Origin of the sequence: Streptomyces sp. yr375, from assembly GCF_900110755.1 — a bacterium.
GTDB lineage: Bacteria > Actinomycetota > Actinomycetes > Streptomycetales > Streptomycetaceae > Streptomyces.
Map to the genome: position 1 here is coordinate 1 of NZ_FOFF01000003.1, position 384,089 is coordinate 384,089.

Annotated in this window: 313 protein-coding genes, 1 tRNA gene and 15 pseudogenes; 186 read left to right on the forward strand and 143 right to left on the reverse strand. The window is 71.4% G+C overall.

Features of this window, described 5'->3' with window-relative positions; genetic code table 11:
* Positions 1-177, forward strand: a 177-nt coding sequence (locus tag BMZ82_RS04465; RefSeq protein WP_305729202.1) for a carboxyl transferase domain-containing protein, incomplete at its 5' end; no start/stop codon positions are given.
* 71 nt (positions 178-248) lie between these two features.
* Positions 249-455, forward strand: a complete 207-nt coding sequence (locus BMZ82_RS04470; RefSeq protein WP_093771912.1) for an acyl-CoA carboxylase epsilon subunit — start codon at positions 249-251, stop codon at positions 453-455.
* 49 nt (positions 456-504) lie between these two features.
* On the opposite strand, the gene BMZ82_RS41585 is transcribed toward BMZ82_RS04470, so the two are convergent.
* Both BMZ82_RS41585 and BMZ82_RS42630 read right to left on the reverse strand, forming a co-directional pair.
* The gene (locus BMZ82_RS41585) at positions 505-936 is read right to left on the reverse strand and encodes a hypothetical protein (protein ID WP_256251760.1); all 432 of its coding nucleotides are present in this window, start codon (positions 934-936) and stop codon (positions 505-507) included.
* A gap of 102 nt (positions 937-1,038) precedes the next feature.
* Positions 1,039-1,335 (reverse strand): annotated as a pseudogene (locus BMZ82_RS42630) (helix-turn-helix domain-containing protein); the annotation flags it as partial.
* A 1,375-nt stretch (positions 1,336-2,710) separates the two neighbouring features.
* Here BMZ82_RS42630 and BMZ82_RS04480 point away from each other — a divergent pair.
* The 6 genes from BMZ82_RS04480 to BMZ82_RS04510 all read left to right on the forward strand — a co-directional run bounded on the left by BMZ82_RS04480 (position 2,711) and on the right by BMZ82_RS04510 (position 10,440).
* Positions 2,711-4,003, forward strand: a complete 1,293-nt coding sequence (locus BMZ82_RS04480) for a cation:proton antiporter (protein WP_093771916.1) — start codon at positions 2,711-2,713, stop codon at positions 4,001-4,003.
* Positions 4,004-4,650: 647 nt separating this feature from the next.
* The gene (locus BMZ82_RS04490; RefSeq protein WP_093771920.1) at positions 4,651-4,974 is read left to right on the forward strand and encodes a PadR family transcriptional regulator; all 324 of its coding nucleotides are present in this window, start codon (positions 4,651-4,653) and stop codon (positions 4,972-4,974) included.
* Entirely contained in the window at positions 4,971-5,651 is a 681-nt protein-coding gene (locus tag BMZ82_RS04495; RefSeq protein WP_143098825.1) for a hypothetical protein, read from the forward strand. The genes BMZ82_RS04490 and BMZ82_RS04495 overlap by 4 nt, the downstream gene beginning before the upstream one ends.
* A gap of 311 nt (positions 5,652-5,962) precedes the next feature.
* Positions 5,963-8,179: an MMPL family transporter gene (locus tag BMZ82_RS04500; protein ID WP_218159012.1), complete on the forward strand. Its 2,217-nt coding sequence runs from the start codon at positions 5,963-5,965 to the stop codon at positions 8,177-8,179.
* A 144-nt stretch (positions 8,180-8,323) separates the two neighbouring features.
* Positions 8,324-9,991: an NAD(P)/FAD-dependent oxidoreductase gene (locus tag BMZ82_RS04505; RefSeq protein WP_093771926.1), complete on the forward strand. Its 1,668-nt coding sequence runs from the start codon at positions 8,324-8,326 to the stop codon at positions 9,989-9,991.
* Positions 9,988-10,440 carry an ester cyclase gene (locus BMZ82_RS04510; protein ID WP_177244388.1) on the forward strand — a complete coding sequence of 151 codons (453 nt, stop codon included), beginning with the start codon at positions 9,988-9,990 and terminating at the stop codon, positions 10,438-10,440. Before BMZ82_RS04505 ends, BMZ82_RS04510 begins: the two co-directional genes overlap by 4 nt.
* A gap of 4 nt (positions 10,441-10,444) precedes the next feature.
* Here BMZ82_RS04510 and BMZ82_RS04515 read toward each other — a convergent pair whose 3' ends face one another.
* From BMZ82_RS04515 to BMZ82_RS04525, 3 genes are all read right to left on the reverse strand, one after another.
* Positions 10,445-11,086 (reverse strand): response regulator transcription factor, encoded by a 642-nt coding sequence (locus BMZ82_RS04515; RefSeq protein WP_093771930.1) that lies wholly within the window; start codon positions 11,084-11,086, stop codon positions 10,445-10,447.
* A gap of 136 nt (positions 11,087-11,222) precedes the next feature.
* Positions 11,223-12,293 carry a methyltransferase gene (locus BMZ82_RS04520; protein ID WP_177244389.1) on the reverse strand — a complete coding sequence of 357 codons (1,071 nt, stop codon included), beginning with the start codon at positions 12,291-12,293 and terminating at the stop codon, positions 11,223-11,225.
* An 11-nt stretch (positions 12,294-12,304) separates the two neighbouring features.
* A complete protein-coding gene (locus BMZ82_RS04525) occupies positions 12,305-13,570 on the reverse strand; it encodes an acyltransferase family protein (RefSeq protein WP_093771934.1) in 1,266 nt (421 codons plus the stop codon).
* Positions 13,571-13,819: 249 nt separating this feature from the next.
* On the opposite strand from BMZ82_RS04525, the gene BMZ82_RS04530 reads away from it, so the two are divergent.
* Both BMZ82_RS04530 and BMZ82_RS04535 read left to right on the forward strand, forming a co-directional pair.
* A complete protein-coding gene (locus tag BMZ82_RS04530; RefSeq protein WP_093771936.1) occupies positions 13,820-14,614 on the forward strand; it encodes an SDR family NAD(P)-dependent oxidoreductase in 795 nt (264 codons plus the stop codon).
* Complete coding sequence (locus BMZ82_RS04535; RefSeq protein WP_093771938.1) at positions 14,611-15,060, forward strand: nitroreductase/quinone reductase family protein; 450 nt, start codon at positions 14,611-14,613, stop codon at positions 15,058-15,060. Before BMZ82_RS04530 ends, BMZ82_RS04535 begins: the two co-directional genes overlap by 4 nt.
* A 67-nt stretch (positions 15,061-15,127) precedes the next feature.
* Here the strand turns inward: BMZ82_RS04535 and BMZ82_RS04540 are convergent, their stop codons facing one another.
* The 14 genes and pseudogenes from BMZ82_RS04540 to BMZ82_RS04600 all read right to left on the reverse strand — a co-directional run bounded on the left by BMZ82_RS04540 (position 15,128) and on the right by BMZ82_RS04600 (position 26,169).
* Entirely contained in the window at positions 15,128-16,834 is a 1,707-nt protein-coding gene (locus BMZ82_RS04540) for an NAD(P)/FAD-dependent oxidoreductase (protein ID WP_093771940.1), read from the reverse strand.
* A gap of 537 nt (positions 16,835-17,371) precedes the next feature.
* Positions 17,372-17,917 (reverse strand): cupin domain-containing protein, encoded by a 546-nt coding sequence (locus BMZ82_RS04545; RefSeq protein ID WP_093771942.1) that lies wholly within the window; start codon positions 17,915-17,917, stop codon positions 17,372-17,374.
* A 108-nt stretch (positions 17,918-18,025) separates the two neighbouring features.
* Positions 18,026-18,859: an SDR family NAD(P)-dependent oxidoreductase gene (locus BMZ82_RS04550; RefSeq protein ID WP_093771944.1), complete on the reverse strand. Its 834-nt coding sequence runs from the start codon at positions 18,857-18,859 to the stop codon at positions 18,026-18,028.
* A 78-nt stretch (positions 18,860-18,937) separates the two neighbouring features.
* Positions 18,938-19,402, reverse strand: a complete 465-nt coding sequence (locus BMZ82_RS04555) for an anthrone oxygenase family protein (protein WP_093771946.1) — start codon at positions 19,400-19,402, stop codon at positions 18,938-18,940.
* Positions 19,403-19,411: 9 nt separating this feature from the next.
* Positions 19,412-20,647 carry an FAD-dependent monooxygenase gene (locus tag BMZ82_RS04560; RefSeq protein ID WP_093771948.1) on the reverse strand — a complete coding sequence of 412 codons (1,236 nt, stop codon included), beginning with the start codon at positions 20,645-20,647 and terminating at the stop codon, positions 19,412-19,414.
* Positions 20,648-20,661: 14 nt separating this feature from the next.
* Positions 20,662-20,982 carry an antibiotic biosynthesis monooxygenase family protein gene (locus BMZ82_RS04565; protein ID WP_093771950.1) on the reverse strand — a complete coding sequence of 107 codons (321 nt, stop codon included), beginning with the start codon at positions 20,980-20,982 and terminating at the stop codon, positions 20,662-20,664.
* Positions 20,979-21,302, reverse strand: a complete 324-nt coding sequence (locus BMZ82_RS04570; RefSeq protein WP_093771952.1) for a putative quinol monooxygenase — start codon at positions 21,300-21,302, stop codon at positions 20,979-20,981. The genes BMZ82_RS04565 and BMZ82_RS04570 overlap by 4 nt, the downstream gene beginning before the upstream one ends.
* Before the next feature lie 21 nt (positions 21,303-21,323).
* Positions 21,324-22,070, reverse strand: a complete 747-nt coding sequence (locus tag BMZ82_RS04575; RefSeq protein WP_093771954.1) for an SDR family NAD(P)-dependent oxidoreductase — start codon at positions 22,068-22,070, stop codon at positions 21,324-21,326.
* Positions 22,067-22,558 (reverse strand): SRPBCC family protein, encoded by a 492-nt coding sequence (locus BMZ82_RS04580; protein ID WP_256251780.1) that lies wholly within the window; start codon positions 22,556-22,558, stop codon positions 22,067-22,069. Before BMZ82_RS04580 ends, BMZ82_RS04575 begins: the two co-directional genes overlap by 4 nt.
* A gap of 9 nt (positions 22,559-22,567) precedes the next feature.
* Positions 22,568-22,780 (reverse strand): annotated as a pseudogene (locus tag BMZ82_RS41590) (acyl carrier protein); the annotation flags it as partial.
* 50 nt (positions 22,781-22,830) lie between these two features.
* On the reverse strand, positions 22,831-24,081 hold the full coding sequence (locus BMZ82_RS04585; protein ID WP_093771958.1) for a ketosynthase chain-length factor: 1,251 nt from the start codon (positions 24,079-24,081) through the stop codon (positions 22,831-22,833).
* Positions 24,074-25,351: a beta-ketoacyl-[acyl-carrier-protein] synthase family protein gene (locus BMZ82_RS04590; protein ID WP_093771960.1), complete on the reverse strand. Its 1,278-nt coding sequence runs from the start codon at positions 25,349-25,351 to the stop codon at positions 24,074-24,076. Before BMZ82_RS04590 ends, BMZ82_RS04585 begins: the two co-directional genes overlap by 8 nt.
* Complete coding sequence (locus BMZ82_RS04595) at positions 25,348-25,752, reverse strand: cupin domain-containing protein (protein ID WP_256251761.1); 405 nt, start codon at positions 25,750-25,752, stop codon at positions 25,348-25,350. Before BMZ82_RS04595 ends, BMZ82_RS04590 begins: the two co-directional genes overlap by 4 nt.
* A gap of 90 nt (positions 25,753-25,842) precedes the next feature.
* The gene (locus BMZ82_RS04600; RefSeq protein ID WP_093771964.1) at positions 25,843-26,169 is read right to left on the reverse strand and encodes a TcmI family type II polyketide cyclase; all 327 of its coding nucleotides are present in this window, start codon (positions 26,167-26,169) and stop codon (positions 25,843-25,845) included.
* A gap of 439 nt (positions 26,170-26,608) precedes the next feature.
* Between BMZ82_RS04600 and BMZ82_RS04605 the strand changes: the two genes are divergently transcribed.
* The 3 genes from BMZ82_RS04605 (at position 26,609) to BMZ82_RS04615 (ending at position 28,295) form a co-directional block, all read left to right on the forward strand.
* Positions 26,609-27,139: a flavin reductase family protein gene (locus BMZ82_RS04605; RefSeq protein ID WP_256251762.1), complete on the forward strand. Its 531-nt coding sequence runs from the start codon at positions 26,609-26,611 to the stop codon at positions 27,137-27,139.
* Positions 27,136-27,996 (forward strand): AfsR/SARP family transcriptional regulator, encoded by an 861-nt coding sequence (locus BMZ82_RS04610; protein ID WP_093771966.1) that lies wholly within the window; start codon positions 27,136-27,138, stop codon positions 27,994-27,996. Before BMZ82_RS04605 ends, BMZ82_RS04610 begins: the two co-directional genes overlap by 4 nt.
* A gap of 110 nt (positions 27,997-28,106) precedes the next feature.
* Positions 28,107-28,295, forward strand: coding sequence for a DUF6059 family protein (locus tag BMZ82_RS04615; protein WP_093771968.1), 189 nt, complete (start codon positions 28,107-28,109; stop codon positions 28,293-28,295).
* A gap of 31 nt (positions 28,296-28,326) precedes the next feature.
* Here BMZ82_RS04615 and BMZ82_RS04620 read toward each other — a convergent pair whose 3' ends face one another.
* Positions 28,327-28,851 (reverse strand): anthrone oxygenase family protein, encoded by a 525-nt coding sequence (locus BMZ82_RS04620; RefSeq protein WP_093771970.1) that lies wholly within the window; start codon positions 28,849-28,851, stop codon positions 28,327-28,329.
* A 158-nt stretch (positions 28,852-29,009) separates the two neighbouring features.
* Between BMZ82_RS04620 and BMZ82_RS04625 the strand changes: the two genes are divergently transcribed.
* Entirely contained in the window at positions 29,010-30,554 is a 1,545-nt protein-coding gene (locus BMZ82_RS04625; RefSeq protein ID WP_093771972.1) for an MFS transporter, read from the forward strand.
* Positions 30,555-30,632: 78 nt separating this feature from the next.
* Here BMZ82_RS04625 and BMZ82_RS04630 read toward each other — a convergent pair whose 3' ends face one another.
* Entirely contained in the window at positions 30,633-31,019 is a 387-nt protein-coding gene (locus BMZ82_RS04630) for a guanyl-specific ribonuclease (protein WP_093771974.1), read from the reverse strand.
* A gap of 120 nt (positions 31,020-31,139) precedes the next feature.
* The gene (locus BMZ82_RS04635; protein WP_093771976.1) at positions 31,140-31,340 is read right to left on the reverse strand and encodes a hypothetical protein; all 201 of its coding nucleotides are present in this window, start codon (positions 31,338-31,340) and stop codon (positions 31,140-31,142) included.
* Between the two features lie 200 nt (positions 31,341-31,540).
* Here BMZ82_RS04635 and BMZ82_RS04640 point away from each other — a divergent pair, with 200 nt between their 5' ends.
* Together BMZ82_RS04640 and BMZ82_RS04645 are read left to right on the forward strand one after the other, a co-directional pair.
* Positions 31,541-32,818 (forward strand): histidine kinase, encoded by a 1,278-nt coding sequence (locus BMZ82_RS04640; RefSeq protein ID WP_093771978.1) that lies wholly within the window; start codon positions 31,541-31,543, stop codon positions 32,816-32,818.
* A 69-nt stretch (positions 32,819-32,887) separates the two neighbouring features.
* On the forward strand, positions 32,888-33,601 hold the full coding sequence (locus tag BMZ82_RS04645) for a response regulator (RefSeq protein ID WP_093771980.1): 714 nt from the start codon (positions 32,888-32,890) through the stop codon (positions 33,599-33,601).
* Here the strand turns inward: BMZ82_RS04645 and BMZ82_RS04650 are convergent.
* Entirely contained in the window at positions 33,598-34,608 is a 1,011-nt protein-coding gene (locus BMZ82_RS04650) for a Gfo/Idh/MocA family protein (protein WP_093771982.1), read from the reverse strand. The two genes, BMZ82_RS04645 and BMZ82_RS04650, sit on opposite strands and share 4 nt — an antisense overlap.
* Before the next feature lie 117 nt (positions 34,609-34,725).
* Between BMZ82_RS04650 and BMZ82_RS04655 the strand changes: the two genes are divergently transcribed.
* The 12 genes and pseudogenes from BMZ82_RS04655 to BMZ82_RS04710 all read left to right on the forward strand — a co-directional run bounded on the left by BMZ82_RS04655 (position 34,726) and on the right by BMZ82_RS04710 (position 48,985).
* Positions 34,726-35,475: a GntR family transcriptional regulator gene (locus BMZ82_RS04655; protein WP_093771984.1), complete on the forward strand. Its 750-nt coding sequence runs from the start codon at positions 34,726-34,728 to the stop codon at positions 35,473-35,475.
* A 120-nt stretch (positions 35,476-35,595) separates the two neighbouring features.
* A pseudogene (locus BMZ82_RS41595) lies at positions 35,596-36,550 on the forward strand (ABC transporter permease).
* A complete protein-coding gene (locus BMZ82_RS04665; RefSeq protein WP_256251763.1) occupies positions 36,547-37,326 on the forward strand; it encodes an ATP-binding cassette domain-containing protein in 780 nt (259 codons plus the stop codon). Before BMZ82_RS41595 ends, BMZ82_RS04665 begins: the two are co-directional and overlap by 4 nt.
* A 67-nt stretch (positions 37,327-37,393) precedes the next feature.
* Positions 37,394-38,542, forward strand: a complete 1,149-nt coding sequence (locus tag BMZ82_RS04670) for an ROK family glucokinase (RefSeq protein ID WP_093772420.1) — start codon at positions 37,394-37,396, stop codon at positions 38,540-38,542.
* Between the two features lie 93 nt (positions 38,543-38,635).
* Entirely contained in the window at positions 38,636-39,229 is a 594-nt protein-coding gene (locus tag BMZ82_RS04675; RefSeq protein WP_093771990.1) for a sugar kinase, read from the forward strand.
* A 461-nt stretch (positions 39,230-39,690) separates the two neighbouring features.
* Positions 39,691-42,507 carry a DEAD/DEAH box helicase gene (locus BMZ82_RS04680; protein WP_093772422.1) on the forward strand — a complete coding sequence of 939 codons (2,817 nt, stop codon included), beginning with the start codon at positions 39,691-39,693 and terminating at the stop codon, positions 42,505-42,507.
* The gene (locus tag BMZ82_RS04685) at positions 42,507-44,564 is read left to right on the forward strand and encodes an SWIM zinc finger family protein (protein WP_093771992.1); all 2,058 of its coding nucleotides are present in this window, start codon (positions 42,507-42,509) and stop codon (positions 44,562-44,564) included. The genes BMZ82_RS04680 and BMZ82_RS04685 overlap by 1 nt, the downstream gene beginning before the upstream one ends.
* A 214-nt stretch (positions 44,565-44,778) precedes the next feature.
* Positions 44,779-46,089 (forward strand): bifunctional 3-oxoadipate enol-lactonase/4-carboxymuconolactone decarboxylase PcaDC, encoded by a 1,311-nt coding sequence (pcaC, locus tag BMZ82_RS04690; protein WP_093771994.1) that lies wholly within the window; start codon positions 44,779-44,781, stop codon positions 46,087-46,089.
* Positions 46,090-46,162: 73 nt separating this feature from the next.
* Positions 46,163-46,798: an MBL fold metallo-hydrolase gene (locus tag BMZ82_RS04695; RefSeq protein ID WP_093772424.1), complete on the forward strand. Its 636-nt coding sequence runs from the start codon at positions 46,163-46,165 to the stop codon at positions 46,796-46,798.
* A 30-nt stretch (positions 46,799-46,828) separates the two neighbouring features.
* Positions 46,829-47,608: an exodeoxyribonuclease III gene (locus BMZ82_RS04700; RefSeq protein ID WP_093771995.1), complete on the forward strand. Its 780-nt coding sequence runs from the start codon at positions 46,829-46,831 to the stop codon at positions 47,606-47,608.
* A gap of 82 nt (positions 47,609-47,690) precedes the next feature.
* Positions 47,691-48,110, forward strand: a complete 420-nt coding sequence (locus BMZ82_RS04705; RefSeq protein ID WP_093771997.1) for a DUF6278 family protein — start codon at positions 47,691-47,693, stop codon at positions 48,108-48,110.
* Positions 48,111-48,241: 131 nt separating this feature from the next.
* Positions 48,242-48,985, forward strand: a complete 744-nt coding sequence (locus BMZ82_RS04710) for an amino acid ABC transporter ATP-binding protein (RefSeq protein WP_093771999.1) — start codon at positions 48,242-48,244, stop codon at positions 48,983-48,985.
* Positions 48,986-49,036: 51 nt separating this feature from the next.
* Here the strand turns inward: BMZ82_RS04710 and BMZ82_RS04715 are convergent, their stop codons facing one another.
* Complete coding sequence (locus BMZ82_RS04715) at positions 49,037-50,605, reverse strand: CocE/NonD family hydrolase (protein ID WP_093772426.1); 1,569 nt, start codon at positions 50,603-50,605, stop codon at positions 49,037-49,039.
* Between the two features lie 86 nt (positions 50,606-50,691).
* Entirely contained in the window at positions 50,692-51,438 is a 747-nt protein-coding gene (locus BMZ82_RS04720) for a hypothetical protein (RefSeq protein ID WP_093772001.1), read from the reverse strand.
* Positions 51,439-51,581: 143 nt separating this feature from the next.
* On the opposite strand from BMZ82_RS04720, the gene ggt reads away from it, so the two are divergent.
* A complete protein-coding gene (gene ggt / locus BMZ82_RS04725; protein ID WP_177244391.1) occupies positions 51,582-53,381 on the forward strand; it encodes a gamma-glutamyltransferase in 1,800 nt (599 codons plus the stop codon).
* Between the two features lie 47 nt (positions 53,382-53,428).
* Here ggt and BMZ82_RS04730 read toward each other — a convergent pair whose 3' ends face one another.
* Both BMZ82_RS04730 and map read right to left on the reverse strand, forming a co-directional pair.
* On the reverse strand, positions 53,429-55,969 hold the full coding sequence (locus BMZ82_RS04730; RefSeq protein WP_093772003.1) for an ATP-dependent Clp protease ATP-binding subunit: 2,541 nt from the start codon (positions 55,967-55,969) through the stop codon (positions 53,429-53,431).
* A gap of 227 nt (positions 55,970-56,196) precedes the next feature.
* Positions 56,197-56,967 carry a type I methionyl aminopeptidase gene (gene map, locus BMZ82_RS04735; protein WP_093772005.1) on the reverse strand — a complete coding sequence of 257 codons (771 nt, stop codon included), beginning with the start codon at positions 56,965-56,967 and terminating at the stop codon, positions 56,197-56,199.
* Between the two features lie 32 nt (positions 56,968-56,999).
* Here map and BMZ82_RS04740 point away from each other — a divergent pair, with 32 nt between their 5' ends.
* The 9 genes from BMZ82_RS04740 (at position 57,000) to BMZ82_RS04780 (ending at position 68,193) form a co-directional block, all read left to right on the forward strand.
* Complete coding sequence (locus tag BMZ82_RS04740; protein ID WP_093772007.1) at positions 57,000-57,251, forward strand: helix-turn-helix domain-containing protein; 252 nt, start codon at positions 57,000-57,002, stop codon at positions 57,249-57,251.
* A gap of 184 nt (positions 57,252-57,435) precedes the next feature.
* Positions 57,436-59,037 carry a hypothetical protein gene (locus tag BMZ82_RS04745; RefSeq protein WP_093772009.1) on the forward strand — a complete coding sequence of 534 codons (1,602 nt, stop codon included), beginning with the start codon at positions 57,436-57,438 and terminating at the stop codon, positions 59,035-59,037.
* A 196-nt stretch (positions 59,038-59,233) separates the two neighbouring features.
* Complete coding sequence (locus BMZ82_RS04750; RefSeq protein ID WP_093772010.1) at positions 59,234-60,076, forward strand: nitrilase-related carbon-nitrogen hydrolase; 843 nt, start codon at positions 59,234-59,236, stop codon at positions 60,074-60,076.
* Positions 60,073-61,356: an aspartate aminotransferase family protein gene (locus tag BMZ82_RS04755; RefSeq protein WP_093772012.1), complete on the forward strand. Its 1,284-nt coding sequence runs from the start codon at positions 60,073-60,075 to the stop codon at positions 61,354-61,356. The genes BMZ82_RS04750 and BMZ82_RS04755 overlap by 4 nt, the downstream gene beginning before the upstream one ends.
* 44 nt (positions 61,357-61,400) lie before the next feature.
* Positions 61,401-62,984: a PucR family transcriptional regulator gene (locus BMZ82_RS04760; protein WP_093772014.1), complete on the forward strand. Its 1,584-nt coding sequence runs from the start codon at positions 61,401-61,403 to the stop codon at positions 62,982-62,984.
* Positions 62,985-63,139: 155 nt separating this feature from the next.
* Positions 63,140-63,982, forward strand: a complete 843-nt coding sequence (locus tag BMZ82_RS04765) for a nitrilase-related carbon-nitrogen hydrolase (protein ID WP_093772015.1) — start codon at positions 63,140-63,142, stop codon at positions 63,980-63,982.
* A gap of 94 nt (positions 63,983-64,076) precedes the next feature.
* Positions 64,077-65,480 carry a dihydropyrimidinase gene (gene hydA / locus BMZ82_RS04770; RefSeq protein ID WP_093772017.1) on the forward strand — a complete coding sequence of 468 codons (1,404 nt, stop codon included), beginning with the start codon at positions 64,077-64,079 and terminating at the stop codon, positions 65,478-65,480.
* A gap of 21 nt (positions 65,481-65,501) precedes the next feature.
* Entirely contained in the window at positions 65,502-66,521 is a 1,020-nt protein-coding gene (locus tag BMZ82_RS04775; RefSeq protein ID WP_093772019.1) for a TIGR03842 family LLM class F420-dependent oxidoreductase, read from the forward strand.
* 142 nt (positions 66,522-66,663) lie between these two features.
* The gene (locus BMZ82_RS04780; RefSeq protein WP_177244392.1) at positions 66,664-68,193 is read left to right on the forward strand and encodes an NCS1 family nucleobase:cation symporter-1; all 1,530 of its coding nucleotides are present in this window, start codon (positions 66,664-66,666) and stop codon (positions 68,191-68,193) included.
* 36 nt (positions 68,194-68,229) lie between these two features.
* Here the strand turns inward: BMZ82_RS04780 and BMZ82_RS04785 are convergent, their stop codons facing one another.
* The 4 genes from BMZ82_RS04785 to BMZ82_RS04800 form a co-directional block, all read right to left on the reverse strand.
* Positions 68,230-68,901: a hypothetical protein gene (locus BMZ82_RS04785; RefSeq protein ID WP_093772022.1), complete on the reverse strand. Its 672-nt coding sequence runs from the start codon at positions 68,899-68,901 to the stop codon at positions 68,230-68,232.
* A 310-nt stretch (positions 68,902-69,211) separates the two neighbouring features.
* Positions 69,212-71,005 (reverse strand): DNRLRE domain-containing protein, encoded by a 1,794-nt coding sequence (locus tag BMZ82_RS04790; RefSeq protein ID WP_093772024.1) that lies wholly within the window; start codon positions 71,003-71,005, stop codon positions 69,212-69,214.
* Between the two features lie 140 nt (positions 71,006-71,145).
* The gene (locus BMZ82_RS04795) at positions 71,146-72,390 is read right to left on the reverse strand and encodes an NlpC/P60 family protein (RefSeq protein WP_093772026.1); all 1,245 of its coding nucleotides are present in this window, start codon (positions 72,388-72,390) and stop codon (positions 71,146-71,148) included.
* A 49-nt stretch (positions 72,391-72,439) separates the two neighbouring features.
* Positions 72,440-73,285: a hypothetical protein gene (locus BMZ82_RS04800; protein WP_256251765.1), complete on the reverse strand. Its 846-nt coding sequence runs from the start codon at positions 73,283-73,285 to the stop codon at positions 72,440-72,442.
* A gap of 73 nt (positions 73,286-73,358) precedes the next feature.
* Between BMZ82_RS04800 and BMZ82_RS41600 the strand changes: the two genes are divergently transcribed.
* Positions 73,359-73,487, forward strand: a complete 129-nt coding sequence (locus BMZ82_RS41600) for a hypothetical protein (protein WP_256251766.1) — start codon at positions 73,359-73,361, stop codon at positions 73,485-73,487.
* A gap of 71 nt (positions 73,488-73,558) precedes the next feature.
* Here the strand turns inward: BMZ82_RS41600 and BMZ82_RS04805 are convergent, their stop codons facing one another.
* Complete coding sequence (locus BMZ82_RS04805) at positions 73,559-73,969, reverse strand: hypothetical protein (protein ID WP_143098827.1); 411 nt, start codon at positions 73,967-73,969, stop codon at positions 73,559-73,561.
* A gap of 367 nt (positions 73,970-74,336) precedes the next feature.
* On the opposite strand from BMZ82_RS04805, the gene BMZ82_RS04810 reads away from it, so the two are divergent.
* From BMZ82_RS04810 to BMZ82_RS04840, 7 genes are all read left to right on the forward strand, one after another.
* On the forward strand, positions 74,337-74,777 hold the full coding sequence (locus BMZ82_RS04810) for a helix-turn-helix domain-containing protein (RefSeq protein WP_093772030.1): 441 nt from the start codon (positions 74,337-74,339) through the stop codon (positions 74,775-74,777).
* Between the two features lie 62 nt (positions 74,778-74,839).
* Positions 74,840-75,418, forward strand: a complete 579-nt coding sequence (locus BMZ82_RS04815) for a hypothetical protein (protein WP_093772032.1) — start codon at positions 74,840-74,842, stop codon at positions 75,416-75,418.
* A complete protein-coding gene (locus BMZ82_RS04820; RefSeq protein WP_093772034.1) occupies positions 75,415-76,680 on the forward strand; it encodes an MAB_1171c family putative transporter in 1,266 nt (421 codons plus the stop codon). Before BMZ82_RS04815 ends, BMZ82_RS04820 begins: the two co-directional genes overlap by 4 nt.
* Positions 76,681-76,729: 49 nt before the next feature.
* Positions 76,730-78,580: a gamma-glutamyltransferase family protein gene (locus tag BMZ82_RS04825; protein WP_093772036.1), complete on the forward strand. Its 1,851-nt coding sequence runs from the start codon at positions 76,730-76,732 to the stop codon at positions 78,578-78,580.
* A gap of 112 nt (positions 78,581-78,692) precedes the next feature.
* Positions 78,693-79,550, forward strand: a complete 858-nt coding sequence (locus tag BMZ82_RS04830; RefSeq protein ID WP_093772038.1) for an inositol monophosphatase family protein — start codon at positions 78,693-78,695, stop codon at positions 79,548-79,550.
* 602 nt (positions 79,551-80,152) lie between these two features.
* Entirely contained in the window at positions 80,153-81,565 is a 1,413-nt protein-coding gene (locus BMZ82_RS04835; RefSeq protein WP_093772432.1) for a phytoene desaturase family protein, read from the forward strand.
* A 95-nt stretch (positions 81,566-81,660) separates the two neighbouring features.
* Complete coding sequence (locus BMZ82_RS04840) at positions 81,661-82,194, forward strand: O-acetyl-ADP-ribose deacetylase (protein WP_093772040.1); 534 nt, start codon at positions 81,661-81,663, stop codon at positions 82,192-82,194.
* A gap of 90 nt (positions 82,195-82,284) precedes the next feature.
* Here BMZ82_RS04840 and BMZ82_RS04845 read toward each other — a convergent pair whose 3' ends face one another.
* Positions 82,285-84,162, reverse strand: a complete 1,878-nt coding sequence (locus BMZ82_RS04845; protein ID WP_093772042.1) for a M1 family metallopeptidase — start codon at positions 84,160-84,162, stop codon at positions 82,285-82,287.
* Positions 84,163-84,529: 367 nt separating this feature from the next.
* Here BMZ82_RS04845 and BMZ82_RS04850 point away from each other — a divergent pair, with 367 nt between their 5' ends.
* Positions 84,530-88,717, forward strand: a complete 4,188-nt coding sequence (locus tag BMZ82_RS04850; RefSeq protein WP_093772044.1) for a bifunctional nitrate reductase/sulfite reductase flavoprotein subunit alpha — start codon at positions 84,530-84,532, stop codon at positions 88,715-88,717.
* Positions 88,718-88,906: 189 nt separating this feature from the next.
* Positions 88,907-92,833 carry a glycoside hydrolase family 2 TIM barrel-domain containing protein gene (locus BMZ82_RS04855; protein ID WP_093772434.1) on the forward strand — a complete coding sequence of 1,309 codons (3,927 nt, stop codon included), beginning with the start codon at positions 88,907-88,909 and terminating at the stop codon, positions 92,831-92,833.
* Here the strand turns inward: BMZ82_RS04855 and BMZ82_RS04860 are convergent.
* Positions 92,796-93,050, reverse strand: coding sequence for a DUF6980 family protein (locus tag BMZ82_RS04860; protein ID WP_177244393.1), 255 nt, complete (start codon positions 93,048-93,050; stop codon positions 92,796-92,798). The two genes, BMZ82_RS04855 and BMZ82_RS04860, sit on opposite strands and share 38 nt — an antisense overlap.
* 170 nt (positions 93,051-93,220) lie before the next feature.
* Here BMZ82_RS04860 and BMZ82_RS04865 point away from each other — a divergent pair, with 170 nt between their 5' ends.
* From BMZ82_RS04865 to BMZ82_RS04880, 4 genes are all read left to right on the forward strand, one after another.
* Positions 93,221-94,522, forward strand: a complete 1,302-nt coding sequence (locus BMZ82_RS04865) for a hypothetical protein (protein ID WP_093772046.1) — start codon at positions 93,221-93,223, stop codon at positions 94,520-94,522.
* Complete coding sequence (locus tag BMZ82_RS04870; RefSeq protein WP_093772048.1) at positions 94,519-94,986, forward strand: DUF7144 family membrane protein; 468 nt, start codon at positions 94,519-94,521, stop codon at positions 94,984-94,986. The genes BMZ82_RS04865 and BMZ82_RS04870 overlap by 4 nt, the downstream gene beginning before the upstream one ends.
* 115 nt (positions 94,987-95,101) lie before the next feature.
* Entirely contained in the window at positions 95,102-96,571 is a 1,470-nt protein-coding gene (locus tag BMZ82_RS04875) for an AlkA N-terminal domain-containing protein (protein ID WP_093772436.1), read from the forward strand.
* 42 nt (positions 96,572-96,613) lie between these two features.
* On the forward strand, positions 96,614-97,111 hold the full coding sequence (locus BMZ82_RS04880) for a methylated-DNA--[protein]-cysteine S-methyltransferase (RefSeq protein WP_093772438.1): 498 nt from the start codon (positions 96,614-96,616) through the stop codon (positions 97,109-97,111).
* A gap of 7 nt (positions 97,112-97,118) precedes the next feature.
* Here BMZ82_RS04880 and BMZ82_RS04885 read toward each other — a convergent pair whose 3' ends face one another.
* Positions 97,119-97,622, reverse strand: a complete 504-nt coding sequence (locus tag BMZ82_RS04885; protein ID WP_093772050.1) for an NUDIX domain-containing protein — start codon at positions 97,620-97,622, stop codon at positions 97,119-97,121.
* Positions 97,623-97,843: 221 nt separating this feature from the next.
* Here BMZ82_RS04885 and BMZ82_RS04890 point away from each other — a divergent pair, with 221 nt between their 5' ends.
* Complete coding sequence (locus BMZ82_RS04890) at positions 97,844-98,962, forward strand: glycerate kinase (RefSeq protein ID WP_093772052.1); 1,119 nt, start codon at positions 97,844-97,846, stop codon at positions 98,960-98,962.
* Positions 98,963-99,001: 39 nt separating this feature from the next.
* Here BMZ82_RS04890 and BMZ82_RS04895 read toward each other — a convergent pair whose 3' ends face one another.
* The 10 genes from BMZ82_RS04895 to BMZ82_RS04940 form a co-directional block, all read right to left on the reverse strand.
* The gene (locus tag BMZ82_RS04895) at positions 99,002-100,228 is read right to left on the reverse strand and encodes an alpha/beta hydrolase (RefSeq protein ID WP_093772054.1); all 1,227 of its coding nucleotides are present in this window, start codon (positions 100,226-100,228) and stop codon (positions 99,002-99,004) included.
* A 203-nt stretch (positions 100,229-100,431) separates the two neighbouring features.
* Positions 100,432-101,250 (reverse strand): CDP-diacylglycerol--serine O-phosphatidyltransferase, encoded by an 819-nt coding sequence (gene pssA, locus BMZ82_RS04900; protein ID WP_093772056.1) that lies wholly within the window; start codon positions 101,248-101,250, stop codon positions 100,432-100,434.
* 22 nt (positions 101,251-101,272) lie between these two features.
* Positions 101,273-101,929 (reverse strand): phosphatidylserine decarboxylase, encoded by a 657-nt coding sequence (locus BMZ82_RS04905; protein ID WP_093772058.1) that lies wholly within the window; start codon positions 101,927-101,929, stop codon positions 101,273-101,275.
* A 169-nt stretch (positions 101,930-102,098) separates the two neighbouring features.
* Positions 102,099-103,304, reverse strand: coding sequence for an acyl-CoA dehydrogenase family protein (locus BMZ82_RS04910; RefSeq protein ID WP_093772060.1), 1,206 nt, complete (start codon positions 103,302-103,304; stop codon positions 102,099-102,101).
* Positions 103,305-103,306: 2 nt separating this feature from the next.
* Positions 103,307-103,819 (reverse strand): MaoC family dehydratase, encoded by a 513-nt coding sequence (locus BMZ82_RS04915; RefSeq protein WP_093772062.1) that lies wholly within the window; start codon positions 103,817-103,819, stop codon positions 103,307-103,309.
* A gap of 4 nt (positions 103,820-103,823) precedes the next feature.
* The gene (locus BMZ82_RS04920; protein ID WP_093772064.1) at positions 103,824-104,789 is read right to left on the reverse strand and encodes an HpcH/HpaI aldolase/citrate lyase family protein; all 966 of its coding nucleotides are present in this window, start codon (positions 104,787-104,789) and stop codon (positions 103,824-103,826) included.
* Complete coding sequence (locus BMZ82_RS04925) at positions 104,786-106,834, reverse strand: protein meaA (RefSeq protein ID WP_093772066.1); 2,049 nt, start codon at positions 106,832-106,834, stop codon at positions 104,786-104,788. The genes BMZ82_RS04920 and BMZ82_RS04925 overlap by 4 nt, the downstream gene beginning before the upstream one ends.
* Positions 106,835-106,851: 17 nt before the next feature.
* On the reverse strand, positions 106,852-108,189 hold the full coding sequence (gene ccrA, locus BMZ82_RS04930; RefSeq protein ID WP_177244407.1) for a crotonyl-CoA carboxylase/reductase: 1,338 nt from the start codon (positions 108,187-108,189) through the stop codon (positions 106,852-106,854).
* A 461-nt stretch (positions 108,190-108,650) separates the two neighbouring features.
* On the reverse strand, positions 108,651-109,466 hold the full coding sequence (locus BMZ82_RS04935) for a TetR family transcriptional regulator (RefSeq protein WP_218159013.1): 816 nt from the start codon (positions 109,464-109,466) through the stop codon (positions 108,651-108,653).
* Between the two features lie 136 nt (positions 109,467-109,602).
* Entirely contained in the window at positions 109,603-111,408 is a 1,806-nt protein-coding gene (locus tag BMZ82_RS04940; protein ID WP_093772070.1) for a 3-hydroxyacyl-CoA dehydrogenase family protein, read from the reverse strand.
* A gap of 371 nt (positions 111,409-111,779) precedes the next feature.
* Between BMZ82_RS04940 and BMZ82_RS04945 the strand changes: the two genes are divergently transcribed.
* Entirely contained in the window at positions 111,780-112,358 is a 579-nt protein-coding gene (locus tag BMZ82_RS04945; RefSeq protein ID WP_093772072.1) for an adenylosuccinate lyase, read from the forward strand.
* A gap of 21 nt (positions 112,359-112,379) precedes the next feature.
* Here BMZ82_RS04945 and BMZ82_RS04950 read toward each other — a convergent pair whose 3' ends face one another.
* On the reverse strand, positions 112,380-112,925 hold the full coding sequence (locus BMZ82_RS04950; protein ID WP_256251767.1) for a GNAT family N-acetyltransferase: 546 nt from the start codon (positions 112,923-112,925) through the stop codon (positions 112,380-112,382).
* Between the two features lie 263 nt (positions 112,926-113,188).
* Between BMZ82_RS04950 and BMZ82_RS04955 the strand changes: the two genes are divergently transcribed.
* Positions 113,189-114,316, forward strand: coding sequence for a tryptophan dimethylallyltransferase family protein (locus BMZ82_RS04955; protein WP_256251768.1), 1,128 nt, complete (start codon positions 113,189-113,191; stop codon positions 114,314-114,316).
* Positions 114,317-114,379: 63 nt separating this feature from the next.
* On the opposite strand, the gene BMZ82_RS04960 is transcribed toward BMZ82_RS04955, so the two are convergent.
* Positions 114,380-115,966: an alpha/beta hydrolase gene (locus BMZ82_RS04960; protein WP_093772074.1), complete on the reverse strand. Its 1,587-nt coding sequence runs from the start codon at positions 115,964-115,966 to the stop codon at positions 114,380-114,382.
* Between the two features lie 148 nt (positions 115,967-116,114).
* The gene (locus BMZ82_RS04965) at positions 116,115-117,179 is read right to left on the reverse strand and encodes an Rv2578c family radical SAM protein (RefSeq protein WP_093772076.1); all 1,065 of its coding nucleotides are present in this window, start codon (positions 117,177-117,179) and stop codon (positions 116,115-116,117) included.
* 169 nt (positions 117,180-117,348) lie between these two features.
* Here BMZ82_RS04965 and BMZ82_RS04970 point away from each other — a divergent pair, with 169 nt between their 5' ends.
* The 10 genes from BMZ82_RS04970 (at position 117,349) to BMZ82_RS05015 (ending at position 130,113) form a co-directional block, all read left to right on the forward strand.
* Positions 117,349-117,792, forward strand: coding sequence for an SRPBCC family protein (locus BMZ82_RS04970; RefSeq protein WP_093772078.1), 444 nt, complete (start codon positions 117,349-117,351; stop codon positions 117,790-117,792).
* A 153-nt stretch (positions 117,793-117,945) separates the two neighbouring features.
* On the forward strand, positions 117,946-120,372 hold the full coding sequence (locus BMZ82_RS04975) for an MFS transporter (RefSeq protein ID WP_093772080.1): 2,427 nt from the start codon (positions 117,946-117,948) through the stop codon (positions 120,370-120,372).
* Between the two features lie 174 nt (positions 120,373-120,546).
* Complete coding sequence (locus tag BMZ82_RS04980) at positions 120,547-123,129, forward strand: ATP-binding SpoIIE family protein phosphatase (RefSeq protein ID WP_093772082.1); 2,583 nt, start codon at positions 120,547-120,549, stop codon at positions 123,127-123,129.
* A 109-nt stretch (positions 123,130-123,238) separates the two neighbouring features.
* Positions 123,239-123,964 carry a class I SAM-dependent methyltransferase gene (locus BMZ82_RS04985; protein WP_093772084.1) on the forward strand — a complete coding sequence of 242 codons (726 nt, stop codon included), beginning with the start codon at positions 123,239-123,241 and terminating at the stop codon, positions 123,962-123,964.
* Between the two features lie 88 nt (positions 123,965-124,052).
* Positions 124,053-124,886: a M55 family metallopeptidase gene (locus tag BMZ82_RS04990; RefSeq protein ID WP_093772086.1), complete on the forward strand. Its 834-nt coding sequence runs from the start codon at positions 124,053-124,055 to the stop codon at positions 124,884-124,886.
* 56 nt (positions 124,887-124,942) lie between these two features.
* Positions 124,943-126,265 (forward strand): M20/M25/M40 family metallo-hydrolase, encoded by a 1,323-nt coding sequence (locus BMZ82_RS04995; protein ID WP_093772088.1) that lies wholly within the window; start codon positions 124,943-124,945, stop codon positions 126,263-126,265.
* 29 nt (positions 126,266-126,294) lie between these two features.
* Positions 126,295-128,295: a prolyl oligopeptidase family serine peptidase gene (locus tag BMZ82_RS05000; RefSeq protein ID WP_093772090.1), complete on the forward strand. Its 2,001-nt coding sequence runs from the start codon at positions 126,295-126,297 to the stop codon at positions 128,293-128,295.
* A gap of 20 nt (positions 128,296-128,315) precedes the next feature.
* Positions 128,316-129,239: a S66 peptidase family protein gene (locus tag BMZ82_RS05005; protein WP_093772444.1), complete on the forward strand. Its 924-nt coding sequence runs from the start codon at positions 128,316-128,318 to the stop codon at positions 129,237-129,239.
* A 47-nt stretch (positions 129,240-129,286) separates the two neighbouring features.
* Complete coding sequence (locus BMZ82_RS05010) at positions 129,287-129,547, forward strand: LapA family protein (RefSeq protein WP_093772092.1); 261 nt, start codon at positions 129,287-129,289, stop codon at positions 129,545-129,547.
* Positions 129,548-129,567: 20 nt separating this feature from the next.
* Positions 129,568-130,113 (forward strand): GNAT family N-acetyltransferase, encoded by a 546-nt coding sequence (locus BMZ82_RS05015; RefSeq protein ID WP_093772094.1) that lies wholly within the window; start codon positions 129,568-129,570, stop codon positions 130,111-130,113.
* Here BMZ82_RS05015 and BMZ82_RS05020 read toward each other — a convergent pair.
* Positions 130,091-130,438 (reverse strand): DUF6204 family protein, encoded by a 348-nt coding sequence (locus tag BMZ82_RS05020; protein WP_093772096.1) that lies wholly within the window; start codon positions 130,436-130,438, stop codon positions 130,091-130,093. The genes BMZ82_RS05015 and BMZ82_RS05020 overlap by 23 nt on opposite strands.
* A 113-nt stretch (positions 130,439-130,551) precedes the next feature.
* The gene (locus BMZ82_RS05025; RefSeq protein ID WP_093772098.1) at positions 130,552-130,902 is read right to left on the reverse strand and encodes a VOC family protein; all 351 of its coding nucleotides are present in this window, start codon (positions 130,900-130,902) and stop codon (positions 130,552-130,554) included.
* Positions 130,903-131,112: 210 nt separating this feature from the next.
* Here BMZ82_RS05025 and BMZ82_RS05030 point away from each other — a divergent pair, with 210 nt between their 5' ends.
* Complete coding sequence (locus tag BMZ82_RS05030) at positions 131,113-132,987, forward strand: transketolase (protein ID WP_093772100.1); 1,875 nt, start codon at positions 131,113-131,115, stop codon at positions 132,985-132,987.
* A gap of 168 nt (positions 132,988-133,155) precedes the next feature.
* Positions 133,156-133,860 carry a GvpL/GvpF family gas vesicle protein gene (locus tag BMZ82_RS05035; protein WP_093772102.1) on the forward strand — a complete coding sequence of 235 codons (705 nt, stop codon included), beginning with the start codon at positions 133,156-133,158 and terminating at the stop codon, positions 133,858-133,860.
* A gap of 63 nt (positions 133,861-133,923) precedes the next feature.
* On the opposite strand, the gene BMZ82_RS05040 is transcribed toward BMZ82_RS05035, so the two are convergent.
* Together BMZ82_RS05040 and BMZ82_RS05045 are read right to left on the reverse strand one after the other, a co-directional pair.
* A complete protein-coding gene (locus BMZ82_RS05040; RefSeq protein WP_079658576.1) occupies positions 133,924-134,094 on the reverse strand; it encodes a hydrophobic protein in 171 nt (56 codons plus the stop codon).
* A gap of 43 nt (positions 134,095-134,137) precedes the next feature.
* Positions 134,138-134,959, reverse strand: a complete 822-nt coding sequence (locus BMZ82_RS05045; protein ID WP_093772104.1) for a class I SAM-dependent methyltransferase — start codon at positions 134,957-134,959, stop codon at positions 134,138-134,140.
* Positions 134,960-135,100: 141 nt separating this feature from the next.
* On the opposite strand from BMZ82_RS05045, the gene BMZ82_RS05050 reads away from it, so the two are divergent.
* The 8 genes from BMZ82_RS05050 (at position 135,101) to BMZ82_RS05085 (ending at position 146,501) form a co-directional block, all read left to right on the forward strand.
* The gene (locus BMZ82_RS05050) at positions 135,101-135,760 is read left to right on the forward strand and encodes a histidine phosphatase family protein (protein WP_093772106.1); all 660 of its coding nucleotides are present in this window, start codon (positions 135,101-135,103) and stop codon (positions 135,758-135,760) included.
* Between the two features lie 65 nt (positions 135,761-135,825).
* Positions 135,826-137,445 carry an ABC-F family ATP-binding cassette domain-containing protein gene (locus tag BMZ82_RS05055; protein WP_093772108.1) on the forward strand — a complete coding sequence of 540 codons (1,620 nt, stop codon included), beginning with the start codon at positions 135,826-135,828 and terminating at the stop codon, positions 137,443-137,445.
* 81 nt (positions 137,446-137,526) lie between these two features.
* A complete protein-coding gene (locus tag BMZ82_RS05060; RefSeq protein ID WP_256251769.1) occupies positions 137,527-137,814 on the forward strand; it encodes a DUF6158 family protein in 288 nt (95 codons plus the stop codon).
* Between the two features lie 108 nt (positions 137,815-137,922).
* Positions 137,923-139,305 carry an FAD-binding oxidoreductase gene (locus tag BMZ82_RS05065; RefSeq protein ID WP_371271134.1) on the forward strand — a complete coding sequence of 461 codons (1,383 nt, stop codon included), beginning with the start codon at positions 137,923-137,925 and terminating at the stop codon, positions 139,303-139,305.
* A 214-nt stretch (positions 139,306-139,519) separates the two neighbouring features.
* Positions 139,520-142,750 (forward strand): fused isobutyryl-CoA mutase/GTPase IcmF, encoded by a 3,231-nt coding sequence (gene icmF, locus BMZ82_RS05070; protein ID WP_093772112.1) that lies wholly within the window; start codon positions 139,520-139,522, stop codon positions 142,748-142,750.
* A 236-nt stretch (positions 142,751-142,986) separates the two neighbouring features.
* The gene (locus BMZ82_RS05075; protein WP_093772114.1) at positions 142,987-143,757 is read left to right on the forward strand and encodes a hypothetical protein; all 771 of its coding nucleotides are present in this window, start codon (positions 142,987-142,989) and stop codon (positions 143,755-143,757) included.
* A 378-nt stretch (positions 143,758-144,135) separates the two neighbouring features.
* On the forward strand, positions 144,136-145,383 hold the full coding sequence (locus BMZ82_RS05080; RefSeq protein WP_093772116.1) for an aminotransferase class I/II-fold pyridoxal phosphate-dependent enzyme: 1,248 nt from the start codon (positions 144,136-144,138) through the stop codon (positions 145,381-145,383).
* Positions 145,380-146,501: an MBL fold metallo-hydrolase gene (locus BMZ82_RS05085; protein WP_093772446.1), complete on the forward strand. Its 1,122-nt coding sequence runs from the start codon at positions 145,380-145,382 to the stop codon at positions 146,499-146,501. The genes BMZ82_RS05080 and BMZ82_RS05085 overlap by 4 nt, the downstream gene beginning before the upstream one ends.
* Before the next feature lie 29 nt (positions 146,502-146,530).
* On the opposite strand, the gene BMZ82_RS05090 is transcribed toward BMZ82_RS05085, so the two are convergent.
* On the reverse strand, positions 146,531-147,163 hold the full coding sequence (locus BMZ82_RS05090; protein WP_093772448.1) for a DedA family protein: 633 nt from the start codon (positions 147,161-147,163) through the stop codon (positions 146,531-146,533).
* A 32-nt stretch (positions 147,164-147,195) separates the two neighbouring features.
* Entirely contained in the window at positions 147,196-147,969 is a 774-nt protein-coding gene (locus tag BMZ82_RS05095) for an MBL fold metallo-hydrolase (RefSeq protein ID WP_093772118.1), read from the reverse strand.
* Positions 147,970-148,053: 84 nt separating this feature from the next.
* Here BMZ82_RS05095 and BMZ82_RS05100 point away from each other — a divergent pair, with 84 nt between their 5' ends.
* From BMZ82_RS05100 to BMZ82_RS05125, 6 genes are all read left to right on the forward strand, one after another.
* Complete coding sequence (locus BMZ82_RS05100; protein ID WP_093772120.1) at positions 148,054-148,464, forward strand: hypothetical protein; 411 nt, start codon at positions 148,054-148,056, stop codon at positions 148,462-148,464.
* Positions 148,465-148,573: 109 nt separating this feature from the next.
* The gene (locus tag BMZ82_RS05105) at positions 148,574-150,736 is read left to right on the forward strand and encodes a phage holin family protein (protein ID WP_093772450.1); all 2,163 of its coding nucleotides are present in this window, start codon (positions 148,574-148,576) and stop codon (positions 150,734-150,736) included.
* Positions 150,737-150,865: 129 nt separating this feature from the next.
* Positions 150,866-151,927, forward strand: coding sequence for an ATP-binding protein (locus tag BMZ82_RS05110; protein WP_093772122.1), 1,062 nt, complete (start codon positions 150,866-150,868; stop codon positions 151,925-151,927).
* On the forward strand, positions 151,924-153,720 hold the full coding sequence (locus tag BMZ82_RS05115) for a vWA domain-containing protein (RefSeq protein WP_093772124.1): 1,797 nt from the start codon (positions 151,924-151,926) through the stop codon (positions 153,718-153,720). Before BMZ82_RS05110 ends, BMZ82_RS05115 begins: the two co-directional genes overlap by 4 nt.
* Positions 153,721-153,839: 119 nt before the next feature.
* A complete protein-coding gene (locus BMZ82_RS05120; RefSeq protein ID WP_093772126.1) occupies positions 153,840-154,268 on the forward strand; it encodes an OsmC family protein in 429 nt (142 codons plus the stop codon).
* A gap of 75 nt (positions 154,269-154,343) precedes the next feature.
* The gene (locus BMZ82_RS05125) at positions 154,344-155,105 is read left to right on the forward strand and encodes a glycerophosphodiester phosphodiesterase family protein (RefSeq protein ID WP_093772128.1); all 762 of its coding nucleotides are present in this window, start codon (positions 154,344-154,346) and stop codon (positions 155,103-155,105) included.
* A 15-nt stretch (positions 155,106-155,120) separates the two neighbouring features.
* On the opposite strand, the gene BMZ82_RS05130 is transcribed toward BMZ82_RS05125, so the two are convergent.
* A complete protein-coding gene (locus BMZ82_RS05130) occupies positions 155,121-155,984 on the reverse strand; it encodes a helix-turn-helix domain-containing protein (protein ID WP_093772130.1) in 864 nt (287 codons plus the stop codon).
* Between the two features lie 156 nt (positions 155,985-156,140).
* On the opposite strand from BMZ82_RS05130, the gene BMZ82_RS05135 reads away from it, so the two are divergent.
* The 4 genes from BMZ82_RS05135 (at position 156,141) to BMZ82_RS05150 (ending at position 160,426) form a co-directional block, all read left to right on the forward strand.
* Positions 156,141-157,211: an ADP-ribosylglycohydrolase family protein gene (locus tag BMZ82_RS05135; RefSeq protein WP_093772132.1), complete on the forward strand. Its 1,071-nt coding sequence runs from the start codon at positions 156,141-156,143 to the stop codon at positions 157,209-157,211.
* A 111-nt stretch (positions 157,212-157,322) separates the two neighbouring features.
* Positions 157,323-157,628, forward strand: coding sequence for a 4a-hydroxytetrahydrobiopterin dehydratase (locus BMZ82_RS05140; RefSeq protein ID WP_093772134.1), 306 nt, complete (start codon positions 157,323-157,325; stop codon positions 157,626-157,628).
* A 71-nt stretch (positions 157,629-157,699) separates the two neighbouring features.
* Complete coding sequence (locus tag BMZ82_RS05145) at positions 157,700-158,458, forward strand: class I SAM-dependent methyltransferase (RefSeq protein WP_093772136.1); 759 nt, start codon at positions 157,700-157,702, stop codon at positions 158,456-158,458.
* Positions 158,459-158,542: 84 nt separating this feature from the next.
* Positions 158,543-160,426 carry a rhamnogalacturonan lyase gene (locus BMZ82_RS05150; RefSeq protein WP_093772138.1) on the forward strand — a complete coding sequence of 628 codons (1,884 nt, stop codon included), beginning with the start codon at positions 158,543-158,545 and terminating at the stop codon, positions 160,424-160,426.
* 45 nt (positions 160,427-160,471) lie between these two features.
* On the opposite strand, the gene BMZ82_RS05155 is transcribed toward BMZ82_RS05150, so the two are convergent.
* Positions 160,472-163,156: a cellulose binding domain-containing protein gene (locus BMZ82_RS05155; RefSeq protein ID WP_093772140.1), complete on the reverse strand. Its 2,685-nt coding sequence runs from the start codon at positions 163,154-163,156 to the stop codon at positions 160,472-160,474.
* Between the two features lie 280 nt (positions 163,157-163,436).
* Positions 163,437-166,352, reverse strand: a complete 2,916-nt coding sequence (locus BMZ82_RS05160; RefSeq protein WP_093772142.1) for a glycoside hydrolase family 48 protein — start codon at positions 166,350-166,352, stop codon at positions 163,437-163,439.
* 276 nt (positions 166,353-166,628) lie between these two features.
* Here BMZ82_RS05160 and BMZ82_RS05165 point away from each other — a divergent pair, with 276 nt between their 5' ends.
* From BMZ82_RS05165 to BMZ82_RS05175, 3 genes are all read left to right on the forward strand, one after another.
* Positions 166,629-168,134 (forward strand): cellulase family glycosylhydrolase, encoded by a 1,506-nt coding sequence (locus tag BMZ82_RS05165; RefSeq protein ID WP_177244394.1) that lies wholly within the window; start codon positions 166,629-166,631, stop codon positions 168,132-168,134.
* 78 nt (positions 168,135-168,212) lie between these two features.
* Entirely contained in the window at positions 168,213-169,919 is a 1,707-nt protein-coding gene (locus tag BMZ82_RS05170; RefSeq protein WP_093772144.1) for a glycoside hydrolase family 6 protein, read from the forward strand.
* A gap of 281 nt (positions 169,920-170,200) precedes the next feature.
* A complete protein-coding gene (locus tag BMZ82_RS05175) occupies positions 170,201-171,106 on the forward strand; it encodes a class I SAM-dependent methyltransferase (RefSeq protein ID WP_093772146.1) in 906 nt (301 codons plus the stop codon).
* A gap of 132 nt (positions 171,107-171,238) precedes the next feature.
* Here the strand turns inward: BMZ82_RS05175 and BMZ82_RS05180 are convergent, their stop codons facing one another.
* The 3 genes from BMZ82_RS05180 to BMZ82_RS05190 form a co-directional block, all read right to left on the reverse strand.
* Positions 171,239-172,075, reverse strand: a complete 837-nt coding sequence (locus BMZ82_RS05180) for an aldo/keto reductase (protein ID WP_093772148.1) — start codon at positions 172,073-172,075, stop codon at positions 171,239-171,241.
* A 184-nt stretch (positions 172,076-172,259) separates the two neighbouring features.
* Positions 172,260-174,092 carry an AMP-dependent synthetase/ligase gene (locus BMZ82_RS05185; protein ID WP_093772150.1) on the reverse strand — a complete coding sequence of 611 codons (1,833 nt, stop codon included), beginning with the start codon at positions 174,090-174,092 and terminating at the stop codon, positions 172,260-172,262.
* A 144-nt stretch (positions 174,093-174,236) separates the two neighbouring features.
* Positions 174,237-175,109, reverse strand: coding sequence for a LysR substrate-binding domain-containing protein (locus BMZ82_RS05190; protein WP_093772152.1), 873 nt, complete (start codon positions 175,107-175,109; stop codon positions 174,237-174,239).
* A 257-nt stretch (positions 175,110-175,366) separates the two neighbouring features.
* Between BMZ82_RS05190 and BMZ82_RS05195 the strand changes: the two genes are divergently transcribed.
* Positions 175,367-176,365, forward strand: a complete 999-nt coding sequence (locus tag BMZ82_RS05195; protein ID WP_177244408.1) for a bile acid:sodium symporter family protein — start codon at positions 175,367-175,369, stop codon at positions 176,363-176,365.
* A gap of 8 nt (positions 176,366-176,373) precedes the next feature.
* Here BMZ82_RS05195 and fdhD read toward each other — a convergent pair whose 3' ends face one another.
* Both fdhD and BMZ82_RS42635 read right to left on the reverse strand, forming a co-directional pair.
* A complete protein-coding gene (fdhD, locus tag BMZ82_RS05200) occupies positions 176,374-177,222 on the reverse strand; it encodes a formate dehydrogenase accessory sulfurtransferase FdhD (protein ID WP_093772156.1) in 849 nt (282 codons plus the stop codon).
* A 7-nt stretch (positions 177,223-177,229) separates the two neighbouring features.
* Positions 177,230-177,388: pseudogene (locus tag BMZ82_RS42635) on the reverse strand (Fe-S-binding domain-containing protein); the annotation flags it as partial.
* Between the two features lie 143 nt (positions 177,389-177,531).
* On the opposite strand from BMZ82_RS42635, the gene BMZ82_RS05210 reads away from it, so the two are divergent.
* From BMZ82_RS05210 to BMZ82_RS05300, 20 genes and pseudogenes are all read left to right on the forward strand, one after another.
* On the forward strand, positions 177,532-178,866 hold the full coding sequence (locus BMZ82_RS05210) for an OFA family MFS transporter (protein WP_093772158.1): 1,335 nt from the start codon (positions 177,532-177,534) through the stop codon (positions 178,864-178,866).
* Positions 178,832-178,969: an MFS transporter small subunit gene (locus tag BMZ82_RS40565; RefSeq protein WP_177244395.1), complete on the forward strand. Its 138-nt coding sequence runs from the start codon at positions 178,832-178,834 to the stop codon at positions 178,967-178,969. The genes BMZ82_RS05210 and BMZ82_RS40565 overlap by 35 nt, the downstream gene beginning before the upstream one ends.
* Positions 178,970-179,221: 252 nt before the next feature.
* A complete protein-coding gene (locus tag BMZ82_RS05215; RefSeq protein WP_093772160.1) occupies positions 179,222-180,169 on the forward strand; it encodes a beta-ketoacyl-ACP synthase III in 948 nt (315 codons plus the stop codon).
* 255 nt (positions 180,170-180,424) lie between these two features.
* Positions 180,425-181,102: a GntR family transcriptional regulator gene (locus BMZ82_RS05220; protein WP_093772162.1), complete on the forward strand. Its 678-nt coding sequence runs from the start codon at positions 180,425-180,427 to the stop codon at positions 181,100-181,102.
* A 175-nt stretch (positions 181,103-181,277) separates the two neighbouring features.
* A complete protein-coding gene (locus BMZ82_RS05225) occupies positions 181,278-182,459 on the forward strand; it encodes an ROK family transcriptional regulator (RefSeq protein ID WP_093772164.1) in 1,182 nt (393 codons plus the stop codon).
* Positions 182,460-182,703: 244 nt separating this feature from the next.
* Complete coding sequence (locus BMZ82_RS05230) at positions 182,704-184,242, forward strand: sugar ABC transporter ATP-binding protein (protein ID WP_093772166.1); 1,539 nt, start codon at positions 182,704-182,706, stop codon at positions 184,240-184,242.
* A pseudogene (locus BMZ82_RS05235) lies at positions 184,239-185,259 on the forward strand (ABC transporter permease). The gene BMZ82_RS05230 and the pseudogene BMZ82_RS05235 overlap by 4 nt, the downstream one beginning before the upstream one ends.
* A gap of 17 nt (positions 185,260-185,276) precedes the next feature.
* On the forward strand, positions 185,277-186,344 hold the full coding sequence (locus BMZ82_RS05240) for a substrate-binding domain-containing protein (protein ID WP_093772170.1): 1,068 nt from the start codon (positions 185,277-185,279) through the stop codon (positions 186,342-186,344).
* An 86-nt stretch (positions 186,345-186,430) separates the two neighbouring features.
* Complete coding sequence (locus BMZ82_RS05245) at positions 186,431-187,663, forward strand: Gfo/Idh/MocA family protein (RefSeq protein WP_093772172.1); 1,233 nt, start codon at positions 186,431-186,433, stop codon at positions 187,661-187,663.
* A 63-nt stretch (positions 187,664-187,726) separates the two neighbouring features.
* Positions 187,727-188,725, forward strand: coding sequence for a sugar phosphate isomerase/epimerase family protein (locus tag BMZ82_RS05250; RefSeq protein WP_093772174.1), 999 nt, complete (start codon positions 187,727-187,729; stop codon positions 188,723-188,725).
* Positions 188,726-188,833: 108 nt separating this feature from the next.
* Complete coding sequence (locus BMZ82_RS05255) at positions 188,834-191,485, forward strand: PQQ-dependent sugar dehydrogenase (RefSeq protein ID WP_371271148.1); 2,652 nt, start codon at positions 188,834-188,836, stop codon at positions 191,483-191,485.
* 12 nt (positions 191,486-191,497) lie between these two features.
* Complete coding sequence (locus BMZ82_RS05260) at positions 191,498-192,904, forward strand: ThuA domain-containing protein (RefSeq protein WP_093772176.1); 1,407 nt, start codon at positions 191,498-191,500, stop codon at positions 192,902-192,904.
* Between the two features lie 113 nt (positions 192,905-193,017).
* On the forward strand, positions 193,018-194,259 hold the full coding sequence (locus BMZ82_RS05265) for an inositol-3-phosphate synthase (protein ID WP_093772178.1): 1,242 nt from the start codon (positions 193,018-193,020) through the stop codon (positions 194,257-194,259).
* A 116-nt stretch (positions 194,260-194,375) separates the two neighbouring features.
* Positions 194,376-195,371, forward strand: a complete 996-nt coding sequence (locus BMZ82_RS05270) for an SCO3242 family prenyltransferase (protein ID WP_093772180.1) — start codon at positions 194,376-194,378, stop codon at positions 195,369-195,371.
* Between the two features lie 224 nt (positions 195,372-195,595).
* On the forward strand, positions 195,596-196,681 hold the full coding sequence (locus BMZ82_RS05275; RefSeq protein ID WP_371271155.1) for a sugar phosphate isomerase/epimerase family protein: 1,086 nt from the start codon (positions 195,596-195,598) through the stop codon (positions 196,679-196,681).
* Positions 196,678-197,496 carry an EboA domain-containing protein gene (locus BMZ82_RS05280; RefSeq protein WP_177244396.1) on the forward strand — a complete coding sequence of 273 codons (819 nt, stop codon included), beginning with the start codon at positions 196,678-196,680 and terminating at the stop codon, positions 197,494-197,496. The genes BMZ82_RS05275 and BMZ82_RS05280 overlap by 4 nt, the downstream gene beginning before the upstream one ends.
* Positions 197,496-198,344 carry a TatD family hydrolase gene (locus BMZ82_RS05285; protein ID WP_093772182.1) on the forward strand — a complete coding sequence of 283 codons (849 nt, stop codon included), beginning with the start codon at positions 197,496-197,498 and terminating at the stop codon, positions 198,342-198,344. The genes BMZ82_RS05280 and BMZ82_RS05285 overlap by 1 nt, the downstream gene beginning before the upstream one ends.
* 3 nt (positions 198,345-198,347) lie before the next feature.
* Positions 198,348-199,517, forward strand: coding sequence for a metabolite traffic protein EboE (eboE, locus tag BMZ82_RS05290; RefSeq protein ID WP_093772184.1), 1,170 nt, complete (start codon positions 198,348-198,350; stop codon positions 199,515-199,517).
* Positions 199,514-200,908, forward strand: a complete 1,395-nt coding sequence (locus tag BMZ82_RS05295; protein ID WP_093772186.1) for an alkaline phosphatase family protein — start codon at positions 199,514-199,516, stop codon at positions 200,906-200,908. Before eboE ends, BMZ82_RS05295 begins: the two co-directional genes overlap by 4 nt.
* 71 nt (positions 200,909-200,979) lie before the next feature.
* A complete protein-coding gene (locus BMZ82_RS05300) occupies positions 200,980-202,038 on the forward strand; it encodes a sugar phosphate isomerase/epimerase family protein (protein WP_093772188.1) in 1,059 nt (352 codons plus the stop codon).
* 111 nt (positions 202,039-202,149) lie between these two features.
* Here BMZ82_RS05300 and BMZ82_RS05305 read toward each other — a convergent pair whose 3' ends face one another.
* The 5 genes and pseudogenes from BMZ82_RS05305 to BMZ82_RS05325 form a co-directional block, all read right to left on the reverse strand.
* Positions 202,150-203,547, reverse strand: coding sequence for an OFA family MFS transporter (locus BMZ82_RS05305; RefSeq protein ID WP_177244397.1), 1,398 nt, complete (start codon positions 203,545-203,547; stop codon positions 202,150-202,152).
* A gap of 1 nt (position 203,548) precedes the next feature.
* Positions 203,549-203,733 (reverse strand): annotated as a pseudogene (locus tag BMZ82_RS41610) (MFS transporter); the annotation flags it as partial.
* A gap of 186 nt (positions 203,734-203,919) precedes the next feature.
* Complete coding sequence (locus BMZ82_RS05315; protein ID WP_093772460.1) at positions 203,920-206,064, reverse strand: acetate--CoA ligase family protein; 2,145 nt, start codon at positions 206,062-206,064, stop codon at positions 203,920-203,922.
* Positions 206,065-206,068: 4 nt separating this feature from the next.
* A complete protein-coding gene (gene frc, locus BMZ82_RS05320; RefSeq protein ID WP_371271150.1) occupies positions 206,069-207,328 on the reverse strand; it encodes a formyl-CoA transferase in 1,260 nt (419 codons plus the stop codon).
* 10 nt (positions 207,329-207,338) lie between these two features.
* A complete protein-coding gene (locus tag BMZ82_RS05325) occupies positions 207,339-209,021 on the reverse strand; it encodes a thiamine pyrophosphate-binding protein (RefSeq protein WP_093772190.1) in 1,683 nt (560 codons plus the stop codon).
* Between the two features lie 172 nt (positions 209,022-209,193).
* Between BMZ82_RS05325 and BMZ82_RS05330 the strand changes: the two are divergent.
* The 7 genes and pseudogenes from BMZ82_RS05330 to BMZ82_RS05360 all read left to right on the forward strand — a co-directional run.
* Positions 209,194-209,789 (forward strand): annotated as a pseudogene (locus BMZ82_RS05330) (ATP-grasp domain-containing protein); the annotation flags it as partial.
* 128 nt (positions 209,790-209,917) lie between these two features.
* Positions 209,918-210,002: transfer RNA gene (locus tag BMZ82_RS05335), tRNA-Leu, on the forward strand.
* Between the two features lie 464 nt (positions 210,003-210,466).
* Positions 210,467-211,636, forward strand: coding sequence for an ATP-binding protein (locus tag BMZ82_RS05340; protein ID WP_093772192.1), 1,170 nt, complete (start codon positions 210,467-210,469; stop codon positions 211,634-211,636).
* Positions 211,633-212,034 (forward strand): roadblock/LC7 domain-containing protein, encoded by a 402-nt coding sequence (locus BMZ82_RS05345; RefSeq protein WP_079658518.1) that lies wholly within the window; start codon positions 211,633-211,635, stop codon positions 212,032-212,034. The genes BMZ82_RS05340 and BMZ82_RS05345 overlap by 4 nt, the downstream gene beginning before the upstream one ends.
* Positions 212,031-212,408, forward strand: coding sequence for a DUF742 domain-containing protein (locus tag BMZ82_RS05350; RefSeq protein WP_093772194.1), 378 nt, complete (start codon positions 212,031-212,033; stop codon positions 212,406-212,408). The genes BMZ82_RS05345 and BMZ82_RS05350 overlap by 4 nt, the downstream gene beginning before the upstream one ends.
* Complete coding sequence (locus BMZ82_RS05355) at positions 212,383-212,976, forward strand: GTP-binding protein (protein ID WP_093772196.1); 594 nt, start codon at positions 212,383-212,385, stop codon at positions 212,974-212,976. Before BMZ82_RS05350 ends, BMZ82_RS05355 begins: the two co-directional genes overlap by 26 nt.
* A gap of 8 nt (positions 212,977-212,984) precedes the next feature.
* The gene (locus BMZ82_RS05360; RefSeq protein WP_093772198.1) at positions 212,985-214,334 is read left to right on the forward strand and encodes a cytochrome P450; all 1,350 of its coding nucleotides are present in this window, start codon (positions 212,985-212,987) and stop codon (positions 214,332-214,334) included.
* 230 nt (positions 214,335-214,564) lie between these two features.
* Here BMZ82_RS05360 and BMZ82_RS05365 read toward each other — a convergent pair whose 3' ends face one another.
* The 8 genes from BMZ82_RS05365 to BMZ82_RS05400 all read right to left on the reverse strand — a co-directional run bounded on the left by BMZ82_RS05365 (position 214,565) and on the right by BMZ82_RS05400 (position 222,788).
* Positions 214,565-215,851, reverse strand: a complete 1,287-nt coding sequence (locus BMZ82_RS05365; RefSeq protein ID WP_093772464.1) for a flavin-containing monooxygenase — start codon at positions 215,849-215,851, stop codon at positions 214,565-214,567.
* 231 nt (positions 215,852-216,082) lie between these two features.
* Positions 216,083-216,784 (reverse strand): GntR family transcriptional regulator, encoded by a 702-nt coding sequence (locus BMZ82_RS05370; RefSeq protein WP_093772200.1) that lies wholly within the window; start codon positions 216,782-216,784, stop codon positions 216,083-216,085.
* 72 nt (positions 216,785-216,856) lie between these two features.
* Positions 216,857-217,858, reverse strand: coding sequence for a proline racemase family protein (locus BMZ82_RS05375; protein ID WP_093772202.1), 1,002 nt, complete (start codon positions 217,856-217,858; stop codon positions 216,857-216,859).
* Between the two features lie 72 nt (positions 217,859-217,930).
* Positions 217,931-218,896: a dihydrodipicolinate synthase family protein gene (locus BMZ82_RS05380; RefSeq protein WP_256251770.1), complete on the reverse strand. Its 966-nt coding sequence runs from the start codon at positions 218,894-218,896 to the stop codon at positions 217,931-217,933.
* Between the two features lie 39 nt (positions 218,897-218,935).
* Positions 218,936-220,348 (reverse strand): NAD(P)/FAD-dependent oxidoreductase, encoded by a 1,413-nt coding sequence (locus BMZ82_RS05385; RefSeq protein WP_093772204.1) that lies wholly within the window; start codon positions 220,346-220,348, stop codon positions 218,936-218,938.
* Complete coding sequence (locus BMZ82_RS05390; RefSeq protein WP_093772466.1) at positions 220,341-220,640, reverse strand: (2Fe-2S)-binding protein; 300 nt, start codon at positions 220,638-220,640, stop codon at positions 220,341-220,343. The genes BMZ82_RS05385 and BMZ82_RS05390 overlap by 8 nt, the downstream gene beginning before the upstream one ends.
* A gap of 5 nt (positions 220,641-220,645) precedes the next feature.
* Positions 220,646-221,881 carry an NAD(P)/FAD-dependent oxidoreductase gene (locus BMZ82_RS05395; protein ID WP_256251771.1) on the reverse strand — a complete coding sequence of 412 codons (1,236 nt, stop codon included), beginning with the start codon at positions 221,879-221,881 and terminating at the stop codon, positions 220,646-220,648.
* Positions 221,882-221,981: 100 nt separating this feature from the next.
* Positions 221,982-222,788, reverse strand: a complete 807-nt coding sequence (locus tag BMZ82_RS05400; RefSeq protein ID WP_093772470.1) for a hypothetical protein — start codon at positions 222,786-222,788, stop codon at positions 221,982-221,984.
* 382 nt (positions 222,789-223,170) lie between these two features.
* Between BMZ82_RS05400 and BMZ82_RS05405 the strand changes: the two genes are divergently transcribed.
* Together BMZ82_RS05405 and fusA are read left to right on the forward strand one after the other, a co-directional pair.
* Positions 223,171-223,875: a nucleotidyltransferase domain-containing protein gene (locus BMZ82_RS05405; protein WP_093772206.1), complete on the forward strand. Its 705-nt coding sequence runs from the start codon at positions 223,171-223,173 to the stop codon at positions 223,873-223,875.
* 411 nt (positions 223,876-224,286) lie between these two features.
* On the forward strand, positions 224,287-226,443 hold the full coding sequence (gene fusA / locus BMZ82_RS05410; protein ID WP_093772208.1) for an elongation factor G: 2,157 nt from the start codon (positions 224,287-224,289) through the stop codon (positions 226,441-226,443).
* A gap of 122 nt (positions 226,444-226,565) precedes the next feature.
* Here the strand turns inward: fusA and BMZ82_RS05415 are convergent, their stop codons facing one another.
* Positions 226,566-228,374 carry a coagulation factor 5/8 type domain-containing protein gene (locus BMZ82_RS05415; protein ID WP_093772210.1) on the reverse strand — a complete coding sequence of 603 codons (1,809 nt, stop codon included), beginning with the start codon at positions 228,372-228,374 and terminating at the stop codon, positions 226,566-226,568.
* Positions 228,375-228,679: 305 nt separating this feature from the next.
* Between BMZ82_RS05415 and BMZ82_RS05420 the strand changes: the two genes are divergently transcribed.
* From BMZ82_RS05420 to BMZ82_RS05430, 3 genes are all read left to right on the forward strand, one after another.
* Positions 228,680-229,534 (forward strand): alpha/beta fold hydrolase, encoded by an 855-nt coding sequence (locus BMZ82_RS05420; RefSeq protein ID WP_093772212.1) that lies wholly within the window; start codon positions 228,680-228,682, stop codon positions 229,532-229,534.
* A 134-nt stretch (positions 229,535-229,668) separates the two neighbouring features.
* Positions 229,669-230,208 carry a hypothetical protein gene (locus tag BMZ82_RS05425; protein ID WP_093772214.1) on the forward strand — a complete coding sequence of 180 codons (540 nt, stop codon included), beginning with the start codon at positions 229,669-229,671 and terminating at the stop codon, positions 230,206-230,208.
* A 224-nt stretch (positions 230,209-230,432) separates the two neighbouring features.
* Positions 230,433-231,593 (forward strand): hypothetical protein, encoded by a 1,161-nt coding sequence (locus tag BMZ82_RS05430; protein ID WP_093772216.1) that lies wholly within the window; start codon positions 230,433-230,435, stop codon positions 231,591-231,593.
* 36 nt (positions 231,594-231,629) lie between these two features.
* Here the strand turns inward: BMZ82_RS05430 and BMZ82_RS05435 are convergent, their stop codons facing one another.
* Positions 231,630-232,022: an SCO5389 family protein gene (locus BMZ82_RS05435; protein ID WP_093772218.1), complete on the reverse strand. Its 393-nt coding sequence runs from the start codon at positions 232,020-232,022 to the stop codon at positions 231,630-231,632.
* Between the two features lie 98 nt (positions 232,023-232,120).
* Positions 232,121-233,074, reverse strand: a complete 954-nt coding sequence (locus tag BMZ82_RS05440; RefSeq protein WP_093772220.1) for an ATP-binding protein — start codon at positions 233,072-233,074, stop codon at positions 232,121-232,123.
* Positions 233,075-233,201: 127 nt separating this feature from the next.
* On the opposite strand from BMZ82_RS05440, the gene BMZ82_RS05445 reads away from it, so the two are divergent.
* The 6 genes from BMZ82_RS05445 to BMZ82_RS05470 all read left to right on the forward strand — a co-directional run bounded on the left by BMZ82_RS05445 (position 233,202) and on the right by BMZ82_RS05470 (position 240,065).
* Entirely contained in the window at positions 233,202-233,912 is a 711-nt protein-coding gene (locus BMZ82_RS05445) for a GNAT family N-acetyltransferase (RefSeq protein WP_093772222.1), read from the forward strand.
* Positions 233,913-233,916: 4 nt separating this feature from the next.
* Positions 233,917-235,437: an ABC transporter substrate-binding protein gene (locus tag BMZ82_RS05450; protein WP_093772224.1), complete on the forward strand. Its 1,521-nt coding sequence runs from the start codon at positions 233,917-233,919 to the stop codon at positions 235,435-235,437.
* Positions 235,438-235,441: 4 nt separating this feature from the next.
* Positions 235,442-237,292 carry an ABC transporter permease subunit gene (locus tag BMZ82_RS05455; protein ID WP_256251773.1) on the forward strand — a complete coding sequence of 617 codons (1,851 nt, stop codon included), beginning with the start codon at positions 235,442-235,444 and terminating at the stop codon, positions 237,290-237,292.
* A gap of 50 nt (positions 237,293-237,342) precedes the next feature.
* Complete coding sequence (locus BMZ82_RS05460; protein WP_093772472.1) at positions 237,343-238,575, forward strand: MDR family MFS transporter; 1,233 nt, start codon at positions 237,343-237,345, stop codon at positions 238,573-238,575.
* Between the two features lie 51 nt (positions 238,576-238,626).
* Positions 238,627-239,241, forward strand: coding sequence for a hypothetical protein (locus BMZ82_RS05465; protein WP_093772226.1), 615 nt, complete (start codon positions 238,627-238,629; stop codon positions 239,239-239,241).
* An 83-nt stretch (positions 239,242-239,324) separates the two neighbouring features.
* A complete protein-coding gene (locus BMZ82_RS05470; protein WP_093772228.1) occupies positions 239,325-240,065 on the forward strand; it encodes a YcnI family protein in 741 nt (246 codons plus the stop codon).
* A 91-nt stretch (positions 240,066-240,156) separates the two neighbouring features.
* On the opposite strand, the gene BMZ82_RS05475 is transcribed toward BMZ82_RS05470, so the two are convergent.
* A complete protein-coding gene (locus tag BMZ82_RS05475) occupies positions 240,157-240,957 on the reverse strand; it encodes a CDP-alcohol phosphatidyltransferase family protein (protein ID WP_256251774.1) in 801 nt (266 codons plus the stop codon).
* Positions 240,958-241,065: 108 nt separating this feature from the next.
* On the opposite strand from BMZ82_RS05475, the gene BMZ82_RS05480 reads away from it, so the two are divergent.
* The 5 genes and pseudogenes from BMZ82_RS05480 to BMZ82_RS05500 form a co-directional block, all read left to right on the forward strand.
* Complete coding sequence (locus tag BMZ82_RS05480) at positions 241,066-242,052, forward strand: zinc-dependent alcohol dehydrogenase (RefSeq protein ID WP_093772230.1); 987 nt, start codon at positions 241,066-241,068, stop codon at positions 242,050-242,052.
* A gap of 154 nt (positions 242,053-242,206) precedes the next feature.
* Positions 242,207-242,605, forward strand: coding sequence for a 6-pyruvoyl trahydropterin synthase family protein (locus BMZ82_RS05485; protein ID WP_093772232.1), 399 nt, complete (start codon positions 242,207-242,209; stop codon positions 242,603-242,605).
* The gene (locus tag BMZ82_RS05490) at positions 242,602-243,834 is read left to right on the forward strand and encodes a glycosyltransferase family 4 protein (protein WP_093772234.1); all 1,233 of its coding nucleotides are present in this window, start codon (positions 242,602-242,604) and stop codon (positions 243,832-243,834) included. The genes BMZ82_RS05485 and BMZ82_RS05490 overlap by 4 nt, the downstream gene beginning before the upstream one ends.
* Positions 243,831-244,946 (forward strand): trans-aconitate methyltransferase, encoded by a 1,116-nt coding sequence (locus BMZ82_RS05495; protein ID WP_093772236.1) that lies wholly within the window; start codon positions 243,831-243,833, stop codon positions 244,944-244,946. The genes BMZ82_RS05490 and BMZ82_RS05495 overlap by 4 nt, the downstream gene beginning before the upstream one ends.
* A pseudogene (locus BMZ82_RS05500) lies at positions 244,943-245,956 on the forward strand (YbhN family protein); the annotation flags it as partial. The gene BMZ82_RS05495 and the pseudogene BMZ82_RS05500, both read left to right, overlap by 4 nt.
* Before the next feature lie 164 nt (positions 245,957-246,120).
* On the opposite strand, the gene BMZ82_RS05505 reads toward BMZ82_RS05500, so the two are convergent.
* Positions 246,121-246,960, reverse strand: a complete 840-nt coding sequence (locus BMZ82_RS05505) for a creatininase family protein (RefSeq protein ID WP_093772238.1) — start codon at positions 246,958-246,960, stop codon at positions 246,121-246,123.
* A 38-nt stretch (positions 246,961-246,998) separates the two neighbouring features.
* Between BMZ82_RS05505 and ribA the strand changes: the two genes are divergently transcribed.
* The 5 genes from ribA to BMZ82_RS05530 all read left to right on the forward strand — a co-directional run bounded on the left by ribA (position 246,999) and on the right by BMZ82_RS05530 (position 251,459).
* The gene (gene ribA, locus BMZ82_RS05510; protein ID WP_093772240.1) at positions 246,999-247,658 is read left to right on the forward strand and encodes a GTP cyclohydrolase II; all 660 of its coding nucleotides are present in this window, start codon (positions 246,999-247,001) and stop codon (positions 247,656-247,658) included.
* Between the two features lie 109 nt (positions 247,659-247,767).
* Positions 247,768-248,913 (forward strand): NAD(P)/FAD-dependent oxidoreductase, encoded by a 1,146-nt coding sequence (locus tag BMZ82_RS05515; RefSeq protein ID WP_093772242.1) that lies wholly within the window; start codon positions 247,768-247,770, stop codon positions 248,911-248,913.
* Complete coding sequence (locus BMZ82_RS05520) at positions 248,910-249,992, forward strand: saccharopine dehydrogenase (protein ID WP_093772244.1); 1,083 nt, start codon at positions 248,910-248,912, stop codon at positions 249,990-249,992. The genes BMZ82_RS05515 and BMZ82_RS05520 overlap by 4 nt, the downstream gene beginning before the upstream one ends.
* A complete protein-coding gene (locus BMZ82_RS05525; protein ID WP_093772246.1) occupies positions 249,985-251,139 on the forward strand; it encodes a saccharopine dehydrogenase family protein in 1,155 nt (384 codons plus the stop codon). The genes BMZ82_RS05520 and BMZ82_RS05525 overlap by 8 nt, the downstream gene beginning before the upstream one ends.
* 11 nt (positions 251,140-251,150) lie before the next feature.
* Positions 251,151-251,459, forward strand: coding sequence for a GNAT family N-acetyltransferase (locus BMZ82_RS05530; protein ID WP_218159014.1), 309 nt, complete (start codon positions 251,151-251,153; stop codon positions 251,457-251,459).
* Here BMZ82_RS05530 and BMZ82_RS05535 read toward each other — a convergent pair.
* Positions 251,456-252,685, reverse strand: a complete 1,230-nt coding sequence (locus BMZ82_RS05535; protein ID WP_093772248.1) for a serine hydrolase domain-containing protein — start codon at positions 252,683-252,685, stop codon at positions 251,456-251,458. The genes BMZ82_RS05530 and BMZ82_RS05535 overlap by 4 nt on opposite strands.
* A gap of 361 nt (positions 252,686-253,046) precedes the next feature.
* Between BMZ82_RS05535 and BMZ82_RS05540 the strand changes: the two genes are divergently transcribed.
* Positions 253,047-253,493, forward strand: a complete 447-nt coding sequence (locus BMZ82_RS05540) for a TIGR03618 family F420-dependent PPOX class oxidoreductase (protein ID WP_093772476.1) — start codon at positions 253,047-253,049, stop codon at positions 253,491-253,493.
* 65 nt (positions 253,494-253,558) lie between these two features.
* Here BMZ82_RS05540 and BMZ82_RS05545 read toward each other — a convergent pair whose 3' ends face one another.
* Positions 253,559-254,917 (reverse strand): MFS transporter, encoded by a 1,359-nt coding sequence (locus BMZ82_RS05545; RefSeq protein WP_093772250.1) that lies wholly within the window; start codon positions 254,915-254,917, stop codon positions 253,559-253,561.
* A 261-nt stretch (positions 254,918-255,178) separates the two neighbouring features.
* Positions 255,179-255,841 (reverse strand): annotated as a pseudogene (locus tag BMZ82_RS05550) (TetR/AcrR family transcriptional regulator); the annotation flags it as partial.
* A 124-nt stretch (positions 255,842-255,965) separates the two neighbouring features.
* On the opposite strand from BMZ82_RS05550, the gene BMZ82_RS05555 reads away from it, so the two are divergent.
* Complete coding sequence (locus tag BMZ82_RS05555; RefSeq protein ID WP_093772252.1) at positions 255,966-256,865, forward strand: shikimate dehydrogenase; 900 nt, start codon at positions 255,966-255,968, stop codon at positions 256,863-256,865.
* A gap of 56 nt (positions 256,866-256,921) precedes the next feature.
* Positions 256,922-258,727 (forward strand): bifunctional sugar phosphate isomerase/epimerase/4-hydroxyphenylpyruvate dioxygenase family protein, encoded by a 1,806-nt coding sequence (locus tag BMZ82_RS05560; RefSeq protein WP_093772254.1) that lies wholly within the window; start codon positions 256,922-256,924, stop codon positions 258,725-258,727.
* On the opposite strand, the gene BMZ82_RS05565 is transcribed toward BMZ82_RS05560, so the two are convergent.
* The 8 genes and pseudogenes from BMZ82_RS05565 to BMZ82_RS42640 form a co-directional block, all read right to left on the reverse strand.
* Positions 258,714-260,228 (reverse strand): membrane-associated oxidoreductase, encoded by a 1,515-nt coding sequence (locus BMZ82_RS05565; RefSeq protein WP_093772256.1) that lies wholly within the window; start codon positions 260,226-260,228, stop codon positions 258,714-258,716. The genes BMZ82_RS05560 and BMZ82_RS05565 overlap by 14 nt on opposite strands.
* A 90-nt stretch (positions 260,229-260,318) precedes the next feature.
* A complete protein-coding gene (gene gnd, locus BMZ82_RS05570) occupies positions 260,319-261,200 on the reverse strand; it encodes a phosphogluconate dehydrogenase (NAD(+)-dependent, decarboxylating) (RefSeq protein ID WP_093772478.1) in 882 nt (293 codons plus the stop codon).
* Positions 261,201-261,210: 10 nt separating this feature from the next.
* Positions 261,211-262,881 carry a glucose-6-phosphate isomerase gene (gene pgi / locus BMZ82_RS05575; RefSeq protein ID WP_093772258.1) on the reverse strand — a complete coding sequence of 557 codons (1,671 nt, stop codon included), beginning with the start codon at positions 262,879-262,881 and terminating at the stop codon, positions 261,211-261,213.
* The gene (gene opcA, locus BMZ82_RS05580; RefSeq protein ID WP_093772260.1) at positions 262,874-263,809 is read right to left on the reverse strand and encodes a glucose-6-phosphate dehydrogenase assembly protein OpcA; all 936 of its coding nucleotides are present in this window, start codon (positions 263,807-263,809) and stop codon (positions 262,874-262,876) included. The genes pgi and opcA overlap by 8 nt, the downstream gene beginning before the upstream one ends.
* Positions 263,806-265,350, reverse strand: a complete 1,545-nt coding sequence (zwf, locus tag BMZ82_RS05585) for a glucose-6-phosphate dehydrogenase (protein ID WP_093772262.1) — start codon at positions 265,348-265,350, stop codon at positions 263,806-263,808. Before zwf ends, opcA begins: the two co-directional genes overlap by 4 nt.
* Positions 265,347-266,528 carry a transaldolase gene (gene tal, locus BMZ82_RS05590; protein ID WP_371271151.1) on the reverse strand — a complete coding sequence of 394 codons (1,182 nt, stop codon included), beginning with the start codon at positions 266,526-266,528 and terminating at the stop codon, positions 265,347-265,349. Before tal ends, zwf begins: the two co-directional genes overlap by 4 nt.
* 62 nt (positions 266,529-266,590) lie before the next feature.
* Positions 266,591-267,013, reverse strand: a pseudogene (locus tag BMZ82_RS05595) (transketolase C-terminal domain-containing protein); the annotation flags it as partial.
* A gap of 32 nt (positions 267,014-267,045) precedes the next feature.
* A pseudogene (locus tag BMZ82_RS42640) lies at positions 267,046-267,408 on the reverse strand (hypothetical protein); the annotation flags it as partial.
* 41 nt (positions 267,409-267,449) lie between these two features.
* Between BMZ82_RS42640 and BMZ82_RS05605 the strand changes: the two are divergent.
* Positions 267,450-268,373: a helix-turn-helix domain-containing protein gene (locus BMZ82_RS05605; RefSeq protein ID WP_093772264.1), complete on the forward strand. Its 924-nt coding sequence runs from the start codon at positions 267,450-267,452 to the stop codon at positions 268,371-268,373.
* Between the two features lie 451 nt (positions 268,374-268,824).
* On the opposite strand, the gene BMZ82_RS05610 is transcribed toward BMZ82_RS05605, so the two are convergent.
* Positions 268,825-269,682, reverse strand: a complete 858-nt coding sequence (locus tag BMZ82_RS05610; protein WP_093772266.1) for an alpha/beta fold hydrolase — start codon at positions 269,680-269,682, stop codon at positions 268,825-268,827.
* 62 nt (positions 269,683-269,744) lie between these two features.
* On the opposite strand from BMZ82_RS05610, the gene BMZ82_RS05615 reads away from it, so the two are divergent.
* On the forward strand, positions 269,745-270,347 hold the full coding sequence (locus tag BMZ82_RS05615; RefSeq protein ID WP_093772268.1) for a TetR/AcrR family transcriptional regulator: 603 nt from the start codon (positions 269,745-269,747) through the stop codon (positions 270,345-270,347).
* 333 nt (positions 270,348-270,680) lie between these two features.
* On the opposite strand, the gene BMZ82_RS05620 is transcribed toward BMZ82_RS05615, so the two are convergent.
* Positions 270,681-272,075, reverse strand: coding sequence for a glycoside hydrolase family 16 protein (locus BMZ82_RS05620; RefSeq protein ID WP_093772270.1), 1,395 nt, complete (start codon positions 272,073-272,075; stop codon positions 270,681-270,683).
* Positions 272,076-272,326: 251 nt separating this feature from the next.
* Positions 272,327-273,607 (reverse strand): L,D-transpeptidase, encoded by a 1,281-nt coding sequence (locus BMZ82_RS05625; protein ID WP_093772272.1) that lies wholly within the window; start codon positions 273,605-273,607, stop codon positions 272,327-272,329.
* A 275-nt stretch (positions 273,608-273,882) separates the two neighbouring features.
* Between BMZ82_RS05625 and BMZ82_RS05630 the strand changes: the two genes are divergently transcribed.
* Both BMZ82_RS05630 and BMZ82_RS05635 read left to right on the forward strand, forming a co-directional pair.
* The gene (locus tag BMZ82_RS05630) at positions 273,883-276,606 is read left to right on the forward strand and encodes a hypothetical protein (protein WP_093772274.1); all 2,724 of its coding nucleotides are present in this window, start codon (positions 273,883-273,885) and stop codon (positions 276,604-276,606) included.
* A 1-nt stretch (position 276,607) separates the two neighbouring features.
* Positions 276,608-278,536 carry a hypothetical protein gene (locus tag BMZ82_RS05635; protein WP_093772275.1) on the forward strand — a complete coding sequence of 643 codons (1,929 nt, stop codon included), beginning with the start codon at positions 276,608-276,610 and terminating at the stop codon, positions 278,534-278,536.
* Positions 278,537-278,765: 229 nt separating this feature from the next.
* Here BMZ82_RS05635 and BMZ82_RS05640 read toward each other — a convergent pair whose 3' ends face one another.
* Both BMZ82_RS05640 and BMZ82_RS05645 read right to left on the reverse strand, forming a co-directional pair.
* The gene (locus tag BMZ82_RS05640) at positions 278,766-279,524 is read right to left on the reverse strand and encodes an IclR family transcriptional regulator (RefSeq protein ID WP_093772277.1); all 759 of its coding nucleotides are present in this window, start codon (positions 279,522-279,524) and stop codon (positions 278,766-278,768) included.
* Between the two features lie 34 nt (positions 279,525-279,558).
* Positions 279,559-280,086 carry a MarR family winged helix-turn-helix transcriptional regulator gene (locus BMZ82_RS05645; protein WP_371271153.1) on the reverse strand — a complete coding sequence of 176 codons (528 nt, stop codon included), beginning with the start codon at positions 280,084-280,086 and terminating at the stop codon, positions 279,559-279,561.
* Positions 280,087-280,271: 185 nt separating this feature from the next.
* Here BMZ82_RS05645 and BMZ82_RS05650 point away from each other — a divergent pair, with 185 nt between their 5' ends.
* From BMZ82_RS05650 to BMZ82_RS05665, 4 genes are read left to right on the forward strand one after another with little or no spacing between them, the layout of a single operon-like run.
* Positions 280,272-281,189 carry an SDR family NAD(P)-dependent oxidoreductase gene (locus BMZ82_RS05650; protein ID WP_093772279.1) on the forward strand — a complete coding sequence of 306 codons (918 nt, stop codon included), beginning with the start codon at positions 280,272-280,274 and terminating at the stop codon, positions 281,187-281,189.
* Positions 281,190-281,191: 2 nt separating this feature from the next.
* Positions 281,192-282,076: an amidohydrolase family protein gene (locus BMZ82_RS05655; protein WP_093772281.1), complete on the forward strand. Its 885-nt coding sequence runs from the start codon at positions 281,192-281,194 to the stop codon at positions 282,074-282,076.
* 12 nt (positions 282,077-282,088) lie between these two features.
* On the forward strand, positions 282,089-283,591 hold the full coding sequence (locus tag BMZ82_RS05660; RefSeq protein ID WP_093772283.1) for an acyl-CoA synthetase: 1,503 nt from the start codon (positions 282,089-282,091) through the stop codon (positions 283,589-283,591).
* A 9-nt stretch (positions 283,592-283,600) separates the two neighbouring features.
* Positions 283,601-284,056 (forward strand): MaoC family dehydratase, encoded by a 456-nt coding sequence (locus tag BMZ82_RS05665; RefSeq protein ID WP_093772285.1) that lies wholly within the window; start codon positions 283,601-283,603, stop codon positions 284,054-284,056.
* A gap of 137 nt (positions 284,057-284,193) precedes the next feature.
* Here BMZ82_RS05665 and BMZ82_RS05670 read toward each other — a convergent pair whose 3' ends face one another.
* From BMZ82_RS05670 to BMZ82_RS05700, 7 genes are all read right to left on the reverse strand, one after another.
* Positions 284,194-285,867 (reverse strand): PHP domain-containing protein, encoded by a 1,674-nt coding sequence (locus BMZ82_RS05670; protein ID WP_093772287.1) that lies wholly within the window; start codon positions 285,865-285,867, stop codon positions 284,194-284,196.
* A 46-nt stretch (positions 285,868-285,913) separates the two neighbouring features.
* Positions 285,914-287,767: a LamG-like jellyroll fold domain-containing protein gene (locus BMZ82_RS05675; RefSeq protein WP_093772289.1), complete on the reverse strand. Its 1,854-nt coding sequence runs from the start codon at positions 287,765-287,767 to the stop codon at positions 285,914-285,916.
* Positions 287,768-287,805: 38 nt separating this feature from the next.
* Positions 287,806-290,799, reverse strand: a complete 2,994-nt coding sequence (locus BMZ82_RS05680; protein WP_093772290.1) for a glycoside hydrolase family 2 TIM barrel-domain containing protein — start codon at positions 290,797-290,799, stop codon at positions 287,806-287,808.
* Positions 290,796-291,683: a carbohydrate ABC transporter permease gene (locus tag BMZ82_RS05685; protein ID WP_093772291.1), complete on the reverse strand. Its 888-nt coding sequence runs from the start codon at positions 291,681-291,683 to the stop codon at positions 290,796-290,798. Before BMZ82_RS05685 ends, BMZ82_RS05680 begins: the two co-directional genes overlap by 4 nt.
* A 15-nt stretch (positions 291,684-291,698) precedes the next feature.
* Positions 291,699-292,670 carry a carbohydrate ABC transporter permease gene (locus BMZ82_RS05690; protein ID WP_093772292.1) on the reverse strand — a complete coding sequence of 324 codons (972 nt, stop codon included), beginning with the start codon at positions 292,668-292,670 and terminating at the stop codon, positions 291,699-291,701.
* Positions 292,670-293,956, reverse strand: coding sequence for an ABC transporter substrate-binding protein (locus BMZ82_RS05695; RefSeq protein WP_093772293.1), 1,287 nt, complete (start codon positions 293,954-293,956; stop codon positions 292,670-292,672). The genes BMZ82_RS05690 and BMZ82_RS05695 overlap by 1 nt, the downstream gene beginning before the upstream one ends.
* Before the next feature lie 144 nt (positions 293,957-294,100).
* Entirely contained in the window at positions 294,101-295,120 is a 1,020-nt protein-coding gene (locus BMZ82_RS05700; protein ID WP_093772294.1) for a carbohydrate kinase family protein, read from the reverse strand.
* A gap of 127 nt (positions 295,121-295,247) precedes the next feature.
* On the opposite strand from BMZ82_RS05700, the gene BMZ82_RS05705 reads away from it, so the two are divergent.
* From BMZ82_RS05705 to BMZ82_RS05720, 4 genes are all read left to right on the forward strand, one after another.
* Complete coding sequence (locus BMZ82_RS05705) at positions 295,248-296,012, forward strand: DeoR/GlpR family DNA-binding transcription regulator (RefSeq protein WP_093772295.1); 765 nt, start codon at positions 295,248-295,250, stop codon at positions 296,010-296,012.
* Entirely contained in the window at positions 296,009-297,346 is a 1,338-nt protein-coding gene (locus BMZ82_RS05710) for a 6-phospho-beta-glucosidase (protein WP_093772296.1), read from the forward strand. The genes BMZ82_RS05705 and BMZ82_RS05710 overlap by 4 nt, the downstream gene beginning before the upstream one ends.
* Before the next feature lie 149 nt (positions 297,347-297,495).
* Positions 297,496-300,603, forward strand: coding sequence for an alpha-mannosidase (locus BMZ82_RS05715; RefSeq protein ID WP_093772297.1), 3,108 nt, complete (start codon positions 297,496-297,498; stop codon positions 300,601-300,603).
* A gap of 114 nt (positions 300,604-300,717) precedes the next feature.
* Positions 300,718-301,968, forward strand: a complete 1,251-nt coding sequence (locus BMZ82_RS05720) for an alpha-L-fucosidase (protein ID WP_177244398.1) — start codon at positions 300,718-300,720, stop codon at positions 301,966-301,968.
* Positions 301,969-302,217: 249 nt separating this feature from the next.
* Here the strand turns inward: BMZ82_RS05720 and BMZ82_RS05725 are convergent, their stop codons facing one another.
* Entirely contained in the window at positions 302,218-303,399 is a 1,182-nt protein-coding gene (locus BMZ82_RS05725; protein WP_093772300.1) for an ATP-grasp domain-containing protein, read from the reverse strand.
* A gap of 354 nt (positions 303,400-303,753) precedes the next feature.
* Between BMZ82_RS05725 and BMZ82_RS05730 the strand changes: the two genes are divergently transcribed.
* Both BMZ82_RS05730 and BMZ82_RS05735 read left to right on the forward strand, forming a co-directional pair.
* Positions 303,754-304,614, forward strand: coding sequence for a metallophosphoesterase family protein (locus BMZ82_RS05730; RefSeq protein WP_093772302.1), 861 nt, complete (start codon positions 303,754-303,756; stop codon positions 304,612-304,614).
* On the forward strand, positions 304,611-305,303 hold the full coding sequence (locus BMZ82_RS05735; protein WP_093772304.1) for a 4'-phosphopantetheinyl transferase family protein: 693 nt from the start codon (positions 304,611-304,613) through the stop codon (positions 305,301-305,303). Before BMZ82_RS05730 ends, BMZ82_RS05735 begins: the two co-directional genes overlap by 4 nt.
* 30 nt (positions 305,304-305,333) lie before the next feature.
* Here the strand turns inward: BMZ82_RS05735 and BMZ82_RS05740 are convergent, their stop codons facing one another.
* Positions 305,334-305,558: a hypothetical protein gene (locus BMZ82_RS05740; RefSeq protein WP_093772306.1), complete on the reverse strand. Its 225-nt coding sequence runs from the start codon at positions 305,556-305,558 to the stop codon at positions 305,334-305,336.
* A 239-nt stretch (positions 305,559-305,797) separates the two neighbouring features.
* On the opposite strand from BMZ82_RS05740, the gene BMZ82_RS05745 reads away from it, so the two are divergent.
* A complete protein-coding gene (locus tag BMZ82_RS05745) occupies positions 305,798-306,829 on the forward strand; it encodes an alpha/beta fold hydrolase (RefSeq protein ID WP_093772308.1) in 1,032 nt (343 codons plus the stop codon).
* Between the two features lie 63 nt (positions 306,830-306,892).
* Here the strand turns inward: BMZ82_RS05745 and BMZ82_RS05750 are convergent, their stop codons facing one another.
* Together BMZ82_RS05750 and BMZ82_RS05755 are read right to left on the reverse strand one after the other, a co-directional pair.
* Positions 306,893-307,423: a toxin-antitoxin system, toxin component gene (locus BMZ82_RS05750; protein ID WP_093772484.1), complete on the reverse strand. Its 531-nt coding sequence runs from the start codon at positions 307,421-307,423 to the stop codon at positions 306,893-306,895.
* A 32-nt stretch (positions 307,424-307,455) separates the two neighbouring features.
* A complete protein-coding gene (locus BMZ82_RS05755; RefSeq protein ID WP_093772310.1) occupies positions 307,456-308,109 on the reverse strand; it encodes a helix-turn-helix domain-containing protein in 654 nt (217 codons plus the stop codon).
* A gap of 228 nt (positions 308,110-308,337) precedes the next feature.
* On the opposite strand from BMZ82_RS05755, the gene BMZ82_RS05760 reads away from it, so the two are divergent.
* The 7 genes from BMZ82_RS05760 (at position 308,338) to BMZ82_RS05790 (ending at position 317,329) form a co-directional block, all read left to right on the forward strand.
* Positions 308,338-309,006, forward strand: coding sequence for an MmyB family transcriptional regulator (locus BMZ82_RS05760; RefSeq protein ID WP_093772312.1), 669 nt, complete (start codon positions 308,338-308,340; stop codon positions 309,004-309,006).
* Positions 309,007-309,129: 123 nt separating this feature from the next.
* Entirely contained in the window at positions 309,130-310,125 is a 996-nt protein-coding gene (locus tag BMZ82_RS05765) for a LacI family DNA-binding transcriptional regulator (protein ID WP_177244399.1), read from the forward strand.
* Positions 310,126-310,239: 114 nt separating this feature from the next.
* Positions 310,240-311,580 (forward strand): ABC transporter substrate-binding protein, encoded by a 1,341-nt coding sequence (locus tag BMZ82_RS05770; RefSeq protein WP_093772316.1) that lies wholly within the window; start codon positions 310,240-310,242, stop codon positions 311,578-311,580.
* A 29-nt stretch (positions 311,581-311,609) separates the two neighbouring features.
* The gene (locus BMZ82_RS05775; RefSeq protein WP_093772486.1) at positions 311,610-312,563 is read left to right on the forward strand and encodes a carbohydrate ABC transporter permease; all 954 of its coding nucleotides are present in this window, start codon (positions 311,610-311,612) and stop codon (positions 312,561-312,563) included.
* The gene (locus tag BMZ82_RS05780) at positions 312,560-313,438 is read left to right on the forward strand and encodes a carbohydrate ABC transporter permease (protein WP_093772318.1); all 879 of its coding nucleotides are present in this window, start codon (positions 312,560-312,562) and stop codon (positions 313,436-313,438) included. Before BMZ82_RS05775 ends, BMZ82_RS05780 begins: the two co-directional genes overlap by 4 nt.
* Before the next feature lie 31 nt (positions 313,439-313,469).
* Complete coding sequence (locus BMZ82_RS05785; RefSeq protein ID WP_093772320.1) at positions 313,470-315,062, forward strand: glycoside hydrolase family 13 protein; 1,593 nt, start codon at positions 313,470-313,472, stop codon at positions 315,060-315,062.
* Between the two features lie 134 nt (positions 315,063-315,196).
* The gene (locus BMZ82_RS05790) at positions 315,197-317,329 is read left to right on the forward strand and encodes a discoidin domain-containing protein (RefSeq protein WP_371271156.1); all 2,133 of its coding nucleotides are present in this window, start codon (positions 315,197-315,199) and stop codon (positions 317,327-317,329) included.
* Between the two features lie 31 nt (positions 317,330-317,360).
* On the opposite strand, the gene BMZ82_RS05795 is transcribed toward BMZ82_RS05790, so the two are convergent.
* The 9 genes from BMZ82_RS05795 to BMZ82_RS05840 form a co-directional block, all read right to left on the reverse strand.
* Entirely contained in the window at positions 317,361-318,299 is a 939-nt protein-coding gene (locus tag BMZ82_RS05795; protein ID WP_093772322.1) for a PDR/VanB family oxidoreductase, read from the reverse strand.
* Positions 318,296-318,484: a hypothetical protein gene (locus BMZ82_RS05800; RefSeq protein ID WP_093772324.1), complete on the reverse strand. Its 189-nt coding sequence runs from the start codon at positions 318,482-318,484 to the stop codon at positions 318,296-318,298. Before BMZ82_RS05800 ends, BMZ82_RS05795 begins: the two co-directional genes overlap by 4 nt.
* Positions 318,481-319,548, reverse strand: a complete 1,068-nt coding sequence (locus tag BMZ82_RS05805; RefSeq protein ID WP_093772326.1) for an aromatic ring-hydroxylating dioxygenase subunit alpha — start codon at positions 319,546-319,548, stop codon at positions 318,481-318,483. The genes BMZ82_RS05800 and BMZ82_RS05805 overlap by 4 nt, the downstream gene beginning before the upstream one ends.
* A 128-nt stretch (positions 319,549-319,676) precedes the next feature.
* Positions 319,677-320,165 carry a hypothetical protein gene (locus BMZ82_RS05810; protein ID WP_143098828.1) on the reverse strand — a complete coding sequence of 163 codons (489 nt, stop codon included), beginning with the start codon at positions 320,163-320,165 and terminating at the stop codon, positions 319,677-319,679.
* 481 nt (positions 320,166-320,646) lie between these two features.
* A complete protein-coding gene (locus tag BMZ82_RS05820) occupies positions 320,647-322,815 on the reverse strand; it encodes a M48 family metalloprotease (protein ID WP_093772332.1) in 2,169 nt (722 codons plus the stop codon).
* Positions 322,812-323,390, reverse strand: coding sequence for a hypothetical protein (locus tag BMZ82_RS05825; protein ID WP_093772334.1), 579 nt, complete (start codon positions 323,388-323,390; stop codon positions 322,812-322,814). The genes BMZ82_RS05820 and BMZ82_RS05825 overlap by 4 nt, the downstream gene beginning before the upstream one ends.
* A gap of 59 nt (positions 323,391-323,449) precedes the next feature.
* Entirely contained in the window at positions 323,450-324,355 is a 906-nt protein-coding gene (locus BMZ82_RS40570; RefSeq protein ID WP_177244400.1) for a hypothetical protein, read from the reverse strand.
* A gap of 165 nt (positions 324,356-324,520) precedes the next feature.
* Positions 324,521-325,408: an endo alpha-1,4 polygalactosaminidase gene (locus BMZ82_RS05835; protein WP_093772338.1), complete on the reverse strand. Its 888-nt coding sequence runs from the start codon at positions 325,406-325,408 to the stop codon at positions 324,521-324,523.
* Positions 325,405-325,950 carry a spherulation-specific family 4 protein gene (locus BMZ82_RS05840; RefSeq protein ID WP_256251777.1) on the reverse strand — a complete coding sequence of 182 codons (546 nt, stop codon included), beginning with the start codon at positions 325,948-325,950 and terminating at the stop codon, positions 325,405-325,407. Before BMZ82_RS05840 ends, BMZ82_RS05835 begins: the two co-directional genes overlap by 4 nt.
* Before the next feature lie 761 nt (positions 325,951-326,711).
* Here BMZ82_RS05840 and BMZ82_RS05850 point away from each other — a divergent pair.
* Positions 326,712-327,761, forward strand: a pseudogene (locus BMZ82_RS05850) (alkaline phosphatase family protein); the annotation flags it as partial.
* Between the two features lie 78 nt (positions 327,762-327,839).
* On the opposite strand, the gene xerC reads toward BMZ82_RS05850, so the two are convergent.
* The gene (gene xerC, locus BMZ82_RS05855) at positions 327,840-328,799 is read right to left on the reverse strand and encodes a site-specific integrase (protein WP_143098830.1); all 960 of its coding nucleotides are present in this window, start codon (positions 328,797-328,799) and stop codon (positions 327,840-327,842) included.
* A gap of 307 nt (positions 328,800-329,106) precedes the next feature.
* On the opposite strand from xerC, the gene BMZ82_RS05860 reads away from it, so the two are divergent.
* The 4 genes and pseudogenes from BMZ82_RS05860 to BMZ82_RS05875 form a co-directional block, all read left to right on the forward strand.
* Positions 329,107-330,338 (forward strand): IS3 family transposase gene (locus tag BMZ82_RS05860; protein WP_371271154.1). Its coding sequence is split into 2 segments (ribosomal slippage): positions 329,107-329,430 and positions 329,433-330,338, totalling 1,230 coding nucleotides; the frame shifts between segments, so codons are not numbered across the junction.
* The gene (locus tag BMZ82_RS05865) at positions 330,328-332,049 is read left to right on the forward strand and encodes an IS4 family transposase (RefSeq protein ID WP_107487641.1); all 1,722 of its coding nucleotides are present in this window, start codon (positions 330,328-330,330) and stop codon (positions 332,047-332,049) included. The genes BMZ82_RS05860 and BMZ82_RS05865 overlap by 11 nt, the downstream gene beginning before the upstream one ends.
* A gap of 27 nt (positions 332,050-332,076) precedes the next feature.
* Complete coding sequence (locus BMZ82_RS05870; protein WP_093772347.1) at positions 332,077-332,826, forward strand: transposase family protein; 750 nt, start codon at positions 332,077-332,079, stop codon at positions 332,824-332,826.
* Positions 332,827-332,885: 59 nt separating this feature from the next.
* Positions 332,886-332,990: pseudogene (locus tag BMZ82_RS05875) on the forward strand (ATP-binding protein); the annotation flags it as partial.
* A 364-nt stretch (positions 332,991-333,354) separates the two neighbouring features.
* Here BMZ82_RS05875 and BMZ82_RS41170 read toward each other — a convergent pair.
* Positions 333,355-333,948 carry a helix-turn-helix domain-containing protein gene (locus BMZ82_RS41170; RefSeq protein WP_218159015.1) on the reverse strand — a complete coding sequence of 198 codons (594 nt, stop codon included), beginning with the start codon at positions 333,946-333,948 and terminating at the stop codon, positions 333,355-333,357.
* Between the two features lie 91 nt (positions 333,949-334,039).
* The gene (locus tag BMZ82_RS05885) at positions 334,040-335,176 is read right to left on the reverse strand and encodes a Fic family protein (RefSeq protein WP_093772349.1); all 1,137 of its coding nucleotides are present in this window, start codon (positions 335,174-335,176) and stop codon (positions 334,040-334,042) included.
* A gap of 617 nt (positions 335,177-335,793) precedes the next feature.
* Between BMZ82_RS05885 and BMZ82_RS05895 the strand changes: the two are divergent.
* Positions 335,794-336,810 (forward strand): annotated as a pseudogene (locus tag BMZ82_RS05895) (phospholipase domain-containing protein); the annotation flags it as partial.
* A 34-nt stretch (positions 336,811-336,844) separates the two neighbouring features.
* Complete coding sequence (locus BMZ82_RS05900; protein WP_093772351.1) at positions 336,845-337,663, forward strand: LURP-one-related family protein; 819 nt, start codon at positions 336,845-336,847, stop codon at positions 337,661-337,663.
* A gap of 271 nt (positions 337,664-337,934) precedes the next feature.
* Here BMZ82_RS05900 and BMZ82_RS05905 read toward each other — a convergent pair whose 3' ends face one another.
* Together BMZ82_RS05905 and BMZ82_RS05910 are read right to left on the reverse strand one after the other, a co-directional pair.
* Positions 337,935-338,894 carry a hypothetical protein gene (locus BMZ82_RS05905; protein WP_093772353.1) on the reverse strand — a complete coding sequence of 320 codons (960 nt, stop codon included), beginning with the start codon at positions 338,892-338,894 and terminating at the stop codon, positions 337,935-337,937.
* Positions 338,891-339,715: a phosphatase PAP2 family protein gene (locus tag BMZ82_RS05910; protein WP_093772355.1), complete on the reverse strand. Its 825-nt coding sequence runs from the start codon at positions 339,713-339,715 to the stop codon at positions 338,891-338,893. Before BMZ82_RS05910 ends, BMZ82_RS05905 begins: the two co-directional genes overlap by 4 nt.
* A gap of 191 nt (positions 339,716-339,906) precedes the next feature.
* Between BMZ82_RS05910 and BMZ82_RS05915 the strand changes: the two genes are divergently transcribed.
* Positions 339,907-340,548: a TetR/AcrR family transcriptional regulator gene (locus BMZ82_RS05915; protein ID WP_093772356.1), complete on the forward strand. Its 642-nt coding sequence runs from the start codon at positions 339,907-339,909 to the stop codon at positions 340,546-340,548.
* Positions 340,549-340,688: 140 nt separating this feature from the next.
* Here the strand turns inward: BMZ82_RS05915 and BMZ82_RS05920 are convergent, their stop codons facing one another.
* Entirely contained in the window at positions 340,689-341,768 is a 1,080-nt protein-coding gene (locus tag BMZ82_RS05920) for a DUF2510 domain-containing protein (RefSeq protein WP_093772358.1), read from the reverse strand.
* Positions 341,769-342,246: 478 nt separating this feature from the next.
* Here BMZ82_RS05920 and BMZ82_RS05925 point away from each other — a divergent pair, with 478 nt between their 5' ends.
* Positions 342,247-344,970, forward strand: a complete 2,724-nt coding sequence (locus BMZ82_RS05925; RefSeq protein WP_093772360.1) for an ATP-binding protein — start codon at positions 342,247-342,249, stop codon at positions 344,968-344,970.
* Between the two features lie 289 nt (positions 344,971-345,259).
* On the opposite strand, the gene pcaD is transcribed toward BMZ82_RS05925, so the two are convergent.
* From pcaD to BMZ82_RS05960, 7 genes are all read right to left on the reverse strand, one after another.
* Positions 345,260-346,384 (reverse strand): bifunctional 3-oxoadipate enol-lactonase/4-carboxymuconolactone decarboxylase PcaDC, encoded by a 1,125-nt coding sequence (gene pcaD / locus BMZ82_RS05930; protein WP_093772362.1) that lies wholly within the window; start codon positions 346,382-346,384, stop codon positions 345,260-345,262.
* Complete coding sequence (gene pcaB / locus BMZ82_RS05935; RefSeq protein WP_093772492.1) at positions 346,381-347,691, reverse strand: 3-carboxy-cis,cis-muconate cycloisomerase; 1,311 nt, start codon at positions 347,689-347,691, stop codon at positions 346,381-346,383. The genes pcaD and pcaB overlap by 4 nt, the downstream gene beginning before the upstream one ends.
* Positions 347,692-347,780: 89 nt before the next feature.
* A complete protein-coding gene (gene pcaG / locus BMZ82_RS05940; protein WP_093772364.1) occupies positions 347,781-348,386 on the reverse strand; it encodes a protocatechuate 3,4-dioxygenase subunit alpha in 606 nt (201 codons plus the stop codon).
* A gap of 6 nt (positions 348,387-348,392) precedes the next feature.
* The gene (pcaH, locus tag BMZ82_RS05945; RefSeq protein ID WP_093772366.1) at positions 348,393-349,166 is read right to left on the reverse strand and encodes a protocatechuate 3,4-dioxygenase subunit beta; all 774 of its coding nucleotides are present in this window, start codon (positions 349,164-349,166) and stop codon (positions 348,393-348,395) included.
* 17 nt (positions 349,167-349,183) lie between these two features.
* Positions 349,184-350,398 carry a thiolase family protein gene (locus BMZ82_RS05950; RefSeq protein WP_093772368.1) on the reverse strand — a complete coding sequence of 405 codons (1,215 nt, stop codon included), beginning with the start codon at positions 350,396-350,398 and terminating at the stop codon, positions 349,184-349,186.
* Complete coding sequence (locus tag BMZ82_RS05955) at positions 350,395-351,042, reverse strand: CoA transferase subunit B (protein ID WP_093772370.1); 648 nt, start codon at positions 351,040-351,042, stop codon at positions 350,395-350,397. Before BMZ82_RS05955 ends, BMZ82_RS05950 begins: the two co-directional genes overlap by 4 nt.
* Positions 351,042-351,854, reverse strand: a complete 813-nt coding sequence (locus BMZ82_RS05960; RefSeq protein ID WP_093772372.1) for a CoA transferase subunit A — start codon at positions 351,852-351,854, stop codon at positions 351,042-351,044. Before BMZ82_RS05960 ends, BMZ82_RS05955 begins: the two co-directional genes overlap by 1 nt.
* A 216-nt stretch (positions 351,855-352,070) precedes the next feature.
* Between BMZ82_RS05960 and BMZ82_RS05965 the strand changes: the two genes are divergently transcribed.
* Entirely contained in the window at positions 352,071-352,541 is a 471-nt protein-coding gene (locus tag BMZ82_RS05965) for a MarR family winged helix-turn-helix transcriptional regulator (protein ID WP_093772374.1), read from the forward strand.
* Here BMZ82_RS05965 and BMZ82_RS05970 read toward each other — a convergent pair whose 3' ends face one another.
* From BMZ82_RS05970 to BMZ82_RS05980, 3 genes are all read right to left on the reverse strand, one after another.
* Entirely contained in the window at positions 352,542-353,519 is a 978-nt protein-coding gene (locus tag BMZ82_RS05970) for a DUF3048 domain-containing protein (RefSeq protein WP_093772376.1), read from the reverse strand.
* A 135-nt stretch (positions 353,520-353,654) separates the two neighbouring features.
* Complete coding sequence (locus tag BMZ82_RS05975; protein ID WP_093772378.1) at positions 353,655-354,737, reverse strand: ATP-dependent DNA ligase; 1,083 nt, start codon at positions 354,735-354,737, stop codon at positions 353,655-353,657.
* A 107-nt stretch (positions 354,738-354,844) separates the two neighbouring features.
* A complete protein-coding gene (locus tag BMZ82_RS05980; protein ID WP_256251778.1) occupies positions 354,845-355,477 on the reverse strand; it encodes a hypothetical protein in 633 nt (210 codons plus the stop codon).
* A gap of 278 nt (positions 355,478-355,755) precedes the next feature.
* On the opposite strand from BMZ82_RS05980, the gene ligD reads away from it, so the two are divergent.
* Entirely contained in the window at positions 355,756-356,778 is a 1,023-nt protein-coding gene (gene ligD, locus BMZ82_RS05985) for a non-homologous end-joining DNA ligase (protein ID WP_093772380.1), read from the forward strand.
* Positions 356,779-356,810: 32 nt separating this feature from the next.
* Here the strand turns inward: ligD and BMZ82_RS05990 are convergent, their stop codons facing one another.
* Both BMZ82_RS05990 and BMZ82_RS05995 read right to left on the reverse strand, forming a co-directional pair.
* On the reverse strand, positions 356,811-358,997 hold the full coding sequence (locus BMZ82_RS05990) for an OmpL47-type beta-barrel domain-containing protein (RefSeq protein ID WP_093772496.1): 2,187 nt from the start codon (positions 358,995-358,997) through the stop codon (positions 356,811-356,813).
* A 53-nt stretch (positions 358,998-359,050) separates the two neighbouring features.
* Entirely contained in the window at positions 359,051-361,543 is a 2,493-nt protein-coding gene (locus tag BMZ82_RS05995; RefSeq protein WP_177244402.1) for a ThuA domain-containing protein, read from the reverse strand.
* 192 nt (positions 361,544-361,735) lie between these two features.
* Here BMZ82_RS05995 and BMZ82_RS06000 point away from each other — a divergent pair, with 192 nt between their 5' ends.
* Entirely contained in the window at positions 361,736-362,689 is a 954-nt protein-coding gene (locus BMZ82_RS06000) for a multicopper oxidase domain-containing protein (protein WP_093772384.1), read from the forward strand.
* A gap of 80 nt (positions 362,690-362,769) precedes the next feature.
* On the forward strand, positions 362,770-363,837 hold the full coding sequence (locus tag BMZ82_RS06005; protein ID WP_093772386.1) for a LacI family DNA-binding transcriptional regulator: 1,068 nt from the start codon (positions 362,770-362,772) through the stop codon (positions 363,835-363,837).
* A 9-nt stretch (positions 363,838-363,846) separates the two neighbouring features.
* Here BMZ82_RS06005 and BMZ82_RS06010 read toward each other — a convergent pair whose 3' ends face one another.
* On the reverse strand, positions 363,847-364,638 hold the full coding sequence (locus BMZ82_RS06010; protein ID WP_093772498.1) for a VOC family protein: 792 nt from the start codon (positions 364,636-364,638) through the stop codon (positions 363,847-363,849).
* Positions 364,639-364,866: 228 nt separating this feature from the next.
* Between BMZ82_RS06010 and BMZ82_RS06015 the strand changes: the two genes are divergently transcribed.
* Positions 364,867-365,112, forward strand: a complete 246-nt coding sequence (locus BMZ82_RS06015) for a WhiB family transcriptional regulator (protein WP_177244403.1) — start codon at positions 364,867-364,869, stop codon at positions 365,110-365,112.
* Positions 365,113-365,305: 193 nt separating this feature from the next.
* Here BMZ82_RS06015 and BMZ82_RS06020 read toward each other — a convergent pair whose 3' ends face one another.
* The 4 genes from BMZ82_RS06020 to BMZ82_RS06035 form a co-directional block, all read right to left on the reverse strand.
* Positions 365,306-366,280 carry an acyl-ACP desaturase gene (locus BMZ82_RS06020; protein ID WP_093772390.1) on the reverse strand — a complete coding sequence of 325 codons (975 nt, stop codon included), beginning with the start codon at positions 366,278-366,280 and terminating at the stop codon, positions 365,306-365,308.
* Between the two features lie 217 nt (positions 366,281-366,497).
* Complete coding sequence (ddaH, locus tag BMZ82_RS06025; RefSeq protein WP_093772392.1) at positions 366,498-367,274, reverse strand: dimethylargininase; 777 nt, start codon at positions 367,272-367,274, stop codon at positions 366,498-366,500.
* 171 nt (positions 367,275-367,445) lie between these two features.
* Positions 367,446-369,071: an ABC-F family ATP-binding cassette domain-containing protein gene (locus BMZ82_RS06030; protein WP_093772394.1), complete on the reverse strand. Its 1,626-nt coding sequence runs from the start codon at positions 369,069-369,071 to the stop codon at positions 367,446-367,448.
* Positions 369,072-369,350: 279 nt separating this feature from the next.
* Positions 369,351-369,767: a spore wall synthesis regulator SsgD gene (locus BMZ82_RS06035; RefSeq protein WP_093772396.1), complete on the reverse strand. Its 417-nt coding sequence runs from the start codon at positions 369,765-369,767 to the stop codon at positions 369,351-369,353.
* Positions 369,768-370,187: 420 nt separating this feature from the next.
* Here BMZ82_RS06035 and BMZ82_RS06040 point away from each other — a divergent pair, with 420 nt between their 5' ends.
* A complete protein-coding gene (locus tag BMZ82_RS06040; RefSeq protein ID WP_093772500.1) occupies positions 370,188-371,216 on the forward strand; it encodes a WD40/YVTN/BNR-like repeat-containing protein in 1,029 nt (342 codons plus the stop codon).
* 32 nt (positions 371,217-371,248) lie between these two features.
* The gene (locus BMZ82_RS06045) at positions 371,249-371,947 is read left to right on the forward strand and encodes an endonuclease V (protein ID WP_093772398.1); all 699 of its coding nucleotides are present in this window, start codon (positions 371,249-371,251) and stop codon (positions 371,945-371,947) included.
* Here BMZ82_RS06045 and BMZ82_RS06050 read toward each other — a convergent pair.
* A complete protein-coding gene (locus BMZ82_RS06050) occupies positions 371,923-372,111 on the reverse strand; it encodes a hypothetical protein (RefSeq protein WP_093772400.1) in 189 nt (62 codons plus the stop codon). The two genes, BMZ82_RS06045 and BMZ82_RS06050, sit on opposite strands and share 25 nt — an antisense overlap.
* A 301-nt stretch (positions 372,112-372,412) precedes the next feature.
* Here BMZ82_RS06050 and mmpA point away from each other — a divergent pair, with 301 nt between their 5' ends.
* Positions 372,413-372,559, forward strand: coding sequence for a morphogenic membrane protein MmpA (gene mmpA, locus BMZ82_RS06055; RefSeq protein ID WP_371271157.1), 147 nt, complete (start codon positions 372,413-372,415; stop codon positions 372,557-372,559).
* Between the two features lie 43 nt (positions 372,560-372,602).
* Here mmpA and BMZ82_RS06060 read toward each other — a convergent pair whose 3' ends face one another.
* Positions 372,603-373,793 (reverse strand): saccharopine dehydrogenase family protein, encoded by a 1,191-nt coding sequence (locus BMZ82_RS06060; RefSeq protein ID WP_093772404.1) that lies wholly within the window; start codon positions 373,791-373,793, stop codon positions 372,603-372,605.
* Positions 373,794-373,982: 189 nt separating this feature from the next.
* Here BMZ82_RS06060 and BMZ82_RS06065 point away from each other — a divergent pair, with 189 nt between their 5' ends.
* From BMZ82_RS06065 to BMZ82_RS06085, 5 genes and pseudogenes are all read left to right on the forward strand, one after another.
* Positions 373,983-375,230, forward strand: a complete 1,248-nt coding sequence (locus BMZ82_RS06065; RefSeq protein ID WP_093772406.1) for a CaiB/BaiF CoA transferase family protein — start codon at positions 373,983-373,985, stop codon at positions 375,228-375,230.
* Positions 375,231-375,294: 64 nt separating this feature from the next.
* Positions 375,295-376,509 (forward strand): acetyl-CoA C-acetyltransferase, encoded by a 1,215-nt coding sequence (locus BMZ82_RS06070; protein WP_093772408.1) that lies wholly within the window; start codon positions 375,295-375,297, stop codon positions 376,507-376,509.
* A 41-nt stretch (positions 376,510-376,550) separates the two neighbouring features.
* Entirely contained in the window at positions 376,551-378,728 is a 2,178-nt protein-coding gene (locus BMZ82_RS06075; RefSeq protein ID WP_093772410.1) for a 3-hydroxyacyl-CoA dehydrogenase NAD-binding domain-containing protein, read from the forward strand.
* 204 nt (positions 378,729-378,932) lie between these two features.
* Positions 378,933-379,052: pseudogene (locus tag BMZ82_RS41625) on the forward strand (Appr-1-p processing protein); the annotation flags it as partial.
* A gap of 43 nt (positions 379,053-379,095) precedes the next feature.
* On the forward strand, positions 379,096-380,016 hold the full coding sequence (locus tag BMZ82_RS06085; RefSeq protein ID WP_093772412.1) for a PfkB family carbohydrate kinase: 921 nt from the start codon (positions 379,096-379,098) through the stop codon (positions 380,014-380,016).
* A 21-nt stretch (positions 380,017-380,037) separates the two neighbouring features.
* Here BMZ82_RS06085 and BMZ82_RS40575 read toward each other — a convergent pair whose 3' ends face one another.
* Together BMZ82_RS40575 and BMZ82_RS06090 are read right to left on the reverse strand one after the other, a co-directional pair.
* A complete protein-coding gene (locus BMZ82_RS40575) occupies positions 380,038-380,211 on the reverse strand; it encodes a hypothetical protein (RefSeq protein WP_177244405.1) in 174 nt (57 codons plus the stop codon).
* Positions 380,212-380,273: 62 nt separating this feature from the next.
* Entirely contained in the window at positions 380,274-381,755 is a 1,482-nt protein-coding gene (locus BMZ82_RS06090) for a M1 family metallopeptidase (protein ID WP_093772414.1), read from the reverse strand.
* A 167-nt stretch (positions 381,756-381,922) separates the two neighbouring features.
* On the opposite strand from BMZ82_RS06090, the gene BMZ82_RS06095 reads away from it, so the two are divergent.
* Both BMZ82_RS06095 and BMZ82_RS06100 read left to right on the forward strand, forming a co-directional pair.
* Complete coding sequence (locus BMZ82_RS06095; protein ID WP_093772416.1) at positions 381,923-383,776, forward strand: Xaa-Pro dipeptidyl-peptidase; 1,854 nt, start codon at positions 381,923-381,925, stop codon at positions 383,774-383,776.
* A 132-nt stretch (positions 383,777-383,908) separates the two neighbouring features.
* A partial coding sequence (locus tag BMZ82_RS06100) for a DUF4277 domain-containing protein (protein ID WP_256251779.1) occupies positions 383,909-384,089 on the forward strand: 181 nt, incomplete at its 3' end.

Genomic DNA, 384,089 nt, shown 5'->3' on the forward strand with positions numbered 1-384,089 from the left:
ATGGTCAAGGAGTACAAGTCCGAGCTGATGCACCCGTACTACGCGGCGGAGCGCGGCCTCGTCGACGACGTCATCGACCCCGCCGAGACCCGCGAAACCCTCATCGCCGCACTCGCGATGCTCCGCACCAAGCACGCCGATCTGCCGTCCCGCAAGCACGGCAACGCGCCGCAGTAGATCCGCCGCGTAGAGAACCGAGTCGAGAACCGCGTCGGGAACCGAGTCGCGAGACGAGGAAGGGCACTCCCATGAGCGCATCCGCCGCCGAGGACATCCTGCGCGTCGAGAAGGGCCACGCCCGGTCGGAGGAGATCGCGGCCATCACCGTGGTCCTGCTGGCCCGCGCGGCGGCCCGGGCCAGAGCCGCCGCATCGGAGGAGAGTCCCGGCGAAGCCGGCCCGCACCCCCTCGACCGCGGCCACGGCTTCCGGGCCGCGCACAGTTGGCGGGGCTGAACAGCGCCGTGCCGCGGGCGAGTTCGCTCCGCGGCACGGCCGGCCGTCTTCACACACCGACGAGTCTGCTGCCCGCCCCCGTACGCCGACGAGGGGCTCGGTACCCGGCCTCCGGTCCGGCCGGGCGGGTGGTGTCCTCGCCGGTCGGCCGGGTGGGCCTGTGGCCCAGGCCGGGCAGGGCGAGCAGCACCGGCGGCCGGCTCCAGTCCTCCTGCCGGACCGTGATGTCCAGCCGGGAGTGGGCGCCGGCACCGATCTCCACCGGGCCGACGGCCCCCACGAGCAGGGGCGATCCGCAGCACTGAGCGCTTGAGGCCCGGCCGTCGAGCGTCACCGCGTGCAGGTACCAGGTGCCCGGCGGCACCTTCTTCAGCGAGAACGGTCCGGCTCCGTCGAGCCTGTTCCAGGCCACCGGCTGCCCCTGAAGGATCGGACTGTCGAACGCGCCGACGTACAGGGGGGAATGGGTCGTCCCGGTCACATGAGCCCTTCCGGATATGGATCCGAGCGGCCCGGTTGTCACGGGTGCGGGGGTTATCCGGGGAAACTCCTCGCAATCACCTCGGCTGATTCGCCGGTACTGGGTGGGTGAGAGTCCGACCGAGGCCGTGAAACGCCGGGAGAAGGTGCTCGGGCTGCTGTATCCGACCCGCGCGGATATGTCGGCCACATTCACCTGCGTATGGACCAGCAGGCATTTCGCCTCCTGTATGCGAACGGCGCTCAGGAAGCGGCCGGGTGTCACTCCTGTGGTGCGCTGGAAAACTCTGAGGAAGTAGAACTTGCTCATCATCACGGACCGGGCCAGGTCATCGAGGGCCAGGGGCTCGTGATAGTTTTCACGAATTGTCATGATCGCGCGGCGGGCGAGGTGCTCCATATGCTGCGGACTCCCTGATCTGGTGGTCTGTGGCGAGAAATTCGCGAGTGGCGGTTACTCGGCGGTGCCTTCCCGTTGTGAGGGTCGCTGGGTCCGCGTCCCGAGGATCCGGGCGCGGCGCTGCGGACATCCTTGAGCGAGATGCGTCAGCATCGGCGTCGGCTTCGTCATGGGCATGGGCATGGGCATGGGCATAAACGTGGGCATGGGCATCGGCGTCGCGAGAACGTGCCCGGTGTCAGCGCCGGGTCGCGCTCGTGAGAGGGCCTTTCGGAGAGGAACGCCTTGGAGGCGGGGCCGTCAGCTCGCCCGGACCGGGCCTCCGGCGCCGGCCGACAGGTGCGCCCCGGTGGTCCGACACGTCCGCCCGACTGGCCGCCCGACCGGCCGTCGAGACTCCCCTTCGGCCATGGATGTACGCCAGTCCAGGAAATGGCCAAGGCTTTGCCGGTGTATCGACAGGAGAGCTCCGTCGGCATGTTCGGAAAGCTGGTCGTTCAACCGGAAACCACCGGACAGAGCGGTGGTCGGCGAACAGGAAATCCAGCCGGGGGACGGCGCGAAAAGCTGCGGCGAATCACCCCGAACGGCTGAACGACTCGGCATGTCGATGTCGTCCCCGTATGTGCCTGCACTCATCCATGAACACTTGGCAACCCCCGTTGCAATCTGTCACGACTCCTTTGAGCCTCGCACATCAGTCTGTCGGGAGGCAATAGCGTTCAGGCCACCCCCGTCGCGTGTGAGTAGCACGGCTGTGGGGATTTATCCGAGGCGCAGGGCCGTGAGGACCGGGCATACGGGGCTTACGGCGTCGTCGGAGGCGGCGCTGCATGCAGTATGAATCCGCCATCGGGCCGCTACGTCACGCGCCGATCGGTGGGTGGGCGCGGAAGCGGTTGGCGTGAAATCGACCGTGGCGCGGGGTTCGGGCCGGGGCGGCCGGCCCGTTGTTCGGCGCAGTGAGCAATATGGGCGATGACAGCACCTCGGCCCGAACCGCAGGCTGGGGACGCCGACAGGTGACTCACCATTCACCCGGGGCGCGGCACGACACGGCGCGGCACGAGACGGCACGGGGCTGTCGGCATCGGCGACAGGAGCGCGGGCGGGCCGGCGGCCGGTCACAACCTCCGTCAGGGCGCGCCCTCTTGGAGCCCTCCCCGACCGTCTTCCCCGACCGTCGTCACCGCCGCCATGATCTTGTTTACGGTCACGCGCCCCGAAGGAAACCCGGTTCGCGCCACGGCGACGGCACCGCGCAGATCCGCCGTCCGACCGCGCCCGACCGCCGCCACCGTCCCTTCAGACCAAGGGGTGCTCGGCGGACCGCCCTTCCATCCGACGCCAGCCGCCGATCGAGGACCGACCTGCCATGACGAGTCATCAAGTGCTGTTTCTCCTGCTGGACTTCGCGCTGATCCTCCTGCTCGCCCGAGCGCTGGGCGCGCTGGCCGGGCGCATCGGCCAGCCGCCCGTGATGGGCGAGATCCTCGCCGGTGTCCTCATGGGCCCCACACTCTTCGGCAGTTCGGTGTCCGACCGTCTCTTTCCCGCCGACATACGGCCCCTGCTGGGCGCGTTGGCGCAGATCGGCGTCGCGCTGTTCATGTTCGTCGTCGGACTGGAACTGGAACACCGGGTCCTGCGGGGCAGAGTCAGACTCACCCTCGTGGCTGCCGCGGGCTCGACCCTGGTGCCGTTCGCCTTCGGTGTCCCGCTCGCCCTCTATCTGCTGCGCCACCATCCGACCGAACAGCACGCCGCCTTCGTGGTGTTCATGGGACTGTCCGTGTCGGTGACCGCGTTCCCCGTGCTCTCCCGCATCCTGGTCAGCCGGGGGATGTCCCGTACGGCGATCGGCGGGCTCGCGCTGGCCACCGCGGCGGTCGTCGACGTGGTGGCCTGGTCGGCGCTGGCCGGCGTGCAGGCGGTGGTGGGCGGCGCCGACTACTGGCAGGTCACCCTGCTCGTTCCGTTCGCCGGTCTGCTGCTGGCCGTACGGCCCCTGCTGCGGCGGGTGTTCACCTCCCGCGACGCCCAAAAGCCGCTCACGCCGACGGGGATGGCCGTGGTCATGGTGGGGATCTTCCTGTCGGGGGCGGCGACCGAGGCGATGGGGATGCACTACATCTTCGGCACCTTCCTGTTCGGCGCGTTGCTGCCGAGGGAGGGGATGGACGCGTTGCGCGAGGAGATCTGCGACCGCACCGGCGAGATCACCTCGCTGCTGCTGCCCGTGTACTTCGTGGTCGCGGGCCTCAAGGTCGACCTGCGGGGCGTGGGACTCGACGGACTCACCGAACTCGGCGTCATCCTGCTGGTCGCCATCGGCGGAAAGTTCGGCGGCACCTACCTGGGGGCCCGGTCGCACGACCTTCCGGCGCGGGACTCCGCGACCCTCGCCGCGTTGATGAACACCCGGGGTCTGACCGAGCTGGTCATCCTCGGCGTCGGCCTCGAACTCGGCCTGCTCGACGGCTCCTTGTACTCCCTCATGGTCGTCATGGCCCTGGTGACGACCGCCATGACCGGCCCGCTACTGACCCTCATCGACGCCAAGCGCTCCCAACCGCTCCAGGCCACGGCACCCGACAAGGGCGCCGCCGCCCACGACGCCGGAGAGGGCGTGCCCGGCGAAGACCGAGACAGCCGTACCGTCGGCTGAACGCGCCCGCGAACTCGCCGAACTCACCGAGACGCTCGACGAGGCGTCACAGGACCGGGGGAGCATCGCCCTCGTCACGGCCGCCACCGACTGCGGACACACCGAACTCCTCTACGCGGTGCGGCGGTTGGCACCCCATGGCACCCGTGGCATCCCGTGGCATCCCGCAGTGTCTTGTGGCGCGCTCGGCGGTATTGCGGAGTCGTCCGTGCCCGCGCGTTGCTCGCTGCACCGCCGTGCCGTCCGGTTGCTCCACCAGGACCGGCACCGACGCCCTACGGATCGCCCGCAGCGCCTGCTGACCGCCCGCGACCGTCCGCGCGGAGGCCGCCCAGCGCCATGCGGCGGCCGACCGGATTGCCGAGGCGCACACCTACCCAGACACCGCTCACATCCTGCGCGCCGCCGATGACCCGCCGCAGACCGCCGACGCCCTGGCCGAACTCAGCCGCGCCGGGCCGCTCTTCGAGACAGCCGCAGGGCTCGCCGCGCGGCTCGCGGTGGGCGGACACACTCGGTGTGCGGGCGGCGCCGGGACTTTCCCGGGCGGCTGGACGGCGAGACCCTGAAGCCCTGAAGCCCTGAAGCCCTGAAGCCCTGAAACACGCCGTGTTCGGGTCCGGCGGCGATGTGTAGTGTGGCTAGACATGAAGGCGGAGAACTTGAGAGGCAACCTGGAAGGCATGCTGCTGTCCGTCCTGGAGCCCGGGGCGCAGCACGGGTACGCGGTCATCGAGGAACTCAAGCGGCGCAGCGGCGACGCCATCAACCTGCCCACGGGGACGGTCTATCCGGCGCTGCACCGGCTGGAGGCCGCGGGGCTGGTCGGCAGTGAGTGGACGCGTCACAACGGCCGCCGCCGCCGGAACTACTACCTCACCGCGGCCGGTTCCCGGGCGCTGGCCGAGAAGCGGGCGGACTGGCAGGAGGTCTCCTCCGTCATCTCGGTGGTGCTGGGAGGCGGGGCGTGATGGAGACGGCGGTCCTGCAGCGCTACACCGACCATGTGGCGGAGCACCTCGTCGGGTCGTACGCGCGCCGCTCGGCCATCATCGACGAGGTGCTGGACGGCCTCCTGTGCGCGGCGGAATGCAATCTGGAGGACTGTCCCGACGTCGAGGAGGCCGCGCACCGCGCCGTCCAGGAGTGGGGTCCGCCCACCGACGTCGCCCGCGCCTACAACGACGCCACGCTGCGCCTCAGCGCGAACCGGCTGGCCCTGCGGGCGGTCTGCGCGCTGCCGCTGCTCGCGGCGACCTGGGCGTCCGCGCTGCTCGGGGGACCGGCCGGACCCTGGGCGTACCGGCATCCGCCGCTGCTGCTGATCGGGCTGTCGATCGTGGGCTTCGGCTGCGTGTTCTCCCTGGCCGGGGCGTTCTCCGGGCTGCGCAGGGGCAGCGGCCTCGAGGCGGCGTCCGCCCGGCACGACCACACGGTGACCACCGGCACGCTCGCGGCCCTCATCGGGCTCCTGTCCGTCCTGGGCGCGCTGATCCTGCTTCTGCTCAACCGGGGCCTGAGTCATCCGGAGTCCCTGGACTGGCCCATGGTCTCCATCCCCACGACCCTGACGCTCCTGGCCGGCGGCTATTTCGGGCTGTCCCTGAAGCGTTTCGTCTCCGTCGTCCGGGGAGCCGTCGCCTCGTAGGCCCTGCACCACTTCTACTGGCACTGACCTCGGCTTCTACTGCTACGTACCTCGGCGTATCGCCGCGTGAGCCCCCGGTGGGGGCGGCACTCCTCCACGGGTGTCGCCGCCGCCGGGGGCTCTCCGCGTTTCCGAACGGGTGGTCCGGAACAAGTGGTCCGGAACAGGCGGGTCCGCGTCAACTTCCCTTTCCCGGAAGCCGGTTCGGTGTTGCGGTCGTGGCGGCGGGGGGCTACTTTGGCGATCGAAAGCGATATGTAGCGTGGCTACATAGTAGCGGTCCTACAGGAGGAGGAGTTGACGTGGAGCGCATGACGCGATGGGTACTCGCCCATCGGTTGCCCGTGGTCCTGATCTGGGTGGTGCTCACCCTGGCCGGGGGTGCCATGTCGGGCAGCACGATCGACAAGCTCTCCTTCGAGTCGCGGCTCCCGGACAAGTCCTCCCAGGCGGCGAACGACGCGCTGGCGCAGCGGTTCTCGCAGACCGGCGGCAAGAACGCCCCCCTGCTGCTCGTGGTGACGGTGCCCGAGGGCGCCACCCTCGACAGCGCCGCCGTGCGCGAGCAGTGGGGCGACCTGATCGCCAAGGTCACCCCGCAGGGCGGCCGCAGCGTCTCGTACGCGACCGCCGGCGGTGACGCGCTCGTGTCGCAGGACAAGCGCACCACCGTCGCGCTCGTCTACCCGCCGGCCAACCGCTCCAACGTGCCCTACGAGCAGTCCCTCCCGCAGATCAAGGCGGCCGTCGGGCAGGCCAGGATCGCCGGAGCCCAGGTCGAGTTGACCGGTCAGCCCGTGCTGTCGGGCCGCGACAGCGGAGCGCAGCGCAGCCCGATCTACGAGACGCTGATCGGAGCCCTGGGAGCACTGGTCGTCCTCGGCCTCGTCTTCGCCAGCGGCCTCGCCATCGTGCCCCTGCTGATGGCCCTGGTCGCCATCCCCACCACGTTCCTGCTGGTGCGCGGCATCACCACCGTCACCGACGTCTCCTTCATCGTCCAGTACCTGGTGGCGCTCATCGGTCTGGGCATCGCGATCGACTACGCGCTGCTCGTCGTCACCCGCTGGCGCGAGGAGCGGCAGAAGGCGGGAGCCGACGGCCCCGAGCCCGAGGCGCGCCGGCAGGCGGTCGTCCGGGCCGTGGCCAGCGCGGGCCACGCCGTCGCCCTCAGCGGCGCGACGGTCGCGATCTCCCTCGCCGCGCTGGTGGTCCTGCCCGTCCCGTTCCTGCGCAGCGTCGGCTACGCGGGTCTGCTGATCCCCATCGTCAGCGTCGCCGTCGCCCTGACCCTGCTGCCCGTCCTGCTGTACGCCTGGGGCGACAAGCTCGACCGGCCGCGCCGCGCCCACCGCCCCGACAGCAAGCTGTGGGGCCGGATCGCCGGGCTCACCACGCGCCGTCCCGCCCTGTGCGCCGTGCTCAGCGGCGCGGTGCTGCTGGCCCTGGCCGCGCCCGTACTGGCACTGCGCCTGGGCCAACCGGCCACGGTGACGCTCGCTCAGGGCGGCAAGCCCGCCGCCGCGTTCCAGCGGATCGTCGACGCCGGCTTCGGCGAGGGCATCGCCCGTCCGCTGGAGGTACTGGTGCCGGCGGCCGACGGTGACGCCATGCACGGGAAGCTCGGCGGTCTCGAAGGCGTCGCGGGCTCCGTCGCCCCCGCCGACTGGGCGCGCGGCGGACAGCGCATCGTCGACGTGTGGACGAAGGGCGACCCCTCCAGCAGCGCCGGCCGGTCCACGGTGACCGGCGTCATGGACGCCGCGAAGGACACCCCCGGCGCGCTCGCCGGCGGCGGGCCCGCGCAGGACGTCGACTTCATCGACGCCGTCTACGGCTCCCTCGAGCTCATCCTGATCGTGGTCGCCCTGCTCACCTTCGTCGTGCTCGCCCGGACCCTGCGCTCGGTCGTCCTGCCCGTCAAGGCCCTGATCCTCAACGCGCTGTCCACCTGCGCGGCCTACGGCGTCGTCGTCCTCGTCTGGCAGAAGGGCTACGGCAGCGAGGCGCTGTTCGGGACCCCGGCGATCGGGGCGGTGACCATCTGGATCCCCATGGCGGTCTTCGCGTTCCTGTTCGGACTGTCCATGGACTACGAGGTGTTCATCCTCCACCGCATCCGCGAGACCCACCTGGAGCTGACCGCCAAGGGCGAGCGGGACACCGTGGTGCCCTCCGTGGTGACCGGCATCAGCCGCACGGGGCGGCTCGTCACCTCCGCCGCGCTCATCCTCTTCCTGGCCTTCACGGCGCTGGCCAGCATCCCGATCACCGACGTGAAGGTGTTCGCCACCGCGCTCGCGGCGGGCATCATCATCGACGCCACCGTCGTACGGGGCCTGCTGACCCCGTCCCTGGTCACCCTCCTCGGGCGGTCCAACTGGTGGTTCCCACGCTCCTTGGGCCGGTTGCTCGTCACCACCCCCGGACGGGCATCCGGCCCGAGGTCCCACCCCGCCGCCGCGACCTCCACCACCCAGGAAGCCGCCCAGGACGCCCCGCAGGAAGCCGCCCGGCGCAGCGTCTGATCGTGTGCAGGTGCAGGTCACCGCGGTGCGGCGCGGTGGCTTGCACGTGCTTTCTCACGCCTTCATCGGCGTGCGCAAGGGTGGTCGCGCGGACGCCGATCGCCATACGGCGTGCGAGACCGGACGACTGCGAAGGGAACGACAGTGTCCACACAGACGCCTACCCACGACGTGGTGATCCTGGGTTCGGGAATCGCCGGATCCACCCTCGGCGCCGTACTGGCCCGCAGCGGAGCCAGCGTGCTGATCGCCGACGCCGGCACCCATCCCCGCTTCGCGGTGGGGGAGTCGATGATCCCCCAGCTCGTCTCCTGGCTCCAGGTGCTCGCCGAGCGCTACGACGTGCCGGAGTTCGAGGCCCTGACCGACGTGACGGCCATCAACACGAAGGTGAGCAACACCTTCGGCCGCAAGCAGCACTTCGGCTTCATGCTGCACCGCCCGGGACAGGAACCCGACCCGACGCAGGCCCACCAGTTCGTCATCCCCGACGCCCTGACCTCCGCCAGCCACCTCTTCCGGCAGGACAGCGACGCCTACCTGCTGCGCGTCGCGATCGGACACGGCTGCGACACCCGTCAGCAGTGGCGGGCCGAGAAGATCGACTTCGACGACGACGGCGTCACCGTGATCGGAACCGACGGACACGAGATCCGGGCCCGCTACCTGGTGGACGCGAGCGGCTTCCGCTCCCCGCTCGCCGACCACCTCGGTCTGCGCGAGGAGCCCGCCCGGTTCCGGCACCACTCCCGGTCCCTGTTCACGCACATGATCGGCGTGCGGCCCTTCGACGACGTCATCGAGGTGCCCGAGGCGAGCCGGCCGCCGGTGCCCTGGCACAACGGCACCATGCACCACATCTTCGAACGGGGCTGGTTCTGGATCATCCCCTTCGACAACCACGAACTCTCCCGCAACCCGCTGTGCAGCGTGGGCGTCACACTCGACCCGAGGCTGTACCCCAAGCCGGAAGGGGTCGGCGCGGAGGAGGAGTTCGCCGCGCTGCTGAGCCGGTTCCCCGCGGTGGAGCGGCAGTTCGAGGGGGCCAGGAAGGTCAGGGAATGGGTGTCCACGGGGCGGCTGCAGTACTCGTCGCACCAGACCGTGGGCCGGCGCTGGTGCCTGATGTCGCACGCCGCGGGCTTCCTCGACCCGCTGTACTCACGGGGCATGTCCAACACCTTCGAGATCATCCACGCCCTCGCGCCACGGCTGCTGGCCGCGCTGGCGGACGACGACTTCGAGGAAAAGCGCTTCCGCCACGTCGAGGACCTCGAACAGGGGCTGCTCGACTACAACGACACCCTCGTCAACTGCTCGTTCATCGCCTTTTCGCACTTTCGCCTGTGGGACGCGGTATTCCGGGTCTGGGGAAGCGGCAACACCCCCGGCACTCTCCGGATCAACAACGCGCTGCGCGCCTTCCGTACGCACCGCGACCCGAGCGTCTTCGACGCGCTGGAGAACGCGCCCCACACCGGCCTGTGGTGGCCCGACAACGACGCTTTCAAGACCTTGCTCGACGCGACGGCCGAGACCTGCGCGCAGTACGAGGCGAAGCTGATCGACGGCGACCGCGCGGCGGACATCATTCTCGGCCTCATCGAGGAATCCGAGGCGGTGCACCCGGGGTTCGGCTGGAAGGACGTCAACCAGCGCTTCATCCATCCGGACCGCGCGCAGATCGCGGATTTCCTGCAATGGGCCGCGCGGTCGCCGATTCCGGCACTGAGCACCATCGGCCGCGAGAGCCTCGACGCGCTGCGCGCGGCAGGCGCGGCGGAGTCCCCCGCCGCGGAGGGGGACCGGTGACCGACACGGCCGGACCCGGGCAGTCGAGCGTCCAGGAGGCCAACAAGGCCCTCGCCCGCCGCTGGTTCGACGAGGGCTGGAGCCGCGGCGAGCTGGCCGTGGCCGATCTGCTCTTCGCCCCCGACTTCCTGTTGGGCGGGGAGCAGGTCGGCCCCGAGGGCCCCAAGCGGAGCGTACGGTCGCGGCGCGCCGCGTTCGCCGGACTCACCGTCGACGTCGGCCTCCAGGTGGCCGAAGGGCCCTGGGTGGCGAGCTGGTACACCACCCGGGGTACGCACGTGGGAGAGTTCGCCGGAGTGGCCCCCACGGGACGGGTGATCTCCTCCGAAGGCATCCAACTATGGCGCGTGGAGAACGGACTTGTCGTCGAGGACCGGAACGTGTTCGACGTACGGCGGGTCCTCGCGCAACTGCTCGCGCCGGCGGGAAACACTTCCGGGCCGGCCTGATCCGCTACAGATGGCTCGCGTGGATGATGTTGTTCTCGTAAGCAAAAATAACGGCATGCACGCGATTGCGGAGACCGAGCTTTTCCATTACCTTCTGGATATGGGATTTCACCGTGCTCTGACTCAATGACAAATCGGCCGAGATTTCGGCATTGCTGTATCCGCGGGTCATGAGGCGAAACACCTCTATTTCCCGGTCCGTGAGCTGTTCGAGCGGAGAATCGCCCGAATTCTCGCGGGCCCGGGGAATGAGGAGGGACCGGCCGATGGCCATGACGCGGACCGCGGCGGCGAGTTCCTCGGAACTGCTGCCGCTGGACAGCAGGCCTTTCACGCCGCACCGCAGCGCGCGGTCCACCGCCGCGTCCACGTCGTCGACCAGCACCAGCGTGTTGGGCGGCGAGAGCGGCGACCGGGCCCGGGACAGCGCCCCCACGCTGTTGAGAGCCTGTGTGGCGTCTTTGTGCGCGTTGACGATGACGACATCGGGCCGCAGCTCCCGGTACCGGGCGACCGCGGTGTCGTCGTCCTGGGCGACGCCGACCACCCGCAGATCGGGACAGCCGTCAAGAATCGTGTGCAACCCCGTCAGTGAGATGGGATGCGAATCGATGACCAGGATGCTGATATGCGCCGAGACCGACATCTATACCCCCGAGGTGCCATGGCCTTTGCAGTTGGCGGCCAGAATAGCGCAGCCGCTGTTGTCCAGATACGAATTCCGGGGGCGCTGAACACCCGCTCCCGGGTCGCGGCCGGGTGGCGGGTGTTCAACGTTTGCGTCAATTCTTGCGGCCGATCACCGCTGTCGTCAGCGCGGGCAGCCGTACGACCCGCTCGACCGTGAAGCCCGCCTCCGTCATCCAGGCCCCGCACTCGGCCGGCGTGAAGCCGCCGGCCTGCGCGGACTGGAGCATCATGATGAGGCTGAGCATCAGGCTGTCCGCCTGCCGCCGGTCGTCGTCCAGCATCGTGTCGTACACGATCAGCGTCCCGCCGTCGTGGACGGCGTCGTACGCCTTGCGCAGCAGGGTGGCGCGCTGCCGCGCCGGCCAGTCGTGCAGCACGCTGCCGAGGATCAGGACGTCCGCGCGCGGTAGCTCGACGGTGAAGAAGTCGGCCCCCACGAACCGCAGTTGCTTCGCCACGCCGCGCTCGGCCACCAGCCGGTCGAAGTGCTCCGCCATCGACGGACGGTCCAGCACCGTGCCGGTCAGTCCGGGATGAGCGGCGGCCAGACGCGCCGCCAGATTGCCGCGGCCCCCGCCGACATCGCTGAACGTCGCATGGCGCGACCAGTCGAAGACCCGCGCCAGTTCCTCGGCCACGGCCCCGCTGAAGCTGTCCATGGCGGACAGGAACTGCGCCAGCCGGGACGGATCGTGGAAGATCTGCGTGAACGGGACCTCGCCCCCGGCGCCCTGACCGCGTGCCGTGCCATGGCGCAGCAGCCCGGTGAGGGATTCCTGGTCGCGGCCCATCAGCTCGGTGGTCATCCGCAGGAAGCCGCCCACGAACTCCTCACGGTCCGCCAGCAGATGGCGCAGCGTGCCGGGGCTGTTGCGGTAGCCGCCGTCCTCCCGCGACAGCAGGCCGATGGCGGCCAGCGCGTCGAGGAAGTCCCGGGCCCCGCGCGGATGCAGACCGGTGCGATCGGCCAACTCCTCGGCGCTGAGGAGCCGTTCGCCCAGCACCGAGAAGACCTCCAGGTCCAGCGCCGCCGTCAGGAGCCGGCTCCGGAAGAACGCCCACCCGACGAACATCACGTCGAAGGGGTCCTCAAGCGGCCGCTCCGTGGCCGGCCGGGGCTGCCCGGAGGCGGCCCCGTTCGTGACGGGTCCTGACGTCGTCATGCCTGTCACCCTCATTCCCTCGACGCGGAACTGCTCTCGGTACGACGCCCCTCGGCAGCGCTCGCCTGAATTGCGGAAACCGGGACGCGAGCGGCGCGCCGCCCGATCCGGGCCCGCAGCCACCGCTCCACCGGGCGTTCGAAGAACTGGTACAGAACGGCGCACACGGCGATCGTGATCGCGAGGGCGAGCGCCGCCCATCCCGCATTCGACCAGCTCGCCTCGACCGGACGCATATAGAATTCCATGATGCTCTTCCGGTCGAAAACCGCCGACGATATCTCGAAGAGCACGGTGAAATGCAGAAGATAGAAGGCGTACGACCATTCGCCGAGCGCCACCATCGGCTTCGACTTCAGCCAGGACGCCCCGCCTGCCAGGTCCCGCTGCGCCACCGCGACGACCACGAGGGCATACAGCGGGGCCGAGACCTGGCTGAGCGCGTCGTAGGCGACGTACTGGCGCCAGGTCTCCGCACGCAGCAGCCACAGCACGAAGAACCCGGCGACGAGCAGCGCGGTGGCCGACCTGACGCCGAGCGGGGAGCGCCAGCCCTTGCGCACGGCGGCCGCCGCGACCATCCCGAGGAGGAACTCCCAGACCCGGGCGACGGGCGAGTAGGTGCCGAAGACCAGACCGTCCACGCCCGTGAACGCCGGGCGCGGCGACGGCGGGTAGGCGTCCCACAGCCACAGCTTGATGCCCCAGCCCACCAGCACCAGCGCGACCGCCGCGCAGCCGAGCCAGCGCAGCGAGCGGCGCACCGTGTACTTCGCCACGAACGGGAAGATCGCGTAGAAGAACGCCTCGCAGGCGAGCGACCAGGTGACGGGGTTCGTACTGCCCAGGATGTAACCAGGCACCCACGCCTGGTACACGAGGACGGCGGAGAGCGCCATCAGCAGCAGCGTGTCGGACTGGCCCGGCATGGCGTCGGGCAGTTGGAGCAGCAGCGGGACCAGCACGCCGATCGCGAGCATCGGCCAGATACGGGCGAACCGGCGGCCGTAGAACGGGCCGACCCGGTCGCCGGCCATGTACGTCCAGGTCAGGACGAAGCCCGACAGCACGAAGAAGAACGTCACGCCGGAGGAGCCCAGGACGAACACCGGCTTCGTGCCGGGCAGCGGCAGCAGGGTGCTGACGTGCGACAGGAAGACGGCGAGGGCCGCGATCCAGCGCAGCCCGGTGAGGGAGTGCAGCCGGGCGGCGGGGCCGGCGTCGGGTGTCCGGAGTGGAGCGGACGAGGATTCCCGCTGATGCGCGGAGGAACTCATGAGAGCGACCAGCCATTTCGACGGGGACGGGGAACAGGAGCGGAGTGCGGGCGACGGGACAAGGAAGTCGAGCCAATCGCGCAGCCGTATTTCACCATCGATCGATGAACCCTCGCTTAAGTCAAAATAAACCGGGCCACAGGGTCTTTGGAGCCGTCCATTCACTGGCCTGTTCCCGGTCGGCGGGGCTAATCTGTCGGGACGTATGCAGTTGAATTGTCGAATTGTCGAAGAGATTCGAGGAATGTCATGCGGCGATTTCCCTACGGCTCGGCCATGGTGACGGGTGCGTCGAGCGGGATCGGTGAGGCATTCGCCCGGCTGCTCGCCCAGGAGGGGGTGGATCTCGTCCTCGTGGCGAGACGGGGCGACCTGCTCAAACAGCTCGCGAGCGAGCTGGAGTCCGCGCACGGCGTGAGCGTGGAGGTCCTTCGGCTCGACCTCACCGACGAGCGTGAGGTCCTGGCCGCCGAGAGGCGGCTCACCGACCCCGAGCGGCCCGTGGAACTCCTGGTGAACAACGCCGGGTCGAGCGGTTCCGGGTACTTCGCGGAACTGCCGGCGGAACGCGAGCTGCACACCGCGATACTCAACGCCGTCGTACCCCTGAGGCTGTCGCATGCATGCCTGCCGGGCATGATCGCCCGGGGCGCCGGCGGCATCGTGAACGTCTCCTCGCTCGTCGCCGTCCTGCCCAAACCGCGCTCCGCGACGTACGCCGCGTCCAAGGCCTTCCTGTCCTCGCTGAGCGAGACCCTGGCGATGGAGGTCGGCCGCCACGGCGTCCATGTCACCACCGTGCACACGGGGTTGACCCGCTCCGGGTTCCACGCGGCGGCCGGGGTGCCGACCGAGGCGCTGCCCCGTATGAAGTGGCTGACGGCCGATCAGGTCGCCCGCGCGGGCCTGGACGCGGTGGCCGCCGGACGCCCGTCCACGGTGCCGGGCCTCGCCTACCGCATCCGGCTGCCCCTCATGCGGGCGATGCCACGGTCCGTGGTCCGGGCCATCACCCGACGCGTCCACGAGAAGGGGCGGTCATGACCGCGCGGCGCTCCCTCTCGCCCCGGCACCGGGCACGCAACCACGTCGTCATCCTCCTGCACCGCCTGGGCCTGCCCTTCGGCCCCATGCACCTGCTCACCGTCCCCGGCCGCACGAGCGGTCTGCCACGGACCACACCGGTCGCCCCGGTCGTCGTCGACGGCACCCGCTACCTCCTCCAGGCGTACCCGGGGTCCGACTGGGTCAAGAACGCGCGGGCGGCGGGGCACGGGGTGCTCACCCGTGGGCGGCGGGCGCAGCGGGTGGAACTCGTCGAGCTTCCCGAGGCGGAACGGGGCCGTGTGCTGCGGGAGTTCCCCGTCCAGAACCCCAGAGGGGCCGGCGCCTTCGTGCGCAACGGGCTGGTCGCCTCGGGCTCCCCGGCGGACTTCGAGGCGGCCGCCGCACGCTGCCCGGTCTTCCGCGTCGTACCCCGGCCGAGCTGAACCCGAGGCGGGCGGCCCCCACCCGTAGTGGGAGCCGCCCGCCCGCGCGGTGTTCCATCCGCCGTTGTCAGTGCGGCAGGCCCATCTCGTCGTCGAGTTCCGCCTCCAGCGGCAGCCCGCGCACGTCCACGCCGGTGGTGAGGTAGCGCAGCTCGGCCGGCCCGTCGTGGCGCAGCCAGTTCGCCATCCGGCGCAGGTCGTCCGGCATGGGGTAGACGAACCGGCACTCGGGGTCGCGCAGTCCGAGATGGTCCAGTACGACGGGGGAGTTCACCACCGTCTTCAGCAGGTCCGGGCCCGCGTCGGCGGCGGTCCGCTCGCCCCGGTCGACGGCCTCGCAGACCCGCACCATCTCGTCGAACAACGCCTTGTAGCCCTCGGACCCGGGCACCGGAAGCCCCGGGTGGGCCGCCTCCTCCCAGGCGCGCAGCACCCCGTCGTCGCCGGAGTCCACGAAGCGCTCGGTGAACCGGTCGAAGCGCAGGTTGATCGGCACCTCGGCCGCACACCAGACGCGGTACACGGCGTTCCACAAGGAGTGGTCCTGGAAGGAGATGAACGAGCAGTTGACCAGCTCGTCGTTGTAACGGATCAGCCCCTGCTGGAGTTCGTCGACGTACCGGAAGCGCTCCTCGTCGAAGTCGTCCTCGGCGAGCGCGTCGAACAGCCGCCACGCCAGCGAGTTGACCACTTCGCCGGTGTTGGTGAGGCCGCGCGAGTACAGCGGGTCGATGAAGCCGGCCGCGTGCGACATCAGGCACCAGCGGTGCCCCACGGTCTGCGTGGACGTGTACTGGATCCGGTCGGCCGACACCCACGGCCGTACGGTCCGGGCGTCCGCGAACAGCCGCTCCACCGCCGGGAACCGTGCCGCGAAGCTCCGGAACTCCGCCTCCGGGGTCAGCTCGCGGTTCCTCGGGTACCGGCGCTCGTCGAAGGTGAGCCCGACACTGACCAGCGGGTTCTTCGACCCCGGCGCGTTGTTGAACGGGATCGACCAGAACCACCCGCGGTCGAAGAGGTGGTGCATGGTCCCCTCCACCCACGGGATCGGCGGCGCGTCCTCGGGCCCCACCCGCAGGCACTCGTCGGTCGGCCGCACCCCCAGCATGTGGGTGAACATGGAACGGGAGTGGTGCTTGAGCGACTCCGGCGGCCTGCGCAGCGCGAGTTGCCGGGCGAGCGGGGAGCGGAAGCCGCTGGCGTCCACGAGGTAACGCCCCTCGTACCGCTCGCCGTTCCCGCCGACCACGGCGACATGGTCCTCGGCCAGCTCCACGTCCTCGACGTGGAACGCCTGTTGGACGTCGCAGCCGTAGCCGATGGCCGTGTGGAAGAGGTACGCGTCGGTGTCCTGGCGGAACAGGTGGCCGGTCTGGAGTGCCTTGGACGGCGGGCTGAACTGGAGGAACTCGGCCGGGTCCGGTTCCTTTCCCTCCTCGTGCCGGATGAACCCGAAGTGCCGCTTGGTGCCGGACGTCGGGGCGATGTCGTCATGGATGCCGGCGTAGGAGGTGAGCGACTCCAGCTCGGGGATGCCGTAGCGCCGGGCGAGCAGCCGGAACACCTTCAGGGTGTACAGCGTCGTCGACTCGCCGACGGCGAAACGGGGGTGCGTGCCGCCGTCGAGCAGCAGCACCGAGACGCCCTGCTTGGCGAGGATGGCGCCCAGAGTCGACCCGGCGATGCCGGAACCCAGAATGATCACATCGTGGCGGCCGGGCGGCGAAGCGGCCCGCAGGCCGGCGAGATTGCCGGAGAGGTGTCCGGGCATGGTGTCCTCCTGGTCGGACGAAAGCGGTTTTGGACGGACGCGGGTGGACGGAGGCGGGTGGACGGGAGCGGGTGGACGGAGACGGTTGGACGGACGCGGTCGGAGGGAAGAGGGTGGACGGGAGCGGGTGGGCGGAAGTGGTCGGACGAGAGTGAGTGGGCGGAGGTGGTCGGACGGGAGCGGGTGGACGGACGCGGTCGGAGGGAAGCGGGTGGACGGGAGCGCGTGGAGCGGAGCGGAACGGGACGGCCGGGGCACCGCGGTGTGCCGCGCTGCCCCGGCCGGGGTCCTGCGAGCCACGCCACGCGGCGCGAGGAGGGGCCGGTGGCGCAGGGCGAACGGCGTGTCAGCCGCGGGCTGCGTGGCCGCGGCCGGGCTGCCCACGCCGCCGTGTACCCCGGTCGGCGGACTGCCCAGGTCTGTCAGCTCCGAGACGGTGTGTCAGCCCCGGGCTCCGTGGGCGGCGGCCGGGCCGCCGGCCCCGCCGTGCACCCCGTCTGGCGGACCGCCCAGGTCTGTCAGCCCCGGGACGGCGTCTCAGCCCCGGGCTCCGTGGGTGGCGGCCGGGCCGCCCGCGCCGCCGTGTACCCCGGCCGGTGGGCCGGTCAGGTCGCCGCGGGCGCCCGGTGGGGGCTGGAAGCCGCGCATCTGGTTCTCGTTCGCGAGTTGCTGCATCTTGGCCCAGTCCGGGGCCCCGCCGCCCGAGACGAGCCGTGACAGACCGATGAAGAAGTTCTCGACGCCACCCGGCGTCGCGATCACCAGCAACTGGCCCGGCTCGTCACCGACGTTGACGAAGCGGTGCGGCACTCCGCGCGGCCCGTAGATCACGGTGCCGGCGGTGAGGGTCTCGGTGACCCCGCCGACCTCGAACTCGTACGTGCCCTTGTTGACGAAGAACGCCTCGTCGGCGGCCTCGTGGACGTGCAGCGGCGGCCCGCTGCCCGGCCGCGTGGTGATCTGGTAGAAGCTGTACAGGCCGCCGGTGTCCTCCTTGCGCAGCAGGAACCGGCCCTCCTCACCAAACCAGCAGACGGGCTCGACATCGTCCCGGCTGACAACTTTTCGTTCGGGATGCGACAAGGTCTCTTCCTCTCACTCGGGTCGTCCGGTGCCGGACGGCAGCCGTTGGACAGGCAACCAGCGGCTGCAAAAGGGCTGATAAAGAAGGCGAAAAGGGCCCGACGGCGGTCAGGCGAGCGCCGTTCCGCCGTCCGCGACCAGGCAACTGCCCGTGAGATACGAGGCACGCTGCGAGGCGAGGAACGCGATGACCTCGGCGACGTCCTCCGGGGTCCCGTTGCGCCGCAGCGCGGCCCGTTCGGCGGCGGCCCGGCGCTGCTCCTCCGGGATGAAGCGGGCGAGTTCGGTGAGGATGAGGTTCGGCTCCACCGCGTTGACCCGCACACCGTGCGGGCCCACCTCCAGCGCCAGGGTGCGCACCGCGGCCTCCACGCCCGCCTTCGCCACGGTCACCGGCAGGAAACGCGGCGCGGGCCGGCGGGCCAGCGCCGCCCCGACCGCCACCACCGAGCCGCCGCCCCGGGCCACCATGTCGGGCAGCACGGCGTGCGTGGTCAGGAACAACGCCTTGAGCTGCTGGGTGACCACATGCTCCAGGTCCTCCCACGCCAGGTTCGTCGCGGGGGCGATGCGCGCCTCATGGGCGCCCAGACCGGCGGCGTTGAGCACCAGGACGTCGATCGGGCCCAGCTCGGCCCTGGCGGCGGCGACCAGCGCGGTCACCTGGCCGGGGTCGGTGACGTCGCCCTGGACCGCCACGGCCTCGCCACCGCGCCGCCGGATCGCGTCCACGACCTCCCGGGCCCGGTCCTCGCTCTTGTGGTAGTTGACCGCCACCCGGGCCCCCCGGGCGGCCAGGATCCGGGCGGTGGCCGCGCCGATGCCCTGACCGGCGCCGGTGACCAGCGCCACCCGGCCCGCGAACTCCGCTGGCTCGGGCGGCTGTTCGGCGGCCTCGGGGACGGACGTACGCGAAACGCGCTTCTCATGTGCCGGATTCACCGGATCACTCCTCAACTCAGGGACGGATAGCGGTCGTTCGGGCGGGCGTGGCTCGGGCCTGCGAGGTCGGCGGGGCGTTCAGGCCCACAGCCGCCAGCAGCCGCCGAGCGCCGCGCAGAACGCGAGAGCGGCGAAGGCCGTGCGCAGCAGGTTCGCGCGGGCCCACCGGGACCGCAGGGCGTCCCACCCGTCCGGGATCTCCCCGGCGTCGGCCCACGCGTCGATACGCCGGTTCATCCGCACGTTGCGCAGCTCCGACACCAGGGCGACGCCCACCACCCCGGCCAGCGCGGTCGCGAAGACGGCCTTCGCACCGGCACCCGGAGCCAGGAACACCAGCCCCAGGCCGGCGGCCAGCGCCACCTTGTTGACGGTCGGCATCAGCGGGTCGAAGCCGGGGTCCAGCAACCGGTGCACCTCGGACCACGTCCGGCGCGGCAGCCGCAGCAGCATGGGCACGACGGCCCGTTCCACCGCGATCAGCGCGCCCGCGAGGACCCCGGTGCACAGGACGAACAGCACGGCCAGCACGGCGACCAGCATCGGGCGGGCTCACCCCGCCCCGTGGCCGGGTGCCCCGGCCGTCCGCAGCGGGGCCCGCTCCAGCCGGTCGTCCAGCATCAGCGAGTAGCTCTGGGACCGGGCGACCGAGTCGAAGAACGCGTACATCGCGAGGTCCCGCAGCCTGCACAGCGGACCGCTGTGCGCCAGGCCCAGCGTGCCGATGCGCCACGACGTCGTCACCATGTCGGCGGCCCGCGCCCGCCGGGCGTCCTCGAACGCGCGCAGCGTCTCGGGCACGGCGTCCGGCTCCGCGCGCCCCAGCAGGTCGGCGAGGACCACACCGCTCTCGATGGCCTGCCCGGCGCCCTGGCTCAGGTTGAGCGTCATCGGATGCGCCGCGTCGCCGACGAGCACGACCCGGCCCTTGCTCCACCCCCCGCCCGGCGGCCGGTCGTGAATGCTCACCGGGAGGATCGCCTCCTCGTCGGTCGAGGAGATGATCGCGCCGACGGGCTCCGGCCAGTGCCGGTACGCGTCCGCCAGCGCCGCGCCCCGCGACAGGCGCAGGGTGTCGATCCCGGCGGCCGCGCGGTCACTGGTGATGGCGTCCCAGTAGACCTCCTTCTCGTTCAGCCGGCAGTACAGGAAGCGCAGCCCGCCCTTGCCCCACAGGTTGAAGAAGGTGCCGGTGGGCACCAGCGACTCGCCCGGCAGCCGGGTGATGGCCTGCCAGGCCGTGTAGCCGGCGTACCGCGGCGGCGGCTCGAACCCGCCGCGCATCGCGACGCGCACGGTCGAACGCAGTCCGTCCGCGCCGATCAGCACTTCCCCGCGCGCCGTGGACCCGTCGTCGAACCGCGCGGTGACGCCGTCGGCGTCCTGCGTGAAGCCGGTGAACCGGCTGCCCAGCCGGATCCGCTCCTCGCCCACCGCGTCGGTGAGCACCGTGTGCAGCGCGGCGCGGCGCAGCGCGCAGGCCGGCGCGCCGGCCCGCTCCGTCGGCCCGTCCAGATGCCAACGGGCCAGCCGCCGCCCCGAGTCGGAGCGGAACTCGTGGAAACGCATGCGTACGGAGTCGGCGGCGACGGCCTCGTCGAGCCCCAGTCTGCGCAGGGCCAGGAAGGCGTTGTGCCAGAGCATGAACCCGCCGCCGGTCAGCAGCCGCCCCGGAGTGGGGCGGCCCTCGAAGACCTGCGTCTCGATGCCCTGCCGCAGCAGGCCCGCCGCCGTGGTGAGCCCGCCGATGCCGGCCCCGATCACCAGGGCCTTGCGGATGTTCGCCATGGTGGGGAACCCGCTCAGACGTCGGACGGCACGCTGTCGAGCCGCGCCCGCAGGTCGAAGATCCGCCGCTCGATCTCGCCGCCGCTCCAGTAGGGGAACATGGGCGCCGCCATCTCGCGGTGGGACGGGGCGTCCTCCCAGGCGCGGAACGCCTCCTCGCTCTCCCACTCGGCGAGCAGGATGTAGCGGCCGGGCTGCTCCGCGTCGCGCAGCAGCTCGTCGCGCAGATGCCCCGGGGTGCCCCGGACCACGGCGGTGACCTGCCGGTAGGCCTCCTCGAAGGCCTCCTGGTCGGTGTCCTCGACACGGGCGGAGACCATGATGCGTACGGTCACGACGGACCACCTTTCAGCGATGGGGTGCCCGGCACGTGCGACACGACTTCCAGCACGCGCTTGCGGGCGGATTCACGGAACGGCTCCAGCCGGGCGCTGAGCCGCTCCCTCTCGGGGCTGCTCTGGAAGGCCTCCAGAGCGGCCCGGTCGGCCCAGTCGGCCATGATCAGATGCGTCCGGGGGTGGCGCGGGTCCCGCAGCAGCGACTGGGCGACGGAGCCCGGCAGCCGTGCGGCGGCCTGCGCGGTCTGCAGCCAGGCCGCGCGGAACTCGTCCTCGCAGCCCTCCCGGACCGTCATCTCCAACACGGTGCGCAGCACGGCGTGTTCGCCTCCCCCGGGTCAGATGCCGCCGTCGACGTCGAGCGTCGCGCCGGTGACGTAGCGGGCGGCGTGCGAGACGAGGAACAGCACCACGTCGGCGATCTCCTCCGGTCGGCCGAGCCGGCTCAGCGAGATCATCTGCTCGTAGCGGGCCCGTCCCTCGGCGCTGACGGCCTTCATCTGGTCCGTCTCGACCAGGCCGGACGCGACGCAGTTGACGCGGATCCCCCGGGGGCCCAGCTCCTTGGCCAGCGCCCGGGTCAGACCCATCACACCGGCCTTGGACGCCACGTAGTGGGCGGCGCCCGGCATGCCGTGGTGGGCGACCGCCGAGCTGATGTTGACGATCGAGGCGGACTCGGCGACGTACGGCAGCGCCCCGCGGATCACGTGGTACATGCCGGACAGGTTGGTGTCGAGGATGCGGTGCCACTCCTCGGGGGGCAGGTCCGTCAGCGGGAGGTGGCTGATGACACCGGCGTTGTTCACGACGGCGTCGATGGCCCCGTACCGCTCGTGGGCGTCGGCGGACAGCCGGGCGGCCTGGTCGTGGTCGGTGACGTCGCAGCGGTCGAGGAAGCCCTCGGCGCCCTGTTCGGCCAGTTCCCGGCGCAGCGACTCGACCTGCTCGCTCTCGTTGACGTAACAGGCCGTCACGGCGGCGCCCTGCGCGGCCAGCGCGAGGACCGTGGACCGGCCGATGCCCCGGGCGCCGCCGGTGACCAGGACGTGCCTGCCCTTGAGTCCGAAGTCGAGGCCGGTCACCGGGTCACCGCCGCCGCGGCGGCCGCCGCCTCCACGCGCTCCTTGATGAGCGCCATCTGCACCCGGGTGTTCTTGTTGATGCGCTCGGTCATGGCCGCGTCGTCCACCGGCGCGTCCGGCTTCATCCGGAACTCCTGCACCCAGCGCATCTCCACCCCGGCGGCGGTCCGCGTGTAGGACCAGTGGATGTTCATGAAGAGGAAGGGGCCGGTCTCGACGCGCCGCGCCGTGACGGTCCCGCTCTCCCGGTCCATGACGCGCTCGGAGACCCAGCTCCAGACCTTTCCGTCGGCCTCCGGGTGGAGGGCGAGACGGAAGCGCACGGTGTCGCCCCGCCGCTCCAGGATCTCGGCGGAGGCGTACTCGCTGAACAGGTCAGGCCAGTTCGCCACGTCGTTGGTGATGTCCCACAGCAGGTCGAACGGCGCGTCGACCACGATGTGGTTCTCGGTGCGCGAACCCGTCGGCTTCGCCTGCTGCTCCTTGATCAGCGCGTGGATCTCGGGCAGCCGGGTGAGGCCCTCGGCGTCCAGGCGGAGGTCGTAGCGGTTCTCCACCTCGGTGAGGACGTTGATCAGACCCAGCGAGTCCACGCCCAGGTCCTCGATGGTCGCGGTCGGGTCGTCCGTGCGCAGCGTTTCCACCGGAACTCCGGTGCACCGCTGGACGATGGTGAGGAACTCGTCGTACGCGAGGGGTGCCATGGTCATGGCGAGCGGTCCTTTCGAGGTCGCGGGTTCGGGGCCGGAGAAGGGCGTCGTCACGGCGTCAGCGACCGGACGACGAGGGCGGAGTTGAAGCCGCCGTGGCCGCGGGCGAGCACCAGGGCGGTGCGCAGCCGCGCCTCACGGGCCCGCGTCACCAGGTCGATCCGGTGCGCGGGGTCCGCGACGGCGTGCGGCCCGGTGGGCGGGATCACCTGCTCGCGCAGGCTGAGCAGCGCGGTGACGACGTCCAGCGGCGCGCCGCCCGCGTACAGGCGTCCGTAGCGCGCCTTGGGCGCCGTCACCGGCACCCCGTGCGGCCCGAACACCTCGGCGAGGCACCGCGCCTCGGCACGGTCCAGCTCCGGTGTGGCCGCCGCGTCCGCGAAGACGACGTCCACCTCCTCGGGCCGGACGCGCGCGTCGGCGAGGGCGAGCAGGACGGCCCGCCGCAGCGCCGTGGGGGACCCGTCCGCCGGGAGCCCGGGAGCGGGGTCGAAGGTCGCCGCGTGACCGGCGATCTCACCGTAGGGAGCCTCGACGCCGCGCTCCCGCGCACTGTCCTCGTCCTCCAGTACGAGGATCGCGCCGCCCTCGCCGGGCACGTGGCCACACGCGGCCGCGTCGAACGGCAGGTAGGCGCGCTCCGGGTCCGCGCCGCTGCTCAGCCGCCCGGAGGTGGTCTGGCAGGTCAGCGCGTACGGGCTCAGCGGCGCTTCCGTGCCGCCGGTGAGGACGACCTTGGCGTCGCCGTGCAGCAGCGCGCGGCGGGCCTGCCCGATGGCGTCGAGGCCGCCGGCCTGCTCGGCCACGGTGACACCGCAGGGCCCCTTCATGCCGTGCCGGATGGAGAGTTGGCCGGTCGTGGCGGCGTAGAACCAGGCGATCGACTGGTACGGGCCGACATGCCGGGGCCCCTTCGACCACAGCGCCGCGATCTCGCGCTGGCCGAAGGCGTTGCCGCCGGACGAGGACGCGGTGACGACCCCGAGGTCGTACGGCGAGAAGTCCTCCGGCCGCACGCGGGCGTCGGCCAGCGCCTCGTCGGCCGCCAGCAGCGCGAACTGGCTCCAGCGGTCGGTCTGCACCGCCAGCCGGGGATCGACGCCGGGCAGTGTGCCGTCGTCGAAGACCTCGCCGACCGTCCGCACCGGGAAGCCGTCGGCCGCGAAGTGCGTCACGGGTCCGAGGCCGCTGCGTCCCGCCAGCACACCGTCCCAGAACGCCTTCGCCCCGAGGCCGCCCGGCGCGACCGCCGAGATCCCGGTGACCACCGCGCGGGGCGTGGCCGTCGCCGCGTCAGCCATGGGCCGCCGCCGTGCCGGGCGCGGTCAGCACCATCGCCGTCTGGAAGCCCCCGAAGCCGCTGCCCACACTCAGCACCGTGTCGGTCCGCTGCTCGCGGGCCGTCAACGGTACGTAGTCCAGGCCCAGTTCGGGGTCCGGGTGCCGGAGATTGGCGGTCGGCGGGATGGTGTTCAGCTCGATGGCGAGGGCGCACGCGGCGACCTCCAGAGCGCCGATCGCGCCCAGGGAGTGCCCCACCATCGACTTGATCGAACTCACCGGCACCCGGTGGGCGTGCTCGCCGAGCGACACCTTCAACGCCGACGTCTCGTGCCGGTCGTTCTGCCGGGTGCCCGAACCATGGGCGTTGACGTAGTCCACGGCGTCGGCCGGCACCCGGGCCCGGTCCAGGGCCACCCGCACCGCCTCGGCCAACTCCGTGCCGTCCGGGCGCAGTCCGGTCATGTGGAAGGCGTTGCTGCGCTGCCCGTACCCGGCGACCTCGCAGTAGACGCGCGCCCCGCGACGACGCGCGGACTCCTCGTCCTCCAGGACCAGGACGGCCGCGCCCTCGCCGAGCACGAAACCGTCCCGGTCCCGGTCGAAGGGCCGGGAGGCGTGCGCGGCGTCGCCGTTGTTGGGCGAGGTCGCCTTGATCGCGTCGAAACAGGCGACGGTGATGGGCGAGATCGGCGCGTCGGTGGCACCGGCCAGGACCACGTCGGCCGCCCCGTCCTCGATGAACTGGGCGCCCTGCGCCACGGAGTCGAGGCCCGAGGTGCAGCCCGTCGACACCACCCGGACCGGACCCTGCGCCCCGGCCGTCCACGCCACCTCGGCGGCGAGCGTGCCGGGAACCAGCGCCCCGTACAGATGCGGATACGGATCCGAGGCGTCCACCACCCACCGGCTGCCGCCGTCGCTGACCTGGACGTACTGCTGTTCCAGCGTGATGGTGCAGCCCACCGCGCTGCCGATCGAGACGCCGATGCGGTGCGGCGGCGCCGAGCCGGTCTCGACCCCGCTGTCGGCGAGGGCCTCCCGCGCGGCGACCACGGCGAACTGCGCGGCGCGGTCCATGCGCCCGACCTCCTCGGGTGTCAGTCCGCTCGCGGCCGGATCGAAGTCGCATTCCGCCGCGATCCGGGAGCGGTAGGCCGACGCGTCGAAGTGCGAGATGGCCCGGGTGGCCGTACGGCCGTCGGTCAGCAGCTTCCAGAACGCCTTGGTGCCGATGCCGCCGGGCGCCACCACACCGACCCCGGTCACCACGGCCCTGCGGCGGCTCACGCCCGCTCCTGGCCCGGAAGGGGCTCGGTGTCGACGTGCCCGAGCTCGGGCCGGGGCGCGAGCGGACCCAACTGGAAGACCAGGAAGGCCGGTTCGGCGGCGTGGTTCTCCAGACGGTGGCGGACGTCGACCTGCAGATGCAGCGCCTCACCCGCCGCGAGCGGGACCGGCTCCCCGTCGATCCGCGCCAGGATCTCCCCGCTGACGAGGTACAGGAACTCCTCGGAGTACGGGTGGTAGTGCTCGGTGACGACCTCGCCGGGCTCCAGGGTGAGCACCCCCATGAAGCCGGCGGTGGCCTTCGCGGTCGCCGGGCTGAGCAGGGTGCGCAGATCCCCGCCCCGGCGCCGGTTGGACTCGACGTCCTTCGCCGCGATTTTGGTCATTCGTTCGCTGGCCACACCAGCCTCCTCTCGTGGTCCCGCACCGGCGGTGCGGTCCGCTCGGCCGGCGACGTTCTCGGCGCCGGAGTGTGCGAGCGTGGCGTCGCCTCAGCCGTCCGCGCGCCAGGTGTAGAACTCGTGGGCCATCGCGTCCTGGGGCCCCCGCCAGGTCTCGGGGTCGTAGGCCGCGATGTGCGGGCTCAGCCGCTCGCTGACGTCGACGAACAGGTCGTGGCCCTTCATCTCGGAGATCGGGCCGCGCACGTCCTCGTCGGACGCCATGTAATGCAGATAGAGATCGTGGAAGCGGAAAAGCCTGCGTTCCTTCACACCGATCAGATGCGGAAGCTCACCGGCGTCGGATTCGGCGAAGATACGCTTCACGTCAACTGCGGCGGACGGTTTCATGCGGGCCACGATAAGAGTGCTGCGCATTCACTTTCCTTCCGTTCCGGGTTCGGCCGCTCGGGGGTGGTGAAAACAGCATCACCCGGTGCGATAAAGCGTCCATGAGGGCGCGGAAAAGCCTGCCGGAGAAAGGCCGCCGACCGGTGCCCTGCCGTACCCGGACCGGGCGGCAGCGGTGGCGCAGAGCCGCCCGCCGCCCGCTCCCGGCTCTCCCAGATTGCCCAGTCAAGAACGCCGGACCAGCCGCTTCAGCCGGCCTCCGCACGTCCTTGACCAGGAGTTGAGCGGCCCCGCGCGGTGCTTTGGTACCGGCGCTTCGGACGAAAGTACGCCCCGCCTCATCCTTTGGGCCGTAGGTGGCCGCAACGTCACCTTGTTAGGGTCTGGCATCCGCACTGCCCCGTTTCCGGTGCACGTTCATTCGCTGGTGACGGGTGAGCGCGGTCTTCACTAAGGGGGAAAATGGGTGGACAAGACAACTGTTTCCGATATCGGCGGACAGGGAAATGTCACCGTGGAGGCGCGGGCGCTGCGTGAAGTGTGCGGCCGCTATCCGACAGGCGTCGCGGTGATCACCTGTCGGGGCAGTGCGGACGAGGAGCCGGTGGGAGTCACGGTGAATTCGTTCACCTCGGTCTCGCTCGACCCCGCCCTGGTGCTTTTCTGCGTCCACCGGGAATCGCGGGCGCTCGCCGCCGTGCGCGCCAGCGGCGCCTTCGCCGTCAACATCCTGGCCTCGGACCAGGCCGCCCTGTGCCGCGCCTTCGCCCGTCGGGACACCGCCGGCTTCGGCGGCCTGCCGCACGGGCCCGGCCGGACCGGTTCCCCGGTCTTCGGCGACGCGCTGGCCTACCTCGACTGCGAGCTGCACACCACGTTCCCGGGCGGCGACCACGTCATCATCATCGGCGAGGTCGTCGACCTCGGCCTGCTGCGCGAGGAGCAGCCGCTGACGTTCTTCCGCAGCGCCCACCCGCGGCTGGAGGTCCTGGTATGACCGACACCGAGACGCAGCCGGCCCACGCCGTGCACGACATCACGACGCGCCGGGACGACAGCACCCCGCGCCGGGTCGCGCTGCGGCTGCTGGGGCCGCTGGAGATCGTGGCGGGCTCCGCCGAGATCCCGCTGCCGCAGCGCAAGTTGCGCCAACTCCTGGCCACGCTCCTGATCCGGCCCAACGCGACCGTCTCCAACGAGGCCCTCATCCGCGAACTCTGGGGCGACCGGCCGCCGGCCACCGCGCTCGCCGCGTTGCGGGTGTACGTCTCGCAGTTGCGCAAGTTCCTCATCCGCTGCGACCTCGACGGCCGCTGGTGCACCCTGCGCACCCGCCCGCCCGGCTACCAACTCCAGGTCAACGACGGCATCCTCGACACCGTGTGCTTCGACCGGCTGTCCGCCCTGGCCGCGGAGTCGGCGGACGCGGGCCACCACGAACTGGCGTCGAAGCAGTACCGCGAGGCGCTGGCGCTGCGGCGCGGTCCGACCCTGGAGGGACTGCGGGAGAGCTCCGCGCTCTCCGGCACCGCCTTGCAGTACGACGAGGCCTGGATGACCGTGCTCAAGCGGCGCATCGACCTGGACCTGCTGCTCGGCCGCCATCTCGAACTGGTCGGCGAGCTCAGCCGGTTGGTGGCGGAGAACCCGCTCAGTGAAGGGTTCTGCGCCCGGCTCATGGTGGTGCTCCACCGCAGCGGCCGCAGCGGCGACGCCCTCGCCGCCTACCGCCGCACCCGTGGGCTGCTCATCGAGGAACTCGGCATCGAACCCGGCCTGGAACTGCGCATGGCCCACCAGACCGTGCTCGCCGACGACACGGTGTTCCACATTCCGACGAGGGTCTCCGCCTGAACACCGGACGACGGCCGATCGTATGGCCGGTCATACCGCCGGTCATACGGCCGGTCCTGACGAAACTCCTGCTTTATCCGGGCTTTTGCCCGACCGGTCACGATGGTGCCATGCGTGATTCCCTGAGTCGTCTGCTGCGCATGTGCGCGAACGCGCTGATCGCCTATGGCCAGATGTACTTCGTCATCCCCTCGCCGGACAATGCGGAACCCGATCGAGGGCATTACGAACGTATGCCCTGCGACAGGCCGTTGACGGATACGGAAAAGGCTCTCGCCCGTCAACTGGAAGACCTGTAGGGAAGATACGTGCAGGGCGGCGCCGTGACTCTCATGCCTCGGCCTCCTCGTGCCGCGCGCCGTCGGGCTCGGACGGCGCGCGGACGGGCTGCGGCCCGCCGTCGAGCGGTGCCACCGCCGTGACGACGAGCAGGACGAACGCGGCCAGGGCGGTGCCGGTGCGCAGCCGGTTGAACAGGTCCCAGTGGTGCAGGATCTCGACGGCGTCGGCCGGTGCCGAGGTGGCCGCCCACACCTTGATCTGCGCGTTGATCGGCACGTTGCCGAAGCGGGTGATCAGGAAGGATGCCCCCGTCAGCAGGGTCGCACCGGACGCGAACCACCGCTCACGGCCGCGCGTCTGCAAGGTCAGCGCGAGCGAACTCGCCGCGGCCGCGCCCATCGCGGTGAGCATCACGGGAGAGTTCATCTTCATCAGTTCGGCATGGAAGGACAGTCGCGTTTCCAACGGAACCTTCCAGAAGGTCGGCGCGAGGTTGACCGCCCCATAGCCGAACGCACCGGTGAGCAGACCGGTGGCGGTGACGGCAATGCCCTTGGTCACGCGAACACGCATTGTTTTTCCTTTCGTTGGGCTTCCACGGCCTTGCCGCGCACTCCTCGCGAGGGCAAGGATATTCACCGTAGTGGCAACGGAACCGGCGGCGCGTACCGGGCCCGAGCAGACCGGAAAAAAGGCAAGAAGAAACGGCTGAAAACCCCTCTGGAGGGCCCATGTCATTAGGAGCACAGGCCGAACCGGGCGCCGAAGCGGCCGACCCGGCGGACTCGACCGACTCGACGGACCCGACCGACGCGGCGGACTCGGCGGGCATCAGCCGCCGCCCGGGCATCGCCCTGCTGGTCATCGCCGCGGCGGAGTTGATGGTGGTGCTCGACGCCACCATCGTGAACATCGCCCTGCCGAGCATCCAGAGCGGGCTGAAGATGTCCGCAGGCGACCTGGCCTGGGTGGTCAACGCCTACGCGGTCACCTTCGGAGGGCTGATGCTCCTCGGCGGCAGAGCGGGCGATCTCTTCGGCCGCCGCCGCGTGTTCAGGTTCGGCATCGTGGTCTTCGTCCTCGCCTCGGCGCTCGGCGGCCTCGCCCCCAACTCCGGACTGCTCGTCTGCGCACGGGTGCTCCAGGGCGTCGGCGCGGCCGTCGCCGCGCCCACCGCGCTCGCGCTGATCGCCACGAACTTCCCCGAGGGCAAGCAGCGCAACCGCGCCATGGGCACCTACGCCGCCATGGCCGGCGTCGGCTCGACCGTCGGCCTGATCCTCGGCGGAGTCCTCACCGAGTACCTCGACTGGCGCTGGGTGCTGCTGGTGAACATCCCCATCGGCATCGGCGTGCTGGCCGGCACCACCGTGCTCGGCGAGGCCGACCGTTCCCACGGCAAGCTCGACGTCTCGGGCGCGGCAGCCGGCACGGCAGGCCTGCTCTGCCTCATCTACGCGGTCACCCGGGGCGGACAGCAGGGCTGGACCGACCGGCTCACGCTCACCTGCTTCGCGGTCGCCGCCGTACTGCTCACCCTGTTCCTGGTGCGGCAGGCGCGCATCGAACACCCCATGCTGCCGCTGCGCATCTTCAACGACCGCAACCGCGCCGGTACGTACGCCACGCTGTTCCTCGTCGGCCTGGGCATGTTCGCGACCTTCTACTTCCTCACCCTCTACATGCAGCACGTGCTCGACTACGGCGCGGTCCGGACGGGGCTCGCCTACCTGCCGTTCAGCGTCGGCATCGGCATGATGGCCGCGATCGGCTCACGGCTCGTGGTCAAGCTGCCGCCGCGGCTGGTGGCGGCGCCCGGACTGGTCGTCGCCGCGCTCGGGATGTTCTGGCTGAGCCGGCTGACGCCGCACTCCTCGTACCCGGGTGCGCTGATGCCCGCCATGTTCGTCACCGCCGCGGGACTCGGCTGTTCGTTCGTGCCGCTGACGCTCGGCGCGGTGCGCGGCGTCGAGGACCGGGACTCGGGCAGCGCGTCGGGGATGCTCAACACGGCGCAGCAGATCGGCGGAGCGCTCGGTCTCGCCACCCTGGCCACGCTGTCGACGTCGTTCGCCGACAACCGCCTGCCGCGCGCCGACGCGGCCTACTTCTCGGGCCTGCGCACCCACGACGGCGCGCTCGTGATCCGGGCCCAGGAGGCCATGACGTACGGCTACACCAGGGCCTTCGTCGTGGGCGCGCTGGTGTTCGCGACGGCTGCGCTCATCATGGCCACGGTCGTGAACGCCCCCAAACAGGAGGCTTCCGGAAGCTGATCCGGACACGCCTCGCCCCGCGGCCGATGAAGTGGGGGGTCCGCGGGGCGAGGGTCTCCGAGTCGAAGGGGGCCGACCTCAGCAGTCGTAGTCGATCAGGTTGAAGGTGGCGTAGTGGTCCGCGGTGTAGTAGTCCTCGTCGGTCTGCTCCCCGGTCACGATGCGACGCGCGCCGCGGGTGGAGGAGCCGGGGGTCTTCACCGTGTACTCGTGGTAGTAGCCGGACGACTGGCTGGGCAGGACGCCTTCCCGGTTCTGGAAGACGACCCCGTCCTGCGAGTACGGGAACGGCCCGCCCTGCTCGATCAGTTTGAGCGTGTCGTACGCCTGGGACGGCAGCTTGGAGTAGCAGACGCTGCCGACCGCGGCGTGCGCGGTGGTGGCGGAGACGGTCCCGCCGATGAGCAGGGCGGACAGGACGGCGGCCGAGGCGCCGATACGAGTGATCCGTGGGGGGAATCTCATGGCCACATGATGACGCGCGTAGACAGTGACATGTCAATGACAAGGGTGCGGAATTCACGGTTGCACCCGAGAAGTTTTCCCGTAGTTAACACACGAAGCCGACGGCCCCGCCCGCGCCGCTCAGTCGGACTTCCGGCTCGCCGCGGCGGCGAACAGGGCGAACGCCGACGCGAGGAACGCGACGCTCGCGTAGATCTCGTAGCCGTCGAGGAGGCCGATCCGCTGCACGAGGCCCACGTGCCAGTCGCCGAACTCGTGCACCAGGCCCAGCACACCCTGCACCAGCGCGAGAAAACCGAGGACTTCCAGCAGTTGCTTCATGTACGGAGCCTCGCCCCGCGCACCTCCCACGGTCCATCGGCCGCAGGGCGGGACCCGTCCGACGGAAGGCTCCGGTCCACCGGTCCGGCCGCGCCGAAAGGAGCCGACGGCACGACTTCGGTCGATCGGCGTACCCCTTCGGTAGGGGATCCGCTCGGCGGGGAGGTGACGCGGTCCTTCGCTGCGTAGATTTGTCGACCATGAGGGCAGACGACGAGACGGCGGCGGCGCAGGCCACACGGCCGGCGTCCGGGTTCACCAGGCACCGGTGGCTGCTGCCGTCCGCCGTGGTCGCGGGGCTCGACCCCGACACCGCGCGGCCCGGCCGCCCGCACCGGCGCACCGCCCGCGACTGGGCCGTCGACTTCTGCTGCTTCCTGCTGGCCGTCGCCGTCGGCCTGGCGGTCGCGGACTCCTTCCCCGGCGAACGGGACCTCCCGCCCGCCTTCGCCATGGCCGACCAACTCCTGGGCGGCCTCGCCTGCGCGGCGGTCTGGCTGCGCCGCCGGTGGCCGCTCGGCCTCGCGGTCGTGCTGGTCCCCCTCGGCTTCGTGTCGACCACCTCGTCCGGCGCCTGCACCGTCGCCCTCTTCACCCTCGCCGTGCACCGGCCGCTGCGCTACGTGGCCTGGGTGGGCGGCGTCCAGATCGCCCTGATCCCGCTGCTCGCCTGGGCCCGGCCGGACCCCACCCTGTCGTACGGGCCCGCGGTGGCGTGGAGCGTGCTGATCACCGTCACGGCCATCGGCTGGGGCATGTTCGTGCGGTCCAAGCGGCAACTGATGCTGAGCCTGCGCGAGCGCGCCCGGCGCGCCGAGGCGGAGGCCCGGCTGCGCGCCGAACAGGCCCAGCGGCTGGCCCGCGAGGCCATCGCCCGCGAGATGCACGACGTCCTCGCCCACCGGCTCACCCTGCTCAGCGTGCACGCGGGCGCGCTGGAGTTCCGTCCCGACGCGCCCCGCGCGGAGATCGCGCGGGCGGCCGGGGTCATCCGGGAGAGCGCCCACGAGGCCCTCCAGGACCTGCGGGAGATCATCGGCGTCCTGCGGGCCGCCGAACCCGACGACGCCGGCCGCCCCCAGCCGACGCTGGCCGCCCTGGACACGCTGGTCGCCGAGTCCCGCGAGGCCGGCATGAAGGTCACCCTCGACCAGCGGGTCACCGACGCCGGCGCCGTCCCCGCGTCCGTCGGCCGCACCGCCTACCGCATCGCGCAGGAGTGCCTCACCAACGCCCGCAAACACGCCCCGGGCGCGGAGACCGCGGTCACCGTCACCGGCGGCCCCGGCGAGGGCCTGGCCGTCACCGTGCGCAACCCGGCCCCCGAGGGCGACGTACCGCCCGTCCCCGGCTCCGGCCAGGGCCTGATCGGCCTCACCGAACGAGCGACGCTGGCCGGGGGTCGCCTGGAGCACGGGGCGTGGGGCGACGGGGGTTTCGAGGTACGGGCATGGCTGCCGTGGCGGGCGGCGGCTTAACCGGGCCGCCCCGGGGGAGGAGCCGCGCACCATGAACTCGCCCGCCCACAACCGTGATTACGTGAGCCCATGACTGCTGCGATCAGACTGCTCCTCGTCGACGACGATCCCCTGGTGCGGGCCGGTCTGGCCTTCATGATGGGAGGCGCCGACGACATCGAGATCGTCGGTGAGGCCGCCGACGGCGGTGAGGTCGAGGGACTCGTGGACCGCACCCGGCCGGACGTCGTCCTGATGGACATCCGGATGCCGGCCATGGACGGGATCACCGCCACGGAGCGGCTGCGCGGGCGGGCGGACGCCCCGCAGGTCGTCGTGCTCACCACCTTCCACGCCGACGAACAGGTGCTGCGGGCGCTGCGCGCGGGGGCCGCCGGGTTCGTCCTCAAGGACACCCCGCCCGCCGAGATCCTCGACGCCGTGCGCCGGGTCGCGGCCGGTGACCCGGTCCTGTCGCCCACGGTCACCCGGCAGTTGATGAACCACGCGGCCGGTACGGCGGCCGACACCCGGCGCGCCCACGCGCGCGTGCGGCTCGCCGCCCTCGGCGAACGCGAACGCGAGGTGGCCGTCGCCGTCGGCCGGGGGCTGTCCAACGCGGACATCGCCGCCGACCTGTTCATGAGCGTCGCCACCGTCAAGGCCCACGTCTCCCGGGTCCTGGCCAAACTCGACCTCAACAACCGCGTCCAGATCGCCCTGTTGGCCTACGACGCGGGCCTCGTGGACGACGGAACGGGAAACGGGGCGGAGGGGAGGGAGGGGACGGAAGACGGGCGTTAGCCGGACGTCTCCGGGATCTCCGCGAGCCACACCGCCCTGCGCTCCCGGCGGGACCTCTCGCAGGCCTCCGCGATGCGCAGGGCCTGGAGGGCCTCGTTGCCGTTGCAGGGGTTGGCGCGTTCGCCGCGTACGACGTCCACGAACGCGATCAGTTCCGCCTCGTACGCGGGTTCGAAGCGTTCCAGGAAGCCGGTCCACGGCTTGTCGGCGGCCGGCGGCCCGGTCGGCTCGGTGGACGCGATCGGCGTACGGTCGTCCAGGCCGACGACGATCTGGTCCAGCTCCCCGGCCAGCTCCATGCGGACGTCGTACCCCGCGCCGTTCAGCCGCGTCGCCGTCGCCGTGGCGAGCGTGCCGTCGTCGAAGGTGAGCACGGCGGCGGCCGTGTCGACGTCCCCCGCCTCGCGGAACATCGCGGGCCCGGCGTCGGACCCGGCCGCGTACACGTCCGTCACCTCGCGCCCGGTGACCCAGCGCAGACAGTCGAAGTCGTGGATCAGCGCGTCCCGGTAGATCCCGCCGGACGCCGGCAGCCACGCGGCCGGCGGCGCCGCCGCGTCGGACGTCAGCGCCCGTACGGTGTGCAGCCGCCCGAGCCGCCCCGAACGCACCGCCTTGCGGGCCCCCGCGTACCCGGCGTCGAAGCGGCGCTGGAAACCCATCTGAAGGATCGTTCCGGCGGTTTCTACCTCGGCGATGGCTTGTAAGGTACCCGCCAGGTCCAGGGCGATCGGCTTCTCGCAGAAGACCGGGAGCCCGGAGCGCGCCGCCCGGCCGATCAGTTCGGCGTGCGCCGAGGTCGCCGTCGTGATCACCACGGCGTCCACGCCCCAGCGGAAGATCTCGTCCACCCCCGGGGCAGCCGTCTCACCCAGCCGGTACGCGAGCTCCTGGGCCCGCGCAGGGTCCGCGTCCGTCAGGATCAGGGATCCGACCTCGCGGTGACGGCTGAGTGTGTTCGCATGAACGGTGCCGATGCGGCCCGTCCCGATGACCCCGATGCGCATGATTCCAAAGTGGGGTCGCGGGGCACATGCTGTCAATGCGTATGTCCGGACAATCTGACTACACAACTTCCCGTCACCCGGCCGCAGAGCTACGCTCGGCCCGTGCCGAAACCAGAAGTGGACCCTACCGTGCAGCTCGAACTCCGTGTGGACCGAAGCTCTCCGGTGCCGTTGTACTTCCAGCTCGCCCAGCAGTTGGAGGCCGCCATCGAGCACGGCCTGCTCACCCCCGGCAGCCTCCTGGGCAACGAGATCGAGCTCGCGGGCCGCCTCGGTCTGTCCCGGCCGACCGTCCGCCAGGCGATCCAGTCGCTCGTCGACAAGGGCCTCCTGGTCCGCCGCCGAGGCGTGGGCACGCAGGTCGTGCACAGCCAGGTCAAGCGCCCGCTGGAGCTGAGCAGCCTGTTCGACGACCTGGAGGCGGCCGGGCAGCGTCCGGCGACCACGGTCCTGGTCAACACCATGGTCCCGGCGTCCGCCCAGGTCGCGGCGGCGCTCGCGGTGCCCGAGGGCAGTGACGTCCACCAGGTGGAGCGGCTGCGCCTCGCGCACGGGGAGCCGATGGCGTACCTGTGCAACCACCTCCCCGCCGGTCTGCTCGACGTGCACACCGGCCGGCTCCAGGCCACCGGCCTGTACCGGCTGATGCGGACCGCCGGGATCACCCTGCACAGCGCCCGCCAGTCCATCGGCGCCCGCGCCGCCACCCCCGCCGAGGCCGAGCGGCTCGCCGAACCCGAGGGCGCCCCGCTGCTGACCATGCAGCGCACGACCTTCGACGACACCGGCCGGGCGGTGGAGTTCGGCGACCACATCTACCGCCCGACCCGCTACTCCTTCGAGTTCCAGCTACTCGTACGCCCCTGAGGCGACGGCCGGGAGGCGGTCTCTCGCGGTCGCAATGTACGGACAATGTGACCGAATGTCCGGACAAGGCGGCTGATGTGTGGTCCCCGGCCATAAGGCGCGTGACCCCTGTGTTCGATAATGGGGCGTTTGCATCCGGTGAGCGATCACCTGATGCGCCGCCTGCTCACCCGCCCGGAACTGGGCGCGGTCTTCGGCTTCTTCGCCCTGGCCGCCGACAGCTTCTTGCGCGCGGGCAGCCTCGGCACCGTTCTCTACGCGTCCTCGACGATCGGCATCATGGCGGTGCCGGTCGCGCTGCTGATGATCGGCGGCGAGTTCGACCTCTCGGCCGGTGTCATGGTCACGTCTTCGGCGCTGATCTTGTCGATGTTCAGCTACCAGATGACGGCGAACGTCTGGGTGGGCGTCGGGGTGTCCCTGGTGGCCACCCTCGCCATCGGCGCGTTCAACGGCTTCGTGCTGACCCGTACCAGGCTTCCCAGCTTCATCGTCACGCTGGGCACCTTCCTGATGCTGGCCGGCGTCAACCTCGGCTTCACCAAGCTCATCGACGGGACGGTGGCGACGAAGACCATCGCCGACATGGCGGGCTTCACCTCCGCGCACGCCGTCTTCGCCTCGACCCTGAGGATCGGCGGCGTCGGCTTCCGGGTGACCATCCTCTGGTGGCTCGCCCTGGTGGCCGTCGCCTCGTAGCTCCTCCTGCGCACCCGCACCGGCAACTGGATCTTCGCGGTGGGCGGCAACAAGGAGGCCGCCCGCGCGGTCGGCGTCCCCGTCCGCGAGGCGACGATCGGCCTCTACATGGGCGTCGCCCTCGGCGCGTGGATCTCCGGCCAGCACCTGCTGTTCTCGTACGACGCCGTCCAGTCCGGCGAGGGCGTCGGCAACGAGCTGATCTACATCATCGCGGCCGTCATCGGCGGCTGTCTGATCACCGGCGGCCACGGCAGCGCGGTCGGCTCGGCGGTGGGCGCGCTCCTCTTCGGCATGACGAGCAAGGGCATCGTGTTCGCTCCTCGCGACCCTGCTCAACGCCCGGGTCCGCAAGCGCGCGGAGGCCGCCGCGTGACGCTCGTCGAGCTGACCGGCGTCAGCAAGCGCTACGGCACCGTCAAGGCCCTCGAAGGGGTCTCCCTGGAGGTGCACGCGGGCGGTGTCACCTGCGTTCTGGGCGACAACGGCGCGGGCAAATCAACATTGATCAAGATTGTTGCCGGACTGCATCGACATGACGGCGGTGTGTTTCGTCTTGACGGCGAGGAGACGATGTTGACGTCTCCTCGGGACGCCCTGGAGCGCGGTATCGCGACCGTCCACCAGGACCTGGCCGTCGTCCCGCTGATGCCGGTGTGGCGAAACTTCTTCCTGGGCTCGGAGCCGCGGAAGGGCGTCGGCCCCTTCAAGCGTCTCGACGTCGACCACATGCGCCGCACCACGCGCACCGAGCTGCTGCGCATGGGCATCGACCTCCGCGACGTCGACCAGCCCATCGGCACGCTCTCGGGCGGCGAAGGCCAGTGCGTGGTGATCGCGCGGGCGGTGTACTTCGGCGCGAAGGTCCTCGTCCTCGACGAACCGACGGCGGCGCTCGGCGTCAAACAGTCCGGCATGGTCCTGAAGTACGTGGCGGCGGCCCGGGACGAGGGCCTCGGCGTCGTGCTGATCACCCACAACCCGCACCACGCGTATCTGGTGGGGGACAGGTTCGTACTGCTGCGGCGCGGCACGATGGTAGGCGGCTACCGGCGCGACGAGATCACGCTCGACGGGCTGACCCGCCAGATGGCCGGTGGAGACGACCTGGACGACCTGCGCCACGAGCTGCGGCGGGGCCGAGGGGCGTGAGGCGGAATCCGCGGCCCCCGCCGCCCCGCTCGGCACCCGGCATGACGGTGAGGCAGAATCGGCGACGATGAGCACCTACGGCAACTTCAGCGCCCCCATCGGTTCCCGCCGCGCCCCCGCACTCCGCACGGTGGGCACGAGGGAGCGCCGCTCGCACCTCACCGCGCCCCGGGTGCCGACCGTCGGCATCGACATCGGCGGCACGAAGGTGATGGCGGGCGTCGTCGACGCCGACGGCAACATCCTGGAGAAGGTCCGCACGGAGACCCCGGACAAGTCCAAGAGCCCGAAGGTCGTGGAGGACACGATCGTCGAGCTGGTCCTGGACCTGTCCGACCGCCACGACGTGCACGCGGTCGGCGTCGGCGCGGCGGGGTGGGTCGACGCGGACCGCAACCGCGTCCTGTTCGCGCCCCACCTGTCCTGGCGCAACGAGCCCCTCAGGGACCGCCTCTCCGGCCGCCTGGCGGTGCCCGTCCTCGTCGACAACGACGCCAACACCGCCGCCTGGGCGGAGTGGCGGTTCGGCGCGGGCCGCGGCGAGGACCACCTCGTCATGATCACGCTCGGCACCGGCATCGGCGGCGCGATCCTGGAGGACGGCCAGGTCAAGCGCGGCAAGTACGGCGTCGCCGGCGAGTTCGGCCATATGCAGGTCGTGCCCGGCGGCCACCGCTGCCCGTGCGGCAACCGCGGCTGCTGGGAGCAGTACAGCTCGGGCAACGCGCTGGTCAGGGAGGCGCGCGAGATGGCCGCCGCCGACTCCCCGGTGGCCTACGGGATCATCGAGCACGTCAAGGGGAACATCGGCGACATCACCGGCCCGATGATCACCGAGCTGGCCCGCGAGGGCGACGCCATGTGCATCGAGCTGCTCCAGGACATCGGCCAGTGGCTCGGCGTCGGCATCGCCAACCTGGCCGCCGCCCTCGACCCGTCCTGCTTCGTGATCGGCGGCGGTGTCTCGGCCGCCGACGACCTGCTGATCGCCCCCGCGCGGGACGCGTTCAAGCGCCAGCTCACCGGCCGCGGCTACCGCCCCGAGGCCCGCATCGTCCGCGCCCAGCTCGGCCCCGACGCCGGCATGGTCGGCGCCGCCGACCTGGCCCGGCTGGTCGCCCGCCGCTTCCGGCGCGCCAAGCGCCGCCGCGTGGAGCGCTACGAGCGCTTCGAACGGTTCACGGACGCGGCCCGCCGCACCCAGGACACGGCGTGACGGCCGCGTCACCCCGCACGACCGGGGAGACGACCTGAGACACTGCATGACCGTTGCACCACCCCGTACCACCCGCACCACCTGGGACATCGCATGACAGCACCGCTGCCCCACCAGGCCGCGTCCCCCGAAGAGCCGCCCCGCCCGCCGGAGGACCGCCGCCATGTGATCCGCCGCAGGGCGCTCACCCTGCTGATCATCGTGCTGCTCATCGGTGTCCCGGCCGGCTACCTGGTGATCTCCGCCAACCAGAGCCGCGACAGCGGCAAGGACAAGGAAGCGAAGTACTCGGCGACCGGCCTGACCGCGGCCTGGCCGTCGAAGGTCCAGCGCCGCCTGTACCAGGTGCCGATCCCGCACCCCTCCAACCAGGTCGCCTACTACGAGACGAACAACTGGAAGACCAGCCGCCTCTACGTGCAGTTCCAGACCACACAGGCAGGCCTCGACCAGTTCCTCGCGGACATCGGCGTCAGCCGGGCCGACCTGAAGAAGGGCGACATCGCCATCAGCGCCCGCGACCAGCAGATCACCGGCTGGAAGTTCACCGGCCCCGGCTCCCGCCCCGGCGACGACTTCGGCATCGTCCACACGCAGGAGAACCCCGACCCGACGCTGGACATCGTGGTGAACACCGGCAACGCGATCTACCCCTTCGTCTACGTAGTTTCACGCACGGTGCCCTAACCGAACGGGACCGGAGCCCACCCAATGGGGTGCTCGGCCGGCCGCCGGGACCGATTGTCAGACCCCGCCCGTAGAGTCGAAGACGACTGATCCGACACACGGCCGGGAGGTGGACACAAGGCATGAGCACGACGACCGACGGGCCGGCTTCGCCAGAGCCCGGCCCAGGCCCCGGCCCCGTCTCGGGTCCCGGCCCCGTCTCGGGTCCCGGCCCCGTCTCGGGTCCCGGCTCCGTCTCGGGTCCCGGCTCCGTCTCGGGTCCCGGCCCCGGCTCCGTCTCGGGTCCCGGTCCCGGCTCCGTCTCGGGCTCCGGTCCCGGCCTCCGCTCGGGTTCCAGGTCCGGTCCTGGCCTCGCCTCGGGTCCCGGCTCCGGTTCCGGCCTCGCCTCGGGCCCTGGCGCCGCCTCGGGTCCCGACCCCGCCTCGGGTCCCGGCCTCGGCCCCGGTTCCGGCCTCGTCTCCGTGCGGCTTGCCGCCGTCTTTCTGCCCGGGGCCCTTCCGCGCGAGGGCCGCGTCGTCTTCTGGGATCCGTCGGACGGGCCGCCGATCCGTACGGCGGACGCGGCACACGGCGTACCTGAGGCGGAGGTCGTGGAGCTGACCGTCGTGCGGCGGTACGGCTCCTCCATCCGCCGTAAGCAGGCCCCCGCGCTCTCCCTGCCGCTCGACACGGCGCTTCCGCTGCTCGTGCGCGCCCGCCGTGACCCCGCCGCCCATCCGGCCACCGCCTGCTGGGGAGCCGCCGCGCTGCACGCGCTGCGGCTCACCGCCCGTGGCCGTCTGCTGCCCGGCCTGACGCCCACCGGGCACGACGCCTGGCGGGCGGGGCCGTTGGACCCGGAGGACATCGCCCACCTCCGCGCGGTCGCCGCCGCGCTCCCGTACGAGGGCCACGCGGTGCCGCTGACCGGCCCCGGCCCGCTTCGGCTGCCGAAGCCGGAAGCCCTGATGCGCTCCTTCCTGGACGCCGTCGCCGACACCATGCCGCGCACCCCGGCCGCGCCCCACGCGTGCGGGCGGCCCTTCGCGGACCGCAGGCCCCAGCGGCTGCCCGGCGCGCACGACTGGGCCGCCGAGGTCGCGGCCGGCATGGACGCGGGCGTGCGGATCTCCCTCCGCCTCGACCTGTCCGCATACGACATGTTCGACGTCTCCGACGCCGACGGCGGGCGGGTGCGCAGCGCGGGTGCCGCGATCGTCCAGGTGCACAGCCTCGCCGACCCGACGCTGGTGACCGACGCGGCGACCCTGTGGGCGGGCGGCGCCGACGCCGCCTTCGGGGCACGCGCACGCGTGGACGCGGCGCTCGCCGTGCGGCGCGCGGCCCGCCTCTGGCCCCCGCTCGCCCGCCTCGCCGAACAGGACGCACCGGACGTCCTGGCCCTGACCGAGGACGAACTCGGAGACCTGCTCGGCGTGGCGGCCACCCGGCTCGCCGCGGCCGGGGTCGCCGTGCACTGGCCGAGGGACCTGGCGCAGGACCTCAGCGCCGCCGCCGTGGTCCGCCCCGCGCCGGGCTCGGCGACGGACGGCACCGGCTTCTTCGAGAGCGAGGAACTGCTCCAGTTCCGCTGGCAGTTGGCGCTCGGCGGAGACCCGCTCAGCGAGGCCGAGATGGACGCGCTGGCGGAGGCCCACCGCCCGGTGGTCCGGCTCCGCGACCAGTGGGTCCTGGTCGACCCGGCGCTCGTACGCAAGGCCCGCAAACGCGAACTGGGCCTGCTGGACCCGGTCGACGCCCTGTCCGTCGCCCTCGCGGGCACCGCCGAGGTCGACGGCGAGACCGTGACGGCGGTCCCCGTCGGCGCCCTGGCCGCCCTGCGCGACCGGCTCACCGCCGGGGTGCGGCCCGCGCAGCCGCCCGCCGGCCTGCACGCCACCCTCCGCGACTACCAACTGCGCGGCCTGGCCTGGCTGGACCTCATGACCTCCCTCGGCCTCGGCGGCTGCCTCGCCGACGACATGGGCCTCGGCAAGACGATCACCGTCATCGCCCTGCACCTGAAGCGCGCCCGCACCGAACCCACCCTGGTGGTCTGCCCGGCCTCCCTCCTTGGCAACTGGCAGCGCGAGATCAACCGCTTCGCACCCGGCGTCCCCGTCCGCCGCTTCCACGGCCCCGACCGCAGCCTCGCGGACCTCACCGGCGGCTTCGTCCTCACCACCTACGGCACGATGCGCTCGGCGGCCCCGACCCTGGCCGAGCAGCCCTGGGGCATGGTCGTCGCGGACGAGGCACAGCACGTCAAGAACCCCTACTCGGCGACGGCGAAGGCACTGCGCACGATCCCGACCCCCGCGCGCGTGGCCCTCACCGGCACCCCCGTCGAGAACAACCTCTCCGAGCTGTGGGCCCTGCTCGACTGGACGACACCGGGCCTCCTCGGCCCCCTGAAGTCCTTCCGCGCCCGGCACGCGCGCGCGGTGGAGAACGGCGAGGACGACCAGGCGGTGGAGCGCCTCGCCCGCCTGGTACGCCCCTTCCTGCTGCGCCGCAAGAAGTCCGACCCCGGCATCGTGCCCGAGCTGCCGCCCAAGACGGAGACCGACCACCCGGTCCCGCTCACCCGCGAACAGGCCGCGCTGTACGAGGCGGTGGTACGGGAGTCCCTGCTGGCCATCGAGACCGCCGACGGCATCGCCCGGCGCGGCCTGGTGCTGAAGCTGCTGGGCGCGCTGAAGCAGATCTGCGACCACCCGGCCCTCTACCTCAAGGAGGAGGCGGTCTCGGTCGGCGACGCCCTGGCCGCCCGTTCCGGCAAACTCGCCCTTCTGGACGAGCTGTTGGACACCCTGCTCGCTGAGGACGGCTCGGCCCTCGTCTTCACGCAGTACGTCGGCATGGCCCGCCTGATCGCCGCCCACCTCACCGCCCGCGCGGTCCCCCTCGCCCTCCTGCACGGCGGCACCCCGGTACCCGAGCGGGAGCGGATGGTGGACCGATTCCAGAGCGGCGAGACGCCGATCCTGGTCCTCTCCCTGAAGGCCGCCGGCACCGGCCTCAACCTCACGCGCGCGGGCCATGTCATCCACTTCGACCGCTGGTGGAATCCGGCGGTCGAGGAGCAGGCCACCGACCGCGCCTACCGCATCGGCCAGACCCAGCCGGTCCAGGTCCACCGCCTCATCACCGAGGGCACGGTCGAGGACCGCATCGCCGAGATGCTCCAGGCCAAGCGCGCCCTGGCCGACGCGATCCTCGGCTCCGGCGAGTCGGCCCTCACGGAACTGACGGACCGCGAGCTGTCCGACCTGGTCAGACTGCGGAGGGAGACGTGATGGGGGAGCCGGAGAAGGACGACATCGAGGCCGAGGCTGAGGCTGTCACGGCTGCGGCTGCGGCGGCGCACCCGGAGCCGAAGCAGGAGCCGGAGCAGGAACAGGAGCAGGGCGGCAGGCCGGCCGACGAGGCCCGCCGGGCGTTGCGGGCGGCCCGGGAACGGCGGCAGGAACAGCAGGCGCAGGAGTCGTCACACCGCCCCGGAGACGCTCCGTCCCGGCCCGCCGACGCGGCCCGCGCGGCCCTGCGGCGCCCATCGACCCCGGCTCCCGCAGCGCCCTCCGCTCCCGAGGAGGGTGCCCCGGCAGCAGACGCCGTCCCCATCCCCGTAGCGGCCCCCGTTCCCCCGACGGATGTCACCCCGGCAGCCGACAAGCCGGGCGCTCCGACCGCCCCGACCGGTTCGCGCCCAGGGGACATCGCCCGTGAGGCCCTGCGGGCGGCACGCGCGCAGACGCGACAGGGCTCCGCCGAGCCCGGGGCGCAGCCAGCACGGGAAACCGGACGCAGCGGCCCCCGCCCCTCCGAAGCCAGACGCCCCGGCCGCATACGTGACCACGTCGCCGATGAACGAGCCCGTGTCGTAAGGGAGTTGCTCGCCGACGCCTTCCGGATGCCCCCGGAGGAGACACCCGACCCGGAACCCGAGCCAGAGGCAGAGCCGACCCCCCGCCCCCAGATGGAGCCCGACCCCGCCCCCGACCCTGATCTCGACCTCGACCCTGATTTCGACCCCGCCCCCGACTGGCACAACGCACCCCCGCCCCCCACCCCCCGCTCCATGGCCGCCCCGTCCCGGGACGGCGACCACCGCCGTACCTTCCCGCCTCTCCCGCCCCTCCCCGCCCTCCCCCCGCGCCCCGCCGGCCCCTTCGCCGAGACCTGGTGGGGCAACGCCTGGGTCGGCGCGCTCGAAGAAGGCGCTCTGGACCCCAAGCGCCTGCTGCGCGGCCGGGGTTACGCCGAGCAGGGGCACGTGGACGCGATCACGGTCACCCCCGGGCTCGTCCTGGCGTACGTGCAGGGCAGCCGCCCCCGCCCCTACCGCGTGCAGGTGCGACTGCGCACCCTCACGGAGGACGACTGGGAACGCTTCCTGGAGGCCGCCGTCGAGCGCCCCGGACACATCGCCGCGCTGCTCGACAAGGAGATGCCCGAGTCCCTCGCCGACTGCGGGGTGCCGCTGCTGCCCGGTCCCGGCGACCTCGACCCGCAGTGCAGTTGCCCCGACCACGGTCACCCCTGCAAGCACGCCGCCGCCCTCTGCTACCAGACCGCGCGGCTGCTCGACGCCGACCCGTTCGTGCTGCTCCTGCTGCGCGGTCGCGGCGAACTCGAAGTGCTCGACGCGCTGTCCCGCCGTAACGCCACCCGCGCGGCGCGCGCCGCACAGGAGCAGCAACCCGAACCGCTGCCGGGCGTCCGGGCCGTCGAAGCCCTCGCCGATCGTCGACTCCCGCCGCTCCCGGCCCCGTTGCCCGGACCCCCGCACCCCGAGCAGCCCCCGGCGTACCCGTCCGCGCCGAACGGCCCCGACTCCTTCGCGCTGGACCACCTCGCGACGGACGCGGCAGCCCGCGCCCACGCCCTGCTGACCACCGGTCAGGACGGGATCGGCGAACTGACCCTCTGGCAGGACGCCGTCCGGCTCGCCGCGTCCCGCCCCGGCTCCGGACTTACCGTCACCACCCGCGCCCTGTACGCCTCGCTCGCCCTGGCCGTCGGCCGCACCCCGTCCGAGCTGGCCCGCGCGGTGGCCGCCTGGCGGCAGGGCGGGCCGGACGGACTCACCGTCCTGGAGGAGACCTGGGACCCGCCGGCCGGCCGCTTCGACCGGGCCCGCCCCCTCCTCCTGGCCGCCGACCTCCCCGCCTTCCGCCCCCGCCGCAACCACCTCACCCACCCTCGCGGCCACGTCCAACTCCGCTTCGGCCGCGACGGCTTGTGGTACGCCTACGAGTCGGAGCCGGGCCACGACGACTGGTGGCCGCGCGGCACCCCCGACCCGGACCCGGTGGGCGCCCTCACCGGCCTCGGCGCTTCGGACGACCTGTGAGCCGCCGGAAGATACCGCATCGACGGGCCTCAGGAGCGGGATGTCCGGGAGGTCTCGGGCCGCGCGGGATGCCTCTGTACGATGCCTGAGGCCGGGAAACGGCATGTGGAGGGAGCGTCGAGGATCTTCGCGATCCCGCCACAACAGGGGAGGGACTGCGCAGCGTTCCCACCCGACGCCGTGAGGAAACGTGAGATGTGAGAGCGTGAGTCGAGTGAGCGAGACGACTGCCGCACCCCTGCAATACCGCTTCGACGGTCCGGAAGACGCTCCGGTGCTGATCCTGGCTCCCTCACTGGGCACCACCTGGCACATGTGGGACCGTCAGGTCCCCGAGCTGGCTCAGCAGTGGCGGGTGTTCCGGTTCGACCTGCCCGGTCACGGCGGTGCCCCGGCCTACCCGGCGGGTTCGGTCGCCGAACTCGCCGCGCGCCTCCTCGCCACACTCGACGTGCTCGGGGTGCAGCGCTTCGGCTACGCGGGCTGCGCGTTCGGCGGCGCGGTCGGCGTGGAGCTGGCCCTGCGGCACCCGGAGCGCGTCGCCTCGCTCGCGCTGATCGCCGCCTCGCCCCGGTTCGGCACGGCCGACGAGTTCCGCCAGCGCGGTGTCATAGTGCGCACCAACGGCCTCGACCCCATCGCCCGCACCTCGCCCGACCGCTGGTTCACCAGCGGCTTCGCGGCCGCCCAGCCCGCGATCACCGAGTGGGCCGTGCAGATGGTGCGCACCACCGACCCCGGCTGCTACATAGCGGCCTGCGAGGCCCTCGCCGCGTTCGACGTACGGGCCGAGATCGGTCTCGTCGGCGTTCCCACGCTGGTCCTCGTCGGCTCCGACGACCAGGTCACCGGCCCCGCCGAGGCGCGTACCCTGGTCGCCGGGATCCCGGACGCCCGGCTGGCCGTCGTACCGGGGGCCTCGCACCTGGTCCCGGTCGAGCAGCCCGCCGCCGTCACCGACCTGCTGGTCCGCCACTTCTCCACCGCCTGGCAGCCCGCCCACGACTCCGTCACCGGGCAGACGGCCGTCCCGGGGATCCCCGTCAGAGCGGTCCTGACCGCGCCCCAGCAGTCCCCGCAGCCGCTGGCCATCGCGGAGATCGCGCCCGCCCCCGTCGTCGAACCGCCGCAGCTCATGGGCCGCCCCGATCCGTACGACGCCGGTCTGAAGGTGCGCCGGGAGGTCCTCGGCGACGCCCATGTCGACCGGGCGCTGTCGCAGGCCGACGAGTTCTCGGGCGACTTCCAGGAGTTCCTGACCCGCTACGCCTGGGGCGAGATCTGGGACCGCCCCGGCCTCGACCGGCGCACCCGCTCCTGCGTCACGCTCACCGCGCTGGTCGCCGGCGGCCACCTGGAGGAGCTCGCCTTCCACACCCGCGCCGCCCTGCGCAACGGCCTCACCCCGGACGAGATCAAGGAAGTGCTGCTCCAGGCGGCCGTCTACTGCGGCGTACCGTCGGCGAACAGCGCGTTCACGGTGGCGCAGCAGGTGATCCGCGAGGAGACCACCCCCACCGAGTGAGCCCCGTCGCCGGCGCGGAGGCAGGATGGACGCCATGACGACGGACACGACGGCCGCGCAGGCGGCGACGGCTCTGAAGCTCACGAAGAAGGTCCACGCGTGCGTGCGGCTGGAGAAGGACGGGCGCGCGCTGGTCCTCGACCCCGGCGGGTTCGGCGAGGCGGACGCGGCCGTCGGCGCGGACGCCATCCTGGTCACGCACGAGCACCCCGACCACTTCGACGAGGCGCGGCTGCGCGCGGCCATGGACGCGAACCCGGCGGCCGAGATCTGGACCCTGCGGTCGGTCGCCGAGAGGATCTCCGCCGCCTTCCCCGGCCGTGTTCACACCGTCGGCCACGGCGACACGTTCACCGCCGCCGGCTTCGACGTCCAGGTCCACGGCGAGCTGCACGCCGTCATCCACCCGGACATCCCGCGCATCACCAACGTCGGCTACCTGATCGACGGCGGTCGCGTCTTCCACCCCGGCGACGCCCTCACCGTCCCCGACCAGCCCGTCGAGACGCTGATGCTTCCGGTGATGGCCCCCTGGAGCAAGATCTCCGAGGTCATCGACTACGTCCGCGAAGTGAGGCCCGAGCGCGCCTACGACATCCACGACGCCCTCCTCACCGACCTCGCCCGCCCGATCTACGACAACCAGATCGGCGCCCTCGGCGGCGCGCGGCACCTGCGGCTGGCGCCCGGGGAGAGCGCGGCACTGTGAGTGTCAGTGGCGCCCGGTAGGTTGTGAGGCATGCGCATCGCGACCTGGAACGTGAACTCGATCACCGCCCGCCTGCCGAGGCTCCTGGCCTGGCTGGAGAGCAGCGGCACCGACGTGCTCTGCCTCCAGGAGGCCAAGGTCGCCGAGGCGCAGTTCCCCCTCGACCAGCTCCGCGAGCTGGGCTACGAGGCGGCGGTCCACGCCACCGGCCGGTGGAACGGCGTGGCGGTGCTGTCCCGGGTCGGCCTGGCGGACGTCGTCAAGGGCCTGCCCGGCGACCCCGGCTACGAGGGCGCGTCCGAGCCCCGCGCCATCTCGGCGACCTGCGGCCCGGTCCGCGTCTGGTCGGTGTACGTGCCGAACGGCCGCGAGGTCGACCACCCGCACTATGCCTACAAGCTCCAGTGGTTCGAGGCCCTCAAGGCGGCCGTCGCGGGCGACGCCACGGGCAGCCGGCCCTTCGCGGTGCTGGGCGATTACAACGTGGCGCCGACCGACGACGACGTCTACGACGTGGCCGCCTTCGAGGGCCTCACGCACGTCACCCCCGCCGAGCGCGCCGCCCTGACGTCCCTGCGCGAGGCGGGCCTGTCGGACGTCGTGCCGCGCCCCCTGAAGTACGACCACCCGTACACGTACTGGGACTACCGCCAGCTCGCCTTCCCCAAGAACCGTGGCATGCGCATCGACCTCGTGTACGGCAACGAGCCGTTCGCCCAGGCCGTCAAGGACTCCTACGTGGACCGCGAGGAGCGCAAGGGCAAGGGCGCGTCGGACCACGCGCCGGTCGTCGTCGACCTGGACGTGTAGCTCCGGAAGCCGGGGCCCGGCCGACGAGCGCGTGCCAGCGCGCCTGTGGTGTGCGTACTGGTGCGAGTGTCACGCTGGGCTGATGAACATCCCTTTCCTGGGCAACAGGAGCAAGAAGCACGGTGCGGCGGTGCTGGCCGAGGACCCCGAGGGGATCGCCGAACTCCTCTCCGAATGCGAGCTGTTGCGTTCCCACGCGGACCGGGAGGGGATCCGACTCGACGACACCGCCGCCTCGTTGGAGGCGCTCGACCAGTTGCCGCCGCGCTGGCGCGACGACGAGGAGGGCCTGTCCTGGTTCGGCCACGACGCCGGGCTCTACCTGGGGACGGTCGTCGTGCGCACCGTGCCCGGCGCCGCCTGGGCGATCCGGCCCGGTGGCGAGCCGGTCGTCCGGCTGGCGTCCGGCCGGGAGATCGACGTGGCCGCGGCCGGTCGCGACTGGGCCGCGAGCGGGACTCCCGAACTGTCCCAGCTCTACGCGGAGGTGGCCGAGAACTGACCTCCCGGCACCCCGGCACGACTGGTGTAAATACGGCTAATGACCGAAAAGTGCGTGTCGTACCTTAACGCCGCTCTTATGTGGATAGTTTGCGGCAACCACGACACGGCTGAGAGTGAGTAGGGCTGCGCATGGCCGTCGATCCGTTGATCGAGCTGCGTGACGTCAACAAGTACTTCGGGGAGCTGCATGTACTCCAGGACGTCAACCTCACCGTCGGCAGGGGGGAGGTGGTCGTGGTGATCGGCCCTTCGGGGTCGGGGAAGTCGACACTGTGCCGGGCGATCAACCGGCTGGAGCCCATCCAGTCCGGCTCCATCACGCTCGACGGACAGCCGCTGCCGGAGGAGGGCAAGGGCCTGGCGAGACTGCGCTCCGAGGTCGGCATGGTCTTCCAGTCCTTCAACCTCTTCGCCCACAAGACAGTCCTCCAGAACATCTCGCTGGGCCAGGTCAAGGTGCGCAGACGCAGCAAGGACGACGCCGACCGGCGTTCGCGCGAACTGCTCGACCGGGTGGGCCTCGCCGACCAGGCCGACAAGTTCCCGGCGCAGCTCTCCGGCGGTCAGCAGCAGCGCGTGGCCATCGCCCGCGCCCTCGCCATGGACCCCAAGGCGCTCCTCTTCGACGAGCCCACCTCCGCCCTCGACCCCGAGATGATCAACGAGGTCCTCGAGGTGATGCAGCAACTGGCCCGGGACGGCATGACCATGGTCGTCGTCACCCACGAGATGGGCTTCGCGCGCTCCGCAGCCAACCGCGTGGTCTTCATGGCCGACGGCCGGATCGTCGAGGACCGCACGCCCGAGGAGTTCTTCACCGACCCGCGCAGCGACCGGGCCAAGGACTTCCTCTCCAAGATCCTCAAGCACTGAGCCCCGACGGTGGCAGCCGCCGAGCCCACCCGCCCCGGCAGCGGCCGGAGATCACTGCTCGCGCAGCGGAATCGACACGTACGACGGGTCGTCCACCGGCGAGGAGAAGGTCAGCCGCGCGCCGGACGGGTTGTGCTCGATGTAGAGCGGGTCGACCGTGTCGACGACCAGGGCGAGCCGGTGCCCTGCCGGGACGTCGTAGGCCGTGGCGAACAGGTCCAGGTCGAGACGGAACGGAGTGCCCGGCGTGCGCCCGTGGAAGGTGTACGGCGCGTTGCTGACCAGCTTGCCGAGGCCGAGCGGCCCCACGTCGTACAGATAGGCGACGAGGGTGCCGCTCTCCTCGGTCGGAGTGACGGTGGTGTGCAACTGGGCGGTACCGCGCACCTGTTGGGGCGTGGCGTACTTCTCCGACTGCCATACGGCGGCCCAGGCGCGGGGGAGCAGCGGGACGACCGCCACCGGGGGGAGCTTCACCAGTTGGTCGAGGACGCTGGAGAGGAAGACGGTTCCGGCGTCCGCGCCCGAGTCCACGTTGGTGTGCAGGGTGGTCGTGCCCGCGAGGGCGATCTTCCGCCGGGTCGCGGTCACCGACTTCCAGTCCGGATACCCCTCGTAGCCGTCTGTGGAACGGGACTTGAGCCGGACCGGCTGCTCCCGGTCGACGCCGTTGTCCGCGCCCTTGAGGTAGTGGTCGAACCAGCGCTCGGTGTCGGTCCACACGTCGTTGGGCAGCCCGAACAGGCCGGAGATCTCGGGGGTCGCGTGGTCGCCGGGCCGGAACTCCAGGCGCTTCGGGCCGGTCAGCTTCCCGTAGAAGTCGATGGTCTGGTTGGGCGGGAAGATCGTGTCGCCCCAGGCTCCGGCGAGCATGACCGCGGGGCCGTTCTTGTTGAGCTGGTCCAGATACGTCGCGACGGAACGTTTCCGCCCCCAGGCGAGCATGGCCTGCTCCCGGGACAGGTCGGAGGCGGAGAAGTCCGCGAAGAGCTGCCGGGACTCGGCGCTCATCCGGCCCGTGGCAGCGCCCACCGCGTTGAGGAAGGCCGCGGCCTGGCTGTGCTGGGTGCGCCCCGAGTAGATCGAGGCGATCAGGTCCGCCCAGCCGCTGAGCGAGGCGACCGCCTTGACGCGCTTGTCGTGCGCGGCGGCGAGCAGGCTGATGCCGGCCCCGTAGGAGACGCCCGCCATGCCGATGTTCTTCGGGTCGCTGGGGGTGTGGGCGAGCGCCCAGTCGACGACCTTGGCGGCGTCGGCCACGTCGGACGGGCCCGCGACCTCGATCTCGCCGCCGGACTGCCAGAACCCGCGCACGTTGTAACTCAGCACCACGTAACCGGTGTCGGCGAGTCTGCGGGCCTCGGCGAGATACTGGACCTGCGGGAAGCCCCAGGCCGTGGGCAGCACGATCAGCGGGAGGCGGCGCGAGCCGTCGGCGCGCGCGGGGGTCACGACGTTGGCCTTGAGGACGGTCCCGCCGGCCCCGGCGATGTCGACGAACCGGACGTCGCTCGTCGCCGCCTGCGCGGCGGGAGCCAGCGTGAGGCCGCCACCGGCGACCAGGGACGCGCAGACCGCGCCCACGGCGGTCGTACGCAGGGCCTTGCGATGCTGTCCCAGTCCCACGGTCCACTCCTCGACGTGCCACAGTGCAAAGTGACCCGACGGTAACCGATTCGTCCCAACTGGGGTAACCCGGCGGCTAGTTACGTGGCAGTAACAATTGTCGCCGCAGGTAGCGGGGCCTGGGCCGCCCGGGTCACGTCCTCCACCAGCTCGACCACGTCGGGGCCGTACGCCTGGGAGTTGATCACCTTCAGGAGCAGGACGAAGGAGGCGTTGCCGTGCTTGCGGGCCAGCCGCTCGTGGTTGCGGACGAGATACCGGGTCGCGGCCTGGTTGTTGATCGCGCGCTGCCCGCAGAACAGGAACACCGGCCGCCCGCCACGCCGCGAGCCGGCGGTGAGCCGGGCCAGCAGGACGTACTCGGTGACGCCCGACTCCATCCGGTAGTGCTCGCCGCCGATCTGGAACGCCAACCGGTCCGGGCCCGGTTCGCGGTCGGTGTTGACGCGCACCCCGGGCAGCATGGCCTGGAGATGGGCCGCCATCCGCCGGTTCGACCCCGGGCCGCCGACGCAGAACTCCGTGCGCTCCCCGAAACCCTGCCGGGCCGCGTCCTGGGTGACCACCTCCGCGCCCGCGCCGCAGTCCTTGATGAGCGCGGCGAGCTCCAGCAGCGCGAACACGTCGTGCCGGTGCACCGCGAGATCGGGGCTGCCCGCGTCGCGGTTGACCACGAGCAGCGACTCCGAGTGCTCGGGCAGCCCGAAGAACGCCTGCTTGCGCCGCAGCCTGCGCCTCCACAGGTAGGTACGGGCCAGCCAGCCCAGCGTGGCACTGATGCCGGCGGCGACCACCCCCAGGACGATGTTGCGCACGTCGTCGTTCATGGGCGCGCATGGTAGCGGGCGAGCATGACCGGCGCGTACTTGTGTTCGACATGTGGCAGTCGTATGACAGTGCCCGGAAGGAGGCTGTCGGGGCCCCGGGAATGTGGTTACGCTGCGCGGACGGTTCCCGACTGGAGGTATGGATGCGTCGCCCTGTCGCGCGGAAGCTGTCGGTCCTGGCGGTCTCGGCCGCCGTGGTCACGGTGGGGGCGGCAGCGCCACCCGCCGCGCAGAGAACGGCGGTCGAGAAGGTCCCCGTCGCCGTCGGCTACGGCGGTGCCGTCGCCAGCGTCGACGCCGACGCCTCCGCGGCCGGCATCGAGGTCCTGAGGAAGGGCGGCAACGCCGTCGACGCGGCCGTCGCCACCGCCGCCGCCCTCGGCGTCACCGAGCCCTACTCCTCCGGCGTCGGCGGAGGCGGCTACTTCGTCTACTACGACGCCAAGTCCCGTACGGTGCACACCATCGACGGCCGCGAGACCGCCCCGCTGACGGCGGATTCCGGCCTCTTCCTGGAGAACGGGAAGCCGCTCGCCTTCGCCGACGCCGTCACCAGCGGCCTCAGCGTCGGCACGCCGGGCACCCCGGCCACCTGGGCGACGGCACTGGGCAAATGGGGCAGCGAGAAGCTCGGTACGGTGCTGAAGCCCGCCGAGCGCCTGGCCCGCGACGGCTTCACCGTCGACGACACCTTCCGCTCCCAGACCGCCGCCAACGAGACCCGCTTCCGCTACTTCCCGGACACCGTGAAGCTGTTCCTGCCGGGCGGCCAACTCCCCGTCGTGGGCTCGACGTTCAAGAACCCCGACCTCGCGAAGACGTACGCGGAGCTGGGCCGCAAGGGCGTCGGCGCGGTCTACCGGGGCGACCTCGGCAAGGACATCGTCGACACCGTCAACCACCCGCCCGTGGACCCGGGTTCGGGCTGGAACGCCCGGCCGGGCAACCTGACCGCCAAGGACCTCGCGGCCTACCGCGCCAAGTTCCAAGCGCCCACGAAGACTTCGTACCGCGGACTGGGCGTCTACTCCATCGCGCCCTCCTCCTCGGGCGGCACGACGGTCGGCGAGGCCCTCAACATCCTTGAGAAGACGGACCTTTCGAAGGCCAGCGAGGTGCAGTACCTGCACCACTACATCGAGGCCAGCCGGATCGCGTTCGCCGACCGCGGGCGCTGGGTCGGCGACCCCGCCTTCGAGGACGTCCCCACCAAGGAACTGCTGTCGCAGAAGTACGCCGACTCGCGGGCCTGCCTCATCAAGGACGACGCGGTCCTCACCAGCCCCGTCGCACCCGGCGACCCGCGCAAGCCGGCCGCCTGCAACACCGGCGGCACGGCCGCGCCGACGACGTACGAGGGTGAGAACACCACGCACCTGACCGTCGCCGACAAGTGGGGCAACGTCGTCTCGTACACGCTCACCATCGAGCAGACCGGCGGCAGCGGCATCACCGTCCCCGGCCGCGGCTTCATCCTCAACAACGAGCTGACGGACTTCTCCTTCGCCCCCGCGAACCCGGCCGTCCACGACCCGAACCTGCCCGGTCCGGGCAAGCGGCCGCGGTCCTCGATCTCGCCGACGATCGTGCTCGACCGGCACAACCAGCCGGTGGTGGCGCTGGGTTCGCCCGGCGGCGCGACCATCATCACCACCGTGCTGCAGACCCTGACCGAGTTCCTCGACCGCGGTCTGCCGCTCGTCGACGCGATCGCCGCCCCGCGCGCCAGCCAGCGCAACGCGGCCCGCACCGAACTCGAACCCGGCCTCTACAACAGCGACTTGAGGACGCAGTTGGAGAAGATCGGGCACTCCTTCACGCTCAACCCCGAGATCGGCGCGGCCACCGGCGTCCAGCGACTGCCGAACGGCAAGTGGCTGGCCGCCGCCGAGACCGTACGACGCGGCGGCGGCTCGGCGCAGGTGGTGTACCCCGCCCCGTAGCCCCAGGCTGTCTGGCCCTCTGGTCAGGGCCTTCTGGTCAGGACGGGTCAGGACGTCGGGACGGGCGGCCGCGTGTGGAACGCGAGCCGCCCGTCCTCGACCTCCACCCGCACCCGGTCGCCCTCCGCGACCCGCCCGTCGAGCAGCAGCCGCGACAGCTCGTTGTCCACCTCCCGCTGGATCGTGCGACGCAACGGCCGGGCGCCGTACTCGGGTTGGTAGCCGCGCTCGGCGAGCCAGTCGACGGCCGTGTCGCCGAACTCGACCGTGATGCCCTTCGCGTGCACCAGTCGGCGCGTCTTCTCCAGCAACAGGTCGGTGATCCGCCGCAGTTGCTCACCGGTGAGCTGACGGAAGACGACGATCTCGTCGATCCGGTTGAGGAACTCCGGCCGGAAGTGCTCGCGCAACGGCCGCAGGATCCGCTCGCGCCGCGCCTCTTCGTCGGCGTCCGCGCCCCCCGACCCGAAGCCGAGGCCCGCGCCGCGCCGGGTGATCGCCTCCGACCCCAGGTTGCTGGTCATCACGATCACCGTGTTGGTGAAGTCGACCGTGCGGCCCTGCGAATCGGTGAGCCGGCCGTCGTCGAGAACCTGGAGCAGGATGTTGAAGACGTCCGGGTGCGCCTTCTCCACCTCGTCGAGCAGCAGCAGCGAGTACGGGTGCCGGCGGACGACCTCCGTCAACTGCCCGGCCTCCTCGTGGCCGACGTAGCCGGGCGGGGCGCCCACCAGACGGCTCACCGTGTGCCGCTCCTGGTACTCGCTCATGTCGAGCCGCACCATGCGCTCCTCGCTGCCGAACAGCGCCTGCGCCAGCGCGCGGGCGAGTTCGGTCTTCCCCACGCCGGTCGGGCCGAGGAACAGGAAACTGCCGATCGGCCGGTCCGGGCTCGACAGGCCCGCCCGCGAACGCAGCACCGCGTCCGCGACGACCCGCACCGCCTCCTCCTGGCCGACGACCCGCTCGTGCAGATGCTCCTCCAGGGCGAGCAGCCGGTCCTTCTCGTCCTGCGTGAGGCTGGCCACCGGAATACCGGTCTGCCGGGACACCACCTCGGCGACGGCCTCGGCGGTCACCTCCAGCCGCCCCTCGTCGGCCGCCTCCTCATCGCTCACGTCCGCGATGCGCCGCCTCAACTCGACGATACGGTCCCGTAGTTGAGTGGCCTGCTCGTACTGCTCGGCCGCGGCGGCCTGGTCCTTGTCGAGGGCGAGCTGCTCGACCTCGCGCTCCATCGCCCGTACGTCCGTGCCCTTCGTGCGGGCGACGAGCCGCACCCGGGCGCCCGCCTGGTCGATCAGGTCGATCGCCTTGTCCGGCAGGTGGCGGTCGGTGAGATAGCGGTCGGACAGCTCCACGGCCGCGACGAGCGCCGCGTCGGTGTAGCGGACCTGGTGGTGGGCCTCGTAGCGGTCGCGCAGCCCGCGCAAAATCTCCAGCGCGTCCGCGACGGACGGCTCCGGGACCAGGATCGGCTGGAACCGGCGGGCCAGCGCCGCGTCCTTCTCGATCCGCCGGAACTCCTCCAGCGTCGTCGCGCCCACGATGTGCAACTCGCCCCGTGCCAGGGCCGGTTTGAGGATGTTCCCGGCGTCCATCGAACCGCCCTCGCCGCCCCCGCCCGCGCCGACGACCGTGTGCAGTTCGTCGATGAAGACGATCAACTGGTCGGAGTGCGCGCGGATCTCGCCGACGATGGTGTTCAGCCGCTCCTCGAAGTCGCCGCGGTAGCGGGTGCCCGCGACCACGCCCGCCAGGTCCAGGGCGACCACCCGCCGCGCGGCGAGGTTGTCCGGCACGTCGCCCTCCGCGATCCGCTGCGCCAGCCCCTCCACCAGGGCGGTCTTGCCGACGCCCGCGTCACCGATCAGCACCGGGTTGTTCTTGCCGCGCCGCGAGAGCACCTCGATGGTCTGCTCGATCTCGTCGTCCCGGCCGATCACCGGGTCGATGCGGCCCTCGCGGGCCAGCTCGGTGAGATCACGGCCGAACTTGTCGAGGGTGGGCGTGCCGCTGGGCCGCCGGCCGTCCGCCGCGCGGGTGGCCTGGGCGGCGTCCGGGTCCGCGGGCGGCATGCCCGTGGCGGCGAAGCGCGCCGCGTTGAGGATGTGCCCGGCCGCCGAGTCCGGGTTCGCGGCGAGGGCGCTGAGCACGTGCTCCGGGCCGATGTGCCCCGCGCCCCGGGAACGGGCCAGCTCGTGGGCGTCCAGCAGGGCGCGCTTGGCGGCCGGGGTCAGGGACAGCGAGGTGGGCGGCGGCACCTCGCCCGGCGGGTGCTGGACCGGGCCCGAACGCTCGTCGATCTGCGTCGCGAGCGAGTCGGGGTCGGCGCCGGCCCGGCTGAGCAGCGTACGGGTCGGCTCCGCCGTGAGGGCCGCGCGCAGGAGGTGCTCGGTGTCCAGGTCGCGGCTGCCGTGTTCGGCGGCGTACTGGGCCGCGCCGCGGACGAGCTCCCTCGCGGGGGCGCTGAGGAGCTGGCCTATGTTGATCTGGCGGGGGCCGGGGCGGGGCCCGCCGAAGAAGCGGGCCAGGAATTCGCCGAAGGGGTCGCCGTAGCCCTCCGGGCCGGTGAAGCCGCTGGTCATGGCGTTCCGTTCGATCGACGGTACCGGTCGGACGCGGGTGCCCTTGCCTGCGGCGCTGTGGTTGTGGGGTGGGGTAAGGGCCCGTGAACCACCATGGCACGATCCCTTTTAAGCGGCATGTCCTGGCGGATTGGTGTTGGACGGCGGCTGCGGGCCGGATGTGGCTGGTCGCGCCCACGCGGCGGAGCCGCACGTCGATACAGCCCCGCGCCCCTGGGTGGGGCCGCTTAACGCCTCTCGGTCAGGACCCTTGGGCCGCTCTTCGTGATCGCGACCGTGTGTTCTGCGTGGGCCGCTCTTGAGGTGTCGTTGGTTCGGAGGGTCCAGCCGTCGGGGGCCTCGTGGTAGGTGTCCTTGCCGCCGGCGATCAGCATCGGCTCGATCGCGATGACCATGCCGTGGCGCAGCGGGAAGCCGCGGTGGGGGCGGCCCTCGTTCGGGATCGAGGGGTCCTCGTGCATGTGGCGGCCGATGCCGTGGCCCCCGAAGCCGTCCGGGATGCCGTACCCCGCCGCCCGGCACACCGTGCCGATCGCGTGCGCGATGTCGCCGACTCGGTTGCCGACGACCGCCGCCTCGATGCCGGCCGCGAGAGCGCGCTCGGCGGTCTCGATCAGCCGGACGTCCGCCGGGCGGGGGGTGCCGACGGTGAAGCTGATGGCGGAGTCGCCGACCCAGCCGTTCAGCTCGGCGCCGAAGTCGGCGGAGAGCAGGTCGCCGTCGCGCAGCCGGTAGCCGGTGGGGATGCCGTGCACGATCGCGTCGTTCACGGACGTGCAGAGCACCGCCGGGAAGGGCGTCGCGGCGAAGGACGGGCGGTAGCCGAGGAACGGCGACGTCGCCCCCGCCCCGCGCAGCACCCCGTGTGCCAGCTCGTCCAGCTCCAGCAGGGAAACGCCCACGTCAGCGGCCTCGCGCACGGCCGTCAGGGCTCGTGCGACGACCTGTCCGGCCTCGTACATGGCGTCGATCGATGTGTCCGTCTTCAGCTCAACCATGCCAATTACTATACCGGTATTAGAATGGTGCCATGGTGCGTACCCCCTTGACCCCTGAAGAGCGCGAACGCGGCGAGCGGCTCGGGCGGCTGCTGCGCGCCGCGCGCGGCGACCGGAGCATGACCGAGATCGCGGCGCGGGCCGGCCTCTCCGCCGAGACCCTCCGCAAGATCGAGACCGGCCGGGCGCCCACCCCGGCGTTCTTCACCGTCGCCGCGCTCGCCCGGGTGCTCGGCCTGTCGATGGACGAACTGGCGGGACTGTGCGTGCTCGCCCCGGCGTGACGCCGATCTGACGCGATATGAGGCCGGCGTGATGTCCGGAACCGGCCGCCCGCCGACGTGTCACGGGTCAAGATCGTGCAATGGGGCCCGCCGCGTCCGCTCTGAGAACTTGACGTGACCGCGCTGTAACACGAATGGTGTTTTCTACGAGCTGGATTGTTCCGGTCGGGGCGGGAGTCGAGCGATGGATGTGCATCAACTCCCGGTCCGGGTGCGGGAGTTCGCGAGCCATTTGGGCGGGCTGCTGGCGCGCCTGGACCAAAACGCGGGCTGGTGCGCGGTGTTCTGGCAGCGCGATCCCGACGGCATGCGGGCCTGCCTCGACGGACGTGAAGTGCCGCCCTGGGACGTGGTGGAGGCGGTGCTCCAGGACTTCGCCGCCGAGTACGGCACCGATGCCGCCGCTCAAGAGGCCCAGCGCGTACGGCCCTTGCACGCCGCCGCACTCGCCGCCCTGCCCGGCGGCCGCGACGCCCTCGGGGACCGGCTCGACGTCATGCACCGCGAACAGCGTTACGCCGCCGAGCGGTTGGCCGACCTGGGCCGCCGACTGGCCGCCGCCGGCACCCGCGAACAGGCCGACGCCGTCCGCCTCGACCTCGCCTGGGCCCACGACGACCACGAACGCGCCACCGCCCGCTGCGCCGAACTCCGCCACCGCATGGCGGAGCTGGACCGCCTCCCGCCACCCACCACAAGTCCCCCGCAGACGGGGAACGTTGTCACGAACCCCACCGCCCCGGCCGACGACGCGGGTCGCGCCTATGACGCCCGTAGTGGGTATCGCGCTGCCGGTCCTGCGCCGGGCACCGGGGTCGCCGCCTACGACGCTGGCCGCGCCGCCCCCGACGACGGTGCCGGCCGTGCCTACGATGCCCGGAGCGGTTACCGCACAGCCGGTCCCGCGCCAGGCGCCGGGGTCGCCGCCTACGACTCCGCCGGTGCGCCGACGGCTGCCGAGTCCGCCCGCGCCCAGAGTGACCCCGTCCAGGGCTACCCCGCCGCCGCACCCACCACCGCTCCCGCTCCCGCCCCGGCGTCCGTGCCCAAGCAGCGCAAGCGGCGTCGTGGTAGTGCCCGGTTCGCCGGGTTGGTCGAGGAGGAGGACGCGGGCGCAGGCGTCGTGCCGCCCGCCGCCGAGTCGGTGGTGCCCGCGCCCGCAGCGGCCCCTCGGCGTAGTCCGCGTGGGGCTCGCTTTGCCGGGGCTGCCGAGAGTGTCGACCGGGTGTCCGAGCCGCAGCGGGAGCCGTTGGATCCGGCGGCTCGGCGGGAGGCCGTCGAGGTGGTGCGGCGGTTGGTGGGGCTGCGCGGGGAGGGGCGCAGTGGGGAGGCGCACGCTCTGCTTGTCGAGCTCGCGTACTGGCCGGCCGCCCGTATCCCGCTGCTCGCGGCCGAACTGCAGCGCGCCGGGCTCACCGCCGACTGGACCACCCTGCTCTGGGAGGCCGCCTCGCTGCCCGCCGACCGGCTCGTCGCCGCGGCCGACGCGCTGGTCGCCGTGGGGCGTACGACCGACGGCGAGCAGATCCTGCGGCAGGGCGTCGCCCGCCCGGCCGCCGAGATCGGTACGGCCGTCCTCGGCCTGGTCGCGGACGGCAGGCGGCGCGAGGCCGCCGCGCTGCTCGACGCCTACGTCCGCGTCCGCACCCCCGAGGAGGCCGCGCGCAGCGCCGCCCCGGATCCGCGGACCCTCGTCCCGCTGCTGCTGGAGGCGGCCCGGGCCGTCTCCGAGGAACGCCGCTGGGACCTGGTGCACGCCCTGCGGGTCGCGGGCTTCACCGCCTGACCGGCGCCCCGCCCGCGCTCCGGTGCCCGCGTACGCCGTGCGCGTCGCGACTCACCCACCGGAGTGTGAAACGCGATCGACTTCGCGGGTTAACGACGATGGTCTTGGCAAGCCTCTCCCGGAGGCTTACGTTCATCCCTCTACGACCATTGTCTACGGGCGTAGAGGCTCTGACGTCCCGTCGAAGGAGCAGCTCATGGCCAACGTCGTACGTGCCGCACTGGTCCAGGCCACCTGGACCGGCGACACCGAGTCCATGGTGGCGAAACACGAGGAGCATGCCCGCGAGGCGGCCCGCCGGGGCGCGAAGATCATCGGGTTCCAGGAGGTCTTCAACGCTCCCTACTTCTGTCAGGTCCAGGAGCCGGAGCACTACCGCTGGGCCGAGCCGGTCCCCGACGGGCCGACCGTGCGTCGTATGCAGGAGCTCGCGCGCGAGACGGGCATGGCGATCGTCGTGCCGGTCTTCGAGGTCGAGCAGTCCGGTTTCTACTACAACACCGCCGCCGTGATCGACGCCGACGGCTCCTACCTCGGCAAGTACCGCAAGCACCACATCCCGCAGGTGAAGGGCTTCTGGGAGAAGTACTACTTCAAGCCCGGCAACCTCGGCTGGCCGGTCTTCGACACGGCCGTCGGCAAGGTCGGCGTCTACATCTGCTACGACCGCCACTTCCCGGAGGGCTGGCGTCAACTCGGGCTCAACGGAGCCCAGTTGGTCTACAACCCGTCCGCCACCCACCGCGGCCTCTCCGCCCACCTCTGGCAGTTGGAGCAGCCCGCCGCCGCGGTCGCCAACGAGTACTTCGTCGCCGCGATCAACCGGGTCGGCGTCGAGGAGTACGGCGACAACGACTTCTACGGGACCTCGTACTTCGTCGACCCGCGCGGTCAGTTCGTCGGCGAGGTCGCGAGCGGGAAGGACGAGGAACTCCTCGTCCGCGACCTCGACTTCGACCTGGTCGAGGAGGTCCGCCAGCAGTGGGCCTTCTACCGCGACCGCCGCCCCGACGCCTACGAAGGACTGGTGAAGCCGTGAGCGACCTCTACGCCCGCCACCGGAACGTCCTGCCGGACTGGCTCGCCCTCTACTACGAGGAGCCGCTGGAGATCACCCACGGCGAGGGCCGGCACGTCTGGGACGCCGCCGGGAACAAGTACCTCGACTTCTTCGGCGGCATCCTCACCACGATGACCGCGCACGCGCTGCCCGAGGTGGCGAAGGCGGTGAGCGAGCAGGCCGGACGGATCAACCATTCGTCCACGCTCTACCTCAACCGGCCCATGGTCGACCTCGCCGAGCGCGTCGCGCACATCAGCGGCATCCCCGACGCCCGCGTCTTCTTCACCACCTCGGGCACCGAGGCCAACGACACGGCGCTGCTGCTCGCCACCACCTACCGGCGCAGCAACACCGTCCTCGCGATGCGCAACAGCTACCACGGGCGTTCCTTCAGCGCGGTCGGCATCACCGGCAACCGCGGCTGGTCGCCGACCTCGCTGTCCCCGCTGCAGACGCTGTACGTGCACGGCGGGGTGCGCGGGCGCGGCCCCTTCGCCGACCTGAGCGACGCCGAGTTCGTCGCCGCCTGCGTCGAGGACCTGAAGGACCTGCTCGGCCACACCCGCGCGCCCGCCGCCCTCATCGCCGAGCCCATCCAGGGGGTCGGCGGCTTCACGTCACCGCCGGACGGGCTGTACGCCGCGTTCCGCGAGGTGCTGGACGCGCACGGCATCCTGTGGATCGCCGACGAGGTGCAGACCGGCTGGGGCCGCACCGGCGAGCACTTCTGGGGCTGGCAGGCGCACGCGCAGAACGGCCCGCCGGACATCGTCACGTTCGCCAAGGGCATCGGCAACGGCATGTCCATCGGCGGTGTCATCGCCCGCTCCGAGATCATGAACTGCCTGGACGCCAACAGCATCTCCACGTTCGGCGGCACCCAGGTGACCATGGCGGCCGGCCTCGCCAACCTCGGCTACCTGCTGGAACACGACCTCCAGGGCAACTCCCGGCGGGTCGGCGGTCTGCTCATCGAGCGGCTGCGGGGCGTCGCCGCCCACGACCCCGGCGTCCGGGAGGTACGCGGGCGCGGGCTGATGATCGGCGTCGAGCTGACCAGGCCCGGCACCGATCTGGCCGACCCGGACCGGGCGTCCGCCGTGCTGGAGGCGGCCCGCGCCGACGGGCTGCTGATCGGCAAGGGCGGCGGCCACAGCACCAGCGTCCTGCGCATCGCCCCGCCGCTGTCCCTGACCGTGGCGGAGGCCGAGGAGGGCGCCGCGATCCTCGAAAGCGCGCTGCGGGCCACGCAGTAGCGCCGGTCCGAGGACACGAAGGGCAAGCAAGGGAACACGACGCCATGACCATCACCCTGGAGCCCTGGGGCCCCGTTGAGCCCCTGGAACCCGCCCTGTCGGTCCGTCAGGTCCTCGCCCTGGAACGGGTGTTGGCCGGGGAGCCCGAGGTGGTGGCCGGCGCGGCCCAGCTCGACCGGCCGGTGCGCTGGGTGCACGTCGCCGAGGCCGCGGACGTCGGCGTCATGCTCAGCGGCGGCGAGATGGTCCTCACCACCGGCGTCCTGCTGGCCGGCGACGAGAGCGCGCAGACCGAGTACATCCAGTCCCTGCACCGGGCCGAGGCCGCGGCCGTGGTGCTGGGCCTGGGCCGTGCCTTCCCCGCCCCGCCGGACGTGATGCGGCGGGCCGCCGAGCGGTGCGGGCTGCCGATGGTCGTGCTCCACCGGCCGTTCCCCTTCGCAGAGTTGACGGAGGAGGTGCAGTCCCGGCTGGTCCGGCGCAAGTACGCCGCCGTCAGCCTGTCGGAGGCGGTACGGACCGCGCTCACCGGGCTGATCACCGCGGGCGCCCCGCTGCAACTGCTGCTCGACGTGGTCGCCCAGCACGCCGGCTGTCCCGTCGTCGTCACCAACCTCGCCCACCGGGTGCTGGCGACGGCGGGGGAGCGGTCGGCGGTCGACGACGTGCTGCGGGACTGGGAGCGCATCGCCCGGCAGGCCGGCGGCAGCGAGGGCGACGGCTGGATCCGCGCCGAACTCGGCGGACGCGGCGAGCGGTGGGGGCAGATCGTGCTGTGCGGGCATCGCGGCGACACGGCGGGCGGACGGCTGCTGGCCGACCGGGCCGCCGAGGCCCTCGTCCTGCACCGCATGCTCGGCGGCACCTCCACCCACACCTGGGAGGAGCAGTCCGCGCAGAGCCTGCTCACCGACCTGATCTCCGGCGTCGTACCCGCTCGCCAACTGCTGCCCCGGGCCCGGGCGGCCGGTCTCCCCGTCAACCGGCGCACCTTCGTCCCGCTGGTCGTGCGGGACGCAGACCCGGCCCAACTCGACCGGATGCTCCGCCTGTTGGGCCTGCCGGGGCTGGTCGCAGAACTCGCCGAGGGGGCGACGGCGGTGCTGCTGAGCCTCGCCCGCGACCAGGACGCCGACGCGCTCGCCGCGCACTTCGCCGCCCGGCTGCGGACCGAGTCGGGCGAGCCCCGCACGGTCGTCGCGGCGGCCGAGGCGCGCATCGTCTGGGACGACGTGCCCGCCGGGCTGCGCGAGGCCCAGCATGTCGCGGACGCCGTGGCCGACTCCCCGGCCGCCCTCGACCTGCCGGCCGTCGTCCACCTCAAGGACGTCCATCTGCGGGGCCTGGTACGGCTGTTGCGCGACGACCCGCGCGTGCAGTCCTTCGCGGAACGGGAGCTGGACGGGCTGCTGTGCGCGGCCGGGGACGACCTGCTCGCCGTCCTGCGGACCTATCTGGCCACCGGCCGCAACAAGTCCCGCACCGCCCAGCTCCACCACGTCTCCCGGCCCGCGCTGTACCGCAGGCTGGAGGCGATAGAAGGGCGGCTGGGCGTGGACCTCGACGACTTCGAACAGGCCGCGTCCGTGCACATCGCGCTCCTCGCGCACGACGCGCAACAGCCCTGAAACATGCGACGACCTGGGAAAACGGCGGTGAAACATGGGCCGACGACGACGTGACACGGTGGCATGCCGGACGCCCGCAGACGTGACACGGTGCATCTCAAAGCCTGCTTTCGGACTTTCTAGCCTTCTCGCACACCGAGCGACCGGAGGTCCCGATGAGCAGAGTGATCCGTGCCGCGATATTCCAGACGGCCTGGACCGGCGACAAGGAGTCGATGATCCAGGTGCACGAGCAGGCGGTGCGCGACGCGGCCGCCCAGGGCGCTCAAGTGCTCTGTTTCCAGGAGCTGTTCTACGGACCGTACTTCTGCCAGGTCCAGGACCCGCAGTTCTACGAGTACGCCGAGCGGATCCCCGACGGCCCCATCGTCGAGCGCTTCCAGGCACTCGCCCGGGAACACGGCATCGTCCTGGTGCTGCCGATGTACGAGGAGGAGCAGCCCGGCGTCCTCTACAACACCGCCGCCGTGATCGACGCCGACGGCTCCTACCTCGGCAAGTACCGCAAGCACCACATCCCGCAGGTCGAAGGCTTCTGGGAGAAGTTCTACTTCCGCCCCGGGAACGTCGGCTGGCCGATCTTCGACACGGCCGTCGGCAAGATCGGCGTCTACATCTGCTACGACCGCCACTTCCCGGAGGGCTGGCGGGCGTTGGGGCTGGCGGGCGCGGAGATCGTCTTCAACCCGTCGGCGACCTCACGCGGACTGTCCGCCTACCTGTGGCAGTTGGAGCAGCCGGCGGCCGCGGTCGCCAACGAGTACTTCGTCGGCGCGATCAACCGGGTCGGCGTCGAGGAGCTCGGCGCCAACGACTTCTACGGGACCTCGTACTTCGTGGACCCGGAGGCCCAGTTCGTCGGGGAGGTGGCCAGCGACAAGGAGAGCGAACTCGTCGTCCGCGACCTCGATATGGCCAAGCTGCGCGAGGTCCGCGACCGCTGGCAGTTCTACCGGGACCGCCGCCCCGACGCATACCCCCCGCTGACCGCACCGTAACCGGAACACCCGTCGGCCCGGTGCACGGGGATCGGGCCGGCGGGGCCGAACCGGCTTACGCCACACCAGTGTTGAACACGGTAGGAGAGGGAGTATGAGCAGCCGAACCGTCATCCGTGGCGGACTCGTCATCACCGCGTCCGACGAGATCCATGCCGACGTCCTGATCGAGGACGGCCGGATCGCCGCCCTCGCCGCCTCCGGCACCTCCGCCGCCGAGGCCTGGACCGCCGAGAGGGTGATCGACGCCACCGGGAAGTACGTGATCCCGGGCGGGGTCGACGCCCACACGCACATGGAGCTGCCGTTCGGCGGCACCTTCGCCTCCGACACCTTCGAGACCGGCACCAGGGCCGCCGCCTGGGGCGGTACGACGACCGTCGTCGACTTCGCCGTGCAGAGCGTCGGACACAGCCTGCGCGAGGGCCTGGACGCCTGGCACGCCAAGGCGGAGGGCAACTGCGCGATCGACTACGGCTTCCACATGATCGTCTCCGACGTGAACGAGGGCACGCTGAAGGAGATGGACCTGCTGGTCCAGGAGGGCGTGACCTCCTTCAAGCAGTTCATGGCCTACCCCGGCGTCTTCTACAGCGACGACGGCCAGATCCTGCGCGCCATGCAGCGCTCCGCCGCGAACGGCGCGCTGATCATGATGCACGCGGAGAACGGCATCGCCATCGACGTCCTCGTCGAACAGGCGCTGGCGCGCGGCGAGACGGATCCCCGCTACCACGGCGAGGTGCGCAAGGCGCTGCTCGAGGCCGAGGCCACGCACCGCGCGATCAAGCTCGCGCAGGTCGCGGGCGCCCCGCTGTACGTGGTGCACGTGTCGGCGATGGAGGCGCTCGCGGAACTCGCCAAGGCCCGCGACGAGGGCCTGAACGTCTTCGGCGAGACCTGCCCGCAGTACCTGTTCCTGTCGACGGACAACCTCGCGGAGCCCGACTTCGAGGGCTCCAAATACGTGTGCAGCACCCCGCTGCGGCCCAAGGAGCACCAGGCCAAGCTGTGGCAGGGCCTGCGGACCAACGACCTCCAGGTCGTCTCCACCGACCACTGCCCCTTCTGCTTCGTGGGCCAGAAGGAGCTGGGCCGGGGCGACTTCTCGAAGATCCCCAACGGCCTGCCGGGCGTCGAGAACCGCATGGACCTGCTCCACCAGGGCGTCGTCGAGGGGCGCATCAGCCGCCGCCGCTGGATCGAGATCGCCTGCGCCACCCCCGCCCGGATGTTCGGCATGTACCCGAAGAAGGGCACCATCGCCCCGGGCGCCGACGCCGACGTCGTCATCTACGACCCGAACGCCGAGCAGATCATCTCCGCCGACACCCACCACATGAACGTCGACTACTCGGCGTACGAGGGCAGACGCCTCACCGGCCGCGTCGAGACGGTCCTGTCGCGGGGCGAACTCGTCATCACCGAGCGGGAGTACACGGGACACGCCGGGCACGGCCTCTACACCCCGCGTGCCACCTGCCAGTACCTCAACTAGGCCCGACTAGGAGCAGCGCTCATGGACTTCGGACTCGTCCTGCAGACCGACCCGCCGGCCTCGAAGGTCGTCAGCCTGATGAAGCGCGCCGAGCGCAACGGCTTCAGTCACGGCTGGACCTTCGACTCCGCGGTGCTGTGGCAGGAACCGTTCGTGATCTACAGTCAGATCCTCGCGAACACCAGCAAGTTGACGGTCGGGACCATGGTCACCAACCCGGGCACCCGCACCTGGGAGGTCACCGCCTCCACCTTCGCCACCCTCAACGACATGTTCGGCAACCGCACGGTGTGCGGCATCGGCCGCGGCGACTCCGCGATGCGCGTCGCGGGCCGCGCCCCGAACACCCTCGCCCGGATCAGCGAGGCCATGAAGGTCATCCGGGCCCTCGGCTCGGGCCGGGAGGCCGACCTCGGCGGTACGGTCGTCAGGTTCCCCTGGATCAAGGAGGACGCCCGGCTCCCCGTCTGGATGGCCGCGTACGGCCCCAAGGCGCTGAAGATGACCGGCGAGGAGGCCGACGGCTTCATCCTCCAGCTCGCCGACCTGTACCTCACCGAGTACATGGTGAAGGCGGTCAAGGACGCGGCCGTCGCCGCCGGCCGCGACCCGTCCGAGGTGAAGATCTGCGTCGCCGCCCCGGCGTACGTCACCGACGACGACTCGCCCGAGGCGCTCGCCCACGCCCGCGACCAGTGCCGGTGGTTCGGCGGGATGGTCGGCAACCACGTCGCCGACCTGGTGTCCAAGTACGGTGAGCACTCGGCCGCCGTACCCGACGAACTCACGGACTACATCAAGGCCCGTGAGGGGTACGACTACTCGCACCACGGACGCGCCGACAACCCCGACACCGACTTCGTGCCCGACGAGATCGTCGACCGGTTCTGCCTCATCGGCCCCGTCGAGAAGCACATCGAGAAGCTGAACGCGCTGCGCGAGCTGGGCGTCGACCAGTTCGCCGTGTACGACATGCACGACGCGCAGGAGAAGGTCATCGACGTGTACGGCACGACGGTCATCCCGGCGGTCAACGGCTGACCCCCGTCCCGAGGTTCGACCCGCCAAAGATCAACTCCCCATCCCCCCACTCCAGTTCTCCCCTCCCCACCGTCCCCGGGGAGGGGGCCCGGAGACCCCGCACGGCCTTTCCGGATCCGCCCCTCGTTTGATTGGCCTGCCCATGACCGACACCGCTCCCACGGCGATACCGCCGACCGCCCAAGTCACCCTCGCCGACGGCCGGGTGGAGATCGCCCCCGGTTCGCCGCAGCCCAGCGGCCCCTACGCCAACGAGGACCTGCTCCCGGTCCCGGTCGAGAAGCGCACCTGGACGACGTACAACTTCTCCGCGCTGTGGGTCGGCATGGCCCACAACACGGCGTCGTGGACGCTCGCTTCCGGTCTGATCGCCGTCGGCATGGACTGGAAGCAGGCGGTGTTCACCATCGCGCTGGCCAACCTGATCGTGCTGGTCCCGATGCTCCTCACCGGGCACGCCGGACCGAAGTACGGCATCCCCTTCCCGGTCTTCGCCCGCGCCTCCTTCGGCATCCGGGGCGCCAACCTGCCTGCCGTCGTACGGGCGTTGGTGGCCTGCGGCTGGTTCGGTATCCAGACCTGGATCGGCGGCGAGGCGATCTACTTCCTCGCCGGGAAACTCATCGGCAACGGCTGGAGCGACGCCGGGAAGATCGGCGGCTACGCCTGGACGATGTGGCTGTCGTTCGCCATCTTCTGGGCGATCCAGGTCGCCATCATCTACCGGGGCATGGAGACGATCCGCCGCTTCGAGAACTGGGCGGCGCCCTTCGTCCTGGTCGGCGCGCTGGTGATGCTGATCTGGATGAGCAACAAGGCAGGCGGTTTCGGCCCGTTGCTCGACCAGCCCTCCAAGCTCGGCTGGGGCGGCGACTTCTGGAAACTGTTCTGGCCGTCCCTGATGGGCATGATCGGTTTCTGGTCGACGCTGTCGCTGAACATCCCGGACTTCACCCGGTACGGAAAGTCGCAGAAGGCGCAGACCTGGGGACAGGCCCTCGGCCTGCCCACGACCATGACGCTCTTCGCGCTGCTGTCGGTGATGGTCACCTCCGGTTCGCAGGCCGTCTACGGCGAGACGATCTGGGACCCGGTACAGCTCGCCGCCAAGACGGACAACGTCTTCGGGCTGCTGTTCGCGCTGGTGACCGTGCTGGTGGCGACCCTGTCCGTGAACATCGCGGCCAACCTGGTCTCGCCGGCCTTCGACTTCTCCAACATCGCGCCCCGGAAGATCAGTTTCCGCACCGGCGCCCTCGTGACCAGCGTCCTCGGCGTGCTGATCTTCCCGTGGAAGCTGTACTCCGACCCGCAGGGCTACATCTTCACCTGGCTCGGTCTGGTCGGCGGTCTGCTCGGCACGGTCGCCGGCATCCTCATCGCCGACTACTGGATCCTGCGCCGAGGCAAGCTCGACCTGACCGACCTGTACCGCACGGGCGGCCGCTACTGGTACGACGCCGGCTGGAACTGGCGGGCCGTGGTGGCCTTCCTCGTCGGTGGCGTCCTCGCGGTCGGCGGCGCGAGCTTCAAGCCGCTGTTCGACGGGCGGCCCGTCCCGGCACTGGAACCCCTCGCCGACTACGGCTGGGCGGTCGGACTCGGCACCTCGATGGTGCTCTACCTGGCGCTGATGCTGCCGCGCGGACGACAGGAGGCAGACGCCGCCTGACGCGCGGGGTGCAACGGGGACGGCCGGAGGAGCGGTTCAGCTCTTCCGGCCGTTCTGCAGAGCGGCCACCGCTTCCTTCGCGGCCTTGATCGCACCCTTGTTGATCTCGTCGGTGCCGGGCGCCTTCTTCGTCTCGAAGTCGCTGCCGTTGTAGTTGACGACGACCAGCGCGTTGGACACCTGGGCGATGACGACGCCCTCCCGGGTCTGCTGCTTGTCCTCGGTCGTGAGGTTCACGACGGAGTAGGCCGCGTTCCCGAGCCCGGGGACCACCCCGCCGCCGCTCTTCTCCCCGATGCGCTCCTTGTACGAACTCTGCGCCGCCTCGTCCGAGTCCGTGATCTCGAAGGAGATGTCGAGCCACCGGTAGTCGTAGCCCTTGAGCGCGTTCCAGGAGCAGGTGCGGCGCAGGTCGACGTCCGTCGACGGGATCTCCTTGCCGGCCGTCTTGGCCCCCGGCACGAGTGCGGTGAGCGTCTTCGCGGTCACGCTGGTGCAGGGGACGGGCGCGGCGGAGTACGTCTTGGACGCGGGCGCCGTGGAGGGGCCGGACGACGCCTTCTCGGACTGGGTCTGCTGGGTGTCCTTGCCCGCGGTGTCCTGCGTGTCGGTCAGCGGACCGGACGACATGGCCCAGCCCGCGCAGGCCAGCACGGCCACCGGGGTCAGACGTGCGGTGAGGGCGAGCGGCAGTGGGAGTGAGCGCACGACGCACTTTCGTGGGGGACGGTGCGGACGACGTCCGCAGTGCGGACAGGGGACGCCAGTGTCACACGACTCCCTGTGGGGCGGAAGTGCGAACTCGCTCCGTGGCGGCGCGGTGACCAAGGAGCCTGGACCTATCTGGCATATCGGTACTTCATGCGACATAGGTGTGGTCGGGCGGCGCGACGGGTCGTCCGCCGGGCGTCGGGGGTGACTCCGGGGCCGCCGCGGCGTAACCAGGCCCGTGCCCCGGAGCCTGGTCGTACGGGTTCCGGGGCACGGCTGGGTGGAGCACTGCGGGTCCGTACTCGACTCACTGGTAGGCGGGTACGGCCCAAGTGGCTTTGTAGCGCCGGTCGTCGGTGGAGTACGACGCGAGGGACTGCGGGCCGCTGGTGGGGATGATTCGGATGATCGCGGTCTCCCAGATGTTGGTGTCCGGGTTCGTCTGTGTCTCGGGGCACCCTTGGGAGCAGGTGGAGATCACACGGCCGGTGATGGGGTCGTTGCCGACGCTCTTGATGAGGGTGCGCTTGGTCACCTCGGCCCGGTTGGCGTAGTTCGTGCACCAGTGGTTCTCGGCACCGGTGACGTACTGCGGCAGCGGCCAGGTGCCCTGGGAGTCGTCGTAGCAGTCGGTGGCGCCGCTCTTGGAGAACTGGACCATGCCGGCGTTGGCGCCGACCCACAGCCGGTCCGGGTTGCCGTAGACCGGGGTGAGGTCGTGACCGTACGCCTTCTTCGCGCCGGCCTGTTGGGGCAGGGGCCAGGACTTCCCCCACTTGAGCCGGCCGTCGACGTAGTCGTACCGGACCAGAAGCTCGTCGCCGACGGCCCACACCGAGTTGCTGCTCGGGTCGTAGAGGACCTCGTGCGCCCCGGCGAGGGACGTGGCCTGGACGGGCGTGGCACTCCAATTGCCCGGCGCGCCCTGCGCTTTGGAGTAGACCGCGAGCCCGCCGGCGATCCCCGCGGAACCGAAGACCCGCGAGGCGAAGGCGGCGATGACCGTGCCGTCGGGGAGCATCTCGACCCCGTGCACGTCGCTCGGTTCGCCCACGTTGATCGCCCAGTGGTAGCCGGCGAGCGACGGGTACGGGATCACGCCGATGAAGCCGCTGGGGCCGTCACCGGTGACCAGGACCTGTCCGCCGTAGGTGCCGCCGGGGCGCAGCTTGTGTGAGGTGCCGCCTTCCCAGTCGTCACCCTTCAGCGTGGTGTCGAAGACCGAGTGGTCGGCGTCGGGGATCCACCGCTGGTACGGGCCGGAGGCCGGCCAGACGTCCGGGTCGGCGGAGTCCAGGAACTCCAGCGCCGCGTGTGCCGCAGGGCGGCCGCCCGGGTACGGCTTGCCGTGGGCGTTCCCGGAGATGATCGGCGTGGAGCCCGTGTTGAACTCGACCTCCAGCGTCGGCGCGTTGTACGCGGCGTTGCACGCGGAGTCGGCCGACACCGGGTCCATGGAACAGAAGTCCTTGTAGCCGGTGCTGACGTCCTCCTGTGCCGAGAACCTGATGCCGTAGTTCGGGAACGAGGCGTCGTCGGCCCAGGCCTTCACCCAGTCGGTGACGTCGATGCGCTGGATACCGTTGGATGCGGCGGGGTTGGTCTTGTTCGGTACGACGGGGCAGTTCGTGTTGCCGATACCGAACCAGGTGCCCTTGCCCGCACCGACGGTCGGCTGATTGGCCCATGTGATGGTGGACTGGTCCCAGGGCTTGGTCACCGGGTAGACGCCCATCCACGCCTTCGCGGCGCAGTCGGAGACGTAGGAGTTGTAGACCCGCAGGGTGGCCTTCGAGATCGGGGCACCGCGGAGCTTGGAGACGTCGAAACGCATGAAGCTGCGGTACTTCGTGGTGCCCTTGTCGGGCGTACCGACGTGCAGGATTCGTCCCTGTGAGTGGTCGGCATTGTCCACGTTGCTGATGTAGGTGTCCTGCGACCGGTCGATGATGTTGCCCGGCCCCGTCTGCGCCATGGGGGACGCCGTGGGCGTCGCCGCCGCGACGGCCGCCGTCGGCACGGCCGTCGCGCCGGTTTTGGCCGCCTGGGACGCGGGGACGAGCATCGACGCCAGGAGCACCACCCCGCCTCCCGCCGCCACCAGGCATCTCCTCATGAGACACCATGGAGTGTGACGTTGCATGTGTGAGTCCGCCTCTCACGATCTTGATCCGAAATCGGCACCGGGCACGGAACGGCTGCGGGCCGTTGAGCACTGCTTCGAGGGCCCGCAGCCGGCTCCTACTGTCCGTCCCAGTCGCCGGCGAGGGGGATCATGTCGTCGCCGCCGTAGGCGAAGTTGTAGTCGGCGTCGTTGTTGGTGTTCTGGTTGTTGATGTAGAAGTTGTGGTTGCTGGGGCGCCAGATGGCGACGGTGTCCTTGCCGTCTCCGTCGTAGTCGCCGACGACGGGCTTGTCGCCGGTGGTGCCGTAGCCGAACTGGAAGTCGTTGCCGCCGGCGTTGGGTGAGTTGCGCAGGTAGACCATGTGGGTGGCGGGGTCGTACATGCCGATGCCGTCGGTGCCGATGCCGTCCCAGTCGCCGGCGAGGGGGATCATGCCGTCTCCGCCGTAGGCGAAGGTCTTGTCGGCGGCGCCGGGGGTGTTGGAGTTGCGGAGGTAGAAGGTGTGGTTGGAGGGGCGCCAGACGCCGATGGTGTCGGTGCCGTTGCCGTCCCAGTCGCCGACGACGGGGATGTCGCCGATGCTGCCGAAGCTGACTTCGTAGTCGTTGCCGCCGGCGTTGGGTGAGTTGCGGAGGTAGAAGGTGTGGTTGGTGGGGTCCCACATGCCGACGCCGTCGGCGCCCTGGCCGTCCCAGTTGCCCGTGAGCGGGGTCATTCCCGCGCCGCCGTAGACGAAGTCACGGTCGTTGGCACCGGCGTTGGGGGAGTTGCGCAGGTGGAAGTAGCGGTTGTAGGTGTCCCACATCCCGATACCGTCCTGGCCGGACGTGGTCTTGTCGTAGCGCAGACCCTTGTAGACGCTGGTCGGCCAGCCCGCGAGAGAACTGGAGTTGAGGTTTCCGGTGTAGGTGTTGGTGACGACGGTGGAGTTCTGCTCGGCGAAGTACTTGAAGGTGCCGGCGCTCTTGTCGATCCAGTTGCCGAAGAGGATGACGTGCTCCTCGGAGTAGTTGAGGGCGTCGCCCGGCAGCAGGCTGCTCTTGCTGACCTCGGTGGAGACGTTCGGCAGGGTCCAGGTGGTGTAGCTCTGGTCCGCGTGCCAGGCCATGGACACGTAACCGGAGCAGTCCATGCGGTAGTTGCGTCCCTGCGGGTCGGGGTACGAGGTCCCCTGGTTGTAGGGGACGGCCTCGTCGACCCAGTTCTGGGCGCGGGAGATGATCTCGGCGCGGGTGATCGGGCCGGCGACCGATGAGGCGGCCTGGGCGGTTGGTGCTGTGGCGGCCAGGGTCGTCATGGCGAGCCCGGCGGCGAGCAGGAAGGTCGTGCTGCGGGCAACACGGGAACGGGTGCGGGACATGGCTGTACTCCTCGGGTTGTGAGGTGGAGGTGCTTGTAGGGAGGGCGGGTCAGCCGGCGAGCTGTGCGCCGAGCGTTCGCAGCACGGCGGCGTCCCCGCTGAGGTCGTAGGAGGGCGCGGCCTTCGCGTCCCATTCGTCGAAGTGCAGGAGCGCCAGTACCTGGCCGTGCTGCACGGCATACACGTGGTTGGTCTGGTCGCCGGGGGCGGAGAAGCCCTGCACTCCGGTCCAGCGCCGCATCCACGCGGTGCCGCTGCGGGTGTCGGCCGTCTGGCGGACCACGGCGTCCTCGGGGAGCTTGTACTCCTTTTGCAGGGCGCGGCTCTTCTCGGCGCAGCCCTTCATGGCGTCGAGGACGCCGAGGTAGGCGGCGCGGGCCGCTGCCTCGTCGGGGAAGGACAGCGTGTCCTGGACGGCGGGCGTGCTCTGGGCGCTGATGAAGCCCTGCTGCTGCCAGTCGACGGCTCCCGGCACGGACACGCACTCGTTGAGGCCGAAGGCCCGGTCGAGTGGCTGTGTCACGGGTGCGGAGATGGGCCGCCAGCGCTTCTCCTTCTGGTCGGGCAGCGCTGTGGCGGCGACCTGGGTTCCGGTGAGCGGGATGTCTGCGGTCTGGCTCCGACTCGGCGCCGGCTGCTGCGTTTTGGGTGGTGCGGAAGGCGCGGTGGTCGGAGTTGCGGCGAGGACGCCCGGTGCGCCGGATGAGGCCGCGGTGGCGGACGGGGTTCGCGGGGCTGCCGCTTCCGGCTGCACGGCGGCCCGGTCCGGCCGGGTGGGAACGTCGGCCGCGTCGGCGCTGGTCTGGATCACGACGTAGGTGGCGGCGATCGCCAGCAGCCCCGAGCCCACCGCGGCAGCGGTGCGGTACCGACGGCGCGTGAATGACATAGGCATGACAGATCTCCGGTGCGGGTGCGAGCGCGGTTTGCGAGAAACGCGGGTTGGTTGCCGCGGTGGGGTTCGGGGGGTGGCTCAGGGCGCCTCGAGCCGGGTGGCGGGCCGACGCCCGGACGCCGACGCGGTGCCGCAGCGTGGCGGCGGCGCGGCGCGGCGCGGCGTGGTGATGGCGCGGCGCCGGCGCGGCGCGGCATGGTGATGGCGCGGCAGGGCCACGCGTGGGGGCCGCCGGCGGATGCTTCCCGGTCGCGGCGGCCCGATGGCGCACGGCTACGACGGGGTGAGCGAGCTTCCCCAGTAGTAGTCGCGGCCGACGCTGTAGTCGAAGACCGAGAATCGGACGGTGTCGTAGGCCGGGTTTTCGGGGTCCAGGCTGCTGTCCTGGTCATAGGAGCCCGGGCCGAGGTAGTCCAGGCAGTCCTGCCACGCGTACCAGCCCGACGCCAGGTAGATCGACCGGTCGGCCGCGCCGGTCTCCAGGCCTGTAAGGCGCCACGTGTACCAGTCCGATGCCAGGTAGATGCGCCGGTTGATGCATGAGTGCGCATTGGTGGCCGGGTACTTGGCGATGTACTGCGTGCGCTTGTTGGTGGCCGTCTCCCCAGCCGCCGACGCCGGCGGCGACCCGAGCGCGACAAGGGCCGCAGCGCACGCGAGCACGGCTGCTGTCTTCTTCCTCATGTTCCCCTCCCAGGACTCGGTCTGAGTAACCGTCGGGCACCTGCTCGGCAGGGCGGCTGACTTGCGCAACACTAGCAGCGAGTTTCACTTAAGTGAAAGGATTACTCTCCTGTGATGCATCACTCCTGTCACACCAAACGTCTAGCGAGCCTCCGCAGTCCTGGCCCGTCTAGACCAGTGCATGTTTATGTGCTGTCGCCCGTCTGGGGTATCCACCGGATGGCGAGGCCGCAGCCATCGGAAAACAGAGCTTCTCGCGAGGCCGTGACCGGTCCGCGAGCGGTGGCGGACCCCCGGTACCGGCACCGCGCACACGGCGCACTGGATAATGCCCGTACGGCAGGAGGCTTCGAGAGGTGAGCGAGCAGTGAGTGAGACCGAAGGACGGCGGCTGGCCGCCCGACTCGAGTACCTCTTCGAGCATGTGCAGCCGCTGGGCAGACGCCACACCCTTCAGGAGGTGGTCGACGGCATCAAGGCGGTCGACGAGCCGGGAGGGGTGTCGCTCTCGGTGGGCCGGCTGTCGATGCTGGTGAACGCGAAGGCGCCCAACCCCACCATCGGAACGCTGCGTGCGCTCGCCGACTTCTTCGGCGTGCCGGTCGGCTACTTCGTCGACGACGCCGTCGCCGACCAGACCATGGCCCAACTCGCCCTCATCACGGCCATGCGCAACAACGACGTCAAGGCGGTCGCCCTGCGCGCGGCGGCGGTGGCCACCCTCTCCGTCCACGGCCTGGACGTGGTCCGCGGCCTCGTCGAACACTCGGCCGACCAGGCGCGACAGCAGGACGGACGGGAGGCTTAGACTTCCATCGAACAGGCTGTGGCCGCTCGGCACGGCACCGAGCGGTCGAGGGAAGAGGTGCGGTGCAGGACGGCATCCGGTCGGAGACAGACCCCTGGTCCGACTTTCGCACCCGGTGCGACATCATCCTGGACGGCCTCCCGCTCGGACAGGCCCAGGCCCTGACGGTCGAAGCGCTGTGCGCCGCGATCGAACAGCAGCACGGGAGGCGGCTGACCCTGTCCCCGCTGCCGAAACAGGCGGGAGCCGTCGCCAACCTGTGCGGCCTGTGGATCAGCCTCGGCCACGCCGACCACATCTTCTACGAGACGTCCACCAGCGCCTTCCACCAGCGGCACATCATCCTGCACGAGATATCCCATCTCCTGCTCGACCACACGACGGAGCGCGACGGCGACGGCGCCACACCCTGGCCCGGAATGGAAGCACTCTTCCCCGGCCTCGATCCCGCCATGGTGCGAAGGCTGCTCGCCCGCGGCCGCACCGACTACACCGCACTGCAGGAGCAGCAGGCCGAGCTGATGGCCACGCTGATCCATCAGCGGTGCACCGGCGGATCACGTGGCGTTGCGCCGGTGCACAACGGGTCCGAGGTCCTCGACCGGCTGGCCCGCGCCCTCGGATCGGAGCGCCCTCGATGACGGCCATCCGACCGTACGAGGTCGTCGTGCTCGTTCCGATGTGCTACCTCACGGTGCACACCGCCCACCGCGCGCTGCGCAACCGTGCCGTACCGGGGTCCGAGCCCTCCCGGCTGCTCGCCGGACTCGTCGCCCTGTTCACTCTGTCGATCGCCGTGGGGGTCCCGGCGGTGCGTCGGGTGATCGACTCCGTCACCGGTGTCCAGAGCATCACCAATCTCCTCAGTCAGCTGCTCGGAATGGCGGCGATCACGTGCCTGATCGGGTTCGTGCGTCAGACGTCCGCCGCAGCCGACGCTGCTCCCGGCCGCAGGCGCCGCCACTGGCTGCCGCTTCCGGCCGTCGCGGTCGCCATGAGTGCGGCGTTCTTTCTGGCAGCCCGCCCGGACGGTGAGCAGTACCTTCTGACCACTGGCCACTCCGTGGCCGTTATCGCCTACTGGGCGGTCTACCTCGGTTACGTGTTCTGGGGTGTGACCGCGGTCGGGGTGATGTGCCTGCGGTACCGCAGGCAGGCCCCGCCGGGCCCCCTGCGGACCTCCCTCAGCCTGATGGGCGCGGGCTCCGCGACGGCCCTCGTCTACGTCCTGCACCGGTGCGCCTATCTGGCCCTGCGCGACTCCGGCATCCCGTTGCTCGCGGACTCCGTCGTCGTGCCCACCACACAGGCCCTGCTGACGGGTTCCCTGTTGCTGTCCTGCGCGGGGATCGCCTGGCCGGGCCTGGTGAAGGGGCGGCGCGCACGAGCCGACCGCCGCAGACTGCGCCGCCTCGAACCGCTGTGGCGGATGCTGGGCGATGCCGTACCCCAGGTCGTCCTTCCCCTGCCTGCCCCACTGCGCACCGAGCCCGAACTCGTGCTGTACCGGTACGTGATCGAGATCAGTGACGCGATCCTCGCCCTCGACCCGTTCCGCAGCACCGCCGCCGAGACGGCGGCGCGGGAGCAGCTCTCCGCGCACGGGTTCACCGGCCCGCGGCTGGCGGCGGCCACCGAGGCCGTAGTCCTGCGCTGCGCCGTCGCGCGGGCATCCCTGACGCAGCCCGCGACACCGCCGACCAGGGACCCGGAACCTTCGAGTGAGGGCATCGGAGCCAGCGGCGACCCGCTGGAGTGGCTGGAACTGCTGGCCGCGACCCACCGGCATCCGCTGGTCCGCAGCATCTCCACGGCCCTGGCGGGCGATCCGCAGCCCGCGCAGGGAGCGGGGGCGGAGAGCTCCGGCCCTGACTTCCCGGACTCTCCCCCGTACCGGCCCTGAGTGCGGATCCGACCAGTTGGCGCGCGTAAACAGCGAGGTGAGAGCCCAGATGTTCACCACCCGACCCACCCTCCAGGGAACGTTCGGCATGGTGTCCTCGACGCACTGGCTGGCCTCCCAGTCGGCGATGGCCGTCCTGGAGGACGGCGGCAACGCCTACGACGCCGCCGTGGCCGGCGCCTTCGTCCTGCACGTCGTCGAACCGCACCTCAACGGCCCGGCGGGCGAGGTGCCGATCCTGCTCGCCCCGGCGGGCGGCGAGGTGCGGGTGCTGTGCGGGCAGGGGGTCGCGCCGACGGGCGCGACGGTCGCGCACTACCGGGGGCTGGGCCTGGACCTCGTCCCCGGCACCGGACCGCTCGCCGCCGCCGTGCCCGGCGCGTTCGACGCCTGGCTGCTCCTGCTGCGCGACCACGGCACCAAGTCCCTCGCCGACGTCCTGAAGTACGCCATCGGGTACGCCGAGCACGGGCACGCGCCCGTGGAGAACGTCGGCGCGACCGTCGAGACCGTACGGGAACTGTTCGAGACGGAGTGGACCTCGTCGGCGGAGGTGTACCTGCCGGGCGGGCGGTCGCCCCGCCCCGGCGAGCTGCTGCGCAACCCCGCCCTCGCCGCCACCTGGCGGCGGCTGCTCGCCGAGACCGCAGGGGCGGGCGGCCGGGAGGCGGAGATCGAGGCCGCGCGGGAGGTGTGGCGGACCGGGTTCGTCGCCGAGGCGCTCGTCCGGCAGGCCGCCCGGCCCACCCTGGACACCAGCGGCGAGCGCCACACCGGCACCCTCACGGCCGCCGACCTCGCCGGCTGGTCCGCGACCTACGAGACGCCCGCGACCTACGACTGGAACGGCTGGACCGTGTGCAAGGCCGGCCCCTGGAGCCAGGGCCCGGCCCTCCTCCAGCAGCTCGCCCTGCTCCCGCCCGAACTGCCCGCGTACGGCTCCGCCGACTACGTCCACCTCCTGATCGAGGGCTGCAAGCTCGCCATGGCCGACCGCGAGGCCTGGTACGGCGACGCGGCCGAGGTCCCGCTCGGCGAGCTGCTCGCCGCCGGCTACAACGCGCAGCGGCGCGCGCTGATCGGCGACAAGGCGTCGTACGAGCTGCGGCCCGGCAGCCCCGGCGGGCGCCCGCCGCGGCTCAGTCCGCACGCGTACGTGGTCGCGGGCGACGATCCTGGCTTCAGCCCGATGGGCGCGGGCGAGCCGACGGTCGCCAAGGGGCCTGCCTCGCCGGGGCCGGGGGAGCCGGCGGTGACGTTGCCCGGCGAGCCGGCGGTGACGGGGGAGGGGCTCACCCGGGGCGACACCTGCCACCTCGACGTCGTCGACCGCTGGGGCAACATGGTCGCGGCCACGCCCAGCGGCGGCTGGCTCCAGTCCAACCCGGTCGTGCCCGAGCTGGGCTTCCCGCTCGGCACCCGGCTCCAGATGACCTGGCTGGAGGACGGCCTGCCGAACTCGCTGACGCCCGGCCGCCGCCCCCGCACCACCCTGACCCCCTCGATCGCGCTGCGCGACGGGGTGCCGGTGCTGGCGTTCGGCACGCCCGGGGGCGACCAGCAGGACCAGTGGCAACTGCACTTCTTCCTGGCCGTCGCGCTCCGCGCGCGGGTGCGCGGCGGACTCGACCTCCAGGGCGCGATCGACGCCCCGAACTGGCACAACGACGCCTTCCCCGGTTCCTTCTACCCGCGCGGGATGCGGCCGGGCAGCGTCACCGTGGAGTCCCGGATGCCGGCGGAGGTGGTGGAGGAGCTGCGGCGGCGCGGCCATGACGTCACCCTCGGCGACCCGTGGTCCGAGGGCCGGCTGTGCGCGGTCGCCCGCGACCCGGAGAGCGGGATCCTGTCGGCCGCCGCGAACCCGCGCGGGATGCAGGGGTACGCGGTGGGCCGCTGACCCCGCGTACCTCGCCCATCCCGGGTTGCGGCATCCCGGCTCTTCATCCCGATTCCACCCGGTGTGCACCGGCGGGCCGGGGATTGTCAGTGGGGCGTGCTCTCATGGAGACATGATCGAAGAAACGGAAACCATCGACGAGTTTCTCGCCCGCCACTCGGCCGACGTGGCGGAGGCGCTCCGCAATGCCGCCGCGGCCGAGATCCTGCCCCGCTTCCGGCAGCTCGCCACGCACGAGGTCGACCAGAAGAGCGGCCCGCACGACCTGGTGACGGACGCCGACCGCAACGCCGAGCTGTTCCTCACGAAGGCCCTCGGCGCGCTCCTGCCCGGCTCGGTGGTCGTCGGCGAGGAGGCGGTGCACGCCGACCCGGCGACGTACGAGGCGATACAGGGCGACGCGCCGGTCTGGATAGTCGACCCGGTCGACGGGACACGGCAGTTCGTGCACGGCGACGACGGCTTCTGCACCCTGGTCGCGCTCGCCCGGCGCGGCGTCCTGCTCGCGTCCTGGACGTACGCCCCGGCCCGTGACCAGATGGCCACGGCCGTCCGCGGCGGCGGCGCGTTCCTGGACGGCGAGCGCCTGTTCGCCGGCCCGCCCGAGCCCGGCCGCGACCTTACGGTGGCCACGTCCCACCCCGACTACACCACCGACGAGCAGAAGCGCGCCCTGCTGGCGCTGTGGTCGGACGGCGTCGCACCGCGCGCGTGCGGATCGGCCGGCCTGGAGTATCTCGCCATCGCCCGGGGCGAGTTGGACGCCACGGCCTTCTCCTGGGAGGCCGCCTGGGACCACGCGGCCGGACTGCTCCTGGTCGAGGAAGCGGGCGGCACCCACCTCACCCTCACCGGCGAGCCGTTCCGCATAACAGGCGGCAACACCCTGCCCTTCACAGCGGCCCGCGACGCGGCAACGGCCCGCCGGGTGGCGGGACTGCTCGCGGGGGGTGAACCACTGGGGCGCTGAGGGACCCTGCGGGGCGGGAGCGGTTCGTGCGGGGCGAGGTCTCCGGGGCGCCGCGGGTGCGGGGCAGGGCGGGGCGGCTCCTGCGGGCGTGGGGTGCGGGGGACTCTCAGGCTCGCGGGTCACTCGTGATGTCGGGCGGCTTCGGCGGGCGCGGGCTCGGGGGCGGGTCCGAGCCCGGTGGCGTGGTCGGGTGGCGGTTTCTGTGGCGCGGTGACACGGATTCGGCGGCGTGCGGGGCCCGCTGCTGCGGGTGCGGGTGCGAGTGCGGGTGCGGGCCGGTGCCCGGGTGCCGTGGTCTGGCGGCGGTTTCCGTGGTGCGGTGGCGCGGATGCGGCGGTGTGCGGGGCCCGCTCCTGCGGGTGCGGGTCAGCGCCGGGTGCCGTCCCCGCGCGGCGGTTTTTCCGTGGTGCCGCGTCGTGCGGCCCTGGGCGCGTGCGATCGAGGCTCCCAACCGGTGCGCGGGCACCCTGACGGTTCGAGGGCACCCCCGACGGTTCGAGGGGACCGTGCCTGCGGTGTTGGTGGGGTAGCGGCATATCCTGAATGCGGGGGCCGCCGGGCTGCGGAGGTCGCCGGCTGACGAAGGGGTCGAAGTGCCGTCGATGCTCGATGCGGTCGTGGTGGGAGCGGGGCCCAACGGGCTGACCGCGGCGGTGGAGCTGGCCAGACGCGGTTTCTCCGTGGCGCTGTTCGAGGCGCGGGACACCGTGGGCGGCGGAGCCCGCACCGAGGAGCTCACCCTGCCGGGCTTCCACCACGACCCGTGCGCCGCCGCGCACCCCCTGGGCATCAACTCGCCCGCCTTCCGCGCCCTCCCCCTGGAGCGCTACGGCCTGGAGTGGCTGCACGCCGAACTGCCCATGGCCCACCCGTTCCTCGACGGCAGCGCCGCCGTGTTGTCCAGGTCGGTCGCCGAGACGGCCGCCTCCTTCGGGCCGCGCGACGCGGGCGCGTACCGCCGCCTGGTCGAGCCCTTCCTGCCCAAGTGGGACACCCTGGCCCGCGACTTCATGTCGCTGCCGCTGACCGCGCTCCCGCGCGACCCGGTCACCCTGGCCCGGTTCGGCCTGGTCGGCCTGCCCCCGTCCGCCTGGCTCACCCGCCGCTTCCGCGACGAGCCCGCCAAGACCCTCTTCGCCGGTCTCGTCGCCCATGTCATGGCCCCGCTGACCGGCATCGGCACCGGCGCCGTCGGCCTGGTCTTCGCCCTCGCCGCGCACGCGCGCGGCTGGCCGGTGGCCCGCGGCGGCTCCCAGTCCATCTCGGACGCCCTCGCCGCCTACCTCCGGGATCTCGGCGGCAGCATCCACACCGACTACGAGGTCAAACGCCTCGACGACCTGCCCCCGGCCCGCGCCTACGTCTTCGACACCTCGCCCACCGCCCTCGCCCGCATCGCAGGCTTCGGCGACTACTACGCGGGCTACAAGTACGGCCCCGGCGTCTTCAAGATCGACTACGCGCTCGACGGCCCCGTCCCGTGGACCGCGAAGGAGGCCCGCGCCGCCGGCACCGTACAGATCGGCGCGGACAGCGCGGAGATCGGCGCCGCCCTGCGCGCCGCCTCCCGGGAGGGCCGGGCCCCCGACCGGCCCTTCATGATCACCGTGCAGCCCAGCGTCGTCGACCCCACCCGCGCCCCGGCAGGCAAGCACGTCTTCTGGGCGTACGGCCATGTCCCCAACGGCTGGACCGGCGACCTCACCGACGCCATGGAACGCCAACTGGAGCGCTTCGCCCCGGGGTTCCGCGACCGCGTCCTCGCACGAGCCACCGCGGGCCCCGCCGAACTCGTCGCCCGCAACGCCAACTACGTCGGCGGAGACATCGCCGCCGGCGCGACCGCAGGCCTCCAACTCCTGCTGCGCCCCAAGCTGACCCCGTTCCCGTACGCCACCCCGCACCCGGCCGTCTTCATCTGCTCCTCGGCCACCCCGCCCGGCCCTGGCGTGCACGGCATGTCGGGCCACAACGCGGCGAAGGCCGTATGGCGGAGGCTGCGGCAGCAGGACTGACCGGCCCCGGCACCGGCACCGGCCCCGGTCCTGGCTCCGGCCGCCGCCCGGCCCGCCTTGGCATACCCAGGCTTGACCACGACGTATACAGAGGCATGACCACGAACAAGACCGCGATCACGCTCGTCCAGGGAGACATCACCCGGCAGTCCGTGGACGCCATCGTCAACGCGGCCAACTCCTCCCTGCTCGGCGGCGGTGGCGTCGACGGCGCGATCCACCGCCGGGGCGGCCCCGCGATCCTCGCCGACTGCCGCCGCCTGCGCGCCGGGCACTACGGCAAGGGCCTGGCCACCGGCCGCGCGGTCGCCACGACCGCGGGCGAACTGGACGCACGCTGGGTGATCCACACCGTCGGCCCCGTGCACAGCGCGACCGAGGACCGCTCCGCACTGCTGGCCTCCTGCTACCGGGAGTCGCTGCGCGTGGCGGACGAACTGGGCGCCCGCACCGTCGCCTTCCCTGCGGTCTCCGCCGGCATCTACGGCTGGCCGATGGACGACGCAGCCCGGATCGCCGTGCAGACGGTCCGGGCCACGGAGACGGACGTCGAGCAGGTCAGGTTCGTCCTCTTCGACGAGCGGGCCTACGAGGCGTTCGCCGGGGAGGTCGCCCGGCAGCCCGAGTGAACTGGGCGCGCCACAACCGCAGTTGGCCGACGTTGACGTTGAACGCGGCTGCGGACCGGTGGACTTACCCGGTCCGCAGCCGGTGCCGGCTCAGCCCTCGATGCGGTGGGTCGTCCAGAACGACGTCAGGTCCGTGGTCGTGGCGGCCTGCGCCGCCGCCTTGAACTCGGCCGTGGTCGAGACGCCGTACCAGTGCGAAGTGGCGTAACTCTTCAGCAGGTTGGCCATCGCCGTGTCGCCGATCAGGCGGCGCAGGTCGTGCAGGGCGCACTTGCCGTAGCCGTAGACGACGGTGGAGTACCGGGAGGAGTGGGCGTCCCAGTAGGCCATCGAGTTGGTGATCTTCTCCGCCGACGAGGACCACGAGACGCTGCTCCAGCAGCCGGAGCCGGTGCTGCCCAGCGCCAGGTCGGTGGCGTAGTCGGTGAACGACTCGTCCAGCCAAGGGCTGTTGTACTCGTCGTCGCCGACGATCCCGTACCACCACTGGTGGCCGATCTCATGGGTCAGCGCCGTCGTGCTCACCAGGTCCAGGACGAACCCGGGGTACTCCATGCCGCCGAACCAGAAGTTGTTGTCGATGACGGCGTCCAACTCGCCGTACGGATAAGCCCCGAAGCGCGCCGCGTGGGCGTCGACCGCGGTCTTGGCGGTGGTCAGCATCGACTGCGCGTTGGCCGAGCTGATGCCGGAGACGGAGTAGACGTTGATCGGCGTCCCGGCGGTCGAGGTGCCGGAGATCTTGCTGAACGGGCCCGCCGCCCACGCGAAGTCACGCACCTTCGACGCGGTCGCCGTGGTGATGGTGCGCCCGCTGGAGCCCGCGGTGTCGACCGAGGCGCCGGTGGCCGGCACCAGCAGGGTGGTCGGGTGGTCGAGCGTCACGTGGAAGTCGGCGGCCAGGGAGTAGAACGACTCGCCGTTGTTCGTGTACGGGTCCAGGTGCCAGCCCGATCCGTCCTTGACCGCGAGGACCGGCAGCGCGTTGCCGATCATGCTGAACGCGCCGTCGTAACCGAACCGGTCGGCGCCGCTGGGGACGGTGATCCCCAGGTCGAAGCCGATGGTGGCGCTCTGTCCCTGTGCGAGCGGGGTCGGCAGGGTGATCTGGAGGGCCGTGCAGGCGACCGAGAGTGCGCCCGCGGTGCCGCCGGTGACGTTGGTGACCGAGATCGGCATCGCCGAGCAGGTGCCGTGGTAGTTGTCCCACAGCCGCAGATACACCTCGCTCAGCGCGGTGGCGGAGGCGTTGGTGAAGGTCGCGCTCTCATGACCGGTCCACACCGTGCCGGCCGTGTTGCTGGTGAGGCTGACGGTGTACGAGGGTGCGACCGGGGTGCGGGTGGAGTCGGCCGGCGGTGCGGTGTCGCCGGAGGTCGCGAGGGCGACGTCGTCGAGGACGAAGCTCGACTGGAGGCTGGAGTCCTCGGTGCCGGTGAAGGCGAGGCTCACGGTCTGGCCCGCGAAGGCCGACACGTCGAACGACTTCTGGACGTAGCCGGTGTTCTTGTCGAGGTTCGAGTACGTGGCCAGCGTCGTCGTGCCGATCTTGGCCGTCAGCTTGTCGTACGCGGTGGACGAGGTCGTCTCGGCCGAGTCGATGTGCAGCCAGAAGGTCAGCGTGGCGGCGGCGCACCCGGACGGGATCGTGACGCTCTGCGACAGCGTGTCGGTGTGCGTGCTGCCGACTCCGTCCAGCCATGCGAAGGCGGTGCCGCCGTGCGCGGACTGACCGGTGCGGCTGGTGATCACGCTGGTCGAGGACGTCGTCCACGCGGAGGTGCCGCTCTCGAAGTCGCCGCCCGCGACCACCTGGGCCGGGGTGCAGGCGGCGGCCGCGGCGGTCGCCTTCTCCGCTGCGGCGGCCAGGGGCGCGGCGGCCACGGGTGTGGCGGGGAGCGCGACGGCGGCCAGCGCGGCGAGGGCGAGTGCGCTCGCGGCGAGGGCCTTGCGGGGGGTGGGTCTCACACGTGGCTCCTTTGCGGCGGCCGGGTTTCCGGCCTGCTCGGTGGCTTTCCCCGACGGCGTGGGTGTGCCGGAGGGCGGCGTGCGACGGCTGCCGGAAGCGTGACAGATTTGACGCGCTCATGCCATCCAGGATTGGCAAAGAGGCCCGCAAAAGGGGCCCGCAAAAGGGGCCTGAAAAGGGACTCTGCTCCCCTGCGTGCTGCCCGCCGTATGCTCACAGCCGTCCGCTCACACCCGCCCGCCCTCCGCTGTGCGCCGGGGTTAACTCCCGACGGCCGGTCCGGGAGACACCTGCGTAATGCATGGTTCGTACCGTCACAGAGATCAGGGACCGGAGAGATCAGGGACCAGAGCGAAAGGGGCGCCCGTGGCCGCGTTGGACCCGCGGACCGACAGCGCGACCGAGTCGAAGGTGCGCACGGTCTGTTCGTACTGCGGTGTCGGCTGCGGCATGGTCCTCGACGTGCGCATGGGCCCGGACGGTCGGCGTACGGTCCTGAAGGCGTCCGGCGACAAGGCGCACCCGGCGAACTTCGGCCGGCTGTGCACCAAGGGCGCGACCACCGCTGACATGCTCGCCGCGCCCGGCCGACTGACCACCGCCCTCGTCCGCCCGGACCGCGGCGCGGAGCCGGAGCCCGCGCCCGTGGACGTGGCCGTCGCCGAGACGGCGCGGCGGCTGCGGGCGATCGTCGACGAGCACGGCCCCGACGCGGTCGCCCTCTATGTGTCCGGGCAGATGAGCCTGGAAGCGCAGTATCTGGCGAACAAGCTGGTCAAGGGCTACCTGCGGTCCAACCAGATCGAGTCGAACTCCCGGCTGTGCATGGCGAGCGCCGGAACCGGTTACAAGCTGTCGCTGGGCGCCGACGGCCCGCCCGGCTCCTACGAGGACCTCGACAAGGCGGACGTCTTCCTCGTCATCGGCTCCAACATGGCCGACTGCCACCCGATCCTGTTCCTGCGGATGATGGACCGGGTGAAAGCGGGCGCGAAACTGATCGTCGTCGACCCGCGCCGTACCGCCACCGCCGCGAAGGCCGACCTGTTCCTCCAGGTCAGGCCGGGTACCGACCTCGCCCTCCTGAACGGTCTGCTGCACCTCCTGCACGCGAACGGCCACACCGACCCCGAGTTCGTCGCCGCGTACACCGAGGGCTGGGAGGCGATGCCGGAGTTCCTCGCCGACTACCCGCCCGCGACCGTCGCTGAGCTCACCGGCATCCCGGAGGCCGACCTCCGTACGGCCGCCCGGCTGATCGGGGAGGCGGGGGAGTGGACCAGTTGCTGGACCATGGGCCTCAACCAGTCCACGCACGGCACCTGGAACACCAACGCGCTCATCAACCTCCACCTCGCCACCGGCGCGATCTGCCGACCGGGCAGCGGCCCCTTCTCCCTCACCGGCCAGCCCAACGCCATGGGCGGCCGCGAGATGGGGTACATGGGTCCGGGGCTGCCGGGCCAGCGTTCCGTCCTCGTCGACGCCGACCGCGCCTTCGTGGAGGAGCTGTGGGGACTGGATCCGGGCACGATCCGGGCGGACGGCGTCGGCAAGGGCACCGTCGAGATGTTCCGGAAGATGGCCGACGGCGAGATCAAGGCCTGCTGGATCATCTGCACCAACCCGGTCGCCTCCGTCGCCAACCGCAGGACGGTCATCGAGGGCCTGGAGGCCACCGAGTTCGTCGTCGCCCAGGACGTCTTCGCCGACACCGAGACCAACGCGTACGCCGACGTCGTCCTGCCCGGCGCGCTGTGGACCGAGACCGAGGGCGTCCTCATCAACAGCGAGCGCAACCTCACCCTCGCCCGGCCCGCCGCCGACCCGCCCGGCGAGGCCACCGCCGACTGGCGGCTCATCGCGGCCGTCGCCCGCGCGATGGGCTACGAGGACGGCTTCACCTACGACAGCGCCGAGCAGATCTTCGAGGAGATCAAGCGCGCCCACAACCCGGCGACCGGCTACGACCTGCGCGGAGTGACGTACGAACGGCTGCGCGCCACCCCCGTGCAGTGGCCGGCCGCCACCGCCGACGGCCCCGACCGCAACCCCATCCGGTACGTGAACGACGACGGCTCGCTCACCTTTCCCACCGCGTCCGGCCGTGCCGTCTTCCACCCGCGCCCGCACGTCCCGCCCGCCGAGATGCCCGACGACGACTACCCGTTCGTCCTGAACACCGGCCGCCTCCAGCACCAGTGGCACACCCTGACGAAGACCGCGAAGGTGGCCAAGCTCAACAGGCTCGACCCCGGGCCGTTCGTCGAGGTGCACCCCGAGGACGCCGCCGCGCTCGGCCTCGCCGACGGCGACTCCGTCGAGGTCGCCTCGCGGCGCGGGCGGGCCGTGCTGCCGGCCGTCGTCACCGACCGGGTCCTGCCCGGCTCCTGCTTCGCGCCGTTCCACTGGAACGACCTGTTCGGCGAGTACCTCAGCGTCAACGCCGTCACCAGCGACGCCGTCGACCCGCTCTCCTTCCAGCCCGAGCTGAAGGTGTGCGCGGTCTCGCTCACGAAGGTGTCGACCCCGGTGACCGTACAGCTCCCGGCCATGGACACCCCGGCCACGCCGCAGACGGCGGCGCCCGTCCTCGTACCGACCGCCGTCCAGCCCGCCGCCTCCGCCGCCGCTGCCGCCGTGTTCGGCCTGGAGCCCGCCCCGCCGCCGGTGCTGACCGAGCGCGAACGGCGGTACCTGGTCGGTTTCCTCGCCGGTATTCCGGCCGGCGCGCCCGGCGTCCCCGTCCTGCCGCCGGACGCGCCGTTCAGCCCCGAGCACGCCCTGTGGGTCAACGGCACCCTCGCCGGCATGTACTCCCGCGCCACTGCTGCCGCCGAGCCCCAGCAGTCCCGGGAGTCCCCGGCGCGCCGGGTCGTGATCCTGTGGGCCTCACAGACCGGCAACGCCGAGGACTTCGCCGCCGCCACCGCCGCCCGGCTCACCGCGAGCGGCCACCCGGCCTCCCTGATACCCATGGACGACGCCGACCCCGCCGCCCTGCCCGCAGGTGCCGACCTGCTGCTGATCACCAGCACCTTCGGCGACGGCGACGCCCCCGACAACGGCGCCGGTTTCTGGGACGGCCTCGACGCGCTGGACACCGGCCGCCTCGAAGGCCGCCGCTACGCCGTCCTCGCCTTCGGGGACTCCTCGTACGACGACTTCTGCGGCCACGGCCGACGCCTGGACCGCCGCCTGGACGAACTCGGCGCGGTCCGGCTCGCCCCGCGCACCGACTGCGAACCGGACTACGAGACGGAGGCCGAGGCCTGGCTCGACCAGGTGGTCACCGCCCTGAAGGAAGCCACGGAACACCTCCCCGAGACCCCCGCCGACCCCCCTGGCCCCGGCCTTGCCCCTGCCCACACGCCCCCGGCCCCAGCCACCACCCCCACCACTACGGCGGCCCCCGCCCCTCCCCGCACCAAGCGCCCCGCCCCCGTCACCGCCCGTCTCACCGGGAACCGGCTGCTCAGCCTGCCGGGTTCCGGGAAGGAGGTCCGGCGCTTCACGTTCGACACCCGCGACAGCGAGACCCCGCTCGTCTACGCGGCCGGTGACGCGCTCGGCGTGCGCCCGCTGAACTCCCCGGAGCTGGTGGCGGAGTGGCTGACCGTCACCGGGCTCGACGCGCTCGCGCCGGTCGTCGTCAACGGGGTCGGCGAGGTCGCCCTCGGCGAGGCACTGCTGCGCCACCTCGACATCACCCGGGTCACCCCGGCCCTGCTCCGCTTCACCGCCGACCGCACCCGCGACCCGCGCGAGCTGCGCAAGCTGCTGCGCCCCGACAACAAGGACGAGCTGGCGAAGTGGTCCTGGGGCCGCCAAGCAGTCGACGTGGCTGCCGAGTTCGGCGTCCGCGCCGACGCCCAGGAGTGGGCCGAGCTGTTCGGACGGCTGCAACCGCGCCTGTACTCGATCTCCTCCAGCCCGCTGACCGACCCCCACCTCGTCTCGCTCACCGTCTCCGTCGTGCGCTACGAGAACCTGGCCGGCCGCCCCCGGCAGGGCGTCTGCTCGCCCTTCCTCGCCGACGCCGCACCCGGCACCGAGGTCCCGGTCCATGTGCAGCGCTCCGCGCACTTCCGGCCGCCCGCCGACCCGGCGACCCCGATGGTGATGGTCGGCCCGGGCACCGGCGTCGCGCCGTTCGTCGGGTTCCTGGAGGAGCGCCGGGAGCGCGGGCACCGGGCGCCGAACTGGCTGTTCTTCGGCGAGCAGCACCGCGCGACGGACCACTACTACGCGGACGAGCTGGCGAGCCTGCGGGCCGACGGCACCCTCGCCCGCCTGGACACCGCCTTCTCCCGCGACCAGCGCGCCAAGGTCTACGTCCAGGACCGGATCCGCGAGCACGGCTCCCACCTGTGGTCCTGGCTCCAGGACGGCGCCCACTTCTACGTCTGCGGCGACGCCTCCCGGATGGCCAAGGACGTCGACCGGGCGCTGCGCGACGTCGCCGTCGTGCACGGCGGCATGAGCGAGGAGGCCGCGGCGGCCCATGTGAAGCAACTCGCCGCCGACAAGCGGTACGTGCGGGACGTCTACTGACGGACGTCACCGGAAGAGCCCGTGGGAGCCCTGTGAGAGCCCTGCGCATCAAGTGGCGTTGCGCCGAAGAGAGTTGATATTCGGTCAATACGGCGCGTCTATGTTCGTTTTTTCAACAGGAGTGGACAAGATCTGACGCACCCTCCGTCCGTGCACCGCCGCACGGTCGCCCCGAGGAAGGTCGTGGTCATGTCGCACCCGCACGTGTCGTCCATGGATCGGCCGGACCGCCCCCAGCGGGCGGAGCCGGACCGCCACCGGCCGCCGGCCGTCAGCCGCCGCCGTCTGCTCGAAGGGTCGGCCGCCGTCCTCGGCGCGCTCGCCCTGTCCGCCCCGGCCACCGGCCACCGGGCCGTCGCGGCGGACGGCACCGCGGGGCAGCCGCAGTGGAACGGCTCGATCGACGTCTTCCGGCTCGGCACCGAGGCCCCGCACACCACCCTCATGCCGTACGCGGACCTCGCCCAGGCCCTCGCCGCCGACCGCACCCGCTCCCCGTACCGGCTGAGCCTCGACGGCACCTGGAAGTTCGCCCACGCCGACCGCCCCGACGACCGCGACGCCGACTTCCACCGCACCGACCTCGACGACAGCGACTGGGACACCCTCCCCGTCCCCGCCGCCTGGCAGTTGCACGGCTACGACCGCCCGATCTACATCAACGTCACCTACCCGTGGTGGGGCGCCAACGGCCTGGGCGAGGACGCGCAGCCGCCGCACGCCCCCACCCGCTACAACCCCGTCGGCCAGTACCGCCGCACCTTCACGGTCCCGGACGGCTGGGCGCGGCGCCGGACGTTCCTGCACTTCGAAGGCGTCAAGTCGGCCCACTACGTTTGGATCAACGGGGAGTTGGTCGGCTACCACGAGGACTCCTACGACCCCGCCGAGTACGACATCACCCCGTACCTGAAGCCGGGCGTCAACCAGATCGCCGTGGAGGTCTACCGCTACTCCGACGGCGACTGGCTGGAGGACCAGGACATGATCCGGCTGAGCGGCATCTTCCGCTCGGTCTACCTCTACTCCACACCGGCCGTCCACCTGCGCGACTTCAGACTCGACACCCCGCTGACCGACGGCTACCGGGCGGCGGCCCTGTCGGTCACCGCGAGCGTGCGCGACTACGGCGGGCAGGGCGCGGGCCGCTACTCCGTCGAGACCCAGCTCTACGACGCCGACGGGCATCCGGTGTGGTCCAGGCCGCTCCAGCAGGCCGTCGCCGTCGGCTCCGGCCAGGAGACGACCGTCCAGGCGGCGAAGGCGGTGCCCGCGCCGCGCCTGTGGTCGGCCGAGCACCCGAACCTCTACACCGCCGTGCTCCGCCTGCGCGACCCGGCGGGGCAGGTGATCGAGACCGTCTCCCACCGGGTCGGCCTGCGCGAGTTCGCCCTCAAGGACGGGCTGATGCGCATCAACGGCAAACCGGTCTCCTTCCGGGGCGCCAACCGGCACGAGATGCACCCGGTCCACGGCTCGGCCCTCACCCGCGCGGACCTGGTCGAGGACATCGGGATCATCAAACGGCTGAACATCAACTCCGTCCGCACCTCGCACTACCCCAACAACCCGCTCTGGCTCGAACTCGCCGACGAGTACGGCCTGTACCTCGTCGACGAGACCAACCTCGAGACGCACGGCATCCGCGCCGAGTACCCCGGCGACCACGCCGAGTGGACCACGGCGTGCGTGGCCCGCGCCCAGAACATGGTGCACCGCGACAAGAACCACGCGTCGGTCGTCATCTGGTCCCTCGGCAACGAGGCCGGCGGCGGCAGCACCTTCACCGCCATGCACGACTGGATCCGCTCCTACGACACCACCCGCGTCATCCAGTACGAGGGAGACGACCGCCCGGGGATCAGCGACATCCGCTCCGAGATGTACGACAGCCCCGCCCGCGTCGAGGCCAGGGCGAAGGACACCGCCGACACCCGGCCGTACGTGATGATCGAGTACGCCCACGCGATGGGCAACTCCAGCGGGAACTTCAAAAAGTACTGGGACCTCGTCCGCCGCCACGACGTGCTCCAGGGCGGCTGGATCTGGGACTTCGTCGACCAGGCCCTCGACTGGCCCACCCCGGCACGCAAGCTGTTCACCGAGGCCGGACCCGCCGCGCTGCACGGCGAACTCCTCGCCCCCAGCGGCACGTTCACCCGCGAACAGGGCGTGTCCGGCGGCACCGTCTTCGCCCGCGACGCGCGCCTCGACCTCACCGGCTCCCTCACGCTGGAAGCCTGGTTCACCCCGCACGTCACCGGCTACCACCAGCCGATCATCGCCAAGGGCGACACCCAGTACGCCCTGAAGCAGACGGACCAGGCCCTGGAGTTCTTCGTCTACGGCAACGGCCAGTGGATCACCGCGAGTTGGGCGTTGCCGGACGACTGGACCGGTGCCGAACACCATGTGGCGGGCGTCTTCGACGCGGCGGCCGGCACCCTCACCCTCCACGTCGACGGCACGGTCCGCGCCACCCGGACCACCACGGTGCGCCCCGCCGTCAACACCGCGTCCCTTTCCCTGGCCACCGACGTCGACAACCCGACCCGGGAGTTCAGCGGCACCATCCGCCAAGCCCGGCTGTACGCACGGGCGTTGACCGCCGCCGAGCTCGCCTCCACCGGCCGCGCCCCCGGCGACGACGGCGTCCGCTTCTGGTTCGACGCCGCCACCGTCGCTCTCACCGAGCAACAGCCCCGCGAGACGTCGTTCCGCGCCTACGGCGGCGACTGGGGCGACAACCCCAACGACGGGGCCTTCTCCGGCGACGGCATCGTCACCGCCGACCGCGGCCTCACCGGCAAGTCGGCGCAGGTCAAGCGCATCTACCAGGCCGTACAGGTCACTTCGGGCCCGACACCCGGCACGGTCACCCTCACCAACGAGTACCTCTTCACCAACCTCCGGGAATTCGATGGACGTTGGGAGCTGGTCGGCGACGGCAAGGTGGTCCAGCACGGGAAGCTGACCCGCGCCCAACTGGACGTGCCTCCGCTGTCGAGCACGACCGTCACCGTGCCGTTCACGCTGCCGGGCGACCCGCAGCCGGGCGCGGAGTACTTCCTCCAACTGTCGTTCACCACAAGGGAGACGACGAAGTGGGCGAAGTCCGGCTTCGAGATCGCCAGACAGCAACTCGCCGTCGACGCGGGCAGCCCCGCCGTCACCCCCGTGTCCCTGGCCGGCGTCCCCGCGCTCAGCCATGAGGACGGCGACGACTCGGTCACCGTCACGGGCCCGGACTTCTCGGTCACGGTAGACAAGAAGACCGGCGTCATCACCTCGTACGAGGCCGACGGCGCCCAACTGATCGTCTCCGGACCGGCCCCGAACTTCTGGCGCGCCCCCACCGACAACGACCGCGGCAACGGCCAGCACACCCGCAACCAGACCTGGCGCGACGCCGGTGAACGCCGCGAGGTGACCGCCGTGACGGTACGGGCGCTGCGCGACCGCGCCGTCGAGATCAAGGTCGCCGGCACCCTGCCCACGACGCCGGAATCGACGTACACCACCACCTACACCGTGTTCGGGAACGCCGAGATCAAGGTCGACAACACCCTGCACCCGGGCGCGGCCGCACTGCCGTACATCCCGGAGATCGGCACCCTGCTGTTCCTCCCCGCCCGCCTGGAACGACTGCACTACTACGGCCGCGGCCCCGAGGAGAACCACTGGGACCGCAACGACGCCACCGACGTCGGCCTGTACTCCGGCACCGTCACCGGCCAGTGGACCTCCTACCTGCGCCCGCAGGAGAACGGCAACAAGACCGACGTCCGCTGGGCCGCCCTCACCGACGACACCGGCACCGGCCTGCTCGTCTCCGGCGAACCCCTCCTGGAGATCAACGCCTCGCACTTCACCCCCGAGGACCTCTCGGTCGGCGCCCGCCACGACTACCAGCTCACTCCCCGCAAGGAGGTCGTACTCCGCGTGAACCACCGCCAGATGGGCATCGGCGGCGACAATAGCTGGGGCGCCCACACCCACACCGAGTACAAACTCTTCCCCGACCACGACTACACCTACACCTACCGCCTACGCCCCCTGCCGAACGTCGACGAGGCGACTACCGCCTCCCGCCGCCCGACGGCGACGTCCGACTAGCCGACCCCGGGGCCCCGGTGCGGCCCAGGCGTGCGCCGCACCACGGACAGAAGCCGATCTCGCGGCAGGACGTTCCCCCGTCGTGGACGATCAGCCCGTAATCGTCGGACCTCGGGTCGTAGTACACCAGCGCGTCCGGACAGTCGAAGACGTCGGCGTGCGCGTCGCACCGCCAGCCGGCCTGGAGGGTCATCTCGTCACAGCAGTGTTCGCTCACGCACGCATTCTCCCCGCGGGGCGCGGAACCCGCGCCCGACGGGGCCGCTCACCCGAACGGACCGCCGCGCTCGCCGTCGTCGTGCGGCCGGGGTGTGCTGGCATCCACCGGACCGGAACCGGACGGGACGGGGCCGGGTCGGACCGGAGCCGATGGTGAGGGAGCCCGCGATGGCGGACAGCGGTGCCTCGGGCAGTGGCGGGCCCGCCGATGCCGAGCTGGCCGCGCTCAAGGCGCGCATCGCCGCGCTGGAGGCGGAGGGCGCGCGACGGCCCACGCACCACCGGGTCCGCTCGATCGTCGCGGTCGTCCTCATCGTCCTCGGGTGCGTGCTGGCGCCGCCGGCCGTGGTCGCGGCCTGGACGGCCGACATCGTGGGCGACACGGATCGCTATGTCGACACCGTCCGCCCCCTCGCACGCGACCGGGACGTGCAGAACGCCGCCGCCACCCGCGTCACGAGCGCCGTCATGGACCACATCGACCTCGCCGCACTGCTCCAGGACGTCGCCCCGACCCAACGCCCGCTCGCCCAGCAGGCGTTGGGCAGGCTCGGCAGCTCCATCGAGGGCGCCGTCAGCAGCTTCGTGCACGACAAGGCGCAGGCCGTCATCGCGTCCGACGCCTTCGAACGCATCTGGGTCGACGCCAACCGCCACATCCACGACACCGTGAACAAGGCCCTCACCGGCAGCGGCGGCGGCGCGGTGAAGATCGAGAAGAACACGGTGACCGTGGACCTCGCCCCGGTCGTCGACCAGGTCAAAAAGCGGCTGGTCGACTCCGGCATGACGATCGCGAAGAAGATCCCCACGATCCACACCGACTTCACGGTCCTCCGGTCCGACGACATCGGCAGGGTCAAGACCTACTTCCGGCTGCTGCAACTGGCCGGTGTGTGGCTGCCCGTCGTCGCCGTCCTGCTGGTGGCGTCCGGCGTCCTGCTCGCCACCCACCGCCGCCGCGTCCTGATCGTCTCCGCGCTCTGCTTCGCCTTCGCCACCCTCCTGCTCGGCGTCGCGCTCACCGTCTTCCGGATCGTCTACCTCGACGCCCTCCCGGCCGGCATCTCCCAGCCGGCCGCCGGATCCGTCTACGACACCCTCACCCGCTTCCTGCGCACCTCCGTACGGGAGATCGTCGCCCTCGGCGTGGTGGTCGCCCTCACCGCCTGGCTGACCGGACCCGGCCGCCACGCCACCCTCGTCCGACGGCTGTGGCACTCGGGCATCGACGCCGTACGCACGACCGCCGACCACGCCGGACTGCGCACCGGCCCCGTCGGTCCCTTCGTGCACCGCTACCGCACCTGGATCACCTGGACCCTGGCCGGGGCGGCCGTCCTGGCGTATCTGCTGTGGCCGTACCCGACCGGCTGGGTCGTCGTCGGCCTCGCCCTCGCCCTGCTCTTCGCCCAGGGCGTCGTCGACTTCCTCGCCACCCGGCCCCGCCGAAAGGACAGCCCCGCATGAGCCCGCACCCCCCGACCGGCGACCCGCACGGCGAGATAGGCACCGCCTGGTCCACCCCGCGCGGCGGCCCGCACCGGCCCGCCCCGCCCGTCGGCCGGACCGGCGGCGCCGTCGCCTTCGCCGGCGTGCTGATGCTGTGCGGCGGCGTGCTCGCCGTCCTCCAGGGCGTCGCGGCCGTCGCCGAGGACGACGTCTACGCCCGCGTCGGCTCGTACGTCTACGAGCTCAGCCTCACCGGCTGGGGCTGGATCCACCTCGTCCTCGGCGCCCTCGCGGCCACGACCGGCGCGGCCCTGCTCAAGGGCCTGACCTGGGCCCGCCACCCGGGCATCTTCCTCGCCGCGCTGAGCCTGGTCGCCCAGTTCCTCTTCCTCCCCTACGAGCCGCTCTGGTCGATCACCGTCATGGCCATCGACGTGTTCGTGATCTGGTCGCTGGCCGCCTCGGGGCCGCAGGACACGTGAGGTCGATGTCGGATTCTCGCCAGCGCCGCGTCGGCGGTCGGCCGATGCTGGACGCATGCAGAACGGGAATGGGAACGGCAACGGGAACGGCAACGGGAACGGCAACGGGAACGGCATGTACACCGACCGCGAGCGCTGTGTGCGCGCCGTGCGGTCCAAGGACGCGCGGTTCGACGGCTGGTTCTTCACGGCCGTCCTGACCACCGGAATCTACTGCCGGCCCAGTTGCCCGGTGGTGCCGCCCAAGCCGGCGAACATGGTCTTCCACCCGAGCGCCGCCGCCTGCCAGCAGGCCGGCTTCCGCGCCTGCAAACGCTGCCGCCCCGACACCACTCCCGGTTCCCCGGAGTGGAACCAGCGCGCCGACCTCGTCGCCCGCGCCATGCGGCTGATCGCCGACGGCGTCGTCGACCGCGACGGTGTGCCCGGACTCGCCGCCCGCCTCGGCTACAGCACCCGCCAGATCGAACGCCAACTCCTCGCCGAACTCGGCGCGGGACCCCTCGCGTTGGCCCGCGCCCAGCGCGCCCAGACCGCCCGCCTCCTCATCGAGACGACCCGACTCCCCATGGCGGACGTCACGTTCGCCGCCGGCTTCGCCTCCATCCGCACCTTCAACGACACCGTGCGCGACGTCTTCGCCCTCTCCCCGAGCGAACTGCGCGCCCGCGTCCCGCAGCAGAACGCCCCGGCGACGCCCGGCATCCTCCAGTTGAGGCTGCCGTTCCGCGCCCCGCTCAACCCCGACAACCTCTTCGGGCACCTCGCCGCGACCGGCGTACCGGGTGTGGAGGAGTGGCGCGACGGCGCGTTCCGGCGCACGCTGCGACTGCCGTACGGGCACGGCATCGTGGCCCTCACCCCCAACCCCGACCACATCGGCTGCCGTCTCACCCTCAGCGACCTGCGCGATCTCACCGTCGCCAGCAGTCGCTGCCGCCGCATGCTCGACCTGGACGCCGACCCGGTCGCCGTCGACGACCAACTGCGCACCGACCCGCTGCTCGCGCCCCTGGTCGACAAGGCCCCCGGCCGCCGGGTGCCGCGCACGGTCGACGAGGCGGAGTTCGCCGTTCGCGCCGTGCTGGGCCAGCAGGTCTCCACGGCCGCCGCCCGCACCCACGCGGCCCGTCTGGTCACCGCGTACGGCGACCCGATCGACGATCCCGAGGGCGGCCTCACCCACCTCTTCCCGACCCCCGAGGCGCTCGCCGCCGTCGACCCCGAGCACCTGGCGATGCCCCGCACCCGGCGCACCACCTTCACCACCCTCGTCGGCCAACTCGCCGACGGCACCCTCAACTTGGGCGTGGACAGCGACTGGGCCGAGGCCCGTGCCCGGCTCCTCGCACTGCCCGGCTTCGGCCCGTGGACGGTCGACGTCATCGCGATGCGCGCCCTCGGCGACCCCGACGCGTTCCTCCCCACCGACCTCGGAATCCGGCGCGCGGCCCAGCAGTCGGGCCTGCCCTCCACCCCGGCGGCCCTCACCGCCCGCGCGGCGGCCTGGCGCCCCTGGCGCGCGTACGCCGTCCAATACCTCTGGGCGACCGACAGCCACCCGATCAACTTCCTCCCCGCATAGCGACATTCAGAGATGAGGTACGCGATGAACGCGATGAACTCGATGAAGCGGCACACGATCACCGACAGCCCGTACGGCCCTCTCACCCTCGTCGCCGACGACGGAGTCCTGTGCGGCCTCTACATGACCGAACAGCGCCACCGCCCACCCGAGGAGAGCTTCGGCCCCCGCGACGACACCCTCTTCGCCGACGCCGAGGACCAACTGAAGGCCTATTTCGCAGGCGAGTTGACGGACTTCACCCTCGAACTCCGCCTGCACGGCACCCCGTTCCAGCGCACCGTCTGGGCCGAACTGCGCAAGATCCCCTACGGCGAGACCCGCACCTACGGCGAACTCGCCGAAGCCCTGGGCAACCCGGCCGCCTCCCGCGCGGTGGGCCTCGCCAACGGCAAGAACCCCATCGGCATCATCGTCCCCTGCCACCGGGTGATCGGCGCGGGCGGCGGCCTCACCGGCTACGGCGGCGGCCTGCCCCGCAAACAACGCCTGCTCGACTTCGAGCACGGCACGCCCTCCGGCGAGACGACCCTGTTCTAGCGCCGTCTCAGAGCACGCTGCGGCCGTTCTCGAGTTCCGCCGTCACCGTGCCGTCCGCCAGGGCGTCCAGTGCGGCCAGGACCCGGTGGCCCAGGGAGCCCAGCAGGAAGTCGGTGAGTTCCTCGCGCGGTACCAGTCGCCAGGACAGCAGCTCCGCCTCCTGGAGGCGGATCGCCGCGAAGTCGTCCTCGTCGAGGACCCCGCCGTCGTACACGTACGCCACCAGCGGCGGCCGGCCCGGGCCGACCACCCAGTCCACCGCGAGCAGCCGCCCGAGTGCGCGGTCGAGGCCGATCTCCTCCAGCGTCTCGCGGCGCGCACCCTGCCGCGGGCTCTCGCCGGTGTCGGACTCGATCGTGCCGCCCGGAAGCGCCCAGCCCGCACGGTAGTTGGGCTCGACGAGCAGCACCCGCCCCTCGGCGTCACGGAAGAGCGCGGCGGCGCCCGCCAGGACCTTGGGCAGGGAGGCGATGTACGCGGCGAATTCGGGCGTCGTGTGCGAGGCAGTCATCCGGAAAGGGTAAGTGGTGGTTCGTCCGGTCGGCGGCGGTTCGACCGCACACAGCCGTCACCCAGGCCTCTTCCAGGTTCCGGGCGGCGCGGCGCACCGCATGACGGCGGGGGTGTCCTGCGGTTAAGGTCGCAGCGGCGCGACTGGCCCCGACATGCGCGGGGCCCGGAGAGCAAGGGGATGGCAAGGTGGCGGACGTTGCAGCGCGGGGCACCCGACGGGTGCTCGTGGCGGCGGACAAGTTCAAGGGCTCGCTGACGGCCGTGGAGGTCGCCGAGCGGGTGACGGCCGGGCTGCGCCGGGTCGTACCGGACGTCGAGGTGGAGTCCCTGCCCGTCGCCGACGGCGGTGACGGGACCGTCGCCGCGGCCGTCGCGGCCGGGTTCGAACGCCGCGAGGTCCGGGTCGCCGGCCCCCTCGGGCACGAGATCACCGCGGCCTTCGCGGTGCGCGGCGACACCGCGGTCGTCGAGATGGCCGAGGCGAGCGGACTGCAACGGCTCCCGGCCGGCGTGTTCGCCCCGCTCACGGCGTCGACGTACGGCTCCGGGGAGCTGCTGCGGGCCGCGCTCGACGCGGGCGTGCGCACCATCGTGTTCGGGGTCGGCGGCAGCGCGACCACGGACGGCGGCGCGGGCATGCTGTCCGCGCTCGGCGCGCGCTTCCTGGACGAGGACGGCGAGCCGGTGGCACCGGGCGGCGGCGGCCTCGCGGAGCTGGCCCGCGCCGACCTGTCGGAGCTGGACCCGCGCCTCGCCGCCGTCGAACTGGTCCTGGCCAGCGACGTCGACAACCCGCTGACCGGCCCGAAGGGCGCACCCGCGGTGTACGGGCCGCAGAAGGGCGCCTCCCCGGACGACGTGGCCGCCCTGGACGCGGCGCTCGCGCACTACGCGAAGGTGCTGGAGACGGAGCTCGGGCCGAAGGCGGCCCAGTACGCGGTCGCCCCCGGCGCGGGCGCGGCGGGCGGCATCGGCTACGGCGCGCTGCTCGTCGGCGCCCGCTTCCGCGCCGGGATCGAGGTCATGCTCGACGTGCTGGGCTTCGCGCCCGCGCTGGAGCGGGCGGAACTGGTGATCACCGGCGAAGGATCGCTCGACGAGCAGACCCTGCACGGCAAGGCCCCCGCGGGCGTCGCGGCGGCGGCCCGGGCGGCCGGCAAGGAGGTCGTCGCCGTGTGCGGCCGCCTCGCCCTCCAGCCGGCCGAGCTGGGCCGGGCCGGCATCCGCCGCGCGTACCCGCTGACCGACGTCGAGCCGGACGTGGGCACGTGCATCGCGGACGCCGGCCCGATCCTGGAACGGGTCGCGGAGCGGATCGGCCGCGACTTCCTGCTCTGAGGAGCCCTACGAGCCCTGTACGAGTCCCGATACGAGGCCCTAGATGGGGAACAGGGCGCCGTCGTCGTCGCGGTAGTAGCTGCCGCTCGACAGGCCCTCGATCTTGCCCTTGTCGAGCCAGCTCCTCGCGAAGCGCTGCACGACCTTGGAGTTGCGCTCCCAGGGCACGGAGTGTCCCGCACCGGCCAGCTCGAACATCAGCTTGCGCGGTCCCTGGACGGCCTCGTAGAGGTCCGTGGTGGAGAAGTGCAGGACCGGAGGGAGCGTCGCCGAGGTGTTGGCCGAGGTGTCCTGCTCGCCGTAGAGGATGAGCACCGGCACCCGGTCACCGAGTACATGGGTGCCGACCGGGTCCTCGTGCGGGACGGTCCGGTCGTTCCAGCCCCACCAGTAGGTGTTCCGGTACCGCAGGATCCCCTCGAAGCCGCCTGTCGGCAGCGCCGGGCCCCACTGGCTGCCGACGGGGTCGTTCTCCATGCAGGCGGCCCACACCTTGTCCTCGATGCCGGGCTCGCGCTGGAGTGGGCTGGCCTGCTCCTTGTCCCAGCCGGCCTTGAAGCCGGTCTTGCTGCCGACGTACATCGGGTAGCCGAACGTGACGGCAGGCAGGGACAGGGGCAGCGTCGAGGCATCCGGCGGCCGCCCGAAGGGATCCGCGGGGTTCGTGGACCAGCGGCCCTGCGGCGGGAAGATCGGGGCGAGCAGGAGCAGGTTCCGGACGTCGCCGGGGTGCTGGAGCGTGTAGGGGCCCATCACGAACGCGGCGGCGGACCAGCCGACGAAGTCGATCGGATGGTTCCTGCCGGGCAGCGCCCTGATGAACTGGACGACGGTGCTCAGCTCCGCCCACTCGCTCTCGGAGTTGCCCAGTTGGTGCGGGTAGGGAGGCGCGCACGTGGCGGCGAGCGGGTTCGGGATCAGGATGTTCTGCTGCGCCGGGTTGGCGTTGCACGGCGCGTCCATCTGCGGCCGCGGCGAGCGGCCGCTGCCCTGGAGGTCCATGAGGAACACGTCGTAGCCGTCGTCCGCCAGGTCCTGCGCCCAGCTATACCGGGTCGCCGGGCCGCCGCCTCCCGGCGGGAGCACGAGGTCGAAGCCCGCGACCGCCGGCACGCTTCTGCCGTGGAGCATCAGGACCGGTTGGGGCGTGTGTCCCGGCTTGGTGCCGTCGTACTCCCGGACGAACAGGTTCACGTTGGCGCCCGAGTTCGCCGGGATCGTCGAGATGTGCGGGACGGAGTAGTCCGTGGGGGTGTGTGCGGGCATGGTCGCCCTCCGATCCATAGAACGGGACGCATCCCATCCATCGAACGGGACGAATCCCTGTGAATCCCCCTGATTCCACCGTCCTCTTCTTCCCCGTCTCCTGCAAATGGGCGTAGTGGAGAGGTAGTTGACCCGTCAAACGGGTGTGGCCCGAGCCTTCGAAAGGCTCGGGCCACACCCGTTTTTTAGCGGTGACGTGAGGGTCAGGGGAGCTGGGCTGCCCGTGCCTCACGGCGGTTGTCGCGGAAGTTGTTCACCCGGCGGGCCGTGGCGAACAGCGGGATCACCGCGCCCATGACCAGTTGCAGCGCGCAGCCGGTCTGGAGCAGGAGCTGACCGCTCGGCGCGTCGAACGCCCAGGCCGCCAGCATGCCCATCGACAGCACGATCCAGGCGAGCATCGCGCCGGCGAGGCGGCCCCGCGGCTTCGGGTACTCGACCCGGCTCACCATCAGCCAGGCGGTGCCCAGGATGGCCATCAGCGTCGCCGCGAACGGCAGCTCGAGGAGCACGATCGAGACGACCGTCAGCGCGCCGAACGGTGACGGCATGCCCTGGAAGGTGCCGTCCTTGACGGTGACGCACGAGAATCTCGCGAGCCTCAGCACCACCGCGAGCAGGACGACGATCGCGCCGACCGCCGCCACCCGCTGGTGTGCGTCGTCGGCGACCATGCCGTAGACCAGGACGAAGTACGCCGGGGCCAGACCGAAGCTGATCAGGTCCGACAGGTTGTCCAGCTCCGCGCCCATCGGGGAGGAGCGCAGCTTGCGGGCGACCAGGCCGTCGAAGAGGTCGAAGACCGCCGCGCAGAGCATCAGGATGACCGCCGTGGCCGCGCTGTGGCGGGCCATGCCGGATTCCTGGCTGCCGGTGAGGTGCGGGATCAGGATCCCGGTGGTGGTGAAGTACACCGCCATGAAGCCGCACGTGGCGTTGCCGAGGGTGAGGGTGTCCGCTATCGACAGGCGGAGAGAGAGGGGCATCTCCTCTTCTTCGTCCACCTCGTCGGCCTCGGGCACCCAGCCCGCCTGGGTCTCAGGGTCAATCACGGTCAATGCGAGTCACCCCCGCCACTGTCTTCTGCCCCACCTCGACCGCGACGTCCACACCCTCGGGGAGGTAGAGGTCGACGCGGGAGCCGAAGCGGATCAGGCCGACGCGCTCGCCCTGCTCGACCTTCGTGCCCTCGGGGATGTAGGGGACGATGCGGCGGGCGACGGCACCGGCGATCTGGATCATCTCGATGTCACCGAGCTCGGTGTCGAAGTGCCAGACGACGCGCTCGTTGTTCTCGCTCTCCTTGTTGAACGCCGGCACGAACCCGCCGGGGATGTGCTCGACCGACGTCACGGTGCCGGCCAGCGGCGCGCGGTTGACGTGGACGTTGAGCGGGCTCATGAAGATCGCGACCCGGGTCCGCCCGTCCTGCCACGGCATGATGCTCTGCACCACACCGTCGGCGGGGGAGATGACCCGGCCCGAGGCGATCTCGCGCTCGGGGTCGCGGAAGAACCACAGCATGCCCGCCGCGAGAGCGGTGGCGGGCACGGCGACGGCCTTGGCGGCGCCCGAGCGGCGGGCGCGCAGCAGGCTGACGGCTGCGGTGGCGACGGTCGGCAGAAGCCACGGCGATGCTCCGCGCGCGAGGCGTGCGCCTACCAGGCTGTCTCGGTGTGCAGAGGTTTGGCTGTGGGGCATGGATGACCTTCGTAGCGGACGATGCCGCGCTTCGACGGGGGACGGCGGCTTTCCGCGATGGTAGCGGTTCGGGGCCACAACTGGGTAAGCCAGGAAGCCGAGTCGACGGCTGACGGAAGTTGACGGGGTGTGATCTTCTTCTCGAAGAAAACACCCCCAACCTGGACATTCAGCCTTGGAACCGATACTCCTCGAGCAGCCTGCGCCCAATGATCATTTTCTGGATTTCGGCGGTGCCTTCACCGATCAGCAACATCGGGGCCTCTCGGTAGAGGCGCTCGATCTCGTACTCCTTGGAGAAGCCGTATCCGCCGTGGATCCGGAAGGCGTCCTCCACGACCTCCTTGCAGTACTCGGAGGCGAGGTACTTCGCCATCCCTGCCTCGAGGTCGTTTCGTTCTCCGGAGTCCTTTTTGCGTGCAGCGTTCACCATCATCGCATGGGCGGCCTCGACCTTGGTAGCCATCTCGGCCAGCTTGAACTGGATCGCCTGGTGCTGGGCGATCGCCTTGCCGAAGGTGTGACGCTGCTGGGCGTACCGGACACCGAGCTCGAAAGCACGGTGCGCGACGCCGCAACCACGCGCGGCGACGTTGACCCGGCCCACTTCCACGCCGTCCATCATTTGGTAAAAACCCCGGCCGGTGACCCCGCCGAGCACGCGGTCCGCGGGAAGCCGCAGGCCATCCATGATCATCTCGGTGGTGTCGACACCCTTGTAGCCCATCTTCTCGATCTTGCCGGGGATCGTGAGGCCCGGCCGGACCTCACCGAAGCCCGGCTCCTTCTCGATCAGGAAGGTCGTCATCGACTTGTGGGGGGCCGTGCCCTGCGGGTGTCCTTCGTCACTTCGTACGAGAACGGCCACCAGGGACGACGTTCCGCCGTTCGTCAGCCACATCTTCTGGCCGTTCAGGACGTACTCCTCGCCGTCCTTCACCGCCTTCGACGTGATCGCCGACACGTCCGAGCCGAGCCCCGGCTCCGACATCGAGAACGCGCCCCGGACGTCGCCGAGCGCCATCCGCGGCAGGAAGTGGTCCTTCTGCTCCTGCGTGCCGTGCTGCTTGAGCATGTACGCCACGATGAAGTGCGTGTTGATGATGCCGGACACCGACATCCAGCCGCGGGCGATCTCCTCGACGCACAGCGCGTAGGTGAGGAGGGACTCGCCCAGACCCCCGTACTCCTCCGGGATCATCAGGCCGAACAGGCCCAACTCCTTGAGGCCGTCGACGATCTGCTGCGGGTACTCGTCGCGGTGCTCCAGTTCGGTCGCGACCGGGATGATCTCCTTGTCCACGAAGTCGCGGACGGTGGCGAGGATCTCCTGCTGGACGTCGGTCAGACCGGCGGTCTGGGCGAGTCGCGCCATGGCTACTTCTCCTGCTCCTTGAGCTGGGGGCGGCCCGGCTGTTCGCCGCCGCGCTCCTTGATGTACGTCTCGGTCGGCACCAGCACCTTGCGGCGGAACACGCACACGAGCGTGCCGTCCTGCTTGTAGCCCTTGGTCTCGACGTACACGATCCCGCGGTCGTCCTTCGACTTCGACGGCCACTTGTCGAGCACCGTCGTCTGCCCGTACAGCGTGTCGCCGTGGAAGGTCGGCGCGACGTGCTTGAGCGACTCGATCTCCAGGTTGGCGATCGCCTTGCCGGAGACGTCCGGCACGGACATGCCGAGCAGGAGGGAGTAGATGTAGTTCCCCACGACGACGTTCTTGCCGAAGTCGGTCGTGTGCTCCGCGTAGTTGGCGTCCATGTGGAGCGGGTGGTGGTTCATCGTGAGGAGGCAGAAGAGGTGGTCGTCGTACTCCGTGACCGTCTTGCCGGGCCAGTGCTTGTAGACCGCCCCGACCTCGAACTCCTCGTAGGTGCGCCCGAACTGCATCGCGTCACGCCTCCGGGATCTCGAACACGCTGGTGCGCTTCATGCCGGCGGCGCGGCCCTTGCCGGAGATGACCAGCGCCATCTTGCGGCTCGCCTCGTCGATCATCTCGTCGCCGAGCATCGCCGAGCCCTTCTTGCCGCCCGCCTCGGACGTGCAGTAGTCGTACGCGTCCAGGATCAGTTCGGCGTGGTCGAAGTCCTCCTGGGAGGGCGAGAAGATCTCGTTGGCCGCCTCGACCTGGCCCGGGTGCAGCACCCACTTGCCGTCGAAGCCGAGCGCGGCGGCCCGTCCGGCGACCTCGCGGTAGCCGTCGACGTTGCGGATCTGGAGGTAGGGGCCGTCGATCGCCTGGAGGTCGTTGGCGCGGGCGGCCATCAGGATCTTCATCAGGATGTAGTGGTAGGCGTCCGCCGGGTAGCCGGGCGGCTGCTCGCCCACGACCAGCGACTTCATGTTGATCGACGCCATGAAGTCGGCCGGGCCGAAGATGATCGTCTCGACGCGCTGGGAGGCCGTCGCGATCTCGTTGACGTTGTTGAGACCCTGCGCGTTCTCGATCTGCGCCTCGATGCCGATCTTGCCGACCTCGAAGCCCATCGTCTTCTCGATCTGGGTCAGCAGCAGGTCAAGGGCGACGACCTGCTGGGCGTTCTGCACCTTCGGCAGCATGATGCAGTCGAGGTTGGGGCCGGCCCCCTCGACCACCGTCACGACGTCCCGGTACGTCCACTCGGTCGTCCAGTCGTTGACGCGCACGACCCTCGTCTTGCCCGTCCAGTCACCCTCGTTGAGGAACTTGACGATGGTGTGCCGCGCCTCCGGCTTGGCGAGCGGCGCGCACGCGTCCTCCAGGTCCAGGAAGACCTGGTCGGCGGGGAGACCCTGCGCCTTCTCCAGGAAACGGGGGTTGCTGCCCGGCACCGCGAGACACGAGCGGCGCGGACGCAGTCGGTTGACTGGCGTGGTCATGCGGGGACCTCCAGGGGGTCGAGCTTGTTCGCTTTCCGGATCTCGTCGACGATGCGGCCGATGATTCCGGTGATGTCGAAGTCCTTCGGGGTGAACACGGCGGCGACGCCGGCGGCCCTGAGCTGCTCCGCGTCACCTTGGGGGATGATGCCACCGGCGATCACCGGTATATCTGTGGCCCCGGCCACACGCAGCCGATCCAGCACGTCCGGCACCAGTTGGGCGTGCGAACCGGACAGGATCGACAGTCCCACCGCGTGCACGTCCTCCTCCAGCGCGGCGTCCACGATCTGCTCGGGCGTCAGCCGGATGCCCTGGTAGACCACCTCGAACCCGGCGTCACGCGCGCGTACCGCGATCTGCTCGGCGCCGTTGGAGTGCCCGTCCAGACCCGGCTTGCCGACCAGGAAGCGCAGCTTGCCGACGCCCATCTCGCGCGCCGTCACCTCGACCATTCGGCGGACGTCGGCCATGGCCGACCCCTCCTCCGCGGGCACCGCCACCGGCGCCGACGAGACCCCGGTCGGCGCCCGGAACTCGCCGAACACCTCGCGCAGCGCGCCGGACCACTCGCCGGTCGTGACCCCGGCGCGGGCGCACTCGAGGGTGGCCTCCATGAGGTTGGCGGTGCCCTTGGCGGCCTCCTTCAGTTTCTCCAGCGCCTTGCAGGGCCGCGGGTGGTTGAAGGGCGGCTGGTAGCGGGTGTCGCGCCAGTTCTGGAGGGAGGCGATGACCCGGGCCTCGACCGCCGGATCGACCGTGTGGATCGCCGTGTCGAGATCGTCGGTCAGGGGGTTGGGCTCGGTCGTCTCGAAGATGTTGACGCCGATGATCTTGTCCTGACCGGATTCGATACGGGCCCGGCGCTCGGCGTGCGACGAGACGAGCTGCGACTTCAGGTAGCCCGACTCTACGGCGGCCATCGCGCCGCCCATCTCCTGGATCCGCTCGATCTCCGCGAGGGACTCCTCGACCAGGGCCGCCACCTTCGCCTCGATGACGTGCGAGCCCTCGAAGATGTCCTCGTACTCCAGCAGGTCGCTCTCATGCGCCAGGACCTGCTGGATGCGCAGCGACCACTGCTGGTCCCAGGGGCGGGGCAGACCGAGGGCCTCGTTCCAGGCGGGGAGCTGCACGGCACGCGCGCGTGCGTCCTTCGACAGCGTCACCGCGAGCATCTCCAGCACGATCCGCTGGACGTTGTTCTCCGGCTGCGCCTCGGTCAGGCCCAGGGAGTTGACCTGGACGCCGTAGCGGAAGCGGCGCTGCTTGGGGTCCTCGATGCCGTAGCGCTCGCGGGTGACGCGGTCCCAGATGCGGCCGAAGGCGCGCATCTTGCACATCTCCTCGACGAAGCGGACGCCCGCGTTCACGAAGAACGAGATCCGGGCGACGACGTCGCCGAACTTCTCGGCCGGCACCTGCCCGGAGTCCCGGACGGCGTCCAGCACGGCGATCGCCGTCGACATGGCGTACGCGATCTCCTGGACCGGCGTGGCGCCCGCCTCCTGCAAGTGGTAGCTGCAGATGTTGATCGGGTTCCACTTGGGGAGGTGCGAGACCGTGTACGCGATCATGTCCGTCGTCAGCCGGAGCGAGGGCCCCGGCGGGAACACGTGCGTGCCCCGGGACAGGTACTCCTTGACGATGTCGTTCTGGGTCGTGCCCTGGAGCCGGGTGATGTCCGCGCCCTGCTCCTCCGCGACGACCTGGTAGAGCGCCAGCAGCCACATGGCGGTGGCGTTGATCGTCATCGAGGTGTTCATCTGCTCCAGGGGGATGTCCTGGAACAGCCGGCGCATGTCACCGACGTGGGCCACCGGCACGCCGACCCGGCCGACCTCGCCGCGGGCGAGGATGTGGTCGGAGTCGTAGCCGGTCTGGGTCGGCAGGTCGAACGCGACCGACAGACCTGTCTGGCCCTTGGCGAGGTTGCGCCGGTACAGCTCGTTGGACGCCTCGGCCGTGGAGTGACCGGCGTACGTGCGCATGAGCCACGGCCGGTCCTTCTCCCGCTTGCCTTCGGAGGGCTGACGCTCAGTCATCGATGACCTCGGGTGTCTCAGATGTTGCGGAAGCGGTTGATGGCGTCGATGTGCCGGGCGCGCTTTTCCTCGTCGCGCACACCGAGACCCTCCTGGGGGGCCAGCGCGAGGACGCCGACCTTGCCCTGGTGCAGGTTGCGGTGCACGTCGTAGGCGGCCTGGCCGGTCTCCTCCAGGGAGTAGACCTTCGACAGCGTCGGGTGGATCTTGCCCTTCGCGACCAGCCGGTTGGCCTCCCAGGCCTCGCGGTAGTTGGCGAAGTGCGAGCCGATGATCCGCTTCAGGGACATCCACAGGTAGCGGTTGTCGTACTCGTGGGTGAAGCCGGAGGTCGAGGCGCAGGTGACGATCGTGCCGCCCTTGCGGGTGACGTAGACGCTCGCGCCGAAGGTCTCGCGGCCGGGGTGCTCGAAGACGATGTCGACGTCCTCGCCGCCGGTGAGGTCGCGGATGCGCTTGCCGAAGCGCTTCCACTCCCGGGGGTCCTGGTGGTGCTCGTCCTGCCAGAACCGGTAGTCCTCGGCGGTGCGGTCGATGATCGCCTCGGCGCCCATGGCCCGGCAGATGTCCGCCTTCTGCGGGCTGCTCACCACACAGATGGGGTTGGCGCCGCCGGCCAGCGCGAACTGCGTGGCGTAGGAGCCGAGTCCGCCGCTCGCGCCCCAGATCAGGACGTTGTCGCCCTGCTTCATGCCGGCGCCGTTGCGGGACACCAACTGCCGGTAGGCGGTGGAGTTGACGAGCCCGGGGGCCGCCGCCTCCTCCCACGACAGGTGATCCGGCTTCGGCATGAGCTGGTTGGACTTGACGAGCGCGATCTCGGCGAGGCCGCCGAAGTTCGTCTCGAAGCCCCAGATGCGCTGCTCGGGGTCGAGCATCGTGTCGTTGTGGCCGTCGGAGGACTCCAACTCGACGGACAGGCAGTGCGCGACGACCTCGTCGCCCGGCTTCCAGGCGTTCACGCCCGGGCCGGTGCGCAGGACGACGCCCGCGAGGTCGGAGCCGATGACGTGGTACGGCAGGTCGTGCCGCTTCGTCAGCTCGCTGAGCCTGCCGTAGCGCTCCAGGAAGCCGAAGGTCGCCATCGGCTCGAAGATCGACGTCCACACGGAGTTGTAGTTGACCGAGGAGGCCATGACGGCCACCAGGGCCTCGCCCGGGCCGAGTTCGGGCACCGGGACGTCGTCCAGGTGGATCGACTTGCGGGGGTCCTTGTCGCAGGTGTCGAGGCCCGCGAACATGTCCGTCTCGTCCTTGTGCACGGTGATCGCGCGGTAGGACTCGGGAAGCGGCAGAGCGGCGAAGTCGTCCGGCGTCGAGTCCGGCGACTGGATCGCGTCCAGGATTGCCTGAATGGTCACGGTGTTGCCTCCGGCGGTGAGCGCCCTGAGGGCGGGGCGCTGAGGGTCAAGACGGTGCTGCTGAGTGCTGGGTGGACGTGCCGTCGGTTCGGCGGTGGTGCTGTTCGGCAGCGCTTTGTGGCGCGGGAGGTTGCCTGTGACGCAGGCGTCCGGGCGCGCAGGCCATGTGCTTGCGGGGACAGCCGACGTACGAAAGGTCTCTGCACGCCGGCCGCCCGGACACCTTCAACGTATGACACTGCGTGTCACATCGCAAGGCACCGAGTGCCACAAATTGCTCTCAGGTGAAATCTTTACGTAACAAATGAGCGATGATCGATCGAACGGGGTCTGAAAGCCGCGAAAAAGCCGCGTAAAGCTACGAGATGTCCGTGCGAAAAGGTGGCCCTGACATGCGAAAACGGCCACCCGGTGGGGGTGGCCGTCAGGATGTCGTCGCGCGGTGGAGGGTCGCCTCAGCGCTCCTTGAGCGCCTGCTCGATGGCCCGCATGACCTCGTCCAGCGGGGCGTCGGTGCGGGCGACCGTGACCAGCACCTCGCCGTGCGCGGAGAGCGTCGCCGGGGCCTGCGCGGGGGCGCCGGCGCTGCTGCGGCCGGCGCCGATGCCCGTCCCGAACGTCTTGCGGACGATGGCGAAGGCGTGGTCGAGCTGGGTCTCGACGTCGCCCTGGCCGCCCGCCCGCAGCCAGCGCCGCAGGACGTGGTTGTGGGCGGTGACCACGGCGGACGCGGCGACCTCGGCGAGCAGCGGGTCGTCGTTGGCGTCGTCGTCGTGCGCGTGCTCGTCGAAGTGGCCGAGCAGGTAGCGGGTGAAGAGGCGCTCGTAGCGGGCCACCGACGCGATCTCCGCCTCGCGCAGGGTGGGCACCTCGCGGGTCAGCTTGTAGCGGGCGACCGAGATCTCCGGCCGGGCCGCGTACATCTTCATGACTTCCTTGATGCCGCGGCACACCGTGTCGAGCGGGTGCTCGTGCGCCGGGGCCGCGTTGAGCACCGCCTCGGCCCGGATCAGGGTGTCGTCGTGGTCGGGGAAGATCGCCTCTTCCTTGGAACGGAAGTGGCGGAAGAAGGTGCGGCGGGCGACCCCGGCGGCGGCCGCGATCTCGTCGACGGTGGTCGCCTCGTACCCCTTGGTCGCGAACAGCTCCATGGCCGCCGCCGCCAGTTCGCGGCGCATCTTGAGCCGTTGGGCGGCGGCGCGGCTGCCCGCGGCACTTTCCGGCGCGTCGGACGTGGCGGGTGTACGTGAGGACCTGGCGGGCTGGGACATGACCCGAACGTACTGCATGTGCGCAGCTCGGTGTGCCTGTCCTGGATCACCCCCGCCCTCGACCGGCGGGGGCCCGCCCGTGGGGTCGAGCAGCCCGCCCCAGTCCTCGCCCGCCGGGAGCCGGCCGCCGGCGCGCTCAGCGGCGGGCATGTTCGCGGAAGCCGCGCCCGGTCTTGCGGCCGAGGCAGCCCGCGGCCACCAGGTGCTCCAGGAGCGGGGCCGGCGCGAGCCCCGGGTCGCGGAACTCGCGGTGCAGGACCTTCTCGATCGCGAGGGAGACATCGAGCCCGACGACGTCCAGCAGCTCGAAGGGGCCCATCGGGTAGCCGCCGCCCAGCCTCATCGCGGCGTCGATGTCGTCGAGGGACGCGTAGTGCTCCTGCACCATCTTGATCGCGTTGTTGAGGTACGGGAAGAGCAGCGCGTTCACGATGAAGCCCGCCCGGTCCGCACAGTCGACGGCGTGCTTCTTGATCCGTCCGCACACCTCGCGAGCCGTCGCGTGGACGTCCTCGGCCGTCAGCACCGTACGGACGACCTCGACCAGCTTCATGGCGGGCGCCGGGTTGAAGAAGTGCATGCCGATCACGTCCTGCGGGCGCGAGGTGGCGCGGGCGCAGGCGACGACCGGCAGCGAGGAGGTCGTCGTGGCGAGGACCGCGCCGGGCTTGCAGACCTTGTCCAGCGTCGCGAACAACTGCTGCTTGACCGCGAGGTCCTCGGCGACCGCCTCGACGGCCAGATCGACGTCGGCGAACGCGTCGTAGGTGCCGGCGGCGGTGATCCGGTCCAGGATCTGCGCGGCGGCCTCGGCCGTCAGCCGCCCCTTGTCGACCGACCGGGCGAGCGACTTGCCGATCCGGGCCTTGGCCGCCTGCGCCTTCTCCTCGCTGCGGGCGGCGAGGACGACGTCGTAGCCGCCCTTGGCGAAGACCTCGGCGATGCCGGAGGCCATGGTGCCGGAGCCCGCGACGCCGACGCTGCGCACCGGGCGGCCGGGGCTCGTGATCCCGCCCGACAGGGGCGTGAGCGCGTCCGGGACGACCGTCGCGCTGCCGGGGGCCTCGTACGTGTAGAAGCCGCGGCCCGACTTGCGGCCGGTCAGGCCCGCCTCGCTGAGCTGCTTGAGGATCGGCGCGGGGGCGTGCAGCCGGTCCTGGGACTCGGCGTACATGGCCTCCAGGACCGTCCGGGCGGTGTCGACGCCGACCAGGTCGAGCAGGGCGAGGGGCCCCATCGGCAGACCGCAGCCCAGCCGCATCGCCGCGTCGATGTCCTCGCGGGAGGCGTACCGGGCCTCGTACATCGCGGCGGCCTGGTTGAGGTAGCCGAACAGCAGGCCGTCGGCGACGAACCCGGGCCGGTCGCCCACCGCGACGGGCTCCTTGCCGAGGTCGAGGGCGAGGTTGGTGACGGCGGTGACGGCGGCGGGCGCGGTCAGCACCGAGGAGACGACCTCGACCAGCTTCATCGCCGGCGCCGGGTTGAAGAAGTGCAGGCCGAGCACCCGCTCCGGATGCGCCGAGTCGGCGGCGAGCCGGGTCACGGACAGCGCGTTGGTGCCGGTCGCCAGGACCGTCTCGGGACGCACGATCCCGTCCAGCTCACGGAAGATCTGCTGCTTGATCTCGTACGACTCCGGCGCGACCTCGATGACCAGGTCGGCGTCGGCCGCCGCGCGCAGGTCGGTGGAGAAGCGGACACGGGCCAGGACGGCCGTGCGCTCCTGGTCGGTGCACCGACCGTGCTGCACGGCGCGGGCGGTGGAGGCCTCCAGCGCGGCGAGGGACCGCGCGGTGCGCTCCTCGCTGATGTCGACGCCGATCACCTCGCGGCCGGCCTGGGCCAGGACCTCGGTGATGCCGGTGCCCATGGTGCCGAGGCCGATGACGGCGATCGTCCGGAGCGGGGACAGAGGGGTGTCGGACAGGGGAGCGACCATCGCGGGACTCCAGGAATGAGGTGACGACTGGGACGCGCCCGGGTGCCCGGAGGGGCCACGGGTGCGGAGAGAGACAGTGCGGGTGGTGCCGGGCTGCAAGCGCACACGCCCGGTGCCGTACGTCCGGGGCGTGCACACGCCCGGAGACGAACGGGAGATCCGACCGGCCTCTGTCCCGTGGCCGGGCCGTACAGCGGTACGAGGTACCGAACCGACTTCTCTCGCGGCGACTGCGTCACCAGGCCGGCGCGAGGAGTGTGGCGAATGGGTGAATCGCTGGTCCGAGCTTAACCGGTGAGTAACGGGCCCGCCAGCCCCCGTGGCTGTGATGCAACTCCCTGCCGGGCCGGACAGGTTCTAGGCTCGCCACCATGGACGAAGAGTTGCGGGCGGTCACGGAGCGTTTACGGCGGGAGTCGGGCGGCACGGCGCTGTACGAGCGGCTCACGGCCGAGGTCGATCACGACGAACTGGCGGGCGTGCTCACCGAGCCGGGGCAGCCGTTGTGGGCCCGAGAACTCGCCGCGTTCCGGCTGGGGCTCGCCGGGGACCGGCGCGCCTTCGAGGCGCTCGTGCTCCTGCTCAACCACCGGGACCCGCCGCGCTGCGCCTCCGCCGCCCACGCGCTGGCCCGCCTCGGCGACCCGCGCACGGCCCGCGCCGCGGCGGCCCTGGCCACCAACGAACTGCGCGTGGCCTACGCCCTGCACCCCGTGCGGCTCCTGGTGGAGCTGCGGGCGCCCGAGTCCGTGCCCGCGCTGATCACCACGCTCCGGCGGCGGCTGCGCCCGCACGACCCCCACCGGCGGGTGGCCCTCGCCTGCGTGGAGGGACTCGGCACCCTGGGCGACGGCCGCGCCCGCCCGGTCCTGAGCGACGCCCTGGCCCACCCGGTCCTCGCGGAGGCGGCCGTCCACGCGCTGGCCCGAATCCCCCGCCAGCGGCGCTGACGCCCACCGAACCGGCGGGCGTCAGCCGGGAACCCGCCCGAGGTACCGCACCTCGGTCACCAGAGCGCCCGCCACCTCGCACGGCACCTCGGCACCGTCCGCGTGGAACCCGGCCCGCTCGTAGAAGCGACGGGCCGGGAGGTTGTCCCTGAGCACCCACAGATACATACGGGAGCGCCCGAGGGCACCGGCCTGCCGGACCGACTCCGCCAGGAGCGCCCGCCCGACGCCCGTCCCGAGGTGCCCGACGTCGACGTAAAGCGCGTACAACTCGGCGTCGCAGATGTGGACTTCGCCGTCCCGGTAGGCGCCGTGGGCGGCCCAGCCGACCACCTCCCCGCCCCGTTCCGCGACCAGGTTCACCGCGCCGCCGGCGCTCCCCGAGAAGCCGGCCCGGCGACGCCCGGCGTCCTCGGCAACGCTCAGCGCGTCCAGATACGACTGCGGCAGCAGCCCCCGGTAGGCGCTCTGCCAGCCACGGACGCGGATCTCGGAGACGCGGTCGACGTCGGCGAGTGTCATGTCCCGTATGACGGCCAGGGAGGTCATCCGCTCATCATCGCGCATGCCCCGAGCGTCGGCGGACGGGCCATGTCCGTGCCGGAGCGGGTGAGTTTGACCACGTTGTCGGAGGTTGCCTCCGGCGGTTTCCCCGGCAGGGGGGCGGCTGGAAGGGGACCGGAGGTTATCGGCCATTAGTTCGAGATTCGAATATCTTCACGAGGGGAAGATCGCCCTCCGCTGAACTGCGGTGGCTTGGCGTGCCTTTCGGGCTGCCCAAGTGGTCGTGGACGAGGCCGGATTGGTCCGGCTATGGAGGGTGATGGACAGTGACGAGTGCGCAACTCCCTGATGAGATATCCGACCTGAGCGTGCGTCAAGGCTCGGCCAAGACGTTCGGCCGGTTTCTGGAAGAGAAGTGGACGGCGGTCTGCCGTGGTCTGGGGACGGACCAGTGGGAGACGGAGGCCGTACTGGAGGAGCTGCGGGACGTGATCCACCCGTGGGCCGCGCGGCCCGTCGGAACGCGTTGCGATCCCCCCTCGTTCGTCTCGGCCGACGGCTTCCCCGCCGAACTGTCCGTCAGTTGGAAGGACGGCCGCCCCGAAGTCCGCATCCTGTTCGAGTCGCTCGGTGCCGACGGCACCCCGCTCGGCTGCCAGGAGGCCGGCCGGAAGCTGACGCGCCGGCTCGCCAAGAGCCCGGGCGTGGACATCACGCGGTACCTGGGCATCGAGGATCTGTTCGTCACGTCCGCCCCCGACCACTACCGGGCCACCATCTGGCACTCCTTGGCCTGGCGGCCGGGCAAGCGGCCCCACTACAAGGTCTACCTCAACCCGCAGGTGCACGGCCTGGACGGCGCGTACGAGGTCATGGCGGAGGCCATGCACCGGCTGGGCCTGGCCGACGCCTGGGAACCGGTGGCGCGCCGCGCCGAGGAACTCGCCGGGCGCGGGCACGAGTTGGAGCTCATGGCCCTCGATCTGGACGCCGGAAACGCCTCCCGCGTGAAGGTCTACTACCGCCACCACCCCATGCCGATGGCCGAGTTGGACACCGTCGGCACGCTGGCGCACCGCCACGAGCCGGACCGGGCGGCCCGGGCGCGCGCCGTGATCTACGGGCGGGACAGCGGCATCGTGAGCAACGAGCCGATGACCTGCCTGGCGTTCCGGGAGGGCGCGCCAGGACCGGAGGAGGCCAACGTCTATCTGCGGCTGCCGGACAACACCCGCTCCGACGCCGAGGCGGCCGTACGCATCGCCCGGCTCATGGAGCTGGAGGGCATCGACCCGCGCCCGCACGCCGAGGTCCTCAGACAGTTGACGGTGGATCAGCCGCAAGGCGTCGGCGGGCTGCAGGAGTTGTGCAGCTACCGGACGATCTCGCCGGACACGCCCGCCGACATCGGGGTGTACCTGCGGTTCAACACGTATGCCGGCCTTCCGGGCTGACCGCGCGCTAGCGCCGCCGTCGGGGGTGCCTGACAACACCCCCGACGGGGCGGCCGTCACCGCTCAGCCACGGAATCCCAGCAGCCCGTGCAGCGTCGAGCCGTGGGCCGTGCGCGAGGTGACCTTCGTGGTCAGCGGCTTCGGGTCGGGCTGCGCCTTGCACACCGCGTCGACCCCGCCCATGCCCGCCGCCCCGCGCGGCACGGTGCCGTCGGTCAGGTACGTCGCCAGGTGCTTGTCCAGACAGGCGTTCCCGCTCAGGGTGATGCCGTGGTTCTGGCCGCCCTCCTCGACCACCAGACTCGAGCCGCGCAGCAGCGCGTGGACCGTCGCGCCGCCCTCGTACGGCGTGGCCGCGTCGTTCGTCGCCTGGAACAGCAGCACCGGCGGCAGATCGCCGTTGGTGAGGTTCACCGGTCCCAGGGGCGCGGTCGGCCAGAACGCGCACGGCGCGTTGTACCAGGCGTTGTTCCAGGTCATGAACGGGGCCTTCGCGTACACCGACCAGTTGTCCGTACGCCACTCGTCCCAGTCGCGCGGCCAGGACGCGTCACGGCACTGCACCGACGTGTAGACGCTGTACCCGTTGTCCCCCGAGGCGTCGACGGCGGCGAAGTTCTCGTACGCCTCGACGAGCGGGTCGTCGTCCTTGTCGTTCACGTACGCGGCGAACGCCTCGGCGAGGTGCGGCCAGTAGCCGTTGTAGTAGCCGCCGGGCAGGAAGGTGTCCTCCAGCTCCGAGGCGCCCACCTTGCCGCCGGCCGGCTTCTTCGCGAGGGCCGCCCGCATCGCGTACCACTTGGTCTCGACCTGCTCCGGGTCGCCGCCGAGCTTGTACGTCTTGTCGTACTTGGCGATCCACGCCATCAGGGCGCGGTGCCGGTCGTTGAAGGCCAGGTCCTGCGTCAGGTTGTCCTCGTACCAGACCCCGGTGGGGTCGACGATCGAGTCCAGGACCAGGCGCCGCACCCGCTGCGGGTAGAGCTTGGCGTACACCGCGCCGAGGTAGGTGCCGTACGAGTAGCCGAAGTAGTTGAGCTGCCGCGCGCCGACCGCGGCCCGGATCGCGTCCATGTCGCGGACGGCGCTCAGGGTGTCGATGTACGGCAGCACGCTCGCGTACTTCTTCCCGCAGGCCTCGGCGAACGACCGGGCGCGCTTCAGGTTGGCCTGCTCGATCGCCTCGGTGCTCGGCACCGAGTCCGGGCGGACCGGGGTGAAGTGGCCGGGCTTGCAGTTCAGCGCCGGGGTGCTCTTGCCGACCCCGCGCGGGTCGAAGCCGATGACGTCGTACTGGGCCGCCACCGCCTTCGGCAGCGCCGAGGCGACGAACCCGGCGAGGCGCAGCCCCGAGCCGCCCGGGCCGCCGGGGTTGACCAGCAGCGGGCCCTGGTACGTCTTCGCGGTGTGCGGGACGCGCGACAGCGCCAGCGTGATCTGCTTCCCGCCCGGCTGCGCGTGGTCGAGCGGCACCTTCAGGGACGCGCACTGGAGTTTCGGCTGGTCGGTGGTGCCGCAGCTCTTCCAGGAGAGCTTCGCCGCGCGGGCGGGCGACGCGGGGTGCGACGGGTCCGCGGCGGCGGGCACGGCCGTGACCGTCCCGGCCACGACGACGGCGGCAGCGCACAGCACGGCTGCGCGTTGGTTCATGGAGGACTCCCGGGACGGAGGGGCAGAGGCTTGCGGTGGTCGGACCGCAGGTCGCGGCCCTCGCCGCATCGTCCCGGGAAGATCGTCGGTAAGAACCCTTTCCGGCGTTACTTGACCCGTTCGGGTTGCCGGATGCGCTCGAACGCGCTCAGATCAGCGTGAGTTGGGTCGGCCCGGAGTCGGTGGGCTCCTCGGCCGGGCCGACCGCCCCGAGGGGCCGCTCGGGCTGCGGGAGCCGGCGGGGCATCCCCGCGCGCGTGGGGCCGATGCCGTACTCCTCGGCCAGCTCGTGGACCTGACGGGTGATCCGGCGCTGGTACCACTTCGGGGCGTAGGCGCCGTCCGCGTACAGCCGCTCGTACCGGCGCACCAGGTGGGGGTGATGCTGCCCGAGCCAGGCCATGAACCACTCGCGGGCGCCGGGGCGCAGATGCAGCGCGAGCGGGGTGACCGAGGTGGCCCCGGCGGCGGCGATCGCCCGCACGGTGGCCCGCAGCCGGTCCGGCTCGTCGCCCAGGAAGGGGATCACCGGCGCCATCAGCACCCCGCAGCCGATGCCGTGGTCGGTGAGGGTCCGTACGACGTCCAGGCGGCGCTGCGGGGCCGGCGTGCCCGGCTCCACGGTGCGCCACAGCTCGGTGTCGGTGCAGCCGACGGAGACCGACACGCCGACGTCGGTCACTGCGGCCGCCTGCCGCAGCAGGTCGAGGTCGCGCAGGATCAGCGTGCCCTTCGTCAGGATCGAGAAGGGGTTCGCCCGGTCGCGCAGGGCGGCCAGGATGCCTGGCATGAGCCGGTAGCGGCCCTCCGCGCGCTGGTAGCAGTCGACGTTCGTGCCCATCGCGACGTGCTCCCCGTGCCAGCGGGGCGAGGCCAGTTGGCGGCGCAGCAGCTCCGGCGCGTTCACCTTGACGACGATCTGGGTGTCGAAGCCGAGGCCGGTGTCGAGGTCGAGATAGCTGTGCGACTTGCGGGCGAAACAGTAGACGCACGCGTGCGTGCAGCCCCGGTAGGGGTTCACGGTCCACTCGAACGGCAGCCGGGAGGCCCCCGGCACCCGGTTGAGGATCGAGCGGGCCCGGATCTCGTGGAACGTGATGCCGGCGAACTCGGGCGTGTCGAACGTCCTGGTCGTGACCGCGTCCGCGCCGAACAGCGCGGCGTCCGCCGCCCGGTCGTGGCGGGTATCCGCGGTGAGGTTGTCCCAGCGCATGACGCCTCCTCGGTAGCCCTGCCCACACAATAGAACACACGTTCGCATGATCGTGCGATCCGCTCCCTGCGGGACCCCGATTTGGGCGGCCGTGGACCGGGGTGGTTGGCTTGCCCCGCATCTGATGAACCCTGATCAACCCTGAGCAACACGGACCTGGAGGAACCCCATGGCGCAGGTCGAGGCCACCACCGAGCGGGTCGTCGCTGCGGACCCGGAGAAGGTGTTCGACACCATCGCCGACTACAGCGGCACGCGCGCGAAGCTGCTGCCCGAGCACTTCAGCGAGTACGAGGTGCAGGAGGGCGGCGACGGCGAGGGCACCCTCGTCCACTGGCGGCTCCAGGCCACCAGCAAGCGGGTCCGCGACTGCCTCCTGGAGGTCACCGAGCCGACCGACGGCGAGCTGGTCGAGAAGGACCGCAACTCCTCGATGGTCACCGTCTGGCGCGTCACCCCGGCCGGCGAGGGCTCGTCCCGGGTCGTCGTCACCACCACCTGGACCGGCGCGGGCGGCATCGGCGGCTTCTTCGAGAGGACCTTCGCGCCCAAGGGCCTCGGCCGGATCTACGACGTGATCCTCGCCAACCTCGCCACCGAGGTCGAGAAGTAGCCCAACACCCGTGCGCTCCCTGCGCGTTGACCCCCTTCACCGGTTCGAGTGGATCTCCCTTGTGACCGGGATGGCCCCGTAACTCGTCGCGCTTGCTCGTAGTTGTCGCTTTACGCGGTAATTGTGTGGCAGGTGCGACGAGGGGAACGGGACATGGGCGGGACCACTCTGGTGCAGGACGAGCCGGTCACGGCACCCCCTGCGAAACACCCGCCCGAGGCGACGGTCACCGGGCCACAGCCCGGCCGACGCCGGGTGCGGGTGGTCTTCTTCGCCCTCATGCTCGCGCTGCTCCTCGCGGCGCTGGAGCAGATGATCGTCGCCACCGCCCTGCCGAAGATCGTCGGCGAGCTGCACCGCCTCGACAGGATGTCCTGGGCGATCACCGCCTACCTGCTCACCGCCACCGTCGGACTCCCCGTCTACGGCAAGCTCGGCGACCTCCTCGGCCGCAAGGGCGTCTTCCAGTTCGCGATCGTCGTCTTCGTCATCGGCTCCGCGCTCGCCGGACGGGCGCAGACCATGGACCAGTTGATCGCCTTCCGGGCCGTCCAGGGCGTCGGCGCGGGCGGGCTCATGATCGGCGTGCAGGCGATCATCGCGGACATCGTGCCGGCCCGGCAGCGCGGCCGGTTCATGGGCCTCATCGGCGCGGCGTTCGGCCTCGCCTCGGTCGCCGGACCGCTACTCGGCGGCTACTTCACCGACCACCTCTCCTGGCGCTGGTGCTTCTACATCAACGTCCCCTTCGGCCTCGTCACCCTCGCCGTGGTCACCGTCGTCCTCAAACTCCCGAAGCCGACGGCGAAGCCCCGATTCGACGTCCTCGGCGCTCTGTTGCTCGCCGTGGCCTCCACCTGCCTGGTCCTGCTGACCAGTTGGGGCGGCACCGAGTACGCGTGGGACTCGAGCGTCGTCGTCGGCCTCGGCGCGGGCGCGGCCGCCGCGACCGTCCTCTTCCTCGTCGTCGAGGGCATCGCCGCCGAACCCCTCATCCCGCTACGGCTGTTCAGGGACCCCGTCTTCAACGTCACCGCGTTGGTCGGCCTGGTGATCGGCGTCGCACTGTTCGGGGCCGCCAGCTATCTGCCGACCTTCCTGCAGATGGTCGACGGGGCCACCGCCACCGAGTCCGGGCTGCTCATGCTGCCCATGATGGGCGGCATCGTCGGCGCTTCGGTCCTCTCCGGGCAGCTCATCACGCAGACCGGCCGCTACCGGGTCTACCCCGTCCTCGGCAGCGCCCTCGCCGCCCTCGGCATGTGGCTGCTGTCCCGGCTCGAAGTCGACACGCCCCGACTCCAGTACAGCCTGTGGATGGCCGTCCTCGGCGCGGGCATCGGCCTGGTGATGCCCGTCCTCGTCCTCGCCGTGCAGAACTCCGTGCGCCCCGCCGACCTCGGCACGGCGACGAGCGGGAACAACTACTTCCGCCAGATCGGCGGCAGCGTCGGCGCGGCGGTCTTCGGCACCCTCTTCGCCGACAGGCTCACCGACGCCCTGCACGACCGCCTGCCCGCCCGCACCGGCGCGGGGCTCCCCGACCCCGAGTCGCTCACCCCGCAGCTCGTCCACGCACTGCCCCCGGCGCTGCGCGACGCCTACATCCGCGCGTACGCCGACGCCATGCCGCGGATCTTCCTCTACCTCGTACCGGTGCTCGTCCTCGGGCTGCTCATCGCCTGCTTCCTCAAGGAGAAACCGCTGGTGACCCACAACGCCGCCGACGCAGATGCCGATGCCGCCGACGAAAGGGAGCCCGCGCCCGGGACCGCACCGATCCCGCCGGCCCGCATCATGCAGGCCCGGGCCCCGCACACCGCCGGCGTCCCGGTCTGCGGCACGGCGCGGCACCCCGACGGGACCGTCGTGCCCAGCGCGGCGCTCACCCTCATCGACGTCACCGGACAGCAGATCGGCCGCGGCGCGAGCGGCGAGGACGGACGGTACGCGCTGGCCACGCCCGGCGCGGGCGCGTACGTCCTGATCGCCGCCGCGGGCGGCCACCAGCCACAGGCCGTCGCAGTCACCGTCGGTGAACGCCCCGTCGAACTGGACATCGTCCTCGGCGGCGCGGGCCGGCTCGCCGGGAACATCGTGACGGCGGACGGCGCACCGGTGCGGGAGGCCGCCGTCACCCTCACCAACGTCCACGGTGAGGTCGTCGCCAGCACCCGCAGCGGGCACGAGGGCGGCTACGTCATCACCGAACTCGTCGCCGGCGAGTACACGCTCGCCGCCAGCGCGCCCGCCCACCGCCCGGCCGCCCTGCCGGTCAGCGTCCAGGCCGCCCGCGAGACCCGCCAGGACGTCGAACTCGCCGGCGGCGCCCTGCTGCGCGGCACGGTTCGGGCCACCGGCGGCCGCCCCGTCGAGGACGCGCGCGTGACCCTCCTGGACGCGGCGGGCAACGTCGTCGACACCCTCACCACAGCAGCCGACGGCACATTCCGCTTCGTCGACCTGTCCTCCGGCGAGTACACCGTCATCGCCTCCGGTTACCCGCCGGTCGCCACCGTCCTCCAGGTGGCGGGCGGCGCACGCACGGAACGTGACCTGCGACTGGGCCACGAGGACTGACGAGGACCGACGCCGGCCCGTGCGGGCACCCGGACGTGCGGAGTCTCCCGGCGTACCCCGGCGGGCCCGGGTGAAACCAATTCCACCAATGCCGCACATGCCGACCGGCGTGCGCCGTACGGTGGGGACAACGGGACAGATCTTGTACAGCTCTGGGGAGAGAGGGCCTGGGCCATGGACCGTGGCACCGAGAGGGACGCACCTCCCCGCCACGAAGCCGGGAGCGACGCGGCACACGAGGGGGCCGGTGCCGGGCGCGTCCCGCTCGCCGTGGTCGTGGTGGACCGCGAGGGCCTCGTCTCCCACTGGAGCACCGGCGCACGCCGGCTCTTCGGCGCCGCCAAGGAAGCGGCGATCGGCCGACCCGCGATCGACCTGCTCCCCGTCTCCGGCGCACTCCCCGAACCCGCCGACGCCCTTCCGGACGACGGCGGATACGACGCCCTCCTGGGCGGCGGACGCGGGGAGACCGACGGATACGGAGACCATGGGGGGTACGGAGCGCGCGCGGCCCTCGGCGGCCTCGGGCCCGGGCTGGACTCCTCCCTCGACCAGGGCATCGGCTACCCGGCCGCCGGACGGGCCCGGCTGACCGTCCCCGAGCGGGACGGCGACCGCGTCGACGTCCTGTGGTGGGCGTATCCGCTCGCCGGACCCGGCACGGAACGGCTGCTGGTCCTGGCGGCCGACGCGGCCGGACTGCGCCAGGACGATTCGGCGGACCGCGCGGCAGTCGAACGCATCGCGCCCGGCTTCGCACTGCACACCGACTTCCCCGGGGCCGATGAGCTGGCCGGCCGGCTGCCCGAGATCCTGCCCAGCATGAGCGTCGGCGAGAGCGCCCGCATCGTCGCCCAGATCCTCGAACTCGGCTACCCCGTCCTGGAGTTCAGCCAGAACGACCGGGTGCCGGTGACGCCCGACTGGGGCGTGACCCGGCGCGTCGAGCGAAGAGCCCGCCGCGAGCGGGCGGCCCGCGCCGCCGCCGAAGGGCTTCCGATACCGGACGACCCGACAGGCGAAGGCGACGAGCGAGAGGACCTCGAATACGTCGCCGTCCGGGAACGGCTGGAGTTCCTCAACGAGGTCAGCGGGAAGATCGGCACCTCCCTCGACCTGTCCCGCACGATCCTCGAGGTCAGCCGGGCCGTCGTGCCGCGCTTCACCGACGTCGCCGGCACCTACCTGCGGGAACAGGTCGTCGCCGGTGAGGGCTTCCCCGACGGCGTGCCGGACACCACCACCCTGTGGCACCGGGTGGCCGTCGAGCACACCGACGAACCCGGCCGCTGGGACGACGTCGTACCCGTCGGCGAGGCGATGCCGTTCCCCGCGCACACCCCGTTCTTCCAGTGCATGACCACCGGCGAGCCGGTCCTCGTGCCGCGTATCAGCGAGCAGTTGGGGCACGCCATCGCCTCGCAGTTCGAGAAGCGCGACATCCGGCCCCTGATCACCGGCCGCTCCATGCTCGTCGTCCCGCTGAAGGCGCGGCACGTCGTCCTCGGCTTCATGGTCCTGCTGCGCCACCCCGAGCGCGCCGTCTTCAACGACATGGACCGCGTCACCGGCGCCGAACTCGCCGCCCGCGCGGGCCTCGTGCTCGACAACGCGCGCATGTACACCTACCAGGAGAGCGTCGCCGAGACCCTCCAGGACAGCATGCTGCCGCACATCCCGCCGCGCATGGCGGGCTGTGACATCGCCACCCGCTATCTGCCGGGCACCCTGCAGGGGCGCATCGGCGGCGACTGGTTCGACTCGGTGAAACTGCCCGGCGCCCGCACCGCCCTCGTCGTCGGCGACGTCATGGGCCACGGCCTCAACTCGGCAGCCATGATGGGCCAGTTGCGGACGGCCGTGCAGACCATGGCCGCCCTCGACCTGCCGCCCGCCCAACTCCTGCGCAACCTCGACGACTTGGCGCAACGGCTGGGCGACACCTACCTCGCGACCTGCCTGTACGCCGTCTACGACCCGATCGGGAGCGAACTGCACATCGCCAACGCGGGCCATATCCCACCCGTGTTGGTGCGTGCTGCCGACGGCCGTAGCGAACTCCTCGACCTGCCCACCGGCGCGCCCATCGGCGTCGGCGGGGTGCCCTTCGAAGCGGTTCGCGTACGGGTGGCGCCGGGCGACCGGCTCGTCATGTGCACCGACGGGCTGGTGGAGATGCGCGGCGAGGACATCGGCGTGGGCCTGGCGGCGCTCTGCGAGTCCGCCGCCCACCCGGCCGCCTCCATGGACGGCGCCTGCGACACCATCATCCGCGCCCTCGCCGTGACCTTCTCCGAAGCGGGCCGCGGCAGCCGCAACGACGACGTCGCCCTGCTCATGGCCCGCCTGAACGGCATCGAACCGGACGACGTCGCCGAATGGCGCTTCCCCCTCCAACCGGCCGAGGCCGGCCGGGCCCGCGCGGTGGTCCGCGAACAGCTCCACGACTGGGGGCTGGCGAAACCGGCCGACACGGCCGAGCTGCTGGTGAGCGAGCTCGTCACCAACGCCCTGCGGCACTCCCACCGGCGGCCCGTGGGCCTGCGCCTCGTCCGCGGCGAGACGTTGCTGTGCGAGGTCGAGGACGACGACCACGAACTGCCGACCCTGCTGAGCGCCGGACCCGGCGACGAGTTCGGGCGGGGGCTGCGCGTGGTGAGCACGCTGGCCCGCGAGTGGGGCACCAGTCGTACGGGCGCGGGCAAGTCCGTCTGGTTCGAACTGACGCTGCCGCGCAACGGTGTGCGGATCTCGTAGGCGGTGTGAAGGAGTGCGCGGCGCGCTTGTCACGGAAACCCGGAGGCGGTAGACCGTACCCGCCCGTCACACGTGCGGCGGATCGGCCTTGTGTCAGGGGGAGTTGGGCATGAGCGTGACGCGTCGGTACCGCGAGGCGTGGGAGGGCTTCTGGCGGGAGGCTCCGGGCGAGGCGGGCGAGGTGTTCTGGGACGCGGATCCGCGCGTCACGGCCGCCCTCCACCTCGCCTACTTCGAACCTCATCTCACCGACGCCGAGCTTGCGTTGGTGGACCTCGGCTGCGGCAACGGCACCCAGACCCGGTACCTCGCCGACCGCTTCCCGCGCGTGCTCGGCGTCGATCTGGCCGCCGCGGCCCTCGACCACGCCCGGCACGCCGACCCCGCAGGACTTGCGGCATACCGGCTGCTGGACGCGGCGGAGAAGGGCGCGGCCGAGACGCTGCACGCCGAACTCGGGGACGCCAACGTCTACATGAGGGGCGTCCTGCACCAGTGCGAGCCGGCCGACCGGCAGCCGCTGGTGGACGCGATCGCCGCGCTGGTGGGGACGCGCGGCCGGGCCTTCCTCGTCGAACCGTCGGAGGCCGCCGGCCTCGTCCTCGGTGCTCTGGCGCAGAGCCCGGACGGTCCACCGCCGAAGCTCGCGCCGATCCTCCGGCACGGCATCGCCCCCGGCGACGTCGCCGACGACGCGGTGCCCGAGTATCTGCGCACCGCCGGACTCACGATCCTCTCCTACGGCGAACTACCGCTCACCACCACGGAGTTCACCCCCGACGGCACCCGGATCAAGCTCCCGTCACAGTGGTTCGTGGCGACCCGCGCCATGTGACCCCCTCTCTCTCTCTCGGGTCAGAAGCGGCTCCCACGGCTGCGTGCCGCACCGTGAAGATGCCGTCACTGCGGCAGGATGTCGACTCATGAGAATCCTCATCAGCGCCGACATGGAAGGCGCCACCGGTGTCACCTGGCCGGCCGACGTGCTGCCGGGGGCCCCGCAGTGGGAGCGGTGCCGGTCGATGTTCACCTCGGACGTCAACGCCGCCGTGCTGGGCTTCTTCGACGGCGGGGCGGACGAGGTCCTGGTCAACGAGGCCCACTCGACCATGCGCAACCTGCTCCTGGAGCAGCTCGACGAGCGGGTGGAGATGCTCACCGGTCGGCACAAGTCCCTCTCCATGGTGGAGGGCGTCCAGCACGGTGACGTCGACGGCATCGCGTTCGTCGGCTACCACGCGGGCGCGGGCATGGAGGGCGTCCTCGCCCACACCTACCTCGCCAACTCCGTCACCGGCGTCTGGCTGAACGACGTACGGGCCAGTGAGGGCCTGCTCAACGCGCACGTCGTCGCCGAGTACGGCGTGCCGGTCGTCCTGGTCACCGGCGACGACGTGGCCTGCGAGGACGCGCTCGGGTACGCGCCCGAGGCGCTGAAGGTCGCGGTCAAGGACCACATCTCGCGGTACGCGGCCGTGTGCCGTACGCCGGCCCGCACCGCCGCCGACATCCGGGCGGCGGCGAAGGCGGCGGCCGGGCTGGCGGTCCGTCAGGAACCGCTGGACGGTGGGCCGTTCACGGTCGCCGTCGAGTTCGACGCCGAGCATCTCGCGATGGCCGCCACCGTCGTGCCGGGCGTCGCCCGCATCGGCGAGCGGAAGATCGCCTACACCAGCGCCACCATGTACGAGGGCATCCGCACCTTCAAGGCGGTCACCACGATCGTTGCGGCCGCGATCGAGGAGCAGTATGGCTGAGCAGCAGGGAAACGGGTGCAGGTACGAGTACGGGTACGGGCGGGAGGTGGAGCGGCGTGGTTGACGCGCAGGCGCGGGACGAGGTCGTCCGGTTCACGTCCGATCTCATCCGCGTCGACACCACCAACCGGGGCGGCGGGGACTGCCGGGAGCGGCCCGCCGCCGAGTACGCGGCCGGGCTGCTCGCGGAGGCGGGCATCGAGCCGACGCTGCTCGAACGCACCCCGGGGCGCACCAACGTCGTCGCCCGCATCGAGGGCGCCGATCCGGCGGCGGACGCGCTGCTCGTCCACGGCCACCTGGACGTCGTCCCCGCCGAGGCCGCCGACTGGAGCGTGCACCCGTTCTCCGGGGAGGTGCGCGACGGGGTGGTGTGGGGGCGTGGGGCCGTCGACATGAAGAACATGGACGCGATGATCCTGGCCGTGCTGCGGCTCTGGGCCCGGCAGGGCGTGCGGCCCCGGCGCGACCTCGTCATCGCCTTCACCGCCGACGAGGAGGCCAGCGCCGAGGACGGCTCCGGGTTCCTCGCCGACCGCCATCCGGGACTGTTCGAGGGCTGCACCGAGGCCGTCGGCGAATCGGGCGCGTTCACCTTCCACGACGGCACCGGACGCGAGATCTACCCCATCGCCGCCGGCGAGCGCGGCACCGGCTGGCTGAAGCTGACCGCGCGCGGGCGCGCCGGCCACGGCTCCAAGGTCAACCGGGAGAACGCGGTGACCCGGCTGGCCGCGGCCGTCACCCGCATCGGCGAGCACGCCTGGCCGCTCCGGGTCACCCCGACCGTCCGCGCCGCCCTCACCGAACTCGCCGCGCTGTACGGCATCGAGACCGACCTGCACGACGTGGCCGGCCCGCACGACGTGGACGGCCTGCTGGAGAAGCTCGGCCCGGCCGCCGCCCTCGTCGAGGCGACCGTCCGCAACAGCGCCAACCCGACGATGCTGGACGCCGGTTACAAGGTGAACGTGATCCCGGGCGAGGCCGTCGCGTTCGTCGACGGCCGGTATCTCGCGGGCTGCGAGGACGAGTTCCGGGCGACCCTCGACGAACTCACCGGCCCCGACGTCGACTGGGAGTTCCAGCACCGCGAAGTCGCCCTCCAGGCACCCGTCGACGCGCCGCTGTTCGCCCGGATGCGCGCCGCCGTCGAGGAGTTCGCGCCCGAGGGGCACGTGGTGCCGTACTGCATGTCCGGTGGCACGGACGCCAAGCAGTTCTCGCGGCTCGGCATCACCGGCTACGGCTTCGCACCGCTGAAGCTCCCGATCGGCTTCGACTACCAGACACTGTTCCACGGGGTCGACGAACGGGTCCCGGTCGAGGCGCTGCACTTCGGCGTCCACGTCCTCGACCGGTTCCTGCGGACGGCCTAGACGAGCAAGCGGAGAAGGCGGAGAAGAACGTGCAGATCCTGCCGTACGGTTCCTGGCCCTCGCCCATCGACGCGACCCTCGCGGCGACGCACGACGGGCGACCCGAGTACGTCGGTTTCGTCGGCGACGAGGTGTGGTGGACGGCGCCCCGGCCCACCGAGAACGGCCGCCGCACCCTCGTCCGGCGACGCGCGGACGGCACGGAGGAGTCCGTCCTGCCCGCGCCCTGGAACGTGCGCAGCCGGGTCGTCGAGTACGGCGGACAGCCCTGGGCCGGCACCGTGTACGAGGGGCAACTCCTCGTGGTGTTCGTCCACTTCGCCGACCAGCGGCTCTACGCCTACGAGCCCGGCGGCGAGCCGCGCCCGCTCACTCCCGTGTCCCGCGTCGGCGGTGGACTGCGCTGGGTGGAACCGCAGTTGCTGCCCGACCGGGGTGAAGTGTGGTGCGTACTGGAGGAGTTCACCGGCGACGGCCCCACCGACGTGCGCCGCGTCCTGGCCGCCGTACCGCTGGACGGCTCCGCCGCCCACGACCGCGCCGCCGTCCGCGAACTCACCGACGACCACCGCCGGTTCCTCACCGGAGCCCGCCTCTCACCCGACGGCCACCGGGCCGCCTGGCTGGTCTGGGACCATCCGCGGATGCCGTGGGAGGGGACGGAGGTCGTCGTCGCCGACATCACGCCCGACGGCACCCTGAGCGCCGCCCGGGTCGTGGCCGGCGGGCCGGGGGAGTCGATCGCACAGGTCGACTGGCTGCGGTCGGCGGTCGACGAAGGACAGTCGTCGTCCGGTGACTGTCTACTGTATGCAAGCGACCGTAGTGGCTGGTGGAATCTCTACCGTGACCACGAGCCCGTCTGTCCCCGCGAGGAGGAGTTCGGCGGGGCGCTGTGGAAGCTCGGGCAGCGGTGGTTCGTGCCGTTGGAGAGCGGGCTCGTCGGGGTCGTGCACGGGCGGGGGGCCACCGCGCTCGGGATCCTCGATCCGGAGACCGGTGAGCTCGTCGACGCGGCGGGGCCGTGGACGGAGTTCGCGTCGACCCTCGCCGTGCACGGCGATCGTGTCGTCGCCGTCGCGGCCAGTCCGCGCAGCGCGTACGAGGTGGTGGAGCTGGACGCCCGGACCGGCCGGGCCCGGGTGATCGGCGCCGCGCACGACGACGCCGTGGACCCGGCCCACTACCCCGAGCCCCGGATCCGCACCTTCGCCGGGCCCGACGGCCGGGACATCCACGCGCACGTCTATCCGCCCCACCACCCCGGCGTCGTCGCCCCCGGCCACGAACTGCCGCCGTACGTCATCTGGGCGCACGGCGGGCCCACCGACCGGGCCCCGCTCGTGCTGGACCTGGAGATCGCCTACTTCACCTCGCGGGGCATCGGGGTCGCCGAGGTCGACTACGGCGGGTCGACCGGGTACGGGCGGGAGTACCGGGAGCGGCTGCGCGAGCAGTGGGGCGTGGTCGACGTCGAGGACTGCGCGGCCGTCGCCCTCGCCCTGGCCGACGAGGGCACCGCCGACCGCGACCGGCTGGCGATCCGCGGCGGCAGCGCGGGCGGCTGGACCGCGGCCGCCTCGCTGACCGGCACCGACGTCTACGCCTGCGGCACGATCAGCTACCCCGTGCTGGACCTGGTGGGCTGGGCGACGGGGGAGACCCACGACTTCGAGTCGCGCTACCTGGACAGCCTCGTCGGACCTCTCGCGCAGGTGCCCGCCCGGTACGCGCAGCGCTCGCCCGTCGAGCACGCCGACCGGATCACCGCGCCGTTCCTGCTGCTCCAGGGCCTGGACGACGTGATCTGCCCGCCCGCCCAGTGCGAGCGGTTCCTGGCCCGGCTCAACCGACGCGCCCGGCCCGCGGGGCCGCCCGTGCCGTACGCGTACCTCGCGTTCGAAGGGGAGGGGCACGGGTTCCGGCAGGCGGCGACGATGGTGCGCGCCCTGGAGGCCGAGCTGTCGCTGTACGCTCAGGTGTTCGGGCTGCGTCCGCCCGGAATCCCCAGGTTGGAGCTCGTACGGTGACGGCGACGGAGACGGTGTCGGTGACGGAACTGGTGCGGCCGGCGCGGCTGGCCCCCGGCGCCCGGGTCGCGGTCGTCGCGCCCAGCGGGCCCGTGGCGGAGGAGCGGCTGCAGGCCGGTCTCGACCTGCTGCGCGGCTGGGACCTCGACCCGGTGGTCGCACCCCACGTGCTGGACCGGGACACCCGGCTGCCCCACCTCGCGGGCACCGACGCCGACCGGGCCGCCGACCTCCAGCGGGCCTGGTGCGACCCGCGCGTCGACGCCGTCCTGTGCGCACGCGGTGGTTACGGCGCGCAGCGCGTCGTCGACCTGCTCGACTGGGACGCGATGCGGGCGGCCGGGCCGAAGGTGTTCGTCGGCTTCAGCGACAGCACGACCCTGCACGAGGCGTTCGCCGTCCGCCTCGGCCTGGTCACGCTGTACGGGCCGGTGGCGGCGGGCATCGACTTCATCAAGAACACCCGGGCGCAGGACCATCTCAGGGCCACCCTGTTCGCCCCGGAGACCGTCCGCACGCTCACCTCCACCGGCACGCCCATCGCACCGGGCCGGGCGCGGGGCGTCACCCTGGGCGGCTGCCTGACGCTGCTGGCCACCGGCTACGGCACCCCGCACACCCGCGCCGGCGCGCGCGGCGGGCTGCTGCTGATCGAGGACGTGGGGGAGCGGCCGTACAGCGTCGACCGGGCCCTGACCCAGCTTCTGCGCACCGGCTGGCTGGACGGCGTCGCGGGCGTCGCGCTCGGCTCCTGGGACCGCTGCGGCCCCTACGAGGAGCTGCGCCCGGTCCTCGTCGACCGGCTCGGCGGCCTCGGCGTCCCCGTCGTCGAGGAACTCGGGTTCGGGCACTGCGAGGGCGCGTTGACCGTGCCCTTCGGCCTGGGCGCCGTACTCGACGCGGACGAGGGCACGCTCACCCTCGACGCGCCCGCCCTGCGCTGACGCCGTCCCGCCGTGCGTGACGGCGGCCGCGGGCTCACCCTGGTGGTATGAGCCGGAAGACCTCGAAGACCGCCGAGCGCGGCGGGAGACACGGCAGCAGGAACCCGGCGCTGACGCCCGGCCGGATCGCCGTCCTGGTGCTCGCCGTCCTCGCCCTGATCTTCGTCTTCCAGAACACCCGCGCCACGAAGATCCGGCTGCTGATCCCCGAGGTGACGGTGCCGCTGTGGACGGCGCTGCTCGCCATGGGCATCATCGGCGCGCTGTGCGGCGCGTACTTCGCCTATTCCCGGACCCGGCGGCGCTGACCTCGTCGTACGCTGGCTCGATGCCGCACACCGCATCCCGCTACCTCGCCGAGGGCCCCCGCGTGGGGCTGCGCCACTTCACCTACGAGGACGGGCCGGAGTTCACCGCCCGGGCGCGGGAGAGCAAGGACCTGCACCATCCGTGGCTGGCCCCGCCGGCCACCGCCGACGCGTACACGGCCTACGCGAGCCGGCTGATACGGGACCCGTCGAAGGCCGGTTTCCTCGTGTGCACCCGGGAGGACGGGGCCGTCGCCGGGTTCATCAACATCAACAACATCGTCGAGGGCGCCTTCCAGTGCGGTGCGCTCGGCTACGGCGCTTTCGCGCACGCGGCCGGGCGCGGACTGATGCGCGAGGCGCTCGACCTCGTGGTGGGGTACGCCTTCGGGCCGCTGCGGCTGCACCGGCTGGAGATCAACGTGCAGCCCGGCAACACCGCCTCGATCGCCCTCGCCCGGGCCTGCGGCTTCCGCCTGGAGGGCTTCTCCCCGAAGATGATCTACATCGACGGGGAGTGGCGCGACCACGAGCGGTGGGCGATCACCGCCGAGCTGCGGGCTTGAAGTTGATCTTCATGGTGTCGAGGTCCGTGACCGTCGACCGCAGGCCGACGAAGCCGTGGCCGAGCCCGCGCAACGTCGTCTCGGCGCGCTCCTCGGCGAGCGCGCCCGCCATCTCCTCGCCGTCGGCCGCGTCCGACACCACCACGTACCGCATCGAGAAGTGCTTCAGCGGCGACGGCTCGTAGGACAGCGTGCCCTCCTCGGTGAACCGCATGCTGGTCAGCCCGTGGTCGGCGGCCTCGGCGAGCAGCCGGGCCCGGCCCTCCTCGGTGAGACCGTCCCACGTGCCGCGGACGATGACCCGGTAGGTGTGCTGCTCGCTCACTGTCGCTCCGTCGCTTTCGTCGCGGGGGGTGCCGGCCGTCGAACGCCGACGCCCGACTCTACGGTCGCGAAGCCGCCCCGCATACGGAATTTCGTCCCGCCCCGGACCCTCCCCTACCGCCCGCGCCGGTCCGCGTACTCGTACACCGCGCCGTCCGGGTGCCGGACGATCAGGTTGCGGCCCACCGGTGTCGGCACCGGGCCGGCGAGGACGTCCGCGCCCAGTTCGGTGACGGTCTTGTACACCTCGTCCACGTCCGTGACGGCGATCGTCGCGGCCACCTTGCGCAGCACCTCCAACTCGGCCGGCGGACCGCTCATCAGCAGGAAGCAGCCGACCGCCGCAACCTGCACCCCGCCCCGCTCGAAGCGGAGCGCGTCGGCGCCCGCCAGACGTTCGTAGAAGGAGACCGAGGCCTCCAGGTCGTCGACACAGACACGCAGCGTTGCTCCCAGAATGTCCATACGGACGAGCCTAGTTGGTGCGCGGCCCCGTGGAGTGAGGCGTCCGTGACGTCGGGTACCCGTCGGCCACAGACCGCAACGACCAGCAGTGGTCGCAGGCCGGAGGCACTGGCGCAGGTTTGGCGGGCGGTGCCGGGGGGACGCGGAGAGCCGCGTACGTCGCCGTCTCTCAGGGGCCTGGGGTTCGCCTAGAAGGGGATCAGGAGCACTATGGACACCGTCGAACTCGCTCGACCTACTGAACTCGCCGAACTCGGACAGCAGTTGAGGGTGGACAGTGTGCGGGCCGCCGCTGCTGCGGGGTCCGGGCATCCGACGTCCTCGATGTCGGCCGCTGATCTGGTGGCCGTGCTGTTCGCCCACCACCTCCGGTACGACTTCGACCGGCCCGCCCACCCCGGCAACGACCGCTTCGTCCTCTCCAAGGGGCATGCCTCGCCGCTGCTCTACGCCGCCTACAAGGCGGCCGGAGCCGTCGACGACGCGGAACTCCTCACCTTCCGCAAGCTCGGGAGCCGGCTCGAAGGGCATCCCACCCCGCGGCGGCTGCCGTGGGTCGAGACGGCCACCGGGTCGCTCGGGCAGGGGCTGCCGGTGGGCGTCGGCATCGCGCTGGCCGGCAAGCGGCTGGACCACGTCGGGTACCGGGTGTGGGTGCTGTGCGGGGACAGCGAGCTCGCCGAGGGCTCGGTGTGGGAGGCCGCCGAGCACGCGGGCCACGAGCACCTGGACAACCTCACCGCGATCGTCGACGTCAACCGGCTCGGCCAGCGCGGCCCCACCCGGCACGGCCACGACCTCGCCGCCTACGCCCGCCGCTTCCAGGCCTTCGGCTGGCACACGGTGGAGATCGACGGGCACGACGTGGCCGCCGTCGACCGCGCGTACGGCGAGGCCAGCTCCACCAAGGGGCAGCCCACGGTGATCCTCGCCCGCACCCTCAAGGGCAGGGGCGTCGAGTCCGTCGAGAACCGCGAGGGCCTGCACGGCAAGCCGCTGCCGGACGCGGACGAGGCGATCGAGGAGCTCGGCGGCATCCGTGACCTGCGGATCCGGGTGCACGAGCCGATCGACGCCCGCATGCTGCACTCCGTCCCCACCGGCCACCTCGACCTGCCCCGCTGGGAGAAGGGCGACCCCGAAGAGGGCGTGGCGACCCGGGACGCCTACGGCCAGGCCCTCGCCGCGCTCGGCACCGCCCGCGGGGACGTCGTCGCCCCCGACGGCGAGGTGAGCGACTCCACCCGCGCCGAGATCTTCGCCAAGGAGCACCCCGACCGCTTCTTCGAGTGCTACATCGCCGAACAGCAGCTCGTCGCCGCCGCGGTCGGTCTCGCCTCCCGCGGCTGGGTGCCGTACGCCTCCACGTTCGCGGCGTTCCTGACCCGGGCCCACGACTTCGTCCGGATGGCCGCGGTCAGCGGCGTTGGCATCAACCTGGTCGGGTCGCACGCCGGGGTCGCCATCGGGCCGGACGGGCCCTCGCAGATGGGCCTGGAGGACCTGGCGATGTTCCGGGCCGTGCACGGCTCGACCGTGCTGTACCCCTGCGACGCCAACCAGACCGCCCGGCTCGTCACCGCCATGGCCGGCCTGGACGGCGTCCGCTACCTGCGCACCTCGCGCGGCGCCGGACCGGTGCTCTACGGGCCCGACGAGGAGTTCCCCGTCGGCGGCAGCAAGGTGCTGCGCTCCACCGACCGGGACCGGCTGACGATCGTCGCGGCCGGCGTCACCGTGCCCGAGGCGCTGACGGCCGCCGACGCGCTCGACGGCGAGGGCATCGCCGTCCGCGTCGTCGACCTGTACTCGGTCAAACCCGTCGACCGGGCCACGCTGCGGCGGGCCGCCGTCGAGACCGGCCTGCTGCTGACCGTCGAGGACCACCACGAGCAGGGCGGCCTCGGGGACGCCGTCCTCGACGCCTTCCTCGACGGGCGGCCGGTGCCCCGGCTGGTGCGCCTCGCCGTCGAGGCGATGCCCGGCTCGGCGAGCCCGGCCGAGCAACTGCGCGCCGCGGGCATCGACGCCGAGTCGATCGCCGCGTCCGCCCGGCTGCTCGTGGAGCAGGGGATCGTGCCGTGAGCCCGGCCCGCCGCCCGGCTCGACGCGCTGCGGGATGCCGAGGGCGGCGGCCGGGGGGACGATGAGGGCAGCCGGCACAGGAGTACGACGACCAGGACCAGGACGAGGAGACCGACGAGGACACCGACGAGGACGACGGCGATGCCGGCCGCCAGGGAAGGAGTCCCCGTGACCGGACTGCGTTACGTGTACGCCGTCTGTAGGCCGCTCGGCGCGCCGCTTCAGGCCGACCTGTCGGGGGTGGCGGGCGATCCGCCCAGACTGCTCACCCACCACGGACTGATCGCCGTGGTCAGCCATGTGCCGGAACGCGACTTCGCGCAGGAGCCGCTCCGCGCCCGGCTGGCGGACCTGGACTGGCGCACCGAGACCGCCCGCGCCCACCAGCAGGTGATCGACGCGCTCACCGCCGTCACCACACCGCTGCCGCTCCGTCCCGCCACCGTGTTCCAGGACGACAGCGGCGTCCGCGTGATGATGGAGGAGCGCGAGGACGACTTCCGGGACACCCTCGACCGGCTCGCGGGGCGGGTCGAGTGGGGCGTGAAGGTCTCGTACGCCGAAACGGAGACGGTGACGGCGACAGAGGCGTGGGAGGTCGAGCAGCGTGCCGCGCGATTCGCTGAGCGCTTGCACACCAGGCTGGTCGCACACGCCGACGACGCCTGCCTGCGTCCCCCGCCACCACAGTCCGCGCAGGAGCGGAATGTACTGGACGCCGCCTATCTCGTGCCGCGCGCGTCGTCCGAGGAATTCGTGGAAATCGTGGATCGCGCCATGGAAGAGGAAGCCGGAATGCGGGTGGAGCTCACCGGCCCGTGGGCGGCCTATTCCTTCGTGGAATCCGCTTCCTTCGCAGAACCTGTCGTGTAGACCGCCGACGGCCCGAGGACCTGATGTAGGTCCTCGGGCCGTTCGGACTATCCATGGATCAGGTCACCACCTGTACCAACGACCCCTGCCTCCCGCCGCCGAGGTCCCGCGGAAGAGGAATCCCAGCAGCCAGACGACGAGAACCGCGATCGCGATCCACCACAGCAACTTCACCGCGAATCCGGCACCGAAAAGAATCAGTACCAGCAGCAGCACCAGCAGAATGGGAACCATAGTGTGAAACCTCCTGGACTTCGGGTTGCCCGGAATCCAGGATCTAGACGTCCTTTCGGCACAGAATCTCTCCGTGCAGGACACAGAACCAGCCGTCCGCCCGCCGCCCCCACTCCCGCCAGGCCTCCGACACGGCGCGCAGTCGCTCCACCGTGGCGTGTCCGCCCTGCGTGGCGCGCTCCGCGTACGCCGAGGCCAGGGTGCGGTCCGCCCACAGGCCGCTCCACCAGGCCCGCTCCTCGGGGGTGCTGAAGGTCCAGGTCGCGGAGGTGGCCGTGATGTCGGTGATGCCTGCGGCCAGCGCCCAGGACTTCAGCCGGCGCCCGGCGTCCGGCTCGCCGCCGTTGGCCCGGGCCACCCGGTGGTAGAGGTCCAGCCAGTCGTCCATCCCGGGCGAGGCGGGGTACCAGGTCATCGCCGCGTAGTCGGAGTCACGGACGGCGATGTACCCGCCCGGCTTCGTCACCCGCAGCATCTCGCGCAGCGCCTGCACCGGGTCGCCCACATGCTGGAGCACCTGGTGGGCGTGGACCACGCAGAACGTGTCGTCGGGGAACTCCAGGGCGTGCACGTCGGCGACCGCGAAGTCGATGTTGGTCAGGCCCCGTTCGGCGGCCGTGGCCCGCGCCTGCGCCAGGATGTCCGGTGCGTGGTCGACGCCGGTGACGTGCCCGTCGGGGACCAGCGCGGCCAGGTCGGCGGTGATGGTGCCCGGCCCGCAGCCGATGTCCAGGATCCGCATGTGCGGCTTCAGCGAACCGAGCAGGTAGGCCGCGGAGTTGGCGGCGGTCCGCCAGGTGTGCGAACGCAGCACCGACTCGTGGTGTCCGTGCGTGTAGACGGCGGTCTCCCGCGCTTTCGCCATGGCTCTGCCCCTTCTCGACTTCTCGACGTCTCGACGGCACCGGGTGTCCGGTGTCCTCACCGTACGCCGGTGATCGCATGGTGAGACCGATTATTTCACTATCCGGACTGCGAACCTGGCTCCTGCGGGTAGGGTCACCGCATGCGCCTGCTGCTCGTCCGCCACGGCCAGACCCCCACGAACGTGGCCGCCCTCCTCGACACCGGCGTCCCCGGCCCCGGCCTCACCGAGCTCGGCGTCCGGCAGGCCGCCGCTCTGCCGCAGGCCCTCGCCGGCGAGGACATCGAGGTCCTCTACGCCTCCGACCTGGTGCGCACCCAGCTCACGGCCGCCCCGCTGGCCGCCGCGCGCGGTCTCGACGTCCTCGTCCGCGACGGGCTCCGGGAGATCTCCGCGGGCGACCTGGAGCTGCTCCCCGGCGAGTCCGAGCAGGGCGCGCGCTACATGCGCACGGCGTTCGCCTGGGCGGCGGGCGACGTGGGGCTGCGCATGCCGGGCGGGGAGAGCGGCGCCGAGTTCCTCGCCCGGTACGACGCCGTGGTCGCCGAGGCCGCCGCGAGCGGCGCGGGGACCGTCGCCCTGGTCAGCCACGGCGCGGCGATCCGCACCTGGTCGGCGGCCCGCGCCGGGAACATCGACGTCCCCTTCGCCGCCGCCCACCGCCTCGCCAACACCGGCACGGTCGTCCTGGAGGGCACCCCGGCCGACGGTTGGCAGGTCGTGTCATGGGCGGGCGCGACGGTCGTACCCGCCGGGGAGGCCGGACCGGCGGGGCAGCCGGTCGACGGGGCCGGCTCCTGAGAGGGATGACGGATACCGGATAACGGTTTGGCGCATGCTGGGCGCGGCCCGCAGAATGCGTCCTCATGGGACACCTGGAAGCCGCGCACCTCGAGTACTACCTCCCCGACGGGAGGGCGTTGCTCGGCGACGTGTCCTTCCGGGTCGGTGAAGGGGCCGTGGTGGCCCTGGTCGGCCCCAACGGCGCGGGCAAGACCACCCTGCTGCGGCTGATCTCCGGTGAGCTGAAACCGCACGGCGGGACCGTCACCGTGACCGGCGGCCTCGGCGTGATGCGCCAGTTCGTGGGCTCCGTACGGGACGAGACGACCGTACGCGACCTGCTGGTGTCCGTCTCCCAGCCGCGGATCCGCGAGGTCGCGCAGGCCGTCGACAAGGCCGAGCACGCGCTCATGACAGTCGACGACGAGGCCGCGCAGCTCCAGTACGCGCAGGCGCTGTCCGACTGGGCGGAGGTGCGCGGGTACGAGGCCGAGACCCTGTGGGACATGTGCACCACGGCCGCGCTCGGCGTCCCCTACGACAAGGCGCAGTTCCGCCTCGCGAGCACGCTGTCCGGCGGTGAGCAGAAGCGGCTCGTGCTGGAGGCGCTGCTGCGCGGCACCGACGAGGTGCTGCTGCTCGACGAGCCCGACAACTACCTCGACGTACCCGGGAAGCGGTGGCTGGAGGAGCGGCTGAAGGAGACCCGCAAGACGGTCCTGTTCGTCTCCCACGACCGTGAACTCCTCTCCCGCGCCGCCGAGAAGATCGTCTCGGTCGAGCCCGGTCCGGCGGGCGCCGACGCCTGGGTGCACGGCGCCGGCTTCGCCACCTACCACGAGGCCCGCCGTGAACGCTTCGCCCGCTTCGAGGAGTTGCGCCGCCGCTGGGACGAGAAGCACGCCCAGTTGAGGAAACTGGTGCTGAATCTCCGTCAGGCCGCCTCCATCAGCCATGAGTTGGCCTCGCGCTATGCCGCCGCCCAGACCCGGCTGCGCAAGTTCGAGGAGGCCGGACCGCCGCCGGAGCCGCCGCGCGAGCAGGACATCACCATGCGCCTCAAGGGCGGCCGTACCGGGGTAAGGGCCGTCACCTGCAAGGGACTTGAGCTGACCGGTCTGATGAAGCCGTTCGACCTTGAGGTCTTCTACGGCGAGCGCGTCGCCGTGCTCGGCTCCAACGGCTCGGGCAAGTCGCACTTCCTGCGGCTGCTGGCCGGCGACACCGTGGCGCACACGGGGGAGTGGAAGCTCGGCGCGCGCGTGGTCGCCGGGCACTTCGCGCAGACCCACGCCCACCCCGAGCTGCTGGGCCGCACCCTCCTGGACATCCTGTGGAAGGAACACGCCCAGGACCGGGGCGCGGCCAGTGCCCGGCTGCGCCGCTACGAGCTGACCCAGCAGGCCGAGCAGACCTTCGACCGGCTCTCCGGCGGCCAGCAGGCCCGCTTCCAGATCCTGCTGCTCGAACTGCAGGGCGTCACGGCCCTGCTCCTCGACGAGCCCACCGACAACCTCGACCTGGAGTCCGCCGAGGCGCTCCAGGAGGGCCTGGAGGCCTTCGACGGCACGGTTCTCGCCGTCACCCACGACCGCTGGTTCGCCCGTTCCTTCGACCGCTACCTGGTCTTCGGCACCGACGGCCGGGTCCGGGAGACCCCGGAGCCGGTGTGGGACGAGCGGCGCGTGGAGCGGGCCCGGTAGGGCACCCGGGGGCCCGGTGGCCCGAATGTTCGTACAGTGGAGGGTGGTAGGCAGTAGGCGGAACGACGAGCGGGGCACACCATGACCGGAGTCGACCCGGACCGGCTGGACGACCAGCAACTGATGAAAGAGCTGGAGACGATCCACCGCACGCGCCACGACACCCTGCTGTACGGCTCGAACGACGCCCTGCGCGCCCACAACGACCGCATGGCCCGGCTGGAGGGCGAGTACCTGCGCCGCAACCCGCGCCGCTTCGTCTCGCCCGGCCGCACCCGCCACGGGGCCAGGGAACGGGGGACCGCCACGGCGGGCGCTCCGGTCGGCAAGTGGGGACCGGGGACGACGGGCGACCCCGGCGCGGCCTGAGCCGCCGCGACCCTCGACTCCCGGGACACGATCCTCGAGAACCGTCAAGTGGGCACCGCTGCTCCGCTAGCGTTCTGCATGTTGTCGAACGTTGAACTAGGAGGACCGGTGACCTCGGTGAGAAGCGACGTGCTGGGCGACATCGCCGCGCACGTCCCCGACGAGCGGATCGTGCGCGATCCCGACGTCGTCTCGGGGCTGAGCCACGACGAGGCCGAGTGGGCCCCGGTCGGCGTGCCGCTCGCCGTCGTCCGGGCGGAGTCGAGCGCGGAGGTGCAGGCGGTCGTCCGCGCCTGCCACCGGCACGGCGTGCCCGTCGTCGCGCGGGGCGCGGGCACCGGGCTGTCCGGCGGGGCCAACGCGGTCGACGGCTGTGTCGTCGTCGCGCTCGACCGGATGGACCGGATCGTCGAGATCGACCCGCTGGAGCGGCTCGCCGTCGTCCAGCCGGGCGTGGTCAACGACGACCTCCGGGCGGCCGTCGCCGAGCACGGGCTCTGGTATCCGCCGGACCCGGCGAGTTCGCCGTGGTCGACGATCGGCGGCAACGTCGCCACCAACGCGGGCGGCGTGTGCTGCGTGAAGTACGGCGTCACCCGCGACTACGTGCTCGCCGTCGAGATGGTCACCGGAACCGGTGAACTCGTGCGGCTCGGCAGACGGACGGCCAAGGGCGTCGCGGGCTACGACCTGGTCGGCCTGGTCGTCGGGTCGGAGGGCACGCTGGGCGTCGTCACCGAGGTCACCGTCAGGCTGCGTCCGCTGCCGCCGCCCGCGATCACGGTGGCCGGGTACTTCTCGTCGATCGTCGACGCGGGCCGGGCGGTGCGCATCGTCGCGGCGGCGGGTCTCATGCCGGCCGCGCTCGAACTCGTCGACCGGCACTGCCTGCGCGCCGTGGACGCCTGGAAGAACATGGGCCTGTCCGTCGACGCCGACGTGATCCTGCTGGCCCGGCTCGACGAACCCGGCGCCGCCGGGCAGCTCGCCGCGCAGCGCACCCTCGCCTGCTTCGAGGAGGGCGGCGCCACCTGGGCCGCCTGCTCCACCGACGAGACCGAGGCGGAGGCACTGTTCGCGGCCCGGCGACTGGCCTACCCGGCGCTCGAACGGCTCGGCCCGGTGCTGACCGAGGACGTGTGCGTGCCGAAGGCGCAGGTCCCCAGGATGCTGGACCGCATCGAGCGGACCGCCCAGCGGCACCGCATCACCATCGCCAACATCGCCCACGCCGGCGACGGCAACCTCCACCCGCTGATCATCACCGAGCCGGGCGACGAGGCGGCGCGCGTCCGCGCCCGTGCCGCGTTCGACGACATCATCGCCGACGCCCTCGCCCTCGGCGGCACGGTCACCGGCGAGCACGGCGTCGGACTGCTCAAGCGGCCCGGTCTCGTCGCCGAGCTGTCCCCCGCCGTCATCGCCCTGCACCAGGCGGTCAAGGACGCGCTCGATCCCGCCGGGATCCTGAACCCCGGCAAGATCCTCTGACCTGCCCGGAGACCCATCCCGCGAGCCACCCGGCAACCCACCCCGCGACCCGCTTCGCGACCCACTTCGCACCGACCGACTGACACTGTGTGTCGCCGATCACGTCACGTACCCGTTCCCGGTGATTTACTAGGACGTCCTAGCATTTCTTGAGTCGGTGTTCCTCCGGGTTCCCGTCTCGTCTCGTCACGTCCGCCTGCCCGGGAAGGCCCCCATGAGCGACCTGCACCGCCCCGTGCACCCCGTCCGTCTGGTCACGGCTTCGGCCCTGTTCGACGGGCACGACGCCTCGATCAACATCATGCGGCGGATCTTCCAGTCCCAGGGTGCCGAGGTGATCCACCTGGGACACAACCGGTCGGTGCGCGAGGTCGTGGACGCGGCGCTGGAGGAGGACGCCCACGGCGTGGCCGTCTCGTCCTACCAGGGCGGCCACGTGGAGTACTTCGAGTACCTCGTCGAGTCGCTGCGCGCGCAGGGCGCCGAACACGTGCGGGTGGTGGGCGGCGGGGGCGGAGTCATCGTGCCCGAGGAGATCGTCCGGCTGCGCACCAGCGGGGTGACCATCTTCACCCCGGAGGACGGTCAGCGGATGGGCCTGGCCGGGATGGTCAACTCCGTGGTGAAGGACTGCGACTTCGACCTGTGGGACGGCAAGCCGACCGACGCCGCCGCCGTGCTCGCGGGCGACCGGTTCGCGATCGCGCGGGCCGTCACCGGCGCCGAACTCGGCAAGCTGCCCCGGGAGTTCCTGGAGCAGGTGCGCGCCGCGGCGGCGGCCCGGGCGGTGCCGGTGCTCGGCATCACCGGCACCGGCGGCTCGGGAAAGTCCTCGCTCACCGACGAGTTGGTGCGCCGGTTCCGGCTCGACCAGCAGGACAAGCTGCGGATCGCGGTCGTCGCCGTCGACCCGACCCGCCGCCGGGGCGGCGGCGCGCTGCTCGGCGACCGGATCCGGATGAACTCCCTTGACGGCAACCGGGTGTTCTTCCGCAGCCTCGCCACCCGCGGCAGCCGCGAACTGCCCGAGCACCTGTCCGACGTGATCGACGTCGTGAAGGCCGCCGGCTTCGATCTGGTGATCGTGGAGACGCCGGGCATCGGCCAGGGCGACGCGGCGATCGTGCCGTTCGTCGACACCTCGCTGTACGTGATGACGCCGGAGTTCGGCGCCGCCTCGCAGTTGGAGAAGATCGACATGCTCGACTTCGCCGACGTCGTGGCGATCAACAAGTTCGAACGGCGCGGCGCGAAGGACGCGTTGCGCGACGTCGGCCGTCAACTGGTGCGCAACCGCGAGGCGTTCGGGATGCGGCCCGAGGACATGCCGGTGTACGGCACCTCGGCGGCCACCTTCAACGACGACGGCGTCACCGCGCTCTACCAGCACCTCAGGGCCGGCCTGGACGAGAAGGGGCTGCCGCTGTCCGAGGGCGTCCTGACGCCGGTCGACGTACGGCACTCCTCCGGCATCCGGCAGGTGGTCCCGGCGGAGCGGGTGCGCTACCTCGCCGAGATCACCGACGCCGTGCGCGCCTTCCACGCCGAGACCGGCCGGCTGGCCGAGGCGGCCCGGCGGGTGCAGCGCCTGGAGACGGTCGGCGCGGAGCTCCTCGACGCCGGCTGCGATGCGTCCGACGTGCAGTCGCTGCTGGCGGACGCCCGCGGGCAACTCCCGCAGCACGTCACGCAGCAGCTCGCGAACTGGCCCGCCGTCCTCGCCTCCTACTCCGGGGACGAGCAGGTCGTGAAGGTCCGCGACCGGGAGATCCGCACCCGGCTCACCCGCGAGTCCCTGTCGGGGAACAAGATCCCGCGCGTCGCCCTGCCCCGCTTCACCGACCACGGCGAGCTGGTGCGGTTCTGGCGGCGGGAGAACCTGCCCGGCTACTTCCCCTTCACCGCCGGGGTGTTCCCCTTCAAGCGCGACGGCGAGGACCCGGCCCGGATGTTCGCCGGCGAGGGCGACCCCTTCCGCACCAACCGCCGCTTCAAACTGCTCTCCGAGGGCCAGCCGGCCACCCGCCTGTCCACCGCCTTCGACTCGGTCACCCTCTACGGCCGCGACCCCGACGAACGCCCCGACATCTACGGCAAGGTCGGCACCTCCGGAGTGTCGGTGGCGACCCTGGACGACATGAAGGCGCTCTACGACGGCTTCGACCTGATCGCCCCCACCACCTCCGTCTCCATGACGATCAACGGGCCCGCGCCGACCGTCCTGGCGTTCTTCCTCAACACCGCCATCGACCAGCAGACGGACAGGTTCCGCGCCGCCGAGGGCCGTGACCCGTCCCCCGAGGAGACGGCCGACCTGCGCGCCCTCGCGCTGGCGAGCGTGCGCGGCACCGTGCAGGCCGACATCCTCAAGGAGGACCAGGGCCAGAACACCTGCCTGTTCTCCACCGAGTTCAGCCTGCGGATGATGGCCGACATCCAGGAGTGGTTCATCGCCCAGAAGGTCCGCAACTTCTACTCCGTGTCCATCTCCGGCTACCACATCGCCGAAGCGGGCGCGAACCCCGTCAGCCAGCTCGCCTTCACCCTCGCCAACGGCTTCACCTACGTCGAGGCCTACCTCGCCCGGGGCATGCGCATCGACGACTTCGCCCCCAACCTGTCGTTCTTCTTCTCCAACGGCATGGACCCCGAGTACTCCGTGCTGGGCCGGGTCGCGCGGCGCATCTGGGCGGTGGCGATGAAGGAGAAGTACGGCGCGAACGAGCGCAGCCAGAAACTGAAGTACCACGTCCAGACCTCCGGACGCTCCCTGCACGCCCAGGAGATGGACTTCAACGACATCCGCACCACCCTCCAGGCACTCATCGCGATCTACGACAACTGCAACAGCCTGCACACCAACGCCTACGACGAGGCCGTCACCACCCCCACCGAGGACTCCGTCCGCCGCGCCCTGGCCATCCAGTTGATCATCAACCGGGAGTGGGGCCTCGCGATGAACGAGAACCCCCTCCAGGGCTCGTACGTCATCGACGAACTCACCGACCTGGTCGAGGAGGCCGTCCTCCAGGAGTTCGAGCGCATCAGTGAGCGCGGCGGGGTGCTGGGCGCGATGGAGACCGGCTACCAACGCGGCCGTATCCAGGACGAGTCGATGCTCTACGAGCAGCGCAAGCACGACGGCACCCTGCCCCTCATCGGCGTCAACACGTTCCGCAACCCGCACGCCGACACCGCCGAACCCGTCGTCATCGAGCTGGCGCGCGCCACCGAGCAGGAGAAGCAGTCCCAACTGGAGCGCGTACGGGACTACCAGACCGGCCACCGCGACGAGACCCACGCGGCCCTGGCCGCCCTCAAGGACGCGGCGACGGGCGACCGCAACGTCTTCGCCGTCCTCATGGACGCCGCCCGGGTCTGCACCCTCCAACAGATCACCGACGCCTTCTTCGAGGTCGGCGGCCAGTACCGGCGCAACGTCTGACGCGCCCGGCGACGCCGCATGGCGGGAGGGGCGAGGCCGGGGTCACCCGGGACGTGTCGGGGTCACCCGGGACATGTCGGGTGTCGGGGTCACCCGGGACTCGTCGGGGTCACCCGGATGGGGGCCGCCGTCCCGCCAATGGCGTCCGGCCGCGCGCGCCCCGGGTTCCCTCGGGCTGTGATGGCTGTGGGGCAGGAAGCCCCACCCCCGCAGTCGTCGGCCGAAGGAGCCGTTCCATGGGTCGCACCGCCCACTTCCTGTCCGCTCTCGCCGTGGCCGGTGCCGTGCTGGTCGCCGTCGGTCCGGCCGCGTTCGCGGACCCGGCGGCGGAGGTCAGCCCGGGCAGTGTCGCCCCGGGCGGCCGCGTCACCGTGTCCGTCACCTGCGGCCCGCTCGCCGCCGCCGTACCCGAGAGCCTCGACGCCACGTCGCAGGCCTTCGCCGACGGCACCGTCAAACTGAGCAAGGTCCCCGGCGACGACGACGCCCAGGCCGGGCCCGCCTACCAGGGCACCGCCGAGATCGCCCCCGCCGCCGACCTCGAGGACAGCCCGCTCGCGGCCGGACCGGACGCCGCCTGGACCGTCGACGGCACCTGCCCGGCCGCGCCCGGCGCTCCGGCCAAACCATGGAGCGCGCCCCTGGACGTCGCACGCGGCGAAACCCAGCCGTGCACGTCGGCCCCCGGCGGCGGCCTGCCTGACCTGTCGGCCGCGTCCTGCGCAACCGCCCGCCCGTGCCCGCAGCCCCAGGGCGCGGCCCCGACCCGCACCGACACCTGCCACACCACCCAGCCCTGCGCCCGGCCCGAGCCGCAGCCCCGCGCAGCCGCGTCCCACGAGGCCGGCTGTTCCCCCGCCACCATCGACCACGGCGTCCAAGCCGGTGCGGGCGGCACCTTCACCGACTCCATCCCCGCACTCGCCGCAGGCGGCCTCCTGATCGCCGGCGCACTCGCCGCCGCCATCCACCGCCTCCGCCACCGCACCCCGCCGGAGGACACCTGACCGCCGGCGGAGCCGCCCATGGCCACGGCCCCCAGCGGGCCCCCGAACCACAGGGGCCACGACCGACCCCGTACGCGAACCCGGGCCCCGTACGCGAACCCCGCCCCGTCGCGTACCCGGCCCCGCACGAGCGCCGACCCCTGACGAGACGCCCCGCACCCCACGCACCACCCGGCCCACAACGACGCCCGACGGCCGGCGACAACGGCACCAGGCACCGGGTAAGCGACCGGGCACCTGACCGGGGCCGGACCCGGAACGGAACCAGGGACGGAACCAGGAAACGGAACCCGGAAGAGAACCGGGGCCGGCCCCCGGCCCGGCCCCCGGGATGTCACCCAAGATGGACTGTGTGGAGGAGGAGTCATGGGGGATCCCATGCGGCGGGCGGGGGCGGAGGGGCACGGGCCCGTCCGTTACGGGCCGCCGCTTCCCCCGGACGGGCTGCCCGTGCTGCCAGAGCTCGCCGCCGTGCTCGCCGAGGCCGCCGGGCGTGCCGACGGTGAGCCGGTCGGGGGCGGCTCCGCCCTTCTCGACGCCGCCGGCGGCTACTGGGGCCGGCGCGGCATCCCCGCCGATCCGGGGCGGCTGGTGGCCGGACCCGGCGCTCCCGCCCTGCTGCTCGCGCTGACCGCCGCCCTCGGCGGCGACGTCCTGGTGCCCCGGCCCTGCGCGGCCTGGTGGGCGCCGTACGCACGCCTGTTGGGCAGACCCTTCTTCCATGTCGCGACGCCCGCCGAGTGCGGGGGAGTCCCGGACCCGTACGCCCTGCTGGAGACCGTGCGCCGGGTGCGTGACGAGGGCGGGGACCCGCGGCTGCTGGTGCTGTCCGTCGCCGACGACCCCACCGCGACCGTCGCCCCGCCCGAGGTGGTGCACGAGGCGGTGGAGGCCGCCGCGGCCGAGGGCCTGCACCTGGTCAGCGACGAGACCTGGCGCGACACGGTGCACCCCCCGCAGGACACCGTGCCGGTCAGCCCCGCCGAGATGCTGCCCGAGCACGTCACCGTCGTCAGCGACCTGGCCGGCGCCCTGCTGCCCACCGGCTGGCCGGCGGCCGTCGCCCGGTTCCCCGCCTCGGCCGTCGGCGACGACCTGCACGCGCGCGTGCTCGACGTCCTCACCGCCCTCGGGGCGCGCGTGGCCGCCCCGGTCGCCGCCGCGGCCGCGTACGCGCTGGCCGAGCCGGAGCCGGTCACCGCGCGCGTGGCCGCCGCCGTACGCCTGCACGCGCGCGTGGCGGACGCCGTGCACACCGCCGTGGTCGCCGCGGGTGCCCTCGCCCTGCCGCCCCGCGCGGGCCGTCACCTGTACGTCGACCTCGGCCCGCTGCGCACCGCGCTGTCCGGGCACGGCGTGGGCGACGCCCAGGAACTCGAGGACTTCCTCTCCGCCCGGCTCGGCATGCCCGCCCCCGGCGGCCACCGCTTCGGCGACGAACTCGGCGCGCTGCGCGTCCGGCTGTCCACGGGCATGCTGCTCGACGGTACGCAGGCCCAGCGCGGGGAATGCCTCACGTCGCCCACACCGTTGGAACTGCCACACGTGCAACGCTCGTTGATGCTTTTGAGGTCGGTTTTCGACGATCTCCGTGACGACGCTCAGCGATGGGAGCCTCCTCGATGACGCAGCAGTCCGAGTCGACCACCACCGGCACGGTGACCACCGCCGGCCCCGTGACCACTACCAGTACCGTGACCACTGCCAGTGCCGGTTCCGTGACCACCGAGGACGTCGGCCTGCTGGCCGCCCGGTCCCCGCTCGCGCCCCCCGTCCCGCCGCTCGCCGAACCCCGTCCGCCGGGGGAGCGGCGGGTGTGGCCCCGGACCTTCCACGACCGGCTGACCTCGCCGCTGCCCGGCCTCAAGGCCCTCGCCCGGTTCGCCCGCGAGGGCTCCGTACGGCCCGGCAAGGAGGGCCTCGCCGACCTCCCCCGGCTGCCCTTCGAACCCGCCCCACTGCCCCGCGTGGACGCCCGTGCGATCGCCGTCACCTGGGCGGGGCACGCCAGTTGGGTGGTGAGCGTCGGCGGTCTGACCGTCCTGACCGACCCGGTCTGGTCCCGCCGCATCATCGGCACCCCGGCCCGCATCACCCCCGTGGGCGTCCCCTGGGAGACGCTGCCGCCGATCGACGCCGTCGTCATCAGCCACAACCACTACGACCACCTGGACGCCCCCACGCTGCGCCGACTCCCGCGCGACACACCGGTGTTCGTGCCGGCCGGGCTCGGACGCTGGTTCGTGCGCCGCCGGTTCACCCGCGTGACCGAGCTGGACTGGTGGGAGGCGGCCGAACTGTCCGGCGTCCGCTTCGACTTCGTGCCCTCCCACCACTGGTCCAAGCGCAGCCTCACCGACACCTGCCGTTCCCTGTGGGGCGGTTGGGTGCTCACCGCCCCCGACGGACGGCGCGTCTACTTCGCCGGCGACACCGGCTACGGCCACTGGTTCTCCCACATCGGCCGGCGCCACCCCGACATCGACCTGGCCCTGCTGCCCATCGGCGCCTACGACCCCCGCTGGTGGCTCAGGGACGTCCACTGCGACCCGGAGGAGGCGGTCCGCGCCGCCCTCGATCTCGGCGCGCGGCGCATGGCCCCGATGCACTGGGGCACGTTCGTGCTCTCCGCCGAGCCCGTCCTCGAACCCCTCACCCGGGTGCGCGCGGCCTGGGAGAAGGCGGGCCTGGACCGCGCGAACCTGTGGGACCTGCCGGTGGGCGCCTCCCGGGTGCTGGAGTAGCCCGTACGGGAGCGGCCAGGGGCTGGGGACTAGGTGTTTTTCGGCTTCCGCAGGCCGCGCCACACGCTCGGGGCCGCGCTGATCACCACGGTCAGCGCGACCGCCGCGACCACGCCCTCCCAGGGCTCGGGGAACAGCGAGCCCCCGAGGATCCCGATCAGTTGATACGTCACCGCCCACGCCAGACACGCCGGGAGGTTGCCCCGTACGAAGCGGCGCAGCGGCCAGTCCGCCATCAGGCAGGCCAGCATCACCGGGATACGGCCGGCCGGCACCAGCCGGGACAGCACCAGCACCGCCGTACCGTGCTCGGCGAGCCGCGTCTGCGCCTGCGTGAGCCGCTCCTCCGGCGCCCGTGAGCGGATCGCCTCCAGCCAGCGCGAGCCGTTCCTCGACCGCATCCCGCGCCGCCCCAGCCAGTACAGCGCCGCGTCCCCGCAGAACGCCGCCAGGGACGCCGTCACGAACACCAGCGCCAGCGCGAACGGCGCCGTCTGATGGAAGGCGACCACCGCCGCCGAACTCACCAGCGCCCCCGTCGGCACCACCGGCACCAGCGCCCCGATCAGCACCAGCAGAAACAGCGACGGATACCCGAGGGCCTGCTGCGTGGACTCGGCCGGCACGGTCGTCACGGTGGGCACGACCGCCAGCGTCGTCACGGTCGTCAGGGCCGCGCCGGCGAGCCACTCCTTCACGGCGCGGCCCCCACGCGCACACTCTCGCCGTGCCCGAGCCGGTGCACCACCACCCCCGGCGCACGCGCCGCCGCGAGCCGTGCGAACTCCTCGCCGGGAGCATGGAATTCATGGGGGCGCACGGCGTCCATGCCGATCGGCCAGTACGTGCCGTAGTGCACCGGCACCGCGCTGCGCGGCGCCAGCCGCACCAGCGCCTCGGCCGCGCGCCCCGCGTCGAGGTGCCCCTCGCCGAGATACGGCCCCCAGCCGCCCACCGGCAGCAACGCCACGTCGACCGGCCCGACCTCCTTGGCCATCTCCTCGAACAGGCCGGTGTCCCCGGCGAAGTACGTCCGCGCCTCGCCCTCGACGACGTACCCGAGCGCGGGGGAGCGGTGCCGGCCGACCGGCAGCCGCCGCCCGTCGTGGCGCGCGGGCACGGCCCGGATCCGCAGGGCGCCGACGGCCGTCTCGTCACCCGGCGCCATCTCGGTCAGCCGCAGATGCCGCAGACGGCGCAGCCCGGGGACGGCGCGCGGCGCGCCCCGGGGCACCAGCAGGCGCGTGCCCGGCGCGAGGCGCGCCAGCGAGGGCAGATGCAGGTGGTCGGCGTGCAGGTGGGAGACGAGCGCCACGTCCGCGCGCCAGGCCCCGGGCGGGGGCAGCGCGCCCCGGCGGCGGCGCAGATGCGCGAGACGGCTCGCGAACAGGGGATCGGTGATCACACGCACGTCCGAATCCTCGACCGTGCAGGTGGCGTGACCCCACCACGTGATCTCCGCAGGCACCCCTTTGCCTCCTTCGCGCGACTCCCCCGAAGCCTACGGGCAGGAGTAGGGTCGGCGGCGAAACCCGGAGGTGAGGGGGACGCCATGGGACCGGTGCGGGTCATGCGGGTCACGGCGATCGCGAGTCTGACGCCGCTGGAGGAACTGGACGCCGATCCCTTCCTGGTGGACTCCCGCAGCCAGCACGCGATGTGCGCGCGGTGGGCCGCCGAGCGCGGGTACGTCGTCAGCCGGGAACTGCTGGTACGCGGGCTGCGCGCCGACCACTGCGTGCTGTGGGACGGCGTCCGGCCCGGCGTCGACCTGTTCGTCGCCCCGAGTCGCCGGGTCCTGGAGAGCGCGCTGTCCTCCGTGGACGAGTTCTCCGAGGAGTGCGCGCGGCGTGGGGTGCGGGTGGAGACGGTCGGCACCGCCGAGCCCGCCTACGACGCCCAGATGAAGGCCCGGGTACACCGAAGACTGTCGATGCCGACGGCGGGGTACGACGGGCGGTAGGCGACTGTAGACATTCGACCGGCGACAGTCGACGGGTGCCTCGTGCCCTGGTGTGACAGGGTGGAAGCGGCCCCCGTGGGCGTCGGGGCCGGAACGCGAGGTGCGGGGCGTGCGTGGGGTGCGGTGGCGGCGGGCCGTCAGCCAGGCCGGGCGGAGCGTCGCGGTGTGGGGTGTCTCGACGCTCACCATGCTGGTGCTCGCGGGGATCCTGCCGGACTTCCGGTTGCAGTCCGCCGACGGCGACAGCGCCACCACCATCGCCGTGACCGCGGCCGTCGGCGCCGGTGTGTTCGGTGTGCTGTCGGCCCTGGTCTGGCCGCTGCTGGTGCGCCTCCTCCTGCTCGTACCGGCGCTGGTCCTGGGCCTGTTGGTGTTCTTCCTCAACGGCTCGCTGCTGCTGCTCGCCCTGCGGCTGAACCCCTCCGGGCAGAGCGAGGCGGCCCCCGAGACCGCCGTCATCGTCGCCGCCGTGATGTCCGCCGTCGCCTCCGCGACGGGCGGCGCCCTCGCCGTACGCGACGACGACGCCTACCGCCGCCGTCTCTACCGCCTCGCCGACCGCCGCCGAAGAGGCGGCCCCGCCTGCCCCGCCACGCCCGGCACCGTCTTCCTCCAACTCGACGGCGTCGGCCACGACGTGCTGGCGCGGGCCGTACGCAAGGGACTGATGCCGACAGTCGCCCGCTGGCTCGGCGAGGACAACGGAGACGGCGAGCGAACCGGAGCCGGAGCCGGAGCCGGAGCCGGAACCGGAACCAAAGCCGACCGAGGCCCCACCCACCGCCTCACCCCCTGGCGCACCGACTGGTCCAGTCAGACCGGTGCCAGCCAGCTCGGCATCCTGCACGGCAGCAACCACGACGTGCCCGCTTTCCGCTGGTACGAGAAGGACAGCGGGGAGGTGATGGTCTGCAACCGCCCCACCAGCGCCGCCGAACTCCAGCGCCGTGCCGTCCAACGCACCGGCGACGGCGGGCTGTTGGCCGCCGACGGCGCCAGTCGCGGCAACCTCTTCAGTGGCGGCGCCGACGAACAGGCCCTCGTGCTGTCCATCGCCGCCCGCCGGCGCAGCCGGGAGACCCGCTCCCGGTCCGGCTACTTCGCCTACTTCTCCGATCCGGCCAACGCCGTACGCACCGCGCTGTCCTTCGTCGCCGAAGTGGTCCGCGAGATCGCCCAGTCCACCCGCGCCCGGCTGCGCGAGGAACGGCCGCGCGTCGGACGCGGCGGCCTCTACCCGTTCGTCCGCGCCTTCGCGACCGTCGTCGAACGGGACGTCGTGGTGGCCGCCGTGACGGGCGACCTGCTCGCCGGACGCACCGCCGTCTACGCCGACCTGGTGGCCTACGACGAGGTCGCGCACCACTCCGGGCCGCTCGGCCGGGACACCGAGCAGGTCCTCGGCCGCCTCGACCGTGCCCTCGCGCTGATCGAGAACGTCGCCGAGCACGCGCCCCGCCCGTACCGGATCGTCGTCCTGTCCGACCACGGCCAGAGCCCCGGCGAGACGTTCCGCGCCCGCTACGGCCTGACCCTCGGCGACCTGGTACGGGCCGGCTGCGGACTGCCCGTGCCGCGCAAGGCCGAACGCACCCACAGCGGCGCGGAGGCCCGCGCGGCCGTCCGCGCGGCGCTGCGCCGCCCCGTGGAGGAGAGCGGCGACCACCACCGCCCCTCCGGCCGCCGCACGGAGCTGAAGCTCAAGCCGAAGCCGGAGCCGGTCGTGCTGGCCTCGGGGAACCTGGGCCTGATCTCCTTCCCGGACGTGCCGCACCGGATGAGCAAGGAGGAGATCGACGCCCGTCACCCGGCCCTGTTGGCCACCCTCGCCAACCACCCCGGCATCGGCTTCCTCCTGGTGCGCAGCGAGGAGCACGGCGGGGTCGTCCTCGGCGCGTCCGGCGCGGAGCTCCCGCTCGACCAACTCGACGGTGATCTGGGCCCGTTGGCCGCCTTCGGGCCCGGCGCGGCCGACGCCGTGCGCCGTACCCACTCCTTCCCGCACACCGCCGACATCATGGTCAACTCCTGCCACGACCCGGCCGACGGCGAGGTGCTCGCCTTCGAGGAGCAGATCGGCTCCCACGGCGGCCTCGGCGGCGCGCAGTCCAGACCGTTCCTGCTGTCCCCGCTCACCCTGTCCGAACCCGTCACGGACGACGCGGAGTTGACCGGCGCGGAAGCCGTCCACCGCGTCCTGCGCCGCTGGCTGCGCGAGTCGAACGGCCCCCAAGTGCCCCTGGAGCAGCCCCCCGAGGAGCGCGCCGCCTGAGTGGGAGCTTTCGGCTGCGCCACAGGAAAACCAGGTGACGGCCGCAACCGTCAATTGAGAACCTCGACGGCGAGCAACCACATCCGCGAGAGCGGCGCCGGTTTAGGCGCAAAGAGGGGAGTCTTAGCTTTGCAGGCTGCAGTGACCGTCACGCCCTCCCGTATCCCCGAGATCCTGCTCGGCCTAGCCACCGTGCGGCCGGTGTTCCTCTGGGGTGCCCCCGGTATCGGAAAGTCCTCCCTGGTAAGGGAGTTCGCCGAGTCGCTCGGGCTGGAGTGCGTGAGTCTGCTCGGTACGCAGCTCGCGCCCGAGGACCTCATCGGCGTCCCGCAGATCCGCGACGGGCGGTCGGTGTTCTGCCCGCCGGAGGCCATCGCCCGCGACGAGCCGTACTGCCTGTTCCTGGACGAGCTGAACGCGGCCACGCCGGATGTGCAGAAGGCGTTCTACTCGCTCATCCTCGACCGCCGGATCGGCTCCTACGAGCTGCCCAAGGGCTCGATCGTGATCGGCGCCGGGAACCGGGCCACGGACAACGCGCTCGCCCGGCCCATCGCGTCCGCGCTGGTCAACCGGCTCACGCACGTCCACCTGGAGGCGTCCCCGAAGGACTGGCTGGTGTGGGCCGCGGGCAACGGCATCCACCCGTGGGTCCTCGACCACCTCACCGACCGGCCCGACCACCTGTGGTCCAAGCCGCCGAAGACCGAGGAGCCGTTCTCCACGCCCCGCTCCTGGCACATGCTCTCCGACGCCCTGCACTCCTTCGGCCGCGACCTCGACGAGGACACCCTCAAGGTCCTCGCGCACGGCACCCTCACGCCCACGCACGCCACCGCGTTCTGCGGCTACGTCAAGATCGTGCGCAGCCGGTACGGCATCGAGGCCATCCTCAAGGGCGACGCTCCCTGGCCGCACCGGGTCGAGGACCGCGACCTGCTGTACTACCTCGCCGAGTCGTTCCGCGGCCGGCTGGTCAAGGAACTCCCCGCCGTCAAGGGGCACATGTCGGAGAAGGGCCGGCAAACCGCGTACCGCGCCAAGTCGTTGCTCGTGCAGCTCGCCGAGATCTCCGTCGAGGTCGCCCAGACCGTCATCGCCTCCGACGGCGACGGCAACCCCGTGCTGCCCGCCTGGTTCCTGGTCGAGGCGGCCCGCGACATGCCCCGCCTGGTGGAGGCGCGCCGGTGAAACGCGCCGAGCGCGACAAGAAGAAACGGGACCTCGCGCTGGAGTCGTTCGAGTCCGGGGTGGCACTGCTGCGCACCAACCCGGCACTGGCCGCCCTGAAGTTCGACACCTGCCGCCGCGAGGCGTGCACCATGGCGCCCCGCGACGGACTCGTCAGCGCCGACTCCAACGGCACCCTGCACGTCCACCCCACCCGGATCGCCGAGCCCGCCCGCTGGGCCTGGTCCCTCGCGCACGCCGCCCTCCACCTCGGCTTCGGACACCTCCCGGCGGCCCCGGCCGAGCGCGACCAGCCCGACCGGTACGACCTCGCCGCCCGCTGCACGGTCGTCAACCGCTTCCTGCTCACCTTCCGCGTCGGCACCGCCCCGGACGACCTGCCGCTGTCCTACCCCGGCGGCGACGAGGAGCAACTCGCCGCCCGCTGGCGGCGCACCGGGCTCCCGGCCGCCTACGAGCACTGCGGCACCGCCGGTCCGGCGGCCGACCAGGTGCTCGTGCGGTGGGCCTCGCTCGGGCGGCACATACCGGACTGGCCGCTGGCGTTCGCCACCGCCCTGACCCGCACCGTGTCCGCCGCGATGGACATGGCGGGCGGCCGCCGCGACTCCCTCGACGACGCAGCGCCCGCCCGCCGCCCGTGGGAGCGCGCTCTGAACTGGTTCGTCTCGTCCTACCCGCTGCTCGGCGGCCTCGCGGCCGGCATCAAGCTCGTCGCCGACGCCGAACTCGCCCGCGCGCACGGCATCTCCATCGCCGCCGTGAACGCGGAGGCGGGGGAGATCTACGTCAACCCGCTGCGGACGTTCGACGACGAGGAGTGGCGGTTCGTCCTCGCCCACGAGATGCTGCACGCCGCCCTGCGCCACGGCGACCGCTGCGGCACCCGCGACCCCTACCTCTTCAACGTCGCCTGCGACTACGTCATCAACGGCTGGCTGCGCGAGATGCAGGTCGGCGCGATGCCTGAAGGGGTTCTGTACGACGCCCAGTTGGCGGGCCTGTCCGCCGAGGAGGTGTACGACCGCATCGCCGTGGACCTGCGCCGGATGCGCCGCCTGGCCACCCTGCGCGGCAAGGGCCTCGGCGACGTCCTCGGCGGCCCGCTCGGCCCGCCCCGCGACTACGTCGACCTCGACGGCTTCTACCGACGCGGCCTCGCCCAGGGCCTCGACCTGCACCAGCGGCAGGAACGCGGCTTCCTGCCCGGCGGGTTGGTCGAGGAGATCCGCGCGCTGAGCCACCCGCCGCTGCCCTGGGACGCCCAACTGGCGCGCTGGTTCGACGAGTTCGTCCCACGCCCCGAGCCGCTGCGGACGTACGCCCGGCCCGCCCGCCGCCAGGCCTCCACCCCCGACATCCCGCGCGCCGGCCGCTGGTTCCCGCCCGAGGAGATCGCTCGCTGTACCTTCGGCGTCGTCCTGGACACCTCCGGCTCCATGGACCGCACCCTCCTCGGCAAGGCGCTCGGCGCGATCGCCTCGTACGCCGAGGCCCGTGACGTCCCGGCCGCCCGGGTCGTGTTCTGCGACGCGGCCCCGCACGACGCGGGCTACCTGCCGGTCACCGAGATCGCCGGCCGGGTCCGCGTCCACGGGCGCGGCGGCACGGTCCTACAACCCGGCATCGACCTGTTGCACCGCGCCGACGACTTCCCGCCCGGCGCGCCGCTCCTGGTCATCACCGACGGCTGGTGCGACGTCCTGCGGGTGCGGCGCGAACACGCGTACCTGATCCCGCAGGGCAGTCATCTGCCGTTCACCGCGCGGGGGCCGGTGTTCCGGGTGCGGTGACGCGGAGTGTGATCGGATGGGGGGAGGGGACTCCGGAACGGGTCCGCACGCCCCGGTCCGTACCGTCCCCACAGCCCGCACAGTCTCCATGCTTCATGCTCCACGCGAAAGGAAGAAACGTGGCCACCACGCGCTCCGCACACACCGTCTGGGAAGGCAGCCTGATCGAGGGCAACGGTGTCGTGTCCTTCGACTCCTCCGGCGCCATCGCCCAGCAGCCCGTGACCTGGGCCGCCCGTACCCAGGAGGCGAACGGAAAGACCAGCCCCGAGGAGCTGATCGCGGCAGCCCACTCCAGTTGCTTCTCCATGGCCTTCTCGCACGCCCTGGCCGGCGCGGGCACCCCGCCCACCAAGCTCATCACCTCGGCCGACGTCACCTTCCAGCCGGGTGAGGGCATCACCGGCATCCACCTGACGGTGGAGGGCTCCGTGCCCGGCCTCGACGAGGACGCCTTCCTCGCCGCCGCCGAACAGGCCAAGGTCAACTGCCCCGTCAGCCAGGCCCTCAAGGCCGTGCCGATCACCCTCTCGGCCAAGCTCGCCTGAACCGACCGGAACACGGGGTGCGGGAGCCGGCGCGAACGCCCCCGCACCCCGCCCGCCGTCCCGGAGCCGAGCACCATGCCACCCCCACCCCCACCCCGTCCGGCTGTCTCCGCGCATCGCGGCGGCACCGAGCGCTTCGCCGCCGCGACCCGGGAGGCGTACGAGGACGCGCTCGTCTCCGGTGCCGAGTACGTCGAGTTCGACGTCCGGCGGACCGTCGACGGCGTGTTCGTCGTCCACCATGACGCCCGGGTCGGCCCCGACGGACCGCCGCTCGCCCGGCTCACGTACCCCGAACTGTGCGGACGCGCCGGGTACGCCGTCCCCGTCGTCGAGGACGTCATGACGCTGACCGCCGGAAGACTCGTCGGCCACCTGGACCTGAAGGAGACCGGCTACGAGCGGGAGATCGTCGACCGGGCGGTCGCCCTGCTCGGCCGGGACGGATTCGTCGCCACCTCCCTGGAGGACGTCTCCGTCGCCGCGATCACCCGCGCCTTCCCCGGCGTGCGCACGGCCCTGTCGCTGGGCCGCGACCGCAGCGAAATGGGGGCGGCACGGCTCGCGGGCACCCGGGCGAGCGAACTGTTCCCGATGCGGCGGCTGCGTGCCTGCGGGGCCCACGGGGTCGCCGTGCACCAGCGGCTCGCCCGCGCCACCGTGCTGCGCCGGGCCGCCGCGCACGGGCTGTTCACCATGGTCTGGACGGTCAACGACGACGCCGGCCTGCGGACGTTCCTCGCCGACAGCCGGGTCGACGTCCTGGTCACGGACCGGCCGAGGCGCGCGGTGGAACTGCGCGGCGACCCGCGTCGCACCCTGGGACTCCGTCAGTGATCCGTCAGTGATCCGTCAGTAACTCGCGCGGACGTCCCGCAGGATCTCCCTGGTGCGGCGCGCGCACGCGGCGTGCGTCGTCATGTGGTCGAGGACCTCCAGATGCGCGGAGACCTCCTCGCGGTCGTCGAGGTACAGCGCGCCGGTCAGATACTCGGTGACGACCATGTCGGGCAGTTCGGGCTCGGCGAACCGGAACAGCGAGAACGGCGCGGACATCCCCGGATGCGGGCCGGTCGCGAACTCGGCGACCTGCAAGGTGATCCGGTCACGCTCGGCCAACTCCACGAGTTTGTCGAGCTGTTGGGCCATCACCGCCGGGTCCGCACTCACCGGGCGGCGCAGCACCGTCTCGTCCATGACCACCCACAGATGGGGCGGATCGGTGTCGGCCAGCAGCCGTTGGCGCGCCATGCGCAGCGACACGTGCCGCTCGGTCGACTGCGGGGTCGTGCGCCCGACCGTCCCGGCCTCCAGCACGGCGCGCGCGTAGTCCTCGGTCTGCAGCAGCCCGGGCACGAAGTGCGGCTCGTACGAGCGGATCAGCCGGGCCGAACCCTCCAGGCTCACATACAGGCTGAACCACTCGGGCAGCACGTCGTGGTACCGCTGCCACCAACCGGGCCGGTTCGCCTCCTCGGTGAGCAGGACAAACGCCTCGGCCTCGCCCTCCGGGACGCCGTACGTCTCCAACAGCACCTGCACGTACGGGACTTTCAACGCGACGTCGGCCGTCTCCATGCGCCGCACGGTCGCGGGAGCCACGCGCAACACGCGGGCAGCCTCGTCCCGGCCGAGGCCGGCCGCCTCGCGCAACTCCTGCAGCCGCCTGCCCAGAACCACCTGCCCCACGGTGGGCGCGGGCCGTCGCTCACTCACGCCACGTCTCCCCTACGGGTCACCACACGCGGGCCAGTGTGCCACGTCCCGGCCCGATCCCCCTGACGCCGGGAGGAAGGGGGGCGGGGGCGAAGGAGGAGAGGACGCGACAATGGTCATACGTACAACGGTGGTTCGCAGTTGAGGAGCGAGTGGATGAACGACTGGCGGAAGTCTTCCCTGGAGTCGGCGGCGGTGCACCGCGCCCGGGTGCGCGGCTGTCTCCTCGGCGGGGCGCTCGGTGACGCGCTCGGCTACGCGGTCGAGTTCTCCTCCCTCGACCGCATCCGCGCGGACCACGGCCCCAGGGGCCTGACCGGGTTGGTACCGGACGGCGAAGGCGTGGTCGGCCGGGTCAGCGACGACACCCAGATGACCCTGTTCACCGTCGAGGGCCTCCGTACGGCGGCCAGGCGGGCCCGGCTCAAGGGGATCGGCGGCGCGGAGACCGCCCTCGTGCGCCAGGCCTACGGGCGCTGGCTGGAGACCCAGCAGCGGCCCGGTCCCGCCGAGGGCGTGCGGAGCGGCCTCCTCGCCGAACCCTGGCTGTACGCCCGCCGCGCCCCCGGCAACGCCTGCCTGTCCGGGCTCGCCCAGGAGTACGTTCCCGACCCGTGGGCCCAGCTCAGCGGCGCGCCGGGCCCGGTCAACCCCGGTTCCAAGGGCTGCGGCACGGTCATGCGCTCCGCGCCCTTCGGCCTCGCCCACCCCTCCGCCCCGCACGCCTTCACGATGGCCGCCCACTGCGCCCAGACGACCCACGGCCACCCCACCGGCTACTACGCGGCCGGAGCGCTCGCCGCGGTCGTGGCGTACCTGCTGAGCGGCGAGTCCGTCGAGGCCGCGACCCTGCGCACGCTGCGCCTGCTCGCCCGCCACCCCGGCCACGAGGAGACCTCGGCCGCCCTGAACCAGGCCCTCGACCTGGCCGCCGACGGCGAACCGGGCCCCGAGAAGGTGGAGCGGCTCGGCGCGGGCTGGGTCGCCGAGGAGGCCCTCGCCATCGGGGTGTACGCGGCGCTGGCGACGCGCGGGGTGGCGGACGCCCTGCTCCTGTCCGTGAACCATTCCGGCGACAGCGACTCCACGGGCTCGATCTGCGGCAACATCCTGGGCGCCCGGCACGGTGACGTGGCGTTGCCGCAGGAGTGGCTGGAGCGGGTGGAGGGCCGGGCCGTGATCGCCGCCCTGGCGGACGACCTGGCCGCCGAAGTCGTCCACGGCTGACCAGGGAGAACCCTTCTGACCAGGGCTGTCGTGCCCGTCCTGTGGCACGCTGGACAGACACGCGATACCCGCGGGAGCACCCCGGAAGCACCTCAGGAAGGGAGTGCGACCATGGCCGTCGAAGCGCTGTCGCAGAAGGAGATCGAGGAGCGCCTGTCGGAGCTGCCCGGCTGGTCCCTGGACGCCGGCCGCCTCACCCGCACCTACCGCCTCGGCTCCCACTTCGCCGCGACCTCCCTGGTCGTCCACATCGCGCAGATCCAGGAGGAGCTGAACCACCACTCCGACCTCACCCTCGGCTACAACACGGTCTCCCTCGCCGTGAACACCCACAGCGCGGGCGGCGCGGTCACCGACCTCGACACCGACCTCGCCCGCCGGGTGGAGGCCGTCGCCCCGGCCCACGGAGCGCACTGACCCGCCGTACCACGGGTAGAAGCAGGGGGAGCGGTACGGACACGGCGGCGACAGGGCGGGGAGCGCGGGGCGTGCTGGACTACGACAAGGAAGCCGAACGCTACGACATCCTGCGCGGCGGCGAACCCAGGGCGGACGCCGCCGCGCAGGGCGTCCTCGGCCTCGTACCGGCCCAGGCGCGCAGCCTGCTGGACGTGGCCTGCGGCACGGGCATCGTCACCCGACGCCTCGCGGCCGGGCGGGCGGGGCTGCGGGTGACGGGCGTGGACCGGGAGCCCGCCATGATCCGGCGCGCCGCCGCCCGGCTGCCGGGGGCGATCCTCTTCGCCGACGGCAGTCAACTACCCTTCCATGGCGAGGAGTTCGACGCCGTCACGACCGTATGGCTGCTGCACCTCGTGGCGGACCCCGGGGCCGCGCGGCGGATCGTCGCCGAGTGCGCCCGGGTGCTGCGGCCCGGCGGGGTGTACGTCACCACGGTCGACAAGGGCGCCTCCCACAACGTGGGCAGCGACATCGACGCCGTCATGATCTCCCGCCCGCACCGGCCGGCCTCCGACACCGCCGCGCTCGTGGAGTCGTACGCCGTCGGATGCGGCCTGGTCCCGGCCGGGCAGGCCCGGTTCCCCGGCCGGGGGCTGGGCCGCAGCCCGCGCCGGGCCATCGCCGACCTGCGGCGCGGCTGGTTCATGACCCTGCCGCCCGGACACCCCGACGCCGACGGCTTCGCCACCCGTCTCGCGGCCCTGCCCGACCAGGACCGCCCGCGCCCGGAACCCACGTTCACCCTGCGGGCGTTCCGGAAACCGGCTCCCGATGAGGCATCCTAACTGGCCGAAAGACAGGGCAACTTGGCCGAACCCCGTGGCGACTGACGGTACGGAACCCGTCCGTCCTCTCTGGAGGTTCGTCCCGTGCAGCACCCGCGCAAGCACCGCAGACGCCGAGCCGTCCTCTCGGCGGTGACAGCGGCGGCGGCCCTCGTCGCCGCCGGGCTGACCACCCTCACCACCGGCACGCCCCCCATGGCTCCCGTGGCCGCCACGGCCCGCCAGGTGGAGGCCCTCGACCGGGGTGTCGTCAGTGTGCACACCGACAGCGGCAACCTGGTCAGTTGGCGCTGGCTCGGCACCGACCCCGACAGCGTCTCCTTCAACGTCTACCGGGCCGGTACGAAGGTCAACCCGACCCCGGTCACCGGCTCCACGAACTACTTCCACGCCGGCGCTCCCGCGCAGGCCGACTACACGGTCCGGGCGGTCGTCGGCGGTGTCGAACAGGCCGACTCCGGCCACGCGATCCAGTTCCGCACCGGCTACAAGGACGTCCCCGTCACCCCGCCGGCCGGCGGCACGACCCCCGACGGCGTCGCCTACACCTACGAGGCCAACGACGCCTCCGTCGGCGATCTGGACGGCGACGGCGACCTGGACATCGTCCTGAAGTGGCAGCCGACGAACGCCAAGGACAACTCCCAGTCCGGCTACACCGGCAACACGTTCGTCGACGGCGTCACCCTCGACGGCACCCGCCTGTGGCGCGTCGACCTGGGCCGCAACATCCGCTCCGGCGCGCACTACACGCAGTTCCAGGTGTACGACTACGACGGCGACGGCAGGGCCGAGCTCGCCATGAGGACGGCCGACGCCACGGTGGACGGCACGGGCACGGTGATCGGCAACTCGTCGGCGGACTACCGGAATTCGAGCGGCTACGTGCTGTCGGGCCCTGAGTTCCTGACCATGTTCGACGGCCGGACCGGCCGGGCGATGCAGTCCGTCGACTACGTCCCGGCCCGCGGCACGGTCTCGTCCTGGGGCGACTCCTACGGCAACCGCGTCGACCGATTCCTCGCCGGCACCGCCTACCTGGACGGCAGCCGCCCCTCCCTGATCATGGCGCGCGGCTACTACACGCGGACCGTGCTCGCCGCCTGGGACTGGCGCGGCGGCGCTTTCACCCGCCGCTGGACGTTCGACAGCAGCTCCTCCACCAACACCGGCAAGGGCTACGACGGCCAGGGCTCGCACAGCCTCTCCGTCGGGGACGTCGACGGCGACGGCAAGGACGAGATCGTCTACGGCGCGATGGCCGTCGACGACAACGGAAGCGGCCTGTGGACGACGAAGACCGGCCACGGCGACGCCCAGCACCTCGGCGACCTCGACCCCTCCCACCCGGGCCTGGAGTACTTCAAGGTCTCCGAGTCGAGCGGCCAGCCGGCCGAGCTGTACATCAACCCGTCGAACGGCACGGTGAACTGGCAGCTCGCCGCCTGCTGCGACAACGGCCGCGGGGTCGCCGGCGACATCTGGGCGGGCAATGCCGGAGCCGAGGTCTGGTCCGCCTCCGACTCCGCCATCCGTGACGAGGCGGGCGCGACGAAGGGCCGCGAACCGTCCTCCGTCAACTTCCTGTCCTGGTGGGACGGCGACACCACCCGCGAACTCCTCGACGGCACCCACATCGACAAGTACGGCACGTCCTCGGACACCCGCCTGCTGACCGGCTCGGGCGTCCACTCCAACAACAGCACCAAGGCGACCCCGTCCCTGTCCGGCGACCTCCTCGGCGACTGGCGCGAGGAGGTCGTCTGGCCGACCAGCGACAACACGGCGCTGCGCATCTACTCGACGCCGTACGAGACGACGACGAGGATCACGACCCTCCTCCACGACCCGATGTACCGCACGGCGCTGGCCTGGCAGAACACCGCCTACAACCAGCCCCCGCACCCCAGCTTCTACATCGGCGCCGGGATGCCGACCGCGCCACGACCGGTGGTGTACACGCCCTGAGCGGGCGAAGGGTGCGCGTCCCGCCGGGGCGCGCACCCACGCGCGTCAGCTCACTGTGCAGCTCTGCTCACCCAGTTGGAACGCCGCCGGTCTCGCGTTCGATCCCGACCAGCCGCCGGTGAAACCGAAGCTCACGGACGAACCGGCCGCCACGTTGGCGTTCCAGCCCACGTTCTTCGCCGTCACCGTCGAACCCGACTGCGTGTAGTCGGCGTTCCACAGTTGTGAGACGGTCTGGCCGTTCGGGAAAGCCCAGTTGAGACTCCAGCCGGACCAGGCACTCGTCCCCGTGTTGGCGAGCCTGACGTCCGCCTGGAAGCCCCCCGCCCACTGGCTGGTGACGGTGTACGTCACCGCGCAGGCACCGGTCGGCGTCGGCGTCGGGGTGGGCGTGGGGTCCGTACCTCCGTCGTCGCCCCCGGATCCGCCGCCGCTCGTGTCGGACGTGTCGCCGTAGACGACACCCCGGCCGTTCGTCGACACGTACACCCGCCCGTACACGCGCGGGTCGCCCGTGATCGCGCCGCCCGTCCAACCCCACTGGTGGGCATCGTCGTTGACGCGCGTCCAGGTCGCGCCCTTGTCCGTCGAGCGGAAGACGCCGCGGACACCGGCGATCTTCGCGCTGGTGTACAGGGTCTGGTACGACGCTCCCGTCGCCGCCTTGCCGAAGCCGATCGTGTCGGCCTGCTCGACGGTCGACAGCTTGGCGAAGCTCGCGCCGGAGTCGGTGGAGTGCCACAGCCCGTACGCCCCGTCACTCGCCCCGCCCGCCAGCCAGACGTCGCCCTTCACACCGGGCAGCGCCTTGAAGCGCACGCTGTCCCCGGCGGGCAGGCCAATTGCCGCCGACCCGGTGAAGGTGGCGCCGCCGTCCGAACTGACGTAGAACTTCCCCGACTTGAAGCCGTAGAACGTCTTCGGGTCGACCCGGTCCGACTCGACGATCGCGCCGGCCGGGATCCCGCTCGACGCCGACCACGACGTACCGAAACCGGTCGCGTACTGCACGCCCGTGCCCGCCGGGCTCCACACGAAGCGGCTGCCGTCCGCCGCCGCGGCGACCGTGCCGCCCCCGCTGACCCCCGAAGGGTCGCTCCCCGCGAACCAGTTGGCGCCGTTGTCCGTGGAGAACGCGACATGCGGGCCGGAGTCCAGGTCGCCGACGCGGACCACCGTGTTCGGGTTCGTCTCCGCGTAGTCCAGGCTGGTCGTGGACGTGAAGTTCGGCGAGGTGAACATCATCGACGGCACCTTCGTCAGGTCCGTGTGGCGGAAGCCGCCGACGTCGCCCAGCGCGCTGAGCAGCGGCGCGCCGGTCGGGGGAGCGGCGAGATCGTTGACCGCCGTCTCCTCCAGCCCCTGCACCATCGGCTTGATCGTGAACTGCCCTCCGCTGTCCCAGTTCGCCAGGTTCTCCGTGCCGTAGAGCGTCGCGCCCGTCCCGTACATCATCCGACTGGAGTTGAACGGGTCGATCTCCAACGCCTCGGTCATCCAGCCGAGTTTGGGCGCCTGTTCCGGCGGCGACGGATTGGCGCCCCAGGTCAGCCACGGCGTGGCGGAGACGTCCATCGTGTACCGGTTGGCGCGGTCGGGATACGAGGTGTAGTCCCACGCCTTCGTCCAGGTGCCGCCGCTGTCCGTCGAGCGGAAGATCTGCGTGTCCGGCCACCAGGAGCTGTAGGCGGTGGCCATGACCGTGCCGGGCTTCTGCCGGTCGACCGTCAGCCCGCTGAAGCCGTAGTACGTGTCGGCCTCCGCCACCGGACTGATGTCCGTCCAGGTCCCGGTCGCCGTCGCGTACCGCCACAGCCGGCCCTTGCCGCCGTCGTACGGACCGCCCTTGTCGCTGTACGCGACATACAGATAGCCGTTGACGGTGTCCAGTACACCCTTGTGCGCCAGATAGCCCGTCGGCTGCCCGGCCAGCCGCGTCCAGGTCGCGCCCGCGTCCGTCGAGCGGTACACCGCGTTGTCCTTGTCCGCGACCCCGACGTAGAGCGTCCTCGTCGCGCTGCCGGACGTCCCCGTCGACTCGTCGAACGTGACCCAGACGATGCCCTGGTTGTCGGAGGCGTAACCGCTCGTGTCGGTCGGATCCTGTTGGTAGGTGCCGACGTTGGGGAAGTTCGTCACCTGCGACCAGGTGACACCCGAGTCCGTGGACCGCCACAGCCCCTTCCCACTCGGCGCGCCCAGATACAGCACGCTGTTCCTGTTCGGGTCGACCGCGAGGCGCTCGCCCATGCCCCGGCCGGGCATGTTGCCGCCCAGCTTGAACGGCAGGTCCGCCTTCTGCCAGCTCCCGCCCCGGTCGGCGGACCGCAGCACGGCCCCGTTCCCCGGGTCCCAACTGTTGGTGTACGTGCCGACCGCCGCGTACACCTTGTCCGGGTCGACGGAGTCGGAGGCCAGGCTCACCACGCCCGTGTGCCCCCAGTCCGCCCAGCCGACCGAGTCCAGCAACGGCCTCCACGTCCTGCTCGACTCCTGCCAGCGGTACGCGCCGCCGATGTCGGTGCGCGCGTAGACGAGGTTCTTCTCCTTGCGGTTGAAGACGATGCCGGGCACGAAGCCGCCCCCGTCGATCCGGGCGTTCTTCCAGGTGTACGACTCTGCGGCCAGGGGCGCTCGCGGGCCGCCGTTCGCGGCCAGCACGGGCGGGCTGCCCGCGATCAGACCGGCGGCGAGCGCCAGTACGGCCGTGAGTATGCCGGTTCTTCGCACGGTGGGGGTCCTTCCTCGCGAAGCCATGGGGGAGGAAAACGGTGCGGGAGGAGATCGGTGGGGGGATGTGCGACTGCCGGGCGGCCCCCTGTGCGGGTGGGGGCCGCCCGGCCTGGGCCCCGCCGTCAGGTGACGGGACCACGCACGCGAAACTTCAGACGCTCCTGGGAGACACGGTGCCGGTCCCGCGCCCCCGGAAGGGGCGCGGGGAACTGCGCGACCAGCCACAGCCGGACCCGCAGCCGAACAACCGCCCAACCAGCGGAGCGCCTGGCGGGGGCTATTCCAGAAGCTCCGCGTACGAACCCATGGCCAGGGCTATGTCCGCCTGGGCCCAGAACCGGTGGTACGTGAACACGGGCGCGGCACCGCCCGCGAGATAGCTCTCGATCTTCGACCAGGCCGGGTCGTTCTTGTAGAAGGACCTGAGCGAGGCGAAGGTGGAGGAGGAGTTGACCGTGTCGCCGTTCGGCATCTTGCCGCTCCAGCCGCTCGGCACGTACACGCTGTCGTCGAAGCGGTTGTAGTCGGCGCGGGTCTCCGGGACCGCGATGCCCAGGGCGTCCTGGTCGTTGCTCCACATGCCGTCAAGGAGCGCCTTGGCGACCGTCTTCGCCTCCGTGTCACCGGACTTGGCGGCGTAGTACGTCAGGGTCTTGGCGTACGCGGCGGCCACGCCGACGTCGTTGGTGTAGTCGGCGACGGTGACGTGAAGTCCCGTGTTCGCACCGGGAGTCGACGCGTTCCAGGTGTCGGGCTGGCCCGACCACTGGAGGGTGGAGGGGATCAGGAAGGAGCCGTCCGGGTTGATCGTGGTCTTGGACAGCGCCCAGTCCACCCACTTGTCGAGAACCGCCTTGGCGCTGGCGTTCCCCGTCTGCTGGTAGTACTCGGCGACCCGCTCCATCGACCACGCCTGGAAGCCGAACCACTGGTTGGACGGCGGGTCGTGGTAGACGGGCTGCTGGTCGTAGTACATGCCGTAGAAGGTCGACGTGCCGGCCGGGGGAGTCGCGTAACGGCCCGCCCAACTGTTCGTCGCCCCACCCGCGATGGCACCCTCGCTGGACTGCAGCCAGCGGTAGAACTCCAGTTGCCGGGTCAGGGACTTGGCCCAATCCGCCTGCCCGGTCGCCGACTTGGGCTTCAGGTCCGCGTAACTGCTCAGCGCGTAGGCGGCCAGCGGGTTCTGGTAGCCGCCGTGCGCGTGACTGGAGCCGATGCGCCAGGCCCAGCCGGCGCTGGTGTCCGTGGCGCCGCCCCAGGCGTAGTACCAGGACAGCAGATAGTGCGAGGCGTCCTTGCCGGTGCCGGCCGCGCAGGCGGTCGGACCGACACAGTTGCCGATCTTCTTGAAGTACTTGTCGTACATCGCGTAGCGCAGGTAGTCGCCCATCTTCGCGGCCTTGCCGACGGCCGCGGAGACGTCACTGCCCTTGCCTTGCGCCTTGGCCCAGATGTCCGCCCAGTACGCGGCCTGCACCACCCGTGCGTCGGCGTCGGGGGCGTTGGTGTACTTCCACTGCTTGGCGTAGGAGGCGTCGCCGGTGAACAGGTCCAAGTACCCGTTCGTACCGCCGTACTTGAAGGCGTCGCAGGTCGGCTGCGGCACCGTCTCCCACACCGACTCCTGCGCACCGCGCTGGAAGGTGTTGATGTACGACGGCCCGGTGTCCGTCGGACCCGCCTCGCACTTGCCGGGCGAGTTGCCGTAGCCGTAGGTGTTGTCGACGTCCTGCAGCCAGTGCATTCCGTAGACGTCGTCCGTGCCGTACGCGCTCTTCAGTTCACCGGCGATGGGATCCGATCCCACGGACACCCCGGTGTCCAGCTTCGCCGGATACTCGTTCGGAGTGTCCAGCTCGGGCGCGTACGTCGCCGGTTTCGACGCGTTGTAGAACGAGTTCGTCGGCTGGTCGGCGTGGGTGGGGATCATGTACTTCTCCATGATGTCCCAGGCGCCGTTGAACTTGGTCCAGTCGCCGGTGATCTTCCCGTACATCGCCTGCAACCACAGCAGATAGCTGTAGGCCTCCGACGTGGTCTCGTGCCCCTGGTCCGGGGCCTCGACGATCAGCGTCTCCACCGAGTGGTACGGGATGCCCTCGGGGGAGAAGTAGCCGTTCGCCGGGTTGGTGATCTTGCCGTAGAGGTCGAGGAACCGGGCGTCGTACGCCTTGCTGCCCGCGATCTCGGTGGCCGTGACCGTGGCCTTCGCGAGCCCGGTCGCCGTCGACTCGAAGGTCGCGGCGCCCGTGCCGGCGGCGTTGGCGGTGAGGGTCACGTTCTGCGCGGTGCTCCAGTTCGACGGTGTGAAGGTGAGGCTCGCGCCGCCCGTCACCGTCAGACCCGTGTTGCCGGCGGTGCGGGCGGTCGTGACGGTCACACTCGCCGACGGCTGGGTCGACAGCTTCAGCGTGTAGGTGCCCGTCTTGCCCTGCTGCACGGCCAGTTGGTTCGTGGAAGCGACCACGGCGGGCCCCGAGGCGACCGTGATGCCGACCGGGACCGACGACGCCGACGCGCCCAGACTGTCGTAGGCCTTGGCGACCAGGGAGTGACTGCCCACCGCCAACCCGGACGCGGACAGGGTGTACGGCGCGCTCGTGTCCGTGCCCAGCAGGGTCGTGTCGTCGTAGAACTCGATCTTGGAGATCGTCGCGTTGTCGGCGGCCGCGGCGGTCGCCGCGAGCGGCACCGCGTCCCCCAGCGTGTAGACGGCGCCCGCGGTCGGGCTGGTCAGCACCGTGACCGGCGGTTGGTGCGCGCCGACGCAGGTCGTGCCGTTGACCGCGAAGCTCGTGGGAGCGGCGTTCGTGCCGCTGTAGGTGAACTGCGCCCCCGTGGTGACCGCCGCGCCGGCGGCGACCGTCGCGTTGTACGAGGCGTTGTTCACCGTGATCTGCTGACCGGACTGCGTCCAACTGCCGTTCCAGCCGTTGGACAGCTTCTGGTTGCCCGCGTAGGAGTACGTCAGACTCCAGCCGCTGATCGGGTCGGTGCCCCGGTTGGTGAGGGTGACATCCGCGGTGAAGCCGGAGCCCCAGTCATTGGTCTTGTAGTCCACGCTGCACTGAAGTGCCGCCGCTTGGGCGGGAGTTGGGAGCGTGCTCAGCATGGCGAAGGGAAGCGCGAGGGACGCCACGACGGCGGTCCACAGGCGCCGCGCCCTGCGGCGTCTGCGTGCGGGATCCATGATGCTGGTTCCTCCTTGCGGCTCGGAGAAGTGGGGGGAGGAGCAACAAGCCTTGAACCAGTGGGAGCGCTCCCATAGTGGGGATGGGGGTGAACGCGGTCAAGATGCTTGAAGAGTCGAAAAGATTCGACGTCGAGAGTTGAGTGAAAGTCAGGGAAAGTCGCGTGACGCCTCTGTTCTTTGCCAGCACTTGGCGCTAGCTTCGAGACACCAGTGGGAGCGGTTCCATCAGTCGACGCGTCGGTCACGACGCGCCTGAGCTGCAAGGAGTCGCTCATGCGACACCCCCCGCGTTCAGTACTTTCAGCCGTCGTCGGCATGGTCGCCCTCGGGACGGGCGTGACCCTGCCGGTCCTGACGGCTCAGGGAGCCACGCCCGCCTGCACGGTGGAATACTCCGTCACCAGCCAGTGGGACACCGGCTTCCAGGGTGCCGTGAAGATCACCAACAACGCGGCTGCCGTGAGCAGTTGGAGTCTCGCCTTCGACTTCGCGAACGGCCAGAAGGTCACCCAGGGCTGGACCGCCAAGTGGTCCCAGTCGGGCACGACCGTCACCGCCGCGAACGAGAGCTGGAACGGCTCCCTCGGCACGGGCGCGAGCGTCAGCGCCGGCTTCATCGCATCCACGTCGGGCGCGAACGCCGTGCCGACGACGTTCAAGCTCAACGGCACCACCTGCAACGTCGACACCCAACCCACCCCCACCCCGACCCCCACGCCCACTCCCAGCACCCCGCCCTCGACCGATCCGCCGGACACCGGTGACGCGCCGCCCGCGCTGCACGTCTCGGGGAACAAGCTCGTGGACGCCGCCGGGAAGACCCGCCGTCTGCTCGGCGTGAACCGCTCCGGTGGCGAGTTCATGTGCGTACAGGGGCGCGGCATCTGGGACGGACCGGTCGACGACGCCTCCGTGAAGGCGATCGCCGACTGGCACGTCAACACCGTCCGCATCCCGCTCAACGAGGAATGCTGGCTGGGCCTGTCGAACATCAACTCCGCGTACGGCGGCACTAATTACATCAACGCCGTCAAGGATCTGGTGGCCCGCGTCAAGGCGCACGGCATGACGCCGATCGTCGAACTGCACTGGACCTACGGCCAGTACACGGGCAACTCGGCCGGCTGCTCCGACGTGCACGCCAGTTGCCAGAAGCCGATGCCCGACATGCAGTACACGCCGTCGTTCTGGACCTCGGTGGCCAACACCTTCAAGGGTGACCCGGCCGTCGTGTTCGACCTGTTCAACGAGCCCTACCCGGACCGCGCCACCGCCACGACCAGCCAGGCGTGGCAGTGCTGGCGGGACGGCGGCACCTGCCCCGGCATCGGGTACGAAGTCGCCGGCATGCAGGATCTCGTCGACTCCGTACGGTCGACCGGCGCCAGGAACGTGATCCTGGCCGGCGGGCTCGCGTACTCCAACGACCTCAGCCAGTGGCTGACCTACAAGCCCACCGACCCGACCGGCAATCTCGCCGCCGCGTACCACGTCTACAACTTCAACACCTGCGCGAACGAGAGCTGCTGGAACTCGACGCTCGCCCCCGTCGCGGCCCAAGTGCCGCTGGTGGCAGGGGAGATCGGCGAGAACACCTGCTCGCACGGTTTCGTCGACCAGGTCATGAAGTGGTTCGACGACCGCGGACTGTCGTACCTGGGCTGGACCTGGAACACCTGGGACTGCTCCTCCGGTCCGTCCCTGATCTCCGCGTTCGACGGGACGCCCACCGCGTACGGCATCGGACTGCGCGACCATCTGCGCGCACTCGACGGATAGGCGCGACAAGACAGAACGGCAAGCGCAAGGAACCGAGCACACGGACAACTCCCGCGACCAAGAAGGAAACCCGCACTCATGAGCCGTAGCAGAACAGCGGTACTCGCCGCGCTGGCGCTGGTCGCCGGCGCCTCCGGGACGGCGCTCGCCGTCGTCCCCGGCGATCCGGGCATCGCCGCCATCCCGTGCAGCGTCGACTACAAGGTGCAGAACGACTGGGGCACCGGCTTCACCGCCGCCGTCACCGTCACCAACAACTCGGCCGCCAAGACGAGTTGGGCGGTGAAGTGGGCGTACGCCGGCAGCCAGCAGGTCACCAGCGGCTGGAACGCGAAGCTCACCCAGTCCGGTACAGCCGTCACCGCCGCCAACGAGACCTACAACGGGGCGCTGGCGACCGGCGGTTCGGTCAGCTTCGGATTCCAGGGCACCTACAGCGGCACCAACGCGATCCCCACCACGTTCACCCTCGACGGCGTGACCTGCAACGTGGACAGCGGGACCGGCACCCCCACCGACCCCGGCACCCCGTCCACCAAGGTCGACAACCCCTACGCCGGCGCCAAGGTGTACGTGAACCCCGAATGGTCGGCGAAGGCCGCCGCCGAGACGGGCGGCAGCCGCATCTCCAACCAGCCCACCGGCGTCTGGCTCGACCGCATCGCCGCCATCAACGGCGTGAACGGCGGCATGGGCCTGCGCGCCCACCTGGACGCGGCCCTCGCCCAGAAGGGCAGCGGCCAGGAAGTCGTCCAACTGGTCGTCTACGACCTCCCCGGCCGGGACTGCGCGGCACTCGCCTCCAACGGCGAGCTCGGCCCGACGGAGATCGACAAGTACAAGACGCAGTTCATCGACCCGATCGCCACGATCCTCGCCGACAGCAAGTACGCCGGTCTGCGGATCGTCACCACCATCGAGATCGACTCGCTGCCGAACCTCATCACCAACACCGGCAGCCGGGCCACCGCCACCGCGGCCTGCGACACCATGAAGGCCAACGGCAACTACGTGAAGGGCGTCGGCTACGCGCTGAACAAGCTCGGCGCGATCCCCAACGTCTACAACTACATCGACGCCGGTCACCACGGCTGGCTCGGCTGGGACGACAACTTCGCCCCCTCCGCCCAGCTCTTCTACCAGGCCGCCACCGCGGAAGGGGCGACCGTAGACGACGTGCACGGCTTCATCACCAACACGGCGAACTACAGCGCCCTGAAGGAGAACAACTACACGATCAACGACTCGGTGGCCGGCAAGTCGGTCCGTGAGTCGAAGTGGGTGGACTGGAACCGGTACGTCGACGAGCTGTCGTACGCGCAGGCCTTCCGCACCCAGTTGGTCTCCGCCGGCTTCCGCTCGGGCATCGGCATGCTGATCGACACCTCCCGCAACGGCTGGGGCGGCACCGCCCGGCCCACCGGCCCGGGGGCCACGACCACCGTGGACACCTATGTCAACGGCGGCCGTTACGACCGTCGTATCCACGTCGGAAACTGGTGCAACCAGGCCGGCGCCGGCCTCGGCGAGCGCCCGCAGGCGGCTCCGGCCGCCGGGATCGACGCGTACGTGTGGATGAAGCCGCCGGGCGAGTCCGACGGCGCCAGCAGCGCCATCCCGAACGACGAGGGCAAGGGCTTCGACCAGATGTGCGACCCGACGTACACGGGCAACGCCCGTAACGGCAACAGCATGTCGGGTGCACTGGCCAACGCCCCGCTGTCCGGGCACTGGTTCTCGGCACAGTTCCAGCAGTTGATGCAGAACGCGTACCCGCCGCTGTAGGCACCGAGCAGTTCCCGTCCGGCCGCCCCAGCTCACAGGGGGCGGCCGGATGCATGGGCGGCTGGGCCAGGAAGCGGGGGCGGTGCGCGGAGGAACAGCGTCAGCAGGGCCCGGTCCTTCGAACGGACGGCGGTGTTCGGCCGGTTCGCCCCCTCCGGCTGGTAACTGCCCGTGCGGGCTTGCTGTTCGCATCCCGCTTTTTGCCGTCCCGGCAACAAGAGTGGACCCCGCCCGGTGCGTCGGAGCACGCTGACGGCACACCGGACGAGAGGCTGACCACCATGGCGCACACCCCGCACACCCAGGCCCACGGCCACACGCACGATCACGGCCACGGCCATGTCACCGACATCGACTGGGCCGAGATGGCCCCGCACCTCGAAGCGCAGGCCGAACTGTTCACGCCCCTGTACGAGCGCGCCCTGTCCTGGCTCGGCAGGGAGGTGACCGAGCCGGGACTGATCGTGGACGCGGGCAGTGGCCCCGGCGTCATCTCCTGCCTGTTCGCCGAGACGTTCCCCGGGGCGCGGGTCATGGCGGTCGACGGCTCCGCGCCGCTGCTGGCACGGGCGCAGCAGCGCGCCGAGCGGCTCGGGTACGGCGACCGCTTCGGCACCCTGGCTGGTGAACTCCCCGGTGTGCTCGGCGAGTTGGACTACCCCGTCGACCTGCTGTGGGCGGGCCGCAGCCTGCATCACCTGGGCGACCAGCTCGCCGGCCTGACCGCCTTCGCGCAGCGGCTCGCACCCGGCGGGACGGTGGCGATCATGGAGGGCGGTCTGCCGGCCCGGTTCCTGCCGCGCGACCTCGGCTTCGGGCGGCCCGGCCTGGAGGCGCGGCTCGACGCGTTGCAGGAGGAGTGGTTCGCGCGGATGCGGGACGACCTGCCGGGCTCGCGGGCCGAGACCGAGGACTGGGCGGCGCTGCTCGGCGCGGCGGGCCTGAAGCACACCCGCACCCGCAGCTTCCTGCTCGACCTGCCCGCACCCGCCTCCGACCGGGCCCGCGACTACATCGCCGCGACCCTGTCCCGGCTGCGCGACTTCTTCGGCGACGCTGTGGACCCCGACGACCGCGCCGTCCTGGACCGGCTGCTCGACCCGCAGGACGAGGCGGGCGTGCACCGCCGCCAGGACGTCTTCGTGCTGGCCGCCCACACCGTGCACACGGCGGTCAAGCCGGTCTGACGGGGCTGGACTCGGAGAGCCCTCGACGCGAGGGACGCTCCGCCGTGCGCCACGCTTCGCGTCGAGGGCGCTCCGATCAGGGGGCGTCCTCGACGCGTACGCGTGCGGGCGAGTCGGTCAGCCGTCCGGGGCTCAGCCCATGTCGAACGTGCCCGGGTCCGGGCCGATGCGCCGGTCCTCGTTCAGCGCGCTGATCGCCGCCAGGTCCTCGGTGTCCAGGCTGAAGTCGAACACCTCGATGTTCTCCTTGATCCGCGACGGCGTCACGGACTTGGGGATCACGACGTTGCCGAGCTGGAGGTGCCAGCGCAGCACGACCTGGGCCGGGGTGCGGTTGTGCTTCTGGGCGATCGCCACGATCGCCGGGACCTCCAGGAGGCCCTTGCCCTGGCCGAGCGGGGACCAGGCCTCGGTGGCGATGCCCTGCTGCGCGTGGATCTCGCGGGAGGCGTGCTGCTGCAGGTGCGGGTGCAGCTCGATCTGGTTGACCGCCGGGATGACCGACGTCTCGCCGATCAGCCGCTCCAGGTGCTCCGGCAGGAAGTTGGACACGCCGATGGCCCGTACCCGGCCGTCGGCGAGGAGCTTCTCGAACGCCTTGTACGTGTCGACGTACTTGTCACGGGCGGGCAGCGGCCAGTGGATGAGATACAGGTCCACGTGGTCCAGGCCGAGCTTCTCCAGGGAGGTGTCGAACGCGCGGAGTGTCGCGTCATACCCCTGGTCGCCGTTCCAGAGCTTGGTGGTGACGAAGATGTCCTTGCGGGGCACGCCGGAGGAGGCGATGGCCTTGCCGGTGCCCTCCTCGTTGCCGTAGATCGCCGCTGTGTCGATGCTGCGGTACCCGGCCTCCAGGGCGGTGGCGACCGCGTGCTCCGCCTCGTCGTCCGGCACCTGCCAGACGCCGAAGCCGAGCTGGGGCATCTCCACGCCGTTGTTGAGGATGATCGGGGGGACCTTGCTGCTCACGAGCTCTTGATCCTTCGGTTGTCCGTCAAAGTCGTACTCCCATCGTCAACGATCACGACGGGTGATGCATTCCTGACCGCTCCGTCCTGACCTCTCCATTGTCATTCCTCCCCGGTGCCCGCCGGAACCCCGTTCACACCCGGAGGAGACCCTGAGTGCCGTACCGCGCGACCCCTAGGTGCCGTCAGGCGCCGGTGCCGTACAGCGCGTCGACTTCCTTCGCGTAGGCGTTTTCGATCGCCTTGCGCTTCAGTTTCAGCGACGGGGTCAGCAGTCCGTGCTCCTCGGTGAACGGCTGGGCGAGGATGCGGAAGGTGCGGATCTGTTCGGCCTGCGAGACCAGGGTGTTCGCCGCCACGACGGCCCGGCGCACCTCCGCCTCCAGCGCCGGATCGCGCACCAGCTCGACGGCCGGCAACTGCGGCTTGTCGCACATCTGCAGCCAGTGCTCGACGGCCTCCTGGTCGAGGGTGACCAGGGCGGCCACGAACGGCCGGTCGTTGCCGACGAGGATGCACTGGTTGACCAGCGGATGATCGCGTACCCGCTCCTCCAACTGCCCCGGCGAGACGCTCTTGCCGCCGGAGGTGACCAGGATCTCCTTCTTGCGGCCGGTGATCGTGAGGTAGCCGTCCTCGTCGAGGGAACCCAGGTCGCCGGTGGCCAGCCAGCCGTCGTGCAGGGTCTGGTCGGTCGCCTTGGGGTTGTTCAGATACCCCTGGAAAACGTTGTCCCCGCGCAGCCATATCTCGCCGTCGTCCGCGATGTGCACGGTCATCCCGGGGATGGCCTGGCCGACGGTGCCGTAGCGGGTGCGTCCGGGCGGGTTGGCGGTCGCGGCGGCCGTCGTCTCGGTGAGGCCGTAGCCCTCGTAGATCTGCACGCCCGCGCCGGCGAAGAACAGGCCGAGCCTGCGGTCCATGGCCGAGCCGCCGGACATGGCGTGCCGGACGCGGCCGCCCATGGCCGCGCGCACCTTGGAGTAGACGAGCTTGTCGAACAACTGGTGCTGCATCCGCAGGCCCGCCGACGGGCCGGGGCCGATGCCCCACGCCTTCGCCTCGACGGCCTCCGCGTAGTTGACGGCCACCTCGACGGCCTTCTCGAACGGCCCCGCCCTGCCCTCCCGCTCGGCCTTGCGGCGGGCCGCGTTGAAGACCTTCTCGAAGATGTACGGCACGGCCAGGAAGAACGTCGGTTTGAAGAGGGCCAGATCGGGGAGCAGGGCGGACGCGTGCAACTGCGGCTGGTGGCCGAAGCGGACCTTGCCGCGGATCGCGGCGATCTGCACCATCCGCCCGAAGACGTGCGCGAGCGGCAGGAACAGCAGCGTCGCCGCCTCGTCGCCCTTCCTGGAGTGGAACACCGGCTCCCAGCGCTCGATGACGGTGTCCGCCTCGAACATGAAGTTCCGGTGGGAGATGACACAGCCCTTGGGCCGGCCCGTCGTACCGGACGTGTAGATGATCGTCGCGGTCGAGTCCGGGGTGACCGCCTGCCGGTGCCGGTGGACGACCTCGTCCTCGATGGCTGCGCCGGCGTCGTACAGCTCCTGCACACAGCCCGAGTCCACCTGCCACAGTTGCCGCAACTGCGGGAGGCGGTCGATGACGGTGGCGATCGTCATCGCGTGGTCCTCGTGCTCGACGACCGCGGCCGTGCACTCGGCGTCGTAGAGCATCCAGAAGCACTGCTCGGCGGAGGACGTCGGGTAGACCGGCACCACCTGCGCGCCGATCGTCCACAGGGCGAAGTCGAAGAGCGTCCACTCGTAGCGGGTGCGGCACATGATCGCGACCCGGTCGCCGAAGCGGATGCCCTGCGCGAGCAGACCCTTGGCGAGGGCGAGGACCTCGTCGCGGAACTCGGCGGCGGTGACGTCCCGCCAGTCGCCCCGCTCGTCCTTGCGGCCGAGGGCGATGTACTGCGGGTCGTCCTGCGCGTGCTGGAAGACGACGTCGGCCAGACCGCCGACCGGCGGTGCCAACGCCAACGGAGGGTTGGTGAACTCGCGCAAACCAGGCACCCCGCTTCCGCTCCGGCTTCGAAAATGGCCGATTCTCGTGGCCGTACAGCGCCGTGAAAGCTACCCCACCCGGTGACGGGGTGGGAGCGGGGCAAGTTTCGGGACCGCAATCTCCACCGAATCTGCCCCTACCGCTTACGTCGTCGGATGCCGGTGCAGTCGGTCGCCGCCCGCCAGGATCGCCGCCGCGAGGGCGTCCGCGGCACCCTGGGCCGACGTCCGCCTGCGGCCGTGCACCAGGACGAAGTCGACCCGCCCCAGCTCGGGCAGCCCCGCCCGGTCCGGGATCCGTACCAGGCCCGGCGGGATCAGGCCCCGTGAGTGCGCCATGACACCCAGGCCCGCCCGAGCCGCGGCGACGAGACCGCTGAGACTGCCGCTCGTGCATACGATCCGCCAGTCCCGCCCCTGCCGCTCCAGCGCCTCCAGGGCCAGCGCGCGGGTGATGCCCGGCGGCGGGAACACGATGAGCGGAACCGGACGGTCGGCGTCCAGCCGCAGCCGCTCCGCGCCGATCCACACCAGCCCGTCGTGCCACACCAGCTCGCCGCGCGGATCCTCGGGGCGGCGCTTGGCCAGCACCAGGTCCAGCTTCCCGGCGGCCAGTCGCTCGTGCAGGGTGCCCGACAGCTCCACCGTCAGCTCCAGGTCGACCTCGGGGTGGTCGGAGCGGAAGCCTTCCAGGATCTCCGGCAGCCGGGTCAGTACGAAGTCCTCCGAAGCGCCGAAGCGCAGCCGGCCGCGCAGCCGCGCGCCGGTGAAGAAGGCCGTGGCCTGCTCGTGGACGTCCAGGATCCGGCGCGCGAACCCGAGCATCGCCTCGCCGTCCTCCGTGAGCTCCACGGAGTGCGTGTCCCGGGTGAACAGGGTCCGCCCGGTCGCGTCCTCCAGACGCCGCACATGCTGGCTGACGGTGGACTGCCGCAGCCCGAGCCGCCGCGCGGCCTGCGTGAAACTCAGCGTCTGGGCGACGGCGAGGAAGGTGCGCAGATGGGAGGGCTCGTACACACCCGTCACAGTAGCCCCTGAGGGCTTGGTTATCGCGGTGCGTGATGACAGTGAGTGCGGTGTACGGGATTCCCGATCACGGTCCGGAAGAGGACCATGGAGCGGGGTCCTCAGGGCCCTGACACAAGGTCGTCGAACCCGTCGAATTCATCGAACCGCACCGACCCTCACCGAACTCATCGACCCGTCGAACTCATCGAACCGCAGTATCGAACCGCACGTGGAGCACCGTGAAACGCCTGCACTGGCCGAGTCGGATGCCGGTCGACCCCTACATCCTGCTGCTGCTCGGGACCGTCGGGCTCGCGGCACTGTTCCCGGCGCGCGACACCGCCGCCGACGTGGCCTCCGGCGCCTCCACGGCCGCGATCGCCTTCCTCTTCTTCCTGTACGGGGCCCGGCTGTCCACCCGTGAGGCGCTGGACGGACTGAAGCACTGGCGACTCCACGTGACCGTCCTGGCCTGCACGTTCGTCGTCTTCCCGGTGCTGGGTCTGGCCGCGCGCGGCCTCGTCCCGGTCTTCCTCACCGACCCGCTCTACCAGGGGCTGCTCTTCCTCACCCTCGTCCCGTCGACCGTCCAGTCGTCGATCGCCTTCACCTCCATGGCCCGCGGCAACGTGCCCGCCGCGATCTGCGCCGGCTCCTTCTCCTCCCTGGTCGGGATCGTCGCCACCCCGCTGCTGGCGGCGGCCCTGCTCGGCAGCGGCGGTGGCGGCGGCGGTGGCTTCTCCGCCGACTCGCTCGTCGAGATCGTGCTGCAACTCCTCGTACCGTTCCTCGCGGGGCAGTTGCTGCGCCGCTGGATCGGCGGGTTCGTCACCCGGCACAAGAAGGTGCTCGGGCTGGTCGACCGCGGCTCGATCCTCCTCGTCGTCTACACCGCGTTCAGCGAGGGCATGGTCCAGGGCATCTGGCACCAGGTCAGCGCCGCACGGCTCGGTGGACTGCTCGTCGTCGAGGCCGTCCTGCTCGCGGTGATGCTCGCCCTGACCTGGTACGGCGGCAGGGCGCTGCGGTTCAACCGGGAGGACCGCATCGCCATCCAGTTCGCCGGCTCCAAGAAGTCCCTCGCCGCCGGACTGCCCATGGCGAGCGTCCTGTTCGGCGCGCACGCCTCCCTGGCGGTGCTGCCGCTGATGCTCTTCCACCAGATGCAGTTGATGGTCTGCGCGATCATCGCCAAACGCCGGGCGCGCGATCCACTGGAACCGTCGCGCGAACGGGCCGAGGAGAGGGCACCGGCGGCGGCGTGACGTAAGGGTCAGCCCTGAGCGGTCGCGGTCCGTAGGGCGATGCGGTCCTCGCCCGCGTACACGTTCATGGAACTGCCGCGCAGGAAGCCCACCAGCGTCAGCCCGGTCTCGGCGGCCAGGTCCACGGCCAGGGAGGACGGCGCGGAGACCGCCGCGAGCAGCGGGAGGCCCGCCATCACGGCCTTCTGCGCCAGCTCGAACGAAGCCCGGCCCGAGACCAGCAGGATCGTCCGCGACAGGGGCAGCTCCCCGTTCTGCAGGGCCCGGCCGACCAGCTTGTCGACCGCGTTGTGCCGGCCCACGTCCTCCCGTACGTCGAGCAGCTCGCCGTCCTCGGAGAACAGGGCCGCCGCGTGGAGCCCGCCGGTCCGGTCGAACACCCGCTGCGCCGCCCGCAGCCGGTCGGGAAGGCTCGCGAGCAGCTCGGGCTCGACCTGGAGCGGGGGAGTGTCGGCGATGGGCCAGCGGGTCGTCGTCCGGACCGCGTCCAGGCTCGCCTTGCCGCACAGGCCGCAGGAGGAGGTGGTGTAGACGTTCCGCTCGAGGGTGATGTCGGGGATCGCCACGCCGGGGGCCGTGCGTACGTCGACCACGTTGTAGGTGTTGGATCCGTCGGCCGTCGCGCCCGCACAGTAGACGATGTTCAGCAGATCGGATGCGGTCGCCAGCACACCTTCGCTGACCAGGAAACCGGCGGCCAGCGCGAAGTCGTCACCGGGCGTGCGCATGGTGATGGCGAGCGGCTTGCCGTTGAGCCGGATCTCCATCGGTTCCTCGGCGACGAGGGTGTCCGGCCTGGTGGCGACCACTCCGTCCCTGATGCGGATCACTTTGCGTCGTTCGGTGACTCGTCCCATGTCCTGATCAGCCCCGGTTCTGTACGTGCTGGTAGCCGAAGCGGCCCTTTGCCGAGCGATTGCCGTGGGCCACCGGGTTGTCGTGCGGTGAGGTGACCTCCACGATCTCATTGTCCTGCACGTGCGGCGTGGGGTTGCAGCCCACTCCGCAGTACGCGCACGCCGCGTCGGTTATCTCGTCGGTGGTCTCGTCGGTGGGTTCGTGAACCGGGCGGTCCGACCGTTCGGCGCAGCTCGCATACCGTTCACCGAAAACTGTCGACGCGCCGCCTTTCCAACTCCCGCGCGGCTTCCTACCGTTCAGGACTCATGAGTCCCCCTGTCGCACCGCCCGGCTGGAGCCGCTGGCTCGTCCCGCCGGCCGCCCTCTCGGTCCACCTCTCCATCGGCCAGGCCTACGCGTGGTCCGTGTTCAAGCCGCCACTGGAGTCCGCGCTCGGCCTCAGCGGCACGCAGAGCGCGCTCCCGTTCCAGCTCGCCATCGTCATGCTCGGCCTGTCCGCCGCCTTCGGCGGCACGCTGGTGGAGCGCAACGGGCCGCGCTGGGCGATGACCGTCGCCCTGGTCTGCTTCTCGTCCGGCTTCCTGATCTCCGCGCTCGGCGCCGCCACCGAGCAGTACTGGCTGATCGTCCTCGGCTACGGCTTCGTCGGCGGAATCGGCCTCGGCATCGGCTACATCTCGCCCGTCTCCACGTTGATCAAGTGGTTCCCGGACCGCCCCGGCATGGCCACCGGCATCGCCATCATGGGCTTCGGCGGCGGCGCGCTCATCGCCTCGCCCTGGTCGGCGCAGATGCTGGAGTCGTTCGGCTCCGACAGCTCCGGGATCGCGCTCGCGTTCCTCGTACACGGGCTGTCGTATGCCGTATTCATGACGCTGGGCGTCCTGCTGGTGCGGGTGCCGCGCGGCGAGCGGCCGGTCGCGGGCGGGCCGAGCGCCGTCGAGGGGGTGCAGGTCTCGGCGCGCAGCGCGGTGCGGACGCCGCAGTTCTGGTGCCTGTGGGTCGTGCTCTGCATGAACGTGACCGCCGGCATCGGCATCCTGGAGAAGGCCGCCCCGATGATCAGGGACTTCTTCAGCGACACCTCCACCCCGGTCTCGGTCTCCGCGGCCGCCGGCTTCGTCGCCCTGCTGTCCGCGGCGAACATGGCCGGCCGGATCGGCTGGTCGTCGGCCTCCGACCTGATCGGACGCAAGAACGTCTACCGGGTCTACCTGGGCGTCGGCGCCCTGATGTACGGGCTGATCGCGCTGATCGGCGACTCGTCGAAACCCCTGTTCGTCCTGTGCGCGCTGGTCATCCTCTCCTTCTACGGCGGCGGCTTCGCGACGATCCCCGCCTACCTCAAGGACCTCTTCGGGACCTACCAGGTCGGCGCGATCCACGGCCGGCTGCTCACCGCCTGGTCCACGGCCGGCGTGCTCGGCCCGCTGATCGTCAACTGGATCGCCGACCGGCAGGAGGAGGCCGGGAAGCACGGCTCGGCGCTGTACACCCTGTCCCTGTTCATCATGATCGGGCTGCTCGCCGTCGGCTTCGTCGCCAACGAACTCGTCCGGCCCGTCCACCCCCGCCACCACATCCCCGCCCAGAGGAAGGCCGCCGATGTCGAACGACAGCAGCCCGAGTCCGCAGCCTGACCGACGGCCGCTGATCGCCTTCTCCTGGCTGTGGGTGGGCGCCCCGCTCGCCTACGGGCTGTACGAGCTCGTACAGAAGGCGACGCAACTGTTCACCGGGTAGCGGTGTCCTGGGGCCGGTCCCGATGAGGCGGGTGCCGATGGGGCGGGTGCTGATGAGGAGGCTGGTGGGGCGGGTGTTCGTGGGGCGGATGTTCGCCGGGTGGGTGTTCGACGGTTGCTCGGGCGTCCGAGGGCTATGGGGAAGCCGACAACCCGGGAACCGGTTTCCTGTCGCTTCACGCGCCCCCGTACCCGCGAGTCACTGATCAGACTGGAGGATCCCGCTACCCAAGGCAACGAGGGGGACCCCCCAATGAACGGCTCGCGCATCGCCGCCGTCGGCCACTACCAGCCCGCCAAGGTGCTCACCAACGAGGACCTGGCGGGCCTGGTCGACACCAGTGACGAGTGGATCAGGAGCCGGGTGGGTATCCGCACGCGCCACATCGCCGGCCCCGACGAGCCCGTGGACGAGCTGGCCGCGCACGCCGCCGCCAAGGCGCTCGCGTCGGCGGGTCTCACGCCGGGCGACATCGACCTGGTGCTGGTCGCGACCTCCACGGCCATCGACCGCTCGCCCAACATGGCCGCCCGGGTCGCCGCCCGGCTCGGCATCCCGCAGCCGGCCGCGATGGACGTCAACGTCGTCTGCGCCGGTTTCACCCACGCGCTGGCCACCGCCGACCACACCCTGCGCGCGGGCGCCGCGACCCGCGCCCTGGTGATCGGCGCCGACAAGATGTCCGAGGTGGCCGACTGGACCGACCGCACCACCTGCGTGCTCGTCGGCGACGGAGCCGGCGCCGCCGTCGTCGAGACCTGTCCGGACGGGGTCGAGCCCGGCATCGCGCCCGTGCTGTGGGGTTCGGTGCCCGAGATGGGCAACGCGGTGCGGATCGAGGGGCAGCCCGCGCGGTTCGCGCAGGAGGGGCAGAGCGTCTACCGCTGGGCCACCACCCAGCTCCCGCCCCTGGCGCGCCAGGCCTGCGAGCGGGCCGGACTCACCCCCGAGGACCTCGCCGCCGTCGTCCTGCACCAGGCGAACCTGCGCATCATCGAACCCCTCGCGCAGAAGATCGGCGCCGTCAACGCGGTCGTCGCGCGCGACGTCACCGAATCGGGTAACACCTCCGCCGCCAGCATCCCGCTGGCCTTCTCCAAGCTCGTCGAGCAGGGCGCCGTCTCCACCGGGGACCCGGTGCTGCTGTTCGGCTTCGGCGGCAACCTGTCGTACGCGGGACAGGTCGTGCGCTGCCCGTAGACGGGGCGGGACGGCGGCGGGACGCACGCGGGCGGGCCGGGAGCTGCTGTGCGCCGTAGACTGTAGACGAAAGACAATCGATACTCGGTACTCGGCTGTAGACAGTCGACCGACTACAGGCGACCGCTCGCAGTCGAACCGGCCACGGGTGGTCGGCCTCGGCTGCCGAAGCCCGGCTGCGGGCGGTCGATACGTCAATCGATGCGGGGCTTTCGAGGTGCGGTTGCCCGGTGTCGCCCAGGAGGGGACCGACCGATGTTGTCGCCAGGACTGCCGCAGGGTGCGGTGCCCAAGCTCGAACGGCCCGGCCCGCTGCGCGACCGCGTCTACGAGGCGCTGCTCGAGCTCATCACCACCCGCGCCCTCCAGCCCGGCCAGCACCTCGTCGAGAGCGAGCTCGCCGCACACCTCGGTGTCTCGCGGCAGCCGGTGCGTGAGGCGCTGCAACGGCTGAACACCGAGGGGTGGGTCGACCTCAGGCCGGCCCAGGGCGCGTTCGTGCACGAGCCGACCGAGGAGGAGGCCGACCAACTCCTCACCGTCCGCACGCTGTTGGAGGCCGAAGCCGCACGGCTCGCCGCCCTGCACGCGAACCAGGCCGACATCGATGCGCTGGACGAGATCCAGGGCCAGGGAATGACGGCCGTCGCCGAGGACGACGTGGACGCCGCCGTCGCCCTGAACGCCCGCTTCCACGCCAAGATCATGGAGATCGCGGGCAACGCCGTCCTCGCCGAGCTGGCGGCCCGGGTCGACCGCCGGGTGCGCTGGTACTACACGCCGATCGCCCGGCAGCGCGGCCACGAGTCCTGGGCCGAGCACCGCGAGCTGATCACCGCGATCGTCGCCCACGACGAGCAGTCGGCCACCCGGCTGATGCGCGAGCACACCGAGCACACCCGACGCTCGTACCACGCCCGCGCCAAGTCCTGAACTTTCAGGGGCTGATGGGGCGTGGCGAGCGCCCGCACGGCTTTGTCCTGTGAGTGGAGAAAGTTGACGGCAATCCGTGCACGACTTCTTCCCTAGTGCGGCGGTCGCTGCTACGTTCCCTTCGAAAGCCCGACACTGGTGGCCGAGTTGAGGCGGGGAGGGGTTCGTGAGACGCATGACGGCGCGACCCGCGAACGCTCACCAGGCCCGCCTGCTCACGCTGTTGCGGGACAGCGGCCCCAACTCCCGTGCCCAACTGGGTGATCGGGTCGACCTGTCCCGGTCCAAGCTGGCCGTGGAGGTGGACCGGCTCCTGGAAACGGGGCTGGTCGTCGCTGACGGCCTCGCCGCCTCGCGCGGCGGCCGCCGCTCCCACAACGTCCGGCTCAACCCGGGGCTGCGCTTCCTCGGCGTCGACATCGGCGCGACCTCGGTCGACGTCGCCGTCACCAACGCCGAACTGGAGACCCTCGGACACCTCAACCAACCCCTCGACGTACGTGAGGGACCGGTCGCGGTCTTCGAGCAAGTCCTGTCCATGGCCGCGAAGTTGAGGGCGACGGGACTCGCCGAGGGCTTCGACGGCGCCGGCATAGGCGTACCCGGTCCGGTTCGTTTTCCCGAGGGCGTGCCGGTCGCGCCGCCGATCATGCCGGGCTGGGACGGCTTCCCCGTGCGGGAGGCGCTCAGCCAGGAACTCGGCTGCCCGGTCATGGTCGACAACGACGTGAACCTCATGGCGATGGGGGAGCAGCACGCGGGCGTCGCCCGCACCGTCGCCGACTTCCTCTGTGTCAAGATCGGCACCGGTATCGGCTGCGGCATCGTCGTCGGCGGCCAGGTCTACCGTGGCACGACCGGCAGCGCGGGCGACATCGGGCACATCCAGGCCGTGCCTGACGGCCGCCCGTGCGCCTGTGGCAACAGGGGTTGCCTGGAGGCCTACTTCAGCGGCGCGGCCCTGGCCCGTGACGCGACGGAGGCGGCCCAGCAGGGCCTTTCGGCGGAACTCGCGGCACGGCTGGAGACGAACGGCCGCCTCACCGCCGTCGATGTCGCAGCCGCGGCCGCCGCGGGCGACGCCACCTGCATCGAGATGATCCGCGAGGGCGGCAACCGCGTCGGCCAGGTCATCGCCGGACTCGTCTCGTTCTTCAATCCCGGCCTGGTCGTGATCGGCGGCGGGGTCACCGGCCTCGGTCACACCCTGCTCGCCGCGATCCGCACCCAGGTGTACCGCCAGTCGCTGCCCCTCGCGACCGGCAACCTCCCCATCGTCCTGGGGGAGTTGGGACCCACCGCCGGTGTGATCGGCGCGGCCCGACTGATCAGCGACCACCTGTTCTCCCCCGCGTAAGCTCGCCACCCGACCTGACCCGATCCGGCCCCACCCGACCCGATCCGATCCAGCCCCACCTGATCCGATCCCGGCACGCCCGCCATCGACACGGCCCACCAGCACAGCGCGCCGCCCTGCCTGGCTATGCGAAACCCGATAACTCGCCCCGCCTTGCCTCGATTTGCCCTGCCCTGCGCTGCCTGAGAACAACGACTTCGTTCTGCCCTGACTCCGGCCCGCACGCCCGCCGAGGGGAACCCACATGGCATCAGAACCACCGCTCCTCAGCATGTCCGGCATCACCAAGTCCTTTCCCGGGGTACGGGCGTTGGACGGTGTCGACCTCGACGTCCAGGCCGGCGAAGTGCACTGCCTGCTCGGCCAGAACGGTGCCGGGAAGTCCACCCTCATCAAGGTCCTGGCCGGCGCCCACCAGCCCGACGGCGGCGTCATCCGCTGGCAGGGCGACCCCGTCACCCTGCGCTCCCCGATCGCGGCCATGCGCCTCGGCATCGCCACCATCTACCAGGAACTCGACCTGGTGGAGCACCTGTCGGTCGCCGAGAACGTCCACCTGGGCCATGAACCCACGGCCGCCGGCTTCGTCGTACGGGCCAAGGCGGCCCGCGCTTCAACGACTGCCCTGCTGAAGCGACTTGGGCACCCGGAGATTGAACCCGCCAAGCTCGTGGGCGAGTTGTCGGCGGCGCAGCAGCAGATCGTCTCCATGGCGCGGGCGCTCTCGCACGACGTACGGCTCATCGTGATGGACGAACCGTCCGCCGCCCTCGACCCCGACGAGGTCGACAACCTGTTCCGCATCGTCGGCGATCTGACCGCCGCCGGAGTGGCCGTCGTCTACATCTCGCACCGGCTGGAGGAGATCCGGCGGATCGGCGACCGCGTGACCGTACTGAAGGACGGACGGGCGGTGGCTGGCGGACTGCCCGCGAAGGCGACGCCGACGCGCGAGGTCGTGGCGTTGATGACGGGACGCAACGTCGAGTACGTCTTCCCCGAGCGGCCGTCGGATGAGGTGGCCGCTGCTGCCGTGACCGGGGGTCGCAAGCCCCTACTGGAGGTGCGAGGGCTCGCCCGGGACGGTGAGTTCGCGGCCCTCGACCTGACCTTACGGCCCGGAGAGATCGTCGGGCTCGCCGGACTGGTCGGCTCGGGACGTTCGGAGATCCTGGAGACGATCTACGGAGCGCGAAAGCCCGGCGCGGGTCAAGTCCTGGTCGACGGACGGCCGTTGCGCCCCGGCAGCGTGCGGGCCGCCGTACGCGCCGGGCTCGGGCTCGCTCCCGAGGAACGCAAGGCGCAGGCCCTGCTGATGCTGGAGTCCGTCACCCGCAACGTCTCCGTCTCCTCCATGTCCCGTTTCGCACGCGGGGGTTGGATCGACCAGCGCGCCGAGCGGGGGGCGGCGCAGGCCGCGACACGTGAGCTGTCCCTGCGCCCCGACAACCCGTCCGCCCCGGTGCGCACCCTGTCCGGCGGCAACCAGCAGAAGGCCGTCCTGGCCCGCTGGCTGCTGCGCGGCTGCCGGGTCCTGCTGCTCGACGAGCCGACCCGGGGCGTCGACGTCGGAGCCCGCGCCGAACTGTACGCAGTCGTCCGTCGACTGGCTGACGAAGGCCTCGCCGTACTGCTGGTCTCCAGCGAGGTCCCCGAGGTGCTCGGCCTCGCCGACCGCGTGCTGGTGCTCCGCGAGGGCCGCGTCGTCCACACGGCGCCCGCCCGTGAACTGGACGAACACCGCGTACTCGACCTCGTCATGGAAGGAAGCCCGGCGTCATGACGCAGCCCGTCTCCCCACCGCGCGGCAGCACCGACAAGGTGCCGCAGCTCCCGCCCCCCCGCCGCCTGGCGCACCCTGGCGGCCCGCACCGACCTCCGCACGCTCTCCCTCCTCGGGGTGCTCGCCGCGCTCGTCGTGATCGGCGGGATCACCAAGCCGGAGGAGTTCCTCGACACCCGCAACCTCCAACTCGTCCTCACCCAGGGCTCGGTGATCGGCGTGGTCACCGTGGGCATGACGTTCGTCATCACCTCCGGCGGCATCGACCTCTCGGTCGGCGCGATCGTCGCCCTCGCCTCGGTGTGGGCCACCACGGTCGCCACCCAGGAATACGGCTTCGCGGGCATCCTCTTCACCGCGGTGCTCGTCGGCGTGGGCTGCGGCCTGGTCAACGGCCTGCTCATCGCCTACGGCGGGATGGTGCCGTTCATCGCCACGCTCGCCATGCTGGCCTCCGCCCGCGGGCTGGCGCTGCAGATCACGGACGGCCGGACGCAGATCGTGACGGTCGACGGCCTCCTCGACCTCGGCGAGCGCGACGCCTACCTGCTCGGCGTCCCGCCACTCGTGATCGTCTTCGCGATCGTGACGGTCATCGGCTGGCTGGTGCTGAACCGCACGACCTTCGGCCGCCGCACGGTCGCGGTCGGCGGCAACGCGGAGGCCGCCCGGCTCGCCGGCATCGACGTGCGCCGCCAGCGGCTCTACCTCTATCTGCTGTCCGGACTGTGCTGCGGCATCGCCGCCTTCCTGCTGATCATCCTGTCCGGGTCGGGCCAGAACACCAACGGCAACCTCTACGAACTCGACGCCATCGCGGCCGCGATCATCGGCGGCACGCTGCTCACCGGGGGGCGCGGCACCATCACCGGCTCCGTGCTCGGCGTACTGATCTTCACCACGATCACCAACATCTTCGCCCTGAACAACCTGCAGAGCGACGTCCAGCAGATCGCCAAGGGCGCGATCATCGTCGCCGCCGTGCTGGTCCAGCGCCGTACCGCGAGCACGTCCTGAGGAGAGGGTTCACCGCCATGCCAGAGCCGACACCTTTCACGAACCGCTTCACCAGTCGCAGAGGAATGCTCTTCGGGGCCGCCGCGGTCTCCGCCGGCACCTTCCTTGCAGGTTGCACCAGCAACGATTCCAGCGCCGGGGACGAAGCGCCGGCGGGCAGCGACCAGTCGGCCGCCGACGACAAGCCCGGCAAGCAGGTGACCATCGGCTTCGCCGGACCGCAGGCCGACCACGGCTGGCTCAACGCCATCAACGACAACGCCGAGAGCCGCGCGAAGAAGTACTCCGACGTGACCCTGGAGATCACCGAGGGCTCCAACGACACCGCCCAGCAGATCGGCCAGATCGAGACCCTCATCAACAAGAAGGTCGACGTACTGGTCGTGCTGCCCGCCGACGGCAAGGCCCTCACCCAGGTCGGGCTGAAGGCGATGCGCGCGGGCATTCCGGTCGTCAACCTCGACCGGATCTTCAACACCCCTCAGGCGTACCGGTGTTGGGTCGGCGGCGACAACTACGGCATGGGCCTCAACGCCGGGCACTACATCGGGGAGAAACTCAAGGGGAAGTCCGACGCCCGCGTCATCGAGCTGGCCGGTCTGGACAACCTGGAGCTCACCAAGCAGCGCAGCCAGGGCTTCGACGACGCCCTCAAGAACTACCCGAACATCAAGAAGGTGGCCCGCCAGGCCGCCGAGTTCACGGTCGAGTCGGGGCAGGCCAAGATGGCCCAACTCCTTCAGGCACAACCCAAGTTCGACGCGCTGTGGAACCACGACGACGACCAGGGCGTGGGCGCGCTGCGCGCCATCGAGCAGGCCGGACGCGACGACTTCCTGATGGTCGGCGGCGCCGGCGCGCTCGCCGCCTTCCAGGCGATCAAGCAGGGCAACGGCGTCCTGAAGGCGACCGTCCTCTACCCGCCGACCATGGCCGCCTCCGCGATCGACCTCGCCCGCGCCCTCGGCCAGGGCAAGGGCGTCGGCGGCCTCGCCGAGTACGAGATCCCGGCCTCGATCACCCTCTACTCGGCGGTCGTCGACAAGACCAACGTCGACCAGTACATGTCCACCGGCTTCAAGTAGGCCGCGCAAGGCGGCCAGTTCGACGTCCACCGCCCACCCCCTGCTCCCACCCCCCACCGTGCCACGACGACAAGGAGGACAACCGTATGGAACAGCCGCAGCAGCCAGCAGGTCCGGAGGCCGGCAAGCCGCCGCTCCGTGTGGGGATGGTCGGTTACGCGTTCATGGGCGCCGCCCACTCCCAGGGCTGGCGCACCGTGGGCCGCGTCTTCGACCTGCCCCGCCGCCCGGTCCTCGCCGTGATCTGCGGCCGCGACGCCTCCGCCGTGCGCGCGGCGGCCGACCGGCACGGCTGGGCGGAGACCGAGACCGACTGGCGTGCCCTGATCGCCCGGGACGACGTCGACCTCGTCGACATCTGCACCCCCGGCGACTCGCACGCCGAGATCGCCGTCGCGGCGCTGGCCGCCGGCAAGCATGTGCTGTGCGAAAAGCCCCTCGCGAACACTGTCGAGGAAGCCGAGGTCATGGCCCGCGCCGCCGAAACGGCCTACGGCCAGGGCAAGTTGGCGATGGTCGGTTTCAACTACCGCCGGGTCCCGGCCACCGCCCTGGCCCGGCGGATGGTCGCCGAGGGCAGGCTCGGCACCTTGCGGCACGTGCGGGTGACGTACCTTCAGGACTGGCTGGTGGACCGGGAGTTCCCGCTGACCTGGCGACTGCGCAGGGAACTGGCAGGCTCCGGCTCGCTCGGCGACCTGGGCGCGCACATCGTCGACCTCGCACAACACCTGGCGGGGGAGCGGCTCGCAGGAGTCTCCGCGATCACCGAGACCTTCGTACGGCAGCGTCCGCTGCCCGGCGGCCCGGCGAGCGGCTTGAGCGCCACGTCCGCCGACGACACCAACTCCCGCACCCGCACCGACACCGGCACGGTCACGGTGGACGACGCCGCCCTGTTCACCGGCCGTTTCGCCTCCGGGGCGCTCGCCTCGTTCGAGGCGACCCGGTTCGCCACCGGACGCAAGAACGCCCTGCGGCTCGAACTCAACGGTGAGCGCGGCTCGTTGGCCTTCGACCTGGAGCGCCTGAACGAACTGTGGTTCCACGACGCCACCGAGCCCGGTACGCACGCCGGCTTCCGCCGCATCCTCGTCACCGAACCCGACCACCCCTACCTGGACGCCTGGTGGCCGCCGGGACACGGCCTCGGCTACGAGCACACCTTCGTCCACCAGGCCCGCGACCTGGTCCACGCCGTCGCCGAGAACCGCAGCCCCGAGCCCTCCTTCGCCGACGGACTACAGGTGCAGCGCGTCCTGGCGGCGGTCGAGGAGAGCGCCGAGAAGAACTCCGTCTACACCCCCATCGCGGACTGAGGACAAAGGACCAAGGACCGTGAACCGAAAACTGACGACAGAGGACCGAGGAGGGCCTGAAGCATGCCGCGCACGTTCACACTCTTCACCGGCCAGTGGGCCGACCTGCCCCTGGAAGAGGTCTGCCGCCTCGCCCGCGACTTTGGCTACGACGGCCTCGAACTCGCCTGTTGGGGCGACCACTTCGAGGTCGACAAGGCACTCGCGGACCCCGGGTATGTGAAGGACCGCCACCAACTCCTCGACAAGTACGGCCTGAAGTGCTGGGCCATCTCCAACCACCTGGTGGGACAGGCGGTTTGCGACGCCATCATCGACGAGCGCCATCAGGCCATCCTGCCCGCCCGCATCTGGGGCGACGGCGAACCGGAAGGCGTCCGGCGGCGCGCCGCCGCCGAGATCGCCGACACCGCGCGGGCCGCGGCGGCTTTCGGCGTCGACACGGTGATCGGCTTCACCGGATCCGCCATCTGGCACCTGGTCGCCATGTTCCCGCCCGTACCCGAGTCGATGATCGCGCGAGGGTACGAGGACTTCGCCGAGCGCTGGAACCCGATCCTCGACGTCTTCGACGCGCAGGGCGTGCGGTTCGCGCACGAGGTCCACCCCAGCGAGATCGCATACGACTACTGGACGACCGTACGCACACTGGACGCGGTCGACCGCCGACGGGCCTTCGGCCTCAACTTCGATCCCAGTCACTTCGTGTGGCAGGACCTCGACCCGGTCGGCTTCCTGTGGGACTTCCGCGACCGGATCTACCACGTGGACTGCAAAGAGGCCCGCAAGCGCCTCGACGGTCGCAACGGCCGCCTCGGCTCCCACCTGCCCTGGGGCGACCCGCGCCGCGGCTGGGACTTCGTCTCGGCCGGCCACGGCGACGTCCCCTGGGAGGACGTCTTCCGCATGCTGCGCTCCATCGACTATCAGGGCCCGATCTCCGTGGAGTGGGAGGACGCCGGCATGGACCGCCTCCAGGGCGCCCCCGAGGCGCTGACCCGCCTCAAGGCCTACGACTTCGAGCCGCCGTCGGCCTCCTTCGACGCGGCATTCGGCAACTGAGACCGAGCCAACCGCTTCTGACCATTCATCAGTTCGGTCCGGGATGACGGCGCATCCCCGCACCCACCCGCACCCGCCCGTACAACCAGCCCCATCCTGGAGGCACCCGTGCACGGGAACGACCCCACCACCGGCACCCGCAGACCCGGGACCGGCAGAACCAGGACCGACAGAATCGAGACAGGCAGAGCCGAGACAGGCAGAGCCGAGGCCCGCAGGCGACGCCGTCCTTCGCTGCGCAGAGCGATCGCCCTCCTCGGCGGTGCCCTGCTGGCCGGCGCGTCCCTCACCCTCACCACGCCCCGGGCCGACGCAGCCGACGCGGCCGTTGCAGACTCGGCCGTCACGGCCGCCGAGGACTTCCAACAAGTCACCCTCGCCAAGGGGGAGGCCGAGGTCGGCGAGCCCATGTCGCTCGCCGTCCTGCCCGACCGCTCGGTCCTGCACACCTCGCGCGACGGCGAACTCCGGCTCACCGACGCCGCCGGCAACACCCGACTCGCAGGCAAGCTCGACGTCTACTCCCACGACGAGGAGGGCCTCCAAGGCATCGGCGTGGACCCGGAGTTCACCGCCAACCGCTTCATCTACCTCTACTACGCACCGCCGTTGGACACCCCGGCAGGCGACGCCCCCGAGACCGGAACCGCCGCCGACTTCGCCCCCTTCGACGGAGTCAACCGACTCTCCCGCTTCGTACTGAAGACGGACGGGACGCTCGACACCGCGAGCGAGACGAAGATCCTCGACGTGCCCGCCTCGCGCGGCCTGTGCTGCCATGTCGGCGGCGACATCGACTTCGACGCGGCGGGCAACCTCTACCTGTCCACCGGCGACGACACCAACCCGTTCCAGTCGGACGGCTTCACCCCCATCGACGAGCGCGCCGACCGCAACCCCGCCTTCGACGCCCGCCGTTCCGCAGGCAACACCAACGACCTGCGCGGCAAGATCCTGCGCATCAAGGTGAACGCCGACGGCTCGTACGCCGTCCCCGACGGCAACCTCTTCGCGCCCGGCACGGACCGGACGCGGCCCGAGATCTACGCGATGGGTTTCCGCAACCCGTTCCGCTTCAGCGTCGACCAGACCACCGGCATCCTCTACGTCGGCGACTACGGTCCCGACGCCGGCACCGCCGACCCGGCCCGTGGACCGGCCGGCCAGGTCGAGTTCGCGCGCGTCACCGGTCCCGGCAACTTCGGGTGGCCGTTCTGCACGGGCGACAATGACCCGTATACCGCATACGATTTCGCGACCGGTGTATCCGGCGCGCCCTTCGACTGCGCCGCCCCGAAGAACACCTCGCCGCACAACACCGGACTCACCGGCCTGCCCCCGGCCCAGCCCGCCTGGATCCCGTACGACGGCCCGTCGGTACCGGAGTTCGGCGACGGTTCGGAGTCCCCGATGGGCGGCCCCGTCTACCACTACGACGCCTCGCTCGACTCACCGGTGAAGTTCCCGGAGGCGTACGACGGGAGTTTCTTCGCCGGGGAGTTCGGCCGCCGCTGGATCAAACGCATCGCCAGTGACGCGAACGGCGCGGTGCAGTCGATCGAGCCCGTTCCGTGGACCGGCACCCAGATCATGGACATGGCGTTCGGGCCCGACGGGGCGCTGTACGTCCTCGACTACGGCACCGCCTGGTTCGGCGGAGACGAGCACTCGGGCCTGTACCGCATCGAGAACGCCACCGACGGCCACTCCCCGGTCGCCCAGGCCGCAGCCGACCGCACCTCGGGACAGGCCCCCCTGAAGGTACGTTTCTCCTCCGCCGGCAGCACCGACCAGGACGGCGACACGCTCACCTACCGCTGGGACTTCGGCGACGGCGGCACCTCGACGGCGACCGACCCCACGCACCGGTACAGGGAGAACGGCACGTACACCGCGACCCTCACCGCCGAGGACGGCACGGGCCGCACCGGCAGCGCGAGTGTGCAGGTCGTCGTGGGGAACACGGCCCCCAAGGTGGTCCTGGAGACGCCGAAGGACGGGCAGTTGTTCAGCTTCGGCGACGCGATCCCGTTCAAGGTGAAGGTCACCGACCCCGAGGACGGCACGGCGATCGACTGCGCCAAGGTCGAGGTCACCTTCGTCCTCGGCCACGACAGCCACGGCCACCCGGTCACCTCGGCCAACGGCTGCACCGGCACCCTCCAGACCAGCGCCGACGGCGGCCACGACGAGGACGCCAACATCTTCGGGGTGCTCGACGCCGAGTACACCGACGGCGGAGGCGGCGGGCAGGCCGCACTCACCTCGCACGACCAGAACGTCCTCCAGCCCCGGCACCGTCAGGCCGAGCACTTCGGTGCCTCCTCCTCCGGCGTCACGGTGACCGCCCGCGCGTCCGCCCACGGTGGCCGCACGGTGGGTGACCTCACCCGTGGCGACTGGATCTCCTTCACGCCGTACGCGCTCGGCAACGCCCGGAAGATCACCGTCAGGGTGTCCTCCGCCGGTACCGGCGGCACCCTCGAGGTCCGCGCGGGCTCGCCGAAGGGCACCCTGCTCGGGAAGGCGACCGTGCCGGCCACGGGCGGATGGGACACCTATCAGGACGTCAGCGCTCGACTGTCCCGTGCCCCGAGGGGCGCGACCACGCTCTACCTGGTCGTCAAGGGCGGCAGCGGATCCCCGTACGAGAGCGGATCCCGGTACGAGAGCGGATCCCCGTACGAGAGCGGATCCCGGTACGAGAGCGGACCCCTGTACGAGGTGGACGACTTCACCTTCACGACGGCAACGGGCTGAGGGGCGGCCTGTATGCGCACAGCGATGAGCGCTGCCGCCGGGTCCGTACTGCTCCTCGGCTGCCTAGCCCAACCGGCCGCTTCCGCGTCCAACTCGACGTCTGCGGACGGTAGTTCGCGGGCGCGAGTGCTGGTCTTCTCCAAGACGGCCGGTTTCCGGCATGACTCGATTCCGGACGGCGTCACGGCGGTGCGGCAGCTCGGCGTGGCGGGTGGCTTCAGGGTCGACGCGACCGAGGACGCGGGCGCGTTCACGACTGCGAACCTGCGGCGATACGACGCCGTGGTCTTCCTGTCGACCACCGGGGACGTCCTGGACGCCGTCCAACAGGCCGCCTTCGAGGGCTACATCCGGCACGGCGGCGGCTATGTCGGGATCCACGCGGCGGCCGACACCGAGTACGACTGGGCGTTCTACGGCGGTCTCGTCGGCGCACGGTTCGAGTCGCACCCGGCGATCCAGCCCGCAACGGTCCGCGTCGAGGACCGCGCCCACCCGGCGACCTCGGGACTCGACCGCACCTGGAACCGCACCGACGAGTGGTACGACTACCGCTCCAACCCACGCGAGCGGGTCCACGTCCTGGCCTCGCTCGACGAGTCCTCGTACACCGGCGGCACCATGAACGGCGACCATCCGATCGCCTGGTGCCAGAACTACCAGGGCGGCCGCGCCTTCTACACCGGGGGCGGCCACACGAGGGAGTCCTACGAGGATCCCGTATTCCGCAGACACCTGCTGGGCGGAATGCTGTATGCGGTCGACGCCGTGCGTGCGGACTGTCGACCGGAGAACGGATACCGTCCACTCTTCGACGGCACGTCCCTGGACGGCTGGCGGCAGGCCGGACCCGGCTCCTTCACCCTCTCCGACGACGGCACGCTGACGTCGACGGGCGGTATGGGCCTCCTCTGGTACGCCGACCGGAGCTTCGGGGCGTACTCCCTGAAGCTCGACTGGAAGACCACGACCGGCGCCCCGAGCGGCACCGATGACGACGACTCCGGTGATCACAACTCCGGTGACGACAACTCCGGTGACGACAACTCCGGTGTGTTCGTGGGCTTCCCGCCGTCCGACGACCCCTGGTCCGCCGTCGACAACGGCTACGAGATCCAGATCGACGCCACCGACGTCCCCGAGAAGACCACGGGGTCCGTCTACGGCTTCCGGTCCGCCGACCTGAAGAAGCGGGACCGCGCGCTGAACCCGCCGGGGGAGTGGAACACGTACGAGATCCGCGTGGTCGGCGAACGCCTGCGCGTCTGGCTCAACGGCGTGCAGATCAACGACTTCACCAACACCGATCCGGCCCGAAGCCTGCGCGACGGACACATCGGACTGCAAAACCACGGGGCCGACGACCAGGTGTCCTTCCGCGACGTCCGGATCAGGGAACTGCCCGTCAAGGGCGACTGAACGGCGGCGGGCGGGGCACGCCGGACCCCCGCCCGCCGCCACCCCACCCCGCGCAATGACCCCGCGCACATGCCCTCGCGTAACTGCCCTCGCGCACGACAAGGAGGCTGCCCATGCCCGCGTCACTCCCCCTTCCCCTTCCCTTCTCCCCCTCCCGTTCCCCGCGCGTCGGCGTCTGGCTGATCGGGGCGCGCGGTTCCGTGGCCACCACCGTGGTCGCGGGGTGCGCCGCCGTCGCGGCCGGTCTGCACCCGCCGACGGGCCTGGTCACCGAATCGCCCGCCTTCGCCGACAGCGGCCTGCCGGCCCTGTCCTCCCTCGTCTTCGGCGGCCACGACACCACCGACTGCCCGCTGCCCAAACGCGCCGAACAACTCGCCGCCGGAGGAGTCCTCCCGGCCGGCCTGCCCGCAGGGGTCGACGCCGAACTCACCGCCGCCGACCGGGAGATCAGACCCGGAGGCCCCCTCCCGGGCGACCCCCGGAACGAGGAGCAACTGATCGCCGCGTTCACCGCCGACCTACGGGACTTCGTACGCCGGTGCGGTCTGGCGCGCGCGGTCGTGGTGAACGTGGCCTCCACCGAACCCGCCGCCAACGGGCCCGCGCTGCCCCCGAGTTCGCTGTACGCGGCGGCCGCCCTGCGCGCGGGCTGCCCGTACGTCAACTTCACGCCGTCCACGGGGCTGCACCACCCGGCGCTGGCACCGTTGGTCGAGTCGAGCGGACTGCCGTACGCCGGACGCGACGGCAAGACCGGCCAGACGCTGCTGCGTTCCGCCCTGGGGCCGATGTTCGCGCAGCGGGCGCTCACGGTCCGGGCCTGGTCCGGCACCAACCTCCTGGGCGGCGGTGACGGAGCCGCCCTGGCCGACCCGGCCGCCGCCGAGGCGAAGAACGCGGGCAAGGAGCGCGTCCTCGCCGACACCCTCGGCGCGACTCCCGAGGGCCAGGTGCACATCGACGACGTCCCTGTCCTTGGGGACTGGAAGACCGCCTGGGACCACGTCGCCTTCGACGGTTTCCTCGGCACCCGCATGATCCTCCAGACCATCTGGCAGGGCTGCGACTCCGCGCTCGCCGCACCCCTCGTCCTCGACCTGGCCCGCCTCACCGCCCGAGCCCACGAAGCCGCCCTCTCCGGCCCACTCACCGAACTCGCCTTCTTCTTCAAGGACCCCGTGGGCGAAGCGCCGTCGGCCCTGGCGGACCAGCACACGGAGCTGCGACGGCTCGCCCGGCGCTTGGAGGTCGGCGGACCGGGCGCGCGCGGCAAGCGGAACGCCCACGCCGAAGGGAACCCGCCCGACACACGGCGCACATCCACGACAGGGTCCGGCGAGGAGGCGAAGTGAGCGGGAGAGGATTGGCGAGAGCGAGCACTGATACGACGGGAACCCGTGGGACGGGAACTGGTAGGGCGGAGCCCGTTACGACGGAGCCCGTTACGGCGGAGACGAGGCGTGTCCGCATGCGTGCCCGCATGGGTGCCTGGGCCGAACTGCTCCGTCTGCCCGCACTGTTCACCGTCCCCGGCGACGCACTGGCAGGCGCGGCCGCAGTCGCCGCCCGCCCCGACCACCGGACCCTGCTCGCCATCGGTTCCTCCCTCTGTCTGTACGAAGCCGGCATGGCCCTCAACGACTGGGCGGACCGCGCGGAGGACGCGGTGGAACGCCCCCACCGCCCACTCCCCTCCGGCCGGGTGAGTCCCACCGCCGCGTTCACGGCGGCCTGTGCCTTCACCGCCGCCGGTCTCGCCCTGGCCGCCCGGGCCGGGCGCCCCGCCCTGACGGTCGCGGCTCCCCTCGCCGTCACCGTCTGGTCCTACGACCTCGCCCTGAAACACACGACCGCGGGCCCGTTCGCCATGGCCGCCGCCCGAGGTCTGGACCTCCTCCTGGGTGCCGCCGCCACAGCAGGCCGCACCCGCCCGGCGCTCCCCTCCGCGGCGCTCCTGACCACGCACACCCTCGCGCTGACGACCCTGTCCCGCCAGGAGACCCGCGCCGGCACACCGACCGCCGCCCTGGCAGCCCTGGCCACGACAGGCGCGCTGACCTGGCTCCTGCAACGCGGACAGTCACCCGACGAGGAGCCACGCAGCCACCAAGGACGGCCACCGCACGACCGACCGGCACACGCCCCTTCGCCACACGCCCCTTCGCCACACAACCCGCTGGTGCGCACCCTTCTGGCACACGGCCGTCCGGCACGCCGCCGACCCACGCCGTTGACCGTGGCCCTCGCCGCCGCCTACGCCACGACCACGGCCCGGCCCTATCTGCACGCCTCCCTCAACCCGTCACCTCCCCTCACGCAACGTGCCGTCGGCGCCGGCATCCGCGCCACCATCCCCCTCCAGGCCGCCCTCACTGCCCGATCCGGGGCCACCACCACCGCTCTGCTCACGGCAGCCTTGGCCCCGGTCGCCCGGAAACTCGCGAGGCGGGTGAGCATCACATGAACCCCGGGCACGCCGACCTCGGACACCCGAGCCTCGGGCACGTGATCTGCGGGAACGCTCCGCAGGACCGCGCTCCGCAGGACCGCGCTCCGCAGGACCGCGCTCCGCAGGACCGCGCTCCGCAGGACCGCGTCCCGCAAGAGCGAGCTCCGCACGACAACGCCCCGCACGAAGACGCCCCGCACGAAGACGCCCCGCACCAGACCGCCCGCCACACGAACCCCCTGTCTCCCGATCCAGGCGTCACCGCGCCCCCGCCCTCGTCCTCATCCCCGCTGCCGCCCTCACCCCCACTCCGTTTCGGCTACGGCACCAACGGCCTCGCCGATCTCCGCCTCGACGACGCCCTCTCCCTCCTCGCCGATCTCGGCTACGACGGCCTCGGACTGACGCTCGACCACATGCACCTCGACCCGTTCGCCCCGGACCTCGCCACCCGCACCCGACGCGTCGCGCACCGACTGGACACCCTGGGGCTCGACGTCACCGTGGAGACCGGCGCCCGCTATGTCCTCGACCCGCGCCGCAAGCACGGTCCCTCGCTCCTGGACCCGGATCCGGACGACCGTGCCCGCCGCGTCGGTCTGCTCCTGCGTGCCGTCCAGATCGCCGGTGACCTCGGTGCGCACGCCGTGCACTGCTTCAGCGGGACCGTCCCGCCGGGCACCGACACGGACACGGCATGGCAGCGCCTCGCCGACTCCCTCACCCCCGTCCTGGACACCGCCGCGACCGCAGGCATCCCTCTCGCGATCGAACCCGAACCCGGTCACCTCCTCGCGACCCTCGCCGACTTCCACCGGCTGCGCCGCACCCTCGGCGACCCGGCGTCCCTCGGCCTCACCCTCGACATAGGCCACTGCCAGTGCCTCGAACCACTCCCTCCCGCCGACTGCGTACGCGCCGCCGCTCCCTGGCTGCGGCACGTCCAGATCGAGGACATGCGTCGCGCTGTCCACGAACACCTCCCTTTCGGAGCCGGCGAGATCGACTTCCCGCCCGTCCTTGCCGCTCTGGCCGCGACCGGCTACCGCGGGCTGATGGTGGTCGAACTGCCCCGGCACTCCCACGCCGGCCCCCACTACGCCGAACTCTCCCTCCCGTTCCTGCGCCGCGCCGAGACAACCGCCCGAGGCACCCACCGCGCCGCCCCGAGGCCGCCCTCCTCCCTCGCCCCGACCGCCCAACCCGCAGCCCGCCAACGGCCCCCCTTCCGCGCCGCACTCCCCAGCCGACCGTCCCCGGCCGTGAACCCGCCCGTCGCACGACCCGGCGAGCCCTCCGCCACCCCAGAAGGAAGCGCCCCATGACCCCGCCCCCGGCCGGCCCGGCCACCCCGGAAGCGGGACACACGGGCCCCACTGTCACTCCCACCCCTCTCGACGTCCTGCACAGCCATCTCGACACCCACCTCCACGATTCCGCCCGCACCTGGTTCCACCAGGCTCTCGACGAGGCCGCCGCCCATCCCGGGATCCACGGGCCCATTTCCGTCTGGGAGTTGCGCCTCGCCGAGGCCGGGCGTCGCTGCGGCAGCCGGTACGCCGACGCCGCCCGGGTGCTCATCCTCCACGCGGCCCGCGCCGACCCGGACGCCCTGACCCGCGTCTATTTCCAGGGCACCGCCGACGAGCGTCGCGCCGTCCTGCACGCCCTGCCCCACCTCGTGCCCGGCCCCGACGCCGTCCCGCTCGTCGAGGACGCTCTGCGCACCCACGACACCCGGCTCCTGGCCGCCGCCGTCGGCCCCTACGCGGCCCGTCACCTCGCCGCCCACGCGTGGCGCCACGCCGTCCTGAAGTGCCTGTCCGCCGGAGTGCCCGTCGACGAGGTGGCGGGTCTCGAACACCGCGCCCGCGCCGACGCCGAACTCGCCCGCATGCTCACCGACCACGCCGCCGAACGCACCGCGGCAGGCCGTCCCGTACCCCCGGACCTGCACCGAGTCCTGACCCTGACCGACCCGACCACACCCACCGCGCCCAGCCGCCCCGAACCCGCACCACAGACCACACAGACCAGACCGCCGTCACCGCCCACGGCTCCACCCCGGCCGAACCCGAACTCCCCCGGCCCGCACAGCTCAGCCGTCCTCCGCACCGACCCCCACGGCAAGGAGTCCTGATGCGCATCTTCGACCCCCACATCCACATGACCTCGCGCACCACCGACGACTACGAGGCCATGCACGCGGCCGGCGTCCGCGCCGTGGTCGAGCCGGCCTTCTGGCTGGGGCAGCCCCGCACCTCGCCCGCCTCCTTCCTCGACTACTTCGACTCCCTCCTCGGCTGGGAGCCCTTCCGGGCCGCGCAGCACGGCATCGCCCACCACTGCGCGCTCGCCCTCAACCCCAAGGAGGCCAACGACCCGCGCTGCGCCGCCGTCCTGGACGAGCTGCCGCGCTATCTCCTCAAGGACCACGTGGTGGCCGTCGGCGAGATCGGCTACGACTCGATGACCCCCGCCGAGGACACCGCCCTCGCCGCTCAGCTCCAACTGGCCGCCGATCACGCCCTGCCCGCCCTCGTGCACACCCCGCACCGCGACAAGCTCGCCGGCCTGCGCCGCACCCTCGACGTCGTCCGGGAATCCGCCCTGCCCCTGGACCGGGTCCTGCTCGACCACCTCAACGAGACCACCGTGCAGGAGGCGAAGGACGCCGGCTGCTGGCTCGGCTTCTCCGTCTATCCCGACACCAAGATGGACGAGACCCGCATGATCGAGATCCTCCGCGTGTACGGCCCGGAGAAGGTTCTCGTCAACTCCGCAGCGGACTGGGGCAGGAGCGACCCCCTCAAGACCCGCAGGGTCGCCGACCTGATGCTCGCGGAGGGCTTCGGCGAGGACGACGTCGATCTCGTCCTGTGGCGCAACCCCGTCGCCTTCTACGGCCTCAGCGGTCGCCTCACCCTGGACGTGACCTCCCCCGACCCCACGCACGAGGGCAACTCCATCCTGCGCGGCGGGGAGTGACCGATGCGCTTCCGCCACCCCGACGGCACCACCGTCCACCTCGCGTACTGCACCAACGTGCACCCCGCCGAGACCCTCGACGGCGTCCTCGCGCAACTCCGGGACCACTGCGAGCCCGTCCGCCGCCGCCTCGGCCGCGACCGGCTCGGCATCGGCCTGTGGCTCGCCAAGGACGCCGCCCGCGCCCTCGACGCCGAACCGTCGGCCCTGCGCGTCCTGCGCACCGCGCTCGACCGGCGCGGCCTCGAGGTCGTCACCCTCAACGGCTTCCCTTACGAGGGGTTCGGCGCCGAAGAGGTCAAGTACCGCGTGTACAAGCCCGATTGGGCCGACCCCGAACGCCTCGACCACACCACCGCACTGGCCCGGGTCCTCACCGGGCTGCTCCCCGACGACGTCACCGAGGGCACCATCTCCACCCTCCCGCTCGGCTGGCGCACCGCCTGGAACGCCGAGCGCGCCGAGACGGCCCGCGCCGCCCTGCGCACCCTCGCCGACCGCCTGGACGCGCTGGCGGACCTGACCGGCCGCTCCGTCCGCGTCGGCCTCGAACCGGAGCCCGGCTGCATCGTCGAGACCACCGCCGACGCCCTCGCCCCGCTCACGGCCGTCGGCCACCCCCGTATCGGCATCTGTGTCGACACCTGCCATCTCGCCACCTCCTTCGAAGACCCGCACCCCGCCCTGGACGCGCTCGCCGCAGCCCGCGTCCCCGTCGTCAAATCCCAGCTATCAGCCGCCCTGCACGCCGAACACCCCCATCTCGCAGCCGTCCGCGAAGCCCTCGCCGCGTTCGACGAACCCCGCTTCCTGCACCAGACCCGCACGGTCACCGCCGCCGGTCTGCACGGCACCGACGACCTCGGCGAGGCCCTCGCCGGCACCGCCCTGCCCGCCGACCGGCCCTGGCGGGCCCACTTCCACGTCCCGCTGCACGCGGCCCCCGCCGCGCCGCTCACCTCCACACTCCCCGTACTCAAAGCCGCACTGACCCGGCTCGTCGGCGGCCCGCACCCGCTCACCCGGCACCTCGAGGTCGAGACCTACACCTGGCAGGCACTCCCACCCGAGCTGCGGCCGCGCGCCCGAGCCCAGCTCATCGACGGCATCGCCGCCGAACTCGCCCTGGCCCGCGACCTGTTGACGGACCTCGGGCTCAAGGAGCTGCCGTGACCGCTCTGGTGGCCAACAGTCCCGTACCTCTTCTCGTCCTCGACGTCGTCGGTCTCACCCCCCGTCTGCTCGACCACATGCCCCACCTCAGGGCCCTCGCCCAGGCCGGTTCCCGGGCCCCGCTCGGAACCGTCCTGCCGGCCGTCACCTGTGCCGCGCAGTCCACCTTCCTCACCGGCACGCTCCCGGCCGAACACGGCATCGTCGGCAACGGCTGGTACTTCCGCGAGCTCGGCGACGTCCTGCTGTGGCGGCAGCACAACGGTCTCGTCGCCGGAGACAAGCTGTGGGACGCCGCCCGCCGGGCCCACCCCGGCTACACGGTCGCCAATATCTGCTGGTGGTACGCCATGGGCGCCGACACCGACTTCACCGTCACCCCCCGTCCCGTCTACTACTCCGACGGCCGCAAGGAACCCGACTGCTACACCCGGCCCCCGGCCCTGCACGACGAACTCACTGCGAAACTCGGTACCTTCCCCCTCTTCCACTTCTGGGGACCGGGCGCGGACCTGGTCTCCAGCCGCTGGATCATCAACGCGACCCGCCACATCCTGCGCACCCGCCGACCCGACCTGGCCCTGTGCTACCTCCCTCACCTCGACTACGACCTCCAGCGCTTCGGCCCCGACGACCCCCGCTCCCTCCAGGCGGCCGCCGACCTGGACGCGGCCATGGCCCCGCTGCTGGCCGACGCACGCGCGCAGGGCCGTACCGTCGTCGCACTGTCCGAGTACGGCATCACCCGGGTGAGCCGGCCCGTCGACATCAACCGCGCCCTGCGCCGCGCGGGCCTGCTCGAGGTGCACACCCAGGACGGCATGGAGTACCTCGACCCGACGGCGTCCCGTGCCTTCGCGGTCGCGGACCATCAGCTCGCCCACGTGTATGTGCGTCGCCCCGAGGACCTGGAGGTCACCCGGTCCGCGCTCGCCGGACTGCCCGGCGTCGAGCAACTCCTCGACGACGAGGGCAAGAAGGCGCACCACCTCGACCATCCGCGCTCCGGCGAACTCGTCGCCGTGGCGGAGCCGGACGCCTGGTTCACGTACTACTACTGGCTCGACGACGCTCGCGCGCCCGATTTCGCCCGACTCGTCGAGATCCACCGCAAACCCGGCTACGACCCGGTCGAGCTGTTCATGGACCCGCTCGACCCGTATGTGAAGGTCAAGGCGGCCACCGCCCTGGCCCGCAAGAAGCTCGGCATGCGCTACCGCATGGCGGTCGTGCCCCTCGATCCGTCACCTATTCGAGGCAGCCACGGCCGCCTTCCGGCGAGCGACGACGACGGTCCGCTCCTCATCTGCTCCACCCCCCGTTCGCTCGGCGACCGCGTCGCGGCCACCGACGTGAAAGCACTGCTGCTCCAACTGGCCGGTCTGTGCTGACTGGTTGCCGAATGGTCACAAGTGAAGCACTCACCACTGACAACGCCCCCCGATCCCGAGGAGTTCCAGACATGAGCCGCAATTTCGACACCGACACCAACCCCGAACTCGCCCACCGCCTGACCAGACGAGGCATGCTCGGCGTCGCCGCGGGAGCCACCGCGGCCGCACTGCTGGGAGCCGCCGCGACCCCGGCCACGGCAGCGCCCGCCACCGGCACCGGCACCGGAGCGTCGGTCACCGGCCGTGGCCGTCCCGTCCTGCCCCCCGGCCGGCTCGGCATCCAGCTCTACAGCCTGCGGGACAAGGTCTCCACGCTGGGCTTCGCCGCCGTATTCGCCGAGTTGGAGAAGTACGGGTACGACGAGGTCGAGTTCGCCGGCTACACGCAGGGCTCCGCGGGCCCCATCACCCTCGCCCAGCTCAAGCGACTCGCCCGCAACCACGGCCTGACACCGATCGGCAGCCATGTCGGCTACTACGCCGACGACCCGAACGCGTACACCTTCGCCCAGAACCTCACCAAGGTCCTCGACGACGCCCAGGCCCTCGGCCTCAAGCACATCGGCACCGCCTCCGGCCCGTTCCGCTACGGCTCCACCGTCGACGCGTGGAAGCGCGCGGCCGAGGAGTTCAACACGTACGGAGCGGCGGCCAGGGCCCGCGGCATGAAGTTCTACCAGCACAACCACTCCGACGAGTTCGGCTTCGCGACCGACCACCCCAAGGTCCGCCTCTACGACGTGCTGCTCGCCGAGACCGATCCCGACCTGGTGTTCCTGGAGATGGACATCTACTGGGCGTACGTCGGCCAGTTCCGCTTCTCGACGCGGACCGACGGCAGGCCCGCGCCCTTCGAGCCGCTGGACTACGTACTGAGGCAGCCGCACCGCTACCCGCTCTTCCACGTGAAGGACGGCGTCAGCGACCCCGCCGACCAGTTCGGGTACCGGATGGTCGACGTGGGTGACGGCGACATCGACTACCAGCGGTTCATCTCCGCCGTCACCCGGCTGCGCGGCGAGCGCCTGGCCCACCACTGGCAGGCCGAACACGACAACCCGGTCGAGTCGTTCGCCTTCGCCCGGAAGTCGAGCGCGCACCTGCACTCGCTGCGCGAGAAGTGCTGAGCACCCGACACCGGATGCGCCGGACACACCGGATGTGCTGAGTACGCGCACGCGCGCGTGGAGGCCCACCCGAGGGACGTAGGGAGTGAGCCTCCACGCGCGCGTGCGTCGTCAGCCGGTGGGCCGGGGGGCCGAGGCGATCTCCCCGCTGTTCCGCCCGGGCTGTCGCAGCAGCAGGGCGATGCCCGCCGCCGCCATCGAGACGCCGCCCGCCAGCGCGTACGCGCCGTTGTAGCCCCAGGCCGCGACGACCATGGAGCCGAGTCCGCCGCCGAACAGGCCGCTGATCAGCTTGCCGCTGTACGCGAGCCCGTAGTTGGTGGCGTTGTAGTTCTCGCCGAAGTAGTCCGGGGTGAGGGCCGCGAACAGCGGGTAGAACGCGCCGCCGCCGAAGCCGGACAGGAAGGCGAAGAACAGGAACAGCCATTCGCTCCTGACGTCACCGGCCCAGATCACGCCGAACTGCGCGAGCCCCAGGACGACGATCACGAACACGAGCGTGGGCTTGCGGCCCCACCGGTCGGACAGCCAGCCCACGACCCCGCGGCCGACGCCGTTGACGACCGCCATGACACCCATGGACGAGGCCGCGACCAGCGGGCCGAAGCCGATCTCCTTGGCGTAGTCCACCTGGAAGGAGATCCCGAAGATCGACACGCCGGCCGTCATCACGATGGAGAGCCACATCAGGGGCAGCATGCCGGTCCTGATGGCCTCCTTCGGCGTGTACTGCCGTACCGCCGGAGGGTTCTTGGCCAGGCTCGCCGCGTTCCTGCTGTCGCCGGCGAACGTCAACGGGTCGAGGTCGGCGGGCCACCAGTTCTTCGGCGGGTCCTTGAAGAAGAACGCGCACCCGAACACCACGACCATGATGTAGCAGCCGATGAGGTCGAGGACGCGGTGGTAGTTCGCCGTGTCGAAGCCGTAGTTGAAGATGAATATGAACGGCAGCGACCCGTACGCGAACCCGCCGTTGACGAAGCCGGTCCGGGCGCCGCGCCGCTCCGGGAACCACTTGCCGACCATGTTGATGCAGGTCGCGTAGACCAGACCGGCCCCGATCCCGCCGACCACCCCGAACCCCAGGATCGCCGCCAGGACGTCGTCCAGGTGCGACAGGGCGAGGAAACCGACCAGGCACATCCCGGAGCCCACGTACATGGCCCTACGGGCCGTCAGGACGCCCTTCTCGCGCAGCCAGCCCGCCGGGAAGGCGATACCGGCCTGGAAGAACACCCAGACGCTGAGGATCCAGAAGGTGTTGCTCTGCGTCCAGCCGTGCGCGCGGGACAGGGTGTCCTCCGCCGAGCCGTACGCGTACTCGAAGACGCTGATCGCCATCATGGCGAGCCACGGCAGATAGATCATGAGCCTGCGGGAGTGGCCCAGGATGTCGCGGTCGGTCTCGCCGATGCGGTAGACGCGGCCGCGGGTGTCGGTCACCTCCTGGTAGGGACGGTGTGCGGTGCCGGTCGAAGAGCTGTTCGTTGCGAGGGGATCTGCCGTCATGTCAGGCCATTTCCTCACCGAGCGGATGCGGGTTGGGGACGATGCGACGACTGGTCTTCGGCCTCCCGGGCGCCTTCAGGAAGAGCGCCGGCACGGCGGACGCGAGACCGATGGAACCGGCCAGGACGAACGCCCCTCGGAGCTGTGGACCATGCCGTGGTTGCCGGCGTCGTTGTTCTCGCCGAAGCGGATCTTCGGGTCGTCCAGGTGCGACGCGAACAGGAACAGATCGAAGAGTCGGTGGTCGTTATGTGGCTCGGCACCCCGTGCGTCGAAAACTCTGGCCGGCGCCCCCTGTCCCATGCCTTTCGTGCGCGCACGGGGCCCGGGCCTGCCGACGCGCACCGTCGGCCGGCCCCGTGCCTGGTCACGTCATGAACCGCCCCCCAACAACCCCGCCGCCCGCGCCCACCGGTACTTCGCGCCGAGCACGGCCACCGGCTGCTCCGTCGTGTACGGGTACGCCACGACGCCCCGCTCGTAGAGGTACTGGCAGGCCTCCTCGACCTCCACGTCACCCGCGAGCGACGCCACGACGGGCTTCTCTATGCCGCGTTCGCGGAATTCGGCCACCACGCGCGCGGTGAGCTCCGCGAAGACCATCGGGGGAGTGACGATGGTGTGCCAGTAGCCGAGCACCAGCGCGTGGATCCGCGGATCCTCCAGCCCCAGCCGGATCGTCGCCTCGTACGTCGACGGCGGCTCGCCCCCGGTGATGTCGACCGGGTTGCCCGCGGCCCCGAAGGGCGGGATGAACGCCCGGAACGCCGCGTCCAGATCCGGCGGGATCTCCATCAGGGTGAGACCGTTGTCGGTCACCGCGTCCGACAGCAGCACCCCGCTGCCGCCCGCACCCGTGATGATCACGACGTTGTCCCCCTGAGGGGTGGGAAGCACCGGCAACGCGCGCGCGTACTCCAGCATGTCGTTCAGCCCGGGTGCCCTGATGACGCCCGCCTGCCGCAGGATGTCGTCGTAGACGGCGTCGTCGCCCGCCAGCGCCCCGGTGTGCGAGCCTGCCGCCTTCGCACCCGCCGCCGTACGGCCCGCCTTCAGGACGACGACCGGCTTCTTCGGCACGGTAGCCCGCGCGGCCTCGACGAAGGCGCGGCCGTCCTTGAGGTCCTCCAGGTGCATCGCGATGCAGTCGGTGTGCGGGTCCTCGCCGAACCAGGTCAGCAGGTCGTCCTCGTCCAGGTCCGACTTGTTGCCGAGCCCCACGATCGCCGACACGCCCGTCTTCGTGGTGCGCGCGAAGCCCAGAATGGCCATCCCGATGCCACCGGACTGCGAGGTCAGCGCCACCCCGCCCCTGACGTCGTACGGCGTGCAGAACGTGGCGCACAGGTCCTGCCAGGTCGAGTAGTAGCCGTAGATGTTCGGCCCCAGCAGCCGCACGCCGTAGCGCTCGCCGATCGCCACGATCTCGTCCTGGAGCGCCTGCTCGCCGGTCTCCGCGAACCCGGAGGGGATCAGCACGGCGTTCGGGATCCCCTTGCGTCCCACCTCCTCCAGGGCCGCGGCCACGAACCTGGCGGGGATCGCGAAGACCGCCACATCCACCTCACCGGGAACGTCGGTGACACTCCGGTACGCCTTGCGGCCCAGGATGTCGTCGGCCCGGGGATTCACCGGATGGATGTCCCCGGCGAAACCGCCGTCCACGAGGTTGCGCATCACCGAGTTGCCGATCTTGCCCGGCTCGTTGGAGGCGCCGATCACCGCGACGGAGCGCGGCTCCATCAGGCGGCGCATCGACGTGAGGATCTCCGCGCGCGTGTAGCGCCGGCGCTCCTTGACCGGCGTGTCGGACAGGATCACACGGATGTCCGCGGCGACCGCGCCCTCCGGCGTGGCGATCACCGGGTTGAGGTCCACCTCGGCGATCTCGGGGAAGTCCGCGACCAGTTCGGACACCCGGCGGATCTGCTCGGCGACCGCCCACCGGTCCACCCCGGCCTGGCCGCGCACCCCGCGCAGGATCTCCGCCGCCCGGATCGAGTCCAGCATGGACAGCGCCTCGTCGGCGTCCACGGGCGCCAGCCGGAACGTGACGTCCTTGAGCACCTCGACGAGCACCCCGCCGAGCCCGAACGCCACGACCTTGCCGAACGTCGGATCGGTGACCGCCCCGACGATGACCTCCTGCCCCTTCGGCAGCAGCTCCTGGATCTGCACGCCCTCGATACGGGCCGCGGCGTCGTACGCGCGCGCGTTCTCGACGATCCGGTGGAACGCCGCCCGCACGTCGGACGCGCCCTCCACCCCGACGACGACCCCGCCCGCGTCGGTCTTGTGCAGGATGTCCGGCGAGACGATCTTCATCACCACGGGGCCGCCGAAGCGCGCCGCGTACGCGACGGCCTCCTCGACGTTCGTGGCCAGTTCCTCGCCCGGTACGGCGATCCCGTACGCGTCGGCGATCACCTTGCCCTCGGGCGCGGTGAGCGCGGTGCGCCCCTCGGCGCGCACCGCGTCGAACAGCGAACGCACCCTGAGCATCCGGTCCTCGGCCATCACGTCAGATCACCCCGTTCGACTTGAGCAGGCGCAGTTCCTCGTCCCCGAGGCCGAGTTCGCCGACGTACACCTCTTCGTTGTGCTCGCCGAGCAGCGGTGAGCCGGTCACCTCGACGGGGGAGTCGGAGAGCTTGAGCGGGCTGCCCACGGTCACGAACTCGCCGCGCTGCGGGTGCGGTACGCGGACCACCATCTCGTTGGCGATCAGCGACTCGTCCTCGATGATCTCCTTGGTGGAGAGGATCGGCCCGCATGGGATGTTGTGGGCGTTGAGCCGCTCCAGCACCTCCCACTTGGGCAGCGTCGAGGACCACTCCTCGATCAGTTGGAACATCTTGTTCAGCTTGGGCAGCCGGGCCCGGGGCGTCGCCCACTCGGGGTCGTCGGCCAGCTCGGGCCGGCCGATCAGCTCGCTGAGCGGCTGCCAGCCGACGGGCTGCACGATGACGTACACGTAGTCGTTCGGGCCGCCCGGCGCGCACTTGACCGCCCAGCCGGGCTGGCCGCCGCCGGACGCGTTTCCGGAACGGGGAACCTCTTCGCGGAAGTCGTCGTTGGGATATTCAGTGAGCGGCCCGTGTGCCAGGCGTTGCTGGTCCCGCAGCTTCACCCGGCACAGGTTGAGTACGGCGTGCTGCATGGCCACGTTGACCCGCTGCCCACGCCCGGTGTTCTCCCGCTGGTACAGCGCCGCGAGAATCCCCGCCACGGCGTGCACACCCGTCCCCGAGTCCCCGATCTGGGCCCCCGTCGCCAGCGGCGGCCCGTCCTCGAAACCGGTGGTCGACATCGACCCGCCCATGGCCTGCGCGACGACCTCGTACGCCTTGAAATTGGTGTACGGGCCGTCCCCGAACCCCTTGATGGAGGCATAGACGATTCGCGGATTGATCTCCTGGATGCGGTCCCAGGTGAAGCCCATACGGTCGACCGCGCCCGGTCCGAAGTTCTCGACCATGACGTCGGAGCGCCGGATCAGCTCGGTGAGGATCTCCTTGCCGCGTTCGGTCTTGGTGTTGAGGGTGATGCTGCGCTTGTTGCAGTTGAGCATCGTGAAGTAGAGGGAGTCGACATCCGGGAGGTCGCGCAACTGCCCGCGCGTGATGTCACCGGACGGTGCCTCCAGCTTGACGACGTCCGCGCCGAGCCAGGCGAGCAACTGGGTCGCGGACGGGCCCGACTGGACGTGCGTCATGTCGAGGACGCGGATGCCTTCGAGAGCCTTGGTCGACGTTTCTGAGATCGGGGTCATCGGAGTCATCGGGGGCACCTCACTTGTACATCGTCTGGTTCATCGTGCCGGGGGCGTACGCGTCCGGGTCGACCCAGACGTTGATCAGGGACGGCTTCCCGGACTCCCGGGCGCGTTGCAGCGCGGGGCCGATGTCGGCGGGGTCGCGCACCTCCTCGCCGTAACCGCCCAGCATCTGGGCGAACCTGTCGTAGTGGACGTCGCCGAGGGTGTTGCCGACCCGTTCGCGCTGCGGGCCGTACTTGGCGGCCTGGCCGTAACGGATCTGGTTCATGGAGGAGTTGTTGCCGACGATGCCGACGAACGGGAGGTCGTAGCGGACGAGCGTCTCGAAGTCCCAGCCGGTGAGGGAGAACGCCCCGTCGCCGAAGAGGGCGACGACCTCCTTGTCGGGCCGCGCCTGCTTGGCGGCCAGCACGAAGGGGATGCCGACGCCGAGGGTGCCCAGCGGGCCGGGGTCCATCCAGTGACCGGGTGACTTGGGCTGCACGACCTGCCCGGAGAACGTGACGATGTCGCCGCCGTCGCCGATGTAGATGGAGTCCTCGGTGAGGAAGTCGTTGATCTCGCTCACCAGGCGGTAGGGGTGGATGGGGGAGGCGTTCGAGCGCAACTGCGGCAGCCGCTTTTCGAGGGCGGTCTGCTCGGCCGCCCGCAGCTCGTCGAGCCACTCCTTGCGCCTGGACGCACCCCCGTTGATGCGCCCGGAGGCCGCCTCGGTCACCGACTTCAGCACCAGCCCGGCGTCGCCGACGATCCCGAGGTCGACGTCGCGGTTCTTGCCGACGGTGCGGTAGTCGAGGTCGATCTGCACGACGGTCGCGTCCGGGGACAGCCGCTTGCCGTAGCCCATCCGGAAGTCGAAGGGCGTGCCGACGATCACGATGACGTCGGCGTGGGAGAAGGCGTAGCGGCGGGAGAGCTGGAAGTGGTGCGGGTCGCCGGGCGGCAGGGTGCCGCGGCCGGCCCCGTTCATGTACGCGGGGATGTTGAGCGTGCGCACGAGGTCGACGGCGGCCTCGGTGCCCCGGGTCGTCCACACCTGGCTGCCCAGCAGGACGGCCGGTTTCTCGGCGTGCACGAGCAGGTCGGCGAGCTTCTCGATCGCCTCGGGGTCGCCGGCCGACCGGGTCGAGGCGCGGTAGGCGCCCTCCTTCGGCACGCGCGCCTTGGCCACCGGCACCTTGGCGTCGAGGACGTCGCGTGGGATCTCCAGGAAGGACGGGCCGGGCGCGCCGTGGTAGCACTCGCGGAACGCCATCGACACCATGTCCGCCGCGCGCGCCGTGTCCGGCACGGTCGCCGCGAACTTGGTGATCGGCGTCATCATGTCGACGTGCGGCAGGTCCTGAAGTGACCCCATCTTGTGCTGGGTGAGCGCCCCTTGGCCGCCGATCAGCAGCATCGGGGACTCCGCGCGGAAGGCGTTGGCGACACCGGTGACGGCGTCGGTGGTGCCGGGTCCCGCCGTGACGACCGCGCAGCCGGGCTTGCCGGTGATGCGCGCGTAGCCGTCGGCGGCGTGGGCGGCGACCTGTTCGTGGCGCACGTCGACGACTTCTATGCCCTCGTCGACGCAGCCGTCGTAGATGTCGATGATGTGGCCGCCGCACAGGGTGTAGATGCGGTCGACCCCCTCTGCCTTCAGCGCCTTGGCAACGAGATGACCACCGGAGATCACGTCCTGGGTGTCGTCGGGCATGGCGAAGTCCTGTCCCTTCGTAGGGGGATGGGATGCAGTCGTCGGTACATTGCATACAGTCGACGGATACTGTATGAAGATTGTTATCCCGCATCCGGTGGATGGTGTCCAGGGGGCGTGCGGCACTTTCGGTCATCGGAGCTCGGCCTCACGATGTCTCCGGCTCCGGCCCCTGTATGAACATCGGCAAGGCAACTCTTCGAGGAACACGGCATCTTGGCACCGAGGGTCGAAGTGGCCGACTCGCCCAAGGGGGCGTGGTCGATCGCCTGTCGACTCGGCGGGCGAGTGGTGGTGAAGGTCCAGGTCGAGGCGGGTGGTCGGGGCAAGGTGGGCGGCGTAAAGCTCGCCGCCGATCCTGCCGCCGTCGGCCAAGCTGACGGTCCGTCGGGTGCTCCGTATGCGTATCGAGGGGTATGTGGTTGGCGCGGTGACGTTGGCCCAACCCGTCGCCATCGAGGCGGAGTTGTGCGTCGCCCATGTACTCACCCGCGCGGTCGGCCGGTTCCTTGCGATCGCCTCCGCCGGGAGGGCGCCCTCCTGGTCGAGGTCGACCCGCTCGTCCGCGCCGAGCAGGGGCAGGTCCTCGCCCTTGACGGCAAGGTCGCCCTCGACGACAACGCGTCCTTCCGGCAGGCCTGTTGGGGAACGGATGCGGCCGAGCCGGACGGTGACGCACTGGAGGGGGAGGTCGCGACCAAAGGCCTCGACTGCGAGTTCGCCGGCGTTGCCGCCGGCATGGAAGTGATCGGGCGGTCACCTGGCGTGAAGAGTGCGGGGCGCTGGCCCTGCCACCTGCGCGGCCAGCGGATATGCAGGTGAAAGGCACCCTGAAAGCTTGGTATTGTTGTCCATGTCGCCGCGGGGGAACACCTGCGCAAGGCGGCAGACACCTTGTCCGGGTGGCGGAATGGCAGACGCGCTAGCTTGAGGTGCTAGTGCCCTTTATCGGGCGTGGGGGTTCAAGTCCCCCCTCGGACACTTTTACTCTCCGTGGTGAGCGGTTTTCGCTCGGTGATCGCGGTGATGGTTTATTGAGGCCCGCATTCGGCGTTTCGCCGGGTGCGGGTTTTGTTGTTTCTGTATCCGTTGTCGCCTTAAAGTCGCGGATGCCCGGTTATTGGTTGTCCTGCCATGCCGCCGGACACCGCTGTTGTCGAGGTCGTTCACCGGTCCCTCACCACCCTCGCGCCACCCCCTCACCGGCCGCGCCGAGTAACGACTGACGGATCGTCAATGTTTATCTCTGTCGCCATCTTGGCGGTCTGTAGATCGTTCTTGTGGTGATACGATCACGCTCGCTTGTAGAGCGGGCGGATGGGTGCAAGACGACATCTCCGACTACGGGGACAGTCCGGGCGGTCAACCCGGTGTGGGCGGTCCGCCGGTCCACCCGCATTGACGGGAATTCAGCAATTGGCCGTCAGTCGCCTGAAGAGAGTCTTATGACTGATTACATACAGAACCCGGTACTCTGGGCTCTCCTCGTGGCCGTACTCCTCGCAGTCGCCCTCATTGTTCGTCAGCGCAGGGCGGCGCGTTCTCTGAGGCAGGAGATCACGGGACTCAAGTCCCACTACTCCGCGTTGGAGAACGAGTACGCGCAATCCGTCGAGGCAGCTCAGGAAAGAGCCGAAGAGGCTACGAAAACGGTCCTCAAGTCCGCCATGCGGACCCTTCAGGGCCTTGCCGCGGAACAGCAGTTGATTGTTTCCCGGCTGCAGAACAAGTATGGCGAGTCGGTCATCCTCCAGGACCTCCTGGAGATCGACCACACGAACTCGCAGTTCGGCCGACGCGCCCAGTCCATCGCCGTGCTCTGCGACGGCTGGCTGGGGCGCGCACGCGATGTCGCGTCCGTGTACGACGTGGTCCGCAGCGCGCAGGGCCGGGTCCGCCATTACCGGCGGGTGGAGATTCTCTCGCAGGTCGACTTCGGCATCACGAGCCGTGCCGTCGAACCGGTCGCACTGGCCCTCGCCGAACTGCTCGACAACGCCACGAGCTATTCCAGCCCGGACACCGTTGTCGAAATCAACATTCGTACCGTGCCCAAGGGCATTTGCATCGTCGTCGACGACGCCGGTGTCGGTATGAACGACGAAGAGCGCTCCCGGGCCGAGAAACTCCTCTCCAGCGACCGGGTCTCGGGTGTCTCCGCACTCGGCAACCCGCCGCAGTTCGGCTTCGCGGTGATCGGCGTGCTCAGCGAGCGCTTCGGTTTCGAGGTGTCCGTGGACTCCTCCTCCCCCTACGGAGGTGTCCGGGGTGTCGTCCTCCTGCCGCACGACCTGCTCACCAACGCGCCCGAGCAGAAGGAGCCGGCTCCGGTCGTTCCCACCGTCGCCGCCACGGGCCGCAGCGGCCCCGACGCCGCGCTGACCGGCAACACCACCACCGCCGACGGCCTGCCGAAGCGGCGTCGCAAGCGGCCCATGGCCATCGTGCCGGGCAGCGCGTCCGCCCCCACTCACGCCCGTTCGGGCGCCGAGACGGCAGCGATCATGGGCGCCTTCCAGCGGGGCACCCAGTCGGGCCGGGCCACGCCCGCGGATTCCGCGGAAAAGTCGAGCAGTACACGTGGTGCAAGCAGCGAAGGGCATGAGGTCTCGTGAACGACGATCTGTCATGGATGCTTGACAGTGCCTTGGAGATTCCCGGGGCCCTGCATGCCGTCCTGATATCCGCCGACGGCCTGCTGATGGCCCGGACGCAGGACTTCGACAAGGACGACGCGGACCGCGTGGCCGCCGCGATGAGCGGGGTGCAGTCGCTCAGCCGCTCGCTCGCGTTCTTCTGCGAGGACCCGCAGATGCGGTGGCGGCAGACACTGGTCGAGTTCGACGGGGGCTGGGTCTTCCTGATCTCCGCCGGCGAGGGCGCCTACCTCGGAGTCTCCGCCTCGCCGGACGTCGACATGGCGGACATCACCTTCCGGATGCAGCAGCTCGTCGGCCAGCTCGGCAAGGCCCTGATGACCCCGCCGCGGGAGAACCTCGGTGCGCGCTCATGAGCGGCTTCGATGGACTGGAGTCGCAGACGCCGGAGTTAGTGCGTCCGTACGTCATCACCAAGGGGCGTGGGCTGCCCGACGAGAAGCAGCTCTCCCTCATCACCCTGGTCACGGCGACCGCCGATCACGAACAGCGGCCGACCCGCCTGTCGCCAGAGGAACAGAACCTGTTGGACCTGTGCTCGGTCGGCTACCTCTCGGTCGCCGAGATCGCCGGGCACACCCAACTGCCCCTGGGCGTGGTGAAGATCCTCCTCGCCGCCCTCACCGAGAGCGGCTATCTGATCACCCGCCCGCCCGTGCAGCGGGCACCGCTCGCCGACCGGGACATCCTGGAGGAGGTGCTGAATGGTCTCAGGGCCAAGTTTGGATGAGCAGGCCTACGTCCGCGAAGGGGCGACTCAGACGGCGGTGAAAATCCTCGTCGTGGGTCACTTCGCGGTCGGCAAGACCACGTTCATCGGCGCCATTTCCGAGATCGAGCCGCTGACCACCGAAGAGACGATGACGCGGGCCGCCGAGTCCGTCGACGACCTGAAGGGGGTCCAGGGCAAGACCACCACCACGGTCGCCATGGACTTCGGCCGGTTGACGATCAGCGACCGCGTCGTGCTGTATCTGTTCGGAACGCCGGGCCAGCAGCGCTTCGTTCAGATGTGGGAGGACATGGCGCGCGGCGCGCTCGGCGCGCTGGTGCTCGTCGACCCCGAGCGACTCGCGGACTCCTTCGCCGTGATCGACCTCATCGAGCAGTACGGACTCGACTACGCCATCGCCGTCAACCACTTCGACGGCGCCCCTCCGCGGGATGAGATGGCACTGCGCGACGCACTGGATCTGCTCGACGACACCCCCGTCGTCACCTGCGACGCGCGAGACGAACGGTCGTCGGCCGACGCGCTGATCACCCTCGTCCGCCATCTGCAGGACCGTGCACACTAGGAGCAGCAATGGACGCCCAACCCACCGCCCCCGTGCCCCCTCCGGGGTGCCCGGCGCACCAGCCCGGCGGCCGAGTACCGCTCTACGGGCCGGAGTACGCGGCCGACCCGCAGGCCTACTACGCGTACCTGCGGCACTACGGTCCGACCGCGCCCGTGGAGATCGCTCCGGGAGTCGATGCCACCCTCGTCACCGACTACGCCACCGCACTCCAACTCCTCCAGGACTCCGGATCGTTCCGCAAGGACGCACGCCGCTGGCGGGACTTCAACGAGGGCCGGATCCCCGCTGACAGCCCCGTCCTGCCCGTGCTCGCCTACCGGCACAACTGCATGTGCGCCGACGGCGCCGAACATCTGAGGCTGCGTCAGTCCATCACGGACAGCATGATGCGCATCGATCCGATGCGGCTGAGCCAGAGCGTCGAGCGGATCTCCGACTTCCTCATCTCCCAGTTCGGCGAACGCGGTTCGGCCGACCTGATCGGCTCCTACGCCAAGCAGCTCCCGCTGTTCGTGTTCAACGAGCTCTTCGGCTGCACCGCCGACATCGGCGACCGCGTCTTCTTCGGCATCACCGGCATGTTCGACGGAGTCAACGCCGAAAAGGCCAGCGAGGTGCTGTTCCAGGCCGTCGGCGAACTGATCGCCCTCAAGCGGCGCAAGCCCGGCGAGGACGTCACCTCCTGGCTGCTGAAGCACCACACCGGGCTGTCCGACGACGAGATGCTGCACCAGGTCTCGCTGCTGCTGGGCGCCGGAGCCGAGGCCCTGGTCAACCTCATCGGCAACACGCTGCACCGACTCCTCACCGACCACCGGTACGCCCACGAGGGCGGGTTGATCGACGAGGCGATGGACGACACGTTGTGGGAGAACCCGCCCATGACGAACTTCGCCGCCCACTACCCGGTGTCCGACATGGAGTTCGCCGGCCAGAAGCTCACCGCCGGCGACCTGATGCTGGTCAGCTTCGCCGGCGCCAACACCGGCCCCGCGCTGTCGGCGGCCCGCAAGGCCGGCAGCAACCGGGCGCACCTGGCGTGGAGCGCCGGCCCGCACGCCTGCCCCTCGAAGGAACCCGCCCGGCAGATCGCCGTGTCGGCCATCGAGAACCTCCTCAACCGGCTGCCCGACGTCGAACTCAGCGTCCCCGAGAAGAGTCTGGCGTGGCGTCCGGGAGCCTTCAGCCGCGGCCTCGCCACGCTCCCCGCGCGGTTCACCCCGATCAAGCCGGTGAGCCGGCCGAGCCGGCGGCCCACCACCACCCCGGCAGCACCGGCACCCCAGAGCGCCGCAGCGCCCCGCAGCGAACAGGGCGGAGGGTGGAGCAAGTTCCTCAACTGGCTGACCAAGTGAGGCAGTCTCCGCGCCGCAGTTCCGCCGACCGCATGTGACACCGCACCCGCGGCTCGCCCTTCGCCGGCGCCAAGTCCTCGGCTTGGCAGGCAGGAAGGCAAGATGCCCGCCCCTCGGGGCGGGCATCTTCCTGTAACGGGCCCTGAACGCAGCCGTGTTGGGACCCCCGAGGGCGACGACGTGCCCATCGTCTCGGAGGCCCGCGACCAGGCCGCCTGGCCCGCCCGACCTCACTCCTCGCGCAACTCCTCCAGATACGGTGCCATGTTGACCTGGGTCGACGCGGCGTGCTGTTGCCCGTACTGGCCCGCGACCCCGCTCAGGTACGTGGCGATCTCCTTGTGCATGACCTCCGCCTCCGGCAGCGTCGCGGCGCCGGTGACGAGCCGCGCGATCCACCGTGCCTGCGCCTCCACCAGCCGCGTGATCGAACCGACGGGGCGGATCAGACCGGTGAAGAACAGCCCGGGACGATCCGGGGCGACGACCCGTTTGTACAGCTCGACCGAGCCCTGCGCGCCGATCGGGCAGCCGGGCTCCAGGAAGGGGAAGGCCATGCGGTAGCCGGTGCAGTACACGATCGTGTCCGCCGTGACCGACGTGCCGTCGGTGAAGGAGACCCGGTCGCCGTCGACGACGTCGATCGCGGGCTTCGGCGTGACCGCGCCGTGGCGGATACGGCTGAGGATCTCGTCGGAGATGGTGATGGCCGAGGCGAACATCGGGTGGTCCGGCTCGGGCAGCCCGTAGTCGCGGAGCTTGCCGCGGGCGACCAGCAGCGTCTGGTCGATGAACTTGCGCTGTTCCTCGAGGGACATGCTGATCCACCACGGCGCGTCGGCGATCTCGTCGAGCGCCATGCCGAACAACTGCTTGGGCACGATGTGCAGTCCGCGGCGCACGGAGAGGACGGTCAGCTCGGCGTGCCGGGAGAGGTCCGCGGCGATGTCCACCGCCGAGTTGCCGAGCCCCACGACGACGACGCGCTGTCCGGCGTGGTCGCTGCCGTCGCGGTAGTCGAGAGAATGCCGAATCGTTCCCTTGAACGTCTCGGCGCCCTTCGGCAGCGCGGGCATCGACGGCTCCGAGTTGTGCCCGGAGGCGACGATCACATGCGTGAAGCCGCGCGAGGAGACCGTACCGTTGGCGTCCCGGCTGACGACTGTCCAGCCACCGTCGGCCTCCTGCCGTACGGAATCCACGGTCGTGCCCAGCTCGATGCGGTCCAGTACGCCCGCCCACTCGGCGAACGCGCGTAGATACGAGGCGACTTGGCTGTGCCGGGGATAGAACGGGTAGGAGGCGGGCATCGGGAAGTCCGAGTAACCCGTCAGGTGCTTGGCGGTGTTGAGGTGCAGCGACAGGTAGCCGGGGCCGCGTTCGCCCGCCTGCGGACGACGCCAGAGTCCGCCGACGTCGCGCGCCTGCTCCAGGCAGACGAAGTCGATACCGGCGGTCTTCAGGGCGTGTGCCGTCGCCAGCCCCGACAGACCCGCACCGATCACACACAGCCGCACGAATTCCCCCACAGGTCAGACATCATCCTCATCCTCTCGAACACCCGCGGATAACTGCCCGCCCGGCGCGTCACTCACTCTTAAGCCGCCCGCGATAAGGATCACAACGAAGTCGGAGGGCGGATCGGGCATCCGGGAGGAGCCGGGCATCGGGGAATGAGCCGGGAGCAGAGGGAGGAAAGGATGCATACGAGGGCACGGGGAGGAGGCGGCAGAGCGCGTCCCGGGCCGTCATGCGCCCGGGGACGCCCACAACTTCCGTACATGGCCGAGATGTCGGGTCATGACCTCGTGCACGGCCCGCTCGTCGCGCGTCAACAGGGCGTCCAGGAGCTCCAGATGCTCCTGCGCGGAGGCCAACAGGCGGCCGGACGCGGAGAGGGCGGTCAGTCCGTAGAGGCGGGCGCGGCCACGCAGACCGCGGACCACCTCGACGAGGTGCGCGTTGCCGGCGAGCGCGAGCAGGCCGAGGTGGAAACGGGTGTCGGCCTCGACGTAGGCGATCAGGTCGCCCGCGACCGCGGCGGCGACGATCTCCCGGGCGGCCGGGCGCAGCGCCTCCAGCGACACCGGGTCGGCGGTCGTCGCCAGCGCCACCACGGTGGGGATCTCGATGAGCGCGCGGACCTGCGTGTACTCGTCGAGCTGCCGGTCGGAGACCTCGGTGACGCGGAACCCCTTGTTTGGTACGGCGTCCACCAGCCCCTCCTTGGCGAGGTCGAGCATCGCCTCGCGCACCGGGGTCGCCGAGACGCCGAAGCGGGCGGCCAGCGCGGGCGCCGAGTACACCTCGCCGGGCCGCAGTTCACCCGCGATCAGCGCCGCCCGCAGGGCGTCGGCGACCCGCTCACGGAAGCTGCTGCGCCGTCCTCCGAGCACGGGGAGCGACGGCGCGGCGGCCGACGGGCTGCTGCTCTCGGGCAGGGCGGCCATCGGGGGTCTCCTTGGATACGGGCTGTGCAATGTCACGTACCACCAGTATCCACGGTGCCGGAACCCGCGGTGTCACAGGACGAACCCCGCCGGGAACGGGTCCGTCGGGTCGAGCAGATATTGGGCTGTGCCGGTGATCCAGGCGCGGCCGGTGAAGCTGGGCAGCACCGCCGGCCGGCCCGCCACCTCGGTCGTGCCGAGCAGTCGGCCGGTGAACCGGGTGCCGATGAACGACTCGTTCACGAACTCGGTGTGCAGCGGCAGTTCGCCCCGCGCGTGGAGTTGCGCCATGCGCGCACTGGTCCCCGTACCGCAGGGCGAACGGTCGAACCAGCCCGGGTGGATGGCCATCGCGTGCCGTGAGTGGCGGGCGGTGGCGCCGGGCGCGTACAGGTGGACGTGGTGGCAGCCGCGGATCGACGGATCCTCCGGATGGACCGGCTCCGCCTCGGAGTTGATCACCTCCATCAGCGACAGACCGGCTCGCAGGATGTCGTCCTTGCGGGCGCGGTCGAAGGGCAGACCGAACTGCTCCAGCGGCAGGATCGCGTAGAAGTTCCCGCCGTACGCCAGGTCGTACGTCACCGTACGGCCGTCGGGAAGCGTCGCCTTGCGGTCCAGCGCGACCGCGAAGGAGGGCACGTTCCGCAAGGTCACGGACATGGCCGCGCCGTCCTCGACCGCCACCTCGGCGACGACGACTCCGGCGGGGGTGTCCAGGCGGATGGTGGTGACCGGTTCGACGACCTCGACCATGCCCGTCTCGACGAGCACGGTCGCCACCCCGATCGTGCCGTGCCCGCACATCGGCAGATACCCGGAGACCTCGATGTAGACGACACCCCAGTCGCAGTCCGGCCGGGTCGACGGCTGGAGGATGGCGCCGCTCATCGCGGAGTGACCGCGCGGCTCGTTCATCAGTAACTGCTTGACATCGTCGCGGTGTTCACGAAAGTACAGCCGCCGCTCGTTCATCGTCGCGCCGGGGATGGCGCCGATCCCACCCGTGATCACACGGGTGGGCATGCCCTCGGTGTGCGAGTCGACGGCGTGCAGGACGAGCTTGCTGCGCATGAAGTCCCCTTCTGTGCGGCCGAGTTGGCGGGTCGAGTCCGGTACCGGGCTGGAGCTGGAGGCCTCGCGGTGTTACGCCAGGCCCGCCGCGACGGCCTTCTCGGTGGCCGCACGGACAGCCGCCTCCTGCTCCGGCGGCAACGGCACCCGAGGCGGACGACAACTGCCGCCGTGCCGGCCCACGATGTCCATCGAGAGCTTGATCGCCTGGACGAACTCCACGCGCGAGTCCCAGCGCAGCAGCGGGTGGAGCTGACGGTAGAGGGGGAGCGCGGTGGTGAGATCACCGGCGACGGCCGCCCGGTACAGCTCTACCGAGGCCTTCGGCAGCGCGTTCGGGTAACCGGCCACCCAGCCCTTGGCCCCCGCGACGGCCAACTCCAGCAGTACGTCGTCCGCGCCGATCAACAGGTCCAGTTCGGGGGCGAGTTCGGCGATCCGGTAGGCGCGGCGGACGTCGCCTGAGAACTCCTTGACGCCGTGGATGTGCCCCTCGCCGTGCAGCCGTGCCAGCAGTTCGGGTACGAGGTCGACCTTGGTGTCGATCGGGTTGTTGTACGCCACGACCGGCAGCCCGCCCTTGGCGACCTCCGCGTAGTGGGTCATGACGGCGCGCTCGTCCGCGCGGTAGGCGTTGGGCGGCAGCAGCATCACCGCTCCGCAGCCCGCTTCGGCCGCCTGTTCGGCCCAACGGCGGGCCTCCGCCGAGCCGTACGCGGCGACCCCGGGCATCACCCGCGCCCCGCCGACCGCGGCCACAGCGGTCTCCACCACCCTGCTGCGTTCCTCGGGCGTGAGCACCTGATATTCGCCGAGCGAGCCGTTGGGTACGACGCCGTCGCAGCCGTTCGCCACCAGCCAGGCGCAGTGTTCGGCGTACCGGTCGTAGTCGACGGAGAGATCGCGGCCGAGCGGGAGCGCGGTGGCGACGAGGACACCACGCCAGGGGCGGCGGTGCTGGGAGACGGCGGCGGGGTCGGGGGGAGTGGCGGGGGCAGGGGGAGTCGTGGGTGTGGTGGGTGTGGCGGGGGTGGTCATTCGAAAGTCCCTTCGGTGAGTGGTATGTGAAATAGCACTTCACTGGGGTGTCGTGGGGTCGGTCGGCGGGGCGGCCAGTACGCCAAGAGGTACGGGGCGGGCCAGCAGCCGCCGTGCGGGGGTGAGTTCACAGCCCGCGACGCCGGCCACGCCGGGCTCGCACATCCGGCCCTGGCACCAGCCCATCCCGGCTCGGGTCAGCAGCTTCACGGTGCGCAGGTCACCCGCGCCGAGTGCGCCGACGGCTTCCCGGACGGCACCGGCGGTGACCTCCTCGCAACGGCACACGACCGTCTCGTCCGGCACCTGTTCCGTCCACCGGACGGGCCGCGCGGCGTACGCCCCGTCCAGTGCCGCGATGAACGCCCGCAGCCGGGTACGGGACCGGGCGGCCGGCGCCCACTCCCTCGGGTCGGGAACCGTGCCGGTCAGCCTGGCTGCCGCCGACCGTCCGGCGATGTGGCCCTCGGCCAGCGACAGGGCCGCGCCGCCGATGCCCGTGGTCTCGCCCGCCGCCCAGACGCCCGGAACGTCGGTCCGCTGCTCGTCGTCGACGCGCACGTTCGGCCCGTCGAGGCGGCAGCCGAGCCCCTCCGCGAGATCGGTGTGAGGCAGCAGGCCATGACCGACGGCGAGGGTGTCGCAGGGCAGGCGTCGTTGGGTACCCGGCACCGGCCGGCCCTCTGCGTCCAACGCGGCGACAGTGACGTACTCCAGCCGTTCGGATCCGTGCGCCTCCAGCACTATGTGACGGACCTTCACCGAAATGCCATGGCGCATGAGTTGAGCCGCGTGGAAGGCGCCCTCGGCGAGCTTCCCCGGGGCCCTCGCCCAAGTCGAGGCGTGACGTACGAAGTTGCCCGGACCGGCCGACTCGACCAGGGCGACGACGCGTGCTCCCGCGGCGGCGAGGCCGGTCGCGACGGGCAGGAGCAGAGGTCCCGTGCCGGCGACGACCGCCGTACGGCCGGGCGGCAGCACGAGCCCGCCCTTCAACAGGGCTTGGGCGCCACCCGCGGTGACCACGCCGGGCAGGGTCCAGCCGGGGAACGGCAGCACCTTCTCGTAGCCGCCGGTCGCCAGCAGTACCCCGTCGACGCGGACCGCGACGGACTCCTCCTGCTCCGGACCCAGCAGCGCATGGACGGTGAAACCGTCCGACTCCCTTTCCACACACCACACATGATGATCCGTCAGGTGGGTGACGTGTCCGGCGGTGAGGTGGGCGTCGAGCCCCGCACGCAGTCGCTCCCAGGTGCGCCACTGATGGTGGAGTGCCTGTGGGCGTCGGGCGCGGAGTCCCTGCGCGGGCTGCCGGTAGAACTGTCCGCCCGCCTCGGCGGCGGAGTCGATCAGCACCACCCGCACACCGCGCGCCGCTGCCGCCGACGTGGCGGCGAGCCCGGCAGGGCCCGCGCCGATCACCGCGAGCGTCGGGCGGCGTTCAGTCATCGTGGCCCGTCCCTTCCTGCGTACGGACGTCCGCGCCCGGCAACGCCGGTACCAGGCAAGCCCGTTGGTTGGGGCGGCCGTCGACGGTCACCAGGCACTCGAAGCACACCCCGATCCCGCAGAAGACCCCGCGCGCCCGCCCGCCGCCCCGCGTGGTGCGCCAGGCCGTGACACCGGACGACCACAGCGCGGCGGCGATCGTCTGCCCGGGCAGCGCCTCGATCTCGCGGCCGTCGAAGGCGAGGGTGAACGGGGTGCCGGGACGCGCCCGGACCAGCTTCAGCGGGTTCACGGAGCTCACGGAGCGGCCTCCTCGGCGGAGCGGTCGGTGTTGCCTGTGTGACGGGGGCGGCTGGGGTGGCCGGGGTGACTGAGGTGGTGGGGGTGGTCGGGGTCGTCGAAGCGGTCGGGGCGGAACGGTGTCAGGTTCAGTTCCGGGTTTTCGCCGGCGAGGATCCGTGCGATCAGGTGGCCGGTGCCGGTGGCGAGTCCGATGCCCGCGCCCTCGTGCCCGCAGGCGTGGAACAGCCCGGGCGCGCGGGGGTCGGGCCCGATGGCCGGCAGGTGGTCGGGCAGGTAGGGGCGGAAACCGAGATACGTGCGCATCACCCGTACGTGCTCCAGGAACGGGAACAGGCGCGTCGCCCCCGCCGCCAGGGCGCGTACGACCGGAAGTGAGAAGGAGCGGTCGAAGCCGACCCGTTCACGGCTCGCGCCGATCAGCACCGGCCCGGCGGCGGTGCCCTCGACGACCGGTGAGGTCTGCAGGGCGGCCGAGTCGCTCGCCACGTCGGCCACGTAGTCGGCGGCGTACACCTTGTGCCGCACCCGGCGCGGCAGCGGCTCGGTGACCAGGACGAAGCCCCGCCGGGGGAGTACCGGCAGGCCCACCCCCGCCAGCGCGGCGACCTCCGCGCCCCACGTCCCGGCCGCGTTCACTACGGTCGGCGCGAGGATGTCACCCCGGTCGGTCCGGACGCCCCGTACGGCACCGTCGGCGCCGCGCAGTATCCGCGTCACCGTGCGACCGGTCTCCAGCCGCGCACCCGAGGCCCGTACGAGGTGAGCGGCGGCCAGGGTGGGCATGACCTGGGCGTCCTGCGGATACAGCACACCGCCCGCAAGGCCGGGTGCCAAGTGCGGTTCAAGGTAAGGAAGTTGATCCGCCTTGACGTCGACTGTCGTTACCCCGGCCGCACGCTGTCCGACCGCCAGGTCCGTGAGGGCGGCGAGTGATGCAGGCGTGGACGCGACGACGAGCCCTCCCTTGGGCTCGTACTCGACGGCCGCGCCCAGCTCTTGGGCCAGCTCGCCCCACAACCGCGCGGACAGCAAGGCCAGTTGGAGTTCGGGGCCGGGCTCCTTGTCGGAGACGAGGAGGTTGCCCTCGCCCGCGCCGGTGGTGCCGCCGGCCACCGGACCGCGGTCGACCAGGACCACCTCCAGCCCGGCGCGGGCCGCGTACAGCGCGCAGGCGGCGCCCACCATGCCCGCGCCGACGACCACGACGTCACCGCTCGGTCGCTTGGTCACGCCAGTAATATGTCACATGGTCCTGGGCGGAGGAAGACCGTTGACGGCGACCAGGAAGACCGCTCGGAGTTCGGCCTGAAGGGCCGAGTGGGAGGCGGCTTCAGTCGAACTCGCTGGGTTCCGGGGCCGGGGTACGGCCTTCCCGGACGTCCTTGAGTCGTGTGGTGCCCTGGCTGACCGCGTCCTTGGTGCTGTCGTGGTCGGCGCCGTCGAGTCCGCCGTTGGTGACCGTGATCGCGTCGTCCCCGACCCGTACGGCCGCGACGTCCAGGGTGAGCGTGACCGAGGAGCCGCCGGAGGCGCCCTGCACCGTCACCGTCAGACCCTGCCGGGCGTCGCCCACCTTGGGGAGGGAGTTCTCGATGACCTGCACAGTGCGTGTGGAGCCGTCGGGGGCGACCGCGTTGAACTGGTCGCAGGTGGTCGGCAGCGAATCCATCCAGTCCAACGACTTGTCGAGGGTGGCCCGTTGGTAGGCGCCGACCTGGTAAAGCAGCCGGGAGTCGCCCTCGGTGAAGCCGGTGAGCGCCGACGCGCCGGACGGACGGCCCAGGAGGTCGTCGTCGTAGAGACCGTCGAGGAGTCGTTGGCAGTCGGCGGGAGCTTGCGTCTTGGCCGTGAGGAACTGGGCGGCGTCGACCTTGCCGATGAGCAGCTTGTCCTGCCAGCTCGCGGCGGTCTTCACCTGCGTCCAGTCGTCCTCCAGGTCTCCCTCGGTGATCAGCGCGGTCTGCGCGCCGGCCTTCGTGAGCGGCTTGATGACCGGCTTGGTCGGGGACGCGGTGGTGGCCCGTCCGGCGACGGGTTTGGCCGCGACGCCCGTACTGCTCGACGCGCTGTCGCCGCCCCCGTCGGAACAGGCCGCCGTGGCGAACAGCGTCCCGGCGGCGAGAGCGGCGGCCAGCAGACGGGCCGGGCTGGCGGGACGGGTCGGCCCTGCCGGGCCGGAGGGGCGGGCCGGGCAGGTCGGTCGGGACGACGAGCGAGGGGTGGTCACGGGTACCTCCTGAGGACGGGTCGGCTGCCCCTGCCCCTCCACGGCACCACCGCCCAGGCCGCTCTACCAGCGCACTGAGCCGTACGAGTGACGCGGCGGGTGCGGCGGGCGACGGGTGGAGCGCGGGTGGAGGGGTGGGTGGAGCCGAGGGGCGGAGGTGTGGGCGCACGGGCGGGCGTGGCCGCAAAATGCGGGGTGGTTCGGGCCGGGGCCGGGGCATGATGGGCGTCCCGTCGACCGACCGCGGCGACGGCGACGGTGATCATCGTCGGGAGAACGACCGGGGGCACCTGTGACCGTCACCAACATCCTGCTGTCCGGAATCGTCGGCTCGACCGCCTACGGGCTCGCCCACGAAGGTTCCGACGTGGACCGCCTCGGCATGTTCGCCACCCCCACCGAGGACCTGCACGGCCTGAGCCGGCCGCAGGAGTCGCACGTCAGCACGGCACCCGACCGCACCCTGCACGAGGCCGCGAAGTGGTGCCGGCTCGCCCTCGGCGGCAACCCGACGGTGATGGAACTCGTCTGGCTGCCGGACGAGTTGTACGAGGTGCGCACCCCACTTGGCGACGAACTCATCGCCCTCCGTACGACGTTGCTCAGCGCCGGGCGGGTGCGTGACGCCTATCTCGGCTACGCCACCCAGCAGTTCCGGAAGCTCCAGAACCGCAGCGAAGGCGACCGCGCCGGGGACACCCGCAACCGGACCGCCAAGCACGCCCGGCACCTCAAGAGACTCTGCACCCAGGGCTACGAGCTGTACGCCACAGGGCAGTTGACGATCCGGGTCGAGGACCCGGAGAGCTACCACCGGTTCGGCCGACAGGTCGCCGCCGACCCCGAGGCCGCGCTGCCGCTGCTGCGCGGGTTCGGGGACGCGTTCGCCGAGACGCGCAGCGCGCTGCCCGAACAGCCCGACGAGGCGGCCGCCGACGCGTGGCTGCGCCGGGTGCGGAGGCAGTTCTATACGGCGACCCAGCCGACGCCCGTGTGACGCGGGCGTGTGACGCGGGCGTGTGACGCGGGCGGTGCGAATAATTGGCGTGCCGGGCGCGCTGGTTCGCCTCTACACTCGCCGAAGACGAGCGCCGCCCACGACATGGCAGCGCAGCGCCGCACCGAGACGAACGAGGGGAGCCCGGCCATGCGTGACCACACCGCTGTCGCCTCTCCCCGCTCTCGCTACGAGGTGATCCTCGTGTCTTTGTCCGTCCGGTGCTTGCGGCGCGGCCGGCACCGGATGTCCTGACGAACGGCTGAGCGTTCCAACGCTCCGTGCATACCCGCGTGTTGTCGACAGTATGAATCTGACGACACGTCATGCATGTTCTGCCTGCTGCTCTTTGCGGCCTTCGTCGGGAAATCGCGCTGCCCGTTCTCGGATACACCCGAAAGGCCAAGGGCCGTGCGCAACAACCTCGACCGTCACCTCTCCGCCGTGCGCAACCTGGGCATCCTCGCCCATGTCGACGCGGGCAAGACCACCGTCACCGAGCGGATCCTGTACGCCACCGGGACCACGCACAAGCGCGGCGAGGTCCACGACGGCACGACCATCACCGACTTCGACCCCCAGGAGCGCGACCGTGGGATCACCATTTTCGCCGCGGCCGTCAGTTGCGACTGGGACGGTCACCGCTTCAACCTGATCGACACCCCCGGGCACGTCGACTTCGCCGACGAGGTGGAGCGATCCCTGCGGGTGCTCGACGGAGCGGTGGCGGTGTTCGACGCCGTCGCGGGCGTGGAGCCGCAGAGCGAGTCCGTGTGGCGGCAGGCCGACCGGCACGGCGTGCCGAGGATCGCGTTCGTCAACAAGCTGGACCGGGTCGGCGCCGACCTCGACTCTGCGGTGGAGTCGATCCGCTCACGACTCCATCCGGTCCCGCTGGTCGTCCAACTGCCGATCGGCGCGGAGAACGCTTTCACCGGTGTCGTCGACCTGCTGCGCATGCGGGCGCTGACCTGGAACGACGGCGGTGACACGGCTGCCGGGACGGTCATCGAGGGGGTCGTCGAGGCGGCTGTACCGGAGGAGCTTCGGGAGGAGGCGCTGCGTCGGCGCCGACTGCTGGAGGAGGCTGTGGCGGAGCGGCACCCGGCCGCGCTGGAGGAGTTCTGCGACCGGGAGACACTCTCCGCCGAAACCCTCTCCGGGGCCCTGCGCGACCTGACCCGTACGGGTGACGGGGTGGTCGTGCTGTGCGGCTCGGCGTACCGCAACCGCGGGATCGAACCGCTGCTGGACGCTGTCGTCGCCTATCTGCCGTCGCCGCTGGACGTGCCGCCGGTATGCGGTATGCGTGACGCCGTTCACGGTGTGCAGGCTGGTGACGACGGTATGCAGGATGCCGTCGGCGAGCAGCGGTCAGCCGACCCCGCCGCGCCGTTCGCCGCCCTCGCGTTCAAGGTCAGCGCGACGCCCACCGGCCGGCTCACCTACCTGCGGGTGTACTCGGGCACGATCGAGAAGGGAGACGCGGTATGGGAATCGGGCGCGCGGCGCACCGAGCGGATCGGGCGGATCCTGCGTGTGCAGGCCGACCGGCATGCGCAAGTGGATCGCGCGGTCGCCGGGGACATCGTGGCCGTGGTCGGGCTGAAGTCGGCGCGTGCGGGTTCGACTCTGTGCGCGCCGGGGGCACCGATCGTCCTCGAACCGCCGGGCGTCGCCGAACCGGTCGTCTCCGTGGCGGTCGAAGCACGTGCGAGCACCGACACGGACCGGCTGGCCTCGGCGCTCGCTCGACTGGCCGAGGAGGACCCGTCGTTGGTCGTCAGGACCGATCCCGAGACCGGTCAGACGGTGCTGTCGGGCATGGGTGAACTGCATCTGGAGGTCGCGGTGGAGAAGGTCCGCCTTGGCCTCGGGGTGGAGGTCAACGTCGGCCGTCCGAGGGTGACTTATCGCGAGACGGTCGCCCGAGGCGTGTCCGGCCTGGTCTTCCGGCACGTCAAACAGGACGGTGGGGCAGGTCAGTTCGCGCATGTCGTGCTCGATGTTGAGCCCCTTGGTGCGGGAGGTGGCACCGAAATCGGTGCTGAGTCCGGGTTCGTGTTCAGCTCGGCCGTCGTCGGTGGGCGGGTGCCGCAGGAGTACGTCCGTGCTGTCGAGGCCGGCTGCCGTGATGCCCTTGCCGAGGGTCCCCTAGGTGGGCACCCGGTCACCGGGCTGCGGGTCACCCTGACCGACGGGGCGACCCATGTGAAGGACTCCTCCGAGACGGCCTTCCGCACGGCCGGCCGACTCGGGCTGCGGGAGGCCCTGCGTCGCTGCGCGATGGTCCTGCTGGAACCAGTCGTCGAGGTCACGGTCACCGTGCCCCAGGACGCGGTGGGCGGGGTCCTCGGTGACCTGGCCGCGCGGCGCGGGCGAGTCACCGACTCGACCGTGCGCGGCGGTTCGGCGGTGGTCACCGCCACCGTGCCGCTGGCCGAGCTGTTCGGCTACGCGACCCGGCTGCGCAGCCGCAGCCAGGGCCGGGGCACCTTCTCGGCCCGGCCGACGGGGTACGCCCCGGCCCCGGCGTCGGCGGTGGCCCCCGGGGCGACGGCGAAGTAGGCCCCGGATGCGACGGAGGGGCGTAGGCCTTCCGGGCTGTGGGGCGTAGGCCCCCGGCCCCGGACCGTGGGCCTACGCCCCCTACGGGTTCGTACGTCACCGCCCCTTGCTCGCGGGACGGTTCACGGGTACGAGACGATCGTCGACGGCACCGTGGACGTACCGGAGGTCGGTGACCCGAGGTCGTTGATGACGTGCTCGTACTGGCCGTTGCCGCCGAGGGAGACCACCAGCAGGTCGTGGAACTTCACGCCCGGTGCGTTCGGGGCGGCGAAGCCGTGGTGCTGCACGATGGTCGGGTCGACGTTGTAGTAGCAGTAACTGCCCAGGCCCCAGCCCTCGTGCGCGGTGACATGGTCACCGACCTTGTAGGCGGCGTAGCCGTTCACCGCGCCGTTCTGGATCGCGGCCTGGTTCGGGGCGTCGTACGCCTTCTCGTTCTGGAAGAAGATCGTGCGGCCGCGCTCGCCGTACCACTGGACGTCGTACTTGTTGAAGTGCTCCACGAACAGGCCTGTGGCCAGTACGTCGTGGCCGTTGACGACGACGCCGTAGTCGGCGCGGTTGGTCTCCCAGCCGACGCCTTCGCCGTGGTCGGCCCGCCAGACCCAGGTGTGGTCGACGATCGTGTGACGGTTGTTGATCACCATGCTGGTCGTGGCCTTGCCGGGGCCTGCCCCGCCGATGCGGACGAACACGTCCTGGACGGTGGTGGGGTTGGCGGAGTGGTCGCGACAGGCTCCGGGCGGGCCGACTTCCAGCAGGGTGGCGGAGTTGACCGGCCCGGCGTCCACGAGGAAGCCCGCCAGCCGCACCCCGTCGACATCGGCGACCTTCAGCGCGCTGACGCCGTTGTCCGGGATCAGCGTGGCGTAACCCAGGCCCAGTACAACGGTGTTGGCGCGGTTCACTCGGATCGGCTGGTCGAGGTGGTAGATGCCGGGTGTCAGCAACAGGTTGAGTCCCTGCGCGAGCGCCTGGTTGAGGGTGGCCGCGGAGACGCCCGGCTGGGCGACGTAAAACCGGGACAGGGGCAGCGAGTTGCCGCGCGGTGTGCCGTTGCCCCAGGTGACGCCGCGCGCGTTGGTCCGCTTGGCGGGCAGGAAGACACGGAACTCGCCGTCGCCGCCGTCTCCGTCGACGTACAGGAAGGGCTTCTCGCGGGAGACCGGGGTCGTGTCGAGCGTGGTGTACGGCGGGCTGGGGAAGCTCTGGGCGGGGGCGCCCTCGACTCCCGAAAACACCATGTTCCACACGCCGTTGAGCCAGCCGCCGATCGCACTGTCCCGGGTGTACCACTGCTGCTGCGAGTACGGGCCGATCTCGCCCTCGATACGACTGTCGGCGATGTAGCCGCCGCTCGCCCAACCGTAGCCGGACGGCGCGAGGTTGAGGCCGCCGTATATGTGCATCCGGCGGAACGGGGCCGCTTGGGCGACCGCCCACCGGTTGGTACCGCTGACGGGGACGAGCGCGAGGTTCTCCGCCGAACGCCAGAAGTTCTGCGTCGCGTTGCCGCCGAACCAGCCCGCGTCGACCGTGACGTCTCCGTTGATGGTCGTGTCGTCGGGGGAGAGACCGAGGCCCGCGATCGAGGTGTAGAAGCCGAGTTGGGCGTTGAGGCCGTGATAGCTGCCGGGCTTGAACAGCAACGCGTAGCGTCCGGTGCCGAACTGGGCCGACTCCTGTTGCCGGAACACCTCGTCCAGTCGGGCCTGGATGTCCGGGGTCGAGGGGTCGAACACGAGGACGTTCGGGCCGAGGTCGCCACCACCCGGCAGGACGTGCGGACGCTTGCCGCGCGGTGCGGCCGAGGCCGACGCGGAGGCGAGGCCGGCAAGGGCGGGTGCTGCCACGGCTGTTGCGGCGGCGGCAGCGAGCATTGCCCTGCGGCGCACGGCGGGTGTGTCCGAAGGCGGGGTGTGGGGCATGGGCGGCTCTCCTCGGCGCAGGCCGCTCGAAGCAAACGGCCGTTTTGGTGATCGGCTGATCCAAGTAGGTGAACGGAGACCAGGTTTGAGAGCGCTCTCTCGGCGCTGAATGCTTCAACTACCCGAACGTGCGCGTCAAGTGGCGGGACGGGAGTTGCCCGGAGTGTGCGGGAATTGTTGACGTGCTGCTGCTGGTGCCACTGCCACGGCCTGCGGAGGCGGTACCTCGACGAAAGTCCTTCAGCCGGGCCGGAAGGAACCAGAACCCGGTTGCCCGCCGCGCCCCGCGCTGTGAGGCTCGCCCCATGTCCACCTTCACCGCCCCCGACGGAACCCGCCTCGCCCACCACGAGTCGGGGGACGGCCCGCCGCTGGTCTGTCTGCCCGGCGGCCCCATGCAGTCCGCCGCCTACCTGGGCGACCTCGGCGGTCTCGCCGCCCACCGCCGCCTGATCGGCCTCGATCTCAGGGGCACCGGCGAGTCGGCCGCCCCGGCGGACACCGCGTCGTACCGCTGCGACCGCCAGGTCGACGACGTCGAGGCCCTGCGCGAGCACCTCGGGCTCGACCGGCTCGACCTGCTCGCGCACTCCGCCGGCGCCAACCTGGCGCTCCTGTACGCCGCCCGTCACCCGGAACGCGTCAGCCGCCTCCTGCTGATCACGCCGAGCGTGTACGCGGTCGGCCTCGGGATCACCGCCGAGGACCGTCTGACAACCGCCTGCCTGCGCCACGACGAGCCGTGGTTCGCCTCGGCCTACGCGGCGCTGGAAGTGGTCACCGCCGGCCGGGGCACCGCTGACTCCTGGCAGGCCATCGCCCCTTTCTTCCATGCCCGTTGGGACGACGAGGCCCGGGCCTTCGACGCGGCAGGCGAGAAGCAGCGGAACGACGAAGCGGCGGCCGGGTACGCCGCCGAGGGCGTCTTCGCCCCGACCGCCACCCGGGAGGCCCTTGCCGCCTTCCCGTCCCCGGTCCTGCTCCTCGCCGGCGAAGCGGACGTGTCGGGTCCGCCGCGCGTGATGCGGGAGTTCGCGGAACTGTTCCCGAAGGCCCAGTTCGTCGTGCAGCCGGGGGCGGGGCACTTTCCGTGGCGAGACGATCCCGAGCGGTTCGTGACGACGGTGGGGCGGTTTGTTGACGGCGGATCGCCGGGCTGAGACGGGTGCGGACGCCGGTCGTTCACGCGATCGAGTGATCCTCCGGCGGACGGGCACGAGCGAAATCGGCCGACCGTTGTGCGGATGACGGGACCTTCCCGTCAGTGAGGATCACATGGCGTACGGGGGTACACATGAGCCTGCAATTCCAGCGCAACGCCGATGGCACGATCACCGGCCGCAACATCAAGACCGGCTTCACGCTCACCTCGGCCGACGAGGAGGAGGTGCAGCGGCTGGTGCATGAGGACGCGGGCTGGGAGTACACCCCGCCGCCCACTCCGCCGCCTCCGGGGTTCCACCGATTCACCCTGGTGCACGACGAGTTCGGCTACGGCAGCTTCGGCGACGAGCCGTACGACAGCCTGCGCACACGTCCGCCCAACGGCTGCGAACCCGTCGACTGGGGCTGCTTCGCCCTGAAGTGCGAGCGACCGGGGGCCTCGCTCCTGGGCGCCGTGTCCGACACCGTCGCGGAGATCCGCCGCGAGCACGGGCTGGTGATGAACAGCCTCGGCGTCGAGAAGCCCGACGAGTGGTTCGGGGACGACAGAAACGGCTACGGGGCACAGATCGTGGCGCACCTGATGCTCACGGCGGCCCACCGCGCCGCCCGCCTCGGTTACGGGCGGAAGGACTTGGTGCGGCTGCTCGATGCGGCGGGGGTCCGGTAGCGGTGGTGGATCTTCATCAGGTGCCCGGCGGCCACTCCCCGCCGAGAAGAGACGCTCGGCAGATGCGCCACTCCTGTCGGTCGTCATGCCGTCATCGCGTCTGGGCAGCGCGCAGAGCAAGGACGTGTAGGGGGAGAGGCGATCGGGCCGGGCGGCGGACGAAAACACGTTGGCGGGCTGCCGCCGAGCTGCGACGATGCCCCTGTTTCCCAGACGGAGGATATTTGTTCGTTTTCGTGTGTACGGGGTGCGGTGCCAGGCTGACCGCCCCACTGTCCGAGGTCGCGCTGCCGGTCCACGCCCATCAGAATTACGGGAACGGGATTCAGCTCCCGGTGCTCATGGAGTCGGGCACTTTCGCCGTGGAACCGGAGCCCTGGGGGCCGCCGTGGCGAAGGTGGGAGGAGATCGATCCGGACGAGGCGGCGGCACGCGGTATCCATGCGCCGGTCCACGCTCTGTCCGACGGCGCGCCCGGCGCGATCGTCATCGCACCCGGAGACACCCGTGCCACGGTGCTGATCCCGGAACGCGGCGGCGGCTACTGTTGCGGCCTCGGCTGGGGCGATGGCCCCAACATGGCCTGCGAGGCGTGTGGCCTGCCCGTGGCGAGCCGGATCGACGACTGCTCGACCTGGCAGGCGGTGTGGCTCGCCCCGGACGCCGTGCACCGCCTCCCCGTCGACGTCCCCTCCGAGGCCGCCGACACCACACCGCTTTCCTGGGCGGAGCTGACGGCCCAGGGGAAGGGCACGCCCCCGTTCGAACCGATCGGCAGATGGGGAGCACGGATCGGACCGAACTGCTGGTGGTCATGGAGCCCACAGTGGGAGGCGGCAGCCGGCCGGGCACTCGCCCACCTCCTGGCGGCGTCGCAGGGGCGACCCGTGACAGTCCCGGACGGCCTGGCCGAGGAAGTCTTCCAACGTGCCCTCGACACCCTGCTGCCCGCAGGTCCGCCGACGGCGCGCGCTGTTCTGGCCGGACCGGGACTGCCCGCCCCCGACACGGACGCCGACATACTCCTCGTGCCGACCCACCCACAGACCGGAGAAGCCTGGACCCCGGCCGGCGGCCCGGCATACCCAGTGCCAGTGCCAGTGCCAGTGCCAGTGCCAGTGCCGCTGCCTGTGCCCGTGGCGCTGCCGTTCGGGGTGTGGCTGTGGCTGGCCTTCCCCAAGCCGCACCTGCCCGTCCCCACGTCGGGCCGCATACCCGACGGCATTCTCCGCGACGACCCGCCCGCGCCGCGCCCCCACCACCTGTTTCGGATCGACCCCGGTGTGTTCCAGCACGCCCTGGTCCGACTGTCGGCCGTCCGCAGCCCGTGGCTGCGCGACATCCTCAGGAACTGCACGCAGCAGATGCGCGCCCGCATCTTCTAGTCAGCCGGCAGCAGGGCTCGGTGCGGGGCAGAGGCGCTAGCAGTCTCGGAGCACTGCCGACTGGTTCAGTACCTGCGCTCGTGTGGACGTGAAGCGGGCATAGGTCTCTCCGTTTCGTGCGCCGGGTCGGAAGGCGGCCACCCGGTGGCAGTTCTGGAAGGCCAGGGTGATGTCGAAGTGGCGTTCCAGGCTGCTGCGGATGGCGTCGCTGGCGAGGGCGCGCAGGAGTTGGCCGCGTTCCTGTTCGGAGGCGGGAGGGGTCTGGTTGTCGGCGAACTCGTTGATTCCGGCGTGGAGTCGAGTGGAGAGGTCGGCGATGAGCTCGTAGGCGTAGGGGAGGGACGTACGGACGGTGTCCACGAAGTCCTCCTCGCTGATGGCACCGGCTTCGGCCTCGGCGAGGAGCTTGGGGGAGACGTCGAGAGACATGGGGTGTCCTGTTCTTGTTGAGGTGGAGGCGGAGAGGGGGATGGAGATGGACTTCGGTCTCTGATAGCAGGTCTGTGATGGCTGGGGTCAGGGACGTCTCAGGTCAGGGATGGCGGGCCCGGGGTGAATTCCGGGTCCACCTGTGACGCCAGGTCCTGGCCGGTTGCCTGGTTGGCCCAGGAGTGGGCGTTGCGCAGGTGGAAGTCGACGGCGTGGCGGTGGAGGGTCGGCCAGTCCTTGCCGCGGGCGTCGACCGTTTCGCGCAGGATGGTCAGGGCGTGGCGGTTGGTGTCCTCCAGTTCGCCCTGGGGATTGCCCCGTTCGGCCGAGCGGACCCAGGGGGAGAGGACGAGGTGGGTGAGGAGGTCGTCGCCCACTTGCTCCTTCAGGAAGAGCAGATCGTCCTCGCCGGTCACCTTGTTTCCGACCACGGCGAGGGGGATGCCGAACTCGCGGGCGTGGTCGCGGTACTGGCGGTAGACGGAGACGCCCTTGCGGGTGGGTTCGGCCACCAGGAACGTCATGTCGAAGCGGGCGAACAGACCCGAGGCGAAGGCGTCGGCGCCGGCGGTCATGTCCATCACCAGGTACTCGCCGGGGCCGTCCACCAGGTGGCTCAGGTAGAGCTCCACCGCGCCGAGCTTGGAGTGGTAGCAGGCCACGCCCAGGTCGCCCTCGTCGAACTCGCCCGTCACCATCAGCGGCACCCCGCCCACCCGTTGGACATGGCGCGTGTGCAGCTCGTCGTCGCCCAGCAGGCGCAGCAGCCGGGAGCCGCGGCCCGGCGGGGTCGTCTTGACCATCGCCTCGCGGGAGGTGATCCGGGGGTTGGTGCCGCGCAGCAGATCCTTGATCTCGCCCAGGTGTGCGGCCAGAGGCGGGGCCGCGAAGGGCAGCGTCCCGGCCGTGGGGTCCAGCGCCTCGGACAGGTGCTGGTTGATGTCGCCGTCCACGGCCAGCACCGGTGCGCCGGACCGCGCCACCTGACGGGCGAACAGGGCCGACAGTGTCGTCTTGCCGCTGCCGCCCTTCCCCACGAATGCGACGCGCATCACTACACCGCCCTATTGAAAATGAATGTCATGTGGCTAGATTTAGGGGCGCGTCATGATCTCTGTCAAATCCGGGAGCAGGTGATTAAGTGATCAACCGTCGGCAGTTAATGCATAAGCTATGCAAGTGCGTGACTACTGCATCAGGCCTGCGGGCCCAGACGACCTGGACGGTGCCCGGGCTCTCATGCTCGACACCGTGTACCGCGATTTCGGCACCGGTTACGTGCCGCGCTGGCACGGCGACATCATCGACCCGGTCGCTGCCTACCTCCTCCCGGTCCGCCATACCCTGCTGGTCGCGATCGAGGGCGGGGGCCGTGAAGGGGGTGCGGGTGGTGAGGTCGTCGCCACGGCGGCCCTGGACTCGCGCGGTCCCGTGTACCCGCCTAACCCGCGCCATGTCGCCGAGCGCTACCCGTCCGGCGCGACCGCGCAACTGCGCCGCGTGTACGTCCGTCGGGAGCATCGTCGGCGCGGCCTCGCCCGGCGGCTGGTCGGCGAACTCCTCGCCTTCGCGGTCGCGGACGGCGGCTATCGCTCCGTCTATCTGCACACCGATCCGGCCGTGGAAGGGGCCGAGGGGTTCTGGCGGTCGCTCGGCACCGTCGTGCACGACGAGCGGGAGAAGGCGAACGGCGGTCAGGGCGTCGTGCACTTCGACGTCCCCCTCGACGCCCTCGTCCCCACCTCTTCCGTCGCGACCTCCTCGTCTGTCGTGGCCTCCGTGACCCCCGTGGGTTCCGCGACAGCCATTACCTCCGCCATCTCCTCCACCTCTTCCGTCCCCGATCCCCGTTCTCAGCCTCGTTCCCAGCCCCGTCCCACAGACCGGTAGCCTCATGCCCTTGCTCAGCCGTTCCCGTCGGTCCCTTCGTCCCCGGCTTCTTGCCGCCTTTCTCCTCACCCCGCTCCTCGCCGGTTGTTTCGCCTCGCCCTCCGGTGACGACGGTGAGGGGTCCGGCGGTGGCGGCGGGTCCCGGCTGCGCGTCGCTCTCGCCTTCCCGCCCGCCGAGAACCTCTCTCCGTACGGCGCCGACGCGACGATCCTCAGTCGGCTCGGGGTCACCGAGGGGCTGACCGTCCTCGACGCCAACGGTGCCGCCGCCCCCGCGCTCGCCGCGTCCTGGCGTCGCGAGGACGACCGGACCTGGCTGTTCACCCTGCGCGAGGCCAGGTTCCAGGACGGTACGGAGGTCACGGCCGCCGCCGTCGCCGCCTCCCTCACCCGCGCCACCCAGGCCAAGCCCGCCCCGGCCGCGCTCTCCGGTGTCACCCTCACCGTGAAGGCGGAGGGCGACACCGGCGTACGGGTCGCCACCGCCGCCCCCGACCCCGTCCTGCCGCTGCGGCTGTCCAGCCCCAGCCTCGCCGTCCTCGCCCCCAAGGCGTACGGCGCGAAGGGCGCCGTCGACCCGGTCGGTACGGCCACCGGCCCCTTCAAGATCGCCAAGGTGGCCGGCGCCACGGCCGCCGACCTCGTCCGCTTCGACGACTACTGGGGCGGCCGGGCCCAGGCCTCCGGCATCGACGTGCGATTCATCGCCGACGGCACGGCCCGCGCCAACGCCCTGCGTACCGGGCAGGTCGACCTCGCGGAGTCGATACCCGTCGCCCAGGCCGCGACCCTCGACGCGGACAGCCGCCGCGAGACCGCCACGACCCGCACCGCCAGCCTGCTCCTCAACACGAAGTCCGGCGTCTTCAAGGACCCGGCGCTGCGCGCCGCTGCCCGCGCGGCCGTCGACACCTCCGCCCTCGCCAAGGGCGTCTACGAGGGTCACGCCGACGCCGGCGTCGGCATCTACGGCCCCGCCGTCACCTGGGCCGCCGGCAAGCGCGTCCAGCCCATCGGACGGGCGAAGGCCGGCAGCCCCGGCGGTGCCGCCATCACCGTCGCCACCTATGACAACCGGCCCGAACTCCCGGAAGTCGCGCAGGTGTTGAAGCAGCAGTTGGAGAAGGCCGGGTTCAAGGTGAAGCTGGAGGTGCGGGAGTACTCGCGGTTGGAGAGCGACGCGCTTGCCGGGAAGTTCGACGCCGTCGTCGGCGCGCGCAACAGCCTTCTCGACACCGGTGACCCCGTCGGCGTCCTGGCCAGCGACTACACCTGCGCCGGCGGCTACAACCTCGCGCTGCTGTGCGACAAGGCCGTCGACCGGGCCGTCGCCACGGCGCAGTCGACCGCCGACACCGACAAGCGGCAGGACGCCGCCATGGCCGCCGAGGCCTTGATACTCGGCACCGACGCCGTCGTCCCGCTGGTCCACCAGCGCGTCATCACCGGCGTCGGCGCCAAGGTCAGCGGGATGCTCCTCGACCCGTACGAGCGCACTCTCGTCGGCACCGGGACCCGGCGCTGACGGCATGAGGAGCAGGGTGGGCACGCTGCTGTGGCGTGCCGGACTGGCCGCGCTGCTGGTGTGCGGGATCGGGCTGCTGCCCTGGCTCTCGCGCACCGACCCGGCGCTCACCGTACTGAAGGCGCGGTCCGCCGACCGTGACGCCACCCCCGAGGTGCTCGCCGACATCCGGGCCCAACTCGGCCTGGACGACGGCCCGTTGCACCTCCTCGGGCAGTGGCTCGCGGGGTTGCCGCGCGGGGACGCGGGGCGGTCGTGGATCTCCGGCACCGAGGTCATGCCCGACGTTCTGCAAGCTCTGGGCGTGTCGCTGCTGTTGGTGGCGGTGGCGCTGACGGTCGCCGTCGTCACCGCCGCCGGGGTGTGCGCCCGCACCCTGTACCTCGGTGCGCGGCGCGGCCTCGACGGGCGGCCCGCCGGCGGCTCCGGCTCCGCCGTGCTCGCCGCGCTGCCGGAGTTCCTCACCGCCTCCGTCCTCGCCACGGTGGTCGGCGTGCAGTGGGGGTGGCTGCCCGCCCTCGGCTGGTACGGCCCGCAGTGGACCGTGCTGCCCGCGCTCGCTCTCGGCCTGCCCGCCGGGGCGGTGCTGGGCCGCCTGCTCGACGACCAACTGCCCGCCGCCTTCGCCGAACCCTGGGCGCTCGCCGCCGCCGCGCGCGGACTGCCCGGCCGCAGCATCGCCCGCAAGGCGCTGCGCCGCTGCGTGCCCGGACTGCTGCCCAACCTCGGGCTGTTCGTCGTGGGCCTGACCGGCGGGTCCGTCGCCGTCGAGCAGATCTTCGACATACCCGGGCTCGGCCGGACCACCCTCCAGGCGGCGATCGCCCAGGATCTGCCCGTCCTCCAGGCAGGCACCCTCGTGCTCGTCGCCCTCGCGGCCGTCACCACCGGCGCAGCCCGCCTCGCCGCCCGGCTGATCATCGGGCCCGCCCTGCGCGACGGCGCGCTGCATACACTCCACCGGCCACCGCCGACGGCCCGCAGGATCCTGCCTCTCGCATACAGTCTCCTGTTGTTCGTCGTCATCGCCCTCGGGCTGCCCCGCGACCCGCTTGCCCTCGACACCCGCGCCCGTCTCCAACCTCCCTCTACCGCCCACCCGTTCGGCACGGACGCGCTCGGCCGCGACGTCCTCGCCCGGGTCGCGCACGGCGCTCTCGACACCCTGCTGCTCGCCCTCGCCATCAGCGCGATCGCGCTCACCGCCGGGATCCTGCTCGGGCTGGCGCCCCGGCTGTCCGGGCCGCTCGTCGACACCGTCAACGCCGTACCGCCCGTGCTCGCCGCGCTCCTCGTCGCCGCGGTGTGGGGCAGCGGGCCCACGACGCCCGTCCTGGCCGTGGCCGTCGTGGCCTGGGCGCCGCTCGCCGCGCACACCTCCGCGCTGCTGCGGGAGGAACGGGCCACCGTCCATCTGACCGCCACCCGCGCCCTCGGCGCCGGCCCCTGGTACCTGCTGAGGAGCGAACTCCTGCCCGCCGCCCTGCCGCCCGTCGCCCGCCACGCCCTCCTGCGCCTGCCCGGCATCGCCCTGGCCCTGGCCTCCCTCGGCTTCCTCGGCCTCGGCGCTCAGCCGCCGTCCCCCGAGTGGGGCCTGCTCCTCGCCGAGAACCAGCCCTACGCCGAACGCGCCCCCTGGGCCGTCCTCGCCCCCGCCACCGTCCTCGCCCTCCTCGGCGCCCTCGCCGTCACCGCCGCCGGAGCACTGCGCCTGCCACGACGACGTCGTACGGCAGACCCCGAAGGGCCCGCAGACCCCGCAGGTCCCCTGGATCCTGCGGACTCCATAGGTCCCGCAGGTCCACGTGCCGGTGAACCGCCCGCTCCCGAAGCTAAGTTGGCGGGTGCCCGGTGACGCCACCCGTGCCCCCGTTCCCGCCGTCGCCCCCGCCCTCGCCCGCGGCCGTGCCTGCGCCCACGCCGGCGTCCGCGCCCGTGAAGGCGCAACTCTCGCCGCTGCTGCGGCTGCTGATACTCACTCAACTCGCCTTCAACATCGGCTTCTTCGCCGTCCTGCCGTTTCTCGCCGAGCATCTGGGCGGCGCGGTCGGGATGGCGGGCTGGCTGGTCGGGTTCGTGCTGGGGTTGCGGACCTTCAGCCAGCAGGGGCTGTTCGTGGTCGGCGGGGCGTTGGCCGACCGGTACGGCGTGCGGCCCGTCGTCCTCGCCGGATGCGCGCTGCGCATCGCCGGGTTCGGCTGGCTCGGGTACGCGGAGCAGCCCTGGACGGTCGTCGGGGCGGTGCTGCTGATCGGGTTCGCCGCCGCGCTGTTCTCGCCCGCCGTCGAGTCCGAGGTGGCCCGGCAGGCCGTCCTGCACGAGGAGGCGGGCGGCGGATCGCGGACCCGGGTGCTGGCGCTGTTCACGGTCGCCGGGCAGGCCGGGGCGTTCGTCGGCCCGCTGCTCGGCGCGCTGCTCCTGGAGCTCGACTTCCGTGCGGTGTGCCTGGCCGGAGCCGGGGTCTTCGTCGTCGTCCTCGCCGCGCACGCGTGGCTGCTGCCGCAGCACATACCCGGCCGCACCCGCGTCGAGGTGCGCGGTGGCATCGGCCCGCTGCTGCGCAACCGCCGTTTCCTCGCCCTGTGTTGCGCGTACGGCGCCTATCTCCTCGCCTACAACCAGCTCTATCTCGCCCTGCCCGCCGAGGTGGAGCGGGCGGCCGGTTCGCAGGCGCCGCTGGCCTGGCTGTTCGCGCTGTCGTCGGTGCTGGTGGTGACCGCCCAACTGCCGGTCACCCGGTGGGTGGGGGAGCGGCTGAGCCTGCGCCGCTCGATGACGGCCGGGCTCGTACTGATCGCCGCCGGGTTCGCCGTCGTGGCCGCCGCTCTGCCCGCCGGGTGGACCGGGACGGCCGGGCTCCTGCCCGCGGCCGGTTTCGTCGTCCTGCTCACCCTCGGTCAGATGCTCGTCGCGCCCGCGGCCCGCTCCTGGGTGCCCGACCTCGCCGAGGACGGCCGGCTCGGCCTCTACACCGGGGCGCTCTCCTCGGTCTCCGGGCTGATCGTGCTGATCGGCAGCGCGGTCACCGGCACCCTCCTCGACACCCGGCTGCCGCCGGCCGTGCCCTGGCTCCTCCTGGCCGCCGTACCGGCCGCCGCCGTCCTGCTGCTCCCGCGCGCAGCGCCCCGCCGGGGATGAACGCGGGAGCGACGGCCGACGTACCAGTCGGACGTGGGAGGATCCCTCACCATGAACGCGTCCCCGGCGGTCCGGAGCCTGCGCGCCGCGGTGTTCGCCGCGCTGTGCGTGCTGCTGGCCGCCGCCGGGCACGGACTCGCCACGGGTGACCCGCCGCCGCTCTCGGCGGACGGCGCCGGATTCCTGGCCGTCTTCGCCGCCGGGTGGCTGCTCGGCGCGCGGGAGCGCTCGCTGCCCGGCATCGGAGCGGCCATGCTCACCACCCAGGCCGGCCTGCACGTCGCCTTCGACGCGGCCCGCGCCCGTACGACGGCGCAGACCATGCCCGCGATGTCCCCGATGAACATGACGTCCGCGCCCGGCATGCACCTGCACCACCTCCAGCCGCTGCACACCCACACGGCCACGGCCGCCCATGTCCTGGCCGCGCTCGCCGCCTCCTGGTGGCTGCGGCGCGGGGAGGCCGCCCTGTGGTCGCTGCTGCGCTGGGCGGTCGCGTTCCTGCCGGGCCTCGCCGCCTGGTGGCGGGACACCCCCGCCCCGCCGCCCGTGCCGGCCCTCCCGCCCGCCGCCCCGGCCCCGGCTCCGGCCCCGCCCCGGCGGTCGCTGCTCCGGCACGCCGTGAGCCGCCGCGGACCGCCCGCCCCGATCCCGTACGCGATCTGAACCCGGGCCGGACCCGGAGTCGTACGCACACCACTCCCGTTCCGGCCGCACCCACACTCTTCAGGTACGGAGATCACCCACCCATGTCCACGACACGCCTCGCCCTGCGCCGTGCCGGTCTCGGCGCCGTACTCGCCGCCGCCGCGGTCCTCGCCGCCGCCGGCGCCGCCTCCGCGCACGTCACCGTCCACCCCGAGGCCTACGCCAAGGGCGCCACCGACGGCCTCCTCAGCTTCCGGGTGCCCAACGAGGAGGACACCGCGAGCACCACCAAGGTCCAGGTCTTCCTGCCCACCGACCACCCCGTGCTCGGCGTGCTGGTCCACCCGCAGGACGGCTGGACCGCGAAGGTGACCACCACGAAGCTCAAGACCCCGGTCAAGACCGACGACGGCACCATCACCGACGCCGTCTCCGAGATCACCTGGACCGGCGGGAAGATCGGCGCGGGCCAGTACGAGGACTTCGACGTCGCCTTCGGCCAACTTCCCGACGACACCGGCCAGTTGGCGTTCAAGACCCTCCAGACCTACTCCGACGGCAAGACCGTCCGCTGGATCGAGGAGGCCGCGGCGGGCGCGGACGAGCCGGAGAACCCGGCACCCGTGCTGAAGCTGACAGCGGCGACGGACACGGCGGACCCGGCCGACGCGAAGAGCACCGAGACCGGCAAGCCCCAAGCCGCCGCCACCTCCACGTCCGCCTCGGCCGCCGCGAGTGACTCCACCGCCCGTGGACTGGGCGTCGCCGGGCTGATCGTCGGCGTCCTGGGCCTCGCCGCAGCCGCCTTCGCCGTCGTACGGACGCGGTCGACACGCTCGTAGCACCGGGCATGCGTAAGGCCCGGACCGAGTACGGTCCGGGCCTTTGCACATCAACTGCGCATCAACCGCACATCAACGGGTGGGGCTGTCGCTACACCAGCTCCAGCACCTGCTGCTTCTTCTCCTGCTTCTTCTCCTGGTCCTTCTCCTGGTCCTTCTCCGTCGCCGTGCGGGTCGTGGGGCGCGAGGTGCGCCACAGCCACAGGACGTCGCGGCCGAAGGACCACACCAGGGAGCCCAGCGCCAACAGGACGACGGCGAAGTTGGCCGCGTACGGCAGGAGGTTCGCGCCCGCCAGCAGCAGGAGGACGCCCTGGAGGGCGGCGACCGTCTTGCGGGCGGTGCTCGGCGGGAGCGGGGCGTTGAGCCAGGGGGCGACCCGGGCCGCGGCGACGAAGACGTAGCGCATGCCGCCGATGAGGAGGACCCACGGGCCCAGCGCCATCGAGACGTACACGCTGAGCACCAGGATCAGGAACGCGTCGACCTCCATGTCGAAGCGTGCGCCGAGCGCCGTCGAGGTGTTGGTGCGCCGGGCGACCTTGCCGTCGACGCCGTCGAGGATCAGGGCGACGGCCGTCAGGCCGACCAGCAGGGTGACCGGCGGGGCGCTCTCGAAGGAGTCCGCGACCAGCGCGGTCACGCCGCCGACCAGCGTCGCCCGGCCGAGCGTGACGCGGTTGGCCGGGCCGAACGTGCGCAGGCTCGAGCGGTGCAGCGCCCGGGAGAGCACGGCCCAGGTGGCGATGGCGAAGACGAGACCGGTGACCCAGCCCGCCGGCCCCATGCCGATCGCCGTGCCGAGCAGGGCCAGCAACAGGATCTGAACGCCCGCTCCCACAGCGGTCTCCTGCTGGACCGGCCTTGCGTCGTAAATGTTGTTCAGGGCCACCGCACGTTCCTCCGGCCAGATGACAGAGATGATCAGTGCCGCGTACTGTGCGCGGACTGTGCACACCTCGGTACGTGAACAGGCTGCCGATCGTTCAGGAGGATGTGGATGTCGATCACCGCACGTGCGTTCTGGGTCACCTCTCCGGGTGAAGGAGAGATCCGCGACGTGGTCCTTCCGGCCCTGGCCGAGGGCGAGGTCCTGGTGCGTTCGCTGTGGTCCGGCGTCAGCCGCGGCACGGAGACCCTCGTCTTCCGCGGCGGGGTGCCCGACAGCCAGCACGCGGTCATGCGGGCGCCGTTCCAGGAGGGCGACTTCCCGGCGCCCGTGAAGTACGGCTACCTCAACGTCGGCGTGGTGGAGGACGGCCCGGCGGCGCTGGTCGGGCGCACGGTCTTCTGCCTCTACCCGCACCAGACGCGGTACGTCGTCCCGGCGACGGCCGTCACGGTCGTACCGGACTCCGTGCCGGCCGAGCGCGCCGTGCTCGCCGGCACCGTCGAGACGGCCGTCAACGCGCTGTGGGACGCGGCGCCGCTGGTCGGCGACCGGATCGCGGTGGTCGGCGGCGGCATGGTCGGCTGCTCGGTGGCCGCGCTGCTGGCCCGCTTCCCCGGCGTCCGCGTGCAGTTGGTGGACGCCGATCCGGCGCGGGCGAAGGTCGCCGAGGCCCTGGGCGTCGACTTCGCCGCCCCCGAGGACGCCCGCGGCGGCCTCGACCTCGTCGTGCACGCCAGTGCCACCGAACAGGGCCTCGCCCGGTCCCTGGAACTGCTGGCGGCCGAGGGCACGGTCCTCGAACTGAGCTGGTACGGCGACCGGAAGGTCTCGCTGCCGCTCGGCGAGGACTTCCACTCCCGGCGGCTGGTCATCCGCAGCAGTCAGGTCGGCACCGTCTCCCCGGCCGGTCGCGCCGGCCGTACCTACGCCGACCGGCTCGCGCTCGCCCTGGAGTTGCTGGCCGATCCGGCGCTCGACGTGCTGGTCACGGGGGACAGCGCCTTCGAGGAACTGCCCGAGGTGCTGCCCAAACTCGCGTCGGGTGAGATTCCGGCGCTGTGTCACCGCGTCAGGTATGAACAGAGTGAGATGTGAACAGCGTCAGGTATGAACATCCGAACAAGAGCGCCTGACCTGAGAAAAGAGTGAGATGGGGCTGAACAGGGGGAAGCCAAGAGCCGTACTAGACGGTATCCCCCGGCAGCCAACGGTCGGGGGACCAGAGGCGCCGCACCTGGAGGGTCGTCCGTTGTTCAGTGTCACCGTCCGCGATCACATCATGATCGCCCACAGCTTCCGCGGCGAGGTCTTCGGACCCGCGCAGCGCCTGCACGGAGCGACGTTCCTCGTGGACGCCACCTTCCGCCGTGAGCAGCTCGACGACGACAACATCGTCGTCGACATCGGGCTGGCCACGCAGGAGCTCGGCGCCGTGGTGAGCGAGCTGAACTACCGCAACCTCGACAACGAGCCCGACTTCGCCGGGGTCAACACGTCGACGGAGTTCCTGGCCAAGGTCATCGCCGACCGGCTCGCGGAGCGGATCGACAAGGGCGCGCTCGGCGAGGGCGCCCGGGGCATCGCCGCCCTCTCCGTCACGCTGCACGAGTCGCATGTCGCCTGGGCGAGTTACGAGCGTGCGCTGTGACCGACGTGACCCTGGAGAAGGCCGTGCAGACCGCGCCGGCCGTGCAGGCGGCCGTGCAGACCGTGCAGGCGGCGTCGCTCGCGTACGTGCCCGCGCAGCCGCCGCTTCCCAAGATCGGCGGGATCATCCCCATGTCCCTGCGCTCCGTGCACTTCGTGATGCCCGGCGGGGTCGACGACCCGGCGAACCCGAGCGGCGGCAACGCCTACGACCGGCGGCTGTGCCTGGATCTGCCCGGCTTCGGCTGGCAGGTCCACAAGCACCTGGTGTCCGGTTCCTGGCCGCGCCCGGAGGCGGCCGCCCGCGCCGATCTGGCGCGCACGCTGCGGGAGTTCCCCGACGGCACGGTCGTCCTGCTCGACGGGCTGGTCGCCTGCGGGGTGCCGGAGATCATCGCCCCCGAGGCGGAGCGGCTGCGGCTGGTCGTCCTCGTCCACCTGCCGCTCGGTGACGAGCGGGGCATCGCGCCCGAGGTGGCGGCCGAACTCGACGCCAAGGAGCGGGCCGTGCTGCGGGCCGTCCCCGCCGTCGTCGCCACCAGCGACTGGGCGGTCCGCCGCCTCGTCTCCCACCACGGCCTCGCCCCCGAGCGGGTGCACGTCGCCGCCCCCGGCGCCGACATCGCGCCGCTTGCCTCCGGCACCGACGGTGTCTCCCGGCTGCTGTGCGTGGCCGCCGTGACCCCGCGCAAGGGCCAGCACCGCCTGGTCGAGGCGTTGGCCGCGGCGAAGGACCTGCCGTGGAGCTGCGTGTGCGTCGGCGGCCTCGGGCAGGACCCGGAGTACGTCGCCCACCTGCGCGGCCTCATCGCCAAGCACGGCCTCGAGGACCGGCTGGAGCTGGCAGGCCCGAAGGCGGGCGCCCAACTGGACGCCGCCTACGCCGCCGCCGACCTGATGGTCCTCACCTCCTACGCCGAGACGTACGGCATGGCCGTCACCGAGGCGCTCGCCCGAGGCATCCCCGTCCTCGCGACGGACGTCGGCGGGCTGCCCGAGGCGGTCGGCCGCGCCCCCGACGGCGGTGTCCCCGGCATCCTCGTCCCGCCGGAGGACCCGGCCGCCCTCGCGGCCGAACTGCGCGGCTGGTTCGGCGAGGCCGATGTGCGGCGCCGCCTGAAGGCCGCCGCGCGGGGCCGCCGGGCCGCTCTGAACGGCTGGGCGACCACCGCCCAGCGCCTGGCCGGCGTCCTGGGCCGGCTTCCCCGCGAACCCCGGAGGGCGGCATGAGGAAGACGACGGCGACACCGGCCGACGTGGCACGACGCGGGGTCGGCATCCCGGCACAGCCGGGCCGGACGGAGGCCGTTGCCGTGGTGGAAGCCGTGGTTCCGGACGAGTCCGCAGGTACCGACTCCGCAGACATCGACTCCGCGGGTACCGACTCCGCGCCGGAGGCGGTTGCTTCCGCCGCCGCGCAGGCCATCGCGCAGTCGGTCATCGCCGGTGCCGGTCCGGTGGGCCGGCCCGGTGAGCGGCCCACCGTGCGGCTGCGCGACAGCGGGCCGGACGAGCAGCCGCGGTACGCCCCCGAGTGGCTGGAGCTGCGCGAGCCCGCCGACGCCGCCGCCCGCTCGATGGAGCTGCTGGACCCGCTGCGGATCCGGCTCGCCAACCTGCCCGGCCGCAGCGGGCTGACCATCCACGACCTGGGCTGCGGCACCGGCTCGATGGGCCGCTGGCTGGCCCCCCGGCTGGACGGCGCCCAGCACTGGGTGCTGCACGACCGCGACCCCTACCTGCTGCACTTCGCGGCCGTCGCCTCCCCGAAGGCGGCCGCCGACGGCAGCCGGGTCACCGTCGAGACGCGGCGCGGAGACGTCGCCCGGCTCACCCCGGACGCCCTGCTCGGCGCTTCCCTGGTCACCGCGTCCGCGCTGCTCGACGTCCTCACCCGCGAGGAGGTCGAGACGCTCGCCGCGGCCTGTGCGGGCGCGGGCTGCCCGGCGCTGCTGACGCTCTCGGTCGCCGGCCGCGTCGAACTCAGCGCGCCGGACCCGCTGGACGCGGAGATCGCCGCCGCCTTCAACGACCACCAGCGGCGCGGCGGCCTCCTCGGCCCCGACTCGGTGACCATGGCCTGCGAGGCGTTTGCCGCGCACGGCGCGACCGTCAAGGTGCACCCGAGCGCCTGGCGGCTCGGCCCCGAGAGCGCCGCCCTCACCGCGCAGTGGCTGCGCGGCTGGGTCGGCGCGGCCGTCGAGGAACGCCCCGCGCTCGCCGAGCGCGCCGAGTCCTACCTGGCCGCCCGGCTGGCGGCCTGCGCGGCGGGCGAACTGCACGTCACCGTTTACCACAGCGACCTGCTGGCACTGGCCCGGCCGACGGGCGGGGCCGGATGAGCACGGAGACGGTGGGCCCACGGGTGCGGACCGCCGCACCCGTGGTGCGGGGCGCGCAGGCCGGGCCGGTCCTGCGACGGCCCCCGCGCAGCCCGTCGGTGGCCCGCACCGGCGCCGCCGTGTCCGACGCCCGCATCGGAGTCATCGTGACCGAACAGCGCCCGACGAAGTCCTCCCGGCTGCGCGCCCTGCTCGGCAACCGCGCCGTGCGCACCCACTTCGGGACCGTCGCCGGCGTCGTCATCCTCACCGCCCTGCTGTGGCGGCTGGGCACCGGCGTCTTCCTCGACGGACTGCGCCGGATCGACGTACCGACCCTGCTGGTCGCGCTCGGGATCGGCGCGCTCACCACCGTGTTCAGCGCCTGGCGGTGGGCGCTGGTCGCCCGCGCGCTGCGCATCCGGCTGCCGCTCGGCCCGGCCGTCGCCGACTACTACCGGGCCCTGTTCCTCAACGCGGCCCTGCCCGGCGGCGTCCTGGGCGACGTGCACCGCGCGGTGCGGCACGGGCAGAGCGCCGGTGACGTCGGGCGCGGGGTGCGGGCCGTGGTCCTGGAGCGCACCGCGGGACAGCTCGTGCTGGTCGTGGCCGGCGTGACGGTCCTGCTGACGCTGCCGTCGCCGGTCCTGGCGGACGCCCGCCAGGCCGCCCCGCTGGTCCTGCTGGCCGGGGTGGGCGCGCTCGCCGTCTTCCTCGCCGTCCGGATGAACTCCTCGGCGGCGCGCCGCGGCGGCCGGCTGCGGGCGACGCTGACCGAGGCGCGCGAGGGGCTGCTGTCGCGGCGCAACGGGCCGGGCGTCGCCGTGTCGTCGGCGGTCGTGCTGAGCGGGCACCTCGGCATGTTCGTGGTGGCCGCCCGGGTCGCCGGCTCCGGGGCGTCCGTCCTCGCGCTGCTGCCGATCGCCGTCCTCGCCCTGCTCGCCATGGGCCTGCCGCTGAACGTCGGCGGCTGGGGCCCCCGCGAGGGCGTCACCGCCTGGGCGTTCGGCGCGGCCGGCCTCGGCGCGAGCACCGGCCTCGCGGTCTCCATCGTGTACGGCGTGCTCAGCTTCGTCGCCGCGCTGCCGGGGGCGTTCGTCCTGGTCGTCCGCTGGTACGCGGGCCTGCGGGCTGCACGTGCCGAGGGCACGGTGACCGACGAAACGATCCGCCCCGAGGGCGACGCCGAGCAGCGCTATGACGACGGCGCAGTGCCGTCCGCGTCAGCGGCTTTGGCATCGGCTCCCTCGGTATCGGCCTTTTCGGTTTCCGAATGCGCCGAAGTCACCAATGAGAAATACGCGCCGAAGGAATCCGCCAGGCTCGCCAGGAGTTCCTTCCCCTTTTCCGCCGACCCCAGGGAAGGACGGCCGATGACGCCCGAATCGGTATAGGCGGACATTCCCAGCGTGAGCAGATGACGGCGGTCGTCCGCGACGAAATCGGCCGACTCGTAACCGGGCCGGACGAGTTCGGGGTGGGCGTGCAGCAGGATCGACGTCTCGATCTCCCCGGCGTGCATGTCGGTGAGCAGCGAGGTCTCGATTCCGGACCACTCCAGCGCCGCCTCCCAGTCCTCCGGGGCCGGGAACAGCGCCATCCGTTCACCCGCGGCGGAGGACTCCTGGACGACATTGCCCAGGACGTAGTTCCCGCCGTGTCCGTTGACCAGCACCAGGGCCTCGACGCCCGAGCGGCGCAACGATGCCGCAATGTCCCGTACCACCGCGTGAAGGGTCACGGAGGAGATGCTGACGGTCCCCGGCCAGGCCGCGTGCTCGTGCGAGCAGGCGATGGTCACCGGCGGAAGAAGGTGCACCGGGTACGCCTCGGCGATCTCCCGGGCGATGGCGCAGGCCACCAGTGTGTCCGTGGCCAACGGCAGGTACGCGCCGTGCTGTTCGAAGCTTCCGACGGGCAGGACCGCCACCTGTGACGGGACGCCGGCACCCCGGGTCCGTACGTCTTCGGTCGTGTCCGTCGGCACCAGTCCGTACGTCGCCGACGCCGCCGACCGTATTTCCGAACCACTCATCTTTTCCCGGCCCTTCGTCTCTGCTTAGGAACCAGATCATGACAGATAACATTGGCGTACTCGGCACGAAGACCCCCCAGCGCACCGGTGTGGAACGCGTGGTGAATGCGCCTTTGCCCACCGTGTACGGCAATTTCCAGGCGGTCGGCTACCTGGACCACGACCGCGGCGACGAACAGGTCGCGCTGGTCTACGGGGAGATCGGCGAAGAGGACGTGCTGACCCGGCTGCACTCGGAGTGCCTGACCGGCGACGCGTTCGGTTCCCAGCACTGCGAGTGCGGCGACCAGTTGGAGTCCGCGCTGCGGGCGGTCGTCGCCGAGGGCCGCGGCATAGTCGTCTACCTGCGCGGGCACGAGGGCCGCGGCATCGGGCTGCTGGGCAAGCTGCGGGCGATGGCGCTCCAGGCGGAGGGCCTGGACACGGTCGAGGCGAACGTGGCGCTCGGCTTCCCGGTGGACGCCCGCGACTACAAGGTGGCCGCCGACATCCTGCGCGACCTCGGCGTGCGCTCGGTCCGCCTGATGTCGAACAACCCGCGCAAGCGCGAGGCGCTGGTGCACAACGGCATCCTGGTCGCCGAGGAAGTGCCGCTGCTGATCGAGCCGTGCGAGAGCAACATCACCTACCTGCGCACCAAGCGGGAGCGCCTGGACCACCGGCTGCCCCACCTCGACGCGGTCGCCCACTGGTCCTGAGCACGCTTCGCCCCACCGCCCGGCGGGGTAGGGATGTGGGCGATCACGGCGTACGACAGCCTCGGCACCGGCGAACGGGCCGGGGCCGCCGCCGAAAGGAGCCGCTCGCGTGAACACACATGCCTCGGTCGTCGTCATCGGCGGCGGAGTGATGGGCACCAGCATCGCCTACCACCTCGCCGCCGCGGGCGTCCGTGACGTCCTGCTCCTCGAACGCGACGAACTCGGCGCGGGCTCGACCTCGAAGGCCGCGGGAGGCGTGCGCGCCCAGTTCTCCGACGAGCTGAACATCCAGCTCGGGGCGCGCAGCCTGGAGGCGTTCGGGCGGTTCGGCGAGGAGATCGGCCACGACATCGGGCTGCACCGGGTCGGCTACCTCTTCCTGCTGTCCACCCCGCAGGAGGTCGCCCACTTCGAGACGAGCGTGCGGCGGCAGAACGCGCTCGGGGTGCCCAGCCGGCTCATCGACCCGGCCGAGGCGCAGCGCCTCTCCCCGCTGATCAGGACCGACGGGTTACTCGCGGCCGCGTACTCGCCCGACGACGGCCACTGCACCCCCGAAGCCGTCGTCCACGGGTACGCGGCCGCCGCCCGCCAGTGCGGTGCCCGCATCCTGCGGCACACCGCCGTCACCGGCATCGAACGGCAGGGCGACGCCATCACCGCCGTGCGGACCACCCTCGGCCCGATCAGCACGGACACGGTGATCTGCGCGGCCGGCGCCTGGTCCAGGGCCGTCGGCGCGATGGCCGGCGTCGACCTGCCGGTGGAGCCGCTGCGCCGCCAGATCGCGGTCACCGAACCGGTCCCCGCCCTCCCGCCGGACCTCCCCATGACCATCGACTTCACCAGCAGCCTCTACTTCCACCGGGAGGGCCCCGGCCTGCTGGTCGGCATGTCCGACCCGGACGAACGCCCCGGCTTCGCCACCGACACCCACGACCGGTGGATCCCGCGCCTCGCCGCCGCCCTGGAACACCGCGCCCCCACCCTCCTCGACCTGCGCCGCACCGGCGGCTGGGCGGGCCTGTACGAGGTCACCCCGGACCACAACGCCCTGATCGGCGAGGCGTCCTCGGTATCCCGTTTTCTGTATGCGACCGGCTTCTCCGGCCACGGTTTCCTCCAGGGCCCGGCGGTCGGCGAGGTCGTCCGCGACCTGTACCTGGGCCGCGTACCCTTCGTGGACGTCACCCCCCTGAGCGCCGACCGCTTCGCGGACGACGCCCCGCGTCCGGAGGTCAACCGCGTATGACCGAACTGCATCTGTGGCTGCGTCACGAGACCCGCACCACCGAACGGCGCACCCCGGTCGTCCCCGACGACGCCCGCCGCCTCGTCGAGGCCGGTGTGGCACTGACCGTCGAGGACTCCCCGCAGCGCGTCCACCCGACCCGGGAGTACGAGGCCGTCGGCGCCCGCATCGCCCCCGCCGGCTCCTGGACGTCCGCGCCGCCCGACACGGTCGTCCTCGGCCTCAAGGAACTCCCGGACGAGCCAGCCGAATTGACGCACCGTCACATCTTCTTCGGGCACGCCTACAAGCAACAGCCGGGCGCCGCTACCCTGTTGCGCCGGTTCGCCGCCGGGGGCGGTGCGCTGCTCGACCTGGAGTACCTGGCCGACGGCCACGGCCGCCGCCTCGCCGCCTTCGGCTTCTGGGCGGGCTACCTGGGCGCTGCCCTGGCGGTCCTGCAACACAGGGGCAGGCTGCTCGCCCCGCTGCGTCCCACGGAGAAGGGCGAGTTGGACGAGACGCTGCGCCCGGCCCCCGGCGACGAGGAGTTCACCGCGCTCGTCGTCGGCGCCCTGGGCCGCAGCGGCCGGGGCGCACGGGCCGCGTTCGCCGTCGCCGGCTGCGACCCCACCTGCTGGGACCTGGCCGAGACCCGCGACCTGGACCGCGCCGCGCTGCTGGCCCACGACGTGCTGGTCAACTGCGTCCTCGCCACGACCCCGGTGCCGCCGTTCGTCCGCGAGGCGGACCTCGACGACCCGGCCCGCCGACTGCGCACCCTCTCCGACGTCACCTGCGACGTCGGCTCGCCCCTCAACGTCCTGCCGGTGTACGACCGCACCACCGAGTGGACGGACCCGGTGCGCCGCCTGCGCAAGGAGCCCCCGCTCGACCTCATCGCCATCGACAACCTGCCGTCCCTGCTGCCCCGCGAGTCCAGCGCCGACTTCTCGGCGGATCTGACGCCCCACCTGCTGGACCTCGGCGACGGCGAGGGCGCCGGCGTCGACGGGCCGTGGGGGCGCTGCCTGGACCGTTTCCGCGAGGCGGCGGCCCGTGAACTCGGCGTGCCGGAAGGGGAGTTCGGCCGTGTCTGACCTCGTTCCCGGGACCGGCACCGTCCACTGGGTCGGCGCCGGTCTCTCCACCGGCAGCGGCCTCGCCGACCTGTGCGCCCGCACCGACCGGGTACGGCTGTGGCACCGCACGGTGGAGCGGGCGGCGCAGGCGCTGGCCGGTCTCGGCCTGACCGGACGCGTCGAGCCGCGCGCGTACACCCTCGACGCGCTCACGGCCGAACTGGCCCCCGGGGACGTCGTGGTGTCGATGCTGCCCGCGCCCGAACACGCCCCGCTGCTGTCGGCGTGCGTGGCCCGGCGGGCCCACTTCGCCTGCTCCAGCTATGTGTCGGACGCGGTCCTGGAGCAGGCGCCTGCCGCCGCCGAGGCCGGGCTCGTCGTCCTCACCGAGGCCGGCCTCGACCCGGGCATCGACCACCTCTTCGCGCACGCCCTCGTCGCCCGCGCCCGGGAGGCGATCGGCGACGACACGGCGGCCTCGTACCGGCTCACCTCGTACTGCGGCGGCATACCCGCCGTCCCCAACGACTTCAGGTACCGCTTCAGTTGGGCGCCCCTCGGAGTCCTCAACGCGCTGCGCTCGCCCGCGCGTTATGTCGAGGACGGCACCGAGACCGTGGTCGACCGGCCGTGGGAGGCCACGCGCGGACACCTCGTCGACGGCGAGACCTTCGAGGTCTACCCCAACCGCGACAGCGTCCCCTTCATCGAGCAGTACGAACTGCCGCAGGCCTGGAAGCCGCAGACCTTCGTGCGCGGCACCCTGCGCCTCGACGGCTGGCTGCGTGCCTGGGACGCGGTGTTCGCGGAGCTGAAGGCGGGCGACGACGCCCGGATCGCCGCCCTGGCACGGGAGTTGGCGGCTGCTTACCCCACTACGGACGCCGACCACGACCGCGTGGTCCTGGCCGTGTCGCTCACCGTCGAGACGGACAACGGCCGTTCCTGGTCGGGCAGTTGCCTCCTGGACCTGGAAGGCGACCAGAAGGAGAGCGCGATGGCCCGCTGCGTGTCCCGGCCCCTCGCCCTCGGCGTCCGCCACATCCTGGACGGCTCCCTGCCACCGGGACTGAGCCGGGCGGCGGAGACGGCGGAGCGCTCGCAACAGTGGCTGAGCGAACTCGGCACGGAGGGACTGGAGTTCACAGTGCACGTCGACGACTGACCGGCCACTCCATGCTCCGCGCTCGGCTCGCCGAACAGGACGCCGGGGTCTGCCACTTCCATGTCGTCGTGGCCGACCACGGCGAATTGCTGGGCCGGGGCGTGGCGACGGGCGCGGTGCGGGAGATCTGCCGGCTGGCCGCGCGGACGTACCGGCTGTCCGCGCTCACCGCCCGCGACAACCTGGCGTCCATGGCGGTGCCGGCCCGCACCGGGTTCACCGCCGTGGACGACATCACCCTCGCCGGACGCCCGGGCGTGTGCTACCGCCGCGGCCTCGCCGCCGGTGTCCTGCCCGGCCCGTCCCGGGACCTGTCCTAGTCGGTGAGCGCCTCGTGGACCAGGCGTTTGAGGTCGGGGTAGAGCTTGAGCGACCTGCGCGGCCGGACCTGGGTGAGGAACTGGACGGTCACGTCGTGGGCCGGGTCGACCCAGAACGTCGTCGTGGCGACGCCGCTCCAGCCGTAGGTGCCGAGGCCCGAGGGGGCCTGGGTGCGGTCCGGGTCGATGACCACGGAGACGCCGAGGCCGAAGCCGACGCCGTCGTTGCCGGGTTCGTCGTGCGCGGGGCGGCTGCCGAAGGTGCGCAGGTCGGCGTCGCCGGGGAGGTGGTTGCGGGTCATCAGGTCGACCGTCTCCGGGGCGAGGAGGCGGACGCCGTCGAGTTCGCCGCGGCGGCGCAGCAGCTCACTGAAACGGTGGATGTCGTATGCGGTCGCCACCATGCCGCCGCTGCCCGACAGGAAACGCGGCCGGCCGAACAGCGGCAGGCCCAGGATCGGCTCGATTCCGCCGTCGCCGGTGCCGCCGTACAGCTCCGCCAGTCGGCCGGCCTGTTCGTCCGTGACCTGGAAACCGGCGTCCGGCATGCCGAGCGGGCGGAAGATCCGCTCGGCGATGAACTCGTCCAGGGGCTGCCCGGAGACGACCTCGATGATCCGGCCCAGGACGTTCGTGGACACCGAGTAGTTCCACTGCGTGCCCGGCTCGAACTGCAACGGCAGCCGCGCGTACGCGTCCACCGTCCTGGCCAGGTCTGAGCCCGGCAGCACCGCCGACTCCAGGCCGGCCTCGCGGTAGAGCGCGTCGACGGGGTGGCAGTGGTAGAACGCGAAGGTCAGGCCCGAGGTGTGGGTCATGAGGTGCTTCACGAGCAGCGGCTGCTCGACCGGGCGGGTGGTGACGCCGGCGCCCGAGCCGCCCTCGTAGACCCGCTGGTCGGCGAAGGCCGGGAGGTGGTCGGCGACCGGGTCGTCGAGCCGCAGTCTGCCCTCCTCGATCAGTATCAGCGCGGCGACCGAGGTGACCGGCTTGGTCATCGAGTAGATCCGGTAGAGGGTGTCGGCCTCGACGGGCAGCCCGGCGGCGACGTCGCGACGGCCGTGCGCGGTGAGGTGTGCGACCCGGCCGCCACGGGAGACGGCCACGAGGAATCCGGGCAGGCGCCCCTCGTCGACGTAGTGGGCGACGTGCTGGTCGAGGCGGTCCAGCGCCTTCGCGTCCAGCCCGACCTCGCTCGGGTCGACCTCTTGCCGCAGCAGTGCCATCGTTCTCCTCCGGTGCGCTTGATCAAGGTGCGGTCCCGGCCTACCCCGCCCGGACTACCTCAGACATCATGGTCGCGTAGGGAACGCGTGTACGGACCCCTTTCGGCTCCCTGACCGGTGTGCGTTGCGTCGCTTCCACCGGCCGGGGGACCGCCGGAAGGGGAACGAGCGCCGGGACGCGCACGGTTCGGGGTCCGGCCCGGCAGTGTCCGGGACAGCGGCAGGCCGGTGTCCCGCCGGTTTCAAGTGGCCGCTCGCCAGCAGGTTGTGACGGGACATCAGTTCATACATTCCCGGGTTCTGGAGGGTGAACTCCAGGAAGCGGGGGAATGCGCCCCACGGTGTGCGGGTTGTGCGGGGCATGACTCACGACACGACGCAGAACGCGTTGCTCGCGTTGCTCTCCGACGGCCGCAGCGGGGTGCTGGTCACCCTCAAGCGCGACGGTCGCCCCCAGTTGTCGAACGTCAGCCACCACTACTACCCGGACGAGGGCGTCATCCGGATCTCCGTCACGGACGACCGGGCCAAGACCCGCAACCTGCGCCGCGACCCCCGGGCCTCGTACCACGTGACCGCCCCCGGCCACCGCGCCTACACGGTCGCCGAGGCCACCGCCGACCTCACACCGGTCGCCCAGGACCCCTACGACGCCACGGTCGAGGAACTGATCCGCCTCTACCGCGACGTCCTGGGCGAGCACCCCGACTGGGACGACTACCGCGCCGCCATGGTCCGGGACCGCCGGCTGGTGCTGCGCCTGCGCGTCGAGCGGGCGTACGGCATCCCGAAGGGCGCCGGCGGCTGACGCCCCGGCCCCCGGAGCCGTGCAGGCGTCCGGGGGCCGGGGGTCGGGCGGGAGTGAGCCGTGGGTCAGGCGGCGACCGTCTCCGGCTGCGGTGCCGTGCGTACGTCCCGTTCGCCGAGCAGTTCCGTCGGGACGCGCACCGTCTCCCGGGCGGTCAGGGCCGCGATCACCGGGGGGATGCACAGCGCCGCCGTGAAGAGGGCCACCGCGGACCAGTCGTCGCCGTCCGGGCCCGCGATCTCCGCGGCGAAGGTGACCGCGAAGCCGGCCACGGCGAAGCCGATCTGGGTGCCGATCGCGGTGCCGGACAGCCGCACCCGGGTGGGGAACATCTCGCCGTAGAAGGACGGCCAGACACCGTTCGCCGCGCTGTAGACCACGCCGAAGGCGAGGACGCCCAGGCACATCATGAGCGGGTAGGAGCCGGTGGAGATCGCCCACAGGTAGCCGAACATCGCCACCGCGCTGCCGGCCGCGCCGATCAGGTACACCGGGCGGCGGCCGATGCGGTCCGACAGTGTGGCCCACAGCGGGATCGCGGCCAGCGCGACCAGGTTGGCCAGCGCGCCCACCCACAGCATGGAGGAGCGGCTCATACCGACCGCGTCGCTCGTCGCGTACGCCAGCGCCCACACCGTGAAGATCGTGCTCACCGTGGCGACCATCGCGCCCGCGATCACCCGCAGCACATCCGCCCAGTGCTCGCGCATCAGCACCACCAGCGGCAGCTTCACGACCTCGCCGGTCGCCTGCTGGGCGGCGAAGGCGGGAGTCTCGTCCAGTTTGCGCCGGATCACGAAGCCGACGCCGGCGACCACGAAGCTCAGCCAGAACGGCACCCGCCAGCCCCAGGACAGCAACTGGTCCTCGGGCAGCGCCGCGATCGGGATGAAGACGAGCGTGGCGAGCAACTGACCGCCCTGCGTCCCGCCGAGGGTGAAACTGGTGAAGAAGCCGCGCCGGTGCGGCGGCGCGTGCTCCAGCGTCATGGAGTTGGCGCTGGCGTTCTCCCCGGCCGCCGAGATGCCCTGGAGGACCCGGCACAGCGCCAGCAGGACGGGGGCGAGGTTGCCGACCTGGTCACGGGTGGGCAGACAGCCGATGAGGAACGTCGAGACGCCCATCAGGATCAGCGTGAAGACCATGATCTGCTTACGGCCCACCCGGTCGCCGAAGTGCCCGAGGAACAGCGCGCCGATGGGCCGGGCCGCGTAGGCGACGCCGAACGTGGCCAGCGACAGCAGGGTCGCGGTGGCCGGGTCGGACTGGTCGAAGAAGACCTTCGGGAAGACCAGGGCCGCCGCACTGCCGTAGATGAAGAAGTCGTAGTACTCCAGGGCGCTGCCGATCCAGGCCGCCGTGGCGGCTTTCTTCGGCTGGCCGGGGGGTGCGGCGGTGTCGCGGGGCGCGGCGGGGACGGACACGGCGTGCTCCTTCGGGGGGACTCCGGGGAACTCCGGCAGAGGCGGAGTGAGCGAGGGGGAGAAGAGCCGGATCCCAGGGGTGACGGGACGGTCGGCCGTGCCGGATACGGGTGCCCGCCCGGCTAATTAACTCACTGGGTAGTTCGTAGCGGATGGCTACGGATGTTGCGCCGTTGTTTCCCGGGTGTCAAGAGGTCGCGCACCCTGTCGTCCGCCCGGCTGTGGGTCCGCTGCCCGCTCGGTGGTCCGTCCCGTCGTCCGCTCCGTCGTCCGCTCGGCCGTGAGATAGGCGATCACCATGTCGCCGAGCATGGTGCGGTAGTGCTCGCGCTGGGCGGGGTCGACCAGGTCGCGGCCGAACAGCGCGCCGAAGGTGTGCCGGTTGGCCACCCGGAAGAAGCAGAACGAGCTGATCATCGCGTGCAGGTCGACGGCGTCCACCTCGGCCGTGAACAGGCCCGACTCCTGCCCGGAGACCAGGATGCGGCGGATCACGTCCAGCGCGGGGGAGCCCATCCGGCCGAGCTTCTCGGAGGCGGCGATGTGCTCGGCCTCGTGGATGTTCTCGATGCTCACCAGGCGGATGAAGTCGGGGTGCCGCTCATGGTGGTCGAAGGTCAGCTCCGCGAGCCGGCGGATGGCCGCGACCGGGTCGAGATGCTCGACGTCGAGCCGCTGCTCGGCCTCCCGGATCACGCCGTACGCCCGCTCCAGGACGGCGGTGAAGAGCTGCTCCTTGCCGCCGAAGTAGTAGTAGATCATCCGCTTCGTGGTGCTGGTGCGGGCGGCGATGTCGTCCACCCGGGCCCCGGCGTAGCCGACCCGGGCGAACTCCCGGGTCGCCACGTCGAGGATCTCGGCCTGGGTGCGGGCGGCGTCACGGGTCCGTCCGTTCGGTCGTTCCGGTTCGTCGACGCTGGTCATCGGGTTCCTTCGGGTTCCTTCGGGTGGCGCGGGCGCGGTGCCGCGATTGTAGAAGGGCTTCCCCTCGGGCCACTCTCGGTGTATGACTAACTCACCAGTTCGTACATTAGCCGGGAGGTTCGCCGTGACCGTCGTCGTCCCCAAGGACGCCCCCAAGGACTCGTATCTCGTCGGGCTGATCGGTTCCGGCATCGGACCGTCCCTCAGCCCGGCGCTGCACGAGCGGGAGGCCGACCGGCAGGGGCTGCGGTACCTGTACCGCCTGATCGACATCGACGTGCTCGGGCTCGGCCCCGAGGCGGTGGGCGATCTGGTGCGCGGCGCGCGCGACCTCGGCTTCGACGGGCTCAACATCACGCATCCGTGCAAGCAGGTGGTCATCCCGCACCTCGACGCTCTCTCGCCGCAGGCCGAGGCGCTCGGCGCGGTCAACACCGTCGTCTTCGAGGACGGCCGGGCCGTCGGCCACAACACCGACGTCACCGGCTTCGCCGCCGCCTTCGCGCGCGGTCTGCCGGACGTCCCGCTGGAGCGGGTCGTGCAACTGGGCGCGGGCGGCGCGGGCGTGGCCGTCGCGCACGCCATGCTCACCCTCGGCGCCGGGCAGGTCACCGTCGTCGACGCCCTGCCCGACCGCGCCGCGGACCTCGCCGGCGCCCTCAACCGCCACTTCGGGCCCGGCCGGGCCGCGTCCGCCACCCCGGACCGGCTGGCCGACCTGCTCGCGTCGGCCGACGGCATCGTGCACGCCACCCCCACCGGCATGGCCGCCCACCCCGGCCTGCCCTTCCCCGCGGAGCTGCTGCGCCCGGGCCTGTGGATCGCCGAGGTCGTCTACCGCCCGCTGGAGACCGAACTGCTGCGCACCGCCCGCGCGGTGGGCTGCGCCACCCTCGACGGCGGCGGCATGGCCGTCTTCCAGGCCGCGGACGCCTTCCGGCTGTTCACCGGCCGCGAGCCCGACAGCGTGCGCATGCTGGCCGACTTCGCGGAGCTGGCCGGCGCCGTCGCCGCCCCCCAGTAGCCACGGCCCGCGCAAGCGACCGCGGCCACGCCCCGCAACGACACAGAGGTGCCCAGGTGCGTACGTCCATAGCCACCGTCTCCCTCAGCGGATCCCTCACCGAGAAGCTCACGGCCGCCGCCCGCGCCGGTTTCGACGGCGTCGAGATCTTCGAGAACGACCTGCTCGCGAGCCCCCTCACCCCGGAGGAGGTCCGCGCCCGCTGCGCCGACCTCGGCCTCACCATCGACCTCTACCAGCCGATGCGCGACATCGAGGCCGTGCCCGCAGAGGAGTTCGCCCGCAACCTGCGCCGCGCCCGGCACAAGTTCGAGCTGATGGGCCGGCTCGGCGCGGACACCGTCCTGGTCTGCTCCAGCGTCTCCCCGCTCGCCGAGGACGACGACGCCCTCGCCGCCGCGCACCTGAGCCGACTGGCCGACCTCGCGCAGGACTTCGGCGTCCGCGTCGCCTACGAGGCACTCGCCTGGGGACGGCACGTCAGCACGTACGACCACGCCTGGCGCATCGTCGAGGCCGCCGACCACCCCGCGCTCGGCACCTGCCTGGACAGCTTCCACATCCTCTCCCGCGACCGCGACCCCAAGAACCTCGAAGGCATCGAGGACATCCCCGGCGAGAAGATCTTCTTCCTGCAACTGGCCGACGCCCCACTGCTCGGCATGGACGTCCTGCAGTGGAGCCGCCACCACCGCTGCTTCCCCGGCCAGGGCGGCTTCGACGTCGCCGGGCTGGTGAAACACGTCCTGCGCACCGGCTACGACGGCCCGCTCTCCCTTGAGGTCTTCAACGACGTCTTCCGGCAGGCCGAGGCCGGCCCGACCGCCGTGGACGCCCGCCGCTCCCTGCTGATCCTCCAGGAGGAGGCCGGCATCGGGGCGCTGCCCGCGCCCGCCCCGCCGACCGGCGTCGCCTTCGCCGAGCTCGTCACCCACGACGCCGAACCCGTCGCCGCCCTCCTCACCGGCCTCGGCTTCGCCCGCACCGCCCGCCACCGCGGCAAACCGGTCGAACTGTGGGAGCAGGGCGAGGCCCGCATCCTGGTCAACACCGGCCCGGCCGCCCGACGTGACGGCACCACCCTCGCCGCGATCGGCCTGGAGTCACCGGACCCGGCCGCCGCCGCCCGCCGCGCCGAGGCCCTGCTCGCGCCCGTCCTGCCCCGCCGCCGCGCCGCCGAGGACGCTGCGCTCGACGCCGTGGCCGCCCCCGACGGCACCGAACTCTTCCTGTGCGCCACCAACCGCCCCGAACTCCCCAACTGGCGGGCCGACTTCGAGCCCCTGCCGCACCTCCCCGCACCCGCGGCGGAGTTCCGTATCGACCATGTGGCGCTCACCCAGCCCTGGCACCACTTCGACGAGGCGGTGCTCTTCCACCGCGGTGTCCTCGGGCTGGAGGCGCAGGAGAGCGTCGATGTCGCCGACCCCTACGGGCTGCTGCGCAGCCGTGCCGTCGTCAGCGCCGACGGCGGCGTCCGCTTCCCGCTCACCGTGGGCGCGGCCCCCGGCGACGGCACCGCGCACGCCCGGCACATCGCGCTGGCCACCGACGACGTGGTCGGCGCGGCCCGCCGCTTCGTCGCGGCCGGGGGCCGTCTGCTGCGGATCCCCGCGAACTACTACGACGACCTCGCGGCCCGCCACGAGTTCGCCGACGGCGAGCTGGAGACCTACCGCGACCTCGGCATCCTCTACGACCGCGACGCGCACGGCGTCTTCCGGCACTGCTACACGCACCCCGTGGGCCGCGTCTTCCTCGAACTCGTCCAGCGCGACGGCGGCTACCAGGGCTACGGCGCCGCCAACGCGCCGGTGCGGCTGGCCGCCCAGCACGCCGCGAAACGCCTCACTGCCGGCTGACGGTCCTGGTCACACCGGCGACGACCGTCGTGGCCAGGATCCAGCCGGTGACGATGAGGACGTAGGACAGCGTCTGGTACCAGCCGGTCGGGGCGAACGCGCTCTCCTGCCCGAAGGAGATCACCGGCAGCAGCAGGTCGAGGGTGTAGAAGACCGGATTGAAGTCGGGGGCCTCGCCCGCCTTGAGCGCGGGCGGGTGGTGTCCGGCGTACACGAACGAGCCGACGGCGAGCAGCGACAGCAGCCAGACGGCGGCGCGCAGTGGACGGAAGCCGTAGCCGACGGCGGCGTCCTGGAGACGGCCCCACACCTTCCCGTACCAGGGCAGCGTGGACCGGCGCCGGCGCTGCTTGGCGAGCTGGACGAGCCGGGCGGCCTGGTCGTCGCCGATGCGCCGGTAGGCGGCGGTGAGCTGCTCGTAGCCGTGCGGGTCGAACCCGCCGCCGTCGCGCTCCAGCATCGGCAGCCGGCGGCCGGCCGGCTCGTGCGGGGTGAGGAAGGTGTAGGTGAGGTCGAGGAGGCGGACCTCGTCGGGCAGCATCTCCGGCTCCAGGTGGAGCTGGTTGATCTCGGCGCGCCGCAGATTGAGCCTGCCCTCGATCCGCGCGCCCTCGCGCAGCCACAGCTCGCCGATCACGCAACTGCTGGCGCGCAGCGCGGTGTCACCGGGGTTGGCGAGCGTCGAGCGCAGCAGGTCCACCCGGCCGGGCACGTGCGCGCCGCGCAGATCGATCCGGCCGTACGAGCGCAGCCGCCGGCCCAGCAGGTTGGCGCCCACCTGGAGGGACTCCGCGTCCAGCACATGCGCGCCGGGGTTGCTCAACTCGGCGTCCTCCAGATCGAGCGACCCGGCCACGGCCGCACCGTCGAGCCGGATCAGCCCACGGGCCCGCAGACCCCGCGCACACAGATCGCCGTCGATGGAGACCTGGTTGAGCTGGAGAACGGGCTGCGCGGAGTCCACCACGGCCGGGTCCGCAACGGCGGGGTCCGCCACACCGTTGTCCGCTACGGCGATCCGCGCCCCGTCGAGGTACAACGCCCCCTGGATCTGCGCCCTGCTGAGGTGCACCGGGCCGCTGATACGGCAGCGGGTCAGCCGCAGTCCGCCGTCGATCCGGGAGTGCGAGGCGTCCAGGCCGGGCAGTTCGGAGTCGCGCAGGCTGACGTAGTTGAGCTGGGCGCCGCCGAGCCGCGGGGCCTCGTCGAAGCGGCAGTGGCCGAGGCGGACGATGCTGTCGACGACCGCCTGCCGCAGGTCCAACCGCCCCGTGATCCGCGCCCCCAGGACCTTGAGGGCCACTATCTCCCCTGGTTCCCTGGGGCCATTGAGGAGCAACGCCCGCAACACAGCCGCCCGCACGGTCCGTTCGGGACCGTCGGAGATGCCTGGGCTGTCGGGGTCGTTCTCCTCGCCCGGCGTGCGGAAGTCCACGGTCGCGCCCGTGGCGAAGGCCCGCCAGAGTCGCCGTTCGGCCGGTGTCAGATCGTCGATCTCCATCAGCCGCGACTCTGGCGGGCCTCGCCGAACGGTGTCAACAGGTGCGCCGGGGCTCTACGGCACGGGTGACCCGAACCATGTCTCCAGCGCCTATTTCTCCGCCGACTCGACGGCGTGGCCGCCGAACTGGTTGCGCAGTGCCGCGATCATCTTCATCTGCGGCGAGTCGTCCTGCCGGGACGCGAACCGCGCGAAGAGGGACGCCGTGATGGCGGGCAGCGGTACGGCGTTGTCGATGGCGGCCTCGACCGTCCAGCGGCCCTCGCCGGAGTCCTCCGCGTAGCCGCGCAGCCGGTCCAAGTGGGTGTCCTCGTCAAGGGCGTTGACGGCCAGGTCGAGCAGCCAGGACCGGATGACCGTGCCGTCCTGCCAGGACCGGAAGACCTCGCGCACGTTGTCCACCGAGTCGACCTTCTCCAGCAGCTCCCAGCCCTCGGCGTAGGCCTGCATCATGGCGTACTCGATGCCGTTGTGGACCATCTTCGAGAAGTGCCCCGCGCCGACCCTGCCCGCGTGGACATAGCCGTACGGGCCCTCCGGCTTGAGCGCCTCGAAGATCGGCTGGAGCCGGTCGACGTGCTCCTTGTCGCCGCCGACCATCAGCGCGTAGCCGTTCTGCAGGCCCCAGACGCCGCCCGAGACACCGGCGTCGACGAAGCCGATGCCCTTCGCGCCGAGCTCCTCCGCGTGCTTCTCGTCGTCCGTCCAGCGGGAGTTGCCGCCGTCCACGACGACGTCGCCCGGCTCCAGCAGTCCGGCGAGCTCGTCGACCGTCGACTGCGTGGCGGCACCGGCGGGCACCATCACCCAGACGATGCGCGGCGCCTGCAACCGCTCGACGAGTTCGGGGAGGTCCTTGACGTCGGAGAGTTCGGGATTGCGGTCGTAGCCGACGACGGTGTGGCCGGCGTGGCGGATGCGCTCGCGCATGTTGCCGCCCATCTTGCCGAGACCGATCAGGCCAAGCTGCATCGATGTCATGTCAGTTCACTTCCTGAGCGTCACGGAGGGAGCGGTAGGCGGCGACGAGAGCGGCGGTCGAGGCGTCGAGGCCGGGGACCTCGGCGCCCTCGGTGAGAGCGGGTTCGACGCGCCTCGCGAGGACCTTGCCGAGCTCCACGCCCCACTGGTCGAAGGAGTCGATGTTCCACACCGCGCCCTGCACGAACACCTTGTGCTCGTAGAGCGCGATGAGCTGACCGAGGACCGACGGGGTCAGTTCGGCCGCGAGGATCGTGGTCGTCGGATGGTTGCCCTGGAACGTGCGGTGCGCGACCTGCTCGTCCGAGACGCCCTCCGCCCGTACCTCCTCGGCGGTCTTGCCGAAGGCGAGCGCCTGCCCCTGCGCGAACAGGTTGGCCATCAACAGGTCGTGCTGCGCCTTCAGTTCGTCGCTCAACTCGCCCACCGGACGGGCGAACCCGATCAGGTCGGCCGGGATGAGCTTCGTGCCCTGGTGGATCAACTGGTAATAGGCGTGCTGCCCGTTGGTGCCCGGCGTGCCCCACACCACCGGCCCGGTCTGCCACGCGACGGGCCGGCCCGCACGGTCCACCGACTTGCCGTTGGACTCCATGTCCAACTGCTGGAGATAGGCGGTGAACTTCGACAGATAGTGGCTGTAGGGCAGTACGGCGTGCGACTGCGCGTCGAAGAAGTTGCCGTACCAGACGCCCAACAGGCCCAGGATCAGCGGGGCGTTGGACTCGGCGGGCGCGGTGCGGAAGTGCTCGTCGACGATCCTGAACCCGTCGAGCAGCTCCCGGAAGCGGTCCGGGCCGATGGCGATCATCAGGGACAGGCCGATCGCCGAGTCGAAGGAGTAGCGGCCGCCGACCCAGTCCCAGAACTCGAACATGTTGGTCGTGTCGATGCCGAACCCGGCGACCTTCTCCGCGTTGGTCGACAGCGCCACGAAATGCTTCGCGACCGCCTTCTCGTCCCCGTCCAGGCCCCTGAGCAGCCAGGACCGGGCCGACGTGGCGTTGGTGATCGTCTCGATCGTGGTGAACGTCTTGGACGCGACGATGAACAGCGTCTCGGCCGGATCCAGGTCCCGGACCGCCTCGTGCAGGTCGGCGCCGTCCACGTTCGACACGAACCGGAACGTCAACTCCCGTGCCGTGTACGCCCGCAGCGCCTCGTACGCCATCGCGGGGCCCAGGTCGGAGCCGCCGATGCCGATGTTGACGACGTTCCTGATGCGCCGGCCCGTGTGACCGGTCCACTCACCGGAGCGCACCCGCTCGGCGAAGCCGCTCATCCGGTCGAGCACGGTGTGCACCGCCGGGACGACGTTCTCGCCGTCGACCTCGACGACGGCGTCCGCCGGGGCGCGCAGCGCGGTGTGCAGGACCGCGCGGTCCTCCGTGAGGTTGATCCGCTCGCCGCGGAACATGGCGTCGCGCAGCCCGAACACATCGGTGGCGGCGGCGAGTTCGCGAAGGTGGGCGAGCGTGTCGTCGGTGACCAGGTGCTTCGAGTAGTCGATGCGCAGGTCGCCGACGCGCACCACGTACCGCTCCGCGCGCCCCGGGTCCGCCGCGAACAGCTCCCGCAGATGCGCCTGCCACCCGGCGCGGTGGTCCTTGAGCGCGGCCCATTCGGGCCGCCGGTCGAGCCGGGGCGTGTCGGGCCGGTGGGTGTCAGACATGGGCGGGGGTCTCCTTGGTGCCCTCGCCCCGCAGGGCGACGGCGTACATCTCGTCCGCGTCGAGACGCCTGAGCTCCTCGGCGATGAGTTCGGAGGTGGCGCGGACCTTCAGCGCGAGGGTGCGCGAGGGCTGGCCGGGCAGCGTGAGCGTGGCCAGCGGGCCGTCGGGGCGGTCGATGAGGATCTCGCCGTTCCCGGTGCCGAGCCGGACGGCCGTGACGACCGGTCCTGCGGTGACGACCCGCTCGACCGTGACGTTCAGCCGGGCCTGGAGCCAGCGCGCGAGGAGTTCGGCGCTCGGGTTCTCCGCCTCGCTCTCCACGGCCGCCGAGGTGATCGGCATCCTGGCCTGGTCGAGGGCGGCCGCCAGCATCGAACGCCACGGGGTGAGCCGGGTCCAGGCGAGGTCGGTGTCGCCGGGCGCGTACGACTTCACGCGCGCCTCCAGGGCCGTCAGGGGCCGCTCGACGGCGTACATGTCGGTGATCCGGCGCTGCGCGAGCGCGCCCAGCGGGTCCTTCGACGGGTTCGCCGGCGCGTCCACCGGCCACCACACGACGACCGGTGCGTCGGGCAGCAGCAGCGGCAGCACGACCGAGTCGGCGTGCGCGGTCACCTCGCCGTACGTCCGCAGCACGACCGTCTCGCCGGTGCCCGCGTCCGCGCCCACCCGGACCTCGGCGTCGAGGCGGGAGGCGGTGCGGTCGCGCGGGCTGCGGGCGTGCCGCTTGATGACGACCAGGGTGCGCGAGGGGTGCTCGTGCGAGGCCTCCTCGGCCGCCTTGATCGAGTCGTAGGCGTTCTCCTCGTCCGTGACGATGACCATCGTCAGGACCATGCCCACCGCGGGCGTCCCGATGGCGCGGCGCCCCTCCACCAGCGCCTTGTTGATCTTGCTTGCCGTGGTGTCGGTCAGGTCGATCTTCATGGCCTGCGCCAGCTCCGTCCGTCTCGTGCGAGCATCTCGTCGGCTTCCTCGGGTCCCCAACTGCCCGAGGGGTACTGCGCGGGCCTGCCGTGCCGCGCCCAGTACTCCTCGATCGGGTCGAGGATCTTCCAGGACTCTTCCACTTCCTGGTGGCGCGGGAACAGGTTGGCGTCGCCGAGCAGCACGTCCAGGATGAGGCGCTCGTACGCCTCGGGGCTGGACTCGGTGAAGGACTCGCCGTAGGCGAAGTCCATCGTGACGTCCCGGATCTCCATCGAGGTGCCCGGCACCTTGGACCCGAACCGCACCGTGATGCCCTCGTCCGGCTGGACGCGGATGACGATCGCGTTCGCGCCCAGCTCCTCGGTGGCCGTGGCGTCGAAGGGAGAGTGCGGGGCGCGCTGGAAGACGACCGCGATCTCCGTCACCCGCCGCCCGAGCCGCTTGCCGGTGCGCAGGTAGAAGGGGACGCCCGCCCAGCGGCGGTTGTCGACGTTCAGCCTGACGGCGGCGTACGTGTCGGTCGTCGAGGCCGGGTCGATGCCGTCCTCCTCCAGATAGCCGGGCACCCTCGCGCCGCCCTGCCAGGCGCCCGCGTACTGCGCCCGCACGGTGTGCTCGCCGAGGTTCTCCGGCAGCTTCACCGCCCGCAGCACCTTCAGCTTCTCGGTGAGCAGCGACGCCTCGTCGAAGGCGGCGGGCTCCTCCATGGCCGTCAGCGACAGGAGCTGGAGCAGGTGGTTCTGGATGACGTCACGGGCCGAGCCGATGCCGTCGTAGTAGCCGGCCCGGCCGCCGATGCCGATGTCCTCGGCCATCGTGATCTGCACATGGTCCACGAAGGAGCGGTTCCAGATCGGCTCGAACATGGTGTTGGCGAAGCGCAGCGCCAGGATGTTCTGGACCGTCTCCTTGCCGAGGTAGTGGTCGATGCGGAAGACCTGGTCCGGATGGAACACGTCGTGCACGACCGCGTTCAGCTCCCGGGCGCTGGCCAGATCGTGCCCGAACGGCTTCTCGATGACCGCCCGCCGCCAGGAACCCTCCGTCGCCTTCGCCAGCCCGTGCTTCTTGAGCTGCTCGACGACCTTGGGGAAGAACCTCGGCGGCACGGAGAGGTAGAAGGCGAAGTTGCCGCCGGTGCCGCGCGACGCGTCCAGCTCCTCCACGGCCGCCTTGAGCTGCTTGAACGCCGTGTCGTCGTCGAAGTCGCCGGGGATGAACCGCATGCCCTCGGCGAGCTGCTGCCAGACCTCTTCGCGAAACGGCGTCCGGGAGTGCTCGCGCACCGAGTCGTGGACGATCTGCGCGAAGTCCTCGTCCTCCCAGTCGCGGCGGGCGAAGCCGACGAGCGAGAAGCCCGGCGGCAGCAGCCCGCGGTTGGCGAGGTCGTAGATCGCCGGCATCAGCTTCTTGCGGGACAGGTCCCCGGTCACCCCGAAGATGACCAGGCCGGACGGCCCCGCCACGTTGGGCAGGCGCCGGTCGCGGGGGTCCCGCAGCGGGTTCTCCCAGTCCGCACCGAGCGTGCTGGTACTCATTCCGCGTCAACTCCCTTGCTCGTCAGCGACTTCGTGACCGCGTCCAGAAGGTCCTGCCACGCCACCGCGAACTTGGCGACGCCCTCCTCCTCCAACCGGGTGACGACCTCGTCGTAGGAGATGCCGAGCGCCTCGACGGCGGCGAGGTCGGCGCGGGCCTGGTCGTAGCCGCCGGTGACCGTGTCGCCGGTGATGGCGCCGTGGTCGGCGGTGGCGTTCAGCGTGGCCTCGGGCATGGTGTTGACCGTGCCCGGCGCCACGAGATCGTCCACATACAGCGTGTCCTTGTACGCAGGATCCTTCACACCGGTGGATGCCCACAGCGGACGCTGCCGGTTCGCGTGCGCCCCGGCCAGCGCGGTCCAGCGGTCACCCGCGAAGACCTCCTCGTACGCCTCGTAGGCCAGCCGGGCGTTCGCGAGGGCCGCCTTTCCCTTCAGGGCGAGGGCCTCGTCCGTGCCGAGGGCGGTCAGCCGGCGGTCGATGTCGGCGTCGACCCGGGAGACGAAGAAGGAGGCGACGGAGTGGATGAGTGATAGGTCCAGGCCGGCTGCCCGCGCCTTCTCCAGGCCCGCCAGATAGGCGTCCATGACCTCGCGGTAGCGCTCCAGCGAGAAGATCAGCGTGACGTTGACGCTGATGCCGAGGCCGACGACCTCGGTGATCGCCGGGAGACCGGCCCGCGTCGCCGGGATCTTGATCATGACGTTGGGGCGGTCGACCAGCCAGGCGAGCTGCCTGGCCTCGGCGACGGTGGCCGCCGTGTCGTGGGCCAGACGGGGATCGACCTCGATCGACACCCGACCGTTGACACCCTGCGATGCGCTGTATGCAGAATGCAGAATATCGGCTGCGGCCCGCACATCGGCCGTCGTCATCATCCGTACGGCCTCGTCGACCGTGACGCCCCGCACGGCCAGATCGGCGAGCTGCTCCTCGTAGCCCTCGCCGGAGCCGATCGCGGCCTGGAAGATGGACGGGTTGGTGGTGACGCCGACGACGTGCTTCGTCTCGACGAGTTCGGCGAGTTTGCCGGAGGCGATCCGCTGCCGGGACAGGTCGTCCAGCCAGATGGAGACGCCCTCCTCGGACAGACGCTCCAGCGCTCCCGCGGTCGCGGTCGCATCGCTCACTTCGCTCACTTCGGTCGCTTCGGTCACTTCGAACGCTTCGGTCATCTTCTTCCGGTTCTTCCGGTTTCCTTCCTGTGGTCGGATCAGCCGCGCGCGGCGGCGAGGGACTAGTGGGCCGCGGCGGCGACGTTCTCTGAGGTGAAGCCGTACTCGGCGAACAGGGTCCCCGCGTCGGCGGAGGCGCCGAAGTGTTCGAGGGAGACGATGCGTCCTGCGTCGCCCACGAACCGGTGCCAGGTGAGGCCGATGCCCGCCTCGACCGCGACCCGGGCCTTCACCGACGGCGGCAGGACATGGTCGCGGTACGCGCGCGGCTGCTCCTCGAACCACTCCACGGACGGCATCGACACCACCCGGACGCCGATCCCCTCGCCTTCGAGCGCCTCGCGCGCCGCGACGGCGAGCTGCACCTCGGAGCCGGTGGCGATGAGGATGGCGTCGGGGGCCGCGGTCGACGACTCTGCCAGCACGTAACCGCCCTTCGCCGCATCGGAGTCGGGCGCGTGAGGTCGTCCAGCCCGAGTTCGTAGCCGGCCGGGAAGAGCTGCGTGTAGAGGGTGAGCGAGGTGTGTCCGGGGGACAGGACGAAGCGGTCGCGGCCCGTCCACTCGGGGTCCGCCGGATCGTGCCGCATCACCTTCTGAAAGATCGTGTAGGCGACCGGCGTCAGACTCATGGCCGTACCGGGGTGGCCGTTGCCCACCCGCCGCACGGCGTCCGCCGCCAGCAGGCGTGCGGTGTCGACGGCACGCCGGTCGCGCTCGGTCCACTCGAAGCCGTTCGGTGTGTGCGTGCTCATCTTCAAGAAATCCTCGATCGGAGCGGTCAACTGCACTGGCGTGTTCAAACGTAAAAGTCTGACTTTTAAGGGGGAAGGTCTCCCTGTGTCAGCCTGTGGTGAAAGTGGGACACCCGCGGGCGACATATGAGCGCCAGAGGGTGTCAACCGGGCGGCATGAGAAGGACATGGTGGACATAACTACCCAAGGTGGCGCCGGAGAGGGCATCAGAACCTTCCCCTTCCCCGTCGAACTCAGCGTCGGCGGCGTCGGCATGCAGGTGGGCCCGATGGGTGCCCTGGGCCCCATGGGCGCCGTCCGCACCCGGCACGCAGAGGACGCGCCCCTGGACCGCGTGCACCGCATCGACTTCCACGTCGTGCTGCTCTTCGACGACGGCCCCGTCCGCCACATGATCGACTTCGCCGAGTACGAGGCGACGGCCGGCGACGTGCTGTGGATCCGTCCGGGCCAGGTCCACCGTTTCTCGAAGTCGAGCGAGTACCGCGGAACGGTCCTGACCATGCAGCCCGGTTTCCTGCCCCGGGCCACCGTCGAGGCCACCGGCCTGTACCGCTACGACCTGCCACCGCTGCTGCACCCCGACGGGCGGGAACGCGCGGGCCTGCGCGCGGCTCTGACCTACCTGCAGGGGGAGTACGACGACGGCGGCGCCGACGGCACGCTGCCCGTGAGTCTGCACACGGCGGTGCTGAGGCACTCGCTGACCGCGTTCCTGCTGCGGCTGGCGCACCTCGCGGCGAGCGGGGCGGAGGCGGCGCGGCGCCAGGCCGACACCACCTTCACGCTCTTCCGGGACGCCGTCGAGAAGGACTTCGCAGCCAATCACAGCGTCAGCGCCTACGCAGACGCCCTCGGTTACTCCCGCCGCACCCTCGTGCGCGCGGTCCGCTCGGCCACCGGTCAGACGCCCAAGGGCTTCATCGACAGGCGGGTCGTCCTGGAGGCGAAGCGGCTCCTGGCCCACACGGACCTGTCGATCGGCCGGGTGGGCGCTGCGGTCGGCTTCCCCGACCCGGCGAACTTCTCCAAGTTCTTCCAACTGCACACGGGGCGCACCCCGGTGGCCTTCCGCGCGGAACTGCGCTGAGGCCTACCGGGGTGCGCCCCGTGTGACATGGCGTCAGGCCGGGGTCGGGCGCGCCGGGCGACGCCAGGAGCCGACCGATGGGCGAAGGCGAGCCGAAGTGCGGTAGTTGTCACCAGCAGAGCCGGTTGAGCTGGTGAACGAGACCGGGCGAAGCAGGCTGGTTGCCGCCAGTGAGGCACACGGCTTGTCGCAAGTGCTCATTCGGCAGCCTTTCTGTCACCGGTAGCGAAGATCGCCAGCCGTGAGCTGTCTACGGCGATAGACGGTCTGGTGAGGGGTTGATGGGGACGAGGCGTCCGGCCCCCGGTACAGGACCTCGTACACGAGCCGACGCTGTCGGGTGATCCGATGCGCCACTTCACTCGACGCCAAGCGGCACCGGCCCGGCTTGCAGTTTCGGCCTTGGCGGGAGGGTGGTAGTGGCGGTCGGATCCGCCTGCCGTTCCCGCGTTCAGGAGGCGTGCCGGACCGGTTCGGCTCCGGTCTGGATCAGGAAGTCGGTGAGTACTTGGGCGAGTCGTTCGGGCTGGTCCTCGGGGATGAGGGTGGACGAGTCGGCGATTTCGATCAGTTGGCCCTGCGGGTACAGCTCGGCCAGCCGGGGGCCGTGCTCACGCGGCATCAACCGGTCCTCGGTCGCCCAGACGACCAGTACCGGGCGGTCGAAGTCACGCAGTCGCTCGCTCCAGGCGAGCAAGGTCTCGCGATCGGGTGCCCCGGTGGCGAATTTGGCGAAGTCCCTGCGGATGGCCCTGCTGCGGGTGGCGGGAGCGAACCAGTCGTCCATGATCTCGTCGGGGATCCCGCGCAGGCTCATCCCGCCGTATCCGCCCCGGCTGTGACGGAAGGCGGGAACGCGCATAAGGCGCGTCAGGAGCCAGACGCCGCCGGGAACCCTGCACACCTGCGCCATGGCCTTGGCCGGCCCTGGGGGAAAGTTGTCGAAGGCCTCGCAGGCCACCAGCACCAGGCGCGCGATGTGCTGGTCCTGCCCTTCCGACACCAGGAACTGCCCCCCGCCCCAGTCATTGAGTACGAGGGTCGCCTGGCCCAGACCGAGCCCCTCGATGAACTCGCCCAGAAGCCGGGCGACACCGCGCTGGGACAGGTCGGCATCCGGGTTCATCGGCTGACGGTGACCACCCAGGGGCAGCGTGGGCAGGACGCAGCGGTATCCGTCCAGCAGCGGGACCACCTTGCGCCACTGGGTCTCGTTCATCGGTAGACCGTGGCCGAACACCAGCACAGGCCCCTCACCGCCGGTGTCCTGGTAGTCGATCGGTCCGGACGACAACTCGATTCTCGGCATCTCAACCCCCTACTTGATAGATCGTTCTACTGTAATCTTGGAGGGGAAAGGGGTGGAAGGCAATGGGACAGACGGACACGCGAGCCAGGATCCAGGGTGCCGCCACGGTGCTGTTCCGCCGACACGGCTACTCGGCCACCGGCCTGAAGCGGATCGCGACAGAGGCGGACGCACCGTTCGGCTCGATCTACCACTTCTTCCCCGGCGGCAAGCAGCAACTGGCCGAGGACATGATCCGCACATCCGGAACCGAGTACGGCCGAATGGTCCTGGCTCTGCTGGACAGCGTGCCGGACCCGGTGGAATCCCTTGTACACGCATTCGAAGCGGCTGCGGACGACCTTGCGGCGGCCGACTATGCCGACGCGTGCCCGATCGGGACGGTGGCCTTGGAAGTCGCGAGCAGCAATGAGGTGTTGCGGGTCGCGACGGCAGAGGTTTTCGAGGAGTGGGTCGGTACGGCGACACGGTGGTTCGGCCGCTGGGTGGCCGAACCGAAGACGGCGCAGTCCCTCGCGTACTCGATGGTCATGATGTTGGAGGGGGCTTTCATGCTCAGCCGGGCTGCCCGTGATCCGGAACCGCTGCGGGTGGCCGGCCGATCGATGGCCAGGTTGTTGCGCACAGCCATCACTCATCCCGATCAACAAGGTAGGGAGGACTGATCTCGAACAGCGAGAAAAACAGCCCGTGCGTGAGCGGCGCATGGATTCACGGCCGGCTCCACGCGCCGCAAGACCGCTACACCGCAGCAAGGGCGTCGCCGCCCCGTCCAGGCCGGCAAGCGCCGGGCGGCGGAGCGCACACGCTCGTGGATGAGCGACCACGGCACGACGAGGTGCTTCCGCTGGGATGGCCGCCCTGCCACCCGATGCCTGAAGTGATCCATTTGCCGGTCGGTCAACGTCACACCGGTCGGTGACAGCAAGCCTGCCTTGGTGACAACTATCGCGCGTCGGCTCAGAAGGTCGACTACCCGGCGCTGCGAAGGGTGTTGCTCAGTGCCCGAAGCCCAACCAGTTGACGTTCACGAAGTCCGCCGGCTGGCCGCTGGTGAAGGTCAGATAGACGTCGTGGGTGCCGGTGACGGAGCTGATGTTCGCGGGGATCGTCTTCCAGGTCTGCCAGCCACCGGTGTTGGCCACCGAGAAGCTGCCGACGGGCGTGGCCGTACGGCTGTCGAGGCGGACCTCGACCAGCCCGCTGACCCCGCCGGCCGCACCGCTGGCGACCCGCGCCCTGAACTGGGTCGCCGCCGTCGAACCGAAGGTAACGCCCTTGTACAGCGCCCAGTCGCCGTTCGCGAGGGAGCCGATGTCCTGGCCGCCGCCGGTGTCGGTGGTGGTCTCGGTGGCCGTGCCCGACTGGCTGTCGTAGGACTCGGCCTGGATCGTGCCGTAGGCGTCCCGGCTGCCGGACGGCGGCGGCGTCGCGGTGCCGCCCCCGCCGCCCGCGGCCTGGAGCACCTGCACGTAGTCCACCACCATCGGGTGACCGGGCTCGGTGGCGCCGTCCAGCCCGCCGCCGAAGGCGTCCGGGAACGCGCCGCCCATCGCCACGTTCAGGATGACGAAGTACCCGTGGTTCGTGGCGTTGGCCCACGTCGTCGCGTCGACCTGATTCGCGGTGACGGTGTGGTAGTTGACGCCGTCGACGTAGAAACGGATCGCCTCGGGGGTCACCGAGCGGTCCCACTCCATCGAGTAGGTGTGGAACCCGGCTTGGCAGGTGGCGCCCGGACACGCGACGGAGTTGCCGATGCCGGTCGTCTCGTTGCACGGGCCGCCGGGGTTGCTGCCGCAGTGCATTGTCGCCCAGACCTTGTTGAGGCCCTGGACGTTCTCCATGATGTCCAACTCGCCGACGCCCGGCCAGTTCTGGTAATTGCCCCGGTACGGCCCGCCGAGCGCCCAGAACGCGGGCCAGTAGCCCTCGGCGGCGGTGCCGGTCACGTTGGGCATCTGCAGCCGCGCCTCGACCTTCAGTTTGCCGCCGGCCGGGGGCTGGAAGTCGGTGCGCTTGGTCTCGATACGGCCCGAGGTCCAGTTGCCGGCCGCGTCGCGCAGCGGCGTGATGCGCAGGTTGCCATTGCCGTCGAGGGAGACGTTGTTGGTGCTGCTGGTCATCGTCTCGACCTCGCCGGTGCCCCAGTTGGCCGGCCCGCCCGGATATGAAGTCCCGGTGCTGTACTGCCAGTTGGAGGTGTTGACGCCGGTGCCCGCGGCACCGGTGAAGTCGTCGAGGAAGACCTGCGTCCAGCCGGACGGGGGCGTGGGCGCGGAGGCGCTCGCGGGCAGCGTGACGGCTGCAGCGGCGGCGGCCGCGAGGCCGAGTGTGCTGAGCACGGCGACGAGCGCGCGTCGCCGTCTGGGTATGCCGGAGGTTGCACTCATGGTGGGGGATGCCTCTCGGGTACGGAGTGGGGTGCGCGGGTGACTTCGGGAACACTCCGAGAACGCCCCGTGAACGATCCACGTGCGTTCCACGAACGCTCTGAGAGCGCTCTCAAAGTGGCCCCAATGTGCTCTCCGTCCCGGAGACCGTCAAGAGTTAAAGCAAGGAAAGTCCTTTCGCGGTAGGGAAGTTCACGGCTTGAACCCGCCCAAACATGCCCGGACGGGCCCTTAACCCGCCCGGACAGGCCTCACAGCGCGCTGCCCGCCCGCCACTTTGCCCAGGGCAGGTTCCAGCCGTTGAGCCCGTTGGCCGGGTCGACGGTCCTCTCGCCCGAGTTCTTCACGATCACCACGTCGCCGAGCATCGAGCTCGCGTAGAACTCGTAACCCGCGACGGAGGGGTCGCTCGCGCCCTTGGCGTCGTGCAGCCCGACGCACCCGTGGCTGGTGTTCTGGTTGCCGAACACCGAGGTCGCGGCCCAGTAGTTGCCGTGCACGAAGGTGCCGGAGGTGGTCAGGCGCTGGGCGTGCGGGACGTCGGAGATGTCGTACTCGTCGCCGAGGCCGACCGTGGAGGACTCCATCCGGGTCTGCTCGAACCGCTCGCTGATCACCATGATCCCGGACCAGGTGGTGTGCTCGGCGTCGCCGCCCGACACGGGGTAGGTGGCCAGCGTCGCCCCGTCCCGCCGCACCGTCATCTCCTTGGCGGCCAGGTCCACGGTGCTGATCTGTGCGCGGCCGATGCGGAAGGTGACGTCCTTCGACTGCGTACCGTAGACACCGTCCGTTCCCTCGACGTCCTTCAGTCGCAGACCGAGGGTGATCGTCGTACCGGCCGCCCAGTACGTCTGCGGCCGGAAGTCCAGCCGGGTGTCGCTGAACCAGTGTCCGACGACCTCCACGGCCGGTTCGGCGGTCACCGTGATCGCCTTCTGCACGGCAGCCTTGTCCGTCACGGCGTGCGAGAAGTTGATCGAGACGGGCATGCCGACGCCGGAGGTGGAGTCCGCCTCGGGCGTGAAGTAACCGACGAAGGTCTCACCGGGGGCGGCGGTGGTGAAGGTCGCCGTCTGCGCGGCGCCGCCGTCCGCTGTGGCGGTGACCGTGTACTTCGTGCCGGAGAACGGGTGGGCCGTCGACGTCCACCGGGTGCGGGCCGCGTCGAGGGAGCCCGCCAGCGTCGAGCCGTCGTTGCCCGTCACCTTGACGGAGGCGAGGGTGCCGTCGGCCACGGTGACCTCGACCGGGCTGGTGAACGCGGCCTTCTTGGTGCCGTCGGCGGGGGTGACCGAGATCACCGGCTGCGCGGCGGCCGACGTCCCGCTCTTCGCGTTCTCCGAAGCGCCCGCCGACCCGGCACCGCACCCGGTCAGCGCGACGGCCGGCGCGACGCCGAGCACCGCCAGGATCCCGCGCCGGGACCACCCCCGCGCCCCCTGCGACGGCTCGGACCGTTGCTCGGACCGCTGCTCCGACCGCTGCTCGGGCCGTTGCTCGGACCCGTTCGATATGTGCGAGACGCCCACTGCACGCCTTCCTGAGTTGTCCGTCTTTGTGCCTGCATCCTGCGCCTCCCACCTGGGGCGATCCTTTGAATCCCCCGGCCGCCGTCTGAGATTCCGGTGAGGACGGACGGGCCCGGCGGGGGCCGACGTCACCCGCCGGGCCGGATTCTCATACGGCCGTGTGGTTTGGGACGCCGATCCATGGCTCGCCCTGGGCTCGAACCCGGGTACGGGGGCAGTCTGGAGGAGGTTCGAGCGGGCGGACGGCACACCACCGGCCGGAGAGGGGAGCGCGCATGAAGGTCAATTTCGCGAAGTTCGACGGTTCGCTGCCGTACGCGTCCGAGCTGTACGGGGTGTACCAGCCGCTGCTCGGCTGGAAGTCCACCCGGCTGGCCAAGCGGTTCGGGGCGGCAGGCGACGACCTCAACCGCTCGCTGGCGGCAGCGCTCACCGAGAAGATGCGCCCCTCGTACACCGTGCCGCCCGCATCCGCCACGGCCGCCGGGTCTGCCGGGTCTGCCGGTGGGGCCGCCGTCGCGGGCCTCACGATCGAGCCGGGCGTCCCGGCCCCGACGGTCGCCTCCGCCGTGCCCCCGGTCCTCGACGGGTTCGTCGCCCGCGAACTGACGGCCAGACTCCAGGCCGAGGATCTCACCGACCCGACCGTCTGGGACCGGCTCGTCGGCCCGGCGGGGCTGACCGCGCTGCTGGCGTCCGCCGCGGCGAAGATCACTCAGGGCGGTGTCATCGTCCACGCGCAGGAGGCGGAGGCCGCCGCCGACCCCGCCCTACAGGCGGCGCTGGCCGCCCAGGAGTCGCGGGTCGCGGGCACCCTCCGGCAGTTGCAGCAGTCCGGGCGGTACGACGTCCTGCACGCGATGTTCGCCGCCGGCGCCCACCAGATCGACGTACCGGCGGTCGACGCGCTCGCCGCGCTGCTCGGCCGACGCCCGCCCACCGGCCCCGGGGCGCGCGGCGAGGGCGGTGAGGGGCAGGTGCAGGAGGACTTCATCCCGCCGGCCTCGCTCTCCCCGCTCGGGGTCGTCCACCTCTTCCGGCAGTACTTCTTCGAGTTCGACTCCTTCCTCGGCCCCCCGGTCCAGCACATCTGGCTCAGCCCCGGCTCCAGCGTCGAGCTGATCGAGATCAGCACCCGCCGCACCCTCACCGAGCGGACCACCGAGTCCTCGCTGGAGACCACCGACCGCACCGAGCAGGAGACCCGCACCGAGGACGAGCTGTCCGCGTCCGTGCGCGAGGAGAACGAGAGCAGCACCAAGTTCGGGGTGAGCCTGGACGCCTCGACGGACGGCACGATCGGCGTGTTCAACACCCAGGCCACCGCCCGCACGAGCTACGACACCGAGGACTCCCGCAAGCGGGCCAAGGAGCAGACCCACAAGCAACTGCGGCAGCAGACCATCAAGCTCTCCTCGGAGATCAAGCGCAGTTTCAAGTCGACGTTCAAGACGGTCGTGGAGACCAACGACACCTCCAGCAAGCGGTATCTCCTGCAGAACACCACCGCCCAGCTCGTCAACTACGAACTGCGCCGCAAGATGCGTCAGGTCGGCGTGCAGGTGCAGGACATCGGCACCCAGATGTGCTGGCAGACGTACGTCGACCGGCCCGGCGACCAACTCGGCGTCGCCAAGCTGGTGCACATCGCCCAGCCCCCGGAGACCGAGGTCCAGCCCGCCCAGTTGATCCCGACGCCTGAGGAGTACCAGGAGACCGTCGAGGGCACCTACAAGGGCCCCGACGACGACTACTTCGACACCGCGCTGGACGACCTGCGGCTGTACCCGAAGAACGGCTACGAGTACAAGAGCCACACGAACGTGCAGTGGATGAGCAGCAACGTGGCGGCGCTGGAGATCACCCAGTTCGGGGCGGGCGTCAGCAGGCTCAGGCTGCGGATCAAGGGCCACAGCGGGGACGACGGCGAGATGTTCCCGTACCGCTTCACCATCAACTACGGGCCGACCGCCGACTATCGCAAGCAGATCGAGGACGAGAACAAGAAGCGCCTCGAACACGTCGACCACGAGAAGGAGCGGGTCGCCAAGGAGGCGTTCTACAAGGCGGCGCAGGAGCGGGTGAAGCTGGCCTCCTCGATCGGGCCGCGCCGGTTCGAGGACCTGCGCGAGGAGGAGCGGATCGTGGTCTACCGCGATCTGGTGCGCCAGCTCTTCAAGAGCGTCGGCCTCAAGACCCTCCAGCCGCCGGCCCACCATGTGATGGCCGAGCTGGTGCAGAGCCTGTTCGACGTCGACCGGATGCTGTACTTCGTCGCGCCCGAGTGGTGGATGCCCAGAAAGCTCGCCGTCAAGGAGGAGTTCGGACTGGGAGCGGGCACCGCGGAGTTCGAGAAGAGCACGGTCGTCACCTGGGGCGAGACCAGCAACGGCGACGACTACTACATCACCGCCGACTCCGCCCCCGCCCGCCTGGGCAGCTCCCTGGGCTGGCTGCTCCAGCTCGACGGGGACAACCTGCGCAACGCCTTCCTCAACGCGCCCTGGGTCAAGGCGGTCGTACCGATCCGGCTGGGCCGTGAGTTCGAGGCCCTGGACTGGCTCACCAGCGCGGGCGTCGAGGGCACCGACGGACTGGACGACCTGTACGCGGAGGCGCTGCCCGGCGAGCGCGGGCGCATGCTGCTGGTGCTGAAGGCGTACCGGTGGTCCGATCCGGCCCTCACCGCCCGCTACCGCGATCTGACGCCCGAGCGGTTCACGGTCCACGACGCGATCCGCTACCTGGCGGCGGTGATCTCCGGCGAGTGGGAGAAGTCGCGGGTGAAGGTCAGCGAACGCCTGCCGGACGGCACTCCGGTCAACTACCTGCCCGCCGACCGGGTCTACGAGCGCGGATTCGACCCGCTGGACAAGGGGTTCGAGGCGGCGGGGACCGAGCCGTTCACGGTCTTCGACCAGTGGATCGAGGTCATGCCGACCGAACAGATCGTCGCCACCGAGGTCCGGTACGACCCCAAGACCGGGATGCAGCTCTGACATGCCGGACCGGCTGATCCTCACGCTCCTGGACGTCCCCGGACAGCCACCGGCCGGGGAGGCGCGGGTGGTGGTCGAGTGGACCGACCCGCCCGGCGTCCCGCCGTCCCCGCTGCCCCGGTCGCTCACGGTCACCGTCCCCGCCGGGCGGCCCGCCGTCCTCGGGCCCTTCCCGGACGGCTGGACGCGGATCGCGGTGCGGGTCACGCACCCCGACTACGCCCCGGAAGCGGTGACGCTCACCGCCCGCCCGCGGCCTGGTCCGCCCACCGGGCCGCCGCCCCCGGTCCACTGGGACAACCGGGGCGCGGCCGTGCTCCGCACCGGCGACGACCTCCGGCTCACCCTGGAACTGGGCCGGATCCGGCAGGCCCCGCTCGCCGAACCGCCCCCGCCGGGGACCAGGCCGACCGGAGAGCCCGCCGGCGTCTTCTTCACCGAGGGCTCGGGGCTGCCCCGCCGCTACTACCGGCTGAACGTGCGGGTGCCGCCCGAACCGCGCCCGCGCTGGCTGAACGAGACCAGGATCCGCACGCTCGTCGACACACCGGCCACGACCGGCCCGACAGGCGCGGGCACCGGCAGCGGCGGTCCCGGCACCGGTTCGGGACCGGGCTCGGGCTCGGCTTCCGGTGGGGGCGGCGGCGGAGCGCCCACCTCGCTCGGCGACACGGCGCAGGACGGCTGGGCGCGGTTCTCCTCCGTCGAGACGCCCGTCGCCCTCGACCGCACGGGCGGCTTCCTCTGGCTGGAGTACGGCGGCGTGTCCGGCGAGCGGCCCGGCGACCCGCGCTTCCTGGTGGCCGTCTGGGCGCCGCAGCTCACCGCCCGCCTCACGGGCCGGGCCCTCGACGCGGTCTGCTTCTTCTCACCGAGCACGGCGACGCTCGGCTACCCCCGCACCACGTACCCGTTCCGCACGGGGTATCCGTACGTGGTGACGCCGGGCGGTGTGGCGGCCGGTACGATCCCCGCCCAGCCGTACGTCGGCCTCGGCTACCGCTATCTGATGACGCAGTCCTGCTTCATCCAGGCGCAGCACGTCTCCCGGCGTCCCGCCGTCCTGGTGATGCCGATCTTCCCGGCCCCGGCCGAGGACAAGGACAAGGAGCGGAACAAGGAGAACGCGCGGCACGCCTGGCAGCCGTTCAACTCCCAGGAGGGGATGCACCGGCTGCTGCTCGAAGTGGTGCACTTCCTGCACCGGTTCGGGTACGGGCGCGCCGGCTCGACCGGAGCCGGGGACGACTTCTCCGCGTGGCAGGGGAGCAGCGCGCCGGTCGGCGCCCTGCCGCCGCTGCCCCGGCCGTCCTGGTCGTCCCCGGTGGTGGAGCGGCCGCCCGAGCTGCGCAATGTCACGGTGGCGGCGTTCAGCGGCGGGCTCTCGGGGGCGTTCCCGCTGTTCGCCCGCCCGAAGATCTCGCTGCCGCGCTACTACCCGCCGGCACTCTTCGGCGCGGACGGCTTCTCCGACGTCTGGCGCGAGTGGTGGGACGTCGACTGCGACCTCGACGCGGCCCGCACCGGCGTCCGCACCCCGGACTACGAGCGGGCGCTGCTGACCTGGTTCGACGGCCGCAGCGGGGACCGGGACCGACGGGTCCGGCTCTACCACTCCCAGTTCACGGCCGGGACGAGACCGGGCGACCAGCTCTTCGCCGGGCTGGCCAAGCGCAGGCACACCGTGACGAAGGGCCATGCGCCGGGGATCGCCGAGGAGTGGCGTGATCCGGACGGCCGCTGGTCGGCCGCCTTCTACCGGGACGGGCTGCTCCTCGCCACCTCCCGCCCCGAGGGCGTGCTTCCGGCGTTCCCCCTGGTCACCGACGGCGGCGACTCGGGCAACCTGGCGGGGCGCGCGGTGCTGACCCACCTCTTCACCACCGCCATCGCCTTCGGCCACGCCTCCACCCTGCGCGCGAACGACTGAACCCCGGGGGCGGCATGCGAAGGGCCAGGACGCACGGCACGCACCCGGGGGTGCACAGCGCTCACCCGGCCCCGGCGCTCACTCGGGCCGACCCTCCGGCTGCCATCCCAGGGCCCGCGAGATCCCCCGGGCCGCGAGCCGTACCGCCGGTACCAGCACTGGGACGGTCGCGCCGGCGTGCGGGACGACGACCGACACGGCGGCCACCACCGCCACCCGGCCCCGGCGCTCACTCGGGCCGGCCCTCCGGCTGCCAGCCCAGGGCCCGTGAGATCCCCCGGGCGGCGAGCCGTACCGCCGGTACCAGCACTGGGACGGTCGCGCCGGCGTGCGGGACGACGACCGACACGGCGGCCACCACCGCGCCGCCCGGACCGCGCACCGGAGCGGCCACCGACAGGGCGTCCGCCGTGACCTGACGGCTGCTCACCGCGACGCCCGTGCGCCGTACTTCGGCCAGTACCCGGCGCAACCGCGCGGGATCGGTGATGGTGTGAGCGGTGTAGGACGCCAACGGCCCGGCGCAGTAGGCCTCTTGGAGTTCGGCGTCGCCGTGTGCGAGGAGCGCGAGGCCGACGCCGGTGACGTGCAGCGGCCAGCGGGCGCCCACCCGGATGTGCACGCCGACCGCCGAACGCCCCGACAGCCACTCGGTGTATACGACCTCGGAGCCGTCCCGCACCGCCAACTGCACGTTCTCGTGCGTGGCTTCGTACAGGTCCTCCAGGTAGGGCAGCGCCACCTGGCGCAGCGCCAGACCGCGCGGTGCCAGCGCCGCGACCTCCCACAGCCGCAGCCCCACGTGGTAGACGCCGGACGCGTCCCGCTCCAGGGCGCCCCACTCGGTCAGCGCGGCCACCAGCCGGTGCGCGGTGGAGAGGGTCAGCCCGGCGCGGCGGCCGATGTCGGTGAGGGACAGCGCGGGGTGCGTGTGGTCGAACGCGGCGAGCACGGCCAGCAGCCGGTCCGGCGCGGAACGTGAGGTCATGGCGGGCCCCGTCTCTCGGGTGCTGCTCGCCGCGTCAGGCGAGTCCGTCCCCGGCGATCCGCAGCAGCAGCGTGTGCAGTGTCTCGCGCTCGGCCGCATCGAGCGGGTCGAGCAGGTCGTTCGACACCCGCAGGCCCCCCGTGTCGGTGCCGCGCAGGAAGGCGCGGCCGTCCTCGGTGAGGACGACGATACGGCTGCGGCGGTCGTCCGGGGCCGGGCGGCGCTCGGCGAAGCCCAGCTTCTCCAGGTCGTCGACCAGGCCGACGATCGCGCTCGGGTCGTAGCCCAGCCGGGTGCTCAGCTCGCGCTGGAGGGCGCCCTCGGAGGTGGCGAGGAAGCGCAGCACGGCGTAGTGCCGCAGGCGCAGCCCCGACTCCTGGAGGAAGGTGTTGAAGAGCTGACCCGAGCGCAGCCCCAGACGGTAGAGGAGGTAGCCCGTGTCCGCGTGCAGGTCGCGCATCCACGGCTCGTCCGAGTCGATCGGGGCGGCGTTCACTGCGTTGTCCTGGCGGGCGATGGCGGGCTCCCTGAGGTCGGTCCCCTTCCGGGGGTGGTTCGTCATGTTACGGAGGCGGTGTGTCGCATTCCGAGGTGGTTCGCAGTACGGATTCCAGCATGACGCACCCCATAGGTCGACAACAACTATTGACGACGACAATTATTGCTCTTAGCTTCGATCTCGCAGCCGCACCCCACGTGAGCCGCACCCCGTATGTGAGCCGCACCCCCATGTGAAGGGACATCGTCGTGCCCAGCATCGATCTCACCGGCAAGGTCGCCGTCGTCACCGGCAGCGGCCGGGGCCTCGGCCTCGCCTACGCGCACGCCCTGGCCGCCCACGGCGCCTCCGTGGTCGTCAACGACGTCGACGAGGCGGTCGCCGAGCAGGCCGTGAAGTCCATCACCGCCGCCGGTGGCAAGGCCGTCGCCGAAGTCGTCCCGGTCGGCACGACCGAGGCCGCCGAGCGGCTGGTGAACCGGGCCGTGGAGGAGTTCGGGCGGCTCGACATCCTGGTCACCAACGCGGGCATCCTGCGTGACAAGGTGCTGTGGAAGATGACCGACGACGACTTCGACGCGGTGATCACCACCCACCTCAAGGGCACCTTCACCTGCGCCCGCGCCGCCGCCGTCCGGATGCGCGAGCAGGGCGAGGGCGGCACGCTGATCCTCGTCGGTTCCCCGGCCGGCCAGCGCGGCAACTTCGGCCAGACGAACTACGCCGCCGCCAAGGCCGGCATCGCCGCCTTCGCCCGCACCTGGTCCATGGAGCTGGGCCGGGCCGGCATCACCGTCAACGCGATCGTCCCGGTCGCCGCCACCGCGATGACCGAGACCATCCCCGCCTTCGCGCCCTACATCGAGGCCCTGAAGAACGGCGTGGCGTTCCCGGACTTCCTGCGCAAGGGCGAGGGCTTCGGCACCCCCGAGGACTGCGCGGCCCTCGTGCCCTTCCTGGCCTCCGAGGCCGCCCGGTCCATCACCGGACAGGCCATCGGCATCGGCGGCGACAAGGTGGCACTCTGGTCGCATCCGCAGGAGGTCCGCGCGGCCTACGCCGACGGCGGCTGGACCCCCGAGACCCTGGCCGACGTCTTCCCCACCTCGGTCGGCGCCGAACTCCAGACGGTCGGCATCCCGGCCCCCAAGTTCCCGGAGGCGTGACCATGGCGACCCTCAACGTCGAGGAACTCGTCGCGATAGACGTCCACACCCACGCGGAGGTGTCCTCCAAGGGCCACTCCTCGCTGGACGACGACCTGCACGACGCGTCCTCCGCCTACTTCAAGGTCGAGGGCAAGCGGAAGCCGACCCTGGAGGAGACGGCCGCCTACTACCGGGAGCGGAAGATGGCCGCCGTGATCTTCACGGTGGACGCCGAGTCCGCGACCGGCACGGCCCCGGTGCCCAACGAGGAGGTCGCCGAGGCCGCCGCCGCCAACGCCGACGTCCTCATCCCCTTCGCCTCCATCGACCCCTTCCGGGGCAAGGCGGGCGTCAGGCAGGCCCGCCGCCTGGTCGAGGAGTACGGGGTGAAGGGCTTCAAGTTCCACCCCAGCATCCAGGGCTTCTTCCCCAACGACCGCTCGGTCGCGTACGACCTGTACGAGGTGATCGAGGAGACGGGGACCATCGCCCTGTTCCACACCGGCCAGACCGGCATCGGCGCGGGCGTGCCGGGCGGCGGCGGGATCCGGCTGAAGTACAGCAACCCGCTGCACGTGGACGACGTGGCGGCCGACTTCCCGCACCTCAAGATCATCCTGGCGCATCCGTCGTTCCCCTGGCAGGACGAGGCGCTCGCCGTCGCCACCCACAAGCCGGGTGTGCACATCGACCTGTCCGGCTGGTCGCCGAAGTACTTCCCGCCGCAGCTCGTGCAGTACGCCAACACGCTGCTCAAGGACAAGGTCCTCTTCGGCTCCGACTACCCCGTCCTCACCCCCGACCGCTGGCTCGCCGACTTCGACAAGCTGACGATCAAGGACGAGGTCAAGCCGAAGATCCTCAAGGACAACGCCGCCCGTCTGCTCGGACTGACCACACCGTAAGGGGCGTCGAAGATGCGCAACGAGGGACTCGGGTCGTGGCCCGCCCGCCGGGCCCGCAAGACCCCGCACCGCACCGCCCTGGTCCACGGTGAGCAGTCGACGGACTACCGCACACTGTATGCACGCACCACGCGCCTGGCCCACGCCCTGCGCGCCCGCGGCATCCGCCGCGGCGACCGCATCGCCTACCTCGGCCCGAACCACCCCTGCTACCTGGAGACCCTGTTCGCCGCCGGCACGCTCGGCGCGGTCTTCGTCCCCCTGAACACCCGCCTCGCCGGCCCCGAGATCGCCTACCAGCTCGCCGACTCCGGCGCCAAGGCCCTCGTCTACGGCCCCGGGCACGCCGGCCTGGTCGCCGGGCTGCCCGGGAACACGGACGTCCGGACCTACGTCGAGGTCGGCGCCGAATACGAGGAGGCGCTCGCCGCCGCCTCCGAGGACCCGATCGACACACCGGTCACCCCGGACGACACCTGCATCATCATGTACACCTCGGGCACGACCGGCCGCCCCAAGGGCGCCATGCTCACGCACGGCAACCTCACCTGGAACGCGATCAACGTCCTCATCGACACCGACCTGATCGCCGACGAACGCGCCCTGGTCTCCGCGCCGTTGTTCCACACGGCCGGCCTGAACATGCTGACGCTCCCGGTGCTCCTCAAGGGCGGCTGCTGCGTCCTGGTCGAGTCCTTCGACCCGGAAGCCACCTTCGACCTCATCGCCCGGCACCGGATCACCTTCATGTTCGGGGTGCCGACGATGTTCGACCAGGTGGCCCGCCACTCGCGCTGGGCGGCGGCGGACCTGTCGTCGCTGCGCATCCTGACCTGCGGCGGCTCCCCGGTCCCGACCCCGCTGATCGCCGCCTACCAGGAACGCGGACTCACCTTCCTCCAGGGCTACGGCATGACCGAGGCCGCCCCCGGCACGCTGTTCCTGGACGCCGAGCACTCGATCAGCAAGGCGGGCTCGGCGGGCGTCCCGCACTTCTTCAGCGACGTACGCGTGGTGCGCCCCGACCTCACCCCGGTCGAGGTCGGCGAGACCGGCGAGGTCGTCGTGCGCGGGCCGCACGTCATGCCCGGCTACTGGGGACTGCCCGAGGAGACGGCCGCCTCCTTCGCCGACGGTTGGTTCCGCAGCGGCGACGCGGCCCGGGTCGACGACGACGGCTACGTGCACATCGTCGACCGCATCAAGGACATGATCATCTCCGGTGGGGAGAACATCTACCCCGCCGAGATCGAGGACCTGCTCCTCGCCCACCCCGACATCGTCGAGTGCGCGGTCATCGGCGTGTCCGACGAAAAGTGGGGCGAGGTGCCGCGCGCGGTCGTCGTGCCCCGCGAGGGCGTCTCCCTCGACCCCGACGAGGTGCTGGCCGCACTGGCCGGGCGGCTCGCCAAATACAAGATCCCCAAGTCGGTGGTGATCGCGGACGAGTTGCCGCGCACCGCCTCCGGAAAACTCCTCAAGTCCCGTGTCCGCACGCGGTACGGCAAGCAGTAAGGAACCCTCATGACCATCACCGTCAACGGCCTCGAAGAGCTGAAGAAGCTGGCCGGCAGCGACCTGGGCACCAGCGAGTGGATCGAGGTCACCCAGGAGCGCATCGACACGTTCGCCGACGCGACCGGGGACCACCAGTGGATCCACGTGGACCCGGCGAGGGCCACGGAAGGCCCCTTCGGCGCCCCGATCGCCCACGGTTACCTGACGCTCTCCCTCTTCATCCCCCTGTTCACCGAACTGCTGGACGTCCAGGGCGTCACGACGAAGGTCAACTACGGGCTGAACAAGGTCCGTTTCCCCTCACCGGTGAAGGTCGGCTCGCGCATTCGCCTCGTCGGCAAGCTGGCCGAGGTCGAGGACGTGCCGGGCGGCGTGCAGGTCGCCGTCGACGGCGCGATCGAGATCGAGGGGGGCACTAAGCCGGCGGCGGTGCTGCAGAGCCTTTCGCGCTTCTACGCGTAGGGCTCCGCCGGTTGGGCCGGTTGGGCCGGTTGCGCCGTTGGGGTTTGTGTTGGGGGCGGCTGCGGGATCGTTGTGGCTGGTCGCGCCCACGCGGCGGAGCCGCACATCGATACAGCCCCGCGCCCCTTTGGGGCGCTTCAGTTGACGGTGTCTATGAAGATCGGGTTGGAATAGAACCAGGTGTCGGTCCATGGGTCGCCGTTGCCTGGGGTGTGGGGGATGGGGCCGTGGGGGTCTATGGAGGTGCCCAGGTAGCCGGGGGCGTTGTGGTTGCCGTCGCTGCCGCGTAGGCGGACGTAGAACGACTCGTCGCCGACCGTCAGCGGGACGCGCAGGGTGTACGTGCCCGTGCGGCCGCTCACGTCCGTCGTGTGGGCGACCCTCGTGTCGGGCGCCCGCCAGGTGTCGCGGTCGGACACCGCGCCGCGCACCGCGCCCCGGATGACGTCCACGTGCGCCAACTCGGGCAGGATTCCCTGGGGGTTGGGGCGGGAGGCGGTGGTGACGGTGATGTCCAGGGTGAGCCGCTCGCCCTTGCGGACCCGCAGCCGGCCGCCGAGCGTGACACCCCGGCCGCCGCTGTGCTCCCGCCGCAGCCGGACCTCCAGCCCGTCGAGCAGATGCCCGTGGTCGAGCCACACCCGGCCCTCGCGCAGCCCCGTCATCACCGCCCGGTAGCCGTACCGGGTGACGCCCACGTGCGTACGGCTGAACTGGCCCGGCCAGAAGTCGCTGCCCGGCTGCGGGGTGTCCGTGTCCACCGGGTCGGGCAGCCTGCCGGTGGTGTCGAAGTTCTGCCCGGCCGGCCAGTCGCCGTTCTTCCAGGTGTCGAAGACGGTGCGGTGGTTGTCGGAGTTGGTGGTCACCGAGAACAGCCGGCCCTCGGCCAGCATCGAGTCCCACAGCCCCCCGACAGTCGCCGTCGCCCAGTCGAAACCGCCGTACGTGCGATAGGCGTCCGCCGGATAGCCCGCGTGGGACTGCGCGGACGGCTTGTTCTCGTACTCGCCGCGGATGGAAGTGGCTCCGCGCCAGCCGGGGATCGCCGCGCCCTGGGCGCCGGGCGCGCCCTCCATGCCGATCATGATCTCGGGGGCCGCGTCGCGCCAACTCCGCATCTCGTGCGGGGAGTCGATGCCCAGGCGCAGCGGATGGTTGGCCAGGACGAGGACGTCGTCGACGTAGCCGGTGCGGCGCTGCTCGGCCAGCCACCGGATCGCCTGGACGGCGTGCGCCTCGTTGCGGGCGGTGTCGGCCGCGCCGGCGGCGCCCTCGGTGTAGCCCAACAGCTTGCCGTCGTAGGCGAGTTCGAACCGGGTGAGCAGGTCGGCCTCGTGCGGGCCGGGTGCGGCGAACACCGTGCCGTGCTCGGCCGCCGGGATGTACCACTCCAGGCCCTGGAAGATCAGTTGGCGCGGGTTCTCGGCGCGTGCCTTCAGGATCTCCTGGTGCTCCAGCGCCGCGCCGAACGAGGCGTGTCCGAAGTTGGCGTGCTCGTTGAACACCATCCAGTCCAGGCCGTACCGGGCTGCGGCCCGTGCCTGCTGGGAGAACGTGTACTTCGCGTCGTGGCTGTACACGGAGTGCACGTGGTGGTCGCCGACCAGGTAGGCCAGGCGCGGGTCCTCGCCGCCGAAGCCCCGGCCGGCGGCGGCCGCGGCCGGGGTGGCCGCGGCCACCCCGCCCAGCGTGAACGCGGCCCCGAACAGCCCGGCCCGGCGCAGGAGTTCACGCCTCGACACACCCTGCGCGTCGAGGGCGGCGGGGGAGACGGACGGGTCGGCCCAGACGGGCAGTTGCTGCTCGGTCATGTTTTTTTGCAGTCCTCTTGGAGGCGTCAGTGGTTCATGAAGGAGGTCAGTGGTTCATGAAGGAGGTGACGGGCAGCGCCCGTTCGACGATGCGGACGTCGCCGAGGCGGCCGTGCAGGATCTGGTCGATCTTGTCGCCGTACGCGTAGCCGCCGAGCAGCCACGGCAGTCCGACGGAGGCGATGCCGACGGCCGCCGCCTTCGGGTTGCGCACGGTCGGGCAGCCCTCGACGTACAGCGTTGTGTGCTTGCCGTCGTTGACGACCGCGAGGTGCCACCAGGTCTCCAGCGGGGTCTCCTGCCCCCAGTTGGTGGCGATGCCCTGCTGGTTCAGCGGGCGCATCGCCCACTGCGGCTCCCGGTCGTTGGAGAGGGAGAGGGTGGCCAGCGGCTCGTCGGGGTCGTCGCCGGTCTTGCCCGCCGCTCCGCCCGTGCCCGTCCGGCCCACCAGCCCCGACCAGGCGTGGTGCGCGGGGTCCCAGTCGGCCGGCAGCCGGTAGAACGCCTCGATGGTGTAACCGGCCTTGAACGTGGCCGAGTTGAGCGGCGCGCCGTCGACCGTGCGCAGGTACGCCCCCGTCAGCGGGGACTTGAAGCCCTGGAACTCCAGGCTGCCGTGCCCGGGTTGGTCGGGGTGGTGGTCCGACGACCAGCCGAGCGTGCCGCCGCCGACCGGGACGACGGTGAGGTCGTTGCCGCGCCCGGACAGGTCCCGGACGGTGCCGGACACGGCCGAACCGTCGGCGTGCCCGTCGAACCGCCAGTACGCGACCGTGCCGGGGACGACGACCTTCGACACGGGACGCGCGGCGCGCGCCGGCACCGGGTCGAAGCCGGCGAAGCGCGCCGCGAAGTCGATGTCGACCGAGAACCGGTCGGCCGCGCCGCTGAGTTCGATCTCCTGCCGCTCCAGCTCGTTGAGACCCTTCGCGGCCCGGCCCAGGATCCACGGGGAGACCGTCTCCACGTCGATGACGCCCCGGTCCAGGTCGAAGCGGTAGAGGCGGATCATCGCCGCGCCGCCGAAGTACCGGTTCTGATAGTTCGTCAGATGCAGATGGACGTCATGTCCCGCCGCGTTCTTGCGCGTTGCCCGCCCGGCGGGCCAGTAGTGCCCGTTGAGGGTCAGGAAGATCTGGTCGTGGCCGTCGATCAACCGGTCCCACAACTGCTGCCCGTACGCCGAGAGGGCGTCGTCCTCGACGACCAGCTCGTGCGTCGTGAGGACGACGGGGGTCTTCGGGTGCTGGGCGAGGACGTCTGCGGCCCAGGCGTACCCCTGCTCCGACAGTCGCCAGTCCAGCGCCAGCACCAGCCACTCCCGGCCGCCCGCCCGGAACAGGTGGAAGGAGTTGTAACCGTCGGGCGAGGCCCCGCCGAACGTGGGCTTCCCCTGGAAACGCTCCGGACCGAAGGCGTCCAGGTACGGGGTCGCGCCGCGCTGGTCGGTCGTCGACGACCGCACGTCGTGGTTGCCTGCCAGGACGCTGTAGCCGACCCCGCGCCGGTCCAGCAGCCCGAACGCCTCGCTGATCGCGGCGACTTCGTCCTTCGACCCGTTCTGGGTGAGGTCGCCGAGGTGGGACAGGAACACGATGTTCTCGTCCTTGCCGTGCTCCAGCAGATAGCGCAAAGACGCCTCGACCGGCGCTTTGTCGAGGCTCGGGCCGTCGAACAGGTACTGCGTGTCGGGCATGACGGCGAGCGTGAAGCGGCGGCTGTCGGGGTCCGGGCGCCAGGCCTTGGCCGGGGCCGCCTCGGCGGTGGCCGACAGTGCGACACCGGCCGTGGCGGCAGCCGTGGCGGCGGCGCCGAGCAGTGCGGTGGCCCGGAGGAAACCGCGTCTTCCGGCACCGGCCTGGGCGGCCTCGCCCTGATCGTGGGCATGCGAAGTACACACGTGAGCTCCGTAAGAAGTCCGTTGCTGCGAAAGGGAGTTCAGAGAACGCGCAGGGTCCAGCTCCAGCGGTGGACGCCCGGTGCGACGAGGTAGGAGGGGAAGGTGTCGGGGCCGCACGACGCCGTGCCGAGCCCGCGGTGCGCCGCGTCGAGGTGCACCACGCAGCCGGCGCGCGGGACGAGTTCGTCATGGTGGGCGACGGCGGTCAGGTCCGCGGCGCGGTACCGCGTGACGGAGACCTGGCGTGGCTCGTCCAGCGTGACCGCGAGGCCCGTGGCGTCCGGCGCCGACAGCGTGAAGCGCCGTACCCCGTGCCGGCCGCCGCTCTCCTGCGGACGCAGGTACGGAGTGAACAACTCGTCGACGGGGACGCGGTGATGGCCCACCGGCGCGCCACCGCTGCGGTCGGGATACGACTCCCAGGGGCCCTGCCCGAACCACTCCAGCAGGTCCGGCCCGGCGACCGTCTCGAAGACCGAGCCGACCCGCGCCACGTCGTCGAACTCCTCGGGCAGCTCGGCCTGTTCGTCGATCCGGAGGCCGCCGTCCACCGGGGTGAACACCTGCCGGTGCCGGACGACGCCGGTGGCGCCCGCGTACTCGGCGAGCACGCGCACCCCGTCGCCCTCCCGATGGACCGAGACCAGCTTGCGCACCAGGGCGTCCAAACCCCACGTCCGCCAGCGCTGCGCCATGCCGCCCAACTCGTCGTTGTCGGTGGGCGCCCGCCACAGCGACAGCGTGGGCGCGACGGCCAGCAGCGGGTGCACGAGGAGTCCGTCGGCGTCGACCTCGACCCGCCCGGAACCGGCCGGTTCCCGCTCCTCGACCCGCCCGGAACCGGCCGGTTCCCGCTCCTCGACCCGCCCGGAACCGGCCGGTTCCCGCTCCTCGACCGGCTCGGCGGCCCGCAGCCGCACCTGCGGCGCGCACACCTCCGTGCCGCGCGGCGCCCACGGCAGGTCCTCCGCCGTCGTCACCCGCAGCGTCAGCCACGCCTCGCCGCCCTCCTCGGGCAGTGCGAACGGCAACGGCACCACGGCCGTCTCGCCCGGCCGCAGATCGGGCAGTTCGGCCGCCGCGGTGAGCGTCCCGCCGCTCGCGAGCGACAACTGCCACTCGCCGGCGAGCCACTCCAGGCCGCGGAAGTGCTGGTGGTTGGAGAGGACCAGCCCCTCGTGCCGGAAGCCCTGGAGGCGCAGCGGCGCGGCGAGTTCGCGGTGTTCGTACATCACCGGCTTGGGGGTGCGGTCGGGCAGGACGACGCCGTCCGCGATGAACGCGCCGTCGTGGTCGCGCTCGCCGAAGTCGCCGCCGTACGCCCAGCGGTACCCGGGCGCGGTGACACCGTTGTCGTAGAGCCCGGCTCCGCCGCGCCCGACCGGTCTTCCGTCGTTCACGGACTGAAGGATCCCGTGGTCCCAGAACTCCCAGATGAACCCGCCCTGAAGACCCGGGGTGGCCTCGATGGCAGCCCAGTGGTCGGCCAGCGTGCCGTTGCTGTTGCCCATCGCGTGGGAGTACTCGCACTGGATGAGCGGCTTGGTCTGCTCCCCGGACAGCGCGTGCGCCACGCAGTCCGCCAGGGGCGCGTACATCGGGCAGGCGATGTCGGAGGCGAGCCCCGGATCGGCCCAGCCGCGCTTGGCGGCCCCCTCGTACTGCAACGGCCGCGTCGGATCGTGCCGGCGCAGCCAGCCGGCGGCGGCGTCGTGGTTCGCGCCGTAGTCGGACTCGTTGCCCAGCGACCAGATGATGACCGACGGGTGGTTCTTGTCCCGCAGTACCATCCGCGCGACCCGGTCGACGAAGGCGTTCAGATAGCGCGGGTCGTCGGCGATCTCGTGGGCGTGGTCGTGCGACTCGATGTCGGCCTCGTCGACGACGTAGAAACCGAGCTCGTCGGCGAGGTCGTACAGCGTCGGGTCGTTGGGGTAGTGCGCGGTGCGGATCGCGTTGAAGCCGAAACGCTTCAGCAGGGCGAGGTCCGCGCGCATGTCGTCGGACGACACCGTCCGCCCCGTCAGCGGATGGAAGTCGTGCCGGTTGACGCCCCGGATGAACACCCGCTCGCCGTTGACCAGCAGGTCCCGTCCGACGATCGTCACGTCCCGGAAGCCGACGCGGTGCCGGGAGGTGTCGGCGACCGTGCCGTCGGCGCGGTGCAGGCGCACCGTCAGGCCGTACAGCTCGGGCGTCTCGGCCGTCCAACTGCGCACCTCGGGCACGCGCGCGGTGAGGCGGGCCTCGCCGAGGAAGGCGGAGACGCGCTCGTCCTCGGCGTTGGCCAGGTCGAACGCGGCGTCCTGGACCACCGGCAGCCCGTCCAGGTCCCCGCTGACGTACCAGCCGGCGGGCAGCGCGCCGCCCGCGTCCCGCACCCGGCAGTCGACCCGCAGCTCGCCGTCCTGCCCGGCCCGCACGGTCACGTCGGACAGGTGCAGCGCGTCGGTGGCGTACAGCAGGACCGAGCGGGTGATCCCGCCGTGCCACCAGTGGTCCTGGTCCTCGATGTGCGAGGCGTCCGACCACTTGACGACCGTCAGCCGTACGACGGACCGCCCGCCGGGGCGGACGACGTCCGACAGGTCGAACTCGGCGGCCAGATGGGAGTCCTTGGAGATGCCGACGGGCCGCCCGTCCACGTGCACCAGCAGCACGCTCTCGGCGGCCCCGACCTGGAGCACGATCCGGCGTCCGGCCCACTCGGCGGGGACGTCGATCTCGCGCTCGTAGACACCCGTCGGATTGTCGACGACGGGCGACCGCGGAGGGAATTCCGCATACGGCATACGGATGTTCAGATACTGCGGAAGGTCGTCCGTGTCCTGCATGGTCCATACCCCGGGCACGGCCGCCGTGGACCAGGCGTCGCCGACCGGCGCGTCCGGGGCGGGCAGCAGTTGGAAGCGCCAGTCGCCGTCCAGGGAGCGGGCCCCCGAGCGCCGGTCGACGGCGTTCATGGGCAGTCGGCCCCAGGAGGTCAGCTCGGGTGCCTGCCAGGGGCGGAGCGTCAGCAGCGGGTCCGTCACTTGATCGCTCCCTTGGCGAGGTCGCCGATCATCTGGCGGGCGCCGATCGCGAACACGATCAGCAGGGGGACGAGGGCGAGGAGTGCGCCGGTCATGACCATTCCGTAGTCGGTGGTGCCGTGGGTGCCGTTGAGCTGGGACAGGGCGACCTGGAGGGTCACGTTGTCCGGGTTGGTGAGGGCGATCAGGGGCCAGGCGTAGTCGTTCCACTGGCCCATGAAGGTGAAGATGCCGAGGAAGGCCAGGCCCGGCCGGACCACCGGGAGGGCCACGTGCCAGTACTGGCGCAGGAAGTTCGCGCCGTCGATCCGGGAGGCGTCGAGGAGTTCGTCGTGGATCGCGCTCCTCATGTACTGGCGCATCCAGAAGATGCCGAACGCGTTGGCGGCGGCCGGCACGATCAGCGCCGTCATCGAGCCGATCCAGCCGAGCTTCGCCATGATCACGAACTGCGGGATCGCCTGGAGCTGTGCCGGCACCATGAAGATGAACATGAGCAGCACGAACAGCAGCCGCTTGCCCGGGAACGCGAACTTGGCGAAGACGAAGGCCGCCAGCGAGTCGAAGAACAGGACCAGGAACGTCACCGACCCCGCGACCAGCACCGAGTTGAACATCGAGCCGAAGAAATCGATGGTGTCGAAGAGGCTGCGGACGTTCTCCAGGAAGTGCGTGCCCGGCAGCAGCTTGGGCGGGTAGGAGAAGATCTCCGACGACGTGTGCGTCGACATGATCACGGCCCAGTAGAACGGGAAGGCCGAGAGCAGGACGCCGGCGACGAGGCTCGCGTGCAGCGCGAACCCTCTGCGGCGGGTCCCGTCGATCCCCTTGGTCCGCTGGATTCCCTGGCCCTTGGTCCGCCGGGTTCCTTGGATGGATGCCATGGTGTTCAGGCCTTCCTAGTCTTCGCCCCGGCGCTGCACCAGACGCCAGTTGATGATCGAGAAGAGGACGACGACGAGGAAGATGCCCCACGCCACGGCGGCGCCGTAGCCGAAGTCGTTGTTGTCGAAGGTCTGTTGGAAGAAGTAGAGGACCATCGTCCGGCCCGCGTGGCCCGGACCGCCCGAGAACGTCGAGTCGTTGGAGGTGTTCTGCAGCAGGACCTGCGGTTCGGAGAAGCTCTGCAGACCGGTGACCGTCGACACGACGAGCACGAACAGCAGCACCGGCCGCATCATCGGCAGCGTGATCCGGAAGAAGGTCTGCACCGGCCCCGCGCCGTCCATCCGCGCCGCCTCGTACAGCTCGCCCGGGATGGTCTGCAGCCCGGCCAGGAAGATGATCGCGTTGTAGCCGGTCCACTGCCAGGTCATCAGCGTCGCCACGGCGATCTTGATGCCCCACGGGGTGTTGAGCCAGGCGATCTGGTCGACGCCGACGGCCTGCAAAAAGGCGTTCACGAGGCCGAAGTTGGTGGAGAAGACCGAGCCGAAGACGATCGCGATCGCCACGACCGAGGTGACGCTCGGCAGGAAGTAGGCGACCCGGTAGAGGTTCTTGAACCGCACCGCCGAGTTGAGCATCACCGCCGTCACCATCGCCAGGAGGATCATGGGGAAGGTGGCCAGCGCCCAGATGACGATCGTGGTCCCGATCGAGCTCCAGAACTCCGAGTCGCTCAGCAGGTACTGATACTGCGTCAGACCCGCCCACTCCATCGAGCCGAGGCCGTCCCAGCGGTGGAAGGACAGGTAGAGCGAGAAGCCGACCGGGACCAGGCCGAAGCAGAGGAACAGCAGATAGAAGGGGGAGATCGCGGCGTAGAGGTGCCAGTACTTGCGCAGGCCCGTCCGGGGTCGCGGCGCGGAAGCGTCCGCCACGACCGCCGGGGGCTCCGGGGGCTTCACCAGCGTGGGGAGGGTGGCCATCAGTAGCTCACCCCCAGGTGCTTCGCGATGCGCCGGCACTTGCTCATGGCGTCACTCCAGGCCTGCTTGGGGTCCTTGCCGAGGACGCCGACGTTCTTCATCTCGTCCTTGATCGGCTGCCCGAGCGCCACGTCGAAGGGGCTGTTGTAGGCGACGGCGATCTTCTGCGCGGCGGGCCCGAAGACGTCCATCGTGACCTGCCCGCCGAAGAACGCGTCGGGCTCGCGCACCTGCTTCAGGCCGTACGAGGCGGGGGTGGACGGGAAGAGTCCCGCGTCCACGAAGCCCTGCGCCTGGTTGCCCGCGTCGAGCATCCAGGTGATGATCCGGAACGCCTGCTCGGGCTCCCGGCACTCCTTGGTGATCGACAGGAACGAGCCGCCGTTGTTGGAGGGCCGCACGGGCATGTCGGCCACCCGCCACCGGCCCGTGGTCTTCGGCACGCCGTTCTTGAGGTCGCTGGTCGCCCAGGACGCGCCCAGTTGGCTCGGCAGCTTGCCGTCCTCGATGGCCGAGAACTGGTCCGGGGTGCCGTTGACCAGGTTCGACACGAGCTTGCGCCGCTTGGCCTCGACGGAGAGCGCCCAGGCGTGGCGCACATGCTCCTGGTCGCCGATGAAGTGGCGGTCCTTGTCGACGTACCGCGCGCTGCCCTGCTGCACCACGTTCTCGAAGACGCTGTTCACGTCGGTGAGCAGCGAGGTTCCCGGGATCTGCTGCCGCAGCCGCTCACCCGCCGCGAAGAACTTCTCCCAGGTGTTCAGCTCCTTCGACACGTCGGCGGGCTCGTACGGCAGTCCGGCCTTCCGGAAGACGGCGTACTGGTAGAAGTGCGCCACCGGCCCGCAGTCGATCGGGAAGCCGACCATCGTGCCGTCGTCCGCGATGCCCTGCTCCCACTTCCAGGGCAGGTACTGCGACTTGTACTTGTCCGCGCCGAGTGTGCGCAGGTCCACGAACTGGCCGGCGTTGGGCAGGTAGGACGCCATGTCCTCGCCCTTGAGGCCCGCGATGTCGGGGACATGGGCGCGGCCGGCCATCGTCGTGATCAGCTTCGACCGGTAGTAGCCGCCGATCTTGATGGCCTTGAGGTCGACCGAGCCGCCGTACCGGGCCGTCGCGTTCTTGACGACCGTGTCGCCCAGGCCGCCGTCCCAGTACCACAGGACCATGTTCCGGCCGGTCGAACCGGTCGGAACAGCGCAGCCGGACGCCAGGCCGCCGAGCGCCGTGGCGGCCGAACCGGCCAGTCCCGCGCGGAGCAGGCCTCTACGTGAGAGCCGCACAGCTCCCACCGCCTTTCGGATCTGTTCGCGTCTTCGCAGACGATGTGCAATCGAGGGACATGCGTGGGGTTGTCTTCTCGGGCTACGGGCTACGAACCACGGGATATGGGATACGGGCTACGGCATACGGGGCCTCGGGCCCGGTCAGGGCCGCCGCGCGGGCGGGGTGACCGGGGCGTACCGCACGGGCGGGCCGACGTCCGCCGGGATGCGGTCGGCGAGGAAGCCGTACGTCCGCTTCAGTTCGGGTTCGGTCACGGAGCGCCACCAGCGGTCGATGCCGTACCAGCCGGGGGCGGCGAGCGCCCCGCCGTGGTGCCGCACCGAGAGCCCGGCGGACAGGACGGCGAACCGCAGCCGCTCCGCCAGCGGCCAGCCGCCCAGCGAGGCGGCGACGAAGCTCGCGCCGAACACGTCCCCGGCGCCCGTCGCGTCCAGGACGTCGACGTCGAGGGCGGGGACCTCCGCGTACTCCCCGGTCGTCTGGTCGACCGCGAGCGCGCCGTCGCCGCCCCGGGTGACCACGGCCACCGGCACCAGCTCGGTGAGCGTGCCGAGCGCGGCGACCGCGCTGTCGGTGCGGGTGTACGCCATCGCCTCGGTCTCGTTGGGGAGGAAGGCGTGGCACAGCCGGAGCTGGTCGAGGAGGTCGGTGGACCACTGCTGGGTGGGGTCCCAGCCGACGTCGGCGTAGATCTGCGTGCCGTTCGCGGCCGCCTTGGCGAGCCAGGCACGCGGCTCCGCCTCCAGGTGCACGAGCGCCGTGCGCGCCTCGGGCGGGTCGCCCATCAGCTCGTCCTGCGAGTACGGCGGCTCCTGGCCGTGGGTGACCAGCGCCCGGTCGTGGCCGTGCGCGAGCGCGACGGTGACCGGCGTGTGCCAGCTTTCCGCCACCCGGGAGAGGGAGAGGTCGACGCCCTCCTGCCCGGCGAGCACCTCGTGGCAGTGGACGCCGTAGAAGTCGTCGCCGAAGACCGTGGCCAGCGAGGTCCGCAGGCCGAAGCGGGACGCGGCCACCGCCAGGTTGGCGATGCCGCCGGGGCCGCAGCCCATGCCCGCCGTCCAGATCTCCTCGCCCGGCGTCGGCGGCTTGCCGAGCCCCGTGAGGACGAGGTCGTAGAAGAGCAGCCCGGTGAGCAGCACCTCGGGCCGGTCGTCGTCCACCGCGCATCCTCTCGTCAAAACTCTTCATCTTTGTGACCGGAATCGTGCGCCCATCGGGCGAGATTGGTCAATACCTCAGCAGAAGTGAGCATGGATTTGATTGAAGATGACGAGTAGTGTTCGCCTCGTGCTGGCTGAACGACGACATCAACTCATCCTGCGGGCGCTGCGCTCCGGCGGTCCCGCAGCCGTGACCGATCTCTCCGAGCAACTGGGTGTGAGCCCGGCCACGATCAGGCGTGACCTGGTCAAACTCGAGGAGGACGGCCTGCTCACCCGGGTGCACGGCGGCGCCGTCGCGGAGGAGGGCGACCAGCCCTTCGCCGAGGTCGCCGAGATGCGCGTGGCCGAGAAGGACGCGATAGCCGCGCACGCCGCGGCGATGGTCGCGGACGGACAGTCGGTGCTGCTCGACATCGGCACCACCGCCTACCGCCTGGCCAGGCAACTGCACGGCCGCCGGCTGACGGTGATCACCAGCAACCTGGTGGTCTACGAGGAGCTCGCCGACGACGAGGGCATAGAGCTGGTGCTGCTCGGCGGCATGGTCCGGCGCGAGTACCGCTCGCTGGTGGGCTTCCTCACCGAGGACAACCTGCGCCAGTTGCACGCCGACTGGCTGTTCCTCGGCACCAGCGGAGTGCGCCCGGGCGGCCAGGTGATGGACACCACGGTCGTCGAGGTGCCGGTGAAACGCGCCATGATCGAGGCCGGTGACAAGGTCGTCCTGCTCGCCGACTCGGCGAAGTTCCCGGGTACGGGCATGGCGAAGGTCTGTGGTCCCGAGGACCTGGACGCGGTGGTGACGAACACGCCGGTCGACCCGGTGACCCGGTCCTCGTTCGAGGAAGCGGGCGTCGAGATGGTCGTGGCAGGAAAGGTGCAAGCGTGAAACTGACGATTCTGGGCGGCGGCGGCTTCCGGGTGCCGCTCGTGTACGGGGCGCTGCTGACGGACCGCGCCGAGGGGCGGGTCACGGAGGTCGTGCTGCACGATCTGGACGCCGGTCGACTGCATGCGGTCGCCCGGGTACTGGACGAGCAGGTGGCCCGCGTCCCCGACGCCCCCAGGGTGACCGCCACCACCGACCTCGACGAGGCACTGCGCGGCGCCGACTTCATCTTCTCCGCGATCCGCGTCGGCGGCCTCGAAGGCCGCGCGAACGACGAGCGGGTGGCCCTCGCGGAGGGCGTCCTCGGCCAGGAGACGGTCGGCGCCGGAGGCATCGCCTACGGTCTGCGCACGGTCCCCGTCGCCGTCGACATCGCCCGGCGCGTGGCCCGCCTCGCCCCCGACGCCTGGCTCATCAACTTCACCAACCCGGCCGGCCTGGTCACCGAGGCCATGTCCCGCCACCTCGGCGACCGCGTGATCGGCATCTGCGACTCGCCGGTCGGCCTCGGCCGCCGGATCGCCCGGGTCCTCGGCGCGGACCCCAGGGAGGCGTGGATCGACTACGTCGGTCTCAACCACCTCGGCTGGGTCCGCGGCCTGCGCGTCGCCGGACGCGACGAACTCCCGCGCCTGCTCGCCGACCCCGACCTGCTCGGCTCCTTCGAGGAGGGCAAGCTCTTCGGCGTCGACTGGCTCCAGTCGCTCGGCGCGATCCCCAACGAGTACCTGCACTACTACTACTTCAACCGTGAGGCCGTCCGCGCCTACCAGCAGGCCGAGAAGACCCGCGGCGCCTTCCTCGCCGACCAACAGGCCCAGTTCTACGCGGAGATGAAGCGCCCCGACACGGCGGCCCTGACCGCCTGGGACCGCACCCGCGCCGAGCGCGAGGCCACCTACATGGCCGAGAACCGGGAGACGGCCGGCGCCGGCGAACGCGACGCCGACGACCTCTCCGGCGGCTACGAGAAGGTCGCCCTCGCCCTGATGCGGGCCATCGCCCGCGACGAGCGCACGACGCTGATCCTCAACGTCCGCAACCAGGGCACCCTTTCGGCGCTCGACGCGGACGCCGTCATCGAGGTGCCCTGCCTCGTGGACGCCAACGGCGCGCACCCGGTGGCCGTGTCCCCGCTGCCCGAGCACGCCACCGGCCTGGTCTGCGCGGTGAAGGGCGTCGAGCGCGAGGTGCTCGCCGCCGCCGAGTCCGGCTCCCGTGCGACGGCCGTGAAGGCGTTCGCGCTGCACCCGCTGGTCGACTCGGTCAACGTGGCCCGCAAGCTGGTCGAGGGGTACACCGACGTCCATCCCGGGCTGGCGTACCTTAAGTAGGCGCCCGACGGAAAGCGCTTTCTCCCCCGGCTGGTCGGCCCAGCTCTCACCCGGCCTCTGCCGGCCTTTCGGCCCGCCCCCGGGCCTCCCCGCCCTTCCTGCTCTGCCCGCCCTTCCCGGCCTCCGTGGTCCCTCTCTGGAGATTCCCCATGCATGACGAACGCCGCCGCATCGAGGAGCGCGTCGAGCGCGTCCACAACCAGCGCGTCAAGCCCGCGATCTACGCGGCCACCGTGCCCTTCGAGGTCGAGGCCTGGCAGGCGCCGGGGGAGCCCGTCCCCTTCGCGGAGGCCGCGGCCGCCGCCTACGAGCCCTTCGCGATGGACACCCCGTGGGGTCCGCCCTGGGGCACCACCTGGTTCCGGATGCGCGGACAGGTGCCCGCCGAGTGGGCCGGGAAGCGCGTCGAGGCCGTCATCGACCTCGGCTTCGTCGGCGACTGGCCCGGCAACCAGGCCGAGGCCCTGGTCCACCTCACCGACGGGACCCCGCTGAAGGCGGTCAACCCGCTCAACCAGTACGTGCCGATCGGCAACCCGGTGACCGGCGGCGAGACCATCGACTACCTCGTCGAGGCCGCCTCCAACCCGGACATCCTGGCCAACGACTTCGCCGGCCCGACCCCGCTGGGCGATGTGCTGACGGCAGGCGACCGTCCCCTGTACACATTCCGCCGCGCCGACATCGCCGTCCTCGACGAGCAGGTCTGGCACCTCGACCTCGACCTCCAGGTGCTGCGCGAACTCATGGTCCACCTCGGCGAGCACGAGCCGCGCCGCCACGAGATCATGCACGCCCTGGACCGCGCCATGGACGTCCTCGACCTGGACGACATCTCCGGCAGCGCCGCGGCCGTCCGCGAGGTCCTCGCGCCCGTCCTGGCCCGCCCCGCGCACGCCAGCGCGCACACCATCTCCGGCGTCGGCCACGCGCACATCGACTCCGCCTGGCTGTGGCCGATCCGCGAGACGAAGCGCAAGACCTCCCGCACCTTCTCCAACGTCACCTCGCTCGCCGACGAGTACGACGACTTCGTCTTCGCCTGCTCGCAGGCCCAGCAGTACGAGTGGGTGCGCGACAACTACCCGCAGGTGTGGGCGCGCATCCAGGAGTCGGTGAAGAAGGGGCAGTGGGCGCCGGTCGGCGGCATGTGGGTCGAGTCCGACGGCAACCTGCCCGGCGGCGAGGCCATCGCCCGCCAACTCGTCCACGGCAAGCGGTTCTTCATCGAGCACTTCGGCATCGAGACCAAGGGCGTCTGGCTGCCGGACTCCTTCGGCTACAACGCCGCCTACCCGCAGCTCGCCAAGCTCGCCGGCAACGACTGGTTCCTCACCCAGAAGATCTCCTGGAACCAGACGAACAAGTTCCCCCACCACACCTTCTGGTGGGAGGGCATCGACGGCACCCGCATCTTCACGCACTTCCCGCCCGTCGACACCTACAACGCCCGTTTCAGCGGCGAGGAGATGGACCGCGCGGTCCGCAACTACTCGGAGAAGGGCGCCGGTACGCGCTCCCTCGCCCCGTTCGGCTGGGGCGACGGCGGTGGCGGCCCCACCCGCGAGATCATGGAGCGGGCGCGCCGGCTGGCCGACCTGGAAGGCTCGCCGAAGGTCGTCGTCGAACACCCCGACGCGTTCTTCGCCAAGGCCCGCGAGGAGTACCCGGACGCCCCGGTCTGGGTCGGCGAGCTCTACCTCGAGCTGCACCGCGCCACCTACACCACCCAGGCCCGCACCAAGCAGGGCAACCGGCGCAGCGAACACAAGTTGCGCGAGGCCGAGTTGTGGGCGACGACCGCCGCCCTGCACGCGCCGGGCTACGCCTACCCGTACCAGAAGCTCGACCGGCTCTGGAAGACGGTGCTGCTGCACCAGTTCCACGACATCCTGCCGGGTTCCTCCATCGCCTGGGTGCACCGCGAGGCGGAGGCCGAATACGCCCGTGTCGCCGAGGAGTTGGAGGTCCTGACGGCCGAGGCGGTCGCCGCGCTCGGCGGCGGCGGAACCGAAGGCGTGGGCGGCACAAGGGTGTTCAACACGAGCCCCTTCGCCCGCGCGGAGGTGATCCGCACCGCCGCGGGCGCACCGGCGTACGTGGAGGTGCCCGCGAACGGCAGCGCACCTCTCGCCACGAACACCGCCGACAGCGCCGTCACCGCCGGCTCGCCGCAGCCGGTGACGGTCTCCGACCGGGTCCTCGACAACGGACTGGTCCGGGTACGGATCGCGGAGGACGGCACCCTGTCGTCCGTATTCGATCTGCGGGCGAACCGCGAAGTCCTCGCCGGCCAGGGCAACCTGCTGCGCCTGCACACCGACCTCCCGAACTACTGGGACGCCTGGGACATCGACAAGCACTACAAGAACCGCTTCACGGACCTCCTGGCCCCGGACTCGGTCACCGTCGTCGAGGACGACCCGCTGCTCGGCGCGATCCGCGTCACCCGCTCCTTCGGCAAGGGCTCGACGATCATCCAGACCATCACCCTGCGCGCCGGCAGCCCCCGCGTCGACTTCGAGACCGACATCGACTGGCACGAGGCGGAGAAGATCCTCAAGGCGGCCTTCCCGGTGGACATCCGGGCGCCGCACTCCTCCGCCGAGATCCAGTTCGGCCACATCCAGCGCCCCACCCACACCAACACCAGTTGGGAAGCGGCCCGGTTCGAGGTCTCCGGCCACCGCTGGGTGCACATCGGCGAACCCGGCTACGGCGTCGCCGTCATCAACGACTCCACCTACGGCCACGACGTCTCCCGCACGGTCCGCGAGGACGGCGGTACGACGACCACGGTCGCCCTCAGCCTGGTCCGTGCCCCGCGCATCCCGGACCCCGAGGCCGACCAGGGCCGCCACCGCTTCGCCTACGCGCTGCTCCCCGGCGCGAGCATCGACGACGCGGTCGCCGAGGGCTACGCCCTCAACCTGCCGCTGCGCGTGGCGGAGGCGGCGGGTACCGCGGACGCGCCCGAGCCGGTCGTCTCGGTGGACGGCGAGGGCGTCACCGTCGAGGCGGTCAAGCTCGCCGACGACGAGTCCGGCGACGTCGTCGTCCGGCTCTACGAGTCCCGCGGCGGCCGGGGCGCCGGCACCCTGCGCACCAGCTTCCCGCTCGCGAGCGCCCAGGTCACCGACCTGCTGGAACGGCCGCTGGAACCGGCGACCGTCGGCGCGGACGACACCGTCGCCGTCGTCCTGCGCCCCTTCCAGATCCTGACGCTCCGTCTGGAACGCGCCGCCACCCGCCGCTAGCAACGGCCCCCGGGGACGGGCGCGCGGCCCACACCGCACCACCCACACCGCGCGCCAGCCCCCGCGTCGAAGCGCCTCGCCCCGAAGTGCCCTGCCCTGCGGAGGAGTTCAGCCGTGCCCATGCAACCCTGGTTCACCGACGCCAAGTTGGGGATCTTCGTCCACTGGGGGATCTACGCCGTCGACGGCGTCCAGGAGTCCTGGTCGTTCTACGACGACATCGTGCCGCACGACCGGTACATGTCCCAGCTCGACCGCTTCACCGGCGCCCGCTACGACCCGAAGGCCTGGGCCGACCTGTTCGCCAGGGCGGGCGCCAAGTACGCCGTCCTCACCAGCCGCCACCACGACGGCGTCGCCCTGTGGGACACCGAGTACGGCGACCTCGGTCTCGGCCGCGACTACCTCACCGGCTACGCCGACGCACTGCGCGAGAAGGACCTCAAGGTCGGCCTGTACTACTCGCACTCCGACTGGAACCACCCCGACTACGCCACCACCCGCAAGCCGGGCCGCCCGCCGGAGCAGGAGGACAACCGCTACTCCGAGTGCTCGGCCGAGGACGAGGACCTGGTGGCCTGGGAGCGGTTCATGACCTACCGGGACGGCCAGATAAGGGAGTTGGCCTCCCGCTACCGGCCCGACCTGATGTGGTTCGACGGCGAGTGGGACCGCAGCGAGGAGCAGTGGCGCATCACGGAACTCGCCGCGCTGATCCGCTCCTACTCCCCGGACGTCGTCTTCAACGCCCGCATGCTCAGCGAGGGCGACTACGCCACCCCCGAACAGGGCGCACCCATCGAACCCCCGGACGGGCCCTGGGAGTTGTGCCTCACCATCAACGACTCGTGGGGGTACCGGCACACGGACCACAACCACAAGTCGCTGACCCAACTGGTCCGTTACTTCACGGAGACCATCGGTGGCGGCGGCAACCTGCTGCTGGACGTCGGCCCGATGGAGGACGGCACCATCCCGCAGCCGCAGGTCGAACGCCTCGAAGGCCTGGGGGAGTGGATCCGCAAGCACGCGGCGGCCGTGTACCGGACAGTGCGGGGGCTCCCGGCCGGGCACCACTACGGGCCGAGCACCCTCTCCGCCGACCGCCGCACCCTCTACCTCACCCTGTTCGACATTCCGCGCGCCGAGATCGGCGTCCGGGGTCTGGTCACACCGGTCCGCAGGGTCACGGTGCTGGGCACCGGAACGGAACTCGCCCACCGGGTGGTCGGCGGGCTGCACGAGGCGGTCGGCGTGCTGTGGATCGACCCCCCGGCCGGCTCCGACCTCGACCCGCACGCCACGGTGCTCGCGCTGGAACTGGACGGCGAACTGGAGCTGTACCGGGGATCGGGACGCTTCTGACGGAGTCGTGGGCCGGATGGTGGTCGACGGCAAACGTTCGGGTCGGCCGGTCGCTCCCCGTGACAGCGGCCGACCGACCCGATCCCCCGTGCATCCCTGTGCTTCCCCCGCAGGACCCCGGCGCTTCCCCCACGCACCCCCGGTGGGGCCCTTCACCCATAAGAGTGGGCACCCCGGTTCCTGATACACCTTCGGAGAAAAAAAGTCCCCCGGACGGGAATCCGGGGGACTTCGCTCTCGCTTCGGTGTCTAGGCGGTGGCGGCGGCGGGTGCGTCCACCGCGTTCGCGGCCGTCTGCACGGAGTCGGCGGAGTCCGCGGAGTCGGCAGGCACCGGCGTGGCGGTGGGCGGCAGCAGCGGCTCGGTGTCCTCGATCCGCTGGTGCGGCAGCGACACCGCGCGCAGCGGCCGCGGCCCCGACACCACCGTGTAGTCCTGCCCCAGGAACGGCGGCACGACCTCGCCCGGCTCCTCGCCGAGCGCCAACTGCACCGCCGCCCAAGGCGCGTTGACGCCGCACAGGGACAGTTGGTGCAGTCCGCCGGCCGGGCGGGTGTTGACGTCCATCAGGACCGGCCGGTCGCCGAACATCCGGAACTGGATGTTGGACAGGTAGTGCAGCCCGAAGCCCTCGGCGATCAGCCGCGCCGGCTCCAGCCACTGCTCGTGCAGCGTGAAGCCCCGGCGGCGGCCGTTCTTCGTGCGGCCGATGGCCATCCGCAGGATGTTGTCGGGGCCGGTGAGGCAGTCCACGGACACCTCAGGCTCCTCCAGGCGCGGCATGACCAGCCAGTCGACCTGCTCCTCGGACTGCTCCTCGGCGGCCTGCTGCAACGCCTCGACCACCATGTCCAGTTGGACGTACGCGCTGGGGAAGCCGCTGAGGTGCGAGAGCGAGAAGGGGGCGCGGGTGATCACCCGGAAGCCCACCCCGCCCGCGCCGGACGCCGGCTTGAAGCAGGCCTTGTGTCCCGCCTCCTCCAACTCCTCGACGGCGGCGACGAGTTGATCGGCCGTCCGGACCCGGTACCACGGCGGCACGGGCACGCCGATCGCCTGCACGGCCTCGTACGCGATCACCTTGTCGTGGAAGACGGCGACGGCCTCCGGCGGCGGCGCGAGCAGCGCGGTGCCGGCCGCCTCGAAGTCGGCGCGGTGCGCGACGATCGCCGCCTGGTGCAGCCGGGGCACGAACACGTCGATGCTGCGGCGCTTGCACTGGGAGAGCGCGTACTCGACGTACCCGGCCGGGGAGAGGCCCTGCGGCTCCAGCTCGGCGGTGTCGGCGGCGGCCAGCACGGGCGAGTCGGCGTCGCCGTGCGTGGCATGGATCTCGACGGCGCGATCGCTGGGATTTCGGCGTAGCTGATCCGTGAAGAACACGTTCTCCGCGTACGTGCGGTTGAGCCAGACGCGTACGCGAGAGACCATGCGAGGCCGCCTTTCACGGTTCGCGGGCAGGGCGAAGCAGGCCCGGCCCGGGCAGGGGGAATGGTGGGTCACCAAACCGCCCTGCGTGAAGGGACGTCCATGGCGGTGGTGTTGGGGCGATCATACGGCTTCCGAGGGGTACACCGTGCAACGCGCGTGTTACGGATTCGCCGATCCCGTTCACCTGTGGCTCGAGTTCGGATAGAGGCGCGCTCCGGCGCAGGTGGAGTACGTGTGCAGGGCCCGGCGGGGGACGCGATTCGACCTTGTACCGCAGGCGTGAATATGTTCTCGTGGTGACAGTTGGCGTGTTCGTGAGAAGGCGGAGTGTGGACTTGTGAGCGGGGGCGGAAGGTGACGTCGACAGCCGGTGGCGCCGGACAATTGCTGGCCATCAGCGATCTGCACATCGGCTACGCGGAGAACCGCGCCCTGGTCGAGGCCATGGCCCCGGAGTCGGACGAGGACTGGCTACTGGTCGCCGGTGACGTCTCGGAGAACGTGGCGGACATCCGCTGGGCGCTGAAGACCCTCGCGAGCCGCTTCGCCAAGGTGGTCTGGGCCCCGGGCAACCACGAGCTGTGGACCCACCCGAAGGACCCGGTCACGCTGCGCGGGGTCGCCCGCTACGAGCACCTCGTCGAGGTCTGCCGCGACCTGGGCGTGACGACCCCCGAGGACCCCTACCCGGTGTGGGAGGGCCCCGGCGGCCCGGTCGCCGTCGCACCGCTGTTCCTGCTGTACGACTACTCGTTCCTCCCGGAGGGTTGCACGACCAAGGCGGAGGGGCTGGCCTACGCGGAGAGCACCGGCATCGTCTGCAACGACGAGTACCTGCTGCACCCCGACCCGTACCCGAGCCGCGAGGCCTGGTGCCGGGCGCGTGTCGCCGAGACCGAGCGGCGGCTCGCCGAGATCCCCGACGACCTGCCGATCGTCCCCGTCAACCACTACCCCCTGCACCGGCACCCGATGGACGTCCTGTGGTATCCCGAGTTCGCCATGTGGTGCGGCACCGGGCTGACCGCGGACTGGCACCGCCGGTTCCGGATCGAGACCATGGTCTACGGCCACCTCCACATTCCGCGGACCACCTGGCACGAGGGCGTCCGCTTCGAGGAGGTGTCGGTGGGCTACCCCCGCGAATGGTCCAAGCGGCCGGAGCCCCCGGGCCGGCTGCGGCGCATCCTGCCCGGAGAGGCCGAGGCCGAGTGATCGAGGAACTGTTGCCGGCGTCGGTGGTTGCGGTGGAGGCCTTCGGCGAGGAGGGCGTCCGCGAGTTCGGGGACGCGCCGCTGTACCCGGCGGAGGAGGCGCTCGTGGCGCGCGCGGTCGAGAAGCGCCGCCGCGAGTTCACCGTCGTACGGGCCTGCGCGCGGCGCGCCATGGAGAAGCTCGGCGTGCCCCCGCAGCCGCTGCTGCCGGGCGAGCGCGGCGCGCCGCAGTGGCCGGAGGGGCTGACGGGCAGCATGACCCACTGCGCGGGCTACTGCGGCGCGGCCCTGGTCCGGTCCGGTGACCTGGCCTCCGTCGGCATCGACGCCGAACCGCACGAGCCGCTGCCCGAGGGCGTCCTGTCCGCCGTCGCCCTGCCCGCGGAGGCGGAGCGGCTCGGCCGGCTGACCGCGGACCGTCCCGAAGTGCACTGGGACCGGCTGCTGTTCAGCGCCAAGGAGTCCGTCTACAAGGCGTGGTTCCCCCTGACCCGCAAGTGGCTGGACTTCAGCGAGGCCGACATAGACCTCGTCGCCGACGGCCCCGCCGGGCAGGCGCAGGGCGCCTTCCGGGCCCGGCTGCTCGTGCCCGGACCGGTCGTCGGAGACCGGCGGCTCGGGCACTTCGACGGCCGCTGGACCGTACGCCGAGGGCTGGTGGCCACGGCGATCACGGTCCAGCACATCTGAGACACCGCCCGGGCGAGGTGCCGCGCCAGGTCACGGGACGGGGTACCAGTGGTGCAGCAGGCGGAAGAACTCCGCCTCGTTGCCCGCCAACCCCGCCTCGGCGAGGGCCTGTTCGGCCTCGGCCAGGACGGCGGGCGTCACCAGGCACCCTTCGTGGCGCCCCTGGTCGTCGAAGGCGGCCCGCACGGTGTGCAGCAGCCGTAGGTAGGCCTGTACGGCGGTGCGCTCGCGGTCGGTCAGTACGGCTGTGGGCATCGGTCGGCTCTCCCCGTGTCGGCGTCGTCTCCCCCGCGCCCCGACGGCGCGTACGCCCCCGTGCGGCGGCGCACCTCCCAGCTTGCCGCCCGCCACTGACAATCCGGCCCCGCCGCACGACGGTTCGCCCGCTTAGCGGAGGTGAAACCTGCTCGAAATCCCCCGGCGGAAACGGGTCCTACGCTGGTGGGAAGGGCGTCGGCGCACCGCCGGCGGCCGGTGACACAGGAGGCGAGCGGGTGGTCGACGTTCCGCAGCGGCGCCCCGCGCGCGCCGCCCGGCTGCGCCCGGTGGGCGACGGTGAGTTGGAGTTGCAGTACCGGGTCGTGCACGGTTACCGGCGCGCGTTCCGGATGGCCGGTGAGGGTCCTGCGCTGGTCCTCATCCACGGCATCGGCGACTCCTCGGCCACCTGGACCGAGCTGATCCCCGGCCTCGCCCGCACCCACACCGTCATCGCCCCCGACCTCCTCGGCCACGGGGCCTCCGACAAACCCCGCGCCGACTACTCGGTCGCCGCCTACGCCAACGGTCTGCGCGACCTGCTCAGCACGCTCGGCGTGGAGTCGGCGACCCTGGTCGGGCACTCGCTGGGCGGGGGAGTGGCGATGCAGTTCGCCTACCAGTTCCCCGAGCGCACCGAACGGCTGATCCTGGTCAGCGCGGGCGGAGTCGGCCGCGAAGTCACCCCCGCCCTGCGGCTGGTGTCCCTGCCGGGCGCCCATCTGGCGCTGTCCGCACTCCGGTTGCCGGGAGCCCGGCTCCAAGTCGGCCTCGCCGTACGGCTGATGAAGCTGCTGGACACCGATCTCGGCCAGGACGCCCCCGACCTGCTCCACCTCGTCGACGCGCTGCCGGACGAGACCTCGCGCAACGCCTTCGTCCGCACGCTGCGCGCGGTCGTCGACGGGCGCGGTCAGGTCGTCACGATGCTCGACCGCTGCTATCTGACGGCCGGCATGCCGACGATGCTGCTGTGGGGCGACCGGGACAGCGTGGTGCCCGTACGGCACGCGTACCGCGCCCACGAGGCGATGCCGGGCAGTCGGCTGGAGATCTTCGAGGGCGCAGGCCACTTCCCGTTCCACAGCGACCCGGCCCGGTTCCGCGCCCTCGTCGAGGAGTTCACCCGCACCACGGCTCCCGCCGACTGGAGCCGCGAACACTGGCGCGCGCTCCTGCGGGAGGGCCGCCCCGGCGCGGGCCCGACGGGCCTGTCGGACGACGCGGCACGCGCCCTGCGCGACGCAGGCGAACGCAGCGCGACCTGAACTGACTTGCCCAGACCGGACCTGACTTGACCCGACCCGACGTGTCCGCCGTGAGCGTTCTGCTCAGCTCTGCGGCCCCAGATAGCCCAGCGACGCTTCGATCCGTCCGGCCAGTTGGTCGCGCTGCCCGCGTCCCCGGGGCGACGAACCGGCCAGCCACGTACGGCACTTGCTGGCCAGCAGCAGGCCGAAGCTCTCGGCCTGTTTCTCGTCGGCCAGGTCGAACCGGGTGCGCGCGGCGACGCTGCGGACCGTGGCCTGGAGGTCCGCCCCGTCGGTGAGTAAACGCGCCGCGACCGCCGCGCCCTCGACGTGATGGCTGCAGTGGCCCGCCTTCATGTGCCACAGCTCGTGGCCCAGGATCACCAACTGGTGCTCGGGCGCGGTGCGTTCCTCGATGACGACGAGATCCTGGTCGGCCATGTCCAGCCACAGCCCGCTGGCCGTGTCGGCCGGGAAGGCGGCCATCCGGAAGTGCACGGGGCGCCCGCGCCGTCTGCTCATCCCGGCGCACAGGGCGGTGTACAGCTCGGTCGGCGCGGCCGGGGCCGGGAGAGTCAGTTCCGTGACGAGTTCGCCGCTGAGGCGGCGCATTTCCTTGGCGATGTTCACAGTTCTCCCCCGGATCACGACTCGGGCCGCTTCACGCTCTCCAGGAGCATGTCCAGCCACTCGGCGACCTTGTCGCGGTGCTGGTCGGTGGGCAGTTGAGCGGCCCGCCACGCGATCCCGCGCACGCCGTGGTCCTGCAGCAGCCGCTCCAGCGGGTCCGCGGCGGCCGCGGCCGCCTCCCGCGCGGCGAGCTTCTGCAGCAACTCCTGCTCGGTGTGCTGGAGAGCGCCCGCGAGCGCCTCCGGGTCCTCGGCCGTGAGGAAGCCGGCGTGCACCCGGAAGAAGCGCTGGAGGGCGTCGCAGTGCTCCATCGTGGGCCGCCGGTCGCCGTTGATGAGGGCGCCCGCCTGCTGGCGCGACATGCCGGCGCCGTCGGCGATCTCCTGCTGGGTGTATCTGCGGCCGTTCGGCTTGAGCCGGGTACGGCGCAACAGGCCCAGACGCTGGAGAAAGCGGGCCTGCACATCGGGTTCACCGGCGGGCCGGCCGCTCAGCAGGGCCTTGACCACGGACTCCGGGACCCCTGAGGCGACGGACAGCCGCCCGGTGCCGAAGACCTCCGCGTGCGGCACGCCGAGCCGGTCGGCGAGCGTGGCGACGCGGACGACGACGGCCGACAGCAGCACCGTCGCCGTGGCGCCCGGAACCTCGAAGCCATCCTCCGACACCGACAGGTCTCCTAGGTCTCGCACGTCCCTCACACAGGCATGGACGGTCGCCTGAACTGCGTGGAGAGTAGCCGGTCTTTCGAACTCACATCCAGGTCTCGCCACAACTGTGGCCAATTTCAGCCGTCAACGAGCGCGGAATGCCACGATAGTTGACACGCCTCGCATCGGGGCAGCAGGATCGGGGCGCCGCGAGAAGGCCGCATAGGCAAGAGGGGTGACCTCCCGATGGCACATCAGGCAGGAGAGCGGCGGTCCGTACCGCGGCCCGTCCCCGAGAGTCCCGACGCCCGGGCGTATCTGCAGGACTACGCCACATACCTGGAGGCAGTCCCCTTTCCGTCCGTCGTCCTCGACCACCGCTGGGACGTGGTGCTGTCGAACGCCGCTTTCGCGTCACTTTTCCGGGACGTGAGCGCGCATCCGACAGCGCTGCCGGGCGACAACTTCCTGCGGTTCGTCCTGTTCCATCCGGACGCGTCGTCGGTCCTCGGCGACCATGAGGCCGGCTGGTGCCTGCCGATGCTCGCCCGCTTCGCGGCGGCCGTGGAGCGGCACGGCCACGACCACGGGTTGCAGGCGATCCGCCGCGAGATCGCCCAGGACCCGATCATGGAGGCCGCCTACCGGCACGGGCTGCCGCACTGGATCCGCGCGGTCGGCGAGGAGGCCGTCGAGCACGACGGGGCGGTCCGTCCGCTCCTGCACCCCGATCCGCGCTGGGGTGCCACGCAGTGCCGTATCGTCGGCGACACCCCCAGAACCCTCCAGGACTTGGGGTACACGCGGCTGACGATGGTGCTGCGTGACACCCGCCCGGCGTTCGCACCCCGCAGGAAGCGCACCGTGCGCCGCACGGCGAGCCACCTCAGCGTGGTCCCGGCCCCCGAGGCCTGAGCGACCCCCGGGACCTGACCGGGCACCGTCGGCGTTCAGGTCGCCGACGGCGCCCTGGTCGGCCCGTCCACCCCGCCCTGCTTTACGCAAGTGACTTGCGTCGCTTGCGCTATTCTTGCGCGCATGACGCGACGACTTGCGGAAGTGGCCAAGAAGGTCGGGGTCAGCGAGGCCACGGTCAGCCGGGTGCTCAACGGCAAGCCCGGCGTCTCCGACGCCACCCGGCAGTCCGTGCTGTCCGCCCTCGACGTCCTCGGTTACGAACGGCCCACGCAACTGCGCGGCGAGCGCGCGCGGCTCGTGGGCCTGGTGCTGCCCGAGTTGCAGAACCCGATCTTCCCGGCGTTCGCCGAGGTCATCGGCGGGGCGCTGGCGCAGCTCGGGCTCACCCCGGTGCTGTGCACACAGACCAAGGGCGGCGTCTCCGAGGCCGACTACGTGGATCTGCTGCTGCACCAGCAGGTCTCCGGCGTCGTGTTCGCCGGCGGTCTGTACGCCCAGGCCGACGCCCCGCACGAGCACTACCGGCGGCTCGCCGCGCGCAACATCCCGGTGGTGCTGGTCAACGCGTCCATCGAGCACCTCGGCTTCCCGGGCGTCTCCTGCGACGACGCCGTGGCCGTGGAGCAGGCCTGGCGGCATCTCGCCTCGCTGGGGCACGAGCGGATCGGGCTGGTGCTGGGCCCCGCCGACCATGTGCCGTCGGCGCGCAAACTGGCCGCCGCGCGGGCGCTGGCCGACCTCCCGGACGAACACGTCGCCCGCGCCATGTTCTCCATCGAAAGCGGTCACGCGGCGGCCTCCCGGCTCATCGACCGGGGCGTCACCGGCTTCATCTGTGCCAGCGACCCGCTCGCCCTCGGCGTCGTCAGGGCCGCCCGGCGCAAGGGCCTCGACGTGCCGGGGCGGGTGTCGGTGGTCGGCTACGACGACTCCGCGCTGATGAACTGCACCGACCCGCCCCTGACGACCGTGCGCCAGCCCATCGAGGCCATGGGCAGGGCGGCGGTGGAACTGCTGAACGCGCAGGTCGGCGGGGGTGCCGTAGCCCCCGAAGAGCTGCTCTTCGAACCGGAACTGGTGGTCCGCGGCTCCACCGCGCAGGTGTTCCGCCCCTAGATCCGGCCACTGACTGTCGAATAATTGCATATTCTGCGCGACATCTTGCGGACCCTTGTCGCCGGTGCTTGAGTGTGCGGCGCGCCCACCGCTCCTTCCCAGAGGGGTTCACCCATGAGAAGCACCGGGTTCCGCCGTACCGTCGCCGCGCTCGGCGTCGGCTGCCTCGCGCTCACCGCCTGCGCGTCGAACGACGACACCGCGAGCGGCACGACCCGCATCACGGTCAACTGCATGCCGCCCCGGAGCGCCAAGGTCGACCGCGCGTTCTTCGAGGAGGACGTCGCCGCCTTCGAGAAGCAGCACCCGGACATCGACGTCGTCGCGCACGACGCCTTCCCCTGCCAGGACCCCAAGACGTTCGACGCCAAGCTCGCCGGCGGCCAGATGGAGGACGTCTTCTACACGTACTTCACCGACGCCCGACACGTCGTCGACATCCGGCAGGCCGCCGATCTCACGCCGTATCTCAAGGAGTTGACGAGCTACGGCACCCTTCAGAAGCAGTTGCGCGACATCTACACCGTCGATGGCAAGGTCTACGGCATCCCGCGCACCGGTTACTCGATGGGACTGGTCTACAACCGCAGACTCTTCGAGCGGGCCGGCCTCGACCCCGACCGGCCGCCGGCCACCTGGGCCGAACTCCGCGCCGACGCACGGAAGATCGCCGCACTGGGCGACGGCGTCCTCGGCTACGCCGACTACAGCGCCCAGAACCAAGGGGGTTGGCACTTCACCGCCGAGCTGTACGCGCAGGGCGGCGACGTGGTGAGCGCCGACGGCGCGAAGGCCACCGTCGACACCCCCGAGGGCCACGCCGTGCTGCGAAACCTGCACGACATGCGCTGGAGCGACGACTCCATGGGCAGCAAGCAGTTGCTGGTCATCAACGACGTCCAGCAGTTGATGGGTTCGGGCCGACTCGGCATGTACCTCGCCGCGCCGGACAACATCCCGATCCTGGTCAAGGAGAAGGGCGGCCGCTACCAGGACCTCGCGCTGGGTCCCATGCCCGGCGGCAAGGGCACGCTCATCGGCGGCGACGGCTACATGTTCGGCAAGGACGACAGCCCCGAGCAGATCCGCGCCGGACTGAAGTGGCTCGACCACATGTTCCTCACCCCCGGCGACGGCTTCCTCGGCGACTACGCCCGCGCGAAGAAGGCGGGCGCGCCGGTCGGCCTGCCCGAGCCACGGCTGTTCACCGGCGCCGCCGACGCCAGGGACCAGCAGGTCAAGAAGGCCAACGCCAACGTGCCCGTGGAGAACTACCAGGCCTTCCTGGACGGCAACCACAAGCTCGAGATGAAGATCGAGCCACCGCACGCGCAGCAGATCTACTCCGTCCTCGACGCGGCCGTCTCCGCCGTCCTCACCCAGAAGGACGCCGACCTCGACCAGCTCCTCCAGGACGCCTCAGGCAAGATCGACGGCATCCTGGCCCGGGGCTGAGCCCGATGCCGACGTCTATACCGACGCCGATACCGAAGACCGCGGCGGCGCGGCCCGTCGAGGCGGCGGGCGGCCGCCCGGTGCAGCCGCCGCCCCCGGCCGGGCACCGCATGCGCCGCCGCCTCGCCGACCAGGCACGCGCCTACGCCTTCCTCCTCGGCGGGCTGCTCTGCTTCGCCCTGTTCTCCTGGTATCCGGCGATCCGCGCGGTCGTGATCGCCTTCCAGAAGTACACGCCCGGCTCCTCACCCGAGTGGGTCGGCACCGCCAACTTCACCCGCGTCTGGCACGACCCGGAGTTCACCGCCGCCTGGCGCAACACGCTCACCTTCACCCTGCTCGCCCTGCTGATCGGCTTCGCCGTCCCCTTCGCGCTGGCTCTCGTCCTCAACGAACTCCGGCACGCGAAAGCCTTCTTCAGAGTCGTGGTGTACCTGCCGGTGATGATCCCGCCCGTGGTCAGCGCCCTGCTGTGGAAATGGTTCTACGACCCCGGCGCCGGCCTCGCGAACGAGACGCTGCGCCTCCTACACCTGCCCACCTCGAACTGGACCAACGGCACCGACACCGCACTCATCTCCCTTGTCCTCGTGGCCACTTGGGCCAACATGGGCAGCACCGTCCTGATCTACCTGGCCGCGCTCCAGTCCATCCCCGGCGAGCTGTACGAGGCCGCCGAACTGGACGGCGCAGGCCTGCTCCAGCGCATCCGCCATGTGACGATCCCTCAGACCCGTTTCGTGGTCCTCATGCTGATGCTCCTTCAGATCATCGCCACCATGCAGGTGTTCACCGAGCCGTTCGTGATCACGGGCGGCGGCCCGGAGAACGCCACCGTCACCGTCCTCTACCTGATCTACAAGTACGCCTTCCTCTACAACGACTTCGGCGGAGCCTGCGCGCTGAGCGTCATGCTGCTGGTCCTGCTCGGCGCGTTCTCCGCCGTCTATCTGCGGCTCACCGGCTCCGGGGAGGACGTATGACCGCCACCCGCACCCTGGTCTCCCCGGCGGCACTGGCCCGCCCGCGCGGCAGGGCCGTCTACTGGACCGTCTTCACCGGTGTCGTCCTGCTCTTCACGCTGGCCTTCCTCTTCCCCGTCTACTGGATGGTGACCGGCGCGCTGAAGTCGCCGGACGAGATCGCCCGGACCCCGCCCACCCTGGTGCCGGAACGCTGGCATCCGGACGGCTACACCGACGCCTGGGACCTGATGCAGCTCCCGCGGCACCTGGGGAACACGGTGGTCCAGGCGGCCGGCGCGTGGCTGTGCCAACTGGTCCTGTGCACGGCCGCCGCCTACGCCCTGTCCAGGCTGCGGCCGGCCTTCGGCAAGCTGATCCTGGGCGGCATCCTCGCCACCCTGATGGTCCCGGCCCAGGCACTGCTCGTACCGAAGTACCTGACGGTCGCCGACCTGCCGCTGATCCACACCAGTCTGCTCAACGACCCCCTCGCCATCTGGCTGCCGGCCGCCGCCAACGCCTTCAACCTGTATCTGCTGAAGCGGTTCTTCGACCACCTCCCGCGCGAGGTGCTGGAAGCCGCCGAGATCGACGGCTCCGGGCCGCTGCGCACCCTGTGGTCGATCGTGCTGCCCATGTCGAGGCCGGTCCTCGGCGTCGTGTCGATCTTCGCGCTGGTCGCCGTGTGGCAGGACTTCCTCTGGCCGCTGATGGTCTTCTCCGACACCGACCGACAGCCGATCAGCGTGGCGCTCGTCCAGTTGTCGCAGAACGTCCAACTCACCGTGCTCATCGCCGCGATGGTCATCGCCAGCGTCCCGATGGTCGCGCTGTTCCTGGTCTTCCAACGGCACATCGTCGCCGGGATCGGCGCGGGCGGCACCAAGGGCTGACGGCCCTTCCTCCGACAGAAAGGCAGGCACCGTGGGACAGCCCCCTCATGCCCCGGCGGAGTGGTGGCGCTCCGCCGTCATCTACCAGGTGTACGTCCGCAGCTTCGCGGACGGCGACGGAGACGGCACCGGCGACCTCGCGGGCGTCCGCGCCCGGCTGCCGTATCTCGCCGAACTCGGCGTCGACGCCCTGTGGTTCACCCCCTGGTACCTGTCGCCGATGAAGGACGGCGGCTACGACGTCGCCGACTACCGCGCGATCGACCCGGCCTTCGGCACCCTCGCCGAGGCCGAGAAGCTGATCGCCGAGGCCCGTGAACTGGGCATCCGCACGATCGTCGACATCGTGCCCAACCATGTCTCCGACCAGCACGTCTGGTTCCGCGCCGCCCTCGCCGGCGGCCCCGAACGCGAGCTGTTCCACTTCCGCCCCGGCCGCGACGGGCCCGACGGGCGGGGTGAACTCCCGCCCAACGACTGGCAGTCACAGTTCGGCGGCCCCGCCTGGAGCCGGCTGCCCGGCGGCGACTGGTACCTGCACCTCTTCGCCCCGCAGCAGCCCGACCTGAACTGGTCCCACCCGGCCGTCCGCCAGGAGCACGAGGACGTGCTGCGCTTCTGGCTGGAGCGGGGCGTCGCCGGCGTCCGCGTCGACTCCGCAGCCCTCCTGGCCAAGGACCCCAGGCTGCCCGACTTCGTCGAGGGCCGCGACCCGCACCCCTACGTCGACCGCGACGAACTCCACGACATCTACCGCGCCTGGCGGACCATCGCCGACGCACACGGGGCCGTCTTCGTCGGCGAGGTCTGGCTGCCCGACACCGAGCGCTTCGCCCGCTATCTGCGCTCCGACGAACTGCACACCGCCTTCAACTTCCCCTTCATGACCTGCCCTTGGCAGGCGGAGCGGCTGCGTACGGCCATCGACGAGACGCTCGCCGCACACGCGCCGGTGGGCGCCCCGGCCACCTGGGTGCTGTGCAATCACGACGTGACCCGCACGGTCACCCGCTACGGCCGCGCCGACACCGGCTTCGACTTCGCCGCCAAGGCCTTCGGCACCCCCGCCGACCTCGCCCTCGGCACCCGGCGCGCCCGCGCGGCCGCCCTGCTCTCACTGGCGCTGCCCGGCTCGGTCTACGTCTACCAGGGGGAGGAGCTCGGACTGCCCGAGGTCGAGCTGCCGGTCGACCGCATACAGGATCCGATGTACGTCCGTTCCGGTGGCACCGACCCGGGGCGGGACGGCTGCCGGGTCCCGCTGCCGTGGGCGGCCGACGCGCCGTACGCGGGTTTCGGCTCGCGCGAGGAGCCCTGGCTGCCGCAGCCGGTCGACTGGGGATCGTATGCGGTCGACCGGCAGCGGAACGACCCCGCCTCGATGCTCGTGCTCTACCGCGAGGCGATCCGCCTCCGCCCCGTCTTCGGCGACGCCCCACTCACCTGGCTGCCCGTGCCGGACGGCGTCCTCGCCTTCACTCGCGCGCCGGGCACGACCTGCGTGGTGAATCTCGCCGACCCGCCCGCCGAACTGCCCGCCCACACCGAACTCCTGCTCGGCAGCGGCCCCTTGGACGACGAGGGGCGACTGCCGAAGGACACCGCGGTCTGGCTGCACACCTGAGACCGCGCCCCGATCCCCACAAGCCCCCATCCCTCTAAGCCTCCATCCCCGTAACCCGCACGCACCCCGAACGCCGCATCCCGAAGGGATCAGTACAGATGGACATGCACGCTGGAAGCAGGGCCTTGAAAGGCATGCCGGCCGTGATGGTGATCGCCGTCGCCGCCGGTCTGCTCACCGCCGCGCCCGCCGCCAACGCGGTCGCGGGCGCGACCCTGCCGTTCACCTCCGTCGAGGCCGAGTCGGCCACCACCTCCGGCACGAGGATCGGCCCCGACTACACGCAGGCCACGCTCGCCTCGGAGGCCTCCGGGCGGCAGGCGGTGCGCCTCGCCGCCGGCCAGCGCGTCGAGTTCACGGTCCCGCGCGCGGCCAACGCGCTGAACGTCGCCTACAGCGTCCCCGACGGACAGTCGGGCGCACTGAACGTGTACGTCAACGGGCAGAAGCTGGCCAAGACCCTGCCCGTCACCTCCAAGTACTGCTACATCGAGACCAGTTGGATCCCCGGTGCCAGGGCCCACCACTTCTTCGACGACACCCGGCTGCTGCTCGGGCAGAACGTGCAGGCGGGGGACAAGGTCGCCGTGGAGGCGTCCGGGGTCCAGGTCACCGTCGACGTGGCCGACTTCGAGCAGGTCGCCGCACCCGCCGCCAAGCCCGCCGGGGCGGTGTCCGTCACCGACAAGGGCGCGGATCCCGGCGGCCAGGGCGACTCCACCCAGGCCTTCCGGGACGCCATCGCCGCCGCGCAAGGGGGAGTGGTGTGGATCCCGCCGGGGGACTACAGAATCACCTCCTCCCTCAGCGGCGTCCAGAACGTCACCCTTCAGGGCGCCGGCAGTTGGTACTCCGTCGTGCACGCCTCACGCTTCATCGACCAGTCCGGGTCCGCCGGCTCGGTCCACCTCAAGGACTTCGCGGTCGTCGGCGAGGTCACCGAGCGCGTCGACGCCAACCCGGACAACTTCGTCAACGGCTCGCTCGGCCCCGGCAGTTCGGTCTCCGGGATGTGGCTCCAGCATCTCAAGGTCGGCCTGTGGCTGACGGGCAACAACGACAACCTCGTCGTCGAGAACAACCGCATCCTCGACACCACCGCCGACGGACTCAACCTCAACGGCAACGCCCACGGGGTCCGCGTCCGGGGCAACTTCCTGCGCAATCAGGGCGACGACGCGCTCGCCATGTGGTCGCTCAACGCCCCGGACACCAACAGCAGCTTCGAGAACAACACCATCACCCAACCGAACCTCGCCAACGGCATCGCGATCTACGGCGGCACGGACCTCACCGTCAGGAACAACCTGATCTCCGACACCAACGCCCTCGGCAGCGGCATCGCGATCTCCAACCAGAAGTTCCTCGACCCGTTCTCCCCGCTCGCCGGCACCATCACGGTCGACGGCAACAGCCTGGTGCGCACCGGTGCGCTGAACCCCAACTGGGGCCATCCGACAGGCGCGTTACGCGTCGACTCCTACGACAGCGCCATCAACGCCACCGTCGCCATCACCGGGACGACGATCACCGACAGCCCCTACAGCGCCTTCGAGTTCGTCTCCGGAGGCGGGCGCGGCTATCCCACCGGCAACATCACCGTCAACGGTGCCACGGTACGCAACACCGGCACGGTCGTCGTCCAGGCGGAGGTGCAGGGCTCGGCGCGCTTCAGCAACGTCCAGGCCACCGGCGTCGGCGCGGCCGGCGTCTACAACTGCCCCTACCCGGCAGGCACCTTCACGCTCACCGACGGCGGCGGCAACTCCGGCTGGAACGGCACCTGGTCGGACTGTTCGACCTGGCCCCAGCCCCGCCCGGGCAACCCCGACCCCGACCCGAACCGCAACCTCGCGGCGGGCCGCCCCGCCACGGCCACCGGCTCGCAGGGCGACTACCCGCCCGCCAACGCGGTCGACGGGGACACGGGCAGCTACTGGGAGTCCACCAACAGCGCCTTCCCGCAGTCCTGGACGGTCGACCTCGGCTCGACACAGGCGCTGCGCCGACTCGTGCTCAAGCTGCCGCCGTCCTCGGCGTGGGGTGCGCGCACCCAGACGCTCACCGTGCAGGGCAGCACGGACGGTTCGGCCTACTCGACCGTGGTCGCCGCGCAGGGCTACCGCTTCGACCCGGCGACCGGCAACACCGCCACGGTCGCCCTCCCGTCCACGACCGCCCTGCGCTACCTGAGGCTCACCGTCACCGCCAACACGGGCTGGCCCGCAGGCCAGTTGAGCGAGGTGGAGGCGTATCTGACGTCGTAACCCGTCAGTCCCGGGCCGGAAGCACGGTGTCCTACAGATCCAGGACGAGCTTCTTCCCCTTGCACCGCGACACGCAGATCATCATCGTCTCCCCGGCCTCCCGCTCCTCCTCGGTGAGGACGGAGTCACGGTGTTCGGGGGTGCCCTCGAGCACGTCGGTCTCGCAGGTGCCGCAGGTGCCCTCGGTGCAGGAGAAGAGCACCTCGACGCCGGAGGCGCGCACGGTGTCGAGGACGGAGACGCCGGGGGCGACGGTGAGCGTACGGCCGCTCTGTGCGAGCTCGACCTCGAACTCGCCGTCCTCGCCGACCGGTTGCTCCTTCGCCTGGAACCGTTCGACGTGCAGCGCGCCGGACGGGCAGCGCGCCTCCACCGCGTCGAGCAGCGGGCCGGGACCGCAGCAGTAGACCAGGGTGCCCTCGGGCAGCGCGTCCAGCACCGAACCGAGGTCCAGCAGCCCGGCCTCGTCCTGCGGGGCGACGGTCACCCGGTCGCCGTACCGGGCCAACTCCTCGGTGAACGCCATGGAGTTGCGGGAGCGTCCGCCGTACAGCAGGGTCCACTCGGCGCCCGCCGCCTCGGCCGCCGCCAGCATCGGCAGGACGGGGGTGATGCCGATCCCGCCCGCGATGAAGCGGTACCGCGCGGCCGGGCGCAGGGCGAAGTGGTTGCGCGGGCCGCGCACCCGTACCTTGTCGCCCTCCCCCAACTCCTCGTGCACGTAAGCGGATCCGCCCCGCCCCGCCGGTTCCCGCAACACCGCGATCCGCCAGGCGGAGCGGTCGGCCGGGTCGCCGCACAGCGAGTACTGCCGCTCCAGGTCCGGGCCGAGGACGACGTCGAGGTGGGCGCCCGGCTCCCAGGCCGGGAGCGGCTCGCCCAGCGGGTGGCGCAGGGTGAGGGCGAGCACGCCGTCGGCCGCGAACTCGCGCTTGTCGACGACGAGTTCGGCTTCGTACACATCGCTCATGAAGGGCTTCCTTGCGGCTCGTGACCTTGCGGCTCGTGTCCTTCGGGGTGGCCGAGCATCCACTCCCACATCTCGATCGGGTCCTGCGAGGAGTGCTCGGCCCGGCAGTGGCAGGTGCCGTGCAGCACGTCGGTGCCCGGCAGCCAGTCGATGCGGTAGATCTCGCCGGTGGCGCCGGTGCTCACAGGACCTTCTCCACGGGCTTGTCGCCTTCTTCGACCAGTCGGGCGAGTATACGGCGGGCGGCGAGGCCTCCGGTGTCGATGTTGATGCTGAGCTCCTGGTACCCGGTCCGTTCCGAACCGAGCGTCTTCTGAAGGAGGTTGAGCGCGTCGACGTCCTGCATGACCACCGTGTGGTTGTTGCCGCGCAGGAAGTCGGTGACCTCTTCGTCGTCCACCGCCCAGTCCCGCGACACCATCCAGAAGTCGTACACCTTGCCGTCGGCGGACGGGGTGATGGCGTACGTGATCTCGGTGTGGAAGCCGTTCGGGTCGCTGCCGTCCGCCTCGGGCAGGACGCCCACCGGAGCGATGCGGCTGTGCAGCAGGTACAGGCAGGGCGCGTGGTACTCGATGTCCTGCCAGCGGGTGATGCGGCCCTCGATGCCGGTCGAACGGGCATAGAACGGGGGGCACTCGGCGTCGTCCATGTGCCGGCTGACCCGGACGATGCCCGCGCCCTCGTCGACCTCGGTGGTGATCGGCGTCTCGGCGACCTCGGGGGTGCCGATGTAGCCGCCGTGCAGATACGTCTCGTGCGACAGGTCGAGGAGGTTGTCGACGAGCAGTCCGTAGTCGGCGTCGATGGGCTCCATGCCGCGGACGGTCGTCCAGCCGGGGGAGTCGAGGTGGCGGGCGCGCGGGATGGTCTGCGGGTCGGCCAGCGCCGGATCGCCGATCCACACCCACACCAGGGCGTCCTGCTCGACGACCGGGTAGGCGGTGACCCGGGCGGTGCGCGGGATCCGCTTCTGCCCCGGCACGTACACGCACGCGCCGGTCGTGTCGTACGTGAAGCCGTGGTAGCCGCACACGATGCGGTCGCCGTCGAGCCGGCTCTCGGACAGCGGGAACCGGCGGTGCACACAGCGGTCGTGCAGCGCGACGGGCGTCCCGTCCTCCTCGGTCCGGTAGAAGACGAGCGGCTCGCCGAGGATCGTCCGGCCGAGCAGCTCCTCGCGCCCGACCTCGTGGCTGTAGGCGGCGACGTACCACTGGTTCCTGGCGAAGGCGGTGGTGTGAGGCATGGCGTTCCCGTCCCTGAGAGCGGGGCGCCGTCGCCCCGCGAGCCGTGGTTGGACCCAGGTTCGTGAGGGTTGCGCCAGCTCGGCAAGGGGGCTTCCGTCAGACGGAAGGGCTTCTGTGAAGGTGCAGGTCAGGGGGTGCGTGCCGCCGCGCTGTGGGCCAGGGACACGGTGCGGGAGCGGGCGGGGGCCGCAGGGCTGCCCGCCTCGCTGAGGACGATCAGCGTCTTCCCCACGACCACCAGGACGAGGGTCTCCTGCACGGTGAACGTGCCGGTGACCGTGGTGACCGTGGCGTGCCACGAGGCGTCCCCGACGCCCGCCGACCCGTGCGCCACCACCCGCTCCGTGCCGGTCATGCCGTCGCTCCAGCCGATGGTGAACTCGCCGCACCCCGACAGCACGGCGGCCGCCTGATCGAGATCCTGGCGCGCACCCGTCCCCGGCAGCCAGCGCATGACCTCCTGAAGAAACGGCCCGCTCTGGCTCTGCGCGAACGTGACCCTGCCCTCGACCGCGCCGGGACGGGTGCTGCCGTACGACTCCAGGGCGTTCAGCGTGCCGAGGCACCCGGGGTGGTCGGAGCGGGTGGGGGGATCGTTCTGCAGCACGGTTTTCACGTATCCGGAGGGTAGTTGACGGGTCGTCAGTAGTGCGGTGGACACTGTGTTGGAGGTGGGCGGCTTCGGGGCGGCGGGGGTAGTGGGAGTGGGAGTGGTGGGGGTGCTGGGGGTGTTTGGCCTGGGTGTCGAGCGGTCACCTGAGCCGCCGGTGCCGCCGCCCGTGGACACACCTGGGCCTCTCGTTCCGCCCGGGCTTCCCGAGGGTGACGGGGAGCCGGTCGAGGTCTTCAGGGAAGGGGAAGGGGACGGGGAGGGGGAGCTGGAGGGGGTGGCCGGGTGTGATGTGGTCGGGGTCGGTGGGGCGGTGGATGGTGTCGGGTCCGTCGGTACGACGGTGTCCGCGTGGTCGGTGGTGTCGCCGCACGCGGTGAGGGCCGTGGCCAGCACTGCCAGCACGATCGGCGCGACGACGAACCGGAGTCGCCTTCGGCCGGTGGCGGTCGTCGCGGCGGATGCCTGATGCACGCATGCCTCCTCGTCAGCGGTGGTAGCGGAAGTAGAGGTCGCAGCGGATGGCGGACGCGACCAGCGCGTCGCGGTCCACCGGTCCGTTCGGGTCGCGCAGCAGGACGGCTGATGCGGCCCGCAGCACGGTGTCGTCAAGGCCGCCCAGCAGTTCGGCCGTGTCGCGGCGGCGCTGCGGGTCGGTCCAGATGCCGGTGCCGCCGAGTGCCAGCGCGCGGCACACGAGGGCGGTGTCGGCGCGCAGTCGAGCCGTGCGCTCCTGCTCGGGCGGGAGGACGGGGAGTTCGCCGATGGGTACGGTCTCGTCGTCGCCGGGGTGCGAAGTGGCCGATGGGTCAGGCGAGTTCGAGGTGCTCGGTCGGACGGTGACCGTGGTCGGGGGGTCGGAGAACCGGTCGCCGACGGTGGCCCACCCGGCCCCCGCCGCGACGACGACCCCGGCGGCCACGAGCACCGCCACCGGCCCCTTCGCCCGGCTCCCGGTGCGGCGGCCGGCCGACATCGCGAAAGGGAGCAGCGCGCCGCAGACGCTCACCGCGACGCCCGTCGCCCACCACGGCGTGTCGATCACGCCCCAGCGGATGTCCGAAGTCGCGCGGGCCGCCGTCAGCCGGGCGAAGAGGAACCAACTGCCCAGCGGTACGGCGATCAGGAGCCCGGAGAGGACGACGGCCGCCGCACACGCGGGCGCGGAGCGCGGCCCGGTCACCGTGGCCCGGACCGCCCGGGCGAGGGAGGTGGTCCAGGTGGCGTACAACGCCCCGCCGATCACCAGGGCCAGCGCCAGGCCGAGCACCTGCGGCCGGGGGGTGTGGGTGAGGGAGAGCGCCGTGGCCAGTCCGTCGGCGGTCCCGGTGTCGCGTATCCAGTCGCCGGCCGCGCGGCCGGAGAGCTGGCTTCCGGCGAGGACGCCGAGCCCGAGCGCGGCCCCGGCCAGCGGCGGGTGTCGGCCGGACGCGTCCCGGTGCTCCACCGCGACCGCCCGCCACCAGCCCACGGTCACCACTCCGGCCACCGCCCAGCCGGTCAGCAACCCCGCGACGGCGTAAGCAAGTTGGACTCGCGTGGGCATCAACGCGCCGATCAGCAGGGCGAGATCGGTGAAGAGCAGGCCCGCCGCGAGCCCGGTGGTGAGGCATTCGGCGGCCGGGAGTCCCCAGGACCGGGCGGGGTTCGAGAGGATGGCGAGGCGGGTCTCGGTGGTGGGGTGGCTTGCGAGTCCGGCCGCCCGCAGGATTCGTTGCCAGCGGTTCGGCGGGAGGCCGGAGCCGATGTGGTCGGCGGTGGCACCGCATGGTGCGCGCGGATCCGCCTCCGCGCCGAGATCGGCGTCGTGTTCCCGGATGCGCAGCACCGCGCGCAGGGTGAGCAGCACGATCACCAGGACAAGCGTCATCCGCACCAGCAGGCCGGGGCCGAGAAGGCCGGGGTCCCGTACCAGGGCGGCGGCCACCGGCAGGACGACGGCCGTGAGCAGGAGCCACCAGGCCGCGACGGCGAGCCGGACCCGGCCCACGTCCCGCAGCCGCAGATGGGCCAGTTCGTGCCGGAACTTCGCCTCCACCTGCCGATCGGGCAGGTTGAAGACGTTCGAGTCGGCCACGATCCACGGGTCCCGCACGCTGCCCGACGCCCGGGCCAGCACACCGACGCGCCGCTGCCGCACCCACAACTTGGGCCGGACCACGCCCTGTTCGGACGGATCAGATTGCTCGGACGGCTCGGACGGCTCGGACGCCTCGGACGGCTCGGGCAGGACGGCGGTCAGGCGTTCGGAGAGCGACGAGTGGTCGGGGGTCGCCGCCCACAGCCACAGGCTCAGCCGGCGTCCGGCGGCGCGGCAGACCAGGGCGAGGGCCAGCAGGGCGAGCGGCCCGCACAGCACCACCGCCGCCTGGGCCAGCCGGACGTCGTAGACGCAGCCGGTGAACCGGTCGAGCACCGCGTCCGGCGAGGCCTCGGCGGCGGGCAGGCAGGCGAGTTGGGCGTCCGGCCAGTTGTCCCGGCCCAGGATCAGCCACCACCACGCGGCGAACGAGGCTCCCGCCCCGGCCACAAGGACCAGTAGCACCAGGCGAGTTGTGGTCGGCAGGGGCAGCGGGCTGGACATGAGCGTGCGGGCGGCTTCGCGCCGGGCGTGGTGGTCGGCGGCGGGCGTGGCAGCGCCCGGCGCTCCGGTCACGACGGCGGTGTGTTCGCGGGCGCGTGCAGGTCACCCGGCTCCCCGTGGGAGTCCGGCGCCGCCGCCGGACCGCGCACCGGCTCGGCATCCGACTGCGCGTCCGACTCCGTGTCGGGTTGGACCACGGCTACGACGATGACGTGGGCGCACGCCGCTGCCTGCGCGGGCGACAGGCCGGCGGCCCGGCTCTGCGCCAGGGCCCAGTCCGTGAGCTCCTGCCGTGTCACGTCGGAGAGTTGGGGGACGGCGGAGGTCAGCGCCGTGCGTCGGCCCTCGGTCGCGGCGCGGTGCAGGCGGCGCTGCCGCCACCACCGGGTCAGTCGGCTGCCGCCCGCCCGGATGCGCCCCGAGGCGAGGTCGGCGAGGATCTGCGCGACGACGGCCACGAGCACAGGCAGCAGCACTGCCGTCTGGACGCCGTCGCCCAGCGGGTCCCCGGCCGGCCGGTGCAGGGGCTGCGGAGGGTACGGCCGGGCGGCGTAGACCCGGCAGGTCTCGTCGAGTTTCTCCAGTTCGGCCGGCGAGACGCTGCGGACCAGGTCACGCAGGACGTCCTGCCCCGTGCGATGGTGCATGGATTCCTCCCGTGGGGACGGACCGGTGGTGCACGTACGAGTCCTCGGCCTCGTCCTCGTCAGTCGCGCCCGTGGCGCGTACGCCGGGTCACGGCGAGGGCGACCCCGGTGGCGCACACGAGGGCGGCCGCCCCGGCGACGGCGGCCACCGCCGGGGTTCCGCTGTCCGCGAGTTGGCCGCCTCCGGTGCCCCCGCTCAACGCCGACGGCACCGGCACCGGCACGGCGGACATCGTCGGTACGGCGGACGCGGACGAGCTGCGGCTCGGTGTCGCCGTCCCGCTTGCGGAGTGAGCCGGGGTGGCGCTGGCGGACGCAGATACGGACGCAGATACGGATGCGGACGCAGATGCGGACGCCGACGTCGAGGACGACGCCGAGTTGCTTGCCGTCGGTGGCGTGGTGACCGTGTAGGACGCCTTGCCGTCCATCAGGGCCACCGGGTCGATCAGCGGGCTGGGCTCGACGAGGCCTTGGGTGACGAACTGGACGGTGGTCGCCGTCGGCACCGTGGCGGCGAGCGAGATGCGCAGGCCGATCCGGGCGGTCCCGCCCGCCGGGAGCGAGCCCACGGACGGGGCACCGGCGTCCGTACTGAGGAAACCGGAGAGCGCGGTGTCGCCCGGCGTCAACTCCACCGCCCGCCACACGGACGCCCCCACGTCGAACCATTCCACGGTGACCTGTCGGGACGTCAGCAGTGCGGCGGGCGGGGCGAGTCGGATGCCCACGGCGACGATGAAACTGTCCGTGACGGCGGTGTCCAGGGTGTTGTGGAACAGTGCGTCGACGGCGAGCGCGCTGCCGCCCGGTGCCAACTGACCGGAGTCCGGCGTCAGTTCGACGTACGGCGCGATGGGGTCCGCGGCCTGCGCCGGTGCCGCGGAGATGCCGAGTGAGAAAGCGACCGAGATGAGAAGCGCAGCACAGCTCAACAGGGTGGCGAAAAACGCTCTACGGCGCACGGCAACCAGCTCCCCCCGACACGCGCCCCCGGCGCGCTCCCTGGCGTGGTGACGGAGAGTTTAAAGGATAAAACACCTAAAGTGATAGCCTCATTACATTCGGTCAATAAGGAACATGAGTGAAAGAATTCGCTTCCTGGGGCGTCGGCACTGACTTCTGATGCGTCAGCAGGGTTTACGCCATACCCCCAGCTCCAGCTTCTTCTGCATCGACGACAGCTTCAGCCGACGGGACTCGGCGCAGAAGCTGCTTGTCGGTTCGGCGTACTCCACGTGGAAGACCGCCTTGCCCGCCGAGATGAACGGGCTGAGCTTTGCGCACTCGCCGAACTGCGCGCACTCCTCGTTCACCGCGAAGTCGAAGTCGGCCAGGAGTTGGGGGATTTGGGGCAGGTCGTTCTTGAGGCCCACCGACATACCGCGCTCGTGCGCGAGCTGCGCGATCATGCGGTTGTAGCGGAGCTGGTCGGCAGCGGTGAGCGGGAAGCCGGTGCTGTTGCTGTAGCCCTCCACCAGGTCGGGTTCCACCGCGTCGAAGCCCTTGTCACGGCACATGTCGAAACGCCGTGCCATGATCGGCCGCAGCACGGAGACCTTCCGGATGTCCAGCCAGCGTTCGCCCGCCCAGCCGTTCGACTTGCCCAGTACCGAGCGCGGGAAGGCGTTCTTGTCGGGCCTGAAGTCCTCCCACGCGCCCACGTTGATGTAACAGATCACCCTGCGGCTGTCCCGCTTCAGCCCGGCCACGTCCGCCGCCGTGTTCTCGAAGCCGTCGATGTCGTAGACGGGCACGTCCACCGACGGGTCGACCCTGGTGTCGAGCTGCCACTGCCAGGCCACCCCGGGGCGGGGCTGCCAGAGCGAGGAAGTGGGAGAGGGGGAAGAAGTGTTGTCGTCCTCGTCGTCCGTGCCGCCCGTTCCGGAACAGCCCGCCAACGCCAGCACGGTCACCAACAGGATCGCCCGCACCGAGTGCCGTACGGATCGTCGTACCGAGTGCCTTACCGAGTGCCGTACCGGGTGTCGTACGGACTGCCGTGCCAAGTGCCTCATGCCGTCTCTCTGGTCAGGGCCGGTGTCAACGCGGCCCAGGGGTTGGGGAGTTCGCCCGTCACCGGGCCGCAGACCGCCGCGCCCCGCTCGCGAGCGGGGCGCACTGCGAGCGGGACGAGCGCCTCGGGGACACCGTAGACGAGGTGGCACAGCCGCTCGGGCGGGTGGCGCGTCGCCCACGCCGGTCTGCTGAACGCCGACACGTACGTCGACCAGTGGCCCTCGAAGGTGACCGTCAGGTCGGCGAGGCGGGCGTAGCCGGGCGCGGGGTGGACGCCGGGGTTGAGGACGACCGGGCCGACGCCGAGCCTGCGCACCGCGCGGACCAGGCGGCGACAGGCGGGCAGCGCGTCCGGGGTCGCCGTCACCCGGTCGAGGAAACAGCCGTCGGCCGCGTACCACTCCTGGTGCCGGCGGACGTCGGCGGCGATGTCGGCGCGGTCACACACCCCGTAGTCGGTGTCGACGTAGCCGAGAAGGCGCGCGCCCGCCGCCCGCAACGCGCCGGCCGCCGCGGCGAACGCGGGGTCGGGGCCGTGCAACTCGGGTGTCTTCCCGGTGAGTTCGATGTGGTGCCGGGCCCCGACGGACGTGCGGGCGGATGACGCGGACGAGCGGTGGGGTAGTAACGGAGAGGGCGTCGGTCAGACGTGCGGGGCCGGGCGGCCGAGTCGCCACAGCGCGCACGCCGCCAGACACAGCGCGACAGCGCCGCAGCACAGAGTCAGCGCCGGGGCCGGGCCGGGTGTATCCGCATCAGCGCACGGTAACGAGGGCGTGACGCAACGGATCGACGTACCGGACGAAGCCGCGCGACCACCCGCTTCCCGCCGGCCGATTTGGCGCAATACCGGACGTTCGGCTACCCGTCCCGCCCCATTGTCCGGCTCCCTCTCCGCCCTCACCGTCCGGCTCGGCCGCCCACCCCGCTAACTGGCTTCGCCGTCCGGTCCCGATGCCTGGTTCGGCCGCCCGATCCCGCGGCCGGGCTCCGCTTTCCGGCCCCGCCGCCCGGCCCCCGCCGTCCGGCCCCACCGCCTGGCCCCCGCCCTTCGGCCCCGCCGCTCAGCACCACAGCCCGGGGCCATCACCCGGCCCGTCCCCGACTGCCCCGACCGATAACGGCCGTTGGGGGCGCTTGGGGGTCTCTTGGTTTGTCGCACATTCCCCGTACCTTCGACTTTCACGTGGGTGTCATCCGGGACTTCCCGCGTGTTCGGTGGTCTTGGAACACACTCCTTGCGCGCGCAATCCGTCACGAAAACGGCCGGACGAATCCTTCCGTACGAGAGGTGCCTCACCCATGCCCGAAGTCAACCGGCGCCGCTTCCTCCAACTCGCGGGTGCCACCACGGCGTTCACCGCGCTCTCCGGCTCCATCGAGCGCGCCGCCGCGCTGCCCGCGAACCACCGCACGGGGTCGATCGAGGACGTCGAGCACATCGTCGTCCTGATGCAGGAGAACCGCTCCTTCGACCACTACTTCGGCAAACTGAGAGGCGTCCGCGGCTTCGGCGACCCGCGCCCGGTGACCCGGCCCGACGGAAAGTCCGTCTGGCACCAGGCGGACGCCGCCGGCAAGGACGTCCTGCCGTTCCACCCCGACGCCGACGACCTGGGACTCGCCTTCATCCAGGACCTCCCGCACGGCTGGAACGACGGCCATGCCGCCTTCAACGGGGGCAAGTACGACCAGTGGGTCCCCGCGAAGAGCGCCACCACGATGGCGTACCTCACGCGTGAGGACATCCCCTTCCACTACGCGCTCGCCGACGCCTTCACCATCTGCGACGCCTACCACTGCTCCTTCATCGGCTCCACCGACCCCAACCGCTACTACCTGTGGACCGGTTACACCGGCAACGACGGGAAGGGCGGCGGCCCGGTCCTCGGCAACGACGAGGCCGGATACAACTGGACGACGTACCCCGAACGGCTGGAGCGGGCCGGGGTCTCCTGGAAGATCTACCAGGACGTCGGCGACGGCCTGGACGCGGCCGGCGGCTGGGGCTGGATCCAGGACGCCTACCGCGGCAACTACGGCGACAACTCGCTCCTCTACTTCAAGCAGTACCAGAACGCGAAGCCCGGCGACCCGCTGTACGACAAGGCCCGCACCGGCACCGACGCCCGCACGGGCGAGGGCTACTTCGAGCAGTTGAAGCAGGACGTCAAGGGCGGCAAGCTGCCGCAGATCTCCTGGATCGTCGCCCCCGAGGCCTTCACCGAACACCCCAACTGGCCTGCCAACTACGGCGCTTGGTACGTCTCCCAGGTACTCGACGCACTCACCGCCGATCCCGAGGTGTGGGCGAAGACGGCCCTGTTCGTCACCTATGACGAGAACGACGGCATGTCAGGTCGCAAGGCGCTGACCTGCGAACTCGCCGCATAGGGGCTTGCGTTGGTCGTAGTACGGTCGCACCTCCTGTCACACCGCTAGCCGCAGGGCATCCACACTGCCGCCCAAGGAACGATCAAGGGCGGCCACTCCGCGACTCCCGTCACCCTCCATCAGATGGGCGTACGTCTCGGCGGTCACCATCAGCGTGTCCCCGATGAACTCGGCGGCCGTCACCAACGACTCACCGGCGCTCAGCAGAGCAGACACGTAATGGTGGCGCAAGGCGTGCATGCCGTCGTCCGGTGCGGCAGCGTACCGGCGCCCGACCGGCGCAGGAATCACATCGGCCTGGGCCAGTGCGGGCTTCCACACCAGCCGGTTGAACACGGACGCATCCAGCGGCATCCCGTAGGGCGTGGTGAAGAACAGACGCACGGTCACCGGCTCGCCGTCCAGCGAACCCCACGGGAGGGTGACCGCGACCGGCGGCCAGATCTCCATGTGGGCCTTGAGCCCGCGCAGCAGAGCGGCCGGGGCGGGGAACTCGCGTGTCTCCTTGGTCTTCGGCAGAGCGAAGATCAGCCGGTTCGCGCCTCCGCCCCGGACTTCCTTGATCTGCCGCATCACCTTGATCCGGCCTGCATCCCACAACACGTCATCGGGGGAGAAGCCGAAGATCTTGCCCTGTCGCTGGCCCGAGGTTGCGCCGACGACGCCCGTGCACGCGTAGCGGGGAGTGAGATGGTCGAGGGCAGCCACTACGGTGCCCACCCGGTCCGCCGTCCAAGGGACGATCTTCTTCTTCTCGCGCTTCGGCTTGGTGACCTGACGCGACTTCATGGGATTCCGCTTGATCAGGCCGTCGTCGACCGCCGCCGCGAACACGGCCGTGACGGTCTGCATGATGTCCCGCTTGTAGTTCGGCGACGCCTCGATCCCGGATGCCCATTTGCCCACGGTGCTGGGGCGGCTCGCGAGGGCGGCGAGGGTCTTGCGGTCGATCACGGGATAGGCATGCACCCGCAGATGACGGCGGTAGACCTCCACGCTGTCCGCTCCGCGGCCCTTCAGCCACTCATCCGCGAAGACCTCGAAGGAGACGTTCCCCGCATCGAGTGAGACGTAGATCCCCTCGTTCATCTCGTGCTCAACAGCCGACTTGCGGCGCTCCGTCTCGGTCTTGGTCGCGAAGCGCTCCTTCTCCTCCTTGCCGGCGGCACCGTGCGGGTAGTAGCGGACCTGCCACTGATCCCCCTTGTCATGCAGCTTGGCGGGGTAGAGGGGGGGACCTGTCCCCGAGTGGTGGACACCTCTGATCCCGACCCCGCCAGGGGTCGGGTAGGAGGCATCTTTTATGGTGATGAAGGTCTACTCGCCCGAGTTCAAGGCGGACGCCGTCGCGCTGTACCTGTCGGACCCGAGCCACACCTTCGAGGGCATCGGCAAGGATCTGGGGATCAGCCGGGAGACGCTGCGTAACTGGGTGCGGGCCGAACGGGCCCGCCGCGGCGGGGGCAGCACGACGAGCACGGAGAAGAACACGGTGGATTCCCCGCCGACGGCCGAGGAGCTCCAGGCCGAGAACGAGGCCCTGCGCCGGGAGCTGGCAGCAGCGCGCAGGGAGATGCAGAGGCTCGCCACCGAGCGGGACATTCTCCGCAAGGCCACGAAGTTTTTCGCACAAGAGATGACCTGGTGACCAACCGCTTCCAGTTCGTCGAGGACCACCACCGCGCCTGGGGCGTGAAGCGGTTGTGTCAGGTGCTGGAGGTGGCCCGCTCCAGCTTCTACAAGTGGCGGGCCGGCCGCGAGGCCCGCGCCGCACGTGAGCGGGCCGACGCGGCACTGGCTGAGCGGATCAAAGCTGTGCACGCCGAGTGGGACGGCACCTACGGCCGCCCCCGGATCACCGCCGAGCTGCGCGACGACGGCGAGCGCGTGAACCACAAGCGCGTCGGACGGGTCATGCGCAAGTTCGGCATCGCCGGGCTGCGGCTGCGCAAGCGCCAGGTCACCACCGTGCCCGAACCGTCCGCCACCCCGGTGCCGGACCTGCTGGGGCGCGACTTCACCGCGAGCGCGCCGAACACGAAGTATGTCGGCGACATCACCTACCTGCCGGTGGGCGACGGCGAGTTCCTGTATCTGGCGACGGTGATCGACTGCTTCTCGCGCCGGCTGGTGGGCTGGTCGATCGCCGACCACATGCGCACCTCGCTGGTCACCGACGCACTCAGGGCAGCCGCCCGGGTCCGCGGCAGCCTGGTCGGCGCCGTCTTCCACAGCGATCACGGCGCCCAGTACACCTCACGCGAATTCGCAGAACTGTGCGCCCAGTTGGGCGTCAGACAGTCCATGGGTGCGGTCGGCACGAGCGCGGACAACGCACTCGCCGAGTCGTTCAACGCGGCCCTCAAACGCGAGACGCTCCGTGGCGCCCGCCGCTTCGACGGCGCCCGCGCCTGCCGCCTGGCCGTCTTCCGCTGGACCACCCGCTACAACACCCGCCGCAGGCACTCCCGCCTCGGACAGCAGGCACCGATCGCCTACGAACAGCAGTCAGCTACCCTGACACTTGCCGCATAACGATACGAACGGGTGTCCACTCCTCGGGGACAGGTCCCAGCTGGTCGCCGGTCTGGCGGGACTGCCAGTCGCGGCTCCCTCGGAAAAGGCGTTGCGTGATCTGCGGCGCCGTCTGGGACCGGTTCCGCTGAGGTCGCTGTTCGAGGTGGTGGCCGGGCCTCTGGCACAGCCGCGTACGCCCGGAGCACGCTACCGGCACTGGCGCACTGTGGCCTTCGACGGCTGCAGCTCGATCAAGGTGCCCGACGCGGAACGCAACCGCGGCTGGTTCGGCCGGGCCAGGGTCCACCTGGGCTGGGCGGGCTATCCCACGCTGCGGCTGATGGCGCTGGTGGAGACGGGCAGCCGCGGCCTGCTCGGAGCGGCGTTCGGCCCCACGTTCCACGGGGAGGCCCATTACGCGCGGCAGTTGATGCACCTGCTCGGCCCGCAGACGCTGGTGTTGGCCGACCGCGGCTTCGACAACGGCAAGCTGCTGGCCCAGTTCGCCGACACCGGCGCCCAGTTCCTGGTCCGCCTCACCTCCAAGCGCCGTCTTCCCACCACCCAGCGATTGCCCGACGGCTCCTACCTGTCCCGGATCCGCTCGGTGCAGGTGCGGATCATCGAGGCCGACATCATCGCGACCTGCTCCGACGGCACCCGCCTGCATGACGGATACCGGCTGGTGACCACCCTGCTGGACCCCGACCAAGACCCCTGCGACGCCCTTGTCCGCCTCTATCACGAGCGCTGGGAGATCGAATCCGCCTACTACGCGCTGCGGCACACGCTGATGCAAGGTAGGGTGCTGCGCTCCACCGACCCGAGCGGTGTCGAACAGGAACTGTGGGCCCAGCTCACCCTCTACCAACTCCTGCGCACCGCCATGGTCGACGCCGTCGAGTCCGTGCCCGGCACCGACCTCGACCGGGCCAGCTTCACCGTCGCCCTGGAAGCAGCTCGTGACCAGGTCGTGGCCGCCCACGGAGTCCTTGACGAAGACGCCGGACTCGTCGGCCGGATCGGCCAGGCCGTCCTGGACAATCTCCTGCCCACCCGCCGCCCGCGAATCAGCTCCCGCAAGCTCAAATCTCCCATTCCTCGCTACGCCAGAACCGACGACGGACGCCCTTCGAACAGTACGAACATCATCTCCATCACCATCAGCGTCCACGCCGCCCAACCGACCACGCCCGCTTTCGTCTCCCGCCGGCACCCCTCCTCACCCCCTGCGCCGCACACGCGCGCTTCCCAGCTGCCGGCCCTCATCGACCGCACCATGGAGTTCCTGCACTCCCACCCAGGGCGCTGCTGGAACGCCACCGAACTCGCGCACATCCTGGCCGTGGGGAATATCAACAGCTTCCGTGTCCTGCTGTCCCGCTGGGCCAGCCAGGGACACATCGCCAAGGTCGGCAGAGGCATCTACACCCTGATCGAGGACCTGGCCGCCGTGTCTCCGCCGCCGGTACCTCCCTGTGTCGACCCGGCCCTTTCCCGGTTCGAAGGCACTCTTGCTGTCCTGCAATCCGCACCGGAACACTCCTGGACCGCCGGGGAGATCGCGCCAGCACTCGGCATTGCCAACCCCAACGTCTTCGCCACCCAACTCAGCCGTTGGGCACGGAACGGGCGGATCACCAGAACCCGCAGAGGGGCCTACAGCCTCCTGCCCGACGCACCAAAACCATTGACAGAAAGCGGGTTGACCTGCAGAGGAAAGCCTTAACTCCGTGGCATTGGCACAGGAGCCGCGTTGGTTCCGTATCCTGCCGCACTCGACCTGCCCCACGCCCTGGTCGAGTGGGTCACGATGCTCATCGTCACCCGTGAGGGTGACCGGCGGTGCAAACTCCCGCCGCACCGCCGTGCGCTGGTCGCACTCGTGTACCTGCGGCGCCACGACACCCTCGCCCGTATCGCCGCGGGCTTCGGGATATCCGTCGGCACCGCCCACGCCTACGTCACCGCGGTCACCGGTCTGCTCGCCGCGCAGGCACCAGGCCTGCTGAAGACGCTGCGCGCGCACGACCCGGACTTCGTCCTCCTGGACGGCACGCTCGCTGAGTGCGACCGCGTCGGCGACGGCAGGGGCGACTACTCCTCGAAACACAGGCGGCACGGGGTGAACGTGCAGGTCGTCACGGACCCGGCCGGCGAGATTCTGTGGCTGTCGCCGGCACTGCCGGGCCGGACCCACGATCTGACGGCCGCCCGCACCCACAAGATCCTCCGGATCTGCGCGCGCCAAGGCATCCCGATCCTTGCCGACATGGCCTACATCGGTGCGGGCGACTGGGTCACCACCGCCAAGCGTCGCCCACCCAACGGTGAACTCACCCTCACCGAGCGCACCGAGAACCGGGCCCTGTCCGCGGCCCGGGCACCCGTCGAACGAGGCATGGCACGGCTGAAGTCCTGGCAGATCTTCCGCAGATCCCGCATCAGCCCCAACCGCATGAGCGTCATCGCCAAAGCCGTCCTCACCCTGGAGAGGCAACGCTGAAAACGCTCACTGACCGCAACGACACCCCTTGGACTCATCCATCTAGTCACTTGCGCTAGCCTCCGGGAGCGGGCAAGACGATGCTCGCTGAGCAGCTGCCGGCCATCCCGCCGCCGCTCAGCCGGGTCGAGTCCCTGGAGGGCACGGCCGTCCACTCGATCGCGGCCGGGAGGTGAGCAGTGCCGAGGCGATCTCCGGTTGTCGTGGTCCACTCCATGGACTGCGGCCTGGTCCGGGCGATGACGCCAGTCCCGAAGCCGAGGGCGATCACCGGCATCGCCGATGCCATCCGGGTCCAGTAGTCCGTCTCGGTCGCGATCAAGGAGGACCGGACCAGCGGGCTCGCTGCAGCACTGGGTGAGCGCGAACGCGGAGGAGCGTGACCGCACCCTATTCCGCCGGTGCCGAGTACCGCTCCCATGGCCCCCAGCCTTGGCGGTGTGGTGCTCCGCCTACACGTGCCAGCGTACTGGCCGCAAGAGCCTGCCTGGCGCAGGATGGCGACGATCCGGTCGACTTGCGCCTGTGTCAGAGGAGGCGCGCCCTCGGCCTTGGCGGCTCCCGCCTTCCGGAGGCCCTCGAGTACGGCCGGAGAGGCCGGGTGGCGCGGCCATCGTTTCGCGAGGCGCTCTGATGGTCGGCGTGCAATGCGCTCACGGTCGTGTGTGCCGAGTGTCGAACTGACGGTGGTACATCGTTGCTGTTCTCGGCTGTGTCGCCTGCTGCAGTTGATGAACCCGACAGTTGCCTCCTTCCGACCAGGTCCATCTGCCGCAGGTGCATCGGCGCCTCACGCTGCCACCGGCGGTACGTGCGCGGATGCTGCTGTTCCTGGGCGCGGCCCAGGCCATTGTGGGAGAGCACCCGGTGGACCGTGGTCCGCGACGGCGCCGGCTCCAGCCTGCGGCCGGACACCTCGTGGGAGATCCGGTGGGCACTCCACCGGGGATGTCGGCGGCGCAGCTCGCAGATCTCGGCCTCAGCCTCGGCGGACAGGCGCGTGGGACTGTTCCGTGGCTGGCGGGAGCGATCCAGCAGACTGGGCATGCCTTCCTGTTCGAACCGCCGCCGCCAGCTGTGCAGGGTCTGGCGTGAGGTGCCGTACCGGGCCGCGACCTTCACCGATCGGAGACCCGCCGAGCATGTCGCGGACAGCGGGAGTGTCTAAATTGACACACCCCGGTTCCGCAACATATCTCGCAGATCGGGCCCATCAGGTGCGGTAGGGGTGTGTCAGGGGCATGGGGGTCCGTGCGATGTGGATGGCATCTTGGGGGAACTGGGGGCCGGCGGTGTAGTAGCGCGCCCGGGTGCGGCCGACGGGCTGGAGGACGCCGTTGGCCGTGAGGTCTCGGAGGTCGCGTTGGGCCTGCTGGAGGCTGAGGTCCTCGGCGTGCTGGTAGCGGGAACGGCGCACGCGTCCGGCCATGGCGACGTCATGGAGTGCGGTGACGGTGCGTTCGTCGAGGCTCTGGCTGTCGGCGAAGTCGGCGAGGGAGGTCCAGACGCGGCCCGAGCGGGTGAGGCGGCCCTGGACGGTCTGTGCCTGCTGGTGGTAGGCGGTGAGGTTGAATCTGATCCAGCCGGAAACATCCTGGTCGGGCTGGTACTGGCTGCCTCGGTCGTTGAGCTCGCGGTAGTACTCCCATGTGTTGCCCGGTCGGCCCAGCCAGCTCTCGATGGAGGAGAATTCCGGTGCGAGGACTCCTTCTCTGGCGATCATGAGGGTTTGCAGGGAGCGGGACATACGGCCGTTGCCGTCGGCCCAGGGGTGGATGGAGACCAGATGAAGGTGGGCCATGGCGGCCCGCACCAGGGCGTGGGTGCCGTCGCTCTCGTTGAGCCAGTCGACGAGTTCCTGCATCAGACCGGCGACGAGCGGGGCGTCGGGGGCGGTGTAGGCGGCGATGCTTGGGTCGCGGGGGTCGGTGACGTAGACGGGGCCCTTGCGCCACTGGCCGGCTGGCCGGCGGATGCTGTGCCGGTGGCCTTGCAGCATCCAGTGAAGACTGTTGAGCAGGCCCTTGCTGTAGGAGAAGTCCTCGACGTCGTGGAGGGTCTGGATGTAGGTCATCATCCGCTGGTAGGCGAGAGTCTCCTCCCGGTTCTCCTCCGAGACGTCGACCTCGGTCTCGCCTTCCATGAGATCCTCGACGTCCACGGTCGACACCTTGAAGCCCTCGATGGAATTCGAGGCTGCTACCGCGTCTGCGGTGAGGAACTTCCGTAGGCCCTCCGTCCACTTTACGGCGGAGGTCCGCACGGCATGCCGCAATGTCTCGCGCATCTGGTCGATCTGATCTAGGACCCGGCGGTCGTCCGTGGTGAGATCAGGCACGGGGAAGAGCATCACCCGATGATATGGTGACGCAATCATTACGTCAAGCAGCCGCTTCCGTATACGGCCCCGGGACTGGTAGGCCCGCATGTTGCGGTGTCGCCTATTCATCAGCGGAGCCGTGTTCACGCCTTGATGGAGTAACAGACAGTGACGTTCGGGAGTCTCCCCCTCCACTGTTTGACCTCGCCTTGTGACTGCGAGCTTCCGCTCACTCCAGATAGAGAGCTGTCAAGCGGGGCAGTCGGCGAATCATTTCGCTGGGGTCATCGAACGAAGTTCCAGGTGGGGTCCAGCTCCGGGTAGCGGATGGTGGGTGGGCTCGCGGGGAGCTGATTACCGGTCGCGGAGACGTGCGCGTTTCAGGCGATGCCCAACGTGTCCTCACCCTCCAGGCCGATGCCGTCGGGCCGCGGAGGCTTGAACGATAGGCAACTCTGCCAGGGCATCGGGGTCAGCTACTGCGCGCTCGAAGACTTCAACAGCGACCAGGCGGAGCGTTCGGTCTCCCCGGCTTCCGATCAGCAGGGGGGTCTGGCTACTGGAGGGGTTTCGGCTCTTTATGGTCACCAGTCAGGGTGTGATAGTGCCTGTGGAAGTCGGACAGGTGGACCCACAACTTTGCGTCTGAGAACGACGGCTTCTTCGACCACCTCCTCCCGCCGTTCCCGCCGGCCTCGGCCGCGCAGGGCAGGTCGACGGTCGACGTCGGCCCGGACCTCTTCAAGGGCGACAGCGGCCACACCGCCGGCCCCTACGGACTCGACCAGCGGGTGCCGATGCTCGTCATATCGCCCTGGAGCAAGGGCGGTTACGTCTGCTCCGAGACGCTCGACCACACCTCGGTCATCCGGTTCATGGAGCGCCGCTTCGGCGTCCACGAGCCGAACATCTCACCGTGGCGCCGGGCCGTCTGCGGCGACCTGACCGCCGCGTTCGACTTCTCCCGCACCGACACCCGGCCGGTCGCCCTGCCGGACACCGACGGCTACCGGCCCCCGGACAAGGTCCGCCACCCCGACTACGTGCCCACCCCGCCGGCCCACCCCGTCCTGCCGAAACAGGAGTGCGGCCAGCGCCCCACCCGCCCCCTCAAGTACGCACCCGGCGTGGACGGTTCGGCCGATCCGACCGCCGGGACCCTCACCCTCCCCTTCGCCTCCGGAGCCGAAGCGGGCGCCGCCTTCCTGGTCACCTCCGGCAACCGCACCGACGGGCCGTGGAGTTACACCACCGGGGCGGGCGCGACCGTCTCCGACACCTGGAACTCGGCGTACTCCGGTGGCGCGCACGACCTGACCGTGCACGGCCCGAACGGCTTCCTGCGCGCCTTCAGGCAGGCGGCGAAGACGGCCGGGCCCGAGGTGGTCGCCCGGCACGTCGGCGACGACGTCGAACTGACCTTCACCCACCGGGGTTACGGCACGGTCGAGCTGAAGCTCGCCGACGGCTACGGCGGCCGGGCCACGACCGTCAAGCTGCGGCCCGGCGCGGTGCTCATGCGCACCGTGGACCTGCGCGCGAGCCGCCGGTGGTACGACCTCACCGTCACGTCCCCCGCCGACCCGGCGTTCCTCAGGCGGTTCGCCGGACACGTCGAGAACGGCGACCCCGGCGTGAGCGACCCGGCGATCGTCACGGAATGACCCTGTTGTCACTCCCTCGGGATAGTGTGCGCCGGTGACCACGCATTCGAACACACCTTCAGGTTGGTACCCGGACCCGCACGGGGCGGCCCAGACCCTGCGCTACTGGGACGGTGCCCAGTGGACCGACCACACGCACGCTGACGGCAAGGGGCAGACGCCCCCGCAGATCCCGCAGCAGGCGGGGCCTGACGGGCGGGTCCAGCAGCAGGTGCAGCAGCAGGCCGGGGTCGCGCCGAGCGGCCCCGGCGGCGGCACCCTCTTCAGCGAACCCGTGCTGGTGGTGAACCAGAAGGCCAAGCTCATAGAGCTGACCAACGAGTACAAGGTCATGGACCAGCAGGGCAACCAGCTCGGCTCGGTCATCCAGGTCGGACAGAGCACGCTGCGCAAGATCGTGCGCTTCGTCGCCAGCATCGACCAGTACCTGACGCAGCGGCTGGAGATCCGCGACGCCCACGGACAGCCGGTGCTGCTGCTGACCCGGCCCGCGAAGATCTTCAAGTCACGGGTGATCGTGACGCGCCCCGACGGGCAGCCGGTCGGCGAGATCGTCCAGCAGAACATGATCGGGAAGATCAACTTCTCCATCGAGGCGGGCGGCCAGAAGGTCGGCGCGATCAAGGCGGAGAACTGGCGCGCCTGGAACTTCTCGATCGTCGACCACGCGGACAACGAGGTCGCCCGGATCACCAAGACCTGGGAGGGCCTCGCCAAGACGATGTTCACCACCGCGGACAACTACGTCCTGCAGATCCACTACCAACTGCCCGAACCCCTGCTGAGCCTGGTCGTCGCCACAGCCCTGACCGTGGACACCGCACTCAAACAGGACGCCCGCGGCCTGGGCTGACGCCCGCTGGTTTGGGTGTATGCCCGCCGGTCTGGGCTGATGCCCAGCCGGTCTGCCTGACGCCCGCCGGCGTGGGCGTATGGCCGCCGGTGGGGGCTGACGCCCACCGGTCTGGGCGTATGCCCCCACCGGTCTGGGCGTATGCCCCCACCGGTCTGGGCGTATGCCCCCACCGGTCTGGGCGTATGCCCACCGGTCTGGGGTGATGCCCGGCCGGTCTGGCTGACGCCCGTGGTGTAGCCGATGCGCGATGTCGTGGACTACGCCGGGGCTACAGCCGGGTGAGGTGTTCGGGGCCGGTTGTCGGGCGGGGGAGTAGCGCCGGTTCGGCTGACGCCGTGTCCGGGCGTAGGGCCAGCACCGCTGCCACGGGGTGTTCCTCGTCGTCGTAGGTCTTGGTGGCGGCGTCGGGGTCCGGTGCGGCGCGTGACAGCAGGACCACGCCCCGCCCCGCGAGCCCCGCGCCCGCCAGGGCGAGGAGTATGCCCGCGGCTCCGCCCTGGAGGCGTTCGCCGAGGAGCAGCAGGCCGATCGCGGCGGCGGCCACCGGGTTGGCCAGCGTGACCATCGCCAGCGGCGCGCCGAGGCCGCCCTGGTAGGCGGTCTGCGACAGCAGCAGCCCGCCCGCCGCGAACGCGGCGACCAGCAGCGCCACCCCGATCACCTGCATGCTGAGCAGCGGCCCCGAACGGTCCGTCGCGGCGACGGTCACCGTCTGGGTGAGCGCCGAGGCCACCCCGGAGGCGAAGCCGGACGCCGTCGCGTGCCGCAGCCCGGGCTTGGCGCCGCGCCGGGCCAGCAGCCCGATCAGCGCCGCCGTCGCCCCGGCCACCGCGACCGCCTCCGGCAGGCTCAGGACGTCCTCGGGAGCCGGCCCGGAGGCCGTGACCAGGATCGCGGCCAGACCGGCCAGGGTCAGGGCGGTGCCCCGCCACTCGGCCGCGCCTACCCGCCGCCCCGCGACCCGCGAGCCCATCGGCACTGCCGCGACCAGCGTGAGCGCCCCGAGCGGCTGCACCACGGTGAGCGGACCGTACTTCAGGGCGACCACATGCAGCAGCGCGGCGGCGGCGTTCAGCGCGACCGAGCACCACCACGCGCCGTTGCCGAGCATCCGCACCAGGCCGCTGCCGGGGTGCCGGGCGGCCAGCCGCTCCTGGGCGACGGCGGCGGCCGCGTAGGCGACGGCCGAGAAGAGGGACAGGACGACGGCGACGAGGGTGGCGTTCATCGGTCCGCCCCCACCAGGGTCGGCCGCTCGGCCGGGACGAGGGTGCGTGCACCGTCTTCGGTCGAAGCCGCCGCCGTCACCGGGGCCGCCGGGGTCGTCGTGCGCCGGGGGGCCTGGATCAGCGTGAGAGCGAGAGCGAGCAGGGCGCCCGCCACGAGCGCGTCGAGCCAGTAGTGGTTCGCCGTGCCCACGATCACCAGCAGGGTCAGCAGCGGATGCAGCAGCCACAGCCACCGCCACCGCGACCGGGTGGCGACGATCAGCCCGACCGCCACCATCAGGGCCCAGCCGAAGTGCAGCGACGGCATCGCCGCGAACTGGTTGGAGAGATGGTCCGTCTGCGGTGGGCCGTACACCGAAGGCCCGTACACGCGCGCGGTGTCCACCAACCCCGTCGCCGCCAGCATCCGCGGCGGGGCCAGCGGGAAGGCGAGATGCAGCACCAGCGCGGCGGCGGTGAGGGCGGCCAGCACCCGGCGGGCCCACACGTAGTGCGCCGGACGCCGCAGGTACAGCCAGACCAGGAAGGCCACAGTGACCGGGAAGTGCACGGTCGCGTAGTACGTGTTCGCGACCTCGGCCAGGCCGCCACCGTGCAACAGCGGGGCCTGCACCGCGCCCTCGCCGGGCAGGTGCAGCCACCGTTCGACATGCCACACGTCGCGGGCGTTGCGGAAGGCCTCGCCGGTGTGGCCCGTGGCCAACTGCCGGCCGAACTTGTAGACGAGGAAGAGCCCTGCGACCAGCAGGAACTCGCGGACTATCGGCGGTCTCGCCGGTGTGGCCGGCTCCGCTTCCACAGGCTCGGTTCGGGCGTTCATCCCCCGGCCCCTTCACTGACGGTGGTGCGTTTGATCGATCGATACGATGGCGTACCGAAACGCCAGTGTACCGATACGCGCGAGTACCGGTACACTGGCGTATCGATTGACTTACGCCACACTGGAAGCAGGCCCGGAACGGACACCGGTGCGGACACGGGCGCGTACGCCGGAACGGAGAGGGAGAGACGATGACGTCGCAGGCCGCGGAGGGACCGGAGCCGGTCGCCGCAACGCGCCGCTCCAAGATCACGCCCGAGCGTGAGCGGGAGTTCTTCGACGCCGTCCTCGAGCAGATCGGCGAGTGCGGGTACGAAGCGGTCACCATGGAGGGCGTCGCCGCCAGCACCAGGTGCAGCAAGTCCACGCTCTACCGGCAGTGGAAGACCAAGCCCCAGTTCGTCGTGGCGGCCCTGCGCTCGCGCCGCGCGGCGCGGCTCGCCGGCATCGACACCGGTTCGCTCGCCGACGACCTGCGCGCGGCGGCGCGGGCCGCGGGCCGCTGGTCGACGAGCGACAGCAAGCTGATGCAGGCCCTCGGCCACGCCGTCACCGGGGACGAGGACCTCGCGCGGGCGCTGCGCGAGGCGCTGATCGACCCGGAGATCGAGGCGCTGCGGGACATCCTGCGGCGCGGGGTCGAGCGCGGGGAGATCCCCGCCGGCCATCCCGCGCTGGAGTACGTCCCGGCGCAGTTGTTCGGCGTGGTCCGCGCCCGGCCGGTCGTCGACGGTCAGTACGCCGACCCGGACTACCTGGTCCGCTTCATGGAAGCCGCCGTCCTGCCCGCCCTCGGACTCGCTGCGACGTCACCGCCGCCGTCGTCTTCGTAGAAGACCCAGGCCGCCGTTCCCGGGATGACGGAACGACGGCCTGCGTGCGCCGCACCGTGGGGACGGGGGCGGCGCGCACCCCCGGCCGGGTGGGGCACCCCTTGAGCGGAGGGCGCCCCACCCGGCCGTCGTCGCGGGGCTCACACGTTCGTGCCGCTGCCGCCGCCCGTCGACACCTTGATGCCGGTGGTGATGGTGTCGATGACCGTCAAGCTCTGGTCGGCGTCCAGGCCGAAGCGGAGCACCACCAGCCGCTTGGGGTCCGCGGGCGCCGGGAACGCCAGCGACTCGACGACGCCGTCCGCGCCCTTGCTGGTGACCGCCTTCCAGCGCACCAGGTAGCCCTTCTGCCCGGCCACCGTCACCGCCTTCGAGGCGAGCACCTGGTGCGAGGTGATCGCGCCGTACGTCGTACCGCCGTAGGACTCCTCCGCGTTGGCCGCGATGTCCGCCTTCGCGACCTCCTCGGCGGTGTCGCCCTTGGTCTTGAGCGCCTCGACGGGAACCGAGTACACGCCCCCCTTGGTGCAGGTCTTGGTGGTGTCGCCGGGGCACTTGTAGGAGGAGTCGGAGGTAACCTGCGCGCCCACGCTGATCTGCTGGCCGGTCCAGCCGGCCGGGATGGGGATGCTGATCCCGTTGAGTGCGTCGGTCACCGCACCGCTCTTGATCTTCGGTGCCTCGGACTCACCGGGCGAGGGAGAGGCTCCGCCGGAACCACCGGAACCGTCGGAGCCACCGGACCCGCCTGAACCACCCGAGCCCCCCGAACCGCCGGAGCCACCGGACCCGCCCGAGCCGCCGAACGGACCGCCCTGACCGCCGCCGTTGCCACCCTGGCCGCCCGAGCCGCCCTGCCCACCCGGCCCCTGGGCCGTGCCGCCGCCGCTGGAGCCGTCGTCCTTGGCCAGCGCGTACACGCCGACCCCGATGCTGGCCAGGACCGCGACGGCCGCGGCGACGGCTATGCCCGTCCGCAGCCCGCGCCGCCGGCCCGCGCCCGGCGGAGCGTCGGGGTGCCCGGGATATCCCGAATATCCCGGGTGCGCCGGATACGCCCCGCCGACCGGGGTCTGCGCCGGCGGACCCCATACGGCGCCCTCGCCCGCGGTGCGGGTCTGGTCCGTCCATGCCTTGCCGTCCCACCAGCGTTCGGTGGCGGGACCGTCACTTGTCTGCCCCGGGTCGGGATACCACCCGGGAGGAGTCACCTGCGTCATGCCCCCACCGTATGAGGCGTCGGTGAAAGCCGGATGAGAGGGCGGCCACTCTTTTGGATTCGGCCTGAGAATCGGCATGGGAATCGGCCGGGGAGCAGCTCTTGGCGCGGCCTTGGAGCCGCCCTGCAATGACCTTGGAACGATCTCGGCGCGGGCTCGGCGTTTGCTCGGCGCGGGCTCGGCGCGATCTCGGCTCGGTCCCGGCACCGTAGCGGAGCCGGTTCGGAGCCGGTGCGGCATCGCTTCGGAACCGGCTTCGCTCGCCCGACCGCCCCGCTGGCGTGAATTCGACGTCAATTCGACGCGCGTCACTCGCCGTTGACACCAGGGGGCCACGTCCGCAGGCCCGCCGGGGCCTCCCGGCTCGTCGCCCGTCACTCGTCGAGGCGGTACCTGCCCGGACCGTCCTCCGCTTCGGCCTCGGGACGGCTACGCTCGAGGTCTGTACGTCGTTCGGGCGACTTGGGGAGGTAGCGGGATGACGAAGGTCAGGCCGGCGGCGGCCGCCTCGGCTTCCCTGTGGGAGCGCGAGACGGAAGTCGCCACCATCGCGGAGGCGGTGGAGACGCTCCGGGCCGACCGGTCTTCCTCGGGCCGCCTGTTGGTGCTCCGGGGCGAGGCGGGCTTCGGCAAGACCGCGCTGTTGGCCGAGACACGTCGTATCGCCGAGGCCCGTGGGTGCACGGTGTGGTCGGCCCGCGGCGGCGAGACACTGCGGTCCGTTCCCTTCAACGTGGTACGGCAGTTGCTGCAGCCCGTGCTGCTGTGCCTGCACCCGGAGGAGATCCGCGAGTACCTCGGCGACTGGTACGGCGTCGCGGGCCCCGCCCTCGGGGTGGCGGAACCCGGCGAGGGCCACGCCGACCCGCAGGGCGTGTGCGACGGCCTCGTCGTCGCCGTGACCCGGCTGGCCAGGCGGGACTACCCGCTCGTGATGCTCGTCGACGACGCGCACTGGGCCGACCAGGAAACCCTGCACTGGCTCGCCGCGTTCGTGGAGCGCCTGGCGGAACTCCCCGTCCTGGTCGTCGTCGCCCGCAGGCCCGGCGAGGTGAGGGGCGACGCCGCCCACCACCTCGACGCCATCGACAGCGTCGACGAGGCGGCGGGCCGCTCCGTCGTCAGCCTCAGCGCCCTGACCCCGCCCGCGGTCGCCGGCCTCACCCGCGCCACCCTCGGCGAGCACGCCGACGCCGCGTTCTGCCGCGAGGTGTGGGCCGTCACCGACGGCAACCCCTACGAGACCGTCGAACTCCTCGCCAAGGTCCGCGACAGCGAACTGCGGCCGACCGAGTCCTCGGCCGCCGAACTGCGCCCCCTGAACCGCGCGGCCCGCGGCAACGGCCTCGTCGACCGCCTGGAGAAACTCGGCGTCGACGCCACCAAGTTCGCCATGGCGGCCGCGATCCTCGGCGCCGACATCTCCGTCGCCCAGGCCGCCCGGCTCTCCGGTCTCGGCCGCGAGCAGGCGGTGCGCTGCGCCGAACTGCTGCGCAACGCCCGCATCCTCACCGAACCCGGCCCCGGCACCGGCCTCGTGGCGGACGGCCGGCTGGAGTTCGTCCACCCGCTGATCGCCACCGCCGTCTACGACTCCATCCCCAGCGGCATGCGCACCGCGATGCACGGCATCGCCGCCCAGGTCGTCACCGACGCAGGCAAGGGCCTCGCGGCCGCCTCCCGGCACCTGCTCCAGGTGCACGAGGAGGGCGACGAGGAACTCGTCGAGCAGTTGCGCGAGGCCGCCCGCGAACACCTCGCCGTCGGCGCGCCCGACGGCGCCCGCCGCTGTCTGGAGCGAGCGCTGAGGGAACCGCCCGGCCTCGACGTCCACGCGCGCGTGCTCTACGAACTGGGCTGCGCGACCCTGCTCACCGCTCCCGCCAGGACCATCGACCACCTGCGTACGGCACTCGCCATGCCGGGCCTGGACGGCGCCGAGCGCGTCGACGCCGTCTACCGCCTCTCCCAGGCACTCGTGCACAACGACCAGTTGGAAGAGGCCGTCCGCACGGTCGAGGCGGAGGCCGCCCGGCAGGCCCCCGGACCCGCCCGACTACGTTTGCAGGCCGTGCAGTTCATGTGGGAGGGCGTCCACGCGGGGGAGGCGGCCTCCCCACGCCGCTCGGAGAAACTCGCCGCGCTCGCCGCCACCTGCACCGGCCGCGACAACGCCGAGCGCGCCCTGCTCATCCTGCGCGGCTTCGACGCCGCGACCCACGGCGAGAACGCCGAGGAGGTCGTCGAGTTCTGCGACCGCGCCCTCGTCAACGGCGGCCTCGCCCCCGGTCTCGGCTGGACCGACCAGGAGTGGGGGATGGAGCTGCTGATGATGCTGGCCGGCACCTACGCCTACACCGACCGCCTCGACCGCGCCGACGCCCTCTTCAACGAAGCCCTGCGCGCCTACGTCTCGGCCGGCTGGAGCGGCGGCCACCTCGCCCTGGCCCACGCCTACCTCGGCGTCGGGCTGCGCCGCCGGGGCCGGCTGAAGGAGGCCGAGGAGTCCCTCAGGGAGTCCCTGCGGCTGGCCGAACGCGTCGGCCGCGGCCTGCCCGTGTACTGGTCGGCGACCTGCAACCTCGTCGACACGCTGCTGGTCCGCGGCCGGGTCGCCGAGGCCTGTGAGACGGCCGAGCAGCACGGCTTCGCCCCGCCGTACCCGTCGACGATCGTGCTGCCCGAACCCCGTACCGTGCGCGGCCGGCTGCTGCTGGCCGTCGGCCAGGTCCAGGACGGCATCAACGAGCTGGAGGCGGCCGAGAAGGCCGCCACCGCCCGCGGCCACCTCAACCCGGTGATGGTCCCCTGGGCCGTCGAACTCGCCCGGGCGCTCGCCGTCGAGGACCCGGAGCGCGCGAACCGGCTCGCCCTGGAGGCCCGCAGGCAGGCCGAACGCTTCGGCACCGACACCGCGATCGGCGAGGCCCTGCGCTGCGCCGCCGCCCTGGAGACCGGGCAGCGCGCGGTCCGCCTCGCCCAACAGGCAGTCACCTACCTGGAGTCCTCGCCCTGCCAGTACGAACACGCCGCCGCCCGCGTCGAGTTCGGCATCCTTTCCCGCTCCCCGTCCGAACTCGGCCGAGGCCTCACCCTGGCCCGCTCCTGCGGCGCCGACGGCCTGGTCGACAAGGCCCAAGCGGCCCTACAGGGACTGGGCGCACCGCAGGTCGGGCTCGTCCCCGGCCAGACCCGGAGATAGCGGAACTGCCGAGTGCGGGGTGTTCACCCGCAGGTAGCGCGAGTGGTTTCCCGCCGGTCGGGCCGGGCGAGCCGCTGGCGTACGTGCGGGCGCGGGCCGCGGTCAGTCGGTGCCGTTCATCGCCGGGCAGGACCGGAGGTGGCGGGACGGTCGCGTGCGGGGCGTTCGCCCGCAGGTGCCGAGCGGCTTCCCGGTCAGTCGGGCGAGCCGTTCGCGTACCTGCGGGCACGAGCCGCCGTCAACCGGTGCTGTCCTTCTCGGCCGCGCCTGCGGGTACGAGCCGCCGGCGTCAGTCGGTGGCGTTCTCCTCGGAGAGGACCCGCTGGGCTGTCGCGAATGCCGAGTTGGCTGCCGGGACGCCGCAGTAGACGGCCGTCTGGAGCAGGACGGCGCCGATCTCGTCGGGCGTGAGCCCGTTGCGGCGGGCCGCCCGCACGTGCATGGCCAGTTCGTCGTAGTGGCCGTGGGCCACCAGTGCGGTCAGAGTGATCATGCTGCGTTCGCGGCGGCTGAGGGTCGGGTCGGTCCAGATCTCGCCCCAGGCATAGCGCGAGATGAAGTCCTGGTAGCGCGCGGTGAACGCGTCCTGCCGGGCCTGCGCCCGGTCCACGTGCGCGTCCCCGAGCACCTCGCGCCGCACCTCCACGCCCCGCTTCGCCCCGCCGTCGAGATGCGTGCGCAGCACGGTCAGCACGGCCTCGGGGCACTCGGCGGGCGCGAGGTGCGAGGCCCGGGGGAGTTCGACCAGCGCCGCGTCCGGCACCGCGTCCGCGATCTCCCGCAGATGCGCGGGCGGCGTCGCCGGATCCTGCCGCCCGGAGATGAGCAGGGTCCGTACGGTGATCTCCGGCAGCCGCTCGCGCAGGTCGAACGCGCCCAGCGCGTCACAGCACGCGGCGTAGGCCGCCGGGTCGGCGGCACGGAGGTCGGCGATCAGCCGCGGCACGGTGAACCCGGGGGTGAACCAACGGGCGTTCGCGCTCTCGGCGAGCCCCGCCAGCCCCTCCCGGCGCACCAGCGCGGCCCGCTCCTGCCACGGCTGCGGCCCGCCGAAGTGGGACGAGGAGCAGATCATCGCCAGCGACGAGACCCGCTCGGGGTGGTGCAGCGCCAGGTGCAGACCCACTCCGCCGCCCAAAGACACGCCCGCGTACGCGAACCGCTCCAGGCCGAGGGAGTCGGCGAGCGCCAACACCAGGTCCGCGATGTCGCCGACGGTGGCCCCGGGGCCGATCAGGTCGGCCGCCGAACCCCCGTGCCCCGGCAGATCCCAGCGGATCACCCGGTGCGTGATGGACAGCTCCGGCGCGACCTTGTCCCACAGGGCGTACGAGGTGCCCAGCGAGGGGCCCAGCAGCAGCGGGGGAGCGGAAGTCGGCCCCTCGGCACGGTGGTTGAGCAGCTTCTCGGTCAACGTCGCTCCAGTGCACGGTCGGTGAGGGCTCCGGCGGAGCCGGTGTAGCGGACGGGGTCGGTGAAATCGTCGAGATCGACGCCGTCGATGTTCTTCAAGTCCGGCTGTTCCGCGAGGAGTTCGGCCAGCGGACGGTTCTCGGTGTAGGTGCGCCGGGCGAGTTCGGTAAGGAGTTCCCGGGCGCGGGCCCGGCCCAGTACGGCCGACAGCTCCACGGACAGCCGCTCGGAGACGATCAGCCCGTGGGTGAGGCCGAGATGCGCGCGCATCGCGTCCGCGTCCACCCGCAGCCCCGCCGTCAGTTCGGCCGCGTCCCGGGCGGCCCCGCCGGTCAGCCGCAGCAGGTCCCGCAAGGGCTCCCACTCGGCGTGCCAGGCCCCGGCCGGCCGCTCATCCTCCGCCGCCAGACTCCCGTACAGCGTGGCCGCGAGCTGCGGGGCGCGGCGGGCGGCGGCCGCGATGAGTGTGGACCGTACCGGGTTGGCCTTGTGCGGCATGGCCGAGGAACCGCCCCCGCTGCCCTCCGCCACCTCGGCGATCTCGGTGCGGGCCAGCGTGAGGACGTCCGTCGCGAGCTTCCCCAGGGCCCCCGCCGTGAAGGCCAGGCAGCCGGCCAGGTCGGCGATCGGCGTCCGCAGGGTGTGCCACGGCAACTGCGGTGCCCGCAGCCCGAGTTCACTGGCGTACGCGGCGGGCAGCGCGGTCGCGTCGACGGCGCCGTACGCGGTGAAGGCGGCCAGCGTCCCCGCCGCGCCGCCGAGTTGGGCGGGCAGCGCGTCCCGTACGGCCGTCACCCGGTCGCGGGCGTCCAGGACCAGCGACCGCCAGCCGGCCGCCTTCAGCCCGAAGGCCGTCGGTACGGCGTGCTGGGTGAGCGTCCGGCCCGGCATCGGGGTGTCGCGGTGCTCGGCGGCCAGTCGGGCCAGCGCCCGCTGGGTGCGGTCGAGGTCGGCCAGGACGAGGCCGAGCGCGCGCACCGCGACCAGCATCGTCGCCGTGTCCATGATGTCCTGGCTGGTCGCACCCCGGTGGACGTACGTGCCGTACTCCTCGCCGGCCGCCTTCGTCAGGTCGGCGACCAGCGGGATCACCGGGTTTCCGCCGCCACGGGCGCGTTCCGCGAGGGACCGCACGTCGAAGCCGCCGTCGGCCGCCGAGGTGACCGCCGCGCCGGCCCCCGCCGGGGCCAGCCCCAGCGTCTCCTGGGCGCGGGTCAGGGCGGCCTCCGCGTCGAGCAGTGCCCGCAGATAGGCGTCGTCGGCGGTCGCGGCGGCGACGGGGGAGCCGCTCCACCCCGGCGCGAGCAGCCCGGACGCGGACCGGACTTCGGACGGGACCTCGGACTGGACCTCGGACGGGACCTCGGACGGGACTTCGGGTGGTGGGGCAGGTGGTGTCACTGGAACTCCAGGAAGACCGTCTCGCCTTCGCCCTGAAGGCGGATGTCGAAACGGTAGGTGCCCAGCGGGCCGTCCGTGGCGATCAGCGTGTCGCGGCGCGCCGGGTCCACCCGCGCCAGCAGCGGGTCGGCGGCCAGCGCGGCCTCGTCACCGGGCAGGTAGATCCGGGTGAAAAGGTGCACCAGCAGCCCGCGCGCGAACACGCACACACTCAGATACGGGGCGCTCGACCCGCGCGCCCCCGGCCGCAGCGTCCGCGCCGACCAGTGCCCGTTGGCGTCCGTCTGGACCCGCCCCCAGCCCGTGAACTCGACGCCGTTGCGCCCGAGGAAGCCGCCGCTGGACGGATCGCGCCGCATCGAGCCGTCGACCTGTGGCAGGTTGCCCTCGGGGTCCGCGCCCCACAGCTCCAGGAACGCGTCCGGCAGCGGGTTGCCCGCACCGTCGTACACACAGCCCTGGAGCGTGATCGTGTCCGGGTGCCCGACCGGGGCGATGTCGCCGCCGCCGGGGAACGGCAGGGCGTGGCCGTAGAAGGGGCCGACCGTGTGCGACGGAGTGGGCAGCACCGTCTCAGGACGGCTCGTGTCGATCTTCGTCATGGCTGGTCAGCGCCCTTCTTCGATCCAGGTGGCCTGCGGCCCGTCGAGCACGATGTCCCAGTGGTAGCCCATCGAGAACTCCGGCACCGACAGACTGTGGTCGTACGTGGCGACGAGCCGCTGGCGGGCCGCGTCGTCCGTCACCGACTGGATGATCGGGTCGTACGGGAACAGCGGGTCGCTCGGGAAGTACATCTGCGTCACGAGCCGCTGCGTGAACGCCGTGCCGAACAGCGAGAAGTGGATGTGGGCCGGCCGCCACGCGTTGACGTGCTGACGCCACGGATAGGGGCCCGGCTGCACGGTGGTGAACCGGTAGAAACCGCTGTCGTCGGTCAGGGTGCGGCCGACGCCCGTGAAGTTCGGGTCCAGCGGGGCGTCGTGCTGCTCGCGCTGATGGGCGTAGCGGCCGGCCGAGTTGGCCTGCCAGATCTCGACGAGCTGACCGCGCAGCGGACGCCCGGCGCTGTCCAGCAACCGGCCGGACACCGTGATCCGTTCGCCGATCGGCTCGCCGTCGTGCTGCCGGGTGAGGTCGTTGTCGATCTCGGTGATGTCCCGCTCGCCGAAGGCGGGGGAGGCCAGCTCCACCAGCTCCGGGTCCTTGCTGACGTCGATCGCGACCGGCGGCTGCTTCGGGTGGCGCAGGACGGAGGACCGGTACGGCGCGTAGTCGCGGCGCGGCTGGTGCTCGACGGGCGCGCCGTCGGCGAGCCGCTTCTCGTACGTGGCGTGCTCGGCCGCGATCTCCTGGTCGATGTCGGCTTGCGTGAGAGTCATGGGGATTCCTGGGTTCTTTATCGTTCGAGGACGAGGGCGAGGCCCTGGCCCACGCCGATGCAGAGGGTGGCGACTCCGACGCCGCCGCCCCGCCGGGCGAGCTGGTGGGCGACCGTGCCGGCGAGCCGGGCTCCGGACGCGCCGAGCGGGTGACCGAGGGCGATCGCGCCGCCCTGCGGGTTGAGGACCGCCGGGTCGAACTCGGGCCACTCGGCCACGCAGCCGAGCACCTGGGCGGCGAACGCCTCGTTCAGTTCAAGAACTGACAGATCGTCAAATCCCCTGCCCGCCTTGGCGAGTGCGCGGTTGACGGCCTCGACGGGGGCGAGCCCGAAGTAGTGCGGGTCGATCGCGGACACCCCGCTCGCCCCGACGCGGGCGAGCGGCTCGCGGCCCGTCGCCTTCAGCCCCTCCTCGTCCACGAGGAGCAGCGCGGCGGCCCCGTCGTTCAGCGGCGACGCGTTGCCCGCCGTCACCGTCCCGTCCTCCGTCCGGAAGGACGGCTTGAGCCGCGCCATCGCGTCCAGCGAGGCGTCCGCCCGTACGCATTCGTCGGCGTCGAACACGACCGGGTCGCCCTTGCGGCGCGGGATCGACACGGGCGCGAGCTCGGCGTCGAACAGGCCCGCCTCCTGCGCGGCGGCGGCCTTGCGGTGGCTGGACAGGGCGAACTCGTCCTGCCGCTCGCGGCTGATCTTGTGCTTGTCGGCGATGAGTTCGGCGGACTCGCCCAGCGGGATCGTCCACTGCGGGTCCATCCGCGGGTTGACCATCCGCCAGCCCAGCGTGGTCGAGTACAGCTCGGCGGGCCCCGCCGGGAACGCCCGGTCCGACTTCGGCAGCACGTACGGCGCGCGGGTCATCGACTCGACGCCACCGGCGACGGCGACGGAGGCGTCGCCGACCGCGATCGCGCGGGCCGCCTGGATGACCGCCTCCAGGCCGGAGGCGCACAGCCGGTTGACGGTGACGCCCGGCACGGAGGTGGGCAGCCCGGCGAGCAGCGCGCCCATCCGGCCGACGTTGCGGTTCTCCTCGCCGGCCCCGTTGGCGTTGCCGAAGTACACGTCCTCGACCCGCGCGGGGTCCAACGCGGGTGTACGGGCGAGGAGTTCACGGATGGCGTGGGCGGCGAGGTCGTCCGGGCGTACGCCGGCCAGCGCGCCGTTGTAGCGGCCGATCGGGGTGCGGACGGCGTCGACGACGTACACGGTCTTGAGGCGGTCGCTCATGACTGGACCTCCTCGGCGACGCGGACCTTGGCGGCGGTCTTCGCCGTGATCTCCTCGACGGTGACGCCCGGCGCGGTCTCCACCAGCAGCAGGCCCTCTTCGGTGACGTCGAGGACGCCGAGGTCGGTGATGATCCGGTTCACGCAACGCTTCCCGGTCAGGGGCAGTGCGCAGTCGGTGAGGATCTTGGGGCTGCCGTCCTTGGCGGTGTGGGTCATGACGACGATGACCGTACGCGCGCCGTGCACGAGGTCCATCGCCCCGCCGATCCCGGTGATCAGCTTGCCGGGGATCGCCCAGTTCGCCAGGTCGCCGCGCTCGGAGACCTGCATCGCGCCGAGCACGGCGACGTCGATGTGACCGCCGCGGATCATGCCGAAGGAGAGCGCCGAGTCGAAGAAGGACGCGCCCGGCAGGACCGTCACGGTCTCCTTGCCGGCGTTGATCAGGTCCGGGTCGACGGCGTCCTCGGTGGGGTAGGGGCCGGTGCCCAGGATGCCGTTCTCGCTCTCCAGCACCACTTCGACGTCGGAGGGGAGGTAGTTGGGGATGAGCGTCGGCAGTCCGATGCCGAGGTTCACGTACTGGCCGTCTTGCAGCTCACGCGCGGCGCGGGCGGCCATCTCCTCGCGTGTCCAGCCCATCACTCGCCCACCGTTCCCTCGGTCGCCGTGCCCTTGGTCACCGTTGCCTCGGTCGCCGGGGCGGAGACCGTCCGCTGCTCGATCTTCTTGTCCGCCGCCTGCTCTGGGGTCAGCGCGATCACGCGCTGCACGAAGATGCCCGGCAGATGCACCGCGTCCGGGTCGATCTCGCCGGGCTCGACCAGCTCCTCCACCTCGGCGATCGTGATCCGCCCGGCCATCGCGGAGAGGGGGTTGAAGTTCCGGGACGACTTGTTGAAGACCAGGTTGCCGTGCCGGTCGCCCCTCGCCGCCCTGACCAGCGCGAAGTCGGTGCGGATGCCGTGCTCCAGCACGTATTCCACGCCGTCGAACTCCCGGACCTCCTTCGGCGGCGAGGCCAGCGCGACGCCGCCCGCACCGTCGTAACGCCACGGCAGCCCGCCCTCGGCGACCTGCGTGCCGACGCCCGCCGGGGTGTAGAAGGCGGGGATGCCGGCCCCGCCGGCCCGCAGCCGCTCGGCGAGCGTGCCCTGCGGGATCATCTCGACCTCGAGCTCACCGCCCAGGTACTGGCGGGCGAACTCCTTGTTCGCGCCGATGTAGGAACCCGTCACGCGGGCGATCCGCCCGGCGGCGAGCAGGACCGCGAGGCCCGACTCCATCGCCCCGCAGTTGTTGGAGACGACGCCGAGACCGCCCACGCCCCGCTCGTAGAGAGCCTGGATCAGTACGTTCGGCACACCGCTCAGTCCGAAGCCGCCGACGGCGAGCGTGGCGCCGTCGGGCACGTCGGCCACCGCCTCGGCGGCCGTGAGGACCACTTTGTCCATCGGGGAAGCTCCATCTCGTTCGAGCCATCAGGCAGAGCACGTTGGTCAGGGCACATCGGTCAGGCGAATCCGTCAGCCGAATCAGTCAGCCAAATTAGTCAGGGCACTGAGCATTTCGGCGATGTTTCCCCTACGCTGCCACTGGACGGGGGCGGCGTCAAGGGAGGAGAATCATTCAGTACACGTACGAATTCGATGACGACCTCGGGAGCGCACATGGCCGCGGTGGACCTCACCAGCCACCCCGGGCACCTGGCCCGGCGGCTGCAGCAGGCGCACTACCTGCTGTGGAACACGATGGTCTCCGAGGAGATCACCTCGCCGCAGTTCGCGGTCCTCAACGCGCTCGTCGCCGAGCCGGGGCTCGACCAGCGCACGGTGGGGGAGCGGGTCGGGCTCGACCGTTCCACCGTCGCCGAGGTGATCAGCAGACTCATCCGGCGCGGGCTCCTCGACAAGGTCCGCGACCCGCAGGACGGCCGCCGTTTCCTGCTCCGCCTCACGGACGACGGGGTGCGCACCCACCGCAAGCTGACCGTGCGCACGGCCCGGATGAACCAGGTCTTCCTGTCCCCGCTCTCGACCGTCGAACAGACCCTGTTCCTGGAGCTCATCCAGCGCGTCTCGGACGCCGCCGAGGGGCTGCGCAACCCCGCGGACCCCGTGGTCACCTTCCCTCAACCCTGATCAGGGCGCCGTCGCGAGCACCACCCACACCTGGCCTCGGGCGAAGCCGACCGGGGTGCCGTCGGCGGCGGTGAAGTCGGTGCCGTCCGTGGCCGTCCGCCGCTGCCAGTTCACGTCGAAGACGCGCCCGTCACGCAGCACCTTCGCCTTCCCCGAACCCACCGTCTCGGTGTACGGAGTGTTGTTGCCGAGGAAGTCGTGGAAACCGGACGCGCGCACCTTCACGTACTGCACGACCACCGTGGCCGGTGCCACCCGCTGCCCGCCGGCCGTCACCGTCGGCGCACCGTCCGTTGACAGCAGCCAGCGGTCCCGGCTCCCGGACCAGGCGAAGGTGAAGCGGGCCGCCGGGTACCGCACGGTGTACGAGGCCGTCGCCCGGCCACCGGCGGGCGCGGCGCCGTAGCGGAAACCCGTGGTCAGCGCGGCGGCGCCCGGCGCGGCGGGCAGCAGCCGGTTCGGCCGCAGGTAGAGGTTGTGCGGCGCGGCCCGGTCCGTACCCCGGAAATACGCGCCGGACGACTTATCGGGCGTGACGGCGTCCAGCGGCGCCCGGTCGATCAGCGGCAGCAGCTTGCCCTGCGCCCCGGAGAACGCCAGCACCGGCTGCTCGAACTGCCGCAGCAGCTCCAGATCGGACTCACGGGCGCTGCGCACCGGACCGACCGCCTTCGGCAGGCTGGTCGCGTACACGGCCATCAGCCTACTCAGCCCGCCCTCGACCTGCTCCGCGTACACGACGTCCGCGGCGTCGATACCGGTTTGCGGCCGGGCGTCGGGCGCGTTGTCGATCTTCACGGCGAGCACGGAACCGACGGCGGCGGAGGGACCGGTGCCGCTCGGCCGGGGGTGCTCCGACGCGCTACGGCTGTCGTCGTGCGTAGACGGCTCCCCGCCCGACGTACAGCCGGCGGCGAGGGCGACGGCGAGGGCGGCGGAGAGCAGGGCGGCGGTGGCCGCGGAGTGCGCCGTGCGCATGGTGCGTGCGGTGCGTGCGGCGCGGGCCGTACGTCTCGGATGACTCGGGCGATTCGACCGGTCTGTGACCATCCTGGTCACCCCTGTTCCCGTTCTCTCCGCTGTGTCAGCGTCGGACGACGCCGTGCGGGTGCGTCAGTGCTCCCCGGATGGCGCCGTCCCGAGGATCTCCGAAAGGTCGTAGCGCACCGGCTCCTCCAACTGCGTGTACGTGCAGCTCTCCGGGGTGCGGTCCGGTCGCCAGCGGCGGAAACGGGCCGTGTGCCGGAACCGCGCCCCGTTCTCCATGTGGTCGTACGCCACCTCGGCCACCCGCTCGGGCCGCAGCGGCACCCAGGACAGGTCCTTCTTGCCCGACCAGCGGCTCGGCGCTCCGGGCAGCCGGGCCGTCTCGTGCGCGGCCTCGTCCCCCCAGGCCGCCCACGGATGGCCCGCCGCGTCCGCCATCCGCAGCGGCTCCAGCTCCTCGACCAGCTCCGCCCGGCGCTTCATCGGGAACGCGGCCGACACCCCGACGTGCTGCAACACGCCCCGGTCGTCGTGCAGCCCCAGCAGCAGCGAGCCCACCACCGGCCCGCTCTTGTGGAAGCGGTACCCGGCGACGACGACGTCCGCGGTGCGCTCGTGCTTGATCTTGAACATGGCGCGCTCGTCCTGGAGGTAGCCCAGGGTGAGCGGCTTGGCGATCACGCCGTCCAGACCCGCGCCCTCGTACTCCTCGAACCATCGCCGCGCCACCTCGACGTCGGTGGTCGCCGGCGCCACATGCACGGGCGGGGTGACCCCGGCCAGCGCTCTGACCAGCAGTTCCCGCCGGTCGCTCAGCGGCACGTCGAGCAGTGCCTTGTCGGCGAGCGCGAGGAGGTCGAAGGCGACGAACGACGCCGGGGTCCGCTCGGCGAGGGTGTGCACCCGGGAGTCCGCCGGGTGGATGCGCTCGGTGAGCGCGTCGAAGTCGAGCCGGCCCTCCCGCGCGATCACGATCTCGCCGTCCAGCACACAGCGCTCCGGCACCCGCTCCCGCAACGCCGCCACCAGCTCGGGGAAATACCTGGTCAGCGGCTTCCCGGTACGACTGCCGACCTCGACCTCGTCCCCGTCCCGGAACACGATCGCCCGAAACCCGTCCCACTTCGCCTCGTACTGCATACCCGGCGGAATCCCCGCGACCGACTTCGCAAGCATCGGTTTCACGGGCGGCATCACCGGCAGATCCATGTTCCGACTCTACGAGCGGTCCATGGTGTCCGCTTGCCGGGCCTCTCCGGACGATCACGTGCGGATCGAGCAGGGCGAGATCCTCGACTGGCTTGATCCCGGCGCGTTCAGGGACAGGTCTCGCCGAACTTGACCGCATCGAATTCGACGGGCTGTCCGTTCAGCTTCGTGCCGGCAGCGGGCTGCTGGGTGCACACCTGCCAGTTGGACTCGACGAGGATGAAACGGTCGTCGCCGGATGCGTCCTTCACCGTGATCGACGTTCCGGAGTCGAGGGCACCCCGGGCGGCCTTCACGGACTTGCCCTTGAAGTCGGGCATCGCCCCGCCGGCCGCCGTGGGCGCGGCCTGGTCCTTGGCGGGGCAGGTCTCGCCGAGCTTCACGGCGCCGAAGTCGAGTTCGGTGTCCGTGGCCACGGTGTTTCCGGCGGCCACGTTCTGGGTGCAGACCTTCCAGTCGCGGTCGAGGATCTGGTTGCGGCCGCGGCCGAGGGAGTCGTGGGACTTCAGCGCGTAGAACCCGGCGGCCTGAGCCGTGTCCTGGGCGGACTGCAATCCCATGCCGACGAAGCTGGGGACGGCCTTCTTCTCGGTCGTCTTGGCGTCACTGTTTCCGGTGGCGGTGCCGCTGCTCGCCCCGGACGGGCTGCCGCTGGTGGTGGTGTCCTTGCAGGCTGTGGCGGAGCCGCCGAGGACGAGGATGCCGATCGTGATGGCGGCGGTGGTTCTGCGATTGGCCATGTGTGCCCCCCATTGGCGCGAGTTGCGGTGGGGGGTGAGCGTATGAGGGCTTGCGATGGCGCGTGGGGTGTGTGGCGGTTCTGTGACCTGAATGGGCGATGCGTTCACGGTGGGCCCTCGCCCGTGGGGATACGCCCACGGGTGAGGGGCACGATCCTGCTCCTATGGGTTCCGGGTTCCGCCGCAGATCCTTGCTCCGGTTCTGCGCGCCGACCGCCCGGCGTGGGAGGCGATGCGAGCTGATGCGAGGTGGCACCGGTGTGTCTACCGTGGCTCGCATGGGTGATGCGGTGGAACTGGAAGTGGCCGGCCGGACGGTACGGCTGTCCAGCCCGGACAAGGTCTTCTTCCCCGAGCGCGGCTTCACCAAGCTGGACCTCGCCCGCTACTACCAGGCGGTCGCCCCCGGCATCCTGCGCGCCCTGCGCAACCGCCCCACCACCCTGGAGCGCTACCCGGACGGCGTCACCGGCGAGTCCTTCTTCCAGAAGCGCGCGCCGAAGAACATGCCCGACTGGATCCCGACCGCCCACATCACCTTCCCCAGCGGACGCAGCGCCGACGAGATGTGCCCCACGGAGGAGGCGGCCGTCCTGTGGGCCGCCCAGTTCGGGACGCTCACCTTCCACCCCTGGCCGGTCCGCCGGGACGACGTCGACAGCCCCGACGAACTCCGCCTCGACCTCGACCCGCAGCCCGGCACCGACTACGACGACGCCGTGCGCGCCGCCCACGAACTACGCGCCGTCCTCGACGAGTTCGGCGGTCTGCGCGGCTGGCCCAAGACCTCCGGCGGTCGCGGTCTGCACGTCTTCGTGCCGATCGAACCCCGCTGGACCTTCACCCAGGTACGGCGCGCCGCCATCGCCGTCGGCCGGGAGCTGGAACGGCGGATGCCACAGCAGGTGACGATCAAGTGGTGGAAGGAGGAGCGCGGCGAGCGCATTTTCGTCGACTACAACCAGACCGCCCGCGACCGCACGATCGCCTCCGCCTACTCGGTACGACCACGCCCGCACGCCCCCGTCTCGGCACCGCTGCGCTGGGAGGAGGTCGGCGACGCGCACCCCGCCGACTTCGACCTCGCGACCATGCCGGCCCGCTACGCCCAACTCGGCGACGTGCACGCCGACATGGACGACCACGCCTTCTCCCTCGAAGCCCTCCTCGAACTGGCCCGCCGCGACGAACACGACCACGGCCTCGGCGACCTGCCCTACCCGCCGGAGTACCCGAAGATGCCGGGCGAGCCGAAGCGGGTGCAGCCGAGCCGGGCGAAGAAGGAGACGCCCCCGTCCTAGCCGGCGCCTCCTCTTTCACCCGCTCCGCTGCCCTACAGCTCCTTGATCCGGATGTCCCGGTACGAGACGACGTCCGTCGCGCTGTGCACCTGCAGCCCGATGTAGCCGGAGGCGAAGCGCCGTCCGTCGGTGCCCGGGTCGTCGGCGCGTGGCGGGACGAACTCCTGGCCGCCGATGTTGTCGAACTCGTTGATCAGCACGCCGTTGCGGTAGACCGAGTAGTGCTGGCCGACCACCCTGATCTCGTAGTCGTTCCAGGTGCCCTTCTGGGTGACGCCGGCCCCGGCGAGTCCCACTCGGTCGAAGCCGTACACCGACCCCGTCTTGTACAGGTCGCCGTCCGGCCGGTCCAGAACCTGTACCTCGTGGCCGTACTTGATGGCGACCCACTCCGGCCGCGGCTCCTCGGGGTGCTCGTGGATCCACGGGAAGCGCACGAACACACCGGAGTTGGCGTTGCCGGTGCCCGGGGCGTCGTCGCGCCACTGGAGCTTCAGTGAGAAGTCGCCGTACTTGCGCTGCGGGAACCACAGCATGCCGAGCCCGTCGCGCGTCGTACCGGAGGTGATCGACCCGTCGGCGTTGCGCGCGAACGAGCCGCCGCCCACCTGCTGCCAGCGCGCGAACGACGCCGCGCTCCCGTCGAGGAGCGCGCGGTAGCCCTCGGTCTGGCCGGGCTCGCCGATCCCGGACCGGCCGGCGGCCTGCTCGATCGCGTCGAACTCGCGCTGGTCGACGACCCCTTCGGCGAGCAGCCCGTTCAGGACCGTCGTCACATACTTGAGGAACAGCGCGTGGGACGTCCACTCCTTCTCGTCCTCGATCAACTCGTTGATCCGGCACCGGCTGTCGGTCAACCGGTTCGGCACCCCGGAGTCGACCGTGCCGACGACGACCGTCAACCGCTCGTCGTACTCGGGGCAGTTGGGGGCCGGGACCTGGCTCGACACCACCGTGAAGGTCACCGTGCGCGCGGCGGAGGTGTTGCCCGCCTTGTCGACGGCCCGGTAGGCGAGGGTGTGCGGGCCCGCACGGTCGACCGTCACCGGGATGCCGTACGCAAGATACGGTCCACTGTCGAGTGAATACTCGATCCGGTCGACACCCGACCCGCCCGCATCCGTCGCGCTCACGGTCACCCTGGCGCTGCCGACGTACGCCCCGTCGGAGTTCCTCGTCCCCTCGACCGTCACACCGGTCACCGGGGGCGTGGTGTCCTGCGGGGTCGCCGCGACCACCGTGAACCGGACACTCCGCTCGGCGGACACGTTGCCCGCCTTGTCGGTGGCCCGGTACCGCACGGTGTGAACGCCCACCTGGTGCACCATCACGGGGGTGGCGTACGGCTCCCAGGCCCCGGAACCGGTCCCCGAGTCGACGGCGTACTCGATGGTGTTGACGCCGGACCCGGTGTCCGATGCGGACACGGTGACGGTCGCCATGTCGATGTACGCTCCGTCGGCGTTCTGCTCACCGGTCACCGTCGCCGAGGTCTCCGGCGGCGCGGTGTCGTCGGAGGGCGGGGCGACTACCGTGAACGTGACGGTCTTCTCGGCGGACACGTTGCCCGCCTTGTCGAACGCCCGGTACCGGATCCGGTGGCCGCCGATCTGGTCGACGACGACCGGTGCGGTGTACGGGATCCAGTCGCCCGGATCGTCGTCGACGGCGTACTGGATACCGTCGACCCCCGACCCGCCGTCGTCCGTCGCGCTGAGTGCGACACTCGCCGAACCGACGTACGCGCCCTGCGTGTTCTGCGTACCGGTGACCCGCGCCGCCGTCTCGGGCGGGGTCGTGTCCTCGCCGCCGCCCTCGCTCACCACGAGGATGCCCTGCATCTGGCCGTGGCCGGGGATCGTGCAGTGGTAGAAGTAGCGGCCCGGGGTCAGGGTGACCTCGGCGGTGTGACGGCCGCCCAGGTCGTCGTTCGGGTTGGCCAGGATGTTCACCGTGACGTCGTCGTTGAACTCGGGATCGTTCGTCACGAATGTCAACGTGTGGGGCATGCCGGTGGTGTTGCCGGTGGCCACGCTGTTCTCGAACACGAACGTCGCCCGACCCGCCACCGCCGTGGTCGGCGCCGAAACGTACCGGGTGATGTCGTCGCCGGCGGTCCAGGTGAGCGTCTGCGCGGCGACGGCGGCATCGGCTTTCGGCTGCGCCGAGGGCCGTGCGGCGGCGGTGGGCACCGCCTGTAGCCCGAGGAGCATCAGCATGGCGGCCAACAGGGCCGTCCACACCCTTCCTCTTCGTTGCCGTGTTCGCCGTGTCACTGCTCCCCCCTCGCCAGTTGCCCGGCGGCCGGTGTCGGACCGCCGCCCGTGTAAGTGACTTTCCACAGCGCCGACTTGGCGTCCGAGGTGAAGAACCCCCGGCCGTAGTCGAGGACATACAGAGCGCCGTCCGGGCCGAACTTCCAGTCCATGAGGTTCTTGATGCCGTCGTTGCCGACGGGCACGATCTTCTTCAGTGACTCGGAGTGCACCGGCAGACCGCCCGCGCCCTGCGTCCTCGGGTCCATGACGACCGCGTTGCGCGGCTGGTCGGCGTCGTAGAAGTCGCCGACGAACCACTTGCCGTCCCAGTAAGCGGGCCACTTGGCCGCACTCGCGCTCGTCGCGTCGTAGCGGTACACGGGCCCGTTCATCGCGGCCTGCCCGCCGCCCTTGAGCCACGGCAGCCGGTAGGTGGCCTGGTCCTTGCGGTACGAGGGAATGCCGGCGGCGTCACGCGGGTAGTCGGGTGCGCCGCCCTGAGGTGCGTACCAGATGTTGTTCCCGGTCACCGGCGGCAGGTTGACCAGGCCGTCGTTGTTGGGCGACTCGTTCTTCGGGTGGTCGCAGTCGTACCAGCCCAGCGGCTGCGAAGGATCCGGCAGATTACGATCCCGGTAGGGCTGCTTGTTGCCCATGCAGTACGGCCAACCCCGGTTGCCCGCCTGGGTGATGACGGCGAACGTGTCGTACTTCGCCGGTCCCCACGTCGGCGACGGCTCGCCCGCGTCCGGACCGACCCACCCCGCGTACAGGACGTCGGTCGTGCGGTCGACGGAGATCCGCGCCGGGTTGCGGACACCCATCACATAGATCTCGCCGCGCGTCTTGCCGCCGCCCTCCTCGGTCTCCCGGCCCGTGAAGAGGTTCCCCGCCGGAAGCGTGTACGTGCCGTCGGGCTCCGGATGGATGCGCAGGATCTTGCCGTTGAGGTTGTTGGTGTTGCCGGCCGTGCGGCGCGCGTCGGCGAAGGACACGCCCCGGAAGTTCGGCTGCGGGTTGTTGCCGGAGTAACCGTCGCTGAAACCACTGGAGTTGTTGTCACCGGTGGCGATGTACAGGTTGCCCTTCGAGTCCCAGGCCAGCCCGCCCCCGGCGTGACAGCAACTGTGCACCTGTACCGGCCACTTGAGCAGCACCTTCTCGCTGCCCAGGTCGAGCCGGTTCGTGACGCGGTCGAGTGTGAAGCGGGAGACGCGCCGCTCGGCCATCCGCGTCTCACGGTTGACGCCCGAATGGGGCGTGTAGTGCAGATACACCCAGCCGTTCTGCGCGAAGCGCGGATCGAGCTCGATGCCGAGGAGCCCTTCCTCGACCTTGACGAGCTCGTCGCCCCCGCCCTTGTTGCCGAAAACCGTCAACTCCCCGGCCAGCGTGACCTTCTTGGTCGCCGGATCGTAGACGTGGACCTGGCCCTTGCCCTTGCCGACGTCCGGGTTGTTCCAGTCGGTGATCACCGGCTGGGAGGAGTCCGCGCCGCCCCGCCCGATGTAGAGGACCCGGCCGTCGGGCGCGGTGACCAGCCCGTGCGGCTCGCCGATCTGGTCGTTCTGCCCGGCCTGGTTGGGCCGCGTCAGCCGCTCGGCCCGGTAGTTCCCGGTGATGGTCGCCTTGCAGTCCGCCCGCGCCAGCCGCGTCGTCCACAGCAGCGCGCCGCGCAGATGCGCACGGAAGTCGGTCTCGTCGTACGACGACACCGTGCCGCCCATGCCCGTGTAGAAGGACCGGCCGCCGTCGTAGTCGCGGCACCAACTGACGGGATGGTCAGCGCCGTTGGCGCTCGCGCCCGGCTGGTACGTCGACTCGCGCACCCGGGCCACGGTGTGCACCTCGCCGGACGGGTTCTTCACCCAGTTCGGCCACAGGTCCGGGCGCTTCCACTCCAGAGGAAGCTCCTCGGTCGCCGGATGCCCGCGGTCGCCGACCTCAACGGTCGCCCGCTGTACGGCTGTTGGGCTTGACGCGGCCGGACGGGCCCCGATCAGACCGGTGAACCAGTCCGAGTACGGCTCCGCGCGGGCCGCGTCATGGAGGCCGACGAACCCGCCGCCGGCCTCCATATAGGCCTCCAGGCCCGCTTCCTGCTCCGGGTCGAGGACGTCACCGCCCCCGGTCAGGAACACGACCGCGTTGTAACTGCCCATTCTCGTACCGTCGGTGAAGACCGAGGCGTCGTCCGCGGCCTCGACCGCGAAGCGGCCGTCCGCCGGACCGGACAGACCGATCCGTTCGACGGCCTCGATACCGGCGTTGACGACCGGAGACTCGTCCCCGGCCGCGGCCGATCCGTGGAAGATCAGCACCCGTACGTTCGCGCCGCCCGGCGGCGACTTCACGGACACCGTCTTCACGGACATCGTTGTCGGTGGTGGATCCGGGGCCGGGCGGGCGTCCGCGGCAGGGGCGGACAGCAGGCCGGCGACAAGCGTCCCGCACGCCACGGTCGTCACCCGGATGCGTGTTCTCGTGCTCAACCCTCGTAAGCGCATGGGCACCTCCTCGGTCACAGCGGCAGCGCCAAGGAAGCTAGACCCCTTTGCGCGACCGGCCAATACCTATGACCGCAATGGCACGAACTTTGTCCTGAGTGTGGAGGAACGGCGCAGCGACCGGTACCGTCGCACAGATTCGTCACAGACTCGTCTTCCGCGTAAATCCCGTACCAGGGTGGGGAGTTCGGCATGGACAGGCGTGGGTTCAACCGGCGGGTGCTGCTGGGCGGTGCCGCCGCCGCGACCTCGTTGTCCCTGGCGTCGGAGGCGGTGAGCGCCGACCGGCCGGCGAGGACCGCGTCGGCCGGGGGAGCGGTCAGGCACCTCACGCTGTACGTCGAGAAGCTCGCCGACGGGCAGTTGGGCTACGGCGTGGAGCCGGGGAAGGCGACCGTCCCGGGGCCGCTCATCGAACTCGACGAGGGCGACACCCTCCACATCGAGGTGCGGAACACCCTGGACGTGGCCGCGAGTCTGCACGTCCACGGCCTGGACTACGAAGTGTCCAGCGACGGAACGAAGTTGAACAGGAGCGACGTCGAACCCGGCGGCACCCGCACCTACACCTGGCGCACCCACGCCCCCGGCCGCCGCACCGACGGCACCTGGCGCGCGGGCAGCGCGGGCTACTGGCATTACCACGACCACGTCGTCGGAACCGAACACGGCACGGGCGGCATCCGCAAGGGCCTGTACGGGCCGGTGATCGTCCGGCGCAAGGGCGACATCCTGCCCGACGCCACCCACACGATCGTCTTCAACGACATGACGATCAACAACAGACCCGCCCACGCGGGCCACCAGGGCCCCGACTTCGAGGCGACGGTGGGCGACCGGGTCGAGTTCGTGATGATCACGCACGGCGAGTACTACCACACCTTCCACCTGCACGGTCACCGCTGGGCCGACAACCGCACCGGCCTGCTCACCGGCCCCGACGACCCCAGCCAGGTCGTCGACAACAAGATCGTGGGGCCCGCCGACTCCTTCGGCTTCCAGGTGCTCGCGGGGGAGGGCGTGGGCGCCGGCGCGTGGATGTACCACTGCCATGTGCAGAGCCACTCCGACATGGGCATGGTCGGACTGTTCCTGGTGAGGAAACCCGACGGCACGATCCCCGGGTACGAGCCGCACGCGCACTGAGGCCCGACGCCGAGAGCGCCCCCTCCCGGGCCCTCACCCAGAGCTATCCTGAGCGGCAGCCGGCCAGGAGGAGCTCCGAAGTGACCGAGACAGTGCCGCGTCCCACGCTGGAGGCGGTGGCCGCGCGGGCGGGAGTCTCCCGGGCGACCGTGTCACGGGTCGTCAACGGCGCGGACGGCGTCCGGGAACCGCTCGTCGAGCGGGTGCGACGGGCCGTGGAGGAGCTCGGGTACGTCCCCAACCAGGCCGCGCGCAGCCTGGTGACGAGGCGGCACGGCGCGGTCGCGGTCGTCATCGCCGAACCGGAGACCCGGGTCTTCGCCGACCCCTTCTTCGCACTCCAACTCCGCGGTATCAGCAAGGAGTTGACCTCCCACGACAACCAGCTCGTGCTGCTGCTCACCGAGGGCCGCGACGACCACGCCCGGGTCGCCCGCTACCTGGCCGGCGGCCATGTCGACGGAGCCCTGGTCTTCTCCCTGCACCTCGACGACCCGCTCCCCGGTCTGATCCAGGGCGCCGGTGTGCCGACCGTGTTCGGCGGGCGGCCCGGCTGGAGCGACGGCACGCGGGACGCGGTGTACGTCGACAGCGACAACCGCGGCGGTGCCCGCGACGCCGTACGCCTTCTGGCCGGCCTCGGACGCACCCGTATCGGGCATCTCACCGGCCCCCTCGACCAGACGTCCGCGGCGGACCGGCTCGACGGCTACCGGGAGGTCATGGGCGACGTCGACCCGCGGCTCGTCGTCGAGAGCGACTTCACCCCCGGCGGCGGCGAGCGGGCCATGCGCGAGCTCCTCGACCGCTGCCCCGACGTCGACGCCGTGTTCGCCGCCAACGACCTCACCGCCGCGGGCGCCCTGCGCGTCCTGCGCGAACGCGGACGGCGGGTGCCCGAGGACGTCGCGGTGGTCGGCTTCGACGACATGCTGCCCGTCGCCGAACAGACCGACCCGCCGCTGACGACGGTCCGTCAGGACATCGAGGAGATGGGCCGGATCATGGCCCGCCTCCTGCTGCGCCGCCTCGACCGACACACCACCGACGCCGCCATCACCGACCCCGCCACCGACGCCGTCACCACCGACGACGAACCGGGCGGCGTGATCCTCCCGACCACCCTGGTGCGCCGCACCTCGGCCTGACCTCGTCGGTCACATCTGCTGTTGCGCGCTCTTGATCACCGCGAAGCGTGCCCCGTACGGGTCGGCGAGCTTGGCGATACGGCCGACGCTCTCCACGTCGATGGCGGGCATCCGCACCCCGCCGCCCCACTCCTGTGCCCTGGCGACGATCGCGTCCACATCGGTGACCTCGAAGTACGGCAGCCAGTACGGCCCCGACTCGGCCTCCGTCGGATCGTCGGCCAGCGGGATGATCCCGCCGAACATCGACTCCTCCCCGGCGCCCGCGGGGTTCAGGCAGGTGTACGTGCCGCCGGGGAAGGGCACGGCCGAGGTCTCCAGGCCCAGCGTCGCGTCGTAGAAGGCGGCCGCCGCGGCGACGTCCGGCGTGTACAGCTCGACCCAGCACAGGGAACCGGGCGCGTTCGCCACGTCCACGCCCTTGGTCAGCGCCGGCTGCCAGAGGCCGAACGACGCGCCCGCCTGGTCGGCGAGGACCGCCATCGTGCCCTTGCCCATCACGTCCATCGGCGGGAAGAACACCCTGCCGTGGGCCTGTTCGGCCGACTTGGCCGTGGCCTGCGCGTCCGGCGTCTGGAAGTACACCGTCCACGACGGCGGGCCCTGCTCGGGCGTCGTCTGCATGCCGCCCGCCACGGTCTTCCCGTCCAACTGGAAGAAGCCGTAGCCGCCGGCGTCGGGTCCCGCCGACTGGAACCGCCAGCCGAAGAGAGCGCCGTAGAAGGAGGTGGCGCCCTCTATGTCGGACGTGCCGACGTCGATCCAGTTCGGAGCACCGTTGACGAAGTGGGTGGTGAGCATCATGGGCCTCCTCTGACGGTCCCGTTCTCCGTGCTGCCGAGTCTTGCACCGCCCACTGACAATCGCTGCCGGAGCACGCCGTGCGTGCCACCCGATGCTGCGCGCCGCCGCGCGCCGCCGTGCGTCGCGGCATCCGGCGGGCCATCATCGGGGCGGCCGGGGGCCTCGCCGGGGCACGTATATGCGGCGTTGATGGAACGTTTTTCGCCGCCGGGCACGATTCTCGCCATGTACACCGACACGATGCCCACACCCGACCTCGCCTGGCAGCGGGAAGCGCTCTGCGCGCAGACCGGGGCGGACTTCTTCTTCCCCGAGCCCGGCAGCTCCGTACGGGAGGCGAAGCGCATCTGCGGCATGTGCGAGATGCGCCCCGCCTGCCTCGAATACGCCCTGGCCAACGACGAGCGCTTCGGCGTCTGGGGCGGCCTGTCCGAGAAGGAACGCCTCCAGATCAGGCGCACCGCGCCCTGACCCGCACGGTCACGCCGGCCGCGAAGTCACGTCGGCCGCGAAGTCAGACGGCCCAGGGATCCAGGAGACCGCGTCGCGGGGGTGCGGTCAGGATCCGGCGGCATGACGCCGGCGCGCGGACAGCGAACGGCCCGCACCGGGAAAGCGATTCCCGGTGCGGGCCGTCAGCGAGGTCCTGCGGTGCCGCGTACGGTCAGCCGGCCGCGCGGGCCGCCATACGGGCTTTGCGGATCGCCAGCTTCTCGTCGAACTTGGACGCCTCCGAGTCGAGGCCGCCCATGTACAGGCCGATCTCCTCCTGCGCCTTCTGTCCCTCGGGGCCGAGACCGTCGATCTCCATGACCTTCAGGAACCGCAGCACGGGCTGGATGACGTCGTCGTGGTGGATGCGCAGGTTGTAGACCTCGCCGATCGCCATCTGCGCGGCGAACCGCTCGAAGCCGGGCATGCCGTGACCGGGCATCCGGAAGTTGACGAGGACGTCGCGCACGGCCTGCATGGTGAGGTCGGGCGCCAGCTCGAACGCGGCCTTCAGGAGGTTGCGGTAGAAGACCATGTGCAGGTTCTCGTCGGTCGCGATGCGCGCCAGCATGCGGTCGCAGACCGGGTCGCCCGACTGGTGGCCGGTGTTGCGGTGCGACACGCGCGTGGCCAGCTCCTGGAAGGCGACGTACGCGACCGAGTGCAGCATCGAGTGCCGGTTGTCCGACTCGAAGCCCTCGCTCATGTGCTGCATACGGAACGCTTCGAGCTTGTCCGGGTCCACCGCGCGCGAGGCGAGCAGGTAGTCGCGCATGACGATGCCGTGGCGGCCCTCCTCGGCGGTCCAGCGGTGCACCCAGGTGCCCCAGGCGCCGTCGCGGCCGAACAGCGAGGCGATCTCGTGGTGGTAGCTGGGGAGGTTGTCCTCGGTGAGGAGGTTCACGACCAGCGCGATCCGGCCGATCTCGGTGACCTTGGACTGCTCCTTGTTCCAGGCCTCGCCGTCCTCGAAGAAGCCCGGGAAGTTACGGCCGTCGCCCCACGGCACGTACTCGTGCGGCATCCAGTCCTTGGTGACCTTCAGGTGCCGGTTGAGTTCCGTCTCGACCACTTCCTCCAGCGCGTACAGCAGCTTGGCGTCGGTCCAGACGGCGGGGCTACCGAGGTGAGGGGAGGTGATCGTCACGGGTTCTCCAGAGGGGACGTGAAGCGGAGCGGAACCGTCCGGCGAGCGAGACCGGAACTTACGGGATCGTAGGCTACGAAACCGTAGGTTACGAAGCCGTAGGTTAAGGGCGCGGTAAAGATCGCTGATCAGCCGTGTCCTGCTGGGCAATTCGGACCGTGCCGACAGCTCCTGGATGTGCAGGTCCCAGGGCTGAAAAGGTGATCCGATCACCCATTCAGGCGTACAGCCCGCGCAGCCGCACCGAGAGGCACGTCACACAGCCCTCGAGCTTCTCGAACTCGCCGATGTCGACCACGACGGGTTCGAGACCGAGTCCGGCGAGCAGTTCCGCCGTCTTGGGCGCGCCGGCCGCCATGAGCACGTGGGGGCCGCCGAGGAGCACCACGTGCGCGCCGGACTCCTCGGGCACCGGCAGGAAGCGCGGGAACAGCGACGGCCGGTCCACCTGGGGGATGTGCCCGATCACCGTGCCGTCGGGCAGCGCCGTGACCGCCGACTTCAGGTGCAGCACCTTGCTCACCGGCACGGCCACGACCTGCGCCCCGAGCGGTTCGAAGGCGGCCCGCAGTTGCTGGACGCCGGCCGCGTTGGTCCGCCCGCCGCGGCCGACGTAGAGGGTGTCGCCGACCTTGAGCACGTCACCGCCGTCCAGCGTGCCCGGCTCCCAGATCCAGTTGACCGAGCAGCCGAGGCGGGCCACGGCCTCCTCGACGCCGATGGTCTCGTCGCGCCGGGACTCGGCGCCGGAGCGCGCGATCAGGGCGACGTTCTTGTACATGACCACCGCGTCCTCGACGAACACGGAGTCCGGGCAGTCGTCGGCCGGGTCGACCTCGACGGTCTCCCAGCCGTGCGTGCGCAGCGCCTCGGCGTACGCCTCCCACTGCTCCAGGGCGAGCCCCACGTCGACCTTCTCCCGCTCGACGTGCGTCACCAGGCCTTCGGCGAGGCGCGGGCTGGGGCGGCGTATGAGGGCCTTCTTGCTGGGCACGTCCAGGTCTCCGAATCGGTGGCACAAACCGGCGCCCCGGGCGTGGCGCCGGTCAGCCATCATGCAGGGCGGAACCACGAGGGCAAAACCCCCCGGTAACAACCGGCGGTGACAACGCGCGGTGACCATGAGCCCCGCGCCGGCCCGGCCGGCCCTGCCGCGGATCGAGCCCTACCTCAGATCGACCACCACCTCCGCCGCCGTCGTCTCGCGCAGTTCCCCGTCCAGCAGCAGCCACCGGGTGATGCCGATCGACTCCAGGAACGGCACGTCGTGGCTGGCCACGATCAGCGCGCCCTCGTACGACTCCAGGGCCATGGTGAGCTGGCGGACGCTGGCCATGTCCAGGTTGTTGGTCGGCTCGTCCAGGAGGAGCAGTTGCGGTGCGGGCTCGGCCAGCATCAGGGCCGCCAGGGTCGCGCGGAAGCGCTCCCCGCCGGACAGTGTGGCCGCCTTCTGGTCGGCGCGGGCGCCCCGGAACAGGAAGCGGGCCAGCCGGGCCCGGATCCGGTTCTGGGTGGCGGCGGGCGCGAACCGGGCCACGTTCTCGGCGACCGTGAGCGCGCCGTCGAGGACGTCGAGGCGCTGGGGCAGGAAACGCAGCGGCACGCGCGCGTGCGCCTCGCCCGCCACCGGCGCCAGCTCCCCGGCGATCGTGCGCAGCAGCGTCGTCTTGCCCGCGCCGTTGCGCCCGACCAGCGCCACCCGCTCGGGGCCGCGCAGATCGAGACCGCCCGCCACGCGCGCGCCGTACGCCAGCCGCAGATCCAGGAGCGTGAGCACGTCACGCCCCGGCGGGACGGCCGTGTACGGCAGGTCGACGCGGATCTCGTCGTCGTCCCGTACGGCCTCCACCGCGTCGTCGAGCCGCTCCTTGGCCTCGGCGAGCTTCTCCTCGTGCATGATGCGGTGCTTGCCCGCGGACTCCTGCGCCGCGCGCTTGCGCGCCCCCATGACGATCTTCGGTTCGCGTTTCTGGTCGGACATCTTCTGCCCGTACCGCTTGCGCCGGGCCAGCTTGGCCCGCGCGTCGGTCAGGTCGCGCTTCTGTTTGCGCAGGTCGGACTCCGCGACGCGCACCATGCGTTCGGCGGCCTCCTGCTCGGTGAGGAGGGCGTCCTCGTACGCCGAGAAGTTGCCGCCGTACCAGGTGATCTCCCCGGAGCGGAGGTCGGCGATCTGGTCGACGAGGTCGAGCAGTTCCCGGTCGTGACTGACCACGACCAGCACGCCCGGCCAGGACGCGACGGCCGCGTACAGCCGGCGGCGGGCGTACAGGTCGAGGTTGTTGGTCGGCTCGTCCAGCAACAGGACGTCCGGGCGGCGCAGCAGCAGGGCGGCCAGCCGCAGCAGGACGGACTCGCCGCCCGACACCTCGCCGATGGTGCGGTCCAGGCCGATGTGGCCGAGTCCGAGCTCGCCGAGGGTGGCCAGGGCGCGTTCCTCGACGTCCCAGTCGTCGCCGACGGTCTCGAAGTGGGCCTCGGACGCGTCACCGGCCTCGATGGCGTGCAGGGCGGCCCGGCGGGCGGCGATGCCGAGCGCCTCGTCGACCTTGAGGGCGGTGTCCAGGGTGACGTTCTGCGGGAGGTGGCCGACCTCGCCGGTGCGGCGCACGGCGCCGTCGGCGGGGGTGAGTTCGCCGGCGATCAGCTTCAGCAGGGTCGACTTGCCGGAGCCGTTGACGCCGACCAGTCCGGTGCGGTCGGGGCCGAAGGCGACGTCGAGTCCCTCGAAGACGGGGGTGCCGTCGGGCCAGGAGAAGGCGAGGGAGGTACAGGTGATGGATCGTGTCAAAGCGGGCCTCGCGGTTGCGTGTGCGGTCAGGGGCATACGCGTGTCGAGACACCGGAAGGCGGCGACCACCGCGGAGCGGGGAGCGCGAGGGCATGGGGAAAGCCCGGTTGCGCAAGGACGGCTGGAACGCCGAGGTCGCACGCGACGCCCACCCCTTTTCACGGGTGCGGCGCGGTGTCTCAGAACCTCAGACGAGCAACGTCCTTCTCCAATCGGCGGCAACGGGAACGTGTCAGACGGTAGGGGAGGCCGGCGACACAGTCAAAGGATTAAAAGACGTCAGCGGGCGTCCCGCATCAGCTCCGCCAGGCCGTGGTCGAGGTCGAGCTGCCGGTACTCGCTGCCGGTGGGCACCAGCTCGCCCGTGGCCTCGAGGAAGCGGCGGATGTCCGCCGAGTGGACGTGCACGACGGCGGTGCCCTCGGGCGCGTGGAACTCCAGCACCGTGCGGTCGTACCCGTAGGGGCGGACGCGGACGTCGCCGTGGCCCTCGGCCCCGTGCAGCCCGGCGGCCAGCAGCTCGCGGGCGAAGGTCCAGCAGACCTCGACGCCCTCCAGGGTGGCCGGAGCGGGGAAGGTCATGCGGACGGCGAAGGGATCGTGCCGGTCGTAGTGCAGGGTGGCGGGGATGCTCGACATCCGAGGTGCGGCGGCGACCAGACGGGCCTCTACGGGCTGTTCGATGACGGTGGACAACGCCTTGCTCCCTTGTGACGGCGGGACGAACTCCCGGGCGATGGGTCCGGACACTGGATGAGACGCCGGAACCGGCGTTCCGTGCACACGGATTCCGAGTGACCTCGGTCACCGTGTTCCATGCGCGGAAGTGATTCAGCTCTCCTCCCGTGCCCCACAAGGCAGTTGAGGCGATCGGGGCATCTGGACGGCATCGAAAGTCGTCGGCTAGCTTCGCCCGCCATGAGGCCCTTGGGGAACACGCGACGCACGGTACGGACGAAATGGGCGGTACGGGCGGTACGGGCGGTGCAGGCCGTACAGGCGGTGCAGGCCGTACAGGCGGTGCAGGCCGTACAGGCGGTGCGGGCGGTGCAGGCGGTACGGACAGCGCGCAGGGGTGGCGGCCGCCGGACGGCCGTGGCGGCGGCCTGCGGGGCGATGCTCGCCGGTCTGACCACCCTGCCCGCCCAGGCGCTCACACCGGGCCCCGCGGCCCCGCACTGGGACCTCAAGGACACCGGCACCCCCGCCGTACGGTTCCGGGGCCTCGCGGCGGTCGACCGCGCCACCGCGTGGGTGGCCGGCACCCAGGGCACCGTCCTGCGCACCACCGACGGCGGCGAGAGCTGGCGAAACGTCTCACCACCCGGCGCGGCCGATCTGCAGTTCCGGGATATCGAGGCGTTCGACGCGCGCCGCGCGGTGGTGCTCGCCATCGGCGAGGGCGAGGCCTCCCGCGTCTATCGCACCGAGGACGGCGGGACGACCTGGACGGAGTCCTTCCGCAACACCGACGCGCACGCCTTCTACGACTGCCTGACCTTCTTCGACCGCCGCCACGGCCTCGCCGTGAGCGACCCGGTCGACGGCCGGTTCCGCGCCCTGTCGACCAGCGACGGCGGCCGCTCCTGGACGGTGCTGCCCGACGCCGGGATGCCGGCCGCCCTGGACGGCGAGGCGGGCTTCGCGGCCAGCGGCCAGTGTCTGGTCGCCTCCGGGGCCAGGGACGTCTGGCTGGCCACCGGCGGGGCCGCACGCGCGCGTGTGCTGCACTCGTCCGACCGTGGACTGACCTGGACGGCCACCGACGCCCCGATCCCCGCCGGGGACCCCGCGCGCGGGGTCTTCGCCCTCGCCTTCCGCGACCGCGTCCACGGCCTGGCCGTCGGCGGCGACTACCGCGCGGACCAGCCCTCCCCCCAGGCGGCCGCCGCGACGGGCGACGCGGGCCGCACATGGCGGGCCGCCGCCACACCGCCGCCCGCCTATCGCTCCGGCGTCGCCTGGCTCCCGCACAGCCGCACCGCCGCCCTCGCGGTCGGCCCCACCGGCACCGACCTGACCACCGACGCCGGCCGCACCTGGCGCACCGTCGACCCGGGCTCGTACGACACCGTGGACTGCGCCCCCGACCTCGGCTGCTGGGCCGCCGGCGAACAAGGGCGCGTCGCCAGCCTGGAGAACTAGCAGCCGACGCGCCGCCGTACGCTCGTCCCACTATGACGACGACCGTAAGCATCCCGGCGGGCTGGCCCGCGACCGAGGAAGAGGCCCGCGCCGTCCAGGACGCGCTACGCGCGCGGGTGGTGCTCGACGAGCCGGGCCCGCCGCCCGGGACCGGGTACGTCACGGGGGTCGACGTCGCCTACGACGACGAGCGGGACGTCGTCGCGGCGGCGGCCGTCGTCCTGGACGCGGCGAGCCTGGAGGTCGTCGCCGAGGCCACCGCCGTCGGGCGGATCTCCTTCCCGTACGTGCCCGGACTGCTCGCCTTCCGGGAGATCCCCACCGTGCTCGCCGCCCTGGACGCCCTGCCCCGCCCGCCGGGCCTGGTCGTCTGCGACGGCTACGGCCTGGCCCACCCGCGCCGCTTCGGCCTCGCCAGCCACCTCGGGGTCCTCACCGGCCTGCCCACGATCGGCGTCGCCAAGAACCCGTTCACCTTCACGTACGACGACCCGGCCGCCCCGCGCGGAGCGACGGCCCCGCTCCTCGCGGGCGACGCCGAGGTGGGGCGGGCGCTGCGCACCAGGGCGGGCGTGAAGCCGGTCTTCGTGTCCGTCGGCCACCGCGTCACCCTGGACGGCGCCTGCGCCCACACCCTCGCCCTCACCCCGGAGTTCCGCCTCCCGGAGACGACCCGCAGGGCCGACTCACTGTGCCGGAAGGCGCTTCAGGACGCGACGATCCGCCACTGACCCACCTCCTGGTACGCGGAGTCGTAGATGGCCGAACCGTCCCCGGCCTCCAGGGCGTAGTGCTTCAGGTTGCCGCCCCAGTACCGCAGGATGCGCCCCAGCTCACCCACCGGATCCTGAGCCGCCGCACCCTCGTCCACCGTGACCTCGAGAACGAACTTCATACTGCTCCCCTTTCGCGCCGAGTCTGCCGATCGAGCCGATCGAGCAGATCAAGTACTTCAATCGTTTCATTGAAGTGCTTGTTGGCACTTTGGAGCGGAGGAGCTGTGTGAGGGCCGGACAGAGGCCGGGCGGGCAGCGGGAAAGTCTCAAATCAGGGGCAAGGGACAAGGGACAAGGGGCGAGGGGGAGTGGCCGGTGAGGCGGGCGAGGTGCGGGGGTCTGAGTACGTCGTCTGAGTACTCGTACGGATGTGCGCCCCGCCCCGTGCCCGGCAGGCTGGCCCTCATGACCACGCACCGTATGACCACGCACCGTGCCCCGAAGCCGCCCGCCGACCCCCACCGCCCGGTCGAGCGTGCCGTGAACGCCGCGCTGATCCTCGCCGTCCTGGCGGGGCTGGGCTGGATCGTCGGGATGATCTACACGGTCGTGCAGTGGCCCCTGTAGGGCCCGTTCAGCCCAATGAGACCCGTTCGGCCATGAAACCCGTTCAGCGGCTCGCCGCGACCCGGAAACGGATGCCAGCGCGGATCAGCCGGTCCGTCAGGGCGTCGCCCATCGCCACCGCCGTGGTGACCTGCCCCGCCGTCGGCGGGAGGTCGTCGCAGGCCAGGGACAGCGCCGCCTCGGCGAACATCTTCGCCGTCTCGTCGTAGCCGGGATCGCCGCCCGCGACCTCGGTGCACACCCGTCGCCCGCCGCCCTCGCCGACGAACCGCACGGAGAACCAGCTCCGGGCCCGCTGCTGTGCGCTCGGCCCCTCGCCCGGCTTGAGCCGGTCCGACAACCAGTGCCGGGCGGGCGGCAGTTGGGCCGCCGCGACGAGCGTCCCGACCGCCGCGACCCCGCCCACGGCGACGGGCAGCCGCCGTACGGCCGCGTAGTGCCGGTAGCGGAAGTCGGGCCCGTAGCGGTCCAGCGCCCGCGCCGAGCGGAGCACGATCTGCGGGTCGATGGTCGGCAGCGGCAGCGCCCAGGCGCCGACCTCCGGGGCGAACCGGGGCGCGCCCACCGGCGCGGCGGCGCGGCGGCCCAGCAGGCGCGGTTCGTGCCGCCCGCGCTCCCGCGCGGCGGCCACCAACTGCCGGCCGCGCGCGAACTGACCCAGCGCGGAGGCGAGGGTGCCGCCCGAGAAGGTGGCGTCGGCGGTCACGAAGCCGTCCACGGTCAGCGGCACGCCCTGCGGAAGCTGCCGGACGGTGAAGTACACGCCCAGGTCGTGCGGGACGGAGTCGAAGCCGCACGCGTGGACCAGGCGGGCACCCGTCTCCCGCGCGCGTGCGTCGTGCCGGACGTACATCAGGTCCACGAACTCCGGCTCACCGCTGAGGTCTAGATAGTCGGCGCCGGTGTCCGCGCAGGCGGCCACGATCTCCTCGCCGCGCGTCACATAGGGGCCCACGGTCGTGGCCACCACGCGCGCGTGCTCCGCGAGGGCGCGCAGCGACGCCGGGTCGTCGACATCGGCCCGCAGCACCCCGACGTCCACGCCGAGCTCTTCGCGCAGCCGCTCCAGCTTCTCCACGCCCCGGCCGGCGATCGCCCAGCGCAGCCCCTCGGGCGCGTGGGCGGCGAGGTACCGCGCGGTGAGCGTGCCCGCGAAGCCCGTGGCCCCGAAGAGCACGATGTCGTACGGACGATCCGATCCGTACGGACGGTCCGACCTTTTCAGCCTGCTCATGACACCCCTTTGCCGCGCAGCCCGTGCCGCTGTCGGTGGCCGAGGCTAGCGTGAGCGGTACGGAGCCCGACGGCAGGTGCCCGCAAAGTGGCTAAGCGCTTGCTCGTTCGACTCTTGTGCCCACGGGAACGCGTTCTTAGCATCACTGGTGGCACGGTCGCATCGGTCGGGTCACGACGAGGGAGTTGGATGGCAACGGCACGGACGGACGGCCACGGCCCGCTGGCCGGCGTGCGCGTGGTGGAACTCGCCGGGATCGGCCCCGCGCCCTTCGCCGCCATGCTCCTGGCCGATCTGGGCGCCGACGTCGTCCGCGTGGACCGCCCCGGCGGCGCCTTCCTCGCCGTCGACCCCGCCCACGACGTCACCAACCGCAACAAGCGCTCGGTGATCGTCGACCTCAAGGCGTCCGAAGGCCCCGCGCGAGTGCTCGACCTCGCAGCCCGCGCCGACGTGTTCGTCGAGGGCTACCGGCCCGGCGTGGCCGAGCGGCTGGGCGTCGGCCCCGAGGACTGCCACACCCGCAACCCCCGGCTGGTCTACGGCCGGATGACCGGCTGGGGCCAGGAGGGCCCCCTCGCCCACCGCGCGGGCCACGACGTCGCCTACATCGCCCTCACCGGCGCCCTCGCCCTGATCGGCGACGCGGACCGGCCGCCGCCGCCCCCCGCCAACCTCCTCGGCGACTTCGCGGGCGGCGCCCTCTACCTCGTCGTGGGCGTCCTGGCCGCGCTGCACCACGCGCGCGTGCACGGCACCGGCCAGGTCGTCGACGCGGCCATCGTCGACGGCACCGCCCACCTGTCCGCGATGATCCACGGCATGCTCGCCGCCGGCGTCTGGCAGGACCGACGCGCAGCCAACCTCCTCGACGGCGGCTGCCCGTACTACGGCACGTACGAGACCGCCGACGGCGGGCACGTGGCCGTCGGTGCCCTGGAGCCGCAGTTCTACGACGAGTTCGTGGACCTCCTGGGCCTCGGGGAGCTCCGCGCGGCCCGCACGGACCGGGCGCGCTGGGGAGAGCTGCGCGAGGCCGTCGCCGCCCGCTTCAGGACCCGCACCCGGGACGAGTGGACGGCGCACTTCGAGGGCTCCGACGCGTGCGTGGCGCCCGTGCTGTCGCTGCGCGAGGCCCCGCACCACCCGCACCTCGCGGCCCGCGGCACCTTCACCGACCACGCCGGCATCACCCAGCCCGCCCCCGCGCCCCGTTTCTCCGCGACGCCCACGGCCGTCCGCACCGCACCCGCGCGCCCCGGCGCCGACACCCGCGCGGTGGCCCGGGACTGGGACATACCCGGGCTCGTGACGGACCTGGCACAGCCCCCCGAGGACCCGCCCGGGAGCACCCCCGAGGACCCGTCCATGAGCACGCCCGAGGACACGCCCGGGAGCATCCCGGGGAACGCGTCCGCGCACCCGTCCGTTCAGTAAAAGGATCTTCCGCACAGGGCGACTGACCCCGCCCCGATCGCCCACCCTCCCGAAAGGCCTACCAGTGAGCACCGAAGCGTACGTGTACGACGCGATCCGCACCCCGCGCGGTCGCGGCAAGGCGGACGGCGCCCTGCACGGAACGAAGCCCATCGACCTCGTCGTCGGTCTCATCCACGAACTCCGCGCCCGCTTCCCCGGCCTCGACCCGGCCGCGATCGACGACATCGTGCTCGGCGTGGTCGGGCCGGTGGGCGACCAGGGCTCCGACATCGCGCGCATCTCCGCGCTCGCGGCCGGCCTGCCGGACACCGTGGCGGGCGTACAGGAGAACCGCTTCTGTGCCTCGGGTCTGGAGGCCGTCAACCTGGCCGCCATGAAGGTCCGTTCGGGCTGGGAGGACCTGGTCCTCGCGGGCGGCGTGGAGTCCATGTCGCGGGTGCCGATGGCCTCGGACGGCGGCGCCTGGTTCAACGACCCGATGACCAACCTGGCCGTCAACTTCGTGCCGCAGGGCATCAGCGCCGACCTCATCGCCACCGTCGAGGGCTTCTCCCGGCGCGATGTCGACGAGTACGCGGCGCTGTCGCAGGAGCGGGCGGCGACGGCCTGGAAGGAGGGCCGCTTCGACCGCTCCGTCGTCCCGGTGAAGGACCGCGCGGGCCTCGTCGTCCTCGACCACGACGAGCACCCGCGCCCCGGCACCACCGCCGACTCGCTGGCCAGGCTGAAGCCCTCCTTCGCCGACATCGGCGAGCTGGGCGGCTTCGACGCGGTGGCACTGCAGACGTACCACTGGGTCGAGAAGATCGACCACGTCCACCACGCGGGCAACTCCTCCGGCATCGTCGACGGCGCCTCCCTGGTCGCGATCGGCTCCAAGGAGGTCGGCGAGCGGTACGGGCTCACCCCGCGCGCGCGGATCGTCTCGGCCGCCGTCTCCGGCTCCGAGCCGACGATCATGCTCACCGGTCCCGCGCCCGCCACCCGCAAGGCCCTCGCGAAGGCCGGCCTGACCATCGACGACATCGACCTCATCGAGATCAACGAGGCGTTCGCGGCGGTCGTCCTGCGCTTCGCGCGGGACATGGGCCTGTCCCTGGACAGGATCAACGTCAACGGCGGCGCCATCGCGCTGGGCCACCCGCTCGGCGCCACCGGCGCGATGATCCTCGGCTCGCTCGTCGACGAACTGGAGCGCCAGGACAAGCGCTACGGCCTCGCCACGCTGTGCGTGGGCGGCGGCATGGGCATCGCCACCGTCGTCGAGCGCGTCTGACCACCCCAGCGGCAGCCAGAGACTTCTACGGAGACCCCGTCATGACACAGAGCACCACCATCCGCTGGGAACAGGACCGCACCGGCCTCGTCACCCTCGTCCTCGACGACCCCAACCAGTCCGCGAACACCATGAACGCGGCATTCCGCACCTCCCTCGCCGCCGTCACCGACCGCCTGGAGGCGGAGAAGGACAGCATCCGGGGCATCATCCTCACCTCCGCCAAGAAGACCTTCTTCGCCGGCGGCGACCTGCGCGACCTGATCCGCGTCACCCCGGAGACCGCGCAGGAGATGTTCGACGGCGGCCTGGAGATCAAGCGCAACCTCCGCCGCATCGAGACCCTCGGCAAGCCGGTCGTCGCCGCCCTGAACGGCGCGGCCCTCGGCGGCGGCTACGAACTCGCCCTCGCCTGCCACCACCGGGTCGCCCTCGACGCCCCCGGCTCGAAGATCGGCTGCCCCGAGGTGACCCTCGGGCTGCTCCCCGGAGGCGGCGGCGTCGTCCGCACCGTGCGCCTCCTGGGCATCACCGACGCCCTCCTCAAGGTCCTCCTCAAGGGCACCCAGTACAGCCCGCGGCGCGCCCTGGACAACGGCCTGGTCGACGAGGTCGCCGCCACCCCCGACGAACTGCTCGCCAAGGCCCGCGCCTTCATCGACGCGAACCCCGAGTCGCAGCAGCCCTGGGACCGGCCGGGCTACCGCATCCCCGGCGGCACCCCCGCCAACCCCCGCTTCGCCGCCAACCTGCCCGCCTTCCCGGCCAGCCTGCGCAAGGAGAGCAACGGCGCGCCTTACCCGGCGCCGCGCAACATCCTCGCCGCGGCCGTCGAGGGCGCCCAGGTCGACTTCGAGACCGCGCAGGTCATCGAGTCCCGCTACTTCGTCGAACTGGCCGCCGGACAGACGTCGAAGAACATGATCCAGGCGTTCTTCTTCGACCTCCAGGCCGTCAACTCCGGCCTCAGCCGCCCCCAGGGCATCGAGCCCCGCACCGTCCGCAAGGTGGCCGTCCTGGGCGCCGGGATGATGGGCGCCGGCATCGCCTACGCGTGCGCCCGCGTGGGCATCGACGTCGTCCTGAAGGACGTCTCCGCCGAGGCCGCCGCCCGCGGCAAGGGCTACTCCGAGAAGCTGTGCGCCAAGGCCGTCGCCCGGGGCCGAAGCACGCAGGACAAGGCGGACGCGCTGCTCGCCCGCATCACGCCCACCGCGGACCCCGCCGCCGTGGCCGGCTGCGACGCGGTCATCGAGGCCGTGTTCGAGGACACCGCCCTCAAGCACAAGGTCTTCCAGGAGATCGAGCACCTCGTCGCCCCCGACGCCCTGCTGTGCTCCAACACCTCCACCCTCCCCATCACCGTCCTCGCCGAAGGCGTCGAGCGCCAGGGCGACTTCATCGGGCTGCACTTCTTCTCACCCGTCGACAAGATGCCGCTCGTCGAGATCATCAAGGGCGAGCGCACCGGCGACGAGGCGCTCGCGCGCGCCTTCGACCTGGTCCGGCAGATCAGGAAGACGCCGATCGTCGTCAACGACTCGCGCGGCTTCTTCACCTCACGGGTGATCGGCCACTTCATCAACGAGGGCGTCGCCATGGTCGGCGAGGGCATCGAGCCCGCCTCCGTCGAGCAGGCGGCGGCCCAGGCGGGCTACCCGGGCAAGGTCCTCGCCCTGATGGACGACCTGACGCTCACGCTCCCGCAGAAGATCCGGGCCGAGTCGAAGCGGGCCGTGGAAGAGGCCGGCGGAGTCTGGCCCGGGCATCCCGCCGAGGCCGTCATCGACCGCATGGCCGACGAGTTCGGCCGCACCGGCCGCAGCGGCGGAGCGGGCTTCTACGACTACGGCGACGACGGCCGGCGAGCCGGCCTGTGGCCGGGCCTGCGCGAGCACTTCACGCGCGCGGGCACGGAGATCCCGTTCCGGGACATGCAGGAACGCATGCTCTTCGCCGAGGCCCTAGACACCGTCAAACTCCTCGAAGAGGGCGTGCTGACATCCGTCGCGGACGCCAACATCGGCTCCCTCTTCGGCATCGGCTTCCCCGGCTGGACCGGCGGCGTCCTGCAATACATCAACGGCTACGAGGGCGGCCTCCCCGGCTTCGTAGCCCGCGCCCGCGAACTCGCCGACCGCTACGGCACCCGCTTCACCCCACCCGCCCTGCTTGTGACAAAGGCAGACCGCGGCGAACCCTTCACCGACACACGCTGACCCACCGGCCCGTCACGGGGAGCCGTCCACCGGCGGCTCCCCGAACCACTCCCGCAGTAGGTCGGCGGTGACTGTCCGCGTGGGGCAGGTGTGCGCGCCCGAAAGGGGCGCGGGGAACTGCGCGACCAGCCACGCACAACCTGGAGAGACCCACGCTCCGGGGGGCCTACGGCGAGATGGACCCGTCTAACCCAGCGGAGCGGCATGCCACGGATAGGCTGCGGCCTGGCCGGGGGTACCTGGTCCCGGGTCGAACCGCTCGTTGCTGAGCGGCTGGTGGAGCGGGGCGTCGCGGTGACGGTGTATGACCACGGGGAGGGGTAGCGCGCAGATGGACGCAGATGTGGACGCCGTTATGGATTCCGGTATGGACGTCGATACGGGCGGCGGCCGGGGCATCGATGTTCTGGTGCTCGGTGGGGCCGGTGTGGACACCGTCGTGTATGTGCCGGAGTTGCCGTTGCCGTATGCCGACAGTTATCTGATCGACCGGGGGATCCGTACCCGCGCCGGGCAGACCGGTGACTTCGTCGCCTTGGGGCTCGCCGCCCTCGGTCTGCGCACCCACCACCTCGACCTCCTCGGCGACGATCCGGAAGGTGACCTGGTGCGGGCCCTGCACGAGCGGCACGGCATCGCCCTCACCGCCGTCCCGCAGCCCGCCGGCACCAAGCGCGCGGTCAACCTGGTGAGCCCGGACGGGCGGCGGCTGTCGCTGTACGACACCAGCCGCGGGCGGCCCGACGACCGGTTCCCGCCCGACACCCTGCGCGACCTCGCCGCGGCGAGCCGCCACGCGCACGTGGCCATCACCCCCGGCTGCGCCGACGCCCTGCCGGTCCTGCGCGCGGCAGGCGTCCGTATCTCCACCGACCTGCACGACTGGGACGGCGCGAACCCGCACCACGAGCCGTTCGCCTTCACGGCGGACGTCGTGTTCCTCTCCGCCGCCGCGCTCACCGACCCCGAGGCGACGATGCGCCGGATCGCCGGGCACGGCCGCGCCGAGGCGGTCGTCGTCACCGCCGGAGCCGAAGGCGCCCACCTTCTGACAGCGGACGGCGAGCTGACCCACATACCGGCGGTCGCCCCGCCCGGACCGGTGGTGGACTCCAACGGCGCGGGCGACGCCTTCGCCGCCGCGTTCGTCTTCGGCCTGCTCAGCGGTGAACCGCCGCACCGCTGCGCCCGGTTGGGCGCGGTGGCCGGGGCGTACGCGTGTACCGTCCCGGCCACCGAGAGCGCCGCCCTGTCCCGCGACGCCCTCCTGACGGCAGCCCACCACTAGCGAACGAGCGGACGGCGGCGGCTACTTGCGTCGCGTGACCACCAGCCCGATCAGGCCGACGAAGGCGCAGAGCGCCCCCGGCAGAGTCAGCACAGGGACTCCGGCGATCAGGCCGATCCCGACCCCCACCCCGCCGATCCCCGCCAGCACCCGCCACGCTCTCTCGTTGCCGTTGTCATTGACCGCCCCCGCCATGCTGACTCCCGTCGCTGTCCACGCTTCCTTCAGACAGTCATACCCGGCAGGCGCGCCGCGACTCAGCCTCCGTGCAGGGAGTTCGTCGCCGCGATCTTCTTCCACGACTTCGGCTGCGCGGGCGCCGTCAACGTCCCCGCGGAAACCGCAGATACCGCAGGCTTCGTCGGCTGGAACAGCCACGTGTCGAACAGTGCGCCCAACCGCTTCCCGGAGACCTGCTCGGCGTACTCCCGGAAGTCGGCGACCGACGCGTTGCCGTACGCGTACTTCTGCGGCCAGCCCTTCAGGACGGCGAAGAACGCGTCGTCGCCGATCTCGTTCCGCAGCGCCTGCACGGCCAGCGCGCCCCGGTCGTAGACGGCGGCGTCGAACTGGTTCTCGGCGCCCGGGTCGCCCGGCCGCACCGTCCAGAACGCGTCGTCGGCCGGATGCGAGGCGTACGTGTAGTCGGCGAGTTGCTGCGCCGTGCCCTCGCCCTCGTGCTCGGACCACAGCCACTGCGCGTACCGGGCGAAGCCCTCGTTGAGCCAGATGTCCTTCCAGCTCTTGAGGGACACCGAGTCCCCGTACCACTGGTGGGCCAACTCGTGCACCACCACAGAGGTGTTGGAGCCGTTCGCGAACTGCCGCGGACTGTAGAACACCCGGGTCTGCGTCTCCAGCGCGTAGGTCGTCGTGGTGTTCGGCACATACCCGCCCGCCGACCCGAAGGGATACGGCCCGAAGTACCCGCTCAGCCAGTCGACGACCTCCCCGGTGCGCTCCACGCTCGCCCGCGCCGCCCCGTCGCCGTCCCCGAGATCCCTGCTGTAGGCGTTGACGACCGGGACGCCGCCCTCCGAGGTGCTCGTCGTGATGTCGAACTTCCCGAGCGCCAGCGTGGCCAGATACGTCGCCTGCGGTTTGTTCTGACGCCAGGTGTAGCGCGTCCAGCCGAGGCGCGAACTCGTCGACTGGAGCGTGCCGTTGGAGATGGCCTGGGTGCCGTCCGGCACGGCCACCGACACGTCGTAGGTCGCCTTGTCGAGCGGGTGGTCGTTGCTCGGGAACCACCACCACGCCGACTCCGGCTCGTCCGCAGCGACCGCGCCGTCCGGCGTGCGGTGCCAGGTGGAGAAGCCGTACGCGCTCTTCGTCGACGGTACCCCGCTGTAGCGGACGACGACCGTCACCGAACTGCCCTTCGCCAGCAGCTGCTTCGGCGTCACCACCAACTCGTGCTCGCCGGAGGCGGCGAACGCGGCCGTGGCCCCGTTGACCCGGACCTCCTGGACGTCCAGCAGGAAGTCCAGGTCGAAGCTCGACAGGTCCTGGGTGGTCTTCGCGAGGATCGTCGCCGTCCCCGCCAACTCGTCCGTGGCCGGCTGGTACGTCAGCCGCAGGTCGTAGTGGGAGACGTCGTAGCCGCCGTTGCCGTAGGCCGGGTAGTAGGGGTCGCCGATGCCCGGCGCGCCGGGGGAGTAGCCCGCGGCGGACGCCGGGATCGCCAGCAGCACGGAGGCGGCGGCGAGCGCGCCCGGCGCGATGAGTCTGCGGTGCACGAAAGCTCCAAGTAGTGGGGGTACGAAGGCTGTTCGGAGCCTATTGACTCCCCGCCCGTCCCCACAGGACCCGGTGGGCGAGTTCCGGCCAGGCAGCACAGTCCCGCCACAGCAGCCTCACAATTGCCCTCTTCTGCAAGGGAGTTGCCCGCTGTACCGTCCCGCGCATGTCGACACGCATGCGCCGCGCGGTCTGGAGACCGCTCGCGACCGCCGCCCTCACCCTCCTGGTGGCCGCCTCCCTCACCCCGGCGGCCGCCCACGGCGCGCCCCGCGAGAGCAGGCCCGTCTACTCCTACGCCGACGCCGTCCGCGAGGCGGTCTGGGTCGACACCGGACTCGACGGCGACCACGACGGGCGGCCGGACCGCGTCGCCGTCGACATCGTCCGCCCCCGCGAACCCGCCGCACAGGGCCGCAAGGTGCCCGTCATCATGGACGCCAGCCCCTACTACTCCTGCTGCGGCCGAGGCAACGAGAGCCAGCTCAAGACGTACGACACGGCCGGGAACGTCGTCCAGATGCCGCTGTTCTACGACAACTACTTCGTGCCGCGCGGCTACGCCTTCGTCGGCGTCGACCTGGCCGGCACCAACCGCTCCGACGGCTGCGTCGACGTCGGCGGGCGCTCCGACGTCCAGTCCGCGAAGGCCGTCGTCGACTGGCTGAACGGCCGCGCCAAGGCCTACACCACCCGCACCGGCACCACGACCGCCAAGGCGGGCTGGACCAACGGCAGAACCGGCATGATCGGCAAGAGCTGGGACGGCACGATAGCCAACGGCGTCGCCGCCACCGGCGTGCGGGGCCTGAAGACGATCGTCCCGATCAGCGCCATATCGTCCTGGTACGACTACTACTTCGCCCAGGGCGCCCCCCTCTACGACTCCGGCCCCGACTGGCTCTCCGACTACGTCGACAGCCCCGACGCCCGCGCCAAGTGCGCCGCCGTTCAGCGCAGACTCGTCGACGAGGCCCCGCGCACCGGCGACTGGACCTCCCTGTGGGCCGAGCGCGACTACGTCAAGAACGCGTCGAAGGTCAAGGCCAGCGTCTTCCTCGTGCACGGCATGCAGGACCTCAACGTCCGCACCAAGCACCTCGGCCAGTGGTGGGACGCCCTCGCGAAGAACGGCGTCCAGCGCAAGATCTGGCTCTCCCAGACCGGCCACGTCGACCCCTTCGACTTCCGCCGCGCCGCCTGGGTCGACACCCTGCACCGCTGGTTCGACCACGAACTCCTCGGCTACGACAACGGCGTCGACCGCGAGCCCATGGCCGACGTCGAGCGACACCCCGACCAGTGGGTCACCTCCGCCGTCTGGCCGCCGCGCGGCACACAGGCCACCACCCTGCGCCCGTCGACCGGTGCCCAGCCCGGCGTCGGCACGCTCGGCCTGCGCCAGGGCAAGGGCAGCGCCGCCTTCACCGACGACCCGAGCCTCGGCGAGACCGACTGGGCCGCGCGGATCGACACCCCGACCCCCGACAAGGCCGGTTTCGTCACCGGGCCCCTCACCCGCGACCTGCGCGTCGCCGGCTCCTCCCAGGTCACCGTCACCGCGACGCCCACCACCGCCACGGCCTACCTGACCGCCGTACTCGTCGACCTCGGACCCGACACCGTCCGTGACTACGGCGGCAGCGGCGAGGGCGTCACCACCCTCACCGACCGCACCTGCTGGGGCGCGAGCACGGCGGGAGACAGCGCCTGCTTCAAGGCGACCGAGGCCGACACCGCCGACGTCACCGCCACCGTCGTCAGCCGGGGCTGGGCCGACCTCGGCACCTACGCCAACCCCGGCAAGGGCGTCCCGCTCACCCCGGGCAAGCCCTACACCCTCACCCTCGACCTGGCCGCCACCGACCACGTCGTACCGAAGGGCCACCGCCTCGCGCTGATCGTCGCGGGCACCGACAAGGACCTCATCGACCCGCCCGCCGACACCCCGACCCTCACCCTGGACCTGTCCCACACCTCGGCCCGCGTTCCGCTAGTCCCGTACTTCGCGGGTCGCTGATTCGTATGGTGTGACCGGCCCGGGGGTGTCCTGGGCCGGGGGTGTGGCGTTGGGTGGGGTGTGTCGATGACTTCCCGGTCCCCGCGGCCACGGTCTCAGCGTCAGCGCTTCGAGTGCGCGGTGGTGTCCGTGGTGGAGAAGCGTCTGGGTGCTCTGCCTGTCGCTGCCGAGTTTCTGCGCCGGCTGGATGTAGCCAGGATCGTCGACGAGCTGTGCCCGGGCGGCGCGAGCGCCCACCTGAGCCACGGGCAGGTGATCGAGGCGATGGTGGCGAACCGGTTGACCTCGCCGGCGCCGCTGGTGCGGGTCGGGG

Excerpts from the sequence above, each read along its gene's own strand:
- BMZ82_RS06015 (WP_177244403.1), top strand. The coding sequence starts at position 364,867 with ATGTACACCGACACGATGCCCACACCCGACCTCGCCTGGCAGCGGGAA.
- BMZ82_RS05635 (WP_093772275.1), top strand. The coding sequence starts at position 276,608 with ATGCCGGACCGGCTGATCCTCACGCTCCTGGACGTCCCCGGACAGCCA.
- BMZ82_RS04990 (WP_093772086.1), top strand. The coding sequence starts at position 124,053 with ATGAGAATCCTCATCAGCGCCGACATGGAAGGCGCCACCGGTGTCACC.
- BMZ82_RS05725 (WP_093772300.1), bottom strand. The coding sequence starts at position 303,399 with ATGGTCTCTCGCGTACGCGTCTGGCTCAACCGCACGTACGCGGAGAAC.
- zwf (WP_093772262.1), bottom strand. The coding sequence starts at position 265,350 with ATGAGTACCAGCACGCTCGGTGCGGACTGGGAGAACCCGCTGCGGGAC.
- BMZ82_RS05040 (WP_079658576.1), bottom strand. The coding sequence starts at position 134,094 with ATGGTTCCCATTCTGCTGGTGCTGCTGCTGGTACTGATTCTTTTCGGT.
- BMZ82_RS05565 (WP_093772256.1), bottom strand. The coding sequence starts at position 260,228 with ATGGAGATCGACGATCTGACACCGGCCGAACGGCGACTCTGGCGGGCC.
- BMZ82_RS05660 (WP_093772283.1), top strand. The coding sequence starts at position 282,089 with ATGCGCAACGAGGGACTCGGGTCGTGGCCCGCCCGCCGGGCCCGCAAG.
- BMZ82_RS05780 (WP_093772318.1), top strand. The coding sequence starts at position 312,560 with ATGACCGCCACCCGCACCCTGGTCTCCCCGGCGGCACTGGCCCGCCCG.
- BMZ82_RS05910 (WP_093772355.1), bottom strand. The coding sequence starts at position 339,715 with ATGAACGCCCGAACCGAGCCTGTGGAAGCGGAGCCGGCCACACCGGCG.
- BMZ82_RS05100 (WP_093772120.1), top strand. The coding sequence starts at position 148,054 with ATGGGACCGGTGCGGGTCATGCGGGTCACGGCGATCGCGAGTCTGACG.
- BMZ82_RS04895 (WP_093772054.1), bottom strand. The coding sequence starts at position 100,228 with ATGCCCGCACACACCCCCACGGACTACTCCGTCCCGCACATCTCGACG.
- BMZ82_RS05645 (WP_371271153.1), bottom strand. The coding sequence starts at position 280,086 with ATGACGAACCACCCCCGGAAGGGGACCGACCTCAGGGAGCCCGCCATC.
- BMZ82_RS05220 (WP_093772162.1), top strand. The coding sequence starts at position 180,425 with ATGTTGTCGCCAGGACTGCCGCAGGGTGCGGTGCCCAAGCTCGAACGG.
- BMZ82_RS04525 (WP_093771934.1), bottom strand. The coding sequence starts at position 13,570 with ATGAGTTCCTCCGCGCATCAGCGGGAATCCTCGTCCGCTCCACTCCGG.
- BMZ82_RS05170 (WP_093772144.1), top strand. The coding sequence starts at position 168,213 with ATGAGCCGTAGCAGAACAGCGGTACTCGCCGCGCTGGCGCTGGTCGCC.
- BMZ82_RS05435 (WP_093772218.1), bottom strand. The coding sequence starts at position 232,022 with ATGTCTCTCGACGTCTCCCCCAAGCTCCTCGCCGAGGCCGAAGCCGGT.
- BMZ82_RS05375 (WP_093772202.1), bottom strand. The coding sequence starts at position 217,858 with ATGCGCAGCAAGCTCGTCCTGCACGCCGTCGACTCGCACACCGAGGGC.
- BMZ82_RS04865 (WP_093772046.1), top strand. The coding sequence starts at position 93,221 with ATGGCGGACAGCGGTGCCTCGGGCAGTGGCGGGCCCGCCGATGCCGAG.
- BMZ82_RS05960 (WP_093772372.1), bottom strand. The coding sequence starts at position 351,854 with ATGGACAAAGTGGTCCTCACGGCCGCCGAGGCGGTGGCCGACGTGCCC.
- BMZ82_RS05540 (WP_093772476.1), top strand. The coding sequence starts at position 253,047 with ATGACTCACGACACGACGCAGAACGCGTTGCTCGCGTTGCTCTCCGAC.
- BMZ82_RS05085 (WP_093772446.1), top strand. The coding sequence starts at position 145,380 with ATGACGCAGCAGTCCGAGTCGACCACCACCGGCACGGTGACCACCGCC.
- BMZ82_RS05140 (WP_093772134.1), top strand. The coding sequence starts at position 157,323 with ATGGCCGTCGAAGCGCTGTCGCAGAAGGAGATCGAGGAGCGCCTGTCG.
- BMZ82_RS05025 (WP_093772098.1), bottom strand. The coding sequence starts at position 130,902 with ATGGACATTCTGGGAGCAACGCTGCGTGTCTGTGTCGACGACCTGGAG.
- icmF (WP_093772112.1), top strand. The coding sequence starts at position 139,520 with ATGAGCGACCTGCACCGCCCCGTGCACCCCGTCCGTCTGGTCACGGCT.
- BMZ82_RS04490 (WP_093771920.1), top strand. The coding sequence starts at position 4,651 with ATGAAGGCGGAGAACTTGAGAGGCAACCTGGAAGGCATGCTGCTGTCC.
- BMZ82_RS05765 (WP_177244399.1), top strand. The coding sequence starts at position 309,130 with ATGACGCGACGACTTGCGGAAGTGGCCAAGAAGGTCGGGGTCAGCGAG.
- BMZ82_RS05995 (WP_177244402.1), bottom strand. The coding sequence starts at position 361,543 with ATGCGCTTACGAGGGTTGAGCACGAGAACACGCATCCGGGTGACGACC.
- BMZ82_RS04625 (WP_093771972.1), top strand. The coding sequence starts at position 29,010 with ATGTCATTAGGAGCACAGGCCGAACCGGGCGCCGAAGCGGCCGACCCG.
- BMZ82_RS05125 (WP_093772128.1), top strand. The coding sequence starts at position 154,344 with ATGCCACCCCCACCCCCACCCCGTCCGGCTGTCTCCGCGCATCGCGGC.
- BMZ82_RS40575 (WP_177244405.1), bottom strand. The coding sequence starts at position 380,211 with ATGGCGGGGGCGGTCAATGACAACGGCAACGAGAGAGCGTGGCGGGTG.
- BMZ82_RS05455 (WP_256251773.1), top strand. The coding sequence starts at position 235,442 with ATGAGGAGCAGGGTGGGCACGCTGCTGTGGCGTGCCGGACTGGCCGCG.
- BMZ82_RS06010 (WP_093772498.1), bottom strand. The coding sequence starts at position 364,638 with ATGCTCACCACCCACTTCGTCAACGGTGCTCCGAACTGGATCGACGTC.
- mmpA (WP_371271157.1), top strand. The coding sequence starts at position 372,413 with ATGACCACGCACCGTGCCCCGAAGCCGCCCGCCGACCCCCACCGCCCG.
- BMZ82_RS05955 (WP_093772370.1), bottom strand. The coding sequence starts at position 351,042 with ATGGGCTGGACACGCGAGGAGATGGCCGCCCGCGCCGCGCGTGAGCTG.
- BMZ82_RS05350 (WP_093772194.1), top strand. The coding sequence starts at position 212,031 with ATGAGCGGCTTCGATGGACTGGAGTCGCAGACGCCGGAGTTAGTGCGT.
- BMZ82_RS05260 (WP_093772176.1), top strand. The coding sequence starts at position 191,498 with ATGCGCACAGCGATGAGCGCTGCCGCCGGGTCCGTACTGCTCCTCGGC.
- BMZ82_RS05380 (WP_256251770.1), bottom strand. The coding sequence starts at position 218,896 with ATGACCACCCCCGCCACACCCACCACACCCACGACTCCCCCTGCCCCC.
- BMZ82_RS05655 (WP_093772281.1), top strand. The coding sequence starts at position 281,192 with ATGGCGACCCTCAACGTCGAGGAACTCGTCGCGATAGACGTCCACACC.
- BMZ82_RS04520 (WP_177244389.1), bottom strand. The coding sequence starts at position 12,293 with ATGACGACGTCAGGACCCGTCACGAACGGGGCCGCCTCCGGGCAGCCC.
- BMZ82_RS05795 (WP_093772322.1), bottom strand. The coding sequence starts at position 318,299 with ATGAGCGATGTGTACGAAGCCGAACTCGTCGTCGACAAGCGCGAGTTC.
- BMZ82_RS05990 (WP_093772496.1), bottom strand. The coding sequence starts at position 358,997 with ATGCTGATGCTCCTCGGGCTACAGGCGGTGCCCACCGCCGCCGCACGG.
- BMZ82_RS04965 (WP_093772076.1), bottom strand. The coding sequence starts at position 117,179 with ATGCGCTGGGACAACCTCACCGCGGATACCCGCCACGACCGGGCGGCG.
- BMZ82_RS05050 (WP_093772106.1), top strand. The coding sequence starts at position 135,101 with ATGCGCCTGCTGCTCGTCCGCCACGGCCAGACCCCCACGAACGTGGCC.
- BMZ82_RS05075 (WP_093772114.1), top strand. The coding sequence starts at position 142,987 with ATGGGTCGCACCGCCCACTTCCTGTCCGCTCTCGCCGTGGCCGGTGCC.
- BMZ82_RS04795 (WP_093772026.1), bottom strand. The coding sequence starts at position 72,390 with ATGTCCCGCACCCGTTCCCGTGTTGCCCGCAGCACGACCTTCCTGCTC.
- BMZ82_RS04470 (WP_093771912.1), top strand. The coding sequence starts at position 249 with ATGAGCGCATCCGCCGCCGAGGACATCCTGCGCGTCGAGAAGGGCCAC.
- gnd (WP_093772478.1), bottom strand. The coding sequence starts at position 261,200 with ATGCAGCTTGGCCTGATCGGTCTCGGCAAGATGGGCGGCAACATGCGC.
- BMZ82_RS05415 (WP_093772210.1), bottom strand. The coding sequence starts at position 228,374 with ATGCCCCACACCCCGCCTTCGGACACACCCGCCGTGCGCCGCAGGGCA.
- BMZ82_RS04780 (WP_177244392.1), top strand. The coding sequence starts at position 66,664 with ATGACCGACACCGCTCCCACGGCGATACCGCCGACCGCCCAAGTCACC.
- BMZ82_RS05285 (WP_093772182.1), top strand. The coding sequence starts at position 197,496 with ATGCGCATCTTCGACCCCCACATCCACATGACCTCGCGCACCACCGAC.
- BMZ82_RS05325 (WP_093772190.1), bottom strand. The coding sequence starts at position 209,021 with ATGCCCGACGACACCCAGGACGTGATCTCCGGTGGTCATCTCGTTGCC.
- BMZ82_RS04650 (WP_093771982.1), bottom strand. The coding sequence starts at position 34,608 with ATGCGCATCGGGGTCATCGGGACGGGCCGCATCGGCACCGTTCATGCG.
- BMZ82_RS04750 (WP_093772010.1), top strand. The coding sequence starts at position 59,234 with ATGGCCAACGTCGTACGTGCCGCACTGGTCCAGGCCACCTGGACCGGC.
- BMZ82_RS04760 (WP_093772014.1), top strand. The coding sequence starts at position 61,401 with ATGACCATCACCCTGGAGCCCTGGGGCCCCGTTGAGCCCCTGGAACCC.
- BMZ82_RS04830 (WP_093772038.1), top strand. The coding sequence starts at position 78,693 with ATGATCGAAGAAACGGAAACCATCGACGAGTTTCTCGCCCGCCACTCG.
- BMZ82_RS04835 (WP_093772432.1), top strand. The coding sequence starts at position 80,153 with ATGCTCGATGCGGTCGTGGTGGGAGCGGGGCCCAACGGGCTGACCGCG.
- BMZ82_RS04640 (WP_093771978.1), top strand. The coding sequence starts at position 31,541 with ATGAGGGCAGACGACGAGACGGCGGCGGCGCAGGCCACACGGCCGGCG.
- BMZ82_RS05950 (WP_093772368.1), bottom strand. The coding sequence starts at position 350,398 with ATGAGCGACCGCCTCAAGACCGTGTACGTCGTCGACGCCGTCCGCACC.
- BMZ82_RS05060 (WP_256251769.1), top strand. The coding sequence starts at position 137,527 with ATGACCGGAGTCGACCCGGACCGGCTGGACGACCAGCAACTGATGAAA.
- BMZ82_RS04970 (WP_093772078.1), top strand. The coding sequence starts at position 117,349 with ATGGCGCAGGTCGAGGCCACCACCGAGCGGGTCGTCGCTGCGGACCCG.
- BMZ82_RS05980 (WP_256251778.1), bottom strand. The coding sequence starts at position 355,477 with ATGGCCAATCGCAGAACCACCGCCGCCATCACGATCGGCATCCTCGTC.
- BMZ82_RS05265 (WP_093772178.1), top strand. The coding sequence starts at position 193,018 with ATGCCCGCGTCACTCCCCCTTCCCCTTCCCTTCTCCCCCTCCCGTTCC.
- BMZ82_RS04855 (WP_093772434.1), top strand. The coding sequence starts at position 88,907 with ATGTCGCACCCGCACGTGTCGTCCATGGATCGGCCGGACCGCCCCCAG.
- BMZ82_RS04540 (WP_093771940.1), bottom strand. The coding sequence starts at position 16,834 with ATGCCCGGACACCTCTCCGGCAATCTCGCCGGCCTGCGGGCCGCTTCG.
- BMZ82_RS05975 (WP_093772378.1), bottom strand. The coding sequence starts at position 354,737 with ATGGATCTGCCGGTGATGCCGCCCGTGAAACCGATGCTTGCGAAGTCG.
- BMZ82_RS04685 (WP_093771992.1), top strand. The coding sequence starts at position 42,507 with ATGGGGGAGCCGGAGAAGGACGACATCGAGGCCGAGGCTGAGGCTGTC.
- BMZ82_RS04840 (WP_093772040.1), top strand. The coding sequence starts at position 81,661 with ATGACCACGAACAAGACCGCGATCACGCTCGTCCAGGGAGACATCACC.
- BMZ82_RS05835 (WP_093772338.1), bottom strand. The coding sequence starts at position 325,408 with ATGAGGCACTTGGCACGGCAGTCCGTACGACACCCGGTACGGCACTCG.
- BMZ82_RS06075 (WP_093772410.1), top strand. The coding sequence starts at position 376,551 with ATGACACAGAGCACCACCATCCGCTGGGAACAGGACCGCACCGGCCTC.
- tal (WP_371271151.1), bottom strand. The coding sequence starts at position 266,528 with ATGACCGAAGCGTTCGAAGTGACCGAAGCGACCGAAGTGAGCGAAGTG.
- BMZ82_RS05905 (WP_093772353.1), bottom strand. The coding sequence starts at position 338,894 with ATGAACGCCACCCTCGTCGCCGTCGTCCTGTCCCTCTTCTCGGCCGTC.
- BMZ82_RS04945 (WP_093772072.1), top strand. The coding sequence starts at position 111,780 with ATGGACGAAGAGTTGCGGGCGGTCACGGAGCGTTTACGGCGGGAGTCG.
- BMZ82_RS05530 (WP_218159014.1), top strand. The coding sequence starts at position 251,151 with ATGCTCCGCGCTCGGCTCGCCGAACAGGACGCCGGGGTCTGCCACTTC.
- BMZ82_RS04880 (WP_093772438.1), top strand. The coding sequence starts at position 96,614 with ATGAAGCGGCACACGATCACCGACAGCCCGTACGGCCCTCTCACCCTC.
- BMZ82_RS05135 (WP_093772132.1), top strand. The coding sequence starts at position 156,141 with ATGAACGACTGGCGGAAGTCTTCCCTGGAGTCGGCGGCGGTGCACCGC.
- BMZ82_RS04915 (WP_093772062.1), bottom strand. The coding sequence starts at position 103,819 with ATGCAGTTCGGGCGCACCTACGAGGAGTTCGAGGTCGGGGCGGTCTAC.
- BMZ82_RS05080 (WP_093772116.1), top strand. The coding sequence starts at position 144,136 with ATGCGGCGGGCGGGGGCGGAGGGGCACGGGCCCGTCCGTTACGGGCCG.
- frc (WP_371271150.1), bottom strand. The coding sequence starts at position 207,328 with ATGACTCCGATGACCCCGATCTCAGAAACGTCGACCAAGGCTCTCGAA.
- BMZ82_RS05685 (WP_093772291.1), bottom strand. The coding sequence starts at position 291,683 with ATGGCATCCATCCAAGGAACCCGGCGGACCAAGGGCCAGGGAATCCAG.
- BMZ82_RS05195 (WP_177244408.1), top strand. The coding sequence starts at position 175,367 with ATGCCGGTCGACCCCTACATCCTGCTGCTGCTCGGGACCGTCGGGCTC.
- BMZ82_RS05370 (WP_093772200.1), bottom strand. The coding sequence starts at position 216,784 with ATGGCCGCCCTGCCCGAGAGCAGCAGCCCGTCGGCCGCCGCGCCGTCG.
- BMZ82_RS04775 (WP_093772019.1), top strand. The coding sequence starts at position 65,502 with ATGGACTTCGGACTCGTCCTGCAGACCGACCCGCCGGCCTCGAAGGTC.
- BMZ82_RS04635 (WP_093771976.1), bottom strand. The coding sequence starts at position 31,340 with ATGAAGCAACTGCTGGAAGTCCTCGGTTTTCTCGCGCTGGTGCAGGGT.
- hydA (WP_093772017.1), top strand. The coding sequence starts at position 64,077 with ATGAGCAGCCGAACCGTCATCCGTGGCGGACTCGTCATCACCGCGTCC.
- BMZ82_RS05315 (WP_093772460.1), bottom strand. The coding sequence starts at position 206,064 with ATGGCCGAGGACCGGATGCTCAGGGTGCGTTCGCTGTTCGACGCGGTG.
- BMZ82_RS04610 (WP_093771966.1), top strand. The coding sequence starts at position 27,136 with ATGACCGACACCGAGACGCAGCCGGCCCACGCCGTGCACGACATCACG.
- BMZ82_RS06085 (WP_093772412.1), top strand. The coding sequence starts at position 379,096 with ATGGACGTCGATACGGGCGGCGGCCGGGGCATCGATGTTCTGGTGCTC.
- pcaG (WP_093772364.1), bottom strand. The coding sequence starts at position 348,386 with ATGACGAAGATCGACACGAGCCGTCCTGAGACGGTGCTGCCCACTCCG.
- BMZ82_RS05420 (WP_093772212.1), top strand. The coding sequence starts at position 228,680 with ATGTCCACCTTCACCGCCCCCGACGGAACCCGCCTCGCCCACCACGAG.
- BMZ82_RS04950 (WP_256251767.1), bottom strand. The coding sequence starts at position 112,925 with ATGCGCGATGATGAGCGGATGACCTCCCTGGCCGTCATACGGGACATG.
- BMZ82_RS05240 (WP_093772170.1), top strand. The coding sequence starts at position 185,277 with ATGCCAGAGCCGACACCTTTCACGAACCGCTTCACCAGTCGCAGAGGA.
- BMZ82_RS05030 (WP_093772100.1), top strand. The coding sequence starts at position 131,113 with ATGGACACCGTCGAACTCGCTCGACCTACTGAACTCGCCGAACTCGGA.
- BMZ82_RS04765 (WP_093772015.1), top strand. The coding sequence starts at position 63,140 with ATGAGCAGAGTGATCCGTGCCGCGATATTCCAGACGGCCTGGACCGGC.
- pcaH (WP_093772366.1), bottom strand. The coding sequence starts at position 349,166 with ATGACTCTCACGCAAGCCGACATCGACCAGGAGATCGCGGCCGAGCAC.
- BMZ82_RS05770 (WP_093772316.1), top strand. The coding sequence starts at position 310,240 with ATGAGAAGCACCGGGTTCCGCCGTACCGTCGCCGCGCTCGGCGTCGGC.
- BMZ82_RS05355 (WP_093772196.1), top strand. The coding sequence starts at position 212,383 with ATGGTCTCAGGGCCAAGTTTGGATGAGCAGGCCTACGTCCGCGAAGGG.
- BMZ82_RS05925 (WP_093772360.1), top strand. The coding sequence starts at position 342,247 with ATGACGAAGGTCAGGCCGGCGGCGGCCGCCTCGGCTTCCCTGTGGGAG.
- BMZ82_RS05385 (WP_093772204.1), bottom strand. The coding sequence starts at position 220,348 with ATGACTGAACGCCGCCCGACGCTCGCGGTGATCGGCGCGGGCCCTGCC.
- BMZ82_RS04500 (WP_218159012.1), top strand. The coding sequence starts at position 5,963 with ATGACGCGATGGGTACTCGCCCATCGGTTGCCCGTGGTCCTGATCTGG.
- BMZ82_RS05425 (WP_093772214.1), top strand. The coding sequence starts at position 229,669 with ATGAGCCTGCAATTCCAGCGCAACGCCGATGGCACGATCACCGGCCGC.
- BMZ82_RS04985 (WP_093772084.1), top strand. The coding sequence starts at position 123,239 with ATGAGCGTGACGCGTCGGTACCGCGAGGCGTGGGAGGGCTTCTGGCGG.
- BMZ82_RS05610 (WP_093772266.1), bottom strand. The coding sequence starts at position 269,682 with ATGCCGAGAATCGAGTTGTCGTCCGGACCGATCGACTACCAGGACACC.
- BMZ82_RS05750 (WP_093772484.1), bottom strand. The coding sequence starts at position 307,423 with ATGCGCCGCCTCAGCGGCGAACTCGTCACGGAACTGACTCTCCCGGCC.
- BMZ82_RS05440 (WP_093772220.1), bottom strand. The coding sequence starts at position 233,074 with ATGCGCGTCGCATTCGTGGGGAAGGGCGGCAGCGGCAAGACGACACTG.
- BMZ82_RS05175 (WP_093772146.1), top strand. The coding sequence starts at position 170,201 with ATGGCGCACACCCCGCACACCCAGGCCCACGGCCACACGCACGATCAC.
- BMZ82_RS04675 (WP_093771990.1), top strand. The coding sequence starts at position 38,636 with ATGACAGCACCGCTGCCCCACCAGGCCGCGTCCCCCGAAGAGCCGCCC.
- BMZ82_RS05340 (WP_093772192.1), top strand. The coding sequence starts at position 210,467 with ATGACTGATTACATACAGAACCCGGTACTCTGGGCTCTCCTCGTGGCC.
- BMZ82_RS05010 (WP_093772092.1), top strand. The coding sequence starts at position 129,287 with ATGAGCCGGAAGACCTCGAAGACCGCCGAGCGCGGCGGGAGACACGGC.
- BMZ82_RS05210 (WP_093772158.1), top strand. The coding sequence starts at position 177,532 with ATGAGTCCCCCTGTCGCACCGCCCGGCTGGAGCCGCTGGCTCGTCCCG.
- BMZ82_RS04670 (WP_093772420.1), top strand. The coding sequence starts at position 37,394 with ATGAGCACCTACGGCAACTTCAGCGCCCCCATCGGTTCCCGCCGCGCC.
- BMZ82_RS05465 (WP_093772226.1), top strand. The coding sequence starts at position 238,627 with ATGAACGCGTCCCCGGCGGTCCGGAGCCTGCGCGCCGCGGTGTTCGCC.
- BMZ82_RS05160 (WP_093772142.1), bottom strand. The coding sequence starts at position 166,352 with ATGGATCCCGCACGCAGACGCCGCAGGGCGCGGCGCCTGTGGACCGCC.
- BMZ82_RS04875 (WP_093772436.1), top strand. The coding sequence starts at position 95,102 with ATGTACACCGACCGCGAGCGCTGTGTGCGCGCCGTGCGGTCCAAGGAC.
- BMZ82_RS05450 (WP_093772224.1), top strand. The coding sequence starts at position 233,917 with ATGCCCTTGCTCAGCCGTTCCCGTCGGTCCCTTCGTCCCCGGCTTCTT.
- eboE (WP_093772184.1), top strand. The coding sequence starts at position 198,348 with ATGCGCTTCCGCCACCCCGACGGCACCACCGTCCACCTCGCGTACTGC.
- BMZ82_RS04630 (WP_093771974.1), bottom strand. The coding sequence starts at position 31,019 with ATGAGATTCCCCCCACGGATCACTCGTATCGGCGCCTCGGCCGCCGTC.
- BMZ82_RS04480 (WP_093771916.1), top strand. The coding sequence starts at position 2,711 with ATGACGAGTCATCAAGTGCTGTTTCTCCTGCTGGACTTCGCGCTGATC.
- BMZ82_RS05480 (WP_093772230.1), top strand. The coding sequence starts at position 241,066 with ATGTCGATCACCGCACGTGCGTTCTGGGTCACCTCTCCGGGTGAAGGA.
- BMZ82_RS04700 (WP_093771995.1), top strand. The coding sequence starts at position 46,829 with ATGCGCATCGCGACCTGGAACGTGAACTCGATCACCGCCCGCCTGCCG.
- BMZ82_RS05915 (WP_093772356.1), top strand. The coding sequence starts at position 339,907 with ATGACGTCGCAGGCCGCGGAGGGACCGGAGCCGGTCGCCGCAACGCGC.
- BMZ82_RS06040 (WP_093772500.1), top strand. The coding sequence starts at position 370,188 with ATGCTCGCCGGTCTGACCACCCTGCCCGCCCAGGCGCTCACACCGGGC.
- BMZ82_RS04535 (WP_093771938.1), top strand. The coding sequence starts at position 14,611 with ATGACCGCGCGGCGCTCCCTCTCGCCCCGGCACCGGGCACGCAACCAC.
- BMZ82_RS05470 (WP_093772228.1), top strand. The coding sequence starts at position 239,325 with ATGTCCACGACACGCCTCGCCCTGCGCCGTGCCGGTCTCGGCGCCGTA.
- BMZ82_RS04905 (WP_093772058.1), bottom strand. The coding sequence starts at position 101,929 with ATGCCCCACAGCCAAACCTCTGCACACCGAGACAGCCTGGTAGGCGCA.
- BMZ82_RS04980 (WP_093772082.1), top strand. The coding sequence starts at position 120,547 with ATGGACCGTGGCACCGAGAGGGACGCACCTCCCCGCCACGAAGCCGGG.
- BMZ82_RS04705 (WP_093771997.1), top strand. The coding sequence starts at position 47,691 with ATGAACATCCCTTTCCTGGGCAACAGGAGCAAGAAGCACGGTGCGGCG.
- BMZ82_RS05270 (WP_093772180.1), top strand. The coding sequence starts at position 194,376 with ATGCGTGCCCGCATGGGTGCCTGGGCCGAACTGCTCCGTCTGCCCGCA.
- BMZ82_RS04925 (WP_093772066.1), bottom strand. The coding sequence starts at position 106,834 with ATGACTGAGCGTCAGCCCTCCGAAGGCAAGCGGGAGAAGGACCGGCCG.
- BMZ82_RS04975 (WP_093772080.1), top strand. The coding sequence starts at position 117,946 with ATGGGCGGGACCACTCTGGTGCAGGACGAGCCGGTCACGGCACCCCCT.
- BMZ82_RS04935 (WP_218159013.1), bottom strand. The coding sequence starts at position 109,466 with ATGTCCCAGCCCGCCAGGTCCTCACGTACACCCGCCACGTCCGACGCG.
- BMZ82_RS05230 (WP_093772166.1), top strand. The coding sequence starts at position 182,704 with ATGGCATCAGAACCACCGCTCCTCAGCATGTCCGGCATCACCAAGTCC.
- BMZ82_RS04560 (WP_093771948.1), bottom strand. The coding sequence starts at position 20,647 with ATGGCGAACATCCGCAAGGCCCTGGTGATCGGGGCCGGCATCGGCGGG.
- BMZ82_RS06065 (WP_093772406.1), top strand. The coding sequence starts at position 373,983 with ATGGCAACGGCACGGACGGACGGCCACGGCCCGCTGGCCGGCGTGCGC.
- BMZ82_RS05495 (WP_093772236.1), top strand. The coding sequence starts at position 243,831 with ATGAGGAAGACGACGGCGACACCGGCCGACGTGGCACGACGCGGGGTC.
- BMZ82_RS04710 (WP_093771999.1), top strand. The coding sequence starts at position 48,242 with ATGGCCGTCGATCCGTTGATCGAGCTGCGTGACGTCAACAAGTACTTC.
- BMZ82_RS05620 (WP_093772270.1), bottom strand. The coding sequence starts at position 272,075 with ATGAGTGCAACCTCCGGCATACCCAGACGGCGACGCGCGCTCGTCGCC.
- BMZ82_RS04910 (WP_093772060.1), bottom strand. The coding sequence starts at position 103,304 with ATGGCGCGACTCGCCCAGACCGCCGGTCTGACCGACGTCCAGCAGGAG.
- BMZ82_RS04600 (WP_093771964.1), bottom strand. The coding sequence starts at position 26,169 with ATGCGCAGCACTCTTATCGTGGCCCGCATGAAACCGTCCGCCGCAGTT.
- BMZ82_RS05055 (WP_093772108.1), top strand. The coding sequence starts at position 135,826 with ATGGGACACCTGGAAGCCGCGCACCTCGAGTACTACCTCCCCGACGGG.
- ribA (WP_093772240.1), top strand. The coding sequence starts at position 246,999 with ATGACAGATAACATTGGCGTACTCGGCACGAAGACCCCCCAGCGCACC.
- BMZ82_RS05215 (WP_093772160.1), top strand. The coding sequence starts at position 179,222 with ATGAACGGCTCGCGCATCGCCGCCGTCGGCCACTACCAGCCCGCCAAG.
- BMZ82_RS05630 (WP_093772274.1), top strand. The coding sequence starts at position 273,883 with ATGAAGGTCAATTTCGCGAAGTTCGACGGTTCGCTGCCGTACGCGTCC.
- BMZ82_RS05690 (WP_093772292.1), bottom strand. The coding sequence starts at position 292,670 with ATGGCCACCCTCCCCACGCTGGTGAAGCCCCCGGAGCCCCCGGCGGTC.
- ligD (WP_093772380.1), top strand. The coding sequence starts at position 355,756 with ATGGGTGATGCGGTGGAACTGGAAGTGGCCGGCCGGACGGTACGGCTG.
- BMZ82_RS04825 (WP_093772036.1), top strand. The coding sequence starts at position 76,730 with ATGTTCACCACCCGACCCACCCTCCAGGGAACGTTCGGCATGGTGTCC.
- BMZ82_RS06000 (WP_093772384.1), top strand. The coding sequence starts at position 361,736 with ATGGACAGGCGTGGGTTCAACCGGCGGGTGCTGCTGGGCGGTGCCGCC.
- BMZ82_RS05920 (WP_093772358.1), bottom strand. The coding sequence starts at position 341,768 with ATGACGCAGGTGACTCCTCCCGGGTGGTATCCCGACCCGGGGCAGACA.
- BMZ82_RS04615 (WP_093771968.1), top strand. The coding sequence starts at position 28,107 with ATGCGTGATTCCCTGAGTCGTCTGCTGCGCATGTGCGCGAACGCGCTG.
- BMZ82_RS05300 (WP_093772188.1), top strand. The coding sequence starts at position 200,980 with ATGAGCCGCAATTTCGACACCGACACCAACCCCGAACTCGCCCACCGC.
- BMZ82_RS06050 (WP_093772400.1), bottom strand. The coding sequence starts at position 372,111 with ATGAAGTTCGTTCTCGAGGTCACGGTGGACGAGGGTGCGGCGGCTCAG.
- BMZ82_RS05740 (WP_093772306.1), bottom strand. The coding sequence starts at position 305,558 with ATGCCCACAGCCGTACTGACCGACCGCGAGCGCACCGCCGTACAGGCC.
- BMZ82_RS05045 (WP_093772104.1), bottom strand. The coding sequence starts at position 134,959 with ATGGCGAAAGCGCGGGAGACCGCCGTCTACACGCACGGACACCACGAG.
- BMZ82_RS05670 (WP_093772287.1), bottom strand. The coding sequence starts at position 285,867 with ATGACCGAGCAGCAACTGCCCGTCTGGGCCGACCCGTCCGTCTCCCCC.
- BMZ82_RS40565 (WP_177244395.1), top strand. The coding sequence starts at position 178,832 with ATGTCGAACGACAGCAGCCCGAGTCCGCAGCCTGACCGACGGCCGCTG.
- fdhD (WP_093772156.1), bottom strand. The coding sequence starts at position 177,222 with ATGGGACGAGTCACCGAACGACGCAAAGTGATCCGCATCAGGGACGGA.
- BMZ82_RS05970 (WP_093772376.1), bottom strand. The coding sequence starts at position 353,519 with ATGCGCACGGCGCACTCCGCGGCCACCGCCGCCCTGCTCTCCGCCGCC.
- BMZ82_RS05760 (WP_093772312.1), top strand. The coding sequence starts at position 308,338 with ATGGCACATCAGGCAGGAGAGCGGCGGTCCGTACCGCGGCCCGTCCCC.
- BMZ82_RS05305 (WP_177244397.1), bottom strand. The coding sequence starts at position 203,547 with ATGACGGCAGATCCCCTCGCAACGAACAGCTCTTCGACCGGCACCGCA.
- BMZ82_RS04530 (WP_093771936.1), top strand. The coding sequence starts at position 13,820 with ATGCGGCGATTTCCCTACGGCTCGGCCATGGTGACGGGTGCGTCGAGC.
- BMZ82_RS05640 (WP_093772277.1), bottom strand. The coding sequence starts at position 279,524 with ATGACCTCACGTTCCGCGCCGGACCGGCTGCTGGCCGTGCTCGCCGCG.
- BMZ82_RS05825 (WP_093772334.1), bottom strand. The coding sequence starts at position 323,390 with ATGCACCATCGCACGGGGCAGGACGTCCTGCGTGACCTGGTCCGCAGC.
- BMZ82_RS06060 (WP_093772404.1), bottom strand. The coding sequence starts at position 373,793 with ATGAGCAGGCTGAAAAGGTCGGACCGTCCGTACGGATCGGATCGTCCG.
- BMZ82_RS04800 (WP_256251765.1), bottom strand. The coding sequence starts at position 73,285 with ATGCCTATGTCATTCACGCGCCGTCGGTACCGCACCGCTGCCGCGGTG.
- BMZ82_RS05665 (WP_093772285.1), top strand. The coding sequence starts at position 283,601 with ATGACCATCACCGTCAACGGCCTCGAAGAGCTGAAGAAGCTGGCCGGC.
- BMZ82_RS05790 (WP_371271156.1), top strand. The coding sequence starts at position 315,197 with ATGCCGGCCGTGATGGTGATCGCCGTCGCCGCCGGTCTGCTCACCGCC.
- BMZ82_RS04820 (WP_093772034.1), top strand. The coding sequence starts at position 75,415 with ATGACGGCCATCCGACCGTACGAGGTCGTCGTGCTCGTTCCGATGTGC.
- BMZ82_RS05535 (WP_093772248.1), bottom strand. The coding sequence starts at position 252,685 with ATGGCACTGCTGCGGCAAGAGGTCGACCCGAGCGAGGTCGGGCTGGAC.
- BMZ82_RS04515 (WP_093771930.1), bottom strand. The coding sequence starts at position 11,086 with ATGTCGGTCTCGGCGCATATCAGCATCCTGGTCATCGATTCGCATCCC.
- pgi (WP_093772258.1), bottom strand. The coding sequence starts at position 262,881 with ATGTCTGACACCCACCGGCCCGACACGCCCCGGCTCGACCGGCGGCCC.
- BMZ82_RS05245 (WP_093772172.1), top strand. The coding sequence starts at position 186,431 with ATGGAACAGCCGCAGCAGCCAGCAGGTCCGGAGGCCGGCAAGCCGCCG.
- BMZ82_RS04920 (WP_093772064.1), bottom strand. The coding sequence starts at position 104,789 with ATGACCACGCCAGTCAACCGACTGCGTCCGCGCCGCTCGTGTCTCGCG.
- BMZ82_RS05165 (WP_177244394.1), top strand. The coding sequence starts at position 166,629 with ATGCGACACCCCCCGCGTTCAGTACTTTCAGCCGTCGTCGGCATGGTC.
- BMZ82_RS04870 (WP_093772048.1), top strand. The coding sequence starts at position 94,519 with ATGAGCCCGCACCCCCCGACCGGCGACCCGCACGGCGAGATAGGCACC.
- BMZ82_RS05520 (WP_093772244.1), top strand. The coding sequence starts at position 248,910 with ATGACCGAACTGCATCTGTGGCTGCGTCACGAGACCCGCACCACCGAA.
- BMZ82_RS05225 (WP_093772164.1), top strand. The coding sequence starts at position 181,278 with ATGACGGCGCGACCCGCGAACGCTCACCAGGCCCGCCTGCTCACGCTG.
- BMZ82_RS05805 (WP_093772326.1), bottom strand. The coding sequence starts at position 319,548 with ATGCCTCACACCACCGCCTTCGCCAGGAACCAGTGGTACGTCGCCGCC.
- BMZ82_RS05505 (WP_093772238.1), bottom strand. The coding sequence starts at position 246,960 with ATGAGTGGTTCGGAAATACGGTCGGCGGCGTCGGCGACGTACGGACTG.
- BMZ82_RS05965 (WP_093772374.1), top strand. The coding sequence starts at position 352,071 with ATGGCCGCGGTGGACCTCACCAGCCACCCCGGGCACCTGGCCCGGCGG.
- BMZ82_RS04745 (WP_093772009.1), top strand. The coding sequence starts at position 57,436 with ATGGATGTGCATCAACTCCCGGTCCGGGTGCGGGAGTTCGCGAGCCAT.
- opcA (WP_093772260.1), bottom strand. The coding sequence starts at position 263,809 with ATGAAGATCGACCTGACCGACACCACGGCAAGCAAGATCAACAAGGCG.
- BMZ82_RS05360 (WP_093772198.1), top strand. The coding sequence starts at position 212,985 with ATGGACGCCCAACCCACCGCCCCCGTGCCCCCTCCGGGGTGCCCGGCG.
- BMZ82_RS05250 (WP_093772174.1), top strand. The coding sequence starts at position 187,727 with ATGCCGCGCACGTTCACACTCTTCACCGGCCAGTGGGCCGACCTGCCC.
- BMZ82_RS04645 (WP_093771980.1), top strand. The coding sequence starts at position 32,888 with ATGACTGCTGCGATCAGACTGCTCCTCGTCGACGACGATCCCCTGGTG.
- ggt (WP_177244391.1), top strand. The coding sequence starts at position 51,582 with ATGCGTCGCCCTGTCGCGCGGAAGCTGTCGGTCCTGGCGGTCTCGGCC.
- BMZ82_RS05280 (WP_177244396.1), top strand. The coding sequence starts at position 196,678 with ATGACCCCGCCCCCGGCCGGCCCGGCCACCCCGGAAGCGGGACACACG.
- BMZ82_RS04740 (WP_093772007.1), top strand. The coding sequence starts at position 57,000 with ATGGTGCGTACCCCCTTGACCCCTGAAGAGCGCGAACGCGGCGAGCGG.
- BMZ82_RS04805 (WP_143098827.1), bottom strand. The coding sequence starts at position 73,969 with ATGAGGAAGAAGACAGCAGCCGTGCTCGCGTGCGCTGCGGCCCTTGTC.
- BMZ82_RS04730 (WP_093772003.1), bottom strand. The coding sequence starts at position 55,969 with ATGACCAGCGGCTTCACCGGCCCGGAGGGCTACGGCGACCCCTTCGGC.
- BMZ82_RS04940 (WP_093772070.1), bottom strand. The coding sequence starts at position 111,408 with ATGGTCGCTCCCCTGTCCGACACCCCTCTGTCCCCGCTCCGGACGATC.
- BMZ82_RS05605 (WP_093772264.1), top strand. The coding sequence starts at position 267,450 with ATGGTGGACATAACTACCCAAGGTGGCGCCGGAGAGGGCATCAGAACC.
- BMZ82_RS04585 (WP_093771958.1), bottom strand. The coding sequence starts at position 24,081 with ATGGCTGACGCGGCGACGGCCACGCCCCGCGCGGTGGTCACCGGGATC.
- BMZ82_RS04885 (WP_093772050.1), bottom strand. The coding sequence starts at position 97,622 with ATGACTGCCTCGCACACGACGCCCGAATTCGCCGCGTACATCGCCTCC.
- BMZ82_RS05885 (WP_093772349.1), bottom strand. The coding sequence starts at position 335,176 with ATGCTCTTCCCCGTGCCTGATCTCACCACGGACGACCGCCGGGTCCTA.
- BMZ82_RS05715 (WP_093772297.1), top strand. The coding sequence starts at position 297,496 with ATGCATGACGAACGCCGCCGCATCGAGGAGCGCGTCGAGCGCGTCCAC.
- BMZ82_RS04555 (WP_093771946.1), bottom strand. The coding sequence starts at position 19,402 with ATGCTGGTCGCCGTGCTGGCCGTGCTGTTCGTCCTGTGCACCGGGGTC.
- BMZ82_RS06095 (WP_093772416.1), top strand. The coding sequence starts at position 381,923 with ATGTCGACACGCATGCGCCGCGCGGTCTGGAGACCGCTCGCGACCGCC.
- BMZ82_RS05015 (WP_093772094.1), top strand. The coding sequence starts at position 129,568 with ATGCCGCACACCGCATCCCGCTACCTCGCCGAGGGCCCCCGCGTGGGG.
- BMZ82_RS06045 (WP_093772398.1), top strand. The coding sequence starts at position 371,249 with ATGACGACGACCGTAAGCATCCCGGCGGGCTGGCCCGCGACCGAGGAA.
- BMZ82_RS04620 (WP_093771970.1), bottom strand. The coding sequence starts at position 28,851 with ATGCGTGTTCGCGTGACCAAGGGCATTGCCGTCACCGCCACCGGTCTG.
- map (WP_093772005.1), bottom strand. The coding sequence starts at position 56,967 with ATGGTTGAGCTGAAGACGGACACATCGATCGACGCCATGTACGAGGCC.
- BMZ82_RS04720 (WP_093772001.1), bottom strand. The coding sequence starts at position 51,438 with ATGAACGACGACGTGCGCAACATCGTCCTGGGGGTGGTCGCCGCCGGC.
- BMZ82_RS04960 (WP_093772074.1), bottom strand. The coding sequence starts at position 115,966 with ATGAACCAACGCGCAGCCGTGCTGTGCGCTGCCGCCGTCGTCGTGGCC.
- BMZ82_RS05615 (WP_093772268.1), top strand. The coding sequence starts at position 269,745 with ATGGGACAGACGGACACGCGAGCCAGGATCCAGGGTGCCGCCACGGTG.